The organism is Pseudomonas sp. AC239 (assembly GCF_979258545.1).
The window spans coordinates 1,938,724-2,395,442 of the sequence record NZ_OZ409864.1; the positions used below are offsets into that span (position 1 = coordinate 1,938,724).

Sequence of the window (456,719 nt, forward strand, 5' to 3'; positions counted from 1 at the left end):
CGTTAAAAAACAATAAGTTAGATAGCGATTGCGGACTTTTTAAACGAAAGCGTACACAGGTTATCCACAAAATTCAGACAGCCAGTTGATCACTGGCTGCCGGTGCCTGTGGCACCTGCGGCAGCGAACCCATTTCGCGCTGGGTTTTCTCGTTCCACGCCTGCACACGGTCATTCAGATCAGCGATGGCGCGCGGCCCGCTGCCTTCGGCATACATCGGTTCGCCGATGACCACGGTGATCACTCCGGACTGTTTGCCCCAGCCGATTTTCGGCCAGAATTTGCCGGCATTGTGTGCAATCGGCAGTACCGGAAGCGCTGCATTCACCGCCAAAGCGCTACCACTGCGGGAGAACTTGCCGACAGTGCCGTAAGGAACACGCGTACCTTCCGGAAAGATCAGCACCCAGACGTTGTCCTTGAGCAGTTCGTCGCCTTTGGCTGCGACTTGTTTGAGCGCGGCTTTCGGGTTGTCGCGGTCGATGGCGATCGGGCGCAGCATGGCCATGGCCCAGCCGAAGAACGGCACGTACAGCAATTCGCGCTTGAGCACCTGGCTCAATGGCGAGAAATAAGCGGAGAGAAAGAACGTCTCCCAAGTGCTCTGGTGGTTCGACTGAATCACGCAGGGCCGGTCTGGCACGTTTTCCGCGCCTTTGATTTCGTAGCGGATACCAAGGAACACCTTGGTCAGCCACAGGGCGCAACGGCACCAGTAGACATTGATGAAACGATAGCGCGCCTTGAATGACAGAAACGGCGCGATGAAAAAGCTCAGGCTGCACCACAGCAACGCTGTTGTACCCAGCAGCAGATAGAAAACAAAGATTCTGAAGGCCCGCAGTATCGACATGGCGACGGTTACCGTTACGGGGCAATGCCCGACTGTTCAAGCGCACTCCCGAGCAATCCCTGGCCAGGAAATTCAGAAGTACTCTAGTTGTGGATAAGTTCTGCGGCAATCGCCGCCAGATCGTCAAAAATCAGAGTGCCCACCGGCAGGGTTTTGCCCCGGGTCTTTTCGCCTTTCCCGGTCTTCACCAAAACTGGCTGTGAATCGACGGCTTTGGCGGCCTCCAGGTCACCAAGGCTGTCGCCAACGAACCAGACATTGGTCAACGGCACCGTGTAATGCTCGGCAATGGTTCTCAACATACCCGGTTTCGGTTTACGGCAATCGCAGCCTTCGTCCGGGCCATGCGGGCAATACACGATCAAGCCAACTTCGCCGCCCTGCTCCGCGACCAGCTCGCGCAGGCGCGCGTGCATGGCCTCGAGGGTGGCGATGTCGTAATAGCCGCGAGCAATGCCCGACTGGTTGGTGGCCACCGCCACCGTCCAGCCGGCCTTGCTCAACTGAGCGATCGCTTCGATCGAGCCGGGCAGCGGAATCCACTCCTCCACCGACTTGATGTAGGCATCGGAGTCGTAATTGATCACGCCGTCACGATCGAGAATCAGCAGTTTCAACAGCAATCCCTCAACCCAGCAGCGAAATGTCGGCAACACCCAGGAACAAGCCACGCAGACGCGCCAGCAGCGCGTAACGGTTGGCCCGCACGTTGGCATCGTCGGCATTGACCATCACCGCGTCGAAGAACGCGTCGACCGGCTCGCGCAGGGCGGCCAGGCGTGCCAGCGATTCGTTGTACTGACGCGCCGCGGCCATTGGCTGCACCGCTTGGTCCGCTTGCTGGATTGCCGAATACAGCGAGAACTCGTTGGCGTTGTCGAAATACTTGGCTTCGACCACGGTCGGTACCGAGCCTTCGACCTTGCTCAACAGGTTCGACACACGCTTGTTCACCGCTGCCAGCGCTGCCGCTTCCGGCAGTTTGCGGAAGGCCTGCACCGCTTGCACACGCTGGTCGAAGTCCAGCGCCGAGCCCGGCTTGAGGGCACGGACCGACAGGTAAGTAGCGACATCGACGCCTTCGTCTTCATAACGCGCCCGCAGGCGGTCGAAGATGAATTCCAGCACGGCTTCGTTGAGGCCGGCAGCCTTGACCTTGGCGCCGAATGCATTCACCGCGAAAGCCACGGCGTCGTTCAGGTCCAGGTCCAGTTGTTTCTCGATCAGGATACGCAGCACGCCCAGTGCCGCACGGCGCAGGGCATAAGGGTCTTTGCTGCCGGTTGGCAGCATGCCGATACCGAAGATGCCGACCAGGGTGTCGAGCTTGTCGGCGATGGCCACGGCTGCACCGGTCAGGGTCGCCGGCAATTCAGCCCCGGCACCGCGTGGCATGTACTGCTCGTTCAGTGCCAGCGCGACATCCTGTGGCTCGCCGTCATTGAGCGCGTAGTAGTAACCGGCGACACCTTGCATCTCCGGGAACTCGCCGACCATTTCGGTGGCCAGGTCGCACTTCGACAGCAGGCCCGCACGGGCAGCCCACGAGGCGTTGCCGCCGATGCGTGCGGCGATGTACGCGGCCAGTTTGGAAACGCGCTCGGCCTTGTCGTAGACGCTGCCGAGTTTTTCCTGGAAGACCACGTTCTGCAGGCGCAGGTTGAAGTCTTCGAGCTTCTGCTTCTTGTCCTGCTTGAAGAAGAACTCGGCGTCGGTCAGGCGTGGGCGAACCACTTTCTCGTTACCGGCGATGATCTGCTGCGGGTCTTTGCTTTCGATGTTGGCCACGGTAATGAAACGTGGCAGCAACTTGCCGTCGGCATCCAGCAGGCAGAAGTACTTCTGGTTGTCCTGCATGGTGGTGATCAGCGCTTCCTGCGGCACGTCGAGGAAGCGCTCTTCGAACGAACACACCAGCGGCACCGGCCATTCGACCAGTGCGGTCACTTCGTCGAGCAGCGCCGGCGGCACGATTGCGGTGCCTTCCTGACGGGTAGCCAGCTCTTCGGTGCGCTTGCTGATGATCTCGCGACGCTCGTTGGCATCGGCCAATACGTAAGCGGCGCGCAGGTCGGCGAGGTAGCTCGACGGCGAACCGATGCGTACGGCTTGCGGATGGTGGAAACGGTGACCACGGGATTCACGGCCAGCCTTCTGCGCGAGGATCGTGCAGTCGATGACCTGGTCACCGAGCAGCATCACCAGCCACTGGGTCGGACGCACGAATTCTTCCTTGCGCGCACCCCAACGCATGCGTTTCGGGATCGGCAGGTCGTTCAGCGAATCTTCGACGATAGTCGGCAGCAGGCTCGCGGTCGGCTTGCCGGCGATGTTCTGGCTGTAGCGCAGTTTCGGACCGCTCTGGTCGATTTCGCTCAGCTCGACGCCGCACTTCTTGGCGAAGCCCAGGGCGGCCTGAGTCGGATTGCCGTCAGCGTCGAACGCGGCCTGACGTGGCGGGCCATCGAGGTTGATGCTGCGATCCGGCTGCTGAGTGGCCAGCGCAGTGATCAGCACGGCCAGACGACGTGGCGCGGCATACACGGTTTTGCTTTCGTAGCTCAGGCCGGCGGCTTGCAGGCCCTTGTCGATACCGGCGAGGAACGCATCAGCCAAAGTGTTCAGGGCTTTGGGTGGCAGTTCTTCGGTGCCCAGTTCAACCAGAAAATCTTGCGCACTCATTGTGCAGCCTCCAGCTTGGCCAGTACTTCGTCACGCAGGTCCGGGGTCGCCATCGGGAAGCCCAGCTTGGCGCGTGCCAGCAGGTAGGCTTGCGCAACGGAACGCGCCAGGGTGCGCACGCGCAGAATGTATTGCTGACGCGCAGTGACCGAGATCGCCCGGCGCGCATCCAGCAGGTTGAAGGTGTGCGACGCCTTCAGCACCATTTCGTAGCTCGGCAACGGCAGCGGCTGATCGAGTTCGATCAGGCGCTTGGCTTCGCTTTCATAGAAGTCGAACAGCTCGAACAGTTTGTCGACGTTGGCGTGTTCGAAGTTGTAAGTGGACTGCTCCACTTCGTTCTGGTGGAACACATCGCCGTACGTGACTTTGCCGAACGGGCCGTCAGCCCAGACCAGGTCGTAGACCGAATCGACGCCTTGCAGGTACATCGCCAGACGCTCGAGACCATAGGTGATCTCGCCGGTCACCGGGTAGCACTCGATGCCGCCGGCCTGCTGGAAGTAGGTGAACTGGGTGACTTCCATACCGTTGAGCCAGACTTCCCAGCCCAGACCCCAGGCGCCGAGGGTCGGCGATTCCCAGTTGTCTTCGACGAAGCGGATGTCGTGCACCAGCGGGTCGAGGCCGACATGCTTGAGTGAGCCCAGGTACAGTTCCTGGAAATTGTCCGGGTTCGGCTTGAGCACGACCTGGAACTGGTAGTAGTGCTGCAGACGGTTCGGGTTTTCGCCGTAACGGCCGTCAGTCGGACGGCGGCTTGACTGCACGTACGCGGCGTTCCAGGTTTCCGGGCCGATGGCGCGCAGGAAGGTCGCGGTGTGGAAAGTGCCGGCGCCTACTTCCATATCGTAGGGCTGAAGTACCACACAACCTTGCTCGGCCCAGTATTGCTGGAGCGCGAGGATCAAGTCTTGGAAGGTACGCACGGCTGGCGTAGGCTGGCTCACGAAATTCACCTGTTTCTTGGGCTGCGATTTAAAGAGCGGGAGTATACCCGATTCGTTGCTGCGCACGCCCCCTGGAGCCTTATGCCACGCTGCTTTTGGTGTACCGAAGATCCGCTGTACATGGCTTATCACGATCAGGAGTGGGGCACGCCGCTGCGCGATGCGCAGGGTTTGTTCGAGTTGCTTTTGCTCGAAGGGTTCCAGGCCGGGCTGTCGTGGATCACGGTGTTGCGCAAACGTGAGCGCTATCGCGAGGTGTTGTTCGGCTTCGACGTGCAGCGCGTGGCGCAGATGAGCGACGCCGAAATCGACGAACTGATGCTCGACCCGGGCATCATCCGCAATCGCCTGAAACTCAACGCCGCGCGGCGCAATGCCCAGGCGTGGCTGGCGCTGGAGGATCCGGTGGCGTTGCTCTGGTCATTCGTGGGCGAGCAACCGATCATCAATCATTTCAAGGATCGCAGCGAAGTCCCGGCGATCACCCCGGAAGCGCTGGCGATGAGCAAGGCGCTGAAAAAGGCCGGCTTCACCTTCGTCGGTCCGACCATTTGCTACGCGCTGATGCAGGCCTCGGGCATGGTCATGGACCACACCCAGGATTGCGACCGCTACGCGCAGCTTGCCAACGCCGGTTAGAATGCCCGCCTTGCGCACAGCACAAAGATCAGGAGTGACCTGTGGAAAAGTTTAAAGGCGCCTTGCTGGTAGGCGCTCTGCGGCTGTTTGCCCTGCTGCCATGGCGAGCCGTGCAGGCCGTGGGTTCGGCGATCGGCTGGATCATGTGGAAAACCCCCAACCGTTCCCGCGACGTGGTGCGGATCAACCTCGCCAAGTGTTTTCCCCAGATGGATGCGGCCGAACGTGAGCGTCTGGTCGGGCAGAGTCTGAAAGACATCGGCAAGTCGCTGACCGAAAGCGCCTGCGCGTGGATCTGGCCGGCGCAGCGCTCGATCGATCTGGTTCGCGAAGTTGAAGGCCTCGATGTGCTCAAGGATGCGCTCGCTTCGGGTAAAGGCGTGGTCGGCATCACCAGCCACCTCGGCAACTGGGAGGTGCTCAACCACTTCTATTGCAGCCAGTGCAAACCGATCATTTTCTACCGTCCGCCGAAGCTCAAGGCAGTGGATGAATTGCTGCGCAAACAGCGCGTGCAGCTGGGCAACAAGGTCGCGGCGTCGACCAAGGAGGGCATTCTCAGCGTCATCAAGGAAGTGCGTAAGGGTGGTGCCGTGGGCATTCCCGCCGACCCGGAACCGGCCGAATCCGCCGGGATTTTCGTGCCGTTCTTCGCCACTCAGGCGCTGACCAGCAAATTCGTGCCGAACATGCTGGCCGGCGGCAAAGCGGTCGGTGTGTTCCTGCATGCCCTGCGCCTGCCTGACGGCTCGGGCTACAAAGTCATTCTCGAAGCCGCGCCAGAAGCCATGTACAGCACCGATACCGCCGAGTCCTGCGCAGCCATGAGCAAAGTGGTCGAGCGTTACGTCGCGGCGTATCCGAGCCAGTACATGTGGAGCATGAAACGCTTCAAGAAGCGTCCGCCGGGCGAGGCGCGCTGGTACTGAGCAACTTCGATGGGGTGACGGTTGATGCAGACGGGCTCGCCTTGCTCAATCGGTAGCTCAAGGCGCCTGCCGCTCGAGCTTTTTCATGAATACCGTCATCTCCTTCTCGGCCTGTTTGTCACCGTGGGCGCGGGCCGCTTCCAGGCCCTGTTCCCAAGCCTGGCGCGCAGCGGCGTGATCGCCTAGCGCCAGCTGCGCCTTGCCCAGCAGCTTCCACGCCGCCGAGTATTTCGGATCGAACGCGACACAACGCTGAAAATGCTCGGCAGCCTTGGCGTTTTCGCCCAAGTCCAGATAACCCTTGCCCAGACCGAAGCGCAGCAGGGCGTTATCCACACCCTTGGCGAGCATTTTTTCCAGGGATTCGAGCATTTTTTGCGACCTCGTTTGAGTAATCGTTCCCACGCTCCGCGTGGGAATGCAGCCCGGGACGCTCCGCGTCCCTTCAACAGCCGAACGCGGAGCGTCCGCTGAGGCGTTCCCACGCAGAGCGTGGGAACGATCAGTGGTGGGATCAGAAAAAGCTCAAACCCACATGAAACAGCTTCTCCACATCGCGAATATGCTTTTTATCCACAAGGAACAGAATCACGTGGTCGCCCGTTTCGATCACTGTGTCGTCATGGGCGATGATCACTTTTTCGTTGCGGATCACCGCGCCGATCGTGGTACCCGGTGGCAGGCCGATCTTCTCGATCGGCTTGCCGATGACCTTGCTCGACTTGGCATCGCCGTGGGCAATCGCCTCGATCGCTTCGGCCGCGCCGCGTCGCAGTGAGTGCACGCTGACGATATCGCCTCGGCGCACGTGGGCGAGCAAGGTGCCGATGGTCGCCAGTTGCGGGCTGATGGCGATGTCGATGTCGCCGCCCTGGATCAGGTCGACGTAGGCCGGGTTGTTGATGATCGTCATGACCTTCTTCGCCCCCAGCCGTTTCGCCAGCAGCGACGACATGATGTTGGCTTCGTCATCGTTGGTCAGGGCGAGGAAGATATCGGCGTCGGCGATGTTCTCTTCCAGCAGCAGATCGCGGTCCGAGGCACTGCCCTGCAACACCACGGTGCTGTCGAGGGTGTCGGAGAGGTAGCGGCAGCGCGCCGGGCTCATCTCGATGATCTTCACCTGATAGCGGCTTTCGATGGCCTCGGCCAGGCGCTCGCCGATCTGCCCGCCACCGGCGATGACGATGCGTTTGTAGGTCTCGTCGAGGCGGCGCATTTCGCTCATCACTGCGCGAATATCCTCACGGGCAGCGATGAAGAAGACTTCGTCATCCGCCTCGATCACCGTGTCGCCCTGCGGCAAGATTGGCCGGTCACGGCGAAAGATCGCTGCAACGCGGGTTTCGACATTCGGCATGTGCTCACGCAACTGGCGCAATTGCTGGCCGACCAGCGGCCCGCCGTAATAGGCGCGCACCGCCACCAGTTGCGCCGCGCCTTCGGCGAAGTCGATCACCTGCAGGGCGCCGGGATGCTGGATCAGGCGCTTGATGTAGTTGGTCACCACTTGCTCGGGACTGATCAGCACGTCGACCGGAATCGCCTCGTTCTGGAACAGTTGCTCCTCGCGATTGAGGTACGACGCTTCGCGCACCCGGGCGATTTTCGTCGGGGTATGGAACAGCGTGTGCGCGACTTGGCAGGCGACCATGTTGGTTTCGTCGCTATTGGTCACCGCCACCAGCATGTCGGCGTCATCGGCACCGGCCTGACGCAGCACCGACGGCAACGAGCCACGGCCCTGCACGGTGCGGATGTCGAGGCGGTCGCCGAGGTCGCGCAGACGCTCGCCGTCGGTGTCGACCACGGTAATGTCGTTGGCCTCGCTGGCCAGATGTTCGGCCAGCGAACCGCCGACCTGTCCCGCACCGAGGATGATGATTTTCATCCAGTCACTCCATGAATCCGTTTAGCCGCGCGCGGCAGCGATCTTGATCAGCTTGGCGTAATAGAACCCGTCATGCCCGCCCTGCTGGGCCAGCAATTGGCGACCGTGGGGCTGCTTGATCCCGGCCGCGGTGGCCAGATCCAGTTCCCGCGCACCGGGTGTGCGTTCGAGGAACGCGGCGATGACTTCGGTGTTCTCGGTCGGCAGCGTCGAGCAGGTGGCGTAGAGCAGGATGCCGCCGACTTCGAGGGTCTTCCACATGGCATCGAGCAGCTCGCCTTGCAGTTGCGCGAGGGCGACGATGTCGTCGGGCTGGCGGGTCAGCTTGATGTCCGGATGGCGGCGGATCACCCCAGTGGCCGAGCAAGGTGCATCGAGGAGGATGCGCTGGAACGGTTTGCCGTCCCACCATTTATCGATATCGCGACCGTCGGCGGCGATCAGTTCAGCGTCGAGGCCGAGGCGCTCAAGGTTTTCCTTCACCCGTACCAGACGCTTGGCTTCCAGATCCACGGCTACCACGCCGGCCAGCGCCGGTTCGGCTTCGAGGATATGGCAGGTTTTGCCGCCGGGGGCGCAGCAGGCATCGAGGACGCGTTGCTCCGGTGCCAGATCGAGCAGGTCGGCGGCCAGTTGCGCAGCTTCATCCTGCACGCTGATCCAGCCTTCGGCGAAACCCGGCAGGCTGCGCACGTCGGCAGCGGCTTCGAGGACGATGCCGTCGCGGCTGTAAGCGCATGGCGTCGCGGCAATCCCGGCTTCGCCCAACAGCGCCAGATAAGCATCGCGGCTGTGATGGCGGCGGTTGACCCGCAGGATCATCGGCGGATGCGCGTTGTTCGCTGCACAGATCGCCTCCCATTGTTCCGGCCAGAAGGCTTTCAGGGATTTTTGCAGCCAGCGCGGGTGTGCGGTGCGCACCACCGGGTCGCGTTCCAGTTCGGCGAAGATCGTCTCGCTTTCGCGCTGGGCATTGCGCAGCACGGCGTTGAGAAGACCTTTGGCCCAAGGCTTTTTCAACTTGTCGGCACAACCGACGGTTTCGCCGATGGCGGCGTGCGCGGGCACGCGGGTGTAGAGCAATTGGTACAGACCAACCAGCAGCAAAGCCTCGACATCGGCGTCGGCGGCTTTGAACGGTTTCTGCAGCAATTTTTCCGCCAGTGCCGACAGGCGTGGCTGCCAGCGCGCGGTGCCGAATGCCAGATCCTGAGTGAAGCCGCGATCGCGATCCTCGACCTTGTCCAATTGCGTCGGCAGAGAGCTGTTCAGCGAAGCCTTGCCGCTGAGCACAGCGGCGAGAGCCTTGGCGGCGGCCAGACGCGGGTTCATTGCGCGTCCACCGCTGCGCCGAGCACGCTGCCGACGGCGAATTTCTCGCGGCGGCTGTTGAACAGGTCGCTGAAGTTCAGCGCCTTGCCGCCGGGCAATTGCAGGCGGGTCAGGCACAGCGCTCGTGCACCGCAGGCGACAATCAGGCCGTCCTTGCTGGCGCTGAGGATTTCACCCGGAGCGCCATTGCCGTCGGCCACGGTCGCGGCCAGCACTTTCAACGCTTCGCCATTGAGCGTGCTGTGGGTGATCGGCCATGGGTTGAAGGCGCGGACCAGACGTTCCAGCTCCACCGCCGGACGGCTCCAGTCGATGCGTGCTTCGTCTTTGTTGAGTTTGTGTGCGTAGGTTGCGAGTTCGTCATTCTGCACCTCACCTTTCAGGGTGTCGGCAGCCAGACCGGCAATCGCCTGCACCACAGCGGGCGGCCCCATCTCGGCGAGGCGATCATGCAGGGTGCCGCCGGTGTCCTCAGCAGTGATCGGGGTGACCACTTTGAGCAGCATCGGCCCAGTATCCAGGCCGGCTTCCATGCGCATCACGGTCACACCGCTTTCGGCATCGCCGTGTTCGACCGCGCGCTGGATCGGCGCCGCACCGCGCCAGCGCGGCAGCAGCGACGCGTGGCTGTTGATGCAGCCCAGACGCGGAATATCCAGCACCGCTTGCGGCAGGATCAAACCGTAGGCGACCACTACCAGCAAGTCCGGCTTCAGCGCAGCCAGTTCGGCCTGGGCGTCGGCATTGCGCAAGGTCGGTGGCTGCAACACCTGGATATTATTTTCCAGGGCCAGCTGTTTGACCGGGCTTGGCATCAGTTTTTGCCCACGGCCGGCCGGGCGATCCGGCTGGGTGTAGACCGCGACGATCTCGTACGGGCTGCTCAGCAGGGCCTTGAGGTGTTCGGCGGCGAATTCCGGGGTACCGGCAAAAACAATGCGCAGTGGCTCAGTCATGAAAGGCGTCTCATAAAAAGAAAAAGGCTTGCCGCAGCAAGCCTTTGAAGAGGGGCATCAAGCGTTCTGGCGGTGCAGCTTTTCCAGCTTCTTCTTGATCCGGTCGCGTTTGAGCGTGGACAGGTAGTCGACGAACAATTTGCCGTTGAGGTGGTCGCATTCGTGCTGGATGCACACCGCGAGCAGGCCTTCGGCGATCAGCTCATAGGGCTTGCCGTCGCGGTCCAGGGCCTTGATCTTGACCTTTTGCGGGCGGTCGACGTTTTCGTAGAAGCCCGGTACCGAGAGGCAGCCTTCCTGATACTGATCCATCTCGTCGGTCAGCGGTTCGAACTCGGGGTTGATGAACACCCGTGGCTCGGTACGGTCTTCGGACAGGTCCATGACGACGATACGTTTGTGCACGTTGACCTGGGTCGCGGCGAGGCCGATGCCCGGCGCTTCATACATTGTTTCAAACATGTCGTCGACCAACTGGCGCACTTCGTCGTCCACTACAGCCACTGGTTTGGCGATAGTGCGCAGACGCGGGTCCGGAAATTCGAGGATGTTTAAAATGGCCATAGGCTTCGATTGCTGCACACGTTGAGTAAAGTCGGGTCGATGGCCTGGCGGGTCCGAGGATGCAGGCTACCGTTGTGAAGCGTAGCTTCTGAAAAACAGAAGCGAGCCACGGGGGCTCTGACGATTCACGCGAATGCACATGATAAAGGGATTCACTGCATGAGGAAAACACTACTCGCCCTGCTGCTCCTGGCTGCGGCCGGCGCCGCACAAGGGCAAGTGCAACTCAAGGACGGTTTTCCACAGCAATACACGGTGGTTTCCGGAGATACCCTCTGGGACATTTCCGGCAAATACCTGCGCCAGCCGTGGCAATGGCCACAACTGTGGCGGGCCAACCCGCAGGTCGAAAACCCCAACCTGATCTACCCCGGCGACACGCTGACTCTCAGCTACGTCAACGGCCAGCCGCAACTGACCGTCAATCGGGGCGAGTCGCGCGGCACCATCAAACTTTCGCCACGAATCCGCACCAGCCCGGTGGCCGAGGCGATTCCGAGCATTCCGCTGAAATCGATCAACAGCTTTCTGCTGAGCAATCGCATCGTCGACAAGGCCGAAGATTTCGACAAGGCGCCTTACATCGTCGCCGGCGATGCCGAACGCGTGCTCAGTGGTACCGGTGACCGCATCTTCGCCCGCGGCCATTTCGATCCGGAGCAACCGGTGTACGGCATCTTCCGCCAGGGCAAGGTCTACACCGACCCGCAAACCAAGGAGTTTCTCGGCATCAACGCCGACGATATCGGTGGCGGCGAAATTGTTGCCACCGAAGGCGACGTCGCCACTCTCGCCCTGCAACGCACCACCCAGGAAGTGAGACTCGGTGACCGCTTGTTCGGCGGTGAAGAACGTTCGATCAATTCGACTTTCATGCCCAGCGCGCCGAAGCGTTCCATCGACGGGCTGATCATCGATGTGCCGCGCGGCGTCACGCAGATCGGTGTGATGGACGTTGTCACCCTGAACAAGGGCAAACGAGACGGTCTGGCCGAAGGTAATGTCCTGGCGGTGATGAAAACCGGCGAAACCGTGCGTGACCGGATCACTGGCCAGCCGCTGAAGATCCCCGATGAACGCGCCGGTCTGCTGATGGTGTTCCGCACCTACGACAAACTCAGTTACGGCCTGGTTCTCAATGCTTCACGCTCGCTGGCGGTGCTCGACAAGGTGCGAAATCCGTAAGCTTGCTTAACAAGTTACCAACAGAGTTATCCACAGCTTGTTCCGAATGGTTCGGAGCATAGAACGATCAAGGATGATCCATTCATGTTGTCTGTCAGTACGGCCATTTCCCCGGCGGAACTGGAAGCGCGTCTGCGCCTGCACCGCATGCCGGATATCGGCCCCAAGCGTTTCGCCAAACTGCTCGACGCCTTTGGCTCGGCGTCGAAAGCCATCAGCGCGCCAGCCAGTGCCTGGCGCTCGCTGGGGTTGACGGCGAACTGTGCCGAGGCAAGGCGCTGTCCGACGGTGCGTGACGGCGCCAGCCACGCAATGCGCTGGCTAGAGCACCCCGACCAACATTTGCTGATGTGGGACCAAGCGGATTATCCAGCGTTGCTGGCACAAATTCCCGATCCGCCGCCACTCCTGTTCGTTGCCGGCGATCCGTCGATTCTGGAGAAACCGCAGCTGGCGATGGTCGGCAGCCGTCGCGCTTCGCGTCCCGGAATGGACACGGCGGCGGCGTTTTCCCGCAGTCTGGCCGGGGCCGGTTTTGTCATCACCAGTGGTCTGGCGCTGGGCATCGATGCCGCTGCCCATCAGGCCGCTCTGGATGTTGGCGGCTTGACCGTGGGTGTGCTCGGCACGGGGCTGGAAAATTTTTATCCACAGCGCAATAAACGCCTGGCTGAGGCGATGATTGCCTCGGGCTGCGCGGTGCTTTCCGAGTTTCCGCTGGACGCCGGGCCGAGCCCGAGCAACTTTCCCCGGCGCAACCGCATCATCAGCGGGTTGTCCCTCGGCGTGCTGGTGGTCGAGGCCAGTGTTGCCAGCGGCTCGTTGATCACGGCGCGGCTGGCAGCCGAACAGGGCCGCGAGGTTTATGCGATTCCGGGCTCGATCCATCACCCCGGCGCGCGCGGTTGTCACCAGTTGATTCGCGACGGGGCGGTGCTGGTGGAGACTATCGAACATATCCTCGAAGCCCTGCGCGGCTGGCAGCAGCCGCTGTTATCCACGGCGGCGGCGCAGGCCGATCACCCGTTGCTGGCGCTGCTGCACGCGGCGCCGCACACCAGCGAGGCCCTGGCCGCAAGCTGCGGCTGGGCACTGCCGAAAGTGCTGGCGGCGCTGACCGAGCTGGAGATCGACGGCCGCGCGGTGTGCGAAAATGGTCGCTGGCTGGCGCGGACAAGCTAGGTTTTACGAGGAAGATCGGTAAACTGCGCGAAACCTGTTTGTGGAGAGTTTTTTCATGGTCAACAGTTGGCGTGTGCAACAAGCCGCGCGTGAAGTTCGCGCCGGCGCGGTGATTGCCTATCCAACCGAAGCCGTCTGGGGGCTGGGTTGCGACCCGTGGAATGAAGACGCAGTGGACCGCTTGCTGGCGATCAAGAATCGCTCGGTCAGCAAAGGTCTGATCCTGGTCGCGGACAACATCCGTCAGTTCGATTTCCTGTTCGAGGACTTCCCGCAGGACTGGATCGACCGCATGGCCAGCACTTGGCCGGGGCCGAATACCTGGCTGGTGCCGCATCAGAACCTGTTGCCGGAATGGGTCACAGGCGTGCATGACACCGTGGCGCTGCGGGTCAGTGATCACCCGCAAGTGCGCGATTTGTGCTCGCTGGTCGGGCCGTTGATTTCGACTTCGGCCAACCCACAGGGGCGACCGCCAGCGCGCACGCGTTTGCGCATCGAGCAGTATTTCCGCGGGCAAGTCGATCTGGTGCTCGGCGGCAGCCTTGGCGGGCGCAAGAACCCCAGCGTGATCCGCGACCTCGCCACCGGTAACGTCGTTCGTCCTGACTGACGCCATTCTTTTTATTTTTTTGCGGACTCCTCGGCGCTATTGCCGAGGAGTTTTGCGCATGCCAGCGATTGATTCCGGTGTCTGTTCAAAACTTATCCGATGCAATTGTTCTTTGATGCGTCAGACGAATCTTTGGGTCTGCAATATCTGTAAGTTTTCCCACGTGATTATCAGAACACGCGCAGTGGCGAGATTTTCAAAAGCAACCATTCTTCAGTGTGCTTGAAGCAACTTCGAAATGTTAATGGCTGCGGAGAAGTAATGGATATTACGGATTTACACCTCAAGGATTATCTGCAGGGCTTTCAGGAAACACTCAAGAATCAACAGGCCGAGTATCGTGTGGCCATTCTTGAGGCGGGGTCGGATGCCGGGGAGTTTGAACGCTTCATCAATCGACAGTTTCGCCTGCGATTGCAGCATTACATGCTCACCTCCAGAGCCCGGGCGCTGGAGACCCGATTGGCGATTACCTCACGCAGTACGCACTTTTTGTTGTATCAGCGAGATCAGCTTATTGCGGTGCTGCGGGCAACCCCGGCGCCCTTCGAATGGGCCTCATTGGCCCAGCATCATGTTTCTCCCACAGTGGCATTGGCGCGCCACGTCGAGTTCAGCCGCCTGATCACCCATTCCCAGCAGCACCGGCCGGTGTCGGTCAATGGTCTGCTTGCCACTGCGGCGGAATGGGCGATCGATCGCGGATATCAGGGAGTGACAGCCTTGTGCAGATCGCCACAGCGGCAACTGTATCAGCGCTTCGGCCTGACGCCGATTGCTTCGCAGGCAATGCATATCGAGCAACGTGCCCGGGGCGATTATTGGCTGTTGTCTGCCGAATGGCGGCAAATTCTGATGGCCCTGGATCAGCCAGTGAACATGAACGTGCATCAGCCGGAGTATCGTGATGTTCATAACCGTCAGTATTGATCCGCCAATAATCGAAGAGTGGGCAGAGAAATGGCTTGTATACGAGTCGAAGAAGTTGCGCAGGAAGTTTTCCGGTCGTAGGCCAGCGGCGAAGAAACTTCACCGGAAGATGTACTTGATATAGCTGAAAGATACTCGGCGAACTCATGGAAGAGTTCACCGAGTATCAACTTGAAGCGTTATGGCAACAGAATCGTGGAACCGGTAGTGCGCCGTGCCGACAGTTCGGTTTGTGCTTTTGCCGCATCGGCCAATGCATGGCGCTGGCTGATGTCGACCTTCAGCTTGCTGCTGATGATCATCTCGAACAGCTCGTCGGCCATGCGCTGCAGGTTCTCGGCGTTGTTGGCGTAGGTCGCCAGCGTCGGCCGGGTGACGTACAGCGAGCCTTTGGCGGCGAGAATGCCCAGATTGACGCCGTCGACCGCGCCCGAAGCATTGCCGAAGCTCACGACCAGGCCACGTGGGGCCACGCTGTCCAGGGATGTGAGCCAAGTGTCCTTGCCGACACCGTCGTACACCACCGGGACTTTCTTGCCGTCAGTCAGTGCCAGCACGCGCTCGGCCACGTTTTCATGGCTGTAGTCGATGGTGGCCCAGGCGCCGTTGGCCTTGGCCAGTTCGGCTTTTTCCTTGGAGCTGACGGTGCCGATCAGCTTCACGCCCAGCGCTTTGGCCCATTGGCAGGCCAGCGAGCCGACGCCACCGGCTGCGGCGTGAAACAGAATGGTTTCGCCGCCCCGCAGCTCGTAGGTCTGGCGCAGCAGGTACTGCACGGTCAGGCCCTTGAGCATGACCCCGGCGGCCGTTTCAAAACTGATTTGATCGGGCAGGTGCACCAGATTGTCCTGCGGCAGAACATGCAACTGGCTATAGGCGCCGAGTGGGCCGCTGCCGTATGCCACGCGATCGCCGACCTTGAACCGGGTGACGTCGCTGCCGACCGCTTCGACGATACCGGCGCCTTCCGAACCCAGGCCAGAAGGCAAGGTGGGTGGCGCATAGAGGCCGCTGCGGTAATAGGTGTCGATGAAGTTCAGGCCGATCGCCTGGTTGGCCACGCGCACTTGGTTCGGCCCGGGCGCAGCGGGTTCGTAGTCAACATATTCGAGCACTTCGGGACCGCCGTGGGCGCGGAACTGGATACGCTTTGCCATCTGCCTGCTCTCCTTGGGTCATCGGTAAGCCCCCTATCCAACTCCCCTGCTTGATCTTCGTCAACTGCGGCGCGCCGGTCCGCGATGGTATGCTACGCGCCCATTTGCGCCGCCCGTCTGCCGGGGCGCCGCCCGATTCAAGGTGAAGCCATGACGACCCGCACCGACGCCGTAAAGGCCTATCTGCTCGATCTGCAAGACCGCATCTGCGCAGCACTGGAAACCGAAGACGGCGGCAAAAGCTTCGCCGAAGACGCCTGGACCCGACCGGCGGGCGGTGGCGGTCGCACCCGCGTGCTGGAAAACGGCACGCTGATCGAAAAGGGCGGCGTCAACTTTTCCCACGTATTCGGCAGCGGCCTGCCGCCCTCGGCCAGCGCCCATCGGCCGGAGCTGGCCGGGCGCGGTTTTGAAGCACTCGGCGTGTCGCTGGTCATTCACCCGCACAACCCGCATGTGCCGACCTCCCACGCCAACGTGCGTTTTTTCATCGCTGAAAAAGAAGGCGAAGAACCGGTCTGGTGGTTCGGCGGCGGTTTCGACCTGACCCCGTATTACGGCGTCGAGGAAGATTGCATTCACTGGCACCGCGTCGCCGAGCAAGCCTGTGCGCCGTTTGGTGCCGACGTCTATCCGCGGTACAAGGCCTGGTGCGACACGTACTTCCACATCAAGCACCGTCACGAGCCACGCGGTATAGGCGGCTTGTTTTTCGATGATCTGAACGAGTGGGATTTCGACACCAGTTTCGCCTTCATGCGCGCCATCGGTGACGCCTACATCGAGGCCTACCTGCCGATCGTGCAGCGGCGCAAGAATGACGCCTTCACCGCTCAGCAGCGCGAATTCCAGGAATTCCGTCGTGGCCGCTACGTCGAATTCAACCTGGTTTACGACCGTGGCACGCTGTTCGGCCTTCAGTCGGGCGGCCGTACCGAATCGATTCTGATGTCGCTGCCGCCGCAAGTGCGCTGGGGTTATGACTGGAAGGCCGAACCTGGCAGCGCAGAAGCGCGTCTGACCGAGTATTTTCTGCAGGATCGTGACTGGCTGTGCGAGGCCTGAGGACTTGTGATGGATCGTTACGTTGTTTTCGGTAACCCGATCGGCCACAGCAAGTCGCCGATGATTCACCAGCTGTTCGCCGAACAGACCGGCCAGAGCCTTGATTACAGCACGCTGCTCGCGCCGCTGGATGATTTTGCCGGCTGCGCCACGGCGTTCTTTCGCGAAGGGCGCGGCGCCAACGTGACAGTGCCGTTCAAGGAAGACGCTTACCGTCTGGCCAACAGCCTGACCGCCCGCGCGCAGCGCGCCGGTGCGGTGAACACCTTGAGCAAACTGGACGATGGATCACTGCTCGGCGACAACACCGATGGCGCAGGCCTGGTCCGCGATCTGACGGTCAATGCCGGGTTCAGCCTGACCGGCAAGCGCATCCTTTTGCTCGGCGCCGGCGGCGCGGTGCGCGGTGCGCTGGAGCCATTGCTGGCGGAGAAGCCGGCCTCGGTGATCATCGCCAATCGCTCGGTGGACAAGGCTGAGCTGCTGGCGGAATTGTTCGGCGATCTGGGGCCGGTGTCGGCCAGTGGTTTCGACTGGCTGCGCGAGCCGGTGGACGTGATCATCAACGCCACCTCCGCCAGCCTGACCGGTGACGTGCCGCCGATCGCGCCAAGTCTGATCGAGCCGGGCCAGACCCTGTGCTACGACATGATGTACGGCAAGGAGCCGACCGCATTCTGCCGCTGGGCCACTGAGCACGGCGCGGCGCTGGCGATGGATGGTCTGGGCATGCTCGCCGAGCAGGCGGCCGAGGCGTTCCTGCTGTGGCGCGGCGTACGCCCGGATACCGCGCCGGTACTCGCCGAACTGCGCCGCCAGCTAGCGCAATAACCCCTGTAGGCGTGAGCCTGCTCGAGATTGCGGTGTGTCAGTTGAAATTTCGTCTCTGACACACCGCAATCGCGAGCAGGCTCACTCCTACAAAGGTATGCGGTGCTCAGTCTTCAAACCGGATCGGGCATTTCTCCGCCCCTTCCAATTTGCGCAATTCCTCCACCACCGGCGGCCGTGCGCGGCGCAAAGTCAGGCTGCGACCCTGGCCCATCAAACGCCGCGCTTCCTGATGCAGCATCTCCACTCCTGAATAATCGATGAAGTTGATCTGCTGTGCCTCGATCACCACCCGCGCTCCGTGCAACCGTTGCAGGCGCACTTGCAGGTAATGGCTGGCGCCGAAAAAGATCGAACCGCCCACCCGTAGCACGTCGTCGTCACCGTCGCGCCAATGCTGCACCCGTGGTTGCGAGGTGCGCTTGAGGTAGAAAAACAACGAAGCCAGCACCCCGGCGTAGATCGCCGTCTGCAATTCCAGCAGCAGAGTCGCGAGGCAGGTCAGCGCCATCACCACGAACTCGGCGCGGCTGACCCGCAGCAAGGCGCGAATGCCTCGGTGATCGACCAGCCCCCAGGCGATCAACAGAATGCTGCCGGCCATGGCCGGGATCGGAATATGGGCGATCAGCCCCGCGCCGAACACCGCGAACAGCGCTACCCAGAGCGCCGAAAACACCCCGGCAAGCGGCGAGCAGGCACCTGCCTCATAACTCAATCCCGAGCGGGTAAACGATCCGGCTGAGAGCGACCCGGAAAAGAACGCACCGACGATGTTCGACAGACCCTGTGCGCGGACTTCCTGATTGGCGTCGAGCAACTGCTGCGAGCGCGCCGAAATCGAACGGGCGATCGACAGGCTGGTGACCAGCCCGAGCATGCCCACCGCCACGGCGCTCGGCAGCAGGCGCAGGATTACCTCCAGATCCAGCGGCAACGGGCTGAACGGCGGCAAGCGCCCGACGAAAGCGCTGACCAGATGCACATGGCCGAACATCGCTGGCCAGATCCAGACCAGCAGACTGGCCAGCACCAGCGTGAGCAACAGCGTCGGCCAGCGCGGCAGGAGTTTTTTCAGAGCCAAACCGACGATTACCGTGGCGACGCCAAGGATCAGCGAAGGTTTATCCACAGCCCCCAGATGTCGCAGCAGATCCATCAGGCTGGCGAGCGCCGTGGTGTTGGCCGGCAACTCCAGGCCGAGCAAATTGGGCAACTGCCCGATGGCGATGACCACCGCAGCACCGAGGGTGAAGCCGAGCACTACCGAATGCGAAACGAAATTCACCAGCGCGCCGAAGCGCAGCAAGCCGAGCAGCCATTGGAAAATCCCGGCGAGAAAGGTCAGCAGCAGGATCAGGGTGATGTAGTCCTCGGACGCCGGCACCGCGAGCGGGCTGACGCTGGCGTACAGCACGATGGAAATCGCTGCCGTCGGGCCGCAGATCAGATGCCATGACGAACCCCACAGGCACGCGACCAATACCGGGATGATCGCCGCATACAGCCCGTATTCCGGTGGCAGCCCGGCAATCAGTGCGTAGGCAATCGACTGGGGTAACGCGAGAATCGCACCGCTGAGGCCGACGATCAGGTCCCGTCCGACGCTGGCGCGGGTTTGCCGTGGCAACCAGCTCAGGAAAGGGAAAAGTGAATGACGGCTGGGGAAGGCCATGGGTCCTCGCGGTTGGGTTTTTCAGGCAAGCCTATCAGGACACGGCAATCATTGTGGCGAGGGGATTTATCCCCGATGGGCCGCGAAGCGGCCCCAAACCCAGAGTTCTCGGTGAGTCAGGTATATCGAGTTCACGGATCTTGCGACTGCTTCGCAGCCGATCGGGGATAAATCCCCTCGCCACAGGTAAGTGGTCGACAGTCAGATAGCATTACAGTTTGGCTTTCACCGCCGCCAACGCCTCCTTGCCATCCACCGTTTTCACCCCATCCAGCCACTTGTCCAGCACCGCCGGGTTGGCCTTGATCCACGCCTTCGCCGCTTCGGTATTGCTGACCTTCTTGTTCACCACCTCGGCCATGATGCTGTTCTCCATGTCCTGGGTGAACGCCAGATTGGTCAGCAACTTGCCCACATTCGGGCAGGCCTCGGCGTAGCCCTTGCGGGTCAGGGTGAACACGTTGCCGGTGTCACCAAAGTATTTTTCGCCGCCTTTCAGATAGCGCATTTTCAGTTGCACGTTCATCGGGTGCGGGGTCCAGCCGAGGAAGGTGACGAATTTCTGTTTCTTCACCGCCCGCGACACTTCGGCGAGCATCGCCTGCTCGCTGGATTCGATCAGCTTCCACTGACCCATGTTGAAGTCGTTCTTCTTGATGATTTCCTGCAACGAAATGTTCGCTGGCGCGCCCGAACCGATGCCGTAGATTTTCTTGTCGAACTTGTCGGCGAATGTGTTCAGGTCGGCAAAATCATGCACGCCCGCCTCCCAGACATAGTCGGGGACGGCGAGGGTGAATTCCGTGCCTTCGAGATTTTTCGCCAGTTGCGTCACATCGCCGGTGGCGACGAACTTGTCATAGAAGCCCTGCTGCGCCGGCATCCAGTTGCCGAGAAACACATCCACCTGGCCATCCTTCAAGCCGCCGAAGGTGATCGGCACCGCGAGGGTGTCGACCTTGGCCTTGTAGCCCATGCCGTCGAGCAGAAATCCGGTGATGGCATTGGTTGCGGCGATGTCGCTCCAGCCTGGATCGGCCATCTTCACGGTTTCGCAGCCTTGCTCGGCGAAGGCCGAGGCGCTGCTCAATGCGATCAGGCCAACGGTCACAGCTGTGGATAACTTGCGCATGGACTTCCCCTTAACATTATTGGTTTTGGCAGGGTTGTGGATAACGGGCCTTGCGCTCCAGATCATCGAGGTCGATGTGGTTGCGCATGTATTGCTGACTGGCATCGACCAGCGGCTGGTGATCCCAGCTCTTCAGCTTGCCGATGGTTAACGCATCGGCGACGAAACGGCGTCGGCGCTGGCTGGCGAGCACCTCCCGGTGGATTGCCGGGATGTCCCACTTGGCCCGCGCTTCAGCGAGAAAGTCTTCGAACAGCTGACGATGTTGCGGCGACTGGCCCAGCTCCTCTTCTTCGCGCGGATCGTTATCCACATCGAAGAGTAGGCACGGGTCGCTTTCGCTGTAGATAAATTTGTAGGCGCCACGGCGGATCATCATCAACGGGCTGACAGTGCCTTCGGCCATGTATTCGCCGAACACTTCGTCATGCCCGCCCTGCCCTTGCAGGTGCGGCAGCAACGAACGACCGTCCAGCGGCAAGCCTGGCTCGAGCGTGCCACCGGCCAGATCAACGAACGTTGGCAGCAGGTCGGCGGTGGAAACGGCGGCGCTGATCCGGCTCGCTTCGAATTGCCCCGGCGCGCTGATCAACAGCGGCACTCGCGCGGCCATCTCGAACCAGTGCATTTTGTACCAGAGCCCCTTCTCGCCGAGCATGTCGCCATGGTCACCGGAGAAAACGATGATGGTGTCGTTAATCAGCCCGGTTTCCTCAAGCGTTTGCAGCAGTTTGCCGACGTTGGCGTCGATATAGCTGCAAGCCCCGAAGTAGGCGCGACGGGCATCGCGGATTTTATCCACAGGCAGCGGCTTGTCCCACAGGTCGTAAACCTTCAGCAGGCGTTGCGAGTGTGGATCAAGATCGTCCTGGTTCATGGCTGTAGGCAACGGGATATCGGCATCGTCGTACAAATTCCAGAAGGCCTTGGGAATCGTGTACGGGTCGTGCGGATGGGTCATCGACACGGTCAGGCAGAACGGTTGGTCGCCGTCTTCGCGGATGTGATCGAACAGGTACTGCTGCGCTTTGAACACCACCTCTTCGTCAAAATCCAGCTGATTGGTGCGCACGCACGGCCCGGCCTGCAGTACCGAAGACATGTTGTGATACCAGCTCGGCCGTGCGTCCGGCTCGTCCCAGTTCACCGCCCAACCGTAATCCGCCGGGTAGATATCGCTGGTCAGGCGTTCTTCATAACCGTGCAGCTGGTCGGGCCCGCAGAAATGCATCTTGCCCGACAGCGCGGTGCGGTAGCCGAGACGGCGCAGGTAGTGCGCATATGTGGGGATATCGGCAGGGAAATCGGCAGCGTTGTCGTAAGCGCCGATCTTGCTTGGCAACTGACCGCTGACCAGGGTGAAACGTGACGGTGCACACAACGGGCTGTTGCAATAAGCAGCATCGAATATCACGCCTTGGGCGGCGAGGCGGGACAGATTCGGCAGTTTGATTGGCGATGGGCCGTAGAACGGCAACATTGGCGCGGCCATTTGATCGGCCATGATGAAAAGAATGTTCTTGCGCTTCATGTGATCGCGGCATTCCATGTTGAGTATTTATGCGAGAGTGCTGCGATCGAGCATGGAGTCCACGCCTGTTTCGGTAAAGCCCGCGCCGGACAATGACTAGGATAAGCACAGCTTATGTATGAAGCCCTCGGTGACCTGTCCCTCGATCTGCTCCGCGCCTTTGAGGCAGCGGCACGTCATCGCAGCTTTACCGCTGCTGCGGTAGAGCTCGGCACTACGCAACCGGCGATCAGCCAGCAGATAAAACGTCTGGAAGAACAGCTCGGTACGCGTCTGTTCGATCGTATTTATCGGGGCATTGAACTGACCGAAGTGGGCGCCCTGCTGTTCGAGCAAGTTACCCTCGGGTTGCAGAATATCGACGCAGGATTGAGCGCAATCAGCACTCAGCAGCAACATGAAGTGCTGCAAGTAGCCACGGATTTTGCGTTCGCCGCTTATTGGTTGATGCCGCGCCTGCACCGCTTTCACGAAGCCAATCCGCACATCGATGTCAGCCTGGTCACCAGCGAGCGCAACCACAACATGCTGCGCACCGACATCGACGTGGCGATCCTGTTTGGCGACGGTCGCTTCAAGCAGGGTGAGAGCCACTGGCTGTTCAGCGAAGAAGTGTTTCCGGTGTGCAGTCCGCTGTTGCTCAAGGACCGCTCATTGCCGTTGCCCGCGCAGGCGCTGCTGGAGTTTCCGCTGCTGCATCTGCGTGGGGAAAACAGCAGTAATTGGTTCGACTGGAGTGGCTTGTTTCGTCAATTGGGCCTGACTACGCCACCGGCGCCGGGCCAGTTGCGCTTCGACAATTACACCTTGCTGATTCAGGCTGCGATTGGCGGGCAAGGTGTGGCCATTGGCTGGCGGCACCTTGTGGATAACTTGCTGGTGCAGGGGTTGCTGTGCCGGCCACTGGCGCAAACCACGCTGTCGCGGCTGGGGTATTACGTGGTGTTGCCGCAACGCAAGCGTCGGGGTGCGTTGATTCGGGAATTTGTTGATTGGTTAATGGCGGAACAGGCCAGCAGTGCGGAATCGCTGAACGGTCTGGCCCTGCCCTCGATTGCGGTGTGAAGAGTAAAAGAGCAACCGATCGCGGCTCGAGCCTTCGGCTGCTCCACGGGTGCGATCTTTTACGAATCAGAAGCCGCCACAAAATTCACATGCTCACCGACATGCAGATTCAACCGCAGCTCATCGGCGATGCCCACCGCGACACGGTTCAGGCGCTCCAGCGGTTCGGCCAGTCCCGGTTCGAGATTGCCGCCGACCTGACTGAAGTGCTCGATGGTCAACCCGGCCACGCCATGCGGCGCATTGACCAAGGTCCAGCGCAGTGAGCTGCTTTGTACTGCCTCGAGGATTTCTTCGGCAGCGTGACGTTGCAGACGTTCGTCACTGTCAGGTTCGTCGAGCACGGCAAAATTGCCGACCAGAAACAGGCGGGGCACGCTGGCCAGTTGCAAACCTTCGACCAACGCGTCGACTGCCAGCACCTGTTCAACCGGCCCCAGTGTCACCGAGCGTTCGACGTGGTCGCTGCTGAACGGCAGCCCTGGCGCGTCCAGCAGGCAGATCACCGCCGAACTGCCGGCAACGCTCTGATTGACTCGCTCGGCATCGAACAGATCGCCGGTCTTGGTGCGCAAGCCCGGACGCGGCGCCAGCGCAGTGAGATCATCGAGAATGGCGATGACTTCGTGTTGGCGGCGCAGTAATTCAGCCATCAACGCACCGCCCAGGCTGGCCATGGCACCATAGAGCACCACTTTCACCACTGGGGTTTCGGCATTTTTCATGGCTGTTTTCCTTATTGTTGTCCTATATGGCCTGTGACGGTGGAAACAGCCAAGGGTTCGAACCGATTGAGAGGCGACACGATGCAAGGGATCAAGGGTTATCACGCCCATGTCTATTTCGACGCGCAGACCATCGACCAGGCGCGGGCCTTGTGCGAACAGGCCGCGCAGTTGTTTGCGCTGAAAATGGGCCGCGTGCACGAACGCCCGGTAGGGCCGCACCCCGACTGGAGCTGCCAACTGGCCTTCGGTCCCGAGCTGATCGGCGAGGTGCTGCCATGGCTGGCGCTCAACCGCAAAGGCCTGGTGGTGTTCCTGCATCCGGACACTGGCGACGACTTGCTTGACCACACCGAACACGCGTTCTGGATGGGCGCGGTGCGGCCGCTGGATCTGTCGGTGTTTTAATCGAGGGTTTCTTCGGCTTCGCCCGGCAGATGTTCATCCAGATGCAGCCAGGGCAATCGGCTGTCGGTCCAGATGTGCCGCTCGGCCGGCGCCGTTTCCGGATGATCCAGCGTAGCGATGGTCACATCGATGCTGTCGGGGCTGAGCGCGGTCACCAATGCCAGTTGCGCGCCGCAGTTTGCGCAGAAAAACCGCACGCTACTGGCTGACGAGTCATAGCGGGCCGGCGTCCCTTTCACCCATTGAAATTTTTCCGCCGGCACGGTGATCCAGGTGGTGACGATGCCGCCGCTGACCTTGCGGCAGATTGAACAATGACAGTGAGCGATATCGCGCAACGGACCGCTGAACTGATAGCGGATGTGTCCGCAGTGACAGCCACCCTCATGCGCCTGATTCGTATCCATCGCCCTTCTCCCGTGTTTATTGGCGCTCGCCGTATCCGACCACCGGTTGGCCGTTCATTCACCGCTTTCAATAGCGAAAGGTAGCTGAAAGCTTCCCCGATTAGGATCGCCTCACTCCCGGCAACAGACCGGTTGGCCCAAGACCTGTGTTTGCTCCACAGGCCCGGCCCAATTAACAACAAAAATGGTGATTCTGATGTCCTCTGCAACCCGCCGTTTCTCCTGCTTCCTGCTGGTCACTCCACCCGTACGCCTCGCGCCTCCCGTTCTGCGCTGATCACACCCGATCCGCCCATTCCATTAGCCGCGCTACGCCTGGAGTATTCCCATGCTGACTTTCCTTGGCTTCGCCATGGTCATCACGTTCATGTTCCTGATCATGACCAAGCGCCTGTCTGCGCTGATCGCCCTGATCATCATCCCGATCCTGTTCGCCCTGTTCGGTGGTTTTGCGCCGAAAATCGGTCCGATGATGCTCGAAGGCATCACCAAACTGGCGCCAACCGGCGTGATGTTGATGTTCGCCATTCTGTATTTCGCCCTGATGATCGACTCCGGCCTGTTCGACCCGGCCGTGCGCAAGATCCTCAAACTGGTCAAGGGCGACCCACTGAAAGTTTCGGTCGGCACCGCCGTTCTGGCGCTCGTCGTTTCCCTCGATGGTGACGGCGCGACCACTTACATGATCTGCGTGGCCGCGATGCTGCCGCTGTACAGTCGCATCGGCATGAGCCCGCGGATCATGGCCGGTCTGATCATCCTCGCCGGCGGCGTGATGAACATGACTCCGTGGGGCGGCCCGACTGCCCGTGCGGCGAGTGCCCTGCATGTCGACCCGTCGGACATTTTCGTGCCGATGATCCCGGCCATGGCCGCCGGTGTCGTAGCGATCCTGCTGATTGCCTACTTCTACGGCAAGCGTGAGCGTGCCCGCCTCGGCGAGCTGCACCTGGTTGGCGACGAGATCGATCACAGCGAAATCAGCGTCTCGCAATTCCCTGACGCACGCCGTCCGAAGCTGATCTGGTTCAACGCCGCACTGACTTTCGGCTTGATGTGCACACTGATCGGCGGCCTGTTGCCGCTGCCGGTGCTGTTCATGGTGGCGTTCAGTATCGCGATGATCGTCAACTACCCATGCCTGCAAATGCAGAAGGATCGCGTCGCCGCGCATTCCGGCAGCGTGCTGGCAGTGGTAGGGCTGATCTTTGCGGCCGGTATCTTCACCGGTATCCTGTCGGGCACCGGCATGGTCGATGCGATGTCGAAGAGCCTGTTGGCGGTGATTCCGGATTTCCTCGGCCCGTACCTGGCGGTGATCACGGCGCTGGTGAGCATGCCGTTCACCTTCTTCATGTCCAACGACGCGTTCTACTACGGCGTGTTGCCGGTGTTGGCCGAAGCGGCCAGCCACTATGGGATCACTGCGGTGGAAATGGCCCGTGCCTCGATCGTCGGCCAGCCCGTCCACTTGCTGAGCCCGTTGGTGCCGTCGACCTACTTGTTGGTGGCGCTGGCCGGTATCGATTTCGGTGATCACCAGCGTTTCACCCTGAAATGGGCGATCCTGGTGTGCATCTGCATTCTGATTGCTGCACTGCTGTTGGGGACTTTCCCGGTGTTCAGCACTCTATAAGCCCAAGACTCACCGTAACGGGTCCTGGCTTCGCGGTTTGAAGCCCGGACCTTTTTCGGTTCAACAAATTGCTCAAAGGAATACACATGGATTGGCTGACCAACCCCGAAATCTGGGTTGCCTTCTTTACCCTGACCGCCCTGGAAATCGTCCTCGGTATCGATAACATCATCATGATTTCGATCCTGGTCAGCCGCATGCCCAAACACATGCAGCAGCGCACGCGGATCTTCGGTCTTGGCCTGGCCATGATCACGCGGATCCTGTTGCTGCTGTCGATCACCTGGGTCATGCGCCTCACCGCCGACCTCTTCGAAGTGTTCGGTCAAGGCATTTCCGGCCGCGACCTGATCCTGTTCTTCGGTGGCCTGTTCCTGCTGTGGAAAAGCTCGCAGGAGATGTACCACGCGCTGGAAGGCGAAGAAGAAGGCGACGACGCACCGTCGGGCAAGGGCGGCAACTTCCTCTACACCATCATCCAGATCGCGATCATCGACATCGTGTTCTCGCTGGACTCGGTCATCACCGCTGTCGGCATGGTCTCGCACGTTCCGGTCATGGTTGCGGCGATCGTCGTGGCGGTGCTGGTGATGATGCTGGCGTCGGGCAAGATCAGCGAATTCATCGACAAGCACCCGTCGCTGAAAATGCTCGCGCTGTCGTTCCTGCTGGTGGTCGGTACCGTGCTGATCGCCGAATCGTTCGACGTGCACGTGCCAAAAGGCTACGTCTACTTCGCCATGGCGTTCTCGCTGGCGGTGGAAGCGATCAACATCAAGATGCGCGGTGCGATCGCCCGCAAGAAGAAGCAGCAGGATCCGGTGAAACTGCGCAAGGATGTACCGGGCCAATAACCCGGTAGTCCAGCAGCGCGCTACATCCCTGTGGGAGCGAGCCTGCTCGCGAAAGCGGAGTGCCAGTCGACAACAATGTTGACTGGCACTCCGCTTTCGCGAGCAGGCTCGCTCCCACAGTTGTATTGGGCAATAGAGGGGAAAGGTGTCGGATACGGTGAGTGAATGAATTTGTTTTGATGACACTTTTGTTTCAATCCCCTCTTTAGCTGTGCAATGCTGGCGCCGAGACCGTTAGCCAACTACAGCTTAAGTATCAAAAACGTAGAAACCGCGCGGTGCCGTCCACTTGCCCCTCTGGGGCGCTGCTACTACAGGGGGTCTGCATGCTCACCCTGCTCAATCTGCTGTCCGCCGTCGCCCTGCTGATCTGGGGCACGCACATCGTCCGAACCGGCATCCTGCGGGTTTATGGCACCAATCTGCGACATGTCATCGGCCAGAACATGTCGAAGAAATGGCTGGCGTTCATCGCCGGTATTCTCGTCACCGCCATGGTGCAGAGCAGCAACGCCACGGCGATGCTGGTTACCTCGTTTGTCGGCCAGGGTTTGATGGCGCTGACGCCAGCGCTGGCGACCATGCTTGGCGCCGACGTCGGCACCGCGTTGATGGCGCGGGTGCTGACGTTTGATTTGTCGTGGCTGTCGCCGCTGCTGATTTTTCTCGGGGTGATTTTCTTTCTGTCGCGCAAACAGACGCGGCTCGGGCAGATGGGGCGGGTGTCGATCGGCCTGGGGCTGATCATTCTCGCCCTGCAATTGATCGTCGAGGCCGCTGCGCCGATCACTCACGCGCAAGGGGTGAAAGTGATTTTCGCCTCGCTGACCGGCGACATCCTCCTCGACGCCCTTGTCGGCGCACTGTTCGCGATGATTTCCTACTCCAGCCTCGCCGCCGTGCTGCTCACCGCCACGCTGGCCGGGGCTGCGGTGATCAGCCTGCCGGTGGCGATCGGTCTGGTGATCGGCGCCAACATCGGCAGCGGCATTCTCGCCTTCATGAGTACCAGCATGCAGAACGCCGCCGGCCGCCAGGTGGCGCTGGGGAGTCTGTTGTACAAATTGATCGGTTTGCTGCTGATCATCCCGGTGCTCGATCCGCTGGTGCACTGGATCGACAGCCTCGATTTCAGTCCGCAGGAAATGGTCATCGGCTTCCACCTGCTCTACAACACTGCGCGCTGCCTGATCCTGCTGCCCAGCGTCGGGCCGATGGCGCGGCTCTGTGCGTGGCTGCTGCCGGAGCGGCCGGAGGTCAACGGCACGGCCAAACCGCGCCATCTCGACCCGACCGCGCTGGTCACGCCGAGCCTGGCGCTGGCCAATGCCGCGCGGGAAACCCTGCGCATGGGCGATCTGCTCGACAACATGCTCGACGCCTCCCTGGATGTGCTGCGCGGCAAGCAGACCGCCGTCACTCAGGAAATGCGCCGCCTGACCGACGACGTCGAGGCCCTGTACAGCGCGATCAAGCTGTATCTGGCGCAGATGCCCCGCGAGGATCTCGGCGAGCACGACAGTCGGCGCTGGGCCGAGATCATCGAACTGGCGATCAACCTGAAACTCGCCGCCGACCTGATCGAGCGCATGCTGCGCAAGATCCAGCAGCAGAAGACTTCGCAGCGCCGTTCGTTTTCCGAAGAAGGCCTGGAAGATCTTGCCGGGCTGCAACAGCAACTGATCGCCAACCTGCGTCTGGGGCTGTCGGTGTTTCTCAGCGGCGACCGCGAGAGCGCCCGGCAGTTGCTGCGGGAGAAACGCCGTTTTCGCGCGCAGGAACGGCGTCTGGCCCACGCTCACGTCAGCCGATTGCAGCGCAAGATCGTCCAGAGCCTGGAGACCAGTTCGCTGCATCTGGAGTTGATCGCCGACATGAAGCGGCTCAATTCGCTGTTCTGCAGCAGCGCCTATGTCGTGCTGGAAACCGCGGACACCGGCGCGCTGGCGGTGGATGACATGGCTGACATTACGCATTCACCTTGAACGTCTGGGGCTGGGGTCAGTCAGTTACAGTGGTTCAGCCTTGAGACCGTCATCGCTGGCAAGCCAGCTCCCACAGGGTTTTGTGAGCGCCGCAGATCCTTGTGGGAGCTGGCTTGCCAGCGATGGGGCCCTGACTGACGACACGGATCTCCAAATCAGCCGTATGGAAGCCTGTTATGCGTTGCCTGTTGTTCGCCTGTCTGTTGCTCGGTTCCCTGCCCGCCTTCGCCCTGGATCGCTTTCAGGTCGAAGGCTATGCGCTGCCCAACGGTTTGCAGCTGATGCTCAAGCCCGGCACCGAGCGTGGGCATGTGGCGATCCGGTTGGTGGTCGGCGTTGGTCTCGATGACTTTGACTGCAACGAAAAAGAGCTGCCGCATTTGCTCGAACACCTGCTGTTCAGCGGTATCGACGCCACTGGCGAAGGCGGTCTGGAAGAGCGCATGCAGGCGCTCGGCGGTGACTGGAATGCGTTCACCAGCAATGCCGACACCACTTTTGTCATCGAAGCCCCGGCAAAAAACCAGCGCAAGGTGCTCGACCTGCTGCTCGCGCTGTTGACCCAGACACGCATCGACGACAACGCAATCAACGCCGCCAAACGGGTGGTCGAGCGTGAAGACGGCGGGCATTACACCAAACTCCAGCGTTTCCTCGACCGTCAGGACCTCGGTCATACCGCGAGCAATCAACTGGCTGTCGAGTTGGGCCTGAAATGCCCGCAGCGCGCCGAAGTCGGCCATCTCACCCAAGAGCAATTGGAGAAGGTACGCAAGGCGTGGTACGCGCCGAACAACATGACCCTGATCGTCGTCGGCGAACTCGACAAATTGCTGCCGGCCTATCTCGAGCGCACCTGGGGCGAGCTCGAGCCGGTCGAGCCCACCGAACACCGGGCGCTGCCGGACATCCGCACCAGCGCCGCCCATGAGCGCACCCTCACCCGTGGCTTTATCGGCGACAGCGCCAAGCTGCACTGGCTGGTGCCGGAACCGGTGCTCGACGATCAGTACGACCAGACGTTCGACATTCTCAAGGATTATCTCGACTGGGCACTGTACCGGCAGATTCGTCTCAACCATGGCTTGTCGTACGGGCCGTGGGCCGAGCGTGAAGTGTTCGGCGGTGTTGGTTTCATGAGCCTCAACGCTGACCTGGATCGCGATGACGTCGACGAAGCCATCCAGGTACTCGATGACCTCAAGGCCGACCTGCTGAAAAACGGCCTCGACCCGAGCACCTTCGCCCGCATCAAGCAAGCCGCCATCGCCCATCAGGCCTGGGCCGTGCAGGGCAACAGCGCACTGGCGGACTATTACTGGAGCGCGCTGGCCGACTATCAGGATGGCCGCTTTGCCAATCCCGCGCGGGAGTTGCAAGGGGTGACGCTGGAAGCGGCGAACAGGGCGATGCGCGAGCTGCTGTTGCAGCCGGGGTATATCAGGATCGAGAAACCGTTGATCAGTGATGATCAGGTGTTGTGGCTGGTCGCGGGTGGTGTCGGGGTGTTGCTGCTGATCCTCATTGGCTGGCGCCTGCATCGCCACCGCAAAATTGCTGGAAGCCATTAATCCTGTGAGTGAGCACTTGTGGCGAGGGGATTTATCCCCGATGGGCTGCGCAGCAGCCCCAATAAGGGCAGCTCGGTAGATCCAGACAAAATTCGCTCGCAGGATCTACGACGGCTGCGCCGCCGATCGGGGATAAATCCCCTCGCCACAGGGGGCATGCGGCGTTAACCTTTCCGGGATTTTCCCCATATCGTCGTGAACCGCCAAAATGCCAAAACTGACCCTCCTTATCCAGCGCCTTTTCGAGCTGATGAAGCGCTACCCCGGGTTGATCGCGGCGGGTGGTTTCATTTCCGGGGTCGGCAGTTTCATCCTCGTCGATCGCCAACAGGGGCTGGCGAGCTGGATCACGGTGATCATGCTGCTCAGCTGGATCTGGCTGATGCTGGAAAACACCCTGACCGGGCTGTTCACGCGGATCTTCAAACGCGAGATTCCCCAGCCGCTGCTGCGCTACGCGACGCAGATGATCCATCAGGAAAGCCTGTTCTTTGTCCTGCCGTTCTTCTTCATCACCACGACCTGGAACAGCGGCCAGTTGATTTTCACCGGGCTGCTCGGCATTGCGGCCCTGATCTCCATCGTCGATCCGCTGTACTACAAATGGCTGGCGCCACGGCGCTGGGCGTTTCTCGCGCTGCACACCCTGACCCTGTTCGCCGCCCTGCTCACCGCGCTGCCGGTGATCATGCACCTGACCACCGCGCAGAGTTTCAAATGGGCGCTGGGAATTGCCGTACTGCTGTCGTTCCCGAGCCTGGCGTCGATCTTCCCGATCCGCACGGTGCGCAACGCCCTGGCGATTCTGTTCATCACAGTCGGCATCGGCGGCGTCGGTTGGGCGCTGCGTTCGTGGGTGCCGCCGGCAACGCTGTGGATGACCGACGTGGCGATCAGCACGCAGCTGCAGGATCGCACCCCCGGCGCCAGCCTCGATACCGTCAGCGCTGAGCAGATCCGCGCTGGCGGGCTCTACGCCTACACCGCGATCAACGCGCCGCGCGGCCTCGACGAGCGGATTTATCATGTCTGGACTTTCAACGGCAAAGAAGTCGACCGCATCGCCCTCGACATCCATGGCGGGCGCAAGGAAGGCTACCGGGCGTGGACGCACAAGCAGAATTTCCCCGGCAACCCGGCGGGCAAATGGCAGGTGCGGGTGCTGACCGAGGACGGGCAGTTGATCGGCGTGCTGCGTTTCGCAATTACGGACAGCACACCGGCCAAAGAAAAGTAATCCGGTTCGTGCTATTACGTAGGCTCTCGTAACGGCCGTACAAGCACGGAGCTTATGACCAGCAGCCCAATCCCCGGCAGTGCCCACCTGGACACCGCGCTCAGCCCTGCCCGCCTGCGGGTCACCGGCGACTGGACGCTCGCCCACTACACGGCGCTCAAGCACCTGAGCGAAAAGCTCAACGGCCAGTACGACGCCAATACCCCGATCGATCTGAACGGCCTCGGTGCCCTCGACACCGCCGGCGCCTCGTTGCTGGTCGAACTGCTCGGCTCCGAGCGCCTCGGCAAGTCCGCCGAACACCCTGATTGCACCCTGTCGACAGCCGATCGCGCCTTGCTGCAAACCGTGTATTGCTCGTTGAACGATTTCTGCGTGCCGCTCAAGGAACCGGAAGTCAGCGTCAGTGTGCAACTGCTGACGCGCATCGGCCGCGCTGTGGATAAGGTCTGGACCGACACGCTGCAGCTGCTCGGCTTCGTCGGCCTCATTCTCGAAGTCATTGCCCGTGGCCTGTTGCGGCCCAAGCGCTGGCGCATCACGCCGATGATCGCGCACATCGAGCAGACCGGTCTCGATGCCGCGCCGATCGTCGCTCTGCTGACCTTTCTGGTCGGCGCGGTGGTGGCATTTCTCGGCGCCACGGTGCTGGCCAGTTTCGGCGCGACGATTTTCACCGTGGACCTGGTCGGCTTCTCGTTCCTGCGTGAATTCGGCGTGCTGCTCACCGCAATCCTGATGGCCGGGCGCACCGCCAGTGCTTTTACCGCGCAGATCGGCTCGATGAAGGCCAACGAAGAAATCGACGCGATCCGTACTCTCGGCCTCGACCCGATCGAATTGCTGGTGGTGCCGCGCGTGCTGGCGCTGTTGGTGGCGCTGCCGATGCTGACGTTTCTGGCGATGCTCTCGGGGATCGTCGGCGGCGGCGTGGTCTGCGCAGTGTCGCTGGACATCTCGCCGGCGATGTTCCTCTCGCTGCTGCAATCGGACATCGGCATTCAGCATTTTCTGGTCGGGCTGGTGAAGGCGCCGATCTTCGCCTTCCTGATCGCGGCGATTGGTTGCCTGGAAGGCTTCAAGGTCAGCGGCAGCGCCGAATCGGTCGGCGCGCACACCACCTCCAGCGTGGTCCAGTCGACTTTCGTGGTGATCGTGCTCGATGCGGTGGCGGCGCTGTTTTTCATGGAGATGGGCTGGTGAGTCGTCCACCCCGCGCGCCCTCCGAGGCGGTGATCGAAGTCCGTGGCCTGTGCAATCGCTTCGGCAGCCAGAGCGTGCACGAGAACCTTGATCTGGACGTGTACAAAGGCGAAATCCTCGCCGTGGTCGGTGGCTCCGGCACTGGTAAATCGGTGCTGCTGCGCAGCATCGTCGGGCTGAATCGGCCCAGCGAAGGCATGGTCAAAGTCTTCGGCCAGAACCTGCCGAATCTGCCTGAGCATGAACGCTCATTGATCGAAAGGCGCTTTGGTGTGTTGTTCCAGAAAGGCGCGCTGTTTTCCTCGCTGACCGTGACCGAGAATGTCGCCCTGCCGCTTATCGAACACGCCGGCCTCAGCCGTCACGACGCCGAGCACCTGGCGGCGGTGAAACTGGCGCTGGCCGGGCTGCCGTTGTCGGCAGCGGACAAATACCCGGCGTCGCTGTCCGGCGGCATGATCAAACGTGCGGCCCTGGCGCGGGCCCTGGCGCTGGATCCGGACATTCTGTTTCTCGATGAACCCACCGCCGGCCTCGATCCGATTGGCGCGGCGCAGTTCGATCAATTGATCCTGACCTTGCGTGATGCGTTGGGTCTGAGTGTGTTTCTGGTCACCCACGACCTCGACACGCTGTACACCATTACCGATCGCGTGGCGGTGCTGGCGCAAAAGAAAGTGCTGGTTGCCGGCCCGATCGACGTCGTCTCGGAAACCGACGACGCGTGGACTCACGAATACTTCCACGGCCCGCGCGGCCGCTCGGCGCTGGACGCCGCCAAACTGCTCAACGAGGTCTGATATGGAAACCCGAGCCCATCATGTGTTGATCGGCCTGTTTACGGTGATCGTCGTGGCCGGCGCCCTGCTCTTCGGCCTGTTTCTGGCCAAATCCAGCGTCGACACCGAGTTCAAGGATTACGAAGTGGTGTTCAACGAGGCGGTCAGCGGTCTGTCCAAGGGCAGTTCGGTGCAGTACAGCGGGATCAAGGTCGGCGATGTCGTCAGCCTGCGCCTCGACCCGCAGGATCCGCGCCGGGTGCTGGCGCGGATTCGTCTGGCGGGCGACACGCCGGTCAAGGAAGACACCCAGGCCAAGCTGGCACTGACCGGCATTACCGGCACCTCGATCATCCAGCTCAGCGGCGGTACACCAGAGAGCCCGAAGCTGCGCGGTCATGACGGCCAGTTACCGACGCTGATCGCTTCGCCCTCGCCTATTTCGCGCCTGCTCAACGACAGCAGCGACTTGATGACCGGCATCAGCGCCCTGCTGCAAAACGCCAACCATATGTTCTCCGCGGAAAACGTCGACCGCGTGAGCAAGACCCTCGCCCATCTGGAACAGACCACCGGCACCATCAACGACCAGCGCGGTGACATCAAACAAGCCATGCAGCAACTGGCGACCGTCGGCAAACAGGCCGGCAGCATGCTCGAGCAGACCTCACTGCTGATGCGCAACGCCAACGGCCTGCTCAACGATCAGGGCAAGCAGGCCCTGGGCAGCGCCGAGCAGGCGATGAAGTCGCTGGAGCAAAGCAGCGTGACCATCAATGGCTTGCTCAGCAAAAACCAGAACTCGCTGGATAACGGCATGCAGGGCCTCAACGGCCTGGCCCCGGCGATTCGCGAACTGCGCGAGACGCTGACCTCGCTGCGCGCCATTTCCCAACGCCTTGAGGCCAACCCCAGCGGCTACCTGCTGGGCAGCGACAAGAACAAGGAATTCACCCCATGAAGCTGACTCGAATCGCCCTGCTCGGCGCCGGCCTGACCCTGATCGGCGCGTGCTCGATCTTGCCCAAGTCGGAACCTTCGGATGTCTACCGCCTGCCCGCCGCCCATGCGCCCGCCTCGGCCAGCCCGGCGGCGACGCAGTCGTGGTCGCTGCGCTTGAACAAATTGCAGGCCAGCGAAGCACTGAACCGGCCGAGCATTGCCGTGATCCCGCAGGGTGATGTGATCAGCAGCTACAAAGGCTCGCGCTGGAGCGACCCGGCGCCGGTGCTGCTGCGCAATCGCCTGCTCGATGGATTCCAGCGTGACGGCAGAGTGACGTTGCTCAGCACCGACGACAGCAACTTCCAGGCGGATCTGGAACTGGGCGGCAGTTTGCAGGCATTCCAGAGCGAATATCAGGGCACCCAGGCCGGGGTTGTGGTGCGGGTCGATGCACTGCTGGTACGTGGTTATGACCAGCGCATTCTCGCCAGCCGCCGCTTCGAAGAGCGCCAGCCGTTGAACGATGTGCAGGTGCCGGCGGTGGTTGCCGGGTTTGGCCAGGCCAGTGATCGCCTGACGGCCAAGGTGGTGGCCTGGGCCGTGGAGCAAGGCCAGAAACTCGCCCCGCAACCCCGCTGACACATCACAACCTCTGTAGGAGCGGGCTTGCCCGCGATGGCGGTGTGTCAGCCACCAGAGATTCTGGATGTGCTGCCCTCATCGCTGGCAAGCCAGCTCCCACAGGGTTATCTATCAGCCGAAGAACCAGTAGCAGACAGCGATAGCACCCACCACCCCGGCAAACTCAGCCAGCAACGCACACCCCACCGCATGCCGTGCGCGCTGAATGCCCACTGCGCCGAAGTACACCGCCAGCACATAGAACGTGGTTTCGGTACTGCCCTGCACCGTCGCCGCGACCAGCGCCGGGAAACTGTCGACGCCGGAAGTCTGCATCGTCTCGATCAGCATCGCCCGTGCGGCGCTGCCGGAGAACGGTTTGACCATCGCCGTCGGCAGCGCATCGACGAAGCGCGTGTCCCAACCGGCCCACTCGACCAGATGGCGAATGCCGTCCAGGCCGAAATCCAGCGCACCAGAGGCGCGCAGCACGCCAACCGCACACAGCATCGCCACCAGATACGGCAAGAGATTCTTCGCCACATCGAAGCCCTCTTTCGCGCCTTCGACGAACGCCTCGTAAACCTTGACCTTGCGCAGCGCGCCGATCAGCAGAAACAGCATGATCAGGCCGAACAGCGTGAGATTGCCGAGGATCGACGACAATCCCGCCAGTGCTGTCGCGGAAAGCGTGCCGAGCAGGGCCATGAAGCCGCCGAGCATCAGCGCACCGGGCACCAGATAGGCGAGCACCACCGGGTCCCAGATGCGCAGGCGTTGCATGAACGCCACGGAAAGGAAACCGACGATGGTCGAGCAACTGGTCGCCAGCAGGATCGGCAAGAACACCAGGGTCGGGTCCGGCGCGCCTTGCTGGGCGCGGTACATGAAGATGGTCACCGGTAGCAGGGTCAGCGATGAGGCGTTGAGCACTAGAAACAGAATCTGCGCGTTGCTGGCGATGGTGGCGCTGGGATTGAGTTCCTGCAGGGCCTTCATCGCCTTGAGCCCAATCGGCGTCGCGGCGTTGTCCAGGCCCAGGCCATTGGCGGCGAAGTTCAGGGTGATCAGGCCCAGGGCAGGGTGGCCGGCCGGGACTTCCGGCATCAGTCGTAGAAACAGCGGGCCGAGGACCTTGGCCAGCCACTCGACGATCCCGGCCTTTTCGGCGATGCGCAGAAAGCCCAGCCACAGGGTGAGGGTGCCGAACAGCAGCACCATGACTTCGACCGACAGCTTGGCCATGGCGAAAATGCTTTCCACCATCGCCGCGAAGATCCCGGCGTTGCCGCCGATCAGCCACTGCGCCAGTGCCGATACGGCTGCCACGATGAAGAAGCCAAGCCACAGGCCATTAAGCATCAGTCAAATCCCCCGAAGAATGCCGCGAATGATAGCGGGGTCGCCAGAAACGACAAACCCCGGATTGCTCCGGGGTTTGTTGGTGGGGCTTGCATCAATCACTGTGGGAGCGAGCCTGCTCGCGAAGAGGCCGGCACATTCAACATCTCTGTAGATTGATACACCGTCTTCGCGAGCAGGCTCGCTCCCACAGGGTTTTGCATCAGTTCTTGGAAATCTCGCCAGCCGGCAGTTTTTCCTTGCTGCGCCAGTGCGGCAGGGAGTTCCAGTAGCGCTCGCCCTTGGCGTCGTCGTACATGCCTTCCCAGCGCGCGATCACCAGCACCGCCAGGGCATTACCGATCACGTTCAGTGCGGTACGCGCCATGTCCATGATGCGGTCGACACCGGCGATGAACGCCAGACCTTCCAGCGGAATGCCGACGCTGCCCAAGGTCGCCAGCAACACCACGAAGGACACGCCCGGTACCCCGGCGATGCCTTTGGAGGTGACCATCAGGGTCAGCACCAGCAGCAATTGCTGGCTGATCGACAGGTCGATGCCGTACAGCTGGGCAATGAAGATCGCCGCGATCGACTGGTACAGGGTCGAGCCGTCGAGGTTGAACGAGTAACCGGTCGGCACCACGAAGCTGCAGATGGCTTTTGGCGCGCCGTAGGCTTCCATCTTCTCGATGACGCGTGGCAGCACGGTTTCCGAGGAAGCGGTGGAGTAGGCCAGCACCAGCTCATCCTTGAAGATGCGCATCAGCTTGAGCACCGAGAAGCCGAACAGCTTGGCGATCAGGCCCAGCACCACGAAGGCGAAGAAAGCGATGGCGACGTAAACCAGAATCACCAGTTTCGCCAGCGGCAGCAGCGAGGCGAAGCCGAAGTTGGCGACGGTCACCGCGATCAGCGCGAATACGCCGATCGGCGCGTAGTTCATGATCATGTGGGTGACTTTGAACATGCTTTCCGAGACGCCCTGGAACATCTTCACCAGCGGCTCGCGCAGGTCCGACTGCAGGCTCGACAGGCCGAGCCCGAACAGCACAGAGAAGAAAATGATCGGCAGCATTTCGCCGCGGGCCATGGCCGCGAAGATGTTCGACGGGATCAGATTGAGGATGGTCTCGATGAACGCATGTTCATGCTGCACTTCGGCAGCAGTCGCCTGGTACTTGGAGATATCCACAGTGCCCAGGGTGCTCATGTCGATGCCGGTGCCCGGATGGAACACGTTGGCCAGCACCAGGCCGACCACAATGGCGATGGTGGTGACGATTTCGAAATAAATGATGGTCTTCAGGCCGATACGCCCAAGCTTCTTGGCGTCGCCGACGCCAGCGATGCCGACGATAAGAGAGGAAATGACGATCGGGATCACGATCATCTTGATCAGACGGATAAAGATATCGCCTGCCGGTTGCAGGACGTTGCTGATCCACCAGGCCTTCTCGGCGCTGAAGTGGTTGAGCAACGCACCCAGTGCAATCCCCAGAACCAGACCGATGAGGATCTGCCAGGCGAGGCTGATTTTTGCCTTCTTCATTATCTTTACCCTTACTTGCGTTTGACTCAGGCACATGCAGGAACTGGAACGCTCATCAGCGGAAAAGTCTGTGCATCTGCCTCCGTATAAGGTGCCCCGAAGCGCGTATTTACGGCTCTTCGGCAGGCGAAAAAAGGCGCAACTATTCCGATGCAAGGTGGCGCCGTCTAATGCCGTAAACGCCTACCCTATGCCGAATCGGCATGAGCTTTTTCAATTGAAACTGGCGTCCCAAGCGGTTCGATTGTGACATTTGTGCCGGCATAAGTGCCGTGAACCGGCCATTACAGCGTAGGCTGGTTAAATTTTGCACAGGCAAAATCAGCGGAAATTTCTGGAAAAAGTCTGAATCGCAAGACTAGAAGTCGCACGGACCGAGCGCGATCTTTGTCGATATACGGTCGCCGCGAAACACCGCGAAATGTTTTCTTGCGCAGTGTCGACGATTAATAGAAGGGAATTGGCGTACTGGATCAATGTTTTACGACATTCAAAGCCCAGCGCAGATTCGTCAGACCATCGGGTCGACGAACCTGCGGCGCAGCTTTTACCCTGACCCGGCCCTTGCGCAGGTACTCCCTGTACCCGTAGGTCACTCCGACCCTGTATCAGTCAGAACGTCCCGGCCCCCTGGTCATGCACCGGCCCTCATCGGGTGGCGCAATGGAAAGCAGCGGGGCGCTGCTTTCGTGTTCGAAAACCTTGCGCTTCCTGCGTCAGTACCACTTCGGATCTTTCTTCAGGGTTTCCATCAGCAGATCCTGCATACCCTGATCAGGTTTGCCGAAGAAGCGATACGTGGCATGTCGCGTCGGCGACTTGTCCTGCGGCAGACCTTCCGGTACATCGACCAGCATGGCGTAGGCGTCATCCTTGTCAAAGCTGAAGGCAACGATCAAACGATGATTCAGGCATTTGTCCTGACTCTCGCAGAGCGGGCCGACCAGATACTTGTCGCCATCTTCCGTAACGGCATTCATCTGTTGTTCGGAGGTGCCGGACAGGTTGATCACCCATTCCGGTACGCGCTCTTCCTTTTTGATCACGCCTTCCCAGGTTTCACGGTACTGCGCGTCAGAGGCGAGCAGCTCGTTGACCCGGGTCTGGCCGTCATTGGCCGCCATGGCCATGGCACTGCCGCCCAGAAGCAGGGCGGCGGCCAATGTCTTGAGACCGATCATCGTTAACCTCGGCCGCGACGGCCAAAGAAGAAGGAAGCGATGAACATCACCAGGAACACGACAAAGAGAATCTTGGCGATACCCGTGGCGGTGCCCGCGATACCACCGAAGCCCAGTACGGCGGCGATGATGGCAATGATCAAGAATGTAATTGCCCAGCTCAACATGGTGATTCTCCTTACTTCTCTATTTAGGGGTGTTTCCGGTTTCCGACGCTCAGGCGTCCGAATCAGTTGATCGACTTAGAAAACCCAGCGCTCTTCTCGTGGCAGTTGATCCAGCGGTTGCGCCTGGTCTACGTCGATCATGTGCATCGAAGCGTTCTCGGCCTGGCTGCTGCTCACGGCACTGAAGTGCTTTTGCGTGCTGTGCTGCATCGAAATCAGTGGCTCGGGTTTGCGGTTGTTTTCCCAGCTCATGTATTGCTGGCAGACGATCAGGGTGATCAACAACGCCAGTACACCGAACAGACCTTGCTGGATCTGCAGAGGCGAGATACGTACTTGGGCGGCAGTTGGGCGAGTCATCCTGTGTTCCTCACGCTTGTTCGGTTGGGGCAGTCCTGATCTGCCCGGGCTGAGTGAGGTATTGCAGCCTGCATGCCAGTTTTTTCATGTCGAAAAAATATCAATAAAAACAATGACTTATATGTCTATGAGAAATTTCCTGCGACGCATCCTGCACGATGGCTCTTCTGCGGTCGTGCGCAATGCACGATTATTTCGTGGGAAATTTCGATGATATGGAATTGCTACCGGTACGCAGATGTCAGAAGAGGACGCAGGATCTGCCCTGCAAAACGCAGAATGTTTTAAAACTCAACGAAATCAATGAATTGGCCGTTATGGCAGTAGAGAGCTACCCTCCTATGGCTGGTATCGTTCAGAATCAACCATGCAACTTGCCCGATTTTTCCGGGACTAACCCAAGACTAATCACTATGGAGCGTAGGAAAAATGGAATCTGCCACTGAGCAACAAGGCCGCATTCTGCTGGTGGACGATGAATCCGCCATCCTGCGTACGTTTCGTTATTGCCTCGAAGACGAAGGCTATACGGTAGCCACCGCCAATAGCGCGGCTCAGGCCGAAGCATTGCTGCAACGCCAGGTCTTCGACCTGTGCTTTCTCGATCTGCGCCTGGGCGAGGACAACGGTCTCGACGTCCTCGCGCAAATGCGCATTCAAGCGCCATGGATGCGCGTGGTGATTGTCACCGCTCACTCAGCGGTCGACACCGCCGTCGACGCCATCCAGGCCGGCGCCGCCGACTATCTGGTCAAGCCGTGCAGCCCTGATCAACTGCGCCTGGCTACCGCCAAGCAACTGGAAGTGCGCCAGCTCTCCGCGCGTCTTGAAGCGCTGGAGGGCGAGATCCGTAAACCGAAAGACGGCCTCGATTCCCACAGCCCGGCGATGAAAGTCGTGCTGGAAACGGCCCGTCAGGTCGCAAGCACCGACGCCAACATTCTTATCCTTGGCGAGTCCGGCACGGGTAAAGGTGAGCTGGCCCGTGCGATCCACGGCTGGAGCAAGCGCGAGAAAAAGTCCTGCGTCACCATCAACTGCCCGTCCCTGACTGCCGAGCTGATGGAAAGCGAGCTTTTCGGCCATAGCCGTGGTGCGTTTACCGGCGCCAGCGAAAGCACGCTGGGTCGAGTTAACCAGGCCGACGGCGGTACGCTGTTTCTCGACGAGATCGGCGACTTTCCCCTGACGTTGCAACCCAAGTTGCTGCGCTTCATCCAGGACAAGGAATACGAGCGGGTCGGCGATCCGGTCACTCGCCGTGCCGACGTGCGCATTCTCGCCGCCACCAACCTCAACCTCGAAGACATGGTCCGCGACGGACGCTTCCGCGAAGACCTGCTCTATCGCCTCAACGTCATCACGCTGCATCTGCCGCCCTTGCGCGAGCGCGCCGAGGACATCCTGACCCTCGCCGACCGCTTCCTTGCACGCTTCGTCAAAGAGTACGCGCGGCCGGCGCGCGGCTTCAGCGACGAGGCACGGGAAGCACTGCTCGGCTATCGTTGGCCGGGCAATATTCGCGAACTGCGCAACGTGGTCGAGCGGGCCAGCATCATCTGCCCGCAGGAGCGCGTGGAAATCAGCCACCTGGGCATGGCCGAACAACCGGCCAACAACGCGCCACGGGTCGGCGCGGCGCTGAGCCTGGATGAGCTGGAGAAAGCGCACATCGGCGCGGTGCTGGCCACCGCCGGCACCCTGGATCAAGCGGCGAAAACCCTCGGCATCGACGCCTCGACCCTGTACCGCAAACGCAAGCAGTACAACCTGTGAGCAGCGCGCGATGAAACTGGCGATCAAGCTGCGCACGCGCCTGTTCCTGAGCATTTCTGCGTTGATCACCGTGGCCTTGCTCGGGCTGTTGCTCGGGCTGGTCAGCGTGATGCAGATGGCCGGTTCGCAGGAAGCGCTGGTGCGCAGCAATTTTGTCACCCTCGATCTGGGCCTCAAGCTGCGCCAGACCCTCGGTGATCAACTGATCATCATGCTTGCGCAAAAACCCGATCCCGTTGCGTTCGAAGCGTCCAAGCAGCACTATTTCGAATTGCTCGACCAAGGCATCGCCCAGCAGCCGGAGGGCGACGACCAGCCTTACGGGTTTCGCCAGGCCAAAGCCGATTACCTGAATTTCCTCGCCTCATTTGACGTGACCGCCGAAGCGGCAAAGGACGCCAGCACCAGCGCGGATTTCCGCGAGCGCTTCAATATTCTCCGTAACGGTTTGATCGCCGAGCACAAACATGCACTGGAAACCATCAACGCCGTCCAGCACGCTGCCCGCGAACGGGCCTTGCTGATCGCCGGGCTGCTCGGTCTGGTCGGGCTGGCGGTGCTGATCATCGGTTTCGTCACCGCTCAGGGCATCGCCCGACGTTTCGGCGCGCCGATCGAAGCGCTGGCCAAGGCTGCCGACAACATCGGCCAGGGTAACTACGACGTCACGCTGCCGATTTCCACGGCGATGGAGGTCAACCTATTGTCGCGGCGCTTCGGCCTGATGGCTGAGGCGTTGCGTGAACACCAGGCGATGAATGTCGACGAACTGTTGGCCGGTCAACAACGGCTGCAAGCGGTGCTCGACAGTATCGACGACGGCTTGCTGATGATTGACCGCCAAGGCCAGCTCGAACACCTCAACCCGGTGGCTCAGCGCCAGTTGGGCTGGGAAGACGATCGACTGGGCCAAGGCTTGGGCACCGCGCTCGGTCGCCCGGAACTGGATGCGCAACTGCAATTGGTTCTGCGCGGCGGCACGCTGGAGCGGGCGCCGGAAGACCTGAGTATCGAAGTCGATGGTGAATCGCGGCTGCTGACCTACAGCCTGACGCCGGTCAGTCATACCCAAGGGCATATTCTCGGTGCGGTCATGGTCCTGCACGACGTCACCGAGCAGCGTGCGTTTGAGCGGGTTCGTAGCGAGTTCGTTTTGCGCGCTTCCCATGAATTGCGCACGCCGGTGACGGGCATGCACATGGCCTTCGGGCTGTTTCGTGAGCGGGCGAAATTCCCTGCGGAGTCGCGTGAGGCTGACCTGCTGGATACGGTCAACGAAGAAATGCAGCGCTTGATGCAGTTGATCAACGACTTGCTGAATTTCTCGCGCTACCAGAACGGTCTGCAGAAACTCACCCTGGCGCCATGTTCCATTGAGGACTTGCTCGAGCAGGCGCAACTGCGCTTTGCCGACGCGGCGGCGGCCAAAGGTGTGGCGCTGAACGTCGAGATTCAAGGGCCATTGCCGAGATTGCAGGCCGATCAGGCGCAACTCGACCGCGTTCTCGACAACCTGATCGACAATGCTCTGCGCCACACTGCCCGCGACGGGCAGATCCGTCTGCAGGCGCGCCGCCATGGCGAGCGGGTGATCATCAGCGTCGAAGACAACGGCGAAGGCATTGCCTACGGCCAGCAGGGGCGGATCTTCGAGCCGTTCGTGCAGGTCGGGCGCAAGAAGGGCGGCGCCGGCCTTGGCCTGGCACTGTGCAAGGAAATCGTCCAGTTGCACGGTGGGCGTATGGGCGTCTATTCGAGGCCGGGGCAGGGCACGCAGTTCTACATGGCGCTGGCGGTTTAGGCTTCGTCGTCCATACGCCGCCCGGCGAGGCGTCTGCCGCGGGTGATCAGTTCAATGAACTGTACGGCGCTCAGCGCGTGGGCAAACAACCAGCCTTGACCAAATTTCACGCCCTCACTGCTGAGAAGTGTCGCTTGCGATTCCAGCTCGATGCCTTCGGCAATCACTTTCAGATCCAGCGCCTGCGCCATGTGAATGATGTGCGGAGCGACGCCGCTGCTCGCCGCGTCATGGCCCAGCGCATCGATGAACGCCTTATCGATTTTCAGGCAATCCACCGGCAGGGTCTGCAGGTAGGCGAGACTGCAATAGCCGGTGCCGAAATCATCGATCAGCACCTGATGGCCAACGTCGCGCAAGGCTTGCAGGTTTTCCCGCGCCACCACCACATCAATCAGGCCCCGCTCGGTGACTTCGAAGGCTATCTGCCGCGCGGCAACACGGTGCAACGCCAGCAGCCGCGCCATGACCTGGCCGATGCGCGGCACCATGACATCGCAGGCTGCGAGGTTCACTGATATGTACAACTGCGGGTTGGCGCGTAGTAACTGGCCCAGCTGTTCGAGCAGACGCTGCAAGACGAAGTCGGTCATCTGCCGAATCTGCCCGGTGTTTTCCGCCATCGGAATGAACAGGTCGGGGCTGGTCAGCGTGCCGTCCGGTCGCCGCCAGCGCAGCAAGGCTTCGGCGCCGACGCAGTTGCGGCTGTCGAGGTCGAAGATCGGCTGATACAGCACTTGCAGCTCACCGCGGCGGATCGCCCCGTGCAGCTCGGCATCCAGCGACTGGCGCTGACGCACCAGGAGGAAGGTCAGAAAGCCGACAATGGCTCCGGCGATCAGACACACCGGCAGCAGCCACCACCACACCGCCGGGACGCGCATGCCCGTGCGCGGCGTGATCAGTACCAGCTGATATTCCGGGTTATTGGTGGGCATGCGGTAGATCAGCCGCGTCTGCGTGACTTGCAACGCGTCGCGGCTTTGCGGCGGCCAGGGTTCGGTCGGCGGCCAGACCTGCGCTGTGCCGAGCACCGGAATCGCGCGGCTGCCGTGATCGAGCACCACCAGCAGGCTGCTGCCGGGCGACAGATCGACCATGTCAGTCAGATGTCCGCGGGAGGTGGCGACACGAAAGTTCCCGCGACCGAGCATCAGCGCCGCGCGGTTTTCATCGGGTTCGGTGGTGGTGTTCAGCCAATAGCTGTAGGTCGGGCCCTGAATGTCCGGCGCGCGAGCCAATGACAGGCCTTCCTGACGCGGCCGGTTGGAGCAGAACCGCGAGGCGTCCATGTAGGCGGCTTCATAGACGAAGCGGTAGTTGAAGGTGACTTGCTGCAAGGTCGCGATCATTTCCTCATCGCAGCCGCGCAAGGGTTGGGCTTCAAGGTCGTCGAGACTTTCGCGCAACTGGCCGAACAATTGTTCGAGGCGCGCGAGGAAACGCTCGCCCTGGGCATTCATTTCCTGGCTCTCGCGCAATTCCATCTGCCGCATCGCCGCGAACATACCGCCGGCGATTAACAGGCTGGCGCTGAGGACAGCCGCGATCATCGCCAAAAAACCGGGGCGATAAAACCAGCTACGCAGCGTCTCTCGGGTAGCAGCCATTAATGGATTTCCGAAGAATTACCATGAGTTATAGCTGCTGATTGCGATTTCGCCCTGACCGTCGGGCGGGCGTCATTATTTTGTCTGGTTGAGGACCAAAAGAAGTGCCGCGGTTTGTGCATCCGGTGTGCCGTCGAAGCGGGCAGGGCGGTAATGCATCTGGAACGCGGCGAGGACATGGCGCGTGGCGATATCCAGCTCACCGGTCTGCGGCGTGTCGTAACCCAGTCGCGCAAGTTGCGCCTGGAACCAGCCAATCTCCGGCAACGGGTTGCTGTTAAAAATAGCCTGCTGACGCGCCACCGCTTGCTCGTTCGGCCACAGGCCAAGACCTTCGGCGGCGAGACGTTTCCAGGGGAACAGTGGCCCCGGATCAAGCTTGCGCAACGGCGCGATGTCGCTGTGACCGATGATGTGCCGCGGGCTGATGCCGTTGCGTTGGCTGATGTCCTTGAGCAGGGTGATCAATGACTGGATCTGCGCTTCGCTGTACGGATACCACAGGCGTCCGGTCGGGGTGTCCTTGTAGCCGGGGTTGACGATTTCGATACCGATGGAGCTGGAGTTCAGCCAGGTGCGGCCCTGCCACTGACTTTCGCCGGCGTGCCAGGCGCGCTGGTTTTCGTCCATCAGTTTGTAGACGGTGGCGCTCTTGTCATCGCCGATCAGGTAATGGCTGCTGACCTCGCCATGGGTCAGCAGTTGCAGCGAACGCTCCAGCGACGCCGAGGTGTAATGCACCACAACGAATTGGATGCGGCTGTCGTAATTGGCCGAAGGGTGGCTGGTGTCATAACGCGGGCCGCTGACGCAACCGGCGAGAACGAGCAACGAAGCAGCAAGGGCAAAGAATTTCATGGCAGAGGACGATACACAAAAGACAATAATGCAACAGTGTAACGTACGGATCTGGCCTCAAGCCGCCAACGAGCGGATTTAAACAAATTGGAACAATTGCCTCAGCCCAGCTCGACTCGGTTACGCCCGGCATTTTTCGCTCTATACAGCGCCTGATCGGCTCTTTTAAGCACCAGATCGCTGTGTTCTCCCGTCCTGAATGAGGCGAGTCCCATGGAAATCGTGATGGTCACGCGTTCGCCCTTGAAATGAAACGGGCAGGCCTCGATCGCCGCGCGCAGGGTTTCCAGCAGCTTCGCGCCAACCGCCGGCGGCGTTGCCGGCAGCAACAGCACGAACTCTTCACCGCCGAAACGGGCAATGAAATCCGAGCCGCGCAGGCGTTTGCGCAATACCGTGGCGATGATCTTCAGCACCTTGTCGCCGGCCAGATGGCCGTAGCTGTCGTTGATGCGCTTGAAGTGGTCGAGGTCGAGCATGGCCAGGCTCAGGGTGTTGCCGTGCTGCTGCCATTGCTGGATTTCATGCTCTAGGCGTTCGCTCCACGCCGCGCGGTTGGGCAGACCGGTCAGCGGATCGATCAGGGCTTTCTGCCGCTGCTCCTCGAGGTGTTCGCGGAAGCCCAAGGCTTCCTGTTCCATATGCGCGACCCGCTCCGACAGACTTTTCAACCTGGCGGCGACTTCCTGCTCGCGGGCGTCGCGCTGTTTCTGGTGCTGGTCCATGGTGCCGAGCAGGCCTTCCAGGTGATTCTCCAGCACATGCTTGAGGTCATCGATGTCCGCCGCTTGCTGAACGCTGCTTTGCAAGCCGTCGACCTGCTCGCGGATCTGCGTGTCCATGGCCCGCGCCGCCGAGCTGTTGTCGGCATGCCCTTCGCTGGCCGCTTGCAGATTGCTCTGAAACGCTTCGAGGCGTTCGTTGAGTTGTTGCAGATAAGCTTCGAATTCGTGCTGGCCGCTGTCGGTAATCGCCAGCATCAAGGTTGCGAGATCGTCGAGGATCGGCAGCAATTCGTACCAGTTCAATCCGTGCTTGAGCCGTTCGCGCATGGCTTCGGCTTGCGGCCGGTGACGTTCGGGCAGGGTCAGGTCATCGAGCAGGCCGATCAGCGTGTCTTCGATATGCCGGGCCACGGAGCTGTAGGACGGTTCGGGTGAGTCCGGCAGAGCGAAGAGGATGTCGTGCTCGGACTGATCCGGGTCTATGGCGGCCAAGGCCTGGGCGATCGGCTCCGGGAGGGGCAGGCTGTCGAGGGACAGCGGCGATAGGTCGCCGGGATGGCTCAGTTCGTCGGGATCGAGTGCCTCGATGGCTGGCGCAGCGACGATTATCTCGGCGGGAGCGGCTGGCTCAACCTGCGCTGGCTCGCCATTCGAGGCGACCTCAGGCGCAGCGTACGCAACGACTTCCGGCTCAGAAGGCGGCGTCTGGGCAGGCGTCTTGATGATGGTCTCGGGTGCTGCGATCGCTGCCTCAGTGTTGGCGACCGGTGCCGTTTGCGCAGGCTCCGATTCGGGTTGCCGGGCTCCGACCGCCTGTGGCACTGGTGTTGCTGGTGTGTCTGCCGCTGGTACAGCGGCTTCCTCACCGTCACGGCTGCCGAACAAACGCTGCAACAGCCCCGGCCGGCCAGGCTCGGCTGGCGTTTCCAACTGACTCAAGGCCTTGCCCTGCAGGCCACTGAGTTCGCTCAGCAGCAGCGGCATTTCCCGCGCCTGACCGACGCGGCTGTCCAGTTGTTTGGCGAATTTCTTCAGCGGTTGCGCAACTTCGCGCGGCAAGGGCAGGGCCTGCAACTGGGTGACCAGCGCGGTCAGCGCGGTGCTGACCTGATCGATGCGGGTTTCACGGCGCTGCTCGGAGTCGAGCACGGCTTTTTCCAGGCGCGGCAGCAGGGCGGCGAGGCCGGCGTCCATTTCATCGGTACGCACCACTTCGCGCATTTCCTTCATGCACTGATCGACGGCCTTGTCAGTGCCCTCGGCCGCCAGCGTGCTGCGCACCAGACCGCGCCGCAGCAGGTCGAGTCGCGCGGCCCAGCGGCGTTCGAGCTTGTCCTGCTGTTCGATGCTCTTGAGGTATTTCTCTTTCCAGCGCTGGGCGTCGTCGCTCATTCACAGGTTCCGCGAGGGGCAGGGCTCAACGCGGGCAATGCGTCGGCCGTGAGCGAACCCGGCAGACGAATTTCCACCGCGACCGGCAGGTGATCGGAAATGGGCTGAGCCAGCACCTCGACCTTTTCCAGGGTCAGGGTCGGGCTGAGCAGAATATGATCAAGGCAACGCTGTGGGCGCCAGCTGGGGAAGGTCGCTTCCACCTGCGGGGCCAGCAGGCCGAGTTCGCGTAACGGCGAGTGTTCGAGCAGGTCGCTGGCGTGGGTGTTCATGTCGCCCATCAGCACCTGATGCTTGTACCCGCTGATCAAATCACGAATATAGGCCAGTTGCAGGCTGCGCGTCCGCGCGCCGAGGGCCAAGTGCATCATCACCACCACCAGTGCCTCCGGACCTTCGCCGAAGCGCAGCAGGATCGCGCCGCGACCTTTCGGGCCGGGCAGCGGGTGATCCTCGATCGCCCACGGCTTCAGGCGACTGAGCACGCCATTGCTGTGCTGGGCCAGTCGACCGAGGTTGCGATTGAGTTGTTGATACCAGTAGGGAAAGGCGCCGAGGTGGGCCAGGTGTTCGACCTGATTGACGTAGCCTGAACGCAGGCTGCCGCCATCGGCTTCCTGCAGGGCGACCAGATCGAAGTCGCCGAGCAGGTCACCGATCTTCTGCAGATTGCCGGAACGCCCGGTGTGCGGCAGCAGATGCTGCCAGCTGCGGGTCAGGTAATGCCGATAGCGCTCGGTGCTGATGCCGACCTGAATGTTGAAGCTGAGCAAGCGCAGACGCTGGTCTGCGGGCAGGCCCGTAGACGCCAGATGATGCTCGTTGACCTGCGGATCATGCAGGCCAACGATGCGTTCGGACTTCCAGCGGCGCATGGCGGATGCCGCGCTTAGTTGGCAGCAGCCTTGTTCGCCGCTCGCTCTTTGGCGACCAGATCGTCAGCCAGTTTCAGCGCTTGCTCGGCACCACCGGCAGAGCCGATGTCGAAGCGGTATTTACCATTGACGATCATGGTCGGTACGCCAGTGATTTCGTACTTCTTGGCCAGCTCACGGGCCTTGACGATCTGACCTTTGATGGCGAACGAGTCGAAGGTGGCGAGGAACTTGTCCTTGTCCACGCCTTGAGTGGCGAGGAAGTCAGCCATGTCGTTCTTGTCGGTGAGCTTCTTGTGTTCTTTCTGAATCGCATTGAACACGGCGTTGTGCACCTGGTGCTCGACACCCATGGCTTCGAGGGTCAGGAACATCTGGCCGTGAGCGTCCCATGGGCCGCCGAACATGGCGGGAATGCGCACGAAGTTAACATCGGACGGCAGTTTTTCCACCCATGGATTGATCACTGGTTCAAAAGCGTAGCAATGCGGGCAGCCGTACCAGAACAGCTCGACCACTTCGATCTTGCCAGGCTTTGCCACCGGCACCGGGTTGGCCAGTTCGACATAAGGGGCGGCAGGGGCTTCAGCGGCCTGGGCGGTGACGCCGAACAGGCTGGCAGCGACGAGGGCGGCGCTGATGATCAGATTACGCATGCTTTACTCCTGAACAATTTGGGTCGCCTCGCTCGACCTGTTGCGACACAGATCCTGGCGGGCATGAGTGCTGTAGTGTAACGGCAGCGGCCACAAAAAAGGGCGGCCAGAGCCACCCTTTTTATACTTGCTGCGAAGGATTAATCGAGCGTTAACGTGGCAGGCGCTACGCGCCTCGTTCAACCCTCGAATCAGGCCTCAGTGCAGGCCCTGGATATAGCTGGAAACCGCGGCGATGTCTTCGTCGCTCAGCTTGCGCGCGATGGTGCGCATGGTCATCGCGTCGCCGTCGTTGGCGCGACCGCCTTCTTCCTTGCGGAAATCGGTCAGTTGCTTGGCGATGTATTGCGCATGCTGGCCGCCCAGGTGCGGGAAGCCTGCTGCAGCATTGCCGGCGCCGTTCGGCGAGTGGCAGCCGGTGCAGGCTGGCAGACCTTTTTCCAGGTTGCCGCCACGGAACAGCGCTTCACCGCGCGCGACGATCTTCGGATCGGCTGCGCCGACGCTGCCTTTCTGACTGGCGAAGTACGCGGCGATGTCGGCCAGATCCTGATCGTTCAGGTTGGTCAGCAGCCCGGTCATTTCCAGCACCACGCGCTTGCCCGACTTGATGTCGTGCAATTGCTTGTCGAGGTAGCGTTCACCTTGACCGGCCAGTTTCGGAAAGTTTGGCGCCATGCTGTTGCCGTCCGGGCCATGGCAGGCCCCGCACACGGCAGCTTTGGCCTGGCCTGCTGCGGCATCGCCGGCAGCATGGGCGATACCTGAAATTCCCACGGTCAACAGCAGACTCACGATCAATTTGTTCATCAGCTAATCCAACTACGGCTAAGGGTTAAGTTATGGACCGGGCTTACTCTCGCTCATCCACAGGATGATGGCCTGGTAATCCTCGGCACTGCAGTCCATGCACAAACCACGCGGCGGCATCGCCTTGAAACCCTGGGTCACGTGTTGCACCAGCGTCCCCATACCTTTCGCCAACCTCGGCGTCCAAGCTTCCTGATCGCCTCTTGCGGGCGCCATGGGTAGTTGGCCGGAATGACAGGCACCACAAACACGGTTGTACACAGCTTCCGGATCCTGTGTAGCCTGTGCGCTGTAAAGCGGCATCAAGACTCCGGCAGCCAGCAGCCATTTCGTCATAAAACGACCTTTTCAGGGTTGAGAGCGTTCTGCGTTCTAATGCGCAATCAAAGTCTGTCGCTCTCGTGAACTTCATCCTTCGCTGGGACAAAGCACACACAAAATCTGCGGCATTATATACTGGCGTCACTGAAACGGAAGCGACACCGCGTTCCGCGCCCAATCCCGGCGCCGCCCACATCGGAAATCCCATGCAACTCAAGAATCCCATCCTCGGCCTGTGCCAACAGTCCACGTTCATGCTCAGTGCCGCCAAAGTCGATCAATGCCCAGACGACGAAGGCTTCGAAGTGGCGTTTGCCGGTCGTTCCAATGCTGGCAAATCCAGCGCGCTGAACACCCTGACCCACGCCAGCCTGGCGCGCACCTCGAAAACTCCGGGTCGCACACAGCTGTTGAACTTCTTCAAGCTAGACGATGATCGCCGTCTGGTCGACCTGCCGGGCTACGGTTATGCAAAAGTACCGATCCCGCTCAAGCAACACTGGCAGCGCCACCTTGAGGCTTACCTCGGTGGTCGGGAAAGTTTGAAAGGTCTGATTCTGATGATGGACATCCGCCATCCGATGACCGACTTCGACCTGCTGATGCTCGACTGGGCCGTCGCCGCCGGCATGCCGATGCACATTCTGCTGACCAAGGCCGACAAGCTCACTTACGGCGCCGCCAAGAACACCCTGCTGAAAGTACAGTCGGAAATCCGCAAAGGCTGGGGCGACTCGATCACCATCCAGTTGTTCTCCGCACCAAAACGCATGGGCCTGGAGGAGGCCTACACTGTGCTGGCCGACTGGATGGAACTTGCAGACAAAGGCGCCGAGGCGGCAGCCGAGTAACTCGGAATGGGGAAAAATTGGTTGTAGTGTGGCAAGGCAAGGCAAAAGTAGCGCTAAAAAGCGGAGTTTAGGGGACCTAAATGAGCATTTTTAGCGATGCTTTTAACGCAGCATGGCCGCGCTACAGCCGATTTTTTGGCAAAAAAAGCCCCGGATTTCATTGGGGAGGGAGAAATTCCGGGGTTCAAGTTCCGAACCGCTAGGGCGGGGTTCAGATATCTGCCAACACTTAACACAACATAGGAGCATCGAAGGGCTTCACCAGCCATTCAGTACCTCTGAGTGTTCGATCGACAGATTAGTTCAGATTTTTTTCAAAAAGCTTTGGAATAGCCTCAAGCATTTATCGGTCTAAGCCCGGTTACTGGGGCTTGCCGCGATGTCACGTTGCGGCAACTGTGCAACACTCAGTGCGCCTCATCCCAATTGTTGCCTACGCCGACTTCCACCAGCAGCGGCACATCCAGTTTCGCCGCTTCGCTCATGTGCAGGCGAATCTCAGCGCTGACCTGCTCGACCAGCTCCTCGCGAACTTCCAGCACCAGTTCATCGTGCACCTGCAGGATGACCCGGGCATCCAGCCCCGACGTTGCCAGCCAGTTATCCACAGCCACCATGGCTTTTTTGATGATATCCGCCGCCGTGCCCTGCATCGGTGCGTTGATCGCCGTGCGTTCTGCGGCGGCGCGCTCCTGTGGCTTGTTCGAGTTGATCTCCGGCAAATACAGGCGACGACCGAAGAAAGTTTCGACGTAACCCTGATCCGCCGCCTGCGCGCGGGTGCGCTCCATGTATTCGCGCACGCCTGGATAACGGGCGAAGTAGGTGTCGATGTAGGCCTTGGCGGTCTTGGTGTCGACGCCAATGTCCTTGCCGAGCTTCTGCGCGCCCATGCCGTAGATCAGACCGAAGTTGATCGCCTTGGCGCTGCGGCGCTGGTCGGATGTCACTTGATCGAGCTCGACCTTGAACACTTCGGCAGCGGTCGCGGTGTGCACGTCGAGATTGTTGCGGAAGGCGTTCATCAGGCCTTCGTCGCGGGACAGGTGGGCCATGATCCGCAACTCGATTTGCGAATAGTCTGCCGCCAGCAATTTGTAGCCTTTTGGCGCGACGAACGCCTGGCGAATACGCCGGCCTTCGGCAGTGCGCACCGGGATGTTCTGCAAGTTCGGATCACTGGATGACAAGCGCCCGGTCGAGGCCACGGCCTGATGATACGAAGTGTGGATGCGCCCGGTGCGCGGGTTGATCTGCTCCGGCAGGCGATCGGTGTAAGTGCTTTTCAGCTTGCTCATCGAACGGTGCTCCATCAGCACCTTCGGCAAGCGGTGATCGTCTTCGGCGAGTTTCGCCAGCACTTCTTCAGCGGTGGACGGCTGGCCCTTGGCGGTTTTCTTCAGCACCGGCAGGCCGAGCTTTTCATAAAGAATCACGCCGAGCTGCTTCGGCGAGCCGAGGTTGAATTCTTCCCCGGCGATTTCGAAGGCTTCACGCTCCAGCGCGACCATTTTGTTGCCCAGCTCAATGCTCTGAATGCCCAGCAACTCGGCATCGACGAACGCGCCTTGGCGTTCGATACGCGCCAGCACCGGTACCAGCGGGATTTCGATGTCGGTCAGCACGCTGGCCAGGCTCGGAATCGCGCTGAGCTTGTCGAACAGGGTCTGATGCAGGCGCAGGGTGATGTCGGCGTCTTCGGCGGCGTAGGGCCCGGCCTGTTCCAGAGCGATCTGGTCGAAGGTCAGTTGCTTGGCACCTTTGCCGGCGATGTCCTGGAAGCTCACCGTGGTGTGGTCGAGATACTTTTGCGCGAGGCTGTCCATGTCGTGACGGGTCGCGGTGGAGTTGAGTACGTAGGACTCAAGCATCGTGTCGAAGGCGATGCCGCGCACGCTGATGCCTTCATTCTGATCGCCGCCAATGGCGCAGTTGGCCAGAATGTTCATGTCGAACTTGGCGTGCTGGCCGACCTTGAGTTTGTTCGGGTCTTCCAGAATCGGCTTGAGTGCGCGCAGTACGGTGTCGCGATCCAGCTGCTCCGGCACGCCGATGTAGGAGTGGGTCAGCGGGATGTAGGCAGCTTCGTTGGCCTGCACGGCGAACGACAGACCGACCAGTTGCGCCTTCTGCGCGTCGATGCCGGTGGTTTCGGTGTCGAAGGCGATCAGCTTGGCGTTGCGCAGTTTTTCCAGCCAGACGTCGAAGCGAGCCTGATCGAGGATGGTTTCGTACGCGGCCTCGGCAGGGGCAGCAGGTGCCTCGGCTTGCGGCGCGCTGAACAGATCGCCCGCCGGCGCGGGTTCGGCCGCCGCGCTCAGTTCCAGACGCTTGGCATCGCGATCCAGATCATTGAGCCAGCTCTTGAATTCCAAGAGGGTATACAGCTCGTAGAGTTTGGCCGGATCTTCCGCGCCCATCTGCAGATCATCGAGGCCGATATCCAGTGGCACGTCGATCTTGATGGTCGCCAGTTGATAAGACAGGAAAGCCATCTCCTTGTGCTCTTCGAGCTTGGCCACCAGGGTTTTTGCGCCACGAATCGGCAGGGTCGGCACGATGTCGAGGTTGGCGTACAGCTCGGTCAGGCCGCCGTTGACGCCGACCAGCAGGCCCGACGCCGTCTTCGGGCCGATGCCCGGCACGCCTGGAATGTTGTCGGAGGAATCGCCCATCAGCGCCAGATAATCGATGATCTGCTCCGGAGCGACGCCGAATTTCTCCTTCACGCCCTTCACATCCATCGAGCTACCGGACATGGTGTTGACCAAGGTAATGTGGCCGTCGACCAGTTGCGCCATGTCTTTGTCACCGGTGGAGATGATCACCGGCCGATCCGCCGCCGCGCTGCTGCGGGCCAGGGTGCCGATCACGTCGTCGGCCTCGACGCCGTCGACGCACAGCAGCGGGAAGCCGAGGGCGATCACGCTCTGGTGCAGCGGCTCGATCTGCACGCGCATGTCATCGGGCATGCTCGGCCGGTTGGCCTTGTATTCGGCGTACATCTCATCGCGAAATGTCCCGCCCTTGGCGTCGAACACCACGGCAAACGGGCTGTCCGGGTACTGCTTGCGCAGACTCTTGAGCATGTTCAACACGCCTTTGACCGCACCGGTCGGCAGGCCTTTGGACGTGGTCAGTGGTGGCAGTGCATGAAAGGCGCGGTACAGGTAAGACGAACCGTCCACCAGGACGAGGGGGGCTTGGCTCATGAGCAGGATCAACCTTTTCGGCGGGTCCGGGGCTAGAATAGCGGGACCGTTGACGACAAAGGGACAAGGTTATCATGCGTACGTTAAATCGCTTGCTGCTGGTCGGGTTGATCGCTGTCTCACCACTGGCCGCGATGGCGGCGGATGATGCGCCGGGCGGTGACCCCGAGGTCACCATCCGCACGGAGGGCGACAAGACTATTCAGGAGTACCGTCAGAACGGTTTCCTCTATGCGATCAAAGTCACGCCGAAGGGCGCGCCGCCGTACTTTCTGGTGCGCGCCGACGGGACGGATGCCAATTTCATCCGCTCGGATCAGCCGGATATGCTGATCCCGTCATGGAAGATATTCGAATGGAAGTAGATTTTTAATTCACCCGGCGCCGCCGTTGCGGCGCCCGTACTGGCAGTTAAGACATGTCTGTGTTCACTCCCCTGGCTCGGCCCGAGCTGGAAACCTTTCTCGCCCCTTACGGGCTCGGCCGCCTGCTTGATTTCCAGGGGATCGCCGCCGGCAGCGAAAACACCAATTTCTTCATCAGCCTGGAGCAGGGCGAGTTTGTCCTGACCCTGGTCGAACGCGGCCCGGTGCAGGAGATGCCGTTTTTCATCGACCTGCTCGACGTGCTGCACGAAGCCGATCTGCCGGTGCCTTACGCACTGCGCACCATTGACGGCGTGGCACTGCGTGAACTCAAAGGCAAGCCGGCATTGCTGCAACCGCGCCTGTCGGGCAAGCACATCAAGGTCGCCAACGCCCAGCATTGCGCCCAGGTCGGCGAGTTGCAGGCGCATCTGCACCTGGCGACTCAGGGCGAACGCATGATCAAGCGCAAGACCGATCGTGGTCTGGACTGGATGCTGGAGGAGGGCACTGAATTTCTCTTGCACCTGAGCAATGAGCCGCGTGTCTTGCTGCAAAAGGCGCTGGATGAGATCACTGAGCGTAAAGAGAGGATTCTCGCGCTACCTCGCGCCAACATCCACGCTGACCTGTTCCGCGACAACGCGATGTTCGAAGGCACCCACCTGACCGGGCTGATCGACTTCTACAACGCCTGTTCGGGGCCAATGCTGTACGACGTGGCGATTGCCTTGAACGACTGGTGTTCGGATGAGGAGGGCGTGATCGATGGCCCGCGTGCCCGGGCATTTCTCGGTGCCTATGCGGCGCTGCGCCCGTTCACGGCGGCGGAAGCTGAGTTGTGGCCAACGATGTTGCGTGTGGCCTGTGTGCGGTTCTGGTTGTCACGCTTGATCGCCGCTGAGCAGTTCGCCGGGCAGGATGTGTTAATTCACGATCCGCAGGAATTCGAGCAGCGCCTGGCGCAGCGGCAGAAGGTCAATACACCGTTGCCATTCGCCCTGTGAATCGATTCTGAAAGACAACCCGAACCTGTGGGAGCGAGCTTGCTCGCGAATGCGTCGGCACATTCAGCATATCCGTTGACTGGCCCACCGCTTTCGCGAGCAAGCTCGCTCCCACAGGGTTTTGCGGATTACAACGATTCCAGACACCCGGCCAGATCATTGCCGAGTTTCTCCAGCACCTGTTCATAACCCTGAGCTGTCGCCGGCGTATAACCACCCAGCGCATCCAGCTCGGCGAGTTTCACCGGCAAACCGGCCACCAGCGTTTCCGCCAGACGCGGACGCAATGGCGGCTCGCTGAACACACAGGTCTTGCCCACTTCCTGCAAGCGCTTGCGCATCGCCGCGACATGTTGCGCGCCGGGCTGTACTTCGGCGGCTACCGCGAACACCCCGGCGTGCTTCAGGCCGTAAGCATCTTCGAAATAATCAAACGCCTCGTGAAAAACGAAGTACGGCTTGCCTTCGACATTGGCGAGACGCTTCTTCAAGCGCTGGTCCAGCGCATCCAGATGTTCATCGAAGGCTTTGGCATTGCTCTGATAGCGCTGGGCATTGGCCGGGTCGGCGGCACTGAGGTCGGCGGCCATTTTATCGGCGATCACCCGCGCGTTGACCGGTGACAGCCACAAATGTGCATCCAGAGAGCCGGGGCGATGATCGTGATCATGCTCATCGGCCTCTTCGGCGTGGGAGTGGTTATCCGCGCCAAAATGCCTCAGCTTCAGCCCCGGCAGATCCTGCACGGCAACACTCGGCTGACTGCGACCGCTGAGCACGCGCGGCAGGAAGCCTTCCATGTCCGGGCCGATCCAGTAGAGCAGATCGACCGACTGCACCTTCCGTACGTCGGACGGGCGCAGGGCGTAATTGTGCGGCGAGGCCCCCGGCGGCAGCAGCACCTCGGGAACCGCTACGCCGTCCTGCACGGCAGCAGCAATCAGCTGCAACGGTTTGATGCTGGTGAGCACTTTGACCTCGGCCTGAGCCGTACCGATCAGCAGAAAACTGGCAACAAAAGCCACAAAAACAGAAAAAAGTCGGGACACGATGACCACTCAAGGAAGCGAGAACGGGTAACATAATAACGTCTCCAGCAAATCTCGTCGCCGCTCATGCCTATTACACCGATTGCCAGCCGTCCCCACGACCACTCCCATTGCGTGCACAGCGCTTTGTCCGAGGCCGATACCTTGTGCGCGCAAAAAGGTCTGCGTCTGACCGCCCTGCGCCGCCGCGTGCTGGAACTGGTTTGGCAAAGCCACAAGCCGCTGGGTGCCTACGACATCCTCGCCGTCCTCAGCGAGCAGGACGGCCGTCGCGCCGCGCCGCCCACCGTGTACCGCGCGCTGGATTTCCTGCTGGAAAACGGCCTGGTCCATCGCATCTCCTCGCTGAATGCCTTCGTCGGCTGCGTGCATCCCGAGCACGCGCATCAGGGCCAGTTCCTGATTTGCCGCGACTGCCACGCCGCGATCGAACTTGAACAAAAAGTAATCAGCGACGCGATTATCGACAGCGCCAAAGACGTCGGTTTCATTGTCGAAGCGCAGACGGTCGAAGTGGTCGGCCTGTGCGCCGGTTGCCAGGGGGCCTGATGAGCAATGCGCTGATCCGTCTGGAACAGGTCGCCGTCACGTTTGCCGGGCAGACCGTGCTGGACAACATCGAGCTGAGCGTCGAGCCGGGGCAGATCGTCACCCTGATCGGCCCCAACGGCGCCGGCAAGACCACGCTGGTGCGCGCCGTGCTCGGGTTGTTGAAGCCGAACAGCGGCAGCGTCTGGCGCAAGCCGAAGCTGCGCGTCGGCTACATGCCGCAGAAACTGCATGTCGATCCGACGCTGCCGCTGTCAGTGCTGCGCTTCTTGCGCCTGGTGCCCGGTGTCGACCGTCCGCGCGCGCTGGCCGCGTTGAAGGAAGTTGGCGCCGAACACGTGATCGACAGCCCGGTGCAGAGCGTTTCCGGCGGCGAAATGCAGCGCGTGCTGCTGGCCCGGGCACTGCTGCGCGAGCCGGAGTTGCTGGTGCTCGACGAGCCGGTGCAGGGCGTCGACGTGGCCGGGCAGGCCGAGCTGTACAGCCTCATCACCCGGCTGCGCGACCGCCACGGTTGCGGCGTGCTGATGGTCTCCCACGATTTGCATCTGGTGATGAGCACCACCGATCAGGTGGTTTGTCTCAACCGTCACGTCTGCTGCTCCGGGCATCCCGAGCAGGTCAGCGGCGACCCGGCATTCGTCGAGCTGTTCGGCAAGAACGCGCCGAGCCTCGCGATCTATCACCACCATCACGACCACGCCCACGACCTGCACGGTTCGGTGGTCAAAGGCCCGCTGAGCGGGCAACCTCACGTTCATGGAGACGGCTGCAAGCATGGCTGATTTTCTCTTGTATGCCCTGCTTGCAGGTCTGGCGCTGGCGCTGGTGGCCGGACCGCTCGGCTCGTTTGTGGTGTGGCGGCGCATGGCCTATTTCGGCGACACCCTTTCCCATGCCGCACTGCTCGGTGTGGCACTGGGCTTTTTGCTGGATGTCAGCCCGACGGTGGCGGTGACGGTCGGTTGCCTGCTGCTGGCGGTGCTCTTGGTGACGCTGCAACAGCGCCAGCCGCTGGCGTCCGACACGCTGTTGGGAATTCTTGCGCCGAGCACGCTCTCTCTCGGCCTGGTGGTACTAAGCTTCATGCATGAAGTGCGGATCGACCTGATGGCCTATCTGTTTGGCGATCTGCTGGCGATCAGTCCGAGCGACCTGGCGTGGATTCTCGGCGGCACTGCGGCGGTGCTGGTCTTGCTGGTGACGCTGTGGCGGCCGTTGCTGGCGGTCACCGTGCACGAAGAACTGGCGCGGGTCGAAGGCTTGCCGGTTGCGGGTTTGCGCTTGGCGCTGATGCTGTTGATCGCGGTGGTGATTGCGGTGGCGATGAAAATTGTCGGCGTGCTGCTGATTACTTCGCTGCTGATCATCCCTGCGGCTGCGGCACAGCGTCACGCCCGTTCGCCGGAGCAGATGGCGCTGGGCGCGAGCCTGCTGGGCATGCTCGCAGTGTGCGGCGGGCTGGCGTTGTCGTGGTTCAAGGACACCCCGGCGGGGCCGTCTATCGTGGTGACGGCAGCCGCGCTGTTTCTGTTGAGTTTTGTTCTGCCCCGTCGTGGGGTGTAGACTTGGCCGCTTTTTGCGCAATTAGAGAGTCGCAGGAATGAAGCCGTTCGCCTCCCGTTATCTGCTCCTTGTCGCATTTTCCGTGCTGCTGGGCGCCTGCCAAAGCACGCCGCCGGTGACCGAAGTCCCGGATGCGCGGGCTACGGCCATCGCACAGCTGGAGCAAAGCCTGGCCAGCAGCGAACTGGCCACCGCCGAAGACCAGTTGGCCGCGTTGCAGGCCGACACCCCCAACGATCAGTCCCTTGAACAATATCAGCGGCAGCTGGCCGAGGCGTATCTGCGCCGCAGCCAGATCGTCCTGCAGAAAGGCGATGTCAACGCCGCTGCCACCGCGCTCAGCCGCGCCCGTGCTTTGATGCCCAAGGCGCCGGCGCTGACCGGCGGCGTCAACGGCGCGATTACCGAAGCGCGCAAGGCCGAGCTGGAAAAGGCTGAAGCGGCGCTGCTGGCTGCTGAAGCACGGCCGAAAGCCAAGGTCATCGACCCGACCGCCGAAAGCACCACGGTTGCGCTGAACATCGGCGATATTCACAAGCTGCAACGACAGCTCGATGCAATCGCCGCCGATGTGGTGAATTACGACTGCGCCGTCAGCATCCAGGCCCCGCGCACTGCGGATTATCCGTGGCTGGCGACGTTGCTGAGCAAGCGAGTCAAGAAGCTCGATCCTGACTTTGATTTGCAGATCGAGAAGCAGATCTTGCGCACAGTGCCGGCGCAGATGGTTTTAAGCCCGCGCAAGCCATAACTAGCTTCGCGAGCAGGTTCGCTCCACAGGTGCAACAGCGTACCTGTGGGAGCGAGCCTGCTCGCGAAAGCGTCCTCTCAGCCAATAAAGATCTTAAGCCGGAATCGCCTTGGCCTTAGGCTCCCGCGCCCACACCCGATGCTCGCCAATCGCGGCGAAGAACGGTTTGGTCAACGCACCCACATCCGCGCCCTGCAACAGCCCCGCATCCGCGTCGAGCTTCAGCAAGTCCTGCAATTGCTTGGCCTCGCCGTGCAGCGCGATCGCCTTCAGGTGCTTGTAGGCCTCCAGCAGATAATGCAGCGCCACGCCGTCACCGCTCAACGCGGTAATCGACGCCGCGCCACCCGGTACGAACACCGCATCGAACGCGATTGAAGGCATACCTTCCATCGACGCATCCACTGGCAACGCCTTGCCGTCAGCTGTCTTGACTGGCGCCGAGGTCGGGCCGAGCAGTTTCGCGTGGGCGCCTTCGGCTTCAAGGGCTTTCTTCATGGCATCGATGGCCGCAGCATCAACGCCGTTGGCGGCAAGGATTGCCACTTTGCGCGTCTTGATATTGCCCGGCAGCAGGTTGGCCTGGCTCAGCGCTGGCGATTGCTCCAGCGAGGTCTTGCGCACTTCAACCGTACCTTTGGCTGGTGCCGGCAAACCGAGGTTTTCCGCTACGCGTTTGGCCAGGGTCAGGTCGATATTGGCGAGGATCTCGTTCACCTCACGGGCCCGAATGAACTCACGCTCGACCTTGCCCAGCTCAAAGCTGTAGGCGGCGATGATGTGCTCTTTCTCGTGCTCGCTCATGCTGTTGAAGAACAAGCGGGCCTGGGAGAAGTGATCACTGAACGACTCGCTGCGCTGACGGATCTTCGCCGCGTCGATGCGCTCTGGATAGCTCTCGAAACCACCGTCCTGTGCCGCCGGCGGGGTTTCTTTCGGCCAGCCGCCGTCGATCGAGTTCGGCTCGTAAGAGGCACGACCCTTGTCGATGGTGGTGCGGTGCTGCGCATCGCGCTGGCCGTTGTGGAATGGCGCGACCGGACGGTTGATCGGCAGCTCATGGAAGTTCGGCCCGCCGAGTCGGCTGATTTGCGTGTCGGTGTAGGAAAATAGCCGACCTTGCAGCAGCGGGTCGTTGGAGAAATCGATGCCCGGGACGATGTGGCCAGGGCAGAAGGCGACCTGCTCGGTTTCGGCGAAGAAGTTGTCCGGGTTGCGGTTCAGGGTCATTTTGCCCAGCGGCGTGATCGGGACGATTTCTTCGGGAATGATCTTGGTCGGGTCGAGGATGTCGAAGTCGAAGTCGTGTTCATTCTCTTCTTCGACGATCTGTACGCCCAGTTCCCATTCGGGGTAGTCGCCCATCTCGATCGCTTCCCACAGGTCGCGACGATGGTAGTCAGTGTCCTTACCGGCGAGCTTCTGCGCCTCGTCCCACACCAGCGAGCAGGTGCCGGCGGTCGGGCGCCAATGGAATTTGACGAAACGTGATTTGCCCTCGGCGTTGATCAGGCGGAAGGTGTGAACACCGAAGCCCTGCATGCTGCGCAGGCTTTTCGGGATGGCCCGGTCGGACATCGCCCAGATCACCATGTGTGCCGATTCCGGCACCAGCGAGACGAAGTCCCAGAACGTGTCGTGCGCCGAGCCGCCGGTTGGGATTTCGTTATGCGGCTCGGGTTTCACCGCGTGCACGAAGTCCGGAAACTTGATTGCGTCCTGAATGAAGAACACAGGCATGTTGTTGCCGACCAGATCGAAGTTGCCCTCGTCGGTGAAGAACTTCACCGCAAAGCCGCGCACGTCACGCACGGTGTCGCCGGAACCCCGTGGACCCTGCACCGTGGAAAAACGCACGAATACTGGGGTCTTCTTGCCCGGATCCTGTAGGAAACCGGCCTTGGTCAGCGCTGCATGGTTCTCGTAGGTCTGAAAGAAACCGTGGGCGCCGGTGCCGCGCGCATGGACGATGCGCTCCGGAATGCGCTCATGGTCAAAGTGCGTGATCTTTTCACGCATGATGAAGTCTTCCAGCAGCGACGGCCCGCGCGGCCCGGCTTTGAGGGTGTTCTGGTTGTCGGCGATCTTCACGCCCTGATTGGTGCGCAGTGCCTGACCGGTGGCGTCGGAACGGAATTCTTCCAGGCTGTCGAGCTTGGCGTTGGTGTTGGCGCGATCCGGGGTGTCGGTTCCGGCCATCTCGCTTTTAGCAGGTGCAGGCTTTTTGATGCTCATCAGACGTAAACTCCTCGTTTGGCCCCGGATGCCTTCCGCAGACCCTTGAGTGATTCCCAGGCACGGCACCCAGGGTTTCAAGTCGCTTACTTAGTGACTGACGAGCGTTTCAGCCGTTCCGTTTATCTGACCTTTGATCGCGTTATTGCCAAATCGAAGGTTATTTGCGAAATAAATGCTAAGAACCTCTATACGGACAGGCTAAAATGCGCGCCCGGCTAACCGCTGATCCTTTTCCAACGCGCCCCACAAGGTTCGCTACGTGATCGAGTTTCAAAACGTCCACAAGACTTACCGCGTCGCCGGTAAGGATATTCCCGCGCTGCACCCGACCAGTCTCGCCATCGAGAACGGCCAGGTGTTCGGCCTGATTGGCCATTCCGGTGCGGGCAAAAGTACCCTGCTACGTCTGATCAATCGCTTGGAAGATTGCAGTGGCGGCAAGATCATCGTCGACGGCGAAGAAGTCACCGCACTGGACGCCAATGGCCTGCGCCGTTTCCGTCAGCAGGTCGGGATGATCTTCCAGCACTTCAACCTGCTCGCCTCCAAGACTGTCGCCGATAACGTTGCGTTGCCACTGACCCTGGCCGGTGAGCTGTCGAGCAGTGAAATCAACCAACGGGTGGCCGAGTTGCTGGCGCGGGTCGGTTTGTCCGACCACGCGAAAAAGTACCCGGCGCAACTGTCCGGCGGGCAGAAGCAACGCGTCGGCATCGCCCGTGCGCTGGCGACCAAGCCGAAGATCCTGCTGTGCGACGAGGCCACCAGCGCCCTCGACCCGCAGACCACCGCGTCGGTCCTGCAGCTGCTGGCGGAAATCAACCGCGAACTGAAGCTGACCATCGTCCTGATCACCCACGAGATGGACGTGATCCGGCGCGTCTGCGATCAGGTCGCGGTGATGGACGCCGGCGTGATCGTCGAGCAGGGGCCGGTGGCCGATGTGTTCCTGCATCCGCAGCATCCGACCACCAAGCGTTTCGTCCAGGAAAGCGAGCAGATCGACGAGAGCGAGCAGCGTGACGATTTTGCCCATGTGCCCGGGCGTATCGTGCGTCTGACCTTTCAGGGCGAGGCGACCTACGCGCCGCTGCTTGGCACCGTCGCCCGGGAAACCGGCGTCGACTACAGCATCCTTGCCGGGCGCATCGACCGCATAAAAGACATTCCGTACGGGCAACTGACCCTCGCTGTCAACGGTGGCGACATGGAGGCGGCGTTTGCCCGCTTCACCGCCGCTGACGTTCACATGGAGGTGTTGCGCTAATGGCTGACCTGATGAGTTTCTTCGCCAATATCGACTGGTACGAAATCTGGCTGGCGACTGGCGACACCATGCTGATGCTCGGCGGTTCGCTGTTGTTCACCGTGTTGCTCGGTCTGCCACTGGGCGTGCTGCTGTTTCTCTGCAGTCCCCGTCAGTTGCTGGAAAACCGTGGCGTCTACGCAGTGCTGTCGCTGGTGGTGAACATTTTGCGTTCGCTGCCATTCATCATTTTGCTGATCGTGATGATCCCGTTCACCGTGCTGATCACCGGCACCTCGCTGGGCGTGGCCGGGGCGATCCCGCCGCTGGTGGTCGGCGCCACGCCGTTCTTTGCGCGTCTGGTGGAAACTGCGCTGCGCGAAGTCGACCGCGGCATCATCGAAGCGACTCAGTCGATGGGCGCGACCACCCGGCAGATCATCATGAACGCGTTGCTGCCGGAAGCCCGCCCGGGCATCTTCGCAGCGATTACGGTGACGGCGATTACACTGGTGTCCTACACGGCGATGGCCGGTGTGGTCGGCGCTGGTGGTCTGGGTGACCTGGCGATCCGTTTCGGCTACCAGCGTTTTCAGACCGACGTAATGATCGTCACCGTGGTCCTGCTGTTGATTCTGGTACAGGTGCTGCAAATGGTGGGCGACCGTCTGGTCGTGCATTTCTCGCGCAAATAAGCGGTTTTTTAATCAAGAGGCGCGGGCCATTCGTTGGCGGGCGTCCTCACAAGGAGTTAGCTGAATGAAAAAACTGATCGCTGCTTTCGCCGCTGTTGCGGCGTTTTCGGCCCACGCCGAGACCCTGACCGTTGCCGCCACCCCGGTGCCGCACGCGGAAATCCTCGAGTTCGTCAAACCGGCCTTGGCCAAGGAAGGCGTGGATCTGAAGGTCAAGGTCTTCACCGACTACATTCAGCCGAACGTCCAGGTCGCGGAAAAGCGCCTCGACGCCAACTTTTTCCAGCACCAGCCGTATCTCGATGAATTCAACAAGGCCAAGGGCACCAGCCTCGTTGCCGTGACCGGCGTGCACCTGGAGCCGCTGGGCGCTTACTCGAGCAAGCTCAAGGATCTGAAAGACCTGCCCGGCGGCGCCAACGTGGTGATCCCGAACGACGCCACCAATGGCGGCCGTGCGCTGTTGCTGCTGGCCAAGGCTGGCGTGATCACCTTGAAGGATCCGAGCAACATTCTGTCGACCCTCAAAGACATCGAGCAGAACCCGAAAGACCTGAAATTCCGTGAACTGGAAGCCGCCACTATTCCGCGTGTGCTGACCCAGGTCGATCTGGCGCTGATCAACACCAACTACGCGCTGGAAGCCAAGCTTGATCCGTCCAAGGATGCGCTGGTGATCGAAGGCAACGACTCGCCGTACGTGAACATCCTCGTGTCCCGCGCGGACAACAAGGACAGCGACGCAATGAAGAAACTCGCGGCTGCCCTGCACAGCCCGGAAGTGAAGCAGTTCATTACCGAGAAGTACAAAGGCGCGGTGTTGCCGGCGTTCTGATTCAGGTTGCTGCAATGAAAAAGGGGACGCCAATGGCGTCCCCTTTTTTGTGCCTGGAATATCGTCCGTGTGGGAGCGGGCTTGCTCGCGAATGCGGTGTGTCAGCCAACATGTCTTTATCTGACCCACCGCATTCGCGAGCAAGCCCGCTCCCACAATGGTTCTTTGGTGTTCCTACTGGCGCTCAAGCATCGCCGGCAACTGCGCCACCAGCTTGGCATTGTTCAACGGCGCGCGAATAAACCCGCGCTGCGTGCCGTCCGGGCCGATCACGGCCAGATTGCCGCTGTGATCCACGGTGTAGTTCGGCTTGCTGGTATCGGCCGGAATGAATGGAATGCTCACCGCGTTCGCGACCTTCTGCAGCTCCTCGATCGAGGTTGGCGTCAGGCCAATGAACTGTGGATCGAAGTAGCCCAGGTACTGCTTCAACTGCTTCGGCGTATCGCGGTTGGGGTCGACGCTGACCAGCACGATCTGCAATTTATCCACCGCCTCTTTCGGCAGCTCGCTCTTGATCTGCCGTAGTTGCGCCAGGGTGGTCGGGCAGATGTCCGGGCAGAAGGTGTAGCCGAAGAACAACAGACTCCACTTGCCTTTCAACTCGTCAATCGCCACCGGTTTGCCGTCCTGATCGGTCATGGTCACGTCCGGCAGGTTGCGGCTCTGCGGCAGCAGGATGATGCCGGCGTCGATCAGCGCAGTCGGGTCGCCCTGGCCTTTGCCGCTCAGCACTTTGTTGACGGTAAGCCCGAGGATCAACGCGATCACGGCAACGAGGATGAAGACGGTTTTCTGGGTTCGGGTCATAGGTTCAACAGTAAGTAGTGGTCTACGAGCAGGGCGATGAACAACAGGAACAGGTACCAGATAGAGTACTTGAAGGTGTTGATCGCCGCGTGCGGCCGAGTGCCACGGTACAGCACCACGGCCCATTGCAGAAACCGCGCGCCCAATGCCAGCGCGCAGACCAGATACAGCACGCCGCTCATGTGAATCACGTACGGCAGCAGACTCACCGCCAGCAGCGCGAAGGTGTACAGCAGAATGTGCACTTTTGTGTAGTGCTCGCCATGGGTCACCGGCAGCATCGGAATGTCGGCCTTGGCGTATTCCTCTTTGCGATGAATCGCCAGCGCCCAGAAGTGCGGCGGGGTCCAGGCGAAGATGATCAGCACCAGCAACAGCGGTTCGGCGCTGACATGGCCGGTGGCGGCGGTCCAGCCGAGCAGCGGTGGCGCGGCGCCAGCGAGGCCGCCGATGACGATGTTCTGCGGCGTCGCACGCTTGAGAAAACCGGTGTAGACCACGGCGTAACCGAGCAGTGAAGCGAGAGTCAGCCAAGCGGTCAGTTGATTGGTGAACGTCAGCAGCAAGGCCTGACCGAGCAACGCCAGCAGCAACGCAAATGTCAGCGCCGCCGCAGGTGAAACCCGCCCTTCGGCCAACGGCCGTTTGTGCGTACGCGCCATCACCGCATCGATGCGCCGGTCGACCACATGATTGACCGCTGCCGCGCCGCCTGCACACAAGGCAATGCCCAGATTGCCGAACACCAGCACCGTCCATGGCACGCCCGCGCGGGTGGCGAGGAACATGCCGACCAGCGAGGTGATCAGCATCAGCACCACGACTTTCGGTTTGGTCAGCTCCAGATAATCGCGCCACAGCGCCTGCGCTGGACGTTCGCCGATCAGACTCGCCATGGCGTTTCTCCTTTCAATGCAATGGGCGCGACGGCAGGTTTGGGTGCACTGAAGCGCCAGCGCGCCAGCACCGGTTGGCTCACCCGCAGCAGACTGGTGCGCGCGTGATAATTGACCAGCACCAGGGTCAGCAACAACGCCGCGCCGCCAGCGTTGTGGGCGACGGCCACCGGTAGCGGCAGATGAAACAGCACGTTGCTGATGCCGAGGGTGATCTGCGCGGCGAGGGCGATCAGCAGCAATCCGGCCAAACGGGTCATGCCCACGGCTTTCAACTGCCACGCCAGACCGAGCAGCACGACCGTCACCAGCAAAGCGCCGATGCGGTGGGTCAGGTGAATCGCCGTGCGCGCATCGCTGTCGAGTTGTCCGCCGAGATAATTCGGGCCGATGTGCTGAGTCAGGTGAAAACCATTGGCGAAGTCCGCCGGCGGCAGCCATTGGCCATGGCAGGTGGGGAAGTCGATGCAGGCCACCGCTGCGTAGTTGGAACTGACCCAGCCGCCCAAAGCGATCTGGCCGATCACCAACAGCAGGCCCGCCGTCGCCCAGTATTGCAGGCGCTTCGGTACCGTCAGCGCCGGCAGCACGCCGGACAACCTCAGCGTCAGCAGAAACAGCAGACTCAGCGTGGCGAAGCCGCCGAGCAAATGCCCGGTAACCACTTGCGGCCAGAGCTTGAGTGTCACCGTCCACATGCCGAACGCTGCCTGAGCGATGACCACCGCCAGCAGAAACAGCGGCAGTTTCACCGGTTGGCCCGGATGGCGCCGGTTGACCCAGGCGCGCCCGGCCAATACTGAAATCAGCAGACCCAGAGTGCCGGCGAAGTAGCGGTGGATCATCTCGTTCCAGCCTTTGTGCGCCTCCACCGGCGCGTCAGGGAAGTGCAGCTCGGCATGGGCCAGTTGCGCCTCGCTTTTCGGCACGCTGATAAACCCGTAACAGCCCGGCCAGTCGGGGCAGCCGAGGCCGGCGTGGGTCAGGCGCGTATAGGCGCCGAGCAGCACCACAATCAGTGCCAGCAGGGTGGCAAACAGCGCGAGGCGAAATCCAGGTTTGGCCATGACGATGCCCTTATCCGATGTTCGACAGTTTCAGCAGATGCCGCAGGTCGTTAAGCAGATCCTTGCCCTTCACATTGGGCTCGTAGCGCAGCACCAGATTGCCGTGCGGGTCGACGATCCACAGCTGCGGCACGGCTTTGTCGCCGGTGGTCCTGGCAAACACCCCGGCATCCAGCGGATAGCGCTGCAACTGCGGATATTCACGGTCGAGTTTTGCGGCGTAATCAGCGCTCAGTGGTTGCGCGGCGGCGAGGGCGTGGCTGGCGCGCCCGGCTTCGCGGCCGAGGCTGATCTGGATCTGCCGCGCCAGATAAACCAGTTGCTGGCAATCGACTGCGCAGTCCTTTGGCGCCGTGACCAGAATCTGCCAGCGCTGCTCATCGGCCTGCACGCCGAGATCGGCGCGGGTCTGGCCGTTGCCGATCAGCTCGCCGTGATAGCTGCGTCCTTCCGGCACCCAGAACTGCAATTTGTACATGCCGGTGGCGAGCAGCATCGGCCCGACCACGCCAAGCACAATCAGCAGCAACTGAATGCGCCCACGCCGGCGGCTGGGAACGGGTTTGGCCTCAGACATGCTGGGTGGATTCATGGCGCTTCCCATGGCGTTTCTCCTTTGCGTGGTGCCAGCCGAAATAGAGGTAGAGCCCGAGCAGGGCCGTGGCCATGGCGAACCATTGCACGGCGTAGCCGAGGTGTTTTTCCGGGCCCATCGCGACCACCGGCCAATCGGTCTGATAGCTGGCCGGGCCGGGTTCGGCGCGCAGCTCAAAGGCGAAACCGTCGCGCTCCAGGGTTTGCCACAACTTGTCCGGCTCGACGGCGGTGATGGTTTGCGGCCAGACATGGCTGACCGGATCGGCGTGCAACTGGAACGTTGCGCCGGGGGCGACGTAGACCCAGGCATCGAGCGTCAGTGTCTCGGCCGGTGTAGTGAATTGCGGCGGCACGCGCCGGTCGGGCCATGGCAGCCAGCCGCGATTGACCAGCAGCCACAGGCCGCTGCGCTGATCCTGAAACGGTTGCAGCAACTCGACGCCGACCTTGCCGCCACGCTGGCGGTTGTCCAGCAGCAGCGTGTGGGCAGCGTCGAACTGGCCGTGCAGGCGCACGCGGCGGTAAGCCGGGTCGGCGCTGGCGAGCAGTTCACTGCTGGCCATCGGTTCGGCCACGCGACGTTCGGCGTAACTGGCCAGCAGCGCGGTTTTCTCCGCGCCCCGGCCCAGTTGCCAGAAGCCCAGCGCAACCATCAGCGGCAGCAACAGGCCGACCACTAAGGTGGGGATCACGCCCGGGCGAAAGCGCTTCATGGGCGCGCCATAAAGTCAGTCATCGCGATCGCTATACTCAAGTGCATCGCCTGTCCCCCGGAGTCTTGCCATGTTCAAAGCAGCGATCGTCCTGATGCTGATTGCCACGGTCGTCAGCCTGTTCAGCGGCCTGTTTTTCCTGGTCAAGGACGACAGCAGCTCCCATCGGCTGGTCATCGCCTTGAGTGTTCGGGTGGCACTGGCCGTGCTCACCGTCGGCCTGATGGCCTGGGGTTTCTACAGCGGCCAGTTGGTGTCCCATGCGCCGTGGTAGACGCGAGCGGCAAGCTTCAAGCGGCAAGCTACAAGTTAGAGGCCATCCCGCTTTGACTTGAAGCTTGCAGCTAGCAACTTGCAGCTGTTTTCAGAGCACATAGACGAAGAAGAACAAGCCGATCCACACCACATCGACAAAGTGCCAGTACCAGCTCGCCGCTTCGAAACCGAACTGGTGCTCGTTGTCGAAGTGGCCCTTCATGATCCGCATCAGCATCACGAACAGGATGATCGTGCCGATGGTCACGTGGGCGCCGTGGAAGCCTGTGAGCATGAAGAACGTCGCACCGTAGATGCCCGAACCGAGGGTCAGCCCCAGCTCTTTATAAGCGTGGATGTACTCCTCGGCCTGGAAACCGAGGAACGCGACGCCCAATAGCACGGTGATCGCCAGCCACAGTTTCAGCGCGCCGCGATGGCCTTTCTTCAGCGCATGGTGGGCGATGGTGATGGTCACGCTGGAGCTGACCAGCAGGATCGTATTGATCAGCGGCAGGCCCCACGGGCTGATGACTTCTTTGGGTGGCGGGAACAGTTTCGGGTCTGGTGTGTGCAGCAACGGCCAGACAAATTCGAAATTCGGCCAGAGCATGTGCGCGATGCCTTTCGGCCCTTCGCCGCCCAGCGCCGGCCCGGACACGTGGCGCACGTAGAACAGCGCGCCGAAGAAAGCGACGAAGAACATCACTTCGGAAAAGATGAACCAGCTCATGCCCCAGCGGAACGAGCGATCCAGTTGCGGACTGTACAACCCCGCGCGACTTTCCTTGATCACCGCACCGAACCAGCCGAACAGCATGTACGCCAGCAGCAGGCCGCCGACGAAAAAGATCAGCGGGCCGTGGGATTCCGGGCGCGCGGCCTTCAGATCGTTGAACCAGGTGGCCAGGCCGTACACGGTGACGAACATCCCGAGCGTAGCGATGATCGGCCATTTGCTCTGGGCCGGGACGTAATAATGCTCATGAGTTGCCATTTATTGTTCTCCTTATCGGCCACGCTCAACCGCCAGTGTTAACAGCCACCGGCGGATGTCGGGCGGTGATATCGAACAGCGTGTAGGACAGCGTCAGGTGCTTCACTTCCTTGGGCATGTCGCGGTCAACGATGAAACGCACCGGCATTTCGATCTGTTCACCGGGTTGCAGCACCTGCTGGGTAAAGCAAAAGCATTCGGTCTTGTGGAAAAACGCCGCCGCGTTGCTCGGCGCGATGCTCGGCACCGCTTGCGCACTCATCGGTTTGTCGGTGGGATTGCGCGCGATGAAGACCATCTCGTTCACCGCGCCGGGGTTGGCGGTCAGCTCGTCGTGTTTCGGGTAAAAGTCCCACGGCATGTCGGCGGTGTTGGTCGACAGGAACTGCACGCGTACCTGGCGCGAGGTGTCGACCACTTGCTCGCCTTCGTACTGGCCACCGGTCTTGCCATTGATGCCGAAGGCTTTGCACATCACGTCGTAGATCGGCACCAGGGCGAAGCCGAAGACGAACATCGCCACCACCACCAACAGCAGGCGAGTGACGAGTTTCTTCAGCGAGATCGAGTCAGCCATGATTCATGTTTCCTCGTGTTCCCTGGTGGCCGGTGAAGCTTTTGTGGTGAGGGGATTCATCCCCGTTGGGCTGCGAAGCGGCCCTGAATCCAGCGCACACGGTCTACCTGATGAATTTCGATTGCAGGTTTTGGGGCTGCTTCGCAACCCAACGGGGATAAATCCCCTCGCCACAGGGGATCTGTGTACATCCACAGAAGATCTGTGAGCATCCACTGGGGATCTGCGCCTCTGTACACATTGCAAAAAAGAGGAGGTGTTCATTTCACTTCCGGCGGCGTGGTAAAGGTGTGATACGGCGCCGGCGACGGCACGCTCCACTCCAGGCCTTCGGCGCCATCCCACGGTTTCGCCGGGGCCGGTGCACCACCACGGATGGTTTTGATGACGATGAACAGGAAGAAGATCTGCGTGGCGCCGAACATGAATGCGCCGATCGACGAGACCATGTTGAAATCGGCGAACTGCAAGTTGTAATCCGGAATCCGTCGCGGCATCCCCGCAAGGCCGACGAAGTGCATCGGGAAAAAGGTCAGGTTCATGCCCACGAACGACAGCCAGAAATGCAGCTTGCCGAGGGTTTCGTCGTACATGTGCCCGGTCCACTTCGGCAGCCAGTAATAGGCCGAGGCGAAGATGCCGAAGATCGCCCCGGGCACCAGCACATAGTGGAAATGCGCAACGACAAAGTAGGTGTCCTGATACTGGAAGTCCGCCGGGGCGATCGCCAGCATCAGCCCGGAGAAACCGCCAATCGAGAACAGAATGACGAACGCCACGGCAAACAGCATCGGTGTCTCGAAGGTCATCGAGCCTTGCCACATGGTGCTCGCCCAGTTGAACACTTTCACACCCGTCGGCACGGCGATCAGCATGGTCGCGTACATGAAGAACAATTCGCCCACCAGCGGAATGCCGACCACGAACATGTGGTGCGCCCAGACGATGAACGACAGGAACGCGATGCTCGCTGTGGCATAGACCATCGAGGTGTAGCCGAACAGCGGCTTGCGCGCGAAGGTCGGGATGATCTGGCTGACCGCGCCGAACGCCGGCAGGATCATGATGTACACCTCGGGGTGGCCGAAGAACCAGAACACGTGCTGGAACAGTACCGGGTCACCACCGCCGGCAGCGCTGAAGAAACTGGTGCCGAAGTGAATGTCCATGAGCATCATCGTCACGCAGCCGGCCAGCACCGGCATCACTGCGATTAGCAGAAACGCGGTGATCAGCCAGGTCCAGACGAACAGCGGCATTTTCATCAGGGTCATGCCGGGGGCGCGCAGGTTGAGGATGGTCGCGACCACGTTGATCGCGCCCATGATCGAACTGATGCCCATCAAGTGGATGGCGAAAATGAAGAACGTCACGCTTTCCGGCGCGTAAGTGGTGGACAGCGGCGCGTAGAAGGTCCAGCCGAAATTCGGCCCGCCACCCGGGGTGAACAGCGTCGAGACCAGCAGCAGAAACGCCGCCGGCAACAGCCAGAAGCTGAAGTTGTTCATCCGTGGCAGGGCCATGTCCGGCGCGCCGATCATCAGCGGAATCATCCAGTTGGCGAGGCCGACGAACGCCGGCATTACCGCGCCGAATACCATCACCAGACCGTGCATGGTGGTCATCTGGTTGAAGAATTCCGGCTGCACGATCTGCAGGCCGGGCTGGAACAGCTCGGCGCGGATGACCATGGCGAACGAGCCGCCGAGCAGGAACATGCAGAAGGCAAACCACAGGTACAGCGTACCGATGTCCTTGTGGTTGGTGGTCAGCACCCAGCGCATCAGGCCTTTGGCGGGGCCGTGGGCGTGGTCGGCGTGACCGTGGTCATCGATGACAGCGCTCATGGCCGGTCTCCTTCACGAAAGTGGACGGGGCAGGTCAGGGCGCGCTGCCCCGACGGGTTCACTGAATACGCAATTGACCGGTTCATTTGCTTTCCGCCTGTTTCAGCTCCAGCACTTCTTTTGGCGTGACCATGTCGCCCTTGTTGTTGCCCCAGGCGTTACGTTCGTAAGTCACCACAGCGGCGATATCGACTTCCGACAGCTGCTTGCCGAACGCCGCCATGGCGGTGCCGGGTTTGCCGTGGAAGACAATGCTCAGGTGGCCCTCCTTCGGCCCGGTGGCGATTTTCGAGCCCTTGAGTGCCGGGAACATTGGCGGCAGGCCTTGGCCTTCGGCCTGGTGACAGGCCACGCAAGTGGTGTGATAGACCTTGTCGCCGCGCTCCTTGAGCTCGTCGAGGGTCCATTCCTTGCTGGTCAGTTCTTTGAGCTGCGCGGCCTCGGCCTTGCGTTCGGCGAGCCATTTTTCGTAGTCGGCCTTCTCCTTGACCTCAACCACGATCGGCATGAAGCCGTGATCCTTGCCGCACAACTCGGCGCATTGGCCACGGTAGAGGCCGGGCTTGTCGATGCGCGTCCAGGCTTCGTTGACGAACCCGGGAATCGCATCGCGCTTGACCGCAAAGGCCGGCACCCACCATGAGTGAATGACGTCGGCGGAGGTCACCAGAAAGCGCACCTTGGCGCCGATCGGCAGCACCAATGGCTTGTCGACTTCGAGCAGGTAATGCTCGCCCTTGGCTTGCTTGTTGTGAATCTGCTCGGCGGGGGTGGCCAGGTTGCTGAAGAACTCGACGTCCTGGCCCAGGTATTTGTAATGCCACTTCCACTGGTAACCGGTGATCTGGATATCGATGTCCGGCTCGCTGGTGTCGTACATCTTGATCAGCGTTGCGGTGGCGGGAACGGCCATGGCCACCAGGATCAGCAGCGGCACGATGGTCCACATGATCTCGACGCCGGTGCTTTCGTGGAATTTCGCGGCGACCTGGCCGGTGGAGCGGCGATGCACCATCATCGACCAGAGCATGGCGCCGAAGACGATGATCCCGATCACCACACAGATCCAGAAAATGGTCATGTGCAGGTCGAATACTGCGTGACTGATTTCAGTCGCTCCAGGCGCCATATTCACAGTCCAGGCTGCATTGGCCTGGCTGAAAATCGACCACAACAGGAGGCCCATCCAGACATGTGGATGTCGCATCATTGCGGGTTCCCCTTATCGTTCTTGTTATCCCGCCGGCGTATCGCCTGCGGCAAGGGAGCGGCTGCATCAGACTACGAACTTGAATCGCCGGGCCTTGCTGCGGGTGCAGTCGGGCGTCATCAGCTAACTCCATTCATTGGCGAGTATAGACAGCGCCCGGGAAATGCAACTGGCGCACGTAAATGAGCTGAAACAACCGCCGCTTGCGTTCAAGTGCCCGAATGGAGAAGGATGCAGACGAGTGGTGGCAAATGGATATAACGCAGCTGCATCAAGGATGAAATAATTATGACAAATGCGTCTTAGCGTTTTTCGTAAGCCAGCTAAGTTATGTCTTCCCTATTTCATTGCCTTGTTTCCTGGAGTTTTCATGAACACCGCCGCATTGCGCGAGCAGATCCAAAAAGCCCAACAGCACGAAAAAGACACCGGCCTGCTGACCCGTCAGCTGGAAAGCAAGCTGCCTCACCTGCACCCGGCGATCCAGTTGCCGGAAGCCGACGCCAATGGTGTGCTGACACGTTTTGTCGCCGCCTACATTGATGAAGTACCTGACCTGCTGGATGCAGCCAATGAAGTCGCCAGGGAAGCGGGCATCGAATCGCAGATCAAACCGGTACTGAAAATCGCCGAGCAGTATTTCCTCCAGCCGCCGGCGATCATGGCCGGGCATGTCGGCCTGGACAGCCTGCTCGACGAGGCCTATCTGGCGCACCGTTTTGTCGAAGAGGTCAACGACCTGTACATCAAGCACTTCGGCCAGCCACTGATCCCCTTGGACATGACGGTCGCCAACCTGATCGCTCACCAATTGATCGGTGAGGAATTTGCCAACCAACTGGACGAAGCGGTGCATCACGCGATCGACGAGATGCTCAACGACGAGAGTTTTGCCCTGGAATCGGTAGAAGCCTACCGCGAAAAACTCAGCAGCCCGGACACCGGCGCGGCGTGGAAACGCTGGCCGTGCATGAGCCGCCGGTTGGGTGTGGGGCTTGAGCTGGATCAGCCTGCCGCCTGATTTTCTTGTGTCATAAATCCAGTGTGGGAGCGAGCCTGCTCGCGAATGCGGTCGATCATTCAACATCTCTGTTGGCTGATACACCGCTTTCGCGAGCAGGCTCGCTCCCACAGGGTTTGCGTTTTGAGGTCGACTTCTAACCCGCCGCACCAATCCCGGTATTGGTCCGCACCCGACCTTCTAGCCTGCGCTTCAACCCACGCGATTCGATCAACAGCTTCGACCCCTTCGCCGCATTCGCCCGGCCCCATTCCTCAAGCAACTCGAGACACGAATGGTCGATGTAGCTCAGGTTGTTCAGCGGCACATGCACTGTGGTGCCGTGGGGAATGCTGCCCAGCACCTGGGTCAGCGCCGGCACTTTGAGGAACGTCGCCGCGCCGACCAGACGCAATTCCATTTCGCCGTCCTGTGGCAGGTCGATCAGGCTGATCTTCAGGCGCGAAGCCTTGAACGCCAGCTTCAACATGGTCAACCCGAAGCCGATCAGCACACCGGTGAGCAGGTCAGTGAAGATGATCGCCAGCGCCGTCGCAGCGTAGGTGAACATCGGCATCCGCCCGTATCGACCCAGACCACGGAAAGCTTTCAAGTCGACCAGTTTGAAACCGGTGTACACCAGCACACCCGCCAGACTCGCCACCGGAATGCTTTGCAGCACGCTCGACAGCAACAGCACGAATGCCAGCAGCCACAGACCATGGAAAATCGTCGAGTAACGCGTGGTCGCACCGGCCTGAACGTTGGCCGAACTACGCACGATCACCCCAGTCATCGGCAGCGCGCCGACCAGGCCGCAGAGCATGTTGCCGACACCTTGTGCCGACAGCTCTCGGTCGAAATCCGAACGCACACCGCTGTGCATGCGGTCCACCGCTGCGGCGGACAACAGGGTTTCGGCGCTGGCAATAAACGCCACGGCGAACGCAGCAATCAGCAGCGTCGGGTCGGCCAGGCTCATCAGGTCGGCAGGTTTGAGCCAATCGATCGCCTCGGCCAGATTCGCCGGCACCTCCACGCGCTTGACCTGCAACGCCAGCATCAGGCTCGCCACCGTCGCCAGGCCCACACCGAGCAATGCGCCGGGAATGAAGCGCAGCGAATGCGGGCGGAATTTTTCCCAGAGCCACATTACCGCAATCGTCGACAAGCCGAGCAGACCCGCCTGCCAGCCGAACGACGGCAAGGCTTGCGCTACGGCCGAGGGGAACGCCGTTAGGTTGTCGAGCCCTGAAGGCTGCGGCTTGGCATCGAGCATCACATGGATTTGCGAGAGCACGATCAACACGCCAATGCCCGCGAGCATGCCGTACACCACCGCTGGCGCCGTGACGCGAAACCAGCAGCCAAGCTTCAGGCGCCCGGCGACCAGTTGCAGAAAACCGGCAAGTAGCAGAATCGGCCCGAGCATCTCCATGCCATGCTGGCGCACCAGTTCGAACACCAACACCGCCAGCCCCGCCGCCGGTCCGCTGACCTGCAACGGCGAACCCGCCAGCCAACCGACCACCAGACCACCGATGATACCGGTGATCAGACCCTTGGCCGGCGGCAGCCCTGACGCAATCGCGATGCCCATGCACAGTGGCAGGGCGACCAGAAACACAACCACGGAAGCGAGCAGCTCCCGTGGCAACACAGCTTTCAATTGAGCCGCACGCATGGCGATTCTCCCGAAGTTTTCTTCAGGCGTGGCGAGGCCGGGCCGCTGAATCAGCGGCCGGCGTCATACCACACAGATTGTTGGGAAGATTTAGAAGCGCGCTTTGGGCGTCGCCACAGGAATCGGATGGCTGCCGTCGAGAGGCAGGAAACGACCCTGGTCCGCGTCGTAAGCTTTGATTTCGCTGGTTTCGATGTTGTAGACCCAGCCATGGATGAACAGATGACCGTTCGCCATGCGCGAGGCTACCGAAGGATGGGTACGCAAGTGCTGCAGCTGGGCGATGACGTTTTCCTCGGTGAGGATCGGCATGCTTTCTTTTTCGTCGGTGCAGTTGCAGTTGTCGTGCACCATGGTTTTTGCGACTTCAGCGTGGCGCAGCCAGGCTTTGACCGTGGGCATTTTTTCCAGGCTGTCGGGGTTGAGTACCGCACGCATGGCGCCGCAATCGGAGTGGCCGCAAATGATGATGTGTTGCACGCCCAGCGCCAGTACCGCGTACTCGATCGCGGTGGAGACGCCGCCGTTCATCTGACCGTAGGGCGGCACCACGTTGCCGACATTACGGGTGACGAACAGATCGCCCGGCGAGCTCTGGGTAATCAGCTCGGGAACGATGCGCGAGTCGGCACAGGTGATGAACATCGCCTTGGGCGCCTGGGCGGTGGCGAGCTTCTTGAACAGTTCTTCCTGCTGCGGAAAAACGTCATGATGAAAGCGTAAAAAGCCATCAACGATCTGTCGCAGTGCTGCATCGGCGGATTCCGCTTCAGGGGTTTGCGCCGAGGCAGCCAACGACTGTTTATCCTTGTCACTCATGATTCATCCTCTTGTGCGGATTCAGGGAGTCTTCCCCGGTATTCCGGTATGAAGCCAGTGGCTGTTTAAACCATCCGGGTCATCCCGACCCGTCAGTCACTCGATGAACAAGGTAGCCGCCGAAACTTAACTGAAACTGAATCAAACGCTCTAGAACGTGTGTTCCAGGTCACAAAAAACGTGACCGGCGTGTTTCGGCGGAAGGATTCCAACCCGTCAACCCAAAGCCAATTGTCGCTAAATCAACGACATCTGGCGACCCGGCGGACAGAAGGACGTAGAGTCGAGGTTATAGCCCTCGCGTTTGTTCAGACCAAGCTTTTTGATGGCCTTGGCAAATCTTTGTGCGAGCAGGTCGGCAAACGGCCCCTCACCACGCATCCGCGCGCCGAAACGGCTGTCGTAGAGTTCGCCGCCGCGACTCTGGCGGACCAGGCTCAGCACATGGGCGGCACGCTGAGGATAGTGCGCCTGCAACCACTCCTCGAACAGGGGCGCGACTTCCAGCGGCAGGCGCAGCATCATGTAGGCAGCGCTTTGCGCACCGGCAGCGTGGGCCTCGGAAAGCAGGCTTTCGATTTCGCTGTCATTGATCATCGGAATCATCGGCGAACACAGCACGCCGACCGGAATGCCTGCTTCGCGCATCACCCGGATGGCGCGCAGGCGTGCCTTGGGTGCAGCGGCGCGCGGTTCGAGGATGCGTTTGAGTTCGTCGTCCAGGGTGGTCAGGCTGATCATCACCGACACCAGCCGTTGCTGCGCCAGTTCGGTGAGCAAATCGAGATCGCGCAGAATCAGCGAGCCTTTGGTGACGATGGTCACCGGATGGCGATAGCGCAGCAGCACTTCCAGCGTCTGTCGGGTGATTGTGTATTCGCGCTCGATCGGCTGATACGGGTCGGTGTTGGAGCCCAGATTGATCGGCGCGCATTGATAGCCGGGTTTGCTCAGCTGTTCTTCCAGGACCTGGGCCGCATTGGTCTTGGCGATCAGCCGGGTTTCGAAGTCAAGGCCCGGCGACATGTCCCAGTAGGCGTGGCTGGGTCGTGCGTAGCAATAGATGCAGCCGTGTTCGCAGCCGCGATAGGGATTGAGCGAACGGTCGAAGGGCAGATCCGGCGAGGTGTTGCGGCTGATGATCGATTTGGCCTTTTCGATGATCACTTCGGTGTTTTGCGTTTGCGGTACTTCCTGACACCAGCCATCGTCCTCGGCCACCGAACGGCTCGGCGCAAAGCGGTTGTGCGGGTTGGTTGCGGTGCCGCGACCGCGGGGCGGAACTTGGATGATCATCGAACGAGCCTCGCTTCTGTATATGCATACAGTATCCGAGGGCGCGCGCTGTGATCCAGTACCGTTCAGCGATGCTTTGCCAATAGTGATACCGCACAGCGTTTCACTGACCAATTTTTATCAGGTCACGACAAGTCAGGATACAGATGCCTAATTGCTGAACTCAGGTCCCCTATATAGGCTCTGGAACTACCGGCGACAGACTCCGGGCAACTAATTAAAAGGAATTGATTGAATGTCTTATTTGAATCAACGCGGTGTTTTTCTGCAAATGATGCAGCCGAGTATCACCGACTCCAACACTATTGTTTCGCTGCAACTGGCACGCAAGGAGCTGGGCTGGAATGCAGAGCAGCAGCTGTCGACCGAAGCACTGGTCGATTCGATTTACGTTGTGGCGGTATCGGCTGACAAGGGCAAAACGTTCACCATTCGCACTGACAAGAAAGATGTCGATGGCGACGGCGATATTGATAGCGATGACAAGGCAAAGTTGATCGCACTGGCCAAAGCTTATGTGGCCATCATTAATCCGTAAGCAGAAGTAGTTGCCAGAAATATATTAATAAAAGCCCCCTGCATGCTTACATCATGCAGGGGGCTTGTTTTTATTGATGTTGGGTAACCTGGCCGAGATCATCTCCGGAGGTGTTTTGCATATCTTCGCTGCGCAGATGCGCAACGTCTTTGGCACTGACCGGCGCGCCCTGGTTACCCCAGCTGCCCCGAATGAAGCTCACCACATCCGCGACTTCCTGATCCGACAGGCGCCAGGCGAAACCGGGCATGGTGAAGGTCGACGGCGCGGTGTGCGTGGCCGGCAAGGTTCCGCCCTTGAGCACGATATGAATCAGCGAGGTCGGATCGTCCGTTTGCAGCACTGGATTGCCCGCCAGCGCCGGGAACACGCGGGTGTAGCCATGGCCGTCGGTGCGGTGGCAGGCCGCGCAGTTGTCGATGTACACCGACGCGCCGCGTTGGCTGTCATCACCGTTCCACAGCTCTTTGGCAACTTTCTCGTCGTACTGATGCGGCTGATCCGCCGGATCATTGGCCGGTAGCGATTTGAGATAGCGGGCAATCGCGGTGAGGTCGGCGTCGCTCATGTACTGCATGCTGTGGGTCACCACATCACTCATGCCGCCGAACACCGCACTGCGATCACTGCGCCCGGTCTTGAGGAACTGCACCAATTGCTCTTCGCTCCAGCTGCCGAGGCCATCCTTGTGATCGCCGCGCAGGCTCTTGGCGATCCAGCCTTCCAGCGGTGCGCTGCCGGCGAGGAATTCGCTGCCGTCCGCTGCGCTCAGGGATTTTTCCTGCATGGTCAGCGCGCGCGGGGTGTGACAGGCGCCGCAGTGGCCGAGGCCTTCAACCAGATACGCGCCGCGATCAATCACCGGATCGTCCGACGTGGTCTGGTAATCCTCGACCTTCGGCGCGAACAGCCAGCGCCAGCCCATCAGCGGCCAGCGCATGCTCAACGGCCACGGGATATCGCTGGCCTTGTTCGCCTGCGCCACCGGTTCGACGCCATGCATGAAATACGCATACAGCGCCTGCATGTCGGCCTGGTTGACCCGCGCGTAGGACGGATACGGCATCGCCGGGTAAAGCGTGCTGCCGTTTTTGGCCACACCATGACGCACGGCCTGATCGAAGTCTTCGAAGCTGTAATCGCCAAGGCCGGTCTTATCCGGGGTGATATTGGTCGAGTAGATCGTGCCGATCGGCGTTTCCATCGGTAGGCCGCCGGCGAACGGCTTGCCGCCCTTGGCCGTGTGGCAGGCCACGCAGTCGCCGGCGCGGGCCAGGTATTCGCCGTGCTTGATCAGATTTTGATCAACGTTGGCCGCATAGACTGCCGTGCTGCCGAGCAGGGCGAGGGTGGCGATAACGAGAGTTTTCATGGTCATCGCTCCTTAAGCCTGAACCAGCGGGCCGGGGTTTTTCAGATATTGCTCGCGGATCGCTTTCGCCGACCAGTAGGTCAGCGCCGCCACCAGACCGGTCGGGTTATAACCCAGGCCCTGCGGGAACGCCGAGGCGCCCGGGACGAACACGTTATGCACGTCCCAGCTCTGCAAATAGCGGTTCAGCGCGCTGGTCTTCGGATCGGTGCCCATGATCGCGCCACCGTTGAGGTGGGTGGTCTGGTACGAGGCGGTGTTGAAGTGGTCGCCGACTTGCTTGCCGATCACCGCAATGGCTTTCGGGCCCATGGCTTGGGCGATCTTGCCCATCTTCTCGACCATGAAGCGGTTCATCTTGATGTCGTTTTCCTGCCAGTCGAAGGTCATGCGCAGCAGCGGCAGGCCGTAGGCATCGCGGTACACCGGATCGAGATCGAGGTAGTTGCCACGGTAGGACTGGTGCGCGCCGTGGGCGTCCATCGACACCTGATGGGTGTAGTAATCGGCGGTGGCGCGTTTCCACGCACTGCCCCACGCCGGTGTGCCGGGCGGGTTCGAGGTGCCGGCAATCGGTCGGCTGCCAGCCTGGTTGACCCACATCGGCGAGCCGCCGACGAAGCCGTGCGGGCCATGATCGAAGTTGTCGGCGTTGAAATCGTCCACCGCCACGCCGTTGCCGCCAGCGCCGATGAAGTTGTTGGTGTGGGTGTCCTTGTCGAAGAACGCCTTGATGGTGGCCATGTTCTGGTAGGCGAAGTTACGCCCGACCACGCCTTCGCCGCTGATCGGGTCGTAGGGTTTGCCGATCCCGGACAGCAGCATCAGACGCACGTTGTGCAACTGGAATGCGCCGAGGATCACCAGATCCGCCGGCTGCTCGATCTCGCGGCCCTGGCCGTCGATATAAGTGACGCCGGTGGCTTTGCTTTTCGTGCTGTCGAGATTGACCCGCAGCACATGGGAGTTGGGGCGCAGTTCGAAATTCGGCAGGGGCTTGAGCGCCGGCAGAATGTTCACGTTCGGTGAGGCCTTGGAATACATGTAGCAGACGTAGCCGCTGCAGAAACCGCAAAAGTTGCACGGACCCATCTGGGCGCCGTAGGGATTGGTGTACGGCCCCGAAGTATTGGCCGAAGGCAGGTTGTAGGGTTTGTAACCGACTTCTGTAGCCGCTTTGCCGAACAGCTGTGCGGATACGGTGTTCTTCTGCGCTTGAAGCGGGAACGGGTTGGAGCGATCCGGCGCGTATGGGTTGCCGCCCTTGCCCTGACCGACCAATTGGCCTTTCACCGTCCAGGCCTGGCCGGAGGTGCCGAAGACTTTTTCCGCGAAGTCGAAAAACGGTTCCAGCTCTTCATAGCTGACGCCGAAATCCTGGATGGTCATGTCCTTGGGGATGAAGCTCTTGCCATAGCGTTCTTCGTAATGGCTGCGCATACGCAATTCGATCGGGTCGACACGAAAGTGCACGCCAGACCAATGCAGCCCGGCGCCGCCGACGCCATTACCCGGCAGGAACGCGCCCAGTTGGCGGTTGGGCAGGGCGATGTCGTTGACGCTGTGGCGAATGGTCACCGTCTCTTTGGAGATGTCCTGAAAGAGTTTCTTGCGCACGCTGTAGGTGAGTTCGTCGATCACCTGCGGATAGTTGCCGTCGGGGTAGGTGTCCTGCATCGGCCCGCGTTCCAGCGCCAGCACGTTGAGACCCGCCTCGGTGAGTTCCTTGGCCATGATCGCGCCGGTCCAGCCAAAACCGACGATGACTGCATCAACCTTCTTCATTACCGTTGCCATGCTTACGCCCTCTCGCCGCGAATCGACACTGCCGGGAAGGGGTATTGCTCGTTGCGTTCCACCCAATCCATGAAATCGGCGCGGGCGCCGGGGAAACCGATCATGGTCCAGCCGACCATGCCTTTGTTGCCACCGTGGATCGGGTCGCAGAAGAAACCTTCCTTGGTGTTTTGCAGCAGCAGATTGAAGAAGATCTTCGCTGGCACCGCAGCGAACTGCGGCTTGCCGGCTTCAAGTTGCCTGAGCAAATCGTCTCGGGTAGCGCTGTCTTGCTCGGCAAATGTTTTACCGCTGAGACCTTTTACCCACTGATCCGTGGCGGCGATGCCGAGGCGATAGATGTCTTTGGGCACCAGTTTGCTCTGCCAGCCCATCTCCGGCGCAGCGTCGGCATTGAACGGGCCTTGCATGTACCACAGCGCGCCGGCGGCGTACGGGGTGTTCATCTGCCGGTCGATGTATTCCGGCACACCGGCTTCGAGCGCGCCGGGGCCTTGCGCATCGTTGGGGATCAACTGCGCGACGGCGGCGTTGATGAACGCCCATTCTTCAGCGGTGAAAAAGCTCGGCTGATAATCGCCTGCGGTGGCAAGGAGAGGTTTCGGCGCGGCAGGCGCTGGCGCACTTTCAGGGGCGGCTTGCAGCACGCTGCTGCCCAGGCCGGTACCGGCAAGGGTGACCACCGGAATCAGGGTCAGGGATTTGCGCAAGAACTCACGCCGCGGGTTGTCTCGATCTTGATCAGACATGGGGTACCTCATCAGGCATAGAAGTCAGCCGCTTCTGCGAGCAGCTCGAGGAATATTGCGTCGCGGTGACGGGTGTCTGTCCCGGTAAAGGAGCGCCACGTCTGCAACATCATGTGACAAATGGTAGCAGGCTAAGCATCAAGAAAAACCGTTTGCACGGAAAAAAGCCCGGCGAGGCGACGATTCACATTTCTTTGACGGCCGGCTCACGGCGCATTGACCGCCGAACGTCGAAGCTGAGATTCCTTCCATGAAGATTGCCGAAACGGTCAGCCCAGCATGTCTCGAGTGCGCTTTTTCCCCGCTTTGTGTTTTTCGCTTGTCGCGCTGTTGCATGGCATGGCCGCCCGGGCGGCCGACGCAATATCGCCCCGCCCGGCCGATTGGGCGCAGCCGGTCGAGGCGCAGTTCAACCTGTTCCGCATGTCGCCGACCCTGTATCGCAGTGCCCTGCCGAGTCGTGGCGCGGTGCCGTTGCTGAACAGTCTGCATGTCGTCACAGTGATCAACTTCCTGCCTGAAACCGATAGTGACTGGCTGTCCACGCCCGGGGTCAAGCAGGTGCAGTTGCCGTATCGCACCAATCATGTCGACGACAGTGATGTGCTCAAGGCCCTGCGCGCGATTCAGTCCGCTGAAGCTGATGGCCCGGTGCTGATGCACTGCAAGCACGGTTCTGACCGCACCGGACTGATGGCGGCGATGTACCGCGTGGTAGTGCAGGGCTGGAGCAAAGAGCAGGCGCTCAAGGAAATGACCGAGGGCGGTTTTGGTGACAGCCAGCATTTTCACGACAGCGTGCGTTACGTGATGCAAGTCGACGTCGACCGATTGCACGAGGCGCTGGTCAATGGCGAATGCAGCACCAGTGCATTCGCCATGTGCTCGATGAAGAGTTGGTTCGACTCGGCGCACGTCCAGCGTTGATCGGCTCAGTCTGGCAGCGCCGCGAAGAGCTCAGGGTTGATCGGCTGGCCGAGAAAGGCGTGCAGCGCTTCGGGCAGCGATTTCATGTCACCCGAAAGCAGCGTTTCACGCAGATCGCGGCCGGTCTGCTCATTGAACAAGCCTTCGCGTTCGAAGCGTTTGAATGCCTCGCTCGCCAGCACGCCTGACCACTTGTAGGCATACAACGAAGCTTCGTAACCGGTCGCCAGATAGTCGCAGCTGTTGGCGAAGCGGCATTCTGCCGGCAGTTGCAAATGAGGGAACACGCCTTGAACCTCATCGAATACCTGCTGAACGCTGCGCCCGTCGCCCTGACTGCGGTGCAGCTCGAAGTCCAGCAGTGCGCTCATCAGCAGCATTGCCGTGTCTCGACTGCGCTGAGCGCCGAGAGCAAGCAGTGCACGGTTGATCTGCGCTTCGCCAAGACGCTCGCTGGTTTCGTGATGCGTGCCCAGCCAGCGCAGGAATTCCCCTGACCGCGCCCAGTGTTCGAACAGTTGACCGGTAAATTCGGCCGCGTCGCGGCTCAATTGCGATATGCCTGACAGGTTGTAATGAGGCGAGCGCGTCAGCACGTGATGCAGGCAATGCCCGAACTCGTGCAGAAGCACGCGCAGGTCCTGGTGAGAAAGCAGATCGGGGTGGCCGGCAGCGGCAGCGGTGAAATTACTTTGCAGCGAGGCGATCGGCAGTACCGGCCGGCCTTCGGCGGTGATGCGCCGATTGCGCAGCACACCGGTCCAGGCGTAATCGCTGCCAGTGTCACGATGGAATGGGTCGATGTAGATATAGCCGATCGGCTGCCCATGCTCACTGACCTCGAATAATCGAACCTGATCATCGAGGCGTTCGCCCTGCGGGTCCTCAACAAGGGTGATGCCGAACAGATGCTCGCCGAACCGGCACAGGCTGCGCAGAGTGGCATTGAGCGGGAAATACTCGCGAAGGTCATGAAGTGCCCCGTCCAGTTGCTGCAGGCGCAGCTGTTCCGCGAGGAAGTCCTGATCCCACGCCTGCACCTGCTCGATGCCCCACTGGCGGGCGAAGACTCGCAGTTCTGCGGTGTCACGCGCCAGTTGCGCGGCATTGAGCGCGATCTGTTGATGCAGGAAACGGCTGACCTGATCGGTATGCGTGGCCATGCGGTTGTGCAGGCGCAATTGGGCGAAATTGTCGAAGCCCAGCAACTTTGCCTTCGCATGCCGCGAGACCAACAGCCTCGCCAGTACAGGCTCATTGTCGAAGCGCCTGGCCGTGGGCCCCTGATCCGAGGCACGGGTGTAGTAAGCCTTGAAATACTCCTCTCGCAATGCGCGGTTCTGCGCGTGGGTCATGATCTGTTCGAAAGTGTGCTGATTCAGCGTAAGCCGCCAGCCGGAAAGCCCAGCCTGTTTGGCGTTGGCAGCCAGATGCGCTTGCACATCGGGCGTCAGCCCTTCCAGCACGGTCTGATCATCGATGTGTTTGTACCAGGCGGCGTTGGTTGCGGCGAGGTTGGCCAGGAAGCGCTTTTCCTGCAGGTCGATGTCCTCGTTCAACTGCGCCAGCTGTGCTCGCTGCGCTGCTGGCAACTCAGTGCCGGCCAGACGAAATCTGCGCAGGATTTTCGCCAGCGAGGTTTTGCGCGAATCACTGAAGCTGGCGGCAATCGAGCTCTTTGCCAACCGCTGACAGGTTTCGAGCAACCCCCGATGACTGCTCCTCGTCGCGCTGAATCGTGCTGCGGCATTGCTGCTCAGTGCGCTCTGCAGTAACCAGTCGGCATCGTCGGAGTGGATCACCGTCAGGAACTCGATGATCGCCATGGTTTCCGCCAGGCGCGCGTCGGCTTCATCAATGGCAATTACCACGTCGTCCCAGTTGGGATGATCGACCTGAGTGGCGATGACGTTGTCGATAATCAGCTGGTTGTCGGCAACGATGTACTCGACAGCCGGCAACAAATGCTCGGCGCGTACCGCCGACCAGGGCGGCAACTGCCAGTGTTGCAGGAGAGGATTGATGTCAGGCATGGCGTCTTCCGTGAGAGAGGGCTGGATTGACCAGCCTAATCAGGAAGCGCAGGGGCGCGGTGGTAGATAGTTACCGCCGCCTGCCGACGGTCATCGGCAGGCGGCGGTAATTGTCACTGCTGCTCGTCGGGCTTTTTCTTCAACTTGGGGTTGGGGAAGAACTGCACGGCCTGGACCGTTTTGTCGGCGGCAGGCTTGAGCGCGCTGGTATTGACCCGCGTGCCCAGCTCTTTAGGCACCGACAACCCCTGCTCGTTGAGGGTGTCGGAGTAACCGCAGGCCACGCATTCGCGGTGTGGCACGCCGTCCTCGTTCCACATCATCAACTTGTCCGGCTCGCTGCACGCCGGGCAGACTGCCCCGGCGATGAAGCGCTTCTTGGTGATCACAGGGCCTTCGCTCATGCTGCCGCGTCCTCGCTCAGGCCGCTGTGGCGCAGCAGCGCGTCGATCGACGGCTCACGACCACGGAAGTCGACGAACAGCACCATCGGCGCCTGCGAGCCGCCGCGCGCCAGAATCGCCTCGCGGAACGCACGACCGGTGTCAGCGTTAAGCACGCCGTCCTCTTCAAATTTCGAGAAAGCATCGGCGGACAATACTTCGGCCCACTTGTAGCTGTAGTAACCCGCCGCGTAACCACCAGCGAAGATGTGCGCAAAGCTGTTAGGGAAGCGGTTGTAAGCCGGCGGACGCATCACCGACACCTCGTCACGCACGCCCTCGAGCACTTGCGCCACGCTGCGGCCATCGCCATGGGTGGCATGCAGTTCGAAGTCGAACAGCGAAAACTCCAGCTGACGCACCATCATCAGGCCGGACTGGAAGTTCTTCGCCGCGAGCATTTTTTCCAGCAGGTCCTGCGGCAGTGGCTCGCCGGTCTCGTAGTGGCCGGAGATCAGCGCCAGGCCTTCCGGCTCCCAGCACCAGTTTTCCATGAACTGGCTCGGCAGCTCGACCGCGTCCCACGCTACGCCGTTGATGCCGGAGACGCCAGCGTGTTCGACGCGGGTCAGCAGGTGGTGCAGGCCATGGCCGAACTCGTGGAACAGGGTGGTCACTTCATCGTGGGTCAGCAGCGCAGGCTTGCCGCTGTCGGCCGGGGTGAAGTTGCACACCAGATTGGCGACTGGGCTTTGCAGCACGCCGTCGACGGTGCGGCGACGGTCGCGGGCGCCGTCCATCCACGCGCCGCCACGCTTGTTGGCGCGGGCATACAGGTCGAAGAAGAAGCGGCCGACGTGCTGGCCGTTTTCCTTGATCTCGAACAGGCGTACGTCGGGGTGCCAGGTGTCGAAGCCTTTCTGCTCGGCGATCTCGATGCCGTACAAACGCTGGACAATGGCGAACAGGCCGCTGAGGACTTTATCGATCGGGAAGTAGGCGCGCAGGGTTTCCTGAGCGACGCTGTAGCGTTGCTCGCGGAGTTTTTCGCCGTAGAAACCACTGTCCCAGCTTTGCAGATCGGCGCAGCCCTGTTCGGCGGCGTAAGCGCGCAGCTGTTGCAGATCCTGCGCGGCGAACGGCTTGCTGCGCTGGGCCAGATCACGCAGGAAGCTCAGTACCTGATCGCTGGATTCGGCCATTTTCGTCGCCAGGCTCAGCTCGGCGAAACTGGCGAAACCCAGCAGTCGGGCCAGTTCCTGACGCAGGTCGAGGATCTCTTCCATCACCGGGCCGTTGTCGTTCTGGCCGGCATTCGGGCCTTGATCCGAGGCGCGGGTGCAGTAGGCGGCGTAGACTTCTTCGCGCAGCGCACGGTCTTGCGCGTAGGTCATCACCGCGTAGTAGCTGGGGAATTCCAGGGTGATCAACCAGCCATCCAGACCTTTGGCCTGCGCGGCGGCAGCCATCTGCGCCTTGGCCGAATCGGTCAGGCCGGCGAGGGCGGCTTCGTCGGTAATGTGCTTGGTCCAGGCCTGCGTAGCGTCGAGCAATTGGTTGGAGAAGCGGCTGCCGAGCTCGGACAATTTGCTCTGAACTTCGGCGTAACGCTTCTGCTCGGCTTCCGGCAGGTCGATACCCGACAGGCGGAAATCGCGCAGGGCGTGTTCCAGAATGGTTTTTTGCGCGACGTCGAAATTGGCAGCTTCCGGACTGTTGGCCAGCGCTTCATACGCCTGGAACAGTTCGCGGTTCTGGCCCATTTCGGTGGAGTAGGCGCTCAGGGCCGGCAGGCACGACTCGTAGGCTTCACGCAGTTCGGCGCTGTTGCACACGGCGTTAAGATGGCTGACCGGGCTCCAGGCCGCACCGAGACGATCGTTGAGTTCGTCCATCGCCAGAACCAGACCGGCCCAGGTCGGGTTCTTGCCCTGGGTCTTGAGAATTTCGGCGATGGCGGCGCGGTTGTCCGCGAGGATGGTTTCGATGGCGGGCAGGACGTGTTCGGCACGGATCGTGGAGAACGGCGGCAGGTCGTAGGACTGCAAAAGAGGGTTGTTCACGCTCACGGTTGGCACCTTGGCTGGAAGAAACATGCGCCCATCTTAATTACAATCGACACTCACCGCAGCTATCGGCGACAGAGAGAGAACTAATCGTGTCCCTTCGCAAATACCAGAATCACACCCCCCGTCTGAGCAACGGCGCATTCGTCGACGGTTCGGCGGTGGTGATCGGCGACGTCGAAATTGGCACAGACAGCTCGGTCTGGCCGCTGACGGTGATCCGTGGCGACATGCACCGCATCCGCATCGGTGCGCGCACCAGCGTGCAGGATGGCTGCGTGCTGCACATCACCCACGCCGGCCCATTCAACCCGGACGGTTTTCCATTGCTGATCGGCGATGACGTGACCATCGCCCACAAGGTCATGCTGCACGGCTGCACCGTTGGCAGCCGCGTATTGATCGGCATGGGCAGCATCGTCATGGACGGCGCCGTGGTGGAAGACGATGTGATCATCGGCGCCGGCAGCCTGGTGCCGCCGGGCAAGCGCCTGCAGAGCGGCTTCCTGTATGTCGGCAGCCCGGTCAAGCAAGTGCGCCCGCTGACCGATAAGGAAAACGCCTTCTTTACGTACAGCGCGGCGAACTACGTCAAGCTCAAGGACCTGCATCTGGCCGAAGGCTACGACCAGCTCTGAATTGCCCTACACCAGCTCAGGAACTCTCATGCATTACCAGACCGTACTGTTCGACCTCGATGGCACCCTGACCGACCCGCGTGAGGGCATCACCCGCTCAATTCAATTTGCCTTGGCCAATCTCGGCATCGACGAACCGGACCTGAGCAAACTGGAACACTTCATCGGCCCGCCGCTGCTGCAAGCGTTCATGCAGTTCTACGACTTCGACGAGGCCAGGGCCTGGGAAGCGGTGAATTTCTATCGCGAGCGCTTCAAGGTCACCGGCCTCTATGAGAATCGGGTGTTCGACGGGGTCACGCCGTTGCTGGAGACCTTGAGCGGGCAGGGGCGGCAGTTGTACATCGCCACGTCCAAACCTTGGGTGTTCGCCCGCGAGATCGCCCGACACTTCGACTTCGCCCGGCATTTCAAAGTGATCTACGGCAGCGAACTGGACGGTACGCGCACCAACAAGGTTGAGCTGATTGCGCACCTGCTTGAGGAAGAACGCCTCGACCCGGCCCAGACCCTGATGATCGGCGATCGCAAGCACGACCTGATCGGCGCCCGCAGCAATGGCCTGGACGCAGCGGCGGTGGGCTATGGGTTTGGCAGTTTCGAGGAGTTGAATGCCGAGGCGCCGGCTTATCACTTTGAAACCTTGGATGCGTTGCATCAGGCGTTTTTGCAGCGCTGATCAGATGGCTATCGCTGGCAAGCCAGCTCCCACAGGTTAGCGATATCTTCAGGCTCACCGCTGCCCTGTGGGAGCTGGCTTGCCAGCGATGAGGCCCGTTCAGCCGCTGGAGGACTCAGGAATGGCCAAGGCCCTCAAAGCCGCCTTGCGCTCATCAACCGGCAATCGTCCCAACCGCTCAACCTCGGCATAAAACCTCGGCCAATCCCCACCCACCTGCCGGAACACGGCCGCGAACGCCGGCACCCACTGGTCATACAGCCCGAACGGCAACAGTCGCGCGTTGTTCAGCGGCGCGTTGACCCAGGCGTCATAGCGCTTGTCCCCGGCCCACTGACTGTCGCGCATGACCTGATACTCCCGGCGCAAGCGCTCGAACTCCGCCGCTTTGCGCTCTCGCATCTGCTCGACCGGCAGTGGCTGCGCATACAGCTTCTCCAGTCGAGAACGCGTGGCGAGTACCAGTTCGATGAACTGGTCACGCTGCTTGAGCCTGGCATCCGACTCCGCCGGCAAGCCGCGAAACGCCCGCCAATCCCGCGTCCCTTCCTGCTCGACAAACGTGGCAAATGACTCGTTGAACTCGGTGTCGTCCTTTACATAGAACTTCTGGTGCGCCAGCTCATGAAAAATCAGCGTGGCCAGTCGTTCGTCGCCCCAGCCCATCATCGAATTGAGGATCGGGTCATTGAACCAGCCAAGCGTCGAGTACGCCTCGACCCCGCCGATCGACACGTCCATGCCCTGCAAGCGCTGAAGCGCCGCTTCGCCACGGGCGGCGCTCTGGCTGTAGTAGCCGCGATAGGCCACGCAGCCGGCAATCGGGAAGCAGTGATTCTGCGGCGTGAGGGAAAACTCTGTGGTGGCGAACACGTTCCACACCACGAACGGCCGGCCAAGGTCGGCGTACAGGCGATAGCTTCGGTTGTCCGGCAGGTGCAGATGCTCGCTGGCGAACGCGCGGGCCTTTTGTGATTGAGCCAGATGCGCGCGCAATTTGGCATCGCGGCTTGGGTCGGCAATGACTTGCTCGACCGGCTCCCGCGCGCCCAGCAACTGCAATTGTCCGCTGGCCAACTGGCTGTAATAGCTGACGCTGGCGCAACCGTTGAGCAACAAAAACAACACACCCGGAAACAAAATCGGAAAAACGCGATCAAGTAACCCAAGGCTGGAATACGGCCTGATCAAAATAAGAAATTCCCCGGAAAGTCTGCCCCAAGACTATCCCGCCTCAAGGAGCACCGCTATGCGCATGTTGATGCTGACAGGAGGCCTGCTGACGCTGGCCGGTTGTGCCGGATTCGGAATGCCCGACCCCGACCCTTCGCAAGCCTGGATCGATCTCGACGCCCGGCAACACGACACGGCACTGCAAGCCGTGCAAGTCGATGCCACACAGGCTGTCGACAAACGATATTTCGAAGTGCAGCCCGGCAGCCATGAGCTGAAGGTGCGCTATCAGTTTCCGGTCGAAGCCACCAACATCGGCCCGACTGCCGAACCGCTGTGGCGCGATTGCCAGTTGAGCGTGAAATTCAAGGATTTCAACGCCGGCCAGCGCTATCAGTTGCAGGCGGGCAGCATCGGCTTCCGGCCTTGGGCCAAGCTTTATGACGAACAGCGCAAGGTCGTCGGTCAGGGTACGCCGGCGGGCTGTCAGAGCAGTTGATCGGCGCTATGCTGGCTGTTAAAACCTGCGGATATCCACCATGCGTACCTTGCTGCTGTTGTTCGTTGTCGGTCTCGTCGCCGGTTGCCAGACGCCATTGCCACCGGTTGACCCGCACATGGCCTGGGTCGACTTCTCAACGCCAAGCCCCGGCGGCAAGTTGCTGATGGCCGAGCGCCTCGACAACCAGCGCTTGAACGACGGGCGCTTCTTCCAGGTGACGCCCGGCAGCCACGAGCTGCGGGTGCGTTTCGACTTCGAAGTGTTTGGCGGCGGTGGCAGTCTGCTCACCGGCCCGGTCGAGCGTTTGTGTTATCTGACGATCCGCTACGACCACTTCGAAGCCGGCCAGCGCTATCTGCTGGAAGGACGTTCGTTGGCATTCACGCCGAGCGCGCGTTTGTACAATGCCAAACGCGAAATCGTTGCTGAAGACCGCGAGTTCAACTGCATCATCTAGCGCTTCAGCTGTCGTTTTTCTGGTAGATGATCCGCTTGGTGCCGTTCTCGCAAGAACCGACGATCATGGCTGAGTCGTGCTGCTTCGCCTCTTCGGCCGTGATGATTTCCAGTGTGTACGAGGGAATGGCCTTCGCCTGGATCTTGATCTCGATCTCCTTTCTAAGCTCCTCACATTTTTTGGGGGCTGCGATAGCGGACGTGGCCAGTGCACTGCAAAGGATCGCCAAGCCAATACGTTTCATCGATGAAGCTCCTTGAGGCAGCGCGCACGGGGGTGCGCTGAAGCTGCTGTCGATTATTCGACCACAATTCTGCAGAGCGGGTTCTGACTTTGCTCACACCTTGTATTAATTGCCGGCTGCTGAGCAGGTTTCGAGACTGCCTTCGCGAGCAAGCTCGCTCCCACACTGGATCTGCGACGTGCACAAATCCCCTGTGGGAGCGAGCCCTGCTCGCGAAGGCGTCAGCCCGGCAAACGCCGAATCAGCTGACCAGCGAAGCCTCAAGCGTGATCTTCGCATTCAGCACCTTGGAAACCGGGCACCCTTCCTTGGCCTTGTTGCTCAGCTCTTCAAACTGCTGCTGAGTTGCGCCCGGGATTTTCGCCTTGAGAATCAGCTTCACCGCAGTGATCGCGAAGCCGCCGTCAACCTGATCGAGGGTGACTTCGGCGTTGGTGTCGATGCTGTCTGCCTTTAGGCCGGCATCGCCGAGAATCATCGAAAACGCCATGGAGAAGCAGCCGGCGTGGGCCGCGCCGATCAATTCTTCCGGGTTGGTGCCTTTGCCGCCTTCAAAGCGCGCCTTGAAGCCGTACGGCGCTTCGCGCAGTACGCCGGTTTCGGTGGAGATCGAGCCGAGACCGGTTTTCAGATCGCCTTCCCAATGCGCCGATGCCTTTTTCACGATAGCCATGTCTGCCTCCTCAAATATGGCGCGGAACGCCGCGCCGTCGCGGTTTTTACTAGCAAGGCTTCTGAGGATAGACGGCGGAACAAAGTTCAGCCTGGCTGAATCGTTGACTTTTTTAGTAGGAAATTTCGTCGCTGCTATTGAATCTCGGGTATATGCCCTCATTCCATAAAACACGCTTATGGATTGGGCAGGTTTTCGTTCGCAAGAAAAACCTGCCTCCCCACCCGGAGATGCAGGTTCATGAAAAAACTGTCCGACGTTAAATTTTCCACCCTCGACCTGGTGCCGGTGCGCGAAAACGGCAGCGCGGCGCAATCGCTGCGCAACTCGCTGGATCTGGCGCAGCATGCCGAGAAATTCGGCTACACGCGCTTCTGGGTCGCCGAACACCACAACATGGACGGCATCGCCAGTTCGGCCACTTCGGTGTTGCTCGGCTATCTGGCCGGAGGCACGTCGACGATCCGCGTCGGTTCCGGCGGGGTGATGCTGCCCAACCATGCGCCGCTGGTGATTGCCGAGCAGTTCGGCACCCTCGAGAGCCTGTACCCGGGACGCATCGACTTGGGTCTGGGCCGCGCGCCCGGCTCTGACCAGATGACCGCCCGCGCCTTGCGCCGTGAGCGCTCGGGCAGCGCTGACGACTTCCCTGAAGACGTTGCCGAATTGATGCGCTACCTCGGCCCGCGCACGCCGGGACAACGGGTGATCGCCATGCCCGGCACCGGCACCAACGTGCCGATCTGGCTGCTCGGTTCAAGCCTGTTCAGCGCGCAATTGGCGGGTGAGCGCGGCTTGCCTTACGCCTTTGCCTCGCACTTCGCGCCGCGCTTCATGCACGAGGCGATTCGCATCTACCGTAACCACTTCAAGCCGTCGGCGGTGCTCGACAAGCCGTACGTAATGCTCGGCGTGCCGCTGGTGGCAGCGGATACCGACGAGCAGGCCGATTACCTGGCGACGTCGGTGTACCAGCGCATTCTTGCGCTGATGCGTGGCCAGAGCCTGGTGCAGCGTCCGCCGGTGAAAACCATGGACGGTCTGTGGCTGCCCCATGAACGTGAGGCGGTGGGCGATTTTCTCGGCCTCGCCATGGTCGGCGGCCCGCAGAAGATCCGCGCCAGGCTTGAAGTGCTCATCGAGCAGACCCAGGCGGACGAGCTGATTTTCACCAGTGATCTTTACGAACACGCCGATCGCATCCATTCCTATGAGCTGCTCGCACAAGTCATGAAAGGCTGAAAAACCCCTCACCCTAACCCTCTACCAGAGGGAGAGGGGACTGACCAAGGGATTCCTGCGAATTACACCGACCTGAAATATCCAGTCGAACTCAAGATTGGAATCTTCCCGGATCTGCTCCCTTTCCCCCTCGCCCCCTTGGGGGGAGAGGGCTGGGGTGATGGGGGGCGATTTCAAACCGTCCCAAATTCCAAGTACTGGACACAAAAAAGCCGACGCATCGACGTCGGCTTTTGTATTTCAGGCGCAATCAACCGCGCTTGTAGACGATTTCCTTGCTGCCGCCTTCGCAGCTGCCGACGACATCGCCGTCAGCCGCTGCACCCTTGTCGACAACCTCCAGCGAATAACCGGAAACGCCCTTGGCGTCGAGTTTCGCTGCGATTTCGCTTTTCAGCTCTTCACAAGGTTTGCCGGCTGCAAATGCACCACCCGCAAGGCTCAACAAACCTACTGCCAACATGAACTTCTTCATCGGTCGCACTCCCTGGTCGGATTGAAAGAGGCGGGCATCGAGTCATCCACCCGATGCGCTCACCTTGTAGCGCTTTGCCATTCCCTATGGCACTCGGCCAGCGCGCAAGTTCAGAAGACTAGCTCAAACTCAGCTGGCGACAATCTTGAAGCCGACTTTCAGCGTTACCTGAAAATGCGCCACTTGGCCGTTTTCGATGTGGCCGCGGGTTTCAGTCACTTCAAACCATTCCAGATTGCGCAGGGTCTTGTTGGCCTCGGCCAGGGCATTGTTGATGGCGTCTTCGATGCTGGTGGTGGACGAACCGACCAGTTCGACTTTCTTGTACGTGTGATGGTCACTCATGGCGATCTCCTTGGGTTGGAATGGCGTGTGAAATTGAGACTAGCAGGCAATTGCACTGTTGATTTCGGCGCCGCTGCGCTGCCGAAGTTCAGAATTTCTGCACTTTCTCGAAGTGGTGAAGTCCCAACCAACACACGCCACTCATCACCAATGCAGGAGAGCCACCATGGCCAACACCTCTTTACGTAAAGCCTCGTTGCAAAGCATGGAAGCCGAGATCGAGAGTCTGCTCAAATCGTTGGAAAGCTTGAAAGACGATGCTTCGGACGAGTCGCGCAAGACCCTCAAGGCGCTGAAAAGCAACGCTGAAAGTGCGCTGAAACATTCCCGTCATCTGCTCAGCGACGCGTACGAAGAAGTCAAAGTGAAAACCCGCGAGACCGGCATTGCCACTCGTGACTACGCGCAGGAACACCCATGGACCACAGCCGGCGTGGCTGTCGGTGCCATCGGTCTGCTCGCTGCCTACTTTTTGTTCAAGCGCGGCGAGTGATCAGTCTGGCGCAGCTCGTTCTTGAGCCACTGCGCCAGTTGCCGGGCGCGTCCGTCTGCGGCGCGCTTGGGTAGCCACAACGCCAGTTGCGCCTGGGTTTCGCAGAAGCCCCATGGCGCAACCAGGCGCCCCGCCTTCAGATCTTCGATTACCAGCGGCTCCGGAGCGATTGCCACGCCGAGACCTGCAACAGCCGCCTCCAGCAAATAATACAAATGCTCAAAACCTTGCCCGAGCTTCAACGCCTTGGGATCGAGGTGGTTTTGCTGCGCCCAGCTGGGCCAGGCTTGTGGACGAGAGGTGGTGTGCAGCAAAAGCTCGTGGAGCAGTTGTTCCGCCGGAGCGGCTTGCAGCGTTCGATAACCGCTGAATAACGGGCTCATCACCGGGCCGATGCGTTCCGCCGCCAGTTCATAGACCTGCATATCGGCCGGCCACGGTGGCTCGGCGAACAGCAACAGCGCGTCCAGCCCCGGGCGGCGGGGATCGAGATCGCCTTCACCGGCCGACAGGTGCAGACGCAAATCCGGCAGATCAGCGTTCAGCCGCCCCAGGCGTGGAATAAACCAGCGCGCCAGCAGGCTCCCCGAACAACCCAGCACGAATGGCGCATCCGCTGTGCTTTGTGTGAGTTCGGCGCAAACACTGCGCAGCCGATCGAACGCTTCACCGCTGGCATCGCGCAGACGCACGCCGGCATCTGTGAGTTTCAAGCCGCGCCCGTCCTTGATGAACAGGCTCACGCCGAGATGTTCCTCAAGCACCTTGAGCTGGCGGCTGACCGCGCCGTGGGTGACGTGCAGCTGTTCGGCAGCCTGACTCACACTGTTCAGTCGGGCGGTGGCCTCGAAGGCGCGCAAGGCATTCAGCGGGGGAAGGTCATGGCTCATGGTATCTGTGAGTTTTCCTGACAGGTTTAGGCGATCTTATCGGTTTTCAGCCTGGAAAGTCAGGGGTAGAGTGGTCGTCATTGTCTTCTGACCGAATCCACCTGGAGCGACCCATGACCCAGACTTCGCACACCTCCGATCTGCGTAACGGCCCCGACGCCAACGGCCTGTTCGGTGCGTTCGGTGGCCGTTATGTAGCGGAAACCCTGATGCCGTTGATCCTCGACCTGGCTCGCGAGTACGAAGCGGCCAAGGAAGATCCGGCCTTCAAAGAAGAATTGGCCTACTTCCAGCGCGACTACGTCGGACGCCCGAGCCCGCTGTATTTCGCTGAGCGCCTGACCGAATTCTGCGGCGGCGCCAAGATCTACCTCAAGCGTGAAGAGCTGAATCACACCGGCGCGCACAAGATCAACAACTGCATCGGCCAGATTCTGCTGGCGCGGCGCATGGGCAAGAAGCGCATCATTGCCGAGACTGGCGCCGGCATGCACGGCGTGGCTACGGCCACCGTTGCTGCGCGTTTCGGTCTGGACTGCGTGATCTACATGGGCACCACCGACATCGAACGTCAGCAGGCCAACGTCTTCCGCATGAAACTGCTCGGCGCTGAAGTGATTCCGGTTGTCGCTGGTACCGGCACCCTGAAAGACGCGATGAACGAAGCCCTGCGCGACTGGGTGACCAACGTCGACAACACCTTCTACCTGATCGGCACCGTAGCCGGCCCACACCCGTATCCAGCAATGGTCCGCGACTTCCAGGCCGTCATCGGCAAGGAAACCCGTGATCAGCTGCAAGCCCAGGAAGGTCGTCTGCCGGACAGCCTGGTGGCGTGCATCGGTGGCGGTTCCAACGCCATGGGCCTGTTCCACCCGTTCCTTGACGACAAAAGCGTGGAAATCATCGGTGTCGAAGCCGCCGGTTACGGCATCGAAACCGGCAAGCACGCGGCCAGCCTGAACGGCGGCGTGCCGGGCGTGCTGCACGGTAACCGCACGTTCCTGCTGCAGGACGACGATGGCCAGATCATCGACGCCCACTCGATTTCAGCCGGCCTCGACTATCCGGGCATCGGCCCTGAACACGCCTGGTTGCATGACATCGGCCGCGTCCAGTACACCTCGGTGACCGACGACGAAGCCCTCGAAGCGTTCCACAAATGCTGCCGTCTGGAAGGGATCATTCCTGCCCTGGAAAGCGCCCACGCCCTGGCCGAAGTGTTCAAGCGCGCACCGAAGCTGCCGAAGGATCACCTGATGGTGGTCAACCTCTCGGGCCGTGGCGACAAGGACATGCAAACCGTGATGCACCATATGCAACAGTCGCAGCAGGAGAAACACTGATGAGCCGCCTGCAAACCCGCTTTGCCGACCTCAAGCAACAGAACCGCGCCGCGCTGGTGACCTTTGTCACTGCCGGTGATCCTGACTACGACACTTCGCTGGCAATCCTCAAAGGCCTGCCTGCCGCAGGTGCCGATGTGATCGAGCTGGGCATGCCGTTCACCGATCCGATGGCCGATGGCCCGGCGATCCAGCTGGCCAATATCCGCGCACTGGGCGCCAAACAGAATCTGGCGAAAACCCTGCAAATTGTTCGCGAGTTCCGTGAAGGCAACAGCGACACGCCGCTGGTGTTGATGGGCTATTTCAACCCGATCCACAAATTCGGCGTCGAGCGCTTCATCGCCGAAGCCAAAGAGGCTGGCGTTGACGGCCTGATCGTGGTCGACATGCCGCCAGAGCACAACGAAGAACTGTGCGACCCGGCGCAGGCTGCCGGTCTGGACTTCATCCGCCTGACCACGCCGACCACTGACGACGCGCGTCTGCCGCGCGTGCTCAACGGCAGTTCCGGTTTTGTCTATTACGTGTCCGTCGCGGGTGTCACCGGTGCCGGTGCAGCGACTCTGGAGCATGTGGAAGAGGCGGTTGCACGTCTGCGTCGGCATACCGACCTGCCGATCAGCATCGGTTTCGGTATCCGAACACCGGAGCAGGCCGCAGCGATCGCGCGTCTGGCTGACGGTGTGGTGGTGGGCTCGGCGTTGATCGATCACATCGCCAGTGCCGATACGCCTGAGCAGGCCATCGATGGCGTGTTGAGTCTGTGTTCGGCGCTGTCCCAAGGCGTGCGCAAGGCTCGCGTCTAAGACCGCAGGGAAAACCAAAAAGGCTTCAGAACATCGTTCTGAAGCCTTTTTTTTGTGCTCAGGGCAATTGCAGTCCGCCGGAGGCCTTGTGCAGTTTGCGCAGGTGCTCGCCAATCTGTTTGACATTGGCCTCGCTCGCGGCAATCTCGGCGGCGCGCTTGGGTTCGAGCAGTTTGCGCACTTCGGTATCAAGGTCGCCGGACAGCGCCAGCAGCTTCTTCTGGCGCTGACTGCTTTCCGCTTCCAGTCGGCTGAACTCGTTTGGCTGCGGCAGTCCATAACCTTTGGAATCGAGCAGTTCCGCCGGGCGGCTGAGGAAGCCGCTGTTGGCGAGGATCTCCTGCAGCGTCGCGTTGGCTTTGTCCATGCCGCCGTTTTCCAGCTCGCGGGCGCCGAGGTAGCGTTGCTTGACCTCGTCCTGCGCCAGCAACAGCTGCCGGCGAAAACTCGCCTGCTCGAGCAGCAACAGCGCCGCGCTGGTGCGCAGGTCGGCGCGGTCAAACCATTCGCGGCGTTGTTCAGCGCTGAGTGACAGCCAGTCTTCGACAGTGGTCTGCTTGATCGGCAGCTGCTTCTTCAGCACATCGAACATCGCTTGATAGCGATCACGGAACGAGTCGAAGCGGTAGCCCAGGCGTAGCGCTTCTTTCGGATCGTCTAGCACGCTGGTATCGGCCAGACCACGGCCCTTGAGCACTTCGAGCAAGCCGTTGGGCATGATGCTGTCGAGCCCGACAAGCTGGCTGTTATTGCTGCCGCTGCGCAACAGCTTCAAGCCTTCTACCGCGCAGTTGTTGGACAGAAAGAAGTAGTTGCCGTCGTAGCTCCAGTGCATCTCGGCGGCATGTTCGACCACGCCTTCGATTTCCTCGCGAGACAGGTTCAGCGGCACCGAAGCGAGGCTGCGCAGCTCGGTTTTGGTGTATTCGTCGATCACTTGCGCCAGCGGCAGCACGAACAGCCGCGACGGGTATTTGCCGACCAGACCATCCCAACTCGACAGCTGCACATCGCCAACGAAGGCGCGATAGGACAACACCAAGTGCTGATCGAGGTCGAGGCGGCAATCCGGGCCACGCGGGCGACCGGGGGCGCAGATCACCAGGCGCAGCATGCTGTGGCCCCAGCGGCTGACCCAGTTCTGATTGGCCTCGGCCAGCAGGTAATCGACCGCGTAGACCCGTTCCGGATCGACTTGTCCCAAGGGCTGCTTGGCGAAGTCATTGCCCGCATTGAGAAAGGCGAAGCTCTTGCTGCAGGTGTCCTGTGCTGGCGGCGCCCAGCCGAAATGGTCCTTGTAGTAGCGATACAGCGCCGGGCGGCGGCAGGCGTAGCTCGGGTCGAGGAGGAAGTACTCCATGTTGACCGCAACGAATTCCTTGGGACTGGAGATCTCGTAAAGATCCGGGCTGCGGGCGACCTGGCGATTGTGTTGTTCGCGCTCGCCGCGGCGGCCGACGTATTGCTGCCACCCGGCGAGGTCGAGCAGGCGCGGGTCGTCGCTGATGGTGAAGCGGCGACCGTTCTGCCCGCGACACTCATCGGGAATGCCGATCAGCCCGACGCTGTTGAAGCGTCGGGAGCAGCGCTGGATCAGCGTGCGTTCGGCGCCTGGCCATAAACGCGCGCGATCATAAATGTGGGTGATTTCGTGCAGCACCGTGGCCAGCAGTTCCTGGCGCACAGTGCCGTGGGGGCGATTGGTTTTCTCTTTCGCCGCGCTGCCATCGGTGAGGCCGGCGAGCAGCTTGCGATTCAGGTCGAGCTCGGACACAAGCGTCGCTTGTCCATAAGCGTTGGCAGGCATGTCGTCGGTCCAGCCGACGTCGATGCGCCGATCCAGCCGCTCGATGAAGCTCGGCGGCAGTTTCGCCATGGCTTCATCGATCAGCGCCTGACTGGCCTGTTGTTGAGCCGAGCTCAGACCCTCGGTCTTGAGCCGCAATTGCAGGCCGGCGTGGGCGCTGTTGCCAAGCAGCAACAACGCTCCGGCCAGCAGCCAGGCGCCAACGGACCTCACAGTGCGAGGATGGCTTCGGCGAGTACCTGATCGCTGGCGTCGCGTGCTTCCGGCACGCGGGTACGCAAGGTGTTGAGGGCGGCTTCGAGGTGCGCGCCACGGATGTCACCGTTGCTGGCGACGAAACTGGCGGCGTCGTCGTGGGCTTCGCGGATGATTTTCGAATCGCGAATCGACGTGGTGGTATCGGAGGTGAAATCGATGGTGCGCTGGGAGGCACGAACGATGATGTTACTGGTGGCTACCAGGGTGTGCGCCTGGGCCACATCGGCCAACACAAACAGGCCAAGGGCGGCAGCAATCAGCGGGCTACGCATGGAACGACTCCGGAAGGACAAGGATAACTATTGGACGAGAATTGCCTCTGCCAGTTCAAGGTCGCTGGCATGAAGTTTCGGCCGGGTTTTGCGCAGGTAATGCAGCGCGGATTCCAGCCGTGCGCCTCGCCATTCACCTTCACTGGCAACAAAGGCAGCCGCGTCATCATGGGCGGCGAGCAGCAGTTTACGGTCGAACGGCGCAGAAGACACCATGCTGGTGGCGTAACCGCTGACAACCGTGCCTTGGGTCGACGCATTGAAAGCATCGAAGGCGTTGGCAGACATCGCCCAGCAGGCAGCGAATAAAGTAGAAGAGATGAGCAGAGTTGGAAGAAAGCGCATGGGACTCGACAACTGTTGACGAGCCTGAAGGCTAGCGCAAAAGCCCGGGCCAGAGCCAGCATTGAAACATCGGGACACGGCTGCCGTGTCCCGCAATACCGCAAGCGATCAGAGGGTCAGAATGGCCTGTGCCAATTGGGCATCGGTGGCATTGAGTTGTGGCGCCTGATGGCGGATGTGCTCAAACGCGCTTTCCAGCTTCACCCCACGGATATCGCCTTCGCTCGCCACGAAGCTGGCGGCATCGTCGCGTGCGGCGAGGACGATCTTGTCGTCACGGAACGAGGAGGTCACATCGGAAGTGGCATCGGAAGAGGCTTTCAGCGCGCCGACGATCGAGTCGGTGGTCACGATGAAGCTGGTAGCGCTGGCGTTGGCAGCCACGGCCAGCAGGGCAGCGGCACTGAGCAGGCGAAGACGGGTCATGATGGAACTCCTTTGGATAAACCGTAGTGAGAGGTGGCTCGGTATCTGAGGAGTCAGACGCCTGTTGCGCAACGTTCGCCACGTTCTGCAGGGATATTAGGCTGGCAAATGCGGTTCGCCCAGTGGTGGCCAGTGATACTCCAAAGGTTCTGGATGACTGTACTGGTGTCATACGAGAATTCGAAAATTGTACCTGTGCTCATTCAGTTATGCGTTTTAGAGCATTCAAAGCCCCTGAAACGACAAAACCCGTCGTGGTTTCCCACGACGGGTTTTGCTTGTGCAATTCGGGTTGCTGGCGGTGGGTCTGAAGACCAGAGCCAGCGACGCTGCTTAGCGCCAGAACGGCTTGCTCAGCTCTTCGTAGCGTTGTGCTTCGCTGATACCGGCGTCGGCCAGCAGACGCGAGTCCAGGCGAGCCAGTTGATGGCGGCTGGAGATGCGGCGCTGCCACAACATCAGATTGGCGATAACGCGCAGAGGCAGGGAAGCCTGGGTGTTTACAGCTTTGTCTTCGAAGAACAGTTCGGAACTGAGTGTACGTTCCATGGTTGACATCCTTCCGCTTGTGGCGGGATCAGGTAGTGGTTTGACTGGTGCCCATGATCCTCTCGTTTGGATAGTCTCTGTAGATACAGTTCATTTGTATTGTGAGCGAGCAGTTAACTGTTTATGCATGGTGTACGGGTCGAAATTGGGCAAACTGTACCTGTCTGCACTTGGTTGGTGCATTTCGGCTCGTATCTGGGGATTGAGTAGGACTTTGCTGTAGGAAAAGACCGGTACAGCAGTACAGTTTTTTGCGATCCTGCTTCTCGCGCACACCCACCGAGGCAAAACTGTGTTTGCCTCGGTGATTATCTGTGTGAATCACACCGCCAGCATGCGCCCGGTTTCTTCCAGGTTCATATGCCAGCTCAGTGCTTCGCGCAGAATGTGCGGGGTATGACCGCCGATTGCACAGGCAGCGCTGAAGTAGTCATTCAGTGCCTGGCGAAAGTCTGGATGCACGCAGTTGTCGATGATCACTCGTGCACGCTCCCGTGGCGCCAGGCCACGCAGGTCGGCGAGGCCGACTTCGGTCACCAGGATGTCGACGTCATGCTCGGTATGGTCGACGTGGCTGACCATCGGCACCACGCTGGAAATAGCGCCACCCTTGGCGATCGACTTGGTCACGAATACCGCCAGATGCGCATTGCGCGCGAAGTCGCCGGAGCCGCCGATGCCGTTCATCATCCGCGTGCCGCAGACATGGGTGGAGTTGACGTTGCCGTAGATGTCGAACTCCAGCGCGGTGTTGATGCCGATGATACCCAGACGCCGCACCACCTCCGGGTGATTGGAGATCTCCTGCGGCCGCAGAATCAGTTTGTCCTTGTACTTCTCCAGGTTGCCGAACACGTCGCTGTTGCGCCGCTCGGACAGGGTGATCGAACTGCCCGAGGCGAAGCTCAGCTTGCCGGCATCGATCAGGTCGAAAGTCGAATCCTGGAGCACTTCCGAGTACATGGTCAGGTCTTCGAACGGCGAGTCGATCAAGCCGCACATCACCGCGTTGGCGATGTTGCCAATGCCGGCCTGCAGTGGGCCAAGCTTGTTGGTCATGCGGCCGGCCGCAACTTCCTGCTTGAAGAAGGTGATCAGGTGTTCGGCGATAGCGTTGGTATCGACGTCCGGTACCGACACTGTAGACGGCGAGTCCGACTGCTGAGTGATGACAATCGCGACGATCTTCTCCGGCGGAATCGGAATTGCCGCGCTGCCGATGCGATCGTCGACTTTCACCAGCGGGATTGGCGTGCGCGTCGGGCGGTACGTCGGGATATAGATGTCGTGCAGGCCTTCGAGGTTGGCGTTGTGGGCCAGGTTGATCTCGACGATCACTTGTTTGGCGAAGATCGCGAAGCTGGCCGAGTTGCCCACCGAAGTGGTCGGCACGATATGGCCTTGTTCGGTGATGGCGACTGCCTCGATGACGGCGATGTCCGGCAGTTTCAACTGCTGGTTGCGCAACTGCTCGACCGTTTCCGAGAGATGCTGGTCGATGAACATTACTTCGCCGGCGTTGATTGCCTTGCGCAACGTGCTGTCGACCTGAAACGGCATGCGCCGCGACAGCACACCGGCCTCGGTGAGTTGCTTGTCGAGGTCGTTGCCCAGGCTGGCGCCGGTCATCAGGCTGATCTTCAGCGGCGTGACCTTGGCGCGCTCGGCCAGTGCGTGGGGAACGGCCTTGGCTTCGCCGGCGCGGGTGAAACCGCTCATGCCGACGGTCATGCCGTCCTCAATCAGAGCGGCAGCGTCGGCAGCGCTCATCACTTTATCCAACAACGAAGGCAGGCGAATACGGTCACGGTACATGGATTATTATCTCGGGCAACGAGTAGCAGGATGCGCAGTCTAGTGAATTTGGCCGGCGCCTGTCCCGCTACCAAGGTCGCAAACGAGGCCTCTATTTCGCGGGTTTGCAGTAAAACACCGTTACCGGATCTGCAACAACGCGGTAAATTGTCCAGTGTGTGGCGCAAACAAAAACGCCCCGACAGGTCGGGGCGTTCGCTATTGCAACGGTGAATTACTCGACCGCTTTGACCATGTCTTCGATGACTTTCTTCGCATCGCCGAAAACCATCATGGTCTTGTCCAGATAGAACAGTTCATTGTCCAGACCGGCATAGCCGCTGGCCATCGAGCGCTTGTTGACGATGATGGTCTTGGCCTTGAACGCTTCGAGAATCGGCATGCCGGCAATCGGCGACTTCGGATCGTTCTTCGCGGCCGGGTTGACCACGTCGTTCGCACCGAGCACCAGCACCACGTCGGCCTGGCCGAATTCGGAGTTGATGTCTTCCATCTCGAACACCTGGTCGTAAGGCACTTCGGCCTCGGCGAGCAGGACGTTCATGTGCCCAGGCATGCGACCGGCAACCGGGTGGATCGCGTACTTCACGGTTACGCCGCGATGGGTCAGCTTCTCGGTCAGTTCCTTCAATGCGTGTTGTGCACGGGCCACTGCCAGGCCGTAACCCGGGACGATGATCACGGTGTCGGCGTTGGTCAGCAGGAAGGTTGCATCATCAGCCGAGCCGGATTTCACCGGACGGGCTTCCTGCGCACCAGCAGGGCCTGCATCTGCCGTATTGCCGAAACCGCCGAGCAGCACATTAAAGAAGGAACGGTTCATCGCCTTGCACATGATGTACGAGAGAATCGCGCCGCTCGAACCCACCAGCGAGCCGGCAATGATCAGCATCGAGTTGTTCAGCGAGAAGCCGATCCCCGCCGCCGCCCAGCCGGAATAGCTGTTGAGCATCGACACCACCACCGGCATGTCGGCGCCGCCGATCGGGATGATGATCAACACGCCCATCACGAACGCCAGCGCCAGCATCAGCGCGAACGCCGTGAGGTTGCCGGTGAACATGAAGGTCAGGCCGAGCACCAGCGTAGCCAGACCCAGAATCGCATTGAGTTTGTGCTGACCGGCGAACTGTACCGGCGCGCCCTGGAACAGGCGGAACTTGTACTTGCCCGAGAGCTTGCCGAAGGCAATCACCGAACCGGAGAAGGTGATCGCACCGATCGCAGCGCCGAGGAACAGCTCCAGACGGTTGCCCGCCGGGATCGCATCGCCCAGCTGTTTAACGATACCCAACGACTGCGGCTCAACTACCGCCGCAATGGCAATGAACACCGCCGCGAGGCCGATCATGCTGTGCATGAACGCTACCAGTTCCGGCATCTTGGTCATTTCAACGCGCTTGGCCATGATCGAACCGGCGGTGCCGCCGACCAGCAGACCAACGATGACATAACCGATACCAGCCGTAGCCAGCTCAGCGCCCAACTTATAGATGAGGCCGACCGTGGTGATGATAGCCAACGCCATGCCAAGCATGCCGAACAGGTTGCCGCGCCGCGAAGTAGTCGGGTGCGACAGGCCTTTGAGGGCCTGGATAAAGCAGATCGACGCGATCAGGTAGAGCGTCGTGACGAGATTCATGCTCATTACTTCGGCGCCTCTTCTTTTGCTTTCGGGGCTTTCTTCTTGAACATCTCAAGCATGCGGCGGGTGACCAGGAAGCCACCGAACACATTGACCGCCGCCAGTGCCACAGCCAGCGTGCCCATGGTCTTGCCCAGCGGCGTGACGGTCAGTGCGGCCGCGAGCATGGCACCGACTATCACGATCGCGGAAATGGCATTGGTCACCGCCATCAACGGCGTGTGCAGCGCAGGCGTAACGTTCCAGACCACGTGGTAACCGACATAAATCGCCAGCACGAAGATGATCAGGTTGTAGATACCGGGGGAGATAAGCTCTTCCATCGTCTGAATCCCTGCTTAGGCGTTTTTGCGGATGACTTGGCCGTCGCGGCACATCAGGCACGCGGCGACGATGTCGTCTTCGAGGTTGACGTCGAACTGGCCTTCCTTGGTGAACACCAGCTTGAGGAAGTCCAGCAGGTTGCGTGCGTACAGCGCCGAAGCATCGGCAGCGACTTCACCGGCGAGGTTGGTCGGGCCGACGATGGTCACACCGTTTTCCACAACGACCTGATCGGCGACGGTCAGTGGGCAGTTGCCACCCTGGGCGGCGGCAAGGTCGATGACCACCGAGCCCGGTTTCATCTGCGCCACGGTCTCGGCGCTCAGCAGCGTCGGCGCCTTGCGGCCCGGAATCAGCGCGGTGGTGATGACGATATCGGCCTGCTTGGCGCGCTCGTGCACAGCCTGGGCCTGACGCTGCATCCAGCTCGCCGGCATGGGCCGCGCGTAACCGCCGACACCGACGGCACATTCGCGCTCTTCATCGGTCTCGTACGGCACGTCGACGAACTTGGCGCCGAGGGATTCGATCTGTTCCTTAACGGCTGGGCGTACGTCAGACGCTTCGATCACCGCACCCAGACGTTTCGCCGTGGCAATCGCCTGCAGACCGGCCACACCCGCGCCGAGAATCAGCACGCGCGCCGCTTTCACGGTGCCCGCAGCAGTCATCAGCATCGGCATGAAGCGTGGGTAATAGTGAGCGGCGAGCAGCACCGCTTTATAACCGGCGATGTTCGCTTGCGACGACAACACATCAAGGCTCTGCGCCCGCGAGGTACGCGGCGCCGCTTCGAGGGCGAACGCGGTAATGCCGCACTCAGCCATCTTCGCGATGGTCTCGTTGTTGAATGGGTTGAGCATACCCACCAGCACCGCACCGCGCTTGATCAGCGTCAGTTCGGCATCGCTTGGCGCGACCACTTTGAGTATCAGCTCGGCGCCAAACGCATCATTGGCGCTGCCAATGCTTGCGCCGGCCGCTTCATAGGCACTGTCAACAACACTGGCTTTGACGCCGGCGCCGCTTTGTACAGTGACCTTATGGCCTTGGCTGATCAGCTTCTTGATGGTTTCCGGGGTTGCAGCAACCCGTGTTTCACCGGTCTGGGTTTCGAGAGGAACACCAATGTGCACGTCAAATCTCCTGCGTGATCTTATTGAGTAAACCCATGCACTACGGATGGTGCGACTGGGGCGGCCGATCAGCACGATCCCGCCGAATCAGGGCGGGGCGCGGCATTTTGCAGGCGAACTTTATGCCCTTCAAGGGATTATGACGGGTGACGGAAAATTAACTACAAGTCATGCCGTGACCGAATGTCGCAGATGGCCAGGTGAACCCCTTGCAGGCCGTGCCCTGCAAGGATTCTGGCTGAATTTAGAAAAATTTCGCATCGGTGGCGTGAATAAGCAGCAATGAGTCGCCATTTTAGGCTCAAAGCCACGTGTTTGGCAGCTTGTGGGACGTCTGTACGACTTTCGGATACAGTCTGCGCGAAAGCGACAAATAGTTATATCTGTAGGGCTTTGGTTTTTCTGACTACGGGGTTAAGTATTACGCAGAGCCTTTATTCTTCTAGGCTGTAGCTCTGCGCTTGATTTACCAGCCAGTCGCGAAATGCCTTCAGCGATGCCGATTCGACCTTTCGCTCCGGAATCATCAGATAATAGGCCTTGATGCTGGAGAGCGCTTGAGGGTTGGCAACCACCAGCCGTTTCTCTGCCAGCTCGCGCTGGATCAGAAACGGCGGAATCAGCGCGACGCCCATGTCGTGCATGGCTGCCTGGGCGAGCATGGAGAATAGCTCGTAGCGTGGACCTGTCATGTCGCGAGGGATATTCAGTTGCTGCGAGTTGAACCATTGGCGCCAAGCGTAGGGTCGGGTGGTCTGCTGCAGCAGCGGTAACTCGGCGATGGCTGCGGCTGTCAGCTGCTTGCGACTGCCCAGTAGGGCGGGGCTGCACACCGGCATCGGATTCTCGCCCATCAATCTGTGGGATTCGGTACCCGACCAATCGGCATCACCGAAGTAGATCGCGGCATCGAATTGGGTGTCGGCAAACAGGAAGGGCCGGGTGCGGTTGGTCAGATTGACGGTCACTTCCGGGTGTTTGAGCTGGAAATCCTTGAGGCGTGGCAGCAGCCATTGCGTGCCGAAAGTCGGCACCACGGCGAGCTCGATAACGTTGGTGCCCTGCTGGCCCATCACCGAGAGGGTATCGCGCTCCACTGCATCGAGCTGAGTCGCCACCCGGCGGCTGTAGGAAAGTCCCGCTTCCGTCAGCTTCACCCCACGTCGCGAGCGCCGGAACAGTTGCACACTGAGGAACTCTTCGAGGCTGGCGATCTGTCGGCAAATGGCGCCCTGGGTGAGTGACAGCTCTTCAGCGGCACGGGTAAAGCTCTCATGGCGGGCGGCAGCTTCGAAGCTGATCAGGGCGGCGGTGCTGGGGATTTTCCTGCGCATGTACGTCAACCTCACTAATGCGCCGCATAAATGGCATTTCGCGACGGTTCGAAGTGAGAAATTAGCACAACAGGATGCGAAATCCTCGTTTGCCGCGATGGCGAACCGCGCCTAGGATCAATGCCACGTTAATTCACCCGATGCGAGGGCACACTCATGGGCGGTAAAGCTAGCTTCAACTGGATCGATCCCCTGCTGCTGGATCAACAGCTCACCGAAGAAGAGCGCATGATCCGCGACACTGCCGAACAGTTCGCTCAGCAGAGCTTGGCGCCGCGTGTCCTCGAAGCATTCCGTCATGAGAAGACCGACCCGGCAATCTTTCGTGAGATGGGCGAAGTCGGCCTGCTCGGCGCGACCATTCCCGAGCAATACGGTGGCAGCGGTCTGAATTACGTCAGTTATGGCTTGATCGCGCGTGAGGTCGAGCGCGTCGACTCTGGCTATCGCTCGATGATGAGCGTGCAATCCTCACTGGTGATGGTGCCGATCAACGAATTCGGTACCGAAGCACAGAAACAAAAGTACTTGCCGAAACTGGCATCCGGCGAATGGATCGGATGCTTCGGTCTGACCGAGCCGAACCACGGTTCCGATCCGGGCGCGATGATCACTCGGGCGCGCAAGGTCGATGGCGGCTACAGCCTGACCGGCGCGAAAATGTGGATCACCAACAGCCCGATCGCTGACGTCTTCGTGGTCTGGGCCAAGGACGATGCCGGCGATATCCGTGGCTTCGTTCTGGAGAAAGGCTGGAAAGGTCTGAGCGCTCCGGCGATTCATGGCAAGGTCGGCCTGCGCGCTTCGATCACCGGTGAGATCGTCATGGACAACGTGTTCGTGCCGGAAGAAAACATCTTCCCGGACGTGCGTGGCCTGAAAGGTCCGTTCACCTGTCTCAACTCCGCACGCTACGGCATTTCCTGGGGCGCGCTGGGCGCCGCCGAGTTCTGCTGGCACACCGCACGCCAATACACGCTGGATCGTCAGCAGTTCGGTCGACCGTTGGCCGCGACTCAACTGGTGCAGAAGAAACTCGCCGACATGCAGACCGAAATCACCCTGGCACTGCAAGGCTGTCTGCGTCTGGGTCGTATGAAAGACGAAGGTACCGCCGCCGTTGAAATCACTTCGATCATGAAACGCAACTCTTGCGGCAAATCGCTGGATATCGCACGGATGGCGCGCGACATGCTTGGTGGCAATGGCATCTCTGATGAGTTCGGCGTGGCCCGTCACTTGGTTAACCTAGAAGTAGTGAATACCTATGAAGGTACCCACGACGTTCACGCGCTGATCCTCGGGCGTGCGCAAACCGGTCTGCAAGCGTTCTATTAATAGGAGAGCGGATCATGGGCGCACTGTCGCATCTGCGGGTACTGGATTTATCACGAGTGCTGGCCGGGCCTTGGGCCGGACAGATCCTCGCCGACCTTGGCGCCGAAGTGATCAAGGTCGAGCGCCCCGGCAATGGTGACGATACTCGCGCGTGGGGTCCGCCCTTCCTTAAAGACGCTTATGGCGAGAATACGTCGGAAGCGGCGTATTACTTGTCGGCCAACCGCAACAAGCAATCGGTAACCATCGACTTCACCCGGCCTGAAGGGCAGAAGCTGGTGCGCGACCTGGCGACAAAGTCGGACATTCTGATTGAGAATTTCAAAGTAGGTGGTCTAGCGGCTTATGGTCTGGACTATGAGTCGCTGAAGGCGCTCAACCCGAATCTGATCTATTGCTCCATCACCGGCTTCGGCCAGACCGGCCCTTACGCCAAGCGTGCGGGGTATGACTTCATGATCCAGGGCCTTGGCGGCTTGATGAGTCTGACCGGTCGACCTGAAGGAGATGACGGCGCTGGCCCGGTGAAAGTGGGCGTGGCGCTGACGGATATTCTCACCGGGCTGTATTCGACGGTGGCGATCCTCGCGGCATTGGCTCATCGCGATCACGACGGTGGCGGCCAGCACATCGATATGGCGTTGCTGGATGTGCAGGTCGCGTGTCTGGCCAACCAGGCGATGAATTACCTGACCACGGGCACTGCGCCAAAGCGGCTGGGTAATGCACATCCTAATATTGTGCCTTATCAGGACTTTCCTACGGCGGATGGCGACTTCATTCTTACCGTAGGTAATGACGGGCAGTTCCGCAAGTTCGCCGAAGTCGCCGGGCAGCCGCAGTGGGCGGATGATCCACGCTTCGCGACGAACAAGCTGCGGGTGGCGAACCGTGCGGTGTTGATTCCCTTGATTCGCCAGGCGACTGTCTTCAAGACGACGGCCGAGTGGGTTGCACAACTGGAGCTGGCGGGTGTGCCTTGTGGGCCGATCAATGATCTGTCGCAGGTGTTTGAAGACCCACAAGTGAAGGCGCGCGGTCTGGCGATCGAACTGCCTCATGCATTGGCGGGGATGGTGCCTCAGGTGGCCAGCCCGATTCGATTGTCGGAGACGCCCGTTGAATATCGCCATGCGCCTCCTTTATTGGGTGAGCACACATTAGAGGTTCTGCAGCGGGTGCTGGGTCTGAAGGCAGGTGCGGTGACTATGTTGAAGGAGGAAGGCGTCCTTTAAGTCTTCTTCTATATAGAAGGCGCTCTTTTCTCATCTGATTGGATGTTTTTTAACCAATACGCAACTTATTGAAAGAAAAGCGAAATTAACGGTTGACGGCAGATTTCAGGGGTCTATAATTCGCCCCACTTCCGGCGCAGTCGAAACGGAAAACTCCTTGAGATTCAAAGAGTTACGCAGTTTTCGACAGCGGCTTGCTTCAAATCATCGAAGCCTGGAAGGAGTTGAACGAGCAGTGATGTGTAGCTCTTTTAACGGTTCGATCTTCTCGGTCGAAAGTGGAGAAAAAGAGGTGTTGACAGCAGCGATTAACGCTGTAGAATTCGCCTCCCGCTAACGAGAGATCGGAAGCGCAAGTGGTTGAAGTTGTTGAAGAATTCTTCGAAAACTTCTGAAAATAATCACTTGACAGCAAATGAGGCTGCTGTAGAATGCGCGCCTCGGTTGAGACGAAAGATCTTAACCAACCGCTCTTTAACAACTGAATCAAGCAATTCGTGTGGGTGCTTGTGCAGTCAGACTGATAGTCAACAAGATTATCAGCATCACAAGTTACTCCGCGAGAAATCAAAGATGTAACCAACGATTGCTGAGCCAAGTTTAGGGTTTCTTAAAAACCCAAAGATGTTTGAACTGAAGAGTTTGATCATGGCTCAGATTGAACGCTGGCGGCAGGCCTAACACATGCAAGTCGAGCGGATGAAAGGAGCTTGCTCCTGGATTCAGCGGCGGACGGGTGAGTAATGCCTAGGAATCTGCCTGGTAGTGGGGGACAACGTTTCGAAAGGAACGCTAATACCGCATACGTCCTACGGGAGAAAGCAGGGGACCTTCGGGCCTTGCGCTATCAGATGAGCCTAGGTCGGATTAGCTAGTTGGTGAGGTAATGGCTCACCAAGGCGACGATCCGTAACTGGTCTGAGAGGATGATCAGTCACACTGGAACTGAGACACGGTCCAGACTCCTACGGGAGGCAGCAGTGGGGAATATTGGACAATGGGCGAAAGCCTGATCCAGCCATGCCGCGTGTGTGAAGAAGGTCTTCGGATTGTAAAGCACTTTAAGTTGGGAGGAAGGGTTGTAGATTAATACTCTGCAATTTTGACGTTACCGACAGAATAAGCACCGGCTAACTCTGTGCCAGCAGCCGCGGTAATACAGAGGGTGCAAGCGTTAATCGGAATTACTGGGCGTAAAGCGCGCGTAGGTGGTTTGTTAAGTTGGATGTGAAATCCCCGGGCTCAACCTGGGAACTGCATCCAAAACTGGCAAGCTAGAGTATGGTAGAGGGTGGTGGAATTTCCTGTGTAGCGGTGAAATGCGTAGATATAGGAAGGAACACCAGTGGCGAAGGCGACCACCTGGACTGATACTGACACTGAGGTGCGAAAGCGTGGGGAGCAAACAGGATTAGATACCCTGGTAGTCCACGCCGTAAACGATGTCAACTAGCCGTTGGGAGCCTTGAGCTCTTAGTGGCGCAGCTAACGCATTAAGTTGACCGCCTGGGGAGTACGGCCGCAAGGTTAAAACTCAAATGAATTGACGGGGGCCCGCACAAGCGGTGGAGCATGTGGTTTAATTCGAAGCAACGCGAAGAACCTTACCAGGCCTTGACATCCAATGAACTTTCCAGAGATGGATTGGTGCCTTCGGGAACATTGAGACAGGTGCTGCATGGCTGTCGTCAGCTCGTGTCGTGAGATGTTGGGTTAAGTCCCGTAACGAGCGCAACCCTTGTCCTTAGTTACCAGCACGTAATGGTGGGCACTCTAAGGAGACTGCCGGTGACAAACCGGAGGAAGGTGGGGATGACGTCAAGTCATCATGGCCCTTACGGCCTGGGCTACACACGTGCTACAATGGTCGGTACAAAGGGTTGCCAAGCCGCGAGGTGGAGCTAATCCCATAAAACCGATCGTAGTCCGGATCGCAGTCTGCAACTCGACTGCGTGAAGTCGGAATCGCTAGTAATCGCGAATCAGAATGTCGCGGTGAATACGTTCCCGGGCCTTGTACACACCGCCCGTCACACCATGGGAGTGGGTTGCACCAGAAGTAGCTAGTCTAACCTTCGGGAGGACGGTTACCACGGTGTGATTCATGACTGGGGTGAAGTCGTAACAAGGTAGCCGTAGGGGAACCTGCGGCTGGATCACCTCCTTAATCGACGACATCAGCTGTTGCATGAGCTCCCACACGAATTGCTTGATTCATTGAAGAAGACGATAGAAGCAGCTTTAAGCTCCAAGCTGATAGCTCTGAGCTAACAGTTACAAGCTCGAAATTGGGTCTGTAGCTCAGTTGGTTAGAGCGCACCCCTGATAAGGGTGAGGTCGGCAGTTCGAATCTGCCCAGACCCACCAATTTTGTTATGGGGCCATAGCTCAGCTGGGAGAGCGCCTGCCTTGCACGCAGGAGGTCAGCGGTTCGATCCCGCTTGGCTCCACCATAAACTGCTTCGAAGTTTGAGAGTTTAGAAATGAATATTCGCACTGAATATTGATTTCTAGTCTTTTGATTAGATCGTTCTTTAAAAATTTGGGTATGTGATAGAAAGATAGACTGAACGTTACTTTCACTGGTAACAGATCAGGCTAAGGTAAAATTTGTGAGTTCTCTTAGTTGAGAAATTCGAATTTTCGGCGAATGTCGTCTTCACAGTATAACCAGATTGCTTGGGGTTATATGGTCAAGTGAAGAAGCGCATACGGTGGATGCCTTGGCAGTCAGAGGCGATGAAAGACGTGGTAGCCTGCGAAAAGCTTCGGGGAGTCGGCAAACAGACTTTGATCCGGAGATGTCTGAATGGGGGAACCCAGCCATCATAAGATGGTTATCTTGTACTGAATACATAGGTGCAAGAGGCGAACCAGGGGAACTGAAACATCTAAGTACCCTGAGGAAAAGAAATCAACCGAGATTCCCTTAGTAGTGGCGAGCGAACGGGGACTAGCCCTTAAGTGGCTTTGAGATTAGCGGAACGCTCTGGAAAGTGCGGCCATAGTGGGTGATAGCCCTGTACGCGAAAATCTCTTAGTCATGAAATCGAGTAGGACGGAGCACGAGAAACTTTGTCTGAATATGGGGGGACCATCCTCCAAGGCTAAATACTACTGACTGACCGATAGTGAACTAGTACCGTGAGGGAAAGGCGAAAAGAACCCCGGAGAGGGGAGTGAAATAGATCCTGAAACCGTATGCGTACAAGCAGTGGGAGCAGACTTTGTTCTGTGACTGCGTACCTTTTGTATAATGGGTCAGCGACTTATTTTCAGTGGCGAGCTTAACCGAATAGGGGAGGCGTAGCGAAAGCGAGTCTTAATAGGGCGTCTAGTCGCTGGGAATAGACCCGAAACCGGGCGATCTATCCATGGGCAGGTTGAAGGTTAGGTAACACTGACTGGAGGACCGAACCGACTACCGTTGAAAAGTTAGCGGATGACCTGTGGATCGGAGTGAAAGGCTAATCAAGCTCGGAGATAGCTGGTTCTCCTCGAAAGCTATTTAGGTAGCGCCTCATGTATCACTGTAGGGGGTAGAGCACTGTTTCGGCTAGGGGGTCATCCCGACTTACCAAACCGATGCAAACTCCGAATACCTACAAGTGCCGAGCATGGGAGACACACGGCGGGTGCTAACGTCCGTCGTGAAAAGGGAAACAACCCAGACCGTCAGCTAAGGTCCCAAAGTTATGGTTAAGTGGGAAACGATGTGGGAAGGCTTAGACAGCTAGGAGGTTGGCTTAGAAGCAGCCACCCTTTAAAGAAAGCGTAATAGCTCACTAGTCGAGTCGGCCTGCGCGGAAGATGTAACGGGGCTCAAACCATACACCGAAGCTACGGGTATCATCTTCGGATGATGCGGTAGAGGAGCGTTCTGTAAGCCTGTGAAGGTGAGTTGAGAAGCTTGCTGGAGGTATCAGAAGTGCGAATGCTGACATGAGTAACGACAATGGGTGTGAAAAACACCCACGCCGAAAGACCAAGGTTTCCTGCGCAACGTTAATCGACGCAGGGTTAGTCGGTCCCTAAGGCGAGGCTGAAAAGCGTAGTCGATGGAAAACAGGTTAATATTCCTGTACTTCTGGTTATTGCGATGGAGGGACGGAGAAGGCTAGGCCAGCTTGGCGTTGGTTGTCCAAGTTTAAGGTGGTAGGCTGAGATCTTAGGTAAATCCGGGATCTCAAGGCCGAGAGCTGATGACGAGTTACCCTTTGGGTGACGAAGTGGTTGATGCCATGCTTCCAAGAAAAGCTTCTAAGCTTCAGGTAACCAGGAACCGTACCCCAAACCGACACAGGTGGTTGGGTAGAGAATACCAAGGCGCTTGAGAGAACTCGGGTGAAGGAACTAGGCAAAATGGCACCGTAACTTCGGGAGAAGGTGCGCCGGTGAGGGTGAAGGACTTGCTCCTTAAGCCCATGCCGGTCGAAGATACCAGGCCGCTGCGACTGTTTATTAAAAACACAGCACTCTGCAAACACGAAAGTGGACGTATAGGGTGTGACGCCTGCCCGGTGCCGGAAGGTTAATTGATGGGGTTAGCTAACGCGAAGCTCTTGATCGAAGCCCCGGTAAACGGCGGCCGTAACTATAACGGTCCTAAGGTAGCGAAATTCCTTGTCGGGTAAGTTCCGACCTGCACGAATGGCGTAACGATGGCGGCGCTGTCTCCACCCGAGACTCAGTGAAATTGAAATCGCTGTGAAGATGCAGTGTATCCGCGGCTAGACGGAAAGACCCCGTGAACCTTTACTATAGCTTTGCACTGGACTTTGAATTTGCTTGTGTAGGATAGGTGGGAGGCTTTGAAGCGTGGACGCCAGTTCGCGTGGAGCCATCCTTGAAATACCACCCTGGCAACTTTGAGGTTCTAACTCAGGTCCGTTATCCGGATCGAGGACAGTGTATGGTGGGTAGTTTGACTGGGGCGGTCTCCTCCTAAAGAGTAACGGAGGAGTACGAAGGTGCGCTCAGACCGGTCGGAAATCGGTCGTAGAGTATAAAGGCAAAAGCGCGCTTGACTGCGAGACAGACACGTCGAGCAGGTACGAAAGTAGGTCTTAGTGATCCGGTGGTTCTGTATGGAAGGGCCATCGCTCAACGGATAAAAGGTACTCCGGGGATAACAGGCTGATACCGCCCAAGAGTTCATATCGACGGCGGTGTTTGGCACCTCGATGTCGGCTCATCACATCCTGGGGCTGAAGCCGGTCCCAAGGGTATGGCTGTTCGCCATTTAAAGTGGTACGCGAGCTGGGTTTAGAACGTCGTGAGACAGTTCGGTCCCTATCTGCCGTGGACGTTTGAGATTTGAGAGGGGCTGCTCCTAGTACGAGAGGACCGGAGTGGACGAACCTCTGGTGTTCCGGTTGTCACGCCAGTGGCATTGCCGGGTAGCTATGTTCGGGAAAGATAACCGCTGAAAGCATCTAAGCGGGAAACTTGCCTCAAGATGAGATCTCACTGGAACCTTGAGTTCCCTGAAGGGCCGTCGAAGACTACGACGTTGATAGGTTGGGTGTGTAAGCGCTGTGAGGCGTTGAGCTAACCAATACTAATTGCCCGTGAGGCTTGACCATATAACACCCAAGCAATTTGCTGACCTGAGAAGGCGCCAGATTGCGGTGTGTGAAGACGAAACGAACCGAAAGTTCGAAACGCACAAACACCAGATGTCACATACCCAATTTGCTGAAGCGAGGCCATCTGGTCACGAGTCAGTACCCGAATTTCTTGACGACCATAGAGCGTTGGAACCACCTGATCCCATCCCGAACTCAGCAGTGAAACGATGCATCGCCGATGGTAGTGTGGGGTTTCCCCATGTGAGAGTAGGTCATCGTCAAGATTAAATTCCGAAACCCCAATTGCGAAAGCAGTTGGGGTTTTGTTTTAGTAGAAGTTCCTGTTTTTGCTGGCCTGTTACCGTGTTGACGGGCCAGATAAAGAATTTCTTGACGACCATAGAACATTGGAACCACCTGATCCCATCCCGAACTCAGAAGTGAAACGATGTATCGCCGATGGTAGTGTGGGGTTTCCCCATGTGAGAGTAGGTCATCGTCAAGATTGAATTCCGAAACCCCTGTCTGCTAACGCAGACAGGGGTTTTGTCATTTAAGCGTGTATAAACGATCAGGCCGTTCTGCGATTCTTGCTGCTGCGTCTTGCCTGCCACTTGCGCCACCAGATATATACCCCCGTCCCTGACAGCCCCGCAATCAACACACCCAATACAGCGATCATTACCTGCCCTGTCACCCCGATGATCCGTCCCCCATGTATCGGCAACTGCAGTCGATAGAACTGCTCTCCCAGCGTGCCCTGTCCGGCGATTTCCTGTCCTAACAAGCGTCCGTCGGTACCGTGAAAGAACAACCAGGATTTACCGTGTGCGTCCGTATCGTGCTGTCCAAACCCTGCGCCGTAGAAGTTGTACTCAAAGCTGTAATACAACTCGCCGATTGCCGCCGTCAGTCCTAATCGTTTCCCTTCCTGCAATGCCCTTTCGTACGCCTGTTGATAACTTAACTGTGTCGTCCCCAGTTGATCAGCGGGCATTCGTCCTCTGGCTTCATAAACGCTCGGCTCGATTGGCGAAAACAACGAAACCGCAGGCTTGAACACCTGGCTCGGCAAGTTCATCGCCACGCTGCTGACGGCGATCGGTAACAACAGTAGCCACAACCACAATCCGCCGGCGCGATGTAGATCGAAGTTCAAACGGTAGGCATGCCCGCCTTTCACCTTCCACGCAGTCGCCCACTTCTTCCAGAAGGGCTTGCCGCGCGGCAAGGTCAGCCACAATGCTATAAAGCAGTCGATCACCCACGCGATGGCCACCCCACCCATCAACAGCAATCCCCAGTTACCGGGCAATGTCAGGTTGTAGTGAAACTCCAGAATGAACGGGATGAAGTTCTCCCGCTGAAAGCAGCATTCGCCCCAGTAACGCGCGCCTTTGTGCTCCGCACTCACCGGATCCAGATAAAACACCTGATTACGTTCATTGAACGGCTGACCCGTTGCTGGATCATTGCGTGGAACTGCCGCCAGCAGCGCCGTATGCCCCGCCTCCTGCGGATACTCCATGTACCAGACTTGCAATTTCGGATGCGCAGTCTGCACCGCATCTACCAACGCGCCCGGCGGCAAGCGCTCACCCTGTGAAGTCGCCTCATAGAACTGCGGGTTCAGCCACTCATCCAGTTCATGATTGAACGCCAGTACACTGCCTGTGAGGCCCGCCAACACAAGAAACACAGCAGTAGCCAAGCCCATATAACGATGCAACAAAACCAGAAACGCACGCATGCAAGACACCCCGAATAAACGACAAAGCCAGCCCCTGACAGCAGGGGCTGGCTTTTTTATGCACAGAACAATGCTTTAGAACTGATAGCTGACGGTCGCCGCTACGTTGCGTTCTTCGCCCATGTAGCAGAAGTTCAGACTGGCGCAGGACGCGACATAGGATTCATTGGTCAGGTTGTTTGCATTGAGCCGAACATCAACACCCTTCAAACCAATCTTGCCCAGGTCATAACCAATCGAGGCGTCGAACAGCGTGTAAGACGGCACCTTCATCGTGTTCTCCGCATCGGCCCAGCTGTAGCCGACATAGCGCACCCCACCGCCCAAGCGCAGCCCATCGAGTGCGGCGCTGTCGAACTTGTAGTCAGCCCACAGCGAGGCCATGTGTCGCGGCGCCTGAGTCGGCGAGTTACCCTTGTTCTCGATGACATCGGTCGGCGTACTCAAGGTACTGATCATCGATTTCGAATATTCGATGTCAGTGAAGGTGTAACTGCCGAGCACCTTGAAGTTGTCGGTCAGTTGCATGTGCGCTTCCAGCTCCAGACCCTGCGAGCGCACAGCGCCGACCGCGCGATAGAAGTTTTCCTGGGGCAGTTTGGTGGCGAGGTTTTTCTGGTCGATGCGGAATAGCGAGGCGGTGAACAGGTTGTCGGTGCCCGGCGGCTGGTACTTCAAACCGACTTCCCACTGCGTGCCATCGGTGGGGGCCAGTGGATTGCCGGCGCTGTCTGCATAGGAGTTCGGGTTAAACGACTCGGAGTAGCTGATGTATGGCGCCAGACCGTTATCAAACAGGTATAAAGCGCCGGCGCGCCCAGTGAGTTTCGTGCGGCGATCATTGATCTCTGTATCAACCGGGCGCCCCGCTTCGGCAATACGGTTTTCATCGGATGTCTCCACCCAGTCCTGACGCAGGCCCAGCGAGAAGCGCCACTTGTCCATTTCGATCAGGTCTTGCAGATACACACCGGTCTGCTCCAGCCGACGCAGATAGCTGGTGTCGCCGTACATTTCGATCGCCGAATTGCCATACACCGGATTGAACGCATTGATCGGCGCCAGTCCACCGCTGGTCCAGTCGACCACCGTTTTACGCCGCTGATAATCCGCGCCCACCAGCACCGTGTGCTTGGTCGCGCCGGTGAAGAATTCGGCCTGCAGCATGTTGTCGACGATAAACGCATGCAGGCGCTCGTCACCGCCGGTGTAATAACGGTTGAGTTCATTGCTGGTCGGGGTGGTCCAGCCATAGGCGTAGACCTGATCCATGTTCACTTTGGAATCGAGATAGCGGAAGTTCTGCCGGGCGGTGAAGACATCGTTGAAGCGATGTTCGAACTGATAGCCGAACGATTGCTGGTCACGGGAGTAGCCGTCGATCCCCGGCTCGCCCTCGAAGAAGCGCGGCGAGATGCGCTCGCCATTGCGCTGATGGATCGTGCCGTCCGCCGGAACGCCGCCGTGGTAGCCACCGTCCGGATCGTGTTGCAGGTAGGCCTGCAGGGTCAGCGAGGTGTCTTCGCTGAAATCGATGCTCAACGTCGGCGCGAGGGCGAAGCGTTTTTCCTTGTTGTGATCGAATTGCGTGTCGGACTGATCGCTCAATCCGGTCAGACGATAGGCAATGCGCTTGTCGTCATCGACCGGACCGCTGAAGTCAAACCCAACTCCGCGCTGGCCTTGCGTCCCTACTGTGGCCTGAACCTGATGATAAGCCTCGTACAACGGCTTTTTGCTGGTCAGCGCGACCAGACCGCCGGGCGAGCTACGTCCGTACAGCACGGACGACGGGCCTTTGAGAATGTCCACACGCTCGAGGAAATATGGATCGACCTGCATGGTGCTGTAAGTGCCGCTGTCACCCATCGACTTGAGGCCGTCGAGATAGATGTTGTCCACCGAGCCGTCGTTGAAGCCACGCATCGCTACATAGTCGTAACGGTGCGTGGCGCCGTACGGATTGGTCAGCACGCCCGGGGCGTAACGCATCGCTTGCGAGACAGTTTGTGAGCCCTGGTCATCCATCTGCTCACGTGTGACCACGGACACGCTTTGCGAAGTCTCCAGCAGGGCGGTACTGGTCTTGGTGGCGATCTGGCTGTGCGTGGCGTTGTAGCCGGCCATGCTGCCCAGCGCGTTGCCGAGGGCGAAGCCTTTGATATCGGTGGTCGGCAAGGCCAGTGCTTCGCTTTCAGCGAGTGGGCGAAGAATGTAACTGCTGCCGTCCTGACTGACGGCTTCCAGTCCGGAACCGCCGAGCAAATGGCTCAAGGCCTGATCGGTCGAATATTCACCCTGCACGCCGGGGGATTGCTGACCTTGAGTCTGTTGCGGCGTCATCGCCAAGGTGATGCCGGCCTGCCGGGCAAACTGATTCAACGCCTCGCCCAATGGCCCGGCAGCAATGTTGTAGCGGTGGCTGATCTCGGTGCCGGTGTTGGCGGCCAGACTCAGGCTCGGTAACACGCTGACGCCCAGCGCGGTGGTCAGCAGTGCCGCGCGAACCGCATGGCGCAGTAGTGTCGATTCTGCAGTGAAATTCAGAGGGTTCTTACAAGTGGCGCGGACAGTCATTGTGGATTTCCGTAGGCAGTCGCGGGGGCTGAGTTGAAGTGCTTACTGACTAAGCCGGACTGCCTGCGAAAACCCGCCAAAAATAATCACACTGCACGTTCCAGGGTCACCCACCAGCGGGTGCGATAACGCAATTGCACCGGCAGCGTCTGCGGCAGGACCGCCAGCAGCCTGTCGGTGTCCTCCAGACGGAACACCCCAGAAAGGCGCAGGTCTGCGATCTCCGCCGAACAATTGAGATAACCCGGGCGATAACGGCCGACTTCAGCGAGGAAGTCACCCAGCCGCATATTGCGCGTGACAATCAAACCGTCGAGCCAGGCGCCCGCATCCATATCTGGCGTCGGCGCTGCGCGCAAACCGCTTTGATCGACCAGAAAACTCTGCCCGGCGAGTGCTTCGAGGGAAAGACCGCCAGCGCGAACCAACACCCGGCCACGAGTAACGCTGAGCCGCGTGCACTGATCGTCCTGACGCAAAATGAAACGCGCATCGACCGGCGCATAACTGCCGTGGCGATTCTGTACGCGCAGCGGTCGATCGGCCGCCGCGCCTTCGTCAGCGCCGCCGCAGGTAACGATGATCTCGCCACGGGTCAGTTTGATCAGGCGCTGCTGCGTGGTGTACTCCAGATCCACGGCGCTGGCGGTGTTCAGTTCGATGCGCGTGCCGTCTGGCAACTGGAAACCGCGCCGTTCGCCGGTCGCCGTCGCGTAGTCGGCACTCCATTGCTGCCAGGCGGCGCTGTCCTTGGCCAGCCACGCGGCGGAGCCCACCAACAGCGCGCCCGACAACAACTTCAAGGCCTGGCGTCGGCCCAGCCCCTGCGCACTGTTTTCCAAGGTGTTGAAAGCGACCTGCGCACCCGGCACGGCGCGCAGACTGGAACTCAATTCGGCTTGCAGCGACTGCACCCGCTGCCAGGCGATTTCGTGTTCGTGATGCTCGGCGCGCCACTGCTCGCATTGGCGAGTCAGCCGCGAATTGCCGTGGTTATTACGCAGCCGCAGCAGCCAGTGAATCGCTTGCTTGACCACCTGTTGGCGCGGTTCGACGCGGCGAGCGAGTGAGAGGTTATCCACAGGCATCAGTTTTCATACCGCAACACATAGCAGTGATACAGCGCATCGGCGACGTAGCGTTCCACAGAACGTACCGACACGCCCAACTGCTCGGCGATCTGTTTATGCGTTAACCCTTCGCACTGCGCCAAGAGAAATGCCTGACGCACTTTCGGCTTCAGTCCTTCAAGCATGCGCGCAATGCTTTCCAGTAGTTCCAGCACCAACGCGCGCGATTCGGCGTCAGGTACTTCGCCTTCAGGCAAGTGAGCAATGGTCTCCAGATAGGCCCGCTCGATTTCCTCGCGGCGCCAATGATCGATCACCAGACCGCGCGCGATGGTTCGCAAGAAAGCTCGGGGCGCTTTCAGTTCGAGGCGTTCGGTGCGTTGCAGCAGGCGCAGGAAAGTGTCCTGAGCCAGATCCGCTGCATCCGCTGCGTTGCCCAGCCGCGCGCGCAGCCAAGCGTTGAGCCAGCCGTGATGACTACCGTAAAGCGCCTGTACGACCAACTCAGGTGAAGACATGACCACGCCAGCCCGAACGTCACAAATGATAATTAGTCGCATTGTCATCAAGGGTTACAGATTTTGCAACTGTCGCCCCCATGTCGATGCGAAAAATTCCCTCGCAGCCGCTCTGGCACGCCGTTCGGCGGGAATCCTGCACAAACCCCGTCCATTTCTCACGCGCCCCTAAGATTTCTCCGCCGCTGGCCGACAGACTGTTGAGAAATGCGTGCACCAAAGTAGAGCGGCCAGAAGAACGCTGCCTGCGTCGTACATGGAATGTTGCATCCGGAAACGCATCCCCACTTTTGGCATAAGAAGTCCCATGAAATGAATCTCAAGTTCAGCCATAAAATCCTCCTTGCCGCTTCGGGCGTCGTCGTCCTGGCGTTCGCATTGTTCACGCTCTACAACGATTATCTGCAGCGAAACACCATTCGCCAGAACCTGCAGTCCTCCGTGCAACAGGCCGGTGACCTCACCGCCAGCAGCGTGCAGAACTGGATGAGCGGGCGCATTCTGGTGCTGGAAAACCTCGCGCAGAACGTTGCCCATCAAGGCAGAACTGCCGACCTCCCCGGCCTTGTCGATCAACCGGCCTTCACGTCGAACTTTCAGTTCACTTATGTCGGGCAGGCCAACGGTGTCTTCACCCAGCGTCCCGATGCGAAGATGCCGGACGGTTACGATCCGCGTCAGCGCCCTTGGTACAAGCAGGCCGTGGCCGCCGATAAAACCATGCTGACCCCGCCGTACATGGCGGCCGTCGGTGGTTTGGTGGTGACCATCGCCATGCCGGTGAAAAAGGACGGCGAACTGCTCGGTGTGGTCGGTGGAGACCTAAGCCTCGAAACCCTGGTGAAGATCATCAACTCAGTGGATTTCGGTGGCCTCGGCCATGCATTTCTAGTCAGTGCCGACGGTCAGGTGATCGTCAGCCCGGATAAAGATCAGGTGATGAAGAACCTCAAGGACATCTACCCGAACGCCAGCGTGCGTATTGAGAAGGGCAATCAGAACGTTGTGCTCAACGGCCAGGAACGCATTCTCTCGTTCACCCCGGTCAGCGATCTGCCGAATGCGCAGTGGTACATCGGTCTGTCGATCGATCACGACAAGGCCTACGCCGCACTCAGCCAATTCCGCACCTCGGCGTTGATCGCCATGTTTGTCGCGGTCGCGGCAATTGCATTGCTGCTGAGCCTGTTGATCAACGTGTTGATGCGTCCGCTGACCACGATGGGTCGCGCGATGAAAGACATTGCCCAGGGCGAAGGCGACCTGACGCGGCGTCTGGTGGTCGAGAGCAAAGACGAGTTCGGTGAATTGGGCAGCGCATTCAACCAGTTCGTTGAACGGATCCACGCATCGATTTCCGAAGTGTCGTCGGCGACCCGTCACGTACATGACCTGTCGCAACGGGTGATGGCTTCGTCCAACGCTTCGATCGTCGGTTCCGACGAGCAAAGTGCGCGCACCAACAGCGTCGCGGCGGCGATCAATCAGCTGGGCGCCGCCACTCAGGAGATCGCGCGCAACGCGGCGGATGCTTCGCAGCACGCCAGTGGCGCTTCCGAGCAGGCCGATGATGGTCGTCAGGTGGTCGAGCAGACCATTCAGGCGATGACCGAGCTGTCGCAGAAGATCAGCCTGTCGTGCACGCAGATCGAAACCCTGAACGCGAGCACCGACAACATTGGCCACATTCTCGATGTGATCAAAGGCATCTCGCAGCAGACCAACCTGCTGGCGCTCAACGCTGCCATCGAGGCCGCGCGTGCCGGTGAGGCCGGGCGCGGTTTTGCCGTGGTCGCCGATGAGGTGCGCAACCTTGCGCACCGCACCCAGGAATCGGCGGAAGAAATCCACAAGATGATCACCTCGCTGCAGGTCGGCTCGCGCGAAGCGGTGAGCACGATGAACGCCAGCCAGGCGTCCAGCGAGCAGAGCGTGGAAGTGGCGAATCAGGCCGGTTTGCGCCTGGTCAGCGTGACCCAGCGCATCGGCGAAATCGACGGCATGAACCAATCGGTTGCAGCGGCGACTGAAGAGCAGACGGCGGTGGTGGAAACCCTCAACGTCGACGTCAACCAGATCAACCTGTTGAACCAGCAGAGCGTGGCCAACCTCAACGAAACGTTGAAGGATTGTGATGCGTTGTCGCAGCAGGCGAACCGGTTGAAGCAGTTGGTCGACAGTTTCAAGATCTGATTCACAGATCGCAGACCGCGTTATCGTTCTTCGCGAGCAGGCTCGCTCCCACAGGGAAATGCATCCCAAATGTGGGAGCGAGCCTGCTCGCGATAGCGGCGGTTCAATCACCGCCGAACCGATGCCTTAAACAAACAGCTTCAGCACATTGCCCATCGCATCATCGGCAAACCCCTGCACGAAATCCTTGAACCCCGGCAGCGCCTCCTCACCGCCCGACGCCGGTTCGGCAATGATCGTCCAGGTCGCTCGCGACTTCCCTGCGCTCAGCGACTCCACCTGCATCGCCGCCCACAGGTTCGCCACCCCCAACGTGTTGTAAATCGTCGTCCAGGTCATGCGCCGCGCCTGTTCATCGCGGGAGTTGAGTTGTTCGACCACGACGTTGCCGTCCTTGAAGATTTTCTTGCGCAGCGATGACACGCCCTCGCCGGTCATTTCGGTGTGCGACAGCGCCGGAATGAAGTGATTGAAGCCGGCGAAATTGCCGACCACCGCCCAGACTTGCGCCGCGTCCGCCGGCACTTCCACCGACGACACAACGTGGCAGCCTTGCGGGTTTTTGATCAGGGTGTCGGGTTGCAGATTGCTCATGGTATTGCTCCTTGTGGATGAGTCAGATGAAGTTGATTTCTTTCAAGTAGTCGCAGCCGCGACGTAGCAGCGCCGGGGATTTCTGCGGGTAGTGCGCGCCCATCTGCTGCACGCCGGCCGCGGCGTTGGCGTGGCCGATCAGCGAGATGTCGCCGATGTCTTCTTCGAAACCATTTAGGTAGAAACCGAGCACGCCAAACAGCGCGTTGTCGGCGTCGACCCGGTTCAATTGCTGCTGCCAGTCGGCGACGCTGACCAGCGAAAACTCGCTGCCGGTTTCGCGGAACGAAGCGACATAAGCCTCCCAGCTCAGCGGCTCGGGGTTGTGCAGGTTGAACACCGCGCGATCCGCTGAATAACGGCTGGCATGGAAGGCGATGAAGCGGGCGAGAAAGTCCACCGGCATCAGGTCGAAATTCAGCGCAAAGGCCGGCACCTGACCGAGCTGGATCGAGCCTTTGAGCATCAGCATCAAGCGATTTTTATGTGGCTGGCAAACGCCGCTGAGGCTGTTGAAGCTTATGTTGCCGGGGCGATAAAGATTGACCCGTACACCGCGCTCGCGCGCTCGTTCAAGGATGCGTTCGCCGACCCACTTCGACAGGTTGTAGCCGTTGCGAATGTAGATCGGCGGCGTCGCGGCGGCGGGCAGTTCCAGCACCCGACCGGCATCATCCACGGTGCTGGATGCCGACAGCGTCGAGACGAAGTTGAAGACCTTTTTGCGCTGCCCTTCGCATAGCTTCAGCAGGGCAAAGATCGGCTCTACGTTGTCCGCCGCCAGGGACTCGTAATCGAGCACGTGGTTGACGTTGGCAGCGTTGTGCACCAGCGCGCCGAACTCGCGATCCAGGTGCTGATAATCCTCATCGCCCAGGCCCAGTTGCGGGCGACTGAGGTCCGCCGCATAGACTCGCACGCGGCTGAGGTCGAGATGCTCGAGACGGTTTTCGCGCAACGCTTGGACGAAGCGTTGCGCCGCCGTTTGCCCGGCGCTATCACGCACCAGACAGGCCACTTCGCTGGCGCCCCAACCGAGCAGCGCTTCGACGATGTGCACGCCGACAAAACTGTTGGCACCGGTGACGATGACCTTGTGCACATCGCCCATGCGGCTGATCGGCAGCGGTTCGATGTCCAGCGCGCGATCGACGTCGGCCATGGCCTGAGCGCTGAGCACGGCGCTGTCATCGGTGCCGCGCACCAGCGTCGCCAGTTTGGTGATCGTGGGCAGTTCGATGAAGCGATTGATCGAAATGCTTCGGCCGAATTCCTCACGCAAGCGCAGCAACATCCGCGACAGCAGAATCGAATGACCGCCGAGATTGAAGAAGCTTTCGTCAGTGGAAATGTCGCTGGTCGGCAGTTCCAGCAATTCTGCCCAGATCTCCAACAGCAGCGCTTCGTCAGCATTGGCCGGCAGGCATTTCGCGGCGCTGTCCTGCACCGTCACCGGCAATGCCAACAGCGCCTTGCGATCGATTTTGCCGTTACTGGCGAATGGCATCTGCGCCAGTTCGGTCCACGCTCCCGGTTGCATGTAGTCCGGCAGAAACTGCCGGGCGTGGGCTTTCAGTTCGTACCGGGCAGTCTCGGTCTGTGGCTGGGCGAGGAACGCCAGAATCCGCCGCTGATTGTCGATGACCACGGCAATCTGCCGATACAAGCGGCTCTCGCGCAGGCAGCGCTCGATCTCTTCCGGCTCGACGCGAAAGCCACGGATTTTCACCTGATTGTCGCGCCGCCCGCACAGCTCGATACCGTGCTCGCCCCACTTGGCCATGTCGCCGCTGCGGTAGGCGCGCACGGTTTCGCCGCCGGGCAGTGACAGGTTCAGATAACGCTCGGCGGTCTGCTGCGGATTGTTCAGGTAACCGAGGCAGACACCGGGGCCGACGATGAACAGCTCACCGACGGTTTGATCGGGCACCGGTTGCAGATCGTCGTCGAGAATCAGCACCCGACTGTTGGCGATCGGCCCTCCCAGCGTGCGGTTGCTGTCGCCCGGTTTGAGCTGGCGCGCGGTGATCAGCACGGTGGCTTCGGTCGGGCCATACAGGTTGTGCAGGGTGCCTTGACGGGTCAATTGCTCGATGACGTACGGCTCGCAGACATCACCGCCGGTCATCACCTGAACGCCCTCCAGTTGTTCCAGCGGCAGGATGCTCAACAGCGCCGGTGGCAGGAAGGCGTGGGTCAGTTGCCGCCGGCGAATCAGCGCAATCAGCTGCAAAGGATCGCGGCGCTGGGTGTCGTCGGGCACGACGAGTTCCGCCCCTGCGAGCAGGCTGGGGAAGATGTCGATCAGCGAAGAATCGAAGCTCAGCGAAGAGAACTGCAACACCCGACTCTCGGCGTGCAGCTGCACGTAGTCGGCGTACCACGCGGTGAAATGGGCGAGATTGGCCTGGCTGAGCAGCACGCCTTTCGGATGCCCGGTGGTACCCGAGGTGTAGAGCGCCATGCACGGCGCATCAAGCTCCGGGCGGTGCTGCATCAGCGGCCGGTCGAGATCGGCGTTCGGCGCTTCGATGTCACTGACATCCAGCCCCGCTATCGACTCGCTGAGCGCCTGCTGTCCATCGTGAAGCAACAACACCGCGCCGGCGTTTTCCAGGATGTATTGCTGGCGCTGCAAAGGATGGCTCGGCTCCAGCGGCAAGTACACCGCGCCGCTGTCGAGAATCGCCAGAATCGAGGCGAACAGAGCCGGGCTTTTGCCTTGGCAGACAGCGACCATCCACGGCTGCGGATGTTGCTCGAGCAAGGGCAGCAACCGCTGCTGGATCGCCCGGCTGTGGGCGTGCAATTGGCGGTAGCTGATGGACTGTCCGCCGAGGTGCAGCGCCGGTCGTTCGGCATGCTCGATCAGGCTTCGTTGCAGACGCTCGATCAGCGGGATTTGCGCCTGCTCCAGCAGCGCCGGATTTGCCGTGTCGTTGAGACGGTGGACATACGCCAGTTTGTCGAGAAACAGCAGATCTTCCAGGCGTTCGAAATCCGGCGCTTTGAGGACCGGGGCATGCCTCAAATAATCGGCATCGCGGGAAAAGCGGCTGACCAGCAACGCCACTTCGTCGACCACATGGGCGAGCGCTCGTTGGCGTAGCGACTGACCGTTGCCGGACGGCTCATCGCCGATCGGCACACGGCTGATCAGCGACGAGCCGAGAAAGCACAGCAAGTCGAGGGTCGGCAGGCCGCCATGCTCTTGCGCGGCGACACCCAGGCGCAGGTGCAGATGCGGGATGGCGCAGAAGTCGCCGGCAGCGATAAAGCCATCGTCGATGATCAGATCCACCGCCGCTTGAGTGGCGCCGCTGCGGGTCACTGCGTGGCCGTGCTGTTCGAGTTCCTGAGCCAGATCAGTCATCGCCTGACTGGCACCGGTGAGCACAATATCGAGACGTTTCATGTCGGCCTCCTCAAACCAGATAGTCGCGCAGCGCGTGCTGCACGGACGGTGTGTCGAGCAGCGAACTGTTGTGGAAAAACCTGACGATGTTGCCCACCAGCGGGTGATGGCGGTTGATCGGAAAGGCGAATCCAGCGATCTCCTCGCGCAGTGAACGCCGCGTGGTTTCGTCGACTGACAGCGCATCGATCAGGCGCAGGTCGAAGGATTTCTGGATGTCGTTGGTCAGGTAATGGCCGATGAACACCGGCAGAATCTGCGCGATGGTTTCGCGGTCCGCGTCGCTGGCGGTGTGCCAATAGATGCGCACCATCCGTGCCCAGAAGCTCGAGTGGCGCCCCTCGTCGAGCAAGTGGTCGGCCATCAGGCCTTTGATCGACGGCTTGACCGAATCGTCGCGGGCGAACGCCGCGACATCACCGGTCACGGTGTTTTCGGCGATCGCCACGCAGATCAATTCCACCGCGCTGCGCAGGTGTTCCGGCGCCAGCGCGACAGCAGCGGGAATTGCCCGGCTCAGTTCGATTTCGTCGGGCAACAGAATCGGTTCGATGCCGGTCAGCGCCACCGTTTGCTGCATGAAATCCATGGCCACCAGCGCGTGGTAATCCTCATCGACCACCACGGTCATCGCGTCATAGCGACAGGCAAAAGGGAAAGCCACGGCGAAGCGATTCTTGGCAATGCTGCGGGCGGTCTTGTCGACGATTTCCGTCTCGAAAATCACTACGTCGTTGATGAATTTGTACAACGTCTGCACCAACGCGAAATCGCGCTGCTGCGGGCATTCACGCAGGAAGGTTTCGCTGAGCACCAGCGGCTGACGGCTGAGTGGGTAGATCAGGCGCTGATCGTCTTCCAGCACCCGGCGCGGACGAGTGCGGATGGTCGCGCGGCTTTCCCAGGCATCAGCGAAGGATTGATAGTCGGCGGCGTTCATTGGGCCACCTCGGCAACTTTTGCATTCATGCTCAAGCGCAGCCCGTCCCACAAGGCGATGCGGCTTTCCACGGCGGCGATGGCGCTGGCGTAGACTTCAGCTGCGCGCTGCGGATCGCCGTCGACCAGACGCTCCAGCAACTGCTCGGCGGCGGGACCGTGATCTTCGGAATCGACTTCGATATGCCGTTGCAGGTAGTAACGGAAGGTTGGTGCCTGTTCGATGCCGATGCCCCAGTCATCGAGAATGCGCTGGAACATCGTCGGAATGACGCTCTCGCGACCGTGCAGGAACGCGGCGGCAACGCTGTGTCCCGGCGCTTCCAGGGCGACGCGCAAGGTATCGCGGACAAACTGCGCCGCCGCCGGGTCGACGTCGACGCTCTGCAACGCGACGTCATAATTCACACCTTCCTGCTGTAATGCGACGAAACGCTCTACCGCCGTGGTGCTCGCGCCGATTTCGCGCATCGCATCCAGGTACAACTCGAAGTGGCTGTAGTGGCCGGCATCGAGGCGATCATCGGATTCCTCGCCCAGCACAATCTCGTTGATCAACCGCGCCGCGTGGGGATCGCGCGGCGGCAACCAGGGTAAACGCGTGCAGGTCAGTTCCTGTTGCAGGCGCTTGGTCAGCGACATGAAGTCCCATACGGCAAATACATGGGTTTCCATGAAACGGCGTAATACCGATAACGAAGTAATCTCGGAAAAGATCGGGTGAATACTCAGTTCGGCTTTCTTCTGGGCGAGTTGCTGCTTAGTGGGCATCATGATGTCCTTTATCATTGATATGAAATGCACAGTTCTTTCAGTTGCTGTAAGCGGTTGAGCAAGTTGTATGGAAAGTTATCCGGGCAAAGCCTTGCTTGCGATGTGGCATCGTTGCGGCGCCACGGTTGCTGCGTTTGGTACGTGAGGTATGCCGCGCTGAACAGCGAAGTTCAAACCTGGCGATAGAAAGCTAATACAGGGCAAAAGCATTTAACAAGTTTATTTTCAATTATTTCAAGTTGGCTTTTTCTCAAGTATGAGAGTTGCCGATAAAACTATTAAATTGAGTTTTATTTGAGCGTAGTTACTCCTTTCGGCTAATAACGGCCAAAATTGATGAACAAGAGTGAATGCCTCACTCGAAGCAACTTTCAAATAAGGAGATTGGTTGAATTCATAGGGGCGAAAGTTGGCCGGGACCGGCGCCAGGACTTCCTGTTTCCCGTGACAAGGCTCCTTCCGTAGGTTCCTGTTGCGGGGACTGTGCCGTCAGGGCGGCGCGTCCCCGTTCTATAGGGTTGGCGCTTGAAGAGTGCGGGTAAATTGCCGTCAGGGCTATTACCGATTGGTCATTGGTGGAGTGCAAAAAAAGCGCCGGTCAGGGCAAGGCGGGCAAAAGCGCACGCCGATCCGCTGCCAGAGCCGGCAGCAGAGCGGTCGCGAAGATTTGTAAGGGGATTATTCGAGCTGCGGGATATCAGCGTGAGGTGTGGCGCTTCTGTGCCGCGGGAGTAGCGAGATAGCGGGCGATCACCTCTACGCCACGGTTGAGGTGCTGCTCAAGCAATTCGAGCGAACGAGGGACGTTCTTCTCGATCACGGCCTGGAGCATGGCACGGTGGTCATCCTGGGACAGAGTACCCAAGCCCATCGCCTCCAGATTGAAGCGCAGAAAGCGCTCTTCTTCATTCAGGCCATCCTCCACCAGGCGCAGCAGTCGCTGGTTCGGCGCCTTGCTGTACAAAGCCATGTGGAACAGACGGTTGAGACGGCCGATCTCGTTGTAGTCGTGTTGCGCTTCAAGCTCATCGATATAACCGGCAGCGAGTTGATGCTCGGCGTCGGTCAGCAACGGAATCGACTGCCGCAATGCCTCGGATTCGAGCAGAATGCGCAATTCGTAGGTTTCGGTGGCATCGCCCTGGATCAGCGGCGCGACCACGGCGCCTTTGTGCGTGGTGACGCTGAGCAGCTCCTGCGCTTCGAGCTGGCGCAAGGCCTCGCGCACCGGCATGCGACTGACCCCGAACAGATCGGCCAGATCCTGCTGGCGGAGTGCAGTGCCGCAGGGCAAGCGCCCGTCGAGGATGGCTGAGCGTAGCGTTTCTTCAATGACGGACCGGGCCAGATGCGCAGGAATCGGTCCTTCGACTTTGATGCTGTGCAGCGGTTTGGGCTTCTGAGTCACGACAACACACCCTGTAGGTCGCAATATTTGGATCCAAATGACACTAGTGATTGCTCTACAGGTTGTCAAACCTTGTAAAATATAACGCTGCAATCTCAAGTCTAGCGCGTGTTCGATGATCTCACGGTGCCATTGTTTTTTGCCGGGCTAAGCTTCACCATCAAACGCTTCCTTTCTGTCCTCCTGGAACCTGCAGTGGCGGTACGTTTCGCGATCCCTCGGACCTTGCGCTGGCTTGGCTGCGCATTGCTGCTGGCCGGCGTCATGCTGGGCGGTCTGCACGCCGATTGGGATTTTTCCGCGATCAGCCGCAAGGCCGCTGCTCTCTATGGGCCACTGGGCGCCGGGCAGCAGCGCATCGATGCCTGGCAGAATCTGCTGGCGACGCAGAAGCAGGCCAGTGAGATGGACAAGCTCAAAGTCGTTAACCTGTTCTTCAACAAGCAGGTGCGTTACGTCGAAGACATCGATCTGTGGCGCGAAGTGGATTATTGGGAAACCCCGATCGAAGCGCTGTGGAAGGGCGCCGGTGACTGCGAAGACTACGCCATCGCCAAGTATTTCAGCCTGCGTCATCTCGGCGTTTCCAGTGACAAGCTGCGCATCACCTACGTCAAGGCGCTGCGCCAGAACCGCGCGCACATGGTGTTGACGTACTATGCGACCCCCGATGCCATGCCGCTGGTGCTCGACAGCCTGATCGATCCGATCCAGCCGGCGTCGCAGCGGACCGATTTGCTGCCGGTCTACTCTTTCAATGCCGAAGGCCTGTATTTGCCGGGCGCCAAGGGCAATAAAAAGGTCGGCGACACCAAACGCCTGTCGCGCTGGCAGGATGTGCTGAAAAAAATGCAGGCCGAAGGTTTTCCGGTCGAGACGATTAACTAGGAGCACGCGCTCAGATGTCTTTGTTCAAACAGCTGTTGATCGCTATCTGTCTGTTCCTGGTCGTGGCCTTCACCGGCAGCTTCATGGTCAGTCTGGAGAGCTCGCGCACCCAGTACGTCAACCAGTTGCGCTCCCATGCGCAGGACGCGGCGACGGCGCTGGCGTTGTCGCTGACGCCGAATATCGACGACCCGGCGATGGTCGAGCTGCTGGTCAGCTCGATCTTCGACAGCGGTTATTACGCGAGCATCCGCATCGTCGACGTGAAGACCGACCAGACCATCGTCGAGCGCACTGGCACGCCGGCGGTGAGCAATGTGCCGGACTGGTTCGTCAAACTGATCGGCCTCGAGCCGGCCGGTGGCGATGCGCTGGTCAGCCGTGGCTGGGAGCAGGCGGCGCGGGTCGAGGTGATCAGCCATCCGATGTTCGCCGTGGCCAAGCTGTGGCAGAGCGCGCTGGGCAGCCTTGGCTGGTTGCTGATCTGCGGTACATTGAGCGCGGTGCTCGGCGCGCTGTTGCTGCGTCGGCAGTTGAAGCCCCTCGATTACATGGTCCAGCAGTCCCATGCGATTGCCCGCCGCGAGTTTCTCAGCCTGCCGGATCTGCCGCGCACGCCTGAATTGCGTCGCGTGGTGCAGGCGATGAATCAGATGGTCGAGAAGCTCAAGACCCTGTTCCAGGAGCAGGCCGAGCGCAGTGAAAAACTGCGTACCGAGTCTTATCAGGACAACCTCACAGGCCTGGCCAATCGCCGCTATTTCGAGATGCAACTGAACAACCGCGTGAGCAACCCGGAGCAGGCCAGTTCCGGTTATCTGCTGCTGTTGCGGGTCAAGGATCTGGCGGGGCTCAATCAGCGTCTCGGCGGCCAGCGCACTGATCAGTTGCTCAAGGCCGTCGGCGAGCAACTGACCCGCGAGTGCGCCAGATACCCGCAAACCCAAGACTTGGTAACGCGTATTCGCGGCGGTGAATTCGCCGTGCTCGCCCCCGGGCTGGTGCGCGAGGAAGCATTACAGTTGGCGCAGAATCTCGACAACGCCTTGAGCAGCCTGCACGCCACTGGCGCGACCGATGTGCCGGCGGTGGCTTCCATCGGGCTGGCGCCGTTTGCCCATGGTGATTCACCACAAGCGGTGCTGACCCTGGGCGATCAGGCGCTCGCACAGGCCGAAGGACAGGGCGAGCAGAATTGGGCGTGCATCGATCAGAGTCTGGTGGCGGAGGTCGGTGACGATCATCACGCCTGGCATCGACTGCTGGATCAGGCCTTGAGTCAGCAGCGTTTCGAGCTGTACTTCCAGCCGGTGGTCGCTGCGCAGGACACGCAACTGGTGCTGCATTACAAGGTGCTGTCACGCCTGCTCGACGGCCAGGGCCAGACCATTCCCGCCGGACGCTTCCTGCCTTGGCTGGAGCGCTTCGGCTGGACCGCACGGCTCGATCGGCTGATGCTTGAACGCGTGTTCGAGCAGATGAAAGGGCACGAGGATTCGCTGGCGCTGAACCTGTCCTCGGCAACGCTGGCCGACCCGCAGGCGCTGAACAAAGTCTTCGAGATTCTGCGCGCGCATTCCAATCTCGGCGCGCGGCTGACGCTGGAAATCGGTGAGGAGCAATTGCCTGAACAGGCAGTGCTGGAGCAGTTGACCCGACGCCTGCGCGAGCTCGGTTTCTCGCTGAGCCTGCAGCGCTTCGGCGGGCGCTTCAGCATGATCGGCAATCTGGCGCGGTTGGGTCTGGCGTACTTGAAGATCGATGGCAGCTACATCCGCGCGATCGATCAGGAGAGCGACAAGCGCCTGTTCATCGAAGCGATTCAGCGCGCGGCGCACAGCATCGATCTGCCGCTTATTGCCGAACGGGTCGAGACGGAAGGGGAGTTATCGGTGATTCGCGAGATGGGCCTGTATGGCGTGCAGGGGCAGTTGCTCGGTGAGCCGAAGCCCTGGAAGTAACTTGTCTTCAGTGATGCCGCCTTCGCGAGCAGGCTCGCTCCCACATTTGGAATGCATTCCAGTGTCGGAGCGAGCCTGCTCGCGAAAGGGCCAGTCCAGTCGGTGAAGATCCAGGATCAGATCAACCCGCCTTCATCCTCATCGATCAACTGGCTCAACCCGCCCAGCGCTTCACGCGCCTGGGTGCGGTCCATCAGTTTGGCCTGGGCCGCCGCCGGCAGGTCGGTGACGCGGATCACGCCTTTCTGGGTCAGCACCTGAATCAGGTCGTCGAGTACCCGAATCATTTCAAAGTCGCTCTGCTTGAGCTGTTTGAGGCTGTTTTCCACGGCTTCGTTGGCGTACCACGCCTGAATTTCATGGTTATCGGCGGGCAGCGTTTCCGTGGCCTCGGCGTACGCCGCAGCTTCCACGCGAATCAACTGGCCTTGCGCATCGCGTTGCACGTAAAACATTGAGCATCCCTCACAAATGAACAGCGTCATGCTGTCAGCAGCATAGCCAACTGCGCGCCAGTATGCGGGGCGACGATCAAATCGTCACCGCTGCATCGCCCGCAAACGCGACGGCCGCCTCACAGGAGGCGGCCGTTTTGGTTTCAGCCTCAGCTGTTGTTGTGGTCGACCTTGATGGTCGGATCGCTGCCGGCAATCAGGTTGTGCAGGTTGGCGCTCGCCCAGTTGTTGCCTTCCAGTTTGATCGTCACGTCCGGCGTGGCCGCAGCGGCATCGCCCGAGTTGAATTTGCCCGCCGAGCTGACTTGCAGCGACGACGTGCCATCGACCGTGGTGATCTTCAGGAAGTTGTCGATCGTGCTGCCGGTTTCGCCCTGCAACAGGTCGCGCAGGTCGATGCGGTCGCCTTCGCTGGCTTTGAAATCCTTGATCACGTCGTTACCGGTGTCGCCTGATTTCCAGACGAAGGTGTCGCCACCGGAACCGCCAATCAGGATGTCGTTGCCCTGACCGCCAATCAGCGTGTCGTTGCCAGTGCCGCCGAGCAGGATGTCATTGCCTTTGCCGCCGTCGAGCAGGTCGGTGCCACCCGAGCCGAACAGGATGTCATTGCCTGCGCCACCCAGCAGCGTGTCGTTGCCATCGTGCGCACCGGACACATCGAACGCCTGATAGTGCTCGGTGATGTACTGGTGCACGTTGCTGGTGCTGACTTTGCTGACATCGACGCCGGTTTCCTTGGCGACGAACGCCTGCATCGCCTGGTAACCCTCGCCGGCAATGCCGTTGAAGCTGACCAGATCGCCGAACAGGATGTCGTTGCCTTCGCCGCCGTTGACGGTGTCGTTACCTGGCATCGTCGCTTCGGTATGGCCGATGATCGAGTTGGCCAGATCCTTCGGATCGATGTTGGTTTGCGGCGTTTTGTCCGAGTCGTACGGCTTGAGGTCGTTGAGGCTGACGTCGTTGTTCAGGCCAATGGCTTCGACGTTCGACAATCCGCTCAACAAGGCAAAGCCGCTGGTCGAGTTGCTGGTGGTCGACGAGTTGGTGCTGTTACCGGTACCGGCCAGGTTCGACAGCTCGTAAGTGCCGTCACCCTGAGCGTGAATGGTGCCCAGATTGCTGCTGCTCCAGCCCCACCACGAACTGTAGGTCTGCAGAGTCACGGTGCCGGCACTGTTGATCGTCAATGCGTGAGTGTTGTCGATGTACGTGCTGAAGGTGTCGCCCGGCTTGTAGTTGCTGGTTTTCACCACGTCGTCGAGCTTCACATTGCCATACAGCGTCGGATTGGTTTGCTCGCCGGTCTGGTAATAGGTCGGCTGGCCATCAGTGATGAAGTACGTCAGGTTTTTCGCGCCGCTGTTGGCCACCGCGTCGGCACTCTGGAACCAGTTGGCCGTGGTCTTGAACACGTCCTCGTAGTTAGTGCCGCCACCGGAGCCCATCGAATCCAGCACGGCTTTGAGTTGCGCCAGCGCATTCGGGTCGTTGAGATTCACCGACACCGACTTGTTGACCTGGGTATCGAAGTCCACCAGGAAGATATTCACCGTGCCCGAATTGCTGCCGCCCAGACTTTGCTTGAGGCTGTTGAACACCGAGGTCAGCGAGTCTTTCGCAGCGTTAAGCGACGAGGCGCTCATGCTGCCCGAGCTGTCGACCATGAATGCGATGTTGTAATTGGTGCCCGGGACCACGGTCAGGCCGCCGATGTCAGCGACGATGATGTCATTGGCGTCGGTGCCGGTGACGTTGTCGTCACCCGAGGTGGCGGTGACCGCGTTGTACACCGCAGGCACTACCGTGACCGGAATGGTCGCGCTGCTGCTCGCCGAGCCGCCGACCTGTTCGGTGGACGTCGAGGTCACGGTCAGGTTGAACTGGCCGTTGTAGTAGGCCGGTGGGGTCACGGCCAGGGAACCGAGGTTCCAGCCGGTGACGTTGGCTTCGCCATTGCTCGCGGTGACGGTGAAGGTGTGACCCGCGCCATCGCTGAGCACCGAGCCGACCGGCGCGCCGCTGATCTTCACGCTCAGGGTTTCCGAGCCGTCGGTGTCGGTCAGCGCGGTGCTGATCGCCGACAGTTTCACCGTGGTGCCTTCGGCGCCGGTGTTGAGCTTGTAGCCGTCGTAATAGCCTTCGCCATTAGTGCCGTGCAGATCGGAGACGGTCACGCCCGAGTTGATCAGGTCCTGCACACCGGTGTAGATCGGCACGCCGGCGTTGCTCAGATCGATCGGCGTGCCGCCGTTGACCGACAGGTTGACGTCGTAGCTGCCCGGGCCGCTCTGGTTGTGGTGGTAGATGTCGAGGGTGTAGTAGCCGCTGGTGGTCGGGGTGAACGAACCATTGATCGCACCGCCCGCGCCCCAGGTACCGGAAGCCACGTTCTTGCCGCCGATGGTGATCAGCAGGCTGTCATCGGCCACGCCGCTGAAGCTGTAGGTCTTGCCGGCTTCCAGATAGATCAGGCCAGAGGTCTTCGAAGCCGTACCGGCCGCGACGCTGCCATCGGACTGCACATTGGTGATGTTACCGCTGGAGTTCGGCTTGCCAGCCGCATCGATCACACTTTTCAGAGTGGTCGAGTTCGCGCCGCTGCCGTCGGTGCCCAGGCCCGACAGACCGGTCCAGACTTCCTTGATCAGGCCGGTGGATTTCACACTGTTGTCAGCCACGGCTAAGGTCGGCGCATCCGCCACTGGCGTGATGTCGATCTTCACTGTGCCGGTGCTGCCCAGCGCCTGGCCGTCGGTAGGCTGGAACTTGATCTGTGCGTAATCCGCCTGATTGTTGCCCAGACCGGTGCCGCCGTAACCGTTGGTGCCCGACTCGTTGGCATCCGGCAGGAAACGCAGCTTGCCGGCGTCGATGTCGGCCTTGCTGAAGGTCTGGTTGTTGGCCACATCCTTCCAGGTCGAACCGTCCAGATACTGCAGTTTGCCCTCGCCCGGCAGCTGCGTGATCTTGATTCCGAGGCTGCTCGCCGGGCTGTCGACATCGCTGACGCCAAAGGTCGACCAGCCGAGTACCAGCGGCGTGTCTTCGGTGCCGGTGACATTGCTCGGCGCGGCGACCGGTGCATCGTTGACCGCCACCACGTTGACCGTGGTCGTCGCGGTGTTCGAGTAGTTGCCGCCATCGGTCACCGTCACGGTGATGATGCGTGGCACGGTGCTCGGGTTTTCGCTGCTGTTGGTGAAGCTGATGTTCTTGATGGCCTGCATGTAGTCGGCCAGGGTCGCGTTACCCGAGAGGGTCAGGGTCACCGTGCCGTTGGTGCTGTTGGCATTGATGGTGATGCCATTGACGCTGTTGCCCAGATTCAGCGCATCGCCGTCCTGACGGTTGGTCAGCACCACGGTGGCCCCGGTCAGCATCGTGCTGTCCGGGTCGGTGATGCTGATGTCGGTGTCAGCGATCGACACGCCGGCGCCCGGGGTGTTCTCGGTGAACGTCACTTTGTAATCGGCACCGGTCGCACCGCTGGAGTTGTTGGCATCCAGATCGAGTACCGGAGGTGCATCGTTATCGATGATCGAGGTGCTGACGCTGCCATTGGTGCTGCTGACCGCGAGGTTCTCGAAGTTGCCGCCGGTAGCCGAATCGATCTTGACCACGAAGTTCTCGGTGCCTTCGGTGATCTTGTCATCGAGGGTGGCGACGTTGAACTGCGCGCTGCTGGCGCCCGCCGGGATCTTCACGGTGTACACGCCAGTGAAGTCCGAACCGTCGGCGGCGGTGCCGCTGTAGACGATTTTCAGGGTCACTTCGGTCTGCGCCGGGTGATTGAGGCTGACGGTATAGCTGGCGGTCTGGCCTTCGGTCACCGAGCTGCTGCCAGTGATGCTGACGGTAGTGGTGTCGACGGTGTCGGTGACGCTGGTCACTGCTGGCGTGGTGCTCGGTACCAGTTTTTCGAAGCTGCCTCCGGTGGCGCTGCTGATGGTCGCCTGCACGGTGCCGGCGTCTTTGTAGACGTCGTCAGCTGGCGCTGGAACGTTCACCGTGCCGGTGGTTTCGCCAGCCTTGATGGTGATCACGGCGCCGTTCGACAAGGTTACGGTCACTGGCGAGCCAGCGGCGTTGGTCAGGGTCGCGGTGTAAGTGATCTGGCCACCTTCAGCCACCGAGTTTGTTGCCGACAGCGACAGGCTGGTGGTGTCGACGGTGTCGGTCACGGTGGTGCTGACCGGCGTTTTGTCGGCGACGAGGTTTTCGAAGTTGCCGCCGCTGACGTTGGTGATCGAGTTGGTCAACGGAGCGTTGCCGGTCAGCGCATCGTTCGGTGCGATGGCCGTTACGGTGCCGGTGGTCTGGCCGACCGCGATCGTGATGTTCTGGCCGTTGGCCAACGTTACGACAACTGGCGAACCGGTGACGGGGGCGCCGACGGTTGCGGTGTAGACGACATTGCCGCCTTCTGCCGCTGTGGCGGTTGCGCTAAGTTTTACGGTGGTGGTGTCGATGGTGTCCGTAACATTGGTCACGGCAGGTGTGCTGCTGGTCACCAAATTTTCGAAGTTGCCGCCAGTGGCTTTGCTGATGGTTGCCTGCACGGAACCGGCATCTTTATAGACGTCGTCGGACGGTGCCGGAACGGTGGCGGTGCCGGTGGTTTCACCGGCCTTGATGGTGATCACGGCACCGTTCGACAAGGTCACGGTTACAGGCGAGCCAGCGGCGTTGGTCAATGTCGCGGTGTAGGTGATCTGGCCACCTTCAGCCACCGAATTGCTGGCGCTCAGGGACAGGTTGGTTGTGTCGGCAACATCCGTAACTGCGGTCGATACCGGAGTTTTGTCCGCCACCAGATTTTCGAAGTTGCCGCCGCTGACGTTGGTGATCGCGTTGGTGATCGGCGCGTGGCCGGTCAGTGCATCGTTCGAAGCAACAGCGGTTGCAGTGCCAGTGGTCTGACCGACGCCGATGGTGATGGTCTGGCCGTTGGCCAAAGTGACCACCACTGGCGAGCCGGTAACTGGCGCACCGACAGTGGCGGTGTAAGTTACAGTGCCGCCCTCGGTAACTGAGGTGTCTGCAGTCAGCTTCACCGTTGAAGTATCGATGGTGTCGGTGACCTGAGTAACCGCTGGCGTAGTGCTTGGTACCAGGTTCTCGAAGTTGCCACCGGTAGCGCTGGTGATCGTCGCCTGCACGGAACCGGCGTCTTTATAGACGTCATCCGACGGTGCTGGAACGGTTGCGGTGCCGGTGGTTTCGCCAGCCTTGATGGTGATCACGGCGCCGTTCGACAAAGTCACGGTCACTGGTGAGCCAGCGGCGTTGGTCAGTGTCGCGGTGTAAGTGATCTGACCACCTTCGGCCACGGAGCCAGTCGCACTCAGCGACAGGTTAGTAGTGTCGGCAACATCGGTAACTGCGGTCGAAACCGGAGTTTTGTCCGCAACCAGATTTTCGAAGTTGCCGCCGCTGACGTTGGTGATCGCGTTGGTGATCGGCGCGTGGCCGGTCAGTGCATCGTTCGAAGCAACAGCGGTTGCAGTGCCAGTGGTCTGACCGACGCCGATGGTGATGGTCTGGCCGTTGGCCAAAGTGACCACCACTGGCGAGCCGGTAACTGGCGCACCGACAGTGGCGGTGTAAGTCACCGTACCGCCCTCGGTAACTGAGGTGTCTGCAGTCAGTTTGACGGTCGAAGTATCGATGGTGTCGGTGACCTGAGTAACCGCTGGCGTAGTGCTTGGTACCAGGTTCTCGAAGTTGCCACCGGTAGCGCTGGTGATCGTCGCCTGCACGGAACCGGCATCTTTATAGACGTCGTCGGACGGGGCTGCCACGTTCACGGTGCCGCTGGTTTCGCCAGCCTTGATGGTGATGACGGCGCCGTTCGACAACGTCACGGTCACTGGCGAGCCAGCGGCGTTGGTCAATGTCGCGGTGTAGGTGATCTGGCCACCCTCGGCAACCGAATTGGTGGCGCTCAAGGTCAGATTGGTGGTGTCGACGGTGTCAGTCACGGTGGTGCTGACTGGGGTCTTATCGGCGACGAGGTTTTCGAAATTGCCGCCGCTGACGTTGGTGATCGCATTGGTGATCGGCGCGTGGCCGGTCAGTGCATCGTTCGAAGCAACAGCGGTTGCAGTGCCAGTGGTCTGACCGACGCCGATGGTGATGGTCTGGCCGTTAGTCAGAGTCACCACGACAGGCGAACCGGTTACCGGCGCGCCGACGGTGGCGGTGTAAGTCACGGTGCCGCCTTCGGCTACCGAAGTATCGGCCGTCAGTTTGACGGTCGAAGTGTCGATGGTGTCGGTGACCGTCGTGACGGCCGGAGCTGTGCTCGGAACAAGGTTCTCGAAATTGCCACCGGTGGCGCTGGTGATCGTCGCCTGCACGGAACCGGCATCTTTGTAGACGTCATCGGACGGTGCCGCAACGGTTGCGGTGCCGGTGGTTTCGCCAGCCTTGATGGTGATGACGGCGCCGTTCGACAAGGTCACGGTCACTGGCGAACCAGCGGCGTTGGTCAATGTCGCGGTGTAGGTGATCTGGCCACCCTCGGCAACCGAATTGGTGGCGCTCAAGGTCAGATTGGTGGTGTCGACGGTGTCAGTCACGGTGGTGCTGACTGGGGTCTTATCGGCGACGAGGTTTTCGAAATTGCCGCCGCTGACGTTGGTGATCGCATTGGTGATCGGCGCGTGGCCGGTCAGTGCATCGTTCGAAGCAACAGCGGTTGCAGTGCCAGTGGTCTGACCGACGCCGATGGTGATGGTCTGGCCGTTAGTCAGAGTCACCACGACAGGCGAACCGGTTACCGGCGCGCCGACGGTGGCGGTGTAAGTCACGGTGCCGCCTTCGGCTACCGAAGTATCGGCCGTCAGTTTGACGGTCGAAGTGTCGATGGTGTCGGTGACCGTCGTGACGGCCGGAGCTGTGCTCGGAACAAGGTTCTCGAAATTGCCACCGGTGGCGCTGGTGATCGTCGCCTGCACGGAACCGGCATCTTTGTAGACGTCATCGGACGGTGCCGCAATGGTTGCGGTGCCGGTGGTTTCGCCAGCCTTGATGGTGATCACTGCACCGTTCGACAGGGTCACGGTCACTGGCGAGCCTGCGGCGTTGGTCAATGTCGCGGTGTAGGTGATCTGGCCACCTTCGGCAACCGAATTGGTGGCGCTCAAGGTCAGATTGGTGGTGTCGACGGTGTCAGTCACGGTGGTGCTGACTGGGGTCTTATCGGCGACGAGGTTTTCGAAATTGCCGCCGCTGACGTTGGTGATCGCATTGGTGATCGGCGCGTGGCCGGTCAGCGCGTCATTCGACGCAACAGCGGTTGCCGTGCCAGTAGTCTGACCGACGCCGATGGTGATGGTCTGGCCGTTGGCCAGAGTCACGACGACCGGCGAACCGGTTACCGGCGCGCCGACGGTGGCGGTGTAAGTCACGGTGCCGCCTTCGGCTACCGAAGTGTCGGCCGTCAGTTTGACTGTCGAAGTATCGATGGTGTCGGTGACCTGGGTAACCGCTGGCGTAGTGCTTGGTACCAGGTTCTCGAAGTTGCCACCGGTAGCGCTGGTGATCGTCGCCTGTACGGAACCGGCGTCTTTATAGACGTCGTCGGACGGGGCTGCCACGTTCACGGTGCCGGTGGTTTCGCCAGCCTTGATGGTGATCACGGCGCCGTTCGACAAAGTCACGGTTACAGGCGAGCCAGCGGCGTTGGTCAATGTCGCGGTGTACGTGATCTGGCCACCTTCAGCCACCGAATTGCTGGCGCTCAGGGACAGATTTGTAGTGTCGGTAACTTCGGTGACTGCAGTCGAAACCGGTGTTTTATCCGCCACCAGATCTTCGAAGTTGCCACCGCTCACGCCAGTGATCGAGTTGGTGATCGGCGCATTCCCGATCAGCGCATCGTTCGCAGCAACAGCGGTAGCAGTGCCAGTAGTCTGACCGACGCCGATGGTGATTGTCTGGCCGTTGGCCAAAGTCACGACGACAGGCGAACCGGTAACCGGAGCGCCGACGGTGGCGGTGTAGGTGACAATGCCGCCTTCAGCCACCGAAGTATCGGCGGTCAATTTGACCGTCGAAGTGTCGATGGTGTCGGTGACTTGGGTGATCGCTGGCGTAGTGCTCGGAACGAGGTTCTCGAAGTTGCCACCGGTCGCGGTTTTAATCGTTGCCTGCACCGAGCCGGCATCTTTGTAGACGTCATCGGACGGTGCCGGAACGGTGGCGGTGCCAGTGGTTTCACCGGCCTTGATGGTGATCACAGCGCCGTTCGACAAGGTTACGGTCACAGGCGAGCCTGCGGCGTTGGTCAGTGTCGCGGTGTAAGTAATCTGCCCACCTTCGGCCACGGAGCCAGTCGCACTCAGCGACAGGTTAGTAGTGTCGGCAACATCGGTAACTGCGGTCGAAACCGGAGTTTTATCCGCCACCAGATCTTCGAAGTTGCCACCGCTCACGCCAGTGATCGAGTTGGTGATCGGCGCATTCCCGGTCAGCGCATCGTTCGCAGCAACAGCGGTAGCAGTGCCAGTAGTCTGACCGACGCCGATGGTGATGGTCTGGCCGTTGGCCAAAGTGACCACCACTGGCGAGCCGGTAACTGGCGCACCGACCGTGGCGGTGTAAGTCACAGTGCCGCCTTCAGCAACCGAGGTATCGGCGGTCAGTTTGACCGTCGAGGTGTCGATGGTGTCGGTAACCGTCGTTACGGCCGGAGCAGTGCTCGGAACAAGGTTCTCGAAGTTGCCACCGGTAGCGCTGGTGATCGTCGCCTGGACGGAACCGGCGTCTTTGTAGACGTCATCGGATGGTGCAGGAACAGTTGCGGTGCCGGTGGTTTCGCCAGCCTTGATGGTGATCACGGCACCGTTCGACAAGGTTACGGTCACAGGCGAGCCTGCGGCGTTGGTCAGTGTCGCGGTGTAAGTAATCTGCCCACCTTCGGCCACGGAGCCAGTCGCACTCAGCGACAGGTTAGTGGTGTCGGCAACGTCAGTGACAGAAGTCGAAACCGGAGTTTTATCCGCCACCAGATTTTCGAAATTGCCGCCGGTTACGTTGGTGATCGCGTTGGTGATCGGCGCGTGGCCGGTCAGTGCATCGTTCGAAGCAACAGCGGTTGCAGTGCCAGTGGTCTGACCGACGCCGATGGTGATGGTCTGGCCGTTGGCCAAAGTGACCACCACTGGCGAGCCGGTAACCGGTGCGCCCACGGTTGCGGTGTAAGTCACGGTGCCGCCTTCGGCCACCGAGGTATCGGCGGTCAGTTTGACGGTCGAAGTGTCGATGGTGTCAGTGACCTGAGTAACCGCTGGCGTAGTGCTTGGTACCAGGTTCTCGAAATTGCCACCGGTCGCGCTGGTGATCGTCGCCTGGACGGAACCGGCGTCTTTATAGACGTCATCGGATGGTCCAGGAACAGTTGCGGTGCCGGCGGTTTCGCCAGCCTTGATGGTGATCACGGCACCGTTCGACAGGGTGACTGTCACTGGCGAGCCAGCGGCGTTGGTCAGTGTCGCGGTGTACGTGATCTGGCCACCTTCAGCCACCGAATTGCTGGCGCTCAGGGACAGGTTGGTTGTGTCGGCAACATCCGCAACTGCGGTCGATACAGGCGTTTTGTCCGCCACCAGATTTTCGAAGTTGCCGCCGCTGACGTTGGTGATCGCGTTGGTGATCGGCGCGTGGCCGGTCAGTGCATCGTTCGAAGCAACAGCGGTTGCAGTGCCAGTGGTCTGACCGACGCCGATGGTGATGGTCTGGCCGTTGGCCAAAGTCACGACGACCGGCGAACCGGTAACTGGCGCGCCGACGGTTGCGGTGTAAGTCACGGTGCCGCCTTCAGCAACCGAGGTATCGGCGGTCAGTTTGACCGTCGACGTGTCGATGGTGTCGGTGACCTGGGTAACCGCTGGCGTAGTGCTCGGAACGAGGTTCTCGAAGTTGCCACCGGTAGCGCTGGTGATCGTCGCCTGGACGGAACCGGCGTCTTTATAGACGTCATCGGATGGTGCAGGAACAGTTGCGGTGCCGGTGGTTTCGCCAGCCTTGATGGTGATCACGGCACCGTTCGACAGGGTCACGGTTACTGGTGAGCCAGCGGCGTTGGTCAGGGTCGCGGTGTAGGTGATCTGGCCACCTTCAGCCACCGAATTGCTGGCGCTCAGGGACAGGTTGGTTGTGTCGGCAACATCCGTAACTGCGGTCGATACAGGCGTTTTGTCCGCCACCAGATTTTCGAAATTGCCGCCGCTCACGCCAGTGATTGAGTTGGTGATCGGCGCGTTGCCGGCCAGCGCATCGTTCGCAGCAACAGCGGTTGCAGTGCCAGTGGTCTGACCGACGCCGATGGTGATGGTCTGGCCGTTGGCCAGAGTCACGACGACCGGCGAACCGGTAACTGGCGCACCGACCGTGGCGGTGTAAGTCACAGTGCCGCCTTCAGCCACCGAAGTATCAGCAGTCAGTTTGACGGTCGAGGTATCGATGGTGTCGGTGACAGTCGTCACGGCTGGAGCAGTGCTCGGTACCAGGTTCTCGAAGTTGCCACCGGTAGCGCTGGTGATCGTTGCCTGCACAGAGCCGGCGTCTTTGTAGACGTCATCGGACGGTGCAGGAACGGTTGCGGTGCCAGTGGTTTCGCCAGCCTTGATGGTGATCACAGCACCGTTCGACAGAGTCACGGTTACTGGCGAGCCAGCGGCGTTGGTCAGAGTCGCGGTGTAAGTAATCTGGCCACCTTCTGCCACCGACTTGCTGGCGCTCAAGGACAGATTTGTCGTGTCGGCAACGTCGGTGACAGAAGTCGAGACCGGAGTTTTGTCCGCCACCAGATTTTCGAAATTGCCACCGGTCACGCCAGTGATCGAGTTGGTGATCGGAGCATTACCGGCCAACGCATCGTTCGCAGCAACAGCAGTTGCAGTGCCAGTGGTCTGGCCGACGCCGATGGTGATGGTCTGACCGTTGGCAAGCGTAACGACAACTGGTGAGCCGGTAACCGGAGCGCCGACGGTGGCGGTGTAGGTGACAGTGCCGCCCTCAGCCACCGAAGTATCGGCGGTCAGTTTGACCGTCGAAGTGTCGATGGTATCGGTGACATTCGTCACCGCTGGAACCGCGCTCGGAACAAGGTTCTCGAAGTTGCCGCCGGTCGCACCTTCAATGGTCACTTCGACTTTGCCGGCATCTTTATAGACGTCGTCTTTCGGTGCGTCGACGGTCACGGTGCCGGTAGTTTTACCCGCGTCGATGGTGATCGTGGCGCCGTTCGACAGGATCACAGTCACCGGTGTGCCGGCCGGGTTGGTCAGCGTTGCGGTGTAGGTGATCTGGCCGCCTTCGGCGACCGAATCGCTGGCGGTCAGGTTCAGGTTGGTGGTGTCGGTGGTGTCCGATATCACGGTGTCGGCGGGCTTGCCGTCGACCACGAGTTTTTCGTAGTTGCCACCGGTGGCGCCGTCGATGGTCACGCTCAGCGAGCTGCCGCCCGCCAGCGGGCTGTTCGGCGCGACGTAGTTGACGCTGCCGGTGGTTTCGCCAACAGCGATGGTGATGGTCTGGCCGTTGGAAAGGCTCCCCACCACCGGCGAACCGGTCACTGGCGCGCCCACGGTGGCGGTGTAGACCACGGTTTCGCCTTCGGCAACGTTCGCGGTTGCGCTCAGCGACACGGTGGAAGTGTCGATGGTGTCGTTGACCGTGGTCACCACCGGCTCTTTGCTGGTGACGAGGTTTTCGAAGTTGCCGCCGGTTGCGCTCTGGATGGTCGCTTCAACGCTGCCGGCGTCTTTGTAGACGTCGTCTTTCGGAGCATCGACCGTCACGCTGCCGCTGGTTTTGCCGGCCTCGATGAGGATGGTCGCACCGTTCGAAAGAGTCACGGTGACCGGTGTGCCGGCGGCGTTGCTCAGGGTTGCGGTGTAGGTAATCTGGCCGCCTTCGTTCACCGCGCCGGTCGCGCTGAGCGACAGGTTGGTGGTGTCGACGGTGTCGGTCACGGTCGTGCTGACCGGGGTCTGATCGGCAACAAGGTTTTCGAAGTTGCCGCCGCTGACGTTGGTGATCGAGTTGGTCAGCGGCGCGTGGCCGGCGAGGACGTCGTTCGGCGCGGTAGTGCTCACGCTGCCGCTGATCTTGCCGACTTCGATGGTGATGTTCTGACCGTTGGCCAGAGTCACGACCACAGGCGAACCGGTAACCGGAGCGCCCACGGTGGCGGTGTAGGTGACGGTGCCACCTTCGGCCGCGGTTTCGGTGGCGGTCAGTTTGACCGTCGAGGTGTCGACGGTGTCGGTGACATCAGTAACCGCTGGCGTGGTGCTCGGCACCAGGTTTTCAAAGTTGCCGCCGGTGGCATCCTTGATCGTGACTTCAACTTTTCCGGCGTCTTTGTAGACGTCATCGGCAGGTGCCGGAACGGTGACGGTGCCGCTGGTTTTGCCGGCCTCGATAGTGATCACCGCGCCGTTGCTCAGATTCACGGTCACCGGCGTGCCGGCCGGGTTGCTCAGAGTCGCGGTGTAGACAATCGAACCGCCCTCGGCCACAGAGCCGGTCGCGGACAGCGACAGGTTGGTGGTGTCGGCGACGTCAGTCACCGAGGTCACCGCCGGGGTCTGGTCAGCCACGAGATTTTCGTAATTGCCACCGCTGGCGCCGTCGATTTTCACGCTCAGGGTGTTGCCGCCGGCCTGTGCATCGTTCGGCGCGGTGAAGTTGACGCTGGCACTGCTGGCGCCAACCGGAATGGTGATGGTCTGGCCGTTGGACAGGGTCACCAGCACTGGCGAGCCAGTGACCGGTGCGGTCACCGACGCGGTGTAGACAACCACGCCGCCTTCTACCGCGCTGGCGCTGGCAGTCAGCGAAACAGTGCTGTTGTCGATGGTGTCGGTGACATCAGTTACCGCAGGAGTCTTGTCGATCAGCAGATTTTCAAAATTACCGCCGCTGGTTTTGGTGATGCTCGCATCGACCTTGCCGGCGTCCTTGTACACGTCATCGCCAGGCGCGGCGACGGTCGCAGTGCCAGTGCTCGCACCCTTGGCAATGTTGATTACCGCGCCGTTGCTCAGGGTCACGCTCATGGCGGTGCCGGCCGGATTGCTCAGGGTCGCCGTGTAGACGATCGAGCCGCCCTCGGCAACGCTGCCGGTGGCGCTCAGGCTGATGTTGGTGGTGTCGACGGCGTCGGTGACTTTGGTCACCACAGCCGAACGATCGGCCTCGACGCGCTCGAAATTGCCGCCGCTGTGGCTGGCGATCGCCGTCCGCACGTTGCTGCCATCGATGTACGGGGTGTTGGCGGGCGCCGGGAAATTCACCGAGCCGCTGGTAGCGCCGGCCGCGATGTTGATCACCGCGCCGTTGGCCAGGGTCACGGTCATCGCAGTGCCGGTCGGGTTGCTCAAGGTCGCGGTGTAGGTGATCTGGCCACCTTCGCTGACGGTATCGCTGGCGGTCAGGGTCAGTGCGGTTGTGTCGACCGTGTCGTTGACCGTCGTGCTGACCGGGGTCTTGCTGACGTCGAGTTTTTCGAAGTTACCGCCGCTGGCGTCGGTCATGGTTACGGTGAGCTTGCTGACGTCCTTGTAGACGTCATCGCTCGGTGCGGCAATCGTCACCGAACCGCTGGTCTTGCCGGCTTCGATGGTAATGGTCTGGCCATTGCTCAGGTTGACGGTTACCGGCGTCTGCGCGGCGTTGGTCAACGTTGCGGTGTAAGTGATCGAAGAGCCTTCGAGCACGTAGCTTTCCGCGCTGAGGGTCAGGTGCGTGGTGTTGACCGTGTCGGCAACATTGGTCACCGCCGGCGTCGGGTTGGGTACCAGGCTTTCGAAGTTGCCACCGGTGGCGTCCTTGATCGTCACTTCGACTTTGCCGGCGTCTTTGTAGACGTCATCGGCCGGCGCCGGAACGGTCACGGTGCCGGTGGTCTTGCCGGCTTCAATGGTGATGACCGAGCCGTTGCTCAGATTCACGGTCACAGGCGTACCGGCCGGATTGCTCAGCGTCGCGGTGTAGGTGATCTGCCCGCCTTCGTTGACATTGCCGGTCGCAGTCAGCGCAACGCTGGTGGTGTCGACGGTGTCGGTCACGGTGGTGCTGACCGGAGTCTTGTCGGCGACCAGATTTTCGTAGTTGCCGCCGCTGACGTTGGTGATCGAGTTGGTCAGCGGTGCGTGACCGATCTGCACGTCATTCGATACCGGGGCGGTGACGCTGCCGGTGGTCTGGCCGACGGCGATGGTGATGTTCTGGCCGTTGGCCAGGGTCACGACAACCGGCGTGCCGGTGACAGGCGCGCCGACAGTGGCGGTGTAGGTGACGGTGCCGCCTTCGGCCACTGAAGTATCAGCAGTCAGTTTGACGGTCGAGGTGTCGATGGTGTCAGTGACCTGAGTAACCGCTGGCGTAGTGCTCGGAACGAGGTTCTCGAAGTTGCCACCGGTAGCGCTGGTGATCGTCGCCTGGACGGAACCGGCGTCTTTATAGACGTCATCGGACGGTGCTGGAACGGTTGCGGTGCCGGTGGTTTCGCCTGCTTTGATGGTAATCACAGCGCCGTTCGACAAGGTCACGGTCACTGGCGAGCCAGCGGCGTTGGTCAAAGTCGCGGTGTAAGTAATCTGGCCGCCTTCAGCCACGGAAGCGGTCGCGCTCAGCGACAGATTGGTGGTGTCGGCAACGTCGGTGACGGAGGTCGACACTGGAGTTTTGTCCGCCACCAGATCTTCGTAGTTGCCACCGCTTACGCCAGTGATCGAGTTGGTCAGCGGAGCGTTGCCGGTCAAGGCATCGTTCGGTGCGGTGTAGGTCACGGAGCCAGTGGTCTGGCCGACAGCGATGGTGATGTTCTGACCGTTAGCCAGAGTCACGACCACAGGCGAGCCGGTGACCGGAGCGCCGACGGTGGCGGTGTAAGTCACGGTGCCGCCTTCAGCGACCGAAGTATCGGCGGTCAGCTTGACCGTCGAAGTGTCGATGGTGTCGGTGACTGTTGTCACGGCTGGCGCAGTGCTTGGAACCAGGTTCTCGAAATTGCCACCGGTAGCGCTGGTGATCGTCGCCTGCACGGAACCGGCATCTTTATAGACGTCATCGGACGGTGCAGCAACGGTTGCTGTGCCGGTGGTTTCGCCTGCTTTGATGGTAATCACAGCGCCGTTCGACAAGGTCACGGTCACTGGCGAGCCAGCTGCGTTTGTCAGCGTCGCGGTGTAAGTGATCTGGCCGCCTTCGGCCACGGAACCGCTGGCGCTGAGGCTCAGCCCGGTGTCATCGACCGAGTCGGTGATGGTGGTCACCGCAGGCGTCGCGTTCGGCACCAGGTTTTCGAAATTACCACCGGTAGCGCCAGTGATCGTTGTGCTGACGGTGCTGCCGTTGTTGTAAACGTCGTTGGCCGCAGTCGGCACGTTGACGGTGCCGACTGTTTCGCCAGCCGCGATGGTGATGGTCGAACCGTTCGACAGAGTGACGGTTACCGGTGTTTGTGCCGGGTTGGTCAGTGTCGCGGTGTAGGTGATCTGACCGCCTTCAACGATGTTGTTGGTCGCGGTCAGCGTCACGCCAGTGTTGTCGACCGAATCGGTAATCGTGGTGACCGCTGGCGTCGCGTTCGGCACCAGATTTTCGAAGTTGCCACCGGTCGCGCTGGTAATGGAGGTGCTGACGGTGCTGCCGTTGTTGTAGACGTCATTGGCCGCAGTCGGCACGTTGACGGTGCCAACGGTCTCGCCGGCCGCAATGGTGATGGTCGAGCCGTTCGACAGGGTGACGGTTACCGGGGTTTGCGCCGGGTTGGTCAGGGTCGCGGTGTAGGTGATCTGACCGCCTTCAACGATGTTGTTGGTCGCAGTCAGGGTCAGGCCGGTGTTGTCGACCGAATCTGTGATGGTGGTAACGGCTGGCGTGGTGTTTGGCACCAGGTTTTCAAAGTTGCCACCGGTAGCGCCAGTGATCGTGGTGCTGACGGTGCTGCCGTTGTTGTAAACGTCGTTGGCCGCAGTCGGCACGTTCACGGTGCCAACGGTCTCGCCGGCCGCAATGGTGATGGTCGAGCCGTTCGACAGGGTGACGGTTACCGGGGTTTGCGCTGGGTTGGTCAAGGTCGCGGTGTAAGTGATCTGACCGCCTTCAACAATGTTGTTGGTCGCGGTCAGGGTCAGGCCGGTGTTGTCGACCGAATCGGTAATCGTGGTGACCGCTGGCGTCGCGTTCGGCACCAGGTTTTCGAAATTACCACCGGTAGCGCCAGTGATCGTTGTGCTGACGGTGCTGCCATTGTTGTAAACGTCATTGGCCGCAGTCGGCACGTTGACGGTGCCAACGGTCTCGCCGGCCGCAATGGTGATGGTCGAGCCGTTCGACAGGGTGACCGTTACCGGGGTTTGCGCCGGGTTGGTCAGTGTCGCGGTGTAGGTGATCTGACCGCCTTCAACGATGTTGTTGGTCGCGGTCAGGGTCAGGCCGGTGTTGTCGACCGAATCAGTGATCGTGGTAACGGCAGGTGTGGTGTTCGGCACCAGGTTTTCGAAATTGCCACCGGTAGCGCCAGTGATCGTGGTGCTGACGGTGCTGCCGTTGTTGTAAACGTCGTTGGCCGCAGTCGGCACGTTCACGGTGCCAACGGTCTCGCCGGCCGCAATGGTGATGGTCGAGCCGTTCGACAGGGTGACGGTTACCGGGGTTTGCGCAGGGTTGGTCAAGGTCGCGGTGTAGGTGATCTGACCGCCTTCGACGATATTGTTGGTCGCAGTGAGGGTCAGTCCGGTGTTGTCGACCGAATCAGTGATCGTGGTAACGGCAGGTGTGGTGTTCGGCACCAGGTTTTCGAAATTGCCACCGGTAGCGCCAGTGATCGTGGTGCTGACGGTGCTGCCATTGTTATAGACGTCATTGGCCGGCGTCGTCACGTTGACGGTGCCGGTAGTCTGGCCCGCGCCGATGGTAATGGTCGAACCGTTCGACAGGGTGACGGTTACCGGGGTTTGTGCCGGGTTGGTCAACGTCGCCGTATAGGTAATCTGACCGCCCTCAGTCACGCTTGAGCCAGCCGTCAATGTAACAGTGGTGGTGTCGACGGTGTCAGTCACTTGCGTGGTCGCCGGGACGGTCGGCGGGGTCACGGTAATTCCGTTGCCGCCGCTGGTGCCGGTGACGGTCACGTCGATTTGGGTCGGGTCGTTGTAGACCGTGTCGTTCGGCGCCAGCGGCACGTTTACGGTGCCGGTGGTGGCGCCGGCCGGGATGACGATCACTGCGCCATTGGACAGGGTGATGGTCAGGTCGGTCAGCGGCGCCTGGGTCAGGGTCGCGGTGTACACCAGCACGCCGCCGGCTTCGGTGATGGTCGGCGTGGCGCTGAGGCTCAGGGTCGAGTCACGCAGCGCGTTGGTGGTGGTGTCGGTGGTCAGGCCGCCGGTGGTGTCCTGCGCGACTTGGCCGGCAGAATTGATGCCCGCCGTCGGAAAGCCAATGGTCGGATCGACGCGGCCAGCGGTGGCGTCGAGCATGACAAAACTGTGACCACCACCGGCGGCGCCACCGGTACCTGCGGCGGTCGGGCCGGCCGCAGTGGATTCAAGTGCGGTGGTCGGGTCGACACCAGCGGCAATGGCTTGCTGCAGTTCTTCTACAGAAGGCGCAGCCTGCGCCGTGGCTTCGGCCAGGTCAGTGCTGGAATCAGGCGAGCTGGCGCTCCACTGGGTGTCGCGGCCCAGATCGAGCATGCGGCCATCGGCCAGTTCCAGCGACACCGCGCCGGACAGACCGGTATCGATCTGGTCGCCGACATACAGGCGATCGCCTTCAACGATTACGCGACGCACGCCCTCTGGGGACACCACGAAAACCTGACCGACAATGCTTTTGACGACGGCAACAACACTGCTCATTGAAGACTCTCCGGGGTGTCACATTCAGTTGACTTCCATGGGCCTGACGGGCGTCGGCGCCACTTCAGTCTGGACGTACTTTATATAAATGGATAACTTATTGACGCTGGATTTCCGTCAATAATCTGGCTATAAATTATCGCGATTAACTTTATGCCAAACTATTGACCTTCTGGGAGCCATCCTAAACAATCGCCCCACTAATGTCACATTGATATTTCCGCGGCGACCTGTCCTTCAGCCTGTCATCCAGTTCCTTTTTTGAACTTTCCGACATACGGTCTTTCGGGTTGCCATCATCCGACGCAGCGCCACTTTTTTGCTGTGATTCAAGACAAGAAGTTCCGGGAAAATTCCAACCATGCGTTCGCTTTTGCTCCTTGCCGCTCCCTTCGCTCTCGCCGCCTCTTTTGTACAAGCACAATCCTTACCAGAAGCCATGCAACAGGCGCTGGATGTCCATCCGGAGATTCAGGCAGGGGTCAACAGTCGTTTGGCGGCGGATTATCAATTGAAGGCTGCGAAAGGGGGATACCTGCCCAAGGTCGATCTGCTGGGCGGTTATGGCCGTGAAGGTACTGATAGCGTGACCACCCGAGCCAACGGTGGCGGCAATCACTGGGAAACGTTGAACCGCAGTGAGTCAAGTTTACGTCTCTCACAAATGGTTTTTGACGGTTTTGCGACGTCCAACGAAGTTGCGCGTCAACAAGCCAACGTCAGCTCCCGTGCTTACTCGCTGCTGGGTACTTCCGAGCGCACCGCGCTGACCGTCGCCCAGGTCTATCTGGACGTGCTGACGCGTCGCGAATTCGTCCGCCTGGCCGAGGAAAACCTCAAGAGCCACCAGCGCATCTACGACCAGATCCAGCTGCGCACTCAGCGCGGCGTCGGCAGCGGTGCCGATCTTGATCAGGCCGAAGCCCGTATGGCGCAAGCCCGCAACAACCTGATCACCGAACAGACCAACCTCGCCGACGCGGAAACCAACTTCCTCAGCGCTGTCGGCCAGATGCCCGACCAGCTCGAGCGTCCGGCGCCGTTCATGGCGATGATGCCGGCCAACCTCAATGAAGCCCGCGCGCAAATGCTGGAAAACAGCCCGATCCTGCGTTCCGCCGAGTCGGACATCGCCGCTGCCGAGAAGCAGTTCGCCACCGCCAAATCGACCTTCTACCCGCGCTTCGACGCTGAGCTGGGGCGTACCGCCGACAACGATCTCGATGGCCAGAATGGCCACAACAACGAATGGCAGGCCATGCTGCGCATGCGTTTCAACCTGTATTCCGGTGGCAGCAACAAAGCCGATCTGGAATCCAAGTCGTACCTGGCCAACCAGGCGCTGGACATCCGCAACAACGCCCTGCGGCAGTTGAACGAAGAGCTCGGCCTGGCCTGGAACGCGCTGAACAACGCCAACGCTCAGGTACCGATCGCTCAGCAATACGTCGATCACAGCACTTCGGTGCGCACCGCTTACCAGCGTCAATTCAGTCTCGGTGAACGCACTCTGCTGGACTTGCTCGACAGCGAAAACGAACTGTTCACTGCTTCGCGGCGTCTGGCGGAAATCAAGAACATTCAGTTATTTACTCAGTATCGAATCAAGGCGACCATGGGCCAATTGCTCAAAAGCCAGGGAGTGGTCGCGCCGTTGGCATCCGTTGTGCAGAACGACGTGAAGCCCAAGGTCCAGCTGCCTGGGATGAACTGAGTTATCCCTTTCAACTGTTAAAGAGTGTCGAGCGTGGAATCAGAAGTCAGTCGAGTTCAACTCAGCCATGATCCGCGCGCGTTGCATGACGATCCGTTGCTGGATGGTCTGCTCGCCCTGTGCATGCTGCACCAGAAGCCCGCCAGCGCGGCGATGCTGACCACCGGCCTGCCGCTGCCCAAACAACGTTTGAGTATCGAGTTGCTGCCGCGCGCAGCGGCTCGCGCCGGCCTGCAGGGTCGGGTGTTGCAGCGCAAGCTAGAAGAAATTCCGGCGATCGCCATGCCCGCGCTGTTGCTGCTCAAGGATGGCCGCAGTGCCGTCCTGCTCGGCTGGCAGGGCGACAACGAAGCACGCGTGCTGCTCAGCGAAAGCGACGGCGGCGAGTCGGTGGTCAGCCGTGAACTGCTGAGCGACGATTACACCGGCAAAGTGTTCTTCGCCCAGCCGCAGCACAAATTCGACGTCAACCACGGCACGCTGATCCCGCGTGCACGCTCGTGGTTCCGTGACACCCTCAAGCGTTCGCGCTGGCTGTACGCCGATGCGATCGCCGCCAGTTTCCTGATCAACATCATCGCCATGGCCGCGCCGCTGTTCGTGATGAACGTCTACGACCGCGTGGTGCCGAACCAGGCCGAAGCAACCCTGTGGGTACTGGCGCTGGGCATCACCGGCGCTTACATCTTCGACTTGATCCTCAAGAGCCTGCGCAGCCTGTGCCTGGATCTGGCCGGGAAGAAAACCGACCTCATCATCTCCGCCACGCTGTTCGAGCGCATCGTCGGCATGGCGATGAAATACCGCCCGGCGCGGGTCGGCAGTTTTGCGCAGAACATCCACGAGTTTCAGAGCCTGCGCGACTTCCTCGCCTCGCTGACCCTGACCAGTCTGATCGACCTGCCGTTTACCATTCTGATTTTCATCGTCATCGCCATTCTCGGCGGGCATCTGGTATGGATTCCGGTGCTGGCCTTCCCGATTGCCCTGCTGATCGGCTACGCCTTGCAGAAGCCGCTGATCGCGACCATGGAGCGCACCATGGCGCTGGGCGCCGAGCGCCAGTCGAGCCTGATCGAAACCCTCGCCGGGCTGGACGCGGTCAAGGTCAACAACGCCGAAAGCGAGCGCCAGTATCAGTGGGAGCAGACCATCGGCACCCTCAGCCGTCTCGAGCTGCGAGTGAAAATGCTCTCCGGTCTGGCGATGAACATCACCTTGCTGATCCAGCAACTGGCCGGGGTGATCATGATCGTCTTCGGCGTGTACCAGATCATCGCCGGCAACCTGAGCATGGGCGGGCTGATCGCCTGTTACATGCTCAGTGGTCGCGCGCTGAGCCCGCTGGCGTCGCTGTCCGGTCTGCTCACGCGCTATCAACAGGCGCGGGTGACCATGACCTCGGTCGACCAGATGATGGAGCTGCCTCAGGAGCGCAATTTCGAAGAGCGCCCGCTGAGCCGCAAGGTCTTGCAGGGTGCAATTGAATGCCGCCAGCTCAGCTTCACCTACCCGGATCAGCAGAACCCGGCGCTGAAGAACATCAACCTGGTCATCCGTCCCGGCGAGAAGATCGGCATCATCGGCCGCAGCGGTTCGGGCAAGAGTTCGCTGGCTAAACTGCTGGTCGGCCTCTACCAACCGGACGACGGTGCCTTGCTGGTCGACGGCGTGGACATCCGCCAGATCGATGTCAGCGAACTGCGCTACAACATCGGCTACGTGCCGCAGGACATTCAGCTGCTGTCCGGCACCCTGCGCGACAACCTGGTCTCCGGCGCGCGTTACGTCGAAGACGAGTTGGTGCTGCAAGCCGCCGAACTGGCCGGCGTCCACGAATTCGCCCGTTTGCACCCGCAGGGCTATGAACTGCAAGTCGGCGAGCGTGGACAGAACCTTTCCGGCGGCCAACGGCAGAACGTCGCCCTGGCTCGGGCGCTGTTGCTCAATCCGCCGATTCTGTTGATGGATGAGCCAACCAGTGCGATGGACAACACCGGCGAAGAACGCCTCAAGCAACGTCTCGCAGCGGTAATTGAAAACAAGACCGTGGTGCTGGTCACGCACCGGGCATCGCTGTTGTCGCTGGTCGATCGCCTGCTGGTGATCGATCGCGGGCAGATTCTCGCCGACGGCCCGAAAGCCGCCGTGATGGAAGCGTTGAAGAAGGGGCAGATCAGTGTTGCTTAAGTCCGGTGTCAAGGAGTCGATCCGTCGCTACTTCAAGGGCTCTGCCTCGCTGCAGGGCCAGCCGCTGCCGGAGGTCAACAAGGCGCTGATCGAAGACGCCCCGCGCGTCGTGCGCCTGACCATCTGGGCCATCATCGGCTTCTTCGTATTCCTCATGCTCTGGGCCAACTTCGCCGTGATCGACGAAGTGACCAAGGGCGACGGCAAGGCGATTCCGTCGTCGAAGATCCAGAAAATCCAGAACCTGGAGGGCGGTATCGTCTCCGAGCTGTTCGTCAAGGAAGGCCAGATCGTCGAGGCCGGCGCGCCGCTGATTCGTCTCGACGACACGCGTTTTGCCTCCAATGTCGGCGAAACCGAGGCCGATCGCCTGTCGATGTTGCTGCGGGTCGAGCGTTTGAGCGCGGAAGTCGATGACCGTCCGCTGAATTTCCCCGAGGACGTACTCAAGGCCGTGCCGGGCCAGGCGAAAAGCGAAGAGTCGCTGTACATCAGCCGCCGTCAGCAGTTGCACGATGAAATCGGCGGCCTGCAGGAGCAGTTGATCCAGCGTCAGCAAGAGCTGCGTGAGTTCAGCTCCAAGCAGGCGCAGTACCGTCAGCAACTCGGCTTGCAGCGTCAGGAAATCAACATGTCCGAGCCGCTGGTGGCGCAGGGCGCGGTTTCGCCGGTGGAAGTGTTGCGCCTCAAGCGTGCCGAAGTGGAAACCCGCGGCCAGCTCGATGCGACCACGCTGGCCATTCCGCGTGCCGAATCGGCGATCAAGGAAGTGCAACGCAAGATCGACGAAACCCGCGGCAAATTCCGCAGCGAAGCGCTGACCCAGCTCAACGAAGCGCGCACCGATCTGAACAAGGCCCAGGCCACCGGCAAGGCGCTGGAAGACCGCGTCAGCCGTACGCTGGTTACCTCGCCCGTGCGGGGCATTGTCAATAAATTGCTGGTCAACACCATTGGCGGCGTGATCCAGCCGGGCAGCGACATGGTCGAAATCGTGCCGCTGGACGACACCCTGCTGGTCGAAGCCAAGATCCGCCCCCAGGACATTGCCTTTCTGCATCCGGGGCAGGAAGCGATCGTCAAATTCACCGCCTATGACTACACCATCTACGGCGGGCTGAAGGCGCAGCTGGAGCAGATCGGCGCCGACACCATCACCGACGAAGACAAGAAAACCACTTACTACGTGATCAAGGTGCGCACCGAGCGCAGCCACTTGGGCACGGATGAAAAGCCACTGCTGATCATTCCGGGGATGGTCGCTTCGGTGGATATCATCACTGGCAAGAAATCGGTGTTGAGCTATTTGCTCAAGCCGATCATCCGCGCACGGGCTGAAGCGTTGCACGAGCGTTGATCCCCAGTGGCCTCGCTGGCCTCATCGCTGGCAAGCCAGCTCCCACAGTTATCTGTTTTCAACAGATATCTGGAGTCCATATGCGAACCCTGTGGGAGCGAGCCTGCTCGCGAAGGCGTCTTCCGAAGCGCTACATATCCGTCGGTAAGTGACAAAAATGGTCACCCACCCCCTCACCAATCGCCATATCGTTATTCATTAACGGTATTTAATTTCCAATTCTTATAGCTATAAAGTCACCCGCCTGCGTACCTGCCGACCAATCGGCGCGCCGCACGACCTGAACCGACACGCAATCCAGCGTGAGTGTCTGATCGACGAGCGCGTCCGTGAGCGCGCCGTGCGTGGGAGATGATTGATGTCCGCCGCTACTGCCACCGAAAGCGCCGCAATTGCCGCGCCGCAAATCTTCGAAATTCGTCCCTTCAGCGGTGCCGTCGGCGCCGAGATCGTTGGCCTCGACCTCAGCCGGCCGGTCAATGATCAGGACTTCGCGCGCATTCACCGCGCGCACCTGGATCACCATGTCGTGGTCTTTCGCGATCAGCAGATCACCCCGCAACAGCAAATCGATTTCAGCCGCCGCTTCGGCGTGTTGCAGATCCATGTGCTCAAGCAATTCCTGCTGGCCAACCACCCGGAAATTCTCATCGTTTCCAACATCATCGAGAATGGCCAGAACATCGGTCTCGGTGATGCCGGCAAGTTCTGGCATTCCGATCTTTCCTATAAAGAGCTGCCGAGCCTCGGCTCGATGCTGCACGCTCAGGAGCTGCCCGCCGAGGGCGGCGACACGCTGTTTGCCGACATGCACAAAGCCTGGGACGACTTGCCCGCTGCGTTGCGCACTGCGGTCGAAGGACGCTCTGCCGCGCATTCCTACACAGCGCGCTACAGTGAAACCAAATTCGAAGGCAACTGGCGCCCGACCCTGACCCCAGAACAGTTGGCTCAGGTCGCTGAAGTAGTGCATCCGGTGGTGCGCACCCATCCGGAAAACGGCCGCAAGGCCTTGTTCGTCAGCGAAGGCTTCACCACGCGCATCGTCGGTCTGCCGGAAGACGAGAGCCGCCAGTTGCTCGGCGAACTCTTCGCTCACAGCGTGCTGCCGCAAAACATCTACCGCCATCAGTGGGAACCGCACGATCTGGTGTTCTGGGACAACCGTTCGCTGATCCACCTCGCCGCCGGCTGCCCTGCGCATCTGCGCCGCAAGCTGTATCGCACGACTATCCAGGGCGACGCGCCTTTCTGATTTGCCGGAGATCGACCATGAACGCCCCTTTGCCAGGCCACGCGGCCAGCAACCCGATCGCCCGCAGCGAAGCGTTGCTGGCCGTCGATCACGTCAGCCTCGAATACCGCACGCCGCAACGCGTGGTGCGCGCCACCCATCAAGTCAGTTTCGCCGTCGACCCGGCTGATCGTTTCGTTTTGCTCGGCCCGTCCGGGTGCGGTAAATCGACCCTGCTCAAAGCGGTCGCCGGGTTTATCCGGCCCTGCGAAGGCGAGATCCGCCTGCAAGGCCAGCGTGTCGATGCGCCGGGGCCGGACCGCATTGTGGTGTTTCAGGAATTCGATCAGTTGCCGCCATGGAAAACCGTGAAGCAGAACGTGATGTTCCCGCTGCTCGCCTCGCGCACCTTGAACAAGAAAGACGCGGAAGAACGCGCGCTGCACTACCTGGAAAAGGTCGGCCTTGCAGCTTTCGCCGACGTCTATCCACACACCCTGTCCGGCGGCATGAAAGCGCGGGTGGCGATCGCCCGCGCATTGGCGATGCAGCCGAAAATTCTTTTGATGGACGAACCCTTCGCTGCACTCGATGCGTTGACCCGCCGCAAGATGCAGGAGGAGTTGCTGCTGCTCTGGGAGGAGGTGCGCTTCACCCTGCTGTTCGTCACCCACTCGATTGAAGAAGCCTTGGTAGTGGGCAATCGCATCCTCTTGCTGTCGCCGCATCCGGGGCGGGTGCGCGCCGAAGTGCACAGCCATCAATACGATCTGCACAGTCTCGGCGGCGTAGCGTTTCAGGAGTCGGCGCGGCGCATTCATCGTCTGCTTTTCGATGAGGGCCAAGTGCCGGAGACCGAACGTGATCACGACTTCAACGATATTCGCATCGCCTATTGAGCGGCCAGGAGGTCTACCCGATGAGCCATTCATCATCCGTGCGTGAAGAATTCGAAACCGTGCTCGAGCCGCTGACCGCAGTGCCGGTCGAGCGTGAATTGCCGCTCGGCACACGCCTTTGGCAACAGCGCTGGCTGCGTAAAAGCCTGATCCTGATCGTGCTGGCGGTTATCTGGGAAGTGGTCGCGCGGATTCAGAACAACGACCTGATGCTGCCGAGTTTTCTGCAAACCGCGCAGGCTTTGTTCGACGGGCTGCTCAGTGGCGAGTTGCTGGCCAAGGTGTGGATATCTCTGGTGGTGCTGATCAAGGGCTACTTGATCGGCATCGTCCTCGCCTTTGCCCTGACGACTTTGGCGGTCTCGACCCGGTTGGGACGTGATCTGCTCAGCACCATGACTTCAATGTTCAACCCGTTGCCGGCGATTGCCCTGCTGCCGTTGGCGCTGCTCTGGTTCGGATTGGGGCAGAACAGCCTGATTTTCGTGCTGGTGCACTCGGTGCTGTGGGCGCTGGCGTTGAATACCTATGCCGGATTTCTCGGCGTCTCCGAAACGCTGCGAATGGCCGGGCGCAATTATGGCCTCAAGGGATTGCGTTTGGTTTTGTTCATCCTGATCCCGGCGGCACTGCCGTCGATTCTCGCCGGTTTGAAAATTGGCTGGGCGTTCGCTTGGCGTACGTTGATCGCGGCCGAATTGGTATTTGGCGCGACCAGTGGCAAGGGCGGGCTGGGCTGGTACATCTTTCAGAATCGCAATGAGCTGTACACCGATAAGGTGTTTGCCGGGTTGGCGGTGGTGATTCTGATTGGCTTGCTGGTGGAGAATCTGGTGTTTGCCACCCTTGAGCGCGTGACCGTCAAGCGCTGGGGAATGCAACGCTGAGATCTTCGTTGGCTGTTCCGGCCCGTTCGCGAGCAGGCTCGCTCCCACATGAGAACGCATTCTAAGGTGGGAGCGAGCCTGCTGCGAAGAGGCCAGCGCTGGCGCCGCCACTCTTTAAGGATGTTTGCTAGCATTGCGCCGTGATCAATCCAGATCAGCCAAGAGTGCTCAGCATGCAACTCCCGGACATGAACCTTCTGGTCGCCCTCGATGCCTTGCTCGACGAGGGCAGCGTGGTCGGTGCGGCGCGGCGGATGAACCTCAGCCCGGCGGCCATGAGTCGCACGCTGACGCGGATTCGCGAAGCCATCGGCGATCCGATTCTGGTGCGCGCCGGGCGTGGCCTGGTGCCGACCCCCAAGGCTCTCGAGCTGCGCGAACAGGTGCGCGATGTGGTCGAGCAGGCGGCGCTGCTGTTTCGCTCCGCCGACAGCGTCGAGCTGGGTAGCTTGCGTCGACGCTTCAGCATTCGCGCCAATGATTTCTTCGTCGGCGTTTACGGCGGCAAGCTGTTCGACACCCTCGACCAACTCGCCCCGCATTGCGAATTGCGCTTTGTCCCGGAAGGCGATGGCGACGATGAGGCGCTGCGCGAAGGACGCATCGATCTGAGCGTCAGCAACACCCGTCCGCTCACGCCAGAAGTGAAGGTGCAGAACCTGTTTTCCACCCATTTCGTCGGCCTGGTGCGCGAAAATCATCCGTTGCTCGATGGCGAAATCACTGCCGAGCGCTACGCCGGTTTTTCCCACATCAGCATGTCGCGGCGTGGTATCGCTCGCGGCCCGATCGACACGGCGTTGAATGCGTTGGGGCTGGAGCGCCGGGTCGCGGTGATCGCGCCAAGTTTCCATGCTGCGATGTTTGCCTTGCCCGACTCCGACCTGATCCTTCCGGTGCCTAAAGAAGCGCTGCTCAGCGTGCGGCGGCTGGGCCTGAAACTGCGTTCATTCGACCTGCCGATTCCACTGCCCATGCTGATGCTGACCCAGGCCTGGCACCCGCGTTTCGACAAGGACCCGGCCCACCGCTGGCTGCGCGAAACCCTCAAGACCTGCTGCGATGAAACGTGGCTGGCGGCACAACCGTAAATCATCAGGCACCATCGAATCCCTGTGGGAGCGAGCCTGCTCGCGAAGGCGTCGAATCAGTCACCTCAATGGCGACTGGTCCACCGCTTTCGCGAGCAGGCTCGCTCCCACATAGGCATTTACCGTTGTGTTTGATGCATTTATAACCTGCCGATAAGTCAATTTTCGTCAGCATCAAGCCCCACTAAAATGCTCCGGTATTTTCACCCCCGGAGTTTTCATTCATGACATCCCTGACGGTCACGGCGCCTCTCGCCGCGACCAGCCCGGCGACGGCGGCTGCGCCACCGGTGTTCGGGGCGCGGATCATCATTGGTCTGGTCGGCGTGCTGTTGGCCGTGCTGGTCTCGGGCCTCAACGAGATGGTCACCAAAGTCGCACTCGCCGATATTCGCGGGGCGCTGCACATCGGCTACGACGAAGGCACCTGGCTGGTCGCCAGCTACACCGCCACGTCGGTCGCGGCCATGGCCTTCGCGCCGTGGTGCTCGGTGACCTTCTCGCTGCGTCGCTTCACCCTCTGCGCGATCGGCCTGTTTACCCTGCTCGGGGTGCTGTGCCCGTTCGCCCCGAGCTACGAAAGTCTGCTGCTGATGCGCATCCTCCAAGGCCTCGCGGGCGGCGCATTGCCGCCGATGTTGATGACCGTTGCGCTGCGCTTCCTCCCGGCGAACATCAAACTGTACGGACTGGCCGGCTACGCACTGACCGCGACTTTCGGCCCGGGACTCGGCACGCCGCTGGCCGGTCTGTGGACTGAATACGTCGGCTGGCAATGGACCTTCTGGCAGATCATCGTGCCGTGCCTGATTGCAATGGCTGCAGTGGCTTACGGATTGCCGCAGGATCCGCTGCGGCTGGAACGTCTCAGGGCGTTCAACTGGAAAGGCCTGCTGCTGGGCTTTCCGGCGATCTGCATGCTGGTGATCGGTCTGTTACAGGGCAATCGACTGGACTGGTTCGAGTCGAATCTGATCTGTGGATTACTCGGTGCCGGTTCGCTGCTGCTGGTGGCTTTTATGATCAATGAATGGTCGCAGCCGATTCCGTTTTTCAAACTGCAGATGCTCGGCATCCGCAACCTGTTGTTCGCCCTGATCACCCTTGCAGGGGTGCTGATCGTGCTGCTGGCGGTGGTACTGATTCCGTCGAGTTATCTGGCCCAGGTGCAGGGCTATCGTCCGGCGCAAACCGCGCCGATCATGCTCATTGCCGCGCTGCCGCAATTGATCGCGCTGCCGCTGGTGGCCGCGCTGTGCAATTTGCGCTGGGTCGATTGCCGCTGGGTGCTCGGCATTGGTCTGAGCATGCTTGCGCTGTCCTGCCTGGGCGGTTCGCACCTGACTTCGGCGTGGATTCGCGACGATTTCTACGTGCTGCAATGGCTGCAGATTTTCGGCCAGCCGATGGCGGTGTTGCCGCTGTTGATGTTGTCGACCGGTAGTATCACGCCGATGGAAGGGCCGTTCGCGTCGGCGTGGTTCAACACCGTCAAAGGCCTGGCCGCGGTGGTTGCCACCGGCGTCATCGAAGCGCTGACCACATCGCGCCTGCATTTTCATTCGAGCATGTTGGTCGACAGCCTCGGCAATTCGCCGCTGGCCGATCACAGCGATCCGGGCCTCGCCCACCGCTTGCACGAGCAGGCCGTGGTGCTGACTTCGTCCGATTTGTACCTGTGCATGGCTGGCGTCGCCGTGGCGTTGATTCTGCTGATTTTCTGGCTGCCGACGCGGATTTATCCGCCGCGCGCGCCGTCCTGATTGCTGCACTGAAACTGAAGGTTTTTTATGACTCAATCCAAGCAAAAACTCGCGGTGGCCGTGGCTGCCGCGCTGGCGGTGGGCGTGCTGGTGTACCTGGCGATGCCCGGGCTTTTCGGCCACCGCACCGAGCAAACCACCAATGACGCGTTTGTCTCGGCCGACTACACGCTGGTGATGCCGCGCGTGGCCGGGTTCATCAAGCAGGTGCTGGTCGAAGACAACCAACAGGTCAAGGCCGGGCAGTTGCTGGCGCTGATCGATGACCGTGATTTGCGCGCAGCGGCGGAAGCGGCGGATGCGCAAACCCTGGTCGCGCGTGCGCAGTTGCAGAACGCCAACGCGACCCTGGAGCGTCAGGCTTCGCTGATTGCTCAAGCGCAGGCCGCAGTGGTTTCGGCCAAAGCGGAAATGGCCTTCGCGCAACAGGAACTGAACCGCTACAACCACCTCGCCGGTGTCGGCGCCGGCACCGTGCAGAACGCGCAACAGGCGCGCACGCGCATCGATCAGGCGTCGGCGCGCCTCGACACCGCGACCGCGAAGTTGGCGGCCGAGCGCAAGCAGGTCGAGATTCTCACCGCCCAGCGCAACGCCGCCGAAGGCAATCTGAAACATGCGCAGGCGGCGCTGGAGATCGCCAGTTTCAACCTGTCCTATACGCGCATCACCGCGCCGCAGGACGGCATGATCGGCGAGCGTGCGGTGCGTGTCGGGGCTTACGTCACGCCGGGCAGCAAGCTGTTGGCGGTGGTGCCGTTGCAACAGGCCTACGTGGTCGCCAACTTTCAGGAAACCCAGTTGACCGATGTGCAGCCCGGGCAAGATGTGCAAGTGCGGGTCGACAGCCTCGGCGGCGAAGCCCTGACTGGCCGCGTCGAGAGCATTGCGCCGGCAACGGGCGTGACCTTCGCGGCGGTGAAACCGGATAACGCGACGGGAAATTTCACCAAAGTGGTGCAGCGGATTCCGGTGAAGATCGTGCTGGAGCCGGGCCAGCCACTGACCGAGCGCTTGCGGGTGGGGATGTCGGTCGAGGCGAGTATTGATACCGCCAGCTCAAAGGCGTCCGGGCGCGAGGTGACGCAGCGATGATCGGTGTTGAATCGGCTGCCGCCTTCGCGAGCAGGCTCGCTCCCACATTGTGTAATGCGTTCTCCCTGTGGGAGCGAGCCTGCTCGCGAAAACGCCAGTGGCAGCAGCTAACCGTCAGTGCCTTGCTCACAATGAGTCTCACCGCCTGCACCGTCGGCCCGGACTTCCAGAAACCCGAAACTAGGCAGCCGGCCGACTGGGCCAAACCCGCCCAGTCCGCCCCGAGCCAGGCCGTCAGCGCACCCTTGAACGAACGCTGGTGGGAAACCTTCCACGACCCGCAGCTGTCCGCGCTTACCCAGCGCGCGCTGAACAGCAACCTCGACCTGCAGCTGGCCAGCAGCCGCCTGCAACAAAGCCGCGCCGCGCGCCAGGTGATCACCGCCGAGCGTTATCCGAACAACTCTGCTACCGGCAGTTACGGGCGCAAACGCAACAGTGGCAAAGGCTTGAACGATCCATCGGGCAATAACGGCGACGAGGCCTTCAACCTGTGGGATGCCGGTTTCTCCGCCTCATGGGAGCTGGACTTCTGGGGGCGCGTGCGCCGTGAAACTGAAGCCGCCGATGCCAATCTCGAAGTGGCGGAAAATGATCGTCGTGGTGTGCTGCTGACAGTACTCGCCGACACCGCGCAAAACTACATTCAGCTGCGCGGGGTGCAGAACACCCGTGCCGTCACCGAGCAGAACCTCGACGTCGCCCGGCATAGCCTGAAACTCTCGCAGCTGCGGCTGGCCGATGGCGTCGCGACCGATCTCGACGTCGCCGAAGCCGCCGCGCAAGTCGCCGCCATCGAAGCACGCCTGCCAGCGCTGGAGCAGCGTCAGTCGCAACTGATCAACGCGATCAGTCTGTTGATGGGCGAACCACCGCAGGCCCTCGCTCAAGCGTTATCCACAGACGCGGCAGTGCCGCAGTCGCCACTGCAAGTCGCCATCGGTCTGCCGTCGCAATTGGCCGAACGTCGTCCGGATATCCGCCAGGCCGAAGCGCGTCTGCACGCCGCCACCGCCAACATCGGCGTGGCCAAGGGCGATTTCTATCCGCGCATTACTCTGTCCGGCAACCTCGGTTCACAGGCCATGCAGCTGAGCGATTTCGGTTCATGGGGCTCGCGTGCCTTCGGCATCGGCCCGCAATTCAGCCTGCCGTTATTCGACGGCGGTCGCCTGCGCGGGATGCTGCAATTGCGTGAAGCTCAGCAGCAGGAAGCAGCCATCGCCTACCAGCAAACCGTGCTGCGCGCCTGGCATGAAATCGATGATCAACTGACCGCCTACAACGCCAGCCAGCGCCGTCGCGACAGCCTCGCCGAAGCCGTGCGCCAGAACCAGATCGCCCTGCGCACCGCGCAACAGCAATACGTCGAAGGCGTGGTCGATTTCGTCAACGTCCTCACCGTGCAGAGCGCTTTGCTCGCCACTCAGGAGCAATGGGTGGAAAGCTCGACCGGCGTGTCCCTGGCGATGGTCGGGTTGTACAAAGCGTTGGGCGGCGGATGGCAATCGGTCTATCCGGCCGCGCAACTGGCCGCAGGCTCACCTGACCTCGCCAGACCCTGAACCCGCAGCGACAGCTATGATCAACTCCACTGCAGCGAACGGCGCAACGCCGGGCCTGAATTGTAGAGGAGTTGCATCATGGAAAATCCGCAGCACAGCCTACCGGCCCTGTTCAAACAACTCGGCCTCGCCGACGACCCGACCGGCATCGACCAATTCATCGCCAGCCATTCCCCGCTCAAGCCGGATTTGCATCTGGCTGACGCGTTTTTCTGGACGGCAGGTCAGGCGCAGTTTCTGCGCGAGGAGATTCTGGATGATGCGGATTGGGCGGAGGTGGTGGATCAGTTGAATGTGATGTTGCGGAAGGGGCGGGTGGGATGATCAGGCTGAACCTTTGCGACTCTGTCACGGCAGCAATTGATAAGCTTCGATATCGACCGAAATTTCGATCGCATTCGAGGTCCTTACCGTGCAAAGAGTTTTCGCCGATATGGCTGTCAGTATTTCCGAACTGAAGAAAAATCCTTCTGCCGTTCTTAAAGGCGCAAACGCCGGTGCTGTGGCAATACTCAATCACAACCGGGTCATGGGCTATATGGTGTCTGCCGACGTTTACGAAGCGTTGGTCGAGCGGCTTGATGATCTTGAGCTTATGCAGATTGCGCGTTCTCGAGATCACGAAACACCCATGCCGGTAAATCTGCATGACTTATAAGCTTGAGTTTCTGTCGTCTGGAAACAAACTGCGTCATTGGTCGCCCGAGCAATACCCGAAAGAGACTTGCCGTGTAAAAAAAATTGTAGGAAAAGGCCGAAATGTAAAAAAAACATGCCTACTGTAAAAAAAACTGGGCTTTAATCGTCGCAGTAGATTTTTTCTGTGGAAGATGACGATGCCAACTGTCGGATATGCCAACCTGCGGGACGCTTTAAAGCTCAAGGCGTTTGCTCCCAAGCGCGTTGCGATGATCAAACCGGTCACCCGAATTACCTTGATCGGTGATTGTCTTGCTGTTCCAGCCGCCGTCGCGCCTGCACACGGATCAACGCTCGAGCACATTCTGTTTGCGCTAAAACATGAAGGAATAAACCTGTGCATTCTTGCCCAGGCCTTGGAATCCGTTGAAGCGAGCGATCTGTTAAGTGAGCTTGGCAGATCCCCGAACGGGGTATACATCCGTAAAGCCTGTTTTCTATGGGAAACCTTCACTGGCAAACAGTTGGATTACTCCGTTCCGGTTCGAGGTAGCGTCGTCGCCTTGTTCGACCCCAAACGCTACGTGACCGGACCAGCTGTTCGGAATAGTCGCTGGCGAGTCGATTTCAATGGTTTGGGGTCATTGCATTACTGCGCCACCGTTGAGCGAACGGTGAAGCTACAGGAGCTGATCGATCTGGACATCATTGGACGAGCCCAGGTTTTCATGACGACGTTGCCGCCGGAGATGATGGATCGGGCAATCAATTGGGCCTACCTGCATGAGACTCGCGATTCCTTCGCTATAGAAAAAGAAGAGCCCAGCGAAGAAAAGTCGCGGCGCTTTGTTCGACTTCTGCGTCAAGCTCACGAGCGTACAGAGCTGAGCGAGGACTATATGGTCGAGTTGCAAAACAGCACGGTCTCGAATCCCTTCGATAAGGCAGTGCTCTTCCGTCATCAACAGAATCATTTGCACAATGGCTTGAGAGGCGCCGCCGGAGTCAGTTATGTGCCGCCAGCTCCGCAATTGTGTCGTGAGTTGATGGAGGATTTGATGGCTTTCGCCAATCACTCGGCGAAGCAGGTGGATCCGCTCATAGCAGCTGCGGTTGTGGCGTTTGGATTTGTTTTTCTTCACCCGTTCATGGATGGCAACGGTCGGCTCTCACGCTTTCTGATTCACCAGACTCTTTGCCAGTCCGGTGCTCTGCATAACGGTTTGTTGTTACCCGTCTCCGTGGCGATGAAGCATGAGGAATCCAGCTATCTGGAAGCGCTGAAGGAGTTCTCCAAACCAGCTAGAGAGTTCTGGAATGTCACTTGGCTGGATTCCGATGAGATGACGTTCGATTTCGTCGGTCACGACGCTATCTACCGATTCTGGGATGCTACTCAATGCGCAGAATTTACTTTGCAGATGGCCTTGCGGGCACTGGAAGTGGAGCTACGCGAGGAGACCGCGTTTCTTGAAAAATACGATTTCGTCATCAAAGCGGTGAATGACCGTTTCGATGTTCGGGGAAGCGATCTTTCGAAGTTGGTAATGATGTGCCTGGACAACGCTGACAAGGTTTCAAAGCATCGCCGCAAGCAATTTCAGTACAGCGTGCCGGAGGAGGTGTTCGACTACATCGAGGAAATGTCCTCAGGCTATGGCGGCTGACGATTCTGCTTTGACCAAGCGCTTGGGCCATGCCGGATGTTGTGGCAGACGCTTGATCAGGGTGTTCGCCGCGAGTATTTCAAAGATTTGTTTCAAAACTTGACTGAAATTCCCCTCAAATGCGATATTGATAGTTAGCAAACTAACAGTGTCAGTTATCCCGTGTCCGATTCCCTCGACAGTCTCCAGATGAACATCAGCAGCGCCATGGTGGTGGCCGCGCGGCATTGGCGGAAGATCTGCCAGACCACGCTGGTCAACTACGGAATTTCCGAAGCCTGCGCCGTGCCGTTGCTCATGATCGGGCGTTTGGGCGAGGGTGTGCGCCAGGTGCAAGTCGCCCAGGCTGCGGGGATGGAGAGTCCTTCGCTGGTGCGCTTGCTCGATCAGCTGTGCCATGCCGGTTACGTCTGTCGCACCGAAGATGCCCAGGATCGCCGCGCCAAGTGCCTGAGCCTGACCGATACCGGCCGCGAGCTGGTGCAAGCGGTCGAAGCCGAGCTGGTGCGCTTGCGCCACGAAGTGCTGGAAGGCATCGAGCGCAGCGATCTGGAAGCTACGCTTCGGGTACTGAGGGCTTTTGAGGCGGCGAGTTCGCCTGTGGTGGTCAATTCTTGAACGGTTTTTTCACTGGCATGCCGCCGGCCCGTGACTGGTTTTACGGGGTCCGTACTTTTGCAGCGTCGATGATTGCGCTGTACATCGCCTTGCTCATGCAAATGCCGCGTCCGTATTGGGCGATGGCCACGGTGTACATCGTCTCCAGCCCGTTTCTCGGCCCGACCAGTTCCAAAGCGCTGTACCGCGCGGCCGGTACATTTCTCGGCGCGGCGGCGGCGGTGCTGTTCGTGCCGATGTTCGTGCAGAGCCCCTATGTGCTGGTGGTGGTGATTGCTTTGTGGACCGGCATTCTGCTGTTCATGTCCCTGCATCTGCGCACGGCCAACAGCTATGCACTGATGCTGGCCGGTTACACCTTGCCGCTGATTGCCCTGCCGGTGGTGGATAATCCGCTCGCGGTATGGGATGTGGCCGAGGCGCGTACCGAAGAGATTTTCCTTGGCATCGCCGTTGCTGCGGTGGTCGGTGCGATGTTCTGGCCGCGTCGGCTGGCGCCGGTGTTCAACGATGCGGTAAGCAAGTGGTTCGCCGATGCGACGAGCTACAGCCTGAAGTTTCTCAGCCGCGATGTGCAGCCGGAAGAAGTCACCGCGCTGCGCATGGCGATGGTCGCCAATTTCAACAGCCTCGAATTGATGATCGGCCAGTTGCCTCACGAAGGCGCGCGGCCACAGACCGTGCGAAATACCAAGGAACTGCGCGGGCGGATGATTCATCTGTTGCCGGTGATTGATGCCCTTGAGGATTCGCTGTACGCACTCGAACGTCGCACGCCGGAACTGGTGGAAAAATTCCAGCCGTTGCTGACCTCGACCCGTGAATGGCTGGGCCACGCAGACGCCAATCTCGTGCGCTGGCAAGCACTGCGCGATCAACTCGACGCGCTGCAACCGAGCGCCCAAGCGCTGGAGGAGCGCAAACAGTTGCTGTTCTCCAATGCGATCTACCGCCTCGGTGAATTCATCGATCTATGGCAGGACTGCCGCAGCCTGCAGGATGCGATCCTGTGCGAGCGCCAGGACAGCTGGCGTGCGGTCTATCGGCACTGGCGCCTCGGCCGGTTGACGCCGTTCATCGATCGCGGGCTGATGCTGTACTCGGTGACCTCGACCATTCTGGCGATCATCGTCGCTTCGGTGCTATGGATCCTGCTCGGCTGGCCGGATGGCGGCAGCGCAGTGATTCTGGCGGCGGTGGCGTGCAGCTTCTTCGCCTCGATGGACGATCCGGCGCCGCAGATTTACCGGTTCTTTTTCTGGACCGGGATGTCAGTGCTGTTCGCCAGCCTTTATCTATTTCTGATTCTGCCCAACCTGCATGATTTCCCGATGCTGGTGCTGGCGTTCGCCGTGCCGTTCATTTGCATCGGCACGCTGACGGTGCAGCCGCGTTTCTACCTCGGCATGCTGCTGACGCTGGTCAACACTTCCTCGTTCATCAGTATTCAGGGTGCCTACGACGCGGATTTTTTCGCCTTCGCCAACTCCAACCTCGCCGGGCCACTGGGGTTGTTGTTCGCTTTCATCTGGACGCTGGTGGCGCGACCGTTCGGTGCCGAGCTGGCGGCCAAGCGTCTGACCCGGTTCAGCTGGAAAGACATCGTCAGCATGACCGAGCCGGCCAGTCTCGCCGAGCATCGGCAGTTGGGCGTGCAGTTGCTTGATCGGCTGATGCAGCACCTGCCGCGTCTGGCCTTGACCGGTCAGGACACCGGCATTGCCATGCGTGAAGTACGTGTCGGTCTGAATATGCTCGATCTGCTTGCCTACACCCCGCGCGTCACGGGCGTGCCAAACGCCCTGCTGCGACAAGTGGTGGGCGAGGTCGGCGAGTATTTTCGCGCGTGCCTCAAAGCCGACGAACGCCTGCCGGCACCGAGCGGTCTGCTGATGACACTCGATCGTACCCGCCGAGCGCTGAACGGCGAGGGCGACGATGAAACCCGTCGACACCTGTTGCACGCCTTGAGCGGTCTGCGTCTGGCCTTGCTGCCCGGCGTCGAGTTCGTCTCCAGCGCCGAGCCCGAAGAACCGCTGCCCGATGGAGCGCCCCTATGATCGGTGATCTGGATATCAGCGGCATTTTCCTGCCGACCCTGCTGGTGCTGATGGGCATTACTTACGTGCTGTTTTTGTTGGTGCATGGCGTGCTGCAACGCCTGCACTTTTACCGTCTGGTCTGGCACCGGGCATTGTTCAACGTGGCGCTCTACGCCGTGCTGCTGTACGGCGTGGACTCACTCAGTCGATACCTGATGACATGAAAAAACCGTTTCTGACCATCGGTCGCGTGGTCCTGACCCTGCTGATCGTGACGTTTGCCGTTGTCCTCGTCTGGCGCATGGTGATGTATTACATGTTCGCGCCATGGACCCGTGACGGCCACATTCGCGCCGACATCATCCAGATCGCCCCGGACGTGTCGGGGTTGATCCAGCAGGTCGAGGTGAAGGACAACCAGTTGATCAAGCGTGGCCAGGTGCTGTTCAGCATCGATCAGGACCGCTTCAAACTGGCCCTGCGCCAAGCCAAGGCCGCCGTGGCCGATCGCGAAGAAACCCTCGCCCAGGCCCAGCGTGAAGCCAAGCGTAACCGTGGCCTCGGCAATCTGGTGCCGGCCGAGCAACTGGAAGAAAGCCAGTCGCGGGTGGCCCGCGCGCAATCGGCGCTGGCCGAAGCGTTGGTGGCGGTCGACAGTGCACAGCTCAACCTCGATCGCTCGGTAATCCGCAGCCCGGTCGACGGTTACGTCAATGACCGCGCGCCGCGTCCGCAGGAGTTCGTCACCGCCGGGCGTCCGGTGTTGTCGGTGGTCGACAGCAACTCCTTCCACATCGACGGCTATTTCGAAGAAACCAAACTTGACGGTATTCATGTCGGGCAATCGGTGGATATCCGCGTGATCGGCGACAGCGCGCGATTGCGCGGGCATGTCGAAAGCATCGTCGCCGGCATCGAAGACCGCGACCGCAGCAGCGGCAGCAACCTGCTGCCCAACGTCAATCCGGCGTTCAGTTGGGTGCGCCTGGCGCAGCGGATTCCGGTGCGTATCGCTTTCGATGATGTACCGGCCGACTTCCGCATGATCGCCGGGCGTACCGCCACCGTGTCGATCATCGACGATCAGGCGCAGGAGTCGCAGCCATGAGCAGGGCCTGGTTGATCGCCGGGTTGGGCGTGATGCTCTCGGCCTGTCAGATGGTCGGCCCGGATTATCAGGTGCCCGCCGACGCGGCGGTGCAGCGCAAGGACATTCAGGGTGAGCTGGCAGTTGCCGGCAAACCGGTAATCTCGGCGCCGGTGCCGGCGGACTGGTGGCGACTGTATAAAGACCCGCGCCTCGATCAACTGGTGCAGCAGGCCATGGCGTCCAACACCGACTTGCGTGTAGCGGCGGCGAACCTGTCGCGGGCGCGCGCTCAGGTGGATGAAGCCGAGGCCGCTGGTGGCTGGAGCGGCGGGGTGAAAATGGGCGCCCAACGCCTGCAGGAATCCGGTCAGGCGTTCCTCCTGCCAGAGAAAGTCCCGGTGGCCAACATCGCCGATATCGGTATCAGCGCTTCGTACCAGTTCGACCTGTGGGGCACTCTGCAACGCGGCATCGAAGCGGCCAAAGCCAATGCGGATGCGACTCAGGCCGCCGCCGACACGGCGCGTATCACCTTGGTGGCGGACGTAGTTCGCGCCTATACGCAGGTTTGCGCTGCCAACGAAGAGCGGGAAATCGCCGAGCACTCTCTCGATCTGCAATCGCAGAGCACCACGCTGATCCAGCGTCTGCGTGACGCCGGGCGGGGCGACGAGACTCAGGTCACCCGTTCGCAGACCCAATTCAAATCCCTGCGCGCCGACTTGCCGCGCTATGAAGCGGCGCGTCAGGCCGGGCTGTTCCGTCTGTCGATGCTGCTGGCCAAACCGGTCGAACAGTTGCCGGCGGGCACGGCCAGTTGCGCCGAGCTGCCGAAAATCGCCCAACTGGTGCCGGTCGGTGACGGCGCTGCGCTGCTCAAGCGCCGTCCGGATATTCGTCAGGCCGAGCGGCGTCTTGCGGCGGCAATCGCCGGCATCGGTATCGCCACTGGCGAGCTGTACCCGGACATCAGCATTGGCGCGACCATCGGCACCGTCGGCATCATTGATGACCTTGGCGACCCGTCGACCAACCGCTGGGGCTTTGGCCCGTCGCTGAGCTGGAAAGTACCGACCAACGGCGCCCGTGCGCGCATTCGTGAAGCCGAGGCCAACACTCAAGGCGCGCTGGCGCATTTCGACGGCGTGGTCCTCAACGCCATCCGCGAAACGCAGACCGGTCTGGCCCAGTACAGCGCGCTGCTGCAACGCCGCGATGCGCTGGCCGAAGCCGAGCAGTCGGCCAAGCTCGCCGCCGAGCAGACTCACCGCTTCTTCCAGGCCGGCCGCGAGTCGTTCCTCGCCGACCTGCAAGCAACCCGTACCTACACCGATGTCACTGCGCAACTGGCCGCCGCCAATACTCAGGTCGCGATGAGCCAGATCGATTTGTTTCTCGCCTTGGGTGGCGGCTGGGAAAGCGGACGAACGAACACCTCGGGCGCCAGCAAACCCTGAGGCCGTTGCTATGCTTTGAAGTGTTGGAGGGGCGCCCCATGCCACGCGCTCCTGCAATGCACATTGCTCGTGCTGGCCCAGGGGAAACCAATAATGAAAAACCCTTACGCTCTCGGCTTCTGGTGCGCTCTGGTCGCACTGGTGCTGCTCTCGGCCACGTATTTCTACGGGATCATGCTGGCCCACCAGATCGACACGGCGATGGTTTTTCTCGACAGCGCCGTTGCGCTGATCGCGGTGATGGCGATCGTCGTCGTCGCGTGGACCTCGATTCAGCTGCAGCGAGTCAAGAAGCGCCAGCTCGAGCGCGGCAAGATGCTCGTGCTGATCTGGGACACCAAAGTTGCCCTGCGCCGCGTCGAGACCGTGTTCGACCGCTACTTCTGGGGCAGCTACTGGCAGCCTGGGCGAACCTTCGCCGAAGTCATGGGTGAACTCACCGGCACGCCGCTGGAAAAAAGCCTCGAAGCCCTGAAGAAGCAATGCCTGGAACTCGACAAGCAGATCGCCGATGAAGGCTGGCACTGGCTGAACAACGCGCGCGAGCTGTCCGACGTCGCCACGGCCATGGCTCGTGAGCGCTATCAGCTGGATTTCTGCGATGTGCGCGCGGATACCACGGGCGGGGCGGTGATCGATCGGGACTTCGAGGTGCTGGTGTATACCTGGACGGCGCGGCTGAAGAGCTTTGATCATCAGCTGGATGAAATCGAGGTTCAGTATTCCTGATTTGCTGTGAATATACCCGGTGCTATCGCGAGCAGGCTCACTCCTACATTTGGAATGCGTTCCCCCTGTAGGAGTGAGCCTGCTCGCGATAGCGTCCTTCCTGACGCGGAAACTCTTCAACCCTGTCAGCGGTCCATTCCCCCCATAGACACTCTTTAACCTTTAAACATTGGGCCGTCGTCCGCGCCCGGTGCTAATCTCCACCGCTCAATTGCGCACAGTCGAGCCGCGACCCGATCCCGGGTTCAAGGAAGACGACTTCATCCACAGCCACGGAAACCGATCAGGTCATTCATGAATAAATCAGCAGGCGTGCTTCTCGGAATTGTTGTTGCCATCGGCGCGATCAGCGCAGGCGGGGCCTGGTACACCGGGACCAAGATCGAAGGCGTACTGAACAACGCCGTGACCAACGCCAACAAAGAGTTGCAGACCGCCATGGCCGGCTCCAACGGCACCGCGTCGCTGGAACTGGTATCGCTGGAGCGTCACACCTTCACCAGCACCGCGCACTATCGCCTCAAGGGCGAAGGCGAGATGTTCGGTGATGCGCCGGTCGAGTTGCTGTTCGTTGACCACATCGAACACGGCCCGCTGCCGTTCTCGCGTCTGGTGTCGCTGAAGTGGCTGCCGGTCATGGCCACCAGCAACTATGAATTGGAAAAGAGCCCGTCCACGGAAAAATGGTTCGCCGCCACCAACGGCGCCGCGCCGCTCAAGGGCGTGACTAACATCGGCTACGACGAATCGACCACCAGCACCCTGAACCTGGTGCCGTTCGAAACCGCGCTGGATGAGCAATCGAGCCTGAAGTTTTCCGGGCTGAGCATGGACATCGCCGCCAGCGCCCAGGCGCAGAAGGTCAAGGCCGACGGTTACATGGACAATCTGAAACTGGTCACCGTGTCGGAAGACCAGGCGCCGGTGCAGGTCGAGCTCAATGGCCTGACCCTGGCCAGCAACCTCGCCAAGAGCAGCTACGGCTACTACACCGGGGAAAACACCCTGGAAGTGACCAGCAGTAAAACCACTTTCGGCGCCAAGCCGATGGTGCTGGGCGTGAAGAACTTCGAAATGAAGAACCGCACCGAAGAAAGCGGCAGCAACGCCTCGGGGCGTGCCGACTACAAAATCGGCGAAGTGACGCTCAACGACAAGAAAGTAGGTTCGGCGGCCATGGCCATGAGCCTGAAGAACCTCGACATTCCTTCGACCATGTCGCTGATGCAGATCTACCAGACCAAGTTGCAACCATACGAAAAAGCCGCTGCCGAAGCCGCCGCCCAGGGGTTGCCGGCACCGGAGCTGAATCTGACCGAAGCGGAAAACGCCCAGGTCAAAGCCGATCTGCAGAAGCTGCTGGCGGCCGGCCCGCAACTGGCGCTGGAGAACCTGTCGTTCAACACCGCCAATGGTGAAAGTCGCGCCAATCTGGTGATCGACCTGACCAAGCCGCAATCGATGGATCTGCCGCCGGATCAGCTCGGCAAGCAACTGATCGCGCTGCTCGACCTGAACATTCAGGTGTCCAAGCCGATGCTGGTCGATCTGCTCAGCGTGCAGGCGCAACTCGATGGCCAGACTGACGCCAAAGCCATCGTCGATCAGTCCAAGGAAGCGGCGGACATGTTCGCCGGCATGGCGGTCGGCTCGCAATTGGCTGTCGTCGATGGCACCAACGTAGTGACCAAACTGCATTACGCGGCCAATCAGGTCGAATTCAACGGCCAGAAGATGTCCGTTGAGCAATTCATTGGCTTCCTCATGAGCAAGTTTGCCGGCGTTACCCAAGAGCAATAAACCCTACATCGCGCCCCCCGGACGCCCGGCCCCTGTGTGAACAGGTGTCGGGCGTTTTGCTGTACGGCTTTTGTACAGATGGGCCGATTCTGAACAATTATTGCGTTGTGAAAATTCGACTACGCTTGCGTGCAGACTGCCTCACCAAGCTTGGCCGAGGGCTGTCATTGTCGGCCACCGTTACGAATGGGCAAGGAGGGCATTGCGACCCGGCTGGCCATGTAAGGATGCTGACAAATGCCGCGTATTGATGGCCCTGTATTACATCGTGGTTTGCGCCCTTTGTTCCGATTCGCCCTCTGCAGCCAGTTGCTCTGGCCGCTGTTGGCGTTGGCCGACACACCCTACGACGAAATGGTGCGCGATGCCCGTGCCGGGCACTACACGCCTGCGCTGACGGTGTTGCGTCAGGTGCCTCCGGGCCAGGCCAGCGACGGTCAGGTCAGCGATCACCTGCAAATCGCCAGTTGGGCCGGGCTCGATGCCGAAGTGGTCAAAGTCTATGAAACCCAAGGCCGCGACCGCGTCCTGCCGGTGCAGGCGCTGACCGCCGCCGCGCGTGCCTATCGCAACCTCAAGCGCTGGGATCAGGCCACTCAGGTCTACAACAAGGCGCTGACGCTGGAGCCGGACAACGCCGACCTGCAACTGGGCCTGGCGCTGACCCAGGCCGATGCCGGCAAACCCGATCAGGCCGTCACCCGCGCCCAGGCGCTGGTTGCCGCCAAACCCGACGATCCGTCACGCCGTCTCGCCTTGGGCTACGCACTCGGTCGCGCCGGCAAACAGTACGACGCATTGTTCGAATTCGATCAGGCCTTCATCCGCGCCGGCAACAAACCGGAAGTGGCCCGCGAGTACGTGGTCGCCCTGCAAAAGGCCCGTCTGCCTGAACCGGCGCTGCGTCTGGCCAGTCAACGTCCCGGTCTGATTGATCCGGTGACTTTGCGCCGTCTCGAAGGCGATCTCGCCGCCGAACGCGTGCGCCTTGCCGAACTGGCCACCCGCAGCGAACAGGAACGCTATGTCATCGCCGACCGCGCGCTGGCCGATTACGACAAACTGCTCGCAACCTGGACGCCCGACGCCACTGCCCACGATGACGTGACGCGCTGGCGCATCGACCGCATGGGCGCGCTCAAGGCCCGCGCGCGCACTGCCGACGTCATCAGCGAATATCAAAAGCTGCAGGCCGAAGGCGTGCAAATTCCGACCTACGCCCTGCGCTGGGTTGCAGCGTCTTATCTCGATCAGCGTGAGCCGGAGATTGCCACCGACCTGTATCGCCAAGTGTTGTCGGCGCCGGACGCCGACGCCGGTGATCGCTTCGAGGACAGCACTGCGCTGTACTACTCGCTGCTGGAAAGCGATCGCGCCGACGAAGCGCGCAAGGTCGCCGAAGACGCAGCAAAAGCCCAGCGTCCGCGCGTCGAGCTCAAGGGTCTGCCAATCGGCAACCCCAACGATGAATGGATGGACGCCCAGCAACTCGCGGCGCAGGCCGGCACTTACAGTTCCGATCTACCCCACGGCGAAGAGCGGCTGCAGACCCTGATCGAGCAGGCGCCGGGCAACCTTGGCTTGCGTCTGGCTCAGGCCGATCTCTACCTCGCCCGCCAATGGCCACGCCGCGCGGAAAGCCAACTCAAGGAAGCCGAGAGCGCGGCACCGCGCGATGCCGGTCTGGAGGTCGCTCAGGCGCGCACGGCAATGGAATTGCAGGAGTGGCGGCAGAACGATGCGCTGGTCGACGATGTGGTCGCGCGCTATCCGGACAACCGTCAGGTGCAGCGTCTGGCCCGCGAACGGGAAGTGCATGACATGGCCGAACTGCGCGTCGAAGCCTACGGCGGCAAAGCCAACGGTGGCGGCAGTGGCGACGCCGGTGCGGTCAGCGGCAGCCGTGATTTCGGTATCCAGAGCACGCTGTACAGCCCGCCGATCAATGAAGACTGGCGCGTGTTTGCCGGTGCCGGTTATGCCACCGGTGATTTCGCCGAAGGCACCGGCCACCATCGTTTCCAGCGTGTCGGCCTGGAGCGGCGTACTCGTGACATGACCCTCGAAGCCGAAGTGTCGAATCACAATTACGGCTTCGGTGACAAACAGGGCGCGCGCCTGGCGATTGCCCGCGACATCAACGATCACTGGCAATACGGCGGCAGCCTCGAATACCTCTCGGCGGAAACGCCGCTGCGCGCGCTCAACAGCGACATCAAAGCCAACGGCGGCAGTGCGTTCCTGCGCTGGCGCGCCAACGAAAGCCGCGAGTGGCGCGTGTCGGTCAGCCCGTCGCATTTCAGCGATGGCAACAACCGTGTCGAAGCGTTGGTCACCGGGCGCGAAGGTCTCTACAGCGCGCCGAACATCCAGGTCGACGCCGGTCTGGAAGTGGGCACCAGCCACAACTCGAAATCTGACGACGTGCCGTACTTCAACCCGAAGTCGGACTTCAGCGTGATGCCGCTGGTCAACATCAACCACGTGCTCTACCACCGCTACGAAACTTCCTGGAGCCAGCAGTTCCAGGCCGGCGCCGGCACCTACAGCCAACGCGATCACGGCACCGGCGGTATGGCGTTGCTCGGTTATGGCCAACGGTACGCCTGGAACGACGTGTTCGATGTGGGCGGCATGTTCAGTGTGATCAACCGGCCTTATGACGGTGATCGGGAAACTGATCTGCGTCTGCTCGTCGACCTCACTTTCCGCTTCTAGAAGAGTTTGAAGATGCCTTTTATCTCGCGTTTCATCCTTCTGCTGGGAGCGCTGCTGATCAGCGCCTGCGCCCAGCAAGCCCCGGCCTTCGCGCCGCCCTCCGAGCGCCCGGTCGCGGCCAGTGAAAAACCGTGGCCGAAAAATCATGTGCTCGGCATTGCCTACCACGACGTTGAAGACCGTGATCCCGATCAGGCCGTAGTGGCGGTGCGCACCGAGCGCATGATCGAGCAGCTCGCCTGGCTGCGTGAAAACGGCTACAAACCAGTGACCGTCGACCAGATCATGGCCGCGCGCAAGGGTGGCCCCGAGCTGCCGGCGAAAGCGGTGCTGCTCAGCTTCGATGACGGTTACGCCAGTTTCTATACCCGCGTGCTGCCGGTGTTGCGCGCCTACAACTGGCACGCCTTGCTGGCGCCGGTCGGCACCTGGATCGACACACCGCTGAATCAGCCCGTGGACTTTGCCGGCACGCCGCGCAAGCGTTCGGACTTTTTGACCTGGGAGCAGGTGCGCGAGATTTCCCGATCGGGGCTGGTGGAAATCGCCGCCCATACAGACGCCAGCCACAAGGGCATCCTTGCCAACCCGCAGGGCAACCTGCAGCCGGCGGCGGCGACGCGGCGCTATGACCCCGTCACCAAGCGCTACGAATCCGAAGCCGACTTCCAGGCACGCATTCGTACCGACGTGAAGACTATTTCGGAGAAGATCCGCAAGGTCACTGGCTACAAACCGCGAGTCTGGGTCTGGCCGTACGGTGCCGCTGACGGCACGTCGCTGAGCGTGGTGGGGGACGAGGGCTATGAAATGGCCCTGACGCTGGACGACGGTCTCGACACCCTCGACAACCTGATGAGCGGACCGCGCTTTCTCGTGACGTCCGATCCTGACGGCGAGCATTTTGCCAACAGCATCGTCGGCGTGCAGGAAGAGTTGGCGATGCGCGTGGTGCATGTCGATCTGGATAACGTCTACGATCCGGACCCGGCGCAACAGGACATCAACCTCGGCAAACTGGTGCAGCGCATTTCTGACCTGGGCCCCACTACGGTGTTTCTGCAAGCTTTTGCCGACCCCAAGGGCGATGGTCTGGTGCACTCGCTGTACTTCCCCAACCGCCACTTGCCCGTGCGCGCCGACCTCTTCGACCGCGTCGCCTGGCAACTGCGTACCCGCGCTCATGTGAAGGTCTATGCGTGGATGCCAGTGCTGAGTTTCGAGCTGGATTCGAAGCTGCCGCGCGTGACCCGCTGGGACCCGAAAACCGGTACCACATCGGTCGATCCGAAGCAGTACAAACGCCTGTCACCGTTCAATCCCGAGGTGCGCAGGATCATCGGGGAAATCTACGAAGACCTGGCGAGTCTGACCTCGATCGATGGCGTTCTTTACCATGACGACGCGGTGCTGTCGGATTTCGAAGATGCCACTCCAGACGCGTTGAAGGCCTACGCCGCACAAGGCTTGCCGGGTTCGATTGCCGCACTGCGCGACGACCCGGCGGCGATGCAGCGCTGGACGCGTTTCAAAAGCCGCTACCTGATCGACTTCACCAACGAACTGACCGCGAAGGTCCGTGCGATTCGCGGCCCGCAAGTGCTGACCGCACGCAACATCTTCGCCGAGCCGATGCTCAATCCTGAAAGCGAAGCGTGGTTCGCGCAGAACCTCGATGACTTCCTCGCCACTTACGACTGGACGGCGCCGATGGCCATGCCATTGATGGAAAAACAGACGCTGGCCGAGTCCGGCCCGTGGCTGGAAGAACTGGTTGCCACGGTGAAGAAACGTCCCGGCGCGCTCAACCGCACCGTGTTCGAATTGCAGGCGCGTGACTGGAACCAGAAGGATCAGGCCGATATCGATGCTGTGCATCTGGCGGACTGGATGGGCCGGCTCAAGCGCCAGGGCGCGACCAGTTTCGGTTACTACCCGGACAACTTCCTCGACAACCTGCCAGACCTGAAAACCGTAAGGCCTGCACTCTCCAACAAATGGAATCCATAACATGCTGGATAGACTGTTAGCCCTGCTTGTTCTGGCGATTGTCCTTGGCGTTCCGCTGGGGCTGATCTTCGTGGTGACCGGCCAGTTCCTGATGTCGTTCGTGTTCTTCTACCCGCTGTTCATGTCCGGGTTGTGGATCGCTGGCGGTCTGTATTTCTGGCTGCACTGGGAGCGCCACTGGCCGTGGCAGGACGACACGCTGCCGCCGCCACTGGAAGGCGAGCCACTGATTTCGATCCTGATCCCTTGCTACAACGAAGGCGATAATGCGGCCGATACGATTCACGCGGCACTGGCCCAGCACTACCCGAACATTGAAGTGATCGCGATCAATGACGGCTCAAAGGACAACACGGCTGAAGTGCTCGACGCACTGGCCAAGGAAGATCCTCGTTTGCGGGTCCTGCATCTGGCGGAAAACCAGGGCAAGGCTGTGGCCCTGCGCATGGGTGCGATCGCTGCGCGCAGCGAGTATCTGGTGTGCATCGATGGCGACGCCTTGCTGGCGCCGAACACGGCGGCCTATCTGGTCGCGCCGATGCTGGATAACGCGCGTCTTGGCGCGGTGACCGGCAACCCGCGCATCCGCACACGTTCGACCTTGATCGGGCGGGTGCAGGTCGGCGAGTTCTCCTCGATCATCGGTCTGATCAAGCGTACGCAGCGGGTATTCGGGCGCATCTTTACCGTCTCCGGTGTGATCGTCGCGTTCCGCCGCACCGCACTGAACCGGGTCGGCTACTGGAGCCCGGACATGATCACCGAAGACATCGACATCAGCTGGAAACTGCAACTGGATCACTGGAGCATCTTCTACGAACCGCGTGCGCTGTGCTGGATCCTCATGCCGGAAACCCTCGGTGGCCTGTGGAAACAGCGTCTGCGCTGGGCACAGGGTGGCGCCGAAGTGCTGTTCAAGAACATTCGCGGCATCTGGCAGTACCGCCATCGCTACCTGTGGCCGCTGCTGTTCGAATACTGCCTGTCCACCGGTTGGGCGTTCACCTTTCTGCTGTCGGTGATTTTCTGGGGCATGGGCAAGTTCATGGTCATGCCGGATGCAATCGCTGTAGATCACTTGATGCCACCGGCCTTCACCGGTCTGTTGCTGGCGGTGGTCTGCCTGATGCAGTTCGCGGTCAGCATCATCATCGATCGGCGCTATGAGCCGGGTCTGGGCAAGACCATGTTCTGGGTGGTCTGGTACCCGCTGGTGTTCTGGCTCGTCAGTCTGCTGACCACGTTGGTCAGTTTCCCCAAAGTGTTGTTCAGCCAACACAAGAAACGCGCGCGCTGGGTCAGTCCTGATCGGGGCATCCGCCCGCTGGGCGACGACCAGGAGGAAGTGATCAAATGAAAATTATCCGCACTCGCCAACGGCCCTTTCTGCTGGTGATCGACGTCATTCTCACGGTGCTGGCCTGGGTTGGTCTGTTGTTCCTGTTGATACGCGGCTTATGGCCGTTGATCGAAACCACCGGCGGCCCGCGTATCGAGCACTCGGCATTCGATGCCTTGGGCACTCTGCAGGTTTATATGTGGGTGGCGCTGGTCAACGCGGTGATCCTGATTGGTTGGGCGCGGTACCAGCAAAGCAAAAGCCGCAGCTTCGCCCAGCGCCGTTTGCCCTCGCCGGTGATTGGTGATGAAGGGCTGAGCAAAAGCTTCAAGCTGTGCGAGGAGCGTTTCCAGAAACTGCGCACGCCCGGGGTCATGACCATCCACAACGACCAGGACGGCGACATCAGCCACGTGGAAACGCATTTCTGGCCGGTACAACAGCAGGCCTTGCCGGCGCCGCTGGAGCAACAGCGGGTGATCTTTCTGCATGCCGAAGAAGATGGCAATCGCGAGCCGGTTAACCGCCTGACCTGATCTTCACTGTAGGAGCTGCCGAAGGCTGCGATCTTTTGATTTTGCTTATGTAAAAACAAGATCAAGAGATCGCAGCCTCGTTGCACTCGTCAGCTCCAACGCAGCTCCGGACCGATGTCACGCCTGAATCAGCGTCCACGCCTCTTTCATCCGCAAAGGCTGCTTCATCCGCTCAACCAACAGCGCCATCGCGCGTTGCTTGTCGCAGGCCACCGCCGCAACAACGATGCCGTCTTTTGCGAACAGGCCAATGAACGGCGGTTTCTCCGGCTCGCCGCTGAACTCGACCTCGTCCCATTCTTGCGCGTGTCCGAGATAGTCGTAGTTCTTGCCGAAGTGGTAAGTCCAGAAGAACGGCACATCCAGATAATGCTCCTCGCCACCGAGCATGTTGGCCGCAGCGATGCGCGCGTGTTGCTGGGCCAGGCGCCAATGCTCGATGCGGGTTGGCTGGCCGCTCAGCGGAAACGTGGCGATATCGCCGATGGCCCACAAGCCATCGGTCACGCGCATGCCGTCATCGACGCGCAACGATTGGTCTTCTTCCCTGGGCAGTGCATCGAACGGCTCAGTGGCCGGGTGAACACCAACGCCGGCAAGAACCAGATCCGCCGCCAGACGCAGACCGTTGTCGAGCAGCACGCCCTCGACCTTGTCTTCGCCAAAGATCTCACTCGCCTCGTGCTCGCTGATGAACTTCACCCCGTGCTCTTCGTGCAACGCGCGAATCGCTTTGCCCACGGCGTCGCCGAATTGCTTGGCGAACGGGATTGCGTGGCGAGCCAGTACGGTGACATCGAGGCCGTACTCGCGCAGGGCGGATGCGCATTCAAGGGCGATGAAGCTGTCACCGATGATCACCGCGCGCTGACCCGGTTGCGCGGCGTTGATAATCTGTTCGGCCTGGACCTTGGAGCGCAGGACGAAGACATTGGGCAGCTCGGCGCCGGGCAGTTTCAGCGGGTTGGGCGCGCCACCGGTGGCGAGCACGGCGGCGTCGTAGCGCAGGATGCCACCGTTGTTCAGATGAAGCGTTTTGCCCTGGGCGTCGACTGCGCTGACTTCGCCTTGCACGCGTTCGATGCGTTGCGCTTCATAGAACGCTGCATCGCGCAGTGGCGGGACTTCTTTCGGCGACATCTCCCCTGCGAGAACAAATTTGCTCAACACCGTACGGTCGTAGCCGGCATCCGGTTCGCCGTCGACCAGCACAATGCGCCCGCCGAAACCTTTCTCGCGCAGGGCCGCTGCGCAAGCCGTGCCCGCCGCCCCGGCGCCGACCACCACGAATGTTCTTGGATCGTCGGCGGGCGGGGTGTGCGGATCGGGCAGGGGCTGGTCATCGACCCAGACTTCATCGCCGCGCAACTCCAGCGGATAGCGCTTGAGACTGTCCAGCGACGGCGGCTCGCACAGGCCACCGTCCTCGGCCCGGTACGCGGCTTTGTGCCACGGGCAGATCAACCTGCCGTGGCACAACGCGCCTTCGGCCAACGGCGCACCTGCATGCGGGCAAAGTCCCTGAAACGCCCGCAACTCGCCGTTGGCACGCAGCAGGACAATCTTGCAGTCGCCGATTTCGACTTGCAGGCCACGGTCTTGCGGGACATCGGTAAAACGGGCGACACGGTGCAGGGACATCTTGGCTTCCTCGCAGGCTTTTCCTTGTGAGTTGGTGCTGCGGCGTGAGGTTCAGCCATTTGCTACTGCCAAGGCATGAACGGTACGGCTATAGTTTGCGGGCCGACGACGGCCTCATTGCACAAGGTGCTCCCGGAATGACCCGATTGACCTCTCTCAACCCATGGCTGGCGGCCATCGCCGTGACCCTCTGCGTGCAGTTCCCGGCGCAAGCCCAGGAGCGCTTCACCCTGAGCATCCCCGGCGTGTCGGATAACCGCCTGTTCACCTCGGCAGCGGCTAGCGACGCACCCGGCTGCGGCGGCAAAAACCAGTCGCCGGCGCTGAGCTGGAACGCCGGCCCGGCCGGTACCCAGAGCTACGCCATCGTCATGCACGACCCGGATGGCCAGAAAGGCTTGGGCGTCGATCACTGGATTCACTACGGCATCAAACCCACCACCCACCAGATCGCGGCCGGCGTCGGCGCCAAATCCGCCCTCGAAGGCGTCGGCGGCACCAACAGCAAAGGCAACACCCACTACATGGGCCCATGCCCGCCAGTGGGCGACAGCGCGCATCACTACATCATCCAGATCTACGCCCTCGACCTCGCCCCGGACGCCCTGCCTGCCGGCCTGACCCGTGCCGAGCTGATGGAAAAGATCAAAGGCCATGTGCTGCGCAACAGCAGCGCGGTGCGGCGCTATCACCGCTGAGGTTTTCGGCCGCTCACGGGCGGCTGACTGCTCTGATTCCCCAGCCATTTGGCATTGCCCCGCGAAAACGCGCACTATCGAGCCATTGCCAATGCGCTGGAGGACACCGTGGCAGCAAAAATCGACCGTATCGCCCAGCTACTCAACTGCCCGGAAAAGGGCGAACAAATGCGGCGTGCAGTAACCGAGACACGTAAGGAATTTCTGCTGAATCAGCCGGAAGAAGACCTCGTTGAAGACGACGAGGTGTTTGACGAAGCTGAGGAGGAGGGGGATGACGACGATGAATATGACGAGTTTGACTGGACGACGGAGTGACGGCCTTCCAGCGATCTTGTCATCGCCCACAAAAAAGCCCCGGACCATCACAGTCCGGGGCTTTCTCGTTTGATTCATGGTGCACCAGGCGGGATTCGAACCCACGACCCCTGCCTTCGGAGGGCAGTACTCTATCCAGCTGAGCTACTGGTGCAGCGGGCGACATCATACCTAGGTCGGCTCGGGGCGTCCATGCCGGGTTTGGCGGGTTTTGTCAGTGTGCGTGTCGGCGCGAAATCGCTGCATTCCTTAAAGCGGTAACGTCCTGCAAAACCCTCGCTTGGCGCTTTGCCGGGGTTGATCTATGGTTTTTCCTGCGGCACGGGTTTTCGGTGCGTTGATCTGAAAAGCGGCCTTTTTGTTCTTTTTTTCGAACGACCTATTGTCCTTTACCCCCTTTGAACCTACGATCCGTTTGAGATTTCAAACGCTCGTTGACGGGATGTTGCAGCGCAGGTGCGCCCGGTCGTGCACTGTCGATGCGCCACAATCCGCTCACTGATTTCCCTGACGGCAGCCTTGCGAGGCGCCTTTCTACAATCATAATTTGCTCCGCGCAGGCCGCGGTGCTGTTAAGGAAAGCCGACATGCAGCTTAAAGACACCCAGTTGTTCCGCCAGCAAGCCTTCATCGATGGCGCTTGGGTCGATGCCGACAACGGTCAGACGATCAAGGTCAACAATCCGGCCACCGGCGAAATCCTCGGCACCGTGCCGAAGATGGGCGCCGCTGAAACCCGCCGTGCCATCGAGGCCGCCGACAAGGCGCTGCCGGCCTGGCGTGCACTGACCGCCAAAGAGCGTGCCGGCAAGCTGCGTCGCTGGTTCGAACTGATGATCGAGAACCAGGACGACCTCGCGCGCCTGATGACCCTTGAGCAGGGCAAGCCGCTGGCCGAAGCCAAGGGCGAAATCGTTTACGCCGCATCGTTCATCGAGTGGTTCGCCGAAGAAGCCAAGCGCATCTACGGCGATGTGATTCCGGGCCATCAGCCGGACAAGCGCCTGATCGTGATCAAGCAGCCGATCGGCGTCACCGCCGCGATCACCCCGTGGAACTTTCCGGCGGCAATGATCACCCGTAAAGCCGGCCCAGCGCTGGCTGCCGGTTGCACCATGGTGCTCAAGCCGGCTTCGCAAACTCCTTTCTCCGCTTTCGCCCTGGCCGAACTGGCTCAGCGCGCGGGCATTCCTGCGGGCGTGTTCAGCGTAGTGTCCGGCAGCGCCGGCGATATCGGCAGCGAGCTGACCAGCAACCCGATCGTGCGCAAACTGTCCTTCACCGGCTCTACCGAAATCGGTCGCCAGTTGATGGCTGAATGCGCCAAGGACATCAAGAAAGTCTCGCTGGAACTGGGCGGCAACGCGCCGTTCATCGTGTTCGACGATGCCGATCTGGATAAGGCCGTCGAAGGCGCGATCATCTCCAAGTACCGCAACAACGGCCAGACCTGCGTCTGCGCCAACCGTCTGTACATTCAGGACGCGGTCTACGATGCGTTCGCCGAGAAGCTGAAAGTGGCTGTGGCCAAACTGAAGATCGGCAACGGTCTGGAAGATGGCACCACCACCGGTCCGCTGATCGACGAAAAGGCCGTGGCCAAGGTTCAGGAACACATCGCTGACGCCGTAAGCAAAGGCGCCACCGTACTGGCGGGCGGCAAGGCGATGGAAGGCAACTTCTTCGAGCCGACCATCCTGACCAACGTGCCGAAAAACGCGGCCGTGGCCAAGGAAGAAACCTTCGGTCCGCTGGCGCCGCTGTTCCGCTTCAAAGACGAAGCCGAAGTGATCGCCATGTCCAACGACACCGAATTCGGTCTGGCCTCGTATTTCTACGCACGTGACCTCGGCCGTGTGTTCCGTGTCGCCGAAGCGCTGGAATACGGCATGGTCGGCGTCAACACCGGGCTGATCTCCAACGAAGTCGCGCCGTTCGGCGGCATCAAGGCCTCGGGTCTGGGCCGTGAAGGCTCCAAGTACGGCATCGAAGATTACCTGGAAATCAAATACCTCTGCCTGGGCATCTGAGCCGAGTAAGGGATCGCTGCAAACGCAAAGGGCACGAGAGCGCTGTCCCTTTGCGTGGTTTCAAACAGAAAATTTCTCTGCGGCCGGGAACGCCGTGGCAGTCGATCATCGCATGCTGCCACCGCCGATTCCTCCCGCTTCATCCTTGAACCACGCCGCCCGATGAGCGGCGAATGAGGACTGTAATGAGCAAGACTAACGCTGAACTGATGGCCCGCCGCACCAATGCCGTACCTCGTGGTGTTGGCCAGATTCACCCGATCTTCGCCGAGTCGGCAAAGAACGCCACCGTAACCGACGTTGAAGGTCGTGAGTTCATCGACTTCGCCGGCGGTATCGCCGTACTCAACACCGGCCACGTGCACCCGAAAATCATTGCCGCCGTGACTGAACAGCTGAACAAGCTGACCCACACCTGCTTCCAGGTACTGGCTTACGAGCCGTACGTTGAGCTGTGCGAAAAAATCAACGCCAAGGTGCCGGGTGATTTCGCCAAGAAAACCCTGCTGGTTACCACCGGTTCCGAAGCCGTTGAAAACGCCGTGAAGATCGCCCGTGCCGCCACTGGCCGTGCTGGGGTGATCGCTTTCACTGGCGCTTACCACGGCCGCACCATGATGACCCTGGGTCTGACCGGTAAAGTCGTGCCGTATTCGGCGGGCATGGGCCTGATGCCAGGCGGCATCTTTCGCGCACTGTACCCGAACGAACTGCACGGCGTGAGCATCGACGATTCGATCGCTTCCATCGAGCGCATCTTCAAGAACGACGCCGAGCCGAAAGACATCGCTGCGATCATCATCGAGCCGGTGCAGGGCGAAGGTGGTTTCTACGTTGCGCCGAAGGAATTCATGAAGCGTCTGCGCGCGCTGTGCGACCAGCACGGCATCCTCCTGATCGCTGACGAAGTGCAGACCGGCGCTGGCCGCACCGGCACGTTCTTCGCCATGGAGCAGATGGGCGTTGCCGCCGACCTGACCACCTTCGCCAAGTCCATCGCTGGCGGCTTCCCGCTGGCCGGCGTGTGCGGCAAGGCCGAATACATGGACGCCATCGCTCCGGGCGGCCTGGGCGGCACCTACGCCGGTAGCCCGATCGCTTGCGCCGCTGCACTGGCAGTGATGGAAGTGTTCGAAGAAGAGCAACTGCTGGACCGCTGCAAGGCTGTCGGCGAGCGACTGGTCACCGGTTTGAAGGCCATTCAGGCCAAGTACCCGGTGATCGGTGAAGTGCGTGCGCTGGGCGCGATGATCGCGGTCGAGCTGTTCGAAAACGGCGACAGCCACAAGCCGAACCCGACTGCCGTGGCTGCCGTGGTGGCCAAGGCGCGTGACAAGGGCCTGATCCTGCTGTCCTGCGGCACTTACGGTAACGTGCTGCGCGTGCTGGTTCCGCTGACGTCGCCGGACGAGCAACTGGACAAAGGCCTGGCGATCATCGAAGAGTGCTTCTCCGAGCTCTGATCCATTGGTGTGACCTGCTCGACAAAAACCCGCTTCGGCGGGTTTTTTTATGCCTGTAGAAACACATCGGACCTGTTTGCGCTGTATCGAATCGCCAGCATTGGCTAAGGTTCAGGCATTGCAAGGAGAGCGCGCATGACTGCCGTTGATTTACCCGCCGTACCTCGAGTGTTGATTGCCGAGGCCGACCACTGGTCCCGCGACCTGCTCAAACAAGTGCTGCTCAACGTGCGCTGTGACGCGCGGCTGGATCTTTGCGCCGATGGCCAGCAGGCAATGTCGTTGCTTGGCGAGGTGCCTTATGACCTGGCCATCGTTGATTGGGAACTGCCCGGCATCGATGGACTGCATGTGCTGCGCAGCGTGCGTCAGCGCAAACGCAATCCGCCGCTGCCGTTCATTTTGATGAGCAGCCGCAACGACAGCGCCAGCGTACGCGAAGCGATTCCGCTGGCGCCGACGGCGTACCTGACCAAACCGTTGAACATGGAAGGCCTGACCGAGCGCTTGCAGGGGTTGCTGCTCAACGCTGGCGAAGCAGTGGTTTGCGAAGTGCCAGCGCTGGCACCGGGCATGACCCTGTCGGTATTTCTTGAGCGGCGTCGTGAGCAGGCCGATGGCGCGCCGCTGATGACTGACGTGCAAGTGGCGGTCAAGCGTAGCCTCAATCCCGAGGGGCTGGATCTGAAGCTGCTGGAACAGGAAGTGCGCACCGATCCGCAGATTACCGCCGTGCTGATCGCGGCTGCCAACAGCGCTGCGCAGCATCACGGAGCGTCCGTGCAGACCCTCGCTCAGGCGCTGCATCGACTCGGCACCGGGCAAAGCATGAACCTGATCCTCGGGCTGGCGCTGAAACGCAGCGCCCGGCTCAGCAATGCGTGCCTGGCAGATTATGCTGAGCGTTATTGGGGGCTGTCACTGCACACGGCGGAATATGCGCGGACGCTGGCGCGCCTGCTCGATCTGGATCAGGAGCGCTGCTATTGCGCGGGCATGTTGCATCGGCTCGGCGATCTGGCGCTGCTGCGCTGCCTGGAGGAATGGCAGCAGGCCGGCGGCGAGCTGGACGAGCTGGAGGAGGTCGGTGAAGCGCTGGCGAAGTTTGGCGCTTCTTATGGCTCGGCGTTGCGCACCCGCTGGCGTCTGCCGCTGGAGTTGCGCGAGTTGATTGCTTCGGTCTATCAGTTGGGCGGCGGCGTGTATTCCCGCGAGGCATTGGTGATGAACATGGCGGCGCAGATGGCGCAGCTGACCGAGCATGAAGGCGTTGAGGAACTGGCGAAGAGCCGGACGGCGCGGTTGCTCAAGATCGGGCTGCCGGAGTTGCTGCGGATGCGCAAATGACAGATCACCACATTCCGATGTGGGAGCGAGCCTGCTCGCGAAGGCGGTGTGTCATGCAGCTCTGAGTTCACTGACAGAATGCTTTCGCGAGCAGGCTTGCTCCCACAGGTCCAACACCAGGCGCGGAGACCGGATCAGGCCGCAATAATCCGGTTCTTGCCCTGCCGTTTCGCCTCATACATCGCGGCATCCGCGCGGGCGAACAGGCTGTCCAGGCTCTTGTCTTCGTCGGTGAGGTTGGTCAGGCCCTGGCTCACGGTGATGCTGAATGCTTGGCCGTCATGGTTGAAGCGCAGTCGCTGGATCTCCTGCTGCAGGCGCTCCGCCACTTGCACCGCCATTTCCGGTGCACAGCCGGGGAACACCGCGGCGAACTCCTCACCGCCAATCCGTCCGAACAGGTCACCGCGGCGCAATGAGCCGCGGCCGCATTCGGCGATTCGCTGCAGCACGTTGTCGCCCTCGGGGTGGCCGTAGCTGTCGTTAATTACTTTGAAATCGTCGATGTCCAGCAGCAGGAAGGCCAGCGGTGTGCCTTGGCGGCGGGCCTCGGCGAACTCGCGGTGGGCGCATTCGAAGAAGTGACGGCGGTTGCTGCTTTGCGTCAGCACATCGGTGGTGGCCAAGCGTTGCAGCTCGGTTTCCATGTGTTTTTTGTCGGTGATGTCTTCGGCGATGCCGACGATGATCACCGGCTGCCCGGGCTCTTCCTGGCGATTGATAAAGCATTTGTCGCTGAGCCAGCGCACCTGGCCATCGGCGGCGATGATGCGGTACTCGCGATCTTCCACCGCACCTCGGTGCAGGACTTCGGCCAGGCTTTGTTCGGCGTACTCCAAGTCATCGGGATAAATGCTGTCGCGCCACTGGTTGTAGTCAGCCAACAACAGCGCGGCCGAACGGCCGAAAATCCGTTCGTACGCCGGGCTGACGTAGAGCACCTGGCGGGTTTCCCAGTTGAAGGCCCAGAGCACGGCGTTGACGCTGACCAGCAGCGAACTGATCAACTGTTCGCGCTCGCTCAGGCGCGCAACTTCGCCTTGCGCGTGCATCAGCGCCATCAGCGTTTGCGCGGCCTCGGGCCATTGGGTGAAGGATGTGTCTTTCTGGTTGTTGTTGACCATCGGCACAAATCTCAAAGGGCGCGCCGCAATGTCGACGACGGCCACAGGACAACCCGCCGGGATGGCGAAGTGTCATTGAGATAGGGGATTTTCGGCGAAGTTCCCGGCCAGTACCGAGTCCCGCCGGGCGGTGAGCTGTAGGAGCTGCCGAGTGCAACGAGGCTGCGATCTCTTGATTCTGAGAATCAGAAGATCGCAGCCAGTGCCGGGTCAGATAGCTGCTGGACGCAGCGAGTAGGTTTTCAGCTGATCGGCAAAATCACGCAACGACTGGATGCCACTGGCCTCGGCCTCGTGAATCCACTCCTTGATGGCGGCGAGCATGTCGTGGCCATTGGAGCTGGTCTTGACCCAGATCTGCTGCAGCGCCAGGCGCTTTTCGTAAATCACTTTCAGCGCCTGGCTGTGTTCGAGCATGGTTTGAATGCGCAAGTGATGACGGTCTTCCAGCAGGCTGGTTTCCCGAGACAGCAGGCGTTTGGCCCGGTGGAACTGGTGCCGCACCGAATGATCGACCTTGGCCAGCTCTTGCTTGACCAGTGGGCCGATTACCAATTTGCGGTACTGGGCCATGATCTGGAAACGGTTGTTCAGGATCGCCATGGCGGTGTCCATGTCCAGGCTGCCCTTGCCTTCGACGCGGTGGGCAATCGGTGCGACCCGCTGCACCTTGGCCAGACGCAGGAAGCAGAACACTTTGATCCATGCCCAGCCGAGATCGAATTCCCACTTCTTGACCGACAGCTTGGCCGAGTTGGGGTAGGTGTGATGGTTGTTGTGCAGTTCTTCGCCGCCGATCAGGATGCCCCACGGCACCAGATTGGTGGCCGCGTCACGGCATTCGAAGTTGCGGTAGCCGACGGCATGGCCCAGACCGTTGATCACGCCCGCGGCCCACACTGGAATCCACATCATCTGGATGGCCCAGATGGTGATGCCGATGGTGCCGAACAGCAGCAGGTCAATCACGCCCATGATCGCCACGCCCAGCAGCGGATAGCGGCTGTAGACGTTGCGTTCGATCCAGTCTTCCGGGCAGTTCTTGCCGTAGATGCGCAGGGTTTCCGGGTTCTGCGCTTCGCTGCGATACAGCTCGGCGCCGGTGCGCAGCACCGTGGACAGGCCCTTGATGACCGGGCTGTGCGGGTCATCTTCGGTTTCGCATTTGGCGTGGTGTTTGCGGTGGATGGCGGTCCACTCGCGGGTATTCTGCGCCGTGGTCAGCCACAGCCAGAAACGGAAAAAGTGCTTGAGACCCGCATTCAGCTCGAGCGAGCGGTGGGCCGAGTAACGGTGCAGATAGACCGTGACGGCAACAATCGTCACATGGGTCATCAGCAGGGTGACCGCGACCAGTGACCAGGCCGACAAGCCAAGAAAACCTTCGTACCACATAGGCTATAGGGCCCTCGATAAAGATAAAAACAGCCGTTGCATTATCACTAAGCACACAGATAAAACCAGTCGCCCTTTCAGATAAGAAGTCGCTGAATGTTTCTTCACCTATAATTCCAACCTTTTTGTAGGGACATGGACGACCGAATGTCTGCGACTTACCGCGATGCCTTGCGTGCAGCGCTGCTCTACCTGGTACTGGCCGCCCTATGGCTGCAGGTTTCTGATCACTTATTAAGCAAACTCTTCGATGACTCCAGTGCGCTGGCCCACTGGCAACTGATCAACGGTTACCTGCTGGCCGGGGTCAGCGCCGCGCTGATTTTCCTCGCGCGGGCGCGGCTGGGTCGGTTTCTCGGCATCGGTGCCCGCCTGCGCGAGCGCCACACCGACCGTGAGCGCCTGCGTCAGGCGGCCGCCGTGTTCGATTGCACCCGCGAAGGCGTACTGGTTACCGATCATCAGGGCCTGATCGTTCACGTCAACCGCGCCTTTATCGAGATCACCGGTTATCGGCGCGATGAAGTGATCGGCCAGCAGCCCAGCCTGTTCAAGTCTGGCCATCATCCGCCGGGCTTCTATCAGGCGATGTTCGCCACCCTCGAGGCCGAAGGTGAATGGAGCGGCGAGATCTGGAACCGGCGCAAGACCGGCGAGATTTATCCTCAGTGGCAGACCATCCGGGTGATTCACGATGATTTCGGCCGGCTCAGCCATTACGTGGCGGTGTTCTCCGACATCAGCGCAATCAAGGATTCCGAGTCCGAGCTCAAACACTTGGCGCATCACGATCCGTTGACTGATCTGCCCAATCGCCTGCTGTTCAGCGACCGCGCCGAGCAGGCGCTGGCGTCGGCGCAGACGCACAAGCGTGGCTGCGCGCTGCTGATGCTCGATCTGGATCACTTCAAGCTGATCAACGACAGTCTCGGGCATAACGTCGGCGACCGCTTGCTCAAAGCCGTAGCGACGCGTTTGCAGGCACTGTTCGGCCCCGGCATCACCCTCGCGCGGTTGGGCGGCGATGAGTTCGCGGTGCTCGCGGAAAGTTGTCCACAGCCTGCGCAGGCGGCGGCATTGGCGCAGCGGATTCTGGATGCGTTGAAAGAGCCGCTGCTGATGGATGGCAATCAACTGTTCATCAACGCGAGCATCGGCATCAGCCTGTTTCCCAGCGATGCCTTGAGTGCCGAGCAGTTGTTGCGCAATGCCGACAGTGCGCTGTTCAAGGCCAAAAGCAGCGGGCGCAATGGCTACGCGCTGTATACCGAAGAGCTGACCGCCCATGCCCAGCAACGGGTCGAAATCGCCTTCGAGCTGCGCCGCGCACTGGAGCAGGACGAGCTGCGCGTTTACTACCAACCGGTGCATGACTTGCACAGCAGCCGTCTGATCGGCGTCGAGGCACTGGTGCGCTGGCAGCATCCGCAGCGCGGCCTGGTGTCGCCGGCGGAATTCATTCCGATTGCCGAGCGCACCGGGCTGATCGCCGACATCGATGCCTGGGTGATGCAGCAGGCGTGCCGGCAGATGTGCCAATGGCAGCAGAGCGGCGTGGTGCTGGCGTTCGTCGCGGTGAATGTTTCGTCGCGGCTGTTTGCCCGGCGCGAGTTGTACCAGCAGGTGGCGCAGGTGCTGCAAGACACCGGGCTGGATCCGGCGTATCTGGAACTGGAAGTCACCGAAAGCGCGGTGATGGACGACCCGGAAGTGGCGCTGGAACAGATGCATCGCTTGCGCGAGCTGGGTGTGCGCCTGGCCATCGATGATTTCGGCACCGGCTATTCGTCGCTGCTGCGGCTCAAGCGTCTTCCGGTGCAGAAACTCAAGATCGATCAAGGCTTCGTCGCCGGGTTGCCGTGGGACGAGGATGACGTGGCGATTGTCCGAGTGATCATCGCGCTGGCGCGGAGCATGGGCATGCAGGTGCACGCGGAGGGGATCGAGCAGGTTGAGCAGGCAACATTTCTGTTGGCGCAAGAATGCGATCTGGGGCAGGGCTACTGGTTTGGGCGGCCGGTGTCTGCGGATCGGCTTGATTGGGCGAAAACGCCATTGATTGGCTGAAAAGACCTATCTGGCTATCACCGACCTTGTGGTAAGGGGATTTATCCCCGTTGGGTCGCGTAGCGGCCCCAAGAAATGGGACTGCTACGCAGCCCAACGGGGATAAATCCCCTCGCCACAAGTTCTCTTGACGAGTTCAAATCAGCGCAAACCCCTTGCCCTTCCTCATATTATTTTCTGGTTATATAAACATTCTTAAATAGTCTTTTTAAGAATATCTATGCCTCTCTTATATTGCTCCCACGCCGAACGCAGTGTCGCCCACTGCCAGGCAAAACCCCTTCAAAGGAGCAGCACCATGAGCGCATCCCTTCGCAGCGTTGACGGTCAGGACGAAAGCACCATCTTGCGTGAAATCCAGAGCGCCCTGCGCGATCTGCGGTTCGGCGCGGTGGAGATCACTGTGCACAACGCGCAGGTCGTACAGATCGAACGCAAAGAGAAATTCCGTTTGCAGCAACCCGGTAAACAACCGGGCTGAGATCAAAAGATTGCAGCCTTCGGCGGCTCCTACAGGGGGCTGTGTGCAGGAGCTGGCGAAGGCGGCGATCTTTGAAGCGGGACCGATTCCAGCAATACACAAGAAAAAGCCACCACCAGGAATTTCAGGAGCTTTCACCATGTCGTCGATTCGCCGTTACGCTCTGGCCGCGCTGGCCAGCGCCGTGTTTGCCGGTTCCGCTGTTGCCAAGGATTACGAGCTGCTCAACGTGTCGTATGACCCGACGCGCGAGCTGTATCAGGAATACAACGCCGAATTCATCAAGTTCTGGCAGCAGGATCATGCCGGCGACACAGTGAAAATCCAGCAGTCCCATGGCGGCTCGGGCAAGCAGGGCCGTGCGGTGATCGATGGTCTGCGTGCTGACGTGGTGACCCTGGCCCTGGCCGGTGACATCGACGAAATCGCCAAGCTTGGCAAGAGCCTGCCGGCCGACTGGCAGAAGCGTCTGCCGGAAGCGAGCACGCCGTACACCTCGACCATTGTCTTTCTGGTGCGCAAGGGCAACCCGAAAGGCATCAAGGACTGGGGCGATCTGGTCAAGAACGACGTTTCGGTGATCACGCCGAACCCGAAAACCTCGGGTGGCGCGCGCTGGAACTTCCTCGCCGCATGGGCCTATGGCCTGAAAGCCAACGGCGGTGACGAAGCCAAGGCCAAGCAATACGTACAAAACCTGTTCAAGCACGTGCCGATCCTCGACACCGGCGCCCGTGGTTCGACCATTACCTTCGTCAACAACGGTCAGGGCGATGTGTTGCTGGCTTGGGAAAACGAAGCGTTCCTGGCGCTGAAAGAGGACGGCGGTACGGACAAGTTCGACATCGTCGTGCCGTCGCTGTCGATCCTCGCCGAACCACCCGTGGCGGTGGTCGACAAGAATGCCGAGAAGAAGGGCAACGCGCAGATCGCCGAAGCCTACCTCAAGCACCTGTACAGCCCGGCCGGCCAGGAAATCGCCGCGAAAAACTTCTATCGTCCACGTGACAAGGACGTAGCGGCCAAGTACGCCCAGCAGTTCCCGAAACTGGAGCTGGTGACCATCGACAAGGACTTCGGCGGCTGGAAATCCGCGCAGCCGAAATTCTTCAACGACGGTGGCGTGTTCGACCAGATTTATCAGGCGCAGTAATCTGACTTCAGCCACACATCAAGCCTGAAGCCAGGCGCGGAAAATGTGGGAGCGAGCCTGCTCGCGAAAGCGCAGTGTCAGACGACCTCGAGTTGATTGATACTCCCTCTTCGCGAGCAAGCTCGCTCCCACATTGATGCGTTCAGCGGAATGCTTTTAACCAGGGACTTTTATGTCGCGTCGTATCTCCCCCGTCATACCCGGCTTCGGGCTGACGCTGGGTTACACCTTGGTGTACCTCAGTCTGATTGTGCTTATCCCGCTGGCGGCGATGTTCGTCCACGCCGCGCAACTCACCTGGGATCAGTTCTGGACGATCATCTCCGCACCGCGGGTGCTGGCGGCGTTGAAGCTGAGCTTCGGTACCGCGCTGTGTGCGGCGATCATCAACGGCATCATCGGCACGTTGCTGGCGTGGGTGCTGGTGCGCTACACCTTCCCGGGGCGCAAGGTGATCGACGCGATGATCGATCTGCCATTTGCCCTGCCCACCGCGGTGGCCGGTATCGCGCTGACGGCGCTGTACACGCCGACCGGGCTGGTCGGCCAGTTCGCCGCCGACCTCGGTTTCAAGATTGCCTACACGCCGCTGGGCATTACCCTCGCGCTGACCTTCGTGACCTTGCCCTTCGTGGTGCGCACGGTGCAGCCGGTGCTGGCCGATATTCCCCGTGAAGTCGAAGAAGCGGCCGCCTGCCTCGGTGCCAAGCCGTTGCAGGTGTTCCGGCACATTCTGCTGCCAGCACTGCTGCCTGCCTGGCTGACCGGTTTCGCCCTGGCGTTTGCGCGTGGTGTCGGCGAGTACGGTTCGGTGATTTTCATCGCCGGCAACATGCCGATGAAAACCGAAATCCTGCCGCTGCTGATCATGGTCAAACTCGACCAGTACGATTACACCGGCGCCACCTCCATCGGCGTGCTGATGCTGGTGGTTTCCTTCGTCCTGTTGCTGCTGATCAACTTGCTGCAGCGGCGCATCGAAACCCCATAAGGAGGCGCGAACATGTCCCAATCGTCTATTGCGGCCGCGTCCTCGGCCAACGCTGCGCGGCGTGGCAGTGCGACCTCGCGCAGAATCCTGATCGGTCTTGGCTGGCTGATCTTTTTCCTGTTTCTGCTGCTACCGTTGTTCATCGTCGTATCGCAGGGTTTGAAGAATGGCCTCGGTGCGTTCTTCACCGCGATCTTTGAACCGGACGCACTGTCGGCACTGAAACTCACCGTGTTCGCCGTGCTGATCTCGGTGCCGCTGAACCTGGTGTTCGGCGTCAGCGCGGCGTGGTGCGTGAGCAAATACTCGTTCCGTGGCAAGAGCATGCTGGTCACGCTGATCGACCTGCCGTTCTCGGTATCGCCGGTGATCGCCGGTCTGGTCTATGTGCTGATGTTCGGCGCGCAGGGCCTGTTCGGGCCGTGGTTGCAGGATCACGACATCCAGATCGTCTTCGCCCTGCCGGGCATTGTGCTGGCGACGATTTTTGTCACCGTGCCGTTCGTGGCGCGCGAGTTGATCCCGTTGATGCAGGAACAGGGCACCCAGGAAGAAGAGGCCGCGCGCCTGCTCGGGGCCAATGGCTGGCAGATGTTCTGGCACGTCACCGTGCCCAACATCAAATGGGGCCTGATCTATGGCGTGGTGCTGTGTACGGCGCGGGCCATGGGCGAATTCGGGGCGGTGTCAGTGGTGTCCGGGCACATTCGCGGGGTGACCAACACCTTGCCGCTGCACGTCGAGATCCTCTACAACGAATACAACCACGTGGCCGCGTTCGCCGTGGCGAGCCTTTTGCTGATCCTGGCGCTCTTCATCCTGCTGCTCAAGCAGTGGAGCGAAAACCGTATCAACCGCCTGCGCGCCAGCGCCGCGGAGGAATAATTCATGTCGATCGAAGTGCGTAACGTCAGCAAGAATTTCAACGCGTTCAAGGCGCTGGACAACATCAGCCTGGATATCCACAGCGGTGAGCTGGTGGCGCTGCTTGGCCCGTCGGGCTGTGGCAAAACCACCTTGCTGCGGATCATTGCCGGTCTGGAAACCCCGGATCAGGGCAACATCGTTTTTCACGGCGAGGACGTTTCCGGCCACGACGTGCGTGATCGCAACGTCGGTTTCGTGTTCCAGCATTACGCCTTGTTCCGCCACATGACGGTGTTCGACAACGTCGCGTTCGGCCTGCGCATGAAACCGAAAAACCAGCGCCCGAGCGAAAGCCAGATCGCCACCAAGGTTCACGAACTGCTGAACATGGTGCAACTGGACTGGCTGTCGGATCGCTACCCGGAGCAGTTATCCGGTGGCCAGCGTCAGCGTATCGCCCTGGCCCGTGCTTTGGCGGTGGAGCCGAAAGTGCTGCTGCTGGATGAACCGTTCGGCGCCCTCGACGCCAAGGTGCGCAAGGAACTGCGCCGCTGGTTGGCGCGGCTGCACGAAGACATCAACCTGACTTCGGTGTTCGTGACCCACGACCAGGAAGAAGCGATGGAAGTCGCCGACCGCATCGTGGTGATGAACAAAGGCGTGATCGAGCAGATCGGCTCACCGGGCGACGTCTACGAAAACCCGGCCAGCGACTTCGTTTATCACTTCCTCGGCGACTCGAACCGCCTGCTGCTGAGTGACGACAATCATGTGCTGTTCCGCCCGCACGAAGTGTCGTTGTCCAGGCATGAGCTGGAAGATCACCATGCCGCTGAAGTGCGCGATATCCGCCCGCTGGGCGCGACGACGCGGGTGACCTTGAAAGTGGAAGGGCAGACGGATCTGATCGAAGCGGAAGTGGTCAAGGATCACGACAGCCTGATCGGCCTGGCCAAGGGTGAGACCTTGTTCTTCAAACCGAAGGTCTGGCAGAAAGTCGCCAATATTTAAAGGCAAAAGCTTCGCGAGCAGGCTCGCTCCCACAGGGAAAACTTATTCCAAATGTGGGAGGGAGCCTGCTCGCGAATACGATCTATACAGCAGCGCGATTCGGATTGACCCGCACCACCCCCGCCCGCAACTCGATCTCTTGTTTCAATTCCTCCCGCAGCCCGAGCAGAAACGCCAGCTCGGCCACGACAAACAACGGCCCGACAATCAGCCCGCTGATGTCATCGACAAACGCCGGTTTGCGCCCTTCATAGTGATGCCCGACAAACTGGATCACCCAGCCGATCACGAACATTGCCAGGCCGCTGCTCAGCCAGACCAGGGTGCTCTGCTGCGCCAGTGCATGCCCGGCCCAGACCGACAGGCCCATCAGCACGGTCATTAACACGCCAAGCTTCACTTCCAGACGCAAGTAGAACCACGCCGAGGCCAGTGCTACCAATACCGCCGGAGATATCCACAACCCGCCCAGCGCCCACTGCGGCCGAGACAACAGGACAGCCACCGCCACCACGATCAGCGGAATGCCGATAAAGTGGCTGGCGATGTTGCGCGGGTCGCGGTGGTAGGCGGCGTATTGACTGAGGTGGTCGACGAGGCTTTTCATTGTTGTTCCTCCAGTGGGGTTGAATGCATCATCCCTCGGGATCCGCGTTCGTTCTGTCGGGCAGGCGACACTCCAGGAGTGGTTATGCAAATTCGTGCACGGTTGCTCAGCGGCCAGTGGTTCAGTCATCTGCCTGGATCTTTTCAGGATAGCCTGCTGGCGCTGGCCCGGGAGCGGCGGCTGACGGCGGGGCAACGGCTATTCCAGCGCGGCGATGCGCCGTGCGGTCTGTACGCAGTGCTCGATGGCGCCGTGCGCATTGGCGCGGTGAGCGAGCAGGGCAAGGAGGCGTTGCTGAGTCTGGTGGAGGCGCCGCACTGGTTCGGCGAAATCTGCCTGTTCGATGGTCAGCCACGCACCCATGACGCCTATGCGGTCGGGCCGTGTACCTTGCTGAATATCCCGCAGGCGACGATGCTCAAATTGCTCGACGAACAGCCGCAGTACTGGCGGCATCTGGCGCTGTTGATGAGCCACAAATTGCGCCTGGCCTTCATCAACCTCGAACAGCTGAGCCTGCTGCCAGCCCCGGCACGTCTGGCGCATCGCTTGCTGATGATTGCCGAAGGCTACGGCGAACTCGACGCACCGCGTCGGGTGCTGCAACTGCCGCAGGAGCAGTTGGCGGCGATGCTGTCGCTGTCGCGGCAGACCACCAATCAGATCCTCAAGGATCTGCAGGGGCAGGGGATTATCGGGTTGGCTTACGGCGAAATCGAAATCCTCGATGCCGCAAGACTGCGTGCCCTGGCCACGATCTAAAAACTCACGCCGATCCAATGTCGGAACTGGCACCTGTGGCGAGGGGATTTATCCCCGCTGGGGCGCGCAGCGGCCCTGAAAAAATGGCACCGCTGCGCAGTCCAACGGGGATAAATCCCCTCGCCACAGAGACCAGTTCCAACAAAGGATCTGTGTTTATCTTACGACCCGCGATAGGTCGAGAAACCGTACGGGCTCAGCAGCAGCGGGATGTGGTAGTGCTGATCAGTCTGCTTGACCTGGAAGATCACCGGAATTTCCGGGAAGAACGTCTCGTGCTTGATCTTCTGATAGTACTCACCAGTCTTGAACACCACGCGATATTCACCGGCTTCGAATGGCTGTTTGGCCGGGAACAGTTCGGCGATCCGCCCTTGCTCGTTAGTGGTGCCTTGAGCCAGTGGCTGCCAGTTTTCGCCGACGTGTTTTTCCAGGGTGACGTTGATGCCCGGTGACGGCAGGCCGTTTTCCAGGTTGAGCACGTGCACGCTCAGCGGATTGCCGGCGGCCAGCGCCAGGCTGGAAACAGCGCTCAGGCCGAGCACGGCGAGGGTCATGCGCAGGGTGGTCATGGTGGATCTCCTTAGTGGGAACGGGTGATGGTCAGGCCGGCCTTGTCGGCGGCGGCGCGGGCGCAGTTTTCGTCTTGCTCACCGCCGCCGGAACCGGCCACGCCCATGGCGCCGACCAGTTCGCTGCCGGCGAACAGCGGAATGCCGCCGCCGAGCAAGAGCAATTCATCGAGGGTGTTGAGGTTGGCGGTTTCCGGGTTGCTGCGGGCGCGCTCGGCGAACAGCCGCGTCGGCGTCTTGGTCGACAGCGCGGTGTAGGCCTTGCGCTGGCTGGCGGCGGTGTTGTGCGGGCCAACGCCGTCACCACGCAGCGTCACCAGCAGGTTGCCGCCACGGTCGAGTACCGACACCGTGCCGGTGCAGCTGCTCATCGCCTTGTCCGCCAGCCAGCGTGCGGTTTTCAGGTCGAGATCGGCGTGGCGCGGCAGTTCTGGCGTGGCGCTGGCAACGCCGCTGAGGCCGAGGATCAGGCTGGCGACAAGGTATTTGACGGTCATGTGCAGGCTCCGATTGAGAAGGTCTGCACCTTAACCGGCGCACTTCGTCAGAACCCCGTCAGGCGGATTACAAGTTTGTAATGGGCAACGGCGCCGAACACGCCTAGCCTGTGTGCCTGATCAATCGAGGTGTGCCATGCGTTTGCTGGTCGTAGAAGATGAAGCCAAAACCGCCAATTTCCTCGCCAAGGGCCTGGGCGAGTCGGGTTTCGCCGTGGATGTGGCGCTCAATGGCCTCGACGGCCGCTATTTTATCGAGCAGCAGGAATACGACCTGATCATCCTCGACGTGATGCTCCCGGGTCTGAACGGCTGGCAATTGTTGCAACTGATCCGCCAGCGCGGCGCCACACCGGTGCTGTTTCTCACCGCCAAGGACGCCATCGAAGACCGCGTGCGTGGTCTTGAGCTGGGCGCCGACGACTACCTGCTCAAACCCTTCGCCTTCGCCGAGTTGCTCGCGCGCGTGCGCACGCTGCTGCGACGCGGGCCGATGCGCGAAGCCGAGTCGTACACCATCGCCGATCTGGAAATCGACGTGCTGCGCCGCCGGGTCAGTCGCGGCGGCCAGCGCATTGCCCTGACCAACAAAGAGTTCGCCCTGTTGCAGTTGCTCGCCAGCCGCCAGGGCGAAGTGCTCTCGCGCACGCTGATCGCTTCGCAGGTGTGGAACCTGAATTTCGACAGCGACACCAACATGGTCGAAGTCGCCGTGCGTCGCCTGCGCGCCAAGGTCGACGACCCGTACATGCCGAAACTTATCCACACCGTGCGCGGCGTCGGTTATCAACTGGAAGCGCCGGACGATGTGGAGTAAGTCGATCGCCTGGCGATTGGCGCTGGCCTTCGCCATGGTCTGCGCGCTGGTGCTGAGCGCAATCGGCGTGTTTCTCTACCGCTCGCTGGCCTCGGAACTGGCCTTTCGGGACGACATGGCCCTGCTCGGGCGCCTAGAACAAGTGCGCGCCTTGCTCGCCGACAGCGACAGCCTCGACGCCCTGCAGGCACGGCCCCGGTTGTATCAGAACATGCTCGGCAATCTCGACAGTCTGTTGCTGGTGCGCCGGGCCGACGGCTCCAGCGTGATCGCGATCAACCCGCGCCAACGTGAATTGCCGGCGCTCAATGCATTAGCGCGAGAGCAAATGCCGCAGCGCCGTGACGTGCTCAGCTGGCAGGCCAGTGACGGCGCCGAGCTGGCCCTGCTGTCCGGCCAGGCGCAGGGTCCCAACGGTGAAACCCTGACGGTGATCGCCGGCAAAGTGCTCAGCGAGCGCGAGCAGATGCTCGGCAGTTATCGCCTGCGTCTGTATCTGTCCGTCGGCCTCGGCGCGTTGCTCGCGTTTGCGCTGGGCCTGCTGTTGCTGCGTCGGGGACTGCAACCTTTGCGTCAGTTGAGCGAAGCGGTGCGCAGCATCGATCTGCGCAGCCTCGATCGACGCCTGCCCACCGAGGGCACGCCGAGCGAACTGCGCGAGCCGGTGCACGCGCTCAACACCATGCTCGCGCGGCTGGACGACAGCGTGCAGCGCCTGTCGCAATTCTCCGCCGACCTCGCCCACGAAATCCGCACGCCGCTGCACACCTTGCTCGCCAGCAACGGCCAGGCCCTGAACCACCCGCGCAGCACGGCCGACTATCAGGAAGTGCTGGCCTCGAACATGGAAGAGTTCGAACGGCTCAAGCGCATGGCCGAGAACCTGATGTTCCTCGCCCGCGCTGAGCAGGCCGAACGCGCGCTCAATCTGCAATCACTGAATTTGCGCAACGTCGGCGACGAACTCTGCGATTACTTCGAAGCCCTGGCTGATGATCGCGGCCTTCGACTTGAAAACCGCATGCACGGCGAGTTGCTCGCCGACCAGCAACTGCTGCAACGCGCCCTCGGCAACCTGTTGGCCAACGCCGTACGCCATGCTGACCCCGGCACCCTGATCAGCCTGCAACGCCGTGATGAACCGGGTATGTGCTGGCTGCAAGTGCACAACCACGGCCCGGTCATCGCGCCTGAGCATCTGGGCAGACTGTTCGATCGTTTCTACCGCGTCGATCCTTCACGTGCGGAGCCGGGAGATTCGGGTGGGCTGGGGTTGGCGATCGTGCAGTCGATTATGCAGTTGCACGGCGGGCAGGTGCGGGTGAGTAGTGTTGTGGCGGGGACGGTGTTTGAGTTGGGGTTTGTGATGCGGTGCTAAGGCGTTAGCGATGACTGGCCATCTACGCTAAGCTTCGCGAATTGCATCATTTAAGATGCATTATTTCGGTTGAAGCATCGTTTGCATCGTAAGCAATGCATCAGAGGCGGTTATGGAAAAGATTGGCGCATTGATCAGAAGCTTGCGCAAGGCTCAAAAAATGTCGCAACAGGCTTTGGCACAGCAATACGGCATGAGCCGCGCAACAATCTCGGGGATTGAAAACAACACAATCTCGGAAATCGGTTTGCGCAAAGTCGAAGCGATTCTTAACGGATTCGGCTACGAATTGGCCGCAATCCCCCGCGCCTCTCGACGTCCGACACTCGACACGCTGCGCAAGGTGAACTTCCATGACTGAGGCATTGGACCGCTTGCAGGTCTGCGTCGGCGGCCATGAGGTTGGAAGATTGGGGCGCGGGCACGCAGGTGTCGACAGCGTGTTCAGCTATCGGAACGATGCGATTGATGAAAATGCCGTTTCGCTGACCATGCCCACACGCCTGGAAAGTTATGGTTGTGAACGCGGCATCCATCCGATATTCGAGATGAACCTGCCTGAGGGTGCGTTGCGCGATGAGTTGATGCGGCGGTTCAGCAAAGCCGTGCGCGGCTTCGATGACTTCGCTTTGCTGGGCATCGTCGGCCCGCATCAACTCGGGCGTCTTTCGATCGCGAGCGCATCGACAACTGATCGTCCACCTGAAACCTCGCTCGCTGAGTTATTGGTTCATGACGGTGCGCAAGGATTGTTCGAGGATCTTTTGCAGACCTACGGGCAGTATTCCGGGGTTTCAGGCGTGCAGCCCAAAGTGTTGGTGCGTGACAGTTCCGCTGCAATAGACCGACTGACGCATCGAGGCTCGACTCATCTGGTCAAAGCCTTCCGTGCCGAAGAGTATCCCGAGCTGGCAACCAACGAATATTTCTGCATGCGCGCTGCGCAACTTTGTGGCCTCGACGTGCCGCATTTCGAACTCAGCGAGCATGGCAAATTTCTCGTCATCGAGCGTTTTGACTTGAGCGAGACCGGATACCTCGGTTTCGAAGACTTTTGCGTGCTCAACGGCTGGCCGTCGAAGGCCAAATACGATGGTTCTTACGAAGGAGTCGCACGGCAGATCAAGGCGTTTGTTTCGCCCTCGCTGCTTAAGGATGCATTGGAAGCTTTCTTCAAGATTGTCGCCTTATCAGCGGTATTGAAAAACGGCGATGCTCATTTGAAAAATTTTGGCGTGCTGTATGACGATTGTGGCGAACACTCATTGGTCAGGCTGGCTCCGGCGTACGACATCATCACCACGTCGGTGTACATCAAGAGCGATAGCATGGCACTGCTGTTGGGCGGTTCGAAGGCGTGGCCCAAGCATAAAATGCTAACGAAGTTTGGCCGTACGGCCTGCAATCTGAGTGAAGCGCGTTGCAACCAGTTGCTGCAAATGGTCGCGCACGGTGTACGGGAAGCGATGGATGAAATGGCGGAGTACAGCGCCAATCATCCTGCCTTCGCTGAGGTGGGCGCTGCGATGATCGAACAATGGTCTGCGGGTCTGGCGCGCAGCCTGCTCACCAGTTGAAACTCAACGCAACCCATCGCGAAACTGCCCCGGCGTCATTCCCGTCCAGCGCTTGAACGCGCGGCTGAAGCTGCTGGTGTCGGCGAAGCCCAGCAGATAACTCACCTCGCTCAACGAACACTGCGGATCGCGCAGGTGCAACAGCGCGAGATTTTCACGGCTTTCGTTGAGCAGCGTGTCGAAACGGCAACCTTCATCCGCCAGATGCCGTTGCAGGCTGCGCAGGCTCAGGTGCAAGGCCTGGGCGATGCGTTCGGCGCTGGGTTCGCCTTCGGGCAATTGTTCTTCAATGGCATCGCGCACCTTGCGCTCCCAGGTCAGCGGTTTGAGCTGGGCGAGGGTGCGTTTGAGTACGGCTTCGTTGTGTTCGGCCAGTTCCGGGTTGGCGTCATCGAGGTGACTGTCGAAGTCGCTGAGTGCGAACTCCAGGCGGTCTTCGGCGGCGGCAAAACATACCGGCGCGCGGAAGACTTTGTGCCATGGCTGGGCATCGCTCGGTTCGGGGCGGCGCAAGTACACCGCCAGCGGTGCGTAGTCGCGGCCGAGGCGATTGCGGCAGGTGCGCACGTAGATCGCCGCGAAGGCGTCGATGGCTTCGACGGCCGGCGCCGGGTTGCCGGGCGGAATTTTCAGGCGGAATTGATAGCGGTCTTCGCTGCGGCTCAGCTCCAGTTCCAACGCATCGCTGACCACCGGGTGATAGCGCACGATGCGCTCGAACACCTCGCGCAAGCTGCCGCTCGCCACCAGTGCATAACCGAGCGCGTGGAACGTGGTCGGGCTGACAAAACGCGACACGCGCAAGCCCAGCGCCGGGTCGCCGCTGGCTTCAACGGCGAGCGCCCACAGGCGCGTGGTACCGGACAGCGGATAGCGTGCGTTGGGGTCGTCCATCAGCGCTGGGTCGAGCCCGGCCTGCTGGCACAAGGCAAGGCTGTCCAGCCCGAGCGCGTCGAGTTGTTTGCGCAAGGCGCGGGTCCAGCTGGCGAGGGAGGTCGGTTCCTTCATGCGGATTGGCGCGTCCGGTCAACAGGTTGGCGTTCTTGGCTAGCGCGGATCGAACCCCGGCAAGGCACGATGCATTCATCTTAGACCCGAGGATGGAAGCATGGACGGTACTTCTGCAAGCCCTGAACGACTGAATGCGGCGCAGCGTTCGGCATATATTCGCCAGGTGGTGCTGGCAAAAGGAGTGGAATTGCGTGATCGCTACCCGATTCTTCGGCACCAGGATGCCCTCGGTGCGGGGATTCTGGCGTTTGCGCTGGCCGGGATGATCGCTTCGGCGGCGCTGTACATCACTGGCCATATGGCTTGGTGGGTGTGCCTGCTGTTCAATGCTTTTTTCGCCTCGCTGACCCATGAGCTGGAACACGACCTGATCCACAGCATGTACTTCCGCAAACAGCGCGTGCCGCACAACCTGATGATGGGCCTGGTCTGGCTGGCGCGGCCGAGCACGATCAACCCGTGGATCCGTCGCCACCTGCACCTCAACCATCACAAGGTTTCCGGCACTGAAGCCGACATGGAAGAGCGCGCAATCACCAACGGCGAGCCGTGGGGATTTGCCCGTCTGCTGATGGTTGGCGATAACGTCATGTCGGCGTTTATCCGCCTGCTCCGCGCCAAGACCTGGGCACACAAGTGGAGCATCGGCAAACGCGTGCTCAAGGTCTACGCACCGCTGGCGCTGCTGCATTGGGGCGGGTGGTACGTATTTCTCGGCTTTCACGCAGCCAATGGCATTGCGCATTTGCTCGGCTCGCCCATCGAGTGGTCGGCCACCACGCTTTCGGTGATGCAGGTGATCGATATCGCCGCCGTGGTGATCATCGGCCCGAATGTGTTGCGCACTTTTTGCCTGCACTTCATCAGCTCGAACATGCATTACTACGGCGACGTCGAACCGGGCAATGTGCTGCAGCAATGCCAGGTGCTGAACCCGTGGTGGCTGTGGCCGTTGCAAGCGTTCTGCTTCAACTTCGGCAGCAGTCACGGGATTCATCACTTCGTGGTCAAGGAGCCGTTTTACATTCGTCAGATGACCGTGCCGGTGGCGCACAAGGTGATGCGCGAGATGGGCGTGCGCTTTAATGATTTCGGCACGTTTGGCCGGGCGAACCGGTTTGTGCGTCCGGCTGGAATGGTGCATGAAGAGGTGAGTTCAGCCCGGGCTTGATGGGTTGTGCTCAAAGGCCCCTTCGCGAGCAGGCTCGCTCCCACAGTTGGAATCCGGTTTCCTGTGGGAGCGAGCCTGCTCGCGAATACGATCTGTCAGACCCTATCAATCCGGCTGAAACGGCGAAGCACTGAGGATCACTCCGGTCTCTTCCACATACCGCTGCCAATGCCCGATCAAGTCAGTGAGTTTCTGCGGCTGACTCAACGCCAGATCATGAATCTCCCCTGGATCGCTCGCCAGATCATAAAGCTGCCAGGTCGCCGGCCCCACCGGCCCGGGGATCCACACGGCTTTCCACGACCCCTGACGAATCGCCCGACGTCCGAACAATTCCCAACCGGTGACCGTATGCTCGTCATGCACCTGCGCGGTCTCGCCGGACAAGAAGCCCAGCCATGATTTACCGCGCAGTGGCGCCACGGCTTTGCCTTTCCACTGTTTGCCCGGATGCCGCACGCCAGCCAGATCGAGAATGGTCGGGGTGATGTCCATCACTGTGCCGAAACCATGGCTGATCTGCCCTTTGAGCGGCAATTGCGGATAGTGCAGCAGGGCCGGCACGCGAATCCCGCCCTCGGTGGTGAATGCCTTGAACAAGCGCGACGGCGCGGTCGCCACTTGCGCCCAATTCGGCCCGTACCAGACGTAGGAATTGGCCCGGCCGATGTTGTCGAGACTGTTGTCGTAATGCTGGTTGAGGTAGGTCATCAGCTCCGGGCCGAACTTGGGGAACGCTTCCAGCAGCGCGCCTTCGGCACCGTTGTCGGACATGAACAGGATGAACGTGTTGTCGAGCTGGCCCTGCTGGCGCAGGTAATCGACGACCCGGCCGATGTTCCAGTCCATGCGCTCGACCATCGCCGCGTAGACTTCCATGGCGCGTGCGGAAATTTGCTTTTGTTCATCGCTCAACGCGTCCCATTGTGTGCTGAGTTGTATTAGTGGATGCGGCTCGACGTCTGATTCGATCAGGCCCAGCGCCTTGAGCTTTTCCAGGCGTTCGAGGCGCAGCACCTCGGGCCCGGCGTCATAGCGGCCACGGTACTTCGCGACGATCCCGGCCGGTGCCTGCAGCGGCCAGTGCGGCGCGGAGAAGGGCAGGTAAGCGAAGAACGGCCGGGTCTGATCGCGTTCCTTGAGGTACTGCAGCAGCTTGTCGCCGAACGCGTCGGAGGAGTAGAAATCTTTCGGCAACTCGTCAACAAACTGATCGTCCTCGATGTACAGCGCCGGGGTGGATTTCAGCAGGCCCGGCGTTTGCTCATCGTAGGTCGGCTCGAAACCATAGTGGTTGGCAGCGCCCGGCAACAGTGAAAACGAACGCTCGAAACCACGCGCATGGGGCGCCAGTTCAGCCTTCAGCCCCAAGTGCCATTTGCCGCTCATCAAGGTTTGATAGCCGGCCTCGCGCAGCAGCTCGGGCAGGGCGACGACGCGGTCGTTGAGGTAGCCCTCGTAACCGGGTTTGCCGATCAGTTCCGGGGTCAACGCTTCGGCCATGGTGCCGATGCCGGCGATGTGGTGATCGGTGCCGGTCAGTAGCATCGAACGCGTCGGCGAGCAGGTTGGTGCGGTGTGAAAATCGGTCAGACGCAGACCGTTGTGGGCCAGCGCATCGAGGTTCGGCGTAGCGATTTCGCCGCCGAACGCACCGATGTCGGAAAAGCCCAGATCGTCGGCCAGAATCACTAGAAAGTTGGGACGTTGCGGCATCGCGAAACTCCTGTTCAGCAGGCAATGAACGTCAGCGGCAGATCGCGGATCTGCACCGGCGCGCTCGGTTGGTAATGGTCATCACTGGTCAATTCGTGCAGCAGTTCTTCGCGCAGCTGATGAAAGTCGTAACTGCTGCGCTGGCGCGGGTGCGGCAGGGCGATGTCGACCACTTGCTTGATCCGCCCCGGACGCGGCTCCATCACCACCACGCGGTCGGCCAGAAAAATCGCTTCCTCGACATCGTGGGTCACCAGAATCGTGGTGATCTGTGCCCGCTCGCGGATCGCCAGCAGCTCGTCCTGCATTTGCTGGCGGGTCAGTGCGTCGAGGGCGCCGAAGGGTTCGTCGAGCAACAGGATGCGCGGGCTGGCGACAAGGCCGCGAGCAATCGCCACGCGCTGCGCCATGCCGCCGGAGAGTTGATGCGGATAGGCCTCGGTGAAATCGCTGAGGCCGACCAGCTCGATAAAGTCTTTGATGCGTTGTTGTTTCTGCGCTCCGCTCAGCGGTTCATTGACCAGGCCCAGGCCGATGTTGTCGGCGACCGTCAGCCACGGAAACAGACGATGCTCCTGAAAAACGATGCCGCGCTCGCCGCCGATGCCGCTGACGGCTTTACCATCGACACTGATCTGCCCGCGAAACTCGGTGTCGAGGCCGACCAGCAACCGCAGCAAAGTGGATTTGCCGCAGCCGCTGGAACCAACAATGGCGACGAATTCGCCCTCGGCGATGTCCAGGTTGAATTCGCGAATCGCCTCCAGTTCGAAACCGTTGACGGCGAAGGATTTGCCTACGTGGTTGAAGCTGACAATTGGTGCGTTCATGCGTGTCTCCAGCGGGTCGCGCGAATTTCCAGGCGTTGGCCGATCATGTTGAGCAGGGCACCGGTGAGGCCGACCAGCAGCATGCCGGCCATGATCAGATCCATGCGCAGCAACTGTTGCGCGCCGATCATCTGGCTGCCGATGCCGCCATTGGACGGCATGAAATATTCAGCGCCGATGGTGCCCAGCCAGGCGTAGATCAGGCTCAATCGAAGCCCGGCAAAAATGCCTGGCGCAGCGCCGGGCAGGACCAGTCGGCGCAGGCGTTGGCCGAGGCTCAGGCGCAGCACTTGCGCGGCTTCGTTGAGTTGCGGCGAGAGGTTGGCGACGCTGCGCTGGGTGGCGATGAACAGCGGGAAGAATGCAGCGAGGGCGACAAAGACCCACTTGGCCAGTTCGCCGAGACCGAACCATGCGGTGAGCAGCGGCACCCAGGCGAAAATCGCAATCTGCCGCAGTGCGGCGAGTGTCGGGCCGAGCAGGCGTTCGCTGAAACGCGACAGGCCAAGCAGCAAGCCCAGGGCGAAACCGAGGCCGCCACCGATCAGCAAGCCGCCGAGAGTGCGGCTCAGGCTCAGCGCCATGCCGTTGACCAGCGTGCCGTCGAGCAGTCCATTCCATGCCGTGCTCAGCACTGCCAAAGGGCTGATCAGAATATTCGCGTCGACCCACTGCTGATCATTGGCCGTTTGCCAAAGCGCCAACAAGCCCAGCGGCAACAGCCACGGTTGCAGGCGCTGCCAGCCCTGATAGCGCGGGCCGCGAGTGATTTGCGCGGTGGCCGGGTGCGGCCAGTACACCAGTCTGCGGTCGAGCAGGCCGATGCCGCGATCCATCGCCACACCGATCACACCGATGACCACGATGCACACGAACACGATGTCGAGCATGAACAACTGCCGCGCCCAGACCATCAGATAGCCGATGCCTTCGCTGGAGGCCAGCAGCTCGACCGCCAGCAACGAGGTCCAGCCGGCAGCGAGTGCCAGGCGCACGCCGGCCATGAACGCCGGCAACGCCGCTGGGAACACCAGACGCCGAATCAGCAGAAGCGGCGGCAGGCGCAACACGGCGGCGGCTTCGCGCAGTTTCGGTTGCGCATCGCGCACACCGACCAGTGTGTGCAAGGTCACCGGCACCACGATGGCTTTGATTAACACCACCAGTTTCAGCAGTTCGCCGATGCCGAAAAACACCATGAACAGCGGAATCCATGCCAGCGTCGGCACCTGTGCAAGTCCGGCGAATGTCGGAAAAACCAGGCGCTCCAGACGTCGACTGAAACCCAGTGCGGCGCCAAGCACCGCGCCGGCCGAAACGCCTGCCAACAAGCCCCAGAACAACCGTTGCAGGCTGATCCACAAATGACTCCACAACTCGCCTTGGGCCAGTTCCACAGCGCTGCTCCACACCAGCGATGGCGCCGGCAGGATCTGCTCGCTCATCCACTGATTGCGCGCGGCCAGCCACCACAGGACGAACAGACTGACGGGCAACAGCCAGGGCAGCAAACGTTGATTCAGGCGGGGCCAGGTGCAACGGCTTTTCAGCGGCGGCGCGGCCAGCGGCAGGCTGAGCAGGGATTGACGGGCCATGGGTGACCTCCGTTGTCGGGTTGCATGGCGAACCGCTTTTCATGTGGGAGCGAGCCTGCTCGCGAAATGGCTGTTTAAGGCAGCATTGATGGCGGCTGGCATGGCCTCTTCGCGAGCAGGCTCGCTCCCACATTGGGTTTCGTCATATATGAAACTGATCTAACAGAGTTGCGTTAGATGCTATCGGGAGATAAGCAAATCCATTTAAGGCTTGCCTGCTTACGCGCATCCAATGCATTCGAAGAATATTTTCGATGCTGTTAATGCATATCGCGCTGCAAACCGCACACGCCCTCGCTTAGGTCATATGGATATAAAAATGTGCATTTATAGTATTTAAGTGAAGGTATGCATCCAGCCTACTTTCGGCTCCTCAGCGATCAAGGAGCCGCACCCATGAACCTTCCCTTCAAACGAATCATCAGCCTGCTGGCCGCCCCGGCACTTGCAGGCTTTCTTGCGCTTGGCGCCCAAGCCGAAGAACTCAAGGAAATCCGCATCGCCGTGCCCGACCTCAGCGCCGGCACTCAACACAGCGGCGGCGGCATCGTCGATGTGCTGCGCGATCAGCAGATCTTTGAAAAGGCATTCGCCGAGCAGGGCATCAAGATCCAGTGGAGTTTCTTCAAGGGCGCCGGGCCGGTGATCAATGAGGCGTTTGCCAATGGCCAGGTCGATCTGGCCTATCTCGGCGACCTCGCCGCGATCATCGGCAAGTCCAATGGTCTGGACACGCGCCTGCTCAGCGCCACGGCGCGCGGGGTCAAGCAATACCTCGGCGTTGTGCCCGGCTCGGGGATCAAGACGCTGCAGGATCTCAAGGGCAAACGCGTGGCGATCTTTCGCGGGACGGCGACGCAGCTGTCGTTCGATGCGGCGCTCGCCAGTCAGGGCCTGAGCGAGAAGGATCTGAAGGTGATCAATCTGGATTTCAACGCGGCGGTTTCGGCACTCGCGGCCAGGCAGATCGATGCCTCGTGGGGCAGCTCCGCGCTGAGTGCCTTGCAAGCCAAAGGCCTGGCGGAATTGCCGCTCAACACCAAGGACCTTGGCGGCGCTGGCAGCGTGCAGGCGGTGTTGCTGGGTAATGGCAAGTTTGTCGACGACCATCCAGAGGTCATTGCGAAACTGCTCAAGGCGCAGCAGCAAGCGGTCGAGTGGCTGACTCAGGACAGCAACAAGGACGCCTATGTGCAGCTGGTATCAGGGCTGGCCAGTTATCCGCCGGTAATTCTGGCTCAGGATCTGAAGGATCAGAATCTCAGTGAGATTTTCCCGTCGACACTGGATCCGGTGTTCTTGAGCGGCCTGCAGGACAAGGTCGACTTGGCGGCGCAGCAGAAGCTGATTCGCAAGCCGTTCAAGGTCAGTGATTGGGTGGCGCCTGAGCTTTCAGCGGCCAAGCTCTAGAAGCAAAAGATCGCAGCCTTCGGCAGCTCCTACAGGAAAACGCATTCCCCTGTAGGAGCTGCCGAAGGCTGCGATCTTTCAGACAGCGACGCTGACGTCCTGCCTATCCACCGCGACCAACGTCTCGATCATTGCCCTCGCTGCTGGTGATAGTCGAAACCCGGTGCGGCTGACGATGCCGCAGCGGGCGTTCATGCTTTCGAGGTTCTGCGGCAGGTTGCGCCAATGCAGCAGCACCAGCGAACCCTTGGCGACATCCTCAATAAACGCCTCCTCCGTGCCGACGCCGATCGCGTTGGATTGCAGTACCACTTTGACCAGCGCCGGAAAGTGCTCGGTCTCGATGGTCGGTGAGAAATCGATGCGCCCGCTGAGGTTCGCCAGCAGCTTGCGAATGCCCGGCGGGATCAGGGTGGCGGCCAGGGGAAAGTCGAACATGTCGTTGGTCGACAGGCTTTCCTTGGCCAGCAACGGATGCCCCGGCCGGCAGAAAAACACCCCGCGCTTGGGCGTCAGCGGTTGCGTCTGGAAATTAGGGTCGGACTCGAAATGGCGGATATCGGCGATGAAGAATTCAATCTCTTCGCGGCTCAGCGCGCGGCTGAGTTTTTCCCAGTTATCCACCTGAAAACAGGTGCGCACTTTCGGATGCGCATTGATGAACTGCGCCACCGCATCGGGCACCAGTTTCACCGCTGGCGCCGGCCCGCAACCAAAATGCACTTCGCCGGCGTCGAGCTTGGTCATTTGCGTCACTTCAGCGCTGAGCAACGCTGCGCCCTGCACCAGGCTTAAGGCATGTTGCAGCACCACTTGGCCCTCGGGCGTCGGACGCAGATCCTTGTTGCCACGATCGACCAGCACGCAACCGAACTCCTGCTCCAGCCCCTGAATGCTGCGGCTGAACGCCGGTTGAGTGATGCCCATGGCGTCTGCCGCACGGACAAAACTGCGGTGTTCGTTGAGGGCGATGAAGTAGCGCAACTGGCGAAGATCCATATGCTTTTCCGGCATCCTAAAAATAGCTCGAAGGCATTTGCGACGAGGGTTGCTTGAGGTTTTAAATGCAAGCTCTTATTCCGTCAACGAAGCATATGAATATCTATTAGATGTAATTGGAATATAGATAGAGCGTTGTTTCGCTGCCGCCAAAACCGCAAATCGTCGATGAGGGTCTTCCCATGAGCAATGCCGCACTCGCCGTAAAACCCGTTTCTCACGCGCTGGAAATTCACCCGGTAGCCGGTCGTATCGGTGCCGAAATTCGCGGCGTGCATCTGTCCGGTGAGCTGGACGCCGCCACTGTCGAAGCCATCCAGCAAGCCTTGGTCGAATACAAAGTGCTGTTCTTCCGCGAGCAGACGCAACTCGACGATCAGCGTCAGGAAGCCTTCGCCCATCTGCTTGGCGAACCGGTGGCGCACCCGACCGTGCCGGTGCGTGAAGGCACTCGCTACCTTCTGGAGCTGGACGGCGCCGAGGGCCAGCGCGCCAATTCCTGGCACACCGACGTGACCTTCGTTGATGCCTATCCGAAAGCCTCGATCCTGCGCTCGGTGGTCGCCCCGGCCTTCGGCGGCGATACGCTGTGGGCCAACACCGCGACCGCTTACCGCGGCTTGCCGAGCGAGCTGCGTGAGCTGGCCGACAAACTGACCGCTGTGCACAGCAACGAGTACGACTACGCCGGTGCGAAGCCGGACGTCTCGGCAGAGAAGCTGGAGCGCTATCGCAAAGTCTTCACCTCGACCGTCTACGAAACCGAGCACCCGGTGGTGCGCGTGCACCCGATCAGCGGCGAGAAGAGCTTGCTGCTGGGGCATTTCGTCAAACGCATCAAAGGTTATTCACAGGCGGATTCGGCGCACCTGTTCGGCTTGCTGCAGAGCCATGTAATCCGCCAGGAAAACACCGTGCGCTGGCGCTGGCAGGCCGGTGATGTGGCGATCTGGGACAACCGCTCGACGCAGCATTACGCCATTGATGATTACGGCACCCAGGATCGCGTGGTGCGCCGGGTGACGCTCAAGGGCGAGGTGCCGGTGGGGGTGAACGGGCAGCGCAGCCAGACCATTAAGGGCGCGGATATCGTCGGCGTCTGATCGGGCCTCTTCGCGAGCAGGCTCGCTCCCACAATGGATTTGTGCCGAACGCTAGGATGTGATCGACGCCAATCCCTGTGGGAGCGAGCCTGCTCGCGAAGGGCTTTCACCACACTCCGATCTGAACAACCTTCTCGGTTTCCGGCTCACCATAACGAAACCGCTGCCCGCGCAAATCGATCTCCTGATGGCTGATCGTCGTGCGCCGCTTTAGTCCGCGTACCCATTCAAACAGATACCCCGCATGCTCCTCGCGCACCGCCCCGTACGCCGGGTCCTCACCCAGATCATTCAGCTCCTGCGGATCATTCAACAGATCAAACAACTGCGGTCTAAACCCGTCGTACGCCAGGTATTTCCAGCGCTCGCTGCGCACCATGGTCATGCGGCAACGGTCGATCGGCTGGCCGAGGCGTTCCCGCGCCGGGGCCTGAAAGGCGTAGTCGTACTCGCTGATTGCATAACGGCGCCAATCGGGATGTTCCCCGTGCAGCAACGGGATCAGTGAACGCCCTTCAAGCCGATGCTCTGCTGCCGGCAATCCCAGCGCTTGAAGAAAAGTCGGCAGCGCATCGATGGTTTCTGCCAAGCGCTCATCGACAGTGCCACGAGTGGCATCCGCCGCTGGCCGAGGGTCGCGAACGATCAACGGCACACCCACCGCCTGCTCCAGTAAAAACTCCTTCTCGCCGAGCCAATGATCGCCGAGGAAATCGCCGTGATCGCTGGTGAACACGATCAATGTGTCATCCCAACGCCCGTTGCTCTGCAGAAAATCGAACAGCCGCCCCAACTGATCATCCACTTGCTTGATCAGGCCCATGTAGGTGGGGATTACATTCAATCGTACTGAATCGCGGGAGAAGTTGCGGCTTTCCTCATGTTGGCGAAAGGCAGTGTATACGGGGTGTTTGCTGGCTTCGGAGAGCGTCGCGCGGATCGGTTTCAGAATCGATTTCGTACTGTACAAGGCGTGGTATGGAGTCGGTACGATATAGGGCCAGTGCGGTTTGATGTACGAGAGGTGTAAACACCAGGATTTCTCGCCTTGCTCGGTGATGAAGTCGATGGCGCGATTTGTAGTGTAGACAGTCTCTGAGTGTTGCTCGGGAATTCGTGCTGGCAAATTCGCATGACGCATTTTCCAGCCGCTGAGGATTTCACCGTTCTCGCCTTCGGCGGCATTCGCCCAGTCGTGCCAGGGATTCTTGCCATCGAAGCCCTGCGCGCGCAGGTATTGGGTATAGGGCGCGGATTCGCGCTTGTCGTCGAATGACGGATCGTCGGGGTAGATACCGTCGTGGCGCAGGTAGGGTTCGAAGCCGACCTCATTGAGCAACTCGGCTTGCGCGCTTTCCGGGTTGATCGCCAGGCGCTGCAAGGCGTCGACATTGGCCGTCGCATGGGTCTTGCCGACCAGCGCGGTGCGGATGCCGTGAGGTCGCAGGTAATCGCCGATCGTCAATTCATCCAGCGGCAACGGCACCGCGTTCCAGGCCACTTGATGGCTGCTGACATAGCGCCCGGTGTAGGCCGACATCCGCGACGGGCCGCAGATCGTGCCTTGGGTGTAGGCGCGGCTGAAACGCACCCCTTGAGCTGCGAGGCGATCGATATTCGGTGTATGCAGATGCGGGTGGCCGTAGCAGGACAGGTAATCGCGGCGCAGTTGATCGCACATGATGTACAGCACGTTGCGCACGGGGTTGGGTGGGGTGGGCATGGGGTTCACCGGTCAGTGGGACAGGTGAGGGTTTTCGCTTTCGCGTGGGGTGTTCGGCAAGTGCATTTGGGGAATGGTTTTTATGCAGCGATTGCATCAGCCTCTTCGCGAGCAGGCTCGCTCCCACATTTGAAATGCGTATTCCTGTGGGAGCGAGCCTGCTCGCGAAGGGGCCAGCTCAGACAGCAAAATTCTCCAGCGAACAAACTTCCTGATCCTCCGCATCAACCACTTTGATCTGCTCAATCATCGCTTCGGCCAACGGTGACAACCGATACCCGGCGCGGCTGACAATGCCGTAGCGGGTGTACAACTCCTCGAGATCATCGGCCAGGCCTTCGATCTTCAAGCAGACCAGCTCACCCTTGGCCAGATGCAGCGCATCGGAATACGCGCCGACAATCCCGATTGCCTCTGATCGCAACACCACGCTCAACAGACTCGAGCCGTTTTCGCACTCCACATTCGGGGCGAAGTCCGGGCGACCGCTGAGGTCGACGATGACCTTGCGCAGGTTCGGCGGGCGGATGCTGACCGCCAGTGGATAACTCAGCAACTGTTCGGCGGTGATTCGTTCAAACGCCGTCAATGGATGCCCGGCGCGGCAGCAGAAATGCCATTTGCGCGCCCGCAAGCGATGGGTCTGGTAGTCCGGATCCGCCTCGAATTGCCGGGTGTCGGCGACGAAGAATTCGAACTCTTCGCTGAGCAGGCGTTTGCTCAGACTTTGCCAGTCATCGACCTGAAACTGCACCCGTGCTTTCGGGTAGCGACCGATGAACGCGCCGATCGCGCGCGGGATCAATCCGGCCGCCGGCGCCGGCCCGCAACCGAAGCGCAACTCCCCGGCTTCGAGGCCGTTGAACTGGCTGATCTCGTTGGCCATCTGCTGCGCACCACTGACCAGTCGCCGTGCGTGTTCGAGCAGGACCTGGCCCTGTTTGGTCGGCGGCAATTCCTTGCGTCCACGGTCGACCAACTGGCAGCCGACGCTGTGTTCCAGTGCTTGGATGCTGCGGCTGAATGCCGACTGCGACAGGTTCACCGCCTGCGCGCCAGCGACGAAGCTGCGTTGCTCAACCAGAGCGATGAAGTGACGCAATTGGCGCAAGTCGATATGCATTTTTCACATAAAAAATATCCGGGAAATGCATTGGATATGCATTAGGTCGACTCCTTATAAAGGCAATCTCTTATGCAGTAAATATTTGTAAATCCATAAATAAATAACTTAAAAGAATATGCAGCGCTGAAGATGTCTGTGTGTTTTTTGACCAGGAGCCGCGCCATGAGTCCGTTGAACCTTGCGTCCCCCCATCAACCCGACGGCTCAAACGCCTGCCTTTGGCCCTGTTACTGGCAGGCAGCGCCAGCTGGACTCATGGCTATGCCGCCGAAGCCGAAACCCCGCCGCCGGTTCCGGCAGGCACAGCGGCGGCCAACGGTTCGCAGCTTGAAACGGTGACCGTCACCACCCGCCGCCGCGAAGAAAGCTCGCAAGACGTGCCGACGCCGATGAGCGTGGTCAGCGGGCAGAATCTGGAGACGCAACGGGTTTACCGGATTCAGGACTTGCAGCAACTGGTGCCCAGCGTCAACGTCGCCTATATGCATGCGCGGCAGTCCAGCGTGTCCATCCGTGGCCTGGGCAACAACCCGGCCAGTGATGGCCTGGAAGGCAGCGTTGGCCTGTACATCGACAACGTTTATCTGGGCCGTCCGGGGATGGCGGTGTTCGATCTGATGGACATCGAGCAGCTCGAAGTTCTGCGTGGGCCGCAGGGCACGCTGTTTGGCAAGAACACCACCGCCGGAGTGATCAACATCAGCACCCGCGCGCCAACCTTCACGCCTGAACGCAGCATCGAAACCTCGGTCGGCGAGGATGGTTATTTTCAGACCAAGGGCACGATTTCCGGGCCGCTCAACGATCAACTGGCCGGGCGTTTCTCGGCGTATCGCACCCGCAGCGACGGTGACATCAAGAACGAATACGACGGCCACGACCTCAACGGTGGCTCCCGCGAGGGCTTCCGCGCGCAACTGTTGTTCAAGCCCAATGAAGATTTCAATCTGCGCTGGATCGGCGATTACAACGAAGAAGATTCCAGCGCCGGCACCCGCGTGTTGTACAACACCGGGCCGACCATCAACGGCGTCAATCTGTATGAATCGCGGGCCAGCGCGGCCGGGGCGACGCTGGTCAACGGCCGGCATCGCAAGGTCAATCTCGACAATGACCAGCACGTCACCGTGCATCAGGGCGGCACTTCGGTGGAAGCCAACTGGACGTTGCCGAGCGATTTCACCCTGACTTCGATCAGCTCCTACCGATTCTGGAATTTCACCCCGCGCAATGACGACGGCCTCAACGTGCCGGCCAGCTACAACGCCGGCGTTTCGGTGGAAGACAAACAGTACTCACAGGAATTTCGCCTGGCCTCGCCCAAGGGCGAGCTCTTTGATTACGTGGTCGGTGCCTACTATTTCGGCTCGGATCTGGACAACAAATCCTTCGCCTATTACGGCCCGCAAGCGGACATCTGGAACGGCACGCCGGCCGGCGCCCTGGCCAACGTCACCAGCGTGGGCAACGGCCATATCAAGACCGACAGTTTCGCCCTGTTTGCCCAAGGCACCTGGCACCTGAGCGAACGCCTGGATTTCACCGCCGGGGTGCGTGGCACCTACGAGGAAAAAAACGCCTCGGTCAGCCGCAACGCGCCGCTCGGTGGCGTGGCGGTGGCGGGTGCGGCAGCCAATGCGCGTCGGGGGCGTGCCGGCGCCTACGATTCCGGTGACTTGAATCAGTACAGCTCCAGCCCCTCGGGACTGCTCAACCTGAGCTATCGCATCACCGACGACGTGCTTGGTTATGCCACCCTGTCCCACGGCGAAAAATCCGGCGGGGTCAACCTCGCGGTCGGTTCTGCGCCCACCGCGGGTGCCGACTCGCTATTGATCGGCACCGAGCGCGCCAACAACGCCGAACTTGGTTTCAAAAGCACCCTGTGGGACCGCCGCCTGCAACTCAACGCCAACGTGTTCTGGACCCAGGTCAACGCCTACCAGACCAATGCCTACGACGCCGCCAACCGCGTGCAATACCTGACCAACGCCGGCTCGGTACGCTCACGCGGCATCGAGTTCGAAAGCACCGTGGTGCCGCTGCGTGGCCTGACCCTGAACTTCAACGGTTCGTACAACGACGTCAGCTACCTCTCTTACAAAGATGCACCGTGCCCGCCGGAAGTCAGCCAGGCCCCGGGTGCACCGGCGTCCTGCGACCTCAGCGGTCATCAAGTGGTCGGCGCGTCGAAATGGATCGGCAACGCCAACGGCGAATACAAATGGAATCTGGCTAACGGCTTCGAACCCTACGTCACCGGCAGCTACGCGTTCCGCTCCAAAGCGGTGGGCACGGTGGAGGATTCCGATTACGGGCAGATCCCCAGTTACGCGGTGGTCAACTTCTCCACTGGCCTGCGCGGCGATTTCAATCAGGGCCAGTGGGACGTCTCGCTGTGGCTGAAAAACGCCTTCGACAAAACCTACTACACGACCCTGTGGACGGGCGGCAACGGCGGCTATGAAGGCCTGCTCGGCACACCGCGCACGTTGGGCGTCACCGGTCGCTACGACTTCTGATTCGTCATTCAAGGAGCTGCATCATGTTGCGTATCAAAACGGCTTTGCCGGTGTTGCTGTCCGGCGCAGTGCTCAGTGCCGGCGCCCTCGCCGCACCGAGTGTTTACCCGACGGGCGTCACTCGTTACGACCCGAACAAGGCGTTCAACCAGTACGTGATTTTCAGCGGCGCCGACAAACAGACGCACCTGATCGACATGAACGGCAACGAGGTGAAAACCTGGCCGCAGGCGGGCTTCCCGTCGGCGATAATCGATCCGAAACTGGTCGGCGGCGAGCGTGGGCATGTGCTGCTGCAACTGAGTGAAAAGGATCCCGGCAAGCTCGGTTCGGCCGGCAACGGTCTGGGTAATCAGAGCGTCGGCGAGCTGGACTGGAGCGGCAAAGTCGTCTGGCAATGGGGCGACAAGGCACCTGGTGGCGCGGCGCAACAGCACCATGATCAGCGCCGTTTGAGCAACGGCAACACCGTGGTGTTGGCGAACAAGGTGCACAAGGTCAACGGCTTCAAGGCGCCCGAAGTCATCGACGATGTGATCTACGAAGTCAGCCCCGACGGCGCAGTGAAATGGCAGTGGCTGGCCTCGGAACATCTGGGCGAATTCGGCTTCAGCGCCGAGCAGTTGAAACTGGTGCGCGCCAGTGACAACCCGGATTACCTGCACATCAACAATCTCAGTCTGGTTGGGCCGAACAAGTGGTTCGACGCCGGTGACAAGCGCTTCAGCCCGGACAATCTCTTGATCGATTCACGCAACGCCAACTTCATCGCCATCATCGATAAAACCAGCGGCAAAGTGGTCTGGCGGCTGGGGCCGAACCTGCCGCTGATCAATCCGAAAACCGCGCAGAAACTGCCGCGCCCGGTCGATCAGTTCGTCGGTCAGCACGACGCACACATCATCCCCGCCGGACTGCCTGGCGCCGGCAATCTGCTGGTGTTCGATAACCAGGGTTCGGCGGGCTATCCGAACGTCACCCTTGGCTTGATATCCGGTTCACGGGTGCTGGAAATCGACCCGCAGAAAAACCAGATCGTCTGGCAGTACAGCGCGGCCAATTCGAAGCAGCCAGGCTGGGCGTTCTACAGCTCGTTCATCAGCAGCGCGCGGCGTTTGCCCAACGGCAACACCTTGATCGACGAAGGCATGAACGGGCGGTTTTTCCAGGTAACCGCCAACGGTGAAAACGTTTGGGAATACGTCAGTCCGTATCTGGGCAAAGCGCCGGGTGGGGACGCGATCAGCAATTGGGTGTACCGAGCGCTGCCGGTGAGCTACGACTGGGTGCCGGCCGGTACGCCGCGCTCGGAAACTGCAGTGATCGCGCCTGCCGTAGGCGTCCAGCAAACCAATGCCAGTCGTTAACCGAGCGCGGATGAATGCCGTGAACGAATACTTTTCATGCCGTAAAAGCATGCGATTTTCGTCGATCGCTGCAGCCCTTGTGGCGCGCGGCCTCGGTGAAAACGGGCGATTTGCTTATTCCTTGAAGGCCTATGCATAACGTCAAAGATTACTTTCAGTGATAAGCGTGCAAGCCCAATGATTAACCCCATCGACTACGCCGTGGGGGCTTCAAGAAGGGCGGGTTGATCGCTATGGCTTGTAGAACGAAAGAGACCGCAGGGAGTTGAACAATGGGCAATGTCCAGACCGCCGCCAGCGCAGGGGAATTGCTGTGGCGGCATACGCCGAGTGGCGAACTGGTCGATCTTGGCCGGCCCCACCGGGTGCCGTTGGGGCAGTTGCGTTTGCAGCGAGCGCCCAAGGGTATTTTGAGTCGGCGCGAAACCCTTCTGCTCGGTGTGCTCGCGCTGTTGGTGCATGGCGCGGTGATTTACTGGGTCAGCCAGAAACCGACGCCGGTGCTGCCGGTCGTGCCGCCGGAAATTCCGCCGATGACCATCGAGTTTTCGCGTCCGGCTCCGCCAGCGCCGCCGGTTGTTGCGCCGCCACCACCGGCACCGGTGGTCGAACCGCCAGCGCCGGTGGAAGAGGAATTGGCGGTAAAACCGCCGCCGCCCAAGCCGATCGCCAAACCCAAACCAGTGGTGAAACCGCCGCCCAAACCGGCGCCGAAGGCAGTAGAGCAACCGCCTGCGCCAGCGAAACCGGCAGCCCCGGTCGCCGCGCCAGCGCCTCCTGCGCCACCAGCACCGGCGCCCGTTACGCCGGCTTCAGCCAACGCTGCGTATCTGAAAAACCCGGCTCCGGAATATCCGTCGCTGGCTCAGCGTCGCGGTTGGGAAGGCACGGTGTTGTTGCGCGTGCATGTGTTGGCCAGCGGCAAACCGGGCGAGATTCAGATTGCCAAAAGCAGTGGCCGCCAGCAGCTCGACGACGCCGCGCTCAACGCTGTGAAGCGCTGGAGCTTCGTCCCGGCCAAGCAGGGTGATGTCGCCCAGGACGGCTGGGTCAGCGTGCCTATCGATTTCAAGATTCATTAAACCGAAACCAAATTCGCGCGAAATGTTTACACGAGGGAACACATCATGACGTTACTGGCATCTCCACTGGAATCCATCGAAAGCGCGGTGATCTGGCTGCTGGTGGTTTTTTCCGTCGCCACCTGGGGCCTGGCGTTGCTCAAGGCTGTGCAGTTCGGTCGTTTGAAGGCGCAGGATCGGCGCTTTCATAAACGCTTCTGGGCGGCGTCGAGCCTGGATGCCGCCGCCGAGTTGAGCGAAACCCAGCCCGGCGCCGCAGCGCGGGTGGCGCAGGCCGGTTACGCGGCGATCCAGGTGGGCGAGGCGCCGCAGGCCAATGATCTGAGCCAGGCGATCAATCATCAGGATCGCCTTGAGCGTGCCTTGCGCCAGCAGATCGTCCGCGAACGGCGTTCGCTGGAAACCGGTCTGGCGGTTGTCGCGAGTATCGGCAGCACCTCGCCGTTCATTGGTCTGTTCGGCACGGTATGGGGAATCATGGAGGCCTTGAAAGGCATCAGCGCTGCCGGTTCGGCAAGCCTGGAGACAGTGGCCGGCCCGATCGGTGCGGCACTCGTCGCGACCGGCGTGGGGATCGCCGTCGCGGTGCCAGCGGTGCTGGTTTACAACTACTTTTTGCGCCGTCTGAAACTGACGGCGGCGGATCTCGACGATTTTGCCCACGACTTTTACAGCCTGGCGCAGAAGAGCGCGTTCCGCGTGCTGATCCACCCGACCGCGCACAAGGTGGCAGCGCCCGGCAACGCAGCAAAAGTGAAGGAGGCGTCCTGATATGGCCTTCTCCACGCAAGACACGGATGAGGTGCTCAGCGAGATCAACGTGACGCCGCTGGTGGATGTGATGTTGGTGCTGCTGGTGGTGTTTATCGTCACCGCGCCGCTGCTGACCAATGCGATACCGATCAACCTGCCGAAGACTGAAGCGGTGGCGCCGGTCGAGCAGAAGGATCCACTGGTGGTGAGCATCGACGGCGCCGGCAAGCTGTTTATCAACAAGGATGAGATTCAGCCGGACTTGCTGGAATTCAACCTCAAGTCGGCCAAGGCCAAGGACCCGGAAGTGCGCGTGCAATTGCAGGCCGATGACGGGGTGAATTACGGCGAAGTGGCGCGAGCCATGGCGTCGATCGAACGGGCAGGGATTACCAAATTGTCGGTGATCACCGCGCGGTGACAGGTTTTTGCTTTTCCGGGGCCGTCTCCTTGGCAGGGTGCGGCCCTTTTTTTATTCGTTTTTTGCCCACGACACTCTCCAATGTGGGAGCGAGCCTGCTCGCGAAGGCGGCATTCTCCACAACATCAGCGTCGACTGATGCACCGCATTCGCGAGCAGGCTCGCTCCCACAGGATTCGCGCCTCATATGCATTATGGGTATTAATAAATAGCTTCTTATTCCTTAACGAATATAACTCCTCTCCCTATACTCGACCCGGAACAGACACGACGCAGGAGAGCTCCCCATGCGCAATGAATCAATCCGTTACCTGATTGTGCCGGGCTGGCAGGGATCGCCAGAAGATCATTGGCAAAGCCATTGGCAGAACAGCCTGCCGAACAGCGCGCGGGTCGAGCAGGCCGATTGGCTGACGCCGCGCCGTGAGGACTGGGTCGCCGCGCTCGCCGAAGCGATTGCCGCCGACAGCACACCGGTGATCCTCATCGCTCACAGCCTGGGCTGCATCACCGTTGCTCACTGGGCGGCAACTGCGCCGCTGCAATACCTGCGTCAGGTGCGCGGGGCGTTGCTGGTCGCGCCGGCCGACGTCGAGCGTCCTGCCTGCGCGCCGGCACTGCGCAACTTCGCACCGATTCCGACGGATCTGTTGCCATTCCCCAGTCAAGTGGTCAGTTCCGACAACGACGCCGCCGTCAGCGCGCCGCGCGCATTGGAACTGGCGCGCAACTGGGGCGCGGAGGCGGGGATTCTTGCCGGGGCCGGGCACATCAACGTCAAGTCCGGGCATCAGCGCTGGGAGCAGGGGTTTGCCTACCTCTATCGCCTGCAAAACCGCTTGGAACACCACGCCCGCCGTCGCGCCTGACCTTTTTATTCAACGCCCCCGTCGGCTGGCGGTTTTGGGCGGGAGCCTGCCATGAGTTTCGAAACTTTCGGTCAGCCCTTGCTGACCTTTCCCGATGCGGAAAAAAGCCCCCTGAGCATTCGCGCCAAGGCGCTGGTATTTGTCGATCCGCGTTCACGGCAATTGCGCGAAGAACTCGAGCAACTGGCACCGCGTTCGATTTCAGTGTTGATTCGCGGTGAGACGGGCACCGGTAAAGAGCTGCTCGCCCGGCATATCCATCGCGCCAGTGACCGCAGCGGTCTGTTCGTTTCGGTGAACTGCGGCGCGATCAGCCCGACCTACGCCGACGCCGAACTGTTCGGCTACGCCGCCGGCAGCTACAGCGGTTCGGCCAGCAGCCGCGCCGGCTGGTTCGGTTCGGCCAACGGCGGCACCTTGTACCTGGATGAGATCGGCGATCTGCCGCTGCCGATCCAGATCAAGTTGCTCGCGGCATTGGAAAACCACGAAGTCACCCGCGTCGGTGCGCATCAGCCAAGTCCGGTGGATGTGCGCCTGGTCGCGGCCACCAGCATCGATCTGGCGCAAGCGGTGGACGCCGGCAAATTCCACGAGCGGCTCTATCACTACCTCAGCGAGGGCCAGCTCGAATTGCCGGCGCTGCGCGCGCGCACCGGCGATATCCTTTCGCTCGCCGAGTATTTCCTCGGCATCTATAGCCAGCGTCTCGACCTGCCCGTGCCGCTGATCAGCGAAGCCGCGCAGCATGTACTCGAACAGCACAGTTGGCCTGGCAACACCCGCGAGCTGGAAAACGTCATTCACTTCGCCCTGCTGGTCAGCACCGGTGACGAGATTCTGCCGGAACACCTGAACCTGCCCGACGCGTCTGCGCCGCAGGTTCAGATCGAACGTCTGGTAAGGCAGACCCACATCGGCGGCAGCGGTGCAGAGCGTAAGGCATTGAAAGAATGGCTGATTCAGTTGAGCGAGGCGGTGTGAGCCGTTTTCCTCAACATGAACAAAATGGAATATGAAGCTGAATAAACGTTATTGTCCGGGAATAAAAAATCCGGGTATTGTCCGCCTCACGCCAGCGATATCACTTCACTGGCACACGTATTAATGCCGTCGTCGATGACGACCGTGATTTTCGATAAGGACACTGCATGAAAAAGGTTCTGTTGTTTACCGCATTGGCGGCTGCGCTCACGGCTTCTTTCGCCAACGCCGGCGAGAAACTGGTGGTTGCCGCAACGCCGGTGCCTCACGCTGAAATCCTCGAGCTGATCAAGCCGACCCTGGCCAAAGAAGGCGTGGATCTGGAAATCAAAGTCTTCACCGACTACGTGCAGCCGAACGTACAGGTTGGCGAGAAGCGTCTGGACGCCAACTACTTCCAGACCAAGCCGTATCTGGACAGCTTCAACCAGGGCAAATACAAGGACGACAAGGCGAAGTATCTGGTGACCGTGCAGGGCGTTCACGTTGAACCGTTCGGTGGCTACTCGAGCAAGTACAAGACTCTGGCTGAGCTGCCGGACGGCGCGACCATCGCCATCCCCAACGAAGGCAGCAACAGCGGCCGTGCGCTGATCCTGCTGCAGAAGGCCGGTCTGATCGAACTGAAAGATCCGAAGAACGCTTTGGCAACGCCGAAAGACATCGCCAAGAACCCGCACAACTTCAAGTTCAAGGAACTGGAATCGGCCCTGCTGCCGCGCGTGCTGAAAGAAGTTGATCTGGACATGATCAACACCAACTACGCGCTGGAAGCCAAGCTGAACCCGACCAAGGATGCGCTGGTGATCGAAGGCGCCGACTCGCCGTACGTGAACTTCCTGGTGGCCCGTGAGGACAACAAGAACAGCGACGCGATCCAGAAACTGGCCAAGGCCCTGACCAGCCCGGAAGTCAAAGCGTTCATCGAGAAGAAGTACAGCGGCGCGGTGCTGCCGGCATTCTGATCTGACTTGAGTGAACCTGCTTCAAAGGTAAAAACGCCGATGGCCAGTGATGGGCATCGGCGTTTTTGTGCGTGCGTTTCAAGCCGTTGAAAAGATCGTTCCCACGCTCTGCGTGGGAATGCCTCATCGGACGCTCCGCGTTCGGCCCTTAATGGAACGCGGAGCGTCCCGGGCTGCATTCCCACGCGGAGCGTGGGAACGATCAATCTTGCCGTTACCTCAGGCCACCTGCGTCTTCAACGCCCGGCGCAACGCCCTGAGCAATTTCACGATGTCCTGCGGATCCAGCCGCTGCGGCACTTTTACGTCCATGTCTTTCTTCCTTGTGATGAATGGGCCGGAGAGTCTGGCCAAAAGCTGCGGTTCCTTGGAGGTCTTTCGTGAAAAAAAGATCCGTCCTACAGCGCAAAGAAAAATAGCCGTCTTATTCCTTCCCGGCAAACCCACCGGATAGTTTTTTGGGTGATATCAATATGCTTTAACGGTATTTAAATTCTTGTTTTTATACCTATAAAGTCAGTGCCTGCCGGACAGGTACCCGCTGTCCATGGATTGCATCACCGCCGCTTACCCTGCGGCGTCAGGACGCTTCATGACTTTCGACTACGCCTTTATCCTCAGCACTCTGCCGGCCTTTCTCAAAGCCGTCGGCGTGACGCTGCAGGTCGGACTGATCGCCATCGGCACTTCGCTGCTGGTCGCGCTGCTCAACGCGACGATTCTGGTGTTTCGCACGCCATACCTGCAGAAAATGGTCGGCCTTTATGTAGAGCTGGCGCGCAACACGCCGTTGCTGATTCAGCTGTTCTTCGTCTACTTCGCGTTGCCGGCAGTGGGGATCCAGGTTTCCGGTTTCACTGCCGCAATCATCACCATGACTTTCCTTGGCGGCGCCTATCTCACCGAAGTGCTGCGCGCCGGCGTCGATGCGGTGCCCCAGGCGCAACTGGAATCCGGACGGTCGATTGGCCTGTCTCACGGCCAGTTGCTGCGCTACGTGATCCTGCCGCAGGCCGGGATCCTCAGCTTGCCGTCGCTGTTCGCCAATTTCATTTTCCTGCTCAAGGAAACCACCGTGGTCTCGGCGGTAGCGGTGCCGGAAATCCTCTACACCACCAAGAGCTATATCGCGCTCTACTACAAAACCTACGAAATGCTCGCCGTGCTGACGCTGATCTGCGTGCTGCTGTTCTTGCCGCTGTCGCTGTTGCTCAGCCGTCTTGAAAGGAGGCTCCAGCATGGCCAGTTCGGGTCTTGAATTGCTTTGGGTGTCGTTGCCGCAACTGGCGAAAGGCGCCGGTCAGACCTTGTCGATCTCATTTCTGAGCATCGCCATCAGCACCGTCGGCGGTGTGCTCTACGGTGTTCTGCGTACGTTGAACGTAGCGTGGTTGAACGCGATTTTGCGCATCTATCTGGAGCTGTTCCGGGCGATACCGGTGCTGGTCTGGTTGTACCTGCTGTTCTTCGGTCTGCCGATTTTCTTTGGCCTGAGCCTGCCAAGTTTGTGGTGCGCGGTGCTGGTGCTGTCGCTGTGGGGCGCCAGCGAGGTTGGCGAGGTAGCGCGTGGTGCGCTGCATTCGTTGCCGCGCGGACAGCGTGAAGCGGGGCTGTCGATCGGCCTCAATGCAGCGCAACTGTATGGCTACGTGCTGCTGCCGCAAGCACTCAAGCGCATGACGCCGCCGACCATCAACGTCTACACGCGGATCATCAAGACCAGTTCGCTGGCGGTGCTGATCGGCGTCGTCGATGTGATCAAGGTCGGCCAACAGATCATCGAGCGCACCTACGAATCAGTACTGATTTACGGTGCGCTGTTCCTGTTTTTCTTTTTCATCTGCTACCCGCTCTCGGCCGCTTCGCGCGTGCTGGAGCGACGCTGGACGCAAGCATGAGTGCACTGATCGAGTTTCACGGTTTCAACAAATTCTATGGCGCCCAGCAGGTGCTCAATGGCGTCGATCTGCAAGTACAGAGCGGCGAAGTGGTGGTCATTCTCGGACCCAGCGGTTGCGGCAAAAGCACCTTGCTGCGTTGCCTCAATGGCCTGGAAGAGGCCCACAGCGGCAGCTTGAAGTTCATCGGGCGCGAACTGTTGGACAATGCCATCGACTGGCGCGAAATCCGTCAGCAGATCGGCATGGTCTTCCAGAGCTATCACCTGTTCCCGCACATGAGCGTCCTGGACAATCTGCTGCTCGGCCCGCTCAAGGTGCAGAAGCGCCAGCGCCGCGAAGCACAACAGCAGGCCGAAGCCTTGCTTGAACGTGTCGGCCTGCTGGACAAGCGCGATGCTTTCCCGCGTCAGCTCTCCGGCGGCCAGCAGCAACGCATCGCCATTGTTCGGTCGCTGTGCATGAACCCCCGCGTCATGCTCTTCGACGAAGTCACCGCCGCCCTCGACCCGGAAATGGTCAAGGAAGTACTGCAAGTCATTCAGGGTCTGGCCCGCGAAGGCATGACCTTATTGATCGTCACCCACGAAATGGCCTTCGCCCGCGCGGTGGCCGACCGCATCGTGTTCATGGATGCCGGACGCATCCTCGAACAGTCCCCACCCGAGATTTTCTTTACGAACCCGCAAACCGCACGCGCGCAGCAGTTTCTGGAGAAGTTCTCCTTCGTTGCAACATCGCCAGAAACGAATCCGAAAAAGGAACTGGAACTGCTATGAAAACTGCCGCTTTGTTACTGCCCCTGCTTAGCCTCGCCTTGCTTGCCGGTTGCGGTAAAACCGAAGAGCCACCAAAGCCGAAGGTCGCCAGCGAAAGCGCCGCACCCGCCGGTTATCTGGACAAGATCAAGACCCGCGACAAATTGATCGTTGGTGTATTTACCGACAAGCCCCCGTTCGGTTTCGTCGATGAGGCCGGGCGCTACGTAGGCTTCGACACCGACATTGGCCGGCGCTTCGCCAAAGATCTGCTCGGCGATGAAAACAAGGTCGAGTTTGTTGCCGTCGAGCCGGCCAGTCGCATTCCGTTTTTGCAGAGCGACAAGGTCGACCTGATCCTCGCCAACATGACCGTCACCCCGGAGCGCAAGGAAGCGGTGGAATTCACCAACCCGAACCTCAAGGTCGCCGTGCAGGCACTGGTGCCGCAGGGCAGTTCGGTGAAGAAACTCGATGATCTGGCGACGCGCACCACGATTGTCACCACCGGCACCACCGCGGATATCTGGCTGACCAAAAACCATCCGGACTGGAAACTGCTCAAGTTCGAAAAGAACTCCGAGTCGCTGCAAGCCTTGGCCAATGGTCGTGGCGATGCCTATGCGCAGGACAATCTGGTGCTGTTCAGCTGGGCCAAGCAGAACCCGGGGTATCGCGTGCTTGAAGAAAAGCTCGGAGCCGAGGCGCCGATTGCGCCGGCCGTGAAAAAGGGCAATCTCGAGTTGCGTGACTGGGTCAACAGCGAGCTGGCCAAATTGGGCGAGGAGAAATACCTGCTCAAGCTGTATGACCAATATGTGCGCAAAGAGCTGAGCGATGACACCCGCCCTGAGAGTGTGATTGTTGAAGGGGGCAAGTGGCAGGGCTAGTGCCTTGATTCAGCGGTGACGCTTGAATCGCTTTCGCGAGCAGGCTCGCTCCCACATTCGACCGCGTACGATTGTGGGAGCGAGCCTGCTCGCGAATTTTTCAGTCACCGCTCAATCTGGCCAATGCCACGCCGGCTCATCCAGCACCCGCTGCCCGACAATCCCGGTCTGCCCCAGCGTCTTCTCCAGCACGATGCAGTTGCATTCCGGGTCTTCCTGCAACGCCGAGATCAATCGCCGCGCGTGCGACACCACCCACACCTGACACTGCTCCGAAGCGCGGATGATCAGCCGTGCCAGCGCCGGCAGCAGGTCCGGGTGCAGGCTGGTTTCCGGTTCGTTGAGCACCATCAGCGATGGCGGACGCGGGGTCAGCAGGGCGGCGATCAGCAGCAGATAACGCAAGGTGCCGTCTGACAGTTCTGCCGCTGACAGCGGTCGCAACAAGCCTTCCTGATAAAACTCGATAGCGAAACGGCCGCCGGCCAACGGCGCAATGTTCAGGCGCGCGCCGGGAAAGGCATCGCTGACCGCTGCGGTGAGTGCTTGCGGATCGCCAATCTCGATAATCGTTTGCAAGGCTGCCGCCAGATCGCGGCCGTCGTGGTGCAGCACGGGCGTGCGTGTGCCCAGTTGCGGCTGACGCACCGGCGCGTCGGCATCGCTGCGAAAGTGATCATAAAAGCGCCAGCGCCGGATGAATTCGCGCATCTGGAACACTTCCGGCGAGCTGCGCAGATTGCCGACCTGATCGAACAGGCTGTCGAAGTTCGGCGTGTGTTGCGCCAGCACATCCCAGGCGCGACCTTCGCGGGCGCGGATCATCGGACCGTTGCGGTCGACCAGCAGGCTCGCCGGGCGAAACACCGGGCCGGCCCAGATGCACTCACGCTTGATTTCCGGGTCGAGGGCAAAGCATGAAGTGCTCGGCTCCGGCAGGCCCAGGCCGATGGCGTAGCTGAAGTCCTCGCCGGCGAATCCCAGGCGCAACCTTTTCACGCCATGGCGCACGGTCGGCTCGATCGCCACCTCACCGTTGCGCATGCGTCGACTGATGGTTTCCGGTCCGGCCCAGAACGTGGAGTCCAGCCCGCCTTCACGCGCCAGCGCGTTGACCACGCCGCCCTGCGCGGTTTCGGCCAGCAGGCGCAAGGCGCGGTAGAGGTTGGACTTGCCGCTGCCGTTGGGCCCGGTAATCAGGTTCAGGCGCCCGAGCGGAATCACCAGTTTGTTGATCGAGCGGTAATTGGCCACGGCCAAGGTATGAAGCATGGAATTCCCTCTCTTCGGCAGCTTCCACACGGAAATGTTGTGATCGCTCAGGCGAACGTTGAACCCTGTTCTAAGCTCACAGTCGTATCGTCACTTGCACGTTCGTACACAGGAAGGAGTCTGCATGGCAAGTCCCGGAATGAAAACAGCGGTCATGCTGAGTCTGTTCACTTTGCTCACCGCTTGCGGCGACAAGAAACCTGCTCAGGAATACCTGCCGCGGGTTTTTGTCCAAGAGGTCGAGCCGGCCAACTACGCCGCCGCGGTGACCCTCACCGGTGATGTGCAGGCGCGAGTGCAGACGCAGTTGTCGTTCCGCGTCGGCGGCAAGATCATCCAGCGCATGGTCGACGTCGGCGACCGCGTCACCGCCAAACAGGTGCTGGCCAAACTCGATCCTAAAGATCTGCAAACCAACGTCGATTCCGCTCAAGCCCAGGTCGTCGCTGAACAGGCCCGCGTAAAACAAGCGGCGGCCGCTTTCGTGCGTCAGCAAAAACTCTTGCCCAAGGGCTACACCAGCCAGAGCGAATACGATTCGGCGCAAGCGGCGCTACGCAGCAGCCAGAGCGCATTGAGCGCGGCGCAGGCGCAATTGGCCAACGCCAGGGACCAGCTCAGCTACACCTCGCTGATCGCCGATGCGCCGGGCGTGATCACCGAACGCCAGGCCGAAGTCGGCCAGGTGGTGCAGGCCACCGCGCCGATTTTCAGCCTCGCCCGTGATGGCGACCGCGACGCGGTGTTCAATGTCTACGAATCGCTGCTGGCCGAGCGTCCGTCCGATCGTTCGATCGTGGTCAGCCTGCTCGACAATCCCGAGATCAAAACCACCGGCACCGTGCGTGAGATCACGCCATCGGTGTCGGCGCAATCGGGCACCGTGCAGGTCAAGGTCAGCCTCGACAAGCTGCCGCCGGGCATGCAGCTCGGTTCGGTGGTCAGTGCCACCGCCAAGGGCACCGGCAAATCGGCGGTGGAACTGCCCTGGTCGGCGCTGACAAAAAACATCAGCGACCCGGCGGTGTGGCTGGTCGATGACAAAGGCGAAGCGCAGTTGCATACGGTCACGGTCGGTCGCTATCTGACCGGCAAAGTGATCATCAGCGAAGGCCTCAAGGGCGGCGAGAAAGTCATCGTCGCCGGCGGTCAGTTGCTGCACCCCGGCATGAAAGTCGAGATTGCCGAAAACACCTACAAGGATCTGCAACCGGGAGCGCAGCCATGAAGCGCCTCGGCCTGTTGTGCATGGCGCTGCTGCTGGGCGCCTGCTCGGAAAAGGAAACACCGCCGGAACCGGTACGCCCGGTGCTGTCGGTCACGGTCAAAGCGCTGAATGAAGAAAGCCTCGGGCGCTTCGCCGGGAGCATTCAGGCGCGCTATGAAAGCAACACCGGTTTCCGCGTCGGCGGACGCATCGCCAGCCGTAACGTCGATGTCGGCGCCGAGGTGCAGAAGGGCACCCTGCTCGCCACCCTCGATCCGTCCGATCAGCAGAACCAGTTGCGTTCGGCCCAAGGCGATCTGGCGAGGATCCAGGCGCAACTGATCAACGCCCAGGCCAATGCACGTCGGCAGCAAGCGCTGTTTGATCGCGGCGTCGGTGCGCAGGCGCAACTGGACGTTGCCAACACGGACCTGAAAACCACCCAGGCTTCGCTCGATCAGGCTCGGGCGGCGGTCAGCCAGAGCAAGGATCAACTGAGCTACACCGAGCTACGCTCTGATCACAAAGCCGTAGTCACCGCGTGGAACGCCGAGGCCGGGCAAGTGGTGACGGCCGGGCAACAAGTGGTGACGCTGGCGCAACCGGACATCAAGGAAGCGGTAATCGATTTGCCCGATACCCTGGTCGATCAGTTGCCCAGCGACGTGGTGTTCTCGGTGGCTGCGCAACTCGACCCGAGCATCAACACCACGGCAATCATCCGCGAGATCGAACCCCAGGCTCAAAGCGCCACGCGCACCCGCCGCGCACGCCTGACCCTGTCGGATACGCCGGACGGTTTCCGCCTCGGTACCGCGATCAGCGTGACCCTCAGCTCGGCGATCAAGCCGCGTATCGAACTGCCGCTGACTGCGTTGCAGGAAGTCGATGGCAAAACCCGGATCTGGGTGATCGACACGCAGAACAAAACCGTCAACCCCCGCGACGTCAGCGTGGTCAGCCGTGGCGACAACAGCGTGGTGCTGGCCGGCGGTGTGCAAAACGGCGAGCGCGTGGTCAGCGCCGGCGTCAACAGTCTCAAACCCGGACAATCGGTAAAACTTGACGAGGACAGTCAATGAAAGGCTCTTTCAACCTCTCCGAATGGGCCCTCAAGCACCAGTCTTTCGTGTGGTACCTGATGTTTGTCGGGTTGCTGATGGGTGTTTTCTCCTACTTCAATCTGGGCCGCGAAGAAGACCCGTCGTTCACCATCAAGACCATGGTGATCCAGACCAAATGGCCGGGCGCGACCCAGGAAGAAACTCTCAAGCAGGTCACCGACCGCATCGAGAAAAAACTCGAAGAGCTCGATTCCCTCGACTACGTGAAAAGCTACACGCGCCCCGGCGAATCGACGGTGTACGTGTACCTGCGCGACACCACCAGCGCCAAGGACATCCCGGAAATCTGGTACCAGGTGCGCAAGAAGATCGACGATATTCGCGGCCAGTTTCCTCAGGGTATTCAGGGGCCGGGATTCAACGATGAATTCGGTGACGTGTACGGCTCGGTCTACGCCTTCACCGCCGACGGCCTGACCATGCGCCAGTTGCGCGATTATGTGGAGCAGGCGCGCGCAGAAATCCGCAACGTGCCGGGGCTGGGCAAGATCGAAATGGTCGGCCAGCAGGACGAAACGATTTACCTGAATTTCTCCACGCGCAAACTCGCAGCGCTGGGTATCGACCAGCGCCAGGTGGTGCAGAGCCTGCAATCGCAGAACGCCGTGACCCCGGCCGGGGTGATCGAGGCGGGGCCGGAGCGGATTTCCGTGCGCACGTCGGGTCAGTTCGAATCGGAGAAAGATCTGGCCGAGGTCAACCTCAAGCTCAACGACCGCTTCTATCGTCTGGCCGACATCGCTGATATCAGCCGTGGCTATGTCGACCCGGCGACACCGGAATTTCGTTTCGACGGCAAACCGGCGATCGGCCTGGCGATTGCCATGCAGAAGGGCGGCAACGTTCAGGAATTCGGAAAGGCGCTGCACGAGCGCATCGACCAGCTCACCGCTGACTTGCCTGTCGGCGTCGGCGTGCACACCGTTTCCGATCAGGCGGTGGTGGTGGAAGAGGCCGTCGGCGGTTTCACCAGCGCGCTGTTCGAAGCGGTCATCATCGTGCTGGTGGTGAGTTTCATCAGCCTCGGCGTGCGCGCTGGTCTGGTGGTGGCCTGCTCGATTCCGCTGGTGCTGGCGATGGTCTTTGTGTTCATGGAATACAGCGGCATCACCATGCAGCGGATTTCCCTCGGCGCGCTGATCATCGCCCTCGGTCTGCTGGTGGACGACGCGATGATCACCGTGGAAATGATGGTTACGCGCCTGGAAATGGGCGAGAGCAAGGAGCAGGCGGCGACGTTCGCCTACACCTCGACGGCGTTCCCGATGCTCACCGGTACGCTGGTGACCGTCGCCGGTTTCGTGCCCATTGGCCTCAACGCCAGTTCGGCGGGTGAATATACCTTCACGTTGTTCGCGGTGATTGCCGTGGCGATGATCGTCTCGTGGGTGGTGGCGGTGTTCTTCGCGCCGGTGATTGGCGTACACATCCTCAGCGACAAGGTGAAGGCCCATGACGCCGAGCCGGGTCGCGTCGGCCGGGCGTTCAACGGCGGGCTTCTATGGGCCATGCGCAATCGCTGGTGGGCGATCGGCGTCACCGTGCTGTTGTTCGTGCTGGCGGTGTTCTGCATGCGTTTCGTGCAGAACCAGTTCTTCCCGGCATCCGACCGCCCGGAAATTCTCGTCGACCTGAACCTGCCGCAAAACGCTTCCATCGACGAAACCCGCAAAGCGGTGGACAAACTCGAAGCGACGCTCAAGGGCGATCCGGACATCGTGCGCTGGAGCACTTACATCGGTCAGGGCGCGATCCGTTTCTACCTGCCGCTGGACCAGCAATTACAGAACCCCTACTACGCGCAGCTGGTGATCGTCAGCAAGGACTTCGAAGCCCGCGAGGCGTTGAGTCAGCGCCTGCGTGAGCGCCTGCACAAGGACTTCGTCGGCATCGGCAGCTACGTGCAGGCCCTGGAAATGGGCCCGCCCGTGGGGCGTCCGATTCAGTATCGAGTCAGCGGCAAAGATGTTGATCAGGTGCGCAAACACGCCATCGACCTGGCCACCGAACTGGACAAGAACCCGCACATCGGCGAGATCATTTACGACTGGAACGAGCCGGGCAAAGTCCTGCGCATCGACATCGCTCAGGACAAGGCGCGGCAACTCGGGTTGTCCTCCGAAGACGTGGCGAATTTGATGAACAGCATTGTCAGCGGCTCGCCGTTGACCCAGGTCGATGACGACATCTACCTCATCAATGTGGTCGGTCGCGCGGTGGACTCCGAACGCGGCACCCCGGAAACCCTGCAGAACCTGCAGATCGTTACGCCGAGCGGCACCTCGATTCCGCTGCTGGCGTTCGCCACCGTCCGCTATGAACTGGAGCAGCCGCTGGTGTGGCGTCGCGATCGCTTGCCGACCATCACCATCAAGGCCTCGGTGCGCGACGAGATTCAGCCGACCGATCTGGTGAAACTGCTCAAGCCCTCAATCGATGCTTTTGCCTCGAAACTGCCGGTCGGCTACAAGGTCGCTACCGGCGGTACGGTTGAGGAAAGCGGCAAGGCCCAGGGGCCGATTGCCAAGGTGCTGCCGCTGATGCTGTTCCTCATGGCGACGTTCCTGATGATCCAGTTGCACAGCGTGCAGAAGATGTTCCTGGTCGCCAGTGTGGCGCCGCTGGGGCTGATCGGCGTGGTGCTGGCGCTGGTGCCGACCGGCACGCCGATGGGCTTTGTGGCGATCCTCGGGATTCTCGCGCTGATCGGTATCATCATCCGCAACTCGGTGATTCTGGTGACGCAGATTGATGAGTTCGAGCAGAAAGGCTATGCGCCGTGGGATGCGGTGGTCGAAGCTACCGAACACCGGCGCCGGCCGATCCTGCTGACCGCAGCGGCGGCGAGCATGGGCATGATCCCGATTGCCCGCGAAGTGTTCTGGGGGCCGATGGCCTACGCAATGATTGGCGGCATCGTGGTGGCGACGCTGCTGACGCTGCTGTTTCTGCCGGCGCTGTATGTGGCCTGGTACAAGATTCGCGAGCCTGAAAAAGAATCTTCCTGAAGCAAGAACCAGAGATCGCAGCCAACGTCAGCCCCTACAGGGAAACGCATTCCAGCGTAGGAGCTGCCGAAGGCTGCGATCTTTTGATCTTCAATCAACTCGACGCCACACGCTCGCCAGCCATGGCTGCTGCTCACGCGGCAACCCGGCGGGGCGGTAGTAATGCTCAAGCTCGACAAAACCTGCCGCCGTCAGCAACCCGCGCCAGGCTTCCAGATCGTGATACGAGCCGTATCGCGGCCCGTTCCAGCCTTCACGGTTGTCCCCGCGCGGATTGGAACTGAACAGCACGCCACCCGGTTTCAAGGTGCCGTGCAGTTGCCGTAGCACTTGCGGCAACACCTGCAACGGCACATGAAACAGCACGGCATTGGCGAAGATGCCGTCGAAGCGCTCGGCGGGTAGATCAAGCTTGAGAAAGTCCTGCTGCCAGACTTCGCAACCGCTGTCCTGGCGGGCCATGCGCGCGAATTCCTGCGACCCATCAAGGCCGATCGCGACGTGGCCCATGCGTGTAAAGGTCTGCAGATCACGGCCCGGACCGCAGCCGAAATCGAGAATCGTCAACGGCGACTCAGCCTGAATGTGGCGCAGCAAGGCCTCGATGTTCTGGCTGACATCGTGGTCGCGAGTGCCTTCGCGAAAGTCCTCGGCCACCGAGTTGTAGTGACCGAGGGTAGTGGCGGTGATCTGTTCGAGGTCGCTGGGCGTCTGCTTCATGATCGATGCTGTATTGGCAATGTGAGGTCGGACTATAAGCTTTTTCACCGGCAAAAAAACGCCGCCTGCGCTGGCGCCAGCGCAGGCGGCGATGGGTGCCAGGGCGTCAGTGCTGCTTCGCCCCCAGGCAATCGATCGAACGGTCCATCATCGCCTTGGCCATTTCCAGCAGGTGCCAGACCGAGAACACCATGGCTCGATCCGCGCCCCCGAGCTGGTCACCGCATTGATGGACGGTCACCGATGCGCAGCGCAACAGGTCGGCGACATATAATTGGGCGTCCTCCAGCGTCACATCCTCGCTGATGCTGTAGACGCGTTTCTGTCCCGCCAACGTGACCTGAGTGCCGGCCAGATGCGAGTCAACGGCGCGGCACAATGCAGAGCGATCCTTGAGCAAATCCTCGGTGAACCGCTTGCTGGAAGTAAGGCTGAGTGGCGGATCGGTGAGATTTTTTTCCATGGGTAAACTCCTGACATCAAGTGGGAGCCAACCATTTCGCGACTAAACGAGCAGGACGGCGGCTGCACGCAGATCAGTCGCCGGCCGCCGGTTATCGATGCACCCGAAAGTGCCCTGCACACAGCCAACATCGGACAGCTAAAGCCTCTGCCGAGGTCAGGCCTGACTGTACGCCCAGCGAATCCGGACAACTGAATCCGGTCACCGCAAAACAGTGACGACCGGAGATTAGCTACCGGATATTTCGGGTACAAGCAGGCAAATTATTCTAGGAATCGTCCTGCAAACCCGCGTGGTTCGGGCTGGCGAAACGCTAAAAACCGTGTAGGAGACATCTGATTTTCACTAAGGGCGATGCCGAAAATAGTGCGATCACATGGGTCTGGTTGATGGCCACCTGCCGCTATCGACATTAGCGCTTATTCAGCCCTCGCGCCAGCCTGTCGCCACCTAACTGAATCACCGCCACCAACGCCACCAGCAAGACAATCACCGTCAACATGATCTGGCTGTCGAAACGCTGATAGCCGTAGCGATAAGCGATATCCCCCAGCCCACCGGCGCCAATTGCCCCAGCCATGGCCGACGAATTGATCATCGTCACCAGCGTGATGGTGAACCCTCCGACAATTCCCGGCAGTGCCTCGGGCAGCAGCACATGCCAGACGATATGCCATCGCCGGCAACCCATGGCCTGTGCAGCTTCGATCAGGCCATGATCGACCTCGCGCAAACTGACCTCGGCAATACGCGCAAAGAAGGGCGTCGCAGCAATCGTCAGCGGAACCACGGCGGCCCATACACCGTAAGTGGTGCCGACGATCAGGCGAGTGAACGGAATCAGCGCGACCATCAGAATCAGGAACGGGATCGAGCGGAACAGATTGACGAAGGCGCCCAGCGCACGGTTCAACAGCGGCGCTTCGTAGATCCCGCCCTTGTCGCTGGTGACCAGAATCACCGCCATGGGAATCCCCACCAGCAGCGCGATCAACGACGACACGCCAACCATCAGGAAAGTGTCGATGAAACCCTGCAGCAAGCGATCAAACCACATAGCCCAATACCTCCACTCGTTGCGCCCATTGCCCGGCGCGTTCGCGCAATTGTTCGGCGCTGAAAGTCGAGCCGCTGACCGCCAGCAACAGCTGCCCCAGCGCATGACCCTGAATCCGTTCGACGCCACCCTGCAGCAGCTTCACTCGGCCACCCAACGCCGCAAACAACGCGGCCAGATCCGGTTCATCAGCGGCACTGCCGGTGAACTGCAAACGCAATACCACAGCGGCACCTGACGCCGTGGATTGCGCCTGCAAACGGCTTTGCAGTTCTTCCGGCAAGGTGTGTTGCAGCGGTGCGAGCAAGGTCTGGCTGACTGCGTGTTGCGGATTGCCGAACACTTGCCACACCGGGCCTTGCTCGACCACATGACCATGCTCGAGCACGACGACGCGATCGCAGATCTCGCGGATCACTGCCATTTCGTGAGTGATCAGCACAATGGTCAGGCCCAGGCGTTTGTTGATCTCGCGCAACAGGCCGAGGATCGACTGCGTGGTCTCCGGATCCAGCGCCGATGTCGCCTCATCGCAGAGCAGAATGTCCGGGTCATGCACCAGCGCGCGGGCAATGCCGACACGCTGTTTCTGCCCCCCGGAGAGTTGCGCCGGATACGCCTTGTGCTTGCTTTGCAGGCCGACCAGTTCGAGCAGTTCGCGAACCTTGTTGTCGCGCTGTTCCTTGGGCACGCCGGCGACTTTCAGCGGCAACTCGACGTTCTGCCAGACGGTCTTGGCCGACATCAGATTGAAGTGCTGGAAGATCATGCCGATACGCCGGCGCAGAGCGACGAGGCGGTTTTCATCGAACTCGCCGATATCGACCTGATCGATCAACACCCGCCCCGACGTTGGCTGCTCCAGGCGATTGATCGTGCGAATCAGCGACGACTTGCCGGCACCGCTGCGGCCGATGATGCCAAACACTTCACCACGCTGAATCGCCAGGTCGATGCCCTGCAACGCTGCGACCGGACCTTGCCGGCCGTTGTAGGTTTTGCCTACGCCGATAAAGCGTACGTGGGCGCGATTCAACTCGGGATGCAGCTCGGTTTGTTCGGCATGCTGTGGCTCTGGAAGCTCCAGTCGCCGTTGGATCGCGGCAGTCATGCTCAGCTTTCCCAACCGGCTTGGTAGAGCTTGCCGTGGGCCTTGTCCAGCGCCGCGCGGACGGCTGGCGAATGCTGATAGATGTCGACGAACTTGATCAGGCGCGGGTCGGTTTTGCTCTTCGGCTGGATGACGAACTGGATCACGTATTCCTTGTGATCGAGACCGTCAAACAGCAGTGCCGAGCCGGCATCGAAGGTCTTCGCCAGACGGATGTAGGCTGGATAACCCTGGACCAGGTCGGCGTCGTCATAGGCGCGCACCAGTTGCACGGCTTCGACCTGCAGGATCCTGATCTTCTTCGGGTTGGCGACAATGTCGTCCTCGGTAGCCTTGTAGCCAACGCCCGGCTTCAGCGTGATCAAACCGGCCTTGGCGAGCAATTGCAGACCGCGACCGCTGTTGATCGGGTCATTGGCGATGGCGACGCTGGCGCCTTCGGGCAGTTCATCGAAGCTTTTGTATTTCTTCGAATACAGGCCGACGTTGTTGATGATTCCCGGGGCGAACGGCACCAGGTCGAAACCGGAGGCGGCCTTGGCGTTTTCCAGAAATGGAATGTGCTGGAAGTAATTCACGTCGATGTCGCCAGCGGCGAGGCTGACGTTGGGCGCGATCCAGTCGGTGAATTCCACCAGCTCGACTTTCAAGCCCTGTTTGGAGGCCTCTTCGACGGCGGCTTCCAGCGGAATCGCAAACGCGGCGGTGGTGCCGATTTTCAGCGGCGCATCGGCAGCAAACACTGCCGAGCTGAACAGGCCGAAGGCCAGGGCCAGTGCTTTGACTGGGTGGGACAGGATTTTTTTGGTCATGATGGTTTTTCCAGTCAGTGCATGAGTTTGTGGTGCCGGGGAGGGCCTCTTCGCGAGCAGGCTCGCTCCCACAGGGGTACGCATTTCAAATGTGGGAGCGAGCCTGCTCGCGAAGCTTCTGATGCCTGTACGAAGATCCACTGTGTTGCTCAGGCAGCTGTGGCCCAGCGTGAAACAGCTTCTCGCGCAAGGTGCCGCCGTCATATGCGGTCTTGTACGAGCCGCGTCGCTGCAGTTCGGGAATCACCAGTTCGATGAAATCGACATAGCTTTCCGGGGTAACGATGCGGGTCAGGTTGAAGCCGTCCAGACCGGTTTCGGCGATCCACGCTTCCAGCTCATTCGCCACTTGCTCGGGCGAACCGACCACGGTGATGTAACGGCCACCGAGGGCGTGCTGGTCAAGCAATTTGCGTCGGGTCCAGTCGTTGTTCTGCAGGTTTTTCGTTGCCGATTGAATGGCGTTGCTCTTCACGTACTGGATCGGCTCATCGATTTCGTACTGGGCAAAGTCGATGCCGGTGGAGGCGGAAAAATGCGCCACGCCGGCCTCGGCACTGGCGTAGCTGAGGTACTCGGCATGCTTGGCCCACGCCGCCTCTTCAGTAGCGCCGACGATGACGTTGAGGCCCATGAACACCCTGATGTCTTCAGGGTTACGCCCGGCCTCGACGGCACTGGCGCGGACCTTGTCGACCTGTACTTTGGTCGACGGTTTGTTCTGGCCACTGATGAATACGCACTCGGCGTGTCGCCCGGCGAATATCAAGCCGCGGTCGGAACTGCCGGCTTGAAACAGCACCGGCGTGCGCTGCGGCGACGGTTCGCAGAGGTGATAACCCTCGACCTGATAGAACTCGCCCTTGTGCTCGACCTTGTGCACTTTTTCCGGGTTGGCATAGATGCGCTGTTCGCGGTCGTTAAGCACCGCGCCGTTTTCCCAACTGCCTTCCCAGAGCTTGTATAACACCTCCAGATACTCTTCGGCCTGGTCGTAGCGGCGGTCATGTTCGACCTGTTCGCGCAGGCCCATGGCTTTGGCGGCGCTGTCCAGATAACCGGTGACGATGTTCCAGCCAACGCGACCGCGACTCAGATGATCGAGCGTCGACATGCGCCGGGCAAAAAGATACGGCGGCTCGTAAGTAAGGTTGGCGGTGAGGCCGAAGCCAAGGTTTTTCGTCACCGCGGCCATCGCCGAAACCAGCAACAGCGGATCGTTGACCGGCAACTGGATCGACTCTTTCAGCGTGACGTCCACCGAGTTTTGGTAGACGTCGTAGACGCCGACGATATCAGCGATGAACAAGCCATCGAACAATCCACGCTCAAGCAACTGCGCCAGTTCGGTCCAGTACTCGATCGTGTTGTAGCGGGTCGAGGTGTCGCGCGGATGCGTCCAGAGGCCGTGATTGATGTGGCCGACGCAGTTCATGTTGAACGCGTTGAGCAAAATCTTCTTTTTCGCAGCAGTCATCAGATCGTCCCTCGCAGCGGAGGGTTTTCATCGTTGAGGTAATAATTGCCTACTGCGTGATATTTCCAGCGCACCGGGTCGTGCAGGGTGTGCACGCGAGCGTTGCGCCAGTGGCGGTCGAGGCCGTGCTCGCTCAGGGTGGCCTGGCTGCCGGCGAGTTCGAACAGCGTGCTGCCAGCGGCGAGGGAGATTTCTGTGCTGATCGCTCGCGCTTCGGCGACCGCGATCGAGGCGGCGGCAACGGTTTCGGCGTTGGTTTCGGCTTGCGCGGCATCAAGAAATTCGCCGGCACGTTCGAGCAAGGCTTCGGTGGCGTGCAGGCGGATGCTCAGGTGGCCGAAGCTTTTCAACGTCAGCGGGTCTTCGGTGGCTTTGTCGTTGCCGGAATCGATCCATGGGCGGGTCTTGCTGCGCACGAAATGCAGGGCGTCTTCGTAAGCGGCGCGGGCGATGCCGGTGTCGATGGCGGCGTGGAGAATCTGCGCCAGCGGGCCGACCGGGGTCGGGCGCTCGAAAGCGCTCTGGAACGGCAGCACATCTTCGGCCGCTACATACACATCTTCGAACACTACCGAGCCGCTGCCGGTGGTGCGCTGGCCGAAGCCGCTCCAGTCGTCGATCACCGTTAGGCCCTTGCTTTCGCGCGGGACGAAGGCCAGTTGCTGTACGCCGTTTTCATCGACCACCGACGTTGGAATGCGCTGCGCGTAAATCGCCCCCGTCGAGTAGAACTTGCGACCGTTGATGCGATAACCAGCGCCGTCGCGTTTGAGACTAGTGACGCGGTCGTGAGCGGTTTTGGTGCCCAGTTCTGCCAAGGCATTGCCAAAGCGCTGGCCGGCGAGGACCTCGGTGTACAGGCGCTTTTTCTGTTCGTCGCTGCCATTCACGCGCAGCACTTCCAATGCGTAGAAATGGTTCTGCGGAATCTGCCCGAGCGAGCCGTCGGCCTGGGCGATCAGCGCGATGACTTTGGCCAGGGTGACATTGGATACGCCCGCGCCGCCATATTCTTTCGGCACGCTGATGCCCCACAGGCCGGAACGGGAAAACACTTCCAGTTCTGCCAATGGCAGGCGGCGTTCGCGGTCGCGGATGGCGCTGTCGCGTTTGAAGTCTTCGGCCAGGTCGCTGGCAACGATCAGGGCTTGCTCATCGCTGGTGATGACCGCGACGTGATGGGAAAGCGTCATGTTTTTCTCCAGATGTCTGGTCGTCTCAGATCCAGGAATGGCGAGCCGGTAAAGTGCCGTTGAGGCGATAGGCGCCGACCGCGTGATACTTCCAGCGCACCGGGTCGTGCAGGGTGTGCACGCGGGCGTTGCGCCAGTGACGGTCGAGATTGAATTCGGCGAGGGTCGCGCGGCTGCCGGCCAGTTCGAAGAGCTTTTCGCTGGCCAGCAGCGAAATCTCGGTGGTCAGCACTTTCGCTTCGGCCACGGCGATCGAAGCGCGTGCGGCGGATTCGGCAGTCAGCGGCGCGGCGTGGACGTCATCGAGCACTTTGCCGGCCTTGCGCAGCAGCGCTTCGGCGGCGTGCAGTTCGATTTTCAGTTTGCCGATATCGGCGATCACGTAGAGGTCATCGCTGGCGCGCTCGACCTTGGCGTCGATCCATGGCCGCGCGCGGGTTTTGACGAAATCGATGGCGTCGTCGATAGCACCGCGTGCGATGCCGGCGTCGATCGCCGCTTGAATCAGCTGCGACACTGCACCTTGGGTGTTCGGCTTGTCGTTGATCTTCCAGTTGTCGATAACCAGGCTCGACTCGACGCGTACGTTGTTCAGCAGGATCGTGCCGCTGGCAGTGGTGCGCTGGCCGAAGCCCGACCAGTCATCGACGATGCGCAAACCCGGCGTGCCGCGACGGACGAAGGCCAGTACTTGCTTGCCGTCATCATTGAGCGCTTTCACCGCGACCCAATGCGCAAACAGCGCGCCGGTGGAGTAGAACTTCTGGCCGTTGATCACGTAGTCATCGCCGTCGGCGGTGATTCGCGCTTTCAGTTGCAGGGTATTTTTTGTGCCGCGTTCCGGGCCGGCATTACCGATGCGCCAGCCTTCCAGAACACTCTGGAACAATTGCTTTTTCTGCGCTTCGGTGGCGCTGCCGAGCACCAGATTGATGATGCCGAACTGGTTCTGCGGAATCTGCCCGAGCGCCGGGTCGGCGGCGGAAATGATCGCGAAGACTTCGGCCAGCGTGACGAAGGAAACCTGCGGGCCGCCGTACTCACGCGGGATCGCAATGCTGCCGAGGCCGCTGCGGGTAAACTGTTCGATTTCCGACCATGGCAGTTTGCGTTGGCGGTCGCGTTTGGCCGCCTGCACGCGGGCGACTTGCGCCAGATCATGGGCGGCCTTGATGGCTTGAGCATCGTTGCGCAACACTTGCGCGGGCAACAACAGCGGGGCGATGTCCTGATCGGACTGCAGATTCGCATCTGCCAGACTGGACATCAGTGCCGCTCCCTGGCTGCACGCAATGCCCTGGCGATCTGCACTGGGGTGATTGTGTTCCGGACCATACCTACCTCACATCTCATGAAAAACGCCGCGAAGTGCGACGATTGAAAGAATGTCCGGTGGTCCGGTGCATATACCCTAAGCGTGTATAAAAATTAAATAAACTAACTTTTAGGAATATGTATAGAAGGGGGATGTCAGCATTGGTTAGTGAGTTTCAGGTGAGAGGTCACTGACCTCCCATCCTGAGCAGGTCTCACTTGGTGCGCGATTCAGCGGCCTTGAATTCGGGCTTCAAGGGGACTTTCACATACGGATTCACGCAACCGATTTTCAACGTGCGCGGCGGCGCCCAGCGCGAGTTGTTGCCGACCCGGTCGAGGATGCAATACGTCACGTCCAGCCGCAGATCCTCGCCCGCTTCGACGATGACTGCCGGTGGTACCCAGACCTGAATCGGCAGTCCGACATCCGCTGCTGTAACAGGCGCCAGATCCATGCGCACGTCGCCCCAGCGCAGGGTGATGGCATCGTCCTCGGCCATGTTCAGGTACGGCTCGATGGTCAGCGGCACGCCGCGTTTGATCTGGTTGGGATTTACTCCCTGACGGCGAATCGTGTCAGGGATGACCACCGGCGCCAGTTGCTGATTTTCGTCTTCGCACTGCGCAGTTGGCTGGCCTCCGGGGCAATCGAGTTTGACCTGCACACGGGTGGCTGGCGATAACGCCGGACCCTGGCCGACCTGCATCACGCGGTAGTGAATGCGCGCGGTACCGTTGGCAACGAAACTTTCCGGCACCCGCAGGCTGACTGACTTACCGACATCGGCCGTGCCGAGGACTTTTGAGGCGACATAGCATTTGTTCCAGAACAGTTCGATCAGATCACCATCATCCATGCCAGGGTAGGACGGCACATCGATCAACAGGTGAGCTGCTGTTGTCAGGTTGATGCCGGTCTTCTGTGCGCATGCCAGTGTTGGCGCTGCAAGTTCGGGGGTGTGCGAAGTGCGGGTCATCGGTTTCTCTCCTTGAAGTCTTGCAGCGAAATCCGTTTCTGGAAAACAAAAGGCGCGAATCAACTGGCAATAAAAGCGACAACTATTTGTTCGATTTTAGTGCGGGTTGTTTTAACTAAGGGGCGCCGGTTGCCGACTAGATAAAAGTCTGCGGAGAGGAGTGTCAATAGCGGGGCTTAGTTAATCCGTGAATTACAAGTTAATCAGAAAGCTCCTACATCATCGAAGCACTATGCCTAGGCTTGGGCGCGAAACCAGCTACAGATAAACGGCTATTCCCCAGCGTTTGGTGCGGGTTTGTTCGCGGGCAAACGTATGGAAATATGACGACATCGAGGATGTGAGTGACCGTTGCGCAATGTATATTTGCGCCCGCAAGTAAAAAAGTAGAAAAATTGAAATGACGGGAGAGAGGTAACTTCCATCCGTGGAAGTTGAGAGGTCTTGCAAAGGAAGTTCTCAGGCGTGATTCAGAAACTTGCTGAGAAACTGTTGGGTGCGTTCTTCTTTCGGGTTGGCAAACAGTGCCTTGGCTTCACCCTGTTCAACAATTACGCCCTTGTCGAAAAACACCACGCGATTGGCCACGTCACGGGCAAAACCCATTTCATGGGTGACAATCACCATGGTGCGATTTTCTTCGGCAAGACCGCGAATGGTCGCCAGCACTTCACCGACCAGTTCCGGGTCGAGCGCGGAGGTCGGTTCGTCGAACAGAATCACTTCCGGCTCCATCGCCAGCGCCCGGGCGATCGCCACGCGCTGTTGCTGACCACCGGAGAGACGACGCGGATAAGCGTCCTCCTTGCCGGCAAGCCCCACTTTGGTCAGCAGCTTTTTGCCCAGGGCAATCGCTTGGTCGCGCGGCATCTTCTTGACCACGATCGGACCTTCGATGACGTTTTCCAAGGCGGTGCGATGGGGGAACAGGTTGAAGTTCTGGAACACGAAGCCGACGTGCTGGCGCAGATTGCGCACCAGGCTCTGCTGCTGGTTCAGCGGGCGGCGGGTATCGATTTCGATATCGCCGACCTTGATCCGGCCGCTGGTGGGTTCTTCGAGGAAATTCAGGCAGCGCAGGAACGTCGTTTTTCCCGAGCCGCTGGGGCCGATGATCGCGACGACTTCGCCTTCCTTTACCTCAAGGTCGATGCCGTTGAGCACGACCTGACCCTTGAATTGCTTGGTCAGTTTTTCCACGACAATCATCGCGTCAGGACTCCTGGTCGTGCCGATTGACCCGCTCTTCCAACTTGTTCTGCAAGTGCGAAAGCACCGTGGCCAGAATCCAGTAGATCAGTGCGGCGGCAAGATACATGGTGAAGACTTCGAAAGTCCGGGCGGTAATCAGCTGCGCCTGACGGAACAGCTCCGGCACCTGAATGGTCGCGGCCAGGGCCGTGTCCTTGACCAGCGAAATGAAGCTGTTGCCCAGCGGCGGCAAAGCCGTGCGCATCGCCTGCGGCAGGATGGCCCGGCGCAGGGTCTGCGCGCGGGTCATGCCGATACTCGCAGCGGCTTCCCACTGACCACGTTCGATCGAACCGATTGCAGCGCGGAGGATTTCACAGGCGTAGGCGGCCATGTTCAGCGAGAAACCGATCAGCGCTGCCGGCAGCGGATCAAGCTCCATGCCCAACTGCGGCAAGCCGTAATAGATCACGAACAGCTGCACCAGCAACGGCGTGCCACGAAAAAACGACACATAGATGCGTGCCAGCCAACTGACTGATTTGAAGCGCGACAGACGCATCAGCGCGAGGCCGAAGCCCAGCAGCAGACCGAAGAACATCCCGCCAAGGCTGAGGACTACCGTGTAGTACGCGCCCTTCAACAGAAAGGGCGCGGAATCCAGCGCGAGTTGAAAAGCCTCTTCCATTATTTAGTGACGTCTGCGTTGAAGTATTTCTTCGACAGTTTCTCAAGAGTGCCGTCGGTACGCAGTTCGTCGAGCGCCTTGTTCACCGCAGCCAGCAGTTCCGGCTCGCCTTTGCGCAGGGCGATACCGGATTCCTGACGGGAGAACGCTTCACCGGCAGCCACGGTTTTCGGGGCTTTCTTGGCATATTCGAGCGCAGCCAGACGGTCGATCAGGATGGCATCGGTACGACCGTTGTTGAGGTCGGCGAACTTGGTAGGATCATCATCGTAGGTGCGCACGTCGGCACCCGGCACGTTGGCGCGGACCCACTGCTCGTAGTTGGTACCCAGGCCGACACCGACCTTCTTGCCCGACAGGTCAGCAGCAGTCTTGATGTTCAGCGCCGACTCTTTGCTCTTCAGCACGAGGGCCTGAATGCCGGAGACAGTGTACGGTTCAGAGAAGTCATACTTCTTCTTGCGCTCGTCGGAGATGGTCACCTGATTGACCACCAGATCCAGACGTTTGGATTCCAGGGCAGCGAGGATGCCGTCCCACTTTGTCGGCTGGATCTTGGCCTTGACGCCGAGCTTCTGCGCCAGTGCTTCGGACAGCTCGACTTCGAAACCGGACAGCTTGCCGTTCTCATCGACGAAGCTGAACGGTGGGTAAGTGCCTTCCAGGCCGACGTTGAGCACGCCTTTGTCTTTGATCTGTTGCAGCTGCTCACCGGCCACTGCCTGACCGATCAGGCCGGCGCTAAGCGCAAGACCCAGCGAACCGACCAGCAGAGTGCGACGTAGTGCGGAAAAATTCATGACAAGCCCCTGTGTTTTCTTATGGAAGACGCTTAAGGAATGTAGGCAAATGGGTGATTTGAACGACAGCGCTATCCTGCCTTAAAGCAGCTTAAGCGTCTCGCCCGAAATTCGCCTGCGGCGAGACTATAAGATGTCTGTTTTAGACTTGAAAATACTAGATTGTGTTTCTTTTATAGTTTTGGAATATGTGCCCGTTCAGTTGTGGCGAGGGGATTTATCCCCGTTCGGCTGCACAACAGTTGCAAAGTCCTGCGACGTTGTACTCACTTGCGAAAGCAAGGGGCCGCTCCGCGACCCAACGGGGATAAATCCCCTCGCCACAGATATCTGCAATCTGCAGTGATCATCTTGTCAGAAAATCCTTGTAGGCAAACAACGCCGGCGCGCCACCGGTGTGCAGAAAGATTATCGGACCATCATCGAAGCGCTGCCGGCCGATTCCGTCGAGCAGACCGGCCATGGCCTTTCCGGTGTAGACCGGGTCAAGCAACAGACCTTCCTGAGCCGCCAACAGTTTCACCGCCGCCAGCGTGCCGGCATTCGGCTCGCCATAACGCGGGCCGAAATATTCGTCCCACAGCTCGACCTTGAAGCTGGCCGGCAACTCGACGCCCAGCAGCTCTGCCGTGCGTTCGGCCAAACCCTGGACCTTCGGCCGCTGGTCTTCTTCACTGCGCGAAACGGTCACGCCGATCACCGGCAGTTGCGGCAACGCCTCACTCAGCGCCAGCCCCAGACCACTGTGAGTACCGGCACTGCCTGAAGCCAGCACCACAGCGGCGAAATCGAGGCCGCTGTCCTTGATCTGCTCAGCCAGTTCCAGTCCGGCGCGCACATAACCCAGAGCACCGAGCGCGTTGGAGCCGCCAATCGGCACCAGATACGGCTTCTTGCCGTTGCTGCGCAGGCGCGCGGCGAGGGCGGCCAGTTGTTCGTCAGCATTATCGAGGTTGTCGACCAGTTCGACCTTGGTGTCGAACAGGTCCAGCAACAAGCGGTTGCCGTTGCCGGTGTAGTTGCTGTCGTCGGTGCCGAGCGGATTTTCCAGCAGCGCCACACAGCCCAGGCCGAGTTTCGCGGCCAGCGCGGCGGTCTGGCGAACATGGTTCGATTGCAACGCACCGGCCGTGATCAGCGTGTCAGCGCCTTGCGCGAGCGCGTCGGCGGCGAGGTATTCGAGTTTGCGCAGCTTGTTGCCGCCCATTGCCAGCGGCGTCAGGTCATCGCGCTTGATATACACCTCGCGACCGAGCCAAGCGGACAGGCGTTCGAGTTTTTCCAGCGGCGTGGGGTGGCTCAGCAGTTCGAGACGGGGAAAGCGTTGCAGCTGTTGTTTGATCATGAGTCCGTACTGGCGCAGAAGAATGAATGGACTATAGGCAGGCGCATTTGCCCGGGCAACCGCCAATCGCTTATAGCCAAATGGACTGACGCCAGCACTATCGGTTCTTAATTCGTCGGTAGAGGCATGCCGTAAAGTAGGCGCCGTTGACGCGGCCAGACAGTCCGGCCGCCCGTAAGGAGTCTTTACCGTGAGCGAGCGTTCCAGCCATTGGCAATTGCAGACCATCGTCAGCCAGCTGCGCAGTGCGCGGGATCAGTGGCGTGCGCAGAACGGCCGGGCATCCGGCGAGCAGGGTGGGCGCGAATTGCCATCGCGAGCGGCAATGGCGGAAATCCTTGAAGCGCTGTGTGGCGCGCTGTTCCCTATGCGTCTGGGGCCTGTGGATCTGCGTGAAGAAAGTGAAGATTTCTACGTCGGCCATACGCTTGATGTTGCGTTGAATGCGTTGCTGGCGCAGACGCGCCTGGAGCTGCGTTACGTTGCCCGTCACAGCGCGCAGGACGACAGTGAAGTCGAGGCGCGGGCCATCCAGATCGTGCAGGATTTCGCTCTCGCGTTGCCGGGTCTGCGCACGCTGCTCGACACCGATGTGCTGGCGGCGTATCACGGCGACCCGGCGGCACGCAGCGTTGATGAAGTGCTGCTGTGCTATCCGGGCATTCTCGCGGTGATTCACCATCGCCTGGCGCACCATTTATACCGTGCCGGGCTGCCGCTGCTGGCGCGGATCAGCGCGGAGATCGCGCATTCGGCGACGGGCATCGATATCCACCCGGGCGCGCAGATCGGTCGCAGTTTCTTTATCGATCACGGCACCGGTGTAGTGATTGGCGAAACCGCGATCATTGGTGAGCGGGTACGGATTTATCAGGCGGTGACCCTGGGGGCCAAGCGCTTCCCGGCGGATGAAGACGGCCAATTGCAGAAGGGCCATCCGCGTCACCCGATCGTTGAGGATGACGTAGTGATTTACGCCGGCGCGACGATTCTCGGACGGATCACCATCGGCAAGGGTTCGACCATTGGCGGCAACGTGTGGCTGACGCGCAGCGTGCCGGCGGGGGCGAATCTGACGCAGGCGAATCTGCAGCATGATGATGGGACGCAGAAGTAGGTCTTGAATCTGTGTTGTTGTATCGGGCCTCTTCGCGAGCAGGCTCGCTCACAATTGGAATGCGTTGCAAATGTGGGAGCGAGCCTGCTCGCGAAAGATTTCCAGGCCGGATCAAGGTAGTGGCCTTAAGCCAATTCATCAGTGAACGAATCTCTCCAAACCCGCGTCATACCCCTCTTTGGGCGCTGTAGGAAACCTACCGCCCAGCCCTGCGATTAGTCCTTACCACCCCATTCATGTTTAACTTGAACGTTCATTCAAGTTAAACCGGTGGTTCGCTGCCCGCTCACAACAGGAGGCTTGCCTTTGCTGAGTCCGATCATTTCAGCCACGTTTCAACCCTTCGAGGTGCACGTTTCATGAGTGCATCGTCCACCCCCGCCAGCGGTCTGGTACGCATGAATCCGCCGGTGTTCTACTTCGCCGCGACGGTCATTCTGCTGTTTGGTCTCGTTGTCATTGCCATCCCCGAGCAGGCCGGCGCCTGGTTGCTGGAAGCGCAAAACTGGGCGGCCAATACGGTCGGCTGGTATTACATGCTCGCGATGACCCTGTATCTGGTCTTCGTGGTGGTCACCGCCTTATCCGGCTACGGCAAGATAAAACTCGGTGCCGACCACGACGAGCCCGAATTCAGTTACCTGTCCTGGGCCGGCATGCTGTTCGCCGCCGGGATCAGCATCACGCTGTTCTTCTTCTGTGTCTCCGAACCGCTGACGCACATGCTGCAGCCGCCACAGGGCGAGGCCGGTACTGCCGATGCGGCACGCCAGGCGATGCAAATTCTGTTTCTGCACTGGGGCCTGCATGGCTGGGGCGTGTTCGCCTTTGTCGGCATGGCGCTGGCCTATTTCGCTTATCGGCACAATCTGCCGCTGGCCCTGCGTTCGGCGTTGTATCCGCTGATCGGCAAACGCATCAACGGCCCGATCGGCTACGCAGTCGACGGCTTCGGCATCATCGCTACGGTGTTCGGCCTCGGTGCGGACATGGGCTTCGGTGTGCTGCATCTCAACTCGGGCCTGGATTATCTGTTCGGCATCGCCCATACCCAGTGGATTCAGGTCGGCCTGATCACGCTGATGATGGGCGCGGCGATCATCGTTGCGGTGTCCGGTGTCGATAAAGGCGTGCGGGTGATGTCCGACATCAACATGCTGCTGGCCTGCGGGCTGCTGCTGTTCGTGTTGTTTGCCGGGCCGACGCAGCACCTGCTCAACACCCTGATCCAGAACGTCGGCGACTACCTCGGCGCGTTGCCGATGAAGAGCTTCGATCTTTACGCCTACGATAAACCGAGCGACTGGCTCGGTGGCTGGACCGTGTTCTACTGGGCCTGGTGGATCGCTTGGTCGCCGTTCGTGGGCCTGTTCATCGCGCGGATTTCCCGTGGCCGCACCATCCGTGAATTCGTCTTCGGCGTGCTGTTGATTCCGCTCGGTTTCACCCTGGCGTGGATGTCGATCTTCGGCAATAGCGCCTTGGATCAAGTGCTCAACCACGGCATGAGCGCGCTGGGTATGTCGGCCATCGATAATCCGTCGATGAGCATTTATCTGCTGCTGGAAACCTATCCGTGGAGCAAGACCGTCATTGCCGTGACGGTGTTCATCAGCTTCGTGTTCTTCGTGACGTCTGCGGATTCCGGCACCGTGGTGCTCTCGACCCTGTCGGCCAAGGGCGGCAACCCGGATGAAGACGGGCCGAAATGGCTGCGGGTGTTCTGGGGCGCAATGACCGCGCTGATCACCAGTGCGCTGCTGTTCTCCGGCAGCATTGATGCGCTGAAGTCGGCGGTGGTGCTGACCTCGTTGCCGTTCTCGTTGATTCTGCTGCTGATGATGTGGGGCCTGCACAAGGCGTTCTATCTGGAATCGCAGAAGCAGATCGCGCAGCTGCATTCGCTGGCGCCGGTCTCCGGTTCGCGGCGTGGCACCGGCGGCTGGCGCCAGCGCCTGAGTCAGGCCGTGCACTTCCCGTCCCGCGACGAGGTGTACCGCTTCATGGAAAGCACGGTGCGTCCGGCGATCGAGGAAGTGACCGCCGTGTTCGTCGAAAAAGGCCTGCACGTGGTCACTCAGCCGGATCCGGCGCATGACAACGTCAGCCTGGAAATCGGCCACGGCGAGCAGCATCCGTTCATCTATCAGGTACAGATGCGCGGCTACTTCACGCCATCGTTCGCGCGCGGCGGCATGGGTTCCAAGCAACTCAACAATCGTCGCTACTACCGCGCCGAAGTGCACTTGAGCGAGGGCAGTCAGGACTACGATCTGGTCGGCTACACCAAAGAGCAGATCATCAACGACATCCTCGACCAGTACGAACGGCACATGCAGTTCCTGCATCTGGTGCGTTGATCCAACGGCTGAGCGCCGGGTCTGCTCAGGACTCGGCGCTCAGCAGCATGAACAACACCATTGCCGCCATCGGCACGCCGAATACCGCACTGCCAATCGCTATTTCCGACCCTACGGACTGGCCGGCATGCACCACCCCCACCGCGCCATTAATCACCGTCAACGCCAGCCACAGGGCGGCGAAGCCGAAGGCCATGGTCTGGCGGCTGAAGCCGATGCGCTCGCCGATGTAGAGCATCAGGGCGAGCAGGATCAGGCCGAAGAAGATGATGATGGCGGTGTGCATAGCGGGTTCTGAGTGGTGGAGGTGCATTGCCTGAAGGATCGCTTTCGCGAGCTGGCTCGCTCCCTCCATGGATCCAGGCTGGACATAAATTTCATGTACACAGGAAATCCTTGTGGGAGCGAGCCTGCTCGCGAAGGGGTCACCTCGGTGTTCTTTAGAGCATAGCCAGTCCCGCCACATCTCTATTGGACATATTTTTCGACCCTTACAGAGAGTATGGCCGGCGACGTGTTTTTCTTGCTGGCCCAAGCCTGCCGTTGATCTGTCCCATAAACGAGCGATTGTTCAGTGAGCTAGTCTTTATCTGAGTGTGTATCGTGTGTATCAAAGGCTCCTGCGCCCTCTAGAGTAAATGGCTCTAGCTGTCGAACAGGGCAAAGGAAATGCGCAGTCGGGAAATGATCAGGATGATCGAAGACGATGGTTGGTATCTCGTGGCGGTGAAAGGCAGCCACCACCAATACAAGCATCCGCACAAGCCAGGAAGGGTGACGATCAAGCACCCTGATTCCGATCTGCCCAAGAACACGATCAACAGCATTTTGAAACAGGCGGGCTTGAAATGAGGCCCGTCATTGGAAACGAAGGCCGTTTTATGCGCCTGTCAGAGGAAGGACTCACTCATATGAAATTCCCGGTCGTTCTGCACAAGGATGCCGACTCAGACTACGGAGTGATCATCCCGGATGTCCCGGGTTGTTTCTCCGCAGGCACTACGGTCGCCGAGGCGTTTGAAAATACTCAGGAGGCATTGGCGCTTCACTATGAGGGGTTGGTCGCCGACAGCGCGCCGTTACCGCAAGTGCGGGACATTGATGCTCATCTCGATAACCCGGATTACGCGGGAGGGATCTGGGGCGTGGTCGATTTTGATATCACCCCGTATTTCGGCAAGTCAGTGCGTTTTAACGCCACGCTGCCGGAGCAGTTGCTTGAGCGTATTGACCAGACAGTCCGCCGTGACCAGCGCTATCGATCCCGTTCCGGATTTCTCGCGGCGGCCGCCTTGCGCGAGCTGTCGGTATAGCGAAGTCAGGAGCTTTCGCGCTCGATCACCTGGCACTGCAACAGATTCAATCGCTGCACTTCGTCGCTCGGCAATACCGCAAGGCTTTCCAGCACCCGCGTTGCCGCCAGCACTCCAATCTCCAGCGCTGGCGGTTTGATCGTGCTCAGACTCGGCAACAGCATCTCGGCAAACGGGTAATCGCCGAAGCCGAGCACGGCGCAGTCTGTGGGGATTTTGAGACCCGCGCGCTGTCCGGCGAGGAGGCCGCCGGCGGCGAGGTTGTCGTTGGCGAAGATGATTGCGTCCGGGCGGGGTGAGGCGATCATCAGGGCGTCCATCGCTTGTTTGCCAGCTTCGAACGGTGCGCGGTCGGCATCCGGGGTGAAGACCCATGGCTCGTGGCCAGCGGCGCGCAAAGTGGCGGCATAACCGTCGCGGCGTTCCAGTGCGCTGAAGTCCCCCGGCGCGCTGTTCTGTACGAAGGCAATGCATTGATAGCCTTTCTCCAACAGATGCCTTGCCGCTGTCACGCCCACTTCGAAATGCGAAAAGCCGATCTGCATCGGCCCGCGTTCCGGCTGGTAATCCCAGGTTTCGATCACTGGAATATCCGCCTCGGCGAGCATTTTCTCGGTGCCTGCACTGTGAAAGTGGCTGGTCAGCACCAGCGCTGCCGGCGACCAGCCGAGAAACGCGCGCACGGCATTTTCTTCCTGCTCGATATCGAAATAACTCGACGCCAGCAACAGTTGATAACCGTGACGACTGAGGGTGTCGCTGAAGCCCTGGATCGTGTTGGCGAAGATCGGCCCCGAGATGTTGGGGATGACCATGCCGACGATTTTTCCCCGCGCCGAGGCCAGGCCGCCGGCGACCAGATTTGGCACGTAACCCAACTCGGCGACCACCGCCGCAATACGCTCGCGGCGCTCGGGTGAAACCTGCTCGGGCTGATTGAAATATCGCGACACGGTAATCGCCGATACCCCGGCTGCGCGCGCTACGGCATTCAACGTCACACGGCCGGCGCCCCGGCGTTTGCGCGGTTTTTCGTCGTTCAACAGTCAATCCCTCTAAAAAACCAAATCGAATATAAAAGTAATTTTTGAGTATTGGACGCTCTACGCCGGGGTCGCCAATACTGACGATGTTAGCGCTAACAAATCGCGTTGTCTGCTACTCGCTCGAGCGAATGCCCAAGACAGATTCAGGCACTGTCGTCGCAGAACGACAGTGGTTCAGGGCCATTTTCGAGCGGATACCTATGCGTGATTTTCCTGGGGCACCACACACACTGACGCAGTCGATTCGCGCGGCGGGATGGATTTTTATCGGGCTGGCGGCGCTGCCGCTGCCCACGGCGTTTGCCGCTGACAACAGCGATCAGGAGCCGACGCTGAAGTCGGTCACGGTGACCGCGACCCGGCGTGAAGAATCGCTGCAGAAAGTGCCGGTGGCGGTTTCGGTGCTCGACGGCGAACAGCTGGAACGCGACAACCGTAACGGCGTGGCGAGCATCGTTCAGCAAGTGCCTTCGCTGAATTTCCGCACTGGCGCCTCGAACAAGGACACCTCGTTGTTTGTGCGCGGGGTCGGCACCATTTCCACCTCGCCGGGCGTCGAGCCGACCGTGGCGACAGTGATCGACGGCGTGGTGTACGCGCGGCCCGGTCAGGCCACGCTGGATCTGCTCGATCTCGAACGCGTCGAAGTGCTGCGTGGCCCGCAAGGCACACTGTTCGGCAAGAACGCCTCGGCCGGTGTACTCAACATCACCAGCAGAGCAGCGTCCGCCGAGACCCACGGCTACATCGATCAGTCGTACTACAGCGGCAACGAAAGCCGCACCCGTTTCGGTCTCGGCGGCAGCCTGATTCCGGACACGCTGAAGGGCTCGATCAGCACGCTGTTCGGCAGTTACGACGGCAATGTCGACAACCAGCGCAACGGCCACGAGGACAACGGTTACAATCATCGCGGCGTGCGCGGCAAACTCGAATTCACCCCGAACGACGACGTCACCTTCACCCTGATTGCCGACTACATGCAGTCTCACGACGACGCGCCCAACGGCGTCGTCAGCCAAGCGCTGACGCCGGCCTTCGCCAACGCGCTGCGTCCGGTGAATGCGACCAGCCACAACCGCGACATCAACACCGACACCCGCTCTCACATCGAGGACGTCAACAAAGGCCTGTCCGGCCAGCTCGACTGGCAATTGGGCGATTACACCCTGACGTCGATCACCGCATGGCGCGGCTGGGACAACACCCAGTATCAGGATGGCGATCGCCTTGGCACCGTGACCGCCGCGTTTCCCGGCACGGTGGACAAGGGCGATCTGGCTTTCGACCAATACTCGCAAGAGCTGCGTCTGGCCTCGCCGAAAGGCGAGTTTCTTGAGTACGTCGGCGGCCTGTTCTACATGCATGGCAAGGACGACGAGACCTATCAGCGCACCCTCACCACGACCGCTCGCACTGACCGTGGTGTCGCCGATTACAGCACCACCAATGACAGCCACGCGGTGTTTGGCGAGAGCACGCTGAACTTCACTTCGGACTTTCGCGGCATCGCCGGCCTGCGCTATACCCACGACGATCTGGAATACGATCACCGCCGCGTCTCCACGTCGGCGACCACGGTCAGCGGCATTCAACCGGCGACCAGCAGCTCAGGCTCGGTGGACGAAGATGGCTGGTCCGGCCGCCTCGGTTTGCAGTACGACCTGAGCGATACCGTCACCACTTACCTGACCTATTCGCGCGGTTACAAAGGCCCGGCCTACAACGTGTTCTTCAACATGCAACCGCGCGATACCGAAGCGCTGAAACCGGAGACGTCCAACACCTGGGAGGCGGGGATCAAAGCCACTTCCTGGAACAATCGCCTGACCACCAACCTGGCGATCTTCCACAGCGAGTACGACAACTATCAGGCGAACTTTTTCGACACCGTCGCCGGGCAAGTGGTGACGCGGTTGATCAACGCCGGCAGCGTCACCAGTGAAGGCGTCGAACTCGACTACGCCCTGCAAGCCACCCAGCAACTGAAGTTCTCCGGCGCACTGGCCTATACCCGCGCACGCATCGACGAGTTCGCTTGCCCGGCCGGCGCGGCGGCGTCGTGCAACGTCGACGGCAAACCTCTGCCATTCAGCCCGGACTGGAAAAGCTACGTGCGTGCCGACTACACCATCCCGCTGGACAACGGTCTCGATATCGAACTGGGCACCGACTACAGCTGGCAAAGCGAAGTGCAGTACGACATCAGCCAGAACCCCGATACCAAACAGGGCGCCTATGGGCTGTGGAACGCCAGCGTCGCCCTGGCCGATTACAGCAATGGCTGGCGCGTCGCGCTGCTCGGCAAGAACCTCGCCGACAAGTCCTATTCGCCATTGCTGGCCAGCGGCGGCAGCTACATCTATCGCGCCGTGCCACGGGATGACGAACGCTACTTCGGCGTGCAACTGCGCAAGGATTTCTGAGATGAGCAAGCAGATGAAACTCGGTGCGTTTCTCATGGCCACCGGGCATCACGTAGCGGCGTGGCGTCATCCGGATGTGCCGGCGAATGCGGGGCTGGATTTCGCCCATTACAAACGTCTGGCACAGATCGCCGAAGCGGCAAAGTTCGATGCGCTGTTTGTCGCCGACAGCGTCGCCGCACCGACCGATGACATCGCCAGCCGCATGGCGCGCTCCGATCACTTCGAGCCGCTGACCTTGCTCTCGGCACTGAGTGCATTGACCGAGCACATCGGCCTGATTGCCACAGCCACCACCAGTTACAACGAGCCGTACCACGTGGCGCGCAAGTTTGCTTCGCTCGATCATTTGTCGGGCGGACGTGCCGGATGGAATCTGGTGACTTCGGACAACGCCGCCGAGGCGCTGAATTTTGGCCGCGATGCACACATCGGCCATGCCGAACGCTACAGCCGTGCCCGCGAATTTCATCAGGTGGTTACCGGGCTCTGGGACAGTTGGGAGGACGATGCCTTCCACCGCGACAAGGCCAGCGGCGCCTATTACCACCCGCATAAGCTGCACGTGCTCGACCATGTCGGTGAACATTTCCGGGTCAAAGGCCCGCTGAATGTCGCGCGCTCGCCGCAGGGACAACCGGTGATTGTTCAGGCCGGATCTTCCGAGGCGGGGCGGGAGTTGGCCGCACAAACCGCTGAAGTGGTGTTCACCGCGCAGACTTCGTTGGCCGCCGCACAGGCGTTTTATGCTGATATCAAGGGACGCTTGGCCAGGTTCGGGCGCAGCACCGATTCGCTGAAAATCATGCCCGGTATGTTTGTCGTGGTCGGTGCCAGCGAGGCTGAAGCGCAGGAAAAATGTGAAACGTTTCAGCAATTGGTCGAACCGGAGGTGGGCGTCGCGCTGCTTGGGCGTATGCTGGGCAACTTCGATTTATCGAAGTACCCGCTGGACGGCCCTCTGCCAGAGTTGCCGCTAACTGACAGCGGCCAGCGGAGCCGACAGAAACTGCTGACTGAGCTGGCGGGGCGGGAGAATCTGACCCTCGCCGAACTCGGGCGCAGGATCGCTGGCGGACGTGGGCATTACAGCTTGGTCGGGACGCCGGCGCAGATTGCCGATCGCCTGCAGGAATGGTTCGAGCAAGGCGCAGCGGATGGCTTCAACGTGCTGGTGCCGCACCTGCCGGGCGGGCTGGAAGATTTCGCCAGTGGCGTGGTACCGGAACTGCAACGGCGTGGCTTGTTCAGAACTGAATATGAAGGCCGCACGTTGCGGCAGAACCTGGGGCTCGCCCGACCTGTAAACCGCTTCGCATGATTGATGGGGCCTTTGTGGTGAGGGGATTCATCCCCGTTCGGCTGCGAAGCAGTCGTAAAACCAGCGCACTCGGTACACCTGATTCACCTAGGTTTCACGTTTTGGGGCGGCTTTGCCACCCATCGGGGATAAATCCCCTCGCCACAAAGGTGTCCGGTTTCTGATGACTAAAAAACAGACAAGAGAGGATTCGATGACTTACACCGCTGCCGAAAACCGCTATGACTCCATTCCCTACCGCCGCGTCGGCCGCAGCGGTCTGGTGCTGCCGGCCTTGTCACTGGGGCTGTGGCACAACTTTGGTGACAGCACACCGATCGACACCCAGCGCGCCTTGCTGCGCACGGCGTTCGATCTGGGCATCAACCATTTCGATCTGGCCAACAACTATGGCCCGCCCTACGGCAGCGCCGAGATCAATTTCGGTCGCCTGCTGCGCGAGGACTTCAAGCAATATCGCGACGAGCTGATCATCTCCAGCAAGGCCGGTTGGGACATGTGGCCCGGCCCTTACGGCCAGGGCGGCGGTTCGCGTAAATACGTGCTGGCCAGCCTCGACCAGAGCCTGCAACGCCTCGGCCTCGACTATGTGGATATCTTCTATTCGCACCGCTTCGACCCGGACACCCCGCTGGAAGAAACCGCCAGCGCCCTCGCCACCGCTGTGCAGCAGGGCAAGGCGCTGTACATCGGCATCTCGTCCTATTCCGGAGTGAAAACCCGCGAAATGGCCGCGCTGCTGAAAGAGTGGAAGGTGCCGCTGTTGATCCATCAACCGGCGTACAACCTGCTCAATCGCTGGGTGGAAAAGGATCTGCTCGATACCACCGATGAGCTCGGCACGGGCGTGATCGCTTTCACTCCGCTGGCGCAAGGTCTGCTTACCGACAAGTACCTCAACGGCGTGCCGGCGGATGCGCGAGTCAATCGCCCGGGCGGCGGTTCGTTGCAGGCTTCGCACTTGTCCGAAGAAAATATTGCTCACGTGCGAGCGTTGAACGAGATCGCCCAGCGTCGCGGCCAGAGTCTGGCGCAACTGGCACTGGCGTGGACGCTGCGTGATCCACGAGTGACCTCGGCGTTGATCGGCGCGAGCCGGCCGGAGCAGATCATCGAGAACGTGGGGGCGTTGAAGAATCTGGATTTCAGCGCTGAAGAGCTGGCGGAGATCGACCGGTTTGCCCAGGAGGGCGGGATCAATCTTTGGGAGAAGCCTTCGACAGCCGAATAAGCCGCTGAGAGGATCGTTCCCACGCTCTGCGTGGGAATGCCGCCCGGGACGCTCCGCGTCCCAGCTAAAGCCGAACGCGGAGCGTCCGTTGATGCATTCCCACGCAGAGCGAGGGAACGATCATCAGCTATCACTTGAAGAACGGCACATCCCCCAACACTGTCGCCCGCTGCATCACCCGCCGCGCCGGGCGGTAATCGTCCACCGCGTAATGCTGGGTCACGCGGTTGTCCCAGAAGGCGATGTCGTCTTTCTGCCAGCGCCAGCGGATAGTGAATTCCGGCCGGGTCGCGTGGGCGAACAGAAACTTCAGGATCGCCTCGCTCTCGGTTTCCGAGAGCTCGTTGATTTTCGAGGTGAACCCTTCACTGACGAACAGCGAGCGCCGTCCGCTGACCGGATGGGTGCGAATCACCGGGTGCGACAGCGGTGGATTCTTGCGTCGTGCCTCTTCCCACTGCGCCAGCGCTTCAGGCGTGTTGCCGTAGCGCTCGAGCGGAAACGAACGAGTGAAATCGTGGGTGGCGGTGAGGCCTTCGAGCAGGCTTTTCATCGGCGCCGACAACGCTTCATACGCAGCAATCCCGCTGGCCCACAGCGTGTCGCCACCGAACTCCGGTAGCAACTTGGCGCTGAGCACCGCGCCCATTGCCGGCGTCGGCAGGAAGGTCACGTCGGTGTGCCAGATTGCGTTGTCGCGCACGTCGGTGACGGCGGTGTCGAGGATCAGCACTTCCGGTTGTTCCGGCACGTTCGGGTAGATCGGATGAATGTGCAGGTCGCCGAAATAATGCGCGAAGCGTGCCTGCTGTGCCGGCTCGATCGGCTGGTTGCGAAAGAACAGCACCTGGTATTTGAGCAACGCCTGCTCGATGGCGTCGCGGTGCTCCAGGCTCAGCGGCTGGCTGATGTCGACGCCGCTGATCTGCGCACCGAGGGCCGAGCTTAACGGGGTGATGTTGAGGGTGCTCATGGTCGTTCTCTTCGAATTCGGAGTGTCATGCTTTTGTGGGAGCGAGCCTGCTCGCGAATGCAGAGTGTCAGGCGACAGTGCAGTGACTGATCTGACGCTTTCGCGAGCAGGGGAATTTTCACAAAGCGATTTAGTGCGCCTGGCCGTGCCATGGCACCAGTCTGCGCTGCAACGCGCGCAGGCCCATTTCCATGGCGAAGGCGATCAGGGCGATGACCAGAATTCCCAGCACCACCACATCGGTGACCAGGAATTGCGCGGCCGACTGCACCATGAAGCCCAGGCCGCTGGTGGCCGCGATCAGTTCAGCGGCGACCAGGGTCGACCAGCCGACGCCCAGACCAATGCGCACGCCGGTGAGAATGTCCGGCAGAGCGCTCGGCAAAATCACATGACGAATCAACTGCACGCGCGACGCGCCCAACGACTGCGCCGCGCGCAGTTTTGCCGGATCAACCGTGCGCACACCCGTCGCGGTGGCAATTGCAATCGGCGCAAAAATCGCCAAGTAGATCAGCAGCACTTTCGACAACTCGCCGATGCCGCACCAGATCACGATCAGCGGCAGATACGCCAGCGGCGGGATCGGGCGGTAGAACTCGATCAGCGGATCGAGCACACCACGGGCGATGCGATTGGCGCCGATGGCAATGCCCACCGGCACGGCGGTCAGAATCGCAAAAGCGAGGCCCAGACCGATGCGGCTGAGGCTGGCGCCCAGGTGCTGCCACAGCGTCGAATCCATGTATCCCGAGGTCGCGAGTAACCAGCCTTTTTGCAGCACGGCAGAAGGCGGTGGCAAGAACAACGGTTCGATCACGCCGGTCGCGGTCACCGCCCACCAGATCGCCAAGAGGCCGAACAGCGTCAGCAGGCTGATCCAGCGAGTGCTGAGGCTGCGGCGCACCGGGATGCTCACCGAAGGTGTTTTCACCGCCGCAGCGATTACGTCATAACTGCTCATGCGCGCTCCTGCCGGGGTACGGCGCTGCGTTGCGAGAAGACTTTGCTCAGCACGTGCTCGCGGGTTTCGATAAAGCGCGGATCGGATTTGATCGCACGGGCCGACTCGCCAGCGGCATAACGCTGACCAAAATCCAATTGCAGGCGCTCAACGATCTGCCCCGGATTCGGCGCCAGCAGAATCAGGTCCGTGGCGAGGAACACCGCTTCTTCAATGTCGTGGGTAATCAGAAAAACCGGCTTGGCAGTGCGCTGCCAGACTTGCAGCAACAGCTCCTGCATCTGCTCGCGAGTGAATGCATCAAGCGCACCGAACGGCTCGTCCATCAGCAACACGCGCGGGTCGGCGGCGAGGGCGCGGGCGAGGCCGACGCGTTGTTTCTGGCCACCGGACAATTGCCAGATGCGCCGGTCTTCGAAACCGGCGAGATCGACCAGCGCGAGCATTTCCCGGGCGATTTTTTCCCGCTTGTCCTTGCCGACACCGGCCAGCTCGAGGCCGAAGGCAACGTTGGCCAGCACGTCCTGCCAAGGCAGCAAGGCATCGTCCTGAAACACCACGCCGCGCTCGGCGCTCGGGCCTTTGACCGGCACGCCATCAAGGGTGATGCGCCCGGCACTCGGTTCGACGAAACCGGCAATCAGGTTCAACAGCGAAGTCTTGCCACTGCCGGACGGGCCGAGGGCGACCAGCAACTGCTGCGGCCCCAGGGTCAGAGAAATATCCGCCAGCACCGGCTCCGGGCTGCCCGGGTACTGTGCGCTGATGCGCTCCAGCTGTAGCAAGGCCATCGCTGTGATCTCCGGTTCAGTTGGTGATGTATTTGGCGCTGACGTACGGCGCGTAGTCCGGCAGCACGGCTTCGACCTTGCCCTGCTCCTTGAGGAACGCAGCGGTGTCGGTGATCGCTTTGGTGGTCGGCGCGCCGAGGTCACTGACCTGATCCGCCGCCAGCGGGTAGACGTTGCCCTGCAGCAGCAACGGGATGTCGCTGGCCTTGGCGCCGGACAGTTTGACCAGCTTGTCGACGTTGGACTGATTCGCCAGCCACGCTTTCGGGTCTTTGCGGTAGTCGGCGTAGGCGTCAAGGGTGACCTTGGCGAACGCGGTGACGATTTCCGGATGCATCTCGGCGAAGTCCTTGCGCACGATCCACGCATCGAAAGTCGGCGCGCCGAACTTGGCCAGCTCGCCGGAGGTGATCAGCACTTTGCCGTTTTCCTTGGCCACGCCCAGTGCCGGATCCCACACGTAAGTGGCGTCGATGTCGCCGCGTTTCCACGCGGCGATGATCGCTGGCGGCGCGAGGTTGAGCACCGTGACTTTCGACGGATCGATGTTCCAGTGCTTGAGCGCGGCGAGCAGGCTGTAATGCCCGGTGGACACGAACGGCACGGCGATTTTCTTGCCGATCAGATCCTGCGGCGTTTTGATGCCGGAACCGTCGCGCGCGACCAGTGCTTCAGCGGCGCCGATCTGCGTGGCAATCAGGAAGGTTTCTACCGGTACCTTGCGGGTGATCGCGGCGGTCAGTGGACTCGAACCGAGGTAGCCGATCTGCACATCGCCGGACGCGATGGCGGCGATGATGTCGGCGCCGTTATCGAACTTGCGCCAGCTGATATCGGCCTTGGTAGCTTTCTCGTAGGCGCCGTCGGCCTGAGCGACTTTGGCCGGGTCGACGGTAGTCTGGTAGGCAACGGTGAGGTCGGCCGCCTGGGCGAGGAAGCTTGCAGCGGCCAGCGAGGCGGCGGCGAGCAGGCGAAGCGGGAAATTCAGTTTCAATTGAGAGCTCCAGATCAGGCGACCGAATGTCGGCGTGAAAGGAGACTAAATGATCTAAGAATTCAAAAATAAATAACTTTTTCGAATGAGCTTATGAGCGGAAAATCCAAGCGCAGCGATCATTCGCGAGCAGGCTCGCTCCCACAGGGGAGACCGAATTCCTCTGTGGGAGCGAGCCTGCTCGCGAAAAGGGCCGAAGGACCTTCTATATCAGTTGCTGATGGCGAGGATACTCGCCTGATACGCACCAACAAACACGTCGAAATCGCCGACTTCGTTCTGCTCAAGCTCGGTCTGCTGCGCCAGCGACGCGCGCGCCAGTTCTTCAAACTTCGCTTGCTCGTCAGCTACCAACGGCTCGCTGCGGAAGAACTCGGCATGGGCCTGGCTCTGACGCAGGGAGAACTGCGCAAAGCTTTCCTTGTGCTCGGCCATGGCGGCCAACACCTGCGCCGATGGCGTCAACGACGGGTCGTTGACCTTGGCCAGTTGCGCATCCAGCGCCTTGCTGTGGGCATCACCGCCAACGCTCTGATCAAGCATCGCCGCCAGCGGAGCGATCTGCTCAAGCAGCTCGGCCGCCCACTGCTTCATCTCGACCGGCTGACCGTCACGCTGCAATTGCAGGCCCGGACGGCGACCTTCCTTGACCACGCTGAGGAAGTTCGAGGTGGCGTTGCCGCACGAAGTGTTGGTCAGCAGCGGGCTGTCGTTCAGCGCGCAATACAGCAGGAAGGCGTCGATGAAGCGCGACTCGGTGATATCGATGCCCATCGGCAGGAACGGGTTGATGTCCAGGCAGCGCACTTCGACGTACTGAATGCCGCGCGCCATCAGCGCCTGGATCGGCCGCTCGCCGGTGTAGGTCACGCGTTTCGGGCGGATGTTGGAGTAGTACTCGTTTTCGATCTGCAGGATGTTGGTGTTGAGCTGCACCCACTCGCCATCCTTGTGCGTGCCGACTTCCACATACGGCGCGTACGGCGTGGCCACGGCTTCGCGCAGGCTGTCGGTATAGCTCGCCAGATCGTTGTAGCACGGTGTCAGGCCGGCCTGGGCGTTGCTCTGATAACCGAGATCGCTCATGCGCAGGCTGGTGGCGTACGGCAGATAGAGGGTGTCCGGATCGAGTTGTTCGAGCTGATGCGAACGCCCGCGCAGGAAACCGGCGTCCAGCGCCGGCGAAGCACCGAACAGGTACATCAGCAGCCAGCTGTAGCGACGGAAGTTGCGGATCAGGGCGATATAGGACACTGACTGGAAATCGCGGTCAGTGCCGACGAAACCTTCGGCTTCGCGCAGCAATGGCCAAAGCTGTTCCGGCAGGGAGAAGTTGTAGTGAATCCCGGCAATGCATTGCATGGTCTTGCCGTAACGCAGGGCCAGGCCCTTGCGGTAGACGTACTTGAGCTGACCGATGTTGGAGGTGCCGTAATAGGCGATCGGAATGTCTTCCTCGGCCGGCAACGGGCACGGCATCGATGGACTCCACAGGTACTCGTTGCCGAGTTTGCTGTAGGCAAAGCGATGAATCTTGTCCAGGCTCGCCAGCGTGTCGGCAGGATCCGGCAGGGCAGGCGTGATGAATTCCAGCAGCGACTCGGAGTAGTCGGTGGTGATCTGTTCGTTGGTCAGCGCGGAACCCAGGGCTTCGGGGTGCGGCGTTTGCGCCAGGCTACCTTCACTGGTCACGCGCAGGCATTCACGTTCGATACCGTGCAGGCACTGCTTGAGCAGAGAGAGGTTAGCGCGCTCGCCAAGCAGAGCCAGGCGGCGGTTGAGAAGTTCGCTCAATTTGGATTCCTTCACGCGTCAGTCGCCCCAATATGGGGGTGGGCAGGACGGTCTACAAGGGTGAAGTTGAAACTGGCGTTATCGCCTGGTTTTCTAGCCTGTCAGCCGCACACATAACCCGTAGGAGCTGCCGAAGGCTGCGATCTTTTGATTTTGTTTTTCAACACAAGATCAAAAGATCGCAGCCTGCGGCAGCTCCTGCAGGATTCGTTGCGCCGAAATTAACTCAAAATGATGAGCAACATCTACAGGACAGCGAAGGTGCCTTGCGCTTTTGCGACCAGTTTGTCGCCCTGCATCACCTCGGCTTCGACCACCAGCGTGCGCCGGCCCGGATGAATCACCCGCGCCGTGCACAGCACCTCGCCCTCGGAAACGGCGCGGATGTAGTTGATCTTGCATTCGATGGTCGCGCTCTGCTGATCGAAGCCAGGCTGCTGGAGCAAGCCAGGCCCATGGCAATGTCGACCAGGCTGAACAGCGCGCCGCCGTGCAATTTGCCGCCACGGTTGCGCAGTTCGGGCTCAAGCACCAGGGCGACTTGCGCCACCCCGGTGTCGAGGCTGTGCAGGCGGCAGCCCAACAGCTTGAAAAACGCGCTCTCGACGAGCCCGGCCGGCATGTCCATCAGCGTTTCTTCAACTGCTTGGCGTTGGCGAACAGCGAGGCCATCGCGTTGTTCACCGGTGCGGCGGTCGCAGTTTCCTTGCGTGGCGCGTTGCCCGAAGACTGGCGCGGTGCCGAGCCCGGACGCGAGCCACGGGCGCCGTCGACCTTCTCGCCCGGCGTGTCGCTCATGCGCATCGACAGGCCGACGCGTTTGCGCGGAATGTCGACTTCCATGACCTTCACTTTCACCACGTCACCGGCCTTGACCGCTTCGCGTGGGTCCTTGATGAACTTCTCCGAGAGCGCCGAGATGTGCACCAGACCATCCTGATGCACGCCGATGTCAACGAACGCACCGAACGCCGTAACGTTGGTCACCACGCCTTCAAGGATCATCCCCAGTTGCAGGTCCTTGAGGTCTTCGACGCCTTCCTGGAACTCGGCAGTCTTGAACTCCGGACGTGGATCGCGACCGGGTTTTTCCAGTTCTTGCAGGATGTCGGTCACGGTGGGCAGACCGAAGGTTTCATCGGTGAATTTCTTCGGATCCAGACGCTTGAGAAACGCGGCATCGCCGATCAGCGAGCGGATGTCGCGGTCGGTTTCAGCGGCAATGCGCTGCACCAGCGGATAGGCTTCCGGGTGCACCGCCGAGGAATCCAGCGGGTTGTCGCCGTTCATTACGCGCAAGAAACCGGCGGCCTGTTCGAAGGTTTTTTCGCCCAGGCGCGCGACTTTCTTCAGTGCTGCACGGGTTTTGAATGCGCCATGTTCGTCACGGTGAGCAACGATGTTCTGCGCCAGCGTTGCGTTGAGCCCGGAGATCCGTGCCAGCAACGCCACGGAGGCGGTATTCACATCCACGCCCACGGCGTTCACGCAATCCTCGACCACAGCATCCAGACCGCGCGCCAGTTTCAGTTGCGAGACGTCGTGCTGGTATTGGCCGACACCGATGGATTTCGGATCGATTTTCACCAGTTCGGCCAGCGGATCCTGCAAGCGACGGGCGATCGACACGGCGCCACGGATCGACACGTCGAGGTCCGGGAATTCCTTGGCCGCCAGTTCCGAGGCCGAGTACACCGAGGCGCCGGCTTCGGACACCATGACCTTGGTCATTTTCATCGCTGGGTATTTTTTGATCAGCTCGATCGCCAGCTTGTCGGTCTCACGGCTGGCAGTGCCATTGCCGATGGCGATCAGATCCACCGAGTGCTTGGCGCACAGGGCGGCGAGAATGGCGATGGTCTGATCCCACTTGTTATGCGGTACATGCGGGTAAACCGTGGCGTGATCGAGCAGCTTGCCGGTCGAGTCGACCACGGCCACCTTGCAGCCGGTACGCAGGCCCGGGTCGAGGCCCAGGGTCGCGCGCGGGCCGGCCGGAGCGGCCAGCAGCAGGTCGTGCAGGTTGTGCGCGAAGACGTTGATCGCTTCGGTTTCGGCACCGTCGCGCAGCTCGCCCAGCAGGTCGGTTTCCAAGTGGGTGTAGAGCTTGACCTTCCAGGTCCAGCGCACCACTTCGCCCAGCCACTTGTCCGCCGGGCGGTTCTGGTTCTGGATGCCGAACTGCTGGCCGATCATGCCTTCGCACGGGTGCATGGTGCTGGGCAGCTCATCGCCGACTTTCAGTGCGGAGCTGAGAATGCCTTCATTGCGGCCGCGGAAAATGGCGAGGGCGCGGTGCGACGGCATGCTTTTCAGCGGCTCGTCGTGCTCGAAATAATCGCGGAATTTGGCGCCTTCCTCTTCCTTGCCGGCGATGACGCGGGCACTGAGGATCGCTTCCTGCTTGAGGAAATTGCGCAGCTTTTCCAGCAGGCTGGCGTCCTCGGCGAAGCGCTCCATCAGGATGTACTTGGCGCCTTCCAGTGCAGCCTTGACATCGGCCACGCCTTTTTCGGCGTCGACGAAGCGCGCAGCTTCGGTTTCCGGCGACAGGTTCGGGTCGTTGAACAAGCCGTCGGCCAGTTCGCCGAGGCCGGCCTCGAGGGCGATCTGGCCCTTGGTGCGGCGCTTCTGCTTGTACGGCAGGTACAAGTCTTCGAGACGGGTTTTGGTGTCGGCGAGCTTGATGTCGCGCTCGAGGGCAGGAGTGAGTTTGCCTTGCTCTTCGATGCTGGCGAGGATGCTGATGCGCCGTTCGTCGAGTTCTCGCAGGTAGCGCAGGCGCTCTTCCAGATGACGCAACTGGGTGTCATCGAGGCTGCCGGTGACTTCTTTCCGGTAACGGGCGATGAAGGGAACGGTAGAACCTTCATCGAGTAGCGCGACGGCCGCTTCGACCTGTTGTGGGCGTACGCCGAGTTCCTCGGCAATGCGGCTGTTGATGCTGTCCATAAAACCACCTGACATAGTTTGAAAGCAGGCTCTCAGGCACGCAGATAAAGGCCTGGAGGCTGATTGAGCGGCTAGTAGATTGCCGCTGCCTGGATCAAGAGGCAGCCCATTGACCCGTAAAATCGAACAGTTGCTGCACAGGGCCGGAAAAAATACCGGCCACTTACGGTAACGATTCAGACGTTGCCTGGCGCAAAACGCCGCGCATTATAACCAGCGTTCTGTCATTCGGGGGCGTTGCAGCCTGTAGGCATAAACCCCGGTTTTCTGGCAGTGAAGGAAAAATCTGCTAACAATGCACACGGTGCGTATAACGGCAGCTACGCCATAATGCGCGCCGAGCTAAAAGGAGCATCCAATGAGCAGCACTGCACAAACGGCTGAAGGCGAAAAAATTCTAATCGTTGATGACGATCCGGGGCTGAGCAGCCTGCTGGAGCGTTTCTTCGTCAGCAAGGGCTACCGTGCCCGTACCGTTCCGAACACCGAGCAGATGGACCGTCTGCTGGCGCGTGAAGTGTTCAATCTGGTCGTCCTCGACCTGATGCTGCCAGGCGAAGACGGCCTGACCGCGTGCCGCCGCCTGCGCGGCGCGAACAACCAGATTCCGATCATCATGCTCACCGCCAAGGGCGATGAGCTGAGCCGCATCAAAGGCCTTGAACTGGGCGCCGACGATTACCTGGCCAAGCCGTTCAACCCTGACGAGCTGATGGCGCGGGTCAAAGCGGTATTGCGCCGTCAGGCCGCACCGGTACCGGGCGCACCGGGCAGCGAAGACGAAAACGTCACCTTCGGTGATTACGTGTTGTCGCTGGCCACCCGCGAACTCAAGCGTGGCGATGAAGTGCACATGCTCACCACCGGTGAGTTCGCGGTACTCAAGGCGCTGGTGATGAACGCGCGTCAGCCGCTGACCCGTGACAAGCTGATGAACCTCGCCCGTGGCCGCGAATGGGATGCGCTGGAGCGTTCCATCGACGTGCAGATTTCGCGTCTGCGCCGGATGATCGAACCCGATCCGTCGAAACCGCGTTACATCCAGACCGTCTGGGGCGTGGGTTACGTGTTCGTACCGGATGGCACCGCCACCAAGTGATCGGTGATTTGTAGGAGCGGGTCTGCAAGGCTCTGGTCGCACGGCCATTGCCACAGACTCGCAATCCGCAATATGCGAGCATTGCTCGCTCCTGCAAGTGTGTAGCGGTTAAAGATGAAAACCCCCGTCTGGTTCCCCCAAAGTTTTTTCTCCCGCACCCTCTGGCTGGTGCTGATCGTCGTGCTGTTTTCCAAGGCGCTGACCCTGGTTTATCTGTTGATGAACGAGGACGTGCTGGTGGATCGCCAATACAGCCATGGCGTCGCTCTGACGCTGCGCGCCTATTGGGCCGCCGACGAAGAAAACCGCGCAAAAATCGCCGATGCCGCGACCCTGATCCGCGTGGTTGGCGCCGGTGTGCCGGAAGGCGAGCAGCACTGGCCGTACAGCGAAATCTACCAACGTCAGATGCAGGCGGAACTGGGTGCCGACACCGAGGTGCGCTTGCGCATGCACTCGCCGCCGGCATTGTGGGTGAGGGCGCCGAGCCTGGGCGATGGCTGGCTGAAAGTACCGCTGTATCCACATCCGCTGCGCGGCCAGAAAATCTGGAACGTGCTCGGCTGGTTCCTCGCCATCGGCCTGCTATCGACGGCGTCGGCATGGATTTTCGTCAGCCAGCTCAACCAGCCGCTGAAGCGTCTGGTGTATGCCGCGCGACAACTCGGCCAGGGCCGCAGCGTGCGCCTGCCGATCAGCGACACGCCCAGCGAAATGACCGAGGTTTACCGCGCCTTCAATCAGATGGCCGAGGACGTCGAACAGGCCGGGCGCGAGCGTGAGCTGATGCTCGCCGGCGTCTCCCATGACTTGCGCACACCGCTGACGCGCTTGCGCCTGTCGCTGGAACTGATGGGCGATCACACCGACCTCACCGACGACATGGTTCGCGACATCGAAGACATGGATGCGATTCTCGACCAGTTCCTCGCGTTCATCCGCGACGGTCGCGATGAGTCTGTAGAAGAAGTCGACCTCAGCGATCTGGTGCGCGAAGTTGCCGCGCCATACAACCAGAATGAAGAGAAGGTACGTTTGCGCCTGGAACCGATCCAGCCGTTTCCGCTACGTCGAGTATCGATGAAACGCCTGCTTAATAACCTGATCGGCAACGCCTTGAACCATGCCGGCACGGGTGTTGAGGTCGCGGCTTATGTGTCAGGAGATACCAGCGCGCCGTATGTGGTCCTGAGTGTGATGGACCGTGGCGCCGGTATCGATCCGTCCGAGCTTGAAGCAATCTTCAACCCGTTTACCCGAGGTGATCGGGCTCGCGGTGGCAAAGGTACCGGGCTAGGACTGGCGATCGTGAAAAGGATTGCGGCGATGCATGGCGGCAATGTCGAATTGCGCAACCGGTCCGGGGGTGGACTGGAGGCGCGGGTGAGATTGCCGCTTGGATTGATGTTGCCCCGAGATGCGGTCTAGAAGCAGCTGCAAGCTTCAAGCTTCAAGCTGCAAGTTGCAAGCAAAGCGCTGTTCACTTGCCGCTTGAAGCTTGCCGCTAGCACCTGCTTTTCTAGCCCTTGCCCTTGGTGCGGGTCATATTCGGCCCGCCATTCTTTTCCAGATGCTCGATGATGATCCCGGCGACATTCTTGCCGGTGGTGGTCTCGATCCCTTCCAGTCCCGGCGACGAATTGACTTCCATCACCAGCGGCCCGTGATTGGAGCGCAGGATATCCACACCCGCCACTGCCAGGCCCATTACCTTGGCCGCGCGCAACGCGGTCATGCGTTCTTCCGGGGTGATCTTGATCAGGCTGGCGCTGCCGCCGCGATGCAGGTTGGAACGAAACTCGCCCGGCTTGGCCTGACGCTTCATTGCCGCGATCACCTTGTCGCCGACCACGAAGCAGCGGATATCCGCGCCGCCGGCTTCCTTGATGTATTCCTGAACCATGATGTTCTGCTTCAGGCCCATGAATGCTTCGATCACCGACTCTGCCGCCGTCGCGGTTTCGCACAGTACCACGCCGATGCCCTGTGTGCCTTCGAGTACCTTGATCACCAGCGGTGCGCCGTTGACCATGGCGATCAGATCGGGAATGTCGTCCGGCGAGTGGGCAAAACCGGTGACCGGCAAACCGATTCCGCGCCGCGACAGCAGCTGCAGGGAACGCAATTTGTCCCGCGAGCGGGCAATGGCCACCGACTCGTTGAGCGGGAACACGCCCATCATTTCGAACTGACGCAACACCGCGCAGCCGTAGAACGTCACCGACGCGCCGATCCGCGGGATCACCGCATCAAAACCTTCCAGCGGTTTGCCGCGGTAATGGATCTGCGGCTTGTGGCTGGCAATGTTCATGTAGGCGCGCAAGGTGTCGATCACCACCATTTCATGCCCGCGCTCGATTCCGGCTTCGACCAGACGGCGGGTGGAATACAGACGCGGATTACGCGACAGCACAGCGATCTTCATGCAACACCTGTGGAGGAGGTAGATACCGGGAACACCGGCTTGTCTTGTACATACTTGATGCCCGGATTGACCACCAGTTGGCCATCGATCAGGGCTTTGGAACCGAGCAACAGGCGATAACGCATGGACTTGCGGCAGGCCAAAGTGAATTCCACTGGCCAGACCCGATCGCCCAAAGCCAGCGTGGTACTGATCACGTAGCGCACCTGCGCATGGCCGTTGGAGCTCTTGATGGTTTTGCGCGTGACCAGCGGCGCTTCGCAGCGCCGGTGACGCAGCTGCACCACCGTGCCGAGGTGCGCGGTGAAACGCACCCATTTCTCGCCGTCACGTTCGAACGGTTCGATATCGGTGGCGTGCAGGCTGGAGGTGCTGGCGCCGGTGTCGATTTTTGCGCGCAGGCCCGCGACTCCCAGGCCCGGGAGCGCCACCCACTCGCGCAGACCGACAACGGTCAAATGATCAAATGTCTTCAAAGAAAAAAACCAAGGGTTAACGCTTCCAGGCTTCGTCTGGCACCTGGGGCAACGCTTTGAAAGCAGGTTTGGCGAACCAGTAGCCCTGCATCAGAAATATTCCACAGTCCGCGAGGAAGTCCCGTTCCCCGGCGCTCTCGATGCCCTCGGCAATGACTGTAACGTTCAACTCCGCACACATTGTGACAATCCCCCGCACGATTACCTGACGGACACGGTCTTGATCGATATCGCGGATCAGCGCCATGTCGAGTTTGATCAGGTCCGGTTGGAAATCAGCCAGCAGATTGAGCCCCGAATAACCGGCACCGAAATCGTCGATGGCGGTCTTGAAGCCGAATTCGCGGTATTCACGCAGAATATTGGTCAAATGGCGATAATTATCTACGTGCTCGATTTCCAGGGTTTCAAAAATCAGCCGGTCGATCGGAAAGTTGTGTGTTCGTGCGGCCTCCAGTGTGCTGCGAATGCATAACTCTGGACGGTAGACGGCGTTGGGCAAAAAGTTGATCGATAAGTGTGTCTGCATATTAAGACTGGCCGCGCCTTCGATGGCGCGAGTCCGGCAGAGCTGGTCGAAGCGGTAGCGGTTGTCTTCTGTAACCTGATTTAACACGGACAGCGCACCCTCACCGGCCACACCGCGCACCAGCGCTTCATGGGCAAATACCGATTGGTCGCGCAGATCGACGATCGGCTGGTAGGCGAAGGCAAAATCGAAGTCCAGCGGCTCGCTCTGCTGGCAGCCCTGGCAACCGCCCTTTGGCGAGGTCAATGAAGTCGGAAATTTTGTCACTCGATCACTCCAGGCCGGTCAGGCGGCGAAGATCACAGTCTATCTGGTGGGCCGAGTTCTTGCGCCCGACAGAAACGGTAGTACAGTTCCGACTACTGGCTGAGCGAGGAATTCATATGGGACAGAAGCAGGAAGAGGACGACAAGGTCCGTCTCGATAAATGGCTGTGGGCGGCGCGTTTCTACAAGACCCGTGCGCTGGCCAAAGCAGCCATTGAAAGTGGCAAGGTGCATTGCCGTGGCGAGCGCTGCAAACCGGGCAAGGAACCACGCATCGGTGACGAGTTCGAGATTCGCACCGGCTTCGAAGTGCGCACGGTGAGGGTCGAGGCGTTGTCGATCGTGCGTCGGGGCGCACCCGAGGCGCAGACCCTGTATGCCGAGACCGAAGCGAGTATCGCCAAGCGCGAAGCAGCTGCGGCGATGCGCAAGGCAGGGTCGTTGGGCGTGAGCACCGATGGCAAGCCGAGCAAAAAGCAGCGGCGTGATTTGTTCAAGTTTCGCGGTAGCAGCAACGAAGATTGAAACGTTATGCCGGCCTCTTCGCGAGCGGGCTCGCTCCCACATTTGATCGAGTAGTCTGTGGCAGCGAGCATGCTTGCGAATCGACTACGACGCGGAATCAGGCGCTACGCACCACACTCATCCGCGACACCAGCGGCAACTTGGCCAGCAATGCGAAAACCGGGGCGGTCAGCTTCAACCAGAAGTTCGCGGCGTGAAAGGCAAACGGCGTGTAGTAGCCCCAGCCCAACGCCCATACCGCCAGCAGTACGCCACCGATGTAATCGTCCTGGCCCCAATGCGCGCCGGCCACCAGACGCGGCAGCATGAACAACACTGCCAGACCCCAGACCGTCAGAAATTGCCCGACCGTGCGGCTGAACACGCCCATGAACAGTGCCCAGATCAACAGCACCGAAGCGTGATCACCCGGGAAGCTCTGGCCCGAGCGATCCTTCAGCTCCCAGGTTTTTTCCAGGTGCGGAAAGTAATCACTGATGTGTACGGCGCCCTCAAGCACCATCGACGGGCTGCTGTGCTGCCAGCCCATATGGTCGGCGAATTTGGAAAACAGCGCGCGAATCACCACCATCAACAGCAGGATGGAGAAAAAACCGAAGAATGCGCGGCGCACGTCGATCGCCCTGAAGACCCAGTCGCCCTTGATCAGCAGCGTCAGCAGAATCAGTCCGACGACGATGTCGAACGGGCGCAGACTTGTAATTGCCCAGATGTGGAGCCATATCGGGTTGCTGGCCAGCGGTGCATTCAGTGAGCGGAACAGCCACTCGTCGAAAATCACACACAGCATCTGGCCGGTAGGCCATAACCAGAAAGCCAGTAGCGCCAACGGCACTACGTTACACAGAACCAGCCGGCCGAGGTTCCACCTTGATTGGAACAAACCCGGATTGTTCATAAAATGCCTCCCATGGCGAAAAAGCGCCGGTACCAAAAAAAGTGCCAGCAAGCGCAAATTTTCACGTTTTGTAATCATTTTGTCATCACATTCAGATACCCAGACCTATGACCGACCTAGCGGATACCGATTTCACTCAACGCTTCATCTTCGATGACAGCGACACTCGCGGCGAACTGGTAGCGCTGGAGCGCAGCTACGCCGAAGTCCTCGCCAAACACCCGTACCCGGAGCCGGTCGCACAGTTGCTCGGCGAACTGATGGCGGCCGCTTCGTTGCTGGTCGGCACGCTCAAGTTCGATGGCCTGTTGATTTTGCAGGCGCGCTCGGAAGGGCCGATTCCGCTGCTGATGATCGAGTGCTCCAGCGAGCGCGAAATCCGTGGCCTGGCGCGCTATGACGCCGAGCAGATCGCGGCCGACGCTACCCTCAGCGACCTGATGCCGAACGGCGTTCTGGCCCTGACTGTCGATCCGACTGTGGGCCAGCGCTATCAGGGCATTGTCGATCTCGACGGCGAAACCCTGTCCGATTGCTTCACCAACTATTTCGTCATGTCGCAGCAGGTCGGCACACGCTTCAAGCTGTTCGCCGATGGTCGTCGTGCACGCGGCATGCTGCTGCAACAACTCCCTGCCGATCGGTTGAAAGACGAAGAGGACCGCGCTGCTAGCTGGCAGCATCTCACCGCGTTGGCCAGCACTCTGAGCGCCGATGAATTGCTCAGCCTCGACAACGAAACCGTGCTGCATCGGCTGTATCACGAGGAGCAGGTACGTCTGTTCGATGTGCAGCATCTGCGCTTCAGCTGCAGCTGCTCGCGGGAACGCTCCGGCAATGCGCTGGTCAGTCTTGGGCTGGAGGATGCGCTGGCGCTGGCCGCCGAGCAGGGTGGCAAAGTCGAGATCGATTGCCAGTTCTGCAATCAGCAGTACCTGTTCGACGCGGCTGATATCACTCAATTGTTCGCTGGCGCGGGCGTCGATACGCCGTCAGATACCCGTCACTAAAACGGTTCAGCGCAGGTAAATTCACTGCGCAATGACGGAATATCGCCGTTACGACGGGAGGACCCTACTCTTTTTGGGCTTTTCTGGCATAATCCGGCCCACTTTTTTCGCGGTAGTAGTGCACGACTTTCTACTACAAAACGTTTGGAGCACACTCGGCCACTGGCCGACGGGGAACCTCATGACGCAAGCCAATAACGCCGTGTACACCGATCTGAGTGTTGATGATCTGGTAAAAGAAGCCCTGAATCGCGGTGAAGGCGAGCTTGCCGATACCGGCGCCTTGGTTGTTCGCACCGGTCACCGCACCGGCCGTTCGCCAGTCGACCGTTTCATCGTTGAAGAGCCTTCCACCCAGGCCGCTATCGCCTGGGGCCCGATCAACCGCAAGTTCCCGGCCGACAAGTTCGATGCCCTGTGGGCTCGCGTCGAGGCTTTCAACAACGCGCAAGAGCACTTCGTTTCCCACGTCCATGTAGGCGCGGCGGAAGATCACTACCTGGCCGTGAAAATGACCACCCAGACTGCCTGGCAGAACCTGTTCGGTCGTTGCCTGTTCATCAATCCGGCCCAGTACAACCCGGCTGGCCGTGAAGAATGGCAAGTGCTCAACGTCGCCAACTTCGAGTGCGTGCCTGAGCGTGACGGCACCAACTCCGATGGTTGCGTGATCATCAACTTCGCGCAGAAGAAAGTGCTGATCGCCGGCATGCGTTACGCCGGTGAGATGAAGAAAGCCATGTTCTCGGTGCAGAACTTCCTGCTGCCGGCCGCTGACGTGCTGCCAATGCACTGCGCTGCCAACATCGGCGAAGACGGCGACGTGACCCTGTTCTTCGGTCTGTCGGGCACCGGTAAAACCACCCTGTCGGCGGACGAAAGCCGTTACCTGATCGGTGACGACGAACACGGCTGGGGCGAAGGCGTGGTGTTCAACATCGAAGGCGGTTGCTATGCCAAGTGCATCGACCTCTCCGAGAAGAACGAGCCGGTCATCTGGAAAGCCATCAAGCACGGCGCGGTGCTGGAAAACGTCGTGATCAACGACGCCAAGCACGCCGACTACGCCGATGTCAGCCTGACCCAGAACAGTCGCGCCGCTTACCCGCTGGAGCACGTTGCCAAGCGTTCCGAGAAGAACCTCGGTGGCGAGCCAAACGCGGTGATTTTCCTGACCTGCGACCTGACCGGCGTGCTGCCGCCAGTGTCGATCCTCAACGAAGAGCAAGCGGCCTACCACTTCCTGTCCGGCTACACCGCACTGGTGGGCTCGACTGAAATGGGTTCGGGCAGCGGCATCAAGTCGACCTTCTCCACCTGCTTCGGCGCACCGTTCTTCCCGCGTCCGGCTGGCGAATACGCCGAACTGCTGATCAAGCGCATTCGCGGTTTCGGCTCCAAGGTCTACCTGGTCAACACCGGCTGGACCGGCGGCGGCTACGGCGTCGGCCAACGCTTCAACATCCCGACCACCCGCGCAGTGATCGCAGCGATCCAGAGCGGCGCACTGATCGGTGCTGCCACCGAACACCTCGACACCATCAACCTCGACGTGCCACTGGCCGTTCCGGGCGTCGACACCAACCTGCTCAACCCACGCAACACCTGGGCTGACAAGGCAGCATACGACGAGGCAGCGAAAGCACTGGCCGGTCTGTTCATCGAGAACTTCAAGAAGTTCGAAGTGAGCGACGCGATCAAGGCGGCTGGGCCGAAGTTGTAAGTAATGGTTTGCACTGAATAAAAAACCGCCCTTTGGGGCGGTTTTTTATTTCCGATCTGAAATGCAGCTTGGTTGGACTCAAAGACTTGGCTTGCCCTGGCTATCTGTCAATCAGCCAGTGCACTCAGTACATGGACAGGATCGTTATGAATGGCCTTGAGTAGTGCTTTGGCCGGCCCCGTCGGCTGACGACGACCTTGCTCCCAATTACGTAACGTTCCCAACTGAACATCGATCAAGGCTGCGAACTTTGCCTGCGTCATTCCTGTAGCTTTGCGAATCTGTTTAACCTGTAATGCATCCACATAGAATTCGCGGGACGGCTTTTTTTCACCCCGAAGAATCTCATCCATTTCCTGCACGCTTTCCATCAGCTCATCAAAAAATTTGCTCATGGTTACCTCCAGTTTCCAATCATGGCCTTCAGTGCTTTCCGTTCGTCAGGGGTAAGATCCTGCTGCTCGTTTTTTGGATAAATCATCAACAACGCGATCTGTGATGCTGAAACGAAGTGGTAGTAGATAACCCTTGCGCCACCCCGTTGCCATGTCCTTTGGAGGCGACTCGTGCTTTGCGCACCCCGCCGGTTCCTTCGATTACATCGCCAATAGACGGGTTTGCGACCAATTGCGTTTGAAAGGTGGCGTAGGCATCGTCGTCCAGTAACTCTCTTACTCGGCGGGTAAAGACTGAAGTCTCAATAAAAATCATGGTCAATGTACGCCATTGACTTACTTTCAGGCAATGCTGAAGTGTTGATGAGGATGATTGGTGCTTGATCGCCGACAGAGATCGGCGGTGATAAGGCTGCTCGGCTTAGGCCGGCGCTTTCCAGTTGAGCATTTGTGTCTGTGCGACTTGCAGCAGGTCGCAGTCGACCTGTCAGCGGATACAGGGTGTGGGTGATGTGGGTGTCGCTGACCAAAGCAGCGACACCATGACTATAGGTTCGCACCACCCGCTCGCGATAGCCGACAAGGCATCGGGTGAAGTAGGAACGGGACGAACAATGTGTCAGACAGTCACTACTGTCGCTTCAACGCCTTTCAACGCAGATGCTGGTAGCCGGAAATATCCAGCAGGCTCGTGGTCAGTCCGGTTGCCGGGCGGTAGATCGTGCCTTTGACCGCGGAAAACGGCACGCCTTTGCTGCCCAGCGAGACATAGCGCTCGCCTTTATCCAGTTCGGTGAAATAGGTGTAGGACTGGCTGTGCATCTTCTTGTAGCGGGCTTCGTCGCTGACGATGGCGCCGGTGAAACGAAGCAGGTCGGCATCGCTCAGGTTAAGGGTCTTGCTCAATGGCACGCCCCAGCGCTTGAGGCAGGTCTCGGCAAGATGGCGAACGATACGGCCGGGTTCGATCAGCGCGTTGAGATCGCTGCTGCTGCTCGGCTCGCCGCCGAGTGCCGTGGCGTTGCCGGCGAGGGTGGCGTGGCGACCGGCCATTGGATAGATCGAGGTTTTTGTGCCGGTTGCGGTTTGCGGAATCACGCAGCTGAAGCCCTTCGAACGCTCATCGCGGGCATAGAAGGCGATGTATTCCTTGACGTTGGATTCGAGTTTCACGCGGTTTTCCTGGAAGTTGCCGATTCCCGGAACCGGGTCAACCGCAAAGATATTCACGGGAATATGTTTGAGTGCAGCGTCCTTGAACATTGCGTTGGCGAGCATATGGCAACTGATACCGCCACGGCTCCAGCCGACCAGATTGACTCGTGTCGGAATAACGCCGTCCTTGCGGAAAGTCTTGATGATTTGTTCCTGTAATTTCTGTTGGGTAATACTACGATCGCCATAGTTGTACTGGCGCCAGAACCAGGAGCCTTCAACTTTCACATCGTCAATCGGAATGCCTGCGGTTTTAAGGCGGTTATATTCTGTCTCAGTCAGTTGTTTGCGCTGCCAGTCGCATTTGCCTTTGATAATGTTCACGGCGTGTTGCACGTTTTCGTCCCAGCCTTTACCGAACAGAGTACCGGACAAGCCATATTCAGAGGTTTTGGTGAACAGGTCATCGGCTTGCAGATTGCCGCTGCCCGGGCCGTCGACGACGATCCACACGGCAAATTCCCGTCCGCTGTGGTGCGCAGCAAGCGTAGAAACGATTTCGCCATCCCAGAAGCTTTTATGTTTGTCATCAAACTTGTTGGAGCCGGTGCCGCAGAAAAATATCGTCAAAGTTGTCATTTTGTTGCTCTCGTTCTATTGGGAAGAGCAAGCAATCTAGTTGCGGTTGATTGGATTGATAAAGTTTTTCGTTGTTTCGATTCTTGTAGTTTGAATAAATCCATTGTTGTTTGGTCTGTAATGAAATTTTTATTGCAGGAATTTTTAGTTGTCTGGAGACTTCATCTACCTGATGAACCCTCGTCTGCGCTTGATACCCTGTATTATTCGGTATCGATTTTACCTCCAACCTTTTCTCGACTCGCTGCAATCGCCCGCTAGTCTTTGGACATGGCAGCAGTCAAAGGAGTGACAGCAAATGCACGACACCCTGAAACAGGTTTTTGGTTATCCCCAGTTTCGACCCGGTCAGGAAGCCGCTGTCAGCGCGGTGCTGGCGGGGCGTTCGGCGGCGGCGATCTTTCCCACCGGCTCCGGCAAGTCCCTTTGCTACCAACTGCCGGCACTTTTACTGCCACACCTGACTTTGGTGGTTTCGCCGTTGCTGGCGTTGATGCAGGATCAACTGGCGTTTCTCAAGCGCCACGGCATTTCGGCCGGAAGCATCGATTCGGCGCAGAGCCGCGAGGATGCCAGCGATGTCATGGCCCGTGCGCGTTCGGGTGAATTGAAGATTTTGATGATTTCCGTCGAGCGCCTGAAAAATGAGCGCTTCCGCAATTTCCTGCAGCAGGTGCCGATCTCGTTACTGGTGGTCGACGAGGCGCACTGCATTTCTGAATGGGGCCACAACTTTCGGCCGGATTACCTGAAACTGCCCGACTACCAGCGTCAGTTCAACATCCCGCAGGCACTGCTGCTAACCGCCACAGCCACGCCGAAAGTCATCGCCGACATGCAGGCCAAATTCACCATTGCTCCGGACGATGTGGTCACCACCGGTTTCTATCGGCCCAACCTCAACCTATTGGTCGAGCCTGTACGCGGTCAGGACAAGCGCCGGCGTCTGGTCGAATGGATGACCGAACGCCCAGGGCAACCGAGCATTGTCTACGTGACGTTGCAGAAGACCGCCGAGCACATCGCCGAGCACCTTCAACGCAATGGAATCCAGGCCGAGGCTTACCACGCAGGTTTGCCGCATGATCAGCGTGAAGGCATTCAACGCCGCTTCATGGCCGGGCAGTCCAACTGCATTGTCGCCACCATCGCTTTCGGCATGGGCATCGACAAGAGCGACATCCGCAACGTGGTGCATTTCGATCTGCCCAAATCCATCGAAAACTATAGTCAGGAGATCGGCCGCGCCGGGCGTGACGGGCAGCCTTCGGATTGCCTGGTACTGGCCAATCGCGACAGCCTCAACGTGCTGGAAAATTTTGTTTATGGCGACACGCCCGAACGCGACGGAATTCGTTATGTACTCGACGAGCTCAAAGCCTCGGTACCGGAAGGACAGTGGGAGTTTCTGCTTGGGCCACTGGCCGATCAGAGCAATATTCGTTCGTTGCCGTTGAAGACGTTGCTGGTGCAGCTGGAACTGCGAGGTCTGATCGCGCCGCGTTACGCCTATTACGCCGAGTACCGCTTCAAATACCTGCTTGAGCCTGAAGCACTGCTCCAGCGCTTCGAAGGCGAGCGCAGGGATTTCGTTGCGGCGATCATCCAGACGTCAACTCGCGCACGCACTTGGGCCACGGTGAATTTCGAGGCGATGTACTCGCAGTATTCGGCCGGGCGCAATCGGGTGGTGACGGCGCTGGATTATTTCCAGGAAAAGGGCTGGGTCGAGCTTGAAAGCAAGCAGATGACCGAGGTTTACAGCCTGCTGCACAGCGATTTTCACAGCGATGCCCTGAGCGCTGAGCTGCACGAATACTTCACTCGCCACGAGCAGACCGAAGTGGCGCGGATTCACGCCATGCTTGACCTGTTCGCCACCGAACGCTGCCTGGGTTATCGCTTGGCCGAGTATTTCGGTGATCACAATGCCCCTGAGCATTGCGGCCATTGTTCGGTATGTTACGGCCAGATCGCGCGGTTGCCCGAGCCGCCGCCATTGCCGCCGCTTGTGGATAAAAACTTCGCAGAACTGTGTGGTGATTTTATCCACAGGCATGAGCAGCACACAGGCGGTGTTCCCTCGGCCGAACGCCTGACGCGATTCCTGTGCGGAATCAGCGTGCCGTTGTTCACCAAACTCAAGGCGCGGGCGATACCGGGTTTTGCTACGTTGGAAGAGTATCCCTACGCAGAGGTCCGCGATTGGGCGGACAGTCACTTGCTCGATTAGCAGAGAGTCTGTGGGCGCTGCATCCATCCGCTGAATGTCGATCATCACGCTAATAAACTTCAAAAAGCGCCGTTGCCTGACTAAGGTTGGAATCTGTCTTCGGATCGCCAACAAGAGAACAACATGAGCCAGACACTCTTCGATATTCAGCAGGCTGCCGTGATCGGCGCGGGCACCATGGGCCGTGGCATTGTCATGTGCCTGGCCAATGCTGGCGTGAACGTGCAGTGGGTAGATAACAGTCCACAGATGCTCGAGCAAGCGCTGACAGCGGTCGCCGAAACCTATGCACACAACGTGCGTCAGGGCCGCATCGATCAGGGCGAGGCGGACGCGCGCATTGCTCGCGTCTCTGCGGCGGCGGATTACGCGGCGATTCGCAATGTCGACCTGGTGATCGAAGCGGTGTACGAAAACCTCGAGCTGAAACAGAAGATCTTTCGCGAACTCGACGGACTGCTCAAGCCCGAGGCTCTGCTGGCGAGCAACACCTCGGCGCTGGATATCGACGCGATTGCCGCCGCAACCCGGCGCCCGGAACAGGTGCTGGGTCTGCACTTCTTCAGCCCGGCCCATATCATGAAACTGCTGGAAATCGTGCGCGGTGCGCAAACATCGCCGGCGGCGCTGGAGGCAGCGCTGGCGCTCGGCAAGCGCATGGGCAAGGTCAGCGTGGTGTCGGGCAACTGTCACGGTTTTATCGGCAACCGCATGCTGCATCCGTATGTACTGGAAGCGCGCAAAATGCTCCTCGAAGGCGCGTATCCACAGCAGGTGGATGCCGCGCTACAGGGCTTCGGTTTCGCCATGGGACCGTTTCGCATGTACGACGTGGTTGGCATTGATCTGGAGTGGCGTGCCCGCGAACTGGCTGGCAAAGGGCAGGATGCGCCGGAAGTTCAGGTGGATAACCGCTTGTGCGAACTGGGCCGGTTCGGGCAGAAGTCCGGTAACGGTTACTACCACTATGAGCCGGGCAGCCGCCAGGCCGAGCATGATCCTGAAGTGGATGCGCTGGTGCTGCGGGTCAGCGAGGAGCTGGGTTTCCAGCGTCGCGACATCGGCACTGAAGAAATCCTTGAGCGCTGTGTGCTGGCGCTGGTTAACGAAGGCGCGAAGATCCTGCAGGAAGGCATAGCCGGCTCAGCCCATGACATCGACCTGGTGTACTTGAATGGCTATGGCTTTCCAGCGGAGAAGGGCGGGCCGATGGCCTGGGCGGATCAGCAAGGGCTGGCGGACATTCATCAGCGCTTGCTGGCGCTGGAGACGCGACAGGGCGATCAGTGGAAGCCGGCGCGCTTGATTGGCGAATTGGCGGCGCAGGGGAAGGGGTTTGCTGAGCGTTGACACCGGTCGGCTGTGCTGACTTTCGCGAGCAGGCTCGCTCCCACAGAAGAGCGCGATCCAATGTGGGAGCGAGCCTGCTCGCGAAGGGCCTGCCACGGTTTGAATTAGACTCGCCGAAAATCCGAAGGAATCCCTGATCAATGCCCAACCCGACACCGCAACGCTGCGACTACCCCCACTTCCAGCCCATCACCACACGCTGGCACGACAACGACGCCTACGGTCACGTCAACAACGTCACCTACTACAGCTTCTTCGACACAGCGGTGAACACTTATCTGATCCAGGTCGGTGGCCTGGATATCCATGACGGCGAGGTGGTGGGTTTCGTGGTCAGTTCGGCCTGCGATTATTTTGCCTCGATCGCTTTTCCGGATCTGATCGAGATCGGGCTGCGGGTCGGCAAGCTGGGCAACAGTTCAGTGCAATACGAACTGGCTGTGTTCAAGGTCGGCGAAAGCGAGGCGTGTGCGGCGGGGCGATTCGTGCATGTGTTTGTCGATCGGGCGAGCAATCAGCCGGTGCCGATTCCTGCCGGTTTGCGCGGAGCTCTGGAGCAGTTGGTCATCTAAAGGCGCAAAAAAAATCGCAGCCACAAGGGCTGCGATTTTCGTTCAAGCCTTCGCCTTAGTGGTGGCGATAGTACTTGTGATGCTTGCGGTGGCCGTAGGCATGGCCGCGACCTGGATGACCACGGTCGCGGTAGTAGCGACGGTCATCATGGCGACGGTCGTAACGACGATCATCGTCGTCGCTCTTGTTGCCCATGTAGTTACCCAGCGCGCCGCCCGCGCCGCCACCTGCGGCGGAGCCAATCAGGCTGCCGGTGGTGCCGCCGAGGCTGCGACCAACCACGTTACCGCCGGCTGCACCCAGTGCACCACCGATGGCCGCTTCGCCGCGGCTGCGTTTGTCTGCGCCGACTGCGCTACCACCCGCGCCGCCCAGGGCTGCGCCGATGGTGGAACCTGTATTGCCGCCTAGCGATTGACCGACGACCGAGCCAAGAACCCCGCCCAATGCGCCGCCCACACCTGCTTCGGTGGTGCCTCCGGCAGAAGCGAAGCCACTGACCAGGCCAAGGGACAACAAGAGAATCGAGGAGAACTTCATAGAGGATGAGCCTCAAAGGGATGACGGCGCCGATCCTGAGGCTCTGCAACGGGCGTGACAATCGAAATCCGACGAATAACACGACTTGTATACAAGATTGCAAGTTACTGTTTTTTCACCGGAACTTAACCGATTCTCGCCGGTCTTTAGCTACTTCGGACAGGCCGTTTTTATGCAAAAACGGCCTTTTTTTGTGGACGTTCAAAACCTGCAGGCAGGAAGAAATGTATTGAATGTCCCAGCGCCTTCGCGAGCAAGCTCGCTCCCACATTTGAAACGCATTCCAATGTGGGAGCGAGCTTGCTCGCGAATAGGCCGGTACTGACACCCCTTCAGGCCGATTTAGCCATGATCAACCCCGTCTCACTCGCCGCCTCCAGCCGGATCGCAATGAACTTCGACGTCGGCGTGTGGCTGCCATCGCCCGTACTTTCCAGCGGCACCAGCGGATTGACCTCCGGATAGTACGCCGCCGCCTGCCCCGCAGGAATATCGAACGCCAACAATGTAAAACCTTTCACGCGGCGCTCACGACCATCGTCCCAGATCGACACGATGTCGGCCTTCTGTCCCGGACGGAAGCCCAGACGAATGATGTCGGCCTCGTTGGCGAACAGCACGTCACGCTGGCCCTTCACGCCGCGATAACGGTCGTCGAGACCATAGATCGTCGTGTTGTACTGATCGTGGGAACGCATCGATTGCAGGATCAGATCCGGCACTTGCCCAGTGGCACGGGTGCGCTCGTGGACCAGATCCTTCGGCAACTGGTTCGCGCGGAAATTGGCACGGCCCGACGGCGTGTTCCACTTGCGAGCGCCAGCGGAGTTGCCCAGATAGAAACCGCCCGGGTTTTTGATCTTGTCGTTGAAGTCCTTGAAGTTCGGGATGGTGTCGGCGATCAGCTCGCGAATGCGCCCGTAATCGGCCACCAGCCAGTTCCAGTCCACCGGTTGGCTGCCCAGTGTCGCGGCAGCGATGCCGGCGATGATCGACGGCTCCGAGCGCATCTGGTTCGACAGCGGCTGCAGTTGTCCGTTGGAGGCGTGGACCATGCTGAACGAGTCTTCCACGGTGACCGCTTGCGGCCCTTCGGTCTGGATGTCGATGTCGGTACGCCCCAGGCACGGCAGGATCAACGCATCTTTACCGTGAGCGAGGTGGCTGCGGTTGAGTTTGGTGCTGATCTGTACGGTCAGGTCACAGTTGCGCAGCGCTTCGAAGGTGCGCGAGCTGTCCGGCGTGGCCTGAGCAAAGTTGCCGCCCAAGCCGATGAACACCTTGGCGCGACCTTCGGCCATCGCATGAATCGCCTCGACCACGTTGTGGCCGTTATGACGCGGCACCTTGAACTGGAAGCGACGCTCCAGCGAATCGAGGAACGCCACCGGTGGGCGCTCGTTGATGCCCATGGTGCGGTCGCCCTGCACGTTGCTGTGGCCGCGCACCGGGCACAGACCGGCGCCCGGTTTGCCGATGTTGCCGCGCAGCAGCATCAGGTTGGCGATTTCCTGGATGGTCGGCACCGAATGACGGTGCTGGGTGATGCCCATGGCCCAGCACATGATCACGTTCTTGCCTTTGGCGTACATGCGCGCGGCTTGCTCGATCTCGATCAGCGTCAGGCCGGACTGCTCGACGATGTGCTCCCACGAGGTGTCGTCGACGATGGCGAGGTACTCCAGCACGTTGGCGCTGTGGGCATTGAGGAAATCATGGGCGAACACCGCCGGCTCGCCAGCCTTCTGTGCATCGCGTTCCCATTGCAGGAGGAACTTGGCCATGCCGCGCAGCACCGCCATGTCGCCGCCGAGTGCCGGGCGGAAGTACGCGGTGTTGGTCGGCTTGTCGCCGTTGGTGAGCATTTCGATCGGGTGCTGGGGATGCTGGAAACGCTCCAGACCGCGTTCTTTCAGCGGGTTGATGCATACCACTTGGGCGCCGCGTTTCACCGCTTCACGCAATGGTTCGAGCATGCGCGGATGGTTGGTGCCGGGGTTCTGGCCCCAGACGAAAATCGCGTCGGCGTGCTCGAAGTCGTCGAAAGTCACGGTGCCTTTGCCGACCCCGACACTCTGCGCCAACGCCACGCCGCTGGCCTCGTGGCACATGTTCGAGCAGTCAGGGAAATTGTTGGTGCCGTAAGCCCGCACGAACAGCTGATACAGATACGCCGCTTCATTGCTGGCGCGGCCCGAGGTGTAGAACTCGGCCTGATCCGGGCTTGGCAGATTGCGCAGGTGCTTGCCGATCAGGGCAAAGGCATCTTCCCAACTGATCGGCTTGTAGCGATCGGACTCGGCGTCGTAGACCATCGGCTCGGTCAGGCGACCCTGATATTCCAGCCAGTAATCGCTCTGCTCCAGCAGGGAAGTGACGCTGTGCTTGGCGAAGAATTTTGCATCGACGCGACGCTTGGTCGCTTCCCAGTTCACCGCTTTGGCGCCGTTCTCACAGAACTTGACCATGCCGCTTTCCGGCGAATCACCCCAGGCGCAACCCGGGCAGTCGAAACCGCCGTTCTGGTTGGTCTTGAGCATCATGCGCAGGTTTTTCAGGGCGTTGTCGCTGGTCAGCCACGCCTGGGCCACACTGATCAGGGCGCCCCAGCCGCCGGCGGCACCTTTGTAAGGCTTGTAACGCGGGACAGGTTTCTGGTCGGCTTGATGATGTTGGCTCACGCTTGATTCTCCATCGCGGGGCTGTACACCCGCGGCGCACTTTTCTGCGGCAGGTGGATGAGATTGAGGTTGTGGCGCCGGGCCCATTGCACGGCCAGGCCGGTGGGTGCCGACAGGCTGACCAGGGTCTGGATGCCGGCACGCAAGACTTTCTGGATCAATTCGAGGCTGCAACGGCTGGTGACGATCGCCAGCCCGCCCTCTGTGGATATCTTCTGGCGGATCAGTCCGCCGATCAGCTTGTCCAGCGCGTTATGGCGGCCGATGTCTTCGCGGCCGAGCAGTAAGTCACCGCTGGCATTCATGAACACCGCCGCATGCACCGCGCCGCAGTGCTGGCCGAGCGGCTGGAACGCGCCGATGCGCTGGCGCAAGCCGTCGAGCCATTCGATCGGTGGCAAGGCTGCGCCAGGCAATACCTTGAGATCAGGCAACGCCTGTTCAACCGCTTCGACGCCGCACAATCCGCAACCGCTGGTGCCGGCCAACTGCCGACGCTGTTGCTTGAGGTTCCAGAATGCGCGATTGGCGATGGTCACCTGCGCGTATTGCGCCGAGCCTGCACCCGTCAGTTGCAGATCGTAGATATCGCTGGCGTCTTCGATGATGCCGCTGCCGAGGCTGAAACCGACGATGAAATCTTCGAGGTCGGTCGGGGTGACCAGCATCACTGCCTGGCTGATGCCGTTGTAGGCGATCGCCAACGCGACTTCCTCGGCCAGCGCGGTGCTGGCCGATGCCTCAAGGGGTAAATCGCTGTAGCTGTAGGTCTGGCTGGCGGCAGGCGCGGGCGTTTCGATTGCTGGCGCCGCGCAGGCTGGGCGCTTGGCGTTCATGGCATCACCGACGGTTTGATCTAGGTCAAGACTAGGCGCGGCAAGTTGTCGCGTCTAATCGCTATTACCGATCTACCGATAGATGCCGTCGATCAAGCGTCGTTTGGTGATTTTTGATAGAGCGCGAAACAGGCTTCCGCCAGCGCTGAGCGGGGTGCCCCTCGTCGCATGATCAGCCCCAGCGGCGCGAGGGTGTGGGCATTTTCGATCGGTTGCAGACGCAGATGATCGGCGAGGGTTTCCGCGCCGCCGTCGAGGGGCATGATCGCGCAGCAAAAACCGCCGTGGACCGCTTGTAGCAATTGATGCACGGCATCGGTTTGCAGCAGCGGTTGCGGCGTCAGGCCACGGCTGTGGAAGTTGTGGTCGATGGACTGGCGAAAATGCATGCCGCTGGTGAGCATGCACAGCGGCAGTTCGATCAGCGATTCCCAGCTCAGGGGTTCTTCGCCGAAGCTGAACGAGCGCTCGTCGTAGAGCAGGCCCATGCGCGTTTCGTTGAAGGCCAGCGAATCGAAGCGCTCGCTGTCCAGACGTTCCAGATACGACACGCCGATGTCGATGCGGTTGTTCGCCAGGTGTTCGAGCACCTGCTCCGAGCTCAGCGACGACAGCTCGAAGCGCAGTTCCGGATGCGCCGCGTGCAGACGTTGCATCAGCGGCAACGGATCGAAACTCGACAGCGGCACCACACCCAGGCGCAGCGTACCGATCAGGTTGCCGCGACAGGCCGCCGCTTCCGCCTGCAGGCCATCGTAAGCCGCCAGCACCGTACGCGCCCACGCCAGCACGCGTTCGCCCGGTGCGGTGAAGCCTTCGAAGCGCTGGCCACGGTTGACCAATGGCAGATCAAGTTCTTCTTCGAGGCTGCGCAAACGCATCGACAGGGTCGGCTGGGTAATGTGGCAGCGCGCGGCGGCCTGGCCGAAATGGCGGGTTTCGTCGAGGGCGATGAGGAATTTCAGCTGCTTGATGTCCATCTTCGCTCCGGGCGGTTGGCGGGGTGTGGCGATTCTACCGCCTGCGGCGCGGCAGCGTCATTGGTCGGACTGGAACCGGGTTCGGCTGGGGTGGTCTAGGCTTGGACGACTGACCCTTTATTCCATGGAGTGAATGCAATGAGCCTGTTCAGTTTTTTGAAAGAAGCCGGTGAAAAGATTCTCGATGCACTGACGCCGGACAAGGCCGAGGCCAACAGCGCAGCGCTGACCAAGCACGTGCAGGAAGCGCTGACCGGTATCGATACGTCGAAGATCCAGGTCAAGGTTGAGGGCGAGAAAGTCATCGCCACGGGTGAAGCGGCGAGTCAGGAAGAGAAAGAGAAGATTCTTTTGGCCCTGGGTAACGTCGCCGGGGTGAGTGGCGTGGACGATCAGATCACCGTGACGGGTGGCGTTGCCGCCGCCGCAAAATTTGTCACGGTCGAGAAGGGCGACACGCTGAGTGCGATTTCCAAGCGCGTTTATGGCGACGCCAACCAGTACAACAAGATTTTCGAGGCCAACAAACCTCAGCTCAAACATCCAGACAAGATCTACCCGGGACAAGTACTGCGTATTCCCGAATAACATTCGAAAGCGCTTTCGCGAGCAGGCTCGCTCCCACATTTGAAACGCATTTCAGTGTGGGAGCGAGCCTGCTCGCGAAGGCAGCAACGCGTCGTCAAAGCCCTGCAATCAAATCGCGGTAGTCCTCGACTGCGGCAAACTCGGCCGTGTCCTTGGGCCCTTTGCGGCTGTCCGGTTCTTTCACCGCGAGCAGATGCGCTACGCCAAAATCCCGCGCACTGCGCAGGATCGGCAAGGTGTCGTCGATAAACAGGCTGCGCGCCGGATCAAACCCGATGTCCGCCTGCAAGGCATCCCAGAACTGCGGGTTCTCCTTGGGATAACCATAGTCGTGCGAGCTGATCAGCCGTTCGAAGTACGGTGCCAGTTCAATCCGTTCCAGTTTCAACGACAACGAATCGCGGTGCGCGTTGGTGATCATGATCACCCGTTTGCCGGCGCGTTTGATCGCGTCGAGAAAGGTGTCGGCATCCGCGCGCAGGGCGATCAAGTGGGCGGTTTCCTGTTTCAGTTCGCGCACCGACAATTTCAGTTCCGCGCTCCAGAAATCCAGGCAGTACCACTGCAACTGGCCGGCGTGGCGTTCGAACAGCGGCTGCAATTCCAGCTCGGCCATGGCCCGGCTGATGCCGTGCAGTTCGGCGTAGCGCTGGGGCAGGTGCTCGAGCCAGAAGTGGTTGTCGAAGTGCAGATCCAGCAGCGTACCGTCCATGTCGAGCAGAACGGTATCGATGTCGGACCACGGTAAAGAAGGCATGGCAACGTCTCGAACGGTGAAAGGATATCCGACTCAAACAATCGGGAAAGCCGCGTTATAGTAGCGCGTTCACGCCAAGGAGCTTTGCATGCGCCAGAAACCCACCGTACTCGCCCGCGAGATCGTCGCCACCAGTCGCCTGTTTCGCGTCGAAGAACTCAAGCTGCGATTTTCCAATGGCGTGGAGCGCACCTACGAGCGTCTGGTCGGCAAGGGTGCGGGCTACGGCGCGGTGATGATCGTCGCGATGCTTGATGCCGAACACGCGGTGTTGATCGAGGAATATTGCGGCGGCACCGACGAATATGAATTGTCTCTGCCCAAAGGCTTGATCGAGCCGGGCGAAGACGTGCTGGCGGCGGCCGAGCGGGAGCTCAAGGAAGAAGCCGGTTATGGCGCGCGCCAACTTGAACATTTGACCGAGCTGTCGCTGTCACCCGGTTACATGAGCCAGAAGATCCAGGTGGTGCTGGCCACCGATCTCTACGAAGAACGGCTGGAAGGCGATGAACCGGAGCCGATGCGGGTCGACAAGGTCAACCTGCGCGAACTGTCGGCGCTGGCGCTGAATCCGCAATTTACCGAAGGTCGCGCATTGGCGGCGCTGTATTTGACCCGTGATCTGCTGCGCCAGCGCGGGATGTTCAGCTATGAGTGAGACCTCGATGAATTTTCCCCATCCGCTGATGGCACCGGTAATTGAGTTGGCTTTACAGGCTGGCGAGGCAATTCTGCCGTTCTGGCGCGCCGGCGTTGAAGTCACCGCCAAGTCCGATGATTCGCCGGTGACGGCCGCCGATCTGGCTGCGCATCATCTTATCGTCGCCGGGCTGACGGCGCTGGATCCGAGCATTCCGGTGCTCTCGGAAGAGGACGCCGATATCCCGCAGAGCGTGCGCGCCAGTTGGCAGCGCTGGTGGCTGGTGGATCCGCTGGACGGTACCAAGGAATTCATCAGTGGCAGTGAGGAATTCACCGTGAACATCGCGCTGATTGAAAATGGCCGGGTGGTGTTTGGCGTGGTGACGATGCCGACCAACGGTCGCTTTTACGTCGGCGGTGCCGGACTCGGTGCCTGGCGTGGCGACAAGAGTGGTACGCCGACGGCGATTCAGGTGCGCGATGTGCCTGCACCGGGGGAGGCGTTTACCGTGGTGGCCAGCCGTCGACATTCCAGTCCGGAGCAAGAGCGTTTGCTGGCCGGGTTGAGCGCCAGTCTCGGTGAGCTGCAACTGGCCAATATCGGCAGTTCCTTGAAGTTCTGCCTGTTGGCCGAAGGTGCTGCCGATTGCTATCCACGCCTGGCGCCGACTTCGCAGTGGGACACGGCTGCAGCTCAGGGCGTGCTGGAAGGGGCTGGTGGCGAAGTGCTCGATCTGCGCGGTGAAGCGTTTTGTTATCCGGCGCGGCAATCGCTGTTGAACGAGTTCTTTCTGGCACTGCCGGCGAAGGCTGCATGGCGAGCTCGGTTGTTGGAGTTGGCCCGAGGTTAATGTTCTGATCCGGAATCCCCCTCACCCCAGCCCTCTCCCTCGGGAGAGGGCTGGGGTGAGGGGGGCTTTTGATCTTCAACGGTGCAAAACGTACTGGCCGGTAAATCTCACCGCAACGTCCTCACTTCCCGCATTCAGGATCCGCGTATCCAGCGTCAACCGAGCTCGCCCATAACGCCGATACATCGCCACAAAGCGTTTCCAAATCGCCGCATCCGGCGCCGGGCAAATAGCCACGGCGTCCCCGGTTACCGGCAGCGGATAACTGATCTGCCCTTCCTGAATGACGATGTGTCCGTCGGTAATCCCTTCTTCCTTCAACCGCAGATGCAACCAGCCCCAACCGGCCAGCACCGCGCCACAGTACAGGCTGCCGCCAAACATGGTGCTCTTGTGATTGACGTTGGGCGCGAGCGGCAGGTGCAGGCGCAGTTGCTGATCCCGCCATTCGAGAACTTCAAGTCCCATCTCGGCAGTCAGCGGAATGTCGTGATGCAGCACCGTTTGCAGGTATGCGCGTACGCTGCTCATTCGTTGTCTTCCCCGTGGCTGCTGTCGCCGAAATTCAGACCGTGTTTGCGCAGTTTGTCATGCAGGGTCTTGCGCGGAATGCCCAAGGCTTCGGCAAGGCTGCGCACCGAGCTGTGCGAGCGCGCCAATTCGGCGGCGATCAGCGATTTCTCGAAGTTTTCCACTTGCTCGCTGAGGCCGCCACTGACCACTTCGACAGGCGTGCCGCCGCTGCCATCAGCGCTGTTGTCCAGTGCCAGCTCAAGCCCAAGGGCGAAGCGTTCGGCAGCATTTTGCAGTTCGCGCACGTTGCCCGGCCAGGTGTGGCGCAGCAGCAAGGCGCGGTGTGCCGGTTGCAGTTCGTGGGGCGGCAAGCCGTGGCGGGCGCTGGCTTCATCGGCGTAGTGCTGGAACAGCACCAGTGCGTCTTCGCCCCTTTCGCGCAGCGGCGGGATGCGCAGCGGCGCGACGTTGAGGCGGTAATACAAGTCGGCGCGGAAGCGTCCCTGATCCGCCGCCTGACGCAGGTCTTCCTTGGTCGCGGCGATGACGCGGATGTCCAGCGGGATCAACTGATTGCCGCCCAGACGTTCGACGACCCGCTCCTGCAGCATGCGCAGCAGTTTCACTTGCACGTCCATGCTCATGCTTTCAATTTCGTCGAGAAACAGCGTGCCGCCGTTGGCGAATTCGAATTTGCCGATGCGGCGTTTCTGCGCGCCGGTGAAGGCGCCGGGTTCGTGACCGAACAGCTCGCTTTCCACCACCGACTCCGCCAGGGCGCCGGCGTTGATCGCCACGAACGGACCGTTGCGGCGGCTCGACAAGTCGTGCAGCGCGCGGGCCACGACTTCTTTGCCGGCACCGGTTTCGCCGAGGATCAGCACATCGGCCTTGGTCGCCGCCAGCGCACCGATCTGCTCACGCAGGCGCAGCATTGGCGTCGAATGGCCGACCAGTCGCGCGCTCAGTTCGTTGCGGTCGCTCAACGCCAGACGCAGGCTGCGGTTGTCCAGCACCAGACGCCGTAGCGAGAGGGCGCGACGGACGCTGTCGAGCAGCGCATCGCTGGCAAAGGGTTTTTCCAGAAAATCGTAAGCACCGGCGCGCATCGCCTGCACCGCCAGCGGTACGTCGCCATGGCCGGTGATCAGCAGCACCGGCAGCTCCGGATCCTGTGCATGCAACTCGCTCAACAGTTCGAGGCCGTCCATGCCCGGCATGCGGATGTCGCTGACCACCACGCCGGGCCAGTCACGCTCAAGTTGCGCGGCCAGGCCCTTGGCTTCGGACAGCGGCAGGATTTTCAGGCCGGCCAGATCCAGCGTTTGGCCGAGGGCTTGGCGCAGGTGCGGATCGTCGTCGATCAACACTACCTGGATGCGATTGTCGATGGTCATGCACTTCGGTCCTCGGACGGTTGCAGGCTGACTCCGGGCGCGCCGGCGCGCAGGCGCAGGGTGATCAGGGCGCCGCCTTGCTTGTGGTTGGCGAACGACAGCTCGCCACCAAAGGCGCGCATCAGCGTTTCACAAATCGCCAGCCCCAGGCCCAGACCCTGGGTGCGGGTCTTGGTGGTGTAAAAGGGCTCGCTGGCGCGGCCAAGGGCTTCCATGCAGAACCCGGGACCGTTGTCGCGAATGTACAGATTGACGCCGTCGGCGGTGGCTTCGGCACTCAACCACAATTTGCGCGGCGGACCTTTTTCGGTCAGGGCATCGAGAGCATTGGCCAGCAGATTGCCCAGCACTTGGCGCAAACGGGTTTCGCCTGCCTCCACCCACAGCGTGGCGGCGGGCAAGTCGCGGATCAATTCGACTTCCATGCTGCGCCGACGTTTGGCCAGCAATGCCAGCGCATCGTCCAGCGCCGGTTGCAGGGCAACGCTTTCCGGTGCGTGGCGATCACGGCGGGCGAAGGCGCGCAGGTGGGCGATGATCGAGGCCATGCGCCCGGTCAGTTCGCTGATCAGCTTGAGGTTGCCTCGGGCGTCCTCGGTGCGCTGATGGTCGAGCAACACTTCGGCGTTCTCCGCATAACTGCGAATCGCCGCCAGCGGTTGATTGAGTTCGTGACTGATGCTCGCCGACATGGTCCCCAGCGCCGACAATTTGCCCGCCTGGACCAAGTCGTCCTGAGCGCGCACCAGCTCCTGCTGGGCGTGCTCACGCTCAAGCACTTCCTGTTTCAAACGGCGGTTGAGGCCTTCCAGGTCGCTGGTACGTTCGGCGACGCGGCCCTCCAGCTCGCGGCGCGCCTTGGCCTCGAAGGCGATGCGCTCTAGATAATGGCGGCGGCGCTGCATCATCAAACCCACCAGCAACATGACCACCAACAGTGTGGCACCGCCGATCGCGACCACCGTGCGCACCGGGCGATCGATCAGTGTACGCGGGGCGAGGATGCTGACGCTCCAGCCGGTTTCGGCGATGTCGTGGGTCTGCGTCAGCCAAGCGTCGGAACTGAGGTTCAGTGGCCGGGGTTCGCGGGTCGGGTAGGGCTGGATCGCGGCGATCGCCGCGCGCTCGGTTTCACTCAGCTCACGGGTGGCGCGAAAACGCCATTCCGGGCGCGACGTCAGGATGACCACGCCGTTATGGTCGGTCACCAGCAGTTGTTCCGGCGTCTTGCCCCACAGGCTTTCGGTGTGGTCGAGGTCGACCTTGATCACCAGCACACCGATGATTTTCTCGCCGTTGCGCACAGCGGCGGCGAAGAAATATCCGCGTTTGGCCGACGTGGTGCCGAGGCCGAAGAAGCGTCCGAGGCGCCCGGCCATGGCTTCGCTGAAATACGGGCGGAAGGCGAAGTTGCGGCCGACGAAGCTGTCGCGTTTGTCCCAGTTCGACGCCGCCAGCGTCTGACCGGACGTGTCCATCAGGTACATGACTTCAGCGCCGGTCTGCGCGGCGATGTTGTTCAGCAGGCGATTGGCATTGCCTTGGGTGACGCCGTCGTCTGGCGCACCGAGCACCGCGCGCAGGGCCGGCAGATCGCCGAGAATCTGCGGCAACACTTCATAGCGATGCAGGGTGCCGAGCAGGTTGGCGACGTAGAGATCGAGGGTCTGGCGGTTCTGCCCGGCGAGTTCGCTGCGGTAATAGCGTTCGGCAAGATGTTCCAACGGCCACAGCAGTGGCGCCAGGCACAGGGCCAACAGCGCGAGGCTGCGCCAGCGGGGTCTGCGGGGAAGCGATGGTTTCATTAGCCGGATGCGCCTGAGGTAACTGGCGCATTATGCCCGGCCTCAGGCGAAGACGTCAGCGTCCTTGAGCAGCGCGGCCGCCTGATCCTTGGCCGATAGCGTCGGTGCTTCGTCCAGTTGCCAGTCGATGCCAATTGCCGGGTCGTCCCAGCGAATGGCGCGTTCGTCTGACGGGGAGTAGAAATCGGTGGTCTTGTAGAGAAAATCGGCGTAATCGCTCAGCACCACAAAGCCATGGGCAAAACCCTCGGGTACCCACATCTGCCGATGGTTCTCGTCGGACAGCCGCACGGCCACCCATTTACCAAAGTTCGCCGAGCTGCGGCGGATGTCCACAGCAACATCGAGCACCTCACCGGCGGTCACGCGCACCAGTTTTCCCTGGGTTTGCTGCAACTGGTAATGCAAGCCACGCAATACGCCTCTTTGTGAGCGCGAATGGTTGTCCTGCACAAATTGCACATCCAGGCTGGTTGCTTCCAGAAACGCCTTGGCATTGAAACTCTCGTAGAAAAAACCGCGCTCGTCACCAAACACCTTCGGTTCGATGATCAGAACACCGGGTAGGTCGGTGGTGATTACATTCATGAGTATTTCCATAGATTCGAGGCGAACGGCCGGTATTCTTGCGCAAAGTGCTACCGGGTGCGAGTACCGATGCAAATACCGTAGTCAATGTCGAACGGGGGTTGCGTATCGAGCAACGCAATGGCGATATAAGCGCCTAATAATACTTCAGGGGTCGTCTCATGCCGCTCGCCACGTTGATTCATCGCGCCAGTTTGCCCGCTCCGCAGGTTTCAGAGGCGCAGGCGCTGCAATGGCTGGCCGAGCATTACGGGCTCAGCGGCACGTTGCAGGCGCTGGGCAGCCAGCAGGATCTGAATTATCGCGTTGACAGTGCGCGTGGGCGCTTCGTGTTGAAAATCTGTCGTGGCGATTACGCGCTGGTGGAGCTGCAAGCCCAGCACGCAGGTCTCAAATACCTGGCCGAGCACTCGGCGATCAAGGTGCCGCAGGTGATCGCCGCCAATAATGGTGAAGACCTGTTGTCGCTGCAAGCCAATGGCGAAGCGGTTCATGTGCGATTGCTGGAATACATCGACGGGCAGCCGTTGACCGATTTCGATCATCTTGGTCAGGACGTGATCGCCGGGTTTGGCCGGCTCTGTGGCGAGATGGATCTGGCCCTGGAAGGTTTCGATCATCCGGGCCTTGAGCGCACATTGCAGTGGGACGCGCGTCACGCCAGCGCGTTGATCAGTCATCTGTTGCCAGTGATCAAGGATGAGCAGCAGCGTACGGTGATTAGCACAGCTGCCGATCAGGCCGAGCGCCGTTTGCAGCCGTTGCTGGACAAACTGCCGGTGCAGGCGATTCACATGGATATCACCGATGACAACGTCGTCTGGGCGCGGGATGCCCAGCGGCATTGGCAGTTGCAGGGCGTGATCGATTTCGGTGATCTGGTGCGCACCTGGCGTATCACCGATCTGTCGGTGACCTGTGCGGCATTGCTGCATCACGCCGATGGCGATCCGTTTGTCATCCTGCCGGCGATCAAGGCTTATCACGCGGTCAATCCGTTGCACTATGCAGAACTGCAAGCGCTCTGGCCGTTGATCGTCGCGCGAGCGGCGGTGCTGGTGCTCAGTGGCGAGCAGCAGGTCAGCATCGATCCGGGCAACACCTACAGCCGCGACAATCTCAATCATGAGTGGGAGATCTTCCGCGTCGCGACTTCGGTGCCATTGGCGCTGATGGAGACGGCGATTCTCACTGCCGTGGGCCAGACCTTACCGAGGAACGATCACGCAGAATTTGCGCCGCTGTTGCCCGGACTGGTCGGGCGTGAATTTGCGCTAATCGATCTGGGCGTGTTGAGCCCGCACTTCGAGGCGGGCAATTGGGAGCAGCCGGGCATTGATCAGCGCTTGCTGACAGAGGCCGCAGCGGTGCACGGGCTGGCGGCGACGCGTTATGGCCAGTATCGCTTGTCACGTACTCGGCCGGACAGCGCGACTGAGCCGGATACGTTCGCGTTGCATGTCGAATTACGTGCGCCGTCTGGAAGCGAAGTGCAAACGCCGTTCGCCGGCGTTCTGAATCAAGCGGCAAACGGTGCGCTGCAACTCGATGGCCCACAGTTCAGCCTTCGCCTGTGGGGCGTGACGCCTGTTCTTGAGCATGGGGTGGCAGTGGATCGAGGCCAGAAACTCGGTGCGGTCACGGGGCCGCTGCTGGTGCAGTTGTGCCGAGAAGCAGAACTCGACGCGCCGCTGTTCTGCACGCCGTCCCGTGCGCCGGCCTGGCAGGCGTTGTGTCCGTCACCGGCGACCTTGCTCGGGTTGGCCTGCGACGCCGAGCCGGAGCTGGACGCGAAAACGCTGCTCGAGCGCCGCGACGCCAGTTTTGCCCGCACGCAAAAACACTATTACGTCGACCCGCCGCGCATTGAACGCGGCTGGCGCAACCACCTGATCGACATGCACGGCCGTTCGTATCTGGACATGCTCAACAACGTCGCCGTGCTCGGTCATGGTCACCCTCGGATGGCGGCGGTCGCAGCACGGCAGTGGTCGTTGCTCAATACCAATTCGCGCTTCAACTATGCGGCAGTCGCCGAGTTTTCCGAACGCTTGCTGAAACTGGCGCCAAAGGGCATGGATCGGGTGTTTCTGGTCAACAGCGGCAGCGAGGCCAACGACCTGGCGATTCGTCTGGCCTGGGCCTTCAGCGGCGGGCGCGACATGATCAGCGTGCTCGAGGCGTATCACGGCTGGACGGTCGGTGCCGATGCGGTATCGACGTCAATTGCCGACAACCCGAAGGCGCTGGAAAGTCGCCCGGACTGGGTGCACCCAGTGCCGGCGCCGAACACTTATCGTGGCGAATTCCGTGGCGTCGATTCAGCGCCGGATTACGTGCGCAGCGTCGAACATCATCTGCAGAAACTCGCCGAGCAGAAGCGCCAACTGGCGGGTTTCATCTGCGAGCCGGTCTACGGCAATGCCGGGGGGATTTCTTTACCGCCGGGCTATTTGCCGCAGGTGTATGAAAGGGTCCGCGCGCAGGGCGGGGTGTGCATCGCTGACGAAGTGCAGGTCGGTTACGGGCGCATGGGCCATTTTTTCTGGGGCTTCGAAGAGCAGGGCGTGGTGCCGGACATCATCACCATGGCCAAAGGCATGGGTAACGGCCAGCCACTGGGCGCGGTGATCACTCGCCGGGAAATCGCCGAGGCGCTGGAGGCCGAGGGTTATTTCTTCTCATCGGCGGGCGGCAGTCCGGTCAGTTGCCAGATCGGCATGGCGGTGCTCGATGTGATGGAGGAAGAAAAGCTCTGGGAAAACGCCCAGGTGGTCGGCGCCCACTTCAAGGCGCGCCTGGAAACGTTGATCGATAAACATCCGCTGGTCGGCGCGGTGCACGGCTCCGGGTTTTATCTCGGGCTGGAGCTGATCCGCAATCGCCATACGCTGGAGCCGGCAACCGCCGAGACTGCGTTGCTGTGTGATCGTCTGCGTGAGCTGGGGATTTTCATGCAGCCGACCGGCGATGACTTGAACATCCTCAAGATCAAGCCACCGATGGTGACGTCGCGCCAGAGTGTGGATTTCTTTGTCGATATGCTGGACCGGGTGTTGAGCGAAGGCCTGTAAGCAAGGCACATTCCCTGTGGGAGCGAGCCTGCTCGCGAAAGCTGTGTATCAGCCGCCACATGCGGTGACTGACACAGCGCATTCGCTAGCAGGCTCGCTCCCACATTTTTTTTCGGTTTTAAGTTCGATTTGTATCGGCTTATTTAGCGTTTAAAATGAGAGGTCCCCGTATTATAGCTTTTAAAGCCGATATTTATCGGTTATAAAGTCGCCATTGCTCCGGCATGGTGATCTCTTGTCCGGTGCGCGCGTTTTCTTTTCGGTCGAATTCTTCGACCGTCAAAGCACTAGCCCGGAGATGATTCATGAGCCGTATCGTTACCGTCGCCGCCACGCAGATGGCCTGTTCGTGGGACCTGGAAGCCAACCTCGAAACCGCTGAAAGACTGGTCCGAGAAGCCGCCGGCAAAGGCGCGCAGATCATCCTCATCCAGGAACTGTTCGAGGCGCCGTATTTCTGCCAGAAGCCGAATCCGGATTACCTGCAACTGGCAACGACGGTTGAAGAAAACGTCGCCATCAAGCATTTCCGGAAAATCGCCAAAGAGCTGCAAGTGGTGCTGCCGATCAGCTTCTACGAACTGGCCGGGCGTGCACGCTTCAACAGCATCGCGATCATCGACGCCGACGGCAGCAACCTCGGGATTTATCGCAAGAGCCACATCCCCGACGGCCCGGGCTATCACGAAAAGTATTACTTCAACCCGGGCGACACCGGCTTCAAGGTATGGAACACCCGTTACGCGAAAATTGGCGTTGGCATCTGTTGGGACCAGTGGTTCCCGGAAGCGGCGCGCAGCATGGCCTTGCAAGGCGCGGAAATTCTCTTTTATCCGACCGCGATCGGCAGCGAGCCGCACGACAAGACCATTTCTTCGCGCGATCACTGGCAGCGAGTGCAGCAGGGCCATGCCGGCGCCAACCTGATGCCGCTGATCGCCAGCAACCGCATCGGCAACGAAGAACAGGACGGCTACGACATCACCTTCTATGGCTCTTCATTCATCGCCAACCAGTTCGGCGAAAAAGTGCAGGAGCTGAATAAAACCGAAGAAGGTATTCTTGTGCACACGTTCAACCTCGACGAGCTGGAACATATTCGCAGCGCGTGGGGTTCATTCCGCGACCGCCGGCCGAATCTGTACGGCGCGTTGAAAACCCTCGACGGTTCCCTGGAGTCCTGATGACCACATTGAAAAGTACCCCACGCGCCGATGGCTTCTACATGCCGGCCGAGTGGGCGCCACAAACCCAGACCTGGATGATCTGGCCCGAGCGCCCGGACAACTGGCGTCTGGGCGGCAAACCGGCGCAGGCCGCGCACGCCGCAGTGGCCAAAGCCATCGCCCGCTTCGAGCCGGTGACCGTTGCCGTCTCCGCCGACCAATACGAAAACGCCCGCGCGCGCCTCGACGTGCCGAATATCCGCGTGGTGGAAATGTCCAGCGACGACGCCTGGGTTCGCGACAGTGGCCCGACCTTCGTCATCAACAACCATGGCGAAGTGCGCGGTGTGAACTGGGATTTCAATGCCTGGGGCGGTTTCGATGGCGGCCTGTATGCGCCGTGGAACCGTGATTCGCAGGTCGGTGGCAAGATTCTCGAACTCGAACGCAGCCCGCGCTACCGCACCGAAGGTTTCGTGCTTGAAGGCGGTTCGATACACGTCGACGGCGAAGGCACGCTGATTACCACCGAAGAGTGCCTGCTCAACCGCAATCGCAATCCGCACCTGAGCCGCGAAGAAATCGAAGCGGTGCTCCGTGACAACCTGTCGGTGGACAAGATCATCTGGTTGCCGGATGGCTTGTTCAACGATGAAACCGACGGCCATGTGGATAACTTCTGCTGCTATGTGCGTCCGGGCGAAGTGGTGCTGGCATGGACCGATGATCCGCAGGATCCGAACTACCCGCGCTGCCAGGCCGCAATGCAAGTGCTGCAAAACAGCGCGGACGCCAAGGGCCGCCCGTTCACGGTGCACAAAATGCCGATTCCGGGGCCGCTGTATGCGACCGAAGAAGAATGCTCCGGAGTCGATGCGGTGGACGGTTCGCAGGAGCGCAATCCATCCGTGCGCCTGGCCGGTTCCTACGTGAACTTTCTGATCGTCAACGGCGGCATCATCGCGCCGAGCTTTGGCGACCCGATGGATGCGCCGGCCAGGGAAATCCTGCAGAAGCTGTTCCCGCAGCATGAAGTGGTGATGGTGCCGGGCCGCGAATTGTTACTGGGCGGCGGCAATATTCACTGCCTTACCCAACAGCAGCCAGCGCCGCACAAAGAGTGAGTTGAGTCGTAACAGCTTGAGTCGGTTAGCAAAACAGCGACACAACGGTTAGCTCGCCAGGCATGAAAGCAAGCCCGCGGCCCATCAGGACCGCGGGCTTTTTCATGCGCGCTGGTCGGGAATCTGCGCGCCTTGGCATACCTCTTGTATTGCTTCTGGTGCACTAGGGAGGGAGGGGAACTTCAACAGTTCTGTCACAAACCTTGGATAACGTAGCCGCTCATGAACGGGGAGAGAGCGCTGAAATGAACGCCGAAGTGAACGTAGTCAGCGAGCGGACTGTGCATCCCATGGCCGTTAACGGCGAATCGCTCCAGCTGGTTGCGCACTGGTTGAAGTCCAATGGAACGCGTCAGATCAGACAACCTGATCCGCGCCGGATGATGATCGAGCGCTACCCCGCTGGCCTGTTAAGCGAGGCTGAACTGGAAGCGTTGTGGGATGTAATGGAAGGATAGGAACAATAGGGATTGGTAAAAGCGCTGCCGGGATGGCGGCGCTTTTTTTTGCACTGACATTAGTGCACTTCGGTTCAATGTGGGAGCGAGCCCGCTCGCGAAGGCATCAGCACTGTCACTGCCTTGTTTACTGGCCACCGCTTTCGCGAGCAGGCTCGCACACAGACCAAAACTCCCTGCTTAACTTCATTTTTTTGCAATCGCCCAGCTAAGAATTTACGTTTCTTAGACGTTTTTCGCCTATTTAAAGACGATTCTTGAAATTGACACACTGTTCAGGGCGCGGCTACGATTCGGCCCAACGCCTGTGGCTAACCGCCATGACTCAAAACAAGGAGCAGGCCCGCCATGACGTTTGCGTTGGCGGGTCTTTTTGTTTCGGGGTGAATACAAGAGTGCAAAAGCGCCGTTTCAGCCGTTCGACACAGCGCGTTTCAACCCGTAATAAGGAAAACAAAATGTTGAACAAGCGAATCAGCCTGATCGCACTGGGGATGTTGAGTGCTACACAGGCCATGGCTAACGACCAGGCCGAATCCAAGGGTTTCGTTGAAGACAGCAGCCTCAAAGTGCTGTTGCGCAACGCCTACATCAATCGTGATTACAAAGACGGTCGCCCGGACAAAGCCGAATGGGGCCAGGCGGCAATCGGAACGTTCTCTTCCGGTTTCACCCAAGGCACCGTAGGTGTCGGCGTTGACGCCTTTGGTCTGTACGCGCTGCGTCTGGACGGCGGCAAAGGCCGCACCGGCGCGCAAGGCATCGACTTCTTCAGACAGGAAAACGACGGTCGCGCGAACCACGACATCGCCAAGGGCGGCGCAGCGGTCAAATTCCGTGTTTCCAACACCGTGTTGACCTACGGCGACCAGATGCCGGCCCTGCCGGTGCTGAGTTACGACAACGTGCGTCTGCTGCCGGAAAGCTACACCGGGACTTTAATCACTTCCCGTGAGATCAAAGGCCTGGAACTGAACGCCGGTCGTTTCACCGCCGAGTCGCGCAAGAGCGATGAAGGCCGTGACAGCGGCGGTCTGAAGGCGATCAACGTATTGGGCGGTAGCTATCAGTTCACCGAACACTTCAAAGGCGCGCTGTACGCGTCCGACGTTGAAGACGTCTTGAAGAAACAGTACGTGAACGCCAACTACGTGATCCCGTTCAACAAGGATCAGTCCCTCACCCTGGACTTCAACGGCTACCGCACCAAGCTGGACAATTCCTATGTCCGCGAAAACGGTGTAACCGGTGACGACAACAAGATCTGGAGCCTGGCAGCCACTTTCGCCACCGGCCCGCACTCGTTCACCGTGGCGCATCAGCGTTCCACCGGTGACAGCAACCTGGGTTATGCCTACGGCGGTTATCAGAAAGATCAGGGTCGTGTCGGTGACGGTGGTAACACCATCTACCTGGCCAACTCCTACTGGTCGGATTTTAACGCCGAAGACGAACGCAGCTGGCAACTGGGCTACGGCCTGGACTTCGGCGCATTCGGCGTTCCGGGTCTGAGCTACAACTTCGCTTACGTGCGTGGCGACAACATCACCACCTCCACCAGCGAAGGCGGTACCGAGCGCGAGATCTTCAACCAGTTCAAGTACGTCGTGCAAAGTGGCCCGGCCAAAGACCTGAGCGTGAAGTTGCGCAGCTCGATCCTGCGCGTATCGCAGAAATCCAGCGAATACAACGTCAGCGGTAACGAGCTGCGGGTATTCGTGGACTATCCGATCAACATCTTCTGATGATCGATACGTTGTAAGGAAAATGAGAAAACCCCGATTCGTTCGGGGTTTTTTTTCGACGGTTTTTCAGCGGAAACCGGAAATAACCGATGTTTTTGTCATGTAAAAGTTGTTTTTCAAGCGCTGCAGATTTCGTTTCAAGCAGTGCTTCAAATGCCTGAAATTCTTTCTCATGGACGCAAATTCTCCACCTAATAGATTAGGGCGTTCAACGCAGCGGAGAATTGGGTAATGATCGTTTTGAACAGAGAAGTGGGCGAATCGCTACGGCGCGACAAGTTTGTCAACGTCCAGGGTGGTGACTTCAATCTCTACGGTCATTTTGCCGACTTCGTCAGACTGACCAAAAGTTGGGAAAACATGGAGCCTGACAGCTACTACGGTCAGGCCGAGGCCGGCATGCGTTACCGTCGTTACAGCGACTTTGAATACAACCCGAAAACCCGTGAGCTCAAGCAACTTGAGCATCGCGCTTATGTGCAATCGAAAGAGAACAACGCTTACGTCGGTGGCGTGGTACGGCACTTTCAGGATTTTTCCGAAGAAGTGATCTCTTCCCCGGTGATGCGCAGCCTGATCGACACTGATTTCGAAGTGTACAAAAGTGTATTGCCGGAAGAGTTGCACGATGAGATCTGGCAGTGCCAGATCCATCAGATCCGCATCGAAATCAAACCCGGTAAACAGTTGGAAATCACGCCTGAAGGCATTCACTGCGACGGCTATCCGTTCAGCGGCGTGCACTTCTGGGGGCGTAATAACGTCGATGGCGCGGAGAGCCGTTTGTACGACATCCACGAGCATCAATTGGCGGCGACCACCTACGAGGAAATTCTCGACACCACCTACTTCCTCGATCGCGACATGCGCCATTACGTGACCCCGGCGCGCAACACCCACACCCATGCCATGGCGTACCGTCAGATTCTGGCGATTTCCTTCTCGCGGCCCGGGACCGCTTTCGACATTGTTCGCTAATCAGATCACCCCAATCGACGGCGTCGAGTGCTCGACGCCAGTGGTCCTGCGCCGTGCCACCGCCAAGGATGCGCAACGCATGGAGCGTTTCTTCCGCCAGTTCGACGAAGTGTCGTTCTGCGAATGGCAGGACGCCAAATGCCTGCGTGGCGTGTTGATCCAGAAAACCACCACGGCGTATCTGGCGTTCGATGTGGAGGGTGAAATCGTCGGCGCGGTGCTTGGTGGCATGCTCGGCAGTCGTGGCACGATCAACCATCTGGCGGTCAGCCCGCGCTACCGCAGCCAAGGCGTGGGACAGCGCCTTGTCGAAGCTGCATCGTCCGACATGAAGCGGGTCGGCGTGCTGCGGATGTTTCTGTTCGTCGACGATGCTAACCTCGCGGGCAAGCGATTCTGGACTGCCCAGGGTTTTTGCGAGCCTCACGGCGAACGGACATTTGAGAGGGATCTATGAATGAAAGGTCCGGCAGCGCACCGCTGATGGCGACTCATCAGCCGTCGCGCACGTTTGCCGAAGCCAGCCCGGTGGTCGCCGGGTATTTCACCGTGTCGTTTGTCTTCGGGTTGATGGCGGTCAACGCCGGCCTGCCGATGTGGCTGCCGGTGGCGATGTGCTTGTTTGTCTATGCCGGCGCTTCGCAATTCGCCGCGCTGGCGCTGATCTCCAGCGGCGCATCACTGACCACCATTGTGCTGACCACTTTCCTGATCAATGCGCGGCACATGCTGATGTCGGTGTACATGGCCAAGGCCCTGCGCGCGCTGGGTTTGAGCCGCATGGAGCGTTGGGCTTACGCCGGTGGCCTGACCGATGAGTCCTTCGCTTTCCACAGCGTCAAGCTCGGTACCGGCGCACCGGTCAACGTGCGTTATCTGATCGGTTTCAACCTGTTCTGCCACACCTCGTGGGTGCTCGGAGGTTTGCTCGGCGCGGTCTGCGCGCAGTACGCGGCGCACTTGATCAAGTATCAGCTCGACTACGCGCTGACGGCGATGATGCTCTACGTGCTGGTGTCGCTGTGCAACACGCGCAACAAACTGATCGCCGCTGCTGCCGCCGTGATCTGCATGGGCGCGCTGAGCCTGATCGGCAGTTCGCCCTTCAACGTATTTATCGCCACGTTTGTGGGCTGCGGAGTGGGTGTATGCCTGACCAAACGTTCCTGATTCTGGTGGTGGTGCTGATGATGGCCGTGACGTTCCTGCCACGGGCACTGCCGCTGCAAATCAACACCGAACATTGGCCGCCATTTATCGCGCGGGCACTGGAATACCTGCCGGTGGCGATCGTCGCCGCGATCAGCCTGACCCCCTTGTTGATCAAGGACCGGCAGATACAGCTCGATCGCCCGGAATTCTATGCCGCGATTCCGACGTTGCTATGTGCGTATTTCAGCAAAAACCTCTTTCTCAGTGTGGCGGTGGGGACGGCTGCGTACATTGCGCTCGGCTCGTTCATGTAGCGGCATATCGACGACATCGTTCAGGGCCTGGTGGGACAATTCAGGATTGTTCACCGCCAGGCGCACTTCGAGGAAATCCTCGAAGCCGGGGAATATCGTCAGGCCGTGTTTCTGCGCGGCCTCACGCGAGACCATACCCACCGCGTCCATCTGCGTGATCAACGACAGCGTCAGGGTTTCGCTGCAGGAATAGACCATGCGCTGACCGTTCTCGTGATTGCCCAGCCCGGCGTCGAGAAAGCGCAAAAAGCTGTGGGAATACGGACAATCTTCCGCAGGACGCACCTGAAACTTGTTGCCCAGCAACGTCAGCGGATCGTTTTCCTGCCCACAATGCGCACCAACCACCTGAACCTGCACGTCCGGCAGCACAATGCTCGGCAAGCCCGGGCGCTGCGGACCGATCAGCACGGCGAGGTCGAAATCTTCGTTCTTCAGTTTACTCAGATTTTCCATCGACTCGGCGTAGCTGAACTCCATCTGATAATCCGGAAACACCTCGATCAGGCGTCCGATCATGCGTCGGTTGAAATCAGGCGACAGGGTGTTGTTCAACGCCACCTTCAACGTCCGCTGCCCGGGCACCTTCAGCGCCTCGACCTTTTCTTCCATCTGTCGCGTGGCGATCAACACTTTGTCGATGTAGGGCGTGAGCTCCGTGCCTTGCGGCGTCAGCGTCAGTCCCTTGTTGGAACGGCGAAACAAGCGGAAACCGAACTGCTCTTCGACCTTGTTCAACTGTGCGGCCAATGCCTGCACGGTCAGGCACGAATGCTCGGCTGCAGCCGACAGCGAGCCAGTCTGCACGATGCGCATCAGGTTGCGTAAGGTTCTGCTATCCATGGGTAATGCCCTCTGAAGTGGGCTGGTATTGTTGTTTACGAGACGACTGAACCGGCGCCATATGCTGGCTATATTCCCGTACCTGAGCATAGTTGTCGCGGACTTGGTAGCGAATTGATTTCCCCGCCGATGGCTGGAGGCTGACAGAGGATCGGGGTTTTTGCTGGGATGGGGGTGATGGAGATCAAAAAATGTGTGCAAGCAGTATGGATTTTTCACTCTGCACGGTTGTTCCTAAGTGTATTAGTTTTGAGTAAATGTACAGATATGTACTAACCTCAAGGCATGATGATTTCTCTGGAGGCGGCCAAATGCCAACTTCATCTACTGCGTTAAACCCACGCGAACAACTCGACGCCCCCGAAGCCGGCCGCGTTGCGCTGAAGTTTTTCTTCAATCTCATGGAGCACTGGGGCTGCAGCGCCGAGCAGCAACGCACCTTACTTGGCGGCGTCGGCAACACCACGTTCTACAAATACAAGCACCTGCCGCCCAACATCCGTTTACCTCACGACACCCTTGAGCGCATCTCGTACCTGATGGGCATTCACAAGGCGTTGAGCATCATCTTCAGCAACAGCCGCGAACGCGCCTACACCTGGGTCAGCAGCCCGAACACCGCAGCACCGTTCAATGGCCAAACGGCGCTGGATTACATGCTGGCGGGGAGAGTGATCGACATCGCCGATGTGCGCCGCTACCTCGACGGAGTGCGCGGTTGAAAACCCCGGCGTTGGTCGATGTGCCATGGCCGCGGGCGTATCGCATCGTCAACAGCAGCTTCCCGCCGATTGCCCTGTTCGAAGACGTGCTCGACCCCGAAGACCTCGAAATCGCCTACGCCATCGAAGCGCTGACCAACGATCGCCTGATCGAACAGGCCGGCGTACTCGCCCGCGTACGTCTCGAAGATCGCCTGTCCGGCCCCGGCTCCAGCCCGGTAATGGCCGCCTTCACCCACGTCGGCAAACGCAGCCGTTTCAGCGACGGCACCTTCGGCGTCTACTACGCCGCGAGCAGCCAGGCAGCGGCGATTGCCGAGACCTGTTTTCATCAGGAGCGTTTCCTTGCTGCGACTCAGGAAGCCGATCTTGAATTGACCATGCGTACTTACGTCAATCGAGTGGTTAAGCCGCTACATGATGTTCGCCATGGCTTTGAAAGCCTGCATCAGCCTGACCCGGAAGCTTATGGCCCTTCGCAGGCATTCGCGCGGCAACTGCGCGACGCTGAATCGTGGGGCTTGCTCTATAACAGCGTGCGATTGGCTGGGCATGAGTGTGTTGCAGCGCTTCGGCCGCCGGCGGTTTCGATTCCGAAGCAGGGGAAGCATTTGCGGTATGTGTGGAGTGCGAGCGAGCGCAAGATTTCGATTGTGTTTGAGATTAATCGGGTTTGAGCCCAAAAGCCCTCGCATTGACGAGAGGGCTTAGTGGGACGATTTACGTCAATGGCTGACTGGCGGCGCATCCAGCACCTTCACAACATCATCGATCAGCGCCTTGCTCAACTCCTGCAAATACTGCGAGGCGTAGGCGTGGAGATCAGGATCTCGAGAAATCGTGGAGTCCGCAGTGAGAAGCTTTGAAATGTGGAGCAGGTGCGAGGCATGTGACAGAGCGGCAACCACCGGCACGCCTCGGTTGGTACGGAACATCGCCTGGTTGGACTGAAAGGAAAAATGCGTGAGGCGGGTAATTTCAGATCGAGGAGATTGGTCATTTCGCTTCACCGTTTGAACGAAAGTGAAGCGAAGTGAGCGGGTTCGCGAAACGGCGGATGGCGGATGGATCGATGGCATTCATCTGTGAAACTCCCTGTTTCAAATGAGAGCTGCCATTTCGTTCTCAGGCGAAAGGGTGGCTGCTATGCGCAGGCTGAGAAACCGGAGATACAGGAACCCGGCAGACCCGAAGGTCTCCCACGCACAGCCGCCATTGCACGTTAAGACGGACACAAAAAAGCGCCGGCAATCGTGGGTTGGGGCGCTGGTGCGCCTGCATCTTACGCGGGTTCTCAGGCCCGGTCGCTGAATTGGCAGCGACGGGTTTGACGGTAGCTCGACACGAGCAAGTGCGCAATCATGGCCGGGTGCTGGCCTTGAGCGGTTATTTACACGTGCAACAATTTTGTTGCGCATGCATCAGATATGTTGCACATTCGCTCTACCGAAACAGCGAGTGATGCACATGAAGTACAGCGAGTTTCGGCGATGGTTGAAAGCCCATGGCGTTGAGTTCCAAGCCGGCAAGGGCAGCCATTTCAAGGTTTCCTTGAATGGCAAATCAACTGTGTTTCCCGATCACGGAGCCAAGGAAATGGGCGAAGGGTTGAGAAAAACGATAATAAAACAGCTGGGCCTAAAGGATTGAGGCCCAGCTGTATCCATGAGAGGAAGCGTGATGTTCGAATACGCCTTGGATGTTCACGAAGAGCCGGGCAGCGTCTGGCTGACTTGTGCTGCTATTCCAGAGATGCACGCTGTCGGCGACACTCTGGGGGAGGCATTGGCTACCGCCATCGATGCGATTGAGACGGCATTTTCCATCTATGTGGATGATCGCCGGTTGATCCCAACTGCTCACACAGGAGAGCCGGAAAACGATGTTGTGTTGCGCCTCCCTGCACTGACTGCCGCTAAAGTTGCGCTTTGGAATACGCTATTGGAGTCAGGTGTCAGCAAAGCCGAACTGGCGCGTCGTCTCGGCGTGCAACGGCCCCAGGTCGATCGACTAGTTGATTTCCTGCACCACTCCAAAATCGAGAATGTCGAGCGCGCATTGCAGCAGTTAGGGCGGCGGATTTCTTTATCGGTGGAGGCGGCGTAGTTCAGCATTGAACGTTAGAAAGATCACCCTATGAGGCGGTTCAGCGCGCAGCGTCTAAATATGACGCGGTATCTGCGTCGTTTTCGAGCCTTCGCTACTGATAAACAGGCAGAGTTCAGCGGCTCGGCGGCAACCTTCCAAAGCGACTTGTAAGAGGGATAAACGATGGATCGTGAGAAGGAACAATTTCAGCAGGATTTGCTGGACTCTGTACGGCAAATGAATACTGGAAAAGCTGCACGCGTCACCGAAGGGACCCTTTCACCACCAGTCGGCACGCCAGATAAGATGGGTGAAGTATCCGCACCCGAGAATTAACAAAGCCTCTGCATTTCCGTAGGAGCTTCGCTTTGTAGGGCAAGCAGGAGCGGGGCAGACCTATCTTTTCTTGTTTCGAAAGCGGTATCTGCGCCCAGTGATGCTAGCTTTGAATACCACATCAACTTGCTTGCATATGCTTCGGTATCGAGCCAGTGCACTATTCAAGGAAAGCGCGTAATGGATCTACACCATGAGTTCGAGGACAGCCAATTTTTCCACCGATCCCGTATCGATCGTCGCGCCGCCGATGCTTTGGTCGGGTTGGCCGCTGGGATTACAGCCGACGGTATCGTGAACATCACTGAGGCGGTTTTTCTAAAGCAGTGGTTGGAGGACAATCTCGCGCATTTGAACGATCCGGTGATCAACCTGCTGTATTCGCGTTTAGCGTGCATGCTTCAGGACAATGCTCTAGACATGGATGAGTCGCAAGAGCTGCTGAACATTCTGCGTAGTTTCTCTGGCGTGGGCATTGAGAGACCGAAGGATGGCGGTACTGCTGCCGTTACTCCTACGGATCTTCCTTTCAATTCACCAGTCCCCGATCTGATTTGGGACGGCCGAATGTTCGTCTTTACCGGCGTCATGGCCTTTGGGCCGCGTAAGGATTGCCAGGCGCTGGTCGAAGAGCGCGGCGGCCTGATTGGGGGCAGCATAAGTAAAAAGGTGCATTACCTGGTGGTTGGTAGCGTGGGTAACGAGCAGTGGCGCCATAGCACTTATGGAACGAAGATCATGAAGGCCGTCGAGCTGCGTGAGGCGGGAGCGTCGATTGCCATTGTGGGTGAGGGCCATTGGCAGAAGATGCTATTTGGCTGAGTTGTATCGTTACTAGTGCTTCAGGAGGCCCCACCATTTCTTGATCCACCGATCTTCGGTGGCTCTGGCGGCCTCATCGCGAGCAGGCTCGCTTCAGACTCCAGCATGTGCACAAAAAATGGACGCCTCAGAAACAACGAAGCCCCTGCATTTCTGCAGGGGCTTTGTTTTGTATGGTGCCGGCACCAGGAGTCGAACCCGGGACCTACTGATTACAAGTCAGTTGCTCTACCAACTGAGCTATACCGGCGTGTGGGCGACGATTATAGCGATTGGGAAGATCCTGTAAACCCCTGAATTCAGACTATTTTTGCGTTGCCGCAAATCACGCTCTGCGCAGTACGTTTCGCAGCTTCTGCACTGCGCGAACGGTGCGGCTGTTTTGCAGGGCATGCAACTGCGTTTCGGCCTGTTCGGCGCGGTGCAGGGCTTCGGCGAGCTGTTTGGCGGTGTCGGATTCGTCGGGGCTGGGCGTGGTGAGCGGGTGGGCGAGGGCGTGGCCGCGGCAGAGCTGGAAGTTGTCGAGGTTGCAGGGCGGGATGTCGAACGCGGGTTTGAGGTTGAGGTGTTCGTTGGCGAGGAACCAGGTGTTGAGGCCATCGAACAGGATTGATTGGTAGCCGGCATCGGTGACCAGGTGTTCCCAGGTGTGATCGCGCAGCCATGGGGTTTCGATGAGGATGATCCAGGGGCGGAAGCGGTTGAAGTCCATGCCGCGCAGGACGGTTTCTTCGTGGCCTTCGACGTCGATCTTGAGGAAGTGGATTGGGCGGTCGGGGGCGTGTTGTTCGCAGAGCGAGGTGAGTGTGCGGGCCTCGACCGTAAAGCTCTGCACGGTCATGCCGAGGTCTTTGCGTTGTTGGGCAACGACGGGGTCGGCGGTGGACAGGCCGGTGTCCGGGATGCCGTAGAAGGTTACGGCGCCGGGCTGGTCGCTGGCGATGCATTGCACGGTAGTGTCGCGCGGGCGTTGCTGGCAGAGCGCGTCGTAATAATCCTGCATCGGTTCGACGTTGATTCCGTGCCATCCATGATCGTAGAACGCTTTGGTGACCGAGTCGTGGTTCGGGTCGTTGGCGCCGACGTCGATGTAGAATCCGTGTTCGAACTGCTTGAGCGCGCGCCACAGGCGGACGTCTTCGAAATTCTGTGCATAGGAGATGAACGTCACGGTCGCTTCCTGTCGGTCGATTTTTATTGTTCAGGCATGTGCCGGCGAGGCGGTGAGGCTTGGTATAGCAAGGCTGGCGGATGCTCGCAATTATTCACTTTGGATGCCCGGTATTCGGCGGTTATGCCGTTTTGATTGGCGGCTTATGCACAACGGGAAGCCTTGGTCACCGACTTAGTCCGGTTTTTTAGCAGGCATTCTCCATTTTGTATGCAAATCGCTGTTTTGCCGGTTTTTTATCTATGTGAACAAAAAATGACCAGAGCAGCACAAGGGCCGAAACAGGCGGTGATATTGGATCCGCGTAAATTTCATCAACAGAGTTATCCACAGGTTGGCAGGCTGTTATCCGCGCTCGGCCAAGAGCAGCAGATTACGCGGCGTCAGCGCCGTTTCGCAGAATGTGCCCAGACGCACGGCATAGCCTTGCTCGACCAGAAAAAGCGCGCGATCCAGATTCAGCCAAAGCTCCAGTGGCCGGCGGAATAGCCCGCGCAGCAATTCCAGGTTGCGAGCTTCGGCCAGACGTTGCCAACCGGCGGTTTCCAAATGCTCCCAATCCGTCGAGCCGGTTGTGGATAAGTCTTTGAGAGCGGCGAGATCGCGGCAGTAGTCAGCGAACGGTTTATCCAGCCAGGCGCTCGGCAATGACGGGGTGGGCAAGTATTCGTCAACGCCACGCAACTGCCGTTGCAGCAAGTCGAAGGCCAGTCGTCGCGCCATGGACGTGTCGCGCTGGCGTCGGACTCGTGCACCGGCGGTGACGGTTTCGCTCATCGGCAGTGCCAGATCTTCCCGCGATACCCGTAGGCAAGATCGCAGGCCGTTGGAGGACAGTGCCTGATATTCGCTGTGGACGGTGCGGTTGTAGCAACACGGCGCAATCGCCATCTGCTGGCACCCGGTCGCGCTGGCCAGTTGCATCAAGCGGACATGCAGATCGCCGCAAGCGTGGAGCGCGACGGGGGTGTGCGCAGCGTTCAACACGGCGGATGCGTCGGCCGCCAGCGCGTCCTGTTCGATGTGCAGAGCATGCAAATGGTGGCGCCGACTCAGTGCCTGACCGCTGGCAACCAACGCAGGATCGTACTCGACACACGTCAGTTGCTGTCCTGCGTTGAGCAACCGCCGGCCCAGATGACCTTTGCCTGAACACCAGTCCAGCCAATGCGTCGGCTGCGATGAAAAAGCCAAACGGCTGGCAAACGCCTCGATCTGTTGCCATTTGCGCCCCGGCACATCGACATTCAAGCGGTGGCCGGCGGTTTCAAGCGCATGCCCCGGCAGCGAACCGACCGCACTCAATTTTGCCGATAACTTTGCCAATGACGCGAACGGCTCAGGCGCATCGGCAAGATCAGCAGGCTGGTTATGAGCGTTCTCTGCTTCGCCCAGTGACCGCCCGCGTAGCCACGAAGACAACTCGGGGTAGGACGTTTCCCAAGGAAGCGAAAGATGCGTAAACGGACGAGGTTTCCAAAGCGCCTGATGCTTGATCAAAAAAGCATCCAGCGCGCGGAAGCGGGCGAGTAGGGCCTCGCCCGTCAGCACGTGGGAAGTATCAGCGGCCTTGGCAGGCATCGACGCGCAGCCAGCGCTCCAGCAGCTTGAAGCCGCGAACCAGCACGTAAGCCATGACCAGATAGAACACGCCCGCGGCAAAGAAGATCTCAACCGGCAGATAAGTGCGGGCGATGATCGTGCGCGCCATGCCGGTCAGTTCCAGCAGGGTCACCGTGCTGGCCAGGGCACTGGCCTTGAGCATCAGGATCACTTCGTTGCTGTAGGCCGGCAGGCCGATGCGCGCGGCACGGGGCAGGATGATGTAGAACATCGCTTTGGGCTTGGACATGCCCAAGGCACGGGCGGCTTCGATTTCACCGGGTGGAATTGCCTGAATCGCGCCGCGCAGGATTTCAGCGATGTACGCCGCCGTATGCAGCGTCATGGTCACCGTTGCACACCAGAACGGATCGCGCAGGTACGGCCACAAAGCGCTTTCACGCACGGCGTCGAACTGCGCCAGGCCGTAATAGACCAGAAACAGCTGCACCAGTAACGGTGTACCGCGGAAAAAGAAGATGTAGGCGTAAGGCAGCGAGCGCACGTACCAGCGCTTCGAAGAACGGGTGATGCCCAGCGGAATGGCGAGCAGCAGGCCGGCGATGACCGCAATGGCGACCAGTTCCAGCGTCAGGGTCGCGCCCTGCGCCAGTTTCGGCAGCCACTTGATAATGACTTCCCAGTTCATTGCGCGCTCCTCGCAAAGCCGCGAGCGGCGCGTTTTTCCAGAAAGTGCATGCCGGTCATCGCCAGTAACGTCAGGCCCAGATACATGACGGCCGCGACCATATAGAAGGTGAACGGCTGTTTCGACACGGTCACGCCGATTTGCGCGTGACGCATGATTTCTTCCAGGCCGATCACGGAAACAAGCGCGGTATCTTTCATCAAAATCATGAACAGATTGCCCAGCCCGGGCAGGGCGATGCGCCACATCTGCGGCATGATCAGGCGGGTGAAGATCCGCCATTTCGACAGGCCCAGGGCCTGGCCGGCCTCACGATGGCCCTTGGGAATGGCGAGGATCGCGCCGCGAAACACTTCCGTGGCGTAGGCGCCGAAGCACAGGCCCAGTGCGATCACACCGGCGGCAAATGCATTGAGTTGCAGGTCGGGGTTGCCGAAATACTCACCGAGGGCGCGCATCAGGTTGACCGTACCGAAGTAGATCAACAGCACCCAGAGCAATTCCGGGACGCCACGGACCAGCGTCGAATAAGTGCCGCCAAGCCATTGCAGCGGCTTGTACGGGGAAGTCTTGGCCAAGGCGCCGAGCAGGCCGAGCACCAGGCCCAGGCACAGGGCGGTGAGGGCCAGTTGGACGGTCATCAGCGCACCGGCAGCAAGCGCCGGGCCGAATCCGTAGAGGTCGATAATCATGGATTTCTGTTCAAATCGCGGCAGGCAAGGTCGGAAGCCGGCGCCGCTGTAGCACGGCGCCGGTCCGTAGATCAGATCAATAGATGCTGAACGGGAAGTACTTGTCGTTGATTTTCTTGTAGGTACCGTCAGCGACGATTTCCTTCAGCGCGGCGTTCAGCTTGTTGCGCAGTTCGTTGTCACCCTTGCGCACTGCGATGCCGATCTTGTCGCTTTCCACCACCGGGTCGCCCTTGAACTCGTAGTTCTTGCCAGCGTCGGTTTTCAGCCAGTCGTAGTTGGCGTACTTGTCGGCGAGGATCGCGTCGACACGACCGGAGGTCAGGTCGAGGTAGGCGTTTTCCTGGGTGTCGTAGAGGCTGACCTTGATGTCGTCACCGTAGGTGTCTTCCAGCCAGGTCCCGGCCAGCGTTGCGCGCTGGGTGCCGATGGTCTTGCCCTTGAGCGAGTCCTTGTCGGTTTTGAAGTCGACGTTTTTCGGTGCAATGAACTGCAGCTTGTTCGAGTAGTACGGGTCGGTGAAGTCCACCGCGCCCTTGCGCTCGTCGGTGATCGACAGCGAGGAGATCAGGAAGTCGAACTTCTTCGCATTCAGGGCCGGGATGATGCCGTCCCAGTCGGACGTCACGACGGTGCACTCGACTTTCATCTTCGCGCACAGGGCGTCGCCGATTTCCTTGTCGAAGCCGACAACCTGGCCGCTGGCGTCTTTGTTGTTGAACGGCGGATAGGCCGCTTCGATGCCCATTTTCAGGGTCTCAGCCATGGCACCGGCGCTGAACGCCAAGGTGACGGCGGCAGCCAGGAAGACCTTTTTGAAATTCTGCATGCATGTTGCTCCGTTAGCGGTTGCTGGACATGAATTGTTTGCAGCGCGCCGAAAGCGGGTTTTCGAACACCTGCTGTGGCGATCCTTGCTCTTCTATAAGGCCCTGATGAAGGAACACCACTTCGCTGGAGACCTGGCGGGCGAAGCCCATTTCGTGGGTCACGAGCAGCATGGTGCGGCCTTCTTCGGCCAATGCGCGGATGACATTAAGTACTTCCTGAACCATTTCCGGGTCAAGCGCGGAGGTCGGTTCGTCGAACAGGATCACTTTCGGCTGCATTGCAAGCGTGCGGGCGATGGCGGCGCGTTGTTGCTGGCCGCCGGACAATTGCGCCGGGTAGGCGTGGCGCTTGTCAGCGATGCCGACCTTGGCCAGCAACGCTTCGGCGACTTCGATGGCCTCGGCCTTGCTCTGGCCGAGCACGCGGCGCGGGGCCTCGATGACGTTGTCGAGCACGCTCATGTGCGGCCACAGATTAAAGTTTTGAAATACAAAACCAATCTCCGAGCGCAGGCGATTGATCTGTTTGCCGTCGGCGGCGACCAGTTCGCCGTTCTTCGCGGCCTTGAGCTTGAGTTCTTCACCGGCCACCAGGATCTGGCCCTGATGCGGGTTTTCCAACAGGTTGATGCAACGCAGGAACGTGGACTTGCCGGAACCGGAAGAGCCGAGGATCGAGATCACGTCGCCGTCGCGGGCGGTCAGCGAGATGCCTTTGAGCACCTCCAGCTGTCCGTAGCGTTTGTGCAAGTTGCGGATTTCCAGCGCGGGCGTGGCCTCAGCCATGTGCGTTCCTCATATATGTTGCGCTCCTGCTGTTGGCGGGCCTTCCTGGCGAGGCGGCCAAGCTAGCATAGCGTTTCAATGGCAGCCAACAGCGCTACGAGCGGTAAACGGGTGGCATGTGGCGGGTTGTCGCATCGGCGCAGCAGACTGTCGCCCCATCAACAACCGAACGGGTGTTTGATCGTGCAAACCCGTGGGTGCTGCGTAAAAAAAGGCGCGATGTTGCCAGCTTTGACGGGGTGTTGGAAGCGCTATCCGGCCGAACGTTCCTTATTCGCCCTTTTTCTGTGCGTCGCACGGTTTTTCTGTGTGTTTCTGGTGCGCGGATTCGTCGTGAAAGTGAGTCGCCGGGTAACGTTCTGGCGAATAGCCATTAAACTCAAGGACTTGCATCGGATGCCGAAGCCCCCGGGCCTCAAGGACTTGAAACATTTTGGCGCAAATATTGCGTGCAGAATAAGGAACAGGCCGTTGGATTCTTTTTACGAGAAAGAATTTTCAGACCGGCCGGATGCACCCGCTTTCCTTGCAAAGGTAGTCTCTATGAGCAGTACCCCAAGCTCCAATGGCCTCGAACAGGGGCTCAAATCGCGTCATGTGACCATGTTGTCGATCGCCGGTGTGATCGGCGCCGGTCTGTTCGTCGGCTCCGGCCACGCCATTGCTGCCGCCGGCCCGGCCGTGCTGCTGGCTTACGCCGCCGCCGGTACTCTGGTTGTGTTGGTGATGCGCATGCTCGGCGAAATGGCCGTGGCTTCGCCGGACACCGGTTCGTTTTCGACTTACGCTGACCGCGCGATCGGTCACTGGGCCGGTTTCACCATCGGCTGGTTGTACTGGTGGTTCTGGGTGCTGGTGATTCCGCTGGAAGCCAACGCCGCCGCAACCATCTTGCACGCGTGGTTCCCGGGGGTGGATATCTGGGCTTTCGCGCTGGTCATCACCCTGCTGCTGACCGTGACCAACCTGTTCAGCGTGAAGAACTACGGCGAGTTCGAGTTCTGGTTCGCCCTGATCAAGGTGCTGGCGATCATCGGCTTCATCGGCCTCGGCCTTGCGGCGATTTTTGGCTTCCTGCCGACCAGTCAGGTCAGCGGTGTGTCGCATCTGTTCGACAGTGGCGGCTTCCTGCCCAACGGCATGGGCGCTGTGCTGGGGGCGATCCTGACCACCATGTTCTCGTTCATGGGCACCGAGATTGTCACCATCGCGGCGGCGGAATCGAAAGACCCGGGCAAGCAGATTTCCAAGGCGACCAACTCGGTGATCTGGCGGATCGGTCTGTTCTATCTGGTTTCGATTTTCATCGTGGTGGCGCTGGTGCCGTGGAACGATCCTACCCTGGCCAACCTCGGCTCCTATCAGACAGTGCTTGAGCGCATGGGCATTCCCAACGCCAAGATGATCGTCGACATCGTCGTGCTGGTCGCGGTGACCAGTTGCCTGAACTCGGCGCTGTACACCTCCTCGCGCATGCTGTTCTCCCTCGGCAAGCGTGGCGACGCCCCGGCCATGTCGACCCGCACCAACAAGAGCGGCACGCCTTACTGGGCGGTGATGCTGTCGACCGGCGCAGCGTTCCTCTGCACCTTCGCCAACTATGTGGCGCCGGCAGCGGTGTTCGAATTCCTCTTGGCCAGCTCCGGCGCCATCGCCCTGCTGGTGTATCTGGTGATCGCCTTCTCGCAACTGCGCATGCGCAAGCAGCGCATGGCGCGCGGCGAGAAAATCGTCTTCAGCATGTGGCTGTTCCCCGGGCTGACCTGGGCGGTGATCATCTTCATCGTCGCCGCGCTGACCATCATGCTGTTCCAGGAAGCCCACCGCGTGGAAATCCTCGCCACCGGTCTGCTGAGCCTGATGGTGGTGGCTGCCGGTCTGCTGGTGTCGCGTCGTCGCAAGATGGAAAAGCGTGGTGCGGTGGTGTTGAACTGAGTCGCAACGCGTGATGTGAAAACGGCCGCTGTCAGAGATGACTAGCGGCCGTTTTGGTTTCTGAGAAGGGCTTATTCGCTCTTGTCTTCCTGGGTGTCTACCGACTTCCCATAAGCATCCAGCGCCACCCCGAAATCCGTAATGAACTGCGGCTCGCTCAGCCAGGCCTGGGCTTGTTCGATGGTCATGCCGTCGGCCCACATGCGGTAGTCGATGAGCATATCGGCAGCCAGGTGGGTGGCGGCCATGCCTTCGTTGTCGGCGTTTTCCATGTCGAGCAGTTCAGGATGGTCGACGATGATGAAGGCCAGTTCGCGCAGCAGGGTCAGCAACATTTCGTTGCGGCTGACGGCTTCGGCGTCGCGCATTTTGCTGAACATCGCCAGGGTGTATTCCGGAATCGGCTCGGCGAGGTGGCCGAGGTCTTCGTCCTGATCCAGCGGTTTGCGCCCGACCATGCGGATTTGCTTGGCTTTGGCCTTGGCGCGTTTGGCGCGTTTCTGTTGCTTGTTCAGGGATGCCATGGGAGCTCAGTTCTTCTCTTGGGTTTGTGCCGCGATCGCGTCGGATGCCGCTACATAGTCAGCCTGGAATGCCGGGGATTCGATCCACGCCAGTGCGCCAGCCTCGTCGGTTTCCTGCGACCACTGGCGATACTCGATCAGCGCGGCGAGGATGAAATCCATCGCGCCTTCTTCGCCTTCCTGCTCGTACACCAGTTCCAGCAGCGGGTCTTCGAGGAACGCGCTGCACATGGCTTGCTGGCTGATCTTCTCGGCGTCGATCATTTTCTCGAACAGTTCGGTCAGGTCCACCGATTCGAAATCGATGCGGTCATCGTTCGGGTCCAGCTCGACCGGCGCTTCGGCGCGTTTGGTGCGGTTCTGCTTGGCCTTGGCTTTGGCTCGGGTGGCGCGTTTTTGCTGCTTGTTGGCGGAGGCCATGGAGTGTTCCGTCGTGCGTGGAGAAGGGCTCAACTGCGCGGGACTTGCCGGCCGGGTGTGTCGGGGGCCAGCGCGCCGTTCTGCAGCCAGGTCAGAGCGATGGGCCATAGTGTGGCTTGGTATGCGCTGCGAAAAAAGCCGAAATGTCCGACTTGTTGTTCGCCGATGTCCTGCGGCGCGATGCGCAGGTGAGTTTTTGTCGCGTTGCTGAAGTAGCCGAGCAGGCGTTCGATCGCAGGGATTGTGCCGTAAGGATCATCGGCGAGGCTGATTGCGAGGGTCTGCGCGCGGACGTCGGCGAAGGGCAGGGCGCCTGTTTTTTTCATCAGCGCGCGACCGCTTGGGCGTTGCTCGTAACGTGCGGTGGGCATGCTCCAGTCGCGGACCACGCCGGTTGGCGTGTCCTCCAGCCAACCTAGCCGTTTGCCTGGAAAATAGCCGCAGAGCAGCGCCATCAAAGGCATGACCACATGCCACTTGCCGAACATCCGCCAGCGCTGTTCGGGGGCGTAATCGCGCCAGTAAGCGAACTGCGCACCGACGGTAACCAGCCGTCGGATGACCGTGCCCGACGCTGCCAGGCCTGCCGCGCAGCCGCCGAAACTATGGGCGACTACATCGATTGGCTGACCGGGAAACTCCCGCTGCGCCCGTTTGAGCATCGCTTCGAAATCCAGCGCGCCCCAGTCGGTCCACGAGGCACGTAGCCCTTTGATCGATTCGCGGCGTGATTCGCCAATGCCCCGGTAGTCGTAGGTCATCACGTCGAAGCCGTGACTGAACAGATAGGCTGCGAACCTTGAGTAATGGCGACAGCGCACGGAGGTGGCGGCGTTGATGATGACCACCGAGCGCTGTGGATCGTGCGAACTATGGCGCCAGGTGAAGCCGCCGAGTGCGTAGCCGTCGTCGGCAGTTTCCTTGAAGGACGTGTCCTCAGCTGCAGTCGAAACTGGTTGGCTCAACTCTGCGTCTTCCAACTCAAATGGGGGCTGACTGCCCATGGCGCTTGACCTCGGTGGTTAGCTGCCCACCATAGTCGCCGCGCTGATCAAGAACAATCCGGCCGGTTCATTCGGATTGAGTGAGCATGCGTTCTTCGATCAACGCCTGTTCGCGGTTGAGTTCGGCACGTAACTCTTCTTCGCTCGGCAGTATGGTCTTGTAGCTGCTGGCGAACAGTTGCTCATTGCCTCTGAGCATCGAGTAGCGCGCCACCGAGTCATTGCTCTCCGCGCTGAGAATGATGCCGACGGTTGGCTTGTCACCCTCGCTGCGTTTGAGCTCGTCATACATGCGCACATACATGTCCATCTGCCCGACATCGCGAGCACTGAGCTTGCCGCGTTTCAGGTCGATGATCACGAAGCACTTGAGCAGGTAGTTGTAGAAGACCAGGTCGATATAGAGGTCGACGCCATCAGTGCTGATGCGTTGTTGGCGGGCAACAAAGGAAAAGCCTTTGCCAAGTTCAAGCAGAAAGCTTTGCAAGTGGTCGATCAGGGCTTGTTCGAGGCCGCTTTCCCTGACTTTGCCTGCCGAGGGCAGGCCGAGAAATTCGAGCATGACTGGGTCGCGAATGAATTCCCGCGGATTGCATTTCATCGCGTCGATGTTGGTCGTGGCTTCCTCGACCACCTCGGCTTTGTCCTGACTCATCAGCAGGCGCTCGTAGTAGAGCGTCAGGATCTGACGATCAAGGGCACGGCTTGACCAGTTGAGGTCGGCGCATTCGTTCATGTACCACAGGCGCGCTTTCTCGCTTTCGACGCGTAGCAGGCGGCGGTAGTGGGTCCAGCTCAATTCGGGACGCAGTGCGTCTCGAATTGAAAATTTGATAAAACAGGCGCATCTTCCACAAGTTGGTTTCGTCGAACCCTTTCCCGAACTGCCCGGTCAGATCCTTTGCCAACAGGGCAATCAGTTGTTTTCCGTAACCCGCACGCTGAGCGCCTTTTTGTTCGAATTCGACGATATGCCGGCCGATTTGCCAACAGGTCTGCACTTGGATCGTGTCGACCGCGCGTAGCACTTTTTGCCGCGCCTGGCGAATCAGGTCGCCCAGTTCGCCCAGCAGTGAATCGATTTTCGGGTCTTGGGTTTCAGCAGGTTTTAGCTGGCTCATCGGGTCTTCCGCATTCTGGAAACAGAGGCGCAAGCATGCCGGGAATGGCGACGCAGGTATGTCGGGCGAACCTGCGAGTTCGGAAGGAAACGCGGGATTGGCGTTGCAGGACACTGCCGCCGGAAGGCGCGTAACGGGGTAAATGTCCGTAGTCCATTTCGTACTTTTGCCCAGTCAATCGCATCATCGCGAGCGCTTGCCCTTCGGCCTCTGCTCACGACCTCGCCCTTTGCGATAAACCCACAGCCCAAACACACCGATGGCCAACATGATCGAGGTCCAGAAGCTCTGCCAAACGAACTCGAACCAGTATCGCCGAGGTTGCAGTGCCAAGGTGTAGGTGCTGCGCGGCCCACGATTGTTGGTGGTAATGGAGCCGCTGATCCAGCTTTCGATCAGCATGTAGATTGAAAGGCAGACGGCAATGGCAATCAGCACGCCGGCGAGCACGGTCAGCCAATAACTCAAGCGGCTTTGTCGATACGGCGGGGGATGGGGCAGGGGGACGCGGGTTCGTTTCTGATTCATCGAGTGATGGCCCTTTTCCGTAAGGGGTAAGCAGTGTTCATCAAATCCCGGACATAAAAAAACCCTGAATCTTGCGATTCAGGGTTTTCGGTATTTGGTGCCCAGAGACGGAATCGAACCGCCGACACGGGGATTTTCAATCCCCTGCTCTACCGACTGAGCTATCTGGGCAACGGGGCGCATTAAAAGGGTTTTTCGGATTTACGTCAACGACTTTTTGAAAATTTCTTAAATTAATTCCGTCGCTTACGAAATATACGGGTTATTCGGCTGGCGGCACGTAGCCTTCGGCCTTGGCGTATTCCTCGCCGGAGAAGTACTTCTCCATTTCGCCCTGCAGGTATTTGCGATCTTCGGCGTTCATCATGTTCAGGCGCTTTTCGTTGATCAGCAGGGTCTGGTGTTTCTGCCAGTCGGCCCAGGCCTTCGCCGAGACGTGGTCGAAAATATCCTGGCCCTTGGCACCCGGGAACGGGGCGCGTTCCAGCGCGGGCAGTTCTTCTTTGTACTTGCGGCACATTACGGTGCGGGTCATGGCGATTCTCCTGCATTCAAGACGGCGGCCGCGCGTTCGAGCAAGGTCTTGACCGGGGCAGCAAGGCCCAGACGCGGCGGGGTGGCGAGGTTATACCAGAGCCAGTCGGCCTCGGCCACGTGATGGCTGGCTTCTTGCACCTGAACCAGCCACGGTTCGATGGACAACTGGAAATGGCTGAACGTATGTACAAGGCTCGGCAGCGCCTGCTGCTGGCCCATGGTCAGCGAGTGCTGATCGGCCAGATGCTGCAGGTCTTCCAGATCATCCAGTTCCGGCAGGCTCCACAAACCGCCCCACAGTCCTGTCGACGGGCGGCGGTAAAGCAGAATCGCGCCTTCACCGTTAGCGAGCATGGGCATCAGCGTGCGTTTCTGCGGGATGGCTTTGCGCGGCTTGGGAATCGGGTAGCGGGTTTCCAGGCCAAGCATGTGCGCTTCACAGCCACGCTTGAGCGGACACAGCAGGCAGCTCGGCTTGCTGCGCGTGCAGAGTGTGGCGCCGAGATCCATCATCGCCTGGGTGTAGGCGTTGACCCGATCGTGCGGTGTAAAGCGCTCGGCATTGGCCCACAGCTGTTTGGCGACTTTTGGTTCGCCGGGGTAGCCCTCTTGCGCAGTGAAGCGCGCCAGCACACGTTTGACGTTGCCGTCGAGGATCGGCGCGCGCAGGCCCATGCTGATGCTGGCAATCGCGCCGGCGGTGGACAGGCCGATGCCTGGCAGCTCGGTGAGTTTTTCCACGTCACGCGGGAATTCGCCAGCGTACTGGCTGACGACGATCTTCGCGGTCTTCTGCAGATTGCGAGCGCGAGTGTAATAACCCAGCCCGGTCCAGAGGTGCAGCACCTCGTCTTCCGGGGCTGCGGCCAGCGCTTCGACCGTCGGCAGGGCTGCCATGAAGCGCTCGAAGTAATTGAGGACGGTGCTGACCTGAGTCTGCTGCAACATGATCTCGGATACCCAGACCCGGTACGGATTGATGTCCTGCTGCCACGGCAAATCGTGGCGGCCATGTCGGTCGAACCACTCCAGCACCGCCGTGGAAAACTGCTCCGCTGTCATCGCTTGAACAGCCCCTTCAATGCGTTTTTCAGTTCCGGACTGACTTTGTCGCCCAGTTTCTCGTCGATTTTTTCGCTGAGCTTGTTGCCGGCCATCTTGCTGGCGACCTGACCGAGACGGTCATTGTCGATGCGGCAGGCCTTGGCGCCCAGTTCCAGCGGGCCACGGCAGCGCAGCGGCCACTCGATGCCGACGAACTTCTCGCCGACCTGACAGGCCGGGTCGGGCATGGCGCTGGTGTCGCCCTCGACGATGATGCCGACGCGGTAATCCATACCCAAAACGCGCAGGTCGATGTCGCCGTCACCGTTGACGGTCATGCCGGGAATGCGCACTTTCAGGTCCGGGTTGCTGGCGACGCCGTTGTGTACGGTCAGGTTGCCCTTGAGCTCCTCGAACGGCGTGTCCTTGCCCCGTGGCTCGCCGCTGAGGGATTTGCGGTTGAGGGTGGCGATGCCTTTGCACAATTGCTGTTCAAGGTTGGCGTTGAGCAGCACACCATTGTTGATGACGAAACTGGCGTTGCCGTTGAGCGTATCGATCAGCGCCTGCTGGCTGTTGCCGCTGCCGGTGAGGCTGCTGGTCAGCGTTACCAGACCTTTGACCGGCGGATTCTTGCCTTGGCTTTCGATGATTTTTTCCGCCGGGACGCGATTGAGCCGGGTCTGCAGGTTCAGCACCGGCGCGCTCGGGCGCACGTCGAGAGTGCCGTTGGCGACGAAGCCGCCGTTGTACAGATCGCCGCTCAGGTTAGTCAGCGTCAGCAGGCCGCCCTGGCCGGTGGCTTTGAGCGCGGCGTTCTGGATCGGCAGTCTGTCGAGGGTCAGTTGGCCAAAGGTCAGGTCGGCGTCCACGTCGAGTTTGGCCAGGCGTTCGACCGGCAGCAGACGCTCGGTGCTCCAGGCGGTCTTGCTCGGTTTGTCCGGCAGCGGCGTGGTGCCTGCGACGGCACCGGCCTCAGTGCTGGCGACTTCGGCCTGACGCGTCTGCGTCGCGCTATTGGCCTGAGCCGATTTCGGTGGCAGGTAGCGGTCGACGTTGAACGTGTCGGCCTTGAGAATCGCGCGCAGCGACTGTTTGGCGAAGTCCTCGACGGCGATGCGGCCGCTGAAGCTGCTGTCATCGAGTTTCAGGTTGATGTTGTCGAACGACAGGCTGGTTGGGGTGGCCGCAACGCGGCTGACCAGTTCGACCTTGCTCAGACTGCCTTCGCCCATCGCCGGCAGTGTCTGACCGATGCTGTCGACGAATTTCGCCAGATCGAACTGGGCAATGGAAATGCCGCCGCTGATCTGTGGCGTCTTGTCGAGGTCGTTGGCTTTCAGCTCGCCCAGGGCGCGCAACTGGTTGGCGGAGATCTTGATGCCGGTCCATTCGGCGACGTTCGCTGCCTTGTCCAGCAATAACTGGCCCTGAGCGGAGAAGGTCATGGTCTTGCCTTGCAGCGGATCGCCAGCGAGCTCGCCGGTCAGCTTCAGGTCCTCGAACTTGTAGCGCTGCAGGGCGCGCTCGAAGCGCAGCTCGCCGTTGAGCTCGGTGCGCACGCGCAGCACCGGTTGATTGGTGCCAAGGAACGCGGTGGCTTTCACCGGGATATTGGTCGAATCGTGTACCGGACCGGTGCTCAGTTGAATGCTTTCGGCACTGAACTGCTTGCCGGTCAGCTCATCAGTGTATTCAACGCGGGCGTTGTTGACGGTCAGGCTGTCGATGTCGAGGCGGATCGGTTGCGCCGGTTTTTCCACGGCGACGGTCGGCTCGCTGGCGGTCGCGCCCGCTGTGGCGGGTGGCGTCGAGCCCGGCGCCACAGGCACCTTGCCGATGTCTTCCCAGTTGCCGTGGCCGTTCTTGTCACGGTTCAGGCGCAGGTTGAGGCCTTCGACGCGCACGTCGCTCATCTGCACTTCGCGGCGCAACAACGGCAGCACGCGCACGGACAGGCCGAGCATCTGCAAGTCGGCAAACGGTTCGGCAGGTTTGGCCAGGGTGGCGACGCTGGCCTCGTGCAATTCCAGGCCGAGCCACGGGAACAGGCTCCAGCCGATATCGCCATTGAGCGTCAGCTCGATGTGGGCCTTGTCGCGGGCTATCTGGCGGATCTCGTCTTTGTAGTCGTTGGGATCGAAGAGGTGGGTCAGGGCAAAACCTGCCGCCACAATGATCAGCAACAGCCCGAGAAGTACCAGACCCAGGATTTTGCCGAACGCTTTCATGGGCGAGTCCTTGTAGTTAGTCGAATTGGTCATATGGCCGGGGAGTATAGCGCTGCGAGCACCCGGTTCGGTGTGGCGTCATCCGCCGAGGGTCGGTAGCGGTACCTGCAACTTTGCCATTGGTCCCTGCGCTTGAGGATGCCCGGCGGGCACCAGACAGCGCAATTCGGCCCCCGTTTGCGATGCTATTTTCTGCGCTTGGTTCACCGGCGGTTCAGCCATTCCAACGCGACAGGTAATTTTTCGCACGCACAAATGGGACAAGTAGCAAACGTCGTGGTGCCTTTGCAGACGCGGGGTTCGCGGCTTCCCGAGTCGTACGAGAACAGATGACTTGAAAAAAGGTGATATCAGTTTGGTTTTTCTGTCACCTGAGAATGGTAACCTTCGCCAGTTCGTCCGCCCGTCTGCGACTTAACGTCGCGCCTTCAAGGAGCTTCACCTAAGAAAACGGTCATGCCTGCGTGCATAAGGCCGAGGGTGAGCAGTGGCTGGCGAACCATACTAACAATTGGGGGATACACAATGAGCACGAGCATCACGGCGGACGGCCTCAAAGCCGACCAGCCTGCGTTCCTGTCCAAGGAACGCATCATCGCCAAGCCCGGTTTCAACCGCTGGCTGGTTCCACCGGCCGCTTTGGCCATTCACCTGTGCATCGGCATGGCCTACGGCTTCTCGGTGTTCTGGTTGCCGCTGTCCAAGGCACTCGGCGTTACCGCGCCGGTGGCTTGCGCGCCGGACATGAGCTTCATCGCACAGGTATTTTCGTCGAACTGCGACTGGCCGATCTCCATGCTCGGCTGGATCTACACGCTGTTCTTCATCTTCCTCGGCTGCTCGGCAGCGATCTGGGGTGGCTGGCTGGAACACGCCGGTCCACGCAAGGCTGGCGTTGTATCGGCCTTGTGCTGGTGTGGCGGTCTGCTGATTTCCGCGCTGGGTATCTATACCCACCAGATCTGGCTGATGTGGATCGGCTCGGGCGTGATCGGCGGTATCGGTCTGGGCCTGGGCTATATCTCGCCGGTGTCGACCCTGATCAAGTGGTTCCCGGACAAGCGCGGTATGGCGACCGGCATGGCGATCATGGGCTTCGGTGGCGGCGCGATGGTCGGCGCACCATTGGCGACTGCACTGATGAGCCACTTCGCTTCGCCGGAAGGCGTGGGCGTATGGCAGAGCTTCGTGGCCATGGCGGCCATCTACTTCGTGTTCATGATCGGTGGCGCATTGTCCTACCGCGTACCGCCTACCGGCTGGAAACCTGAAGGCTGGACCGCTCCGGCGAAGAAAGCTTCCAACGCGATGATCACCAACCGTCACGTTCACGTGAATGTAGCGTGGAAAACTCCGCAATTCCGTCTGGTATGGCTGGTGCTGTGCCTGAACGTGTCGGCGGGTATCGGTATCCTCGGCATGGCTTCGCCACTGTTGCAGGAAGTGTTCGGCGGCAAACTGCTGGGCGTCGATGTGCCGTTCGGTCAACTCGACGCTGGCCAACTGGCCTCGATCGCGGCGATCGCAGCGGGCTTCACTGGTCTGCTGAGCCTGTTCAACATCGGTGGCCGCTTCTTCTGGGCCTCGTTCTCGGACTACCTGGGCCGCAAGAACACCTACTTCGTGTTCTTCGCGCTGGGTTTTGCCCTGTACGCGCTGATTCCGAACATGGGCCATCTGGGCAACGTTGCGCTGTTCGTGGCGGCGTTCTGCATCATCCTGTCGATGTACGGTGGTGGTTTTGCCACAGTGCCGGCGTATCTGGCTGACCTGTTCGGTACGCAGATGGTGGGTGCAATCCACGGTCGTCTGCTGACTGCCTGGGCCGCCGCCGGCGTGCTCGGTCCGGTGCTGGTGAACTACTTGCGTGAATATCAGTTGAGCATCGGCGTGGAACGCGCAGCTGCTTACGACATCACTCTGTACATCCTCGCAGGCCTCTTGGTGCTGGGCTTCCTGTGCAACCTGATGGTGCGCCCGGTGGCCGACAAGTACTTCATGACCGACGCCGAACTGGCTGCCGAACAGGCGCTGGGCCACGACACGGGTGCCGATGCCAGCACCGTTCTGGAGTGGAAAGCGGCGCCGGGCACCAAGCCTCTGGCGATCGCTGCGTGGCTGGTGGTGGGTATTCCGTTGGCGTGGGGTGTGTGGGTGACCCTGCAGAAGACGGCGGTACTGTTTCACTAAGGTGTTAGCTGAATAAACACCGAACCTGTGGGAGCGAGCCTGCTCGCGAAGACGGAGCACCAGTCGACATCCATGTTGGCTGGCGTGCCGCATTCGCGAGCAGGCTCGCTCCCACATTTGTTTATGGCATGCCTGTACTGGCTTGTATGGACATGTCTACCCGCGACAGCCGGGCGTTCTATCCGTCAGGCATCTCACCTCTCGTGTTTCTGTTTGCCTCCTGCGTGCCTATAATGGCTGCCTTTTTCGCCCAATGATTTTGCGGAGCTGGTGATGGCCGAACGTAAGGCGTCTGTCGAGCGCGACACTCTGGAAACCCAGATCAAAGCCTCGATCAACCTTGATGGCACCGGAAAGGCCCGATTCGATATCGGTGTACCTTTTCTTGAGCACATGCTGGATCAGATCGCCCGTCACGGGTTGATCGACCTGGATATCGAATGCAAGGGCGATCTGCATATCGACGACCACCATACGGTGGAAGACGTCGGTATCACCCTCGGCCAGGCGTTCGCCAAAGCCATCGGCGACAAAAAAGGCATCCGTCGCTACGGCCATGCCTACGTGCCGCTCGATGAAGCACTGTCGCGTGTGGTCATCGATTTCTCCGGTCGCCCCGGCCTGCAGATGCACGTACCGTACACCCGCGCTACCGTCGGCGGTTTCGACGTCGACCTGTTCCAGGAGTTTTTCCAGGGCTTCGTCAACCACGCGCTGGTCAGCGTGCACATCGACAACCTGCGCGGCACCAACACTCACCACCAGATCGAAACCGTGTTCAAGGCTTTCGGCCGCGCGCTGCGCATGGCCGTTGAGCTGGACGAGCGCATGGCCGGGCAAATGCCATCGACCAAAGGCGTTCTGTAATGCAGACGGTTGCAGTTATCGACTACGGCATGGGCAATCTGCACTCGGTGGCCAAAGCGCTTGAGCACGTCGGCGCCGGCAAGGTGCTGATTACCAGCGACGCGAACGTGATTCGCGAAGCCGACCGCGTGGTCTTCCCGGGCGTTGGCGCAATTCGCGATTGCATGGCGGAGATCCGTCGCCTCGGCTTCGATTCGCTGGTCCGTGAGGTCAGCCAGGATCGGCCGTTCCTCGGCATCTGCGTCGGTATGCAAGCCTTGCTCGACAGCAGCGAAGAGAACGAAGGCGTTGACTGCATCGGCCTGTTTCCGGGCGCGGTGAAGTTCTTCGGCAAGGATCTGCACGAAGACGGCGAGCACCTGAAGGTCCCGCACATGGGCTGGAACGAGGTGAAGCAGACCATCAGTCACCCGCTGTGGCATGACATCCCGGATCTGGCGCGTTTCTACTTCGTGCACAGCTACTACATCGCCGCCGCCAATGCGCGGCAGGTGGTGGGCAGCGGTCATTACGGTGTCGACTTCGCCGCAGCGCTGGCCGATGGCTCGCGTTTCGCCGTGCAGTTCCACCCGGAGAAAAGCCATACCCATGGCCTGCAATTGCTGCAGAACTTCGCCGCGTGGGACGGTCGCTGGTAAATGGCCGTCAAGAAGTCCAAGCCGCCGATTCTGACCCTCTCTCCCGAGCAGGAGAGCGAGGCCAATCGCAAGATTCAGCGGTTCATGGAGGATCGTTTCGAACTGGACCTGGGTTCGTTCGAGGCGGCGGAAATTCTTGAGCTGTTTACCCGTGAGATTGCTCCGCACTATTACAACAGGGCGATTTTCGATGTGCAGACCCACCTCAAGGAACGGTTTGAAAGCATCGAAAGCGACCTGTGGGCGCTCGAAAAAAATTAAGAGCAGCGGCAAGCGTCAAGCTGCAAGCTGCAAGAGATAGACGCGCGTGCGCGCTTGCAGCTTATGGCTTGCAGCTTGCCGCTCTTTTGACGAAGGAAAAAGCATGCTGATTATCCCCGCTATCGATCTCAAGGACGGTGCCTGCGTACGTCTGCGCCAGGGCCGCATGGAAGATTCCACGGTGTTCTCCGATGACCCGGTGAGCATGGCTGCCAAGTGGGTGGAGGGCGGTTGCCGTCGTCTGCATCTGGTCGACCTGAACGGCGCTTTCGAAGGCCAGCCGGTCAACGGCGAAGTGGTCACCGCGATCGCCAAGCGCTACCCGACCCTGCCGATCCAGATCGGTGGCGGCATCCGTTCGCTGGAAACCATCGAGCATTACGTCAAAGCCGGCGTGAGCTACGTGATCATCGGCACCAAAGCCGTAAAAGATCCGGCGTTCGTTGCTGAAGCCTGCCGTGCGTTTCCGGGCAAGATCATTGTCGGTCTGGATGCGAAAGACGGTTTCGTCGCCACCGACGGCTGGGCTGAGATCAGCACCGTGCAGGTCATTGACTTGGCCAAGCAGTTCGAAGCCGACGGCGTGTCCTCGATCGTTTATACCGACATCGCCAAAGACGGCATGATGCAGGGCTGCAACGTACCGTTCACCGCTGCGCTGGCCGCTGCCACCAGGATTCCGGTGATCGCTTCCGGCGGCATCCATAACCTGGGTGACATCAAGTCGCTGCTCGACGCCAAGGCACCGGGCATCATCGGCGCGATCACGGGCCGCGCGATCTATGAGGGCACTTTGGATGTTGCAGAGGCTCAAGCTTTTTGTGATGGCTACGCGGCCAGATAAAAGCAGCTTCAAGTTGCAAGCTGCGAGCTGCAAGTTAGAAGCGCGACCGCAATCCGCCCTTTCTTGCAGCTTGAAGCTTGAAGCTTCTTAATCGGAGATTAAGTCTTATGGCGTTAGCCAAGCGCATCATCCCTTGCCTGGACGTGGACAACGGCCGGGTCGTCAAAGGTGTGAAGTTCGAGAACATCCGCGACGCCGGTGACCCGGTGGAAATCGCCCGTCGCTACGACGAGCAGGGCGCCGACGAGATTACCTTTCTCGACATCACCGCCAGCGTCGATGGCCGTGACACCACGCTGCATACCGTCGAGCGCATGGCCAGTCAGGTGTTCATCCCGCTGACCGTCGGCGGTGGCGTGCGTACCGTGCAGGACATCCGCAACCTGCTCAATGCCGGCGCGGACAAGGTGTCGATCAACACTGCTGCCGTGTTCAACCCGGAATTCGTGGGCGAAGCCGCGCAGCATTTCGGCTCGCAGTGCATCGTCGTCGCCATCGACGCCAAGAAAGTCTCCGGCCCCGGCGAAACCCCGCGCTGGGAAATCTTCACACACGGCGGGCGCAAGCCAACCGGCCTCGACGCGGTCGAGTGGGCGAAGAAAATGGAAGGCCTCGGTGCCGGCGAGATCCTGCTGACCAGCATGGATCAGGACGGCATGAAAAACGGCTTTGACCTCGGCGTGACCCGCGCCATCAGCGACGCGCTGGGCATTCCGGTGATCGCTTCCGGTGGCGTCGGCAACCTCCAGCATCTGGCTGACGGCATTCTCGAAGGCCATGCCAGTGCGGTGCTGGCGGCAAGTATTTTCCACTTCGGCGAATACACCGTGCAGGAAGCCAAGGCCTACATGTCGCATCGCGGCATCGTCATGCGCTAAAGCGTACAGGCCAGTGGACAGCATGGCGCGCCCAAGGCACTCTTGGGCACGCCATGGATTCCGGTAGCCCGACATGATCAAACGCCTGCTTGTTGTTCTCGCCAGCGCCTCGTTGTTGTTCATCAGCAATGCCCGGGCCGAAACCAGTCCCGACACCGATCTGGTGCTGCTCACCGAGAACTTCCCGCCGTACAACATGGCGAAGAACGGCAAGAATTTCGCCCAGGGCGACAACATCAACGGCATTGCCACGGACATCGTTCGCGAGATGTTCCAGCGCGCCGGCCTCACTTACAGCCTGACCCTGCGTTTCCCCTGGGAGCGTGTCTACAAACTCGCCCTGGAGAATCCCGGCTACGGGGCCTTCGTCATGGCGCGCCTGCCCGATCGCGAAAGACTGTTCAAATGGGTCGGCCCAATCGGCCCGGACGACTGGATCCTGCTGGCCAAGTCTGACAGCAAGATCACCCTCGAAACCCTCAATGATGCGCGCAAATACAAGATCGGCGCCTACAAAGGGGATGCGATTGCCGAGACACTCACCAAGCAAGGCCTCAAACCGGTGGTGGTGCTGCGCGATCAGGACAACGCTAGAAAGCTGCTCAATGGCCAGATCGATCTGTGGGCCACGGGTGATCCTGCCGGCCGTTATCTGGCACGGCAGGATGGCGTGACCGGCCTGAAGACCGTGCTGCGCTTCAACAGCGCCGAGTTGTACCTGGCGCTGAACAAGGATGTTTCCGATGACGTCGTCGCCAGGTTGCAGACCGCGCTGGATCAGTTGCGCAAGGAAGGCGTGGTCGATGAAATCATGGCGCGCTATCTGTGACCACATCCAGATCAGGCGATGGCAGCGCTTCTACGCTGGTGCTGTCGATGCCTGTCTCAGCGGGGATATCCGACGTCAGCGATGGGCACGAACTGACTGACTCGATGGATTGCGGCGGGTATTGCGTCAGCAGAACGCTGGAGTCGTCGGTATAGCCGAAATCGACCGCCACTTGAGTACCGTCTTCCCTCACCAGTTCGTAATGGCTTTGCATCTGATAGACCGCTACGGCTGATTGTTTTGGCACCATGGCAATCACGATCTGCGGTCGCAGCTCGTGCCAGCCGTTGGAAGACGCTTCAGTGTGGGTCAGGGCCTTCGGCAGGCAAGCCGAGAATCTGGTCATGCGGATGTCGCTCAGAGGCGCGGATGGCCAGGCTTTTACAATTTCCATCGCGGTGAAGCTATGGAACATCCGCATCGTCACGGCGCTCTGCGCGCGCGGCGCAGTCCATTTTCTCGCGCGGTATGTGTCTGCCTCATTGCGCTCATAACCGATGAGCACGTATTGGTCGGTCCTCTTGAGTGCGTAGTAAGGTGAGTTGCGAAACTGCTCACCGGGATGCGCATGGTCTCGCACCGCGAACCAAGGCAGGCGGGCAACATGTGTGACTGTGGCGGGTTCGCTTTCGGCTGGCTTGGCATAGCCACCGAGAACCGGAACCTGCGGTGGTTCGCTCAGTTGCACAGGGATCTGCATGCGCAACGCGTACGCCGATGAAGGTGCCGCAGGCTTGCTGTAGCCCTGAATGCCGGCGAATGTGCCCGCTGCAAACAGGATTTCGCCTGCTGCCGCAGTCGGCGGTTCGATGGTGTAGGCACTGAAACTCATTTTGGCGCCGCTACCTTTGTCATTCCAGATCAACTCGCCGAGGTTCGCCGCGACGACGAGGTCGACCCTGACGCAACGCACTGAGTTGAGCGAAGGTTTGCAATGATCGGTGGTGCAGACTTGTCCCAAGGCGACGTAACCGACAGGTGCCAAAGGGCGCCAGATCGACAGGCGCGCAACATTGGGCGCCCCGGTTTCTTTCCAGACCAGTTCAAAATCGATCGGACGCGCCAGTGCCTTGCCTCTGGCGTTTTCGACTCCTTTCAAATCCCTCTCGCAGACCACGGCCGCGACTACTTCGCCGTTGATATTGGCATCGCCGGGGATCAGCATATCGCCCAGCGGGAAATAGCCCGGCAGTGCATCCGGAGCGGGGGCAGGGCGCCAGAAGGTGGCGGGTTTCGCTTTCGAGCCGTTGCTGCTCCAGACCCGATTGAACTCCGTGGTGAAGTTGATCAGCAGGTTGTCCTGGATGATCGGTTCCATTTGCCGTGGCAGCGCTGCGATATTGTCTTCGATAGTCATGATGATTCCTGATAGTTGAAAGCGACGCGAGGGCGTCGCGACCTATTGCAGGTCGCACTATCGGAAACAGGGAGGGTTATCGGGTGGTAACTATGTATGTGCCAGCGTCACAGGGTTTTACCGGTAAACGCCGTCCTTGCCATGCCCGGCCATGGCGCGATTGCTGCGCACGCTGATCATCTGCCGGATATCGATCCAGTCGATGCCCTGCGCTTTGAGCTTGGGTAATTCGCGCTCCAGCACCGCGAGGGTCTGCGGGTACGGATGGCCGATCATCACTGCTGAACCCTGTTTGTGCGCCAGGGCGATCGCAGTCTGTAGCTGAGTGGCAATGGCCGCTTCGGTGCGCTCATCATCGAGAAACACGTCTCTGGAAACGCTGGCCAGGTCGATTTTCTGCGCCTGCTGCGCTGCGACGGTCTGCGCGCTGGTGCGGCTGTCGACGAAGAACTTGTGCCGACGCTGCAATTCGCCCATCAACCACGCCATCGCCGCAGGCTGCGCGGTCATGCGGCTGCCCATGTGATTGTTGATGCCGGCGGTGAACGGGACTTTTTCAAACGCGGCATTCAGGCGTTTCTGCAGCTCTTCGATGGGCAGTTCGGGATGCCAGGCGTACGGCCCGGTGGCCGGGTCCATGGGCATGTGCAGGATGACGATCTTGCCGGCGCGATGGGCTTCGCGGGCAAATTCGGTGGCGTGTGGGGTATCAGGCATGATCGCTGCCGTGACCGGGCCGGGCAGCGCGAGCACGCGACGATCCCGGGGCAGGTTCTGCCCCAGGTCATCGATGATCAATGTCAGGTAGGCTTTGTGCGGCGAGGAGCTGGCGGGCTCTGCTTGGGCAAAACCCGCCAGACAGCACAACAGGACGCAGAGTGCGCGGAGCAACATCCTCAGCGGCCGGAGGTGATGCTCAGGCCTTTGAGCAGGCTCAGGGCCTGGGCCAGCTGGTAATCGTCATCCTGCGGCATCGCTTTGGCCTTGCCGCCGGAACCGCTCGGTTTGTCGGCGCCGCCGTTGCCGTTGCCCAAGTGACCTTGCAGATCGGCTTCCTTGAAGTATTCGCTGTCGGCTTCGTTGGTGATCTTCGCGCGGCGCACTTCGATGTCCGGCACGATGCCCTGAGCCTGGATCGAGCGGCCGTTCGGCGTGAAATACAACGCGGTGGTGATCTTCAGCGCGCGGTCGTTGTTCAGCGGCAGCACGGTCTGCACCGAGCCCTTGCCGAAACTGGTGGTGCCCATGACCACGGCACGCTTCTGGTCCTGCAGGGCGCCGGCGACGATTTCCGAAGCCGAGGCACTGCCACCGTTGATCAGCACGACCATCGGCACCGCTTCGCTCTCGTCTTTGCCGGTGGCGGAGAAGCGCAACTCGGAATTGGCAATGCGGCCCTTGGTGTAGACGATCAGGCCTTTGGTGATGAAGTGGTCGACCACTTCCACCGCCGATTGCAGCACGCCACCCGGGTTGTTGCGCAGGTCGAGAATGATGCCGTTGAGCTTCTTGCCGTTGTCCTTGCGCAGCTTGGTCAGCGCCTTGGAGACTTCTTCGCCGGTCTTGACCTGGAACTGGGTGATACGGATATAGCCGTAGCCCGATTCCAGCAGCTGCGCCTTGACGCTTTTCACCTGAATCACTGCACGGGCCAGGGTCACGTCGAACGGCGTGCCGCCATCGCGAACCAGGGTCAGGGTAATTTTCTGGCCGATCTTGCCGCGCATCTTGTCGACGGCTTCGGTCATGGTCTGGCCGCGGGTTGGCTGGCCGTTGATCTTGACGATGAAGTCGCCAGCCTGAATGCCGGCCTTCGACGCCGGGGTGTCGTCGATCGGTGAGACAACCTTGATGAAGCCGTCCTCGGCGCCGACTTCGATGCCCAGGCCGCCGAATTCACCGCTGGTGCTTTCCTGCAGTTCGGTAAAGTCTTCCGGGCCGAGGTAGGCCGAATGCGGATCGAGGTTGCTGAGCATGCCCTTGATCGCGTTTTCCAGCAGGGTCTTGTCGTCCACAGGCTCGACGTACGCGGCTTTGATCCGGTCCATGACCTCGGCGAAGGTGCGCAGCTCTTCCAGCGGCAGCGGCGCCTTGGCGGTCGCGGCAGTGCCTGCCGGAGCGACAGTCGGGGCCGGTTGCGCGGCGAACGCCAGAGGCGCGCCGATCACCAGAGCGATCGTCAGGGCCAGCGAGGTAAGGCGGGACAAATGCAGCATGTCGAACGAACTCCTGAATTAGATGGTGCGCTTATCCTTGCGCACGACACCATTGCGCCGGATCACTCGGGTGACCCTGCTGACGAATTGCGAAATACAGCGCTGGCGTGTCCTGACCGCCACTGTTACCGACAGTGGAAATCGACTCGCCAGCCTTGACCACATCACCCGCCGACTTGAGCAGCGTCTGGTTGTGACCGTAAAGACTCAGAAAACCGTTGCCGTGATCGAGGATCACCAGCAACCCGGCACCGCGCAGCCAGTCGGCAAACACCACGCGCCCACCATGTACGGCATGCACCTGGCTGCCGGCGGAGGCGCTGATCATCACCCCATCCCACTTGGTGCGGGCGTCGTCGCCACGGCTTTCACCGAAGCGTGCGAGTAATCGACCATCAACCGGCCACGGAAGTTTTCCCCGGGTTGCAGCAAAAGGCCCGCCAAAGGTCTCGCCGCTGCTCGATACCAGCGCGCCGGGGCTTGATCTGGCGGGTTTTCGTGGGGCGTCGCTGTTGTCAGCCTGCGCCTCACGCAAACGCTTTTTTTCCGCTTCCTGCTGGGCGATCAGCGCTTTCTGCCGCGCTTCTTCTGCCTCACGAGCCTGGCGGGCCAGGGTTTCTTCGATGGTTTTAAGGACTTTAGACAGGTCTGCCTGATCCTGCTCGCGGGCGGCCAGTTTCTGATCGCGGGCTTTCACGTCGTCATTTAGCTTGGCGAGAACCTGCTGGCGTTCCTTGCGGACCTTCTCGAGTGCTTCGCGCTGAGTGTCGAGGTCGCTTTTCTGCACCAGCAACTGCGCCTGCTGCAGGCCAATGTCTTTTTCGACATTGGCCAGTTGGCGCAGGGTTTCGTTGAAGTTCTTCAACTGCTCCAGGCGGGCCTGGCTCAGGTAGTCGTAATAGGTGAGGGTGCGGGCGAATTTCTCGGGATTCTGCTGGTTGAGCAGCAGCTTGAGGTATTCCTGGCGACCGTTCTGATAGGCCGCTCGGGCCTGAATGGCGATCAGTCGCTGCTGTTCAGTGCGCGCGCTCTGGAGTTTTTTTTTCTCTGCATCGAGCCGCTGCAGCTCGGATTCGCTTTTCTGCAATTCTTTCTGCAGCGCGTCGACCTGCTTCTGCAGCTTGCCCATCTCGGTTTCGGTGCCCTTGAGCTCTTTCTGCACGCCGGACTTTTCTTCCTGCAGCTTGCCCAAGAGTTTTTTCAGCTCGGCGATATCCTGGCGCGTGGCCTCCAACTGCTGTTGGGTTTGCGCGCGCTCGTCGGCGAAGGCCGGCTGGAGCAGACAGGTCAGAGCAAGGGCAATCAGGACGCGAAGCATAGGGGCGGGCGGCACCAGGGTAAGGGACGGCCTAGTATGCCCGCCCGAGGCTGCAAAAAAAACGCCCAATTGGGGCTGTGTGATAACTGGACAGAAAAACACCGCAAAACCAATGTGGGAGCGGGCTTGCTCGCGAAAGCGGTGTGTCAGGCGACATCGCTGTCGACTGATCCACCGTATTCGCGAGCAGGCTCGCTCCCACAGGGATTATCAGTGTTTATACGAGGATCGAAGTGCCAGTCATCTCCGCCGGTTTTTCCAGGCCCAGCAGCATCAGCATGGTCGGTGCCACGTCCGCCAGCACGCCGCCTTCGCGCACTTTCAGGTCGCGTTTGCCGACGTAGATGAACGGCACCGGCTCGGTGGTGTGCGCGGTATGCGCCTGACCGGTGGATTCGTCGGCCATTTGCTCGACGTTGCCGTGGTCGGCCGTGATCAGCGCTTCGCCACCGACTTTTTCCAGCGCCTCGACGATGCGACCGACGCAGGTGTCCAGGCACTCGACCGCTTTCACCGCCGCGTCGAATACGCCGCTATGGCCGACCATGTCGCCGTTGGCGTAGTTGACCACGATCACGTCGTAGCGCTGGTTTTCGATGGCGTCGACGATGCGGTCGGTGACTTCCGGCGCGCTCATTTCCGGCTGCAGGTCATAGGTAGCGACTTTCGGCGACGGGATGAGGATGCGCTCTTCGCCCGGGAACGGTTCTTCGCGACCGCCGGAGAAGAAGAAGGTCACGTGGGCATATTTCTCGGTTTCAGCGATGCGCAGCTGGGTCTTGCCGTTTTTCGCCAGGTAATCACCGAGGACGTTTTCCAGGCTGCCGGCGGCGAAGGCCGACGGTGCCGGAATGCTTGCGGCGTACTGGGTCAGCATGACGAAACCGGCCAGTTTTGGCTGGCGGGCGCGCGCGAATTCCTTGAAATCGTCTTCGACGAACACGCGGGTCAGCTCGCGGGCGCGGTCGGCACGGAAGTTCATGAACACCACAGCATCGCCGTCCTCGACTTTCACCGGCTCGCCGATAGAAGTGGCTTTGACGAATTCGTCGCTTTCGCCCCGGGCGTAGGCAGCTTCAAGACCTTCCTGAGCGGTGGCGGCGTTGAATTCGCCATTGCCGTCGACGATCAGGTTGTAGGCCTGGGCGACGCGATCCCAGCGGTTGTCACGGTCCATGGCGAAGTAGCGGCCGATGATGCTGGCGATGCGGCCCTTGCCGAGTGCCTGGAAAGTCGCGTCGAGCAGTTCGATCGACGAAGCAGCGCTTTTCGGCGGCGTGTCGCGGCCATCGAGGAAGGCGTGCAGGTAGATTTTTTCCGCGCCGCGCTTGAAGGCCAGTTCGGCCATGGCGATCAGGTGATCCTGGTGGCTGTGCACGCCGCCATCGGACAGCAGCCCCATAAAGTGCAAGGCTTTGCCGGCGGCCACGGCTTTATCGACAGCGGCGCAGATGGTCGGGTTCTCGAAAAACTCGCCGTCGCGGATCGCTTTGGTCACGCGGGTGAAGTCCTGATACACCACGCGCCCGGCGCCAAGGTTCATATGGCCGACTTCGGAGTTGCCCATCTGCCCGTCCGGCAGGCCGACGTCCATACCGCTGCCCGAGATCAAGCCGTTCGGCACCGTGGCCCACAACCGATCCAGCACAGGTTTCTTCGCCGCGAACACGGCATTGGATTCGGGGCTGTCGCTGTGACCGAAGCCGTCGAGAATCATCAGGACCAAAGGTTTGGGCGTAGTCGTCATGGAATCCACTCGTGGCTGATAAAGAAGAGGGCGATGGAAAACGGAGTTGGAGTTTAAAGCGAAGTTCCGACCGCGTCACCGCCGGACGGGGTTTGGCCGACCATAGTGGCTGTGTATACTGGCCGACATTTTAACGCCCTGGAACCTCCTTCGATGGTTGCTCACCTGATTGAATTTGCCACTAACCACTACATTCTTGTCGGTATCTTCGTCGTACTGCTGGCTCTGTTGCTGGCGCACACGATGCAGGGCGGCGGTAAAAGCCTGAGCACTGGCGAACTGACCGCACTGGTCAATAAAGATGCAGGCGTGGTGGTGGACATCCGTCCGGCCAAGGATTATGCCGCTGGCCACATCGTTGGCGCGGTGAACATCCCGCAAGATAAACTGGCTGCCCGCGTCGGCGAGCTGGAAAAGCACAAGGCCAAGACCATCATTCTGGTCGATGCCCTTGGCCAGACCGCCGGCACCCACGCCCGCGAGCTGATGAAATCCGGCTTCACCGCGGCCAAGCTGTCCGGCGGGATTTCCAGCTGGAAAGGCGACAACCTGCCGTTGGTGAAGTGATATGAGCGACGTCATCGTCTATTCCAGCGATTACTGCCCTTACTGCTCGCGCGCCAAGCATCTGCTCGCCAGCAAAGGCGTGGCCTTCGAAGAGATCAAGGTCGATGGCAAGCCGCAGCTGCGTGCCGAAATGACCAAAAAGGCCGGACGCACCTCCGTGCCGCAGATCTGGATCGGCGCAAAGCACATCGGTGGTTGTGATGATTTATACGCCCTGGAGCGCGCCGGCAAACTCGACGCGCTGCTCAAAGGCTGAATGGCTGCACCCACGTACAGCACTCCCTAAAAGACCCAAGATCGATAAGGATCTGAGATGACTGACCAACAGAACACTGCAGCCAGCGAAGAAGAAACCGCACCGCAATTCTCCTTGCAGCGCATCTACGTACGCGACCTGTCCTTCGAAGCCCCGAAAAGCCCGGCGATCTTCCGCCAGCAGTGGGATCCGGCGGTCGGTCTGGATCTGAACACTCGCCAGAAAGCGCTGGAAGGCGATTTCTACGAAGTGGTGCTGACCCTTTCCGTTACCGTGAAAAACGGTGACGAAGTGGCCTTCATCGCTGAAGTGCAACAGGCCGGTATCTTCCTGATCAAGAACCTGGACGCGGCTTCGATGAGCCACACCCTGGGTGCGTTCTGCCCGAACATCCTGTTCCCGTATGCCCGTGAAACCCTGGACAGCCTGGTCACCCGTGGCTCGTTCCCGGCGCTGATGCTGGCCCCGGTGAACTTCGACGCCCTGTACGCGCAAGAGCTGCAGCGCATGCAGGAAAGCGGCGAGACTCCGACCGTTCAATAATGGTTCAGCCTCACCCGTGTGGGAGCGAGCCTGCTCGCGAAGAGGGCGTGTCAGAGACGGATCTGTCGACTGATGCACCGCATTCGCGAGCAGGCTCGCTCCCACATTTGTTTTGCGGCGTTATTTGAAGTCGTTCTGCCGCCACGCTTCGTACACGGCGACCGCCACGGTGTTGGACAGATTCAGGCTGCGGCAGCCTTCGCGCATCGGCAGGCGTAGGCGCTGTTCGGCGGGCAGGGCGTCGAGCACGTCCGCTGGCAGGCCACGGCTTTCCGGGCCGAACAGAAACGCATCGCCGGGCACGAATGCGGCATCATGAAACGGCCGTGAACCTTTGGTAGTGAAGGCGAATACCCGCGGGTTGCCCAGACTCTCAAGACAACTGGCCAGATCAGCGTGACGCTGCAGCGTGGCATATTCGTGGTAGTCGAGACCGGCGCGACGCAAGCGCTTGTCGTCCATCTCGAAACCCAGCGGCTCGATCAAATGCAGGTGGCAGCCACTATTGGCGCACAGCCTGATAACGTTGCCGGTGTTCGGCGGAATTTCTGGTTGAAAAAGGATGACGTGAAACATGCACGGCTCCGAAGGTAAAGACGAGCGGCATTCTACGCCGCCTGTGGACAACCGTTCGAAACTATTCCCGCGAGTGATCGGTTCGCTGGCCATTGTCGGAATGATGATCGGCCTGATGATCGGTCGACTGACCACGCCGGATCCGAGCGCGCTGGAGCGCGTCGAGGTCACCGATGGCGGTTTGGTGGTGTGGTTCAACAACGAGCCGAAGCTGCATGGCGAGATCATCGACGGCACCATCGCATTGCTGTTTCAGGCGCAAGGTCAGCCGCAAAAGGGCCAGCTCAAGCTCGACGGCAGGGATGTGAATTGGCGCACGCGCAAGAGTGACGGCGGGTTGTTGCTGACGGTGCTGGCGGCGCGGCCGTTGCAGGGTGACTGGATCGGCAGCGAGGTCGATGACCGCTGGCGGCTGGAAGTTCGATTGCGAGAGCAATGATCTGAACTTCATCGTTACCTCCGACGTTTTTTAACGGCATTTCCCACCGCTGCCGTTGACCTTTCCCACCCCCAGCCACCGCGAGCGCGCGCTATCGTCCGCTCTCACGCTCAAACGGCAGGATGCCGACCACAAGCTGCCCTTGCGCACCTGCAGGGGAAGCTCTTCAAGGATGAAAAACATGCCGGTCAAACCACCCCGCGGCGGCAGTAGCCGCGTTGATATCGATACACCAGCCAGCCCTGCTCGACCGACGGACCCGGACACCGCATTGGTGGATTTACCAGGCCGTCGTGGCTTCGAGATGGGCGCTTCGCTCGATCCTTTGCTGCGCCCAGCTCCGTCATCCATTGGTGCCGATATCGAAGCCGTCTCGCCGTCGCATACCGTAGTGGTTCACGCGGCTCCCCTTGATGCACGGCCGATTGCTCCGGACGTGTCGCTTGCTGCCTATGTCACTGACGGTCGCGCAATACGTGCGCCAGTCAACAATGAAGGTCTTCGGGTTATTAACAAACGCACATACGCTGACCTGCAAATCGGCGGCATGGCTATGGTTGCTGCTGATCCGCATACCGGACTGTACCGGGCCCGTCGACCAAGCGAGTTGCTGCCTTCAGGTCCGGTGCTGCTGCGCGACGCCGCGAGCGGTCTCTGGCACCCTCGCCTGGTTGTTGAACAGGCGACCCGAGCTCAGGTGAAAAAATATCTGCCGGAAGCGACCGATCAGCAGGCTGACGACTTCATTGCTCTGATCGGCGACAAAGATATTGCAGACGTGGAGCTCAGGCGCGTTCAGATCGGGTTTTCCGAGTTGGACAGCAAGATCAGGCTTCGGGAGCTTTCGGTCAATCAGTATTCTGACTCCTACACAGCAGTTAGTGCCGTGGGAGCCAAGCTGCGGCGACTGTACAAGTGGTTGGGGGAGCCTGACGAACGGGTCTACAAAAATGAGCGGCTGACGGGTTTCAAACTGGAACTCGATCTCGATTCGTGGCCTGTTCGAGACCTTCCATCACGTCAGTTCAGGTCCATTTCCGACCTCACGCTACGAGCGGGATGGGAGCCGGATGTACACATATTTCTGGCTCAATTTCCCAATGTTGAATCGCTGAAGATCGCGGCGCCACTCGGACCGCCTTCAATAAACCGGCCGTCGGGGCAGATTTATTTCCACGCGAGTGTTAACCCGCCTCTGGTTGCACAATTCAAAAAGCTTGCCGGGTTGCGAGAGCTCAATTTGGAAGAATGTGCGCTGAGGCCGGATTTTTCTGTGGCAGGGATGAACGAATTGCGTGTACTAAAGCTCGGCAGCTCATATGCAGGTCGAGATCTTTCGGCGTTGGTCGGTCAGCTGTCCGACTTGCGACGCTTACAGGTGCTTGAGTTGCAGCGCAATGTATTGAGAGCCGCCCCCGATGTTTCCGACATGGCCGAGCTGCGATATCTCGATCTGACAGATACCGGCATATTCAAGCCGCCAGCCGGGCTTGATTCCGAGAGAGGGCCGAAGCATCTGGAAGTATTGAAGCTGGCTGACAACCCTCTGCACTTTGCGCCGTCAGTCAAGACACTGACCGCGTTGCGAGAACTGGATCTGTCTAATACCGGCCTGGAAAAATTCCCGGAAGGCATTACCCCGCAACTTCCAACGACAGTATTGGATCTTTCAAACAATCGGATCAAATCGATTCCCGAGTCCGTTGAGCTCAGAGCGGGATTTAATCTCAACGGCAACCCGATAAACGATCCGTCTTCTCTTCGACGTCTGATCCATGCCCGTATCAAGACTGGCAGCGATATTTGGCTCGCAGAGCAACATACTGATCGGTCGGCAGCGCTCTGGTTGCGAAATTTTCCGCAAGCGCAGGCGGCTGAAAAGGCCAGACTCTGGGATAGTTTCGAAGGTCCTTGGAGTACGCTGCTGAACGGTATACGCACGCTGAGTCGCACGCCCGAATTTCATGTTGAGCGCCCGCTTTTACAGCGTCGAGTCTGGCGGGTTCTGGAAAATTTCAGTCAGGCGGATGCGGTGGAGCGAGCGTGGCTGAGCACAATCGTCGAATTTGAATCAAGTCCTGGGAAAATGCTCGATTGGCTGGAAGCGGAAATACGAAAATATGACGGGGGGCGGCAGAACCCGCCGTTACATCACCGGCCCAAGCGCCCACGGCTTGAATAATTCGTTGGGGCGCAGTGGCGGTGTAAAAGCGGGAATCCCTGACCTGCCTGTATCAGGGTTCCCAAAAGTGTGGGCTTCGCGTATCGCGTCGGCCCGGTATAAAGAGGGAACCCCCGGCCTGCCTGTACCAAGGATCCCAAAAGGTTGGGCTCGCCGCGTTGCGCTGTGAGCCCGATGTAAAGAGGGGAATCCCCGGCCTGCCTGTACCAAGGTCCCCGAAACGGGTGGTGAAACGAATCACCTGTAGAAAGCATTGCAGGCGCCGTGCCAGGTTTTAATCTGTTGAAACAAAAAAATCTTGAGAGATGCGAAAGCCCCGGAATTCGGGGCTTTTGTTGTTCGAAGCGGGAGTTTTTCCAGCACGTGGAAACAGGGCGATGAGAGTCGGGCTCTGCACGATCCCGGTTCATCGTGCATTGATGCGGTGCATGCTGGCCCAAAAAGCTTCGTCGGAACGCCGCCCGGAGCAGGCTCGCTCCCACAGGGGAAGCGTATTCCAATTGTGGGAGCGAGCCTGCTCGCGAATGGGTTCAACGCAGAACTGGAGACCTAACCCTCTTCCCCCTCCTCATCATCCCCACCATCCACCTTCATCCCCAGTTCCTTGATCTTGCGCGTCAGAGTGTTCCGCCCCCAACCCAACAGAACGGCAGCATCTCGACGGCGCCCGGCGGTGTGCTTCAACGCCGTCTCGATCATGATCCGCTCGAACGCCGGCACCGCGCTGTCGAGCAGGCTCGACTGGCCGCGGGCCAGAGCCTGATCGGCCCATTGGCGCAGGGCCTGTTCCCAGTTGGTCACGGGCGCCGAATCCTGCGGCAGGTTGAGCAGCTCCGGCGGCAGGTCACTGATGTGCACTTCACGGCCGGAGGCCATCACGGTGATCCAGCGGCAGGTGTTTTCCAGCTGGCGCACGTTGCCCGGCCACGGCAGGTTTTTCAGGTATTCCTCGGTCTCGCTTTTCAGCAGCTTCGGCTCCACCGCCAGTTCCTGCGCGGCGCGGCTGAGGAAATGCCGGGCCAGAGTCGGGATGTCTTCGCGACGATCCGACAGGCGTGGAATGTGGATGCGAATCACGTTGAGACGGTGGAACAAGTCCTCGCGGAATTTACCGGCGTGGACGAGCGTTTCGAGATTCTGGTGGGTCGCGGCGATGATGCGTACATCGACCTTTACCGGCACATGGCCGCCGACGCGGTAGAACTCGCCGTCAGCCAGCACGCGCAACAGGCGGGTCTGGGTGTCCGCCGGCATGTCGCCGATTTCATCGAGGAACAGCGTGCCGCCGTCGGCCTGTTCGAAGCGCCCGCGGCGCAGGTTTGCTGCACCGGTGAACGCGCCTTTCTCGTGGCCGAACAGTTCCGATTCCATCAGATCCTTGGGAATCGCCGCCATGTTCAACGCAATGAACGGCGAAGCCGCGCGTGGGCTGTGGCGGTGCAGGGCGTGGGCGACCAGTTCTTTACCGGTGCCGGATTCGCCGTTGATCAGCACGGTGATGTTGGAGTGGCTCAGGCGGCCGATAGCGCGAAACACCTCCTGCATCGCCGGCGCTTCGCCGATGATTTCCGGCGTGCGGGTCAGGGCTGGCACAACTTCCAGGCCTTGCTGCTCCTGCGCATGTTGATTGGCCCGCTTGACCAGCGAAACGGCTTCGTCGACATCGAAAGGTTTGGGCAGATATTCGAACGCGCCGCCCTGATAGGAGGCGACAGCGCTGTCCAGGTCGGAGTGAGCGGTCATGATGATGACCGGCAGCCGTGGGTGCTGTTCGCGAATCCGCGCCAGCAGATCCAGACCACTGGCACCGGGCATGCGGATATCGGAAATGATCACGTCCGGCTGCTGCCGGGCCAGACGACTCATCACGCCGTCGGCGCTGTCGAAGCTCTGGGTGGTCATGCCTTCCTGTTGCAAGGCCTTTTCCAGGACCCAACGGATAGAACGGTCGTCATCGACGATCCACACGGTTTCACTACGGCTCATGTCGATGTGGCTCCTTGTTCCAGTGGCAGGAAGATCGAGAAGGTGGTGTGGCCTGGATGGCTCTCACACTCGATCAGGCCCTGGTGCTGACTGATGATGTTCTGGGTAATGGCCAGGCCCAGCCCGGTACCGTCCGGGCGACCGCTGACCATCGGAAAGAAAATGGTTTCCTGCAGTTCCGCCGGGATGCCCGGGCCGTTGTCGATGATCTCGATCTTGGTCACCAGACGATGGCGGATGTGGCCGATGGTGAACTGGCGCATGGCGCGGGTGCGCAGGCTGATGCGGCCCAGGCGCAGCTCGTTCTGGCTGCTGATCGCCTGCATCGCGTTACGCACGATGTTCAGCACCGCCTGAATCATTTGTTCGCGGTCGATCAATACGTCGGGAATGCTCGGATCGTAATCGCGCACCAGAGTGATGCAGCCCTGGCTTTCGGCTTCGACCAGTTGGCAGACGCGTTCGAGGACTTCGTGAACGTTGCACATGGCCAGCGAGGGCAATTTATTCGAGCCGAGCATGCGATCAACCAGATTGCGCAGGCGATCGGCCTCTTCAATGATCACATTGGTGTAATCGCGCAAGCTTTCCTCCGGCAGCTCGCGCGCCAGCAGCTGCGCAGCACCACGGATGCCGCCGAGAGGATTCTTGATTTCATGGGCGAGGCCGCGCACCAGCATTTTGCTGGTTTCCTGCTTGGATAGCTGCGCCTCTTCCTTGGTGATCCGCAGCAGGCGGTCACGCGGGTGCACTTCGAGCAAGAGCAAGGTCGCGCCGTTGCTCAGGATCGGCGTGACCGCGTAATCCACAGTCAGGGTCTGGCCGGTGAGGGCGGTGAGCATTGCTTCGCGTTTGGTGAACGGGTGCGCCTGCTCAACCGCCTGGCGCAGGGAATTGAGCGCCTCGGGAGACTCGGTGAACAGCTCACTGATGAACTGGCCATGGCTGCGCTGACCGCTGACGGCCAGCAACATTTCCGCCGCCGGGTTCATGTACTCGAGGCGCAGTTCGGCGTCGAGCAGGATGGTCGCCGTGGTCAGGTTGTCGAGCAGCAAACGGTGAATAGCGTCGCTTATGGTCATCTGGACCCCTTTTGGAGCAAGGCGTGCGCGAGAACAAAGCGCTGTTGTCGGGAAAATGCAAAAACCAAACCAAGGCTCCGAAAAGAAGCGCTTGAGCCCTGAAACAGGCGATTGACGCGCGTTTGTATGGCACGAAGCCAGCTCAAACGGGAAGTTTCGAACCAAAATGGGTTGGGTTGTGGGCGAGTTGCAGTTTAGTGCACCAATAGGGTGCGCATGCCTGGCAGACGTTAAAAGAAGCGCAGGAATGGATTTTTCGGCTCTTCCGGTTTGTCCTTGAGCGGGCATTCCGGGCGCACGCCGTAATCGTCGGCGCCACAGGGTTTGGCCTGACGTTTTTGCGCCAGGGAAATGCGCAGCAGGTGGAACGGCTGATTGGCGGTGCGTTCCACGGTACGCCCGGCGGCGTCGAGGATTTCGATCGAAAGGCTGTGGCTGCCGCGATCAATGTTGCTCAGTGCAAATACCGGGCTGACGCCGGGCTCGCCAGTGGCCTTGCCATCCAGCAGCAGGCGATAACGATGGCCGCTTTGCAGGCCGGGCTCGCTGGTGACACTGACGATCAGCTCGCCGGCGCTGCTGCGCAGGGTGGCATCAGGCTCTGGGATCAGAATGCGCAGCATGTCGTAATGAAAGGGCGCTGGTTCGGCGGATTTTTTCGCCGTGGTGATCGGCGCTGCGGTGTTGGCAGGGACCGCCATGCGATTGCTCGTCGCGATCGGCACTCGCTTGGCGTTGGCGCGTGGCTGGTCGGTATAGACGCGGTTGCCCTGTGCGTCGATATAAGTGAAGACCTCGGCCGTGGTGGGCGACGCCATCAGCGCCAGGATGAGTATCAGTCCGGCACGGATCATGGCGTGTGCACGCGCTGCACGGTGAAAACCGCAGGCTGGCTCTGCTGGATGACGGTCTGGCCGTCGATCACTTGCACGGCCAGGCGATGCTCACCGCGATCAACGTTGATCAATTGCAGAACCGGCACGTTGCTCGGCTGGCCGTAGGGCGCGTCGTCCAGGACCAGTCTCAGTTGATGCGGTGGTTGCAGACGAGGCTTGATCAGAACGTTGACCGTGAAGGTGCCGTTGTTGGCGCGCAGCGCCTCGTCAGTGGGCAGACCGGCGAACTCGAGGATGTCGTAGGCGTTGCGCGGTGGTTGCGGTTGTTCTGCGGTGGGTGCCTGCGGCGCACTCGGTGCTTGCGGCTCGACCCGGTTGAGGGGTGGCAGCTCGAGCGGTTGCGCCTGTACGCCGTCCGGCGGCTGATTGCTGTAAGCCGTGTTGCCGTTGGCGTCGGTGTACTTGTAGATCTGCGCGGCGGCGGGCAGGGCGATCAGCAGCAGGATGTAGAGAAGCATGCGACCCATGAAATCGACCGGGGTTGGAAACGATGGGTAGCAGCATAGGACAGGTGGGGCGGTTGGCCCAACTGGCGACACATTCAAAGATCATTCAGACACCACAGATCTCCTGTGGGAGCGAGCCTGCTCGCGAAGGCGTCGCATCAGTCACCATCATCTTCAATGCCTCACCGCTTTCGCGAGCAGGCTCGCTCCCACAGGGTAAATGAACTGCGCCGGGCAAAAAAAAGGCCTCCCGAAGGAGGCCTCTTTTGTCACGCCACTTTACGCAGCGCTACCGGATCAGCAGCTGTAGTACAGCTCATATTCCAGTGGGTGTACGAAGGTGCGAACCTTGATTTCTTCTTCCGATTTCAGCGCGATGTAAGCGTCGATGAAGTCGTCGGAGAACACGCCGCCCTTGGTCAGGAACGCGCGGCCCTTGTCCAGCTCTTCCAGGGCTTCTTTCAGGCTGCCGCAAACCTGTGGAATCTCTTTCGCCTCTTCAGGCGGCAGGTCGTACAGGTTTTTGTCGGCAGCATCGCCTGGGTGGATCTTGTTCTGGATACCGTCCAGACCGGCCATCAGCAGTGCTGCGAAGGCCAGGTACGGGTTGGCAGCCGGATCCGGGAAGCGCGCTTCGATACGGCGGGCTTTCGGGCTCGACACGTATGGAATACGGATCGAAGCGGAACGGTTGCGCGCCGAGTAGGCCAGCATTACCGGAGCTTCGAAGCCTGGGACCAGACGCTTGTAGGAGTTGGTCGCCGGGTTGGTGAAGCCGTTCAGGGCCTTACCGTGCTTGATGATGCCGCCGATGAAGTACAGAGCGGTATCGGACAGGCCGGCATAGCCTTCACCAGCGAAAGTGTTCTTGCCGTCTTTCCAGATCGACATGTGTACGTGCATGCCCGAACCGTTGTCGCCGTACAGTGGCTTCGGCATGAAGGTCGCGGTGCGGCCGTAAGCGTCGGCAACGTTGTGCACAACGTATTTCAGGGTCTGAACTTCGTCGGCCTTCTTCACCAGGGTGTTGAACTTGACGCCGATTTCGTTCTGGCCGGCAGTTGCCACTTCGTGGTGGTGAACTTCAACCGACTGACCCATTTCTTCCAGTGCGTTGCACATGGCGGTACGGATTTCGTGGTCGTGGTCGAACGGTGGAACCGGGAAGTAGCCGCCTTTCACGCCTGGACGGTGACCCTTGTTGCCGCCTTCGATGTCCTGGTCGGACATCCACGAACCTTGCTCGGAGTAGATCTTGAACATCGAGCCGGAGATGTCCGACTTGAATTTCACCGAGTCAAAGATGAAGAACTCAGGCTCTGGACCGGCGAATACGGTGTCACCGATACCGGTGGCTTTAAGGTGCTCTTCGGCGCGCTTGGCGATCGCACGTGGGTCGCGATCGTAGCCCTGCATGCTCGAAGGTTCGATGATGTCGCAGACCAGAATCAGAGTTGGGTCTTCGGTGAACGGATCGAGTACGGCCGTTTCGTCGACCGGCATCAGGATCATGTCGGAGGCTTCGATGCCTTTCCAGCCGGAGATGGAGGAACCGTCGAACATCTTGCCGACTTCGAAGAAGTCGTCATCCAGCGCATCGCGAGCCGGCATGGTCACGTGGTGCTGAGTGCCTTTGGTGTCCGTGAAGCGCAGATCAATCCACTTGACGTCATGATCTTTGATGAGTTGAACCGACTTCGACATAGTGTCCTCCGGGTGAATTAGGGCGGGTAGTGGATGCCCTTAATAATGGTGATGCCGGCGCGAATACTCTGCCAAGGCAACCTGCCTCACAAGGGAGCAAATTGCATGCCAGTGCCCCAGCATGGGTTTTTTGCCCCAAATTCACGCTTATTAAGGTGCGCAGGCAACTGAATCGACAAATCTCGCCCCGTAATGTTGCGTTTAATTCCAGAAATGACCCGTTTTGGTGCAAGCAAAACCTTCTGCACATTAACTGGTTAAACCTTGAGCAATTTCCGCTATAATCCGCGCCCCCCTTTTTCGGCTGGCCGTTCGCGCGCTGTTTTCATGAAACTTATCGTAAAAGTCTTCCCCGAGATCACCATCAAAAGCCGACCTGTCCGGACGAAATTCATCCGCCAGTTGGCCAAGAACATCCGCACCGTGCTCCGTGACCTGGACCCGGCCGTGGTGGTGAACGGCGTGTGGGACAACCTCGAGCTGGAAACCCGTGTTACCGACCCCAAAGCCTTGAAAGAGATGGGCGAGCGCCTGACCTGCATGCCGGGCATCGCGCACTTTTTGCAGATCGACGAGTACCCGCTGGGCGACTTCGACGACATCACCGAGAAGTGCAAACAGCACTACGGCGATGCGCTGGCCGGGAAGATTTTCTCGGTACGCTGCAAGCGCGCAGGCAAGCATGCCTTCAGCTCGATGGACGTGGAAAAATACGTCGGCAGCAAGCTGCGTCGCGAGTGCGGTGCGGCCGGAATCGACCTTAAAGCGCCGCAAATCGAAGTCCGTATCGAAGTTCGCGACAAACGGTTGTTCGTGATCCACAGCCAGCACAACGGCATCGGCGGCTATCCGCTCGGCGCGTTGGAGCAGACGCTGGTATTGATGTCCGGCGGCTTCGATTCGACTGTGGCGGCTTACCAGATCATGCGTCGCGGCCTGATGGCGCACTTCTGCTTCTTCAATCTCGGCGGGCGTGCCCACGAATTGGGCGTGATGGAAGTCGCGCACTTCATCTGGAAGAAGTACGGCAGCTCGCAACGCGTGCTATTTGTCAGTGTGCCGTTCGAGGAAGTGCTGGGCGAAATTCTCGGCAAAGTCGATAACAGTCATATGGGCGTGGTTTTGAAGCGTATGATGTTGCGCGCCTCGTCCGAGATCGCCGAACGCCTGCACATCGATGCACTGGTGACCGGTGAAGCGATCTCCCAGGTATCGAGCCAGACGCTGCCGAACCTGTCGGTGATCGACTGCGTGACCGACAAGCTGGTGCTGCGCCCGCTGATCGTCGCGCACAAGCAGGACATCATCGACACCGCCAACGAGATCGGTACCGCCGATTTTGCCCGGCACATGCCGGAATATTGCGGCGTGATTTCGGTCAACCCCAAGACCGCAGCCAAGCGTGGCCGGGTTGAGCACGAAGAGAAAGAATTCGACATGGCGGTGCTCGAGCGTGCGCTCGCCAACGCCAAACTGGTACCGATCGATCGGGTGATCGACGAATTGGGCCAGGATTTGCAGATTGAAGAAGTCAGCGAGGCACTGGCCGGCCAGATCGTGATCGACATCCGTCACCCGGATGCCGCCGAGGATGAGCCGTTGGAACTCGCTGGCGTGGAAGTACAGACGATGCCGTTCTATGCAGTGAACGCTCGTTTCAAGGAGCTGGATCCGACTCGCCAGTACCTGCTGTATTGCGACAAAGGCGTGATGAGTCGCCTGCATGCTCACCATTTGCTCAGTGAGGGGCATGCCAATGTGCGCGTTTATCGACCGAGCTAAGTGCCCGGGGCTGTTTGCCTGTGGCCTGCGTCACCGGCCCCCCGACACCGCCGTCAAGCTGTAACGGCCATGCCGGACACTACTGCTAATCGCTGCCAAGACTTGTCAGCAAACCGAATCCTCTGATCGAGATACACAAGTGATCGAAAATCTACGCAACATCGCCATCATTGCTCACGTTGACCACGGTAAAACCACCTTGGTAGACAAACTCCTGCGTCAATCCGGCACTCTGGAGCGCAACGAGCTCAACGACGAGCGCGTGATGGACTCCAACGACCAGGAAAAAGAGCGCGGTATTACCATTCTGGCGAAAAACACCGCCATCAACTGGAACGGCTACCACATCAACATCGTGGACACCCCGGGCCACGCCGACTTCGGCGGCGAAGTTGAACGCGTGATGTCGATGGTTGACTCCGTTCTGCTGCTGGTTGACGCTCAAGACGGCCCTATGCCGCAAACCCGCTTCGTGACCAAGAAGGCTTTCGAAGCCGGCCTGCGTCCAATCGTGGTGATCAACAAGGTTGACCGTCCAGGCGCACGTCCGGACTGGGTTCTGGACCAGATCTTCGACCTGTTCGACAACCTCGGTGCGACCGAAGAACAACTGGACTTCCAGGTTGTTTACGCTTCGGCCCTGAACGGTATTGCCGGTCTGGACCACACCGCCATGGCGGAAGACATGACTCCGCTGTACCAGGCGGTAGTCGACCACGTTCCGCCTCCGGCCGTTGACCGTGACGGTCCGTTCCAGATGCAGATCTCCGCTCTGGACTACAACAGCTTCCTGGGTGTTATCGGTGTTGGCCGTATCGCTCGCGGTCGCGTCAAGCCGAACACCCCGGTTGTCGCTATCAGCGCCGACGGCAAGCGCCGCAACGGTCGTATCCTGAAGCTGATGGGTCACCACGGTCTGCACCGCATCGACGTTGACGAAGCAGCAGCTGGCGACATCGTCTGCATCAGCGGCTTCGACGAGCTGTTCATCTCCGACACTCTGTGCGACATCAACACCGTCGAGGCGATGAAGCCGCTGACCGTTGACGAGCCAACCGTTTCCATGACCTTCCAGGTAAACGACTCGCCATTCTGCGGTAAAGAAGGCAAGTTCGTGACCTCCCGTAACATCAAGGATCGTCTGGACAAAGAGCTGCTGTACAACGTTGCACTGCGCGTTGAAGAAGGCGACTCGGCTGACAAGTTCAAGGTTTCCGGCCGTGGTGAGCTGCACCTCTCGGTACTGATCGAAACCATGCGTCGCGAAGGCTTCGAGCTGGCCCTGGGCCGTCCTGAAGTGATCATCCGTGAAGTTGACGGCGTGAAGCAGGAACCGTTCGAAAACGTCACCATCGACATCCCTGAAGAATCCCAGGGCAAGGTCATGGAAGAGATGGGTCTGCGTAAGGGCGACCTGAGCAACATGGTGCCGGATGGCAAGGGCCGTGTTCGTCTGGAATACAACATCCCTGCTCGCGGTCTGATCGGTTTCCGTAACCAGTTCCTGACCCTGACCAACGGTGCTGGCATCCTGACCTCGATCTTCGACCGTTACGCTCCAGTGAAGTCGGGCCACATGTCCGGCCGTCAGAACGGCGTTCTGGTTTCGGTTGAAACCGGCAAGGCTCTGACCTACTCGCTGGAAACCCTGCAGGCTCGTGGCAAGCTGTTCGTAGAACACGGCCAGGAGATCTACAACGGTCAGATCGTTGGTCAGAATAGCCGCGACAACGACCTGGGTGTCAACCCAACCAAAGGCAAGAAGCTCGACAACATGCGTGCTTCGGGTAAAGACGAAACCATCGCTCTGGTCCCACCTGTTCGCTTCACCCTGGAACAGGCTCTGGAATACATCCAGGAAGACGAGCTGTGCGAAGTCACGCCTAAGTCGATCCGTCTTCGCAAGAAGATCCTCGACGAAAGCGAGCGTACCCGCGCTGCGAAGAAAGCCAAGGCGTAATTCAGCCCTGGAATAGAAAACGCCCCCGGTCGCGAGACCGGGGGCGTTTTTGTTTGTCTGGGGTTTAAACGATATTTTTGCTGGCCCCATCGCTGGCAAGCCAGCTCCCACGGGGTTTTGGGTCGTATATAAAATATGTGTTCGACCACAATCATTGTGGGAGCTGGCTTGCCAGTGATGGCGGCCGGTCAGCCGCTGAAAATCTCAAGACCGATCAGAACTTCTCGATCGCGCGGAAATTCTGCACGCGCTCGACTTCCTTTGGCTTGTATGCGCAATACCCAGGCCGCGGGCCGATTTTCGGGTGGTTGCGGCAGGTGTCCGGGCGCTTGTCATAAATGGTGCACAGGCGGCTCTTACGATCCAGGTAATAGCAGTCGTTGTTGCTCATGCGCTGGAGGGTGAAGATCCCCGACTTCTGATTGAAACGCTCGACCAGACCTTCCTTCTGCAGACGCTTGGCGATGTTCTTCGGCGGATCGCCCAGTTCGAACTCGTCGACCACACCGATGCGCACCAGGTCCTTGATCTTCACTTCGACCGGCAGCGTGCAACAACTGGACATGCACGAGCCGCACATCGGTGCCGAGTATTTCGCCCACGTATCGAGACGATCAATCTCGGCGGCGGCGATCAGGTTGGGCTTCATCATCGGGAGTTACCAAGCATGTATGCATCAGGGCGCGCGATCATACCGGGAGCGGTGGAATTTTGAACAACCTTTCGCCGGATATTTTCACAGCCGCCGCATTTTGCCCGACAGGACGGCACGGCCCCTGCATTCATTGGCTCATCCGCCAAGGTTATGTCGCACTGGCGCACAGTCCGCGCAAATACTGCCGAACCAGAGCCGTTACCGCCGGTCAGACCGTCTAGGCTCAGAAAATTCCCGCTCGCTCGAGGTCCTGTTGATGACTCAAGAACCACTAGTTCGCGAAGCAGAGGTGGCCGCATTCCGCGACGCCGTCCTGACCAAACTCACCTACGCCGTGGGCAAAGACCCCGATCACGCCTTCGACCATGACTGGTTCGAAGCCATCGCCCTGGCTGCGCGTGATCACATGGTCGAGCACTGGATGGACCACACCCGGCAGATCTATCGCAAAGGCCAGAAGCGGGTGTATTACCTCTCGCTGGAGTTTCTCATCGGCCGTTTGCTCTATGACAGCCTGAGCAACCTCGGTCTGCTCGACGTGGCCCGTGAAGCGTTGACCGAACTGGGCGTGGATCTTGAGCGCATCCGCCTGCTGGAGCCCGACGCGGCGCTCGGCAACGGCGGCCTCGGACGTCTCGCGGCGTGCTTCATGGAAAGCATGTCGACCCTCGGCATCGCCGGCCATGGCTACGGCATTCGTTATGAGCACGGCTTGTTCCGTCAGGCGATTGTCGATGGCTGGCAGCAGGAGCAAACCGAGCACTGGCTGGATTTCGGCAACCCGTGGGAATTCGAGCGGCCGGAAGTGGTGTACCCGATCGGCTTCGGCGGCAGCGTCGAAACCGTCACCGATGCCTCGGGCAAGACTCGTCAGGTCTGGTCGCCGGCGGAAACCGTGCGGGCGATTGCCTACGACACGCCGGTGGTCGGCTGGCGCGGGGCGAGCGTCAATACTTTGCGCCTGTGGCGTGCCCGCGCCATGGAAGACCTGCACCTGGAGCGCTTCAACGCCGGTGACCACCTGGGCGCCGTGGCGGAAGTGGCCCGCGCCGAAAGTATCTCCCGCGTCCTCTACCCGGCAGACAGTACCGAAGCCGGGCAAGAGCTGCGCTTGCGGCAGGAATACTTCTTCGTCGCCGCCTCGCTGCAGGATCTGCTGCGCCGTCATCGCAACATGCACACCTCGGTGCTGACCCTCGGTGATCACGCGGCGATCCAGCTCAACGACACTCACCCGTCAATCGCCGTGGCCGAACTGATGCGCCAACTCGTCGACGTCTACGACGTCGCATGGGACGCGGCATGGCAAGTCACCGTCGATACGTTGTCGTACACCAACCACACGCTGCTGCCGGAAGCGCTGGAAACCTGGCCGGTGGGGCTGATGGAACGCATGCTGCCCCGGCACATGCAGATCATTTACCTGATCAACGCGCAGCACATCGACTCGTTGCGGGCCAAGGGCATCCACGACTTCGACGTGCTACGTGCAGTGTCGCTGATCGAAGAAGACAACGGCCGCCGGGTGCGTATGGGCAACCTCGCGTTCCTCGGTTCGCACAGCGTCAACGGCGTGTCCGGTCTGCATACGCAACTGATGCGCAAAACCGTATTCGCCGAACTGCACAAGCTCTACCCGGAACGAATCAACAACAAAACCAACGGCATCACCTTCCGCCGCTGGTTGTATCAGGCCAACCCGGAACTGACCTCAATGCTGGTCGATGCCCTTGGCCCGGACGTGCTCGACCATCCCGAAGAACGCCTGCTCGAGCTCGAGCCGTTCGCTGAGAAAACTGCGTTCCGCAAAGCCTTCGCCGAGCAGCGTTTGCACAGCAAGAAGGCGCTGGCCTATCTGATTCACGAGCGCCTGGGGATTGCGGTCAACCCGGCGGCGATGTTCGACGTGCAGGTCAAGCGCATCCACGAATACAAACGCCAGTTGCTCAACCTGCTGCACACCGTGGCGTTGTACCAAGCGATTCGTGCCGAGCCGGAAGTCGATTGGGTGCCACGGGTGAAGATCTTCGCCGGTAAAGCGGCGGCGAGTTATCACCAGGCCAAGCTGATCATCAAGCTGACCAACGACATCGCTCGGGTGGTGAACAACGACCCGACCGTGCGTGGCCTGCTGAAAGTGGTGTTCCTACCCAACTACAACGTCAGCCTGGCCGAGAGCATCATCCCGGCGGCGGACCTGTCCGAGCAGATTTCCACCGCCGGTTTCGAGGCGTCGGGCACCAGTAACATGAAGTTCGGTCTCAACGGCGCGCTGACCATCGGTACCCTCGACGGTGCCAACGTGGAAATGTGCGAGCGCATCGGTGCCGAGCACATGTTCATCTTCGGTCTCAGTGCGCAACAGGTTGAAGCGCGCAAGCAGAACCACGAGTTCAGTGCCGTACCCGACATCGCCGCCTCCCATCGTTTGAACGATGTGCTGCAAGCGATTCGCAGCGGTGTGTTCTCGCCGGACGATACCTCGCGTTACACCGGGTTGATCGACTCGCTGATCGACTATGACCGCTTCCTGGTCTGCGCCGACTTCGACTCCTACTGGGAAGCGCAGAAGCGTGTTGATGCGCACTGGCATGATTCGCAGAACTGGTGGCGTTCGGCGGTGCTCAACACCTCGCGGATGGGCTGGTTCTCTTCCGACCGGACGATTCGCGAGTACGCCACGGATATCTGGAAAGCGCTGGAGTAACTTTCCGCGACAAATCTGCGCAAGGCCCAACGTTTGTTGGGCCGGATCGATATACTGAGCGCCGGTTAAAAGGCATCAGTCACCGCCGTACCCTGTGGGAGCGAGCCTGCTCGCGAAGCGATCGTCGACTTAAACAGAAATGTTGGCTGACAATCCGCCTTCGCGAGCAGGCTCGCTCCCACACGGTTTGTGCCTAGACTGAAGCCATCGCCGGACTCGCCCCGCCCCGGGGCTGCTTAGGGATATCGACCATGCAATGGATGTTCATGTTGATCGGGCTGGTGCTCGGTGGACTGCTCGACGAGTCGTTCAGTGGTGCGCTGTTGGGTGCGCTGCTGGGGCTGGTCATCGGCCAGATGCTGCGCATCGCGCGTCTGGGCGCGCAGGCGGCGGAGCAACAGCGTCAACTCGAGCAAGTGCGCGAAGCCTTGCAAGGCGTGGCTCAGCGGCTGTTTGTGCTGGAGGGTTCGCCCTCGCATGCGCCCGCGCCGCCACCTGAAGCCGAGCCAGTCGCCGCACCCGTCGACGTGGCTGAGCAGGCTGCCCCGAGCCCTGAGCTGATCTGGGAACTGCCGCCCGAACTGGAACCCATCTCCGCCGTCGCCCGCGAAACCAGCCAGCCGCTGCCCGCCGATGTCTGGCGCGCCGAACCGGTTCCTGCGGCACCGCCACAAAAACCCGCCGAACCCCGTGGCCCGAACCTGATCGAGCGCGGCATCAGCGCTGCGCGCAACTGGCTGTTTGGCGGCAATACAGTGCTGCGCGTCGGTGTGGTGCTGCTGTTTTTCGGCCTGGCGTTTTTGCTGCGTTACGCCACCGAAGGCATGGTGGTGCCGATCGAGTTGCGTTACGCCGGGGTTGCGGCAGCGGCGTTGGCCCTGCTGGCGCTGGGCTGGTGGCTGCGCCGACGCAACAGCAACTATGCATTGATGCTGCAAGGCACCGGGATCGCGGTGTTGTACCTGACGGTGTTTGCGGCGATGCGTCTGCATCCTTTGCTTGATCCGTCCGCCGCACTCGGCCTGTTGGTGGCCGTCACGGTGTTTTCGGCGATTCTGGCGATTACCCAGGATGCCTTGGGGCTGGCGGCAGCGGCGGCACTCGGTGGTTTCGCCGCGCCGATTCTCACCTCTACAGGCGAAGGCAATCACGTCGCACTGTTCAGCTATTTCGCTCTGCTCAACGCGGGCATTCTTGCTATCGCCTGGTTCAAGGCCTGGCGCCTGCTCAACCTGATCGGCTTCGTCGGCACCTTCGGTATCGGGTTCGCCTGGGGTCTGCGTTCGTATACGCCGGAACTGCTGTGGAGTACCGAGCCGTTCCTGATTGTGTTTTTCCTCATGTACCTCGGCATTGGCCTGCTGTTTGCCCGGCGCAAATTGCGCGACCTGCCCGATGCCCCGGCTGAGGCTGATCGCGAGGCGCTGCTGCAATGGTCGGCCCGCAAGGGCGATTACGTCGACGGCAGCATGTTGTTCGGCCCGCCGATCATTGGCTTCGGTTTGCAGTTCGCCTTGGTTCAGCATCTGGAATTTGCGGCGGCCTTCAGCGCGCTGGCGCTGGGCATGATCTACATGACGCTGGCCAAAGCGCTGATGGGTGGACGCGCGATGTTGCTGGGCGAAACCTGCCTGGCGCTAGGGGTGATTTTTGCCAGCCTGGCGATTCCGCTGGGCCTCGATGCGCGCTGGACTTCTGCAGCGTGGGCGGTGGAAGGCGCGGGGATTTTCTGGCTTGGTTTACGTCAGCATCGGCCGTTCGCCCGCGCTTTTGCCTTGTTGTTGCAACTGGGTTCGGCGCTGGCGTTTCTCAGCCAGTTGCAGCTCGGCGAGAGCAGCCTGCTCGACGGCGCACCGCTGGGCGCGCTGATGCTCGGCGCCGCGCTGCTGTTCAGTTTCCTTCAACTGCGCAAGGCTACGCCTGAGCAGACATCGCCGTGGGAACGCCAAGGTCTGCCAGTGCTGGCATGTCTGGGCCTGACGTTCCTGTATCTGCTGGCACCGTTGTTCCTGTTCATCCAGGGCACGGCGATCAGTTGGGCGTTGGCCGGGTTGGCGACATTGTTTGTTGGCTTGCGAATTCAATCGCGCACATTCCTGTTTACCGCGTTCGCCGTGCAGTTGCTGGGCGGCGCGTTGTTCCTGCTGCGCCTGCAAAGTGCCGGCGAAGAATCGGCGGCGGTGTTCAGCGCCGGTTGGAGCGGTTTGCTCAGTGCGTCGCTGATCGGGCTGGCCTTGATCGGCGGCATGCTGCTCGCGGCTCGCGATGAGATGGTGCGCGGTGATGTGCGCTTGCTTCGTGGCTTATCGGTGATCTTGCTGGCCGGGCTGGTGCTGATCAATCTGGCGGTGCTGTTCGTGCTGCCGTGGCAAACCGCGAGTGCGGTCTGGGCGGCCAGCGGCTTGCTGATCATCTGGCTGAGCCTGTACCTGCAACAGCGTCTGAGTTTCGTTTTCGGCCTGCTGTTGCAGGTGATCGGCGGCGCAGCGTTTGTGCTCGCCGGCCCCGAATGGCTCGGGCCGTTGTCTAGCGAAGGATTGAAACCCTTGGCCCATGGCGGCTTCTGGACACCGCTGGTGCTGGGGCTGGCCGCGCTGATCGGTGCGTGGCGCTTGCAATTGGGCAACCATGCCACTGCTTTTGATGCCTGGAGTTTGCAGCGCTTATCGCAGGTGCTGCTGGTCTGGGGTGCTGCCTGGTGGATGCTGGCGTGGGTCAGCGAAGTGCTGCGGTTTGCTCCGCCGGATCTGCAGGGCGCGTTGTTGCTGTTCGTCGCTGCAATCAGTGTGGCGCTGTGGACGATTTTGTCGCTGCGTCTGAAGTGGCCGGCGCTGGGGTTGCTCTGCACCTTGCTGATTCCGGCGGCGGCGCTGGTTTTGCTCGGCGCTTGGCATTCGCGCTACCACCCGGCCGCCGACTTCGGCTGGCTGGCGTGGCCGGCGCTGTTCGCGGTGCATTTCTTCAGCTTGCGCCGCTTGGCGTCGATGTTGCCGGCGCGCGCGTTGAGCGCCGCCCATGTGCTCGGTTGCTGGCTGCTGATTGGCGTGCTGGCGCTGGAGTTGCGTTACGGCCTGCTGTTGTTGTCCGAGCAATACAACGCCTGGCGCTGGCTGGGCTGGGCGATTCTGCCGAGCCTGTATCTGCTGCTGATGGCGGCACCTCGCAACTGGCCGTGGCCGGTCGCCGCTTTTGCTCGCGAGTACCGCTTGTACGCAGCGGCACCGCTGGCGGTGCTGATGCTGGCGTGGTTCTGGCTGGCCAATGGCGTCAGCAATGGCAATGCCGAACCCTTGCCTTACGTGCCGCTGCTTAATCCGCTGGAGTTGGGTCTGCTGTTTGCGCTGTTCGGCGTTTACATCTGGTCGCGCAGCGCCGTTGCGCAGTTGTCGATCCGCCAGGACTACGCCGACCACGCCACGCAACTGATCGCCGGGGTTTCACTGTTCGCGTTCTGCACCGCGCTGGTCACCCGCGCTGCGCATCACTGGGCCGGCATCCCGTTCGAGCTCGATCAACTGCTCGCGTCGATGCTGGTGCAGGCCGGCCTGTCGATCGTCTGGACGTTGATGGCGCTGGGACTGATGATCGGCGGTCATCTGCGCCACCGCCGCGAAGTGTGGCTGATCGGCGCGGCGCTGATTGCGCTGGTGGTGGCCAAACTGATTTTTGTCGAACTGAGCAACCGTGGCGGCCTCGCCCGGATCGTCTCGTTTATCGGCGTTGGCGTGTTGCTGCTGGTGGTCGGCTACTTCGCGCCGCTGCCACCCAAACGCGTCGAGGCTGAACCGGCGGCGGACAAACTCGCGCCGGAAACCGAAGGAGTTGCATCTTGAGTCGCATGCTGAATCTGGGGTGGTTGGCGCTGGGCGTGGTGATGGTGGCCGGTGCTCAGGAAAAACCGGCGGACTTCGCCACGCAGGTGCCGTTGTCGGTGAGTGGCAATGGCCCGTGGTATCGCCTCGACTTGCCGCTGAGCGCGCAATTGCAGGCGCGCCAGACCGATCTCAGCGATCTGCGTGTGTTCAACGCCGCCGGCGAAGCGCAGGCCTACGCCTTGGCTCGCGAATCGGCGCAGACCCGTGACGACGGCAAGCTGCACGAGGTCAAGTGGTTCCCGCTGTACAACGCCGCTGACGCCAGCGAACGTGCGCCGAACGTGCGCGTGCAGTCGACCATCAACGGCACGCTGGTCGAAGTGCAACCGTCCTCGCAACTGGAGGCGGGCGAAGAAGTGCTGCGCGGCTGGCTGCTGGATGCCAGTGCAATCAAGGCACCGTTGCAGCAGTTGATCCTCGACTGGACCAGCGAGCGCGACGGTTTCCAGCGTTTCAGCATCGAGGCCAGCGACGATCTGCAGCACTGGCAGTCATGGGGCGAGGGCCAAGTGGCACGGCTGACCTTTTCCGATGAGCGCATCGAACAGCACCAAGTGAGCCTGCCGGGGCAGACCGCGCGTTACGTGCGCCTGCTGTGGGAGTCGCCGGGTTCGGCGCCGATCCTCACCTCGGCACAACTGAAGAGCAGCGACCCGCGCAACCTGCCGCTGCCTTTGGTCTGGTCGTCAAGCGTAGCCGGCAGCAGCACCAAGTCCGGGGAGTACACCTGGCAATTGCCGATGGGGCTGAATGTCGAGCGGGTGCAGGTTGAGCTGAAACAGCCGAACAGTCTCGCGCCGGTGACGTTGGCCGGTCGGCGTGAGAGCAACTTGCCGTGGCAGACACTGAGCAGCGGTTTGCTCTATCGCCTGAGCCAGAGCAATCAGGACGTGGTGCAGAACGAAATCCCGCTGTCCGGGCAGACCGTGCAGCAACTCAAGCTGACCGTGGATGAGCGCGGCGGCGGCCTGGGGGAGCAGGCGCCGGACCTGAAATACGCGGTGCGCGCCACGCAGGTGATTTTCCTCGCGCGGGGGCAAGGGCCGTACAGTTTGGCGCTTGGTAATCCGACAGTGAAAACGGCGAACCTGCCGCTGGCAACGTTGATTCCGGATTTCAAGCCAGAAAAACTGGCGAGCCTGGGCAAGGCGACGGTGCAGGGCGAAGCGCTGGCTACGCAGACCTCGACAGCGACGACGGCGGCGGTGGCCGGGACCAACTGGAAGAAGATTGGACTGTGGGCGGTGTTGCTGCTCAGTGTCGTGTTTCTCGCAGCGATGGCGTTCAGTCTGTTGCGCAAGCCGCCAGCCAATACCTGAACATGGCCGGCGCTGCGCGCCATTCGCGAGCAGGCTCGCTCCCACAGTTGAAATGCATTCCATTGTGGGAGCGAGCCTGCTCGCGAAAGCGCCCGGGCAGACACCGAAAATCCTCAACCGGTCATGCTGAACCGAACTACGCTCAACCCGACACCTGAACTCTGCACCGACAATCACGTCTCATACAGGCAAATACACCCAGGCGCACGTTAGCCGGCGTCTTCGCTCGCTAGGTTTTCAGACTCCCTGTAAACTGCGCGGGTTTTCCGCCCCCCATTCCACCGGAGCCGTCCATGTCCCGCGTTACCTTGAGTCGCTATTTGATTGAGCAGACCCGCAGCAACAACACTCCTGCCGATCTGCGCTTTTTGATCGAAGTGGTGGCGCGTGCCTGCAAGGAGATCAGCCACGCCGTATCCAAAGGCGCCCTGGGTGGTGTTCTGGGCAGCATGGGCACCGAGAACGTGCAAGGCGAAGTGCAGAAGAAGCTCGACGTACTGTCGAACGAAATCCTCCTCGAAGCCAACGAATGGGGCGGTCACCTGGCCGGCATGGCGTCCGAAGAAATGGACAATGCCTACCAGATCCCCGGTAAATACCCGAAAGGCGCGTACCTGCTGGTCTTCGACCCACTGGACGGCTCGTCGAACATCGACATCAACGCCCCGGTCGGCACGATCTTCTCGGTACTGCGTTGCCCGAACGAATACCTGAGCCAGAACGAGCCGCTGAACGAAAAAGCGTTCCTGCAGCCAGGCACCCAACAGGTTGCCGCCGGTTACGCGATTTACGGCCCGCAAACCATGCTGGTGCTGACCTTGGGCGACGGCGTCAAAGGCTTCACCCTCGACCGTGAAATGGGCAGCTTCGTCCTGACCCACGAAGACATCACCATTCCTGAAACCACTCAGGAATTCGCCATCAACATGTCCAACCAGCGTCACTGGGAAGCCCCGGTGCAGCGCTATGTCGGCGAGCTGCTGGCCGGTGAAGAAGGTCCACTGAAAAAGAACTACAACATGCGTTGGGTCGCGGCGATGGTTGCCGACGTACACCGCATCCTGACCCGTGGCGGTCTGTTCATGTACCCGCGCGACAGCCGTGAGCCGTCGAAACCGGGCAAGCTGCGCCTGATGTATGAAGCCAACCCGATGTCGTTCCTCGTCGAACAGGCTGGCGGCGCGTCCACCGATGGTCACCAGCGCATTCTCGACATTCAGCCGGAAGGCCTGCACCAGCGCGTTGCAGTGTTCCTCGGCTCGAAAGAAGAAGTCGCACGCGCCACGGCTTACCACAAGGAATAAACATGACTGCACCCTGGCAGCCGTTGCTTGACTGGTGGTTCGGACACGCTGAATCACCGAATGCAGTAGCGGCTGAAAAGGGCAAGTTGTGGTTCGGCAAGCGAGACAGCCAAGACCTCGAAGCGCAGACGCGTTTCGGGGTCTTTGTCGATCAGGCCCTGGCTGGCGAATTGACCGAGTGGACGCAATGTCCCGAAGGTTGGCTGGCGGTGGTGCTGTTGCTCGATCAACTGCCACGCATGATCTATCGCAATACCCCCAAAGCGTTTTCCGGTGATCTGCGCGCGCAGAAACTCGTCGCGCAAGGCGTTGCGGCGGATTTTGATCGGCAGTTGAAGCCGATTCAGCGCGTATTCATTTACCTGGTGTTCGAACACTGCGAGAACCTCGCGGTGCAGAACGAGGCGGTTTCCAGATTTATCGAATTGGTGTCTGAACAGCCGGAATCGGAGCGGGCGGTGTTTGCCGATAACCTGGACTATGCCGAGCGGCATCGGAAGGTGATTGCCCGTTTTGGAAGATTTCCGCACCGCAATGCGGTGTTGGGGCGAGAGTCTACGGCTGAGGAATTGGAGTTTCTGTCCAGGCCCGGTTCAAGATTCTGAATCTTCAGTGCGGCTTATGCCGCTTTCGCGAGCAGGCTCGCTCCCACAATTGAAATGCATTCCACTGTGGGAGCGAGCCTGCTCGCGAAGAGGCCTGAGGCCGCAGCTTAAATCCTGAAGCTGCCGACCAGATGCTTCAACCGCGCGGCTTGCTGCTCAAGATCCGAACAGGCGCGCAACGTCGCCTGCAGGTTCTCCACCCCTTCCTGATTCAGCGTGTTGATCTCGTTGATATCAACGTTGATCGACTCGACCACGGCGGTCTGTTCTTCGGTCGCGGTGGCTACCGATTGGTTCATGCCGTCGATTTCGCCGATACGCTGGGTCACGCTGCCCAGGCGCTCGCCGGCCTGGTTGGCGATGCCGACGCTGCTTTCGCTCTCGCGCTGGCTCTCGGTCATGATGGTCACCGCCTGGCGCGCGCCGACCTGCAACTCTTCGATCATCTTCTGCACTTGCTGCGCCGAATCCTGGGTGCGGTGCGCGAGGTTGCGTACCTCGTCGGCGACCACGGCGAAGCCACGACCGGCCTCACCGGCGCGCGCAGCTTCGATAGCCGCGTTGAGTGCGAGCAGGTTGGTCTGCTGCGAGATGCTGGTGATCACCTCTAGAATCTGGCCGATGTTCACCGTGTTGCTGTTCAGGGTTTCGATGTTGCCGCAGGAGTCGCTGATCTTTGCCGACAGTTGCTGCATGGCCTGAATGGTTTTATCCACCACCTGCTGGCCATCGACCGCGAGGCTGCGCGCATCGCTGGAGTGTTGCGAGGCGAGGGCGGCGTTTTGTGCGATTTCCTGGGCGGCGGCGCCGAGCTGATTGATCGCGGCGGCGACGCTGTTGGTGCGGCTGGCCTGTTGGTCGGAGTTGTACATCGACGAGTTCGATGCCGCGACCACGCGCAAAGCGACTTCGTTGACCTGGCCGGTAGCCGAGGACACTTCGCGGATCGACGTATGAATGCGTTCGACGAAGCGGTTGAACGAAGTGCCCAGCGCGCCGAATTCATCGTTGCCGTGAATCACCAGGCGCTTGGTCAGGTCGCCTTCGCCTTCAGCGATGTCATGCATCGCGCGGCCCATGGTCAGCAGCGGTTGCATCAGCACGCGAATCAGCATGCCGAGCAGGCCGATGATGATCAGTACGGCGATGACCATGGCGATCAGCGCCGAGGTGCGAAATTCGCTGAGCATCGAGAACGCGGTGTCTTTGTCGAGCACCAGCGCCACGTACCAGTCAGCCGAAGGCACGCCGTTGACGCGCGTGAAGGAAATCAACTGGGTCTTGCCGTCGAACTCGACCTCTTTCAGGCCCGGACTGACTTGAGGCGCGCCGTTCGGATAGGCCTCGGCGAGGGACTTGAGCACCAGCTTGCTGTCCGGGTGGATCAGGATCTTGCCTTCGGCGCTGACGATGAATGCATGACCGTGGCCGCCGAAGTTCAGCGAGTTGATGATCGCGCTGACGCTGGTCAGATCAATGTCGGCACCAGCGACGCCGAGCATCTGGCCCTGACGCTGCACCGGGGTGGCGACGGTGATCACCAGTTTGCCCGACGAAGCGGCGATGTACGGTTCGGTGACGATGGTCTGCTGTGCGCTATTGGCGGCTTTGTACCAGCCGCGCGCCCGTGGATCGTAGTCCGGCGCACGGTTGCCGGCCGGCACCGAGAACATCACGCCGTCGGCACCGCCAAAATAGCTGAGCTGAAAATTGCCGGTGTAGGCGGGCAGGTCAATGATGCGCTTGAGGCTGGCGGGCGCGTTGCCGTCAACGGCGACTTGCTGCGACAGCGATTGCAGCAGCTGAATGCGGCTTTCCAGCCAGGTCTGGATGTTGCTGGTGGTCAGGCTGCCCAGCTCCTGCATGGTCGCTTCGGTGCTGCTGCTCAAGGCCTGACGCTGGCGATAGTCGTTGAAGAAGATGAAACAGGCGAACGCAACGGCCACCACAAGGGCAGCAGCCAGCAGAATCTTGTGGCTGAATTTCATGTTTCTGGTCATCGAATGAACTACCGCGAAGGGGCTGGTCAGGAAAGGGCGGCAATTTGCCATATTCGGCAGCGTTGCGCTGCTCTTATTTCGACCGCGCCGCGCCAAAGATTAGGCGCTTGCGGGGAAAGTCGACGAAATGCTCGACAGCTTCACAAAGTTTTTGATTTATCGGCAAAAGCCAGACGGGCGGGCTGATAAATAGGCGTTCGGGCACGGAACCAGATGACACTTTTCTCTTCTAAGCTTCTGGTTGGCACCATGCCATCCCCCCTCGTTTCAGGAGTTTCACCATGTCGCTGCGATCTATCGCCCTGCTGTCGTTTTGCGTGCTGTTGGCCGCATGCAGCAAGGTCAATCAGGAAAACTACTCCAAGCTCTCGGCCGGCATGGCCAAGTCCGAAGTGGAAACCCTCCTCGGCAAGCCCACCGATTGCTCGGGCGCGCTCGGTATGTCCAGCTGCACCTGGGGCGACAAGAACAGCTTTATCAGCGTGCAGTACGCCGGTGACAAAGTGCTGATGTTTTCCGGCCAAGGCCTGAAGTAAACCGGGGCTTCGCGCCCACGGAGAAAAAAATGAAGCGGTTATTGCTGATCCTTTTCGCTGGCCTGGTACTGGCTGGCTGCGCCACTTCCGGCGTCGACCCGTTGGCGCCCAAGACCGTCGACAGTGTCAATCTCAAGCGTTATCAGGGCACCTGGTATGAACTGGCACGCTTGCCGATGTTCTTTCAGCGCCACTGCGCGCAATCCGAAGCCCACTACACCCTCAAGCCTGACGGTAACGTCGGCGTGCTCAACCGTTGCCTGACCCCGGAGTGGCAGTGGGAAGAGGCCAAAGGCACGGCTTATCCACAGGTGCCGGGTAAGACCGACAAGCTCTGGGTCGAATTCGATAACTGGTTCTCGCGCCTGGTGCCGGGCGTGGCGAAGGGCGAGTACTGGGTGCTGTACGTCAGCGACGATTACAAGACCGCCATCGTCGGCGACCCGAGTCGCAAGTACATGTGGCTGTTGTCACGCACGCCAACCGTTAACGGTGTGGTACGCGAAGAATTGCTGAGCAAGGCGCGTCAGCAGGGTTACGACACCACACGCCTGATCTGGCGCGCGTCGGACCGGCAGATGGCCAAGACGTCCAATTAAGCCTCGTTACAAATCAAATGTGGGAGCGAGCCTGCTCGCGAACGCGGTGTATCAGTCGACATGAATATTGACTGATACACCGCGTTCGCGAGCAGGCTCGCTCCCACAGTTTGGTTTTGGGTCAGCCCAGGAGATCGCGCAGGACCTGGGTGAATGCGCGAGCGCTGTGCTCTTCGCCGGCATGCCGTCCATCGCGCACCACCCACTGACCATTGACCAGCACATCGCGCACCTGTCGATCACCGCCAGCAAACAACCAGCGATTGAGAATCCCGTCCCCCGAAGCCGTCGCCAGATACGGATCGCTACCGTCCAGGACAATCCAGTCCGCGCGCTTGCCCACTTCCAGCGCACCAATCGGTTGCCCCAATGCCTGGGCGCCGCCATCCAGTGCCGCGTCATACAGCGTGCGGCCGACCATCGGTTGGTCCGCACCGTACAAGCGATTGCGCCGCTGATCACGCAGGCGCTGGCCATATTCCAGCCAGCGCAACTCTTCCACCACGCTCAGCGAGACATGGCTGTCGGAGCCAATGCCCATGCGCCCGCCCTGGGCGAGAAAGTCTACTGCCGGGAAAATCCCGTCGCCCAGATTTGCTTCAGTGGTCAGACACAGCCCGGCGATCGCGCGACTGTTGGCCATCAGCGTGACTTCTTGCGGGTTGGCGTGGGTGGCGTGGACTAGACACCAGCGCTGATCGACTTCAGCGTTCTCGTAGAGCCATTGCAATGGACGTCGACCGCTCCAGCTCAGGCAATCGTCGACTTCTTTCTGCTGCTCGCCGATATGGATGTGCACCGGGCATTGTTTGTCGCTGGCCGCCAACACTTCGCTGATTTGCTGCGGCGTCACCGCACGCAACGAGTGGAAACACAGGCCCAACGATTGCGCTTTCTGCTGCGCCAGTAATGGCTGCAAACGCGCTTGCAGATTCAAATAGTTTTCAGTGCTGTTGATAAAGCGACGCTGGCCGTCATTGGGTGTTTGCCCGCCGAAACCGGAATGGCTGTAGAGCACCGGCAGCAGGGTCAACCCGATACCGCTTTCACTCGCGGCCTGGCTGATTCGTAGCGCCAGTTCGGCCGGATCGGCGTACGGCTGGCCGTTGCTGTCGTGGTGCACGTAGTGAAATTCGGCGACCGAGGTGTAACCGGCCTTGAGCATTTCGATGTACAGCTGACGGGCGATGATGCCGAGCTGATCGGGGCTGATCTTTCCGACGAGGCGGTACATCAGATCGCGCCAGGTCCAGAAACTGTCGTTGGGGTTGCCGGCCACTTCGGCCAGTCCAGCCATGGCGCGCTGGAAGGCGTGAGAGTGCAGATTGGGCATTCCCGGCAGCAACGGCCCGCGCAGCCGCTCGGCGCCGTCTGCGCTGGAATCGGCTTGGATTCGGGTCAACAGGCCGTCGGCGCTGACCTCGAGACGTACATTGTTGGCCCATCCGTTAGGCAGCAGTGCGCGTTCGGCAAAGAAGGCGGACATCGTTCGGCACCCCATCGTGTGTTATTTGTATATACATATACAGACGTTTGCCTGCCCGGTAAACTCCGGCAAGCTAGTCACTTTCATCCAATCAACAGGGATCAACCGTGCCGACTCCGCCTCCAGTTTCTCCGTTGGCCGCGAACATGGGCGACAGTCCGGCGCCTTTGTACGCCCGCGTCAAACAGATGATCACCCAGCAGATCGACAGCGGTAACTGGCCGCCGCACTACCGCGTGCCGTCCGAAAGCGAACTGGTCAGCCAGCTCGGCTTCAGCCGCATGACCATCAACCGCGCCCTGCGCGAGATGACCGCCGACGGCTTGCTGGTGCGCATGCAAGGCGTGGGCACGTTTGTCGCCGAGCCGAAGAGCCAGTCTGCGCTGTTCGAAGTGCACAACATCGCCGATGAAATCGCCTCGCGCGGCCATCGCCACACCTGCCAGGTCATCACCCTTGAAGAAGAGGCCGCCGGTTCCGAACGCGCGCTGGCGCTGGACATGCGCGAAGGCCAGAAAGTCTTCCACTCGCTGATCGTGCATTACGAAAACGACATTCCGGTGCAAATCGAAGACCGTTTCGTCAACGCCCTGGTCGCGCCGGAATACCTCAAGCAGGACTTCACCCTGCAAACACCTTACGCCTACCTCAATCAGGTCGCGCCGCTGACCGAGGGTGAGCACGTGGTCGAAGCGATTCTGGCCGAACCGTCGGAATGCAAGTTGCTGCAGATCGAGAAAGGCGAGCCGTGCCTGCTGATTCGTCGCCGCACGTGGTCGGGGCGTCAACCGGTGACGGCGGCGCGTTTGATCCACCCGGGTTCGCGTCATCGTCTGGAAGGGCGCTTTCATAAATGAATCATCAAGTGAAGGTTTTACGCGCTGAAGGTTACCCGCGCATGCCGTGGAAAAACGGCGGCGGCAGCACCGAGGAAATCACTCGTGATGCCGGCACTGGCCTGGACGGTTTCGGCTGGCGCCTGTCGATTGCCGACATCGCTGAATCGGGCGGTTTCTCGACATTCGCCGGTTACCAGCGAGTCATCACCGTGTTGCAGGGCGACGGCATGACTCTGTGTGTCGACGGTGACGATACCCGCCCACTGTTACCGCTCGACCCGTTTGCCTTCAGCGGCGAAAGTCAGGTGTCCTGCACGTTGCTCGGCGGTGCAATTCGCGATTTCAATCTGATCTATGCGCCGCAACGTTACAGCGCGCGGTTGCAATGGCTGGAGGGTGAGCAGCGGTTTTTCAGCTCGGCATCGACGGTGCTGGTGTTCAGTGTCAGTGAGCGGATGGACGTGCGTGTTGGCGACGGCGTTTCGCAGCTCGGTCGGCATGATTGTCTGCAACTGGACGGTAACAGTGGGCTGGTCGAAGTCTCCACCCATGGCGCTTGCTGCATAGTCGAACTTCTCCAAAGCTGACCCCTGTGGCGAGGGGATTTATCCCCGCTGGGTCGCGAAGCGGCCCCATTCCTGGTTAAAAAAAGCGGTCTGCTGCGCAGCCCATCGGGGATAAATCCCCTCGCCACAAGCCATCCCCACTCTTGTTTCCCTCCACGCACCAACTTGTTACCGAACGCCCCAGCGTGGCGCAAAACCACGCTCACTTGGCCCAGCCGTATCTCCTCGGAATCCCCTCCCGGAAAATTTCATCCACGCCAGAACCCTCGATTCAGGCGCTCTCCAGCCTAGCTCGCGATTTTTCCTGAACGCTCCTCCCACAAGTTGGCCGCTTGATTGCATATGCTTGTATGTACAAGTAAAGACGTATGCGTATGAGTCGTCCGAGACTCTCCGCAGCGTCCACTGATTCGCTTGTCGCGCAGCACAGCGCGCAGGCTGCTGCCCACTGCCAGGGTTGGTTTGAATTGATCGCTGAGGAGTCTTTTTCGTGACTGACAATACCCAGAACAGCAACAAGTTTCGTGACGTGCAGATTCGCGCCGCACGCGGTAACACGCTGACCGCCAAGAGCTGGCTGACCGAAGCACCGCTGCGCATGTTGATGAACAACCTCGACCCGGAAGTCGCCGAGAACCCGAAAGAGCTGGTGGTCTACGGTGGCATCGGTCGCGCCGCGCGCAACTGGGAATGCTACGACAAGATCGTCGAGAGCCTGACCAACCTGAACGACGACGAAACCCTGCTGGTGCAATCAGGTAAACCGGTCGGCGTGTTCAAGACCCACGCCAACGCACCGCGCGTTCTGATCGCCAATTCCAACCTGGTGCCGCACTGGGCGAGCTGGGAACACTTCAACGAACTCGACGCCAAAGGCCTGGCCATGTACGGCCAGATGACCGCTGGCAGCTGGATCTACATTGGCAGCCAGGGCATCGTTCAGGGCACCTACGAAACCTTCGTTGAAGCCGGGCGCCAGCATTACAACGCTGACCTCAAGGGCCGCTGGGTGCTCACCGCAGGCCTCGGTGGCATGGGCGGCGCACAACCGCTGGCCGCCACTCTGGCCGGCGCCTGCTCGCTGAACATCGAGTGCCAACAGGTCAGCATCGATTTCCGCCTGAAAAGCCGTTACGTCGATGAGCAAGCCAAAGACCTCGACGACGCTCTGGCGCGCATCGACAAATACACCAAAGAAGGCAAGGCAATCTCCATCGCGCTGCTCGGCAACGCGGCAGAAATTCTCCCGGAGCTGGTCAAACGCGGCGTGCGTCCGGACATGGTCACCGACCAGACCAGCGCCCACGACCCGCTCAACGGTTACCTGCCGGCCGGCTGGAGCTGGGACGAATACCGCGCCCGCGCCAAGACCGAACCGGCCGCTGTGATCAAAGCCGCCAAGCAGTCGATGGCGGTGCATGTGAAAGCCATGCTGGAGTTCCAGAAGCAGGGCATCCCGACCTTCGACTACGGCAACAACATCCGTCAGATGGCTCAGGAAGAAGGCGTCGAAAACGCCTTTGATTTCCCAGGCTTCGTGCCGGCTTACATTCGTCCGCTGTTCTGCCGTGGCATCGGCCCGTTCCGTTGGGCGGCGCTGTCGGGTGATCCGCAGGACATCTACAAAACCGACGCCAAGGTCAAAGAGCTGATCCCCGACGACGCGCACCTGCACAACTGGCTGGACATGGCCCGCGAGCGCATCAGCTTCCAGGGCCTGCCGGCGCGAATCTGCTGGGTCGGTCTGGGCCAGCGCGCCAAGCTCGGTCTGGCCTTCAACGAAATGGTCCGTAGCGGTGAGTTGTCGGCCCCGGTAGTAATCGGTCGCGACCACCTCGACTCCGGCTCGGTGGCCAGTCCCAACCGCGAAACCGAGTCCATGCAGGACGGTTCCGACGCCGTCTCCGACTGGCCATTGCTCAATGCTTTGCTGAATACCGCGAGCGGCGCGACCTGGGTGTCCTTGCACCACGGCGGCGGCGTCGGCATGGGCTTCTCGCAGCATTCGGGGATGGTGATCGTCTGCGATGGTACCGATGAGGCCGCCGAGCGCATTGCTCGTGTGCTGCATAACGACCCGGCGACTGGGGTCATGCGTCACGCCGATGCCGGTTACCCGATCGCCATCGACTGCGCCAAAGAGCAAGGGCTGAACCTGCCGATGATCACCGGCGGCAAGTAATACGCTTTTGCTTCATGTGGGAGCGAGCTTGCTCGCGAAGAGGCCGGCACAGTCAACATTCGTGTCGGCAGACAGATTGCTTTCGCGAGCAAGCTCGCTCCCACAGAAAAGCAGCTCCACCGATGCTCAGTGAACCCGAATAGCAATCCACAGAGGTTGAATCATGGCGGTTAACAACGAACGTGCAGGCACTACCCCGTTGATCGAAAGGCGTTCGATCGACTACATCCCGGAAGCGGAAAGACACGGTCGTCTGTTCAGCCAGTTCACCCTGTGGATGGGCGCCAACCTGCAGATCACTGCGATCGTCACCGGGGCCCTGGCCGTGGTGCTTGGCGGTGATGTGTTCTGGTCGTTGATCGGTCTGCTGATCGGCCAACTGCTCGGCGGTGGCGTGATGGCGCTGCATGCCGCGCAAGGGCCGAAACTGGGCTTGCCGCAGATGATCTCCAGCCGTGTGCAATTCGGCGTTTATGGCGCGGCGATTCCGATCGTGCTGGTGTGCCTGATGTACCTGGGTTTCACCGCCACCGGTACGGTGCTGTCCGGGCAAGCGCTGGGGCAGTTGTTTGGTGTCAGCGACAGTGTTGGCATCCTGATTTTCGCCAGTGTCATCGTGCTGGTGACAGTGCTCGGCTATCGGGTGATCCACTGGATCGGCCGCGTCGCCAGCGTGATTGGCGTGATCGCTTTCGTGTTCCTGTTCTGGCGGCTGATGAGCCAGACCGACGTTGGTGCACTTCTGCAGATTCGTCATTTCAGCTGGAGCAGCTTTCTGCTGGCGGTGTCGTTGGCGGCGTCGTGGCAGATCGCTTTCGGCCCGTATGTGGCGGACTATTCACGCTACCTGCCGAGCGCCACTTCGTCGGTGAAAACCTTCTTCGCCGCTGGTGCAGGTTCGGTGATTGGCGCGCAGGTGGCGATGATCCTCGGCGTATTTGCCGCCGCTTCGGCCAACGGTCAATTTGCCGGTCATGAGGTCGCCTACATCGTCGGCCTCGGCGGTACCGGCGCCACCGCCGCGCTACTGTATTTCAGCATCGCGTTCGGCAAAGTGACCATTTCGACGCTGAACTCCTACGGCAGCTTCATGTGCATCGCCACCATTATCAGTGGCTTCAAAGGGCACCTGACGGTTTCCCGTATGCAGCGGCTGGTGTTCGTGCTGTTCATCGTCGGCGCGGCAACCTTGATCGCCTTGCTCGGGCAGCACTCGTTCCTCGGTGCGTTCAAGTCGTTCATCCTGTTTCTGCTCGCCTTCTTCACACCGTGGAGCGCGATCAATCTGGTCGACTACTACTGCATCACCCGCGAGCGCTACGACGTGCCGGCGCTGGCCGATCCGAACGGCCGCTACGGCCGGTGGAACCTGCTCGGTATCAGCGTCTACGTGTTCGGCGTGCTGGTGCAGTTGCCGTTCATCTCGACCAAGTTCTATACCGGCCCGCTGGTGGCGGCCCTCGGTGATGTGGATATTTCCTGGATCATCGGCCTGGTGCTGCCGGCCGCCGTCTATTACTTCTGCGCAAAGAAATGGCACAGCGCAGTGCCCGATCGCCTGATTCTGCCGGTCGAGCAGAACAGCACCCCACAAGCAAAAAACAGCGGGACCGGTCGCGCTGCGGCGCAGGCCTGATCTGGACGTGGACCAGGCTGGATGCCTCTTGAACTGCCGTAAGCCCATTCATGATTAGGAGCGTCACGACAATGAAATCGAACAAGACCCTGCTGACCACATTGCTGTCCATGGGCCTGTTGGCCAGTGCCGGTGCGACCCAAGCCGCCGGCTGGTGCGAATCGGGCAAACCAGTGAAATTCGCCGGCCTGAACTGGGAAAGCGGCATGCTCCTGACCGACGTGCTGCAAGTGGTGCTGGAGAAAGGTTACGGCTGCAAGACCGACAGCCTGCCGGGCAATTCCATCACCATGGAAAACGCCCTGAGCAGCAACGATATTCAAGTGTTCGCCGAAGAGTGGGTCGGCCGCAGCGAGGTCTGGAACAAGGCCGAGAAGGCCGGCAAGGTCGTCGGTGTCGGCGCGCCGGTGGTGGGTGCGGTCGAGGGCTGGTACGTGCCGCGATATGTGATCGAAGGCGACGCCAAGCGCAAGCTTGAGGCGAAAGCCCCGGACCTGAAGAACATCGCTGACCTGGGCAAATACTCCGCTGTGTTCAAGGACGCCGAAGAGCCGTCCAAGGGCCGCTTCTACAACTGCCCGGCCGGCTGGACCTGCGAGCTCGACAACAGCGAAATGCTCAAGCGCTACGGCCTCGAAAACAGCTACACCAACTTCCGCCCGGGCACTGGCCCTGCGCTGGATGCAGCGGTGCTGTCGAGCTACAAGCGTGGCGAGCCGATCCTCTTCTACTACTGGTCGCCGACGCCGCTGATGGGCCAGATCGATGCGGTCAGGCTTGAAGACCAGGCGCAGGGCAACAAGACCATCAGCATCAAGGTCGGCCTGTCAACAACCTTCCACGACGAAGCCCCGGAACTGGTCGCCGTGCTGGAAAAGGTCAACCTGCCGATCGACCTGCTCAATCAGAACCTCGGGCGCATGGCCAAGGAGCGGATCGAGTCGGCAAAACTGGCGAAAATCTTCCTCAAGGAACATCCTGAAGTTTGGCACGCATGGGTGAGCGACGACGCAGCCAAGAAAATCGACGCGGCCTTGTAGGTCAGGTTTGCCCGGCTGCCAGCACGGCAGCCGGACGCTTGATCGCAACCCCTTGATTGAGAGTCCCTTATGTTTCCCGAAAGCTTTACCTTTTCCATCGCCGACTGGGTCAACGGTTGGGTCGATTCGCTGGTGACCAATTACGGCGATGTGTTCCGCCATATCTCCGACACGCTGCTGTGGGCCATCGTCAGTCTCGAAGGTTTGCTGCGTGCGGCGCCGTGGTGGTTGATGCTGGCAATCGTCGGTGTCATCGCCTGGCACGCCACGCGCAAAGTCGTCACCACCGCCGTGATTGTCGGCTTGCTGTTTCTGGTGGGTGCGGTTGGCCTCTGGGACAAGCTCATGCAGACCCTGGCGCTGATGATGGTCGCGACGATCATTTCGGTGCTGATCGGCATTCCGCTGGGGATCCTCTCGGCGCGCAGCAACCGCCTGCGTTCGGTGCTGATGCCGCTGCTCGATATCATGCAGACGATGCCGAGTTTCGTTTATCTGATTCCGGTGCTGATGCTCTTTGGCCTGGGCAAGGTGCCGGCGATTTTCGCCACGGTGATCTACGCCGCGCCACCGCTGATTCGCCTGACCGATCTGGGCATTCGCCAGGTTGACGGTGAAGTGATGGAAGCGATCAACGCCTTCGGCGCCAACCGCTGGCAGCAACTGTTCGGCGTGCAACTGCCGCTGGCGCTGCCGAGCATCATGGCCGGGATCAACCAGACCACGATGATGGCCCTTTCGATGGTGGTGATCGCTTCGATGATCGGCGCCCGTGGCCTCGGTGAAGACGTACTGGTGGGGATCCAGACCCTCAACGTCGGCCGTGGTCTCGAAGCCGGGCTGGCGATCGTGATTCTCGCGGTGGTCATCGACCGCATCACTCAAGCGTACGGTCGGCCACGCCATGAGGTGAGCAAATGAGCAATGCAAGCGTGAGCAAGATCGAAGTGCGCAACGTCTTCAAGATTTTCGGCAACCGCGCCAAGGATGCGCTGGCCATGGTCGGCCAGGGCAAGAGCAAGGATCAGGTGCTCAACGAAACCGGTTGCGTGGTCGGCGTGAATGACTTGTCGCTGAGCATCGGCACTGGCGAAATCTTCGTGATCATGGGCCTGTCCGGTTCCGGCAAATCCACCCTGGTGCGCCACTTCAATCGCCTGATCGACCCCACCAGCGGGGCGATTCTGGTCGATGGCGAGGACATCCTGCAGTACGACATGGACGCCCTGCGCGAATTTCGCCGGCACAAGATCAGCATGGTGTTCCAGAGCTTCGGCCTGCTGCCGCACAAGAGCGTGCTCGATAACGTCGCCTACGGTCTGAAAGTGCGCGGCGAGAGCAAGCAGATCTGCGCCGAACGCGCGCTGCACTGGATCAACACCGTCGGTCTCAAAGGCTATGAAAACAAATACCCGCACCAGCTCTCCGGCGGCATGCGTCAGCGCGTCGGCCTCGCCCGCGCCTTGGCGGCGGACACCGACATCATTCTGATGGACGAAGCGTTCAGTGCGCTGGACCCGCTGATCCGCGCCGAGATGCAGGACCAGTTGCTCGAACTGCAAAAGACCCTGCACAAGACCATCGTCTTCATCACCCACGACCTCGACGAAGCCGTGCGCATCGGCAATCGCATCGCGATTCTCAAGGATGGCCGGTTGATCCAGGTGGGCACGCCGAGAGAGATCCTGCATTCACCGGCCGATGAGTATGTCGACCGGTTCGTGCAGCGGCGGGCGGCGGTGGTGTGACGCTGAGTGGCCGTTGTGGTGAGGGGATTTATCCCCGTTCGGCTGCGAAGCAGTCGTAAAACCGGCCACTGCGGTCTGTCTGACGGATTTGCGGGCATGGTTTGGGGCGGCTTCGCCACCCAACGGGGATAAATCCCCTCGCCACAGGGTTACCGGCATCAACAGAATTGGTATGAGGTTAGAGATGTCCCAGGCTGAAAAAATCGTTATCACAGGCAGCCCTCTGCGTTGGCAGGACGTGATCGCCGTCGCCCGGCACGGTGCGCCACTGGAACTGTCCAGCGAAACCTGGGCGCGCATCGATAACGCTCAGGCCATCGTCCAGCGCATCGTCGCCAGCGGCGAGCGCGCCTATGGCGTCAACACCGGTCTGGGCGGTCTGTCCAACGTCTCGCTGCAGGACGAACAGCTCAGCCAACTCTCGCGCAACACCTTGCTCAGCCATGCCTGCGGTGTCGGCCCGGTGCTCAGCGACGAGCAGACCCGCGCAATCATCTGCGCTGCGATCCACAACTACAGCCACGGCAAGTCCGGCCTGCATCGGCGTGTGGTCGAAGGGCTGCTGGCGCTGCTCAATCGCGGCATCACCCCGCAGGTGCCGTCGCAGGGTTCGGTGGGTTACCTGACGCACATGGCGCACGTCGGCATCGCGCTGCTCGGCGTTGGCAATGTCAGCTATCGCGGGCGGATCATTCCGGCGCAACAGGCGCTGGCCGAGGAGGGCCTGCAACCCGTGCAGCTCGGCGCGAAGGATGGCTTGTGTCTGGTCAACGGCACGCCGTGCATGACCGGCCTCAGTTGCCTGGCGATTGCCGATGCGACGCGGCTGCTGCAATGGGCCGATGTCATTGGTGCGATGAGTTTCGAAGCCCAGCGCGGCCAGATCGATGCGTTCGATGCAGAGATCATTGCGCTCAAGCCGCATCCGGGCATGCAGCAGGTCGGCAACAATCTGCGCGCCTTGCTCGATGGCAGCGAAGTGATCGCTGCGAGCAAAGGCATTCGCACTCAGGATGCGCTGAGCATTCGTTCGATCCCGCAGGTCCACGGCGCCGCCCGTGATCAACTGGAGCATGCGATCAAACAGGTGGAAGCCGAACTCAACGGCTGCACCGACAACCCGTTACTGCTGGGCACTCCGGACAATTTCCGGGTGATGTCGCAGGCCAACCCGCACGGTCAATCCGTGGCGATGGCGGCCGATCTGCTGGCGATTGCCATGGCCGAAATCGGCTCGATCGCCGAGCGCCGTCTCGATCGTCTGGTGAATCCGCACGTCAGCGGCTTGCCGGCGTTTCTGGTGGCCAATCCCGGGGTCAACTCGGGGATGATGATCGTGCAATACGTCGCCGCCTCGCTGTGTGCGGAAAACCGCCAATTGGCGCAACCGGCGGTGCTCGATAACTACATCACCTCGGGCCTGCAGGAAGACCACCTGAGCATGGGCACCAACGCCGCGCTGAAGCTGCACCGCGCGCTGGAAAACTGCACGCAGATCCTCGCGATTGAATATCTGCTGGCGGCGCAGGCGTTTGAATTCCTCAAGGAACAGCGCTTTGGCGTGGGCACTGACCGCGCGTGGAAACTGCTGCGCGAAACGGTCCCGGCTTACGACCAGGATCGCTTGCTGGCGCCGGATATCGCTGCCGCTGCGACCGTATTGAAACACCCGAATCTGCCGCACAACGTCCTACCGGACTTGCACTGACAACTACCCATACCAGCGTGCCAAGGCGTGGATCGTTCACAAGACGTGAAGCGACGGATAACGGAATGCTCCGGAGCGACTGGTAGTTAATAACAATGCCTGACAGGAGCATTTTAATGACTGCGCTGAACCTGATCCCCGGCCAACTGAGCCTGGCCCAACTGCGTGACGTCTACCAGAACCCGGTCACACTGACCCTCGACAACAGCGCCAGCGCGCAGATCGAGGCCAGCGTCGCCTGCGTCGAGCAGATCCTCGCCGAGGACCGCACCGCCTACGGCATCAACACCGGTTTCGGCCTGCTCGCCTCGACGCGCATCGCCAGTGAAGACCTGGAAAACCTGCAGCGTTCGCTGGTGCTCTCGCACGCTGCCGGCGTTGGCCAGCCGATCAGCGATGACCTTGTGCGATTGATCATGGTGCTCAAGGTCAATAGCCTCAGCCGGGGTTTTTCCGGGATTCGTCGGCAGGTGATCGATGCGCTGATCGCGCTGATCAATGCCGAGGTCTATCCGCACATTCCGCTGAAAGGTTCGGTCGGCGCATCCGGCGATCTGGCGCCGTTGGCGCACATGTCGCTGGTGCTGCTCGGCGAGGGCAAGGCGCGTTACAAGGGTGAATGGCTTGAAGCCACCGAAGCACTGAAAGTCGCCGGCCTGACGCCGCTGACTTTAGCGGCCAAAGAAGGTCTGGCGCTGCTCAACGGTACCCAGGTTTCCACAGCGTTTGCGCTGCGCGGTTTGTTCGAAGGCGAGGATCTGTTTGCCGGTGCACTGGCGCTGGGCAGTCTTACTGTTGAAGCCGTGCTCGGTTCGCGCTCGCCGTTCGACGCGCGCATTCACGCCGCACGTGGGCAGAAAGGGCAGATCGATGCCGCTGCGGCTTATCGCGATCTGCTCGGTGAGCGCAGCGAAGTCTCCGCCTCGCACGAGAACTGCGACAAGGTCCAGGACCCGTACTCGCTGCGTTGCCAGCCGCAAGTCATGGGCGCTTGCCTGACCCAGTTCCGCCAGGCCGCTGAAGTGCTGGCGGTGGAAGCCAACGCGGTTTCCGACAACCCCCTGGTCTTCGCCGCTGAAGGCGACGTGATTTCCGGCGGCAACTTCCACGCCGAACCGGTGGCCATGGCCGCTGACAACATGGCGCTGGCCATCGCCGAAATCGGCTCGCTGAGCGAGCGGCGTATCTCGCTGATGATGGACAAGCACATGTCGCAACTGCCGCCGTTCCTGGTGGCCAATGGCGGGGTGAACTCCGGTTTCATGATCGCTCAGGTCACCGCTGCGGCGTTGGCCAGTGAAAACAAGGCGTTGTCCCATCCACATTCGGTGGACAGCCTGCCGACCTCGGCCAACCAGGAAGATCACGTGTCGATGGCCCCGGCCGCCGGCAAGCGTCTGTGGGAAATGGCCGAGAACACTCGCGGCATTCTCGCCGTGGAATGGCTGGCGGCGGTGCAGGGCCTGGATCTGCGTAACGGTCTGAAGACCTCGCCGAAGCTCGAACAGGCGCGGGCGATTTTGCGCAGGGAAGTGCCGTTTTATGAGAAGGATCGGTTCTTTGCCCCGGACATCAATGCGGCGACTGAATTGCTGGCGTCGCGGTGTTTGACCGAGCTGGTTTCGGCGAAGCTTTTGCCGAGCCTCTAATCCACCCACTGATCGTTCCCACGCAGAGCGTGGGAACGATCACTATAAGAGGAACCGGGATGAAAACCCTCTGGCAACACTGCCACGTCGCAACCATGGCCAACGGCGCCTATTCGATCATCGAGGATGCCGCGATCGTGACATCCGGCACGCTGATCGAGTGGATCGGCCCGCGCACTCAATTGCCGTCCGGCGAATACCCCGCGGTCAATGACCTGCAGGGCGCGTGGGTCACTCCCGGCCTGATCGACTGCCACACCCACACCGTGTTCGGCGGCAACCGCAGCGGTGAGTTCGAAAAACGTCTGCAAGGCGTCAGCTATGCCGAGATCGCCGCGCAGGGCGGCGGCATCGCCAGCACCGTGCGCGCCACCCGTGAAGCCACGGAGGACGAGTTGTTCGCCAGCGCCGCCAAACGTCTGAAAAGCCTGATGCGCGACGGCGTGACCACGGTGGAAATGAAATCCGGCTACGGTCTCGATCTGGCCAACGAGCGCAAGCTGCTGCGGGTCATCCGGCGCCTGGCCGAAGAGCTGCCGATCAGCGTGCGCAGCACTTGCCTGGCGGCGCACGCGTTGCCGCCGGAGTACAAGGATCGCGCCGACGATTACATCGATCTGGTCTGCGAGCAGATGCTCCCGGCCCTTGCCGCCGAAGGTCTGGTCGATGCCGTGGATGCGTTCTGCGAATACCTGGCGTTTTCGCCGGAGCAGGTCGAGCGGGTGTTCGTCGCCGCGCAACAACTCGGTCTGCCGGTGAAACTCCACGCCGAGCAATTGTCCTCGCTGCACGGCTCCAGCCTCGCCGCGCGCTACAAAGCCTTGTCCGCCGATCACCTGGAATTCATGGACGAGGCCGACGCGATCGCCATGGCCGCCGCCGATACCGTCGCCGTGCTGCTGCCCGGCGCGTTCTACTTCCTGCGCGAAACCCAGCTGCCGCCGATGGACGCGCTGCGCAGGCACAAGGTGAAGATCGCCATCGCCAGCGACCTCAACCCCGGCACCTCGCCAGCGCTGTCGTTGCGTCTGATGCTGAACATGGCCTGCACCTGTTTCCGCATGACCCCGGAAGAAGCTCTGGCCGGAGCGACCATCCATGCCGCGCAGGCGTTGGGCATGGCGCAGACCCATGGCTCGCTAGAGGTTGGCAAGGTCGCCGATTTCGTGGCGTGGGACATCGAGCGTCCGGCGGATCTGGCCTATTGGCTCGGTGGCGATCTGCACAAGCGCGTCGTGCGTCACGGCGTTGAATCGAATCTGTAGGAGAGCTGTTGTGGACAAGGTTCTGAATTTCAAACAAGGCCGCGTGCCGTTGCTGATCAGCATGCCCCACGCCGGTGTGCGTCTGACCCCGGCGGTCGAAGCCGGGTTGATCCCCGCGGCGAAGAGTTTGCCGGACACCGACTGGCATATTCCGCAGCTCTACGATTTTGCCGAAGAACTGGGCGCCAGTACCCTGGCGGCTGAGTATTCGCGTTTCGTCATCGACCTCAACCGGCCGTCCGACGACAAGCCGTTGTATGCCGGGGCGACCACCGGGTTGTATCCGGCCACCCTTTTCGACGGCATCCCGTTGTTTCAGGAGGGTCTGGAACCTTCGAAAGAGGAGCGCGTGACTTACCTGGAGCAGATCTGGACGCCGTACCATCGCACCTTGCAGCAAGAGCTGGCGCGACTTAAAGCCGAATTCGGCTACGCGCTGTTGTTCGATGCGCACTCGATCCGCTCGATCATCCCGCACCTGTTCGACGGCAAGTTGCCGGACTTCAACCTCGGCACCTTCAATGGCGCCAGTTGTGATCCGCAATTGGCCAGTCAACTGGAAGCGATCTGCGCTGGGCACGAGCAGTTCACCCATGTGCTTAACGGTCGCTTCAAGGGCGGGCACATCACCCGCCAGTACGGCGCCCCGGCGCAGAACATTCACGCCGTGCAATTGGAACTGTGCCAGTCCACCTACATGGAAGAGTTCGAACCGTTCCGCTACCGCGCCGACCTGGCCGAGCCAACGCGGGGGGTGCTCAGGGAATTGCTGCAGGGACTGCTCGCTTGGGGTGAAAAACACCACAACGCCTGATGCACCCCTGAGCTGCCGAAGGCTGCGATCTTTGATCGTTCCCACGCTCTGCGTGGGAATGCAGCCCGTGACGCTCCGCGTCACTGGACGCGGAGCGTCCCAAGAGGCGTTCCCACGCAGAGCGTGGGAACGATCAGGCCCCGGAGCATGCTCATTGACGCAAATCGGGTTTATGATGCCCAACGGCAGAATAATACGAGTCCCCCCAGGGATGACCTCGACCCCTTACGGAGCGCGCAATGCAGACTTTGTTTCCGCAGATCAAACCCCACGCCCGGCACGATCTGGCTGTCGATGACACCCATACGCTGTACGTCGATGAAAGCGGCTCGCCGGAGGGATTGCCGGTGGTATTCATCCACGGTGGCCCCGGCGCCGGTTGCGATGCGCAGAGCCGGCGCTATTTCGATCCGAATCTGTATCGCATTGTCACCTTCGACCAGCGCGGCTGCGGTCGTTCCACCCCGCATGCGAGCCTGGAAAACAACACCACCTGGGATCTGGTCGAGGATCTCGAGCGCATCCGCAAGCATCTGGGCATTGAAAAATGGGTGCTGTTCGGCGGCTCGTGGGGCTCGACCCTGGCGCTGGCCTACGCGCAAACCCACCCGGAGCGGGTCCACGGTCTGATTCTGCGCGGGATCTTTCTCTGCCGCCCGCAGGAAATCGAATGGTTCTATCAGGCCGGCGCCAGCCGTCTGTTCCCCGATTACTGGCAGGACTACATCGCGCCGATTCCGCTGGACGAGCGCGACGACCTGCTCAGCGCTTTCCACAAACGTCTGACCGGCAACGACCAGATCGCCCAGATGCACGCAGCCAAAGCGTGGTCGACCTGGGAAGGGCGCACCGCGACCCTGCGGCCGAACCCACTGGTGGTCGATCGTTTCTCCGAGCCGCAGCGCGCGTTGTCGATCGCGCGGATCGAATGCCACTACTTCACCAACAACGCCTTCCTTGAGCCCAACCAGTTGATCCGCGACATGGGCAAGATCGCCCACCTGCCCGGTGTGATCATTCATGGTCGCTACGATGTGATCTGCCCGCTCGACAATGCCTGGGAGTTGCATCAGGCCTGGCCGAACAGTGAATTGCAGGTGATCCGCGACGCCGGCCACGCTGCGTCGGAACCGGGCATCACCGATGCGCTGGTGCGCGCCGCGAGCAAAATGGCCCAGCGCCTGCTCGACCTGCCGCTCGAAGAAGCATGAAGGCGCTGTTACAACGCGTACGTGGTGCGCGTGTTGAGGTCGCCGGCGAGACAGTCGGCGCGATCGATCAGGGTTTGCTGGTGCTGGTGGCGGTAGAACCCGGCGACACGCGTACCAGCGCCGACAAACTTCTGCATAAGCTGCTTAACTATCGGGTATTCAGTGACGCCGAGGGCAAGATGAATCTGTCCCTGGCGGATGTGGGTGGCGGGTTGCTGCTGGTCTCTCAGTTCACACTCGCCGCCGACACCAGAAGCGGCCTGCGTCCGAGCTTTTCCACGGCTGCACCGCCGGCGCTGGGTGCTGAGTTGTTCGACTATTTATTGAGCCAGGCGAAACAGGTGCATGGCACTGTGGCATCAGGTAGATTCGGCGCCGATATGCAGGTGCACTTGGTCAACGATGGCCCGGTGACCTTTTTGTTACAGACCTGACAGTGCCTCAAACACCTTTTTCGGAAATTTCGACTGTTTTTAGGCTGTTTTCGCGATAAATACTTTGTTACCCCTGATGCGTTGTCATCCGGGCTACTAGATAATCGCGCGCTGCGGGGATCGACATTCGTTGATCCGTTTTGACTTAGGTAGAGACTTGTCTGGATCCGATTGGGGAATCATTTTGCCCCGGCGGAGTCGGAACATTGCTCGCCAACTTGGCAAGGGTGCCCTGAAAGTTCGGTTTTTCACTGCCGAAAACCCTAAAGGCACTTCATCTGGCCGTTGGTTTATTGATCTGTTTTCGGCGAGGGTTGCTCGTGATTGTTAGTCCCTGTAATGCAGCAAAAATGTCTGCCAAACGCATGCGAAGTGCTCTGGTAGCGGGTTCGGCGCTCCTGTGCCTGCTCAGCGCCGGTCAGCTTTGGGCGTTCAATCTTGACGACGTATCGGCCAAGGCCAAAGAGCTGGCCGGGCAGAAGTTCGAAGCCCCGCGCAGCAACCTGCCGAACGAATTCCGCGAAATGAAGTTCGCGGACTACCAGAAGATCCGCTTCCTCACCGAAAAGGCTGAGTGGGCCGATCAGAAGACGCCGTTCAAGCTCTCCTTCTATCACCAGGGTATGCATTTCGATACGCCGGTGAAAATCAACGAAATCACCGCGAACACCGTCTCGGAGATCAAATACGATCCGAGCCGCTTCGATTTCGGCGATCTGAAATTCGATCCGAAAGCCACCGAACAACTGGGTTACGCCGGTTTCCGTGTGCTGTATCCGATCAACAAGGCCGACAAGCAAGACGAAATCATGACCATGCTCGGCGCGAGCTACTTCCGCGTCGTCGGCAAGGGCCACACCTATGGTCTGTCGGCCCGTGGTCTGGCGATCGACACCGCGCTGCCGTCGGGCGAAGAATTCCCGCGTTTCCGCGAGTTCTGGATTCAACAGCCGAAGCCGGGCGACAAGCACCTGGTGATCTTCGCTCTGCTCGATTCGCCGCGTGCCACCGGTGCCTACCGTTTGATCCTGCGTCCGGGCAGCGACACCATCGTCGACGTCAAGGCGCAGATGTTCCTGCGTGACAAAGTCGGCAAACTGGGCATCGCGCCGCTGACCAGCATGTTCCTGTTCGGCGCCAACCAGCCGTCGAAAGTGCTCAACTACCGTCGTGAACTGCACGACTCCAGCGGTCTGTCGATCCATGCCGGCAACGGCGAGTGGATCTGGCGCCCACTGAACAACCCGAAACATCTGGCCGTAAGCAACTTCAGCGTCGAGAACCCGCGTGGTTTCGGTCTGCTGCAGCGTGGCCGTGACTTCAGCCACTACGAAGACCTCGACGACCGCTACGACAAGCGCCCGAGCGCCTGGATCGAGCCGAAGGGCGAGTGGGGCAAGGGCACTGTCGATCTGGTAGAGATTCCGACCGCTGACGAAACCAACGACAACATCGTTGCGTTCTGGAGCCCGGAAAAAATGCCGGAGCCAGGCCAGCCGCTGGACTTCGCCTACCGTATGCACTGGACCATGGACGAAGCAGCAATTCACGCGCCGGACAGCGCCTGGGTGGCGCAGACCCTGCGTTCGACCGGTGACGTCAAGCAATCCAACCTGATCCGTCAGCCCGATGGCAGCGTTGCCTATCTGGTCGACTTCGAAGGCCCGTCGCTGGCGGCCCTGACGCCGGATGCCGACGTGCGCAGTCAGGTCAGCGTCGGCGACAACGCCGAACTGGTCGAGAACAGCGTGCGCTACAACCCGGAAACCAAGGGCTGGCGCTTGACCCTGCGGATGAAGATCAAGGATCCGAGCAAGGCAACCGAAATGCGCGCCGCCCTGGTTCAGCCAGTGGTTACCGCAGATCTGGCCAAATCGGTGCCGGCCTCCAACTCGTCGGTCGCCAAGGCTGACAAGGTTGCCGCCAAGCAACAGGAAAAACTCGACAAGGAAGCCAAGGCCGCCGAAGCCAAACAGGCTGAAGCCAAGCCTGCAGTCGACGCCAAGGACAAGGCCAATAAAGACGCCAAGCAGCCAGTCGCTGCCGACGCGGCCCCAGCCACACCGGAATCGGCGCCGACTGAAGAAGTCCTGACCGAGACCTGGAGCTATCAGTTGCCTGCCGATGAGTAATTCACCAGTACAGCCAGAGACTCTGTCCGAGTATCTGGCGCATCTGCCGATGACCGACGAGCAACGCGCGGAACTCGCGGGTTGCCAGTCGTTCAGCGAGCTGCATGAACGCCTGTCATCCTCGACATTCGACGCCCCTGCCGAAGCCGCCCAGGCTTCGGTGGGCAAGCGTCTGACCCTGAGCACTGCCGAAGAACTGGCTGAAGCGGAAATGCTGGTGCTCGACGCCAGTGGTCGGGTCAGCCTCAAGGCGACGCCGCCGATCCGCCGTACCAAGGTGGTGCCGGAGCCGTGGCGCACCAATATCCTGGTGCGTGGCTGGCGCCGTCTGACCGGGCGCACCAACCCGCCGCAGCCGCCGAAGGACGCCAATGTCCTGCCGGCCGCGCGCTGGCGCACCGTCGGTTCGATCCGCCGCTATATCCTGTTGTTGCTGATGCTTGGCCAGACCATCGTTGCCGGCTGGTACATGAAAGGCATCATGCCGTATCAGGGCTGGTCGTTCGTCGATCTGGATGAAGTCCTGCATCAGCCGCTGCTGCAAACCGCCACGCAAGTGCTGCCGTACGCGCTGCAAACCAGCATCCTGATTCTGTTCGGGATTCTGTTCTGCTGGGTGTCGGCCGGTTTCTGGACCGCGCTGATGGGCTTCCTCGAGTTGCTCACTGGTCACGATAAATACCGTATCTCCGGGAAAAGCGCCGGTAACGAGCCGATTCCGAAAGATGCGCGCACTGCGCTGGTCATGCCGATCTGCAACGAAGACGTGCCGCGCGTATTCGCCGGTCTGCGTGCGACGTTCGAATCGGTCGCCGCTACCGGTGATCTGGATCGCTTCGACTTTTTCGTCCTCAGCGACAGTAACGACACCGATATCTGCGTCGCCGAGCAACAGGCGTGGCTGGATGTCTGCCGCGAAGCCAAGGGCTTCGGCAAGATTTTCTATCGCCGTCGTCGCCGTCGTGTGAAACGCAAGAGCGGCAACCTCGACGACTTCTGCCGTCGTTGGGGCGGTGACTACAAATACATGGTCGTGCTCGACGCCGACTCGGTGATGAGCGGCGAATGCCTGACCAGTCTGGTGCGCCTGATGGAAGCCACGCCGGACGCCGGGATCATCCAGACCGCGCCGCGTGCGTCGGGCATGGACACCCTGTATGCGCGCATGCAGCAGTTCGCCACCCGCGTGTACGGCCCGCTGTTTACCGCCGGTCTGCACTTCTGGCAGTTGGGTGAATCCCACTACTGGGGGCACAACGCGATCATCCGCATGAAGCCGTTCATCGACCACTGCGCCCTGGCGCCGTTGCCGGGCAAGGGCGCGTTCTCCGGTGCGATCCTGTCCCACGACTTCGTCGAAGCTGCACTGATGCGCCGTGCCGGTTGGGGCGTATGGATTGCCTACGACTTGCCGGGCAGTTACGAAGAGTTGCCGCCGAACCTGCTCGACGAGCTCAAGCGTGACCGTCGCTGGTGCCACGGCAACCTGATGAACTTCCGCCTGTTCCTGGTCAAGGGCATGCACCCGGTGCACCGCGCGGTGTTCCTCACCGGCGTGATGTCGTACCTGTCGGCGCCGTTATGGTTCTTCTTCCTGGTGTTGTCGACGGCGCTGCTGGCGGTGAACACGCTGATGGAGCCGCAGTACTTCCTCGAACCGCGTCAGCTCTATCCGCTGTGGCCGCAATGGCACCCGGACAAGGCCATCGCGCTGTTCTCGACGACCATCGTGCTGCTGTTCCTGCCGAAGCTGTTGAGCATCATCCTGATCTGGGCCAAGGGCGCGAAGGAGTTCGGCGGCAAGTTCAAGGTGACCCTGTCGATGCTGCTGGAGATGCTGTTCTCCATGCTGCTGGCGCCGGTGCGGATGATTTTCCACACCCGCTTCGTCCTCGCCGCGTTCCTCGGCTGGGCCGCGACCTGGAATTCGCCGCAGCGTGACGACGACTCGACGCCGTGGAGCGAAGCGGTCAAGCGCCACGGTCCGCAGACGTTGCTGGGCTTCTTGTGGGCGCTGCTGGTGATCTGGCTGAACCCGAGCTTCCTCTGGTGGCTGGTGCCGATCGTCGGTTCGCTGATGCTGTCGATCCCGGTATCGGTGATCTCCAGCCGTGTCGGCCTTGGTCTGAAGACCCGTGACGAGAGCCTGTTCCTCATCCCCGAGGAATACAATCCGCCACAGGCCTTGCTGGCAACCGATCAGTACACCCACGAGAACCGCTATCACGCCCTCAACGACGGCTTCGTCCGCGCCGTGGTCGATCCTCAGCAGAACGCCTTGGCGTGCTCGCTGGCGACCTCGCGTCACGGCCAGGCCGAGCCGATCGAGTGGCTGCGTCAGGAACGCGTGCGTCACGCGATCAAGGTCGGCCCGGCCGGGCTGAACAACCATGATCGCCTGCAACTGCTTAGCGACCCTGTCGCACTGGCACGCCTGCACGAGCAGGTCTGGGCCGAAGGTCACGCCGAGTGGCTCGACGCCTGGCGCGCTTCGGTGAAAGCCGATCCGCATGCGCCGTTGCTGCCGCTGCGACCGGTGAGCCTGCAGGCTCAGCCGGCCTGATGAAATTGCCCCGCGAATGCGGGGCTTTTTTTAAAGATCGCAGCCTTCGGCAGCTCCTGCAGGGTGTACATCGATCCTGTGTAGGAGCTGCCGAAGGCTGCGATTTTTTGCTTGTACGGCCTGACCCGTCACAACAATTGCCGGCAAAAAGCCTTGTGCTAATGGACGAGTGCGTTAGCATCCGTCCCCGAATTGGCGCGCCCGGGCTTTTTTTGCCCGTCTCTGTCGTTTTCGCGCCGCACACGCAATGGTTTTGGGGACTTGAAGATGAAGAAGTATCTGTCGATGCTGCTGGTCGGCGTCACGGCACTGGTTGCAGTCAATGCGGCGCAGGCCGGCGCTATCGATGACGCGGTCAAGCGCGGCTCGCTGAAAGTCGGCATGGACCCGACCTACATGCCATTTGAGATGACCAACAAACGCGGCGAAATCATCGGTTTCGAAGTCGATATCCTCAAAGCCATGACCAAGGCCATGGGCGTCAAGCTCGAGCTGGTCTCGACCGGTTACGACGGCATCATTCCAGCGCTGATGACCGACAAGTTCGACATGATCGGCAGCGGCATGACCCTGACCCAGGAGCGCAATCTGCGCCTGAATTTCAGCGATCCGTTCATCGTCGTCGGCCAGACCCTGCTGATCCGCAAGGAGCTGGAAGGCACCATCAAGTCCTACAAAGACCTGAACACGGCTGACTACCGCATCACCTCCAAGCTCGGCACCACCGGCGAAATGGTCGCCAGGAAGCTGATCTCCAAAGCCAAGTACCACGGCTACGACAACGAGCAGGAAGCTGTGCTCGACGTGGTCAACGGCAAGGCTGACGCCTTTATCTACGACGCGCCGTACAACGTTGTCGCGCTGAACAAGGTCGGCGCCGGCAAACTGGTGTTCCTCGACAAGCCGTTCACCTACGAGCCACTGGCCTTCGGTCTGAAGAAGGGCGATTTCGACAGCCTCAACTTCATCAACAACTTCCTGCACCAGATCCACGAAGACGGCACCTACGATCGCATCCATGATAAGTGGTTCAAGAGCACCGAGTGGCTCAAGGACATGGAATAACGCGCATCCGCTGATCGTTCCCACGCTCTGCGTGGGAACGCATCCTGTGGCGCTCCGCGTCACGAACAGGCAGGGACGCAGAGCGTCCCGAGCGGCATTCCCACGCAGAGCGTGGGAACGATCATCCGAGAACCTGCAATGAAACAGAAAAAAGCCCAATGGCCCTGGCACGTCCTCACCGTGCTGGTGCTGGTCGGCCTGGCCGGCGCGTTGTATTACGCGACGTCGCTGATGTCCTACGAGTGGCGCTGGAACCGCGTGCCGCAGTACTTCGCCTATCAGGCCGAAGAAACCCAGCGCGCCGCGGACATTTCCACGGTCACCGAGCTGGTGCGCAAGGGCGGCAGTGCCCAGGTCACGCTGCGTAACGATGCCGGTGACGAACAGCACCTGACGGTCGACGAAAACAGCCTGCAATTCGCTCAGGGCGACGATGTCGCTGAAGGCGACGTCGTGGGCGTGACCCGGCATTGGGCGGCAGGACCGCTGTTGTGGGGTTTGTGGACCACGCTTTGGCTGTCGCTCGTGTCCGGTGTTCTCGGTCTGCTGATCGGTCTGGTCACGGGCCTCTGCCGCCTGTCGAACAACCCGACCCTGCGCGACCTCTCGACGATCTACGTCGAACTGGTACGCGGCACGCCGCTGCTGGTGCAGATTTTCATTTTCTATTTCTTCATCGGCACGGTGATGAACCTGTCCCGCGAGTTCGCCGGGATCGCCGCGCTGTCGCTGTTCACTGGCGCCTACGTGGCCGAAATCATCCGTTCCGGCGTGCAATCGATTGCCCGTGGCCAGAACGAAGCTGCGCGCTCGCTGGGTCTGAGTGCCGGCCAGTCGATGCGCCATGTGGTCCTGCCACAGGCATTCAAACGCGTGCTGCCGCCGCTGGCCGGGCAATTCATCAGTCTGGTCAAGGACACGTCGCTGGTGTCGGTGATCGCCATCACCGAGCTGCTGAAAAGCGGCCGGGAAGTCATCACGACCTCGTTTTCGCCGTTCGAAATCCTGTTCTGCGTCGCCGGTCTGTACCTGTTGATCAACCTGCCGCTGTCGAAAATCGCCAGCCGGCTTGAGCGGAGGCTCGCGCAAAGTGATTGAAGTCCGCGATCTGGTAAAAGTCTTCGACACCCGTGGCCAGGTTGTGCGCGCTGTGGATAACGTCAGCACCAACGTCGCCAAGGGCGAAGTGCTGGTGGTAATCGGCCCGTCCGGTTCCGGCAAGTCGACTTTCTTGCGTTGCCTCAACGGTCTGGAAGAATTCGACTCCGGCTCGGTGAGCATCGACGGCCTGCAACTGGCTGACGCCAAAACCGACGTCAACGCCTATCGCCGCGAAGTCGGCATGGTCTTCCAGCATTTCAACCTGTTCCCGCACATGACCGTGCTGGAGAACCTCTGTCTGGCGCAGAAAGTCGTGCGCAAGCGCGGCAAGAAAGAGCGCGAGGCCAAGGCCATGGCGTTGCTGGAGAAGGTCGGCATTGCGCAGAAGGCCCACGAGTTTCCGTCACGCCTGTCCGGCGGTCAGCAACAGCGCGTGGCGATTGCCCGGGCGCTGGCGATGGAGCCGAAAGTCATGCTGTTCGATGAACCGACCTCGGCCCTCGACCCGGAAATGGTCGGCGAAGTGCTCGACGTGATGAAAAATCTCGCCGTGGAAGGCATGACCATGGTTTGCGTCACGCACGAGATGGGCTTCGCCCGGGAAGTGGCGGATCGGGTGTTGTTCTTCGATCACGGCAAATTGCTCGAAGATGCGGCGCCGGCGGCGTTCTTTGATGCGCCAAAGGATCCGCGCGCTCAGGCCTTCCTGCGCCAGGTCCTTTAACCGCAAAAAAAGATCGCAGCCTCCGGCAGCTACAGGGATATGTGTACACCTGTAGCTGCCGGAGGCTGCGATCTTTTGTTTTTGGGCTGTTAAACCTTGAAGCGGCCCACCAGCATCTGCAAATGCGTTCCCAACCGCGCCAACTCAACACTGGACGCTGCGGTCTCTTCACTCGCCGCCGAGGTCTGATCCGACACATCGCGCACGTTGAGCACGCTGCGGTTGATCTCTTCGGCCACGGCGCTCTGCTGCTCGGCAGCAGCGGCAATCTGCTGGTTCATCGCCTGAATCGCCGACACAGTGCGGGTAATGCTCTCCAGTGAGCCGCCGGCGCGCCGGGTCAGTTCGACGCTGCTGTCGGTGAGGCTGCGGCTGTTGTCCATGATCGTCGCCACTTGCTGGGTGCCGTTTTGCAGGCCGACGATCAACTCTTCGATTTCTTCCGTGGACTTCTGCGTGCGCTGGGCGAGGCTGCGCACTTCGTCGGCAACCACGGCGAACCCACGTCCGGCTTCACCGGCACGGGCCGCTTCGATGGCGGCGTTGAGAGCCAGCAGGTTGGTTTGCTGGGCGACCGACTTGATCACGTCGAGGACGCTGCCGATCTTGTCGCTTTCACGCTTGAGCTCGCCCATGGCTTCGGTGGAATGCCCCACCTCGAGCGCCAGACGTTCGATCTGGGCGATGGCTTCGCCGACAACCTTGTCGCCTTCGCGGGCCTGTTGGTCAGCGGCGACGGCGGCCTCGGAAGCCTCTTCAGCGTTGCGCGCGACTTCCTGAACGGTAGCGGCCATTTCGTTCATGGCGGTGGCGACCTGATCGGTCTCGACCTTCTGATTGTTGACCCCGGCGCTGGTCTGCTCGGTCACCGCCGAGAGTTCTTCGGCGGCGCTGGCGATCTGCGTGACGCCGTCGCTGATGCCGCCGATCAATTCGCGCAGGCCTTGGGTCATGCTTTGCATCGAGCGCTGCAACTGGCCAAGCTCATCGCGACGCAGGGACACCAGGTTGTGGGTCAGGTCGCCGGCGGCCACGCGTTCGGCGACTTTCAGGGTCTGGGTCAGCGGAATGATGATTTGTCGAGTGATCGCCCAGGCAGCAATCAGACCGAAGGCCAATGCCAGCGCAGTGGCGATCAGCAGCATGTTCTTGGCACGGGCGGCATCGGTGTCGCGCACCACGGTTTGCGATTCGGTGAGTTTTTTGCTGACCGACATCAGGATCTCGCCCTGAGCCGACATGTTGGCCAGGGCGGCGGTGTTCTTGACCTGCGAATCACGGAACTGGGCAACAGCAGCGCGGTAGGCCTTGAGCGAGTCGGTGGCTTGCTGCAGGTTGGCGATGTGCTGCTCCGGCACGCGGGTCGGCAGGCTTTCGAGGTTTTTCAGGGCGTTGTCGATGGCGGTCAGCGCCGGTTGCTCGGCATCGGCCTTGCCGCTGTAGGTGTAACCGCGCACCTGATAGCGCGCCTGCTGCAACAGTTTGCTCAGCTCGATCACCGCGTTGTACTGCGCAACGCTGTCGCCTTGCAGCAGCGCACTTTCGACTTCGCCGACCTTGGCCACAGCATTGTCAGCGTTGGCGCCCAGCTTGCTGCGTGCATCTTCACGCTGAACGGTGGCCTGGGTCATTTCGCCGAAAGCACGTTTGTATTCGGCGACCGCAGCGAGCTGTTGATCGACCATCGCCACGTCGGACGGCTGCTCGATCATGCCGCGTGCCGATTGCAGGCCGCTTTCGAGTTGGTTGAGGTATCCGTTGACCGCGCCCGGGCCCTGTTCGCCACGGCGCATGTCGTAGTCCATGCGTGCCAGGCGCAGGTCCTTGGTCAACTCATTGAGGCTGGAAATGAAACCGAGCTTGTCGCCACGGCTGATGATGCCGCTCATGCCGGTCCAGCCGGTGAAAGTGATCAACAGCGTCAGCAACAGCACCAGGCCGAAACCGATGCCCAGCTTGCGTTTGACGCTGACGTTTCCAAGACTCTCGGCTAACCAACGGTACATGCGACCACTCCCTTCGGACCACTCAATTGGACTTATAGGGGCTGTATCGGCTGGGTGATGGCAATCTGTAACGCCTTTTGTCCGACGCGGTTGCGTCAGAACAGGCGTGCAAGCAGGGCGGTAACGGCGGTTTCGACGCGCAGGATGCGCTCGCCCAGTTGCACCGGTTGCAGGCCGGATTTGGCCAGCAGATCGATTTCGTAGGGAATCCAGCCACCCTCGGGGCCGATGGCCAGTGTCACCGGTTCGCTCAGGGCGCGCGGGCAGGGTGGGAAGTTGCCGGGGTGGCCGACCAGGCCTAGGGTGCCCTCGGCGATCGCCGGCAAGCGATCTTCAACAAAAGGCTTGAAGCGCTTTTCGATGACGATCTCTGGCAGCACCGTATCGCGAGCCTGTTCGAGCCCGAGGATCAACTGCTCACGAATCGCTTCCGGCTCCAGAAATGGCGTCTGCCAGAAGCTTTTTTCGACGCGATAGCTATTGACCAGAATCACCTTGGCCACACCCATGGTCGCAACGGTCTGGAACACGCGGCGGAGCATTTTCGGCCGGGGCAGGGCCAGCACCAGCGTCAGCGGCAACTTGACCGGCGGCGGCTGGTCGAGGCTGACACGCAGTTCCGCTTCGCCTGCTTCCAGACGCAACAACTCGGCCGAACCCATCAACCCGTTGATGCGCCCGACGCGCAGGCTGTCGCCCACTTCCGAGCGATGCACTTCCTGCATGTGGGTCAGGCGGCGATCACCCAGGATTACGCGGTCCGCCGCAATGAAATCGGCCTCTTCGAGCAGCAGCAGGTTCATGCCTGGGTCGCTGGCGGCTGGTCGTTGTGGTCGTCGGCCGGGGTTTCGTCCGGGCGTTCGCGCTTGCTGACCAGCGCGCCGAAGAGAATGCCGATCTCGAACAGCATCCACATCGGTACAGCCAGCAGCGTCTGCGAGAAGATGTCCGGCGGGGTCAGGATCATGCCGACCACGAAGCAGCCGATGATCACGTACGGGCGGATCTTCTTCAGGTATTTGACGTCGACCACGCCGATCCACACCAGCAGGACCACGGCTACCGGGATCTCGAACGCCACGCCGAAGGCGAAGAACAGCGTCATGACGAAATCGAGGTAGCTGGCGATGTCGGTCATCATTTCCACGCCAGCCGGGGTGGCAGCGGCGAAGAACTTGAAGATCAGCGGAAAGACGAAGTAATAGGCGAACGCCATGCCGATGTAGAACAGCAGGATGCTGGAGATCAGCAGCGGCACCGCGACGCGTTTTTCGTGCTTGTACAGGCCCGGCGCGATAAAGCCCCAGATCTGATGCAGGATCACTGGAATCGCGAGAAACAGCGAAACCATCATCGTCAGTTTCAGCGGCGTCAGGAACGGCGACGACACGTCGGTGGCGATCATCGTCGCGCCGACCGGCAGGTACTGGCGCAGCGGCGTCGAGACGAAGGTGTAGATCTGCTGGGTAAACGCGAACAGCCCGGCAAAGATAATGAAGATCGCCGCCACGCAACGCAGCAGGCGGGTGCGCAACTCAGTGAGGTGCGATACCAGCGGCATGTGCTGGTCGTTTTCGGGGAGATCGCTCATGGGGCTCGCGGCGGCAGTGTAGGGTCTTGAGGCGCTGATGTAGTCGGCGCGGCGGTTTGGGCTACATGTTCAACCGAGGTTTCTGCGGGAGCCGATTCTGTCGGTGTTACAACAGGTGCAGGTGCAGGTGCAGGTGCAGGTGCAGTCGGAGCGGCAACACTGTGAATCGTCTGCTCGCCCACATGCTCAGGCGGCGTCGGCTCCTGCTGGTTCGGATTGAAAATCTTCCGCGCCTCTTGCTCCAGCGACAGAATATGTTCGTTGTGCAGTTGCCGACGGATCTCGTCGGCACCGATCTCACGCTCAACTTCCTGTTTGATCGCGTTGAAGCTGCGCTTCAGACGGCCGACCCACAGACCGGCGGTGCGCGCAGCGCCCGGCAGACGCTCGGGGCCGAGCACCAGCAGGGCAACGAGGCCGACGAGCAGCAATTCAGAGAAGCTGATACCAAACATTAGTCAGTGCTCACACGTCTTTGCGGATCGGCTCTTCGACTTTCTGCGCCTGCACGTCGATGGTGTGCGGCGGGTTGGCCTGGGCGGTGGTTTGCGGCTGCACCGGTGGCACTGGCTGGGCCGGCGGGGTCACGCTAGGCTCGGCCGGTTTTTCGTCGTCGTTCATGGCTTTGCGGAAGCCCTTGATCGATTCGCCAACGTCGGTGCCGAGGTTTTTCAGTTTCTTGGTACCGAATACCAGCACCACGACAATCAGAATGACGACCCAGTGTTTCCAGTCAAAAATGCCCATGTGGCGATTCCTCTCTAAAAATTGTTCAGGCGGACGGACGCGAGGCTTTCTCGACGTGTCCGGACAGGCCGAAGCGACGGTCCAGTTCATCCAGCACGGCCTGCGGATGCTGCCCCAGTTGGGCGAGCATGACCATGCTGTGGAACCACAGGTCGGCGGTCTCGTAGATCACATCACTGCAATCGCCGCTGATGGCGGCATCCTTGGCGGCAATAATGGTTTCGACCGACTCTTCGCCGACTTTCTCCAGAATCTTGTTCAGCCCCTTGTGATACAGGCTGGCGACATACGAGCTGTCGGCTGCTGCGCCTTTGCGCTCTTCAAGTACCTGAGCGAGGCGGGTCAGGGTGTCACTCATGTGTGTGTCCTGCGGAATAGATAGCGTGCGGGTCTTTCAGAACCGGGTCGACCGTTTTCCAGTCGCCGTTTTCGAAGACCCGGTAAAAGCAGCTTTGACGGCCGGTGTGGCAAGCGATGTCGCCGATCTGTTCAACCATGAGGATGATCACGTCGGCGTCACAGTCCAGACGCATTTCATGCAGGGTCTGCACATGGCCGGACTCTTCGCCCTTGCGCCACAGCTTGCCACGGGAACGTGACCAGTAGATTGCACGATTCTCCGCTGCGGTCAGTTCCAGCGCTTCGCGGTTCATCCAGGCCATCATCAATACGCGCCCGGTCTTGTGATCCTGAGCGATCGCCGGCACCAGGCCGTCAGCGTCCCACTTGATCTCGTCCAGCCAGTTTTTCATCTTCAGTTCCTGAAGCAGCTGCAAGCTATAAGCTTCAAGCTGCAAGTAAGGGCAGTGTCGCGTTTTGCCTGTCGGGCGGTTCAAGTCGCCGCCCCGTCGCTTGAGGCTTGCAGCTTATAACTTGCAGCTCAAACCTGCTATCGGCGAACGACCAGATACAAACCGACCGCGATCATGATTCCGGCGGGCCAGTGCGACCACTCGGTCAACGGGCCGCCCGCAGCGAGGATCGCGCCGCCGGCCAGATGCGCGCAGCCGAGCAGGCGCAGGAACCAGTCGTCCTTGCGTTTGCGCCACGGCGGCGGTGGGTCTTTGGCGTGAGGTTGCGACATGCGTTCGAGCAGGTCGCGGGCCATGTTCGACAGGTGCGGAATTTGCTCCAGCTGGCTCTGCACGTTGCCCAGCAAGGCTTTCGGGCTGACGCGTTCGCGCATCCAGCGCTCGAGAAACGGCTGCGCGGTGTTCCACAGATCCAGATCCGGATACAGCTGGCGACCGAGGCCTTCGATGTTCAGCAAGGTCTTCTGCAACAGCACCAGTTGCGGCTGCACTTCCATGTTGAAACGGCGTGCGGTCTGGAACAGGCGCATCAGCACCTGGCCAAATGAAATATCTTTTAACGGTTTTTCGAAGATCGGTTCGCACACCGTACGGATCGCCGCTTCGAATTCGTTGAGTTTGGTTTCCGCCGGCACCCAGCCCGAATCGATGTGCAACTGCGCCACACGGCGGTAGTCACGCTTGAAGAAAGCGAACAGGTTGCGCGCCAGATAATCCTGGTCTTCCGGGGTCAGGCTCCCGACGATGCCGCAGTCGATCGCGATGTACTGCGGGCTCCACGGGTTCACCGTGCTGACGAAGATGTTCCCCGGGTGCATGTCGGCGTGGAAGAAGCTGTCGCGGAACACCTGAGTGAAGAAAATCTCCACACCACGCTCGGCGAGCATTTTCATGTCGGTGCGCTGGTCGGCAAGGGTCGCCAGATCGGTGACCTGAATGCCGTAGATGCGCTCCATCACCAGCACTTTCGGCCGGCACCAATCCCAATAGACTTGCGGTACATAAAGCAGCTGCGAGCCTTCGAAGTTGCGGCGTAACTGGCTGGCGTTGGCCGCCTCGCGCAACAGATCGAGTTCGTCGTAAATGGTCTTTTCGTAATCCTGTACCACGTCGACCGGGTGCAGCAGGCGCGCGTCAGCGGAGAATTTCTCGGCGGCGCGGGCAAGAATGAACAGCCACGCCAGATCCTGCGCGATCACCGGTTTCAGGCCCGGGCGAATGACCTTCACCACGACTTCTTCGCCGCTTTTCAGCTGCGCCGCGTGCACCTGCGCCACCGAAGCCGAGGCCAGAGGGGCAACGTCGAAACGGCTGAACACTTCGCTGATTTTCTTGCCCAGCTGTTCTTCGATCAGCTTGATCGACACTTGCGAATCGAACGGCGGCACGCGGTCCTGCAGCAGCATCAGCTCATCGGCGATGTCTTCCGGCAACAGGTCGCGGCGGGTCGAAAGAATCTGCCCGAACTTGATGAAGATCGGCCCCAGATCCTGCAATGCCAGGCGCAAGCGCGCGCCACGGTTGAGCTCCAGCGGCTTGCGCGGCAGCCAGCGCCACGGCAGCAAAAAGCGCACGGCCAGAAGAAACCAGGGCAGCGGCAGATCGAACAGCAGGTCATCGAGGCGGTAGCGGATCACGACGCGCTGGATGCGCAACAGACGGCGGACGGCAAGCAGCTTCATGCGTTATCGCTTGGGTCGAGGGATCGGGAAAGGCGCTCGAAACGCGCCTCGAGTCGTTCCAGATCAAGTTTGATCCGGTCCAGTTCGCTGAATCGCGCCTCGGCTTCGCGTTGCCCGACGAGGGTGCGCGATTCTTCGGCGAGGTATTCGGCAAGATTCTGGTTGAGGCTGGCAAATCCTTGTTGATACCAGCGCGCGCGGCTGCGCAGATGGCCACCGAGCAGTTGCGTGGCGACCGGGCCGAGCCAGCGCGAGAGTTCGTACTCCCAGTCCAGCTCGAGGTCTTGCAGTACGCCGGCCAGTTCCAGCAACACGCCGCTGTTGCCATCGAGCTCGACTTCCGGTGCGTGCAGCACGGCGGTCTTGTCTTTGCTCAGGGCCAGTTTCACCAGGCTTGAGGCCGGTGCACGCAACGTGCAATCGACATCCGCTGCCCACTGCGAAGCCAGCATCAGGCCCTCATCGCTGGGCAGAATGAACAATTGCAGCGCCGGGCTGCGGCAGTCGACGGCAATCACCTTGCCGGTCAGATGCGCCAGGCGCGGCAGCGCCGTGCTGTCGAGACGCAGCACCCGGTTGAGGCCGAGTTCGACGCTGGCGAGCAGCCCGGTAAGCAACATCAGGGCTTGATGCCGCGGTGCAGGGCGACGATGCCTGCGGTCATGTTGTGATAGGTCACGCGGTCGAAACCGGCCTCGACCATCATCGACTTCAGGGTTTCCTGATTCGGGTGCATGCGGATCGATTCGGCCAGGTAGCGATAGCTTTCCGAGTCGTTGGTGATCAGCTTGCCCATCAGCGGCATGAAGGCGAACGAGTAGGCGTCGTAGGCTTTCGACATAAGTGCGTTGGTCGGCTTGGAAAATTCCAGCACCAGCAGGCGTCCGCCGGGCTTGAGCACGCGCAGCATCGAACGCAATGCGTCCTCTTTGTGCGTCACGTTGCGCAGGCCGAAGGCGATGGTCACGCAGTCGAAATGGTTGTCCGGGAACGGCAGTTTTTCCGCGTCGGCCTGGACGAATTCGACGTTGCCGGCAACGCCGAGATCGAGCAGGCGATCACGGCCGACCTTGAGCATCGATTCGTTGATGTCGGCCAGCACGACCTGGCCGGTGGGGCCGACGAGGTTCGAGAACTTGCGGGTCAGGTCGCCGGTGCCACCGGCGATGTCGAGCACGCGGTTGCCGCTGCGCACGCCGGAAAGCTCGATCGCGAACCGCTTCCACAGACGGTGCATGCCGCCCGACAGAAGGTCGTTCATCAGGTCGTATTTCGCGGCTACGGAATGGAAAACCTCAGCGACTTTTTCCGCTTTCTGGCTTTCCGGAACGTTTTTGAAGCCGAAGTGAGTGGTGGGTTCGGCATCGCTGCCTTTGCGCTGATCAGTCATATCGCTGTCACCAAAAGAGAATGCGCGACATTCTAATCCCCACGCCATGCTTTGTCTTGGAATGGCTAAAGGTAAGATGGGCAACCCTCGGGACGATTTGCCGCAGATGCGGTCAAGATTCAACGATAGCCATTCAATCATCAGGAGTCATTCCATGGCCAAAATCAGTGTTGAGCGCGCCCACAGCCTGGGCAAGGAAGCCGCCCGCGAGAAGGCCGACAAATTGGCCAAAAAGCTCAATGAACAATACGGCCTGGAGCCGCAGTGGTCGGGCGATACCTTGAACCTCAAGCGCTCGGGCGTAAAAGGCGAAGTGCATGTGGCGGACGATTCGATCCGGGTCGACGTCGAACTGGGCCTGATGATGTCGGCCATGAGCGGCATGATCAAAGCCGAGATCGAGAAGGCGTTGGATAAAGCCCTGGCCTGATTCAGGTTGAAATCCAGTCCCCTGTGGGAGCGAGCCTGCTCGCGAAAGCGGTCTTTCAGTCAAATTATCCGTGACTGACAAACCGCTTTCGCGAGCAGGCTCGCTCCCACATTTGTTTAATGATGCTCCCGCTGGTTAGGGTGCCCTTTCTAATTTTTCTGCCTACTTTGTGCCTGAGCCCGACACTCGTCCGGCAGTTCCTCAAACCTTCTGCGCGTGAGGTGCACCATGGCCAAAGTCATTTTGAAGAAAAAAATCGACGCTCCGACTTCCACTCTGAGCGACGTCAAATCCTATGCCCGCAAGATCTGGCTGGCAGGCCTGGGCGCCTATACCAAGGTCGGGCAGGAGGGCAGCGAGTACTTTCAAGAGCTCGTCGCCGCCGGTCAAACTGTTGAAAAGAAAGGCAAAAAAGCCGTCACCGAAAAACTCCTCGCAGCCAACGCCGAGATCGATGACGCGGCCACTCAGGTCAGCTCGTTCAAGGGCCGCGTTGAAGTTCAGCTCGACAAGGTCGAGAAGGCCTTCGACAACCGTGTGGCCAGCGCCTTGAATCGGATCGGCATTCCGTCTAAACATGACGTTGAGGCACTCTCTGCTAAGCTCGATGAGCTGACGGCATTGCTCGAACGCGTCGCGCGAAAATCTTAAGGAGAACGGGATGGCTGGCAAAAAGAACACCGATAAAGAAAGCAGCTCGTGGGTCGGGAAGGTCGAGTCCTACTCCCGCAAAATCTGGCTGGCTGGTTTAGGCGTGTACTCGAAGATCGACACTGACGGCAGCAAGCTCTTCGATGCATTGGTCAAAGACGGCGAGAAAGCCGAGAAGCTCACCAAGACTGCTGTCGGCAAGAAAGTCGAGGACTCGACCTCCTCGGCCAAGTCGCGCATCAGCGGCGTGAAGGACCGCGCCATGGGCAAGTGGGACGAGCTGGAAGGCGCATTCGACAAGCGTCTGAACAGCGCGATTTCGCGCTTGGGTGTACCGAGCCGCAACGAGGTCAAGGCACTCAACGCCAAGGTCGACACGCTGACCAAACAGATCGAGAAACTCACCGGTCTGAAAGCTCAGCCTGTGGCGGCGAAAACCGCTGCGGCGAAACCTGCCAGTAAAACTGCAGCGGCCAAACCTGCGGCGAAAACCGCAGCCAAGCCACTGGCCAAAGCGGCAGCAAAACCTGCTGCGAAAGCTGCGACCAAAACTGCGGCCGCCAAGCCTGCGACCAAAGCTGCCGCCAAACCGGTTGCCGCCAAAGCCGCTGCGAAACCGGCAGCCAAAGCAGCAGCAAAACCTGCGGCTAAAACTGCAGCGAAACCAGCAGCGAAGACCGCTGCCGCCAAACCTGCTGCGAAGCCTGCGGCCAAACCGGCTGCGGCGAAAAAGCCTGCTGTGAAAAAACCGGCCGCGCCGAAAGCCGCTGCGCCAAAACCGGCCGCTACGCCATCGACTGCTCCAACAGCCCCGGCCAGCGCGGCAAACTCCGCTGCGGCACCGACTGCGGCAGCCACCCCGACTGCAGCATCGACACCGTCGACCCCATCCAGTCAGTCCTGATTGCAGGGCAAATCAAAAACGCCCGGCCTGTGAAGGTCGGGCGTTTTTGTTTGTGGAGATTATCTCGATCACTGCAAGTCCCTGTGGGAGCGAGCCTGCACGCGAAAGCGGTGGATCAGTTACACAGGAATCAGCTGAAAGTTTGCATTCGCGAGCAGGCTCGCTCCCACATTGAATTGTGAGTAGGCGCAGCGCTCGGGTCAGTCATGATCCTCAAGGTATTGCAGCGCCATCCGCTCTGTCGCCACCTTCACTGGCGGCAGCAAATGCGGCGCCACCAGCATCATGATCTGATAAACCACCAGTCTCACTTCCCCCTCCCGATCAAGAATCCGCTGGTAATCCAGCGAGAACAACAACGTCATGGTCACCTGCTCGACAAGTTGACCCAACGCCTGGGTATCGCTGACCAGTTGCCCCGAAGCCTTAAGCCGCGCCAGCAGAGAGGCCAGCGTTCTCTTCAATGCATTGAGCAGATTGCGGATCCCCTTGGCCAGTTTCGGCAGGCGCCCGGCGAGGTTCGACAGGTCCTGGAACAGGAACCGGTATTGCGCCAGTCGCTCGACGATCAAATGCAAGAATAACCAGTAATCTTCCGGCGCAAGTTCCACGTTCGGCGGCGGGTCGAGCAGGGGCGCGAGTTCATGCTGGAAGCGTTCGAACAAACCGAGAATCAGCGGTTCCTTGCCGTGAAAGTGGTAGTAGAGGTTGCCGGGGCTGATCCCCATTTCGTTGGCCACCTCCATGGTGGACACGTTCGGCTCGCCCTTTTCGTTGAACAGTTGCAGCGCACATTCGAGAATCCGGTCGCGGGTTTTCATCCAGTCTTCTTAGAAAAATTCGGTTGAGCGTCAGCGCACATGCACATAGGTGCCGGGTGCCGCTTCCATCGGTGGATAGTTCGGATTGCCGAGGGTGGTGCGAGTCTCATTCAGGGCGCCCGAGCGCTGCGCGACCCATTCCAGCCACTGCGGCCACCAGCTGCCGTCGACGTGTTTGGCATCGTAGTACCAGGCACGCGGGTCGCTGCTCAGTTTGGCGTTCTCGACGTAGGCAGCTTTCGAGTTGCTCGGCGGGTTGAGGATGCTCTGCACGTGGCCGCTGTTGGACAGCACGAAGCGTCGCTCGCCACCGAGCAGCAGGGTCGAGCGATACACCGCGTCCCATGGCGTGATGTGGTCGTTCATGCCGGCGACGCTGAAGCTGTCGACGTTGACCTTCTGCAGGTCGATCGGCGTGCCGCACACCTCGAGGCCGCCCGCGTGGATCAGCGGGTTGTGCTTGAAGAAGTCCAGCAGATCGCCGTGCAGCGCCGCCGGCAGGCGTGTGTTGTCGTTGTTCCAGTAGAGGATGTCGAAAGCTGGCGGCTCCTTGCCCAGCAGGTAGTTGTTGACGAAATAGCTCCAGATCAAATCGTTGGGGCGCATCCAGGCGAAGACCTTGGCCATGTCGCGACCGTCGAGCACGCCTCGCTGGTACGAGCGTCGCTTGGCCGCTTCCAGTGTTTGTTCATCGGCGAACAGCGTGGCCGGGGTCTCGATCTGGCTGTCGAGCAGGCTGACCAGGTACGTCGCGCTGGCGACCCGGCGCAGTTGCCGTTTGGCCTGCAGATGGCCTTGCAGGGCGGCGATGGTCAGGCCGCCGGCGCAGGCGCCCATCAGGTTGACTTCCCGCGCACCGGTAATCGCCCGGCAGATGTTCATCGCTTCTTCGACCGCTTCGACGTAACTCGACAGGCCCCACTCGCGATGGCGCACATCAGGATTGCGCCAACTGATCATGAACGTCTGCAGGCTGTTTTTCAGGGCGTACTGGACGAAGCTGTTCTGCGGGCTCAGATCGAAGATGTAGTACTTGTTGATTTGCGGCGGCACCACCAGCAGCGGCTTGGCGTACTGCTTTTCGCTCATCGACTTGTACTGGATCAACTCGAACATTTCATTGCGAAACACCACCGATCCGCTGGTGGTCGCCACGGTTTTGCCAACCTCGAATGCTTGTTTGGTCACTTGCCGTGGCAGGCCGTCGTTGTGCAAAAGATCATCGAAAAGATGGCTCAGACCACGCACCAGACTCTGCCCGCCGGAATTGAACAACTCCTTGACCGCCAGCGGATTGAGCAGCGTGTTGGATGGCGCCACGGCGTCATTGAGCAGGGTGAAAGCGAAGTGCGCACGGGCGCGATCTTCAGGGCTCATGTCGCCCTCATCGATCCAGCTCTTGACCTGTTTCTGCCAGGCCAGATACGCCTGCAGACTGCGCCGGTAAAACGGGTTGAGGCTCCACGCCGGATCGGCGAAGCGGCTGTCTTGCGGATTGGTCGGGTGCAGGGTTTCGCCGAGCAGTACGCGGCCCAACTGCCTGCCAAGCTTCAGCGCGTGCCTGGCGCTGTGCAAAGGATTGCGCAAGCCGTGGGCGGCGACGCTGCGCAGTGTCGACAGCAGGTCCCTGCCACGCAGACCGGCGATCGCACTCTGGGCGTTGATAAACACGGCGGGGCTGGGCACCACGCCCGTCGCTGGTTTTTCGCGCATGACTCAACACTCCTTCGTCTTCAGGGCAAAAACTCACTCACCGAACCAGAACACCATAGACGCTGTTACCGGTTGCTGCCTGCGCGGCGTCCTGCCGCGCGCTTGATTTGAAAAGTGCTGCATAAAGCAGGCCGCCGCGATCAGCCGCCCAGCGGCGTCGGATGCGGATGCATGACTGCGCGCAGACGCTCCTCTTCGAGAAACTTCATGATGATCGGCGCCACCGCTTCGGCGCGGGTAATCAGGAACAGATGGCCGTCATCGATGATGTGCAGCTGCGCGTTGGGAATGCGCCAGGCGAGCATGCGCATGTTGATCAGCGGAATCAGCGGATCGTCATCGCCGGCCAGCACCAGCGTCGGCTGATGGATCTTGTGCAGCCAGTGGATGCTGGTCCAGCCGAGGCCGGCGAACAGCTGCCAGTAGTAACCGAGCTTGCCCGCCGAGCGCACTTTCGCCGCATGGCTGGCCGCCAGCGTCGGGTCGCGGCGGAACGAGCCGCCGTAGATCATCGGCGCGATGCGAATCACATGGGATGGCTGAATGTAGCGGCGCGGGCTGGCCATCATCCACAGCACTTTCGGCTTGCCCGGGACCATCACCGCACCGGCCGCGGTCGCCGCCAGTACCAGCTTCTTGCAGCGCTCGGGGTAGTCGTAGGCGAACTGCTGCGCCAGGGCGCCGCCCCACGACACGCCAATCACATTGACCTGACCGTAGTCGAGATAGTCGAGCATCCGCGCCGTCAGTTTGGCCAGGCCGGGGAAGCGATACGGCCGGTTCGGCGTCGACGAGCCGCCGACCCCGGGCACGTCGAAGGCGATCACTTCCAGATCCGGGTCGAGCGCTGCGACAAACGGAAACACCAGCTCCAGGTTGGCGCCGATGCCGTTGAAGATCAGCAGAGGCGTCAAATGAGGCTTGCCGGGACGCACCGCCGTGCGGAGGGTCTGGCCATCCAGATCGACGGTGCGGAATATGAACGGTTGCGGCATGGGTCAAACCCTTCGGGTCAGTTGGGAGCAGCTGCAAGCCGCAAGCTTCAAGCAGAACCCGCTCAGCTTGTCGCTCGCAGCTTGAAACTTGCCGCTATCTCTCATGTACGTAAGTGCCCGGCGAAGCCTCGCCCGCCGGGTACGCTTTGTTGCCCAGTTTCGTCGGGGCTTTTTTCAGGTTGCCCGAGCGCTCGGCCAGCCATGCCTGCCAGTACAGCCACCAGGAATCGGTGTGCTTGGTCGAGTTTTCCTGCCAGTCATCGGCAGTGGCGGCCATCTCTTCGCCGGTCATGTAGCGCGACTTCGGATTGCCCGGCGGGTTGAGAATGCTCTGGATATGGCCGCTGCTCGACAGCACGAATTCGACTTTGCCGCCGAACAGCTGCGCCGACTTGTAGCAGGACTTCCACGGCGTGATGTGGTCGTTGGTGCCGGCCAGCGAGAAGATATCGGCGGTGACCTGCCTGAGGTCGATCGGCGTGCCGCACACTTCCAGTGCATTGGGGCGGATCAGTGGATTGTTTTTGAACATCTCGATCAGGTCGCCGTGGAACGCAGCGGGCAGGCGGGTGGTGTCGTTGTTCCAGAACAGGATGTCGAACACCGGCGGCTCGTTGCCGAGCAGGTAGTTGTTGACCCAGTAATTCCAGATCAGATCGTTGGGGCGCATCCAGGCGAAGACCTTGGCCATGTCTTTGCCTTCGAGCACGCCGGCCTGATAGGAGTGGCGCTTGGCGGTCTCGAGGGTCTGCTCATCGACGAACAGGGCGACGTCGCTGTCCAGGGTGGTGTCGAGCACGCTGACCAGCAGGGTGAGGGCATTGACCTTGTTCTCGCCGAGCGCGGCGTAGTGGCCGAGCAGGGCGGTGCAGGTGATGCCGCCGGAGCAGGCGCCGAGCATGTTCACGTCTTTGCTGCCGGTGATCGCGGTGACCACGTCGACCGCTTCCTTCAGCGCTTCGATGTAGGTCGACAGACCCCATTCGCGCTGGGCCTTGGTCGGGTTACGCCAGCTGATGATGAAGGTCGGCACATTGTTGCGCAGGCAGAAGCGCGCCAGGCTTTTGTCCGGGCTCAAGTCGAAAACGTAGAACTTGTTGATCTGCGGCGGCACCACCAGCAGCGGGCGTTCGTGGACTTGCTCGGTGATCGGCCGGTACTGGATCAGCTCCAGTACGTCGTTGCGGAACACCACGGCGCCCTCGGTGACGCCGAGGCTCTTGCCGACCTCAAACGCGCCCATGTTGACCTGGCTCGGCATGCCGCCGTTGTGCACAAGATCCTTGGCCAGATGCGAGAGGCCATCGAGCAGGCTTTTGCCGCCGGTTTCGAAGAAGCGTTTGACCGCCGCCGGGTTGGCCGCCGTGTTGGTCGGCGCCATGGCTTCGGTCATCAGGTTGATGACGAAATGCCCGCGCGCGATGTCTTTGGGGGACAGGCTGCTGTCATCAATCCAGGCATGCAGTTCCTTGCGCCAGGCCAGATAGGTTTGCAGATAACGTTTGTACAGCGGGTTCTGGCTCCACGCCGGGTCGGCAAAACGGCGGTCGTCACCGGCCGGTTGCAGCGCGGATTTCCCCAGCAGCACGTTCTTCAGTTCGAGGCCGAAATGGGTCACGTGCCTGACGCTGTGAATCGGTTGTCTGATGGCCTGTTTCAGCACCATTCGAGCAGAGGCCAGCAGATCCTTTCCGCGCAGCCCGACGACGGGGTTAAGCCCCAGGGTGTTTTCCGAGGCTTGGTACTTCAGGTCATCGTTATTCTTGTCACTCATCTACGACGCTCCATTGTCCTGAGACGAGTACCCGGTTTCACGCTGTCGCTTCCACAGCCAATGCCGGGTACTACTGCTCGGGTGACCGTTGATTCTGCATAGCTGCTTTACAGTCGTAGAGCACTGCAGGGAACTTGCCAGCTCCATTGGTTACCCGAGTTTAATTTTTTTCGCAAGCGGCCCATCCTGGGCTGCGTGAGCGGAGCATTCAAACAGATGAAGTTAGAAAATGCCCTCTAAAGAGCAAGAGCCACGGGCTAGAGCATCAGCTTGACGAACGACTCGTTCGGATCGCGGGATTTTCCGGCAGCACGCAACTCGGCCAGATAATCGTCCCAGAGTTCTTTCTGGCGTTGGCCGAGTTCGTAGAGGTATTCCCAGGTGAACAGGCCGCTGTCGTGACCGTCGTCGAAGGTCAGTTTCAGTGCATAGTTGCCAGCCGGTTCCAGCTTGCTCAGACCGACGTTGAGCTTGCCGAATTGCAGGATCGGTTTGCCGTGGCCCTGGACCTCGGCGGAGGGAGAGTGCACGCGCAGAAACTCGGCGGGCAGAGTGTATTCCTCGCCGGACGCGTAGGTGAGCGTCAGGGTTTTCGAGGCTTTGTGCAGTTTGATGTCGGTGGGAATCATGAAAAACAGCCTTTAGCTGCAAGCTACAAGTTGCAAGCTTAACTCAGCTTGCCGCTTGTAGCTTGTAGCTTGCCGCTCTACAGAATGTAGCGGGACAGATCTTCGTTCTGCGCCAATTCGCCGAGGTGGCTGTTGACGTATTCGGCGTCGATCAGAATCGCCTTGTCATCGTGGGCGCTGGCCAGGTCGCCGGCGCTGAACGACACCTCTTCGAGCAGACGCTCAAGCAGGGTGTGCAGGCGACGGGCACCGATGTTCTCGGTCTTCTCGTTGACCTGCCAGGCGATCTCCGCCAGACGCTTGATGCCCTCGGGCTGGAACTGGATGTTCAGGCCTTCGGTTTTCAGCAGCGCGCAGTATTGCTCGGTGAGCGAGGCGTGCGGTTCGCTGAGGATGCGTTCGAAGTCTTCCGGGCTCAGCGCCTTGAGCTCGACGCGGATCGGCAGACGGCCTTGCAGCTCCGGCACCAGATCGCTCGGCTTGCTCAGGTGGAATGCACCGGAGGCGATGAACAGGATGTGGTCGGTCTTGACCATGCCCAGCTTGGTGTTGACGGTGCAGCCTTCGATCAGCGGCAGCAGGTCGCGCTGTACGCCTTCGCGGGAGACATCGGCGCCGCCGACGTTGCCGCGCTTGGCGACCTTGTCGATCTCGTCGATGAAAACGATGCCGTGCTGCTCGACCGCTTCCAGCGCCTTGGCCTTCAGCTCTTCCTCGTTGACCAGACGCCCGGCTTCTTCATCGCGCACCAGTTTCAGTGCTTCCTTGACCTTGAGCTTGCGCGACTTCTTCTTGCCCTTGCCCATGTTGGCAAACAGCGATTGCAGCTGGTTGGTCATCTCTTCCATGCCCGGCGGCGTGGCGATTTCGATGCCGGAAACTTCGGCGACTTCGATCTCGATTTCCTTGTCGTCCAGCTGACCTTCGCGCAGGCGCTTGCGGAACAGCTGGCGGGTATTGGAATCGGAGCTCGGCGCTTCTTCGTTGCTGAAGCCCATGCGGGCCGGCGGCAGCAACGCGTCGAGGATGCGGTCCTCGGCGGCGTCTTCGGCGCGGTGGCGTACGCGGGTCATTTCCTGCTCGCGGAGCATCTTGATCGCAGCATCGGCCAGATCACGGATGATCGACTCGACGTCACGACCGACATAACCGACTTCGGTGAATTTGGTCGCTTCGACCTTGATGAACGGCGCATTGGCCAGTTTCGCCAGGCGACGGGCAATCTCGGTTTTACCGACACCGGTCGGGCCGATCATCAGGATGTTCTTCGGGGTCACCTCAACGCGCAGCTCTTCAGGCAGCTGCATGCGGCGCCAGCGGTTGCGCAGGGCAATCGCGACGGCGCGCTTGGCATCGTCCTGGCCGATGATATGGCGGTTGAGTTCGTGGACGATTTCGCGGGGAGTCATGGACATAATAATTGACGGTCCTCAAGCAGAGACAAGCCGTGGCACACGGGCCGAAACAGGCTTATTCAGCGAGATCCTGCTCCTCAATGGTCTGGGTGTGGTTGGTGAATACGCAGATGTCGCCGGCGATGCCGAGGGCGGTTTCGACGATCTCGCGCGCCGACAGGTCAGTCTTTTTCAGCAGGGCGCTGGCGGCAGCCTGCGCGTAGGCGCCGCCGGAACCCATGGCAATCAGGCCATCTTCGGGTTCAACCACGTCACCGTTGCCGGTGATGATCAGCGAGGCATCCTTGTTGGCAACCGCGAGCATCGCTTCGAGACGGCTCAGGGAGCGGTCGGTGCGCCATTCTTTGGCGAGTTCGACGGCGGCGCGGATCAGGTGGCCCTGATGTTTTTCGAGCTGGCCTTCGAAGCGTTCGAACAGGGTGAAGGCGTCGGCGGTGGCACCGGCAAAACCGGCGATGACCTGGCCGTGGTACAGGCGACGAACCTTTTTGGCGTTGCCTTTCATCACGGTGTTGCCGAGAGAAACCTGGCCGTCGCCGCCCATGACGACTTTGCCGTGGCGGCGGACTGAAACGATGGTGGTCAAGGGAAGAGTCTCCACGCAGCGGGGCGAAAATGCCTTATGCCCATTCATATGGGGGTGCTGGAGGGGATTTCAACCGGCAGGGACGATGGGAGACGAATGGTGTGTGTGATGACGGTGGCGAGGGGATTTATCCCCGTTCGGCTGCGAAGCAGTAGCGAAACCATCATTTGCGGTATGCCTGCTGCACCGCAATGGCTGGTTTCAGGGCTGCTCCGCAGCCAAACGGGGATAAATCCCCTCGCCACAAAGTTTGAAGGTCACCTGCAAGTTGCAGCTGACCTCTGAGAGCCTTAGCGGCTCTGGCGTTGTTGTAACAACAGGTTGCTGAAGCCGGCACCGGCCAGTTGTTTCTGTGCCGTGGTCAGTTGTTCACGGTTGCTGAACGGGCCGACCAAGACGCGGTACCAGGTTTCATCCTTGACCGTACCGGACTCCACCGCGACGGCTTGGCCGAGCAGAATGATCTGCGCACGCACCTTGTCAGCATCGGTTTCCTTGCGGAACGAACCGGCCTGGAGGAAGAACTTGGTCACTGGCGCGGCCTTGCTCACTGGCGGCGCTGGCGGCGGCGTGATCCCGGCCAGAGCCGCCTGCGCCCGTGCGGTGTCGATCTTCGCCGCTTCGGCCGGGGTTACCGGCGTGGTCGGGATGGCCGGCACTTGCGGCGTCGGCAGGGTCTTCTCCGGTACCGCGTCCGGCGGCACGATCACTTCCGATTCCGGCAGCAAGGTGTAGAAGTCGTACTTCGGCTTCACCGGTTGCGTCGGGCTCGGCGGGGTCTTGTTGGCCTCGGCGATCTTCGACGCTTTCTGCTGCTGCTCGACCTTCTCGCGCTTGACCGTGTCGCTGCCCTTGCCCGGTTCCAGTTTCATCAGAAACACGATGAACGCGCCGACGGTCAGGCCGATGGCCATCCACAGCCAGCCCGGAATCGGTTGTTTCGCCGGGGCCTGATAGCGACTGGCGCCGCGTTTGGGTGCAGGTTTTTTCTTGGCAGCCAACTTACATACGCTCCAGAGTTTCCAGACCCAACAGCTCCAGGCCTTGCTTGAGGGTGCGACCGGTCAGCGCGGCCAGACGCAGACGACTCTGCATCTGCGCCGGGGTTTCGGCGGCAAGGATCGGGCAGTTCTCGTAGAAGCTGGAGAACAGGCCGGCGACGTCGTACAGGTAGGTGCAGAGAATGTGCGGGGTGCCTTTTTCAGCGACGTTGTTCAACACTTCGCCGAACTGCGCCAGCTTCGCCGCCAGCTCTTGCTCGTGCGCCGCTTCGAGGACGATCTGGCCGTCGACTTCGCTGAAATCCTTGCCCAGTTTGCGGAACACACCAGCCACACGGGTGTAGGCGTACAGCAGGTATGGCGCGGTGTTGCCTTCGAAGTTGAGCATCAGGTCGAAGTTGAAGCTGTAGTCGCTGGTGCGATGCTTGGACAGGTCGGCGTATTTCACTGCGCCGATGCCGACGACCTTGGCGATGTTGCGCAACTCGTCTTCGGCCAGGGTCGGGTTCTTCTCTTTCACCAGGTTGTAGGCGCGTTCCTGGGCTTCGGTGAGCAGATCGATCAGCTTCACGGTGCCGCCGTCACGGGTCTTGAACGGACGGCCATCGGCGCCGTTCATGGTGCCGAAACCCATGTGCTCCATTTCCATCGGATGGGTGACGAAACCGGCCTTGCGCGCCACAGCGAAGACTTGCTGGAAGTGCAGGGCCTGACGCTGATCGACGAAGTACAGCGCACGATCAGCCTTGAGCTTGCCGCTGCGGTAGCGCACGGCGGCGAGGTCAGTGGTGGCGTACAGGTAACCGCCGTCGGCCTTGACGATGATCACCGGCAGCGGGTCGCCATCGGCGTTCTTGAACTCGTCGAGGAACACACACTGGGCGCCGTTGCTCTCGACCAGCATGCCGGCAGCCTTGAGATCGTTGACCACGTTGATCAGGTCGTCGTTGTAGGCGCTTTCGCCCATCACGTCGGCCATGGTCAGTTTGACGTTGAGCAGTTCGTAGATCTTCTGGCAGTGCGACAGCGAGATGTCCTTGAACCGGGTCCACAGCGCCAGGCATTCGGCATCGCCGGCCTGCAGCTTGACCACCAGGCCACGGGCGCGGTCGGCGAATTCTTCGGATTCGTCGAAACGCTGCTTGGCCGCGCGGTAGAAGTTTTCCAGATCGGACAGCTCGTCGCTGGTGATCGGGTTTTCCTGCAAATAAGCCATCAGCATGCCGAACTGAGTGCCCCAGTCGCCGACGTGGTTCTGGCGGATCACTTCGTCACCGAGGAACTCGAGTACGCGAGCCACACCGTCACCGATGATGGTCGAGCGCAAGTGGCCGACGTGCATCTCTTTGGCCAGGTTCGGTGCCGACAGGTCGACCACGGTGCGCTGCGCCGGGCCGGCCTTGCGTACGCCGACATGGGCATCGGCCAGCGCGGCGTCGAGACGCGCGGCCAGGGCCTGGGTGTTCTGGAAAAAATTGATGAAGCCCGGGCCGGCGATCTCGGCCTTGGTGACGTTCTCGTCGGCGGGCAGTGCGGCGATGATTTTCTCCGCCAGGTCGCGCGGCTTCATGCCGGCTGGCTTGGCCAGCATCATGGCGATGTTGCTGGCGAAGTCGCCGTGGGTCTTGTCGCGGGCGTTCTCCACCTGGATCGCCGGCGTCAGGCCTTCAGGCAACACACCTTCGTTGACGAGTTGGGTGAGGGCTTGCTGGATCAGCTGGCGAATGGTGTCTTTCATGGTCTTCTCTTTCGACCGCAAGCGCGGCGGGCGCATCGATGCGCGGGTGGAAAAACTGGGCATTATCCGTTGCGAAGACGGGCTTGCCAACCTTAGCAGGCAGGATGTGGATATGTGGTGACAAAAAGTCCGCTTTCGCGAGCAGGCTCGCTCCCACAAGGTTTTGCGCAGGACACACAAGGTATGTACGGCGCTGATCCACTGTGGGAGCGAGCCTGCTCGCGAAAGCGATCTTCAGCTCAATACAGATCCACCGGATCAACATCCAGCGACCAGCGCACCGCCCGCCCGCTCGGCATCTGCTCCAGCACCAGCATCCAGCTGGCCAGCAAGCGATGCAACGGTGCCCGCGCGGTCGCCTGCAACAACAGCTGCGCGCGATAACGTCCGGCGCGGCGCTCCATCGGTGCCGGCACCGGCCCGAGCAGCTCGATGCCACTCAGATTCAACTCGGCCAGCAGGCGTTCGGCCGCGCTGCACGCTTCATCGAGAAAACCTTCCGCCTGCCCCGGCTTGTGCGCTTCGGCGCGCAGCAGCGCCAGATGGGCAAACGGCGGCAACCCGGCCGCGCGGCGTTCGCTCAGGGCTTGTTCGGCGAAGGCGAAATAACCTTGCTCGGTCAGTTGCACCAACAAAGGATGGTCGGCGAGGTGCGTCTGGATGATCACCTTGCCCGGCTCCTCCGCCCTGCCGGCGCGCCCGGCGACCTGGACGATCAGTTGCGCCATGCGCTCGCTGGCGCGGAAGTCGCCGGAGAACAGGCCGCCGTCGGCATCCAGAATCGACACCAGCGTCACCCGCGGGAAATGGTGCCCCTTGGCCAACATCTGCGTGCCGACCAGAATGCACGGCTGACCTTTCTGGATCGTCGCAAACAACTGATTCATCGCGTCCTTGCGCGAGGTGCTGTCGCGATCGACGCGCAGTACCGGGTAATCCGGGAACAGAATCGCCAGACGCTCTTCGGCGCGTTCGGTACCGGCGCCGACCGGGCGCAGATCGACCTTGCTGCACTTCGGACACTGGCGTGGCGTGCGCTCGACGTTGCCGCAGTGGTGACAGCGCAACTCGCCGTAACGTTGATGCACGGTCATGCGCGCATCGCAGCGCGAGCACTCGGACATCCAGCCGCAATCGTGGCAGAGCAGGGTCGGGGCAAAGCCGCGACGGTTGAGGAACACCAGCACTTGCTGACCGTTGGCGAGGGTCTGGCCGATGGCTTGCTGCATCGGCCCGGAAATACCGCTGTCGAGCGGACGGCTTTTCACGTCCAGACGCAGGAAGCGCGGTTGCTTGGCGCCGCCAGCGCGTTCGTTCAGGCGTAACAGGCCGTAGCGCCCCGTGTAAGCGTTGTGCAGGCTCTCCAGCGACGGCGTGGCGGAGCCGAGCACGATCGGGATGTTTTCCTGCCGCGCGCGTACCAGCGCCAGATCGCGAGCGTGGTAGCGCAGACCTTCCTGCTGTTTATAGGAGCCGTCGTGTTCTTCATCGATGATGATCAGCCCGGGATTTTTCATCGGCGTGAACAGTGCCGAGCGGGTGCCGATAATAATGTCGGCCTCGCCATCGCGGGCGGCGAGCCAGGCTTCCAGGCGTTCGCGATCATTTACCGCCGAGTGCAGCAGGGCGATGCGCGCGTTGAAACGCTGTTCGAAGCGCGCCAGGGTTTGCGGGCCGAGGTTGATCTCCGGGATCAGCACCAAGGCCTGCTTGCCGGCTTCGAGGGTCTCGCGGATCAGTTGCAGATAGACTTCGGTCTTGCCGCTGCCGGTGACGCCGGCCAACAGGAAGGCGTGATAACTGTCGAAGCCGGCGCGAATCGCTTCATACGCGGCGCGCTGTTCACTGTTGAGCGGCAGCTCCGGTTGCGCCAGCCAGTGTTCATGGCGAACGCCGGGGGCGTGGCGACGGATTTCGACCTGCACCAGCCCCTTGGCCAGCAGCAGATCGAGGCTGTCCTTGCTCAGCATCAGTTTGCTCAGCAACTGATGCGCCACGCCGTGGGGATGCTGGGCCAGCGTGGTCAGCGCCTCGCGCTGGCGCGGCGCACGGGCGACCCGAGGGTCGTCAACGCTGGCGCCGGGGGCAATTGACCAGAAGCGTTCCTGCCGTGCCTCGGCCAGCTCGCCCTGACGCAGCAGCACCGGCAAGGCCCAGTTCAAGGTGTCGCCAAGGCTGTGCTGGTAATACTGCGCGGTCCACAGACACAGCTTGAACAGCGCTGGCGGCAGTGGCGAAGTCGTATCGAGCAGAGCCAGTGCCGGTTTGAGTTTTTCTGCCGGCACTTCGCTGGCATCGGTGACCTCGACCAGAATGCCGATCATCTCGCGCCGCCCGAACGGCACCCGCAGGCGCATGCCCGGCTGCAATTGCTCGCGCCGCACCCCGGCCGGCGCCCGGTAATCGAACAGGCGGCGCAGGGGCGAAGGCAGGGCAAGGCGCAGAATGGCGTCGGGCACGCGGGGGGATCTCTATAAACGCAAAAGAAGGGTTGAACGCAGATCAATTGTGGGAGCGAGCTTGCTTGCGAAGGCGGTGTATCAGGCGCTTGAACATTGACTGACACGACGCATTCGCGAGCAAGCTCGCTCCCACAGGGTAATGCGTTCAAGGCCGGGAGCCTAGCAGACGGTCGGTCTCGGTGACAGCTTGCGCGATTGAAAAGGTCTGGTAGAATCCGCGGCCTAATTACGTGCGGTATTCAACAATAGTGTTGGGTGGCGGCACGCTAGCCTGAGGAAGACACCATGAAAGCCGAAATCCATCCGAACTACCCGGAAATCGCTGTTACCTGCAGCTGCGGTAACAAGTTCGAAACTCGTTCGACCTACGGCAAAGCCCTGGCGATCGACGTTTGCAACGAATGCCACCCGTTCTACACCGGTAAGCAGAAGACTCTGGACACCGGCGGCCGTGTGCAGAAGTTCGCAGACCGTTTCGCTACTTTCGGCGTCGGCAAAAAAGCCTGAGGCTGATCATTTTGGAAGGTCGCTTCGACTTCTCCAGACTGATGAAAAAGGCGTCCCTTGCGGGCGCCTTTTTTGTGTCTGCGATTTGGCTGTCCACCGCCCAGGCCTTTTGTCCGGCACCCGCAGGGCTGACCAGCGTTTCCGTGCAGCGGGTGGTCGATGGCGACACCCTGCGCCTGAGTGATGGTCGCAGCGTGCGCATGATCGGCCTCAATACGCCAGAGCTGGGCAAGAAGGGCCGCAGCGACGAACCGTTCGCCGTGGCGGCGCGCAAACACCTGCAGGCGCTGGTCGATGACAGTGGCGGCCGCGTCGGTCTGCGGCCTGGCAAGCAGGCGAAAGACCATTACGGCCGTACGCTCGCGCATGTTTACAGCGTCAGCGGTGCCAGTCTCGAAGCGCAGATGCTTGCCGCTGGCCTGGGTTTTCAGGTTGCCGTGGCGCCGAACGTCGATCTGGTCGTCTGCCAGCAGGCCGCCGAACGCCGCGCGCGACAGGCCGGACTTGGTCTCTGGCGGCAATCCCCGGTAATCAAGGCTCAGCAGATTCAGCGTTCGGGTTTCGCCGTGGTCAGCGGTCGGGTGAGCAAGGTGCAGCGCAATCGCGGCGGAATCTGGATCGAGTTGCAGGACACGCTTGTATTGCGGGTTGCACCCAATCTGCTCGGACAATCCGACAGCGCCCGCTTGCAGGCGCTGAAGGGCAAGCAGGTCGAAGCACGTGGCTGGGTGGTTGACCGATCCCGGCGCGGTGGTCTGCAAAAAGGTCAGGCGCGCTGGTTGCTGCCGTTGACCGATCCTTCGATGCTGCAAGTATCGCGCTGAAGAAAAATTGTAGACATTTTTCTGATTGATTGTGAACAGTCCAGCCCTTGTGCGCCGTGGCTCTTGGCCCAAAGTCGTAGGGCAGGGCGCTTGACAGCAGTGACTGCCCAGTCTTGTGGGGACTTTGCGAGGCGCGTATCCTCGCTGACCAGTCTGTCCAACAGTAAAAAAGCGGAATGCCAAAATGTCTGATCTGAAAACTGCCGCTCTCGAATACCACGCCAATCCTCGTCCGGGGAAGCTGAGTGTCGAGCTCACCAAGGCCACTGCTACCGCCCGCGACCTGTCGCTGGCCTACAGCCCCGGCGTAGCTGAACCAGTGCGCGAGATCGCTCGCGATCCTGAACTGGCCTACAAATACACCGGCAAGGGCAACCTGGTGGCAGTCATTTCCGATGGCACCGCTATTCTGGGCCTGGGCAACCTCGGCCCACTGGCTTCCAAGCCTGTAATGGAAGGCAAAGGCGTGCTGTTCAAGCGCTTCGCCGGCATCGACGTATTCGACATCGAAGTCGATTCGGAAAGCCCGCAAGCCTTCATCGACACCGTCAAGCGCATCTCCATCACCTTCGGTGGCATCAACCTGGAAGACATCAAAGCGCCAGAGTGCTTTGAGATCGAACGCGCTCTGATCGAGCAGTGCGACATTCCGGTGTTCCACGATGACCAGCACGGCACCGCGATCGTGACCGCTGCGGGCATGATCAACGCCCTGGAAATCGCTGGCAAAACCCTGCCGGAAGCGAAGATTGTCTGCCTCGGCGCCGGTGCTGCCGCCATCTCCTGCATGAAACTGCTGGTGAGCATGGGCGCTCGCATCGAAAACATCTTCATGGTTGACCGTACCGGCGTGATTCACTCCGGCCGTGACGACCTGAACCAGTACAAAGCCGTATTCGCCCACGCTACCGACAAGCGCACCCTGGCTGACGCATTGGCAGGCGCTGACGTATTCGTCGGTCTGTCCGGTCCGAACCTGCTGAGCGCCGAAGGCCTGCTGTCGATGGCGGCCAATCCGATCGTGTTCGCCTGCTCGAACCCGGATCCGGAAATCTCCCCGGAACTGGCGCACGCCACCCGTAGCGACGTGATCATGGCCACCGGCCGTTCGGACTACCCGAACCAGGTCAACAACGTACTGGGCTTCCCGTTCATCTTCCGTGGCGCCCTGGACGTTCGCGCCAAGCGCATCAACGAAGAAATGAAAGTCGCCGCCGCCAACGCCCTGCGCGAACTGGCCAAACTGCCTGTTCCACAGGACGTGTGCGATGCCTACGGCGGTGCTCCGCTGGAATTCGGCCGTGAGTACATCATTCCGAAGCCAATGGACAAGCGCCTGATCACCCTGATCTCCGACGCCGTGGCCAAGGCCGCGATCGAGACCGGCGTGGCCACCCTGCCGTATCCGAAGAACTACCCGCTGAAAAGCGTGGATGACGTGTTCAACGGTTAAAAGCAGCCACCCATAAAAAAACCCAGCCTGGTGCTGGGTTTTTTTATGGGCTGCAAGCTGCAAGCTGCAAGCTGCAAGCTGCAAGCTGCAAGCTGCAAGCTGCAAGCTGCAAGCTACAAGCTACAAGCTACAAGCTACAAGCGTGCATCGTTCGCGCTTTTGCTTACCGCTTGTAGCTTGGCGCTTGCAGCTGCTCCCCTAGAACAGATCGATCGGCGCCTGTTCATCCGCCGGCAGCGGGCTGCCTGGCACGGTGCCGTTGCCCAGCTCGTTCACCGATGGCGGTGTGTCTTCAGTCTTGAACAGTTCGAAGTAGGCCCCCGGCGTGCTCGGCGTCGCGGCGCGGCCACTGACCGGATCCACCCGCAGGCTGAGCAAGCCTTCCGGCTCAGGCTGCACATGCGGCGGCTTGTCTTTCAGTGCGGCGGACATGTAATTCATCCAGATCGGCAGCGCCACGGTGCCGCCGAACTCACGGCGTCCGAGGCTTTCCGGTTGGTCGAAACCGGTCCACACCGTGGTCACGTAATCGGCGTTGTAGCCGGAGAACCACGCATCTTTCGATTCGTTGGTGGTACCGGTCTTGCCAGCGATGTCGCTGCGGCCCATGGCCAGTGCGCGACGGCCGGTACCGAGCTTGATCACGTCCTGCAGCATGCTGTTGAGGATGTAGGTGGTGCGTCCATCGACAATCCGCTCGGCTACGGCCGGCGCTTGCGGCACTGCCGGGTTGCCCGGCGCTTCACCGGCAACCGGGGCGGCATTGACCGTGAACGACTCGGTGGCCGGCGCAGCGATACCGTCGGTCGCCGAACCACCCTGTGGCACGGTCGGCGGATTGGCGACGAACAGCGTGTCGCCGTTACGACTTTCGATCTTGTCGATGATGTACGGGGTGATCTTGTAGCCGCCGTTGGCAAAGGTGCTCCAGCCGGTGGCGATTTCCATCGGCGTCAGCGTCGCGGTACCGAGTGCCAGCGACAGGTTCGGCGGCAGGTCCTGCTTGTTGAAACCGAAGCGGGTGATGTAGTCGATGGTCTTGCCCACGCCCATGGCTTGCAGCAAGCGGATCGACACCAGGTTGCGCGACTTGTACAGCGCTTCACGCAGGCGGATCGGGCCGAGGAAGGTATTGGTGTCGTTTTTCGGTCGCCAGACCTTGTCCAGGTATTCGTCGACGAACACGATCGGCGCATCGTTGACCAGGGTGGCGGCGGTGTAACCGTTATCCAGCGCGGCGCTGTAAACGAACGGTTTGAAGCTCGACCCCGGCTGACGCTTGGCCTGCAGAGCGCGGTTATAGTTGCTCTGCTCGAAGGCAAAACCGCCGACCAGCGAACGGATCGCGCCGTTCTGCGGATCCAGTGACACCAGCGCGCCTTGCGCCTGCGGAATCTGGCTGAATTTCAGCGAATTGTCTTTTTGGCGCTGCACGCGAATCAGATCACCGACCTGCGCGACATCCGACGGCTGACGCGGGTTGGCGCCCATGCTGTTGGTATTGAGGAACGGCCGCGCCCATTTCATCGTGTCCCAGGCAACGTGCTCTTCACCGGTGCGGGTCAACACTTGCAGGCCGGTTTTATCGACTTGGGTGACGATCGCAGGTTCCAGGCTGCTGATGGTGCGCTGCTTGGTCAGCTCGCTGGCCCAGGCTTCGCGAGTCTTGCCCGGCAGGCGCGACTCGGGGCCGCGGTAGCCGTGGCGCTGGTCGTAGGTCATCAAACCTTCGTGCAGCGCGGTGTTGGCCATTTCCTGCAGATTGCTCGGCACTGTGGTGGTGACGCGGAAGCCTTCGGTGTAGGCGTCGCTACCATAACGACCGACCATTTCGGCGCGGGCCATTTCGGCGATGTACGGTGCGTTCACTTCCGGCGTCGGCACGTGGTAGCTGGCGTTCAGCGGCTCGTTGATCGCCGCGGTGTAGTCGGCCTCGCTGATCTTGCCCAGCTTGTACATGCGCCCCAGGATCCAGTCGCGGCGTTCTTTACTGCGCGCCGGGTTGGCCAACGGGTTGAAACGCGACGGTGCTTTCGGCAGGCCGGCGATCATCGCCATCTGCGCCAGGCTGACGTCACGGATCGATTTGCCGTAATACACCTGCGCCGCCGCCTCGATGCCGTAGGCGCGGTTGCCCAGATAGATTTTGTTGACGTACAGCTCAAGGATCTCGTCCTTGGTCAGCTGCCGCTCGATCTGCAGGGCCAGGAGAATTTCTGTGGTTTTACGCGAGAAGCTGCGCTCGCTGGTGAGGAAGAAGTTCTTTGCCACCTGCATGGTGATGGTGCTGCCGCCGGACTGGATGTGTCCGCTTTTGACCAGTTGGGTCGCCGCGCGCATCAGGCTGCTCGGGTCGACGCCATAGTGATTGGCAAAATTGTCGTCTTCAGCACTTAGTAACGCATTAATGAAATTGGGCGGAATGTCGGCGAAACGGATCGGTGTACGGCGCATTTCGCCAAATTCTGCGATCAACTTGTTGTCGCTGCTGTAGACGCGCAGAGGAATCTGCAACTGAATGCTTCTCAGCGCCTCCACAGACGGCAAACCCGGACTAAGGTAAAGAAAGGCGCCGCTGAGACCTAAGAGCAGTCCGCAGAAAACGGCGACGATGGACCAACCGAAAAATTTCAGCAGACGAATCAAGGCTTTTGGACATCCAGGGCAAAGAATGAATTTGGCACGGGGCTGCGGTTACACACAGAGCCATCCGCGCGGGCAGTAAAAAGCGGAAAAAATCGCTGGGCATTATAAGCACTTTTCCGTCGGGGGCGTCATTGACGCTTCTGTCAAGACGGGGGTCAAGGAACGCAATGCGTATTACAGAGTCCGTAACTCACGGAAAGTCATAGGGAATTGGTAGTGCTGGGACTCTTCAATAAAAAGACCAATGCGTTACTGGGGATCGACATCAGCTCCACCTCGGTAAAGCTGCTGGAACTGAGCCGTCAGGGCGAGCGCTACCGGGTCGAGGCCTACGCGGTGGAGCCGTTGCCGGCGAACGCCGTGGTCGAAAAGAACATCGCCGAACTCGAGGGCGTCGGCCAGGCGCTGAGCCGGGTACTGGTCAAGGCGCGCACCGGGGTCAAGAGCGTGGCGGTGGCGGTGGCCGGTTCGGCGGTGATCACCAAGGTCATCGAGATGGACGCCGGGCTGTCCGACGACGAGCTGGAAAACCAGCTCAAGATCGAAGCCGACCAATACATTCCCTATCCGCTGGACGAAGTCGCCATCGACTTTGAAGTCCAGGGCGTGTCGCCGCGCAACCCGGAACGGGTCAACGTGCTGCTTGCCGCCTGTCGCAAGGAAAACGTCGAGGTTCGTGAAGCAGCGCTGGCGCTCGCCGGTCTGACTGCACGGGTGGTCGATGTCGAGGCCTACGCACTCGAGCGCTCGTTCGGCCTGCTGGCGACGCATCTGGCGGCCTCCCAGGAGCGCCTGACCGTGGCGGTGGTCGACATCGGCGCGACCATGACCACCCTCAGCGTCCTGCACAACGGCAAGATCATCTACACCCGCGAGCAACTGTTTGGCGGACGCCAGCTCACCGAAGAGATCCAGCGCCGCTATGGCCTCACGGTCGAGCAGGCGGGCCTGGCGAAAAAGCAGGGCGGCCTGCCGGATGATTACGTGAGTGAAGTCTTGCAGCCATTTCGTGAAGCGCTGGTGCAGCAGGTTTCGCGTTCGCTGCAATTCTTCTTCGCCTCCGGCCAATACAACGCGGTCGACCATATCCTGCTCGCCGGCGGCACGGCTTCGGTGCCCGGGCTCGATCGTCTGATCGAACAGCGTCTGAACACCCCGACCCAAGTGGCCAACCCGTTTGCCGACATGGCTTTGGGCAGCAAGGTCAACGCCGGCGCGCTGGCCAGTGACGCGCCAGCATTGATGATCGCCTGCGGGCTCGCGCTCAGGAGTTTCGACTGATGGCGCGGATCAACCTTCTACCCTGGCGCGAGGAGCGCCGCGAAGAGCGGCGCAAACGCTTCCTGCTGATCCTGATCGGCGTGCTCGCCGGCTCGATCGGCGCAGTGCTGATTGCCGATCAGATCATCAGCGCAGCGATCGAGCGGCAGATGGCGCGCAACGATTACATCGGCAAACAGATCGCCGTGGTCGACGAACGCATCAAGCAGATCAGTGAGCTCAAGGCGCGCCGCCAGCAACTGGTCGAGCGCATGCGCATCATTCAGGACCTGCAGGGCAACCGGCAGATCAGCGGGCGGATCTTCGATCAACTGGCGCGTACGTTGCCGGACGGTGTGTATTTCACCGATGTGAGAATGGCCGGCAAGACCCTGTCCATCAGTGGTGCGGCCGAGTCGAACAATCGGGTTTCCGAGCTGATGCGCAACCTTGATGCGTCCGACTGGTTCGACGCGCCGAGCCTGAATGAGGTCAAGGCCACCAGCGCCGATCAGGTCGAACAGGCCAATGTCTTTCAGTTGACCGTTCGTCAGACCCAGCCCAAGGTGCCGGAGGACGAGCAATGAAAGTCTCCGAGTGGCTGCAAAGCCTGCGCAATATCGATTTCAACGACCTCGACACCAGCAATATCGGCTCCTGGCCGCCAGCGGTGAAAACCCTGTGCGGTGCGCTGGTGATGGTGTTGATCCTCGCGCTTGGTTATTACTTCTTTATCAGCGACATGGAAAATCAGCTCGAGCTCAAGCGCGAAGAGGAAACCACTCTCAAGGAGCAGTTCGCCAGCAAGGCGCGGTTGTCGGCAAACCTTGAGCTGTACACCCAGCAGATGAAAGAAATGGAAAACACCTTCGGCGTGTTGCTGCGGCAATTGCCCAGCGACACCGAAGTCCCAGGCCTGCTTGAAGACATCACCCGCACAGGCTTGGGCAGCGGTCTGGAATTCGAAGAAATCAAGCTGTTGCCGGAAGTGATCCAGCCGTTCTACATCGAGCTGCCGATCCAGATCACCGTAACCGGTGCCTATCACGACCTTGCGACCTTCGTCAGCGGCGTCGCCGGCCTTCCGCGCATCGTCACCCTGCACGATTTCGAACTGGCGCCGGCCAACCCCGAAGGCGGGCCGAAGCTGCGCATGAGCATCCTCGCCAAGACGTATCGCTATAACGATAAGGGGCTGGAAAAATGACCCCGATTCGTTATTTCGTCCTGCCGATGCTGCTGGTCCTGAGCGGCTGCGGTGGCGGCGATGACTTCAGCGACCTCGACGCGTACCTCAACGAAGTGCGCCTGCGCCCGGCGGGCAAGATTGAACCAACGCCGACATTCCGGTCTTACCCCACATTCACTTACAGCGCCGCCAACTTGCGCAGTCCGTTTTCGCGGCAGGCGCGGGTCGATCTGGCCGGGCAGAAGCACGGCTCGCGCAACGTCAAACCCGACCCCAACCGGGTCAAGCAATACCTTGAAGGGTTCAATATCGAGCAGTTCGAAATGGTCGGCACGATTGCCAATGCCTCGGGCTCGTTTGCGCTGCTGCGCGGCGCGGGCGGAGTGCATCGCCTCAAGGTCGGCGACTACCTGGGCCGCAACGACGGCCGGATCGTCGCCATCAGCGCCACCCAGGTCGATGTCGTCGAGATCGTGCCCGACGGCGCCGGCGCCTGGCTGGAGCGGCCGCGCACCATTCCTTTGAAAGAGCACTCATAGTGGAAGTCGAACAATGAACAGGATTTTCTCCACCCTCGGTTTTTCGCTATGGATAGCGCTGGTGTCACCGATGGTAATGGCGGCCAGTCTGAAAGCGCTGGATGTCGCCGCGCTGCCGGGTGACCGCGTCGAACTGAAGCTGTCGTTCGACGGCCCGCCACCACAGCCCAAGGGCTACACAACCGAGTCACCGGCACGCATTGCACTGGATCTGCCGGGCGTGACCAGCCAGTTGGCCAACAGGAATCTTGATCTGGGCAGCGGCAACGCGCGCACGGCCACGGTAGCCGAAGCCAAGGATCGCACGCGGCTGATTGTCAGCCTGACGCAATTGGCGCCGTACAGCACGCGGGTCGAAGGCAATAATCTGTTCGTCGTGGTCGGCCAGGGCGCCTCGACGACTGCGCCGCGCCCGGCCGCCGTTGCACCGCGTGCCGCCACGGCCAGTGCGGCACCCACCAGATCTTCGCTGCCGCGCAGCCGGGCGATTCGCGGCGTCGATTTCCAGCGCGGCACCGAAGGCGAGGGCAACGTGGTCATCGACCTCTCTGATCCGACCATTGCCCCGGATATCCAAGAGCACGATGGCAAGATCATCCTCAGCTTCGCCCGCACGCATTTGCCGGAAAAACTGCGCGTGCGCCTCGACGTCAAGGACTTCGCGACCCCGGTGCAGTTCGTCAACGGAGCAGTTACCGGCGATCGCACGGTGATCAGCGTCGAGCCCAGCGGCACCTTCGACTATTCCACGTTCCAGACCGACAACAAGCTCACCGTGAGCGTTCGGCCGATGAGCGTCGACGACCTGCAAAAGCGCAACGCCGACCGTCAGGCCTATGTCGGCGACAAGCTCTCGCTGAATTTTCAGGACATCGACGTGCGCTCGGTGCTGCAACTGATCGCTGACTTCACCAATCTCAACCTCGTGGCAAGCGACACGGTGCAGGGCGGCATCACGTTGCGCCTGCAGAACGTGCCGTGGGACCAGGCACTGGATCTGGTGCTGAAAACCAAGGGCCTGGATAAACGCAAGATCGGTAACGTGCTGCTCGTCGCGCCGGCCGATGAAATCGCCGCCCGTGAGCGTCAGGAGCTGGAGTCGCAGAAGCAGATCGCCGAGCTGGCGCCATTGCGTCGCGAGCTGCTGCAGGTCAATTACGCGAAAGCGGCGGACATTGCCAAGCTGTTCCAGTCGGTGACCAGTGCCGAAGCCAAGGTCGACGAGCGCGGTTCGATTACCGTTGATGAGCGGACCAACAACATCATTGCCTACCAGACCCAGGATCGCCTCGACGAATTGCGGCGGATCGTCGCGCAACTGGATATTCCGGTGCGCCAGGTGATGATCGAGGCGCGCATCGTTGAGGCCAACGTCGATTATGACAAGAGCCTGGGCGTGCGCTGGGGCGGTTCGGTGCAGAACAAGGGCAACTGGAACGCCTCCGGGGTCAACGGTTCGTCGAGCACGATCGGCACGCCGGGCAGCACCGGCACCAACTCGCCGTTCGTCGACATGGGCACGGTCAACAACACTTCGGGGATCGGTATCGCTTTCATCACCGACAACGTGTTGCTGGATCTGGAACTGACGGCGATGGAAAAGACCGGCAACGGCGAAATCGTCTCGCAGCCGAAGGTGGTCACCTCGGACAAGGAAACCGCGAAAATCCTCAAAGGCACCGAAATTCCGTATCAGGAGGCCAGCTCCAGCGGCGCCACGTCGGTGTCGTTCAAGGAGGCCTCGCTGTCACTGGAAGTCACCCCGCAGATCACGCCCGACAACCGCATCATCATGGAGGTCAAGGTCACCAAGGATGAGCCCGACTACCTGAACAAAGTGCAGGATGTGCCGCCGATCAAGAAAAACGAGGTCAACGCCAAAGTGCTGGTGAATGACGGCGAGACCATCGTAATCGGCGGTGTTTTTTCAAATACTCAGAGCAAGGTTGTAGATAAGGTGCCATTTCTTGGCGATGTGCCGTATCTTGGCCGCCTTTTCCGGCGTGATGTGGTTTCGGAGAAAAAATCCGAGCTGCTGGTATTTCTCACTCCGCGTATCATGAATAACCAGGCGATTGCTGTGAGTCGTTGATTCTGTGCGAAATTTGATACTTGTAGGACCGATGGGTGCTGGCAAAAGCACCATCGGCCGATTGCTGGCCAAAGAGCTGCGCCTGCCGTTCAAGGATTCCGACAAGGAAATTGAGCTGCGCACGGGTGCCAATATCCCATGGATCTTCGACAAGGAAGGCGAGCCCGGCTTTCGTGACCGCGAGCAGGCGATGATCGCCGAGCTGTGCGCGTTCGATGGCGTGGTGCTGGCGACCGGCGGCGGCGCAGTGATGCGTGATGCCAATCGCAAGGCCCTGCATGAGGGCGGGCGCGTGGTGTATCTGCACGCCTCCGTCGAGCAGCAGGTCGGCCGCACTTCCCGCGATCGCAATCGGCCGCTGCTGCGCACCGCCGATCCGGCGAAAACTTTGCGTGACCTGCTCGAAATCCGTGATCCGCTTTATCGGGAAATCGCCGATCTGGTGGTGGAAACCGACGAGCGGCCGCCACGCATGGTGGTGCTCGACATTCTCGACCGCCTCGCGCAGTTGCCACCCCGTTAAAGCATCGTCCGAAATGCGCTATCCTCGGCGTCCTGTCAGCGTCCGCCGAGGGTGTGGCGGATGCCGGGCGAGCGACGTCATACCGCTACAGGCCGCAGAACACCAATAATTTCAGGGCAGGATGCCTGCTTCCATCTTCACTGTGGGGACACATGCAGACACTCAAGGTCGATCTAGGCGAGCGCAGCTACCCGATTCATATTGGCGAAGGTCTGTTGGATCAGCCGGAACTGCTGGCGCCGCATATCCACGGGCGGCAGGTGGCAATCATCTCCAACGAAACCGTCGCGCCGCTCTATCTCGAACGTCTGACCCGCAGCCTTGCGCAGTTCTCGGTGATCTCGGTGGTGTTGCCTGATGGCGAAGCCTTCAAGAACTGGGAAACCCTGCAACTGATTTTCGACGGTCTGTTGACCGCCCGTCATGACCGCCGCACCACCGTGATCGCCTTGGGCGGCGGGGTGATCGGCGACATGGCCGGTTTCGCGGCCGCCTGTTATCAGCGCGGTGTCGATTTCATCCAGATTCCTACCACGCTGTTGTCGCAGGTCGATTCGTCGGTCGGCGGCAAGACCGGCATCAACCATCCGCTGGGCAAGAACATGGTCGGCGCGTTCTATCAGCCGAACGTAGTGTTGATCGATACCGCATCGCTGAAAACCCTGCCGCAGCGCGAGTTGTCGGCGGGTCTGGCGGAGGTCATCAAGTACGGCCTGATCTGCGACGAGCCGTTCCTGACCTGGCTCGAGGAAAACGTCGACGCCCTGCGCGCGCTGGATCAGGCCGCGCTGAGCTATGCGATCGAGCGTTCCTGCGCGGCCAAGGCTGCGGTGGTCGGCGCCGATGAAAAGGAAACCGGCGTGCGCGCCACGCTCAATCTCGGCCATACCTTCGGCCACGCCATCGAAACCCACATGGGCTATGGTGTCTGGCTGCATGGCGAGGCGGTGGCGGCTGGTACCGTGATGGCGCTTGAAATGTCCGCGCGCCTGGGCTGGATCAGCGAGCAGGAGCGTGATCGCGGCATTCGTCTGTTCCAGCGGGCCGGTCTGCCGGTCATTCCGCCTGAAGAGATGAGCGAAGCCGATTTTCTCCAACACATGGCAATTGATAAAAAAGTGATCGACGGTCGTCTGCGCCTGGTGCTGCTGCGCCGGATGGGCGAAGCGGTAGTGACCGACGATTATCCGAAAGAGGTTCTACAGGCCACGCTGGGAGCGGATTACCGCGCCCTGGCTCAGCTTAAAGGTTAAAACGATTCCGATGACTAGTTTGCATGCCGACGAGGCGTTTCTCGGCCATTTCCAGTTAAGTCACGACCCGTTCGCGCCACGGGTGCCGGGCTTCAAATTCTTCCCGGCCCAGCGCAAGCCGGTGCTGGGTCAACTGCATCATCTGGCGCGTTACAGCCAGTTGCTGCTGGTTGTCACCGGTCCGCAGGGCAGCGGCAAGACCCTGCTGCGCCAGGCGCTGGTGGCCAGCACCAATAAACAATCGGTGCAGAGCGTGGTGGTTTCTGCCCGTGGCGCCGGGGATGCGGCCGGCGTGCTGCGCCAGGTGGCGCAAGCGCTGGATGTCGCGCAGGCCGAAGTCGGCGCGATTCTCGAGCAGGTAGTGCAACTCGGTCTGACCGGGCAGGAAGTCTATCTGCTGGTGGACGATGCCGAGCAGCTCGACGAGTCGGCGCTGGAAGCATTGATGGCGCTCGGCGCCGGCACGCCGGAAGGTCGTCCGCATGTGTTCCTGTTTGGCGAGTCTTCGCTGATCGCTCAGCTCGAGGCGTTGCAGCTCGAAGAAGAGCGTTTCCACGTCGTCGAATTGCAGCCGTACACCGAAGAAGAGACCCGCGAATATCTCGACCAGCGGCTGGAAGGCGCGGGCCGGGGTGTCGAACTTTTCACCGCAGATCAGATCTCTGATATTCACGAAAGCTCCGAGGGCTGGCCGGGCAACATCAACCAGGTCGCTCGCGATGCTCTGATCGAAGTCATGATTGCCAGCCGCTCCGCGGTCAAGCGTCCAAGTATGGGGTTCAACATGCCGAAGAAACACGTATTGGCGATTTCCGCCGTCGTTGTGGTCGCGGTTGCCGCCGCCTGGCTGATGCCGGGTCGCAGCAAGGCGCCGACCACCGGTGCTCCGGCCAATGAACAGGCGCAACTGCCATTGGGTCAGGGCGCCGCGAACGGCGCCAATCCATCCGTCGAGTTCGCTGGCAACACCCAGCCGATGCCGCTGCCTTTGGTCGGCAACTCGCAGCCGGTCATGCGTGGCCCGCTGGCCGAAGCCGCCGGTGGTATCACCGAAGGCGACGACGGCGTGCCGCTGGAAGGCTCCAGCGATACTCCGCCAACCGTAACCACCTCCGCGCCGCCTGCGGGCGTTCCGGCCGGTCCTGCGCCGACACCGGTTCCGACCCCTGCGGCCAAGCCGGCACCAACCCCGGCTCCGACGCAGATCGCCACGGCCAAGCCTGCTCCGGCCACGCCAGCGCCAGCTGCGAAACCGGCTCCTGCTCCGGCCAAGCCTGCCGACAAGCCCGTTACCGTGGCCAAGGCTGCCGGTGGCAGCTGGTACGCCGGTCAGCCGACCAGCAACTATGTCGTGCAGATCCTCGGCACCAGCTCGGAGACCGCCGCGCAGAACTTCGTCAAGGAGCAGGGCGGCGAGTACCGTTATTTCAAGAAAGTCCTCAACGGCAAGCCGCTTTACGTGATCACCTACGGCAACTTTGCCAATCGTGATGCGGCCGTTTCTGCCATCAAGGCCTTGCCAGCGAAGGTTCAGGCTGGTAAACCTTGGCCTCGCACTGTCGCCAGCGTCCAACAGGAACTGGCAACAACTCGCTGAAGATTCGGCGGCCTTACCCAGGCCGCCTCTCCCGGCACCTCAAAATCTCCACGAGTGCGCGCTTTCTGAAAAGATCGCGTGCCTTGTGGTGTCTGCGTCACAGTAGTTTTTGAGTCGTTGCGGTCAGAACTTAAAAAAGTTTTGACTAGCACAGCAGATCGCTTTAAACCTTTCACAAATGCGACATGAATTTGCGACAGTTCGTCGTCAAATTTGTGAGCCTCTGTGTCGCTGTGTACAATGACCACCCTTTTGCCCCCGCTAAGCCGGCGTACGTTCGGCGCGGAACGCAAGTGGTTGAATTGAAAAGAAATTTGCCTCGAATAGAGGCAGCCTGGTGAGAAAGTGTCTATGAAAGCAGGTCTGTACCAACCAGATGAATTCAAGGATAACTGCGGTTTCGGCCTGATTGCTCATATGCAGGGCGAGCCCAGTCATACCCTTTTGCAAACGGCCATCGAGGCCCTGACCTGCATGACCCACCGCGGTGGGATTAATGCCGACGGCAAGACCGGTGACGGTTGCGGTCTGCTGATTCAAAAACCCGACGCCTTCCTGCGAGCCATTGCCCAGGAAAGCTTCGGCGTCGAAATGCCCAAGCAATATGCCGTGGGCATGGTGTTCTTCAATCAGGATCCGGCCAAGGCCGAAGCCGCTCGCGAGAACATGAACCGCGAGATCCTTGCCGAAGGCCTGCAACTGATCGGCTGGCGCAAAGTGCCGATCGACACCAGCGTCCTCGGCCGTCTCGCCCTTGAGCGCCTGCCGCAGATCGAGCAGGTCTACATCGGCGGCGAAGGCCTGAGCGATCAGGACATGGCCGTGAAGCTGTTCAGCGCCCGTCGCCGTTCGTCGGTGGCCAACGCCGCTGACACCGACCACTACATCTGCAGCTTTTCGCACAAGACCATCATCTATAAAGGCCTGATGATGCCGGCCGACCTGGCCGCGTTTTATCCAGACCTGAGTGACGAGCGCCTGCAAACCGCGATCTGCGTGTTCCACCAGCGTTTCTCCACCAACACCCTGCCGAAATGGCCGCTGGCGCAGCCGTTCCGCTTCCTCGCCCACAACGGCGAAATCAACACCATCACCGGTAACCGCAACTGGGCACAGGCTCGTCGGACCAAGTTCACCAATGATCTGATGGATCTGGAAGAGCTCGGTCCGCTGGTCAATCGTGTCGGTTCCGACTCATCGAGCATGGACAACATGCTCGAACTGATGGTCACCGGTGGTATCGACCTGTTCCGTGGCGTGCGGATGATCATTCCGCCTGCGTGGCAGAACGTCGAAACCATGGACCCGGATCTGCGTGCGTTCTACGAGTACAACTCGATGCACATGGAGCCGTGGGACGGCCCGGCCGGCGTAGTAATGACCGACGGTCGTTACGCGGTGTGCCTGCTCGACCGTAATGGTCTGCGTCCGGCGCGCTGGGTGACCACCAAGAACGGTTTCATCACCCTCGCCTCGGAAATCGGCGTGTGGAACTACCAGCCCGAAGACGTGCTCGCCAAGGGCCGTGTCGGCCCGGGGCAGATCTTCGCCGTGGACACCGAAACCGGGCAGATCCTCGACACCGATGCGATCGACAACCGTTTGAAGTCCCGTCATCCGTACAAGCAATGGCTGCGCAAGAATGCCCTGCGCATTCAGGCGACCATGGAAGACAACGACCACGGTTCGGCTTTCTACGACGTCGATCAGCTCAAGCAATACATGAAGATGTATCAGGTCACGTTCGAAGAGCGTGATCAGGTGCTGCGTCCGCTCGGCGAGCAAGGATACGAAGCCGTGGGCTCGATGGGCGATGACACGCCGATGGCCGTGCTGTCCCAGCGTGTACGCACGCCGTACGACTATTTCCGCCAGCAGTTCGCGCAGGTGACCAACCCGCCGATCGACCCGCTGCGTGAAGCGATCGTGATGTCGCTGGAAATCTGCCTCGGTGCCGAGCGCAACATTTTCCAGGAGTCGCCGGAACACGCCTCGCGCGTGATCCTCAGCTCGCCAGTGATCTCGCCGGCCAAATGGCGCTCGCTGATGAACCTCGACCGTCCGGGTTTCGAACGGGCGATCATCGACCTCAACTACGACGAAAGCCTCGGCCTCGAAGCGGCGATCCGCAATGTTGCCGATCAGGCTGAAGAAGCTGTGCGCGCCGGGCGTACCCAGATCGTCCTGAGCGACCGTCATATCGCTCCGGGCAAGCTGCCGATCCACGCTTCGCTGGCGACCGGTGCAGTGCACCACCGCCTGACCGAAAAAGGTTTGCGTTGCGACTCCAACATCCTCGTTGAAACCGCGACCGCCCGTGACCCGCACCACTTCGCGGTGCTGATCGGTTTCGGCGCCTCGGCGGTGTATCCGTTCCTGGCCTACGAAGTATTGGGCGACCTGATCCGTACCGGTGAAGTGTTGGGCGACCTCTATGAGGTGTTCAAGAACTACCGCAAAGGCATCACCAAAGGCCTGCTGAAGATCCTGTCGAAGATGGGTATTTCGACCATCGCTTCGTACCGTGGTGCGCAGCTGTTCGAGGCCATCGGCCTGTCCGAAGAAGTCTGCGACCTGAGCTTCCGTGGTGTGCCGAGCCGGATCAAGGGCGCGCGTTTCGTCGACATCGAAGCCGAGCAGAAAGCCCTCGCCGTCGAAGCCTGGAGTCCGCGCAAGCCGATCCAGCAGGGCGGTCTGCTGAAGTTCGTCCACGGTGGCGAATATCACGCGTACAACCCGGACGTGGTCAACACTCTGCAAGCCGCTGTGCAGCAGGGCGACTACGCCAAGTTCAAGGAATACACGTCGCTGGTGGACAACCGTCCGGTGTCGATGATTCGCGACCTGTTCAAGGTCAAGACCCTCGACACGCCGCTGGACATCAGTGAAGTCGAGCCGCTGGAGTCGGTGCTCAAGCGCTTCGACTCCGCTGGCATCTCGCTGGGCGCACTGTCGCCGGAAGCTCACGAAGCCCTGGCCGAAGCCATGAACCGTCTCGGTGCGCGTTCCAACTCCGGCGAAGGTGGTGAAGATCCGGCACGTTACGGCACCATCAAGAGTTCGAAAATCAAGCAGGTTGCCACCGGCCGTTTCGGTGTGACTCCGGAATACCTGGTCAACGCCGAAGTGCTGCAGATCAAGGTCGCCCAGGGCGCCAAGCCGGGCGAGGGCGGGCAACTGCCGGGCGGCAAGGTCAACGGGCTGATCGCCAAGCTGCGTTACGCAGTGCCGGGCGTGACCCTGATTTCGCCACCGCCGCACCACGACATCTATTCAATCGAAGATTTGTCGCAGTTGATCTTTGACTTGAAGCAAGTCAACCCGCAGGCGCTGGTTTCGGTGAAGCTGGTAGCAGAAGCGGGCGTCGGCACCATCGCCGCCGGTGTGGCCAAGGCCTATGCGGACTTGATCACCATTTCCGGCTATGACGGTGGCACCGGTGCTTCGCCGCTGACCTCGATCAAATACGCTGGCGCGCCGTGGGAACTCGGCCTGGCTGAAACCCACCAGACCCTGCGCGGCAACGACCTGCGCGGCAAAGTCCGGGTCCAGACCGACGGCGGCCTGAAAACCGGCCTCGACGTGATTAAAGCGGCGATCCTCGGCGCCGAAAGCTTCGGCTTCGGTACCGCGCCAATGATCGCACTGGGCTGCAAATACCTGCGCATCTGCCATCTGAACAACTGCGCCACTGGTGTCGCGACGCAGAACGAGAAGCTGCGCAAGGATCACTACATCGGCACCGTCGACATGGTGGTGAATTTCTTCACCTACGTCGCCGAAGAAACCCGTGAGTGGTTGGCCAAGCTTGGCGTGCGCTCCCTCGAAGAGCTGATCGGTCGCACCGATCTGCTGGAAATCCTCGAAGGTCAGACCGCCAAACAACATCACCTGGACCTGACGCCGCTATTGGGCAGCGATCACATCCCGGCGGACAAACCGCAGTTCTGTGGCGTTGAGCGCAACCCGCCGTTCGACCAAGGTCTGCTCGCGGAGAAGATGGTCGAGCTGGCCTCGGCAGCGATCAACGACCTCAGCGGCGCCGAATTCGAGCTGGATATCTGCAACTGCGACCGTTCGATCGGCGCCCGGATCTCCGGCGAAATCGCGCGCAAGCACGGCAACCAGGGCATGGCCAAGGCGCCGATCACCTTCCGTTTCAAAGGCACGGCGGGGCAGAGCTTCGGCGTGTGGAACGCCGGCGGTCTGAACATGTACCTCGAAGGCGACGCCAACGACTATGTCGGCAAAGGCATGACCGGTGGCAAGCTGGTCATCGTGCCGCCGAAGGGTAGCGTTTATAAAACTCAGGAAAGCGCCATCATCGGCAACACCTGCCTGTACGGTGCCACTGGCGGCAAGCTGTTCGCCGCCGGTACCGCAGGCGAGCGTTTCGCCGTGCGTAACTCCGGTGCTCACACCGTCGTGGAAGGCACTGGTGATCACTGCTGCGAGTACATGACCGGTGGTTTCGTCTGCGTGCTGGGCAAGACCGGTTACAACTTCGGTTCTGGCATGACCGGTGGTTTCGCCTACGTGCTCGATCAGGACAACACCTTCGTTGACCGGGTCAATCACGAACTGGTGGAGATCCAGCGGATCAGCGGCGAGGCGATGGAAGCCTATCGCAGCCATCTGCAGAACGTGCTGAACGAGTACGTCGCCGAAACCGACAGCGAGTGGGGTCGTGAACTCGCCGAGAACCTCGACGATTACGTGCGTCGTTTCTGGCTGGTCAAACCGAAGGCAGCGAGTCTGAAATCTCTGCTCTCCAGTACTCGTGCGAGTCCGCAGTAACGACGCAGCTGCAAGCCACTAGCTTCAAGCGACAAGCTGAAGCTAGTACGCGTTGTACCGGACTAATGTGATTTTCTTGCAGCTTGAAGCTTGTAGCTTGGAGCTGTCGTGTAAGAGGTTTTAGTAATGGCTGAACGTCTGAATAACGACTTCCAGTTCATCGATGTCGGGCGCAAGGATCCGAAGAAGAAACTGTTGCGTCAACGCAAGAAAGAGTTCGTCGAAATCTACGAACCGTTCAAACCCCAGCAGTCGGCCGACCAGGCCCACCGCTGCCTGGGTTGCGGCAACCCGTATTGCGAATGGAAGTGCCCGGTGCACAACTTCATTCCCAACTGGCTGAAACTGGTGGCCGAGGGCAACATCCTCCAGGCCGCCGAGCTGTCGCACCAGACCAACACCCTGCCGGAAGTCTGCGGCCGGGTGTGCCCGCAGGATCGTCTGTGCGAAGGTGCCTGCACCCTCAACGACGGCTTCGGCGCGGTGACCATCGGTTCGGTCGAGAAGTACATCACCGACACTGCGTTCGCCATGGGCTGGCGCCCGGACATGTCCAAGGTCAAGCCGACCGGTAAACGCGTGGCGATCATCGGCGCAGGCCCGGCGGGTCTGGGTTGTGCCGACGTGCTGGTGCGTGGCGGCGTAACTCCGGTGGTGTTCGACAAGAACCCGGAAATCGGCGGCTTGCTGACCTTCGGCATCCCCGAGTTCAAGCTTGAGAAGACCGTGCTGAGCAATCGTCGCGAAGTCTTCACCGGCATGGGCATCGAGTTCCGCCTCAACACCGAAGTCGGTAAAGACGTGACCATGGAACAACTGCTCGCCGAATACGACGCGGTGTTCATGGGCATGGGCACCTACACCTACATGAAGGGCGGTTTTGCCGGTGAGGACCTGCCGGGCGTTTATGACGCGCTGGATTTCCTCATCGCCAACGTCAATCGCAACCTGGGCTTTGAAAAGTCGCCAGAAGATTTCGTCGACATGAAAGGCAAGAAGGTCGTGGTACTCGGCGGCGGCGACACGGCGATGGACTGCAACCGCACCTCGATCCGTCAGGGCGCCAAGTCGGTGACCTGCGCTTATCGTCGTGACGAAGCGAACATGCCCGGCTCGCGCAAAGAGGTGAAGAACGCCAAGGAAGAAGGCGTGAAATTCCTCTACAACCGCCAGCCGATCGCCATCGTCGGTGAAGACAAGGTCGAAGGCGTGAAAGTGGTCGAGACCCGTCTCGGCGAACCTGATGCCCGTGGCCGTCGCAGCCCCGAGCCGATCCCGGGTTCCGAAGAGATCATCCCGGCCGACGCCGTGGTCATCGCTTTCGGCTTCCGCCCGAGCCCGGCGCCGTGGTTCGAACAGTTCGAGATCCAGACCGACAGCCAGGGCCGCGTTGTTGCGCCTGAGCAAGGTCAGTACAAGCACCAGACCAGCAACCCGAAAATCTTCGCCGGTGGCGACATGGTGCGCGGTTCTGACCTGGTGGTGACGGCGATCTTCGAAGGGCGCAATGCGGCTGAAGGGATCCTCGATTATCTGGGCGTCTGACGACGCCAGCGGCAAGCTTCAAGTTTCAAGCGGCAAGCTACAAAGCAATCCTGCTTTTAACTTGCCGCTTGTAGCTTGCTGCTTGCCGCTGTCTTTTGAGACCATGCCCGCACTTTTTTTCCGGATGCCGACATGACTGCCCTGAAGAACGACCGCTTCCTCCGTGCCCTGCTCAAGCAACCCGTTGACGTCACCCCTGTGTGGATGATGCGCCAGGCCGGTCGCTACCTGCCGGAGTACCGCGCCAGCCGCGCCCACGCCGGCGACTTCATGAGCCTGTGCATGAACCCGGAATTCGCCTGCGAAGTCACCCTGCAACCGCTCGACCGCTACCCGCAACTGGACGCGGCGATCCTGTTTTCCGACATCCTCACCATTCCCGATGCCATGGGCCAGGGCCTGTACTTCGAGACCGGTGAAGGTCCGCGCTTCAAGAAAGTCGTCAGCACCCTCGCCGACATCGAAGCCCTGCCGATCCCTGACCCGCACAAAGACCTCGGCTATGTCATGGATGCGGTCAGCACCATCCGCCGTGAACTCAACGGTCGCGTACCGCTGATCGGCTTCTCCGGCAGCCCATGGACGCTCGCGACTTACATGGTCGAAGGCGGCTCGTCGAAAGACTTCCGCAAGACCAAGGCGATGCTCTACGACAATCCGCAAGCCATGCACCTGCTGCTCGACAAGCTGGCGCAGTCGGTGACCTCGTACCTCAACGGCCAGATCATGGCCGGTGCGCAAGCGGTACAGATCTTCGATACCTGGGGCGGCAACCTGTCGGCGGCGGCGTATCAGGAATTCTCGCTGGCCTACATGAAGAAAATCGTCAGCGGCCTGATCCGCGAGAACGACGGCCGCAAAGTGCCGGTGATCCTCTTCACCAAGAACGGCGGCCTGTGGCTGGAAAGCATCGCCGAAGCCGGCGCCGACGCCCTCGGCCTGGACTGGACTTGCGACATCGGCAACGCCCGCGCCCGCGTCGGCGACAAGGTCGCGTTGCAAGGCAACATGGACCCGACCGTGCTCTACGCCAAACCGGAAGCGATCCGCACTGAAGTCGGGCGCATTCTGGCCAGCTACGGCAAGGGCAGCGGCCACGTGTTCAACCTTGGCCACGGCATTACGCCGGAAGTCGATCCAGAACATGCCGGCGCGTTCCTGCGTGCGGTGCATGAGCTGTCGGCTCAGTATCACGAGTGATCAGCGCCCAATAAAAAACGCCCGGCCAAATGCCGGGCGTTTTTGTTCGCACGATCCAATGTCGGACACAGATCAACTGTGGGAGCGAGCCTGCTCGCGAAAGCGGTGTGTCATTCAGCACTGATGTTGCCTGACACAGTGCATTCGCGAGCAGGCTCGCTCCCACGGGTTTTATGTCACGCTTTGACACCCTGCAACGGCGGCAACTTCGCCAGCTTCAACGCCACCAGCAGGGCAATCAGCAACAACGCACCAATAAACAAGCCGATCCCGTTCCACCCGCCCAGATGCCAGAACACCCCGCCCGCCGTCCCGGCAATGCTCGATCCGGCGTAATAACTGAACAGGTACAGGGAAGAGGCCTGCCCCTTGGCCGTCAACGCGCGCCGGCCGATCCAGCTGCTCGCCACCGAGTGCGCGGCGAAGAAGCCGAAGGTGAACACCAGCATGCCGATGATCACCAGCAACAACGAAGTGAACATGGTCAGTGCCAGTCCGGCGAACATCAGTGCAATCGTCGCCCAGAGCACTTTGCGCCGCCCCAGTTTGTCCGCCAGCGAGCCGATCTTGGCCGAGCTGTAGATACCGGACAGGTAGACCACCGAGAGCAAACCGACAAACACCTGATCGAGGTTGTACGGCGCCGCCAGCAAGCGATAGCCAATGTAGTTGAACAGCGTGACAAACGCGCCCATCAGCACAAACGCTTCAAGAAACAGCAGCGGCAGGCCGGCGTCGCGAAAGTGCATGGTGAAGCCGTCGAGCAGGCTGCGCGGGTGCAGTGAGCGGGCGCGGAAGTTGCGCGACTCCGGCAGAATCTTCCAGAACAACGCCGCTGCGACCAGCGCCAGGCCGCCGATCACCAGCATCGCCGTGTGCCAGCTGACGAAGTCGATCAGCACGCCGGTGATCAAGCGTCCGCTCATGCCGCCGATCGCGTTGCCGCCAATGTACAAACCCATCGCCAGACCGATGTGTTGTGGATGGATTTCTTCGCTCAGATAGGTCATCGCCACCGCTGCGAGCCCGCTCAACGACAGGCCGATCAGCGCGCGCATGATCAATACGCCGTGCCAGCTCGGCATCATCGAACTGGCGATGGTGCACAACGCGGCAGCGAACAGTGCGGCGACCATCACCGGCTTACGTCCGATGCGGTCGGAAATCGGCCCGGTGATCAGCAGACCGAAGGCCAACATGCCGGTCGCCACCGAGAGGATCAGACTGCTCTGCGCCGCGTTGATCCCGTATTCGTGGGACAGCAGCGGCATCATCGGTTGCACGCAATAGAGCAGCGCGAACGTCGCAAAGCCGCCACAGAATAGCGCCAGCACCGTGCGCATGAACGCCGGCGTGCCTTTTTCGATGTAGATCTCCTGCAGCTCGGCGCGCACATCGTCGTCGGCAGCGGGCGGGATTTCGTGGGCAAGGGGCGCGACAGCAGTTTTCACTTCAGACCTCGGAGAGCGCAGCCGGGCAGGCAATGAAAAAATCATATAGCTGGCTAATGTTTCTATCCAATATATTGTTCGACCTGTTTGATAGCTTCAGCGACCTAATGGGAATTCTATGGAACTGCGTCATCTGCGTTACTTCATTGCCGTCGCCGAAGAACTGCACTTTGGCCGGGCCGCACAGGTGCTGGGCATCTCGCAGCCACCGCTGAGCCAGCAGATTCAAGCGCTGGAGCAGCAGCTCGGCGCACGCCTGTTCGAGCGCACCAATCGTCGGGTCGAGTTGAGCGAGGCGGGCAGGTTGTTTCTGCAGGAGGCGCGGCTGGTGCTGGCGCAGGTCGACAAGGCAGCGGATGTGGCCCGGCGCGCGCAGCTTGGTGAGCTTGGCGAACTGAAGATTGGCTTCACCTCGTCGGCACCGTTCAATTCGACCATTCCGCAGGCGATTTTTTCCTTTCGTCAGCGCTTTCCGGCGGTGCATCTGAATCTGCGCGAAATGAGCAGCACCATGGTCGCCGATGCCTTGGTGGACGAGTCGATCGAAGTCGGCATCATGCGCCCGCTCGGATTGCCAGATTCACTGAGTGTTGTGGAGTTGATGCGCGAGCCATTGGTGGCGGTGCTCAGTTCCAAGCATCCGTTGGCCCAAGGCAGCGACGAAGGCCTGTTTCTCTCGGCGCTGGCGCTGGAACCGTTCGTGTTTTTTCCGCGCAGCTATGGCAGCGGGCTCTATGCGCAACTGCTAAACCTGGCCCGTGACGCCGGCTTCAGCCCGCATTTTGCCCAAGAGGCTGGCGAGGCGATGACCATTATCGGTCTGGTGGCGGCGGGATTGGGTGTGTCAGTGCTGCCGGCGTCTTATCAACGCATGCGCATTGATGGCGTGGTCTATCGCCCACTGCTTGATCCTGAAGCGATTTCCGCAGTGTGGCTGGTGCAGCGCAAAGACCAGAAATCGCCGATGGCCAGGGCGTTTGTCGAACTGCTTACGCACAAGGTTGAACCGCTGACGGTGTGAAGGCGCCTGGCGCTTTCGCGAGCAGGCTCGCTCCCACAGGGAAACGCATTCCAAGGTGGGAGCGAGCCTGCTCGCGAAGGCGTCGGCCCAAACATCACAGATTTCAGGGCAACCGCACCAAATCCCCCTTCAAAGCCACCCGGGTAACAAAAACTCCTGCCCTGCACTCGTAGGTATTCAAATCCTTGCGCACATGCTGGTCGTAGTAACTGACGATATTCACAACCGCATTCGCCCCGACCCGCTTGGCATCAGCCTGCAATTTGATCAGATTCGACTGCAACACCCATTCACACGAAGCCTGATCGCTCTTGTTGAAGCCGTTGGTTTTCAAATCGCTGACCACCCCTCGGCGCAGCAACTGCTGAGTGTCCTGCGGCCCGTTGCCGATCAGGTAGAACTTAACACTGCCATCCAGCCGACCGGCGCGAATCGCGTCCGACAGCACGGTTTCGAAAGGCATGTACATGAGGTTGGTGGCATGGCCGGCACTGGGCAGTAGCGCGAAAAGCGCTGCGGCGATCAGGGCTTTCACTTGCATGGTCATCTCCTTTGACGGTGAAAGAGACTGCGAGGGCAGGTTACGGTGCTGCGACCTGCATCAGCGAGTGTAGATGCTGTTCAATCAGCGCAAAAAAAGGGCGCCAAACGGCGCCCTTTTGTCGTTTCTGGCGTTTATTGAACCTTCGCCAGATCACCCTTCAACGCAACGCCCGCCATGATCGCGCCGGCGTGGCATTCGTAGGTTTGCGCGTCCTTGCGCTCGTTGCGCTTGTAGAAGCTGACGATGTTGGTCACGGCGTTGGCGCCGGCGTTTTTCACGCTATTTCCGGCTAGATAGTCATCTCTTGCTGTAGCCGCCAGCCAATCACATCCAGTAAATCGCAACCATCGCGCAGAGACGTCACCAGCACCTTCGCCAGCTCACTGTAGATGCCCTCCTGGTGCGCCAGATTTTCCAGCAGTTGCGTTGCCGTTCTAATGCGATGCGCTGCCGTTTCGTGCAAAACATCCAGAGGTGCTTGGGTGTCGATCAGTAGCGAGGCGATTTTGCAGTCGATGCCGGTGATGGGCAGATATCGATCCATGAAAAAAGAACTTCTTTGGGCGGGAAAGTGCGCTCACTCGGTGATAAAGAGGTTGGCTCAAGCAAGCACCAAAGGAGGTTCCAGATTATCTAGCGCTCGGTTTAGGGCTAACTCGCACAATACGGCAAGTTGCTGAATAGCTAGCGCAATGTGGCGCTGCGCTCCCTCCAGTTCGCTTGCCAGATCGGTGGCCATTACGTTCAGAGAAGCGATGTTTTCACAGGCGTGACACAGAATGGACTCGTTATCGACATCAGGAACGACGGTGAACATATGGCTGACTTCGCATAGGTTGCGCGCGCGTTTGCGGGCAAGGAGTTCGGTGGCGTCCTCTGATGGCATGGTTAGACCGGCGTCCGGCCCATGGGGCTTCGGTAGCTGCAGATGATCGGAATTGTCGTTTGTCATTGGGCATCTCCCTGAAGGCTTAAAAAAAGCGGCGTCCATTCCACTTTTTCGTAGTTGATTTGATTGCGATAAAGCGCTTTTTACCTAGTCAGTTATAGCCAGAAACTCCCTTATTTTTAATCAAAAAATTTAACATATATGTAATCAAATGATTCTTTTGCTTCGTTTGTACGAGTGATCTTCCATTGTTGTAGGAGTATTCCTATCTGTTGCGTCTGTTATTCAACATCAACTTAAACGCGTTTTGCGAATGTACAATCATCTTTTTGGCGAGGTTGTATTGTATTTCTTGCCGTAGCGCGCGTTTCTTGGGCGCAGCATTCGTTTGGCGTGCTCGAATATAACCATTGGTGGGCAGATATCTTGATGCATAAGAAAGAAAAGACAGAAAAGCTGAAGAGGAACGTCAAATACCTCATAGAGAGTCGGGGTGAAACGCGTATGTCTCTATGTAATTCCAGTGGTCTCACCAGGACGACTATTTATAATATTCTTGAGGGACGGGTTGTTAATGTTCAGCAATCTACTATACGAAAAATATCGGACTTCTTTGGAGTGTCATATAAAGAAATTGAAACTGTCGACTTTCAAGAGAAAGAAATAATCGAGTCTACAGTTTCTCTTCATGGGAACATGAATCCGGCTGCAGTGCCTGTCATCAGGGAAACCTATCTTCTAAAGAATCTGGATAAGCGGATCGGTGAGTTGGTTGTATCTCACCCCTTGACATACTACTTCGGGTCAGCCAGCAATTTGATAGGTGTATTGCTGGAGAATGAGATACACGGGGCGAATGAAGCAGGTGATCTTTTAATAGTCAAGAAAGGAGCCTCAACCGCCGGAGCGAGCAAGCTTATTTACGACCGAGACACAAGGAAACTGTACATAATGCCTGGCTCAGATTTTGACGCCGAAGCATTATTGGTTATAGGAGATTTGGTTGAGGAGAGATTTAATGTCGGGAAGTATTGAGCCGGAAAACAATAAATATAAATTGCTTGGTTTTGTGGCGGACAAAAAGCTCGCGGTAATAATGGTTGTCTCAACAGGGAAGCTGATCAAAGTAAAGTTGGCGGAGTTACTGAAAAGCGATCTGATCGATGATCTCAGCAGGGCTGAAACCAGAAATATATACAGGAAATACTATTCCACAGGCTCGGCGTTAACTGCCTATGATATGACTGACCGAAATGAAAGGTCTTGGATGATTTATGTTGTTCTCAACCTTTTTCTACTGGTGCTATATGTCTTTTCGAATATTGGTGCGACCAAGCTTATCTATTTTGAGCGGTTTGACGTCGTTTTGACACCTGGGGTTTTTCTCTATCCTTTCACGTTTTTAGTCGTTGACATGCTTAACGAGTTGTACGGTTTCAAATTGGCGCGAAAGGCGATTTTCTTTGGTTTTATAAGTAATGCTTTGATAATTTTGTTATTGAGCGCGGCAGAAAAGATGCCGGGATTACCGGGATGGAGGCTTGATAGAGCTTACAGTGAGGTGGTGTTGCATGTGTCTTCGGTGTTATTGGCCTCATCTGTTTCCTTTTTGTTTTCTGAATATGCCAATTCATATCTTTTATGTAGAATCAAGCAGCTGACAAATTCTAGATATCTTTTTTTGAGGGTATTTTTTAGCACCTTCTTCGCTGTGTTGATAGACAGTGTCCTTTTCTGTGTTATTGCTTTTTATGGTGTCCTGGAGAACTCTGAATTGCTATCGGTAGTAATAGTTCAGATCACTGTGAAAATGTTCTTCGCTTTTTTCAATGTCCTCCCCGCATACGGCGCAAGGTCGCTTTTCAAGAGATTCGTGCCCGAAGCGCGAGTTATATAGTTATGGGGTACGGGCGAGAGATCTCCATCTCGCCCTCTTTATGATCAGGTCAGGTTAAACTCAACCTGTATCTCATGCTGTTCATAAACCTTTTCTTGTTTTTCAAAAACTCATTTAGCCCTCTCGATCGAAGGCTGCAGGCGTCACATTCGCCGCAGCCGCTGCCCTTTATCCCGTTGTAGCAAGACAGGGTGTGTTCGCGTACAAGTTCCAATTGGCCATGGTACTCGGCTAACGCCCAGGTTTCGGACTTTGTCAGCCACATCAATGGCGTTTCGAACTGTAATTGATAATCCATGCCTAGCTTGATAGCTGAATTCAAAGCCTTGACGAAATCATCACGGCAATCCGGGTAGCCTGAAAAGTCCGTTTCGCAGACACCTGTTATCACCGTCTGAGCTTGAACTTGATATGCATAAATCGATGCGAGAGTCAGGAACAAGATATTCCTGCCAGGTACGAACGTATTGGGCACTTCGTTGCCGGCTTCATTGGCTATCGGTACTGGAATGTTGTCCCGGGTGAGGCTGCTGACTGTCAGTTCGTTGAGCAGTTTCAAGTCCAGCACGGTATGGGCGGTAACGCCCAGCGCTTGCGCAAGTTCGCGCGCCGCTTCGATCTCGGCGCGGTGGCGCTGTCCATAGTCAAACGTAATACAGTGAATTTCGTCGTACTTCGGCAGTGCGTGGATCAAACAGGTTGTTGAGTCCTGGCCGCCGCTGAAAACGATAACCGCTTTTTTACGCATTGTTTCGTCCTTGGGTATGCCGCTTGATCGCGGCGGCATCAACCTTACAGAGTAGAAACTGTACTGAGTGTCGGACGCTTCCGAAATGACACACTGAGATTTCCGTATGTATCTTTTTTTGTTAATTAGATGAAAAAAGGGCACCGAATGGCACCCATATGGAAATTGGAGTAGGCGAAACAAGGCAACACTCTGCCGCAGCCACGCATATCCGGGTTGCTGTATTACTGAACCTTCGCCAGATCACCCTTCAACGCAACGCCCGCCATGATTGCGCCGGCGTGGCATTCGTAGGTTTGCGTGTCCTTGCGCTCGTTGCTCTTGTAGAAGCTGACGATGTTGGTCACGGCATTGGCGCCGGCGTTTTTCGCCGCCTGGTGCAGGCTGATGATTGCCGATTGGGCGACCCACTCGCAGGCAACTTCGTCAGATTTATTGAAAGCGTTGGTTTTCTTGTTGGTCACGGCGCCGGGGCTGACCACGGTGACTTTACCGGCCGGGGTGTTGCCGGCCAGATAGAATTTCACGCTGCCATCGATCTTGCCCGAGCGGGTGGCTTCGGCGACGGCTTTGTCGAATGGCAGGTAGACCGCCGTGTCGCGGGCCTGGCTGACCGCTGGCAAAGCGCAGAGCAGCAGGGTGACGGCGGCAAATTTCTTGAAGTGCATGAAGGTCTCCTTGACCTGGATCGATTCGGTTATGCCCAGCGGCGGAAGATCAACGAAGTGTTGACGCCACCGAAAGCGAAATTGTTGTTCATCACGTAGTCGTGGTGCATCTGGCGGAATTCGCCGCGCAGGTAATCGAGCTTGCCGCAGTGCGGGTCGACCTCGTCGAGGTTGAAGGTGTGCACGTACTGATCGCGATTCATCATCTCGATGCTGAACCACGACTCCAGCGCACCGCAGGCACCGAGGGTGTGGCCGAGGAAACTCTTCTGCGAGCTGATCGGCATGTGTTCGCCAAACAGGCTGCTGGTGGCCAGCGTTTCAGCAATGTCGCCCTGTTCTGTAGCCGTGCCATGGCCATTTACATAACCGATGGCCTCTGGCGCCAGCCCAGCGTCTTCCAGCGCCAGCTCCATGGCGCGGCGCATGGTCACTTGCTCTGGACGCGTAGTGTGCTGACCGTCGGCGTTGCTGCCAAAACCGACGATTTCCGCGTGAATACGTGCGCCACGGGCGAGGGCGTGTTCCAGCTCCTCAAGCACGAGCATGCCGCCGCCTTCGCCGATCACCAGACCGTCGCGGCCCTTGTCGTACGGGCGTGGGCTGGTCTGTGGCGCATCGTTTTTCAGGCTGGTGGCGTAAAGCGCGTCAAACACCATGGCTTCGGTCGGGCACAGTTCTTCGGCGCCGCCGGCGAGCATCAATGGCAAGCGGCCGAACTTGATTGCCTCGTAGGCATAGCCGATGCCCTGGCTGCCGCTGGTGCAGGCGCTGGACGTCGGAATCAGGCGGCCGGTGAGGCCGAAGAAGATGCTGATATTGGCGGCGGTGGTGTGCGGCATCATCCGCACGTAGGAGTTGGCGTTCAGCCCCTCGGCCACCGAGTTGAGCAGCATGTTGCCGAACGCTTTGATTTCGTCAGTGCTGCCGGTGGACGAGCCACAAGCGACGCCCATGCGCCCGTCCTTGATCGATTCGTCACCGAGCAGGCCAGCATCGGCCAGAGCCTTTTCTGCTGCGCCGACCGCCAGTCGCGATACCCGGCCCATGCTGCGCAACTGCTTGCGGGTCCAGTGCGACGGCACGAGAAAATCATCGATGGGCCCGGCCAGACGCGTATTGAGCTCAGTGAAGCGATCCCACTCGTCCATGCGGCGAATGCCGCTGCGATTGGCTGCGAAATTGCCGGCAATGGTCGGCCAGTCGCTGCCCAGCGAGGTGATGCCGGCCATGCCGGTGACGACGACGCGCTTCATCAGCACAGGCCTCCGTTGACCGCCAGCACCTGGCGGGTGATGTACGAGGCTTCCGCCGACATCAGGAAATTCACCGCAGCGGCCACTTCCTCAGGGGTGCCCATGCGTTGCGCGGGGATCATTTTCATCAGTTCCTCCACCGGCACGTTTTCGTCGAGCATGGCCGTGTCGATCAGGCCAGGGGCGACGCAGTTAACGGTGATTTTGCGCTTGCCCAACTCGATCGCCAACGCCTTTGCCGCACCGATCACGCCGGCCTTCGAGGCGCTGTAATTGACTTGCCCACGGTTGCCGATCAGGCCCGACACCGAGGTGATGCAGACGATGCGTCCGGCGGCGCGACGACGGATCATCGGCATCATCACCGGGTGCAGAACGTTGTAGAAACCGTCGAGGTTGGTGCGCAGGACCACGTCCCAATCGTCATCGCTCAGCGCCGGAAACGCGCCGTCGCGGGTCAGCCCGGCGTTGAGCACTACGCCGTAATAGGCGCCGTGGTTTTCGACGTCGCCCTCGAGAATGCTTCTGCAGGCTTCGCGGTCGGCGACGTCGAATTGCAGGATGCGCGCACGGCGACCCAGTGCTTCGATTTCGGCCTGCACCGCTTGGGCTTCGGTCATGCCGCTGCGGCAATGCAGGACGATGTCATGCCCCGCCTGCGCCAGACGCAAGGCAATGGCGCGGCCGATGCCACGGCTGGAGCCGGTGACCAGTACGGATTCAGTCATCGTGCGACTCCTTTGTCTGTTGCAGATATTGGTTGGCTTCGGGTGGACGGAATACGTTGAGCCGAGCGCTGGCATGTATGCCGTCGCCGTGGATATGGCATTCGAACACGCCCATGCCGTTGTCGTCCTCCAGTGAGCGCAGACCATGGATGGTCAGCTCGCTGCCGGCCGCAAAGGCTTCAACGTTGCACTCGAATTTGCGCGTGCCGAGGAGAAAACCCAGCTCCACCGGATTGCCTTTTTGCCGGGCGTGGCAACCGGCGAAAGCGGCGACGCTCTGCGCCATCAGCTCGACGCCGACCCACGCCGGCAGGCTGCCGTCGGGCAGGTTGAACAGGCCATCGGGCTTGACCGTGAGGCGGGTGAAAATCTGCTCATCGTCGAAGCGCTCGATGGCGTCGATCAGAATCATGTCGCCGGCATGCGGCAGCAGTTCGGCGAGCGGCCAGTGGCTCATGGGGCGTCTCCGATAATCAGGCTGACGTTGTTGCCGCCGAAGGCAAACGAGTTGCTCATCAGGTAGCGCGGTGCAATGGACGTCAGGCGTTCGCTCGCGGTCACCCAGTTGAGCGGCGGCAGCGCGGGATCGGCCTGGCCATCCCAGATGTGCGGCGGCAACGCCTGTTCAGGGTTTTCCGCACTCAGGCTCAGCCAGCAGAACGCCGCTTCCAGCGCGCCGGCGGCGCCGAGGGTGTGACCGGTCAGCGGTTTGGTTGACGAGCAGGCGACGCCTTCGGGAAACAGCGCCGCGACCGCCAGGCTTTCCATGGCGTCGTTGTGCGCAGTGGAGGTGCCGTGCAGGTTCAGGTAGTTGATTTGCCCGGCTTGCAGATGCGCACGGCCAAGGGCTTTTTGCATCGCTTGCAGGGCGCCGCGACCGCTCGGCTCCGGCGCGGAAATATGGTGCGCATCCGAGCTGGCGCCCGCACCCAACAGGGCGATGCCCGGGCCTTCGCCGCGCTGTTTGCTCATCACGAACAGTACCGCTGCCTCGCCGATATTGATGCCGTTGCGGTTGGCGGAAAACGGATTGCAGCGCTCATCTGAAACGGCCTCCAGCGAAGAGAAACCGTTCAGCGTGAGCTTGCACAGACTGTCGACGCCGCCGCACAGCACCGCGTCGCACAGGCCCAGATCGAGCAGACGCTGAGCGCTCATCAGCGCGCGGCCGCTGGAAGTGCAAGCGGTAGAAATCACGTAGGCCGGGCCGCTCAGTTGCAGCCATTCGGCGAGAAAATTCGCCGGGGCGCCGAGTTCCTGTTGGCGATAGTCGTACTCGGGAGGAAATTGCTGTTCGCGGATGTAATGCGCCAGACCCCGGCTGGCCTCGTCGATGCCTGAGGTGCTGGTGCCGAGCACCACGCCTATGCGCTCACGGCCATAGGTCTGGATCGCTTGATCGATGTCAGCGCGGACTTGCAGCGCGGCTTCCAGCAGCAGCTGATTGTTGCGACTGCTGTGTTCGAGCAGTTCGGCGGGGATCGGCGCCAATTCACCGTGCACGGCGGCCACCGGCAACTCACGCTCGGCCACCCAGCCGGACTCGTGGCGCATCCCCGAGCAGTCGCCGGCAAACAGATTGCGCGCGACTTCAGACTTGTCGCGGCCCAAAGCGCAGATCACGCCTAGGGCATTCAGGTAAGCGGTCATGGCGTCGATTCACCTAACTGGGAAACGCGATAGTGCGGGCCTTGGGGCAGATTCAATTGGAAGCTCAACGGTTGTGAATAGCGGATGTTCCAGCGCGTCGGCAGTGAACGCTGATCGGCCTGTTGGCGGGCGTCGGGATAATTGCGCAACAGTTCGGCGGAAGGCGTCAAAGCGAACAGCAATGCGGCGAACAGCTCCCGAGCTTCCGGGTTCGGCGGCAGCAGACCGTCGGCCTGCCAATGCCCGTCGATCAGTTGCTGGCGGGCCTGGGGAATGCCCAGCGGATCCATCATCGACCAGCGCGTGCCGGCGCCTTCGTGCTGGATCACCAGCAGCCAGTCCTGCCGCTGTCCGGCTTGCTGGCGTTCGATGTGCAGTTGCAGCGGCAGGGGCAAAGTCGGGTTGGCTGCGGGTAGTGGCGGCTGGCTGGCGCAGGCGCTGAGCAAGGCAAATAGCACCAATACTAGCCACACCACAAACCTTGTGGGAGCTGGCTTGCCAGCGATGGCGTCCGCACATCCAGCATTTTTTTTGACAGACACACCGCCATCGCTGGCAAGCCAGCTCCCACAGGGACCAATGTATTCAGGTCGAAAGTGGTGCATCAGATGTCACCTTGCAATGGCTTGCGCGCAACAACATTCACCAGCGTCTCTTCACGCTCACCGAATGGCTTGGGTTTGCTCAAACGCAACCGCTCCAGCAAACCAAAATCCTTCGACCGGCTCCACCACAGATACGGGTAGGACACATTGCGCTCGGCAAACTCGAAACCCTGCTCGCGGATCATCTGCAGATAGCCGGCGGCGCTCTTCTGCACATGCATCGGATGGCGGAACAGCCAGCGAATTACCCAGGTATCAATGTAAGCCTCGGTGGACTCGGCGAACAGCAGATAGCCGCCCGGTTTCAGTACGCGATAGAACTCCGCCATGGCCTTTTCCTGCTCGACCAAGTGATGAAAGGTCTGGTGACAGAACAGCAGATCGACACTGTCATCGGCGACTTGAAGCGTGGCGCAATCGCTGCCGATCAACTCGACCGGCATGCCCAGGCGCGCGGCCTCTTCGGCGCTGAGTTGCAGGCTGTGCGGGTCGGCGTCGACGCCGATCAGGCGCTGCGGGGCGAAGGTCTGGCGCAGGTGGCCGAACGACTTGCCCTGCCCGCAACCGGCGTCCAGCAGCACCGGGTGTTCCGGCAGCGCTTCACTGAACAAGCCACGCAAATCGTTGATCGCCACGCGCAGCACATGGTGCTGCCAGGTGTGGCTGCGCAGGAACCAGAGACCGAAGCGGGTTTCCTCGACGTAGCTGTCGCTCAGGTAATTCATGGGGTGTCCTGCGCGCAGAGTTGGGAAATCATCTTCAGCCGGCGCCGCGCTTCGCTGACGAACGGGTTGCGCTCGTCCCAGGCGTAACCTGCGAGGATCGAGCAGATCATCCGGCGAATCTCGGCCTGGCTGTCCTCGTAGAAAATCACGTCCTGGAAGGTGCCGGCGTACCAGCCTTCGACGTAGCAGCGGAACGTGTCGACGCCGCGTTTCAACGGCTCGGCAAATTCACGTTGCCAGTCCACCGTTTCACCCTGCAACTGACGGTGCAGTACGCCAGCGGCCATGCTCGCCGAACGCATGGCAATGGTCACGCCGGAGGAGAACACCGGGTCGAGAAATTCTGCGGCGTTGCCCAGCAGCGCGAAGCCCGGGCCGTGCAGGGTTTTCACGTTGGCCGCGTAGCCGCCGAGGGTGCGCGCCGGGGTGTCCCAGACCGCGTTGTTCAGAACCCCGGCGAGGCTTGGCGTCTCGGCGATAAAACTGCGCAGGCAGACATCGAGATCGGCATCGCGACCGGCGAAGTGCTCGGCGGCAGCCACCACGCCCACCGAGCAGCGGCCGTTGCTGAACGGGATGGTCCAGAACCACACACCGCGATGCTCGGGATGTGTGGTGACGAGGATCTTTTCGCGGTCGAACGCCGGGTTGTCGATGTGATCTTCAACGTGCGTGAACACGGCCTGACGCACCGGGAAATTCGAAGGCGCTTCGAGGTCGAGCAGGCGCGACAACACGCGGCCGTAGCCGCTGGCATCGAGCACGAAATCGGCTTCGACGCGGTACTCGCTGCCATCTTCGCGGCGCACATCGAGTTGTGGTTTCGCCTGATCGAAATCGACGCTGACGATCGCATCGCCATAGCGGATTTCTGCGCCTTGCAGTGCCGCTTGATCGGCCAGCAACTTGTCGAAATCGGCGCGCTGCACCTGGAACGTGGTCGGCTTGCCAGCGGTGAAGGTGTCGCCAAAATCAAAAGCGCTGTAACGCTCGCCCCAGGCAAACGCCGCGCCGGTCTTGCGCTGGAAACCAGCGGCGTTGACGGCGTCGAGCATGCCGGCTTCTTCGACGAAATCCAGGCAGTGACTGAGCAGGCTTTCGCCGATCGAAAAGCGTGGGAAGTGCTGGCGCTCGAGCACCAGCACATCGTGGCCCTTGCGCTTGAGCAGGGCGGCGGCGATAGCGCCGGACGGGCCGGCACCGATGATCACGACCTGACGGGATTCCATTTCAACGATTGGCACGTGAGCTCCGGGGCAAGGGACTGTTCAGATTCAGGGGCGCGCGATGCAGGCCGATCAGGGCCGGCAGCAGCGTCGCGATCAGGCCCATCAGCATCAGCGCGAAATACAGCGCCGGGGTGATGAGCTGTTGTTGCAACAAAAGGTTGAGAAAGACGATTTCGCTGAGGCCGCGAATGTTCAGCAGCACGCTTTCGCGCCAGCGGCTGGCGCCAGCGAACGAGGCGCCCGCCCAACCGAGGCCGAGCCAGTTGCCGAGCAGTTTACTGGCAATCGGCAACAGCAGCAGCGCCGCCCACTGCCCGGCGTCTAGGCTGGCGAGGGCGCTGTGCACGTCGATCTGGACGATGCCGAACGTGAGGATCAGCGGGATCGCGATCCACGTCTGCAAGCGGCTCATCCAGCGTGCCGGCAACGGCAGCACCAACGGCACTTTCAGCAGCGCCATGCACAGCAGATAGCCGATGCCGAAAATCAGCGCGTTGAGTTTGTAATGCTCGGCCATCACCAGCAACGCGAAGAAGCCGAGGCTGTAGGTCAGCGGGCGACGCACGCGCAGCAGGTGCAAAAGCAGCGGCACGCCGGCCATGGCCACGGGCAGCAACAGGCTGCTCAAGTGCAGGCTGCCCTGGGCGAGGCCGAACAGCGTCCAGCAGGTCAGGTCGATAAGGATCGCGGTCTGCACCAGACGCCGCGTGGCAGCGGGTGGGTAATCGATGTGACGCAAATACAGGTACAACACCGGGATCGCCGTAATCGCGAAGACCAGGCCGATGGCGAGTGCGTTGAGCCACGGCTGCGACGGCAGCAACCAATACGCGACCGCCAGCCCGCAAGCGAACGGCACAGCGAAACTCGGCACGGCGATTTTTACGCTCTGGCGATCCAGACGCAGGTCGATGACGTCGCTGAGGATATGCCCAAGCAGCAAGGCGAAGCTCAGGCCGTAGAGGTTTTTCAACCAGTCCGGTGCGATCAGCTGTGCGCCGCTGAGCTGCCAGCCCGGTTCGATCCAGAAATACATCAGTAACGGCAAACCGAAGCTCGCCAGCAGTAACTGACTGACGATCGGAATCAGGCCGAAATGGCGGCCGACCCGGGTCGCCAGGGCAAACAGCGCCAAGGCCAGCAACCAGAAGCCGAAGACCATCATGCGCTTGCCTCCGCAGCCGGTTCATGGCGCCCGGCCCACGGCGCGAGCATGAAGCTGAACGCCAGCCCCAGGCTCACCGACAAGCCGAAATTGCTCACCGCTGGCGTGCTGGACACTGCCAGCAGGCCGAACGACAGCCACGTTGTCAGCGCAGCGAGTAAGGTGCCGAGCAGACTTACCGCTGCGCCGCCCACCTGTTCGCGCATGAGGATTGCGTAATCGACGCTGATCGCCGTCACCAGCAACAGGCCGAACAGGCTGAACAGGGTCAGCGGCTGACCGAGCCAGCCGAGGCTGGCCAGACTGCACAGCGCCGCCAGCAGCGGCAGGGCAACGATACGCAGCGCGCCGGTCAGGCCGAACGGCAGGATCAGGACCAGCACGATCAACACGCAGGAGGCGAGTTTCAGTTCAGCGGCGCTGATCTGTGTGGCGGCAAAGACCTTGTTCAGGTCACCGAGACGATCAACCAGCACCACTCCCGGCAGATCGAGCGCCTGCACACGCAACAACGACGGATTGTTCAAGCCCTGCAGGCTGGTCATTGCCGCAACGCCGTCTTCCGTCGGGCCAAGCCACAGTGTGCGATACGGCTCGCCGAGCGGGCCGGCCAGCGCGGCGTCGATGTCTTCAGTGGGCAGCGTCTGTAACTGCTGCAGTTCGTTTTGCAAAGCCGCCGCTGGCACGCCGAGATTGAGCAGCGGTTGCCAGAAAGACGGCAGCTTCTGCAACGCCTCGCGCACTTGCTGTTGCTGGCTCGGCGCACTGACCAGTTGATCGAGGGCCAGATAGCCTTGCAGCTTGTCGAGGTTGACCAGTTGCTGCAGACGTTCGCTCAGTGCTGCCTGACGCTCAAGCAATTGCTCCTGATTGGCGGCGCGGATCAGGAAGAACTGGCTGGTCGGTTGATACCCGGTGATGCGCGCGATGGTCTGCGCTTCGTCGGTCAGATGCTGCGGCGCACCGACCCATTGGCGGATGTCGTTTTTGCTCTGCAATTGCATCAGGCCGCCGACGCAGAAGGCGATCAGCAGCGCCAGCAACACGGGCGTGCGGATGCAAGCGAGCAGTGCCTCGCGCAGCTGAATCAGGCGTTCGGCCAGACGCAGCGGCCATTGCGCCGGGCGCAGTTGGACATTCCTCAGCAGCGCTGGTAGCAGGCAGATCGCCGACAGATAGGCACCGAGCAAGCCGGCAGCGGAGAACACCGCGATCTGCGTCAATGCCGGAAACGGTGTCCACGCCAGCGCCAGATAGCCGATGACGCTGGTGATCAGGCTCAGGGTCAACCCCGGCAAGGTCAGGCGCAGGGCCGGCCAACTGCGCCAAGGCTTGAGGCTCCAGCTCTTGGACAGATAGTGCAGCGGGTAATCGACGGCAACGCCGATCAGACTCGAGCCGAGCACCAGCGTCATCACATGCATGTGACCGAACAGCGCCACGCAAGCCACCGCGCCGAACAGCATGCCGACCAGCACCGGCACAAACGCCAGCAGCACGCCCCAGCGACGAAACGCCAACAGCAGCAACAGCAGAATGCCGACCGTCGCACCACCGCCGACCCAGGTCATTTCGCGGGTGGCTTGTTGCTGGCCGTTGGCGGCGTAGAGCAGGCCACTGGCGGCAAGCAACTGCACGTCGCTTTGCGCCGCCTGTTCACGGCTGTGCTGGAGCAGTTCTGCCACTTGCAGCGGCAGGTTCATGTCGAAGGCGTTGCCGGTGGTACGCGCCCGCAGCATCACCCAGCTCTTGCCGTCGGCATAGGCGACCAATGCGCCGCTGCCGATGTCCAGTTGCACCGCGCCATGCTTTGGCTGGCTGTTCTGGATGCGTCCGGTCAGGCCCAGCCAATCGTCCTGGCTGGGCACCAGGGTAAAGCCGTTGAACGGGTCGAACAGCGCCTGCACCCGCTGCTGAATGAACACCTCGGGATGCTCGTTGAGCAGTTGCCGGTCATCCGCCGAGAGCATCGCCAAACGCCCTTGCAGCAATTGCGTACGTAGCGCCGGCAAGTCGGCTTGCAGGTTCCACTGCACGGTTTCGAACAGACCGCTGGCCTGCCATTGTTCGCCCAGTTGCTGAGCCATGGTCAGCGCTTGCTGGCGATCGGCGTGGCCGACCAGCACCAGCATTTCGCGGTTGAGCGGCTCTTGCATGCGCTGTTCGGCGCGCACTTCCAGCGCATCGGGACTGGTCCCGGGTACCAGCTCCATGAGATTGGCCGACAGCGGCGCACCGTCGCGCCACTGCCAGGCAGCCAGCGCGACGACGGCCAGCAGCAGGCTCAGAAACAGCCAGGGCAGCTTGCGTTCACTCGGCAAAGTCATGTTGCTCCGCTTCACTCAAGGGTTGCTCGGCCGTGCTGTCCTGCATGCGCAGCAACGTGCTATCGCCTTGGGTTTCCAGCAGTTCGATGCTTTGCACCAGAGCACCGCCGTCAATATTGATCTGCTTGAACACTTGCTTGAGCAGCATCGAACGCGGCGTCAGGGTCAGTTGCCACTGCTGCGCCGTGCCGCTCAGGGCCAGTTCGAAATCCCGCTGCAAACCGCTGCTGTCACCTTGCAGTACGGCGAGGAACAAACGGTTCTGCTCGGCGCCGGCGCTCTTGTTCGGCAGCAGTTGCCAGCCGTTGCTGTCACGGCGGGCGATGCCATTGGCGGTGATGCGGTAATCCTGTTGCAGCGGAGTTTTCAACAGCCACAGCAAGCCATGATTTTTAGCGAGGACGAAGCTGCCCTTGCTGATCAGCGGCTGCGGCAGGGCGCGCAGGTGTTTTTCCTGAATGAACTGGCCGTGGATAACATCCGGTTTCGCCAGTTGTTCACTGAGTTGTTGCAGGTCGAAGGCATTGGCCCATGACGACACGGCCAGCAGCGTCAGTGCGCCAAGGCTTCTGAAAAACACATTCATCGCAGCATCCTTTCCACGGCATCGGTGAAGACTTTGGGTGAAGCCAGTTGCATCTCGCGGCTGCTGACTTCAACAGCGACCTGCACTGAGCTGGCGCGAGTCAGGCGTTCGCCGGTCTGCAGGTCGGTGATCAGATAATTGATCTTCAGACGGTTTTCCCACTCGACCAGACTGGCTCGCACGTTCAGCCGCTGGCCGAACACCGCGCCGCGCACGTAGCGCAATTGCAGGTCGATGATCGGCCAGGCGTAACCCGACTCGACCATGTGCGTGTAGTTGTGGCCGATCTTGTCCAGCAGCGCACAGCGCGCCACTTCGAGGTATTTGACGTAATGGCCGTGCCAGACCACGTGCATGGTGTCGACGTCGAAAAACGGCACGAGAATCTCGGTATCGGCGTGAAGCACTCCGGCACTACGCATGCAGCCTCCAGTGTTGCGCGGCGATGCGTTGCAGGCACAGGCGCAGTTCGCCTTCCAGGGCGCGGTCTTCGATGACCGGCGGGAAGTCCTTGCCGAGTTCTTCGTGCATCGCCGCCAGCGCCGGCGGCAGCGGGCGCGCATCGGCGGCTTGAGCGCGCAGCCACACGCCTTGGTTGGCGGCAAGCAGGGTGGCGGCGGCGACCTGTTCGGTCAGCTCCAGCACGCGAATCGCATCACGGGCGGCGATGGTGCCCATGCTCACCTTGTCCTGGTTATGGCACTCGGTGGAGCGCGAGAACACGCTGGCCGGCATGGTATTTTTCAGCGCTTCGGCGGTCCAGGCGCTGGTGCCGATCTGCACCGCTTTGAAGCCATGGTTGATCATCGCCCGATCGGCTGGCGCGCCGGAGAGGTTGCTCGGCAAGCCGTGGTTGTAGCGTTCGTCGACCAGCAGCGCC

At 60.4% G+C, this 456,719-nt stretch carries 392 protein-coding genes, 5 tRNA genes, 4 rRNA genes and 8 pseudogenes (1 of these 409 running past the window's edge); 208 read left to right on the forward strand and 201 right to left on the reverse strand.

The window, feature by feature from the left end; all coding sequences use genetic code 11:
* Positions 1–73 precede the first annotated feature (73 nt).
* From ACZ0AZ_RS09000 to glyQ, 4 genes are all read right to left on the reverse strand, one after another.
* On the reverse strand, positions 74–853 hold the full coding sequence (locus ACZ0AZ_RS09000) for a lysophospholipid acyltransferase family protein (protein WP_129998026.1): 780 nt from the start codon (positions 851–853) through the stop codon (positions 74–76).
* An 83-nt stretch (positions 854–936) separates the two neighbouring features.
* Entirely contained in the window at positions 937–1,476 is a 540-nt protein-coding gene (gene gmhB, locus ACZ0AZ_RS09005) for a D-glycero-beta-D-manno-heptose 1,7-bisphosphate 7-phosphatase (protein ID WP_165368387.1), read from the reverse strand.
* Positions 1,477–1,480: 4 nt separating this feature from the next.
* Positions 1,481–3,535, reverse strand: a complete 2,055-nt coding sequence (glyS, locus tag ACZ0AZ_RS09010) for a glycine--tRNA ligase subunit beta (protein ID WP_463537237.1) — start codon at positions 3,533–3,535, stop codon at positions 1,481–1,483.
* Positions 3,532–4,485, reverse strand: coding sequence for a glycine--tRNA ligase subunit alpha (gene glyQ / locus ACZ0AZ_RS09015; protein WP_129998029.1), 954 nt, complete (start codon positions 4,483–4,485; stop codon positions 3,532–3,534). The genes glyS and glyQ overlap by 4 nt, the downstream gene beginning before the upstream one ends.
* A gap of 81 nt (positions 4,486–4,566) precedes the next feature.
* Between glyQ and ACZ0AZ_RS09020 the strand changes: the two genes are divergently transcribed.
* Both ACZ0AZ_RS09020 and ACZ0AZ_RS09025 read left to right on the forward strand, forming a co-directional pair.
* Positions 4,567–5,124, forward strand: coding sequence for a DNA-3-methyladenine glycosylase I (locus ACZ0AZ_RS09020; protein WP_125916983.1), 558 nt, complete (start codon positions 4,567–4,569; stop codon positions 5,122–5,124).
* A gap of 41 nt (positions 5,125–5,165) precedes the next feature.
* Complete coding sequence (locus ACZ0AZ_RS09025; protein ID WP_024014955.1) at positions 5,166–6,053, forward strand: lysophospholipid acyltransferase; 888 nt, start codon at positions 5,166–5,168, stop codon at positions 6,051–6,053.
* 57 nt (positions 6,054–6,110) lie between these two features.
* Here ACZ0AZ_RS09025 and ACZ0AZ_RS09030 read toward each other — a convergent pair whose 3' ends face one another.
* From ACZ0AZ_RS09030 to def, 5 genes are all read right to left on the reverse strand, one after another.
* Positions 6,111–6,425 carry a tetratricopeptide repeat protein gene (locus ACZ0AZ_RS09030; protein ID WP_129998031.1) on the reverse strand — a complete coding sequence of 105 codons (315 nt, stop codon included), beginning with the start codon at positions 6,423–6,425 and terminating at the stop codon, positions 6,111–6,113.
* A 142-nt stretch (positions 6,426–6,567) separates the two neighbouring features.
* Positions 6,568–7,944 (reverse strand): Trk system potassium transporter TrkA, encoded by a 1,377-nt coding sequence (trkA, locus tag ACZ0AZ_RS09035; protein WP_129998032.1) that lies wholly within the window; start codon positions 7,942–7,944, stop codon positions 6,568–6,570.
* 21 nt (positions 7,945–7,965) lie between these two features.
* Complete coding sequence (gene rsmB / locus ACZ0AZ_RS09040; protein WP_463537238.1) at positions 7,966–9,276, reverse strand: 16S rRNA (cytosine(967)-C(5))-methyltransferase RsmB; 1,311 nt, start codon at positions 9,274–9,276, stop codon at positions 7,966–7,968.
* Positions 9,273–10,232, reverse strand: coding sequence for a methionyl-tRNA formyltransferase (gene fmt, locus ACZ0AZ_RS09045; RefSeq protein ID WP_039757178.1), 960 nt, complete (start codon positions 10,230–10,232; stop codon positions 9,273–9,275). Before fmt ends, rsmB begins: the two co-directional genes overlap by 4 nt.
* Before the next feature lie 57 nt (positions 10,233–10,289).
* The gene (gene def / locus ACZ0AZ_RS09050) at positions 10,290–10,796 is read right to left on the reverse strand and encodes a peptide deformylase (protein WP_016772378.1); all 507 of its coding nucleotides are present in this window, start codon (positions 10,794–10,796) and stop codon (positions 10,290–10,292) included.
* A gap of 159 nt (positions 10,797–10,955) precedes the next feature.
* Between def and ACZ0AZ_RS09055 the strand changes: the two genes are divergently transcribed.
* From ACZ0AZ_RS09055 to ACZ0AZ_RS09070, 4 genes are all read left to right on the forward strand, one after another.
* Positions 10,956–11,981 (forward strand): LysM peptidoglycan-binding domain-containing protein, encoded by a 1,026-nt coding sequence (locus ACZ0AZ_RS09055; RefSeq protein WP_463537239.1) that lies wholly within the window; start codon positions 10,956–10,958, stop codon positions 11,979–11,981.
* A gap of 84 nt (positions 11,982–12,065) precedes the next feature.
* The gene (gene dprA / locus ACZ0AZ_RS09060) at positions 12,066–13,163 is read left to right on the forward strand and encodes a DNA-processing protein DprA (protein WP_463537240.1); all 1,098 of its coding nucleotides are present in this window, start codon (positions 12,066–12,068) and stop codon (positions 13,161–13,163) included.
* Between the two features lie 55 nt (positions 13,164–13,218).
* Positions 13,219–13,776: an L-threonylcarbamoyladenylate synthase type 1 TsaC gene (tsaC, locus tag ACZ0AZ_RS09065; RefSeq protein WP_039757175.1), complete on the forward strand. Its 558-nt coding sequence runs from the start codon at positions 13,219–13,221 to the stop codon at positions 13,774–13,776.
* Positions 13,777–13,998: 222 nt separating this feature from the next.
* Positions 13,999–14,706 (forward strand): hypothetical protein, encoded by a 708-nt coding sequence (locus ACZ0AZ_RS09070; RefSeq protein ID WP_463537241.1) that lies wholly within the window; start codon positions 13,999–14,001, stop codon positions 14,704–14,706.
* Between the two features lie 179 nt (positions 14,707–14,885).
* Here the strand turns inward: ACZ0AZ_RS09070 and ACZ0AZ_RS09075 are convergent, their stop codons facing one another.
* A complete protein-coding gene (locus tag ACZ0AZ_RS09075; RefSeq protein WP_463537242.1) occupies positions 14,886–15,863 on the reverse strand; it encodes an NADPH:quinone reductase in 978 nt (325 codons plus the stop codon).
* A 150-nt stretch (positions 15,864–16,013) separates the two neighbouring features.
* Between ACZ0AZ_RS09075 and hemF the strand changes: the two genes are divergently transcribed.
* Complete coding sequence (gene hemF / locus ACZ0AZ_RS09080; RefSeq protein WP_463537243.1) at positions 16,014–16,928, forward strand: oxygen-dependent coproporphyrinogen oxidase; 915 nt, start codon at positions 16,014–16,016, stop codon at positions 16,926–16,928.
* Between the two features lie 9 nt (positions 16,929–16,937).
* Positions 16,938–17,759, forward strand: coding sequence for a shikimate dehydrogenase (aroE, locus tag ACZ0AZ_RS09085; RefSeq protein WP_463537244.1), 822 nt, complete (start codon positions 16,938–16,940; stop codon positions 17,757–17,759).
* A gap of 106 nt (positions 17,760–17,865) precedes the next feature.
* On the opposite strand, the gene ACZ0AZ_RS09090 is transcribed toward aroE, so the two are convergent.
* From ACZ0AZ_RS09090 to betC, 3 genes are all read right to left on the reverse strand, one after another.
* Positions 17,866–19,434, reverse strand: a complete 1,569-nt coding sequence (locus ACZ0AZ_RS09090; RefSeq protein ID WP_463537245.1) for a SulP family inorganic anion transporter — start codon at positions 19,432–19,434, stop codon at positions 17,866–17,868.
* Between the two features lie 211 nt (positions 19,435–19,645).
* Entirely contained in the window at positions 19,646–20,566 is a 921-nt protein-coding gene (gene choX, locus ACZ0AZ_RS09095; protein ID WP_039757170.1) for a choline ABC transporter substrate-binding protein, read from the reverse strand.
* 16 nt (positions 20,567–20,582) lie between these two features.
* Positions 20,583–22,097, reverse strand: coding sequence for a choline-sulfatase (betC, locus tag ACZ0AZ_RS09100; protein ID WP_463537246.1), 1,515 nt, complete (start codon positions 22,095–22,097; stop codon positions 20,583–20,585).
* Positions 22,098–22,211: 114 nt separating this feature from the next.
* Here betC and ACZ0AZ_RS09105 point away from each other — a divergent pair, with 114 nt between their 5' ends.
* Positions 22,212–23,162 (forward strand): choline sulfate utilization transcriptional regulator, encoded by a 951-nt coding sequence (locus tag ACZ0AZ_RS09105; protein ID WP_129998041.1) that lies wholly within the window; start codon positions 22,212–22,214, stop codon positions 23,160–23,162.
* A gap of 59 nt (positions 23,163–23,221) precedes the next feature.
* Here ACZ0AZ_RS09105 and ACZ0AZ_RS09110 read toward each other — a convergent pair whose 3' ends face one another.
* A complete protein-coding gene (locus ACZ0AZ_RS09110) occupies positions 23,222–23,887 on the reverse strand; it encodes an NAD(P)-dependent oxidoreductase (protein WP_039757167.1) in 666 nt (221 codons plus the stop codon).
* An 81-nt stretch (positions 23,888–23,968) separates the two neighbouring features.
* Here ACZ0AZ_RS09110 and ACZ0AZ_RS09115 point away from each other — a divergent pair, with 81 nt between their 5' ends.
* Positions 23,969–24,295, forward strand: coding sequence for a DOPA 4,5-dioxygenase family protein (locus ACZ0AZ_RS09115; RefSeq protein WP_039757166.1), 327 nt, complete (start codon positions 23,969–23,971; stop codon positions 24,293–24,295).
* On the opposite strand, the gene ACZ0AZ_RS09120 is transcribed toward ACZ0AZ_RS09115, so the two are convergent.
* Positions 24,292–24,702, reverse strand: coding sequence for a GFA family protein (locus tag ACZ0AZ_RS09120; protein WP_463537247.1), 411 nt, complete (start codon positions 24,700–24,702; stop codon positions 24,292–24,294). The two genes, ACZ0AZ_RS09115 and ACZ0AZ_RS09120, sit on opposite strands and share 4 nt — an antisense overlap.
* A gap of 328 nt (positions 24,703–25,030) precedes the next feature.
* Between ACZ0AZ_RS09120 and ACZ0AZ_RS09125 the strand changes: the two genes are divergently transcribed.
* From ACZ0AZ_RS09125 to ACZ0AZ_RS09165, 9 genes are all read left to right on the forward strand, one after another.
* A complete protein-coding gene (locus ACZ0AZ_RS09125; RefSeq protein ID WP_039757164.1) occupies positions 25,031–26,338 on the forward strand; it encodes a CitMHS family transporter in 1,308 nt (435 codons plus the stop codon).
* An 86-nt stretch (positions 26,339–26,424) separates the two neighbouring features.
* On the forward strand, positions 26,425–27,192 hold the full coding sequence (locus ACZ0AZ_RS09130) for a TerC family protein (protein ID WP_129998045.1): 768 nt from the start codon (positions 26,425–26,427) through the stop codon (positions 27,190–27,192).
* A 326-nt stretch (positions 27,193–27,518) separates the two neighbouring features.
* Positions 27,519–29,177: a Na/Pi cotransporter family protein gene (locus ACZ0AZ_RS09135; RefSeq protein ID WP_129998046.1), complete on the forward strand. Its 1,659-nt coding sequence runs from the start codon at positions 27,519–27,521 to the stop codon at positions 29,175–29,177.
* A 176-nt stretch (positions 29,178–29,353) separates the two neighbouring features.
* Complete coding sequence (locus ACZ0AZ_RS09140; protein ID WP_463537248.1) at positions 29,354–30,748, forward strand: M16 family metallopeptidase; 1,395 nt, start codon at positions 29,354–29,356, stop codon at positions 30,746–30,748.
* A 208-nt stretch (positions 30,749–30,956) separates the two neighbouring features.
* A complete protein-coding gene (locus tag ACZ0AZ_RS09145; protein ID WP_039757156.1) occupies positions 30,957–31,985 on the forward strand; it encodes a DUF5924 family protein in 1,029 nt (342 codons plus the stop codon).
* 54 nt (positions 31,986–32,039) lie between these two features.
* Positions 32,040–33,188 (forward strand): ABC transporter permease, encoded by a 1,149-nt coding sequence (locus ACZ0AZ_RS09150; RefSeq protein ID WP_463537249.1) that lies wholly within the window; start codon positions 32,040–32,042, stop codon positions 33,186–33,188.
* Positions 33,185–33,988, forward strand: a complete 804-nt coding sequence (locus tag ACZ0AZ_RS09155; RefSeq protein ID WP_463537250.1) for an ABC transporter ATP-binding protein — start codon at positions 33,185–33,187, stop codon at positions 33,986–33,988. The genes ACZ0AZ_RS09150 and ACZ0AZ_RS09155 overlap by 4 nt, the downstream gene beginning before the upstream one ends.
* A gap of 1 nt (position 33,989) precedes the next feature.
* The gene (locus ACZ0AZ_RS09160; RefSeq protein ID WP_129998050.1) at positions 33,990–34,928 is read left to right on the forward strand and encodes an MlaD family protein; all 939 of its coding nucleotides are present in this window, start codon (positions 33,990–33,992) and stop codon (positions 34,926–34,928) included.
* Positions 34,925–35,551 carry an ABC-type transport auxiliary lipoprotein family protein gene (locus ACZ0AZ_RS09165; RefSeq protein ID WP_129998051.1) on the forward strand — a complete coding sequence of 209 codons (627 nt, stop codon included), beginning with the start codon at positions 34,925–34,927 and terminating at the stop codon, positions 35,549–35,551. The genes ACZ0AZ_RS09160 and ACZ0AZ_RS09165 overlap by 4 nt, the downstream gene beginning before the upstream one ends.
* Positions 35,552–35,665: 114 nt before the next feature.
* Here ACZ0AZ_RS09165 and ACZ0AZ_RS09170 read toward each other — a convergent pair whose 3' ends face one another.
* The 5 genes from ACZ0AZ_RS09170 to ACZ0AZ_RS09190 form a co-directional block, all read right to left on the reverse strand.
* Positions 35,666–36,895: a nucleoside recognition domain-containing protein gene (locus tag ACZ0AZ_RS09170; protein ID WP_129998052.1), complete on the reverse strand. Its 1,230-nt coding sequence runs from the start codon at positions 36,893–36,895 to the stop codon at positions 35,666–35,668.
* Between the two features lie 202 nt (positions 36,896–37,097).
* Positions 37,098–38,429, reverse strand: coding sequence for a glutamate/aspartate:proton symporter GltP (gene gltP / locus ACZ0AZ_RS09175; RefSeq protein WP_039757150.1), 1,332 nt, complete (start codon positions 38,427–38,429; stop codon positions 37,098–37,100).
* A gap of 716 nt (positions 38,430–39,145) precedes the next feature.
* Positions 39,146–39,610, reverse strand: coding sequence for an inhibitor of vertebrate lysozyme family protein (locus ACZ0AZ_RS09180; RefSeq protein WP_129998053.1), 465 nt, complete (start codon positions 39,608–39,610; stop codon positions 39,146–39,148).
* 2 nt (positions 39,611–39,612) lie between these two features.
* Positions 39,613–39,777, reverse strand: a complete 165-nt coding sequence (locus ACZ0AZ_RS09185; RefSeq protein WP_003177151.1) for a DUF1328 domain-containing protein — start codon at positions 39,775–39,777, stop codon at positions 39,613–39,615.
* A 75-nt stretch (positions 39,778–39,852) separates the two neighbouring features.
* On the reverse strand, positions 39,853–40,137 hold the full coding sequence (locus tag ACZ0AZ_RS09190; RefSeq protein ID WP_463537251.1) for a hypothetical protein: 285 nt from the start codon (positions 40,135–40,137) through the stop codon (positions 39,853–39,855).
* A gap of 429 nt (positions 40,138–40,566) precedes the next feature.
* On the opposite strand from ACZ0AZ_RS09190, the gene algB reads away from it, so the two are divergent.
* Positions 40,567–41,913, forward strand: coding sequence for a sigma-54-dependent response regulator transcription factor AlgB (algB, locus tag ACZ0AZ_RS09195; RefSeq protein ID WP_039757147.1), 1,347 nt, complete (start codon positions 40,567–40,569; stop codon positions 41,911–41,913).
* Positions 41,914–41,923: 10 nt separating this feature from the next.
* Positions 41,924–43,714, forward strand: a complete 1,791-nt coding sequence (locus ACZ0AZ_RS09200) for an ATP-binding protein (protein ID WP_039757146.1) — start codon at positions 41,924–41,926, stop codon at positions 43,712–43,714.
* On the opposite strand, the gene ACZ0AZ_RS09205 is transcribed toward ACZ0AZ_RS09200, so the two are convergent.
* The 7 genes from ACZ0AZ_RS09205 to ACZ0AZ_RS09235 form a co-directional block, all read right to left on the reverse strand.
* A complete protein-coding gene (locus ACZ0AZ_RS09205) occupies positions 43,711–45,324 on the reverse strand; it encodes an EAL domain-containing protein (protein ID WP_463537252.1) in 1,614 nt (537 codons plus the stop codon). The genes ACZ0AZ_RS09200 and ACZ0AZ_RS09205 overlap by 4 nt on opposite strands.
* Positions 45,325–45,399: 75 nt before the next feature.
* The gene (locus ACZ0AZ_RS09210; protein ID WP_129998056.1) at positions 45,400–46,182 is read right to left on the reverse strand and encodes an N-acetylmuramoyl-L-alanine amidase; all 783 of its coding nucleotides are present in this window, start codon (positions 46,180–46,182) and stop codon (positions 45,400–45,402) included.
* Between the two features lie 101 nt (positions 46,183–46,283).
* A complete protein-coding gene (locus ACZ0AZ_RS09215; RefSeq protein ID WP_463537253.1) occupies positions 46,284–48,299 on the reverse strand; it encodes a GGDEF domain-containing protein in 2,016 nt (671 codons plus the stop codon).
* The gene (locus ACZ0AZ_RS09220; protein ID WP_129998058.1) at positions 48,296–49,174 is read right to left on the reverse strand and encodes an endonuclease/exonuclease/phosphatase family protein; all 879 of its coding nucleotides are present in this window, start codon (positions 49,172–49,174) and stop codon (positions 48,296–48,298) included. Before ACZ0AZ_RS09220 ends, ACZ0AZ_RS09215 begins: the two co-directional genes overlap by 4 nt.
* A 14-nt stretch (positions 49,175–49,188) precedes the next feature.
* A complete protein-coding gene (locus ACZ0AZ_RS09225) occupies positions 49,189–49,830 on the reverse strand; it encodes a thiol:disulfide interchange protein DsbA/DsbL (RefSeq protein WP_016772349.1) in 642 nt (213 codons plus the stop codon).
* A gap of 198 nt (positions 49,831–50,028) precedes the next feature.
* Positions 50,029–50,640 (reverse strand): c-type cytochrome, encoded by a 612-nt coding sequence (locus ACZ0AZ_RS09230; RefSeq protein WP_041476483.1) that lies wholly within the window; start codon positions 50,638–50,640, stop codon positions 50,029–50,031.
* A 30-nt stretch (positions 50,641–50,670) separates the two neighbouring features.
* The gene (locus tag ACZ0AZ_RS09235) at positions 50,671–50,976 is read right to left on the reverse strand and encodes a c-type cytochrome (RefSeq protein WP_016772347.1); all 306 of its coding nucleotides are present in this window, start codon (positions 50,974–50,976) and stop codon (positions 50,671–50,673) included.
* 191 nt (positions 50,977–51,167) lie between these two features.
* Between ACZ0AZ_RS09235 and yihA the strand changes: the two genes are divergently transcribed.
* A complete protein-coding gene (gene yihA, locus ACZ0AZ_RS09240) occupies positions 51,168–51,812 on the forward strand; it encodes a ribosome biogenesis GTP-binding protein YihA/YsxC (RefSeq protein WP_039757139.1) in 645 nt (214 codons plus the stop codon).
* A 407-nt stretch (positions 51,813–52,219) separates the two neighbouring features.
* On the opposite strand, the gene polA is transcribed toward yihA, so the two are convergent.
* Positions 52,220–55,024, reverse strand: coding sequence for a DNA polymerase I (gene polA, locus ACZ0AZ_RS09245; protein ID WP_463537254.1), 2,805 nt, complete (start codon positions 55,022–55,024; stop codon positions 52,220–52,222).
* Between the two features lie 74 nt (positions 55,025–55,098).
* On the opposite strand from polA, the gene ACZ0AZ_RS09250 reads away from it, so the two are divergent.
* Together ACZ0AZ_RS09250 and ACZ0AZ_RS09255 are read left to right on the forward strand one after the other, a co-directional pair.
* The gene (locus ACZ0AZ_RS09250; RefSeq protein WP_039757137.1) at positions 55,099–55,389 is read left to right on the forward strand and encodes a DUF2782 domain-containing protein; all 291 of its coding nucleotides are present in this window, start codon (positions 55,099–55,101) and stop codon (positions 55,387–55,389) included.
* Between the two features lie 53 nt (positions 55,390–55,442).
* Positions 55,443–56,396 (forward strand): homoserine kinase, encoded by a 954-nt coding sequence (locus ACZ0AZ_RS09255; RefSeq protein ID WP_463537255.1) that lies wholly within the window; start codon positions 55,443–55,445, stop codon positions 56,394–56,396.
* A gap of 128 nt (positions 56,397–56,524) precedes the next feature.
* On the opposite strand, the gene znuA is transcribed toward ACZ0AZ_RS09255, so the two are convergent.
* Positions 56,525–57,454, reverse strand: coding sequence for a zinc ABC transporter substrate-binding protein ZnuA (gene znuA, locus ACZ0AZ_RS09260; protein WP_463537256.1), 930 nt, complete (start codon positions 57,452–57,454; stop codon positions 56,525–56,527).
* Between the two features lie 57 nt (positions 57,455–57,511).
* Here znuA and ACZ0AZ_RS09265 point away from each other — a divergent pair, with 57 nt between their 5' ends.
* The 4 genes from ACZ0AZ_RS09265 to ACZ0AZ_RS09280 are packed head-to-tail and all read left to right on the forward strand — an operon-like array spanning position 57,512 to position 60,311.
* Positions 57,512–57,994 carry a Fur family transcriptional regulator gene (locus tag ACZ0AZ_RS09265; RefSeq protein ID WP_039757133.1) on the forward strand — a complete coding sequence of 161 codons (483 nt, stop codon included), beginning with the start codon at positions 57,512–57,514 and terminating at the stop codon, positions 57,992–57,994.
* Complete coding sequence (gene znuC, locus ACZ0AZ_RS09270; protein ID WP_039757132.1) at positions 57,994–58,779, forward strand: zinc ABC transporter ATP-binding protein ZnuC; 786 nt, start codon at positions 57,994–57,996, stop codon at positions 58,777–58,779. The genes ACZ0AZ_RS09265 and znuC overlap by 1 nt, the downstream gene beginning before the upstream one ends.
* Positions 58,772–59,560, forward strand: coding sequence for a zinc ABC transporter permease subunit ZnuB (gene znuB / locus ACZ0AZ_RS09275; protein ID WP_016772340.1), 789 nt, complete (start codon positions 58,772–58,774; stop codon positions 59,558–59,560). Before znuC ends, znuB begins: the two co-directional genes overlap by 8 nt.
* A gap of 37 nt (positions 59,561–59,597) precedes the next feature.
* Positions 59,598–60,311 (forward strand): PA5502 family lipoprotein, encoded by a 714-nt coding sequence (locus ACZ0AZ_RS09280; RefSeq protein ID WP_039757129.1) that lies wholly within the window; start codon positions 59,598–59,600, stop codon positions 60,309–60,311.
* A gap of 93 nt (positions 60,312–60,404) precedes the next feature.
* On the opposite strand, the gene katE is transcribed toward ACZ0AZ_RS09280, so the two are convergent.
* Positions 60,405–62,546, reverse strand: coding sequence for a catalase HPII (gene katE, locus ACZ0AZ_RS09285; RefSeq protein ID WP_039757126.1), 2,142 nt, complete (start codon positions 62,544–62,546; stop codon positions 60,405–60,407).
* A 262-nt stretch (positions 62,547–62,808) separates the two neighbouring features.
* Here katE and ACZ0AZ_RS09290 point away from each other — a divergent pair, with 262 nt between their 5' ends.
* The 3 genes from ACZ0AZ_RS09290 to ACZ0AZ_RS09300 all read left to right on the forward strand — a co-directional run bounded on the left by ACZ0AZ_RS09290 (position 62,809) and on the right by ACZ0AZ_RS09300 (position 65,325).
* A complete protein-coding gene (locus tag ACZ0AZ_RS09290; RefSeq protein ID WP_463537257.1) occupies positions 62,809–63,816 on the forward strand; it encodes a methionine ABC transporter ATP-binding protein in 1,008 nt (335 codons plus the stop codon).
* The gene (locus ACZ0AZ_RS09295) at positions 63,816–64,490 is read left to right on the forward strand and encodes a methionine ABC transporter permease (RefSeq protein WP_039757124.1); all 675 of its coding nucleotides are present in this window, start codon (positions 63,816–63,818) and stop codon (positions 64,488–64,490) included. The genes ACZ0AZ_RS09290 and ACZ0AZ_RS09295 overlap by 1 nt, the downstream gene beginning before the upstream one ends.
* A 64-nt stretch (positions 64,491–64,554) precedes the next feature.
* Positions 64,555–65,325, forward strand: a complete 771-nt coding sequence (locus ACZ0AZ_RS09300; protein ID WP_039757123.1) for a MetQ/NlpA family ABC transporter substrate-binding protein — start codon at positions 64,555–64,557, stop codon at positions 65,323–65,325.
* 174 nt (positions 65,326–65,499) lie between these two features.
* On the opposite strand, the gene ACZ0AZ_RS09305 is transcribed toward ACZ0AZ_RS09300, so the two are convergent.
* Genes ACZ0AZ_RS09305 through ACZ0AZ_RS09325 form a run of 5 tightly spaced genes read right to left on the reverse strand, consistent with a single transcriptional unit; the run spans position 65,500 to position 69,408 of the window.
* Entirely contained in the window at positions 65,500–66,135 is a 636-nt protein-coding gene (locus ACZ0AZ_RS09305; RefSeq protein WP_039757121.1) for an SCO family protein, read from the reverse strand.
* Complete coding sequence (gene cyoE, locus ACZ0AZ_RS09310) at positions 66,132–67,031, reverse strand: heme o synthase (protein ID WP_039757118.1); 900 nt, start codon at positions 67,029–67,031, stop codon at positions 66,132–66,134. The genes ACZ0AZ_RS09305 and cyoE overlap by 4 nt, the downstream gene beginning before the upstream one ends.
* Positions 67,019–68,098: a COX15/CtaA family protein gene (locus ACZ0AZ_RS09315; protein WP_310409622.1), complete on the reverse strand. Its 1,080-nt coding sequence runs from the start codon at positions 68,096–68,098 to the stop codon at positions 67,019–67,021. The genes cyoE and ACZ0AZ_RS09315 overlap by 13 nt, the downstream gene beginning before the upstream one ends.
* Before the next feature lie 10 nt (positions 68,099–68,108).
* Complete coding sequence (locus tag ACZ0AZ_RS09320) at positions 68,109–68,702, reverse strand: hypothetical protein (protein ID WP_056791251.1); 594 nt, start codon at positions 68,700–68,702, stop codon at positions 68,109–68,111.
* Positions 68,668–69,408, reverse strand: a complete 741-nt coding sequence (locus ACZ0AZ_RS09325; RefSeq protein WP_463537258.1) for an SURF1 family protein — start codon at positions 69,406–69,408, stop codon at positions 68,668–68,670. Before ACZ0AZ_RS09325 ends, ACZ0AZ_RS09320 begins: the two co-directional genes overlap by 35 nt.
* A 70-nt stretch (positions 69,409–69,478) precedes the next feature.
* Here ACZ0AZ_RS09325 and ACZ0AZ_RS09330 point away from each other — a divergent pair, with 70 nt between their 5' ends.
* Positions 69,479–69,682, forward strand: coding sequence for a twin transmembrane helix small protein (locus ACZ0AZ_RS09330; RefSeq protein ID WP_463537259.1), 204 nt, complete (start codon positions 69,479–69,481; stop codon positions 69,680–69,682).
* Between the two features lie 90 nt (positions 69,683–69,772).
* On the opposite strand, the gene ACZ0AZ_RS09335 is transcribed toward ACZ0AZ_RS09330, so the two are convergent.
* From ACZ0AZ_RS09335 to coxB, 4 genes are all read right to left on the reverse strand, one after another.
* Positions 69,773–70,660 (reverse strand): cytochrome c oxidase subunit 3, encoded by an 888-nt coding sequence (locus ACZ0AZ_RS09335; protein WP_129998069.1) that lies wholly within the window; start codon positions 70,658–70,660, stop codon positions 69,773–69,775.
* 25 nt (positions 70,661–70,685) lie between these two features.
* Entirely contained in the window at positions 70,686–71,237 is a 552-nt protein-coding gene (locus tag ACZ0AZ_RS09340; protein ID WP_039757111.1) for a cytochrome c oxidase assembly protein, read from the reverse strand.
* 260 nt (positions 71,238–71,497) lie between these two features.
* Positions 71,498–73,084 (reverse strand): cytochrome c oxidase subunit I, encoded by a 1,587-nt coding sequence (ctaD, locus tag ACZ0AZ_RS09345; protein WP_039757110.1) that lies wholly within the window; start codon positions 73,082–73,084, stop codon positions 71,498–71,500.
* A gap of 82 nt (positions 73,085–73,166) precedes the next feature.
* Positions 73,167–74,294, reverse strand: coding sequence for a cytochrome c oxidase subunit II (coxB, locus tag ACZ0AZ_RS09350; protein WP_039757109.1), 1,128 nt, complete (start codon positions 74,292–74,294; stop codon positions 73,167–73,169).
* Between the two features lie 370 nt (positions 74,295–74,664).
* On the opposite strand from coxB, the gene ACZ0AZ_RS09355 reads away from it, so the two are divergent.
* The gene (locus ACZ0AZ_RS09355) at positions 74,665–75,315 is read left to right on the forward strand and encodes a hypothetical protein (protein WP_007911722.1); all 651 of its coding nucleotides are present in this window, start codon (positions 74,665–74,667) and stop codon (positions 75,313–75,315) included.
* 136 nt (positions 75,316–75,451) lie between these two features.
* Here the strand turns inward: ACZ0AZ_RS09355 and ACZ0AZ_RS09360 are convergent, their stop codons facing one another.
* From ACZ0AZ_RS09360 to ACZ0AZ_RS09370, 3 genes are all read right to left on the reverse strand, one after another.
* Positions 75,452–76,978: a SulP family inorganic anion transporter gene (locus ACZ0AZ_RS09360; protein WP_039757107.1), complete on the reverse strand. Its 1,527-nt coding sequence runs from the start codon at positions 76,976–76,978 to the stop codon at positions 75,452–75,454.
* A gap of 90 nt (positions 76,979–77,068) precedes the next feature.
* Positions 77,069–77,797 (reverse strand): carbonic anhydrase, encoded by a 729-nt coding sequence (locus tag ACZ0AZ_RS09365; RefSeq protein ID WP_039757106.1) that lies wholly within the window; start codon positions 77,795–77,797, stop codon positions 77,069–77,071.
* Positions 77,798–78,034: 237 nt separating this feature from the next.
* Entirely contained in the window at positions 78,035–79,093 is a 1,059-nt protein-coding gene (locus ACZ0AZ_RS09370; protein WP_129998070.1) for a PA0069 family radical SAM protein, read from the reverse strand.
* A gap of 235 nt (positions 79,094–79,328) precedes the next feature.
* On the opposite strand from ACZ0AZ_RS09370, the gene ACZ0AZ_RS09375 reads away from it, so the two are divergent.
* Complete coding sequence (locus ACZ0AZ_RS09375; protein ID WP_039757104.1) at positions 79,329–79,631, forward strand: hypothetical protein; 303 nt, start codon at positions 79,329–79,331, stop codon at positions 79,629–79,631.
* A 70-nt stretch (positions 79,632–79,701) separates the two neighbouring features.
* Here ACZ0AZ_RS09375 and ACZ0AZ_RS09380 read toward each other — a convergent pair whose 3' ends face one another.
* From ACZ0AZ_RS09380 to ACZ0AZ_RS09390, 3 genes are read right to left on the reverse strand one after another with little or no spacing between them, the layout of a single operon-like run.
* On the reverse strand, positions 79,702–81,003 hold the full coding sequence (locus tag ACZ0AZ_RS09380) for a c-type cytochrome (protein ID WP_039757103.1): 1,302 nt from the start codon (positions 81,001–81,003) through the stop codon (positions 79,702–79,704).
* A 12-nt stretch (positions 81,004–81,015) separates the two neighbouring features.
* Positions 81,016–82,800 (reverse strand): GMC family oxidoreductase, encoded by a 1,785-nt coding sequence (locus tag ACZ0AZ_RS09385; protein ID WP_129998071.1) that lies wholly within the window; start codon positions 82,798–82,800, stop codon positions 81,016–81,018.
* A gap of 2 nt (positions 82,801–82,802) precedes the next feature.
* Positions 82,803–83,549: a gluconate 2-dehydrogenase subunit 3 family protein gene (locus tag ACZ0AZ_RS09390; protein WP_039757101.1), complete on the reverse strand. Its 747-nt coding sequence runs from the start codon at positions 83,547–83,549 to the stop codon at positions 82,803–82,805.
* 279 nt (positions 83,550–83,828) lie between these two features.
* Between ACZ0AZ_RS09390 and ACZ0AZ_RS09395 the strand changes: the two genes are divergently transcribed.
* Positions 83,829–84,476, forward strand: coding sequence for a phosphatase domain-containing protein (locus tag ACZ0AZ_RS09395; RefSeq protein ID WP_039757100.1), 648 nt, complete (start codon positions 83,829–83,831; stop codon positions 84,474–84,476).
* 5 nt (positions 84,477–84,481) lie between these two features.
* On the opposite strand, the gene ACZ0AZ_RS09400 is transcribed toward ACZ0AZ_RS09395, so the two are convergent.
* From ACZ0AZ_RS09400 to prlC, 3 genes are all read right to left on the reverse strand, one after another.
* On the reverse strand, positions 84,482–86,509 hold the full coding sequence (locus ACZ0AZ_RS09400; protein ID WP_463537260.1) for a M3 family metallopeptidase: 2,028 nt from the start codon (positions 86,507–86,509) through the stop codon (positions 84,482–84,484).
* A gap of 113 nt (positions 86,510–86,622) precedes the next feature.
* Positions 86,623–86,913 (reverse strand): YheV family putative zinc ribbon protein, encoded by a 291-nt coding sequence (locus tag ACZ0AZ_RS09405; protein ID WP_039757098.1) that lies wholly within the window; start codon positions 86,911–86,913, stop codon positions 86,623–86,625.
* On the reverse strand, positions 86,910–88,961 hold the full coding sequence (prlC, locus tag ACZ0AZ_RS09410; protein WP_110599962.1) for an oligopeptidase A: 2,052 nt from the start codon (positions 88,959–88,961) through the stop codon (positions 86,910–86,912). The genes ACZ0AZ_RS09405 and prlC overlap by 4 nt, the downstream gene beginning before the upstream one ends.
* An 89-nt stretch (positions 88,962–89,050) precedes the next feature.
* Here prlC and ACZ0AZ_RS09415 point away from each other — a divergent pair, with 89 nt between their 5' ends.
* Together ACZ0AZ_RS09415 and ACZ0AZ_RS09420 are read left to right on the forward strand one after the other, a co-directional pair.
* Positions 89,051–89,596 (forward strand): gamma carbonic anhydrase family protein, encoded by a 546-nt coding sequence (locus tag ACZ0AZ_RS09415; protein WP_125917040.1) that lies wholly within the window; start codon positions 89,051–89,053, stop codon positions 89,594–89,596.
* 28 nt (positions 89,597–89,624) lie between these two features.
* Positions 89,625–90,275: an HAD family hydrolase gene (locus tag ACZ0AZ_RS09420; protein WP_463537261.1), complete on the forward strand. Its 651-nt coding sequence runs from the start codon at positions 89,625–89,627 to the stop codon at positions 90,273–90,275.
* A gap of 99 nt (positions 90,276–90,374) precedes the next feature.
* On the opposite strand, the gene ACZ0AZ_RS09425 is transcribed toward ACZ0AZ_RS09420, so the two are convergent.
* On the reverse strand, positions 90,375–91,466 hold the full coding sequence (locus tag ACZ0AZ_RS09425) for an aminopeptidase (RefSeq protein ID WP_463537262.1): 1,092 nt from the start codon (positions 91,464–91,466) through the stop codon (positions 90,375–90,377).
* A 58-nt stretch (positions 91,467–91,524) separates the two neighbouring features.
* On the opposite strand from ACZ0AZ_RS09425, the gene ACZ0AZ_RS09430 reads away from it, so the two are divergent.
* A complete protein-coding gene (locus tag ACZ0AZ_RS09430) occupies positions 91,525–91,947 on the forward strand; it encodes a PA0061/PA0062 family lipoprotein (RefSeq protein WP_016772311.1) in 423 nt (140 codons plus the stop codon).
* A 40-nt stretch (positions 91,948–91,987) separates the two neighbouring features.
* Positions 91,988–92,407: a PA0061/PA0062 family lipoprotein gene (locus tag ACZ0AZ_RS09435; RefSeq protein ID WP_310409597.1), complete on the forward strand. Its 420-nt coding sequence runs from the start codon at positions 91,988–91,990 to the stop codon at positions 92,405–92,407.
* Between the two features lie 4 nt (positions 92,408–92,411).
* On the opposite strand, the gene ACZ0AZ_RS09440 is transcribed toward ACZ0AZ_RS09435, so the two are convergent.
* Complete coding sequence (locus ACZ0AZ_RS09440; protein WP_129998077.1) at positions 92,412–92,651, reverse strand: DUF1161 domain-containing protein; 240 nt, start codon at positions 92,649–92,651, stop codon at positions 92,412–92,414.
* Positions 92,652–92,892: 241 nt separating this feature from the next.
* Positions 92,893–93,324, reverse strand: coding sequence for an OsmC family protein (locus ACZ0AZ_RS09445; protein WP_016772308.1), 432 nt, complete (start codon positions 93,322–93,324; stop codon positions 92,893–92,895).
* A 240-nt stretch (positions 93,325–93,564) separates the two neighbouring features.
* On the opposite strand from ACZ0AZ_RS09445, the gene ACZ0AZ_RS09450 reads away from it, so the two are divergent.
* A complete protein-coding gene (locus tag ACZ0AZ_RS09450; RefSeq protein ID WP_463537263.1) occupies positions 93,565–94,566 on the forward strand; it encodes an LLM class flavin-dependent oxidoreductase in 1,002 nt (333 codons plus the stop codon).
* Between the two features lie 250 nt (positions 94,567–94,816).
* Here ACZ0AZ_RS09450 and ACZ0AZ_RS09455 read toward each other — a convergent pair whose 3' ends face one another.
* Together ACZ0AZ_RS09455 and ACZ0AZ_RS09460 are read right to left on the reverse strand one after the other, a co-directional pair.
* Complete coding sequence (locus ACZ0AZ_RS09455) at positions 94,817–95,041, reverse strand: DUF1161 domain-containing protein (protein ID WP_016772306.1); 225 nt, start codon at positions 95,039–95,041, stop codon at positions 94,817–94,819.
* A gap of 129 nt (positions 95,042–95,170) precedes the next feature.
* Positions 95,171–95,386, reverse strand: coding sequence for a dodecin (locus ACZ0AZ_RS09460; protein ID WP_039757080.1), 216 nt, complete (start codon positions 95,384–95,386; stop codon positions 95,171–95,173).
* A gap of 166 nt (positions 95,387–95,552) precedes the next feature.
* Here ACZ0AZ_RS09460 and ACZ0AZ_RS09465 point away from each other — a divergent pair, with 166 nt between their 5' ends.
* Positions 95,553–95,879 (forward strand): ElaB/YgaM/YqjD family protein, encoded by a 327-nt coding sequence (locus ACZ0AZ_RS09465; RefSeq protein WP_039757078.1) that lies wholly within the window; start codon positions 95,553–95,555, stop codon positions 95,877–95,879.
* On the opposite strand, the gene ACZ0AZ_RS09470 is transcribed toward ACZ0AZ_RS09465, so the two are convergent.
* Complete coding sequence (locus ACZ0AZ_RS09470; RefSeq protein WP_463537264.1) at positions 95,852–96,769, reverse strand: LysR family transcriptional regulator; 918 nt, start codon at positions 96,767–96,769, stop codon at positions 95,852–95,854. The two genes, ACZ0AZ_RS09465 and ACZ0AZ_RS09470, sit on opposite strands and share 28 nt — an antisense overlap.
* Before the next feature lie 113 nt (positions 96,770–96,882).
* On the opposite strand from ACZ0AZ_RS09470, the gene trpB reads away from it, so the two are divergent.
* Both trpB and trpA read left to right on the forward strand, forming a co-directional pair.
* Entirely contained in the window at positions 96,883–98,115 is a 1,233-nt protein-coding gene (gene trpB, locus ACZ0AZ_RS09475; RefSeq protein ID WP_039757076.1) for a tryptophan synthase subunit beta, read from the forward strand.
* Positions 98,115–98,924, forward strand: coding sequence for a tryptophan synthase subunit alpha (gene trpA, locus ACZ0AZ_RS09480; RefSeq protein ID WP_463537265.1), 810 nt, complete (start codon positions 98,115–98,117; stop codon positions 98,922–98,924). The genes trpB and trpA overlap by 1 nt, the downstream gene beginning before the upstream one ends.
* A 58-nt stretch (positions 98,925–98,982) precedes the next feature.
* Here trpA and ACZ0AZ_RS09485 read toward each other — a convergent pair whose 3' ends face one another.
* The 10 genes from ACZ0AZ_RS09485 to ACZ0AZ_RS09530 all read right to left on the reverse strand — a co-directional run bounded on the left by ACZ0AZ_RS09485 (position 98,983) and on the right by ACZ0AZ_RS09530 (position 108,835).
* A complete protein-coding gene (locus ACZ0AZ_RS09485; RefSeq protein ID WP_129998080.1) occupies positions 98,983–100,944 on the reverse strand; it encodes a DUF7844 domain-containing protein in 1,962 nt (653 codons plus the stop codon).
* Positions 100,941–101,261 carry a DUF2388 domain-containing protein gene (locus ACZ0AZ_RS09490; protein ID WP_039757071.1) on the reverse strand — a complete coding sequence of 107 codons (321 nt, stop codon included), beginning with the start codon at positions 101,259–101,261 and terminating at the stop codon, positions 100,941–100,943. The genes ACZ0AZ_RS09485 and ACZ0AZ_RS09490 overlap by 4 nt, the downstream gene beginning before the upstream one ends.
* A gap of 27 nt (positions 101,262–101,288) precedes the next feature.
* Complete coding sequence (locus tag ACZ0AZ_RS09495) at positions 101,289–101,606, reverse strand: DUF2388 domain-containing protein (protein WP_039757068.1); 318 nt, start codon at positions 101,604–101,606, stop codon at positions 101,289–101,291.
* Positions 101,607–101,714: 108 nt separating this feature from the next.
* Positions 101,715–102,032 carry a DUF2388 domain-containing protein gene (locus ACZ0AZ_RS09500; RefSeq protein ID WP_129998081.1) on the reverse strand — a complete coding sequence of 106 codons (318 nt, stop codon included), beginning with the start codon at positions 102,030–102,032 and terminating at the stop codon, positions 101,715–101,717.
* A 333-nt stretch (positions 102,033–102,365) separates the two neighbouring features.
* Positions 102,366–102,581: a DUF1127 domain-containing protein gene (locus tag ACZ0AZ_RS09505; RefSeq protein WP_007911656.1), complete on the reverse strand. Its 216-nt coding sequence runs from the start codon at positions 102,579–102,581 to the stop codon at positions 102,366–102,368.
* A gap of 321 nt (positions 102,582–102,902) precedes the next feature.
* Complete coding sequence (locus ACZ0AZ_RS09510) at positions 102,903–104,396, reverse strand: acetyl-CoA hydrolase/transferase family protein (RefSeq protein ID WP_039757065.1); 1,494 nt, start codon at positions 104,394–104,396, stop codon at positions 102,903–102,905.
* A 214-nt stretch (positions 104,397–104,610) separates the two neighbouring features.
* Complete coding sequence (locus ACZ0AZ_RS09515) at positions 104,611–106,044, reverse strand: NAD(P)(+) transhydrogenase (Re/Si-specific) subunit beta (RefSeq protein ID WP_039757064.1); 1,434 nt, start codon at positions 106,042–106,044, stop codon at positions 104,611–104,613.
* Entirely contained in the window at positions 106,044–106,364 is a 321-nt protein-coding gene (locus ACZ0AZ_RS09520) for an NAD(P) transhydrogenase subunit alpha part 2 (RefSeq protein WP_003220416.1), read from the reverse strand. The genes ACZ0AZ_RS09515 and ACZ0AZ_RS09520 overlap by 1 nt, the downstream gene beginning before the upstream one ends.
* A gap of 15 nt (positions 106,365–106,379) precedes the next feature.
* A complete protein-coding gene (locus ACZ0AZ_RS09525) occupies positions 106,380–107,501 on the reverse strand; it encodes a Re/Si-specific NAD(P)(+) transhydrogenase subunit alpha (protein WP_039757060.1) in 1,122 nt (373 codons plus the stop codon).
* Between the two features lie 434 nt (positions 107,502–107,935).
* Positions 107,936–108,835: a LysR family transcriptional regulator gene (locus ACZ0AZ_RS09530; protein ID WP_129998083.1), complete on the reverse strand. Its 900-nt coding sequence runs from the start codon at positions 108,833–108,835 to the stop codon at positions 107,936–107,938.
* Positions 108,836–108,991: 156 nt separating this feature from the next.
* Between ACZ0AZ_RS09530 and ACZ0AZ_RS09535 the strand changes: the two genes are divergently transcribed.
* The 8 genes from ACZ0AZ_RS09535 to rrf (ACZ0AZ_RS09570) all read left to right on the forward strand — a co-directional run bounded on the left by ACZ0AZ_RS09535 (position 108,992) and on the right by rrf (ACZ0AZ_RS09570) (position 117,483).
* A complete protein-coding gene (locus ACZ0AZ_RS09535) occupies positions 108,992–110,173 on the forward strand; it encodes an acyl-CoA dehydrogenase (protein ID WP_039757058.1) in 1,182 nt (393 codons plus the stop codon).
* Between the two features lie 11 nt (positions 110,174–110,184).
* Entirely contained in the window at positions 110,185–111,408 is a 1,224-nt protein-coding gene (locus ACZ0AZ_RS09540; protein WP_463538771.1) for a CaiB/BaiF CoA transferase family protein, read from the forward strand.
* 630 nt (positions 111,409–112,038) lie between these two features.
* Positions 112,039–113,575, forward strand: a 16S ribosomal RNA gene (locus ACZ0AZ_RS09545).
* A 123-nt stretch (positions 113,576–113,698) separates the two neighbouring features.
* Positions 113,699–113,775: transfer RNA gene (locus ACZ0AZ_RS09550), tRNA-Ile, on the forward strand.
* A 10-nt stretch (positions 113,776–113,785) separates the two neighbouring features.
* Positions 113,786–113,861 (forward strand) — tRNA-Ala (locus ACZ0AZ_RS09555).
* A 238-nt stretch (positions 113,862–114,099) separates the two neighbouring features.
* Positions 114,100–116,993: ribosomal RNA gene (locus ACZ0AZ_RS09560) — 23S ribosomal RNA — on the forward strand.
* A gap of 153 nt (positions 116,994–117,146) precedes the next feature.
* Positions 117,147–117,262, forward strand: a 5S ribosomal RNA gene (rrf, locus tag ACZ0AZ_RS09565).
* Between the two features lie 105 nt (positions 117,263–117,367).
* Positions 117,368–117,483, forward strand: a 5S ribosomal RNA gene (rrf, locus tag ACZ0AZ_RS09570).
* The 16S, 23S and 5S rRNA genes sit together here with 2 tRNA genes alongside, the layout of an rRNA operon.
* A 66-nt stretch (positions 117,484–117,549) precedes the next feature.
* Here the strand turns inward: rrf (ACZ0AZ_RS09570) and ACZ0AZ_RS09575 are convergent.
* From ACZ0AZ_RS09575 to ACZ0AZ_RS09590, 4 genes are all read right to left on the reverse strand, one after another.
* Positions 117,550–118,728: a PepSY-associated TM helix domain-containing protein gene (locus ACZ0AZ_RS09575; RefSeq protein WP_039764186.1), complete on the reverse strand. Its 1,179-nt coding sequence runs from the start codon at positions 118,726–118,728 to the stop codon at positions 117,550–117,552.
* Positions 118,729–118,803: 75 nt separating this feature from the next.
* On the reverse strand, positions 118,804–121,305 hold the full coding sequence (locus ACZ0AZ_RS09580; RefSeq protein ID WP_463537266.1) for a TonB-dependent siderophore receptor: 2,502 nt from the start codon (positions 121,303–121,305) through the stop codon (positions 118,804–118,806).
* An 86-nt stretch (positions 121,306–121,391) separates the two neighbouring features.
* Positions 121,392–122,393: a FecR domain-containing protein gene (locus ACZ0AZ_RS09585; RefSeq protein WP_463537267.1), complete on the reverse strand. Its 1,002-nt coding sequence runs from the start codon at positions 122,391–122,393 to the stop codon at positions 121,392–121,394.
* The gene (locus tag ACZ0AZ_RS09590) at positions 122,393–122,893 is read right to left on the reverse strand and encodes a sigma-70 family RNA polymerase sigma factor (protein ID WP_039764190.1); all 501 of its coding nucleotides are present in this window, start codon (positions 122,891–122,893) and stop codon (positions 122,393–122,395) included. The genes ACZ0AZ_RS09585 and ACZ0AZ_RS09590 overlap by 1 nt, the downstream gene beginning before the upstream one ends.
* A gap of 312 nt (positions 122,894–123,205) precedes the next feature.
* Between ACZ0AZ_RS09590 and ACZ0AZ_RS09595 the strand changes: the two are divergent.
* Together ACZ0AZ_RS09595 and ACZ0AZ_RS09600 are read left to right on the forward strand one after the other, a co-directional pair.
* Positions 123,206–124,231: pseudogene (locus ACZ0AZ_RS09595) on the forward strand (HAMP domain-containing protein); the annotation flags it as partial.
* A gap of 69 nt (positions 124,232–124,300) precedes the next feature.
* Positions 124,301–125,086: a methyl-accepting chemotaxis protein gene (locus ACZ0AZ_RS09600; RefSeq protein ID WP_370593577.1), complete on the forward strand. Its 786-nt coding sequence runs from the start codon at positions 124,301–124,303 to the stop codon at positions 125,084–125,086.
* Positions 125,087–125,212: 126 nt separating this feature from the next.
* On the opposite strand, the gene ACZ0AZ_RS09605 is transcribed toward ACZ0AZ_RS09600, so the two are convergent.
* From ACZ0AZ_RS09605 to ACZ0AZ_RS09625, 5 genes are all read right to left on the reverse strand, one after another.
* On the reverse strand, positions 125,213–125,680 hold the full coding sequence (locus ACZ0AZ_RS09605; protein WP_039764193.1) for an SRPBCC family protein: 468 nt from the start codon (positions 125,678–125,680) through the stop codon (positions 125,213–125,215).
* A gap of 22 nt (positions 125,681–125,702) precedes the next feature.
* Complete coding sequence (locus tag ACZ0AZ_RS09610; protein WP_463537268.1) at positions 125,703–129,095, reverse strand: non-ribosomal peptide synthetase; 3,393 nt, start codon at positions 129,093–129,095, stop codon at positions 125,703–125,705.
* A 10-nt stretch (positions 129,096–129,105) separates the two neighbouring features.
* Positions 129,106–130,035 carry a diiron oxygenase gene (locus ACZ0AZ_RS09615; RefSeq protein WP_130000206.1) on the reverse strand — a complete coding sequence of 310 codons (930 nt, stop codon included), beginning with the start codon at positions 130,033–130,035 and terminating at the stop codon, positions 129,106–129,108.
* Positions 130,032–130,808: a DUF3050 domain-containing protein gene (locus tag ACZ0AZ_RS09620; RefSeq protein WP_130000207.1), complete on the reverse strand. Its 777-nt coding sequence runs from the start codon at positions 130,806–130,808 to the stop codon at positions 130,032–130,034. Before ACZ0AZ_RS09620 ends, ACZ0AZ_RS09615 begins: the two co-directional genes overlap by 4 nt.
* 697 nt (positions 130,809–131,505) lie before the next feature.
* Entirely contained in the window at positions 131,506–132,216 is a 711-nt protein-coding gene (locus ACZ0AZ_RS09625; protein ID WP_463537269.1) for a GntR family transcriptional regulator, read from the reverse strand.
* A gap of 195 nt (positions 132,217–132,411) precedes the next feature.
* Between ACZ0AZ_RS09625 and lapG the strand changes: the two genes are divergently transcribed.
* Entirely contained in the window at positions 132,412–133,104 is a 693-nt protein-coding gene (gene lapG / locus ACZ0AZ_RS09630; protein WP_130000208.1) for a cysteine protease LapG, read from the forward strand.
* Between the two features lie 14 nt (positions 133,105–133,118).
* On the forward strand, positions 133,119–135,065 hold the full coding sequence (gene lapD, locus ACZ0AZ_RS09635) for a cyclic di-GMP receptor LapD (RefSeq protein WP_463537270.1): 1,947 nt from the start codon (positions 133,119–133,121) through the stop codon (positions 135,063–135,065).
* Between the two features lie 116 nt (positions 135,066–135,181).
* On the opposite strand, the gene ACZ0AZ_RS09640 is transcribed toward lapD, so the two are convergent.
* Both ACZ0AZ_RS09640 and ACZ0AZ_RS09645 read right to left on the reverse strand, forming a co-directional pair.
* Positions 135,182–135,520, reverse strand: a complete 339-nt coding sequence (locus ACZ0AZ_RS09640; protein ID WP_016772279.1) for a hypothetical protein — start codon at positions 135,518–135,520, stop codon at positions 135,182–135,184.
* 149 nt (positions 135,521–135,669) lie between these two features.
* A complete protein-coding gene (locus tag ACZ0AZ_RS09645) occupies positions 135,670–153,408 on the reverse strand; it encodes a LapA family giant adhesin (RefSeq protein WP_463537271.1) in 17,739 nt (5,912 codons plus the stop codon).
* 361 nt (positions 153,409–153,769) lie between these two features.
* Between ACZ0AZ_RS09645 and ACZ0AZ_RS09650 the strand changes: the two genes are divergently transcribed.
* From ACZ0AZ_RS09650 to pgaD, 24 genes are all read left to right on the forward strand, one after another.
* The gene (locus tag ACZ0AZ_RS09650; protein WP_039756280.1) at positions 153,770–155,122 is read left to right on the forward strand and encodes a TolC family outer membrane protein; all 1,353 of its coding nucleotides are present in this window, start codon (positions 153,770–153,772) and stop codon (positions 155,120–155,122) included.
* 33 nt (positions 155,123–155,155) lie between these two features.
* On the forward strand, positions 155,156–157,312 hold the full coding sequence (locus ACZ0AZ_RS09655; protein WP_039756281.1) for a type I secretion system permease/ATPase: 2,157 nt from the start codon (positions 155,156–155,158) through the stop codon (positions 157,310–157,312).
* Complete coding sequence (locus ACZ0AZ_RS09660) at positions 157,302–158,669, forward strand: HlyD family type I secretion periplasmic adaptor subunit (RefSeq protein WP_024011116.1); 1,368 nt, start codon at positions 157,302–157,304, stop codon at positions 158,667–158,669. Before ACZ0AZ_RS09655 ends, ACZ0AZ_RS09660 begins: the two co-directional genes overlap by 11 nt.
* Positions 158,670–159,027: 358 nt before the next feature.
* Entirely contained in the window at positions 159,028–159,924 is an 897-nt protein-coding gene (locus ACZ0AZ_RS09665) for a TauD/TfdA dioxygenase family protein (RefSeq protein WP_129998397.1), read from the forward strand.
* Between the two features lie 17 nt (positions 159,925–159,941).
* A complete protein-coding gene (locus ACZ0AZ_RS09670; protein ID WP_463537272.1) occupies positions 159,942–160,802 on the forward strand; it encodes an ABC transporter ATP-binding protein in 861 nt (286 codons plus the stop codon).
* Between the two features lie 20 nt (positions 160,803–160,822).
* On the forward strand, positions 160,823–161,689 hold the full coding sequence (locus ACZ0AZ_RS09675; protein ID WP_463537273.1) for an ABC transporter permease: 867 nt from the start codon (positions 160,823–160,825) through the stop codon (positions 161,687–161,689).
* A 173-nt stretch (positions 161,690–161,862) separates the two neighbouring features.
* Complete coding sequence (locus ACZ0AZ_RS09680; protein WP_129998394.1) at positions 161,863–162,780, forward strand: LysR family transcriptional regulator; 918 nt, start codon at positions 161,863–161,865, stop codon at positions 162,778–162,780.
* Between the two features lie 224 nt (positions 162,781–163,004).
* Positions 163,005–164,543, forward strand: coding sequence for an MFS transporter (locus ACZ0AZ_RS09685; RefSeq protein WP_415760907.1), 1,539 nt, complete (start codon positions 163,005–163,007; stop codon positions 164,541–164,543).
* A gap of 27 nt (positions 164,544–164,570) precedes the next feature.
* Positions 164,571–165,638 (forward strand): HlyD family secretion protein, encoded by a 1,068-nt coding sequence (locus ACZ0AZ_RS09690; protein WP_463537274.1) that lies wholly within the window; start codon positions 164,571–164,573, stop codon positions 165,636–165,638.
* Positions 165,635–167,203 (forward strand): efflux transporter outer membrane subunit, encoded by a 1,569-nt coding sequence (locus ACZ0AZ_RS09695; protein ID WP_463537275.1) that lies wholly within the window; start codon positions 165,635–165,637, stop codon positions 167,201–167,203. Before ACZ0AZ_RS09690 ends, ACZ0AZ_RS09695 begins: the two co-directional genes overlap by 4 nt.
* A 78-nt stretch (positions 167,204–167,281) precedes the next feature.
* Complete coding sequence (locus ACZ0AZ_RS09700; protein WP_071174009.1) at positions 167,282–167,527, forward strand: DUF2789 domain-containing protein; 246 nt, start codon at positions 167,282–167,284, stop codon at positions 167,525–167,527.
* Between the two features lie 88 nt (positions 167,528–167,615).
* Positions 167,616–167,861, forward strand: coding sequence for a type II toxin-antitoxin system prevent-host-death family antitoxin (locus tag ACZ0AZ_RS09705; protein WP_253497765.1), 246 nt, complete (start codon positions 167,616–167,618; stop codon positions 167,859–167,861).
* A gap of 178 nt (positions 167,862–168,039) precedes the next feature.
* Positions 168,040–169,509 (forward strand): Fic family protein, encoded by a 1,470-nt coding sequence (locus ACZ0AZ_RS09710; protein WP_463537276.1) that lies wholly within the window; start codon positions 168,040–168,042, stop codon positions 169,507–169,509.
* 189 nt (positions 169,510–169,698) lie between these two features.
* Positions 169,699–170,127, forward strand: a complete 429-nt coding sequence (locus ACZ0AZ_RS09715; protein WP_016772266.1) for a MarR family winged helix-turn-helix transcriptional regulator — start codon at positions 169,699–169,701, stop codon at positions 170,125–170,127.
* Positions 170,124–172,187: an FUSC family protein gene (locus ACZ0AZ_RS09720; RefSeq protein ID WP_463537277.1), complete on the forward strand. Its 2,064-nt coding sequence runs from the start codon at positions 170,124–170,126 to the stop codon at positions 172,185–172,187. Before ACZ0AZ_RS09715 ends, ACZ0AZ_RS09720 begins: the two co-directional genes overlap by 4 nt.
* Positions 172,184–172,393 carry a DUF1656 domain-containing protein gene (locus ACZ0AZ_RS09725; RefSeq protein ID WP_016772264.1) on the forward strand — a complete coding sequence of 70 codons (210 nt, stop codon included), beginning with the start codon at positions 172,184–172,186 and terminating at the stop codon, positions 172,391–172,393. The genes ACZ0AZ_RS09720 and ACZ0AZ_RS09725 overlap by 4 nt, the downstream gene beginning before the upstream one ends.
* A complete protein-coding gene (locus tag ACZ0AZ_RS09730; RefSeq protein ID WP_463537278.1) occupies positions 172,390–173,277 on the forward strand; it encodes an efflux RND transporter periplasmic adaptor subunit in 888 nt (295 codons plus the stop codon). The genes ACZ0AZ_RS09725 and ACZ0AZ_RS09730 overlap by 4 nt, the downstream gene beginning before the upstream one ends.
* A complete protein-coding gene (locus tag ACZ0AZ_RS09735; protein WP_463537279.1) occupies positions 173,274–174,716 on the forward strand; it encodes an efflux transporter outer membrane subunit in 1,443 nt (480 codons plus the stop codon). Before ACZ0AZ_RS09730 ends, ACZ0AZ_RS09735 begins: the two co-directional genes overlap by 4 nt.
* A gap of 93 nt (positions 174,717–174,809) precedes the next feature.
* Positions 174,810–175,445: a hypothetical protein gene (locus ACZ0AZ_RS09740; RefSeq protein WP_039756312.1), complete on the forward strand. Its 636-nt coding sequence runs from the start codon at positions 174,810–174,812 to the stop codon at positions 175,443–175,445.
* A gap of 294 nt (positions 175,446–175,739) precedes the next feature.
* Positions 175,740–177,245, forward strand: coding sequence for a YdgA family protein (locus ACZ0AZ_RS09745; protein ID WP_463537280.1), 1,506 nt, complete (start codon positions 175,740–175,742; stop codon positions 177,243–177,245).
* Positions 177,246–177,482: 237 nt separating this feature from the next.
* Positions 177,483–179,963, forward strand: coding sequence for a poly-beta-1,6 N-acetyl-D-glucosamine export porin PgaA (gene pgaA, locus ACZ0AZ_RS09750; protein ID WP_463537281.1), 2,481 nt, complete (start codon positions 177,483–177,485; stop codon positions 179,961–179,963).
* Between the two features lie 12 nt (positions 179,964–179,975).
* Positions 179,976–181,973: a poly-beta-1,6-N-acetyl-D-glucosamine N-deacetylase PgaB gene (gene pgaB, locus ACZ0AZ_RS09755; protein WP_463537282.1), complete on the forward strand. Its 1,998-nt coding sequence runs from the start codon at positions 179,976–179,978 to the stop codon at positions 181,971–181,973.
* Between the two features lies 1 nt (position 181,974).
* On the forward strand, positions 181,975–183,330 hold the full coding sequence (gene pgaC, locus ACZ0AZ_RS09760; RefSeq protein WP_039756318.1) for a poly-beta-1,6-N-acetyl-D-glucosamine synthase: 1,356 nt from the start codon (positions 181,975–181,977) through the stop codon (positions 183,328–183,330).
* Complete coding sequence (gene pgaD / locus ACZ0AZ_RS09765) at positions 183,327–183,848, forward strand: poly-beta-1,6-N-acetyl-D-glucosamine biosynthesis protein PgaD (RefSeq protein ID WP_310404564.1); 522 nt, start codon at positions 183,327–183,329, stop codon at positions 183,846–183,848. Before pgaC ends, pgaD begins: the two co-directional genes overlap by 4 nt.
* A 117-nt stretch (positions 183,849–183,965) precedes the next feature.
* On the opposite strand, the gene ACZ0AZ_RS09770 is transcribed toward pgaD, so the two are convergent.
* Positions 183,966–185,489: an FAD-dependent oxidoreductase gene (locus ACZ0AZ_RS09770; RefSeq protein WP_463537283.1), complete on the reverse strand. Its 1,524-nt coding sequence runs from the start codon at positions 185,487–185,489 to the stop codon at positions 183,966–183,968.
* Between the two features lie 137 nt (positions 185,490–185,626).
* On the opposite strand from ACZ0AZ_RS09770, the gene ACZ0AZ_RS09775 reads away from it, so the two are divergent.
* A complete protein-coding gene (locus ACZ0AZ_RS09775; RefSeq protein WP_016772253.1) occupies positions 185,627–186,187 on the forward strand; it encodes a YbhB/YbcL family Raf kinase inhibitor-like protein in 561 nt (186 codons plus the stop codon).
* A 48-nt stretch (positions 186,188–186,235) separates the two neighbouring features.
* Complete coding sequence (locus tag ACZ0AZ_RS09780) at positions 186,236–186,505, forward strand: hypothetical protein (protein ID WP_080769327.1); 270 nt, start codon at positions 186,236–186,238, stop codon at positions 186,503–186,505.
* Between the two features lie 77 nt (positions 186,506–186,582).
* Here the strand turns inward: ACZ0AZ_RS09780 and ACZ0AZ_RS09785 are convergent.
* A tRNA-Arg gene (locus ACZ0AZ_RS09785) sits at positions 186,583–186,659 on the reverse strand.
* A gap of 433 nt (positions 186,660–187,092) precedes the next feature.
* Here ACZ0AZ_RS09785 and gabD point away from each other — a divergent pair.
* From gabD to ACZ0AZ_RS09800, 3 genes are all read left to right on the forward strand, one after another.
* On the forward strand, positions 187,093–188,535 hold the full coding sequence (gene gabD, locus ACZ0AZ_RS09790) for an NADP-dependent succinate-semialdehyde dehydrogenase (RefSeq protein ID WP_024011131.1): 1,443 nt from the start codon (positions 187,093–187,095) through the stop codon (positions 188,533–188,535).
* A 185-nt stretch (positions 188,536–188,720) separates the two neighbouring features.
* Positions 188,721–189,998: a 4-aminobutyrate--2-oxoglutarate transaminase gene (gabT, locus tag ACZ0AZ_RS09795; RefSeq protein WP_016772251.1), complete on the forward strand. Its 1,278-nt coding sequence runs from the start codon at positions 188,721–188,723 to the stop codon at positions 189,996–189,998.
* A 135-nt stretch (positions 189,999–190,133) separates the two neighbouring features.
* A complete protein-coding gene (locus ACZ0AZ_RS09800) occupies positions 190,134–191,345 on the forward strand; it encodes an HDOD domain-containing protein (protein ID WP_463537284.1) in 1,212 nt (403 codons plus the stop codon).
* Positions 191,346–191,479: 134 nt separating this feature from the next.
* Here the strand turns inward: ACZ0AZ_RS09800 and ACZ0AZ_RS09805 are convergent, their stop codons facing one another.
* Both ACZ0AZ_RS09805 and desA read right to left on the reverse strand, forming a co-directional pair.
* The gene (locus ACZ0AZ_RS09805; protein ID WP_039756328.1) at positions 191,480–192,469 is read right to left on the reverse strand and encodes a GGDEF domain-containing protein; all 990 of its coding nucleotides are present in this window, start codon (positions 192,467–192,469) and stop codon (positions 191,480–191,482) included.
* A gap of 210 nt (positions 192,470–192,679) precedes the next feature.
* On the reverse strand, positions 192,680–193,864 hold the full coding sequence (desA, locus tag ACZ0AZ_RS09810; RefSeq protein ID WP_463537285.1) for a delta-9 fatty acid desaturase DesA: 1,185 nt from the start codon (positions 193,862–193,864) through the stop codon (positions 192,680–192,682).
* A gap of 147 nt (positions 193,865–194,011) precedes the next feature.
* On the opposite strand from desA, the gene dibA reads away from it, so the two are divergent.
* The 6 genes from dibA (at position 194,012) to ACZ0AZ_RS09840 (ending at position 200,434) form a co-directional block, all read left to right on the forward strand.
* Positions 194,012–195,931, forward strand: coding sequence for a phosphodiesterase DibA (gene dibA / locus ACZ0AZ_RS09815; RefSeq protein WP_129998379.1), 1,920 nt, complete (start codon positions 194,012–194,014; stop codon positions 195,929–195,931).
* A gap of 298 nt (positions 195,932–196,229) precedes the next feature.
* Positions 196,230–196,412, forward strand: a complete 183-nt coding sequence (oscA, locus tag ACZ0AZ_RS09820) for a sulfur starvation response protein OscA (protein WP_007917682.1) — start codon at positions 196,230–196,232, stop codon at positions 196,410–196,412.
* Between the two features lie 139 nt (positions 196,413–196,551).
* Positions 196,552–197,565, forward strand: a complete 1,014-nt coding sequence (locus ACZ0AZ_RS09825; RefSeq protein ID WP_129998378.1) for a sulfate ABC transporter substrate-binding protein — start codon at positions 196,552–196,554, stop codon at positions 197,563–197,565.
* Between the two features lie 172 nt (positions 197,566–197,737).
* The gene (gene cysT / locus ACZ0AZ_RS09830; RefSeq protein WP_007952818.1) at positions 197,738–198,556 is read left to right on the forward strand and encodes a sulfate ABC transporter permease subunit CysT; all 819 of its coding nucleotides are present in this window, start codon (positions 197,738–197,740) and stop codon (positions 198,554–198,556) included.
* A 12-nt stretch (positions 198,557–198,568) separates the two neighbouring features.
* Entirely contained in the window at positions 198,569–199,441 is an 873-nt protein-coding gene (cysW, locus tag ACZ0AZ_RS09835; RefSeq protein WP_007917679.1) for a sulfate ABC transporter permease subunit CysW, read from the forward strand.
* Between the two features lie 3 nt (positions 199,442–199,444).
* The gene (locus tag ACZ0AZ_RS09840; RefSeq protein ID WP_024011135.1) at positions 199,445–200,434 is read left to right on the forward strand and encodes a sulfate/molybdate ABC transporter ATP-binding protein; all 990 of its coding nucleotides are present in this window, start codon (positions 199,445–199,447) and stop codon (positions 200,432–200,434) included.
* An 82-nt stretch (positions 200,435–200,516) separates the two neighbouring features.
* On the opposite strand, the gene ACZ0AZ_RS09845 is transcribed toward ACZ0AZ_RS09840, so the two are convergent.
* Positions 200,517–201,041: an Mpo1 family 2-hydroxy fatty acid dioxygenase gene (locus ACZ0AZ_RS09845; RefSeq protein WP_463537286.1), complete on the reverse strand. Its 525-nt coding sequence runs from the start codon at positions 201,039–201,041 to the stop codon at positions 200,517–200,519.
* A gap of 84 nt (positions 201,042–201,125) precedes the next feature.
* Between ACZ0AZ_RS09845 and ACZ0AZ_RS09850 the strand changes: the two genes are divergently transcribed.
* Positions 201,126–201,803, forward strand: a complete 678-nt coding sequence (locus ACZ0AZ_RS09850; protein WP_039756339.1) for a Crp/Fnr family transcriptional regulator — start codon at positions 201,126–201,128, stop codon at positions 201,801–201,803.
* Between the two features lie 161 nt (positions 201,804–201,964).
* Here ACZ0AZ_RS09850 and uraH read toward each other — a convergent pair whose 3' ends face one another.
* Together uraH and ACZ0AZ_RS09860 are read right to left on the reverse strand one after the other, a co-directional pair.
* Positions 201,965–202,375, reverse strand: a complete 411-nt coding sequence (gene uraH / locus ACZ0AZ_RS09855; protein WP_039756340.1) for a hydroxyisourate hydrolase — start codon at positions 202,373–202,375, stop codon at positions 201,965–201,967.
* Between the two features lie 11 nt (positions 202,376–202,386).
* The gene (locus ACZ0AZ_RS09860) at positions 202,387–202,872 is read right to left on the reverse strand and encodes a GlcG/HbpS family heme-binding protein (protein WP_129998376.1); all 486 of its coding nucleotides are present in this window, start codon (positions 202,870–202,872) and stop codon (positions 202,387–202,389) included.
* A 136-nt stretch (positions 202,873–203,008) separates the two neighbouring features.
* Here ACZ0AZ_RS09860 and ACZ0AZ_RS09865 point away from each other — a divergent pair, with 136 nt between their 5' ends.
* From ACZ0AZ_RS09865 to ACZ0AZ_RS09880, 4 genes are all read left to right on the forward strand, one after another.
* Positions 203,009–203,689 (forward strand): heavy metal response regulator transcription factor, encoded by a 681-nt coding sequence (locus tag ACZ0AZ_RS09865; RefSeq protein WP_039756344.1) that lies wholly within the window; start codon positions 203,009–203,011, stop codon positions 203,687–203,689.
* Positions 203,679–205,067: a heavy metal sensor histidine kinase gene (locus ACZ0AZ_RS09870; protein WP_463537287.1), complete on the forward strand. Its 1,389-nt coding sequence runs from the start codon at positions 203,679–203,681 to the stop codon at positions 205,065–205,067. Before ACZ0AZ_RS09865 ends, ACZ0AZ_RS09870 begins: the two co-directional genes overlap by 11 nt.
* A 112-nt stretch (positions 205,068–205,179) precedes the next feature.
* Entirely contained in the window at positions 205,180–205,428 is a 249-nt protein-coding gene (locus ACZ0AZ_RS09875; protein ID WP_039756347.1) for a helix-turn-helix domain-containing protein, read from the forward strand.
* A complete protein-coding gene (locus ACZ0AZ_RS09880; RefSeq protein WP_039756349.1) occupies positions 205,421–206,644 on the forward strand; it encodes a type II toxin-antitoxin system HipA family toxin in 1,224 nt (407 codons plus the stop codon). Before ACZ0AZ_RS09875 ends, ACZ0AZ_RS09880 begins: the two co-directional genes overlap by 8 nt.
* Before the next feature lie 3 nt (positions 206,645–206,647).
* On the opposite strand, the gene ACZ0AZ_RS09885 is transcribed toward ACZ0AZ_RS09880, so the two are convergent.
* Positions 206,648–207,652 (reverse strand): AraC family transcriptional regulator, encoded by a 1,005-nt coding sequence (locus tag ACZ0AZ_RS09885; protein WP_129998374.1) that lies wholly within the window; start codon positions 207,650–207,652, stop codon positions 206,648–206,650.
* A gap of 100 nt (positions 207,653–207,752) precedes the next feature.
* On the opposite strand from ACZ0AZ_RS09885, the gene ACZ0AZ_RS09890 reads away from it, so the two are divergent.
* Entirely contained in the window at positions 207,753–208,826 is a 1,074-nt protein-coding gene (locus tag ACZ0AZ_RS09890) for a fatty acid desaturase (RefSeq protein ID WP_463537288.1), read from the forward strand.
* A 105-nt stretch (positions 208,827–208,931) separates the two neighbouring features.
* On the opposite strand, the gene ACZ0AZ_RS09895 is transcribed toward ACZ0AZ_RS09890, so the two are convergent.
* From ACZ0AZ_RS09895 to ACZ0AZ_RS09905, 3 genes are read right to left on the reverse strand one after another with little or no spacing between them, the layout of a single operon-like run.
* Positions 208,932–210,542, reverse strand: a complete 1,611-nt coding sequence (locus tag ACZ0AZ_RS09895) for an arylsulfatase (RefSeq protein ID WP_463537289.1) — start codon at positions 210,540–210,542, stop codon at positions 208,932–208,934.
* Positions 210,543–210,556: 14 nt separating this feature from the next.
* The gene (locus tag ACZ0AZ_RS09900) at positions 210,557–211,372 is read right to left on the reverse strand and encodes an ABC transporter ATP-binding protein (RefSeq protein ID WP_137215028.1); all 816 of its coding nucleotides are present in this window, start codon (positions 211,370–211,372) and stop codon (positions 210,557–210,559) included.
* The gene (locus ACZ0AZ_RS09905; RefSeq protein WP_463537290.1) at positions 211,369–212,967 is read right to left on the reverse strand and encodes an ABC transporter permease; all 1,599 of its coding nucleotides are present in this window, start codon (positions 212,965–212,967) and stop codon (positions 211,369–211,371) included. Before ACZ0AZ_RS09905 ends, ACZ0AZ_RS09900 begins: the two co-directional genes overlap by 4 nt.
* A 396-nt stretch (positions 212,968–213,363) precedes the next feature.
* Between ACZ0AZ_RS09905 and ACZ0AZ_RS09910 the strand changes: the two genes are divergently transcribed.
* Positions 213,364–214,377: an ABC transporter substrate-binding protein gene (locus ACZ0AZ_RS09910; RefSeq protein ID WP_463537291.1), complete on the forward strand. Its 1,014-nt coding sequence runs from the start codon at positions 213,364–213,366 to the stop codon at positions 214,375–214,377.
* Positions 214,378–214,455: 78 nt separating this feature from the next.
* On the opposite strand, the gene ACZ0AZ_RS09915 is transcribed toward ACZ0AZ_RS09910, so the two are convergent.
* Positions 214,456–215,376 (reverse strand): LysR family transcriptional regulator, encoded by a 921-nt coding sequence (locus tag ACZ0AZ_RS09915; RefSeq protein ID WP_039756363.1) that lies wholly within the window; start codon positions 215,374–215,376, stop codon positions 214,456–214,458.
* Positions 215,377–215,558: 182 nt separating this feature from the next.
* Here ACZ0AZ_RS09915 and ACZ0AZ_RS09920 point away from each other — a divergent pair, with 182 nt between their 5' ends.
* Positions 215,559–216,479, forward strand: coding sequence for a TauD/TfdA dioxygenase family protein (locus ACZ0AZ_RS09920; protein ID WP_463537292.1), 921 nt, complete (start codon positions 215,559–215,561; stop codon positions 216,477–216,479).
* Positions 216,480–216,585: 106 nt separating this feature from the next.
* Here ACZ0AZ_RS09920 and ACZ0AZ_RS09925 read toward each other — a convergent pair whose 3' ends face one another.
* Both ACZ0AZ_RS09925 and ACZ0AZ_RS09930 read right to left on the reverse strand, forming a co-directional pair.
* Entirely contained in the window at positions 216,586–218,202 is a 1,617-nt protein-coding gene (locus ACZ0AZ_RS09925; RefSeq protein WP_463537293.1) for an alkaline phosphatase family protein, read from the reverse strand.
* Positions 218,203–218,380: 178 nt separating this feature from the next.
* On the reverse strand, positions 218,381–219,325 hold the full coding sequence (locus tag ACZ0AZ_RS09930; RefSeq protein ID WP_463537294.1) for a LysR family transcriptional regulator: 945 nt from the start codon (positions 219,323–219,325) through the stop codon (positions 218,381–218,383).
* Between the two features lie 215 nt (positions 219,326–219,540).
* Between ACZ0AZ_RS09930 and ACZ0AZ_RS09935 the strand changes: the two genes are divergently transcribed.
* The 12 genes from ACZ0AZ_RS09935 (at position 219,541) to ACZ0AZ_RS09990 (ending at position 231,837) form a co-directional block, all read left to right on the forward strand.
* Entirely contained in the window at positions 219,541–221,850 is a 2,310-nt protein-coding gene (locus ACZ0AZ_RS09935) for a TonB-dependent receptor (RefSeq protein ID WP_463571032.1), read from the forward strand.
* A gap of 23 nt (positions 221,851–221,873) precedes the next feature.
* Positions 221,874–223,217 carry an aryl-sulfate sulfotransferase gene (locus ACZ0AZ_RS09940; RefSeq protein WP_463537295.1) on the forward strand — a complete coding sequence of 448 codons (1,344 nt, stop codon included), beginning with the start codon at positions 221,874–221,876 and terminating at the stop codon, positions 223,215–223,217.
* 272 nt (positions 223,218–223,489) lie between these two features.
* Complete coding sequence (locus tag ACZ0AZ_RS09945) at positions 223,490–224,299, forward strand: energy transducer TonB (protein WP_463537296.1); 810 nt, start codon at positions 223,490–223,492, stop codon at positions 224,297–224,299.
* Between the two features lie 45 nt (positions 224,300–224,344).
* Positions 224,345–225,070 carry a MotA/TolQ/ExbB proton channel family protein gene (locus ACZ0AZ_RS09950; RefSeq protein ID WP_129998361.1) on the forward strand — a complete coding sequence of 242 codons (726 nt, stop codon included), beginning with the start codon at positions 224,345–224,347 and terminating at the stop codon, positions 225,068–225,070.
* 1 nt (position 225,071) lies between these two features.
* Entirely contained in the window at positions 225,072–225,473 is a 402-nt protein-coding gene (locus ACZ0AZ_RS09955; RefSeq protein WP_007972930.1) for an ExbD/TolR family protein, read from the forward strand.
* A 287-nt stretch (positions 225,474–225,760) separates the two neighbouring features.
* Complete coding sequence (locus ACZ0AZ_RS09960) at positions 225,761–226,342, forward strand: alpha/beta hydrolase (protein ID WP_007918704.1); 582 nt, start codon at positions 225,761–225,763, stop codon at positions 226,340–226,342.
* Between the two features lie 51 nt (positions 226,343–226,393).
* On the forward strand, positions 226,394–227,326 hold the full coding sequence (locus tag ACZ0AZ_RS09965) for a sigma 54-interacting transcriptional regulator (protein WP_039756380.1): 933 nt from the start codon (positions 226,394–226,396) through the stop codon (positions 227,324–227,326).
* 167 nt (positions 227,327–227,493) lie between these two features.
* On the forward strand, positions 227,494–228,291 hold the full coding sequence (locus ACZ0AZ_RS09970; protein ID WP_039756381.1) for a MetQ/NlpA family ABC transporter substrate-binding protein: 798 nt from the start codon (positions 227,494–227,496) through the stop codon (positions 228,289–228,291).
* A 592-nt stretch (positions 228,292–228,883) separates the two neighbouring features.
* Positions 228,884–229,549, forward strand: a complete 666-nt coding sequence (locus ACZ0AZ_RS09975) for an amino acid ABC transporter permease (RefSeq protein ID WP_129998359.1) — start codon at positions 228,884–228,886, stop codon at positions 229,547–229,549.
* The gene (locus ACZ0AZ_RS09980; protein WP_129998358.1) at positions 229,530–230,189 is read left to right on the forward strand and encodes an amino acid ABC transporter permease; all 660 of its coding nucleotides are present in this window, start codon (positions 229,530–229,532) and stop codon (positions 230,187–230,189) included. The genes ACZ0AZ_RS09975 and ACZ0AZ_RS09980 overlap by 20 nt, the downstream gene beginning before the upstream one ends.
* Positions 230,186–230,968 carry an amino acid ABC transporter ATP-binding protein gene (locus ACZ0AZ_RS09985; protein ID WP_129998357.1) on the forward strand — a complete coding sequence of 261 codons (783 nt, stop codon included), beginning with the start codon at positions 230,186–230,188 and terminating at the stop codon, positions 230,966–230,968. The genes ACZ0AZ_RS09980 and ACZ0AZ_RS09985 overlap by 4 nt, the downstream gene beginning before the upstream one ends.
* Positions 230,965–231,837, forward strand: coding sequence for a transporter substrate-binding domain-containing protein (locus tag ACZ0AZ_RS09990; RefSeq protein ID WP_463537297.1), 873 nt, complete (start codon positions 230,965–230,967; stop codon positions 231,835–231,837). Before ACZ0AZ_RS09985 ends, ACZ0AZ_RS09990 begins: the two co-directional genes overlap by 4 nt.
* Positions 231,838–231,948: 111 nt before the next feature.
* On the opposite strand, the gene ACZ0AZ_RS09995 is transcribed toward ACZ0AZ_RS09990, so the two are convergent.
* Complete coding sequence (locus ACZ0AZ_RS09995; RefSeq protein ID WP_039756390.1) at positions 231,949–233,109, reverse strand: AAA family ATPase; 1,161 nt, start codon at positions 233,107–233,109, stop codon at positions 231,949–231,951.
* A gap of 124 nt (positions 233,110–233,233) precedes the next feature.
* On the opposite strand from ACZ0AZ_RS09995, the gene ACZ0AZ_RS10000 reads away from it, so the two are divergent.
* Genes ACZ0AZ_RS10000 through ACZ0AZ_RS10010 form a run of 3 tightly spaced genes read left to right on the forward strand, consistent with a single transcriptional unit; the run spans position 233,234 to position 238,448 of the window.
* Entirely contained in the window at positions 233,234–234,337 is a 1,104-nt protein-coding gene (locus ACZ0AZ_RS10000) for an efflux RND transporter periplasmic adaptor subunit (RefSeq protein WP_039756391.1), read from the forward strand.
* On the forward strand, positions 234,334–235,398 hold the full coding sequence (locus ACZ0AZ_RS10005) for an efflux RND transporter periplasmic adaptor subunit (protein ID WP_039756393.1): 1,065 nt from the start codon (positions 234,334–234,336) through the stop codon (positions 235,396–235,398). The genes ACZ0AZ_RS10000 and ACZ0AZ_RS10005 overlap by 4 nt, the downstream gene beginning before the upstream one ends.
* Entirely contained in the window at positions 235,395–238,448 is a 3,054-nt protein-coding gene (locus ACZ0AZ_RS10010) for an efflux RND transporter permease subunit (protein WP_463537298.1), read from the forward strand. The genes ACZ0AZ_RS10005 and ACZ0AZ_RS10010 overlap by 4 nt, the downstream gene beginning before the upstream one ends.
* Positions 238,449–238,538: 90 nt before the next feature.
* Here the strand turns inward: ACZ0AZ_RS10010 and ACZ0AZ_RS10015 are convergent, their stop codons facing one another.
* From ACZ0AZ_RS10015 to ACZ0AZ_RS10075, 13 genes are all read right to left on the reverse strand, one after another.
* Positions 238,539–239,168 carry a class I SAM-dependent methyltransferase gene (locus ACZ0AZ_RS10015; protein ID WP_463537299.1) on the reverse strand — a complete coding sequence of 210 codons (630 nt, stop codon included), beginning with the start codon at positions 239,166–239,168 and terminating at the stop codon, positions 238,539–238,541.
* Positions 239,169–239,274: 106 nt separating this feature from the next.
* Positions 239,275–239,631 carry a DUF6124 family protein gene (locus ACZ0AZ_RS10020; protein WP_039756398.1) on the reverse strand — a complete coding sequence of 119 codons (357 nt, stop codon included), beginning with the start codon at positions 239,629–239,631 and terminating at the stop codon, positions 239,275–239,277.
* 412 nt (positions 239,632–240,043) lie between these two features.
* Positions 240,044–240,688 carry a methionine ABC transporter permease gene (locus tag ACZ0AZ_RS10025; protein ID WP_039756400.1) on the reverse strand — a complete coding sequence of 215 codons (645 nt, stop codon included), beginning with the start codon at positions 240,686–240,688 and terminating at the stop codon, positions 240,044–240,046.
* Positions 240,678–241,799: a methionine ABC transporter ATP-binding protein gene (locus ACZ0AZ_RS10030; protein WP_463537300.1), complete on the reverse strand. Its 1,122-nt coding sequence runs from the start codon at positions 241,797–241,799 to the stop codon at positions 240,678–240,680. The genes ACZ0AZ_RS10025 and ACZ0AZ_RS10030 overlap by 11 nt, the downstream gene beginning before the upstream one ends.
* 2 nt (positions 241,800–241,801) lie before the next feature.
* Positions 241,802–242,611: a MetQ/NlpA family ABC transporter substrate-binding protein gene (locus ACZ0AZ_RS10035; protein WP_039756402.1), complete on the reverse strand. Its 810-nt coding sequence runs from the start codon at positions 242,609–242,611 to the stop codon at positions 241,802–241,804.
* A gap of 85 nt (positions 242,612–242,696) precedes the next feature.
* Positions 242,697–244,088, reverse strand: coding sequence for an LLM class flavin-dependent oxidoreductase (locus ACZ0AZ_RS10040; RefSeq protein ID WP_463537301.1), 1,392 nt, complete (start codon positions 244,086–244,088; stop codon positions 242,697–242,699).
* Positions 244,088–245,281 (reverse strand): SfnB family sulfur acquisition oxidoreductase, encoded by a 1,194-nt coding sequence (locus ACZ0AZ_RS10045; protein WP_463537302.1) that lies wholly within the window; start codon positions 245,279–245,281, stop codon positions 244,088–244,090. The genes ACZ0AZ_RS10040 and ACZ0AZ_RS10045 overlap by 1 nt, the downstream gene beginning before the upstream one ends.
* A 25-nt stretch (positions 245,282–245,306) precedes the next feature.
* Positions 245,307–246,548: an SfnB family sulfur acquisition oxidoreductase gene (locus ACZ0AZ_RS10050; RefSeq protein WP_463537303.1), complete on the reverse strand. Its 1,242-nt coding sequence runs from the start codon at positions 246,546–246,548 to the stop codon at positions 245,307–245,309.
* Between the two features lie 262 nt (positions 246,549–246,810).
* Positions 246,811–247,575 carry a hypothetical protein gene (locus tag ACZ0AZ_RS10055; protein WP_463537304.1) on the reverse strand — a complete coding sequence of 255 codons (765 nt, stop codon included), beginning with the start codon at positions 247,573–247,575 and terminating at the stop codon, positions 246,811–246,813.
* Positions 247,576–248,034: 459 nt separating this feature from the next.
* Positions 248,035–248,784 carry an L-cystine ABC transporter ATP-binding protein TcyN gene (gene tcyN, locus ACZ0AZ_RS10060; protein ID WP_039756407.1) on the reverse strand — a complete coding sequence of 250 codons (750 nt, stop codon included), beginning with the start codon at positions 248,782–248,784 and terminating at the stop codon, positions 248,035–248,037.
* 4 nt (positions 248,785–248,788) lie between these two features.
* A complete protein-coding gene (tcyL, locus tag ACZ0AZ_RS10065) occupies positions 248,789–249,454 on the reverse strand; it encodes a cystine ABC transporter permease (protein ID WP_016772200.1) in 666 nt (221 codons plus the stop codon).
* Positions 249,454–250,254, reverse strand: a complete 801-nt coding sequence (gene tcyJ / locus ACZ0AZ_RS10070; RefSeq protein ID WP_129998348.1) for a cystine ABC transporter substrate-binding protein — start codon at positions 250,252–250,254, stop codon at positions 249,454–249,456. The genes tcyL and tcyJ overlap by 1 nt, the downstream gene beginning before the upstream one ends.
* Positions 250,255–250,600: 346 nt before the next feature.
* Positions 250,601–251,599 carry a D-cysteine desulfhydrase gene (locus ACZ0AZ_RS10075; protein ID WP_463537305.1) on the reverse strand — a complete coding sequence of 333 codons (999 nt, stop codon included), beginning with the start codon at positions 251,597–251,599 and terminating at the stop codon, positions 250,601–250,603.
* Positions 251,600–251,789: 190 nt separating this feature from the next.
* On the opposite strand from ACZ0AZ_RS10075, the gene epsC reads away from it, so the two are divergent.
* Together epsC and betT are read left to right on the forward strand one after the other, a co-directional pair.
* The gene (gene epsC / locus ACZ0AZ_RS10080; RefSeq protein ID WP_039756411.1) at positions 251,790–252,716 is read left to right on the forward strand and encodes a serine O-acetyltransferase EpsC; all 927 of its coding nucleotides are present in this window, start codon (positions 251,790–251,792) and stop codon (positions 252,714–252,716) included.
* 398 nt (positions 252,717–253,114) lie between these two features.
* Positions 253,115–255,076 carry a choline transporter BetT gene (gene betT, locus ACZ0AZ_RS10085; RefSeq protein WP_160768576.1) on the forward strand — a complete coding sequence of 654 codons (1,962 nt, stop codon included), beginning with the start codon at positions 253,115–253,117 and terminating at the stop codon, positions 255,074–255,076.
* 25 nt (positions 255,077–255,101) lie between these two features.
* Here betT and ACZ0AZ_RS10090 read toward each other — a convergent pair whose 3' ends face one another.
* The gene (locus ACZ0AZ_RS10090) at positions 255,102–255,362 is read right to left on the reverse strand and encodes a hypothetical protein (RefSeq protein WP_463537306.1); all 261 of its coding nucleotides are present in this window, start codon (positions 255,360–255,362) and stop codon (positions 255,102–255,104) included.
* A gap of 383 nt (positions 255,363–255,745) precedes the next feature.
* Here ACZ0AZ_RS10090 and ACZ0AZ_RS10095 point away from each other — a divergent pair, with 383 nt between their 5' ends.
* Complete coding sequence (locus tag ACZ0AZ_RS10095; RefSeq protein WP_463537307.1) at positions 255,746–255,928, forward strand: type II toxin-antitoxin system HicA family toxin; 183 nt, start codon at positions 255,746–255,748, stop codon at positions 255,926–255,928.
* Positions 255,925–256,389 (forward strand): type II toxin-antitoxin system HicB family antitoxin, encoded by a 465-nt coding sequence (locus ACZ0AZ_RS10100; protein ID WP_463537308.1) that lies wholly within the window; start codon positions 255,925–255,927, stop codon positions 256,387–256,389. The genes ACZ0AZ_RS10095 and ACZ0AZ_RS10100 overlap by 4 nt, the downstream gene beginning before the upstream one ends.
* Before the next feature lie 5 nt (positions 256,390–256,394).
* On the opposite strand, the gene ACZ0AZ_RS10105 is transcribed toward ACZ0AZ_RS10100, so the two are convergent.
* The gene (locus ACZ0AZ_RS10105) at positions 256,395–257,432 is read right to left on the reverse strand and encodes a LacI family DNA-binding transcriptional regulator (protein WP_463537309.1); all 1,038 of its coding nucleotides are present in this window, start codon (positions 257,430–257,432) and stop codon (positions 256,395–256,397) included.
* A gap of 203 nt (positions 257,433–257,635) precedes the next feature.
* On the opposite strand from ACZ0AZ_RS10105, the gene ACZ0AZ_RS10110 reads away from it, so the two are divergent.
* From ACZ0AZ_RS10110 to mgrA, 3 genes are all read left to right on the forward strand, one after another.
* Positions 257,636–259,861 (forward strand): TonB-dependent receptor, encoded by a 2,226-nt coding sequence (locus tag ACZ0AZ_RS10110; protein ID WP_463537310.1) that lies wholly within the window; start codon positions 257,636–257,638, stop codon positions 259,859–259,861.
* A 1-nt stretch (position 259,862) separates the two neighbouring features.
* Entirely contained in the window at positions 259,863–261,182 is a 1,320-nt protein-coding gene (locus tag ACZ0AZ_RS10115) for an LLM class flavin-dependent oxidoreductase (protein WP_463537311.1), read from the forward strand.
* A 193-nt stretch (positions 261,183–261,375) separates the two neighbouring features.
* Entirely contained in the window at positions 261,376–262,413 is a 1,038-nt protein-coding gene (mgrA, locus tag ACZ0AZ_RS10120; protein ID WP_039756418.1) for an L-glyceraldehyde 3-phosphate reductase, read from the forward strand.
* Between the two features lie 130 nt (positions 262,414–262,543).
* On the opposite strand, the gene tauD is transcribed toward mgrA, so the two are convergent.
* The 7 genes and pseudogenes from tauD to ACZ0AZ_RS10155 form a co-directional block, all read right to left on the reverse strand.
* On the reverse strand, positions 262,544–263,386 hold the full coding sequence (tauD, locus tag ACZ0AZ_RS10125) for a taurine dioxygenase (RefSeq protein WP_039756420.1): 843 nt from the start codon (positions 263,384–263,386) through the stop codon (positions 262,544–262,546).
* Positions 263,387–263,516: 130 nt separating this feature from the next.
* On the reverse strand, positions 263,517–264,350 hold the full coding sequence (gene tauC, locus ACZ0AZ_RS10130; protein ID WP_463537312.1) for a taurine ABC transporter permease TauC: 834 nt from the start codon (positions 264,348–264,350) through the stop codon (positions 263,517–263,519).
* Entirely contained in the window at positions 264,347–265,141 is a 795-nt protein-coding gene (gene tauB / locus ACZ0AZ_RS10135; RefSeq protein ID WP_041477476.1) for a taurine ABC transporter ATP-binding subunit, read from the reverse strand. Before tauB ends, tauC begins: the two co-directional genes overlap by 4 nt.
* A gap of 16 nt (positions 265,142–265,157) precedes the next feature.
* Positions 265,158–266,135 carry a taurine ABC transporter substrate-binding protein gene (tauA, locus tag ACZ0AZ_RS10140; RefSeq protein ID WP_463537313.1) on the reverse strand — a complete coding sequence of 326 codons (978 nt, stop codon included), beginning with the start codon at positions 266,133–266,135 and terminating at the stop codon, positions 265,158–265,160.
* A gap of 210 nt (positions 266,136–266,345) precedes the next feature.
* Positions 266,346–267,929, reverse strand: a complete 1,584-nt coding sequence (gene gshA / locus ACZ0AZ_RS10145) for a glutamate--cysteine ligase (protein WP_463537314.1) — start codon at positions 267,927–267,929, stop codon at positions 266,346–266,348.
* A 245-nt stretch (positions 267,930–268,174) separates the two neighbouring features.
* Positions 268,175–268,557: pseudogene (locus tag ACZ0AZ_RS10150) on the reverse strand (PaaI family thioesterase).
* Positions 268,557–270,881: a Tex family protein gene (locus ACZ0AZ_RS10155; protein ID WP_463537315.1), complete on the reverse strand. Its 2,325-nt coding sequence runs from the start codon at positions 270,879–270,881 to the stop codon at positions 268,557–268,559. Before ACZ0AZ_RS10155 ends, ACZ0AZ_RS10150 begins: the two are co-directional and overlap by 1 nt.
* Before the next feature lie 358 nt (positions 270,882–271,239).
* On the opposite strand from ACZ0AZ_RS10155, the gene ompR reads away from it, so the two are divergent.
* Positions 271,240–271,980 carry an osmolarity response regulator transcription factor OmpR gene (gene ompR, locus ACZ0AZ_RS10160; RefSeq protein WP_039756430.1) on the forward strand — a complete coding sequence of 247 codons (741 nt, stop codon included), beginning with the start codon at positions 271,240–271,242 and terminating at the stop codon, positions 271,978–271,980.
* A 114-nt stretch (positions 271,981–272,094) separates the two neighbouring features.
* Positions 272,095–273,408 carry an ATP-binding protein gene (locus ACZ0AZ_RS10165; protein WP_016770645.1) on the forward strand — a complete coding sequence of 438 codons (1,314 nt, stop codon included), beginning with the start codon at positions 272,095–272,097 and terminating at the stop codon, positions 273,406–273,408.
* Between the two features lie 91 nt (positions 273,409–273,499).
* Here the strand turns inward: ACZ0AZ_RS10165 and rimK are convergent, their stop codons facing one another.
* From rimK to rimA, 3 genes are read right to left on the reverse strand one after another with little or no spacing between them, the layout of a single operon-like run.
* Positions 273,500–274,405 carry a 30S ribosomal protein S6--L-glutamate ligase gene (gene rimK / locus ACZ0AZ_RS10170; RefSeq protein WP_024011184.1) on the reverse strand — a complete coding sequence of 302 codons (906 nt, stop codon included), beginning with the start codon at positions 274,403–274,405 and terminating at the stop codon, positions 273,500–273,502.
* Entirely contained in the window at positions 274,402–274,881 is a 480-nt protein-coding gene (gene rimB / locus ACZ0AZ_RS10175) for a retropepsin-like aspartic endopeptidase RimB (RefSeq protein ID WP_016772184.1), read from the reverse strand. The genes rimK and rimB overlap by 4 nt, the downstream gene beginning before the upstream one ends.
* Before the next feature lie 16 nt (positions 274,882–274,897).
* Positions 274,898–275,677 (reverse strand): S6 modification regulatory phosphodiesterase RimA, encoded by a 780-nt coding sequence (gene rimA / locus ACZ0AZ_RS10180; protein ID WP_129998344.1) that lies wholly within the window; start codon positions 275,675–275,677, stop codon positions 274,898–274,900.
* 116 nt (positions 275,678–275,793) lie between these two features.
* Between rimA and ACZ0AZ_RS10185 the strand changes: the two genes are divergently transcribed.
* Positions 275,794–276,201: an RNA-binding S4 domain-containing protein gene (locus tag ACZ0AZ_RS10185; RefSeq protein WP_039756436.1), complete on the forward strand. Its 408-nt coding sequence runs from the start codon at positions 275,794–275,796 to the stop codon at positions 276,199–276,201.
* A gap of 97 nt (positions 276,202–276,298) precedes the next feature.
* Here the strand turns inward: ACZ0AZ_RS10185 and ACZ0AZ_RS10190 are convergent, their stop codons facing one another.
* A complete protein-coding gene (locus tag ACZ0AZ_RS10190; protein WP_129998343.1) occupies positions 276,299–277,099 on the reverse strand; it encodes a phosphatase PAP2 family protein in 801 nt (266 codons plus the stop codon).
* Positions 277,100–277,206: 107 nt separating this feature from the next.
* Between ACZ0AZ_RS10190 and hslO the strand changes: the two genes are divergently transcribed.
* Both hslO and ACZ0AZ_RS10200 read left to right on the forward strand, forming a co-directional pair.
* Complete coding sequence (hslO, locus tag ACZ0AZ_RS10195) at positions 277,207–278,109, forward strand: Hsp33 family molecular chaperone HslO (protein ID WP_129998342.1); 903 nt, start codon at positions 277,207–277,209, stop codon at positions 278,107–278,109.
* A 181-nt stretch (positions 278,110–278,290) separates the two neighbouring features.
* Entirely contained in the window at positions 278,291–279,832 is a 1,542-nt protein-coding gene (locus ACZ0AZ_RS10200) for a phosphoenolpyruvate carboxykinase (protein WP_039756440.1), read from the forward strand.
* Between the two features lie 107 nt (positions 279,833–279,939).
* On the opposite strand, the gene nadS is transcribed toward ACZ0AZ_RS10200, so the two are convergent.
* From nadS to ACZ0AZ_RS10215, 3 genes and pseudogenes are all read right to left on the reverse strand, one after another.
* Positions 279,940–280,227, reverse strand: a complete 288-nt coding sequence (gene nadS / locus ACZ0AZ_RS10205) for a NadS family protein (protein WP_016772178.1) — start codon at positions 280,225–280,227, stop codon at positions 279,940–279,942.
* A 2-nt stretch (positions 280,228–280,229) separates the two neighbouring features.
* Positions 280,230–280,543: pseudogene (locus tag ACZ0AZ_RS10210) on the reverse strand (type II toxin-antitoxin system RelE/ParE family toxin).
* A gap of 335 nt (positions 280,544–280,878) precedes the next feature.
* Complete coding sequence (locus ACZ0AZ_RS10215; protein WP_463537316.1) at positions 280,879–281,895, reverse strand: hypothetical protein; 1,017 nt, start codon at positions 281,893–281,895, stop codon at positions 280,879–280,881.
* Between ACZ0AZ_RS10215 and ACZ0AZ_RS10220 the strand changes: the two genes are divergently transcribed.
* From ACZ0AZ_RS10220 to ACZ0AZ_RS10235, 4 genes are all read left to right on the forward strand, one after another.
* Complete coding sequence (locus ACZ0AZ_RS10220) at positions 281,854–282,282, forward strand: hypothetical protein (protein ID WP_463537317.1); 429 nt, start codon at positions 281,854–281,856, stop codon at positions 282,280–282,282. The genes ACZ0AZ_RS10215 and ACZ0AZ_RS10220 overlap by 42 nt on opposite strands.
* A gap of 37 nt (positions 282,283–282,319) precedes the next feature.
* Entirely contained in the window at positions 282,320–284,254 is a 1,935-nt protein-coding gene (locus ACZ0AZ_RS10225; RefSeq protein ID WP_463537318.1) for a RecQ family ATP-dependent DNA helicase, read from the forward strand.
* A gap of 123 nt (positions 284,255–284,377) precedes the next feature.
* The gene (locus ACZ0AZ_RS10230) at positions 284,378–285,604 is read left to right on the forward strand and encodes a 3-hydroxyacyl-CoA dehydrogenase (protein ID WP_463537319.1); all 1,227 of its coding nucleotides are present in this window, start codon (positions 284,378–284,380) and stop codon (positions 285,602–285,604) included.
* A 140-nt stretch (positions 285,605–285,744) separates the two neighbouring features.
* The gene (locus ACZ0AZ_RS10235) at positions 285,745–286,176 is read left to right on the forward strand and encodes an acyl-CoA thioesterase (RefSeq protein WP_039756446.1); all 432 of its coding nucleotides are present in this window, start codon (positions 285,745–285,747) and stop codon (positions 286,174–286,176) included.
* A 55-nt stretch (positions 286,177–286,231) separates the two neighbouring features.
* Here the strand turns inward: ACZ0AZ_RS10235 and ACZ0AZ_RS10240 are convergent, their stop codons facing one another.
* The 4 genes from ACZ0AZ_RS10240 to ACZ0AZ_RS10255 form a co-directional block, all read right to left on the reverse strand.
* Complete coding sequence (locus ACZ0AZ_RS10240; RefSeq protein WP_039756448.1) at positions 286,232–286,717, reverse strand: glycine zipper domain-containing protein; 486 nt, start codon at positions 286,715–286,717, stop codon at positions 286,232–286,234.
* A 332-nt stretch (positions 286,718–287,049) separates the two neighbouring features.
* Positions 287,050–289,398 (reverse strand): FdhF/YdeP family oxidoreductase, encoded by a 2,349-nt coding sequence (locus ACZ0AZ_RS10245; RefSeq protein ID WP_463537320.1) that lies wholly within the window; start codon positions 289,396–289,398, stop codon positions 287,050–287,052.
* Positions 289,395–290,234 carry a formate dehydrogenase accessory sulfurtransferase FdhD gene (fdhD, locus tag ACZ0AZ_RS10250; protein ID WP_039756451.1) on the reverse strand — a complete coding sequence of 280 codons (840 nt, stop codon included), beginning with the start codon at positions 290,232–290,234 and terminating at the stop codon, positions 289,395–289,397. The genes ACZ0AZ_RS10245 and fdhD overlap by 4 nt, the downstream gene beginning before the upstream one ends.
* Positions 290,235–290,326: 92 nt before the next feature.
* The gene (locus tag ACZ0AZ_RS10255) at positions 290,327–291,214 is read right to left on the reverse strand and encodes a LysR family transcriptional regulator (RefSeq protein WP_310404404.1); all 888 of its coding nucleotides are present in this window, start codon (positions 291,212–291,214) and stop codon (positions 290,327–290,329) included.
* A gap of 138 nt (positions 291,215–291,352) precedes the next feature.
* Between ACZ0AZ_RS10255 and lysM the strand changes: the two genes are divergently transcribed.
* Positions 291,353–291,802, forward strand: coding sequence for a peptidoglycan-binding protein LysM (gene lysM, locus ACZ0AZ_RS10260; RefSeq protein WP_016772168.1), 450 nt, complete (start codon positions 291,353–291,355; stop codon positions 291,800–291,802).
* A gap of 94 nt (positions 291,803–291,896) precedes the next feature.
* Here the strand turns inward: lysM and yrfG are convergent, their stop codons facing one another.
* Entirely contained in the window at positions 291,897–292,559 is a 663-nt protein-coding gene (gene yrfG, locus ACZ0AZ_RS10265; RefSeq protein WP_071174081.1) for a GMP/IMP nucleotidase, read from the reverse strand.
* 88 nt (positions 292,560–292,647) lie between these two features.
* Between yrfG and nudE the strand changes: the two genes are divergently transcribed.
* Entirely contained in the window at positions 292,648–293,217 is a 570-nt protein-coding gene (nudE, locus tag ACZ0AZ_RS10270; RefSeq protein ID WP_129998338.1) for an ADP compounds hydrolase NudE, read from the forward strand.
* Positions 293,218–293,224: 7 nt separating this feature from the next.
* Positions 293,225–294,052: a 3'(2'),5'-bisphosphate nucleotidase CysQ gene (gene cysQ, locus ACZ0AZ_RS10275; RefSeq protein WP_039757026.1), complete on the forward strand. Its 828-nt coding sequence runs from the start codon at positions 293,225–293,227 to the stop codon at positions 294,050–294,052.
* A gap of 75 nt (positions 294,053–294,127) precedes the next feature.
* Here cysQ and ACZ0AZ_RS10280 read toward each other — a convergent pair whose 3' ends face one another.
* Genes ACZ0AZ_RS10280 through rfbC form a run of 4 tightly spaced genes read right to left on the reverse strand, consistent with a single transcriptional unit; the run spans position 294,128 to position 298,355 of the window.
* Entirely contained in the window at positions 294,128–294,583 is a 456-nt protein-coding gene (locus ACZ0AZ_RS10280) for a thioesterase domain-containing protein (protein WP_463537321.1), read from the reverse strand.
* Positions 294,580–295,962 carry a sigma-54-dependent transcriptional regulator gene (locus tag ACZ0AZ_RS10285; RefSeq protein WP_310404395.1) on the reverse strand — a complete coding sequence of 461 codons (1,383 nt, stop codon included), beginning with the start codon at positions 295,960–295,962 and terminating at the stop codon, positions 294,580–294,582. The genes ACZ0AZ_RS10280 and ACZ0AZ_RS10285 overlap by 4 nt, the downstream gene beginning before the upstream one ends.
* Positions 295,959–297,767 carry a sensor histidine kinase gene (locus ACZ0AZ_RS10290; RefSeq protein WP_129998335.1) on the reverse strand — a complete coding sequence of 603 codons (1,809 nt, stop codon included), beginning with the start codon at positions 297,765–297,767 and terminating at the stop codon, positions 295,959–295,961. Before ACZ0AZ_RS10290 ends, ACZ0AZ_RS10285 begins: the two co-directional genes overlap by 4 nt.
* Before the next feature lie 42 nt (positions 297,768–297,809).
* On the reverse strand, positions 297,810–298,355 hold the full coding sequence (gene rfbC, locus ACZ0AZ_RS10295; RefSeq protein WP_463537323.1) for a dTDP-4-dehydrorhamnose 3,5-epimerase: 546 nt from the start codon (positions 298,353–298,355) through the stop codon (positions 297,810–297,812).
* Positions 298,356–298,516: 161 nt separating this feature from the next.
* Between rfbC and ACZ0AZ_RS10300 the strand changes: the two genes are divergently transcribed.
* From ACZ0AZ_RS10300 to ACZ0AZ_RS10340, 9 genes are all read left to right on the forward strand, one after another.
* Positions 298,517–301,429 carry an aminotransferase gene (locus ACZ0AZ_RS10300; RefSeq protein ID WP_463537324.1) on the forward strand — a complete coding sequence of 971 codons (2,913 nt, stop codon included), beginning with the start codon at positions 298,517–298,519 and terminating at the stop codon, positions 301,427–301,429.
* Positions 301,430–301,734: 305 nt separating this feature from the next.
* On the forward strand, positions 301,735–302,613 hold the full coding sequence (gene aguB / locus ACZ0AZ_RS10305; protein WP_073471536.1) for an N-carbamoylputrescine amidase: 879 nt from the start codon (positions 301,735–301,737) through the stop codon (positions 302,611–302,613).
* A complete protein-coding gene (aguA, locus tag ACZ0AZ_RS10310; RefSeq protein ID WP_463537325.1) occupies positions 302,613–303,719 on the forward strand; it encodes an agmatine deiminase in 1,107 nt (368 codons plus the stop codon). Before aguB ends, aguA begins: the two co-directional genes overlap by 1 nt.
* Positions 303,720–303,964: 245 nt before the next feature.
* Positions 303,965–304,177: a hypothetical protein gene (locus tag ACZ0AZ_RS10315; protein WP_463537326.1), complete on the forward strand. Its 213-nt coding sequence runs from the start codon at positions 303,965–303,967 to the stop codon at positions 304,175–304,177.
* 458 nt (positions 304,178–304,635) lie between these two features.
* Positions 304,636–305,922, forward strand: coding sequence for an OprD family porin (locus tag ACZ0AZ_RS10320; protein WP_310404385.1), 1,287 nt, complete (start codon positions 304,636–304,638; stop codon positions 305,920–305,922).
* A 231-nt stretch (positions 305,923–306,153) separates the two neighbouring features.
* The gene (locus ACZ0AZ_RS10325; RefSeq protein WP_039756465.1) at positions 306,154–306,900 is read left to right on the forward strand and encodes a 2OG-Fe dioxygenase family protein; all 747 of its coding nucleotides are present in this window, start codon (positions 306,154–306,156) and stop codon (positions 306,898–306,900) included.
* Positions 306,901–306,979: 79 nt separating this feature from the next.
* Entirely contained in the window at positions 306,980–307,357 is a 378-nt protein-coding gene (locus ACZ0AZ_RS10330) for a GNAT family N-acetyltransferase (RefSeq protein WP_003220700.1), read from the forward strand.
* Positions 307,354–308,070: an AzlC family ABC transporter permease gene (locus ACZ0AZ_RS10335; protein WP_039756466.1), complete on the forward strand. Its 717-nt coding sequence runs from the start codon at positions 307,354–307,356 to the stop codon at positions 308,068–308,070. The genes ACZ0AZ_RS10330 and ACZ0AZ_RS10335 overlap by 4 nt, the downstream gene beginning before the upstream one ends.
* Entirely contained in the window at positions 308,049–308,366 is a 318-nt protein-coding gene (locus tag ACZ0AZ_RS10340; RefSeq protein WP_039756468.1) for an AzlD domain-containing protein, read from the forward strand. Before ACZ0AZ_RS10335 ends, ACZ0AZ_RS10340 begins: the two co-directional genes overlap by 22 nt.
* Here ACZ0AZ_RS10340 and ACZ0AZ_RS10345 read toward each other — a convergent pair.
* Positions 308,283–309,209, reverse strand: coding sequence for a LysR family transcriptional regulator (locus tag ACZ0AZ_RS10345; RefSeq protein WP_039756469.1), 927 nt, complete (start codon positions 309,207–309,209; stop codon positions 308,283–308,285). The two genes, ACZ0AZ_RS10340 and ACZ0AZ_RS10345, sit on opposite strands and share 84 nt — an antisense overlap.
* Positions 309,210–309,520: 311 nt before the next feature.
* Between ACZ0AZ_RS10345 and ACZ0AZ_RS10350 the strand changes: the two genes are divergently transcribed.
* Together ACZ0AZ_RS10350 and ACZ0AZ_RS10355 are read left to right on the forward strand one after the other, a co-directional pair.
* A complete protein-coding gene (locus ACZ0AZ_RS10350; protein ID WP_039756470.1) occupies positions 309,521–309,931 on the forward strand; it encodes an MbcA/ParS/Xre antitoxin family protein in 411 nt (136 codons plus the stop codon).
* An 11-nt stretch (positions 309,932–309,942) separates the two neighbouring features.
* Positions 309,943–310,608, forward strand: coding sequence for an RES family NAD+ phosphorylase (locus ACZ0AZ_RS10355; RefSeq protein WP_129998405.1), 666 nt, complete (start codon positions 309,943–309,945; stop codon positions 310,606–310,608).
* Between the two features lie 48 nt (positions 310,609–310,656).
* Here the strand turns inward: ACZ0AZ_RS10355 and ACZ0AZ_RS10360 are convergent.
* A pseudogene (locus tag ACZ0AZ_RS10360) lies at positions 310,657–310,931 on the reverse strand (DUF3077 domain-containing protein).
* Between the two features lie 467 nt (positions 310,932–311,398).
* On the opposite strand from ACZ0AZ_RS10360, the gene ACZ0AZ_RS10365 reads away from it, so the two are divergent.
* From ACZ0AZ_RS10365 to ACZ0AZ_RS10380, 4 genes and pseudogenes are all read left to right on the forward strand, one after another.
* On the forward strand, positions 311,399–311,581 hold the full coding sequence (locus tag ACZ0AZ_RS10365; protein WP_039757027.1) for a type II toxin-antitoxin system HicA family toxin: 183 nt from the start codon (positions 311,399–311,401) through the stop codon (positions 311,579–311,581).
* Between the two features lie 30 nt (positions 311,582–311,611).
* Complete coding sequence (locus tag ACZ0AZ_RS10370; RefSeq protein ID WP_039756476.1) at positions 311,612–312,037, forward strand: type II toxin-antitoxin system HicB family antitoxin; 426 nt, start codon at positions 311,612–311,614, stop codon at positions 312,035–312,037.
* A 165-nt stretch (positions 312,038–312,202) separates the two neighbouring features.
* Positions 312,203–312,301 (forward strand): annotated as a pseudogene (locus tag ACZ0AZ_RS10375) (helix-turn-helix domain-containing protein); the annotation flags it as partial.
* Between the two features lie 234 nt (positions 312,302–312,535).
* On the forward strand, positions 312,536–313,177 hold the full coding sequence (locus ACZ0AZ_RS10380; protein ID WP_129998329.1) for a BRCT domain-containing protein: 642 nt from the start codon (positions 312,536–312,538) through the stop codon (positions 313,175–313,177).
* Positions 313,178–313,351: 174 nt separating this feature from the next.
* On the opposite strand, the gene ACZ0AZ_RS10385 is transcribed toward ACZ0AZ_RS10380, so the two are convergent.
* From ACZ0AZ_RS10385 to ACZ0AZ_RS10415, 7 genes are all read right to left on the reverse strand, one after another.
* Positions 313,352–313,427 (reverse strand) — tRNA-Thr (locus ACZ0AZ_RS10385).
* Positions 313,428–313,502: 75 nt separating this feature from the next.
* Positions 313,503–314,348 (reverse strand): FkbM family methyltransferase, encoded by an 846-nt coding sequence (locus ACZ0AZ_RS10390; protein ID WP_463537327.1) that lies wholly within the window; start codon positions 314,346–314,348, stop codon positions 313,503–313,505.
* 345 nt (positions 314,349–314,693) lie between these two features.
* A complete protein-coding gene (locus ACZ0AZ_RS10395; protein ID WP_463570897.1) occupies positions 314,694–315,929 on the reverse strand; it encodes a methyltransferase in 1,236 nt (411 codons plus the stop codon).
* Positions 315,910–316,599: an ABC transporter permease gene (locus tag ACZ0AZ_RS10400; protein ID WP_463537328.1), complete on the reverse strand. Its 690-nt coding sequence runs from the start codon at positions 316,597–316,599 to the stop codon at positions 315,910–315,912. Before ACZ0AZ_RS10400 ends, ACZ0AZ_RS10395 begins: the two co-directional genes overlap by 20 nt.
* Entirely contained in the window at positions 316,596–317,291 is a 696-nt protein-coding gene (locus ACZ0AZ_RS10405; RefSeq protein ID WP_463537329.1) for an ABC transporter permease, read from the reverse strand. Before ACZ0AZ_RS10405 ends, ACZ0AZ_RS10400 begins: the two co-directional genes overlap by 4 nt.
* A 76-nt stretch (positions 317,292–317,367) precedes the next feature.
* Positions 317,368–318,120 carry an ABC transporter substrate-binding protein gene (locus ACZ0AZ_RS10410; protein ID WP_463537330.1) on the reverse strand — a complete coding sequence of 251 codons (753 nt, stop codon included), beginning with the start codon at positions 318,118–318,120 and terminating at the stop codon, positions 317,368–317,370.
* 13 nt (positions 318,121–318,133) lie between these two features.
* Positions 318,134–318,907 carry an ABC transporter ATP-binding protein gene (locus ACZ0AZ_RS10415; protein ID WP_463537331.1) on the reverse strand — a complete coding sequence of 258 codons (774 nt, stop codon included), beginning with the start codon at positions 318,905–318,907 and terminating at the stop codon, positions 318,134–318,136.
* A 543-nt stretch (positions 318,908–319,450) separates the two neighbouring features.
* On the opposite strand from ACZ0AZ_RS10415, the gene gabP reads away from it, so the two are divergent.
* Positions 319,451–320,842: a GABA permease gene (gene gabP, locus ACZ0AZ_RS10420; protein ID WP_463537332.1), complete on the forward strand. Its 1,392-nt coding sequence runs from the start codon at positions 319,451–319,453 to the stop codon at positions 320,840–320,842.
* 71 nt (positions 320,843–320,913) lie between these two features.
* Here the strand turns inward: gabP and ACZ0AZ_RS10425 are convergent, their stop codons facing one another.
* The 9 genes and pseudogenes from ACZ0AZ_RS10425 to ACZ0AZ_RS10465 all read right to left on the reverse strand — a co-directional run bounded on the left by ACZ0AZ_RS10425 (position 320,914) and on the right by ACZ0AZ_RS10465 (position 328,251).
* The gene (locus ACZ0AZ_RS10425; RefSeq protein ID WP_129998312.1) at positions 320,914–321,366 is read right to left on the reverse strand and encodes a hypothetical protein; all 453 of its coding nucleotides are present in this window, start codon (positions 321,364–321,366) and stop codon (positions 320,914–320,916) included.
* A gap of 6 nt (positions 321,367–321,372) precedes the next feature.
* On the reverse strand, positions 321,373–321,786 hold the full coding sequence (locus ACZ0AZ_RS10430; RefSeq protein ID WP_463537333.1) for a hypothetical protein: 414 nt from the start codon (positions 321,784–321,786) through the stop codon (positions 321,373–321,375).
* 29 nt (positions 321,787–321,815) lie between these two features.
* Positions 321,816–322,751 carry an alpha/beta hydrolase family protein gene (locus ACZ0AZ_RS10435; RefSeq protein WP_310404263.1) on the reverse strand — a complete coding sequence of 312 codons (936 nt, stop codon included), beginning with the start codon at positions 322,749–322,751 and terminating at the stop codon, positions 321,816–321,818.
* Between the two features lie 106 nt (positions 322,752–322,857).
* Positions 322,858–323,911 (reverse strand): annotated as a pseudogene (locus ACZ0AZ_RS10440) (PDDEXK nuclease domain-containing protein).
* 183 nt (positions 323,912–324,094) lie between these two features.
* Positions 324,095–324,439: a hypothetical protein gene (locus tag ACZ0AZ_RS10445; RefSeq protein WP_310404260.1), complete on the reverse strand. Its 345-nt coding sequence runs from the start codon at positions 324,437–324,439 to the stop codon at positions 324,095–324,097.
* 95 nt (positions 324,440–324,534) lie between these two features.
* Positions 324,535–324,610, reverse strand: a tRNA-Phe gene (locus tag ACZ0AZ_RS10450).
* A gap of 91 nt (positions 324,611–324,701) precedes the next feature.
* Positions 324,702–324,974: an oxidative damage protection protein gene (locus ACZ0AZ_RS10455; RefSeq protein WP_039756578.1), complete on the reverse strand. Its 273-nt coding sequence runs from the start codon at positions 324,972–324,974 to the stop codon at positions 324,702–324,704.
* Positions 324,971–326,038, reverse strand: coding sequence for an A/G-specific adenine glycosylase (gene mutY / locus ACZ0AZ_RS10460; protein WP_039756580.1), 1,068 nt, complete (start codon positions 326,036–326,038; stop codon positions 324,971–324,973). The genes ACZ0AZ_RS10455 and mutY overlap by 4 nt, the downstream gene beginning before the upstream one ends.
* Positions 326,035–328,251, reverse strand: a complete 2,217-nt coding sequence (locus tag ACZ0AZ_RS10465) for an AsmA family protein (RefSeq protein ID WP_463537334.1) — start codon at positions 328,249–328,251, stop codon at positions 326,035–326,037. Before ACZ0AZ_RS10465 ends, mutY begins: the two co-directional genes overlap by 4 nt.
* Positions 328,252–328,776: 525 nt before the next feature.
* Between ACZ0AZ_RS10465 and ACZ0AZ_RS10470 the strand changes: the two genes are divergently transcribed.
* The 7 genes from ACZ0AZ_RS10470 to ACZ0AZ_RS10500 all read left to right on the forward strand — a co-directional run bounded on the left by ACZ0AZ_RS10470 (position 328,777) and on the right by ACZ0AZ_RS10500 (position 334,758).
* The gene (locus ACZ0AZ_RS10470) at positions 328,777–330,441 is read left to right on the forward strand and encodes an OFA family MFS transporter (RefSeq protein WP_463537335.1); all 1,665 of its coding nucleotides are present in this window, start codon (positions 328,777–328,779) and stop codon (positions 330,439–330,441) included.
* A gap of 273 nt (positions 330,442–330,714) precedes the next feature.
* On the forward strand, positions 330,715–331,308 hold the full coding sequence (gene hisB, locus ACZ0AZ_RS10475; protein ID WP_016772125.1) for an imidazoleglycerol-phosphate dehydratase HisB: 594 nt from the start codon (positions 330,715–330,717) through the stop codon (positions 331,306–331,308).
* Complete coding sequence (gene hisH, locus ACZ0AZ_RS10480) at positions 331,308–331,946, forward strand: imidazole glycerol phosphate synthase subunit HisH (RefSeq protein WP_039756584.1); 639 nt, start codon at positions 331,308–331,310, stop codon at positions 331,944–331,946. Before hisB ends, hisH begins: the two co-directional genes overlap by 1 nt.
* The gene (locus ACZ0AZ_RS10485; protein WP_039756585.1) at positions 331,947–332,207 is read left to right on the forward strand and encodes a DUF2164 domain-containing protein; all 261 of its coding nucleotides are present in this window, start codon (positions 331,947–331,949) and stop codon (positions 332,205–332,207) included.
* Between the two features lie 103 nt (positions 332,208–332,310).
* Positions 332,311–333,051: a 1-(5-phosphoribosyl)-5-[(5-phosphoribosylamino)methylideneamino]imidazole-4-carboxamide isomerase gene (gene hisA / locus ACZ0AZ_RS10490; protein WP_039756586.1), complete on the forward strand. Its 741-nt coding sequence runs from the start codon at positions 332,311–332,313 to the stop codon at positions 333,049–333,051.
* A 107-nt stretch (positions 333,052–333,158) separates the two neighbouring features.
* The gene (hisF, locus tag ACZ0AZ_RS10495; RefSeq protein WP_016772122.1) at positions 333,159–333,929 is read left to right on the forward strand and encodes an imidazole glycerol phosphate synthase subunit HisF; all 771 of its coding nucleotides are present in this window, start codon (positions 333,159–333,161) and stop codon (positions 333,927–333,929) included.
* Positions 333,930–334,002: 73 nt separating this feature from the next.
* Entirely contained in the window at positions 334,003–334,758 is a 756-nt protein-coding gene (locus ACZ0AZ_RS10500; protein WP_463537337.1) for a substrate-binding periplasmic protein, read from the forward strand.
* Here ACZ0AZ_RS10500 and ACZ0AZ_RS10505 read toward each other — a convergent pair.
* The 5 genes from ACZ0AZ_RS10505 to gpmI form a co-directional block, all read right to left on the reverse strand.
* Positions 334,739–336,115 (reverse strand): Vps62-related protein, encoded by a 1,377-nt coding sequence (locus ACZ0AZ_RS10505; RefSeq protein ID WP_463537338.1) that lies wholly within the window; start codon positions 336,113–336,115, stop codon positions 334,739–334,741. The genes ACZ0AZ_RS10500 and ACZ0AZ_RS10505 overlap by 20 nt on opposite strands.
* 117 nt (positions 336,116–336,232) lie before the next feature.
* The gene (locus tag ACZ0AZ_RS10510) at positions 336,233–337,009 is read right to left on the reverse strand and encodes a divergent polysaccharide deacetylase family protein (protein ID WP_122601405.1); all 777 of its coding nucleotides are present in this window, start codon (positions 337,007–337,009) and stop codon (positions 336,233–336,235) included.
* Between the two features lie 2 nt (positions 337,010–337,011).
* Positions 337,012–338,331: a S41 family peptidase gene (locus ACZ0AZ_RS10515; RefSeq protein ID WP_129998304.1), complete on the reverse strand. Its 1,320-nt coding sequence runs from the start codon at positions 338,329–338,331 to the stop codon at positions 337,012–337,014.
* Positions 338,332–338,362: 31 nt separating this feature from the next.
* Positions 338,363–339,649 carry a murein hydrolase activator EnvC family protein gene (locus ACZ0AZ_RS10520; protein WP_206421216.1) on the reverse strand — a complete coding sequence of 429 codons (1,287 nt, stop codon included), beginning with the start codon at positions 339,647–339,649 and terminating at the stop codon, positions 338,363–338,365.
* Between the two features lie 217 nt (positions 339,650–339,866).
* Positions 339,867–341,396, reverse strand: coding sequence for a 2,3-bisphosphoglycerate-independent phosphoglycerate mutase (gpmI, locus tag ACZ0AZ_RS10525; protein WP_122693236.1), 1,530 nt, complete (start codon positions 341,394–341,396; stop codon positions 339,867–339,869).
* Positions 341,397–341,549: 153 nt separating this feature from the next.
* On the opposite strand from gpmI, the gene ACZ0AZ_RS10530 reads away from it, so the two are divergent.
* The 3 genes from ACZ0AZ_RS10530 to secB are packed head-to-tail and all read left to right on the forward strand — an operon-like array spanning position 341,550 to position 342,762.
* Complete coding sequence (locus ACZ0AZ_RS10530) at positions 341,550–341,963, forward strand: rhodanese-like domain-containing protein (protein WP_016772116.1); 414 nt, start codon at positions 341,550–341,552, stop codon at positions 341,961–341,963.
* Between the two features lies 1 nt (position 341,964).
* Positions 341,965–342,219: a glutaredoxin 3 gene (grxC, locus tag ACZ0AZ_RS10535; protein WP_039756592.1), complete on the forward strand. Its 255-nt coding sequence runs from the start codon at positions 341,965–341,967 to the stop codon at positions 342,217–342,219.
* Between the two features lie 57 nt (positions 342,220–342,276).
* A complete protein-coding gene (gene secB, locus ACZ0AZ_RS10540) occupies positions 342,277–342,762 on the forward strand; it encodes a protein-export chaperone SecB (protein ID WP_463537339.1) in 486 nt (161 codons plus the stop codon).
* 120 nt (positions 342,763–342,882) lie between these two features.
* On the opposite strand, the gene ACZ0AZ_RS10545 is transcribed toward secB, so the two are convergent.
* A complete protein-coding gene (locus ACZ0AZ_RS10545) occupies positions 342,883–343,338 on the reverse strand; it encodes a tRNA (cytidine(34)-2'-O)-methyltransferase (RefSeq protein ID WP_016772113.1) in 456 nt (151 codons plus the stop codon).
* Between ACZ0AZ_RS10545 and ACZ0AZ_RS10550 the strand changes: the two genes are divergently transcribed.
* Both ACZ0AZ_RS10550 and ACZ0AZ_RS10555 read left to right on the forward strand, forming a co-directional pair.
* Entirely contained in the window at positions 343,337–343,777 is a 441-nt protein-coding gene (locus ACZ0AZ_RS10550) for a hypothetical protein (protein ID WP_129998301.1), read from the forward strand. The genes ACZ0AZ_RS10545 and ACZ0AZ_RS10550 overlap by 2 nt on opposite strands.
* Before the next feature lie 181 nt (positions 343,778–343,958).
* Positions 343,959–345,959, forward strand: coding sequence for a leucine-rich repeat domain-containing protein (locus tag ACZ0AZ_RS10555; protein ID WP_463537340.1), 2,001 nt, complete (start codon positions 343,959–343,961; stop codon positions 345,957–345,959).
* Positions 345,960–346,508: 549 nt separating this feature from the next.
* Here the strand turns inward: ACZ0AZ_RS10555 and ntrC are convergent.
* From ntrC to glnA, 5 genes are all read right to left on the reverse strand, one after another.
* On the reverse strand, positions 346,509–347,945 hold the full coding sequence (gene ntrC, locus ACZ0AZ_RS10560) for a nitrogen regulation protein NR(I) (RefSeq protein ID WP_039756597.1): 1,437 nt from the start codon (positions 347,943–347,945) through the stop codon (positions 346,509–346,511).
* Positions 347,942–349,027, reverse strand: coding sequence for a nitrogen regulation protein NR(II) (gene glnL, locus ACZ0AZ_RS10565; RefSeq protein ID WP_039756599.1), 1,086 nt, complete (start codon positions 349,025–349,027; stop codon positions 347,942–347,944). Before glnL ends, ntrC begins: the two co-directional genes overlap by 4 nt.
* A 230-nt stretch (positions 349,028–349,257) precedes the next feature.
* Positions 349,258–349,881, reverse strand: coding sequence for a DUF4124 domain-containing protein (locus tag ACZ0AZ_RS10570; protein WP_463537341.1), 624 nt, complete (start codon positions 349,879–349,881; stop codon positions 349,258–349,260).
* Positions 349,878–350,390: a DUF4124 domain-containing protein gene (locus ACZ0AZ_RS10575; RefSeq protein ID WP_129998299.1), complete on the reverse strand. Its 513-nt coding sequence runs from the start codon at positions 350,388–350,390 to the stop codon at positions 349,878–349,880. Before ACZ0AZ_RS10575 ends, ACZ0AZ_RS10570 begins: the two co-directional genes overlap by 4 nt.
* Before the next feature lie 276 nt (positions 350,391–350,666).
* Positions 350,667–352,073: a type I glutamate--ammonia ligase gene (gene glnA, locus ACZ0AZ_RS10580; RefSeq protein ID WP_016772104.1), complete on the reverse strand. Its 1,407-nt coding sequence runs from the start codon at positions 352,071–352,073 to the stop codon at positions 350,667–350,669.
* Positions 352,074–352,400: 327 nt separating this feature from the next.
* Here glnA and thiI point away from each other — a divergent pair, with 327 nt between their 5' ends.
* Together thiI and typA are read left to right on the forward strand one after the other, a co-directional pair.
* A complete protein-coding gene (thiI, locus tag ACZ0AZ_RS10585) occupies positions 352,401–353,855 on the forward strand; it encodes a tRNA uracil 4-sulfurtransferase ThiI (RefSeq protein WP_129998297.1) in 1,455 nt (484 codons plus the stop codon).
* Between the two features lie 139 nt (positions 353,856–353,994).
* Complete coding sequence (gene typA / locus ACZ0AZ_RS10590; protein ID WP_016772102.1) at positions 353,995–355,815, forward strand: translational GTPase TypA; 1,821 nt, start codon at positions 353,995–353,997, stop codon at positions 355,813–355,815.
* Positions 355,816–356,029: 214 nt separating this feature from the next.
* Here the strand turns inward: typA and ACZ0AZ_RS10595 are convergent, their stop codons facing one another.
* Positions 356,030–356,467, reverse strand: coding sequence for a YkgJ family cysteine cluster protein (locus ACZ0AZ_RS10595; protein ID WP_025110918.1), 438 nt, complete (start codon positions 356,465–356,467; stop codon positions 356,030–356,032).
* A gap of 259 nt (positions 356,468–356,726) precedes the next feature.
* Here ACZ0AZ_RS10595 and ACZ0AZ_RS10600 point away from each other — a divergent pair, with 259 nt between their 5' ends.
* The 5 genes from ACZ0AZ_RS10600 (at position 356,727) to ACZ0AZ_RS10620 (ending at position 366,280) form a co-directional block, all read left to right on the forward strand.
* Positions 356,727–359,177, forward strand: a complete 2,451-nt coding sequence (locus tag ACZ0AZ_RS10600; protein ID WP_129998296.1) for a glycogen/starch/alpha-glucan phosphorylase — start codon at positions 356,727–356,729, stop codon at positions 359,175–359,177.
* 251 nt (positions 359,178–359,428) lie between these two features.
* Positions 359,429–363,010 carry a DUF2339 domain-containing protein gene (locus ACZ0AZ_RS10605; protein WP_463537342.1) on the forward strand — a complete coding sequence of 1,194 codons (3,582 nt, stop codon included), beginning with the start codon at positions 359,429–359,431 and terminating at the stop codon, positions 363,008–363,010.
* Entirely contained in the window at positions 363,007–364,371 is a 1,365-nt protein-coding gene (locus ACZ0AZ_RS10610) for a DUF3999 domain-containing protein (RefSeq protein ID WP_463537343.1), read from the forward strand. The genes ACZ0AZ_RS10605 and ACZ0AZ_RS10610 overlap by 4 nt, the downstream gene beginning before the upstream one ends.
* Positions 364,372–364,664: 293 nt before the next feature.
* Entirely contained in the window at positions 364,665–365,675 is a 1,011-nt protein-coding gene (locus ACZ0AZ_RS10615) for a class 1 fructose-bisphosphatase (protein ID WP_039756611.1), read from the forward strand.
* A 2-nt stretch (positions 365,676–365,677) separates the two neighbouring features.
* A complete protein-coding gene (locus ACZ0AZ_RS10620; protein ID WP_039756613.1) occupies positions 365,678–366,280 on the forward strand; it encodes a DUF924 family protein in 603 nt (200 codons plus the stop codon).
* 107 nt (positions 366,281–366,387) lie between these two features.
* Here the strand turns inward: ACZ0AZ_RS10620 and ACZ0AZ_RS10625 are convergent, their stop codons facing one another.
* Positions 366,388–368,280, reverse strand: a complete 1,893-nt coding sequence (locus ACZ0AZ_RS10625; protein WP_463537344.1) for a methyl-accepting chemotaxis protein — start codon at positions 368,278–368,280, stop codon at positions 366,388–366,390.
* Positions 368,281–368,561: 281 nt separating this feature from the next.
* Between ACZ0AZ_RS10625 and ACZ0AZ_RS10630 the strand changes: the two genes are divergently transcribed.
* Together ACZ0AZ_RS10630 and ACZ0AZ_RS10635 are read left to right on the forward strand one after the other, a co-directional pair.
* On the forward strand, positions 368,562–368,816 hold the full coding sequence (locus tag ACZ0AZ_RS10630; RefSeq protein ID WP_016772095.1) for a hypothetical protein: 255 nt from the start codon (positions 368,562–368,564) through the stop codon (positions 368,814–368,816).
* A gap of 29 nt (positions 368,817–368,845) precedes the next feature.
* Positions 368,846–369,415, forward strand: a complete 570-nt coding sequence (locus ACZ0AZ_RS10635) for a lipocalin family protein (protein WP_039756616.1) — start codon at positions 368,846–368,848, stop codon at positions 369,413–369,415.
* 121 nt (positions 369,416–369,536) lie between these two features.
* Here the strand turns inward: ACZ0AZ_RS10635 and ACZ0AZ_RS10640 are convergent, their stop codons facing one another.
* Positions 369,537–370,901: a formimidoylglutamate deiminase gene (locus tag ACZ0AZ_RS10640; RefSeq protein WP_463537345.1), complete on the reverse strand. Its 1,365-nt coding sequence runs from the start codon at positions 370,899–370,901 to the stop codon at positions 369,537–369,539.
* A gap of 146 nt (positions 370,902–371,047) precedes the next feature.
* Between ACZ0AZ_RS10640 and hutC the strand changes: the two genes are divergently transcribed.
* The 18 genes from hutC to ACZ0AZ_RS10730 all read left to right on the forward strand — a co-directional run bounded on the left by hutC (position 371,048) and on the right by ACZ0AZ_RS10730 (position 393,578).
* Positions 371,048–371,758 (forward strand): histidine utilization repressor, encoded by a 711-nt coding sequence (gene hutC / locus ACZ0AZ_RS10645; RefSeq protein ID WP_162803449.1) that lies wholly within the window; start codon positions 371,048–371,050, stop codon positions 371,756–371,758.
* The gene (locus ACZ0AZ_RS10650) at positions 371,755–372,327 is read left to right on the forward strand and encodes a HutD/Ves family protein (protein ID WP_463537346.1); all 573 of its coding nucleotides are present in this window, start codon (positions 371,755–371,757) and stop codon (positions 372,325–372,327) included. Before hutC ends, ACZ0AZ_RS10650 begins: the two co-directional genes overlap by 4 nt.
* Positions 372,328–372,796: 469 nt before the next feature.
* Positions 372,797–374,488, forward strand: coding sequence for a urocanate hydratase (hutU, locus tag ACZ0AZ_RS10655; RefSeq protein ID WP_463537347.1), 1,692 nt, complete (start codon positions 372,797–372,799; stop codon positions 374,486–374,488).
* A gap of 163 nt (positions 374,489–374,651) precedes the next feature.
* Entirely contained in the window at positions 374,652–376,124 is a 1,473-nt protein-coding gene (locus tag ACZ0AZ_RS10660) for a purine-cytosine permease family protein (protein WP_129998287.1), read from the forward strand.
* A 71-nt stretch (positions 376,125–376,195) separates the two neighbouring features.
* The gene (locus ACZ0AZ_RS10665; protein WP_463537348.1) at positions 376,196–377,164 is read left to right on the forward strand and encodes an ABC transporter substrate-binding protein; all 969 of its coding nucleotides are present in this window, start codon (positions 376,196–376,198) and stop codon (positions 377,162–377,164) included.
* Between the two features lie 69 nt (positions 377,165–377,233).
* The gene (locus ACZ0AZ_RS10670) at positions 377,234–378,085 is read left to right on the forward strand and encodes an ABC transporter permease (RefSeq protein WP_016772087.1); all 852 of its coding nucleotides are present in this window, start codon (positions 377,234–377,236) and stop codon (positions 378,083–378,085) included.
* On the forward strand, positions 378,082–378,912 hold the full coding sequence (locus tag ACZ0AZ_RS10675; RefSeq protein ID WP_052269055.1) for a quaternary amine ABC transporter ATP-binding protein: 831 nt from the start codon (positions 378,082–378,084) through the stop codon (positions 378,910–378,912). The genes ACZ0AZ_RS10670 and ACZ0AZ_RS10675 overlap by 4 nt, the downstream gene beginning before the upstream one ends.
* A 184-nt stretch (positions 378,913–379,096) precedes the next feature.
* Positions 379,097–380,620, forward strand: a complete 1,524-nt coding sequence (hutH, locus tag ACZ0AZ_RS10680; protein WP_463537349.1) for a histidine ammonia-lyase — start codon at positions 379,097–379,099, stop codon at positions 380,618–380,620.
* Positions 380,621–380,736: 116 nt separating this feature from the next.
* Positions 380,737–382,269, forward strand: coding sequence for a histidine ammonia-lyase (hutH, locus tag ACZ0AZ_RS10685; protein WP_463537350.1), 1,533 nt, complete (start codon positions 380,737–380,739; stop codon positions 382,267–382,269).
* Positions 382,270–382,328: 59 nt separating this feature from the next.
* Complete coding sequence (hutI, locus tag ACZ0AZ_RS10690; protein ID WP_129998284.1) at positions 382,329–383,534, forward strand: imidazolonepropionase; 1,206 nt, start codon at positions 382,329–382,331, stop codon at positions 383,532–383,534.
* Positions 383,535–383,544: 10 nt separating this feature from the next.
* Complete coding sequence (hutG, locus tag ACZ0AZ_RS10695) at positions 383,545–384,348, forward strand: N-formylglutamate deformylase (RefSeq protein WP_129998283.1); 804 nt, start codon at positions 383,545–383,547, stop codon at positions 384,346–384,348.
* A 239-nt stretch (positions 384,349–384,587) separates the two neighbouring features.
* Positions 384,588–385,559 (forward strand): prolyl aminopeptidase, encoded by a 972-nt coding sequence (pip, locus tag ACZ0AZ_RS10700; RefSeq protein ID WP_056787286.1) that lies wholly within the window; start codon positions 384,588–384,590, stop codon positions 385,557–385,559.
* Positions 385,556–385,993: a D-aminoacyl-tRNA deacylase gene (gene dtd, locus ACZ0AZ_RS10705; protein WP_463537351.1), complete on the forward strand. Its 438-nt coding sequence runs from the start codon at positions 385,556–385,558 to the stop codon at positions 385,991–385,993. The genes pip and dtd overlap by 4 nt, the downstream gene beginning before the upstream one ends.
* Positions 385,994–386,343: 350 nt before the next feature.
* Positions 386,344–388,125, forward strand: coding sequence for a glucan biosynthesis protein G (locus tag ACZ0AZ_RS10710; RefSeq protein WP_165368394.1), 1,782 nt, complete (start codon positions 386,344–386,346; stop codon positions 388,123–388,125).
* Positions 388,118–390,688, forward strand: coding sequence for a glucans biosynthesis glucosyltransferase MdoH (gene mdoH / locus ACZ0AZ_RS10715; protein ID WP_130910699.1), 2,571 nt, complete (start codon positions 388,118–388,120; stop codon positions 390,686–390,688). The genes ACZ0AZ_RS10710 and mdoH overlap by 8 nt, the downstream gene beginning before the upstream one ends.
* Before the next feature lie 267 nt (positions 390,689–390,955).
* Positions 390,956–391,753 carry a transporter substrate-binding domain-containing protein gene (locus tag ACZ0AZ_RS10720; protein WP_039756640.1) on the forward strand — a complete coding sequence of 266 codons (798 nt, stop codon included), beginning with the start codon at positions 390,956–390,958 and terminating at the stop codon, positions 391,751–391,753.
* Positions 391,754–391,891: 138 nt separating this feature from the next.
* On the forward strand, positions 391,892–392,851 hold the full coding sequence (locus ACZ0AZ_RS10725) for an amino acid ABC transporter permease (RefSeq protein WP_310404181.1): 960 nt from the start codon (positions 391,892–391,894) through the stop codon (positions 392,849–392,851).
* Positions 392,844–393,578 carry an amino acid ABC transporter ATP-binding protein gene (locus ACZ0AZ_RS10730; protein ID WP_129998276.1) on the forward strand — a complete coding sequence of 245 codons (735 nt, stop codon included), beginning with the start codon at positions 392,844–392,846 and terminating at the stop codon, positions 393,576–393,578. Before ACZ0AZ_RS10725 ends, ACZ0AZ_RS10730 begins: the two co-directional genes overlap by 8 nt.
* Before the next feature lie 89 nt (positions 393,579–393,667).
* On the opposite strand, the gene ACZ0AZ_RS10735 is transcribed toward ACZ0AZ_RS10730, so the two are convergent.
* The 11 genes and pseudogenes from ACZ0AZ_RS10735 to ubiE form a co-directional block, all read right to left on the reverse strand.
* Positions 393,668–394,540 carry a methyl-accepting chemotaxis protein gene (locus ACZ0AZ_RS10735; RefSeq protein ID WP_372339873.1) on the reverse strand — a complete coding sequence of 291 codons (873 nt, stop codon included), beginning with the start codon at positions 394,538–394,540 and terminating at the stop codon, positions 393,668–393,670.
* Positions 394,523–395,584 (reverse strand): annotated as a pseudogene (locus ACZ0AZ_RS10740) (methyl-accepting chemotaxis protein); the annotation flags it as partial. The pseudogene ACZ0AZ_RS10740 and the gene ACZ0AZ_RS10735, both read right to left, overlap by 18 nt.
* Before the next feature lie 95 nt (positions 395,585–395,679).
* On the reverse strand, positions 395,680–396,387 hold the full coding sequence (locus tag ACZ0AZ_RS10745; RefSeq protein ID WP_129998274.1) for a 16S rRNA (uracil(1498)-N(3))-methyltransferase: 708 nt from the start codon (positions 396,385–396,387) through the stop codon (positions 395,680–395,682).
* Entirely contained in the window at positions 396,384–397,175 is a 792-nt protein-coding gene (gene tatC, locus ACZ0AZ_RS10750; RefSeq protein ID WP_016772075.1) for a twin-arginine translocase subunit TatC, read from the reverse strand. Before tatC ends, ACZ0AZ_RS10745 begins: the two co-directional genes overlap by 4 nt.
* Positions 397,172–397,630, reverse strand: coding sequence for a Sec-independent protein translocase protein TatB (tatB, locus tag ACZ0AZ_RS10755; protein WP_463570892.1), 459 nt, complete (start codon positions 397,628–397,630; stop codon positions 397,172–397,174). The genes tatC and tatB overlap by 4 nt, the downstream gene beginning before the upstream one ends.
* Positions 397,631–397,640: 10 nt before the next feature.
* The gene (locus tag ACZ0AZ_RS10760) at positions 397,641–397,922 is read right to left on the reverse strand and encodes a twin-arginine translocase TatA/TatE family subunit (RefSeq protein WP_016772073.1); all 282 of its coding nucleotides are present in this window, start codon (positions 397,920–397,922) and stop codon (positions 397,641–397,643) included.
* A 25-nt stretch (positions 397,923–397,947) separates the two neighbouring features.
* The gene (locus tag ACZ0AZ_RS10765) at positions 397,948–398,280 is read right to left on the reverse strand and encodes a phosphoribosyl-ATP diphosphatase (RefSeq protein WP_003220849.1); all 333 of its coding nucleotides are present in this window, start codon (positions 398,278–398,280) and stop codon (positions 397,948–397,950) included.
* Positions 398,273–398,674, reverse strand: coding sequence for a phosphoribosyl-AMP cyclohydrolase (hisI, locus tag ACZ0AZ_RS10770; protein ID WP_007899278.1), 402 nt, complete (start codon positions 398,672–398,674; stop codon positions 398,273–398,275). Before hisI ends, ACZ0AZ_RS10765 begins: the two co-directional genes overlap by 8 nt.
* Before the next feature lie 137 nt (positions 398,675–398,811).
* Positions 398,812–400,416, reverse strand: coding sequence for a ubiquinone biosynthesis regulatory protein kinase UbiB (gene ubiB, locus ACZ0AZ_RS10775; protein WP_129998273.1), 1,605 nt, complete (start codon positions 400,414–400,416; stop codon positions 398,812–398,814).
* Positions 400,413–401,036, reverse strand: coding sequence for a ubiquinone biosynthesis accessory factor UbiJ (locus ACZ0AZ_RS10780; protein WP_039756653.1), 624 nt, complete (start codon positions 401,034–401,036; stop codon positions 400,413–400,415). The genes ubiB and ACZ0AZ_RS10780 overlap by 4 nt, the downstream gene beginning before the upstream one ends.
* Entirely contained in the window at positions 401,036–401,806 is a 771-nt protein-coding gene (ubiE, locus tag ACZ0AZ_RS10785) for a bifunctional demethylmenaquinone methyltransferase/2-methoxy-6-polyprenyl-1,4-benzoquinol methylase UbiE (protein WP_016772069.1), read from the reverse strand. The genes ACZ0AZ_RS10780 and ubiE overlap by 1 nt, the downstream gene beginning before the upstream one ends.
* Before the next feature lie 154 nt (positions 401,807–401,960).
* Here ubiE and ACZ0AZ_RS10790 point away from each other — a divergent pair, with 154 nt between their 5' ends.
* The 3 genes from ACZ0AZ_RS10790 (at position 401,961) to ACZ0AZ_RS10800 (ending at position 403,791) form a co-directional block, all read left to right on the forward strand.
* Positions 401,961–402,236: a polyhydroxyalkanoic acid system family protein gene (locus ACZ0AZ_RS10790; RefSeq protein ID WP_129998272.1), complete on the forward strand. Its 276-nt coding sequence runs from the start codon at positions 401,961–401,963 to the stop codon at positions 402,234–402,236.
* A gap of 228 nt (positions 402,237–402,464) precedes the next feature.
* On the forward strand, positions 402,465–402,887 hold the full coding sequence (locus ACZ0AZ_RS10795) for a phasin family protein (protein WP_039756657.1): 423 nt from the start codon (positions 402,465–402,467) through the stop codon (positions 402,885–402,887).
* A 10-nt stretch (positions 402,888–402,897) separates the two neighbouring features.
* Positions 402,898–403,791 carry a phasin family protein gene (locus tag ACZ0AZ_RS10800; protein ID WP_310404161.1) on the forward strand — a complete coding sequence of 298 codons (894 nt, stop codon included), beginning with the start codon at positions 402,898–402,900 and terminating at the stop codon, positions 403,789–403,791.
* Between the two features lie 200 nt (positions 403,792–403,991).
* Here the strand turns inward: ACZ0AZ_RS10800 and ACZ0AZ_RS10805 are convergent, their stop codons facing one another.
* The 9 genes from ACZ0AZ_RS10805 to argS all read right to left on the reverse strand — a co-directional run bounded on the left by ACZ0AZ_RS10805 (position 403,992) and on the right by argS (position 414,463).
* Positions 403,992–404,612 (reverse strand): TetR/AcrR family transcriptional regulator, encoded by a 621-nt coding sequence (locus ACZ0AZ_RS10805; protein WP_039756659.1) that lies wholly within the window; start codon positions 404,610–404,612, stop codon positions 403,992–403,994.
* 30 nt (positions 404,613–404,642) lie between these two features.
* Positions 404,643–406,325: a class II poly(R)-hydroxyalkanoic acid synthase gene (phaC, locus tag ACZ0AZ_RS10810; RefSeq protein ID WP_463537352.1), complete on the reverse strand. Its 1,683-nt coding sequence runs from the start codon at positions 406,323–406,325 to the stop codon at positions 404,643–404,645.
* 140 nt (positions 406,326–406,465) lie between these two features.
* A complete protein-coding gene (gene phaZ, locus ACZ0AZ_RS10815; RefSeq protein ID WP_016772063.1) occupies positions 406,466–407,320 on the reverse strand; it encodes a poly(3-hydroxyalkanoate) depolymerase in 855 nt (284 codons plus the stop codon).
* Between the two features lie 94 nt (positions 407,321–407,414).
* Positions 407,415–409,094 (reverse strand): class II poly(R)-hydroxyalkanoic acid synthase, encoded by a 1,680-nt coding sequence (gene phaC / locus ACZ0AZ_RS10820; RefSeq protein WP_310404155.1) that lies wholly within the window; start codon positions 409,092–409,094, stop codon positions 407,415–407,417.
* Positions 409,095–409,351: 257 nt separating this feature from the next.
* On the reverse strand, positions 409,352–409,723 hold the full coding sequence (locus tag ACZ0AZ_RS10825; RefSeq protein WP_310404153.1) for a gamma-butyrobetaine hydroxylase family protein: 372 nt from the start codon (positions 409,721–409,723) through the stop codon (positions 409,352–409,354).
* 77 nt (positions 409,724–409,800) lie between these two features.
* Entirely contained in the window at positions 409,801–411,138 is a 1,338-nt protein-coding gene (gene hslU / locus ACZ0AZ_RS10830) for an ATP-dependent protease ATPase subunit HslU (RefSeq protein WP_122693250.1), read from the reverse strand.
* 55 nt (positions 411,139–411,193) lie between these two features.
* A complete protein-coding gene (hslV, locus tag ACZ0AZ_RS10835) occupies positions 411,194–411,724 on the reverse strand; it encodes an ATP-dependent protease subunit HslV (protein ID WP_007968352.1) in 531 nt (176 codons plus the stop codon).
* Positions 411,725–412,014: 290 nt separating this feature from the next.
* Positions 412,015–412,725, reverse strand: a complete 711-nt coding sequence (locus ACZ0AZ_RS10840; protein WP_016772059.1) for an SPOR domain-containing protein — start codon at positions 412,723–412,725, stop codon at positions 412,015–412,017.
* Between the two features lies 1 nt (position 412,726).
* On the reverse strand, positions 412,727–414,463 hold the full coding sequence (gene argS, locus ACZ0AZ_RS10845; protein WP_129998267.1) for an arginine--tRNA ligase: 1,737 nt from the start codon (positions 414,461–414,463) through the stop codon (positions 412,727–412,729).
* Between argS and ACZ0AZ_RS10850 the strand changes: the two genes are divergently transcribed.
* Positions 414,462–414,584, forward strand: a complete 123-nt coding sequence (locus ACZ0AZ_RS10850; protein ID WP_016772057.1) for a hypothetical protein — start codon at positions 414,462–414,464, stop codon at positions 414,582–414,584. The genes argS and ACZ0AZ_RS10850 overlap by 2 nt on opposite strands.
* Positions 414,585–414,702: 118 nt before the next feature.
* On the opposite strand, the gene ACZ0AZ_RS10855 is transcribed toward ACZ0AZ_RS10850, so the two are convergent.
* Entirely contained in the window at positions 414,703–416,922 is a 2,220-nt protein-coding gene (locus tag ACZ0AZ_RS10855) for a primosomal protein N' (RefSeq protein ID WP_463537353.1), read from the reverse strand.
* Positions 416,923–417,210: 288 nt separating this feature from the next.
* Between ACZ0AZ_RS10855 and rpmE the strand changes: the two genes are divergently transcribed.
* The 3 genes from rpmE to ACZ0AZ_RS10870 all read left to right on the forward strand — a co-directional run bounded on the left by rpmE (position 417,211) and on the right by ACZ0AZ_RS10870 (position 419,709).
* Positions 417,211–417,432, forward strand: coding sequence for a 50S ribosomal protein L31 (gene rpmE / locus ACZ0AZ_RS10860; protein WP_016772055.1), 222 nt, complete (start codon positions 417,211–417,213; stop codon positions 417,430–417,432).
* Positions 417,433–417,473: 41 nt separating this feature from the next.
* Positions 417,474–418,256 (forward strand): thermonuclease family protein, encoded by a 783-nt coding sequence (locus tag ACZ0AZ_RS10865; RefSeq protein WP_129998403.1) that lies wholly within the window; start codon positions 417,474–417,476, stop codon positions 418,254–418,256.
* Between the two features lie 184 nt (positions 418,257–418,440).
* Positions 418,441–419,709 (forward strand): malic enzyme-like NAD(P)-binding protein, encoded by a 1,269-nt coding sequence (locus ACZ0AZ_RS10870; protein ID WP_129998265.1) that lies wholly within the window; start codon positions 418,441–418,443, stop codon positions 419,707–419,709.
* 198 nt (positions 419,710–419,907) lie between these two features.
* Here the strand turns inward: ACZ0AZ_RS10870 and ACZ0AZ_RS10875 are convergent, their stop codons facing one another.
* Positions 419,908–422,352, reverse strand: a complete 2,445-nt coding sequence (locus ACZ0AZ_RS10875; protein WP_372339874.1) for a penicillin-binding protein 1A — start codon at positions 422,350–422,352, stop codon at positions 419,908–419,910.
* A gap of 219 nt (positions 422,353–422,571) precedes the next feature.
* Between ACZ0AZ_RS10875 and ACZ0AZ_RS10880 the strand changes: the two genes are divergently transcribed.
* The 11 genes from ACZ0AZ_RS10880 (at position 422,572) to hemE (ending at position 438,350) form a co-directional block, all read left to right on the forward strand.
* Positions 422,572–423,636, forward strand: coding sequence for a pilus assembly protein PilM (locus tag ACZ0AZ_RS10880; RefSeq protein ID WP_039756675.1), 1,065 nt, complete (start codon positions 422,572–422,574; stop codon positions 423,634–423,636).
* Positions 423,636–424,202, forward strand: coding sequence for a PilN domain-containing protein (locus ACZ0AZ_RS10885; protein ID WP_463537354.1), 567 nt, complete (start codon positions 423,636–423,638; stop codon positions 424,200–424,202). Before ACZ0AZ_RS10880 ends, ACZ0AZ_RS10885 begins: the two co-directional genes overlap by 1 nt.
* Positions 424,199–424,822 carry a type 4a pilus biogenesis protein PilO gene (gene pilO, locus ACZ0AZ_RS10890; RefSeq protein ID WP_463537355.1) on the forward strand — a complete coding sequence of 208 codons (624 nt, stop codon included), beginning with the start codon at positions 424,199–424,201 and terminating at the stop codon, positions 424,820–424,822. The genes ACZ0AZ_RS10885 and pilO overlap by 4 nt, the downstream gene beginning before the upstream one ends.
* On the forward strand, positions 424,819–425,343 hold the full coding sequence (locus ACZ0AZ_RS10895; protein ID WP_310404132.1) for a pilus assembly protein PilP: 525 nt from the start codon (positions 424,819–424,821) through the stop codon (positions 425,341–425,343). Before pilO ends, ACZ0AZ_RS10895 begins: the two co-directional genes overlap by 4 nt.
* Before the next feature lie 13 nt (positions 425,344–425,356).
* The gene (gene pilQ, locus ACZ0AZ_RS10900; RefSeq protein WP_463537356.1) at positions 425,357–427,435 is read left to right on the forward strand and encodes a type IV pilus secretin PilQ; all 2,079 of its coding nucleotides are present in this window, start codon (positions 425,357–425,359) and stop codon (positions 427,433–427,435) included.
* 4 nt (positions 427,436–427,439) lie between these two features.
* On the forward strand, positions 427,440–427,958 hold the full coding sequence (gene aroK, locus ACZ0AZ_RS10905; RefSeq protein ID WP_024011270.1) for a shikimate kinase AroK: 519 nt from the start codon (positions 427,440–427,442) through the stop codon (positions 427,956–427,958).
* Between the two features lie 152 nt (positions 427,959–428,110).
* A complete protein-coding gene (gene aroB, locus ACZ0AZ_RS10910) occupies positions 428,111–429,211 on the forward strand; it encodes a 3-dehydroquinate synthase (protein WP_463537357.1) in 1,101 nt (366 codons plus the stop codon).
* A 10-nt stretch (positions 429,212–429,221) separates the two neighbouring features.
* The gene (locus ACZ0AZ_RS10915) at positions 429,222–430,808 is read left to right on the forward strand and encodes an AAA family ATPase (RefSeq protein WP_463537358.1); all 1,587 of its coding nucleotides are present in this window, start codon (positions 429,222–429,224) and stop codon (positions 430,806–430,808) included.
* A gap of 351 nt (positions 430,809–431,159) precedes the next feature.
* Complete coding sequence (gene gltB, locus ACZ0AZ_RS10920) at positions 431,160–435,605, forward strand: glutamate synthase large subunit (RefSeq protein ID WP_463537359.1); 4,446 nt, start codon at positions 431,160–431,162, stop codon at positions 435,603–435,605.
* 126 nt (positions 435,606–435,731) lie between these two features.
* Positions 435,732–437,150 (forward strand): FAD-dependent oxidoreductase, encoded by a 1,419-nt coding sequence (locus tag ACZ0AZ_RS10925; protein ID WP_007909438.1) that lies wholly within the window; start codon positions 435,732–435,734, stop codon positions 437,148–437,150.
* 132 nt (positions 437,151–437,282) lie between these two features.
* On the forward strand, positions 437,283–438,350 hold the full coding sequence (gene hemE / locus ACZ0AZ_RS10930; RefSeq protein WP_016772044.1) for a uroporphyrinogen decarboxylase: 1,068 nt from the start codon (positions 437,283–437,285) through the stop codon (positions 438,348–438,350).
* A 176-nt stretch (positions 438,351–438,526) separates the two neighbouring features.
* On the opposite strand, the gene ACZ0AZ_RS10935 is transcribed toward hemE, so the two are convergent.
* Positions 438,527–439,801 carry an MFS transporter gene (locus tag ACZ0AZ_RS10935; protein ID WP_463537360.1) on the reverse strand — a complete coding sequence of 425 codons (1,275 nt, stop codon included), beginning with the start codon at positions 439,799–439,801 and terminating at the stop codon, positions 438,527–438,529.
* Positions 439,802–439,919: 118 nt separating this feature from the next.
* On the opposite strand from ACZ0AZ_RS10935, the gene ACZ0AZ_RS10940 reads away from it, so the two are divergent.
* Positions 439,920–440,822, forward strand: coding sequence for a LysR family transcriptional regulator (locus ACZ0AZ_RS10940; RefSeq protein ID WP_463537361.1), 903 nt, complete (start codon positions 439,920–439,922; stop codon positions 440,820–440,822).
* Between the two features lie 103 nt (positions 440,823–440,925).
* Here the strand turns inward: ACZ0AZ_RS10940 and ACZ0AZ_RS10945 are convergent, their stop codons facing one another.
* The 4 genes and pseudogenes from ACZ0AZ_RS10945 to ACZ0AZ_RS10960 form a co-directional block, all read right to left on the reverse strand.
* A complete protein-coding gene (locus ACZ0AZ_RS10945) occupies positions 440,926–441,363 on the reverse strand; it encodes an excinuclease (protein ID WP_463537362.1) in 438 nt (145 codons plus the stop codon).
* A 134-nt stretch (positions 441,364–441,497) separates the two neighbouring features.
* Positions 441,498–441,644 (reverse strand): annotated as a pseudogene (locus ACZ0AZ_RS10950) (excinuclease); the annotation flags it as partial.
* Positions 441,645–441,655: 11 nt separating this feature from the next.
* Positions 441,656–441,910 (reverse strand): hypothetical protein, encoded by a 255-nt coding sequence (locus ACZ0AZ_RS10955; protein WP_129998255.1) that lies wholly within the window; start codon positions 441,908–441,910, stop codon positions 441,656–441,658.
* 57 nt (positions 441,911–441,967) lie between these two features.
* Positions 441,968–442,318: a DUF6124 family protein gene (locus ACZ0AZ_RS10960; RefSeq protein ID WP_372339869.1), complete on the reverse strand. Its 351-nt coding sequence runs from the start codon at positions 442,316–442,318 to the stop codon at positions 441,968–441,970.
* Between the two features lie 366 nt (positions 442,319–442,684).
* Here ACZ0AZ_RS10960 and ACZ0AZ_RS10965 point away from each other — a divergent pair, with 366 nt between their 5' ends.
* Both ACZ0AZ_RS10965 and ACZ0AZ_RS10970 read left to right on the forward strand, forming a co-directional pair.
* Positions 442,685–443,290: a helix-turn-helix domain-containing protein gene (locus ACZ0AZ_RS10965; RefSeq protein WP_463537363.1), complete on the forward strand. Its 606-nt coding sequence runs from the start codon at positions 442,685–442,687 to the stop codon at positions 443,288–443,290.
* Positions 443,274–444,152, forward strand: coding sequence for a queuosine precursor transporter (locus ACZ0AZ_RS10970; protein ID WP_463537364.1), 879 nt, complete (start codon positions 443,274–443,276; stop codon positions 444,150–444,152). Before ACZ0AZ_RS10965 ends, ACZ0AZ_RS10970 begins: the two co-directional genes overlap by 17 nt.
* Positions 444,153–444,201: 49 nt before the next feature.
* Here the strand turns inward: ACZ0AZ_RS10970 and queC are convergent, their stop codons facing one another.
* From queC to ACZ0AZ_RS11040, 14 genes are all read right to left on the reverse strand, one after another.
* The gene (queC, locus tag ACZ0AZ_RS10975) at positions 444,202–444,900 is read right to left on the reverse strand and encodes a 7-cyano-7-deazaguanine synthase QueC (protein ID WP_263215659.1); all 699 of its coding nucleotides are present in this window, start codon (positions 444,898–444,900) and stop codon (positions 444,202–444,204) included.
* 224 nt (positions 444,901–445,124) lie between these two features.
* Entirely contained in the window at positions 445,125–445,568 is a 444-nt protein-coding gene (locus ACZ0AZ_RS10980; protein WP_129998251.1) for an excinuclease, read from the reverse strand.
* 29 nt (positions 445,569–445,597) lie between these two features.
* Positions 445,598–446,824, reverse strand: coding sequence for a beta-ketoacyl-ACP synthase (locus ACZ0AZ_RS10985; RefSeq protein WP_463537365.1), 1,227 nt, complete (start codon positions 446,822–446,824; stop codon positions 445,598–445,600).
* Positions 446,824–447,552 carry a 3-oxoacyl-ACP reductase FabG gene (gene fabG / locus ACZ0AZ_RS10990; protein WP_039756699.1) on the reverse strand — a complete coding sequence of 243 codons (729 nt, stop codon included), beginning with the start codon at positions 447,550–447,552 and terminating at the stop codon, positions 446,824–446,826. The genes ACZ0AZ_RS10985 and fabG overlap by 1 nt, the downstream gene beginning before the upstream one ends.
* Positions 447,545–448,009 carry a hotdog family protein gene (locus tag ACZ0AZ_RS10995; RefSeq protein WP_039756700.1) on the reverse strand — a complete coding sequence of 155 codons (465 nt, stop codon included), beginning with the start codon at positions 448,007–448,009 and terminating at the stop codon, positions 447,545–447,547. Before ACZ0AZ_RS10995 ends, fabG begins: the two co-directional genes overlap by 8 nt.
* The gene (locus ACZ0AZ_RS11000; protein ID WP_463537366.1) at positions 448,006–449,202 is read right to left on the reverse strand and encodes a beta-ketoacyl-[acyl-carrier-protein] synthase family protein; all 1,197 of its coding nucleotides are present in this window, start codon (positions 449,200–449,202) and stop codon (positions 448,006–448,008) included. Before ACZ0AZ_RS11000 ends, ACZ0AZ_RS10995 begins: the two co-directional genes overlap by 4 nt.
* Entirely contained in the window at positions 449,199–449,807 is a 609-nt protein-coding gene (locus ACZ0AZ_RS11005; protein ID WP_463570887.1) for a hypothetical protein, read from the reverse strand. Before ACZ0AZ_RS11005 ends, ACZ0AZ_RS11000 begins: the two co-directional genes overlap by 4 nt.
* Entirely contained in the window at positions 449,807–450,532 is a 726-nt protein-coding gene (locus ACZ0AZ_RS11010; RefSeq protein ID WP_463537368.1) for a class I SAM-dependent methyltransferase, read from the reverse strand. Before ACZ0AZ_RS11010 ends, ACZ0AZ_RS11005 begins: the two co-directional genes overlap by 1 nt.
* On the reverse strand, positions 450,529–451,776 hold the full coding sequence (locus tag ACZ0AZ_RS11015; RefSeq protein WP_463537369.1) for an NAD(P)/FAD-dependent oxidoreductase: 1,248 nt from the start codon (positions 451,774–451,776) through the stop codon (positions 450,529–450,531). The genes ACZ0AZ_RS11010 and ACZ0AZ_RS11015 overlap by 4 nt, the downstream gene beginning before the upstream one ends.
* On the reverse strand, positions 451,763–452,926 hold the full coding sequence (locus ACZ0AZ_RS11020) for a cation:proton antiporter (RefSeq protein WP_463537370.1): 1,164 nt from the start codon (positions 452,924–452,926) through the stop codon (positions 451,763–451,765). The genes ACZ0AZ_RS11015 and ACZ0AZ_RS11020 overlap by 14 nt, the downstream gene beginning before the upstream one ends.
* Positions 452,923–455,253, reverse strand: a complete 2,331-nt coding sequence (locus ACZ0AZ_RS11025) for an MMPL family transporter (RefSeq protein ID WP_463537371.1) — start codon at positions 455,251–455,253, stop codon at positions 452,923–452,925. The genes ACZ0AZ_RS11020 and ACZ0AZ_RS11025 overlap by 4 nt, the downstream gene beginning before the upstream one ends.
* Positions 455,237–455,839: an outer membrane lipoprotein carrier protein LolA gene (locus ACZ0AZ_RS11030; RefSeq protein ID WP_263470864.1), complete on the reverse strand. Its 603-nt coding sequence runs from the start codon at positions 455,837–455,839 to the stop codon at positions 455,237–455,239. Before ACZ0AZ_RS11030 ends, ACZ0AZ_RS11025 begins: the two co-directional genes overlap by 17 nt.
* Positions 455,836–456,261, reverse strand: coding sequence for an acyl-CoA thioesterase (locus ACZ0AZ_RS11035; RefSeq protein ID WP_039756713.1), 426 nt, complete (start codon positions 456,259–456,261; stop codon positions 455,836–455,838). Before ACZ0AZ_RS11035 ends, ACZ0AZ_RS11030 begins: the two co-directional genes overlap by 4 nt.
* Positions 456,254–456,719, reverse strand: partial view of an HAL/PAL/TAL family ammonia-lyase gene (locus tag ACZ0AZ_RS11040; protein WP_137215151.1) — the end only. It continues 1,079 nt past the right edge of the window; only the last 466 of its 1,545 coding nucleotides appear in the window; its start codon lies beyond the right edge, outside the window — the gene reads right to left on this strand; it ends in the stop codon at positions 456,254–456,256. Before ACZ0AZ_RS11040 ends, ACZ0AZ_RS11035 begins: the two co-directional genes overlap by 8 nt.

What these genes read in the sequence shown, in the direction of transcription:
- ACZ0AZ_RS09000 (WP_129998026.1), bottom strand. Translation starts at nt 853, where the DNA reads ATGTCGATACTGCGGGCCTTCAGAATCTTTGTTTTCTATCTGCTGCTG.
- glyS (WP_463537237.1), bottom strand. Translation starts at nt 3,535, where the DNA reads ATGAGTGCGCAAGATTTTCTGGTTGAACTGGGCACCGAAGAACTGCCA.
- ACZ0AZ_RS09020 (WP_125916983.1), top strand. Translation starts at nt 4,567, where the DNA reads ATGCCACGCTGCTTTTGGTGTACCGAAGATCCGCTGTACATGGCTTAT.
- ACZ0AZ_RS09030 (WP_129998031.1), bottom strand. Translation starts at nt 6,425, where the DNA reads ATGCTCGAATCCCTGGAAAAAATGCTCGCCAAGGGTGTGGATAACGCC.
- trkA (WP_129998032.1), bottom strand. Translation starts at nt 7,944, where the DNA reads ATGAAAATCATCATCCTCGGTGCGGGACAGGTCGGCGGTTCGCTGGCC.
- rsmB (WP_463537238.1), bottom strand. Translation starts at nt 9,276, where the DNA reads ATGAACCCGCGTCTGGCCGCCGCCAAGGCTCTCGCCGCTGTGCTCAGC.
- fmt (WP_039757178.1), bottom strand. Translation starts at nt 10,232, where the DNA reads ATGACTGAGCCACTGCGCATTGTTTTTGCCGGTACCCCGGAATTCGCC.
- def (WP_016772378.1), bottom strand. Translation starts at nt 10,796, where the DNA reads ATGGCCATTTTAAACATCCTCGAATTTCCGGACCCGCGTCTGCGCACT.
- ACZ0AZ_RS09055 (WP_463537239.1), top strand. Translation starts at nt 10,956, where the DNA reads ATGAGGAAAACACTACTCGCCCTGCTGCTCCTGGCTGCGGCCGGCGCC.
- dprA (WP_463537240.1), top strand. Translation starts at nt 12,066, where the DNA reads ATGTTGTCTGTCAGTACGGCCATTTCCCCGGCGGAACTGGAAGCGCGT.
- tsaC (WP_039757175.1), top strand. Translation starts at nt 13,219, where the DNA reads ATGGTCAACAGTTGGCGTGTGCAACAAGCCGCGCGTGAAGTTCGCGCC.
- ACZ0AZ_RS09075 (WP_463537242.1), bottom strand. Translation starts at nt 15,863, where the DNA reads ATGGCAAAGCGTATCCAGTTCCGCGCCCACGGCGGTCCCGAAGTGCTC.
- hemF (WP_463537243.1), top strand. Translation starts at nt 16,014, where the DNA reads ATGACGACCCGCACCGACGCCGTAAAGGCCTATCTGCTCGATCTGCAA.
- aroE (WP_463537244.1), top strand. Translation starts at nt 16,938, where the DNA reads ATGGATCGTTACGTTGTTTTCGGTAACCCGATCGGCCACAGCAAGTCG.
- ACZ0AZ_RS09090 (WP_463537245.1), bottom strand. Translation starts at nt 19,434, where the DNA reads ATGGCCTTCCCCAGCCGTCATTCACTTTTCCCTTTCCTGAGCTGGTTG.
- choX (WP_039757170.1), bottom strand. Translation starts at nt 20,566, where the DNA reads ATGCGCAAGTTATCCACAGCTGTGACCGTTGGCCTGATCGCATTGAGC.
- betC (WP_463537246.1), bottom strand. Translation starts at nt 22,097, where the DNA reads ATGAAGCGCAAGAACATTCTTTTCATCATGGCCGATCAAATGGCCGCG.
- ACZ0AZ_RS09105 (WP_129998041.1), top strand. Translation starts at nt 22,212, where the DNA reads ATGTATGAAGCCCTCGGTGACCTGTCCCTCGATCTGCTCCGCGCCTTT.
- ACZ0AZ_RS09110 (WP_039757167.1), bottom strand. Translation starts at nt 23,887, where the DNA reads ATGAAAAATGCCGAAACCCCAGTGGTGAAAGTGGTGCTCTATGGTGCC.
- ACZ0AZ_RS09115 (WP_039757166.1), top strand. Translation starts at nt 23,969, where the DNA reads ATGCAAGGGATCAAGGGTTATCACGCCCATGTCTATTTCGACGCGCAG.
- ACZ0AZ_RS09120 (WP_463537247.1), bottom strand. Translation starts at nt 24,702, where the DNA reads ATGGATACGAATCAGGCGCATGAGGGTGGCTGTCACTGCGGACACATC.
- ACZ0AZ_RS09125 (WP_039757164.1), top strand. Translation starts at nt 25,031, where the DNA reads ATGCTGACTTTCCTTGGCTTCGCCATGGTCATCACGTTCATGTTCCTG.
- ACZ0AZ_RS09130 (WP_129998045.1), top strand. Translation starts at nt 26,425, where the DNA reads ATGGATTGGCTGACCAACCCCGAAATCTGGGTTGCCTTCTTTACCCTG.
- ACZ0AZ_RS09135 (WP_129998046.1), top strand. Translation starts at nt 27,519, where the DNA reads ATGCTCACCCTGCTCAATCTGCTGTCCGCCGTCGCCCTGCTGATCTGG.
- ACZ0AZ_RS09140 (WP_463537248.1), top strand. Translation starts at nt 29,354, where the DNA reads ATGCGTTGCCTGTTGTTCGCCTGTCTGTTGCTCGGTTCCCTGCCCGCC.
- ACZ0AZ_RS09145 (WP_039757156.1), top strand. Translation starts at nt 30,957, where the DNA reads ATGCCAAAACTGACCCTCCTTATCCAGCGCCTTTTCGAGCTGATGAAG.
- ACZ0AZ_RS09150 (WP_463537249.1), top strand. Translation starts at nt 32,040, where the DNA reads ATGACCAGCAGCCCAATCCCCGGCAGTGCCCACCTGGACACCGCGCTC.
- ACZ0AZ_RS09160 (WP_129998050.1), top strand. Translation starts at nt 33,990, where the DNA reads ATGGAAACCCGAGCCCATCATGTGTTGATCGGCCTGTTTACGGTGATC.
- ACZ0AZ_RS09165 (WP_129998051.1), top strand. Translation starts at nt 34,925, where the DNA reads ATGAAGCTGACTCGAATCGCCCTGCTCGGCGCCGGCCTGACCCTGATC.
- ACZ0AZ_RS09170 (WP_129998052.1), bottom strand. Translation starts at nt 36,895, where the DNA reads ATGCTTAATGGCCTGTGGCTTGGCTTCTTCATCGTGGCAGCCGTATCG.
- gltP (WP_039757150.1), bottom strand. Translation starts at nt 38,429, where the DNA reads ATGAAGAAGGCAAAAATCAGCCTCGCCTGGCAGATCCTCATCGGTCTG.
- ACZ0AZ_RS09180 (WP_129998053.1), bottom strand. Translation starts at nt 39,610, where the DNA reads ATGATCGGTCTCAAGACATTGGCCGCCGCCCTGCTTCTGGGCGGCAGT.
- ACZ0AZ_RS09185 (WP_003177151.1), bottom strand. Translation starts at nt 39,777, where the DNA reads ATGTTGAGCTGGGCAATTACATTCTTGATCATTGCCATCATCGCCGCC.
- ACZ0AZ_RS09190 (WP_463537251.1), bottom strand. Translation starts at nt 40,137, where the DNA reads ATGACTCGCCCAACTGCCGCCCAAGTACGTATCTCGCCTCTGCAGATC.
- algB (WP_039757147.1), top strand. Translation starts at nt 40,567, where the DNA reads ATGGAATCTGCCACTGAGCAACAAGGCCGCATTCTGCTGGTGGACGAT.
- ACZ0AZ_RS09200 (WP_039757146.1), top strand. Translation starts at nt 41,924, where the DNA reads ATGAAACTGGCGATCAAGCTGCGCACGCGCCTGTTCCTGAGCATTTCT.
- ACZ0AZ_RS09205 (WP_463537252.1), bottom strand. Translation starts at nt 45,324, where the DNA reads ATGGCTGCTACCCGAGAGACGCTGCGTAGCTGGTTTTATCGCCCCGGT.
- ACZ0AZ_RS09210 (WP_129998056.1), bottom strand. Translation starts at nt 46,182, where the DNA reads ATGAAATTCTTTGCCCTTGCTGCTTCGTTGCTCGTTCTCGCCGGTTGC.
- ACZ0AZ_RS09215 (WP_463537253.1), bottom strand. Translation starts at nt 48,299, where the DNA reads ATGAGCGACGACGCCCAGCGCTGGAAAGAGAAATACCTCAAGAGCATC.
- ACZ0AZ_RS09220 (WP_129998058.1), bottom strand. Translation starts at nt 49,174, where the DNA reads ATGCGCCGCTGGAAGTCCGAACGCATCGTTGGCCTGCATGATCCGCAG.
- ACZ0AZ_RS09225 (WP_016772349.1), bottom strand. Translation starts at nt 49,830, where the DNA reads ATGCGTAATCTGATCATCAGCGCCGCCCTCGTCGCTGCCAGCCTGTTC.
- ACZ0AZ_RS09230 (WP_041476483.1), bottom strand. Translation starts at nt 50,640, where the DNA reads ATGAACAAATTGATCGTGAGTCTGCTGTTGACCGTGGGAATTTCAGGT.
- ACZ0AZ_RS09235 (WP_016772347.1), bottom strand. Translation starts at nt 50,976, where the DNA reads ATGACGAAATGGCTGCTGGCTGCCGGAGTCTTGATGCCGCTTTACAGC.
- yihA (WP_039757139.1), top strand. Translation starts at nt 51,168, where the DNA reads ATGCAACTCAAGAATCCCATCCTCGGCCTGTGCCAACAGTCCACGTTC.
- polA (WP_463537254.1), bottom strand. Translation starts at nt 55,024, where the DNA reads ATGAGCCAAGCCCCCCTCGTCCTGGTGGACGGTTCGTCTTACCTGTAC.
- ACZ0AZ_RS09250 (WP_039757137.1), top strand. Translation starts at nt 55,099, where the DNA reads ATGCGTACGTTAAATCGCTTGCTGCTGGTCGGGTTGATCGCTGTCTCA.
- ACZ0AZ_RS09255 (WP_463537255.1), top strand. Translation starts at nt 55,443, where the DNA reads ATGTCTGTGTTCACTCCCCTGGCTCGGCCCGAGCTGGAAACCTTTCTC.
- ACZ0AZ_RS09265 (WP_039757133.1), top strand. Translation starts at nt 57,512, where the DNA reads ATGCCTATTACACCGATTGCCAGCCGTCCCCACGACCACTCCCATTGC.
- znuC (WP_039757132.1), top strand. Translation starts at nt 57,994, where the DNA reads ATGAGCAATGCGCTGATCCGTCTGGAACAGGTCGCCGTCACGTTTGCC.
- znuB (WP_016772340.1), top strand. Translation starts at nt 58,772, where the DNA reads ATGGCTGATTTTCTCTTGTATGCCCTGCTTGCAGGTCTGGCGCTGGCG.
- ACZ0AZ_RS09280 (WP_039757129.1), top strand. Translation starts at nt 59,598, where the DNA reads ATGAAGCCGTTCGCCTCCCGTTATCTGCTCCTTGTCGCATTTTCCGTG.
- katE (WP_039757126.1), bottom strand. Translation starts at nt 62,546, where the DNA reads ATGAGCATCAAAAAGCCTGCACCTGCTAAAAGCGAGATGGCCGGAACC.
- ACZ0AZ_RS09295 (WP_039757124.1), top strand. Translation starts at nt 63,816, where the DNA reads ATGGCTGACCTGATGAGTTTCTTCGCCAATATCGACTGGTACGAAATC.
- ACZ0AZ_RS09300 (WP_039757123.1), top strand. Translation starts at nt 64,555, where the DNA reads ATGAAAAAACTGATCGCTGCTTTCGCCGCTGTTGCGGCGTTTTCGGCC.
- ACZ0AZ_RS09305 (WP_039757121.1), bottom strand. Translation starts at nt 66,135, where the DNA reads ATGACCCGAACCCAGAAAACCGTCTTCATCCTCGTTGCCGTGATCGCG.
- cyoE (WP_039757118.1), bottom strand. Translation starts at nt 67,031, where the DNA reads ATGGCGAGTCTGATCGGCGAACGTCCAGCGCAGGCGCTGTGGCGCGAT.
- ACZ0AZ_RS09315 (WP_310409622.1), bottom strand. Translation starts at nt 68,098, where the DNA reads ATGGCCAAACCTGGATTTCGCCTCGCGCTGTTTGCCACCCTGCTGGCA.
- ACZ0AZ_RS09320 (WP_056791251.1), bottom strand. Translation starts at nt 68,702, where the DNA reads ATGGGAAGCGCCATGAATCCACCCAGCATGTCTGAGGCCAAACCCGTT.
- ACZ0AZ_RS09325 (WP_463537258.1), bottom strand. Translation starts at nt 69,408, where the DNA reads ATGAAGCGCTTTCGCCCGGGCGTGATCCCCACCTTAGTGGTCGGCCTG.
- ACZ0AZ_RS09330 (WP_463537259.1), top strand. Translation starts at nt 69,479, where the DNA reads ATGTTCAAAGCAGCGATCGTCCTGATGCTGATTGCCACGGTCGTCAGC.
- ACZ0AZ_RS09335 (WP_129998069.1), bottom strand. Translation starts at nt 70,660, where the DNA reads ATGGCAACTCATGAGCATTATTACGTCCCGGCCCAGAGCAAATGGCCG.
- ACZ0AZ_RS09340 (WP_039757111.1), bottom strand. Translation starts at nt 71,237, where the DNA reads ATGGCTGACTCGATCTCGCTGAAGAAACTCGTCACTCGCCTGCTGTTG.
- ctaD (WP_039757110.1), bottom strand. Translation starts at nt 73,084, where the DNA reads ATGAGCGCTGTCATCGATGACCACGGTCACGCCGACCACGCCCACGGC.
- coxB (WP_039757109.1), bottom strand. Translation starts at nt 74,294, where the DNA reads ATGATGCGACATCCACATGTCTGGATGGGCCTCCTGTTGTGGTCGATT.
- ACZ0AZ_RS09355 (WP_007911722.1), top strand. Translation starts at nt 74,665, where the DNA reads ATGAACACCGCCGCATTGCGCGAGCAGATCCAAAAAGCCCAACAGCAC.
- ACZ0AZ_RS09360 (WP_039757107.1), bottom strand. Translation starts at nt 76,978, where the DNA reads ATGCGTGCGGCTCAATTGAAAGCTGTGTTGCCACGGGAGCTGCTCGCT.
- ACZ0AZ_RS09365 (WP_039757106.1), bottom strand. Translation starts at nt 77,797, where the DNA reads ATGAGTGACAAGGATAAACAGTCGTTGGCTGCCTCGGCGCAAACCCCT.
- ACZ0AZ_RS09370 (WP_129998070.1), bottom strand. Translation starts at nt 79,093, where the DNA reads ATGATCATCCAAGTTCCGCCCCGCGGTCGCGGCACCGCAACCAACCCG.
- ACZ0AZ_RS09375 (WP_039757104.1), top strand. Translation starts at nt 79,329, where the DNA reads ATGTCTTATTTGAATCAACGCGGTGTTTTTCTGCAAATGATGCAGCCG.
- ACZ0AZ_RS09380 (WP_039757103.1), bottom strand. Translation starts at nt 81,003, where the DNA reads ATGAAAACTCTCGTTATCGCCACCCTCGCCCTGCTCGGCAGCACGGCA.
- ACZ0AZ_RS09385 (WP_129998071.1), bottom strand. Translation starts at nt 82,800, where the DNA reads ATGGCAACGGTAATGAAGAAGGTTGATGCAGTCATCGTCGGTTTTGGC.
- ACZ0AZ_RS09390 (WP_039757101.1), bottom strand. Translation starts at nt 83,549, where the DNA reads ATGTCTGATCAAGATCGAGACAACCCGCGGCGTGAGTTCTTGCGCAAA.
- ACZ0AZ_RS09395 (WP_039757100.1), top strand. Translation starts at nt 83,829, where the DNA reads ATGTCTCGAGTGCGCTTTTTCCCCGCTTTGTGTTTTTCGCTTGTCGCG.
- ACZ0AZ_RS09400 (WP_463537260.1), bottom strand. Translation starts at nt 86,509, where the DNA reads ATGCCTGACATCAATCCTCTCCTGCAACACTGGCAGTTGCCGCCCTGG.
- ACZ0AZ_RS09405 (WP_039757098.1), bottom strand. Translation starts at nt 86,913, where the DNA reads ATGAGCGAAGGCCCTGTGATCACCAAGAAGCGCTTCATCGCCGGGGCA.
- ACZ0AZ_RS09420 (WP_463537261.1), top strand. Translation starts at nt 89,625, where the DNA reads ATGCATTACCAGACCGTACTGTTCGACCTCGATGGCACCCTGACCGAC.
- ACZ0AZ_RS09430 (WP_016772311.1), top strand. Translation starts at nt 91,525, where the DNA reads ATGCGCATGTTGATGCTGACAGGAGGCCTGCTGACGCTGGCCGGTTGT.
- ACZ0AZ_RS09435 (WP_310409597.1), top strand. Translation starts at nt 91,988, where the DNA reads ATGCGTACCTTGCTGCTGTTGTTCGTTGTCGGTCTCGTCGCCGGTTGC.
- ACZ0AZ_RS09440 (WP_129998077.1), bottom strand. Translation starts at nt 92,651, where the DNA reads ATGAAACGTATTGGCTTGGCGATCCTTTGCAGTGCACTGGCCACGTCC.
- ACZ0AZ_RS09445 (WP_016772308.1), bottom strand. Translation starts at nt 93,324, where the DNA reads ATGGCTATCGTGAAAAAGGCATCGGCGCATTGGGAAGGCGATCTGAAA.
- ACZ0AZ_RS09450 (WP_463537263.1), top strand. Translation starts at nt 93,565, where the DNA reads ATGAAAAAACTGTCCGACGTTAAATTTTCCACCCTCGACCTGGTGCCG.
- ACZ0AZ_RS09455 (WP_016772306.1), bottom strand. Translation starts at nt 95,041, where the DNA reads ATGAAGAAGTTCATGTTGGCAGTAGGTTTGTTGAGCCTTGCGGGTGGT.
- ACZ0AZ_RS09460 (WP_039757080.1), bottom strand. Translation starts at nt 95,386, where the DNA reads ATGAGTGACCATCACACGTACAAGAAAGTCGAACTGGTCGGTTCGTCC.
- ACZ0AZ_RS09465 (WP_039757078.1), top strand. Translation starts at nt 95,553, where the DNA reads ATGGCCAACACCTCTTTACGTAAAGCCTCGTTGCAAAGCATGGAAGCC.
- ACZ0AZ_RS09470 (WP_463537264.1), bottom strand. Translation starts at nt 96,769, where the DNA reads ATGAGCCATGACCTTCCCCCGCTGAATGCCTTGCGCGCCTTCGAGGCC.
- trpB (WP_039757076.1), top strand. Translation starts at nt 96,883, where the DNA reads ATGACCCAGACTTCGCACACCTCCGATCTGCGTAACGGCCCCGACGCC.
- trpA (WP_463537265.1), top strand. Translation starts at nt 98,115, where the DNA reads ATGAGCCGCCTGCAAACCCGCTTTGCCGACCTCAAGCAACAGAACCGC.
- ACZ0AZ_RS09490 (WP_039757071.1), bottom strand. Translation starts at nt 101,261, where the DNA reads ATGCGTAGCCCGCTGATTGCTGCCGCCCTTGGCCTGTTTGTGTTGGCC.
- ACZ0AZ_RS09495 (WP_039757068.1), bottom strand. Translation starts at nt 101,606, where the DNA reads ATGCGCTTTCTTCCAACTCTGCTCATCTCTTCTACTTTATTCGCTGCC.
- ACZ0AZ_RS09500 (WP_129998081.1), bottom strand. Translation starts at nt 102,032, where the DNA reads ATGACCCGTCTTCGCCTGCTCAGTGCCGCTGCCCTGCTGGCCGTGGCT.
- ACZ0AZ_RS09505 (WP_007911656.1), bottom strand. Translation starts at nt 102,581, where the DNA reads ATGGAACGTACACTCAGTTCCGAACTGTTCTTCGAAGACAAAGCTGTA.
- ACZ0AZ_RS09510 (WP_039757065.1), bottom strand. Translation starts at nt 104,396, where the DNA reads ATGTACCGTGACCGTATTCGCCTGCCTTCGTTGTTGGATAAAGTGATG.
- ACZ0AZ_RS09515 (WP_039757064.1), bottom strand. Translation starts at nt 106,044, where the DNA reads ATGAGCATGAATCTCGTCACGACGCTCTACCTGATCGCGTCGATCTGC.
- ACZ0AZ_RS09520 (WP_003220416.1), bottom strand. Translation starts at nt 106,364, where the DNA reads ATGGAAGAGCTTATCTCCCCCGGTATCTACAACCTGATCATCTTCGTG.
- ACZ0AZ_RS09530 (WP_129998083.1), bottom strand. Translation starts at nt 108,835, where the DNA reads ATGCGCAGGAAAATCCCCAGCACCGCCGCCCTGATCAGCTTCGAAGCT.
- ACZ0AZ_RS09535 (WP_039757058.1), top strand. Translation starts at nt 108,992, where the DNA reads ATGGGCGGTAAAGCTAGCTTCAACTGGATCGATCCCCTGCTGCTGGAT.
- ACZ0AZ_RS09575 (WP_039764186.1), bottom strand. Translation starts at nt 118,728, where the DNA reads ATGCGTGCGTTTCTGGTTTTGTTGCATCGTTATATGGGCTTGGCTACT.
- ACZ0AZ_RS09580 (WP_463537266.1), bottom strand. Translation starts at nt 121,305, where the DNA reads ATGACTGTCCGCGCCACTTGTAAGAACCCTCTGAATTTCACTGCAGAA.
- ACZ0AZ_RS09585 (WP_463537267.1), bottom strand. Translation starts at nt 122,393, where the DNA reads ATGCCTGTGGATAACCTCTCACTCGCTCGCCGCGTCGAACCGCGCCAA.
- ACZ0AZ_RS09590 (WP_039764190.1), bottom strand. Translation starts at nt 122,893, where the DNA reads ATGTCTTCACCTGAGTTGGTCGTACAGGCGCTTTACGGTAGTCATCAC.
- ACZ0AZ_RS09600 (WP_370593577.1), top strand. Translation starts at nt 124,301, where the DNA reads ATGGCTTCGTCCAACGCTTCGATCGTCGGTTCCGACGAGCAAAGTGCG.
- ACZ0AZ_RS09605 (WP_039764193.1), bottom strand. Translation starts at nt 125,680, where the DNA reads ATGAGCAATCTGCAACCCGACACCCTGATCAAAAACCCGCAAGGCTGC.
- ACZ0AZ_RS09610 (WP_463537268.1), bottom strand. Translation starts at nt 129,095, where the DNA reads ATGAAACGTCTCGATATTGTGCTCACCGGTGCCAGTCAGGCGATGACT.
- ACZ0AZ_RS09615 (WP_130000206.1), bottom strand. Translation starts at nt 130,035, where the DNA reads ATGAACGCCGCCGACTATCAATCCTTCGCTGATGCCTGGGAAAGCCGC.
- ACZ0AZ_RS09620 (WP_130000207.1), bottom strand. Translation starts at nt 130,808, where the DNA reads ATGATGCCCACTAAGCAGCAACTCGCCCAGAAGAAAGCCGAACTGAGT.
- lapD (WP_463537270.1), top strand. Translation starts at nt 133,119, where the DNA reads ATGTCTTTGTTCAAACAGCTGTTGATCGCTATCTGTCTGTTCCTGGTC.
- ACZ0AZ_RS09640 (WP_016772279.1), bottom strand. Translation starts at nt 135,520, where the DNA reads ATGTTTTACGTGCAACGCGATGCGCAAGGCCAGTTGATTCGCGTGGAA.
- ACZ0AZ_RS09645 (WP_463537271.1), bottom strand. Translation starts at nt 153,408, where the DNA reads ATGAGCAGTGTTGTTGCCGTCGTCAAAAGCATTGTCGGTCAGGTTTTC.
- ACZ0AZ_RS09650 (WP_039756280.1), top strand. Translation starts at nt 153,770, where the DNA reads ATGCGTTCGCTTTTGCTCCTTGCCGCTCCCTTCGCTCTCGCCGCCTCT.
- ACZ0AZ_RS09665 (WP_129998397.1), top strand. Translation starts at nt 159,028, where the DNA reads ATGTCCGCCGCTACTGCCACCGAAAGCGCCGCAATTGCCGCGCCGCAA.
- ACZ0AZ_RS09670 (WP_463537272.1), top strand. Translation starts at nt 159,942, where the DNA reads ATGAACGCCCCTTTGCCAGGCCACGCGGCCAGCAACCCGATCGCCCGC.
- ACZ0AZ_RS09675 (WP_463537273.1), top strand. Translation starts at nt 160,823, where the DNA reads ATGAGCCATTCATCATCCGTGCGTGAAGAATTCGAAACCGTGCTCGAG.
- ACZ0AZ_RS09680 (WP_129998394.1), top strand. Translation starts at nt 161,863, where the DNA reads ATGCAACTCCCGGACATGAACCTTCTGGTCGCCCTCGATGCCTTGCTC.
- ACZ0AZ_RS09685 (WP_415760907.1), top strand. Translation starts at nt 163,005, where the DNA reads ATGACATCCCTGACGGTCACGGCGCCTCTCGCCGCGACCAGCCCGGCG.
- ACZ0AZ_RS09690 (WP_463537274.1), top strand. Translation starts at nt 164,571, where the DNA reads ATGACTCAATCCAAGCAAAAACTCGCGGTGGCCGTGGCTGCCGCGCTG.
- ACZ0AZ_RS09695 (WP_463537275.1), top strand. Translation starts at nt 165,635, where the DNA reads ATGATCGGTGTTGAATCGGCTGCCGCCTTCGCGAGCAGGCTCGCTCCC.
- ACZ0AZ_RS09700 (WP_071174009.1), top strand. Translation starts at nt 167,282, where the DNA reads ATGGAAAATCCGCAGCACAGCCTACCGGCCCTGTTCAAACAACTCGGC.
- ACZ0AZ_RS09710 (WP_463537276.1), top strand. Translation starts at nt 168,040, where the DNA reads ATGCCAACTGTCGGATATGCCAACCTGCGGGACGCTTTAAAGCTCAAG.
- ACZ0AZ_RS09715 (WP_016772266.1), top strand. Translation starts at nt 169,699, where the DNA reads ATGAACATCAGCAGCGCCATGGTGGTGGCCGCGCGGCATTGGCGGAAG.
- ACZ0AZ_RS09725 (WP_016772264.1), top strand. Translation starts at nt 172,184, where the DNA reads ATGATCGGTGATCTGGATATCAGCGGCATTTTCCTGCCGACCCTGCTG.
- ACZ0AZ_RS09730 (WP_463537278.1), top strand. Translation starts at nt 172,390, where the DNA reads ATGAAAAAACCGTTTCTGACCATCGGTCGCGTGGTCCTGACCCTGCTG.
- ACZ0AZ_RS09735 (WP_463537279.1), top strand. Translation starts at nt 173,274, where the DNA reads ATGAGCAGGGCCTGGTTGATCGCCGGGTTGGGCGTGATGCTCTCGGCC.
- ACZ0AZ_RS09740 (WP_039756312.1), top strand. Translation starts at nt 174,810, where the DNA reads ATGAAAAACCCTTACGCTCTCGGCTTCTGGTGCGCTCTGGTCGCACTG.
- ACZ0AZ_RS09745 (WP_463537280.1), top strand. Translation starts at nt 175,740, where the DNA reads ATGAATAAATCAGCAGGCGTGCTTCTCGGAATTGTTGTTGCCATCGGC.
- pgaA (WP_463537281.1), top strand. Translation starts at nt 177,483, where the DNA reads ATGCCGCGTATTGATGGCCCTGTATTACATCGTGGTTTGCGCCCTTTG.
- pgaB (WP_463537282.1), top strand. Translation starts at nt 179,976, where the DNA reads ATGCCTTTTATCTCGCGTTTCATCCTTCTGCTGGGAGCGCTGCTGATC.
- pgaC (WP_039756318.1), top strand. Translation starts at nt 181,975, where the DNA reads ATGCTGGATAGACTGTTAGCCCTGCTTGTTCTGGCGATTGTCCTTGGC.
- pgaD (WP_310404564.1), top strand. Translation starts at nt 183,327, where the DNA reads ATGAAAATTATCCGCACTCGCCAACGGCCCTTTCTGCTGGTGATCGAC.
- ACZ0AZ_RS09770 (WP_463537283.1), bottom strand. Translation starts at nt 185,489, where the DNA reads ATGTCCCTGCACCGTGTCGCCCGTTTTACCGATGTCCCGCAAGACCGT.
- ACZ0AZ_RS09775 (WP_016772253.1), top strand. Translation starts at nt 185,627, where the DNA reads ATGACCCGATTGACCTCTCTCAACCCATGGCTGGCGGCCATCGCCGTG.
- gabD (WP_024011131.1), top strand. Translation starts at nt 187,093, where the DNA reads ATGCAGCTTAAAGACACCCAGTTGTTCCGCCAGCAAGCCTTCATCGAT.
- gabT (WP_016772251.1), top strand. Translation starts at nt 188,721, where the DNA reads ATGAGCAAGACTAACGCTGAACTGATGGCCCGCCGCACCAATGCCGTA.
- ACZ0AZ_RS09800 (WP_463537284.1), top strand. Translation starts at nt 190,134, where the DNA reads ATGACTGCCGTTGATTTACCCGCCGTACCTCGAGTGTTGATTGCCGAG.
- ACZ0AZ_RS09805 (WP_039756328.1), bottom strand. Translation starts at nt 192,469, where the DNA reads ATGGTCAACAACAACCAGAAAGACACATCCTTCACCCAATGGCCCGAG.
- desA (WP_463537285.1), bottom strand. Translation starts at nt 193,864, where the DNA reads ATGTGGTACGAAGGTTTTCTTGGCTTGTCGGCCTGGTCACTGGTCGCG.
- dibA (WP_129998379.1), top strand. Translation starts at nt 194,012, where the DNA reads ATGTCTGCGACTTACCGCGATGCCTTGCGTGCAGCGCTGCTCTACCTG.
- oscA (WP_007917682.1), top strand. Translation starts at nt 196,230, where the DNA reads ATGAGCGCATCCCTTCGCAGCGTTGACGGTCAGGACGAAAGCACCATC.
- ACZ0AZ_RS09825 (WP_129998378.1), top strand. Translation starts at nt 196,552, where the DNA reads ATGTCGTCGATTCGCCGTTACGCTCTGGCCGCGCTGGCCAGCGCCGTG.
- cysT (WP_007952818.1), top strand. Translation starts at nt 197,738, where the DNA reads ATGTCGCGTCGTATCTCCCCCGTCATACCCGGCTTCGGGCTGACGCTG.
- cysW (WP_007917679.1), top strand. Translation starts at nt 198,569, where the DNA reads ATGTCCCAATCGTCTATTGCGGCCGCGTCCTCGGCCAACGCTGCGCGG.
- ACZ0AZ_RS09840 (WP_024011135.1), top strand. Translation starts at nt 199,445, where the DNA reads ATGTCGATCGAAGTGCGTAACGTCAGCAAGAATTTCAACGCGTTCAAG.
- ACZ0AZ_RS09845 (WP_463537286.1), bottom strand. Translation starts at nt 201,041, where the DNA reads ATGAAAAGCCTCGTCGACCACCTCAGTCAATACGCCGCCTACCACCGC.
- ACZ0AZ_RS09850 (WP_039756339.1), top strand. Translation starts at nt 201,126, where the DNA reads ATGCAAATTCGTGCACGGTTGCTCAGCGGCCAGTGGTTCAGTCATCTG.
- uraH (WP_039756340.1), bottom strand. Translation starts at nt 202,375, where the DNA reads ATGACCACCCTGCGCATGACCCTCGCCGTGCTCGGCCTGAGCGCTGTT.
- ACZ0AZ_RS09860 (WP_129998376.1), bottom strand. Translation starts at nt 202,872, where the DNA reads ATGACCGTCAAATACCTTGTCGCCAGCCTGATCCTCGGCCTCAGCGGC.
- ACZ0AZ_RS09865 (WP_039756344.1), top strand. Translation starts at nt 203,009, where the DNA reads ATGCGTTTGCTGGTCGTAGAAGATGAAGCCAAAACCGCCAATTTCCTC.
- ACZ0AZ_RS09870 (WP_463537287.1), top strand. Translation starts at nt 203,679, where the DNA reads ATGTGGAGTAAGTCGATCGCCTGGCGATTGGCGCTGGCCTTCGCCATG.
- ACZ0AZ_RS09875 (WP_039756347.1), top strand. Translation starts at nt 205,180, where the DNA reads ATGGAAAAGATTGGCGCATTGATCAGAAGCTTGCGCAAGGCTCAAAAA.
- ACZ0AZ_RS09880 (WP_039756349.1), top strand. Translation starts at nt 205,421, where the DNA reads ATGACTGAGGCATTGGACCGCTTGCAGGTCTGCGTCGGCGGCCATGAG.
- ACZ0AZ_RS09885 (WP_129998374.1), bottom strand. Translation starts at nt 207,652, where the DNA reads ATGAAGGAACCGACCTCCCTCGCCAGCTGGACCCGCGCCTTGCGCAAA.
- ACZ0AZ_RS09890 (WP_463537288.1), top strand. Translation starts at nt 207,753, where the DNA reads ATGGACGGTACTTCTGCAAGCCCTGAACGACTGAATGCGGCGCAGCGT.
- ACZ0AZ_RS09895 (WP_463537289.1), bottom strand. Translation starts at nt 210,542, where the DNA reads ATGCCGCAACGTCCCAACTTTCTAGTGATTCTGGCCGACGATCTGGGC.
- ACZ0AZ_RS09900 (WP_137215028.1), bottom strand. Translation starts at nt 211,372, where the DNA reads ATGAACGCACCAATTGTCAGCTTCAACCACGTAGGCAAATCCTTCGCC.
- ACZ0AZ_RS09905 (WP_463537290.1), bottom strand. Translation starts at nt 212,967, where the DNA reads ATGGCCCGTCAATCCCTGCTCAGCCTGCCGCTGGCCGCGCCGCCGCTG.
- ACZ0AZ_RS09910 (WP_463537291.1), top strand. Translation starts at nt 213,364, where the DNA reads ATGAACCTTCCCTTCAAACGAATCATCAGCCTGCTGGCCGCCCCGGCA.
- ACZ0AZ_RS09915 (WP_039756363.1), bottom strand. Translation starts at nt 215,376, where the DNA reads ATGGATCTTCGCCAGTTGCGCTACTTCATCGCCCTCAACGAACACCGC.
- ACZ0AZ_RS09920 (WP_463537292.1), top strand. Translation starts at nt 215,559, where the DNA reads ATGAGCAATGCCGCACTCGCCGTAAAACCCGTTTCTCACGCGCTGGAA.
- ACZ0AZ_RS09925 (WP_463537293.1), bottom strand. Translation starts at nt 218,202, where the DNA reads ATGCCCACCCCACCCAACCCCGTGCGCAACGTGCTGTACATCATGTGC.
- ACZ0AZ_RS09930 (WP_463537294.1), bottom strand. Translation starts at nt 219,325, where the DNA reads ATGCATATCGACTTGCGCCAATTGCGTCACTTCATCGCTCTGGTTGAG.
- ACZ0AZ_RS09940 (WP_463537295.1), top strand. Translation starts at nt 221,874, where the DNA reads ATGTTGCGTATCAAAACGGCTTTGCCGGTGTTGCTGTCCGGCGCAGTG.
- ACZ0AZ_RS09945 (WP_463537296.1), top strand. Translation starts at nt 223,490, where the DNA reads ATGGGCAATGTCCAGACCGCCGCCAGCGCAGGGGAATTGCTGTGGCGG.
- ACZ0AZ_RS09950 (WP_129998361.1), top strand. Translation starts at nt 224,345, where the DNA reads ATGACGTTACTGGCATCTCCACTGGAATCCATCGAAAGCGCGGTGATC.
- ACZ0AZ_RS09955 (WP_007972930.1), top strand. Translation starts at nt 225,072, where the DNA reads ATGGCCTTCTCCACGCAAGACACGGATGAGGTGCTCAGCGAGATCAAC.
- ACZ0AZ_RS09960 (WP_007918704.1), top strand. Translation starts at nt 225,761, where the DNA reads ATGCGCAATGAATCAATCCGTTACCTGATTGTGCCGGGCTGGCAGGGA.
- ACZ0AZ_RS09965 (WP_039756380.1), top strand. Translation starts at nt 226,394, where the DNA reads ATGAGTTTCGAAACTTTCGGTCAGCCCTTGCTGACCTTTCCCGATGCG.
- ACZ0AZ_RS09970 (WP_039756381.1), top strand. Translation starts at nt 227,494, where the DNA reads ATGAAAAAGGTTCTGTTGTTTACCGCATTGGCGGCTGCGCTCACGGCT.
- ACZ0AZ_RS09975 (WP_129998359.1), top strand. Translation starts at nt 228,884, where the DNA reads ATGACTTTCGACTACGCCTTTATCCTCAGCACTCTGCCGGCCTTTCTC.
- ACZ0AZ_RS09980 (WP_129998358.1), top strand. Translation starts at nt 229,530, where the DNA reads ATGGCCAGTTCGGGTCTTGAATTGCTTTGGGTGTCGTTGCCGCAACTG.
- ACZ0AZ_RS09985 (WP_129998357.1), top strand. Translation starts at nt 230,186, where the DNA reads ATGAGTGCACTGATCGAGTTTCACGGTTTCAACAAATTCTATGGCGCC.
- ACZ0AZ_RS09990 (WP_463537297.1), top strand. Translation starts at nt 230,965, where the DNA reads ATGAAAACTGCCGCTTTGTTACTGCCCCTGCTTAGCCTCGCCTTGCTT.
- ACZ0AZ_RS09995 (WP_039756390.1), bottom strand. Translation starts at nt 233,109, where the DNA reads ATGCTTCATACCTTGGCCGTGGCCAATTACCGCTCGATCAACAAACTG.
- ACZ0AZ_RS10000 (WP_039756391.1), top strand. Translation starts at nt 233,234, where the DNA reads ATGGCAAGTCCCGGAATGAAAACAGCGGTCATGCTGAGTCTGTTCACT.
- ACZ0AZ_RS10005 (WP_039756393.1), top strand. Translation starts at nt 234,334, where the DNA reads ATGAAGCGCCTCGGCCTGTTGTGCATGGCGCTGCTGCTGGGCGCCTGC.
- ACZ0AZ_RS10010 (WP_463537298.1), top strand. Translation starts at nt 235,395, where the DNA reads ATGAAAGGCTCTTTCAACCTCTCCGAATGGGCCCTCAAGCACCAGTCT.
- ACZ0AZ_RS10015 (WP_463537299.1), bottom strand. Translation starts at nt 239,168, where the DNA reads ATGAAGCAGACGCCCAGCGACCTCGAACAGATCACCGCCACTACCCTC.
- ACZ0AZ_RS10020 (WP_039756398.1), bottom strand. Translation starts at nt 239,631, where the DNA reads ATGGAAAAAAATCTCACCGATCCGCCACTCAGCCTTACTTCCAGCAAG.
- ACZ0AZ_RS10025 (WP_039756400.1), bottom strand. Translation starts at nt 240,688, where the DNA reads ATGTGGTTTGATCGCTTGCTGCAGGGTTTCATCGACACTTTCCTGATG.
- ACZ0AZ_RS10030 (WP_463537300.1), bottom strand. Translation starts at nt 241,799, where the DNA reads ATGACTGCCGCGATCCAACGGCGACTGGAGCTTCCAGAGCCACAGCAT.
- ACZ0AZ_RS10035 (WP_039756402.1), bottom strand. Translation starts at nt 242,611, where the DNA reads ATGACCAAAAAAATCCTGTCCCACCCAGTCAAAGCACTGGCCCTGGCC.
- ACZ0AZ_RS10040 (WP_463537301.1), bottom strand. Translation starts at nt 244,088, where the DNA reads ATGACTGCTGCGAAAAAGAAGATTTTGCTCAACGCGTTCAACATGAAC.
- ACZ0AZ_RS10045 (WP_463537302.1), bottom strand. Translation starts at nt 245,281, where the DNA reads ATGACGCTTTCCCATCACGTCGCGGTCATCACCAGCGATGAGCAAGCC.
- ACZ0AZ_RS10050 (WP_463537303.1), bottom strand. Translation starts at nt 246,548, where the DNA reads ATGTCCAGTCTGGCAGATGCGAATCTGCAGTCCGATCAGGACATCGCC.
- ACZ0AZ_RS10055 (WP_463537304.1), bottom strand. Translation starts at nt 247,575, where the DNA reads ATGACCCGCACTTCGCACACCCCCGAACTTGCAGCGCCAACACTGGCA.
- tcyN (WP_039756407.1), bottom strand. Translation starts at nt 248,784, where the DNA reads ATGATTGTCGTGGAAAAACTGACCAAGCAATTCAAGGGTCAGGTCGTG.
- tcyL (WP_016772200.1), bottom strand. Translation starts at nt 249,454, where the DNA reads ATGGAAGAGGCTTTTCAACTCGCGCTGGATTCCGCGCCCTTTCTGTTG.
- tcyJ (WP_129998348.1), bottom strand. Translation starts at nt 250,254, where the DNA reads ATGAATTTTTCCGCACTACGTCGCACTCTGCTGGTCGGTTCGCTGGGT.
- ACZ0AZ_RS10075 (WP_463537305.1), bottom strand. Translation starts at nt 251,599, where the DNA reads ATGATCAAACAACAGCTGCAACGCTTTCCCCGTCTCGAACTGCTGAGC.
- betT (WP_160768576.1), top strand. Translation starts at nt 253,115, where the DNA reads ATGAATCCGCCGGTGTTCTACTTCGCCGCGACGGTCATTCTGCTGTTT.
- ACZ0AZ_RS10090 (WP_463537306.1), bottom strand. Translation starts at nt 255,362, where the DNA reads ATGCACACCGCCATCATCATCTTCTTCGGCCTGATCCTGCTCGCCCTG.
- ACZ0AZ_RS10095 (WP_463537307.1), top strand. Translation starts at nt 255,746, where the DNA reads ATGCGCAGTCGGGAAATGATCAGGATGATCGAAGACGATGGTTGGTAT.
- ACZ0AZ_RS10100 (WP_463537308.1), top strand. Translation starts at nt 255,925, where the DNA reads ATGAGGCCCGTCATTGGAAACGAAGGCCGTTTTATGCGCCTGTCAGAG.
- ACZ0AZ_RS10110 (WP_463537310.1), top strand. Translation starts at nt 257,636, where the DNA reads ATGCGTGATTTTCCTGGGGCACCACACACACTGACGCAGTCGATTCGC.
- ACZ0AZ_RS10115 (WP_463537311.1), top strand. Translation starts at nt 259,863, where the DNA reads ATGAGCAAGCAGATGAAACTCGGTGCGTTTCTCATGGCCACCGGGCAT.
- mgrA (WP_039756418.1), top strand. Translation starts at nt 261,376, where the DNA reads ATGACTTACACCGCTGCCGAAAACCGCTATGACTCCATTCCCTACCGC.
- tauD (WP_039756420.1), bottom strand. Translation starts at nt 263,386, where the DNA reads ATGAGCACCCTCAACATCACCCCGTTAAGCTCGGCCCTCGGTGCGCAG.
- tauC (WP_463537312.1), bottom strand. Translation starts at nt 264,350, where the DNA reads ATGAGCAGTTATGACGTAATCGCTGCGGCGGTGAAAACACCTTCGGTG.
- tauB (WP_041477476.1), bottom strand. Translation starts at nt 265,141, where the DNA reads ATGGCCTTGCTACAGCTGGAGCGCATCAGCGCACAGTACCCGGGCAGC.
- ACZ0AZ_RS10155 (WP_463537315.1), bottom strand. Translation starts at nt 270,881, where the DNA reads ATGGACAGCATCAACAGCCGCATTGCCGAGGAACTCGGCGTACGCCCA.
- ompR (WP_039756430.1), top strand. Translation starts at nt 271,240, where the DNA reads ATGAGCAGCACTGCACAAACGGCTGAAGGCGAAAAAATTCTAATCGTT.
- ACZ0AZ_RS10165 (WP_016770645.1), top strand. Translation starts at nt 272,095, where the DNA reads ATGAAAACCCCCGTCTGGTTCCCCCAAAGTTTTTTCTCCCGCACCCTC.
- rimK (WP_024011184.1), bottom strand. Translation starts at nt 274,405, where the DNA reads ATGAAGATCGCTGTGCTGTCGCGTAATCCGCGTCTGTATTCCACCCGC.
- ACZ0AZ_RS10185 (WP_039756436.1), top strand. Translation starts at nt 275,794, where the DNA reads ATGGGACAGAAGCAGGAAGAGGACGACAAGGTCCGTCTCGATAAATGG.
- ACZ0AZ_RS10190 (WP_129998343.1), bottom strand. Translation starts at nt 277,099, where the DNA reads ATGAACAATCCGGGTTTGTTCCAATCAAGGTGGAACCTCGGCCGGCTG.
- hslO (WP_129998342.1), top strand. Translation starts at nt 277,207, where the DNA reads ATGACCGACCTAGCGGATACCGATTTCACTCAACGCTTCATCTTCGAT.
- ACZ0AZ_RS10200 (WP_039756440.1), top strand. Translation starts at nt 278,291, where the DNA reads ATGACGCAAGCCAATAACGCCGTGTACACCGATCTGAGTGTTGATGAT.
- nadS (WP_016772178.1), bottom strand. Translation starts at nt 280,227, where the DNA reads ATGAGCAAATTTTTTGATGAGCTGATGGAAAGCGTGCAGGAAATGGAT.
- ACZ0AZ_RS10225 (WP_463537318.1), top strand. Translation starts at nt 282,320, where the DNA reads ATGCACGACACCCTGAAACAGGTTTTTGGTTATCCCCAGTTTCGACCC.
- ACZ0AZ_RS10230 (WP_463537319.1), top strand. Translation starts at nt 284,378, where the DNA reads ATGAGCCAGACACTCTTCGATATTCAGCAGGCTGCCGTGATCGGCGCG.
- ACZ0AZ_RS10235 (WP_039756446.1), top strand. Translation starts at nt 285,745, where the DNA reads ATGCCCAACCCGACACCGCAACGCTGCGACTACCCCCACTTCCAGCCC.
- ACZ0AZ_RS10240 (WP_039756448.1), bottom strand. Translation starts at nt 286,717, where the DNA reads ATGAAGTTCTCCTCGATTCTCTTGTTGTCCCTTGGCCTGGTCAGTGGC.
- fdhD (WP_039756451.1), bottom strand. Translation starts at nt 290,234, where the DNA reads ATGAACGCCAAGCGCCCAGCCTGCGCGGCGCCAGCAATCGAAACGCCC.
- ACZ0AZ_RS10255 (WP_310404404.1), bottom strand. Translation starts at nt 291,214, where the DNA reads ATGGACATCAAGCAGCTGAAATTCCTCATCGCCCTCGACGAAACCCGC.
- lysM (WP_016772168.1), top strand. Translation starts at nt 291,353, where the DNA reads ATGAGCCTGTTCAGTTTTTTGAAAGAAGCCGGTGAAAAGATTCTCGAT.
- yrfG (WP_071174081.1), bottom strand. Translation starts at nt 292,559, where the DNA reads ATGCCTTCTTTACCGTGGTCCGACATCGATACCGTTCTGCTCGACATG.
- nudE (WP_129998338.1), top strand. Translation starts at nt 292,648, where the DNA reads ATGCGCCAGAAACCCACCGTACTCGCCCGCGAGATCGTCGCCACCAGT.
- cysQ (WP_039757026.1), top strand. Translation starts at nt 293,225, where the DNA reads ATGAATTTTCCCCATCCGCTGATGGCACCGGTAATTGAGTTGGCTTTA.
- ACZ0AZ_RS10280 (WP_463537321.1), bottom strand. Translation starts at nt 294,583, where the DNA reads ATGAGCAGCGTACGCGCATACCTGCAAACGGTGCTGCATCACGACATT.
- ACZ0AZ_RS10285 (WP_310404395.1), bottom strand. Translation starts at nt 295,962, where the DNA reads ATGACCATCGACAATCGCATCCAGGTAGTGTTGATCGACGACGATCCG.
- ACZ0AZ_RS10290 (WP_129998335.1), bottom strand. Translation starts at nt 297,767, where the DNA reads ATGAAACCATCGCTTCCCCGCAGACCCCGCTGGCGCAGCCTCGCGCTG.
- rfbC (WP_463537323.1), bottom strand. Translation starts at nt 298,355, where the DNA reads ATGAATGTAATCACCACCGACCTACCCGGTGTTCTGATCATCGAACCG.
- ACZ0AZ_RS10300 (WP_463537324.1), top strand. Translation starts at nt 298,517, where the DNA reads ATGCCGCTCGCCACGTTGATTCATCGCGCCAGTTTGCCCGCTCCGCAG.
- aguB (WP_073471536.1), top strand. Translation starts at nt 301,735, where the DNA reads ATGAGCCGTATCGTTACCGTCGCCGCCACGCAGATGGCCTGTTCGTGG.
- aguA (WP_463537325.1), top strand. Translation starts at nt 302,613, where the DNA reads ATGACCACATTGAAAAGTACCCCACGCGCCGATGGCTTCTACATGCCG.
- ACZ0AZ_RS10315 (WP_463537326.1), top strand. Translation starts at nt 303,965, where the DNA reads ATGAACGCCGAAGTGAACGTAGTCAGCGAGCGGACTGTGCATCCCATG.
- ACZ0AZ_RS10320 (WP_310404385.1), top strand. Translation starts at nt 304,636, where the DNA reads ATGTTGAACAAGCGAATCAGCCTGATCGCACTGGGGATGTTGAGTGCT.
- ACZ0AZ_RS10325 (WP_039756465.1), top strand. Translation starts at nt 306,154, where the DNA reads ATGATCGTTTTGAACAGAGAAGTGGGCGAATCGCTACGGCGCGACAAG.
- ACZ0AZ_RS10330 (WP_003220700.1), top strand. Translation starts at nt 306,980, where the DNA reads ATGGAGCGTTTCTTCCGCCAGTTCGACGAAGTGTCGTTCTGCGAATGG.
- ACZ0AZ_RS10335 (WP_039756466.1), top strand. Translation starts at nt 307,354, where the DNA reads ATGAATGAAAGGTCCGGCAGCGCACCGCTGATGGCGACTCATCAGCCG.
- ACZ0AZ_RS10340 (WP_039756468.1), top strand. Translation starts at nt 308,049, where the DNA reads ATGCCTGACCAAACGTTCCTGATTCTGGTGGTGGTGCTGATGATGGCC.
- ACZ0AZ_RS10345 (WP_039756469.1), bottom strand. Translation starts at nt 309,209, where the DNA reads ATGGATAGCAGAACCTTACGCAACCTGATGCGCATCGTGCAGACTGGC.
- ACZ0AZ_RS10350 (WP_039756470.1), top strand. Translation starts at nt 309,521, where the DNA reads ATGCCAACTTCATCTACTGCGTTAAACCCACGCGAACAACTCGACGCC.
- ACZ0AZ_RS10365 (WP_039757027.1), top strand. Translation starts at nt 311,399, where the DNA reads ATGAAGTACAGCGAGTTTCGGCGATGGTTGAAAGCCCATGGCGTTGAG.
- ACZ0AZ_RS10370 (WP_039756476.1), top strand. Translation starts at nt 311,612, where the DNA reads ATGTTCGAATACGCCTTGGATGTTCACGAAGAGCCGGGCAGCGTCTGG.
- ACZ0AZ_RS10380 (WP_129998329.1), top strand. Translation starts at nt 312,536, where the DNA reads ATGGATCTACACCATGAGTTCGAGGACAGCCAATTTTTCCACCGATCC.
- ACZ0AZ_RS10395 (WP_463570897.1), bottom strand. Translation starts at nt 315,929, where the DNA reads ATGCCTGCCAAGGCCGCTGATACTTCCCACGTGCTGACGGGCGAGGCC.
- ACZ0AZ_RS10400 (WP_463537328.1), bottom strand. Translation starts at nt 316,599, where the DNA reads ATGAACTGGGAAGTCATTATCAAGTGGCTGCCGAAACTGGCGCAGGGC.
- ACZ0AZ_RS10405 (WP_463537329.1), bottom strand. Translation starts at nt 317,291, where the DNA reads ATGATTATCGACCTCTACGGATTCGGCCCGGCGCTTGCTGCCGGTGCG.
- ACZ0AZ_RS10410 (WP_463537330.1), bottom strand. Translation starts at nt 318,120, where the DNA reads ATGCAGAATTTCAAAAAGGTCTTCCTGGCTGCCGCCGTCACCTTGGCG.
- ACZ0AZ_RS10415 (WP_463537331.1), bottom strand. Translation starts at nt 318,907, where the DNA reads ATGGCTGAGGCCACGCCCGCGCTGGAAATCCGCAACTTGCACAAACGC.
- gabP (WP_463537332.1), top strand. Translation starts at nt 319,451, where the DNA reads ATGAGCAGTACCCCAAGCTCCAATGGCCTCGAACAGGGGCTCAAATCG.
- ACZ0AZ_RS10425 (WP_129998312.1), bottom strand. Translation starts at nt 321,366, where the DNA reads ATGGCATCCCTGAACAAGCAACAGAAACGCGCCAAACGCGCCAAGGCC.
- ACZ0AZ_RS10430 (WP_463537333.1), bottom strand. Translation starts at nt 321,786, where the DNA reads ATGGCCTCCGCCAACAAGCAGCAAAAACGCGCCACCCGAGCCAAAGCC.
- ACZ0AZ_RS10445 (WP_310404260.1), bottom strand. Translation starts at nt 324,439, where the DNA reads ATGAATCAGAAACGAACCCGCGTCCCCCTGCCCCATCCCCCGCCGTAT.
- ACZ0AZ_RS10455 (WP_039756578.1), bottom strand. Translation starts at nt 324,974, where the DNA reads ATGACCCGCACCGTAATGTGCCGCAAGTACAAAGAAGAACTGCCCGCG.
- mutY (WP_039756580.1), bottom strand. Translation starts at nt 326,038, where the DNA reads ATGACAGCGGAGCAGTTTTCCACGGCGGTGCTGGAGTGGTTCGACCGA.
- ACZ0AZ_RS10465 (WP_463537334.1), bottom strand. Translation starts at nt 328,251, where the DNA reads ATGAAAGCGTTCGGCAAAATCCTGGGTCTGGTACTTCTCGGGCTGTTG.
- ACZ0AZ_RS10470 (WP_463537335.1), top strand. Translation starts at nt 328,777, where the DNA reads ATGAGCACGAGCATCACGGCGGACGGCCTCAAAGCCGACCAGCCTGCG.
- hisB (WP_016772125.1), top strand. Translation starts at nt 330,715, where the DNA reads ATGGCCGAACGTAAGGCGTCTGTCGAGCGCGACACTCTGGAAACCCAG.
- hisH (WP_039756584.1), top strand. Translation starts at nt 331,308, where the DNA reads ATGCAGACGGTTGCAGTTATCGACTACGGCATGGGCAATCTGCACTCG.
- ACZ0AZ_RS10485 (WP_039756585.1), top strand. Translation starts at nt 331,947, where the DNA reads ATGGCCGTCAAGAAGTCCAAGCCGCCGATTCTGACCCTCTCTCCCGAG.
- hisA (WP_039756586.1), top strand. Translation starts at nt 332,311, where the DNA reads ATGCTGATTATCCCCGCTATCGATCTCAAGGACGGTGCCTGCGTACGT.
- hisF (WP_016772122.1), top strand. Translation starts at nt 333,159, where the DNA reads ATGGCGTTAGCCAAGCGCATCATCCCTTGCCTGGACGTGGACAACGGC.
- ACZ0AZ_RS10500 (WP_463537337.1), top strand. Translation starts at nt 334,003, where the DNA reads ATGATCAAACGCCTGCTTGTTGTTCTCGCCAGCGCCTCGTTGTTGTTC.
- ACZ0AZ_RS10505 (WP_463537338.1), bottom strand. Translation starts at nt 336,115, where the DNA reads ATGACTATCGAAGACAATATCGCAGCGCTGCCACGGCAAATGGAACCG.
- ACZ0AZ_RS10510 (WP_122601405.1), bottom strand. Translation starts at nt 337,009, where the DNA reads ATGTTGCTCCGCGCACTCTGCGTCCTGTTGTGCTGTCTGGCGGGTTTT.
- ACZ0AZ_RS10515 (WP_129998304.1), bottom strand. Translation starts at nt 338,331, where the DNA reads ATGCTGCATTTGTCCCGCCTTACCTCGCTGGCCCTGACGATCGCTCTG.
- ACZ0AZ_RS10520 (WP_206421216.1), bottom strand. Translation starts at nt 339,649, where the DNA reads ATGCTTCGCGTCCTGATTGCCCTTGCTCTGACCTGTCTGCTCCAGCCG.
- gpmI (WP_122693236.1), bottom strand. Translation starts at nt 341,396, where the DNA reads ATGACGACTACGCCCAAACCTTTGGTCCTGATGATTCTCGACGGCTTC.
- ACZ0AZ_RS10530 (WP_016772116.1), top strand. Translation starts at nt 341,550, where the DNA reads ATGGTTGCTCACCTGATTGAATTTGCCACTAACCACTACATTCTTGTC.
- grxC (WP_039756592.1), top strand. Translation starts at nt 341,965, where the DNA reads ATGAGCGACGTCATCGTCTATTCCAGCGATTACTGCCCTTACTGCTCG.
- secB (WP_463537339.1), top strand. Translation starts at nt 342,277, where the DNA reads ATGACTGACCAACAGAACACTGCAGCCAGCGAAGAAGAAACCGCACCG.
- ACZ0AZ_RS10550 (WP_129998301.1), top strand. Translation starts at nt 343,337, where the DNA reads ATGCACGGCTCCGAAGGTAAAGACGAGCGGCATTCTACGCCGCCTGTG.
- ACZ0AZ_RS10545 (WP_016772113.1), bottom strand. Translation starts at nt 343,338, where the DNA reads ATGTTTCACGTCATCCTTTTTCAACCAGAAATTCCGCCGAACACCGGC.
- ACZ0AZ_RS10555 (WP_463537340.1), top strand. Translation starts at nt 343,959, where the DNA reads ATGCCGGTCAAACCACCCCGCGGCGGCAGTAGCCGCGTTGATATCGAT.
- ntrC (WP_039756597.1), bottom strand. Translation starts at nt 347,945, where the DNA reads ATGAGCCGTAGTGAAACCGTGTGGATCGTCGATGACGACCGTTCTATC.
- glnL (WP_039756599.1), bottom strand. Translation starts at nt 349,027, where the DNA reads ATGACCATAAGCGACGCTATTCACCGTTTGCTGCTCGACAACCTGACC.
- ACZ0AZ_RS10570 (WP_463537341.1), bottom strand. Translation starts at nt 349,881, where the DNA reads ATGATCCGTGCCGGACTGATACTCATCCTGGCGCTGATGGCGTCGCCC.
- ACZ0AZ_RS10575 (WP_129998299.1), bottom strand. Translation starts at nt 350,390, where the DNA reads ATGGGTCGCATGCTTCTCTACATCCTGCTGCTGATCGCCCTGCCCGCC.
- glnA (WP_016772104.1), bottom strand. Translation starts at nt 352,073, where the DNA reads ATGTCGAAGTCGGTTCAACTCATCAAAGATCATGACGTCAAGTGGATT.
- thiI (WP_129998297.1), top strand. Translation starts at nt 352,401, where the DNA reads ATGAAACTTATCGTAAAAGTCTTCCCCGAGATCACCATCAAAAGCCGA.
- ACZ0AZ_RS10595 (WP_025110918.1), bottom strand. Translation starts at nt 356,467, where the DNA reads ATGATGAAGCCCAACCTGATCGCCGCCGCCGAGATTGATCGTCTCGAT.
- ACZ0AZ_RS10600 (WP_129998296.1), top strand. Translation starts at nt 356,727, where the DNA reads ATGACTCAAGAACCACTAGTTCGCGAAGCAGAGGTGGCCGCATTCCGC.
- ACZ0AZ_RS10605 (WP_463537342.1), top strand. Translation starts at nt 359,429, where the DNA reads ATGCAATGGATGTTCATGTTGATCGGGCTGGTGCTCGGTGGACTGCTC.
- ACZ0AZ_RS10615 (WP_039756611.1), top strand. Translation starts at nt 364,665, where the DNA reads ATGTCCCGCGTTACCTTGAGTCGCTATTTGATTGAGCAGACCCGCAGC.
- ACZ0AZ_RS10620 (WP_039756613.1), top strand. Translation starts at nt 365,678, where the DNA reads ATGACTGCACCCTGGCAGCCGTTGCTTGACTGGTGGTTCGGACACGCT.
- ACZ0AZ_RS10625 (WP_463537344.1), bottom strand. Translation starts at nt 368,280, where the DNA reads ATGACCAGAAACATGAAATTCAGCCACAAGATTCTGCTGGCTGCTGCC.
- ACZ0AZ_RS10630 (WP_016772095.1), top strand. Translation starts at nt 368,562, where the DNA reads ATGTCGCTGCGATCTATCGCCCTGCTGTCGTTTTGCGTGCTGTTGGCC.
- ACZ0AZ_RS10635 (WP_039756616.1), top strand. Translation starts at nt 368,846, where the DNA reads ATGAAGCGGTTATTGCTGATCCTTTTCGCTGGCCTGGTACTGGCTGGC.
- ACZ0AZ_RS10640 (WP_463537345.1), bottom strand. Translation starts at nt 370,901, where the DNA reads ATGTCCGCCTTCTTTGCCGAACGCGCACTGCTGCCTAACGGATGGGCC.
- hutC (WP_162803449.1), top strand. Translation starts at nt 371,048, where the DNA reads ATGGGCGACAGTCCGGCGCCTTTGTACGCCCGCGTCAAACAGATGATC.
- ACZ0AZ_RS10650 (WP_463537346.1), top strand. Translation starts at nt 371,755, where the DNA reads ATGAATCATCAAGTGAAGGTTTTACGCGCTGAAGGTTACCCGCGCATG.
- ACZ0AZ_RS10660 (WP_129998287.1), top strand. Translation starts at nt 374,652, where the DNA reads ATGGCGGTTAACAACGAACGTGCAGGCACTACCCCGTTGATCGAAAGG.
- ACZ0AZ_RS10665 (WP_463537348.1), top strand. Translation starts at nt 376,196, where the DNA reads ATGAAATCGAACAAGACCCTGCTGACCACATTGCTGTCCATGGGCCTG.
- ACZ0AZ_RS10670 (WP_016772087.1), top strand. Translation starts at nt 377,234, where the DNA reads ATGTTTCCCGAAAGCTTTACCTTTTCCATCGCCGACTGGGTCAACGGT.
- ACZ0AZ_RS10675 (WP_052269055.1), top strand. Translation starts at nt 378,082, where the DNA reads ATGAGCAATGCAAGCGTGAGCAAGATCGAAGTGCGCAACGTCTTCAAG.
- hutH (WP_463537349.1), top strand. Translation starts at nt 379,097, where the DNA reads ATGTCCCAGGCTGAAAAAATCGTTATCACAGGCAGCCCTCTGCGTTGG.
- hutH (WP_463537350.1), top strand. Translation starts at nt 380,737, where the DNA reads ATGACTGCGCTGAACCTGATCCCCGGCCAACTGAGCCTGGCCCAACTG.
- hutI (WP_129998284.1), top strand. Translation starts at nt 382,329, where the DNA reads ATGAAAACCCTCTGGCAACACTGCCACGTCGCAACCATGGCCAACGGC.
- pip (WP_056787286.1), top strand. Translation starts at nt 384,588, where the DNA reads ATGCAGACTTTGTTTCCGCAGATCAAACCCCACGCCCGGCACGATCTG.
- dtd (WP_463537351.1), top strand. Translation starts at nt 385,556, where the DNA reads ATGAAGGCGCTGTTACAACGCGTACGTGGTGCGCGTGTTGAGGTCGCC.
- ACZ0AZ_RS10710 (WP_165368394.1), top strand. Translation starts at nt 386,344, where the DNA reads ATGTCTGCCAAACGCATGCGAAGTGCTCTGGTAGCGGGTTCGGCGCTC.
- mdoH (WP_130910699.1), top strand. Translation starts at nt 388,118, where the DNA reads ATGAGTAATTCACCAGTACAGCCAGAGACTCTGTCCGAGTATCTGGCG.
- ACZ0AZ_RS10720 (WP_039756640.1), top strand. Translation starts at nt 390,956, where the DNA reads ATGAAGAAGTATCTGTCGATGCTGCTGGTCGGCGTCACGGCACTGGTT.
- ACZ0AZ_RS10725 (WP_310404181.1), top strand. Translation starts at nt 391,892, where the DNA reads ATGAAACAGAAAAAAGCCCAATGGCCCTGGCACGTCCTCACCGTGCTG.
- ACZ0AZ_RS10735 (WP_372339873.1), bottom strand. Translation starts at nt 394,540, where the DNA reads ATGCAAAGCATGACCCAAGGCCTGCGCGAATTGATCGGCGGCATCAGC.
- ACZ0AZ_RS10745 (WP_129998274.1), bottom strand. Translation starts at nt 396,387, where the DNA reads ATGAACCTGCTGCTGCTCGAAGAGGCCGATTTCATTGCGGCGGACCGC.
- tatC (WP_016772075.1), bottom strand. Translation starts at nt 397,175, where the DNA reads ATGAGCGATCTCCCCGAAAACGACCAGCACATGCCGCTGGTATCGCAC.
- tatB (WP_463570892.1), bottom strand. Translation starts at nt 397,630, where the DNA reads ATGTTTGGTATCAGCTTCTCTGAATTGCTGCTCGTCGGCCTCGTTGCC.
- ACZ0AZ_RS10760 (WP_016772073.1), bottom strand. Translation starts at nt 397,922, where the DNA reads ATGGGCATTTTTGACTGGAAACACTGGGTCGTCATTCTGATTGTCGTG.
- ACZ0AZ_RS10765 (WP_003220849.1), bottom strand. Translation starts at nt 398,280, where the DNA reads ATGAGTGACACCCTGACCCGCCTCGCTCAGGTACTTGAAGAGCGCAAA.
- hisI (WP_007899278.1), bottom strand. Translation starts at nt 398,674, where the DNA reads ATGAAAAACTGGCTGGACGAGATCAAGTGGGACGCTGACGGCCTGGTG.
- ubiB (WP_129998273.1), bottom strand. Translation starts at nt 400,416, where the DNA reads ATGAAGCTGCTTGCCGTCCGCCGTCTGTTGCGCATCCAGCGCGTCGTG.
- ACZ0AZ_RS10780 (WP_039756653.1), bottom strand. Translation starts at nt 401,036, where the DNA reads ATGTTGCTTACCGGGCTGCTCGCCAGCGTCGAACTCGGCCTCAACCGG.
- ubiE (WP_016772069.1), bottom strand. Translation starts at nt 401,806, where the DNA reads ATGACTGATCAGCGCAAAGGCAGCGATGCCGAACCCACCACTCACTTC.
- ACZ0AZ_RS10790 (WP_129998272.1), top strand. Translation starts at nt 401,961, where the DNA reads ATGGCCAAAATCAGTGTTGAGCGCGCCCACAGCCTGGGCAAGGAAGCC.
- ACZ0AZ_RS10795 (WP_039756657.1), top strand. Translation starts at nt 402,465, where the DNA reads ATGGCCAAAGTCATTTTGAAGAAAAAAATCGACGCTCCGACTTCCACT.
- ACZ0AZ_RS10800 (WP_310404161.1), top strand. Translation starts at nt 402,898, where the DNA reads ATGGCTGGCAAAAAGAACACCGATAAAGAAAGCAGCTCGTGGGTCGGG.
- ACZ0AZ_RS10805 (WP_039756659.1), bottom strand. Translation starts at nt 404,612, where the DNA reads ATGAAAACCCGCGACCGGATTCTCGAATGTGCGCTGCAACTGTTCAAC.
- phaC (WP_463537352.1), bottom strand. Translation starts at nt 406,325, where the DNA reads ATGCGCGAAAAACCAGCGACGGGCGTGGTGCCCAGCCCCGCCGTGTTT.
- phaZ (WP_016772063.1), bottom strand. Translation starts at nt 407,320, where the DNA reads ATGCCGCAACCGTTCATATTCCGCACCGTCGATCTGGATGGCCAGACC.
- phaC (WP_310404155.1), bottom strand. Translation starts at nt 409,094, where the DNA reads ATGAGTGACAAGAATAACGATGACCTGAAGTACCAAGCCTCGGAAAAC.
- ACZ0AZ_RS10825 (WP_310404153.1), bottom strand. Translation starts at nt 409,723, where the DNA reads ATGATTCCCACCGACATCAAACTGCACAAAGCCTCGAAAACCCTGACG.
- hslU (WP_122693250.1), bottom strand. Translation starts at nt 411,138, where the DNA reads ATGTCCATGACTCCCCGCGAAATCGTCCACGAACTCAACCGCCATATC.
- ACZ0AZ_RS10850 (WP_016772057.1), top strand. Translation starts at nt 414,462, where the DNA reads ATGGTCTTCTCTTTCGACCGCAAGCGCGGCGGGCGCATCGATGCGCGG.
- argS (WP_129998267.1), bottom strand. Translation starts at nt 414,463, where the DNA reads ATGAAAGACACCATTCGCCAGCTGATCCAGCAAGCCCTCACCCAACTC.
- rpmE (WP_016772055.1), top strand. Translation starts at nt 417,211, where the DNA reads ATGAAAGCCGAAATCCATCCGAACTACCCGGAAATCGCTGTTACCTGC.
- ACZ0AZ_RS10865 (WP_129998403.1), top strand. Translation starts at nt 417,474, where the DNA reads ATGAAAAAGGCGTCCCTTGCGGGCGCCTTTTTTGTGTCTGCGATTTGG.
- ACZ0AZ_RS10870 (WP_129998265.1), top strand. Translation starts at nt 418,441, where the DNA reads ATGTCTGATCTGAAAACTGCCGCTCTCGAATACCACGCCAATCCTCGT.
- ACZ0AZ_RS10885 (WP_463537354.1), top strand. Translation starts at nt 423,636, where the DNA reads ATGGCGCGGATCAACCTTCTACCCTGGCGCGAGGAGCGCCGCGAAGAG.
- pilO (WP_463537355.1), top strand. Translation starts at nt 424,199, where the DNA reads ATGAAAGTCTCCGAGTGGCTGCAAAGCCTGCGCAATATCGATTTCAAC.
- ACZ0AZ_RS10895 (WP_310404132.1), top strand. Translation starts at nt 424,819, where the DNA reads ATGACCCCGATTCGTTATTTCGTCCTGCCGATGCTGCTGGTCCTGAGC.
- pilQ (WP_463537356.1), top strand. Translation starts at nt 425,357, where the DNA reads ATGAACAGGATTTTCTCCACCCTCGGTTTTTCGCTATGGATAGCGCTG.
- aroB (WP_463537357.1), top strand. Translation starts at nt 428,111, where the DNA reads ATGCAGACACTCAAGGTCGATCTAGGCGAGCGCAGCTACCCGATTCAT.
- ACZ0AZ_RS10915 (WP_463537358.1), top strand. Translation starts at nt 429,222, where the DNA reads ATGACTAGTTTGCATGCCGACGAGGCGTTTCTCGGCCATTTCCAGTTA.
- gltB (WP_463537359.1), top strand. Translation starts at nt 431,160, where the DNA reads ATGAAAGCAGGTCTGTACCAACCAGATGAATTCAAGGATAACTGCGGT.
- ACZ0AZ_RS10925 (WP_007909438.1), top strand. Translation starts at nt 435,732, where the DNA reads ATGGCTGAACGTCTGAATAACGACTTCCAGTTCATCGATGTCGGGCGC.
- hemE (WP_016772044.1), top strand. Translation starts at nt 437,283, where the DNA reads ATGACTGCCCTGAAGAACGACCGCTTCCTCCGTGCCCTGCTCAAGCAA.
- ACZ0AZ_RS10940 (WP_463537361.1), top strand. Translation starts at nt 439,920, where the DNA reads ATGGAACTGCGTCATCTGCGTTACTTCATTGCCGTCGCCGAAGAACTG.
- ACZ0AZ_RS10945 (WP_463537362.1), bottom strand. Translation starts at nt 441,363, where the DNA reads ATGCAAGTGAAAGCCCTGATCGCCGCAGCGCTTTTCGCGCTACTGCCC.
- ACZ0AZ_RS10955 (WP_129998255.1), bottom strand. Translation starts at nt 441,910, where the DNA reads ATGGATCGATATCTGCCCATCACCGGCATCGACTGCAAAATCGCCTCG.
- ACZ0AZ_RS10960 (WP_372339869.1), bottom strand. Translation starts at nt 442,318, where the DNA reads ATGACAAACGACAATTCCGATCATCTGCAGCTACCGAAGCCCCATGGG.
- ACZ0AZ_RS10965 (WP_463537363.1), top strand. Translation starts at nt 442,685, where the DNA reads ATGCATAAGAAAGAAAAGACAGAAAAGCTGAAGAGGAACGTCAAATAC.
- ACZ0AZ_RS10970 (WP_463537364.1), top strand. Translation starts at nt 443,274, where the DNA reads ATGTCGGGAAGTATTGAGCCGGAAAACAATAAATATAAATTGCTTGGT.
- queC (WP_263215659.1), bottom strand. Translation starts at nt 444,900, where the DNA reads ATGCGTAAAAAAGCGGTTATCGTTTTCAGCGGCGGCCAGGACTCAACA.
- ACZ0AZ_RS10980 (WP_129998251.1), bottom strand. Translation starts at nt 445,568, where the DNA reads ATGCACTTCAAGAAATTTGCCGCCGTCACCCTGCTGCTCTGCGCTTTG.
- ACZ0AZ_RS10985 (WP_463537365.1), bottom strand. Translation starts at nt 446,824, where the DNA reads ATGAAGCGCGTCGTCGTCACCGGCATGGCCGGCATCACCTCGCTGGGC.
- fabG (WP_039756699.1), bottom strand. Translation starts at nt 447,552, where the DNA reads ATGACTGAATCCGTACTGGTCACCGGCTCCAGCCGTGGCATCGGCCGC.
- ACZ0AZ_RS10995 (WP_039756700.1), bottom strand. Translation starts at nt 448,009, where the DNA reads ATGAGCCACTGGCCGCTCGCCGAACTGCTGCCGCATGCCGGCGACATG.
- ACZ0AZ_RS11000 (WP_463537366.1), bottom strand. Translation starts at nt 449,202, where the DNA reads ATGACCGCTTACCTGAATGCCCTAGGCGTGATCTGCGCTTTGGGCCGC.
- ACZ0AZ_RS11005 (WP_463570887.1), bottom strand. Translation starts at nt 449,807, where the DNA reads ATGCACCACTTTCGACCTGAATACATTGGTCCCTGTGGGAGCTGGCTT.
- ACZ0AZ_RS11010 (WP_463537368.1), bottom strand. Translation starts at nt 450,532, where the DNA reads ATGAATTACCTGAGCGACAGCTACGTCGAGGAAACCCGCTTCGGTCTC.
- ACZ0AZ_RS11020 (WP_463537370.1), bottom strand. Translation starts at nt 452,926, where the DNA reads ATGATGGTCTTCGGCTTCTGGTTGCTGGCCTTGGCGCTGTTTGCCCTG.
- ACZ0AZ_RS11025 (WP_463537371.1), bottom strand. Translation starts at nt 455,253, where the DNA reads ATGACTTTGCCGAGTGAACGCAAGCTGCCCTGGCTGTTTCTGAGCCTG.
- ACZ0AZ_RS11030 (WP_263470864.1), bottom strand. Translation starts at nt 455,839, where the DNA reads ATGAATGTGTTTTTCAGAAGCCTTGGCGCACTGACGCTGCTGGCCGTG.
- ACZ0AZ_RS11035 (WP_039756713.1), bottom strand. Translation starts at nt 456,261, where the DNA reads ATGCGTAGTGCCGGAGTGCTTCACGCCGATACCGAGATTCTCGTGCCG.